384 protein-coding genes, 1 tRNA gene and 4 pseudogenes (1 of these 389 only partly in view) are annotated in these 403132 nt (G+C 63.1%); 158 read left to right on the plus strand and 231 right to left on the minus strand.

The features are described 5' to 3' along the window. Positions 1 to 897 carry the 5' portion of an MFS transporter gene (locus UP06_RS03415; protein ID WP_045000469.1) on the minus strand. The gene continues 324 nt to the left of window position 1, outside the view, so only the first 897 of its 1221 coding nucleotides appear in the window; it begins with the start codon at positions 895 to 897; its stop codon lies off the left edge, out of view. A 277-nt stretch (positions 898 to 1174) separates the two neighbouring features. Next, on the minus strand, positions 1175 to 4531 hold the full coding sequence (locus UP06_RS03420; protein WP_050031537.1) for a DEAD/DEAH box helicase: 3357 nt from the start codon (positions 4529 to 4531) through the stop codon (positions 1175 to 1177). 219 nt (positions 4532 to 4750) lie between these two features. Here UP06_RS03420 and UP06_RS03425 point away from each other — a divergent pair, with 219 nt between their 5' ends. Continuing rightward, positions 4751 to 5212 carry a cupin domain-containing protein gene (locus tag UP06_RS03425; protein ID WP_045000471.1) on the plus strand — a complete coding sequence of 154 codons (462 nt, stop codon included), beginning with the start codon at positions 4751 to 4753 and terminating at the stop codon, positions 5210 to 5212. A 17-nt stretch (positions 5213 to 5229) separates the two neighbouring features. Here UP06_RS03425 and UP06_RS03430 read toward each other — a convergent pair whose 3' ends face one another. Further along, positions 5230 to 5808: a membrane protein gene (locus tag UP06_RS03430; protein WP_045000473.1), complete on the minus strand. Its 579-nt coding sequence runs from the start codon at positions 5806 to 5808 to the stop codon at positions 5230 to 5232. 100 nt (positions 5809 to 5908) lie between these two features. After that, entirely contained in the window at positions 5909 to 6493 is a 585-nt protein-coding gene (locus UP06_RS03435) for a TetR/AcrR family transcriptional regulator (RefSeq protein WP_045000476.1), read from the minus strand. A 76-nt stretch (positions 6494 to 6569) separates the two neighbouring features. Here UP06_RS03435 and UP06_RS03440 point away from each other — a divergent pair, with 76 nt between their 5' ends. Continuing rightward, positions 6570 to 7067, plus strand: coding sequence for a peptide deformylase (locus tag UP06_RS03440; protein WP_045000477.1), 498 nt, complete (start codon positions 6570 to 6572; stop codon positions 7065 to 7067). A 2-nt stretch (positions 7068 to 7069) separates the two neighbouring features. Continuing rightward, positions 7070 to 7579, plus strand: a complete 510-nt coding sequence (locus UP06_RS03445; protein ID WP_045000479.1) for a GFA family protein — start codon at positions 7070 to 7072, stop codon at positions 7577 to 7579. A gap of 15 nt (positions 7580 to 7594) precedes the next feature. Here UP06_RS03445 and UP06_RS03450 read toward each other — a convergent pair whose 3' ends face one another. After that, a complete protein-coding gene (locus UP06_RS03450) occupies positions 7595 to 8725 on the minus strand; it encodes an alpha/beta fold hydrolase (protein ID WP_245305392.1) in 1131 nt (376 codons plus the stop codon). Next, the gene (locus UP06_RS03455; RefSeq protein ID WP_045001130.1) at positions 8725 to 9087 is read right to left on the minus strand and encodes a hypothetical protein; all 363 of its coding nucleotides are present in this window, start codon (positions 9085 to 9087) and stop codon (positions 8725 to 8727) included. Before UP06_RS03455 ends, UP06_RS03450 begins: the two co-directional genes overlap by 1 nt. A gap of 211 nt (positions 9088 to 9298) precedes the next feature. On the opposite strand from UP06_RS03455, the gene UP06_RS03460 reads away from it, so the two are divergent. Then, positions 9299 to 10213, plus strand: coding sequence for a LysR family transcriptional regulator (locus UP06_RS03460; RefSeq protein ID WP_045000481.1), 915 nt, complete (start codon positions 9299 to 9301; stop codon positions 10211 to 10213). Between the two features lie 24 nt (positions 10214 to 10237). On the opposite strand, the gene UP06_RS03465 is transcribed toward UP06_RS03460, so the two are convergent. The 6 genes from UP06_RS03465 to UP06_RS42645 form a co-directional block, all read right to left on the minus strand. Then, entirely contained in the window at positions 10238 to 11116 is an 879-nt protein-coding gene (locus UP06_RS03465) for an AraC family transcriptional regulator (protein WP_045000483.1), read from the minus strand. 203 nt (positions 11117 to 11319) lie between these two features. After that, a complete protein-coding gene (locus UP06_RS03470; protein ID WP_045000485.1) occupies positions 11320 to 12573 on the minus strand; it encodes a serine hydrolase domain-containing protein in 1254 nt (417 codons plus the stop codon). Positions 12574 to 12666: 93 nt separating this feature from the next. Further along, positions 12667 to 12948, minus strand: coding sequence for a PIN domain-containing protein (locus UP06_RS03475; protein WP_197087111.1), 282 nt, complete (start codon positions 12946 to 12948; stop codon positions 12667 to 12669). A gap of 116 nt (positions 12949 to 13064) precedes the next feature. Then, positions 13065 to 13475 (minus strand): SMI1/KNR4 family protein, encoded by a 411-nt coding sequence (locus tag UP06_RS03480; RefSeq protein ID WP_045000489.1) that lies wholly within the window; start codon positions 13473 to 13475, stop codon positions 13065 to 13067. A 77-nt stretch (positions 13476 to 13552) separates the two neighbouring features. Further along, positions 13553 to 13936 (minus strand): hypothetical protein, encoded by a 384-nt coding sequence (locus UP06_RS03485; protein ID WP_045000491.1) that lies wholly within the window; start codon positions 13934 to 13936, stop codon positions 13553 to 13555. Then, complete coding sequence (locus UP06_RS42645; RefSeq protein WP_156162735.1) at positions 13936 to 14088, minus strand: integrase; 153 nt, start codon at positions 14086 to 14088, stop codon at positions 13936 to 13938. Before UP06_RS42645 ends, UP06_RS03485 begins: the two co-directional genes overlap by 1 nt. Positions 14089 to 14329: 241 nt before the next feature. On the opposite strand from UP06_RS42645, the gene UP06_RS03495 reads away from it, so the two are divergent. The 4 genes from UP06_RS03495 to UP06_RS03510 are packed head-to-tail and all read left to right on the plus strand — an operon-like array spanning position 14330 to position 16338. Continuing rightward, a complete protein-coding gene (locus UP06_RS03495) occupies positions 14330 to 14614 on the plus strand; it encodes a hypothetical protein (RefSeq protein ID WP_045000492.1) in 285 nt (94 codons plus the stop codon). A gap of 5 nt (positions 14615 to 14619) precedes the next feature. Next, positions 14620 to 15045, plus strand: a complete 426-nt coding sequence (locus UP06_RS03500) for a hypothetical protein (protein ID WP_045000494.1) — start codon at positions 14620 to 14622, stop codon at positions 15043 to 15045. A 31-nt stretch (positions 15046 to 15076) separates the two neighbouring features. Beyond that, positions 15077 to 15598 carry a hypothetical protein gene (locus UP06_RS03505; RefSeq protein WP_045000496.1) on the plus strand — a complete coding sequence of 174 codons (522 nt, stop codon included), beginning with the start codon at positions 15077 to 15079 and terminating at the stop codon, positions 15596 to 15598. Next, a complete protein-coding gene (locus tag UP06_RS03510) occupies positions 15595 to 16338 on the plus strand; it encodes a hypothetical protein (RefSeq protein WP_045000498.1) in 744 nt (247 codons plus the stop codon). The genes UP06_RS03505 and UP06_RS03510 overlap by 4 nt, the downstream gene beginning before the upstream one ends. A 38-nt stretch (positions 16339 to 16376) precedes the next feature. Here the strand turns inward: UP06_RS03510 and guaA are convergent, their stop codons facing one another. Together guaA and UP06_RS03520 are read right to left on the minus strand one after the other, a co-directional pair. Next, entirely contained in the window at positions 16377 to 17972 is a 1596-nt protein-coding gene (guaA, locus tag UP06_RS03515; RefSeq protein WP_045000500.1) for a glutamine-hydrolyzing GMP synthase, read from the minus strand. 132 nt (positions 17973 to 18104) lie between these two features. Next, positions 18105 to 18557: a winged helix-turn-helix transcriptional regulator gene (locus UP06_RS03520; RefSeq protein WP_045000502.1), complete on the minus strand. Its 453-nt coding sequence runs from the start codon at positions 18555 to 18557 to the stop codon at positions 18105 to 18107. Positions 18558 to 18715: 158 nt separating this feature from the next. Here UP06_RS03520 and UP06_RS03525 point away from each other — a divergent pair, with 158 nt between their 5' ends. The 3 genes from UP06_RS03525 (at position 18716) to UP06_RS03535 (ending at position 20784) form a co-directional block, all read left to right on the plus strand. Beyond that, positions 18716 to 19930, plus strand: coding sequence for an MFS transporter (locus tag UP06_RS03525; protein ID WP_045001134.1), 1215 nt, complete (start codon positions 18716 to 18718; stop codon positions 19928 to 19930). Positions 19931 to 20000: 70 nt separating this feature from the next. Continuing rightward, positions 20001 to 20333: a DHCW motif cupin fold protein gene (locus tag UP06_RS03530; RefSeq protein WP_045000504.1), complete on the plus strand. Its 333-nt coding sequence runs from the start codon at positions 20001 to 20003 to the stop codon at positions 20331 to 20333. A gap of 241 nt (positions 20334 to 20574) precedes the next feature. After that, positions 20575 to 20784 carry a cold-shock protein gene (locus UP06_RS03535; protein ID WP_045000506.1) on the plus strand — a complete coding sequence of 70 codons (210 nt, stop codon included), beginning with the start codon at positions 20575 to 20577 and terminating at the stop codon, positions 20782 to 20784. A 266-nt stretch (positions 20785 to 21050) separates the two neighbouring features. Here UP06_RS03535 and UP06_RS03540 read toward each other — a convergent pair whose 3' ends face one another. After that, the gene (locus UP06_RS03540; RefSeq protein ID WP_045000508.1) at positions 21051 to 22352 is read right to left on the minus strand and encodes an RsmB/NOP family class I SAM-dependent RNA methyltransferase; all 1302 of its coding nucleotides are present in this window, start codon (positions 22350 to 22352) and stop codon (positions 21051 to 21053) included. Between the two features lie 35 nt (positions 22353 to 22387). Continuing rightward, positions 22388 to 22810 carry an MAPEG family protein gene (locus UP06_RS03545; protein WP_045000510.1) on the minus strand — a complete coding sequence of 141 codons (423 nt, stop codon included), beginning with the start codon at positions 22808 to 22810 and terminating at the stop codon, positions 22388 to 22390. 152 nt (positions 22811 to 22962) lie between these two features. Here UP06_RS03545 and UP06_RS03550 point away from each other — a divergent pair, with 152 nt between their 5' ends. Together UP06_RS03550 and UP06_RS03555 are read left to right on the plus strand one after the other, a co-directional pair. Beyond that, a complete protein-coding gene (locus tag UP06_RS03550; RefSeq protein WP_045000512.1) occupies positions 22963 to 23598 on the plus strand; it encodes an acriflavin resistance protein in 636 nt (211 codons plus the stop codon). A gap of 68 nt (positions 23599 to 23666) precedes the next feature. After that, on the plus strand, positions 23667 to 24509 hold the full coding sequence (locus UP06_RS03555; protein ID WP_045000514.1) for a metallophosphoesterase family protein: 843 nt from the start codon (positions 23667 to 23669) through the stop codon (positions 24507 to 24509). 13 nt (positions 24510 to 24522) lie between these two features. Here the strand turns inward: UP06_RS03555 and UP06_RS03560 are convergent, their stop codons facing one another. Together UP06_RS03560 and curA are read right to left on the minus strand one after the other, a co-directional pair. Then, complete coding sequence (locus tag UP06_RS03560) at positions 24523 to 24843, minus strand: hypothetical protein (protein WP_063778854.1); 321 nt, start codon at positions 24841 to 24843, stop codon at positions 24523 to 24525. A gap of 149 nt (positions 24844 to 24992) precedes the next feature. Continuing rightward, positions 24993 to 26015: an NADPH-dependent curcumin/dihydrocurcumin reductase gene (curA, locus tag UP06_RS03565; RefSeq protein WP_045001136.1), complete on the minus strand. Its 1023-nt coding sequence runs from the start codon at positions 26013 to 26015 to the stop codon at positions 24993 to 24995. Positions 26016 to 26152: 137 nt separating this feature from the next. On the opposite strand from curA, the gene UP06_RS03570 reads away from it, so the two are divergent. Beyond that, a complete protein-coding gene (locus UP06_RS03570) occupies positions 26153 to 28282 on the plus strand; it encodes a methyl-accepting chemotaxis protein (RefSeq protein ID WP_082081216.1) in 2130 nt (709 codons plus the stop codon). 12 nt (positions 28283 to 28294) lie between these two features. Here UP06_RS03570 and guaB read toward each other — a convergent pair whose 3' ends face one another. After that, entirely contained in the window at positions 28295 to 29785 is a 1491-nt protein-coding gene (gene guaB / locus UP06_RS03575) for an IMP dehydrogenase (protein ID WP_045000518.1), read from the minus strand. A 404-nt stretch (positions 29786 to 30189) separates the two neighbouring features. Here guaB and UP06_RS03580 point away from each other — a divergent pair, with 404 nt between their 5' ends. Continuing rightward, complete coding sequence (locus UP06_RS03580; RefSeq protein ID WP_045000520.1) at positions 30190 to 31680, plus strand: MFS transporter; 1491 nt, start codon at positions 30190 to 30192, stop codon at positions 31678 to 31680. 157 nt (positions 31681 to 31837) lie between these two features. Here UP06_RS03580 and UP06_RS03585 read toward each other — a convergent pair whose 3' ends face one another. Beyond that, positions 31838 to 32524, minus strand: coding sequence for an RlmE family RNA methyltransferase (locus UP06_RS03585; protein ID WP_045000522.1), 687 nt, complete (start codon positions 32522 to 32524; stop codon positions 31838 to 31840). Between the two features lies 1 nt (position 32525). After that, positions 32526 to 33599, minus strand: coding sequence for a Ppx/GppA phosphatase family protein (locus UP06_RS03590; protein WP_045000524.1), 1074 nt, complete (start codon positions 33597 to 33599; stop codon positions 32526 to 32528). Between the two features lie 212 nt (positions 33600 to 33811). Between UP06_RS03590 and UP06_RS03595 the strand changes: the two genes are divergently transcribed. Continuing rightward, on the plus strand, positions 33812 to 36184 hold the full coding sequence (locus tag UP06_RS03595; RefSeq protein ID WP_045000526.1) for a xanthine dehydrogenase family protein molybdopterin-binding subunit: 2373 nt from the start codon (positions 33812 to 33814) through the stop codon (positions 36182 to 36184). Between the two features lie 156 nt (positions 36185 to 36340). Here the strand turns inward: UP06_RS03595 and UP06_RS03600 are convergent, their stop codons facing one another. Continuing rightward, positions 36341 to 37141 (minus strand): hotdog family protein, encoded by an 801-nt coding sequence (locus UP06_RS03600; protein WP_045000528.1) that lies wholly within the window; start codon positions 37139 to 37141, stop codon positions 36341 to 36343. 155 nt (positions 37142 to 37296) lie between these two features. On the opposite strand from UP06_RS03600, the gene UP06_RS03605 reads away from it, so the two are divergent. From UP06_RS03605 to UP06_RS03615, 3 genes are read left to right on the plus strand one after another with little or no spacing between them, the layout of a single operon-like run. Then, positions 37297 to 37794, plus strand: a complete 498-nt coding sequence (locus UP06_RS03605) for a YaiI/YqxD family protein (protein WP_045000530.1) — start codon at positions 37297 to 37299, stop codon at positions 37792 to 37794. An 8-nt stretch (positions 37795 to 37802) separates the two neighbouring features. Continuing rightward, positions 37803 to 39608, plus strand: a complete 1806-nt coding sequence (locus UP06_RS03610; RefSeq protein WP_045000533.1) for an ABC-F family ATP-binding cassette domain-containing protein — start codon at positions 37803 to 37805, stop codon at positions 39606 to 39608. A 3-nt stretch (positions 39609 to 39611) separates the two neighbouring features. Further along, entirely contained in the window at positions 39612 to 40691 is a 1080-nt protein-coding gene (locus UP06_RS03615) for a D-TA family PLP-dependent enzyme (protein ID WP_045000535.1), read from the plus strand. Between the two features lie 100 nt (positions 40692 to 40791). On the opposite strand, the gene UP06_RS03620 is transcribed toward UP06_RS03615, so the two are convergent. From UP06_RS03620 to UP06_RS03655, 8 genes are all read right to left on the minus strand, one after another. Then, positions 40792 to 42012: a BaiN/RdsA family NAD(P)/FAD-dependent oxidoreductase gene (locus UP06_RS03620; RefSeq protein ID WP_082081217.1), complete on the minus strand. Its 1221-nt coding sequence runs from the start codon at positions 42010 to 42012 to the stop codon at positions 40792 to 40794. Next, positions 42009 to 42926 carry an SDR family NAD(P)-dependent oxidoreductase gene (locus UP06_RS03625; RefSeq protein WP_045000539.1) on the minus strand — a complete coding sequence of 306 codons (918 nt, stop codon included), beginning with the start codon at positions 42924 to 42926 and terminating at the stop codon, positions 42009 to 42011. The genes UP06_RS03620 and UP06_RS03625 overlap by 4 nt, the downstream gene beginning before the upstream one ends. A 222-nt stretch (positions 42927 to 43148) precedes the next feature. Beyond that, positions 43149 to 43628 (minus strand): MaoC family dehydratase, encoded by a 480-nt coding sequence (locus UP06_RS03630; protein WP_045000541.1) that lies wholly within the window; start codon positions 43626 to 43628, stop codon positions 43149 to 43151. Beyond that, a complete protein-coding gene (locus tag UP06_RS03635) occupies positions 43629 to 45347 on the minus strand; it encodes an AMP-binding protein (RefSeq protein WP_045000543.1) in 1719 nt (572 codons plus the stop codon). It abuts the gene before it with no gap. A 110-nt stretch (positions 45348 to 45457) separates the two neighbouring features. Further along, positions 45458 to 46354, minus strand: coding sequence for a 3-hydroxyisobutyrate dehydrogenase (gene mmsB, locus UP06_RS03640; protein WP_045000545.1), 897 nt, complete (start codon positions 46352 to 46354; stop codon positions 45458 to 45460). A gap of 26 nt (positions 46355 to 46380) precedes the next feature. Further along, on the minus strand, positions 46381 to 47460 hold the full coding sequence (locus UP06_RS03645) for an enoyl-CoA hydratase/isomerase family protein (protein ID WP_245305393.1): 1080 nt from the start codon (positions 47458 to 47460) through the stop codon (positions 46381 to 46383). Further along, positions 47457 to 48602 (minus strand): isobutyryl-CoA dehydrogenase, encoded by a 1146-nt coding sequence (locus UP06_RS03650; RefSeq protein WP_045000550.1) that lies wholly within the window; start codon positions 48600 to 48602, stop codon positions 47457 to 47459. The genes UP06_RS03645 and UP06_RS03650 overlap by 4 nt, the downstream gene beginning before the upstream one ends. A gap of 22 nt (positions 48603 to 48624) precedes the next feature. Then, positions 48625 to 50121, minus strand: coding sequence for a CoA-acylating methylmalonate-semialdehyde dehydrogenase (locus UP06_RS03655; RefSeq protein ID WP_045000553.1), 1497 nt, complete (start codon positions 50119 to 50121; stop codon positions 48625 to 48627). Positions 50122 to 50222: 101 nt separating this feature from the next. Here UP06_RS03655 and UP06_RS03660 point away from each other — a divergent pair, with 101 nt between their 5' ends. Beyond that, complete coding sequence (locus UP06_RS03660) at positions 50223 to 51131, plus strand: LysR family transcriptional regulator (protein WP_045000555.1); 909 nt, start codon at positions 50223 to 50225, stop codon at positions 51129 to 51131. A 108-nt stretch (positions 51132 to 51239) separates the two neighbouring features. Here UP06_RS03660 and UP06_RS03665 read toward each other — a convergent pair whose 3' ends face one another. Next, complete coding sequence (locus tag UP06_RS03665) at positions 51240 to 51860, minus strand: TetR/AcrR family transcriptional regulator (protein WP_045000557.1); 621 nt, start codon at positions 51858 to 51860, stop codon at positions 51240 to 51242. Positions 51861 to 51930: 70 nt separating this feature from the next. After that, the gene (locus tag UP06_RS03670; protein WP_045000559.1) at positions 51931 to 52458 is read right to left on the minus strand and encodes a PaaI family thioesterase; all 528 of its coding nucleotides are present in this window, start codon (positions 52456 to 52458) and stop codon (positions 51931 to 51933) included. 154 nt (positions 52459 to 52612) lie between these two features. Here UP06_RS03670 and UP06_RS03675 point away from each other — a divergent pair, with 154 nt between their 5' ends. The 3 genes from UP06_RS03675 to UP06_RS03685 all read left to right on the plus strand — a co-directional run bounded on the left by UP06_RS03675 (position 52613) and on the right by UP06_RS03685 (position 56272). Continuing rightward, positions 52613 to 53383, plus strand: a complete 771-nt coding sequence (locus UP06_RS03675) for an enoyl-CoA hydratase (protein WP_045000561.1) — start codon at positions 52613 to 52615, stop codon at positions 53381 to 53383. Between the two features lie 284 nt (positions 53384 to 53667). Continuing rightward, complete coding sequence (locus tag UP06_RS03680) at positions 53668 to 54864, plus strand: acetyl-CoA C-acyltransferase (protein WP_045001140.1); 1197 nt, start codon at positions 53668 to 53670, stop codon at positions 54862 to 54864. A gap of 112 nt (positions 54865 to 54976) precedes the next feature. Continuing rightward, a complete protein-coding gene (locus tag UP06_RS03685; RefSeq protein ID WP_045000564.1) occupies positions 54977 to 56272 on the plus strand; it encodes an MFS transporter in 1296 nt (431 codons plus the stop codon). On the opposite strand, the gene UP06_RS03690 is transcribed toward UP06_RS03685, so the two are convergent. From UP06_RS03690 to UP06_RS03700, 3 genes are all read right to left on the minus strand, one after another. After that, the gene (locus tag UP06_RS03690; protein ID WP_045000566.1) at positions 56269 to 57669 is read right to left on the minus strand and encodes a carbohydrate porin; all 1401 of its coding nucleotides are present in this window, start codon (positions 57667 to 57669) and stop codon (positions 56269 to 56271) included. The two genes, UP06_RS03685 and UP06_RS03690, sit on opposite strands and share 4 nt — an antisense overlap. Before the next feature lie 22 nt (positions 57670 to 57691). Beyond that, the gene (locus tag UP06_RS03695) at positions 57692 to 58711 is read right to left on the minus strand and encodes a transporter (RefSeq protein ID WP_045001142.1); all 1020 of its coding nucleotides are present in this window, start codon (positions 58709 to 58711) and stop codon (positions 57692 to 57694) included. A 110-nt stretch (positions 58712 to 58821) separates the two neighbouring features. After that, on the minus strand, positions 58822 to 59604 hold the full coding sequence (locus tag UP06_RS03700; protein ID WP_045000568.1) for an acetoacetate decarboxylase: 783 nt from the start codon (positions 59602 to 59604) through the stop codon (positions 58822 to 58824). 225 nt (positions 59605 to 59829) lie between these two features. Between UP06_RS03700 and UP06_RS03705 the strand changes: the two genes are divergently transcribed. Continuing rightward, complete coding sequence (locus tag UP06_RS03705; protein WP_045000570.1) at positions 59830 to 61005, plus strand: patatin-like phospholipase family protein; 1176 nt, start codon at positions 59830 to 59832, stop codon at positions 61003 to 61005. Positions 61006 to 61325: 320 nt separating this feature from the next. Then, positions 61326 to 62699 carry an aldehyde dehydrogenase family protein gene (locus UP06_RS03710; RefSeq protein WP_045000573.1) on the plus strand — a complete coding sequence of 458 codons (1374 nt, stop codon included), beginning with the start codon at positions 61326 to 61328 and terminating at the stop codon, positions 62697 to 62699. Between the two features lie 161 nt (positions 62700 to 62860). Here UP06_RS03710 and UP06_RS03715 read toward each other — a convergent pair whose 3' ends face one another. The 3 genes from UP06_RS03715 to UP06_RS03725 all read right to left on the minus strand — a co-directional run bounded on the left by UP06_RS03715 (position 62861) and on the right by UP06_RS03725 (position 66074). Further along, complete coding sequence (locus tag UP06_RS03715; protein ID WP_245305394.1) at positions 62861 to 63337, minus strand: hypothetical protein; 477 nt, start codon at positions 63335 to 63337, stop codon at positions 62861 to 62863. A gap of 273 nt (positions 63338 to 63610) precedes the next feature. Further along, positions 63611 to 65170: an acyl-CoA carboxylase subunit beta gene (locus UP06_RS03720; RefSeq protein WP_045000578.1), complete on the minus strand. Its 1560-nt coding sequence runs from the start codon at positions 65168 to 65170 to the stop codon at positions 63611 to 63613. Then, positions 65100 to 66074 (minus strand): IclR family transcriptional regulator, encoded by a 975-nt coding sequence (locus UP06_RS03725; RefSeq protein ID WP_045000580.1) that lies wholly within the window; start codon positions 66072 to 66074, stop codon positions 65100 to 65102. The genes UP06_RS03720 and UP06_RS03725 overlap by 71 nt, the downstream gene beginning before the upstream one ends. 94 nt (positions 66075 to 66168) lie before the next feature. Here UP06_RS03725 and UP06_RS03730 point away from each other — a divergent pair, with 94 nt between their 5' ends. Further along, positions 66169 to 66390, plus strand: coding sequence for an acyl-CoA carboxylase biotin carboxyl carrier protein subunit (locus UP06_RS03730; RefSeq protein WP_045000582.1), 222 nt, complete (start codon positions 66169 to 66171; stop codon positions 66388 to 66390). 148 nt (positions 66391 to 66538) lie between these two features. Then, entirely contained in the window at positions 66539 to 68386 is a 1848-nt protein-coding gene (glsA, locus tag UP06_RS03735; RefSeq protein WP_045000584.1) for a glutaminase A, read from the plus strand. A 19-nt stretch (positions 68387 to 68405) separates the two neighbouring features. On the opposite strand, the gene UP06_RS03740 is transcribed toward glsA, so the two are convergent. The 14 genes from UP06_RS03740 to UP06_RS03805 all read right to left on the minus strand — a co-directional run bounded on the left by UP06_RS03740 (position 68406) and on the right by UP06_RS03805 (position 81170). Further along, positions 68406 to 68708 (minus strand): nucleoside triphosphate pyrophosphohydrolase family protein, encoded by a 303-nt coding sequence (locus tag UP06_RS03740; protein ID WP_045001143.1) that lies wholly within the window; start codon positions 68706 to 68708, stop codon positions 68406 to 68408. Positions 68709 to 68734: 26 nt separating this feature from the next. After that, positions 68735 to 69262 carry a carboxymuconolactone decarboxylase family protein gene (locus UP06_RS03745; protein ID WP_045000586.1) on the minus strand — a complete coding sequence of 176 codons (528 nt, stop codon included), beginning with the start codon at positions 69260 to 69262 and terminating at the stop codon, positions 68735 to 68737. Positions 69263 to 69743: 481 nt separating this feature from the next. After that, complete coding sequence (locus UP06_RS03750) at positions 69744 to 70109, minus strand: Zn-ribbon domain-containing OB-fold protein (RefSeq protein WP_045000588.1); 366 nt, start codon at positions 70107 to 70109, stop codon at positions 69744 to 69746. After that, a complete protein-coding gene (locus UP06_RS03755; protein ID WP_045000590.1) occupies positions 70106 to 71242 on the minus strand; it encodes a thiolase family protein in 1137 nt (378 codons plus the stop codon). The genes UP06_RS03750 and UP06_RS03755 overlap by 4 nt, the downstream gene beginning before the upstream one ends. Further along, positions 71239 to 72462 (minus strand): CaiB/BaiF CoA transferase family protein, encoded by a 1224-nt coding sequence (locus UP06_RS03760; protein WP_045000592.1) that lies wholly within the window; start codon positions 72460 to 72462, stop codon positions 71239 to 71241. Before UP06_RS03760 ends, UP06_RS03755 begins: the two co-directional genes overlap by 4 nt. A gap of 107 nt (positions 72463 to 72569) precedes the next feature. Next, positions 72570 to 72770 (minus strand): hypothetical protein, encoded by a 201-nt coding sequence (locus UP06_RS03765; protein ID WP_045000594.1) that lies wholly within the window; start codon positions 72768 to 72770, stop codon positions 72570 to 72572. A 121-nt stretch (positions 72771 to 72891) separates the two neighbouring features. After that, positions 72892 to 74061 (minus strand): acetyl-CoA acetyltransferase, encoded by a 1170-nt coding sequence (locus UP06_RS03770; RefSeq protein ID WP_045000596.1) that lies wholly within the window; start codon positions 74059 to 74061, stop codon positions 72892 to 72894. A gap of 58 nt (positions 74062 to 74119) precedes the next feature. Then, on the minus strand, positions 74120 to 74770 hold the full coding sequence (gene eda, locus UP06_RS03775; protein WP_045000598.1) for a bifunctional 4-hydroxy-2-oxoglutarate aldolase/2-dehydro-3-deoxy-phosphogluconate aldolase: 651 nt from the start codon (positions 74768 to 74770) through the stop codon (positions 74120 to 74122). A 13-nt stretch (positions 74771 to 74783) separates the two neighbouring features. Continuing rightward, positions 74784 to 75764, minus strand: coding sequence for a sugar kinase (locus UP06_RS03780; RefSeq protein WP_045000600.1), 981 nt, complete (start codon positions 75762 to 75764; stop codon positions 74784 to 74786). Positions 75765 to 75787: 23 nt separating this feature from the next. Next, a complete protein-coding gene (gene denD / locus UP06_RS03785) occupies positions 75788 to 76774 on the minus strand; it encodes a D-erythronate dehydrogenase (RefSeq protein WP_045000602.1) in 987 nt (328 codons plus the stop codon). Positions 76775 to 76853: 79 nt separating this feature from the next. After that, positions 76854 to 77729 (minus strand): carbohydrate ABC transporter permease, encoded by an 876-nt coding sequence (locus UP06_RS03790; RefSeq protein ID WP_045000604.1) that lies wholly within the window; start codon positions 77727 to 77729, stop codon positions 76854 to 76856. A 2-nt stretch (positions 77730 to 77731) separates the two neighbouring features. Then, positions 77732 to 78679 carry a carbohydrate ABC transporter permease gene (locus UP06_RS03795; protein ID WP_082078458.1) on the minus strand — a complete coding sequence of 316 codons (948 nt, stop codon included), beginning with the start codon at positions 78677 to 78679 and terminating at the stop codon, positions 77732 to 77734. A gap of 67 nt (positions 78680 to 78746) precedes the next feature. After that, positions 78747 to 80060 carry an ABC transporter substrate-binding protein gene (locus tag UP06_RS03800; RefSeq protein WP_045000608.1) on the minus strand — a complete coding sequence of 438 codons (1314 nt, stop codon included), beginning with the start codon at positions 80058 to 80060 and terminating at the stop codon, positions 78747 to 78749. Positions 80061 to 80108: 48 nt separating this feature from the next. After that, positions 80109 to 81170 (minus strand): ABC transporter ATP-binding protein, encoded by a 1062-nt coding sequence (locus tag UP06_RS03805; protein ID WP_045000610.1) that lies wholly within the window; start codon positions 81168 to 81170, stop codon positions 80109 to 80111. A 205-nt stretch (positions 81171 to 81375) separates the two neighbouring features. Between UP06_RS03805 and gntR the strand changes: the two genes are divergently transcribed. The 7 genes from gntR to UP06_RS03840 all read left to right on the plus strand — a co-directional run bounded on the left by gntR (position 81376) and on the right by UP06_RS03840 (position 87708). Next, on the plus strand, positions 81376 to 82476 hold the full coding sequence (gntR, locus tag UP06_RS03810) for an HTH-type transcriptional regulator GntR (protein WP_045000612.1): 1101 nt from the start codon (positions 81376 to 81378) through the stop codon (positions 82474 to 82476). A gap of 122 nt (positions 82477 to 82598) precedes the next feature. Next, entirely contained in the window at positions 82599 to 84428 is a 1830-nt protein-coding gene (locus UP06_RS03815; protein ID WP_045000614.1) for an IlvD/Edd family dehydratase, read from the plus strand. A gap of 115 nt (positions 84429 to 84543) precedes the next feature. Further along, the gene (locus tag UP06_RS03820; RefSeq protein WP_045000616.1) at positions 84544 to 85275 is read left to right on the plus strand and encodes an SDR family oxidoreductase; all 732 of its coding nucleotides are present in this window, start codon (positions 84544 to 84546) and stop codon (positions 85273 to 85275) included. A 17-nt stretch (positions 85276 to 85292) separates the two neighbouring features. After that, positions 85293 to 86039 carry an SDR family NAD(P)-dependent oxidoreductase gene (locus tag UP06_RS03825; protein ID WP_045000618.1) on the plus strand — a complete coding sequence of 249 codons (747 nt, stop codon included), beginning with the start codon at positions 85293 to 85295 and terminating at the stop codon, positions 86037 to 86039. Positions 86040 to 86046: 7 nt separating this feature from the next. Beyond that, positions 86047 to 86439 carry a GFA family protein gene (locus tag UP06_RS03830; protein ID WP_045000620.1) on the plus strand — a complete coding sequence of 131 codons (393 nt, stop codon included), beginning with the start codon at positions 86047 to 86049 and terminating at the stop codon, positions 86437 to 86439. Between the two features lie 92 nt (positions 86440 to 86531). Then, a complete protein-coding gene (locus tag UP06_RS03835; RefSeq protein WP_045000622.1) occupies positions 86532 to 87212 on the plus strand; it encodes a site-2 protease family protein in 681 nt (226 codons plus the stop codon). 73 nt (positions 87213 to 87285) lie between these two features. After that, positions 87286 to 87708, plus strand: a complete 423-nt coding sequence (locus UP06_RS03840) for a hypothetical protein (protein ID WP_045001145.1) — start codon at positions 87286 to 87288, stop codon at positions 87706 to 87708. A gap of 22 nt (positions 87709 to 87730) precedes the next feature. Here UP06_RS03840 and UP06_RS03845 read toward each other — a convergent pair whose 3' ends face one another. The 7 genes from UP06_RS03845 to UP06_RS03875 all read right to left on the minus strand — a co-directional run bounded on the left by UP06_RS03845 (position 87731) and on the right by UP06_RS03875 (position 96364). Further along, a complete protein-coding gene (locus tag UP06_RS03845) occupies positions 87731 to 88492 on the minus strand; it encodes a TonB family protein (RefSeq protein WP_045000624.1) in 762 nt (253 codons plus the stop codon). A 15-nt stretch (positions 88493 to 88507) separates the two neighbouring features. Then, entirely contained in the window at positions 88508 to 88984 is a 477-nt protein-coding gene (gene exbD / locus UP06_RS03850; protein WP_045000626.1) for a TonB system transport protein ExbD, read from the minus strand. A 3-nt stretch (positions 88985 to 88987) separates the two neighbouring features. After that, positions 88988 to 89962, minus strand: coding sequence for a tonB-system energizer ExbB (gene exbB / locus UP06_RS03855; protein WP_045000628.1), 975 nt, complete (start codon positions 89960 to 89962; stop codon positions 88988 to 88990). After that, on the minus strand, positions 89959 to 90648 hold the full coding sequence (locus tag UP06_RS03860) for a Fe2+-dependent dioxygenase (protein WP_045000630.1): 690 nt from the start codon (positions 90646 to 90648) through the stop codon (positions 89959 to 89961). Before UP06_RS03860 ends, exbB begins: the two co-directional genes overlap by 4 nt. A 20-nt stretch (positions 90649 to 90668) precedes the next feature. Further along, positions 90669 to 93185, minus strand: a complete 2517-nt coding sequence (locus UP06_RS03865; protein WP_045000632.1) for a TonB-dependent receptor — start codon at positions 93183 to 93185, stop codon at positions 90669 to 90671. 290 nt (positions 93186 to 93475) lie between these two features. Beyond that, a complete protein-coding gene (locus UP06_RS03870; protein ID WP_045000634.1) occupies positions 93476 to 95890 on the minus strand; it encodes a TonB-dependent receptor in 2415 nt (804 codons plus the stop codon). A gap of 234 nt (positions 95891 to 96124) precedes the next feature. After that, positions 96125 to 96364, minus strand: coding sequence for a hypothetical protein (locus UP06_RS03875; protein ID WP_045000636.1), 240 nt, complete (start codon positions 96362 to 96364; stop codon positions 96125 to 96127). A gap of 392 nt (positions 96365 to 96756) precedes the next feature. Between UP06_RS03875 and UP06_RS03880 the strand changes: the two genes are divergently transcribed. The 3 genes from UP06_RS03880 to UP06_RS03890 all read left to right on the plus strand — a co-directional run bounded on the left by UP06_RS03880 (position 96757) and on the right by UP06_RS03890 (position 101703). Continuing rightward, complete coding sequence (locus UP06_RS03880) at positions 96757 to 97932, plus strand: efflux RND transporter periplasmic adaptor subunit (RefSeq protein ID WP_045000638.1); 1176 nt, start codon at positions 96757 to 96759, stop codon at positions 97930 to 97932. After that, positions 97929 to 101066 carry an efflux RND transporter permease subunit gene (locus UP06_RS03885; protein WP_045000640.1) on the plus strand — a complete coding sequence of 1046 codons (3138 nt, stop codon included), beginning with the start codon at positions 97929 to 97931 and terminating at the stop codon, positions 101064 to 101066. The genes UP06_RS03880 and UP06_RS03885 overlap by 4 nt, the downstream gene beginning before the upstream one ends. A 64-nt stretch (positions 101067 to 101130) precedes the next feature. Further along, positions 101131 to 101703, plus strand: coding sequence for an invasion associated locus B family protein (locus UP06_RS03890; protein WP_045000642.1), 573 nt, complete (start codon positions 101131 to 101133; stop codon positions 101701 to 101703). A gap of 46 nt (positions 101704 to 101749) precedes the next feature. Here the strand turns inward: UP06_RS03890 and UP06_RS03895 are convergent, their stop codons facing one another. From UP06_RS03895 to UP06_RS03920, 6 genes are all read right to left on the minus strand, one after another. After that, a complete protein-coding gene (locus tag UP06_RS03895; protein ID WP_045000644.1) occupies positions 101750 to 102469 on the minus strand; it encodes an ABC transporter ATP-binding protein in 720 nt (239 codons plus the stop codon). Continuing rightward, the gene (locus UP06_RS03900) at positions 102466 to 103233 is read right to left on the minus strand and encodes an ABC transporter ATP-binding protein (RefSeq protein WP_045000646.1); all 768 of its coding nucleotides are present in this window, start codon (positions 103231 to 103233) and stop codon (positions 102466 to 102468) included. The genes UP06_RS03895 and UP06_RS03900 overlap by 4 nt, the downstream gene beginning before the upstream one ends. After that, positions 103223 to 104194 (minus strand): branched-chain amino acid ABC transporter permease, encoded by a 972-nt coding sequence (locus tag UP06_RS03905; RefSeq protein WP_045000648.1) that lies wholly within the window; start codon positions 104192 to 104194, stop codon positions 103223 to 103225. Before UP06_RS03905 ends, UP06_RS03900 begins: the two co-directional genes overlap by 11 nt. Further along, a complete protein-coding gene (locus UP06_RS03910; protein ID WP_045000650.1) occupies positions 104194 to 105057 on the minus strand; it encodes a branched-chain amino acid ABC transporter permease in 864 nt (287 codons plus the stop codon). Before UP06_RS03910 ends, UP06_RS03905 begins: the two co-directional genes overlap by 1 nt. Before the next feature lie 66 nt (positions 105058 to 105123). After that, positions 105124 to 106377: an ABC transporter substrate-binding protein gene (locus UP06_RS03915; protein WP_045000652.1), complete on the minus strand. Its 1254-nt coding sequence runs from the start codon at positions 106375 to 106377 to the stop codon at positions 105124 to 105126. A gap of 334 nt (positions 106378 to 106711) precedes the next feature. Then, the gene (locus UP06_RS03920; protein ID WP_045000654.1) at positions 106712 to 107074 is read right to left on the minus strand and encodes a DUF1428 domain-containing protein; all 363 of its coding nucleotides are present in this window, start codon (positions 107072 to 107074) and stop codon (positions 106712 to 106714) included. A 312-nt stretch (positions 107075 to 107386) separates the two neighbouring features. Here UP06_RS03920 and UP06_RS03925 point away from each other — a divergent pair, with 312 nt between their 5' ends. Continuing rightward, positions 107387 to 107905 carry an N-terminal phage integrase SAM-like domain-containing protein gene (locus UP06_RS03925; RefSeq protein ID WP_197087112.1) on the plus strand — a complete coding sequence of 173 codons (519 nt, stop codon included), beginning with the start codon at positions 107387 to 107389 and terminating at the stop codon, positions 107903 to 107905. 303 nt (positions 107906 to 108208) lie between these two features. On the opposite strand, the gene UP06_RS03930 is transcribed toward UP06_RS03925, so the two are convergent. From UP06_RS03930 to UP06_RS03950, 5 genes are all read right to left on the minus strand, one after another. After that, positions 108209 to 108601, minus strand: coding sequence for a DUF2513 domain-containing protein (locus UP06_RS03930; RefSeq protein WP_050031538.1), 393 nt, complete (start codon positions 108599 to 108601; stop codon positions 108209 to 108211). A 210-nt stretch (positions 108602 to 108811) separates the two neighbouring features. Beyond that, on the minus strand, positions 108812 to 109705 hold the full coding sequence (locus UP06_RS03935) for a S1 family peptidase (RefSeq protein WP_045000660.1): 894 nt from the start codon (positions 109703 to 109705) through the stop codon (positions 108812 to 108814). Between the two features lie 131 nt (positions 109706 to 109836). Beyond that, entirely contained in the window at positions 109837 to 110919 is a 1083-nt protein-coding gene (locus UP06_RS03940) for a ComEC/Rec2 family competence protein (RefSeq protein ID WP_045000661.1), read from the minus strand. 36 nt (positions 110920 to 110955) lie between these two features. After that, on the minus strand, positions 110956 to 111558 hold the full coding sequence (locus UP06_RS03945; protein ID WP_156162746.1) for a hypothetical protein: 603 nt from the start codon (positions 111556 to 111558) through the stop codon (positions 110956 to 110958). A 267-nt stretch (positions 111559 to 111825) separates the two neighbouring features. Next, positions 111826 to 112236 carry a hypothetical protein gene (locus UP06_RS03950; RefSeq protein ID WP_045000665.1) on the minus strand — a complete coding sequence of 137 codons (411 nt, stop codon included), beginning with the start codon at positions 112234 to 112236 and terminating at the stop codon, positions 111826 to 111828. Positions 112237 to 112745: 509 nt separating this feature from the next. On the opposite strand from UP06_RS03950, the gene UP06_RS03955 reads away from it, so the two are divergent. Further along, on the plus strand, positions 112746 to 113096 hold the full coding sequence (locus UP06_RS03955) for a hypothetical protein (protein WP_045000667.1): 351 nt from the start codon (positions 112746 to 112748) through the stop codon (positions 113094 to 113096). A 29-nt stretch (positions 113097 to 113125) separates the two neighbouring features. Here the strand turns inward: UP06_RS03955 and UP06_RS03960 are convergent, their stop codons facing one another. From UP06_RS03960 to UP06_RS03990, 5 genes are all read right to left on the minus strand, one after another. After that, a complete protein-coding gene (locus UP06_RS03960; RefSeq protein ID WP_045000670.1) occupies positions 113126 to 113974 on the minus strand; it encodes a hypothetical protein in 849 nt (282 codons plus the stop codon). 44 nt (positions 113975 to 114018) lie between these two features. Next, on the minus strand, positions 114019 to 114933 hold the full coding sequence (locus UP06_RS03965) for an AbiTii domain-containing protein (protein WP_156162747.1): 915 nt from the start codon (positions 114931 to 114933) through the stop codon (positions 114019 to 114021). Positions 114934 to 115184: 251 nt separating this feature from the next. Beyond that, positions 115185 to 115258, minus strand: a tRNA-Gln gene (locus tag UP06_RS03970). 309 nt (positions 115259 to 115567) lie between these two features. Then, positions 115568 to 115741 (minus strand): hypothetical protein, encoded by a 174-nt coding sequence (locus UP06_RS03975; RefSeq protein ID WP_156162748.1) that lies wholly within the window; start codon positions 115739 to 115741, stop codon positions 115568 to 115570. 1130 nt (positions 115742 to 116871) lie between these two features. Continuing rightward, on the minus strand, positions 116872 to 117066 hold the full coding sequence (locus UP06_RS03990) for a hypothetical protein (protein ID WP_045000682.1): 195 nt from the start codon (positions 117064 to 117066) through the stop codon (positions 116872 to 116874). A 2170-nt stretch (positions 117067 to 119236) separates the two neighbouring features. Between UP06_RS03990 and UP06_RS03995 the strand changes: the two genes are divergently transcribed. Continuing rightward, complete coding sequence (locus tag UP06_RS03995; protein WP_045000684.1) at positions 119237 to 120217, plus strand: ABC transporter substrate-binding protein; 981 nt, start codon at positions 119237 to 119239, stop codon at positions 120215 to 120217. A gap of 245 nt (positions 120218 to 120462) precedes the next feature. On the opposite strand, the gene UP06_RS04000 is transcribed toward UP06_RS03995, so the two are convergent. After that, positions 120463 to 122607, minus strand: a complete 2145-nt coding sequence (locus tag UP06_RS04000) for a hypothetical protein (protein WP_156162749.1) — start codon at positions 122605 to 122607, stop codon at positions 120463 to 120465. Positions 122608 to 122811: 204 nt separating this feature from the next. Here UP06_RS04000 and UP06_RS39190 point away from each other — a divergent pair, with 204 nt between their 5' ends. The 3 genes from UP06_RS39190 (at position 122812) to UP06_RS04015 (ending at position 125460) form a co-directional block, all read left to right on the plus strand. After that, on the plus strand, positions 122812 to 123846 hold the full coding sequence (locus UP06_RS39190) for a site-specific integrase (protein WP_156162750.1): 1035 nt from the start codon (positions 122812 to 122814) through the stop codon (positions 123844 to 123846). Between the two features lie 146 nt (positions 123847 to 123992). Continuing rightward, positions 123993 to 124283 (plus strand): helix-turn-helix transcriptional regulator, encoded by a 291-nt coding sequence (locus UP06_RS04010; protein WP_045000687.1) that lies wholly within the window; start codon positions 123993 to 123995, stop codon positions 124281 to 124283. Beyond that, positions 124270 to 125460 (plus strand): site-specific integrase, encoded by a 1191-nt coding sequence (locus tag UP06_RS04015; protein ID WP_156162751.1) that lies wholly within the window; start codon positions 124270 to 124272, stop codon positions 125458 to 125460. The genes UP06_RS04010 and UP06_RS04015 overlap by 14 nt, the downstream gene beginning before the upstream one ends. Positions 125461 to 125639: 179 nt before the next feature. On the opposite strand, the gene UP06_RS04020 is transcribed toward UP06_RS04015, so the two are convergent. The 9 genes from UP06_RS04020 to UP06_RS04060 all read right to left on the minus strand — a co-directional run bounded on the left by UP06_RS04020 (position 125640) and on the right by UP06_RS04060 (position 134651). Continuing rightward, a complete protein-coding gene (locus UP06_RS04020; protein WP_045001149.1) occupies positions 125640 to 126119 on the minus strand; it encodes a hypothetical protein in 480 nt (159 codons plus the stop codon). An 11-nt stretch (positions 126120 to 126130) separates the two neighbouring features. Beyond that, on the minus strand, positions 126131 to 127279 hold the full coding sequence (locus UP06_RS04025) for a helix-turn-helix domain-containing protein (protein WP_045000691.1): 1149 nt from the start codon (positions 127277 to 127279) through the stop codon (positions 126131 to 126133). 348 nt (positions 127280 to 127627) lie between these two features. After that, the gene (locus tag UP06_RS04030; protein ID WP_045000693.1) at positions 127628 to 127831 is read right to left on the minus strand and encodes a hypothetical protein; all 204 of its coding nucleotides are present in this window, start codon (positions 127829 to 127831) and stop codon (positions 127628 to 127630) included. A 115-nt stretch (positions 127832 to 127946) separates the two neighbouring features. Next, positions 127947 to 128918: a Bug family tripartite tricarboxylate transporter substrate binding protein gene (locus UP06_RS04035; protein ID WP_045000695.1), complete on the minus strand. Its 972-nt coding sequence runs from the start codon at positions 128916 to 128918 to the stop codon at positions 127947 to 127949. A 58-nt stretch (positions 128919 to 128976) separates the two neighbouring features. After that, entirely contained in the window at positions 128977 to 130107 is a 1131-nt protein-coding gene (locus UP06_RS04040) for an iron-containing alcohol dehydrogenase (protein ID WP_197087115.1), read from the minus strand. 13 nt (positions 130108 to 130120) lie between these two features. After that, the gene (pdxA, locus tag UP06_RS04045) at positions 130121 to 131158 is read right to left on the minus strand and encodes a 4-hydroxythreonine-4-phosphate dehydrogenase PdxA (RefSeq protein WP_045000701.1); all 1038 of its coding nucleotides are present in this window, start codon (positions 131156 to 131158) and stop codon (positions 130121 to 130123) included. Continuing rightward, positions 131155 to 132261, minus strand: a complete 1107-nt coding sequence (locus UP06_RS04050; protein WP_045001151.1) for a four-carbon acid sugar kinase family protein — start codon at positions 132259 to 132261, stop codon at positions 131155 to 131157. Before UP06_RS04050 ends, pdxA begins: the two co-directional genes overlap by 4 nt. A 2-nt stretch (positions 132262 to 132263) precedes the next feature. Further along, positions 132264 to 133703, minus strand: a complete 1440-nt coding sequence (locus UP06_RS04055; RefSeq protein ID WP_045000703.1) for an FAD-binding oxidoreductase — start codon at positions 133701 to 133703, stop codon at positions 132264 to 132266. A 27-nt stretch (positions 133704 to 133730) separates the two neighbouring features. Next, complete coding sequence (locus UP06_RS04060) at positions 133731 to 134651, minus strand: dihydrodipicolinate synthase family protein (RefSeq protein ID WP_045000705.1); 921 nt, start codon at positions 134649 to 134651, stop codon at positions 133731 to 133733. A gap of 123 nt (positions 134652 to 134774) precedes the next feature. Between UP06_RS04060 and UP06_RS04065 the strand changes: the two genes are divergently transcribed. Together UP06_RS04065 and UP06_RS04070 are read left to right on the plus strand one after the other, a co-directional pair. Continuing rightward, positions 134775 to 135635 (plus strand): IclR family transcriptional regulator, encoded by an 861-nt coding sequence (locus tag UP06_RS04065; protein ID WP_045000706.1) that lies wholly within the window; start codon positions 134775 to 134777, stop codon positions 135633 to 135635. Positions 135636 to 135784: 149 nt separating this feature from the next. Then, entirely contained in the window at positions 135785 to 136516 is a 732-nt protein-coding gene (locus tag UP06_RS04070; protein WP_045000708.1) for a DUF3750 domain-containing protein, read from the plus strand. Between the two features lie 3 nt (positions 136517 to 136519). Here UP06_RS04070 and UP06_RS04075 read toward each other — a convergent pair. The 3 genes and pseudogenes from UP06_RS04075 to UP06_RS04085 form a co-directional block, all read right to left on the minus strand. Next, positions 136520 to 136900, minus strand: a pseudogene (locus UP06_RS04075) (zinc-binding dehydrogenase); the annotation flags it as partial. Between the two features lie 8 nt (positions 136901 to 136908). Beyond that, complete coding sequence (gene rnz / locus UP06_RS04080) at positions 136909 to 137814, minus strand: ribonuclease Z (RefSeq protein ID WP_045000710.1); 906 nt, start codon at positions 137812 to 137814, stop codon at positions 136909 to 136911. A 55-nt stretch (positions 137815 to 137869) separates the two neighbouring features. Then, complete coding sequence (locus UP06_RS04085) at positions 137870 to 138643, minus strand: alpha/beta fold hydrolase (RefSeq protein WP_045000711.1); 774 nt, start codon at positions 138641 to 138643, stop codon at positions 137870 to 137872. Positions 138644 to 138797: 154 nt separating this feature from the next. On the opposite strand from UP06_RS04085, the gene UP06_RS04090 reads away from it, so the two are divergent. The 3 genes and pseudogenes from UP06_RS04090 to UP06_RS04100 all read left to right on the plus strand — a co-directional run bounded on the left by UP06_RS04090 (position 138798) and on the right by UP06_RS04100 (position 142419). Next, positions 138798 to 139448, plus strand: a complete 651-nt coding sequence (locus UP06_RS04090; RefSeq protein WP_045000713.1) for a GntR family transcriptional regulator — start codon at positions 138798 to 138800, stop codon at positions 139446 to 139448. After that, a pseudogene (locus UP06_RS04095) lies at positions 139445 to 140972 on the plus strand (aldehyde dehydrogenase). Before UP06_RS04090 ends, UP06_RS04095 begins: the two are co-directional and overlap by 4 nt. A 79-nt stretch (positions 140973 to 141051) precedes the next feature. Further along, a complete protein-coding gene (locus UP06_RS04100; RefSeq protein WP_045000715.1) occupies positions 141052 to 142419 on the plus strand; it encodes an MFS transporter in 1368 nt (455 codons plus the stop codon). A 96-nt stretch (positions 142420 to 142515) separates the two neighbouring features. On the opposite strand, the gene UP06_RS04105 is transcribed toward UP06_RS04100, so the two are convergent. Continuing rightward, positions 142516 to 143118 carry a TetR/AcrR family transcriptional regulator gene (locus UP06_RS04105; protein WP_045000717.1) on the minus strand — a complete coding sequence of 201 codons (603 nt, stop codon included), beginning with the start codon at positions 143116 to 143118 and terminating at the stop codon, positions 142516 to 142518. A 201-nt stretch (positions 143119 to 143319) separates the two neighbouring features. On the opposite strand from UP06_RS04105, the gene UP06_RS04110 reads away from it, so the two are divergent. Both UP06_RS04110 and UP06_RS04115 read left to right on the plus strand, forming a co-directional pair. After that, the gene (locus UP06_RS04110) at positions 143320 to 144564 is read left to right on the plus strand and encodes an efflux RND transporter periplasmic adaptor subunit (protein ID WP_045000719.1); all 1245 of its coding nucleotides are present in this window, start codon (positions 143320 to 143322) and stop codon (positions 144562 to 144564) included. A 142-nt stretch (positions 144565 to 144706) separates the two neighbouring features. After that, a complete protein-coding gene (locus tag UP06_RS04115; protein ID WP_045000720.1) occupies positions 144707 to 147895 on the plus strand; it encodes an efflux RND transporter permease subunit in 3189 nt (1062 codons plus the stop codon). A gap of 14 nt (positions 147896 to 147909) precedes the next feature. Here UP06_RS04115 and UP06_RS04120 read toward each other — a convergent pair whose 3' ends face one another. Continuing rightward, positions 147910 to 148647, minus strand: a complete 738-nt coding sequence (locus UP06_RS04120) for a sulfite exporter TauE/SafE family protein (RefSeq protein ID WP_045000722.1) — start codon at positions 148645 to 148647, stop codon at positions 147910 to 147912. Positions 148648 to 148661: 14 nt separating this feature from the next. After that, positions 148662 to 148937 (minus strand): hypothetical protein, encoded by a 276-nt coding sequence (locus UP06_RS04125; protein WP_245305395.1) that lies wholly within the window; start codon positions 148935 to 148937, stop codon positions 148662 to 148664. A gap of 16 nt (positions 148938 to 148953) precedes the next feature. Here UP06_RS04125 and UP06_RS42385 point away from each other — a divergent pair, with 16 nt between their 5' ends. Further along, on the plus strand, positions 148954 to 149079 hold the full coding sequence (locus tag UP06_RS42385; RefSeq protein WP_283806010.1) for a hypothetical protein: 126 nt from the start codon (positions 148954 to 148956) through the stop codon (positions 149077 to 149079). A 228-nt stretch (positions 149080 to 149307) separates the two neighbouring features. On the opposite strand, the gene UP06_RS04130 is transcribed toward UP06_RS42385, so the two are convergent. From UP06_RS04130 to UP06_RS04180, 11 genes are all read right to left on the minus strand, one after another. Continuing rightward, complete coding sequence (locus tag UP06_RS04130) at positions 149308 to 150426, minus strand: helix-turn-helix transcriptional regulator (RefSeq protein ID WP_045000724.1); 1119 nt, start codon at positions 150424 to 150426, stop codon at positions 149308 to 149310. 117 nt (positions 150427 to 150543) lie between these two features. Then, entirely contained in the window at positions 150544 to 150729 is a 186-nt protein-coding gene (locus UP06_RS04135; protein WP_245305396.1) for a hypothetical protein, read from the minus strand. A gap of 139 nt (positions 150730 to 150868) precedes the next feature. Further along, the gene (locus UP06_RS04140) at positions 150869 to 151912 is read right to left on the minus strand and encodes an AraC family transcriptional regulator (protein ID WP_197087116.1); all 1044 of its coding nucleotides are present in this window, start codon (positions 151910 to 151912) and stop codon (positions 150869 to 150871) included. Between the two features lie 160 nt (positions 151913 to 152072). After that, entirely contained in the window at positions 152073 to 153227 is a 1155-nt protein-coding gene (locus UP06_RS04145) for a helix-turn-helix transcriptional regulator (RefSeq protein ID WP_045000726.1), read from the minus strand. 294 nt (positions 153228 to 153521) lie between these two features. Then, the gene (locus tag UP06_RS04150) at positions 153522 to 154019 is read right to left on the minus strand and encodes a hypothetical protein (protein WP_045000728.1); all 498 of its coding nucleotides are present in this window, start codon (positions 154017 to 154019) and stop codon (positions 153522 to 153524) included. A 98-nt stretch (positions 154020 to 154117) separates the two neighbouring features. Beyond that, the gene (locus tag UP06_RS04155; RefSeq protein WP_045000730.1) at positions 154118 to 154564 is read right to left on the minus strand and encodes a MaoC family dehydratase; all 447 of its coding nucleotides are present in this window, start codon (positions 154562 to 154564) and stop codon (positions 154118 to 154120) included. Positions 154565 to 154959: 395 nt separating this feature from the next. Further along, positions 154960 to 155382: a hypothetical protein gene (locus UP06_RS04160; protein WP_045000732.1), complete on the minus strand. Its 423-nt coding sequence runs from the start codon at positions 155380 to 155382 to the stop codon at positions 154960 to 154962. A gap of 12 nt (positions 155383 to 155394) precedes the next feature. After that, a complete protein-coding gene (locus UP06_RS04165; protein ID WP_045000734.1) occupies positions 155395 to 155616 on the minus strand; it encodes a hypothetical protein in 222 nt (73 codons plus the stop codon). A gap of 112 nt (positions 155617 to 155728) precedes the next feature. Beyond that, positions 155729 to 156547, minus strand: a complete 819-nt coding sequence (locus UP06_RS04170; RefSeq protein ID WP_045000736.1) for a lytic murein transglycosylase — start codon at positions 156545 to 156547, stop codon at positions 155729 to 155731. A 128-nt stretch (positions 156548 to 156675) separates the two neighbouring features. Next, complete coding sequence (locus tag UP06_RS04175; protein ID WP_045000737.1) at positions 156676 to 157482, minus strand: shikimate dehydrogenase family protein; 807 nt, start codon at positions 157480 to 157482, stop codon at positions 156676 to 156678. A 5-nt stretch (positions 157483 to 157487) separates the two neighbouring features. Beyond that, a complete protein-coding gene (locus UP06_RS04180) occupies positions 157488 to 159347 on the minus strand; it encodes a flavin-containing monooxygenase (protein WP_045000739.1) in 1860 nt (619 codons plus the stop codon). 201 nt (positions 159348 to 159548) lie between these two features. On the opposite strand from UP06_RS04180, the gene UP06_RS04185 reads away from it, so the two are divergent. The 3 genes from UP06_RS04185 to UP06_RS04195 all read left to right on the plus strand — a co-directional run bounded on the left by UP06_RS04185 (position 159549) and on the right by UP06_RS04195 (position 163657). Then, positions 159549 to 161174, plus strand: a complete 1626-nt coding sequence (locus UP06_RS04185) for a long-chain fatty acid--CoA ligase (RefSeq protein ID WP_045000741.1) — start codon at positions 159549 to 159551, stop codon at positions 161172 to 161174. 106 nt (positions 161175 to 161280) lie between these two features. After that, on the plus strand, positions 161281 to 162399 hold the full coding sequence (locus UP06_RS04190) for a glycoside hydrolase family 172 protein (RefSeq protein ID WP_045000745.1): 1119 nt from the start codon (positions 161281 to 161283) through the stop codon (positions 162397 to 162399). Between the two features lie 46 nt (positions 162400 to 162445). Then, positions 162446 to 163657: an acyl-CoA dehydrogenase family protein gene (locus UP06_RS04195; RefSeq protein WP_045000747.1), complete on the plus strand. Its 1212-nt coding sequence runs from the start codon at positions 162446 to 162448 to the stop codon at positions 163655 to 163657. A gap of 188 nt (positions 163658 to 163845) precedes the next feature. On the opposite strand, the gene UP06_RS04200 is transcribed toward UP06_RS04195, so the two are convergent. From UP06_RS04200 to UP06_RS04215, 4 genes are read right to left on the minus strand one after another with little or no spacing between them, the layout of a single operon-like run. Continuing rightward, positions 163846 to 164712 carry an efflux RND transporter periplasmic adaptor subunit gene (locus tag UP06_RS04200; RefSeq protein WP_045000750.1) on the minus strand — a complete coding sequence of 289 codons (867 nt, stop codon included), beginning with the start codon at positions 164710 to 164712 and terminating at the stop codon, positions 163846 to 163848. Then, positions 164709 to 164915 (minus strand): DUF1656 domain-containing protein, encoded by a 207-nt coding sequence (locus UP06_RS04205; protein ID WP_045000751.1) that lies wholly within the window; start codon positions 164913 to 164915, stop codon positions 164709 to 164711. The genes UP06_RS04200 and UP06_RS04205 overlap by 4 nt, the downstream gene beginning before the upstream one ends. After that, positions 164912 to 166963 (minus strand): FUSC family protein, encoded by a 2052-nt coding sequence (locus UP06_RS04210; RefSeq protein ID WP_045000753.1) that lies wholly within the window; start codon positions 166961 to 166963, stop codon positions 164912 to 164914. The genes UP06_RS04205 and UP06_RS04210 overlap by 4 nt, the downstream gene beginning before the upstream one ends. A 2-nt stretch (positions 166964 to 166965) precedes the next feature. Beyond that, entirely contained in the window at positions 166966 to 167451 is a 486-nt protein-coding gene (locus tag UP06_RS04215; protein WP_045000755.1) for a MarR family winged helix-turn-helix transcriptional regulator, read from the minus strand. A gap of 91 nt (positions 167452 to 167542) precedes the next feature. Here UP06_RS04215 and UP06_RS04220 point away from each other — a divergent pair, with 91 nt between their 5' ends. Next, positions 167543 to 168769, plus strand: a complete 1227-nt coding sequence (locus UP06_RS04220) for an MFS transporter (protein WP_045000757.1) — start codon at positions 167543 to 167545, stop codon at positions 168767 to 168769. A gap of 8 nt (positions 168770 to 168777) precedes the next feature. On the opposite strand, the gene UP06_RS04225 is transcribed toward UP06_RS04220, so the two are convergent. Continuing rightward, on the minus strand, positions 168778 to 169686 hold the full coding sequence (locus UP06_RS04225) for an amino acid ABC transporter substrate-binding protein (protein ID WP_045000758.1): 909 nt from the start codon (positions 169684 to 169686) through the stop codon (positions 168778 to 168780). 342 nt (positions 169687 to 170028) lie between these two features. Between UP06_RS04225 and UP06_RS04230 the strand changes: the two genes are divergently transcribed. Genes UP06_RS04230 through UP06_RS04250 form a run of 5 tightly spaced genes read left to right on the plus strand, consistent with a single transcriptional unit; the run spans position 170029 to position 174566 of the window. Further along, complete coding sequence (locus UP06_RS04230) at positions 170029 to 170835, plus strand: ABC transporter ATP-binding protein (protein ID WP_045000760.1); 807 nt, start codon at positions 170029 to 170031, stop codon at positions 170833 to 170835. Continuing rightward, positions 170832 to 171575 (plus strand): ABC transporter ATP-binding protein, encoded by a 744-nt coding sequence (locus UP06_RS04235; protein WP_045000762.1) that lies wholly within the window; start codon positions 170832 to 170834, stop codon positions 171573 to 171575. Before UP06_RS04230 ends, UP06_RS04235 begins: the two co-directional genes overlap by 4 nt. Further along, a complete protein-coding gene (locus UP06_RS04240) occupies positions 171572 to 172426 on the plus strand; it encodes a branched-chain amino acid ABC transporter permease (RefSeq protein WP_045000764.1) in 855 nt (284 codons plus the stop codon). The genes UP06_RS04235 and UP06_RS04240 overlap by 4 nt, the downstream gene beginning before the upstream one ends. Continuing rightward, a complete protein-coding gene (locus UP06_RS04245) occupies positions 172423 to 173403 on the plus strand; it encodes a branched-chain amino acid ABC transporter permease (protein WP_045000766.1) in 981 nt (326 codons plus the stop codon). Before UP06_RS04240 ends, UP06_RS04245 begins: the two co-directional genes overlap by 4 nt. A 23-nt stretch (positions 173404 to 173426) precedes the next feature. After that, complete coding sequence (locus UP06_RS04250; RefSeq protein WP_045000768.1) at positions 173427 to 174566, plus strand: ABC transporter substrate-binding protein; 1140 nt, start codon at positions 173427 to 173429, stop codon at positions 174564 to 174566. A gap of 130 nt (positions 174567 to 174696) precedes the next feature. On the opposite strand, the gene UP06_RS04255 is transcribed toward UP06_RS04250, so the two are convergent. Further along, entirely contained in the window at positions 174697 to 175116 is a 420-nt protein-coding gene (locus tag UP06_RS04255; RefSeq protein WP_045000770.1) for a nuclear transport factor 2-like protein, read from the minus strand. Between the two features lie 143 nt (positions 175117 to 175259). On the opposite strand from UP06_RS04255, the gene UP06_RS04260 reads away from it, so the two are divergent. The 3 genes from UP06_RS04260 (at position 175260) to UP06_RS04270 (ending at position 178199) form a co-directional block, all read left to right on the plus strand. Next, positions 175260 to 176501: an amidohydrolase family protein gene (locus UP06_RS04260; protein WP_045000772.1), complete on the plus strand. Its 1242-nt coding sequence runs from the start codon at positions 175260 to 175262 to the stop codon at positions 176499 to 176501. A gap of 17 nt (positions 176502 to 176518) precedes the next feature. Continuing rightward, positions 176519 to 177724, plus strand: a complete 1206-nt coding sequence (locus UP06_RS04265) for an amidohydrolase family protein (protein WP_045000774.1) — start codon at positions 176519 to 176521, stop codon at positions 177722 to 177724. Positions 177725 to 177881: 157 nt separating this feature from the next. After that, positions 177882 to 178199, plus strand: coding sequence for a hypothetical protein (locus UP06_RS04270; protein WP_045000776.1), 318 nt, complete (start codon positions 177882 to 177884; stop codon positions 178197 to 178199). A gap of 73 nt (positions 178200 to 178272) precedes the next feature. Here the strand turns inward: UP06_RS04270 and UP06_RS04275 are convergent, their stop codons facing one another. The 8 genes from UP06_RS04275 to UP06_RS04310 form a co-directional block, all read right to left on the minus strand. Beyond that, positions 178273 to 179187, minus strand: a complete 915-nt coding sequence (locus tag UP06_RS04275; protein WP_045000778.1) for a DUF1932 domain-containing protein — start codon at positions 179185 to 179187, stop codon at positions 178273 to 178275. Then, entirely contained in the window at positions 179187 to 180056 is an 870-nt protein-coding gene (locus UP06_RS04280; protein ID WP_045000780.1) for a substrate-binding domain-containing protein, read from the minus strand. Before UP06_RS04280 ends, UP06_RS04275 begins: the two co-directional genes overlap by 1 nt. A gap of 27 nt (positions 180057 to 180083) precedes the next feature. Beyond that, positions 180084 to 180767, minus strand: a complete 684-nt coding sequence (locus UP06_RS04285; protein ID WP_045000782.1) for a 4-carboxy-4-hydroxy-2-oxoadipate aldolase/oxaloacetate decarboxylase — start codon at positions 180765 to 180767, stop codon at positions 180084 to 180086. Further along, positions 180764 to 181477 (minus strand): PIG-L deacetylase family protein, encoded by a 714-nt coding sequence (locus UP06_RS04290; protein WP_045000784.1) that lies wholly within the window; start codon positions 181475 to 181477, stop codon positions 180764 to 180766. Before UP06_RS04290 ends, UP06_RS04285 begins: the two co-directional genes overlap by 4 nt. Positions 181478 to 181544: 67 nt before the next feature. Then, positions 181545 to 182846 (minus strand): C4-dicarboxylate transporter DctA, encoded by a 1302-nt coding sequence (dctA, locus tag UP06_RS04295; RefSeq protein ID WP_045000786.1) that lies wholly within the window; start codon positions 182844 to 182846, stop codon positions 181545 to 181547. Next, entirely contained in the window at positions 182843 to 183727 is an 885-nt protein-coding gene (locus UP06_RS04300) for an amidohydrolase family protein (protein ID WP_045000788.1), read from the minus strand. The genes dctA and UP06_RS04300 overlap by 4 nt, the downstream gene beginning before the upstream one ends. Beyond that, entirely contained in the window at positions 183727 to 184686 is a 960-nt protein-coding gene (locus UP06_RS04305) for an amidohydrolase family protein (RefSeq protein ID WP_045000790.1), read from the minus strand. The genes UP06_RS04300 and UP06_RS04305 overlap by 1 nt, the downstream gene beginning before the upstream one ends. A gap of 72 nt (positions 184687 to 184758) precedes the next feature. Beyond that, positions 184759 to 185466: a TetR/AcrR family transcriptional regulator gene (locus UP06_RS04310; protein ID WP_045000792.1), complete on the minus strand. Its 708-nt coding sequence runs from the start codon at positions 185464 to 185466 to the stop codon at positions 184759 to 184761. A gap of 115 nt (positions 185467 to 185581) precedes the next feature. Between UP06_RS04310 and UP06_RS04315 the strand changes: the two genes are divergently transcribed. Together UP06_RS04315 and UP06_RS04320 are read left to right on the plus strand one after the other, a co-directional pair. Continuing rightward, positions 185582 to 186559 carry a tripartite tricarboxylate transporter substrate binding protein gene (locus tag UP06_RS04315; RefSeq protein ID WP_045000794.1) on the plus strand — a complete coding sequence of 326 codons (978 nt, stop codon included), beginning with the start codon at positions 185582 to 185584 and terminating at the stop codon, positions 186557 to 186559. A gap of 11 nt (positions 186560 to 186570) precedes the next feature. Continuing rightward, the gene (locus tag UP06_RS04320; protein ID WP_045000796.1) at positions 186571 to 187377 is read left to right on the plus strand and encodes an ABC transporter substrate-binding protein; all 807 of its coding nucleotides are present in this window, start codon (positions 186571 to 186573) and stop codon (positions 187375 to 187377) included. A gap of 10 nt (positions 187378 to 187387) precedes the next feature. Here UP06_RS04320 and UP06_RS04325 read toward each other — a convergent pair whose 3' ends face one another. Next, entirely contained in the window at positions 187388 to 188530 is a 1143-nt protein-coding gene (locus tag UP06_RS04325) for a mechanosensitive ion channel family protein (RefSeq protein WP_045000798.1), read from the minus strand. Positions 188531 to 188651: 121 nt separating this feature from the next. On the opposite strand from UP06_RS04325, the gene UP06_RS04330 reads away from it, so the two are divergent. After that, positions 188652 to 189896 (plus strand): DUF763 domain-containing protein, encoded by a 1245-nt coding sequence (locus UP06_RS04330; protein ID WP_082081220.1) that lies wholly within the window; start codon positions 188652 to 188654, stop codon positions 189894 to 189896. Here the strand turns inward: UP06_RS04330 and UP06_RS04335 are convergent. The 3 genes from UP06_RS04335 to UP06_RS04345 all read right to left on the minus strand — a co-directional run bounded on the left by UP06_RS04335 (position 189797) and on the right by UP06_RS04345 (position 192410). Then, the gene (locus tag UP06_RS04335; RefSeq protein WP_045000800.1) at positions 189797 to 191104 is read right to left on the minus strand and encodes a cytochrome P450 family protein; all 1308 of its coding nucleotides are present in this window, start codon (positions 191102 to 191104) and stop codon (positions 189797 to 189799) included. The genes UP06_RS04330 and UP06_RS04335 overlap by 100 nt on opposite strands. A 105-nt stretch (positions 191105 to 191209) precedes the next feature. Beyond that, positions 191210 to 191530, minus strand: a complete 321-nt coding sequence (locus tag UP06_RS04340) for a hypothetical protein (protein WP_045000801.1) — start codon at positions 191528 to 191530, stop codon at positions 191210 to 191212. Between the two features lie 106 nt (positions 191531 to 191636). Beyond that, positions 191637 to 192410: a ferredoxin--NADP reductase gene (locus tag UP06_RS04345; RefSeq protein ID WP_045000802.1), complete on the minus strand. Its 774-nt coding sequence runs from the start codon at positions 192408 to 192410 to the stop codon at positions 191637 to 191639. 157 nt (positions 192411 to 192567) lie between these two features. On the opposite strand from UP06_RS04345, the gene UP06_RS04350 reads away from it, so the two are divergent. Continuing rightward, positions 192568 to 193767, plus strand: coding sequence for an amidohydrolase family protein (locus UP06_RS04350; RefSeq protein WP_045000803.1), 1200 nt, complete (start codon positions 192568 to 192570; stop codon positions 193765 to 193767). A gap of 117 nt (positions 193768 to 193884) precedes the next feature. On the opposite strand, the gene UP06_RS04355 is transcribed toward UP06_RS04350, so the two are convergent. From UP06_RS04355 to UP06_RS04390, 8 genes are all read right to left on the minus strand, one after another. Beyond that, positions 193885 to 194340 (minus strand): MarR family winged helix-turn-helix transcriptional regulator, encoded by a 456-nt coding sequence (locus UP06_RS04355; RefSeq protein WP_045000804.1) that lies wholly within the window; start codon positions 194338 to 194340, stop codon positions 193885 to 193887. A gap of 14 nt (positions 194341 to 194354) precedes the next feature. Continuing rightward, positions 194355 to 195059 (minus strand): ABC transporter ATP-binding protein, encoded by a 705-nt coding sequence (locus UP06_RS04360; protein WP_045000805.1) that lies wholly within the window; start codon positions 195057 to 195059, stop codon positions 194355 to 194357. After that, positions 195056 to 195847 carry an ABC transporter ATP-binding protein gene (locus UP06_RS04365; protein ID WP_045000806.1) on the minus strand — a complete coding sequence of 264 codons (792 nt, stop codon included), beginning with the start codon at positions 195845 to 195847 and terminating at the stop codon, positions 195056 to 195058. The genes UP06_RS04360 and UP06_RS04365 overlap by 4 nt, the downstream gene beginning before the upstream one ends. Next, entirely contained in the window at positions 195844 to 197733 is a 1890-nt protein-coding gene (locus UP06_RS04370) for an ABC transporter permease (protein ID WP_045000807.1), read from the minus strand. The genes UP06_RS04365 and UP06_RS04370 overlap by 4 nt, the downstream gene beginning before the upstream one ends. Before the next feature lie 166 nt (positions 197734 to 197899). Continuing rightward, positions 197900 to 199102 carry an ABC transporter substrate-binding protein gene (locus tag UP06_RS04375; RefSeq protein WP_045000808.1) on the minus strand — a complete coding sequence of 401 codons (1203 nt, stop codon included), beginning with the start codon at positions 199100 to 199102 and terminating at the stop codon, positions 197900 to 197902. A gap of 33 nt (positions 199103 to 199135) precedes the next feature. Then, positions 199136 to 199720 carry an amino acid synthesis family protein gene (locus UP06_RS04380; protein ID WP_045000809.1) on the minus strand — a complete coding sequence of 195 codons (585 nt, stop codon included), beginning with the start codon at positions 199718 to 199720 and terminating at the stop codon, positions 199136 to 199138. 15 nt (positions 199721 to 199735) lie between these two features. Further along, entirely contained in the window at positions 199736 to 200635 is a 900-nt protein-coding gene (locus UP06_RS04385; RefSeq protein ID WP_045000810.1) for a UPF0280 family protein, read from the minus strand. Next, on the minus strand, positions 200632 to 202089 hold the full coding sequence (locus tag UP06_RS04390; protein ID WP_045000811.1) for a hypothetical protein: 1458 nt from the start codon (positions 202087 to 202089) through the stop codon (positions 200632 to 200634). Before UP06_RS04390 ends, UP06_RS04385 begins: the two co-directional genes overlap by 4 nt. Before the next feature lie 271 nt (positions 202090 to 202360). On the opposite strand from UP06_RS04390, the gene UP06_RS04395 reads away from it, so the two are divergent. Together UP06_RS04395 and UP06_RS04400 are read left to right on the plus strand one after the other, a co-directional pair. After that, the gene (locus tag UP06_RS04395; RefSeq protein WP_082081221.1) at positions 202361 to 202843 is read left to right on the plus strand and encodes a (2Fe-2S)-binding protein; all 483 of its coding nucleotides are present in this window, start codon (positions 202361 to 202363) and stop codon (positions 202841 to 202843) included. Beyond that, positions 202843 to 206370 (plus strand): molybdopterin cofactor-binding domain-containing protein, encoded by a 3528-nt coding sequence (locus UP06_RS04400; protein WP_045000813.1) that lies wholly within the window; start codon positions 202843 to 202845, stop codon positions 206368 to 206370. Before UP06_RS04395 ends, UP06_RS04400 begins: the two co-directional genes overlap by 1 nt. Here the strand turns inward: UP06_RS04400 and UP06_RS04405 are convergent. Next, positions 206367 to 207335 carry a catechol 2,3-dioxygenase gene (locus tag UP06_RS04405; protein ID WP_045001159.1) on the minus strand — a complete coding sequence of 323 codons (969 nt, stop codon included), beginning with the start codon at positions 207333 to 207335 and terminating at the stop codon, positions 206367 to 206369. The two genes, UP06_RS04400 and UP06_RS04405, sit on opposite strands and share 4 nt — an antisense overlap. A gap of 453 nt (positions 207336 to 207788) precedes the next feature. On the opposite strand from UP06_RS04405, the gene UP06_RS04410 reads away from it, so the two are divergent. Together UP06_RS04410 and UP06_RS04415 are read left to right on the plus strand one after the other, a co-directional pair. After that, complete coding sequence (locus tag UP06_RS04410) at positions 207789 to 209525, plus strand: ATP-binding protein (protein ID WP_197087117.1); 1737 nt, start codon at positions 207789 to 207791, stop codon at positions 209523 to 209525. A gap of 200 nt (positions 209526 to 209725) precedes the next feature. After that, positions 209726 to 210307 (plus strand): peroxidase-related enzyme, encoded by a 582-nt coding sequence (locus UP06_RS04415; RefSeq protein WP_045001161.1) that lies wholly within the window; start codon positions 209726 to 209728, stop codon positions 210305 to 210307. A gap of 28 nt (positions 210308 to 210335) precedes the next feature. Here UP06_RS04415 and UP06_RS41390 read toward each other — a convergent pair whose 3' ends face one another. After that, positions 210336 to 210497 (minus strand): hypothetical protein, encoded by a 162-nt coding sequence (locus tag UP06_RS41390; RefSeq protein WP_197087118.1) that lies wholly within the window; start codon positions 210495 to 210497, stop codon positions 210336 to 210338. A gap of 353 nt (positions 210498 to 210850) precedes the next feature. Here UP06_RS41390 and UP06_RS41395 point away from each other — a divergent pair, with 353 nt between their 5' ends. Continuing rightward, positions 210851 to 211006, plus strand: coding sequence for a hypothetical protein (locus UP06_RS41395; protein ID WP_197087119.1), 156 nt, complete (start codon positions 210851 to 210853; stop codon positions 211004 to 211006). Here the strand turns inward: UP06_RS41395 and UP06_RS04420 are convergent, their stop codons facing one another. Further along, a complete protein-coding gene (locus UP06_RS04420) occupies positions 211007 to 211738 on the minus strand; it encodes a Crp/Fnr family transcriptional regulator (protein ID WP_156162754.1) in 732 nt (243 codons plus the stop codon). 146 nt (positions 211739 to 211884) lie between these two features. Here UP06_RS04420 and UP06_RS04425 point away from each other — a divergent pair, with 146 nt between their 5' ends. Next, positions 211885 to 212088: a hypothetical protein gene (locus UP06_RS04425; protein ID WP_045000815.1), complete on the plus strand. Its 204-nt coding sequence runs from the start codon at positions 211885 to 211887 to the stop codon at positions 212086 to 212088. 258 nt (positions 212089 to 212346) lie between these two features. On the opposite strand, the gene UP06_RS04430 is transcribed toward UP06_RS04425, so the two are convergent. Beyond that, positions 212347 to 212973 carry a ParB-like protein gene (locus tag UP06_RS04430; protein ID WP_045000816.1) on the minus strand — a complete coding sequence of 209 codons (627 nt, stop codon included), beginning with the start codon at positions 212971 to 212973 and terminating at the stop codon, positions 212347 to 212349. Positions 212974 to 213246: 273 nt separating this feature from the next. On the opposite strand from UP06_RS04430, the gene UP06_RS04435 reads away from it, so the two are divergent. The 6 genes from UP06_RS04435 to UP06_RS04460 all read left to right on the plus strand — a co-directional run bounded on the left by UP06_RS04435 (position 213247) and on the right by UP06_RS04460 (position 218077). Beyond that, the gene (locus tag UP06_RS04435; protein WP_045000817.1) at positions 213247 to 213588 is read left to right on the plus strand and encodes a hypothetical protein; all 342 of its coding nucleotides are present in this window, start codon (positions 213247 to 213249) and stop codon (positions 213586 to 213588) included. A gap of 200 nt (positions 213589 to 213788) precedes the next feature. Continuing rightward, positions 213789 to 214076 (plus strand): acyl carrier protein, encoded by a 288-nt coding sequence (locus UP06_RS04440; protein WP_007592476.1) that lies wholly within the window; start codon positions 213789 to 213791, stop codon positions 214074 to 214076. Between the two features lie 10 nt (positions 214077 to 214086). Next, positions 214087 to 214557, plus strand: a complete 471-nt coding sequence (locus UP06_RS04445) for a 3-hydroxyacyl-ACP dehydratase FabZ family protein (protein WP_045000818.1) — start codon at positions 214087 to 214089, stop codon at positions 214555 to 214557. Then, positions 214554 to 215756 carry a beta-ketoacyl-ACP synthase gene (locus UP06_RS04450; protein ID WP_045000819.1) on the plus strand — a complete coding sequence of 401 codons (1203 nt, stop codon included), beginning with the start codon at positions 214554 to 214556 and terminating at the stop codon, positions 215754 to 215756. The genes UP06_RS04445 and UP06_RS04450 overlap by 4 nt, the downstream gene beginning before the upstream one ends. Before the next feature lie 102 nt (positions 215757 to 215858). Further along, positions 215859 to 217136 (plus strand): beta-ketoacyl-ACP synthase, encoded by a 1278-nt coding sequence (locus tag UP06_RS04455; RefSeq protein ID WP_045000820.1) that lies wholly within the window; start codon positions 215859 to 215861, stop codon positions 217134 to 217136. Between the two features lie 8 nt (positions 217137 to 217144). Beyond that, the gene (locus UP06_RS04460) at positions 217145 to 218077 is read left to right on the plus strand and encodes a lipid A biosynthesis lauroyl acyltransferase (protein ID WP_045000821.1); all 933 of its coding nucleotides are present in this window, start codon (positions 217145 to 217147) and stop codon (positions 218075 to 218077) included. A gap of 23 nt (positions 218078 to 218100) precedes the next feature. Here UP06_RS04460 and UP06_RS04465 read toward each other — a convergent pair whose 3' ends face one another. The 8 genes from UP06_RS04465 to UP06_RS04500 all read right to left on the minus strand — a co-directional run bounded on the left by UP06_RS04465 (position 218101) and on the right by UP06_RS04500 (position 227870). Further along, a complete protein-coding gene (locus tag UP06_RS04465; RefSeq protein WP_045000822.1) occupies positions 218101 to 219204 on the minus strand; it encodes a Fic family protein in 1104 nt (367 codons plus the stop codon). 98 nt (positions 219205 to 219302) lie between these two features. Then, entirely contained in the window at positions 219303 to 220415 is a 1113-nt protein-coding gene (locus UP06_RS04470; RefSeq protein WP_045000823.1) for a polyamine ABC transporter substrate-binding protein, read from the minus strand. 7 nt (positions 220416 to 220422) lie between these two features. Further along, a complete protein-coding gene (locus tag UP06_RS04475; protein ID WP_045000824.1) occupies positions 220423 to 221601 on the minus strand; it encodes an aminotransferase in 1179 nt (392 codons plus the stop codon). 21 nt (positions 221602 to 221622) lie between these two features. Then, a complete protein-coding gene (locus UP06_RS04480; RefSeq protein ID WP_045000825.1) occupies positions 221623 to 221949 on the minus strand; it encodes a rhodanese-like domain-containing protein in 327 nt (108 codons plus the stop codon). A gap of 154 nt (positions 221950 to 222103) precedes the next feature. Further along, complete coding sequence (locus tag UP06_RS04485; RefSeq protein ID WP_045000826.1) at positions 222104 to 224032, minus strand: potassium transporter Kup; 1929 nt, start codon at positions 224030 to 224032, stop codon at positions 222104 to 222106. 141 nt (positions 224033 to 224173) lie between these two features. Further along, positions 224174 to 226072, minus strand: a complete 1899-nt coding sequence (locus UP06_RS04490) for a potassium transporter Kup (RefSeq protein ID WP_045000827.1) — start codon at positions 226070 to 226072, stop codon at positions 224174 to 224176. A 173-nt stretch (positions 226073 to 226245) separates the two neighbouring features. Beyond that, positions 226246 to 227073 carry an OmpA/MotB family protein gene (locus tag UP06_RS04495; protein WP_045000828.1) on the minus strand — a complete coding sequence of 276 codons (828 nt, stop codon included), beginning with the start codon at positions 227071 to 227073 and terminating at the stop codon, positions 226246 to 226248. Between the two features lie 23 nt (positions 227074 to 227096). After that, positions 227097 to 227870, minus strand: coding sequence for a motility protein A (locus tag UP06_RS04500; RefSeq protein ID WP_045000829.1), 774 nt, complete (start codon positions 227868 to 227870; stop codon positions 227097 to 227099). Positions 227871 to 228356: 486 nt separating this feature from the next. Between UP06_RS04500 and UP06_RS04505 the strand changes: the two genes are divergently transcribed. Together UP06_RS04505 and UP06_RS04510 are read left to right on the plus strand one after the other, a co-directional pair. Further along, positions 228357 to 229772 carry an MFS transporter gene (locus tag UP06_RS04505; RefSeq protein ID WP_045000830.1) on the plus strand — a complete coding sequence of 472 codons (1416 nt, stop codon included), beginning with the start codon at positions 228357 to 228359 and terminating at the stop codon, positions 229770 to 229772. 6 nt (positions 229773 to 229778) lie between these two features. Continuing rightward, on the plus strand, positions 229779 to 230438 hold the full coding sequence (locus UP06_RS04510; RefSeq protein WP_045000831.1) for an aspartate/glutamate racemase family protein: 660 nt from the start codon (positions 229779 to 229781) through the stop codon (positions 230436 to 230438). On the opposite strand, the gene UP06_RS04515 is transcribed toward UP06_RS04510, so the two are convergent. The 5 genes and pseudogenes from UP06_RS04515 to UP06_RS04535 form a co-directional block, all read right to left on the minus strand. Beyond that, positions 230435 to 231253: an SDR family NAD(P)-dependent oxidoreductase gene (locus tag UP06_RS04515; protein ID WP_045000832.1), complete on the minus strand. Its 819-nt coding sequence runs from the start codon at positions 231251 to 231253 to the stop codon at positions 230435 to 230437. The genes UP06_RS04510 and UP06_RS04515 overlap by 4 nt on opposite strands. A gap of 15 nt (positions 231254 to 231268) precedes the next feature. Beyond that, complete coding sequence (locus UP06_RS04520) at positions 231269 to 231988, minus strand: RraA family protein (protein ID WP_045000833.1); 720 nt, start codon at positions 231986 to 231988, stop codon at positions 231269 to 231271. A gap of 121 nt (positions 231989 to 232109) precedes the next feature. Beyond that, complete coding sequence (locus UP06_RS04525; protein ID WP_045000834.1) at positions 232110 to 232982, minus strand: CDP-alcohol phosphatidyltransferase family protein; 873 nt, start codon at positions 232980 to 232982, stop codon at positions 232110 to 232112. Positions 232983 to 233068: 86 nt separating this feature from the next. Beyond that, a pseudogene (locus UP06_RS04530) lies at positions 233069 to 233794 on the minus strand (phosphatidylserine decarboxylase); the annotation flags it as partial. 56 nt (positions 233795 to 233850) lie between these two features. After that, positions 233851 to 235806 (minus strand): ABCB family ABC transporter ATP-binding protein/permease, encoded by a 1956-nt coding sequence (locus UP06_RS04535; protein WP_045000836.1) that lies wholly within the window; start codon positions 235804 to 235806, stop codon positions 233851 to 233853. A 198-nt stretch (positions 235807 to 236004) separates the two neighbouring features. On the opposite strand from UP06_RS04535, the gene UP06_RS04540 reads away from it, so the two are divergent. Beyond that, on the plus strand, positions 236005 to 236610 hold the full coding sequence (locus tag UP06_RS04540) for an LOG family protein (protein ID WP_045000837.1): 606 nt from the start codon (positions 236005 to 236007) through the stop codon (positions 236608 to 236610). Here UP06_RS04540 and UP06_RS04545 read toward each other — a convergent pair whose 3' ends face one another. The 4 genes from UP06_RS04545 to cysS form a co-directional block, all read right to left on the minus strand. After that, the gene (locus UP06_RS04545; RefSeq protein ID WP_045000838.1) at positions 236611 to 236988 is read right to left on the minus strand and encodes a VOC family protein; all 378 of its coding nucleotides are present in this window, start codon (positions 236986 to 236988) and stop codon (positions 236611 to 236613) included. A gap of 138 nt (positions 236989 to 237126) precedes the next feature. Then, positions 237127 to 238725, minus strand: a complete 1599-nt coding sequence (gene cimA, locus UP06_RS04550; protein WP_045000839.1) for a citramalate synthase — start codon at positions 238723 to 238725, stop codon at positions 237127 to 237129. After that, on the minus strand, positions 238722 to 239231 hold the full coding sequence (locus UP06_RS04555; RefSeq protein WP_045000840.1) for a GNAT family N-acetyltransferase: 510 nt from the start codon (positions 239229 to 239231) through the stop codon (positions 238722 to 238724). The genes cimA and UP06_RS04555 overlap by 4 nt, the downstream gene beginning before the upstream one ends. Beyond that, positions 239231 to 240625, minus strand: a complete 1395-nt coding sequence (cysS, locus tag UP06_RS04560; RefSeq protein WP_045000841.1) for a cysteine--tRNA ligase — start codon at positions 240623 to 240625, stop codon at positions 239231 to 239233. The genes UP06_RS04555 and cysS overlap by 1 nt, the downstream gene beginning before the upstream one ends. Positions 240626 to 240915: 290 nt before the next feature. On the opposite strand from cysS, the gene UP06_RS04565 reads away from it, so the two are divergent. Beyond that, on the plus strand, positions 240916 to 241221 hold the full coding sequence (locus UP06_RS04565) for a hypothetical protein (protein WP_045000842.1): 306 nt from the start codon (positions 240916 to 240918) through the stop codon (positions 241219 to 241221). 130 nt (positions 241222 to 241351) lie between these two features. Beyond that, a complete protein-coding gene (locus UP06_RS04570) occupies positions 241352 to 242548 on the plus strand; it encodes a DUF2865 domain-containing protein (RefSeq protein ID WP_045000844.1) in 1197 nt (398 codons plus the stop codon). Between the two features lie 156 nt (positions 242549 to 242704). Here the strand turns inward: UP06_RS04570 and UP06_RS04575 are convergent, their stop codons facing one another. From UP06_RS04575 to UP06_RS04585, 3 genes are read right to left on the minus strand one after another with little or no spacing between them, the layout of a single operon-like run. Next, positions 242705 to 244462 carry an NAD+ synthase gene (locus UP06_RS04575; RefSeq protein WP_045000846.1) on the minus strand — a complete coding sequence of 586 codons (1758 nt, stop codon included), beginning with the start codon at positions 244460 to 244462 and terminating at the stop codon, positions 242705 to 242707. A gap of 24 nt (positions 244463 to 244486) precedes the next feature. Beyond that, on the minus strand, positions 244487 to 244840 hold the full coding sequence (locus UP06_RS04580) for a diacylglycerol kinase (protein ID WP_045000848.1): 354 nt from the start codon (positions 244838 to 244840) through the stop codon (positions 244487 to 244489). Positions 244841 to 244844: 4 nt separating this feature from the next. After that, positions 244845 to 246233 carry a class II 3-deoxy-7-phosphoheptulonate synthase gene (locus tag UP06_RS04585; protein WP_045000849.1) on the minus strand — a complete coding sequence of 463 codons (1389 nt, stop codon included), beginning with the start codon at positions 246231 to 246233 and terminating at the stop codon, positions 244845 to 244847. A gap of 183 nt (positions 246234 to 246416) precedes the next feature. Here UP06_RS04585 and UP06_RS04590 point away from each other — a divergent pair, with 183 nt between their 5' ends. Beyond that, positions 246417 to 247313 carry an alpha/beta hydrolase family protein gene (locus UP06_RS04590; RefSeq protein ID WP_045000851.1) on the plus strand — a complete coding sequence of 299 codons (897 nt, stop codon included), beginning with the start codon at positions 246417 to 246419 and terminating at the stop codon, positions 247311 to 247313. Between the two features lie 13 nt (positions 247314 to 247326). Here UP06_RS04590 and UP06_RS04595 read toward each other — a convergent pair whose 3' ends face one another. The 5 genes from UP06_RS04595 to UP06_RS04615 are packed head-to-tail and all read right to left on the minus strand — an operon-like array spanning position 247327 to position 251687. Next, the gene (locus tag UP06_RS04595; RefSeq protein WP_045000853.1) at positions 247327 to 249081 is read right to left on the minus strand and encodes a cytochrome c biogenesis protein DipZ; all 1755 of its coding nucleotides are present in this window, start codon (positions 249079 to 249081) and stop codon (positions 247327 to 247329) included. Positions 249082 to 249094: 13 nt separating this feature from the next. Further along, positions 249095 to 250120: an aldo/keto reductase gene (locus UP06_RS04600; protein WP_283806013.1), complete on the minus strand. Its 1026-nt coding sequence runs from the start codon at positions 250118 to 250120 to the stop codon at positions 249095 to 249097. 6 nt (positions 250121 to 250126) lie between these two features. After that, the gene (locus UP06_RS04605) at positions 250127 to 250933 is read right to left on the minus strand and encodes a substrate-binding domain-containing protein (protein ID WP_050031541.1); all 807 of its coding nucleotides are present in this window, start codon (positions 250931 to 250933) and stop codon (positions 250127 to 250129) included. Between the two features lie 28 nt (positions 250934 to 250961). Beyond that, complete coding sequence (locus tag UP06_RS04610) at positions 250962 to 251471, minus strand: DUF1543 domain-containing protein (RefSeq protein ID WP_045000857.1); 510 nt, start codon at positions 251469 to 251471, stop codon at positions 250962 to 250964. 6 nt (positions 251472 to 251477) lie between these two features. Beyond that, positions 251478 to 251687 (minus strand): hypothetical protein, encoded by a 210-nt coding sequence (locus tag UP06_RS04615; RefSeq protein ID WP_156162757.1) that lies wholly within the window; start codon positions 251685 to 251687, stop codon positions 251478 to 251480. A gap of 180 nt (positions 251688 to 251867) precedes the next feature. On the opposite strand from UP06_RS04615, the gene UP06_RS04620 reads away from it, so the two are divergent. The 3 genes from UP06_RS04620 to UP06_RS04630 all read left to right on the plus strand — a co-directional run bounded on the left by UP06_RS04620 (position 251868) and on the right by UP06_RS04630 (position 255135). Then, positions 251868 to 252875: an NHL repeat-containing protein gene (locus UP06_RS04620; protein WP_045000860.1), complete on the plus strand. Its 1008-nt coding sequence runs from the start codon at positions 251868 to 251870 to the stop codon at positions 252873 to 252875. Between the two features lie 289 nt (positions 252876 to 253164). After that, positions 253165 to 254685: an aldehyde dehydrogenase gene (gene adh / locus UP06_RS04625; RefSeq protein ID WP_045000861.1), complete on the plus strand. Its 1521-nt coding sequence runs from the start codon at positions 253165 to 253167 to the stop codon at positions 254683 to 254685. A gap of 69 nt (positions 254686 to 254754) precedes the next feature. Continuing rightward, complete coding sequence (locus UP06_RS04630; RefSeq protein WP_197087120.1) at positions 254755 to 255135, plus strand: DUF779 domain-containing protein; 381 nt, start codon at positions 254755 to 254757, stop codon at positions 255133 to 255135. Positions 255136 to 255140: 5 nt separating this feature from the next. Here the strand turns inward: UP06_RS04630 and UP06_RS04635 are convergent, their stop codons facing one another. Both UP06_RS04635 and UP06_RS04640 read right to left on the minus strand, forming a co-directional pair. Continuing rightward, positions 255141 to 255404: a hypothetical protein gene (locus UP06_RS04635; protein WP_045000864.1), complete on the minus strand. Its 264-nt coding sequence runs from the start codon at positions 255402 to 255404 to the stop codon at positions 255141 to 255143. A gap of 188 nt (positions 255405 to 255592) precedes the next feature. Beyond that, entirely contained in the window at positions 255593 to 257077 is a 1485-nt protein-coding gene (locus tag UP06_RS04640) for an aldehyde dehydrogenase family protein (protein WP_045001167.1), read from the minus strand. A gap of 114 nt (positions 257078 to 257191) precedes the next feature. Here UP06_RS04640 and UP06_RS04645 point away from each other — a divergent pair, with 114 nt between their 5' ends. The 3 genes from UP06_RS04645 to UP06_RS04655 all read left to right on the plus strand — a co-directional run bounded on the left by UP06_RS04645 (position 257192) and on the right by UP06_RS04655 (position 259214). After that, positions 257192 to 258274 (plus strand): substrate-binding domain-containing protein, encoded by a 1083-nt coding sequence (locus tag UP06_RS04645; protein WP_045000866.1) that lies wholly within the window; start codon positions 257192 to 257194, stop codon positions 258272 to 258274. 77 nt (positions 258275 to 258351) lie between these two features. Continuing rightward, positions 258352 to 258726: a winged helix-turn-helix domain-containing protein gene (locus UP06_RS04650; RefSeq protein WP_045001169.1), complete on the plus strand. Its 375-nt coding sequence runs from the start codon at positions 258352 to 258354 to the stop codon at positions 258724 to 258726. Positions 258727 to 258740: 14 nt separating this feature from the next. Then, positions 258741 to 259214, plus strand: a complete 474-nt coding sequence (locus UP06_RS04655) for a GNAT family N-acetyltransferase (protein ID WP_045000868.1) — start codon at positions 258741 to 258743, stop codon at positions 259212 to 259214. Between the two features lie 7 nt (positions 259215 to 259221). On the opposite strand, the gene UP06_RS04660 is transcribed toward UP06_RS04655, so the two are convergent. Then, the gene (locus tag UP06_RS04660) at positions 259222 to 259599 is read right to left on the minus strand and encodes a hypothetical protein (protein WP_045000869.1); all 378 of its coding nucleotides are present in this window, start codon (positions 259597 to 259599) and stop codon (positions 259222 to 259224) included. A gap of 181 nt (positions 259600 to 259780) precedes the next feature. Between UP06_RS04660 and UP06_RS04665 the strand changes: the two genes are divergently transcribed. Together UP06_RS04665 and UP06_RS04670 are read left to right on the plus strand one after the other, a co-directional pair. Next, entirely contained in the window at positions 259781 to 261190 is a 1410-nt protein-coding gene (locus UP06_RS04665; RefSeq protein WP_045000871.1) for an aldehyde dehydrogenase family protein, read from the plus strand. An 82-nt stretch (positions 261191 to 261272) separates the two neighbouring features. Continuing rightward, entirely contained in the window at positions 261273 to 261638 is a 366-nt protein-coding gene (locus UP06_RS04670; RefSeq protein WP_082081222.1) for a DUF2478 domain-containing protein, read from the plus strand. Between the two features lie 13 nt (positions 261639 to 261651). Here UP06_RS04670 and UP06_RS04675 read toward each other — a convergent pair whose 3' ends face one another. Next, the gene (locus UP06_RS04675; protein WP_045000873.1) at positions 261652 to 262230 is read right to left on the minus strand and encodes a hypothetical protein; all 579 of its coding nucleotides are present in this window, start codon (positions 262228 to 262230) and stop codon (positions 261652 to 261654) included. Between the two features lie 162 nt (positions 262231 to 262392). Between UP06_RS04675 and UP06_RS04680 the strand changes: the two genes are divergently transcribed. The 3 genes from UP06_RS04680 (at position 262393) to UP06_RS04690 (ending at position 266473) form a co-directional block, all read left to right on the plus strand. Next, complete coding sequence (locus UP06_RS04680; RefSeq protein WP_045000874.1) at positions 262393 to 263331, plus strand: LysR family transcriptional regulator; 939 nt, start codon at positions 262393 to 262395, stop codon at positions 263329 to 263331. A 94-nt stretch (positions 263332 to 263425) separates the two neighbouring features. After that, the gene (locus UP06_RS04685; RefSeq protein WP_045000876.1) at positions 263426 to 264394 is read left to right on the plus strand and encodes a helix-turn-helix domain-containing protein; all 969 of its coding nucleotides are present in this window, start codon (positions 263426 to 263428) and stop codon (positions 264392 to 264394) included. 159 nt (positions 264395 to 264553) lie between these two features. Beyond that, positions 264554 to 266473 carry a diguanylate cyclase gene (locus tag UP06_RS04690; RefSeq protein WP_045000878.1) on the plus strand — a complete coding sequence of 640 codons (1920 nt, stop codon included), beginning with the start codon at positions 264554 to 264556 and terminating at the stop codon, positions 266471 to 266473. Between the two features lie 9 nt (positions 266474 to 266482). Here UP06_RS04690 and UP06_RS04695 read toward each other — a convergent pair whose 3' ends face one another. The 4 genes from UP06_RS04695 to UP06_RS04710 are packed head-to-tail and all read right to left on the minus strand — an operon-like array spanning position 266483 to position 268560. Beyond that, positions 266483 to 267067: a TIGR00645 family protein gene (locus UP06_RS04695; protein ID WP_045000879.1), complete on the minus strand. Its 585-nt coding sequence runs from the start codon at positions 267065 to 267067 to the stop codon at positions 266483 to 266485. A gap of 34 nt (positions 267068 to 267101) precedes the next feature. Then, complete coding sequence (locus UP06_RS04700; RefSeq protein WP_045000880.1) at positions 267102 to 267737, minus strand: TerC family protein; 636 nt, start codon at positions 267735 to 267737, stop codon at positions 267102 to 267104. Then, on the minus strand, positions 267734 to 268096 hold the full coding sequence (locus tag UP06_RS04705) for a hypothetical protein (protein WP_045000881.1): 363 nt from the start codon (positions 268094 to 268096) through the stop codon (positions 267734 to 267736). Before UP06_RS04705 ends, UP06_RS04700 begins: the two co-directional genes overlap by 4 nt. Positions 268097 to 268098: 2 nt before the next feature. Continuing rightward, positions 268099 to 268560, minus strand: a complete 462-nt coding sequence (locus UP06_RS04710) for a tellurite resistance TerB family protein (RefSeq protein WP_045000883.1) — start codon at positions 268558 to 268560, stop codon at positions 268099 to 268101. Positions 268561 to 269050: 490 nt separating this feature from the next. On the opposite strand from UP06_RS04710, the gene UP06_RS04715 reads away from it, so the two are divergent. Beyond that, positions 269051 to 269236, plus strand: a complete 186-nt coding sequence (locus tag UP06_RS04715; RefSeq protein ID WP_045000885.1) for a hypothetical protein — start codon at positions 269051 to 269053, stop codon at positions 269234 to 269236. A 14-nt stretch (positions 269237 to 269250) separates the two neighbouring features. On the opposite strand, the gene UP06_RS04720 is transcribed toward UP06_RS04715, so the two are convergent. Next, the gene (locus UP06_RS04720; protein ID WP_045001173.1) at positions 269251 to 269559 is read right to left on the minus strand and encodes a hypothetical protein; all 309 of its coding nucleotides are present in this window, start codon (positions 269557 to 269559) and stop codon (positions 269251 to 269253) included. A 343-nt stretch (positions 269560 to 269902) separates the two neighbouring features. Between UP06_RS04720 and UP06_RS04725 the strand changes: the two genes are divergently transcribed. Continuing rightward, positions 269903 to 271042 (plus strand): hypothetical protein, encoded by a 1140-nt coding sequence (locus tag UP06_RS04725; RefSeq protein ID WP_045000887.1) that lies wholly within the window; start codon positions 269903 to 269905, stop codon positions 271040 to 271042. A gap of 59 nt (positions 271043 to 271101) precedes the next feature. Here the strand turns inward: UP06_RS04725 and UP06_RS04730 are convergent, their stop codons facing one another. The 4 genes from UP06_RS04730 to UP06_RS04740 form a co-directional block, all read right to left on the minus strand. After that, positions 271102 to 271710 (minus strand): hypothetical protein, encoded by a 609-nt coding sequence (locus UP06_RS04730; protein ID WP_045000889.1) that lies wholly within the window; start codon positions 271708 to 271710, stop codon positions 271102 to 271104. A 12-nt stretch (positions 271711 to 271722) separates the two neighbouring features. Then, the gene (locus tag UP06_RS04735) at positions 271723 to 272058 is read right to left on the minus strand and encodes a hypothetical protein (protein ID WP_045000891.1); all 336 of its coding nucleotides are present in this window, start codon (positions 272056 to 272058) and stop codon (positions 271723 to 271725) included. Positions 272059 to 272143: 85 nt separating this feature from the next. Then, on the minus strand, positions 272144 to 272296 hold the full coding sequence (locus UP06_RS40585) for a hypothetical protein (RefSeq protein ID WP_156162760.1): 153 nt from the start codon (positions 272294 to 272296) through the stop codon (positions 272144 to 272146). Positions 272297 to 272343: 47 nt separating this feature from the next. Continuing rightward, positions 272344 to 272577 (minus strand): DUF3551 domain-containing protein, encoded by a 234-nt coding sequence (locus tag UP06_RS04740; protein ID WP_045000893.1) that lies wholly within the window; start codon positions 272575 to 272577, stop codon positions 272344 to 272346. A gap of 325 nt (positions 272578 to 272902) precedes the next feature. Here UP06_RS04740 and UP06_RS04745 point away from each other — a divergent pair, with 325 nt between their 5' ends. From UP06_RS04745 to UP06_RS04755, 3 genes are all read left to right on the plus strand, one after another. Further along, positions 272903 to 274078, plus strand: a complete 1176-nt coding sequence (locus UP06_RS04745; RefSeq protein ID WP_045000895.1) for a zinc-dependent alcohol dehydrogenase — start codon at positions 272903 to 272905, stop codon at positions 274076 to 274078. A 57-nt stretch (positions 274079 to 274135) separates the two neighbouring features. Further along, positions 274136 to 275143, plus strand: a complete 1008-nt coding sequence (locus tag UP06_RS04750; RefSeq protein WP_045000897.1) for an alpha/beta fold hydrolase — start codon at positions 274136 to 274138, stop codon at positions 275141 to 275143. 107 nt (positions 275144 to 275250) lie between these two features. Beyond that, the gene (locus UP06_RS04755) at positions 275251 to 276546 is read left to right on the plus strand and encodes a DUF892 family protein (RefSeq protein ID WP_045000898.1); all 1296 of its coding nucleotides are present in this window, start codon (positions 275251 to 275253) and stop codon (positions 276544 to 276546) included. A gap of 254 nt (positions 276547 to 276800) precedes the next feature. On the opposite strand, the gene UP06_RS04760 is transcribed toward UP06_RS04755, so the two are convergent. After that, positions 276801 to 277049, minus strand: a complete 249-nt coding sequence (locus UP06_RS04760; protein ID WP_045000899.1) for a DUF6894 family protein — start codon at positions 277047 to 277049, stop codon at positions 276801 to 276803. A gap of 177 nt (positions 277050 to 277226) precedes the next feature. Between UP06_RS04760 and UP06_RS04765 the strand changes: the two genes are divergently transcribed. Next, positions 277227 to 277481: a hypothetical protein gene (locus UP06_RS04765; RefSeq protein WP_245305398.1), complete on the plus strand. Its 255-nt coding sequence runs from the start codon at positions 277227 to 277229 to the stop codon at positions 277479 to 277481. An 8-nt stretch (positions 277482 to 277489) separates the two neighbouring features. Here the strand turns inward: UP06_RS04765 and gor are convergent, their stop codons facing one another. From gor to rpiA, 3 genes are read right to left on the minus strand one after another with little or no spacing between them, the layout of a single operon-like run. Next, positions 277490 to 278878, minus strand: a complete 1389-nt coding sequence (gene gor / locus UP06_RS04770) for a glutathione-disulfide reductase (protein WP_045000903.1) — start codon at positions 278876 to 278878, stop codon at positions 277490 to 277492. A gap of 46 nt (positions 278879 to 278924) precedes the next feature. Beyond that, positions 278925 to 279440, minus strand: a complete 516-nt coding sequence (locus UP06_RS04775) for a DUF2059 domain-containing protein (RefSeq protein WP_045000905.1) — start codon at positions 279438 to 279440, stop codon at positions 278925 to 278927. A 2-nt stretch (positions 279441 to 279442) separates the two neighbouring features. After that, complete coding sequence (rpiA, locus tag UP06_RS04780) at positions 279443 to 280156, minus strand: ribose-5-phosphate isomerase RpiA (protein ID WP_156162761.1); 714 nt, start codon at positions 280154 to 280156, stop codon at positions 279443 to 279445. Between the two features lie 166 nt (positions 280157 to 280322). Between rpiA and UP06_RS04785 the strand changes: the two genes are divergently transcribed. From UP06_RS04785 to moaA, 3 genes are all read left to right on the plus strand, one after another. Beyond that, positions 280323 to 281012 carry an HAD-IA family hydrolase gene (locus tag UP06_RS04785; protein ID WP_045001175.1) on the plus strand — a complete coding sequence of 230 codons (690 nt, stop codon included), beginning with the start codon at positions 280323 to 280325 and terminating at the stop codon, positions 281010 to 281012. A 155-nt stretch (positions 281013 to 281167) separates the two neighbouring features. Further along, entirely contained in the window at positions 281168 to 281650 is a 483-nt protein-coding gene (locus tag UP06_RS04790; protein WP_045001177.1) for a hypothetical protein, read from the plus strand. 108 nt (positions 281651 to 281758) lie between these two features. Next, positions 281759 to 282811: a GTP 3',8-cyclase MoaA gene (gene moaA / locus UP06_RS04795; protein WP_045000907.1), complete on the plus strand. Its 1053-nt coding sequence runs from the start codon at positions 281759 to 281761 to the stop codon at positions 282809 to 282811. 61 nt (positions 282812 to 282872) lie between these two features. Here moaA and UP06_RS04800 read toward each other — a convergent pair whose 3' ends face one another. The 3 genes and pseudogenes from UP06_RS04800 to UP06_RS04810 form a co-directional block, all read right to left on the minus strand. Continuing rightward, the gene (locus UP06_RS04800) at positions 282873 to 284300 is read right to left on the minus strand and encodes a DUF3100 domain-containing protein (protein ID WP_245305399.1); all 1428 of its coding nucleotides are present in this window, start codon (positions 284298 to 284300) and stop codon (positions 282873 to 282875) included. Continuing rightward, a complete protein-coding gene (locus tag UP06_RS04805) occupies positions 284278 to 285807 on the minus strand; it encodes an aldehyde dehydrogenase family protein (RefSeq protein ID WP_045001179.1) in 1530 nt (509 codons plus the stop codon). The genes UP06_RS04800 and UP06_RS04805 overlap by 23 nt, the downstream gene beginning before the upstream one ends. Positions 285808 to 285815: 8 nt before the next feature. After that, a pseudogene (locus UP06_RS04810) lies at positions 285816 to 286721 on the minus strand (NAD(P)-dependent oxidoreductase); the annotation flags it as partial. 74 nt (positions 286722 to 286795) lie between these two features. On the opposite strand from UP06_RS04810, the gene UP06_RS04815 reads away from it, so the two are divergent. The 4 genes from UP06_RS04815 to UP06_RS04830 all read left to right on the plus strand — a co-directional run bounded on the left by UP06_RS04815 (position 286796) and on the right by UP06_RS04830 (position 291539). Next, the gene (locus UP06_RS04815; protein ID WP_045000910.1) at positions 286796 to 287719 is read left to right on the plus strand and encodes a LysR family transcriptional regulator; all 924 of its coding nucleotides are present in this window, start codon (positions 286796 to 286798) and stop codon (positions 287717 to 287719) included. Positions 287720 to 287991: 272 nt separating this feature from the next. Beyond that, entirely contained in the window at positions 287992 to 288531 is a 540-nt protein-coding gene (locus tag UP06_RS04820; RefSeq protein ID WP_045000911.1) for a TRAP transporter small permease subunit, read from the plus strand. Then, positions 288528 to 290129: a TRAP transporter large permease gene (locus UP06_RS04825; protein ID WP_045000912.1), complete on the plus strand. Its 1602-nt coding sequence runs from the start codon at positions 288528 to 288530 to the stop codon at positions 290127 to 290129. The genes UP06_RS04820 and UP06_RS04825 overlap by 4 nt, the downstream gene beginning before the upstream one ends. 120 nt (positions 290130 to 290249) lie before the next feature. Then, positions 290250 to 291539: a M20/M25/M40 family metallo-hydrolase gene (locus tag UP06_RS04830; protein ID WP_045000913.1), complete on the plus strand. Its 1290-nt coding sequence runs from the start codon at positions 290250 to 290252 to the stop codon at positions 291537 to 291539. Between the two features lie 15 nt (positions 291540 to 291554). Here UP06_RS04830 and UP06_RS04835 read toward each other — a convergent pair whose 3' ends face one another. From UP06_RS04835 to UP06_RS04885, 12 genes are all read right to left on the minus strand, one after another. Next, positions 291555 to 292910: a sensor histidine kinase gene (locus UP06_RS04835; RefSeq protein WP_045000914.1), complete on the minus strand. Its 1356-nt coding sequence runs from the start codon at positions 292908 to 292910 to the stop codon at positions 291555 to 291557. Position 292911: 1 nt separating this feature from the next. Next, positions 292912 to 293586 carry a response regulator transcription factor gene (locus UP06_RS04840; RefSeq protein ID WP_045000915.1) on the minus strand — a complete coding sequence of 225 codons (675 nt, stop codon included), beginning with the start codon at positions 293584 to 293586 and terminating at the stop codon, positions 292912 to 292914. A gap of 194 nt (positions 293587 to 293780) precedes the next feature. Then, entirely contained in the window at positions 293781 to 294230 is a 450-nt protein-coding gene (locus tag UP06_RS04845; protein WP_050031543.1) for an EF-hand domain-containing protein, read from the minus strand. Between the two features lie 168 nt (positions 294231 to 294398). Further along, positions 294399 to 295160, minus strand: coding sequence for an enoyl-CoA hydratase-related protein (locus UP06_RS04850; RefSeq protein WP_045000916.1), 762 nt, complete (start codon positions 295158 to 295160; stop codon positions 294399 to 294401). Between the two features lie 46 nt (positions 295161 to 295206). Beyond that, a complete protein-coding gene (locus tag UP06_RS04855) occupies positions 295207 to 295467 on the minus strand; it encodes a hypothetical protein (protein ID WP_502691516.1) in 261 nt (86 codons plus the stop codon). Positions 295468 to 295492: 25 nt separating this feature from the next. Then, the gene (locus UP06_RS04860) at positions 295493 to 296872 is read right to left on the minus strand and encodes a TolC family outer membrane protein (RefSeq protein WP_045001185.1); all 1380 of its coding nucleotides are present in this window, start codon (positions 296870 to 296872) and stop codon (positions 295493 to 295495) included. Positions 296873 to 296907: 35 nt separating this feature from the next. Next, positions 296908 to 300069, minus strand: a complete 3162-nt coding sequence (locus UP06_RS04865) for an efflux RND transporter permease subunit (RefSeq protein ID WP_045000917.1) — start codon at positions 300067 to 300069, stop codon at positions 296908 to 296910. A 19-nt stretch (positions 300070 to 300088) separates the two neighbouring features. Further along, the gene (locus UP06_RS04870) at positions 300089 to 301318 is read right to left on the minus strand and encodes an efflux RND transporter periplasmic adaptor subunit (RefSeq protein ID WP_050031544.1); all 1230 of its coding nucleotides are present in this window, start codon (positions 301316 to 301318) and stop codon (positions 300089 to 300091) included. A 70-nt stretch (positions 301319 to 301388) separates the two neighbouring features. Further along, positions 301389 to 301598 (minus strand): hypothetical protein, encoded by a 210-nt coding sequence (locus tag UP06_RS04875; RefSeq protein WP_045000919.1) that lies wholly within the window; start codon positions 301596 to 301598, stop codon positions 301389 to 301391. A gap of 38 nt (positions 301599 to 301636) precedes the next feature. Next, entirely contained in the window at positions 301637 to 301777 is a 141-nt protein-coding gene (locus tag UP06_RS40590; RefSeq protein WP_156162763.1) for a hypothetical protein, read from the minus strand. A gap of 56 nt (positions 301778 to 301833) precedes the next feature. After that, positions 301834 to 302559: an outer membrane protein gene (locus UP06_RS04880; RefSeq protein WP_050031545.1), complete on the minus strand. Its 726-nt coding sequence runs from the start codon at positions 302557 to 302559 to the stop codon at positions 301834 to 301836. A gap of 65 nt (positions 302560 to 302624) precedes the next feature. Beyond that, complete coding sequence (locus UP06_RS04885) at positions 302625 to 304124, minus strand: outer membrane beta-barrel protein (protein WP_245305400.1); 1500 nt, start codon at positions 304122 to 304124, stop codon at positions 302625 to 302627. A gap of 567 nt (positions 304125 to 304691) precedes the next feature. Here UP06_RS04885 and UP06_RS04890 point away from each other — a divergent pair. The 10 genes from UP06_RS04890 (at position 304692) to UP06_RS04920 (ending at position 312418) form a co-directional block, all read left to right on the plus strand. Further along, the gene (locus UP06_RS04890; RefSeq protein ID WP_045000921.1) at positions 304692 to 305264 is read left to right on the plus strand and encodes a hypothetical protein; all 573 of its coding nucleotides are present in this window, start codon (positions 304692 to 304694) and stop codon (positions 305262 to 305264) included. A 485-nt stretch (positions 305265 to 305749) separates the two neighbouring features. Then, positions 305750 to 307282 (plus strand): DUF4118 domain-containing protein, encoded by a 1533-nt coding sequence (locus UP06_RS04895; RefSeq protein WP_197087121.1) that lies wholly within the window; start codon positions 305750 to 305752, stop codon positions 307280 to 307282. Continuing rightward, entirely contained in the window at positions 307275 to 308000 is a 726-nt protein-coding gene (locus UP06_RS04900; RefSeq protein WP_045000923.1) for a response regulator, read from the plus strand. Before UP06_RS04895 ends, UP06_RS04900 begins: the two co-directional genes overlap by 8 nt. Beyond that, the gene (locus tag UP06_RS40595; RefSeq protein WP_156162765.1) at positions 308000 to 308227 is read left to right on the plus strand and encodes a hypothetical protein; all 228 of its coding nucleotides are present in this window, start codon (positions 308000 to 308002) and stop codon (positions 308225 to 308227) included. Before UP06_RS04900 ends, UP06_RS40595 begins: the two co-directional genes overlap by 1 nt. 136 nt (positions 308228 to 308363) lie before the next feature. Then, positions 308364 to 308486 (plus strand): hypothetical protein, encoded by a 123-nt coding sequence (locus UP06_RS42390; protein ID WP_283806011.1) that lies wholly within the window; start codon positions 308364 to 308366, stop codon positions 308484 to 308486. 292 nt (positions 308487 to 308778) lie between these two features. Then, positions 308779 to 309168 carry a hypothetical protein gene (locus UP06_RS04905; protein ID WP_045000924.1) on the plus strand — a complete coding sequence of 130 codons (390 nt, stop codon included), beginning with the start codon at positions 308779 to 308781 and terminating at the stop codon, positions 309166 to 309168. Positions 309169 to 309174: 6 nt separating this feature from the next. Next, the gene (locus UP06_RS04910; protein WP_082081226.1) at positions 309175 to 309543 is read left to right on the plus strand and encodes an outer membrane protein; all 369 of its coding nucleotides are present in this window, start codon (positions 309175 to 309177) and stop codon (positions 309541 to 309543) included. A 550-nt stretch (positions 309544 to 310093) separates the two neighbouring features. Continuing rightward, positions 310094 to 310540 carry a hypothetical protein gene (locus UP06_RS04915; RefSeq protein ID WP_050031546.1) on the plus strand — a complete coding sequence of 149 codons (447 nt, stop codon included), beginning with the start codon at positions 310094 to 310096 and terminating at the stop codon, positions 310538 to 310540. Positions 310541 to 310672: 132 nt separating this feature from the next. After that, positions 310673 to 311041: a hypothetical protein gene (locus tag UP06_RS40600; protein WP_156162766.1), complete on the plus strand. Its 369-nt coding sequence runs from the start codon at positions 310673 to 310675 to the stop codon at positions 311039 to 311041. A 57-nt stretch (positions 311042 to 311098) separates the two neighbouring features. Continuing rightward, positions 311099 to 312418, plus strand: coding sequence for a cyclic nucleotide-binding domain-containing protein (locus UP06_RS04920; RefSeq protein WP_082081228.1), 1320 nt, complete (start codon positions 311099 to 311101; stop codon positions 312416 to 312418). A 20-nt stretch (positions 312419 to 312438) separates the two neighbouring features. On the opposite strand, the gene UP06_RS04925 is transcribed toward UP06_RS04920, so the two are convergent. The 4 genes from UP06_RS04925 to UP06_RS41935 form a co-directional block, all read right to left on the minus strand. After that, positions 312439 to 312894: a GNAT family N-acetyltransferase gene (locus UP06_RS04925; protein ID WP_045000929.1), complete on the minus strand. Its 456-nt coding sequence runs from the start codon at positions 312892 to 312894 to the stop codon at positions 312439 to 312441. Between the two features lie 228 nt (positions 312895 to 313122). After that, positions 313123 to 314211: a TRAP transporter substrate-binding protein gene (locus UP06_RS04930; protein ID WP_045000931.1), complete on the minus strand. Its 1089-nt coding sequence runs from the start codon at positions 314209 to 314211 to the stop codon at positions 313123 to 313125. A 342-nt stretch (positions 314212 to 314553) separates the two neighbouring features. Beyond that, complete coding sequence (locus UP06_RS39620; protein ID WP_156162767.1) at positions 314554 to 314772, minus strand: helix-turn-helix domain-containing protein; 219 nt, start codon at positions 314770 to 314772, stop codon at positions 314554 to 314556. Positions 314773 to 314878: 106 nt separating this feature from the next. Further along, positions 314879 to 315118, minus strand: a complete 240-nt coding sequence (locus tag UP06_RS41935; protein WP_245305409.1) for a hypothetical protein — start codon at positions 315116 to 315118, stop codon at positions 314879 to 314881. On the opposite strand from UP06_RS41935, the gene UP06_RS40605 reads away from it, so the two are divergent. The 3 genes from UP06_RS40605 to UP06_RS04940 all read left to right on the plus strand — a co-directional run bounded on the left by UP06_RS40605 (position 315057) and on the right by UP06_RS04940 (position 316609). Next, the gene (locus UP06_RS40605; protein WP_156162768.1) at positions 315057 to 315206 is read left to right on the plus strand and encodes a hypothetical protein; all 150 of its coding nucleotides are present in this window, start codon (positions 315057 to 315059) and stop codon (positions 315204 to 315206) included. The genes UP06_RS41935 and UP06_RS40605 overlap by 62 nt on opposite strands. A 221-nt stretch (positions 315207 to 315427) precedes the next feature. Beyond that, positions 315428 to 315694, plus strand: a complete 267-nt coding sequence (locus UP06_RS04935) for a hypothetical protein (protein ID WP_045000932.1) — start codon at positions 315428 to 315430, stop codon at positions 315692 to 315694. Positions 315695 to 315853: 159 nt separating this feature from the next. Continuing rightward, positions 315854 to 316609, plus strand: coding sequence for an outer membrane protein (locus UP06_RS04940; protein WP_045001191.1), 756 nt, complete (start codon positions 315854 to 315856; stop codon positions 316607 to 316609). A 90-nt stretch (positions 316610 to 316699) separates the two neighbouring features. Here UP06_RS04940 and UP06_RS04945 read toward each other — a convergent pair whose 3' ends face one another. The 5 genes from UP06_RS04945 to UP06_RS04970 all read right to left on the minus strand — a co-directional run bounded on the left by UP06_RS04945 (position 316700) and on the right by UP06_RS04970 (position 321599). Next, entirely contained in the window at positions 316700 to 317044 is a 345-nt protein-coding gene (locus UP06_RS04945; RefSeq protein WP_245305401.1) for a potassium channel family protein, read from the minus strand. Between the two features lie 924 nt (positions 317045 to 317968). Beyond that, positions 317969 to 318319 (minus strand): YunG family protein, encoded by a 351-nt coding sequence (locus tag UP06_RS04955; RefSeq protein WP_045000935.1) that lies wholly within the window; start codon positions 318317 to 318319, stop codon positions 317969 to 317971. A gap of 359 nt (positions 318320 to 318678) precedes the next feature. Further along, positions 318679 to 319770, minus strand: coding sequence for a TRAP transporter substrate-binding protein (locus tag UP06_RS04960; protein WP_045000937.1), 1092 nt, complete (start codon positions 319768 to 319770; stop codon positions 318679 to 318681). A gap of 196 nt (positions 319771 to 319966) precedes the next feature. Then, on the minus strand, positions 319967 to 321109 hold the full coding sequence (locus tag UP06_RS04965; RefSeq protein ID WP_045000939.1) for an Mrp/NBP35 family ATP-binding protein: 1143 nt from the start codon (positions 321107 to 321109) through the stop codon (positions 319967 to 319969). A 52-nt stretch (positions 321110 to 321161) separates the two neighbouring features. Further along, positions 321162 to 321599: a VOC family protein gene (locus UP06_RS04970; RefSeq protein ID WP_045000941.1), complete on the minus strand. Its 438-nt coding sequence runs from the start codon at positions 321597 to 321599 to the stop codon at positions 321162 to 321164. A gap of 187 nt (positions 321600 to 321786) precedes the next feature. On the opposite strand from UP06_RS04970, the gene UP06_RS04975 reads away from it, so the two are divergent. From UP06_RS04975 to UP06_RS04995, 5 genes are all read left to right on the plus strand, one after another. After that, a complete protein-coding gene (locus UP06_RS04975) occupies positions 321787 to 322659 on the plus strand; it encodes an NAD(P)-dependent oxidoreductase (RefSeq protein WP_045000943.1) in 873 nt (290 codons plus the stop codon). A gap of 22 nt (positions 322660 to 322681) precedes the next feature. After that, positions 322682 to 323959, plus strand: a complete 1278-nt coding sequence (gene nhaD / locus UP06_RS04980; RefSeq protein WP_045000945.1) for a sodium:proton antiporter NhaD — start codon at positions 322682 to 322684, stop codon at positions 323957 to 323959. Between the two features lie 138 nt (positions 323960 to 324097). Further along, positions 324098 to 325693 (plus strand): sensor histidine kinase, encoded by a 1596-nt coding sequence (locus UP06_RS04985; RefSeq protein ID WP_045000946.1) that lies wholly within the window; start codon positions 324098 to 324100, stop codon positions 325691 to 325693. Positions 325694 to 325737: 44 nt separating this feature from the next. Further along, positions 325738 to 325941 carry a DUF1289 domain-containing protein gene (locus tag UP06_RS04990; protein ID WP_045000947.1) on the plus strand — a complete coding sequence of 68 codons (204 nt, stop codon included), beginning with the start codon at positions 325738 to 325740 and terminating at the stop codon, positions 325939 to 325941. 28 nt (positions 325942 to 325969) lie between these two features. Then, a complete protein-coding gene (locus UP06_RS04995; protein ID WP_045001197.1) occupies positions 325970 to 326524 on the plus strand; it encodes a TIGR02281 family clan AA aspartic protease in 555 nt (184 codons plus the stop codon). A gap of 79 nt (positions 326525 to 326603) precedes the next feature. On the opposite strand, the gene speB is transcribed toward UP06_RS04995, so the two are convergent. Next, positions 326604 to 327566, minus strand: coding sequence for an agmatinase (gene speB, locus UP06_RS05000; protein WP_197087122.1), 963 nt, complete (start codon positions 327564 to 327566; stop codon positions 326604 to 326606). A 251-nt stretch (positions 327567 to 327817) separates the two neighbouring features. Between speB and UP06_RS05005 the strand changes: the two genes are divergently transcribed. Together UP06_RS05005 and UP06_RS05010 are read left to right on the plus strand one after the other, a co-directional pair. Continuing rightward, positions 327818 to 328732: a polysaccharide deacetylase family protein gene (locus UP06_RS05005; RefSeq protein WP_045000949.1), complete on the plus strand. Its 915-nt coding sequence runs from the start codon at positions 327818 to 327820 to the stop codon at positions 328730 to 328732. 255 nt (positions 328733 to 328987) lie between these two features. Next, on the plus strand, positions 328988 to 329650 hold the full coding sequence (locus tag UP06_RS05010; protein WP_045000950.1) for an outer membrane protein: 663 nt from the start codon (positions 328988 to 328990) through the stop codon (positions 329648 to 329650). A 54-nt stretch (positions 329651 to 329704) separates the two neighbouring features. Here the strand turns inward: UP06_RS05010 and dusA are convergent, their stop codons facing one another. The 11 genes from dusA to UP06_RS05065 form a co-directional block, all read right to left on the minus strand. After that, a complete protein-coding gene (gene dusA, locus UP06_RS05015; protein WP_082081232.1) occupies positions 329705 to 330694 on the minus strand; it encodes a tRNA dihydrouridine(20/20a) synthase DusA in 990 nt (329 codons plus the stop codon). 230 nt (positions 330695 to 330924) lie between these two features. Next, positions 330925 to 331644, minus strand: coding sequence for an SDR family oxidoreductase (locus UP06_RS05020; RefSeq protein ID WP_045000953.1), 720 nt, complete (start codon positions 331642 to 331644; stop codon positions 330925 to 330927). Positions 331645 to 331712: 68 nt separating this feature from the next. Then, complete coding sequence (locus UP06_RS05025) at positions 331713 to 335231, minus strand: indolepyruvate ferredoxin oxidoreductase family protein (protein ID WP_050031549.1); 3519 nt, start codon at positions 335229 to 335231, stop codon at positions 331713 to 331715. Positions 335232 to 335240: 9 nt separating this feature from the next. Then, positions 335241 to 336065, minus strand: coding sequence for an alpha/beta fold hydrolase (locus UP06_RS05030; protein WP_050031550.1), 825 nt, complete (start codon positions 336063 to 336065; stop codon positions 335241 to 335243). Beyond that, positions 336055 to 337452, minus strand: coding sequence for an amidase (locus UP06_RS05035; protein WP_045001204.1), 1398 nt, complete (start codon positions 337450 to 337452; stop codon positions 336055 to 336057). The genes UP06_RS05030 and UP06_RS05035 overlap by 11 nt, the downstream gene beginning before the upstream one ends. Before the next feature lie 50 nt (positions 337453 to 337502). Continuing rightward, the gene (locus UP06_RS05040) at positions 337503 to 337853 is read right to left on the minus strand and encodes a cupin domain-containing protein (protein WP_045000955.1); all 351 of its coding nucleotides are present in this window, start codon (positions 337851 to 337853) and stop codon (positions 337503 to 337505) included. A gap of 1 nt (position 337854) precedes the next feature. Continuing rightward, positions 337855 to 339453 carry a phytoene desaturase family protein gene (locus tag UP06_RS05045; RefSeq protein ID WP_082081237.1) on the minus strand — a complete coding sequence of 533 codons (1599 nt, stop codon included), beginning with the start codon at positions 339451 to 339453 and terminating at the stop codon, positions 337855 to 337857. 121 nt (positions 339454 to 339574) lie between these two features. Beyond that, positions 339575 to 340318: an ABC transporter ATP-binding protein gene (locus UP06_RS05050; protein ID WP_045000959.1), complete on the minus strand. Its 744-nt coding sequence runs from the start codon at positions 340316 to 340318 to the stop codon at positions 339575 to 339577. Between the two features lie 2 nt (positions 340319 to 340320). Next, positions 340321 to 342114 (minus strand): branched-chain amino acid ABC transporter ATP-binding protein/permease, encoded by a 1794-nt coding sequence (locus UP06_RS05055; protein ID WP_045000960.1) that lies wholly within the window; start codon positions 342112 to 342114, stop codon positions 340321 to 340323. Positions 342115 to 342116: 2 nt separating this feature from the next. Continuing rightward, complete coding sequence (locus UP06_RS05060) at positions 342117 to 343145, minus strand: branched-chain amino acid ABC transporter permease (protein ID WP_045000962.1); 1029 nt, start codon at positions 343143 to 343145, stop codon at positions 342117 to 342119. A gap of 3 nt (positions 343146 to 343148) precedes the next feature. Then, positions 343149 to 344339 carry an ABC transporter substrate-binding protein gene (locus UP06_RS05065; RefSeq protein ID WP_045000964.1) on the minus strand — a complete coding sequence of 397 codons (1191 nt, stop codon included), beginning with the start codon at positions 344337 to 344339 and terminating at the stop codon, positions 343149 to 343151. 178 nt (positions 344340 to 344517) lie between these two features. On the opposite strand from UP06_RS05065, the gene UP06_RS05070 reads away from it, so the two are divergent. Then, positions 344518 to 345042, plus strand: a complete 525-nt coding sequence (locus tag UP06_RS05070) for a flavin reductase family protein (protein WP_045000966.1) — start codon at positions 344518 to 344520, stop codon at positions 345040 to 345042. A 7-nt stretch (positions 345043 to 345049) separates the two neighbouring features. On the opposite strand, the gene UP06_RS05075 is transcribed toward UP06_RS05070, so the two are convergent. Next, positions 345050 to 345709 carry a Crp/Fnr family transcriptional regulator gene (locus UP06_RS05075; protein ID WP_045000968.1) on the minus strand — a complete coding sequence of 220 codons (660 nt, stop codon included), beginning with the start codon at positions 345707 to 345709 and terminating at the stop codon, positions 345050 to 345052. 116 nt (positions 345710 to 345825) lie between these two features. Between UP06_RS05075 and UP06_RS05080 the strand changes: the two genes are divergently transcribed. Continuing rightward, positions 345826 to 347046 (plus strand): acyl-CoA dehydrogenase family protein, encoded by a 1221-nt coding sequence (locus tag UP06_RS05080; protein WP_197087123.1) that lies wholly within the window; start codon positions 345826 to 345828, stop codon positions 347044 to 347046. A gap of 23 nt (positions 347047 to 347069) precedes the next feature. Then, positions 347070 to 347489 (plus strand): RidA family protein, encoded by a 420-nt coding sequence (locus UP06_RS05085; protein ID WP_045000971.1) that lies wholly within the window; start codon positions 347070 to 347072, stop codon positions 347487 to 347489. Positions 347490 to 347979: 490 nt separating this feature from the next. Here the strand turns inward: UP06_RS05085 and UP06_RS05090 are convergent, their stop codons facing one another. The 9 genes from UP06_RS05090 to UP06_RS05130 all read right to left on the minus strand — a co-directional run bounded on the left by UP06_RS05090 (position 347980) and on the right by UP06_RS05130 (position 357992). Beyond that, positions 347980 to 348930, minus strand: a complete 951-nt coding sequence (locus UP06_RS05090; protein ID WP_156162782.1) for an ABC transporter permease — start codon at positions 348928 to 348930, stop codon at positions 347980 to 347982. A 55-nt stretch (positions 348931 to 348985) separates the two neighbouring features. Then, positions 348986 to 350500, minus strand: a complete 1515-nt coding sequence (locus UP06_RS05095) for a sugar ABC transporter ATP-binding protein (RefSeq protein WP_502691518.1) — start codon at positions 350498 to 350500, stop codon at positions 348986 to 348988. 164 nt (positions 350501 to 350664) lie between these two features. Beyond that, positions 350665 to 351552 carry a sugar ABC transporter substrate-binding protein gene (locus tag UP06_RS05100; RefSeq protein ID WP_245305411.1) on the minus strand — a complete coding sequence of 296 codons (888 nt, stop codon included), beginning with the start codon at positions 351550 to 351552 and terminating at the stop codon, positions 350665 to 350667. Positions 351553 to 351779: 227 nt separating this feature from the next. After that, positions 351780 to 352778: an ABC transporter permease gene (locus tag UP06_RS05105; RefSeq protein ID WP_045001208.1), complete on the minus strand. Its 999-nt coding sequence runs from the start codon at positions 352776 to 352778 to the stop codon at positions 351780 to 351782. Between the two features lie 10 nt (positions 352779 to 352788). Then, positions 352789 to 353766, minus strand: a complete 978-nt coding sequence (locus tag UP06_RS05110) for an ABC transporter permease (protein WP_045001210.1) — start codon at positions 353764 to 353766, stop codon at positions 352789 to 352791. 8 nt (positions 353767 to 353774) lie between these two features. Further along, positions 353775 to 355277, minus strand: a complete 1503-nt coding sequence (locus tag UP06_RS05115; protein WP_045000974.1) for a sugar ABC transporter ATP-binding protein — start codon at positions 355275 to 355277, stop codon at positions 353775 to 353777. A 94-nt stretch (positions 355278 to 355371) separates the two neighbouring features. Next, complete coding sequence (locus tag UP06_RS05120; protein ID WP_045000975.1) at positions 355372 to 356415, minus strand: autoinducer 2 ABC transporter substrate-binding protein; 1044 nt, start codon at positions 356413 to 356415, stop codon at positions 355372 to 355374. Between the two features lie 77 nt (positions 356416 to 356492). Further along, positions 356493 to 357503, minus strand: a complete 1011-nt coding sequence (locus tag UP06_RS05125) for a ribokinase (protein WP_045000976.1) — start codon at positions 357501 to 357503, stop codon at positions 356493 to 356495. A 36-nt stretch (positions 357504 to 357539) separates the two neighbouring features. Further along, complete coding sequence (locus UP06_RS05130) at positions 357540 to 357992, minus strand: RbsD/FucU family protein (RefSeq protein ID WP_045001212.1); 453 nt, start codon at positions 357990 to 357992, stop codon at positions 357540 to 357542. Between the two features lie 315 nt (positions 357993 to 358307). Here UP06_RS05130 and UP06_RS05135 point away from each other — a divergent pair, with 315 nt between their 5' ends. Then, a complete protein-coding gene (locus UP06_RS05135) occupies positions 358308 to 359342 on the plus strand; it encodes a LacI family DNA-binding transcriptional regulator (protein WP_045000977.1) in 1035 nt (344 codons plus the stop codon). Positions 359343 to 359883: 541 nt separating this feature from the next. Here the strand turns inward: UP06_RS05135 and UP06_RS05140 are convergent. From UP06_RS05140 to UP06_RS05175, 8 genes are all read right to left on the minus strand, one after another. Beyond that, positions 359884 to 360453 (minus strand): MarR family winged helix-turn-helix transcriptional regulator, encoded by a 570-nt coding sequence (locus UP06_RS05140; RefSeq protein ID WP_082078474.1) that lies wholly within the window; start codon positions 360451 to 360453, stop codon positions 359884 to 359886. Between the two features lie 126 nt (positions 360454 to 360579). Further along, positions 360580 to 360972: a RidA family protein gene (locus UP06_RS05145; RefSeq protein ID WP_045000981.1), complete on the minus strand. Its 393-nt coding sequence runs from the start codon at positions 360970 to 360972 to the stop codon at positions 360580 to 360582. Next, entirely contained in the window at positions 360969 to 361694 is a 726-nt protein-coding gene (locus tag UP06_RS05150; RefSeq protein ID WP_050031553.1) for an ABC transporter ATP-binding protein, read from the minus strand. Before UP06_RS05150 ends, UP06_RS05145 begins: the two co-directional genes overlap by 4 nt. Beyond that, on the minus strand, positions 361675 to 362412 hold the full coding sequence (locus UP06_RS05155; protein WP_045000983.1) for an ABC transporter ATP-binding protein: 738 nt from the start codon (positions 362410 to 362412) through the stop codon (positions 361675 to 361677). Before UP06_RS05155 ends, UP06_RS05150 begins: the two co-directional genes overlap by 20 nt. Next, positions 362409 to 363659: an ABC transporter substrate-binding protein gene (locus UP06_RS05160; RefSeq protein ID WP_082081245.1), complete on the minus strand. Its 1251-nt coding sequence runs from the start codon at positions 363657 to 363659 to the stop codon at positions 362409 to 362411. The genes UP06_RS05155 and UP06_RS05160 overlap by 4 nt, the downstream gene beginning before the upstream one ends. Before the next feature lie 10 nt (positions 363660 to 363669). Further along, positions 363670 to 364665, minus strand: a complete 996-nt coding sequence (locus UP06_RS05165) for a branched-chain amino acid ABC transporter permease (protein ID WP_082081246.1) — start codon at positions 364663 to 364665, stop codon at positions 363670 to 363672. Between the two features lie 13 nt (positions 364666 to 364678). Next, positions 364679 to 365551, minus strand: a complete 873-nt coding sequence (locus UP06_RS05170; protein WP_045000988.1) for a branched-chain amino acid ABC transporter permease — start codon at positions 365549 to 365551, stop codon at positions 364679 to 364681. Next, positions 365551 to 367743, minus strand: coding sequence for a molybdopterin-containing oxidoreductase family protein (locus UP06_RS05175; protein WP_082081247.1), 2193 nt, complete (start codon positions 367741 to 367743; stop codon positions 365551 to 365553). Before UP06_RS05175 ends, UP06_RS05170 begins: the two co-directional genes overlap by 1 nt. A gap of 807 nt (positions 367744 to 368550) precedes the next feature. Here UP06_RS05175 and UP06_RS05180 point away from each other — a divergent pair. The 20 genes from UP06_RS05180 to UP06_RS05275 all read left to right on the plus strand — a co-directional run bounded on the left by UP06_RS05180 (position 368551) and on the right by UP06_RS05275 (position 390609). Continuing rightward, on the plus strand, positions 368551 to 369801 hold the full coding sequence (locus tag UP06_RS05180; RefSeq protein ID WP_045000992.1) for an ABC transporter substrate-binding protein: 1251 nt from the start codon (positions 368551 to 368553) through the stop codon (positions 369799 to 369801). A 122-nt stretch (positions 369802 to 369923) separates the two neighbouring features. After that, positions 369924 to 370751 carry an AraC family transcriptional regulator gene (locus UP06_RS05185; protein ID WP_045000994.1) on the plus strand — a complete coding sequence of 276 codons (828 nt, stop codon included), beginning with the start codon at positions 369924 to 369926 and terminating at the stop codon, positions 370749 to 370751. A 201-nt stretch (positions 370752 to 370952) separates the two neighbouring features. Beyond that, positions 370953 to 371963 (plus strand): branched-chain amino acid ABC transporter permease, encoded by a 1011-nt coding sequence (locus tag UP06_RS05190; RefSeq protein WP_045000996.1) that lies wholly within the window; start codon positions 370953 to 370955, stop codon positions 371961 to 371963. 1 nt (position 371964) lies between these two features. Further along, positions 371965 to 373047 carry a branched-chain amino acid ABC transporter permease gene (locus UP06_RS05195; RefSeq protein ID WP_045000997.1) on the plus strand — a complete coding sequence of 361 codons (1083 nt, stop codon included), beginning with the start codon at positions 371965 to 371967 and terminating at the stop codon, positions 373045 to 373047. After that, on the plus strand, positions 373040 to 373822 hold the full coding sequence (locus tag UP06_RS05200) for an ABC transporter ATP-binding protein (protein WP_045000999.1): 783 nt from the start codon (positions 373040 to 373042) through the stop codon (positions 373820 to 373822). The genes UP06_RS05195 and UP06_RS05200 overlap by 8 nt, the downstream gene beginning before the upstream one ends. Further along, positions 373815 to 376031, plus strand: a complete 2217-nt coding sequence (locus tag UP06_RS05205; protein ID WP_045001001.1) for an ABC transporter permease — start codon at positions 373815 to 373817, stop codon at positions 376029 to 376031. Before UP06_RS05200 ends, UP06_RS05205 begins: the two co-directional genes overlap by 8 nt. Before the next feature lie 3 nt (positions 376032 to 376034). Then, positions 376035 to 376868 carry a phosphoenolpyruvate hydrolase family protein gene (locus tag UP06_RS05210; protein WP_045001003.1) on the plus strand — a complete coding sequence of 278 codons (834 nt, stop codon included), beginning with the start codon at positions 376035 to 376037 and terminating at the stop codon, positions 376866 to 376868. A gap of 27 nt (positions 376869 to 376895) precedes the next feature. Continuing rightward, the gene (locus UP06_RS05215; protein WP_045001004.1) at positions 376896 to 379796 is read left to right on the plus strand and encodes a flotillin family protein; all 2901 of its coding nucleotides are present in this window, start codon (positions 376896 to 376898) and stop codon (positions 379794 to 379796) included. 8 nt (positions 379797 to 379804) lie between these two features. Then, the gene (locus UP06_RS05220) at positions 379805 to 380242 is read left to right on the plus strand and encodes an SRPBCC family protein (RefSeq protein WP_045001005.1); all 438 of its coding nucleotides are present in this window, start codon (positions 379805 to 379807) and stop codon (positions 380240 to 380242) included. 5 nt (positions 380243 to 380247) lie between these two features. After that, complete coding sequence (locus UP06_RS05225; protein ID WP_045001215.1) at positions 380248 to 380691, plus strand: SRPBCC family protein; 444 nt, start codon at positions 380248 to 380250, stop codon at positions 380689 to 380691. Beyond that, positions 380692 to 381510 (plus strand): FAD binding domain-containing protein, encoded by an 819-nt coding sequence (locus UP06_RS05230; protein WP_045001007.1) that lies wholly within the window; start codon positions 380692 to 380694, stop codon positions 381508 to 381510. Between the two features lie 6 nt (positions 381511 to 381516). After that, a complete protein-coding gene (locus tag UP06_RS05235) occupies positions 381517 to 381993 on the plus strand; it encodes a (2Fe-2S)-binding protein (protein WP_045001009.1) in 477 nt (158 codons plus the stop codon). Between the two features lie 11 nt (positions 381994 to 382004). Then, the gene (locus UP06_RS05240) at positions 382005 to 383585 is read left to right on the plus strand and encodes a xanthine dehydrogenase family protein molybdopterin-binding subunit (RefSeq protein ID WP_045001011.1); all 1581 of its coding nucleotides are present in this window, start codon (positions 382005 to 382007) and stop codon (positions 383583 to 383585) included. Next, on the plus strand, positions 383586 to 384608 hold the full coding sequence (locus UP06_RS05245; RefSeq protein ID WP_045001013.1) for a xanthine dehydrogenase family protein molybdopterin-binding subunit: 1023 nt from the start codon (positions 383586 to 383588) through the stop codon (positions 384606 to 384608). Positions 384609 to 384619: 11 nt separating this feature from the next. After that, positions 384620 to 385501: an AAA family ATPase gene (locus UP06_RS05250; protein WP_045001015.1), complete on the plus strand. Its 882-nt coding sequence runs from the start codon at positions 384620 to 384622 to the stop codon at positions 385499 to 385501. Then, positions 385498 to 386619 (plus strand): vWA domain-containing protein, encoded by a 1122-nt coding sequence (locus tag UP06_RS05255; protein ID WP_045001017.1) that lies wholly within the window; start codon positions 385498 to 385500, stop codon positions 386617 to 386619. Before UP06_RS05250 ends, UP06_RS05255 begins: the two co-directional genes overlap by 4 nt. Then, positions 386616 to 387500 (plus strand): amidohydrolase family protein, encoded by an 885-nt coding sequence (locus UP06_RS05260; protein ID WP_045001018.1) that lies wholly within the window; start codon positions 386616 to 386618, stop codon positions 387498 to 387500. Before UP06_RS05255 ends, UP06_RS05260 begins: the two co-directional genes overlap by 4 nt. A gap of 31 nt (positions 387501 to 387531) precedes the next feature. Continuing rightward, on the plus strand, positions 387532 to 388380 hold the full coding sequence (locus UP06_RS05265; protein WP_045001020.1) for an MBL fold metallo-hydrolase: 849 nt from the start codon (positions 387532 to 387534) through the stop codon (positions 388378 to 388380). Positions 388381 to 388401: 21 nt separating this feature from the next. Next, entirely contained in the window at positions 388402 to 389979 is a 1578-nt protein-coding gene (locus UP06_RS05270; RefSeq protein ID WP_045001022.1) for an isochorismatase family protein, read from the plus strand. Positions 389980 to 389982: 3 nt separating this feature from the next. Then, positions 389983 to 390609: an FMN-dependent NADH-azoreductase gene (locus UP06_RS05275; protein WP_045001024.1), complete on the plus strand. Its 627-nt coding sequence runs from the start codon at positions 389983 to 389985 to the stop codon at positions 390607 to 390609. Between the two features lie 234 nt (positions 390610 to 390843). Here the strand turns inward: UP06_RS05275 and UP06_RS40610 are convergent, their stop codons facing one another. Further along, on the minus strand, positions 390844 to 391002 hold the full coding sequence (locus UP06_RS40610) for a hypothetical protein (RefSeq protein WP_156162771.1): 159 nt from the start codon (positions 391000 to 391002) through the stop codon (positions 390844 to 390846). Positions 391003 to 391214: 212 nt separating this feature from the next. Between UP06_RS40610 and UP06_RS05280 the strand changes: the two genes are divergently transcribed. Next, positions 391215 to 391958: a thioesterase II family protein gene (locus UP06_RS05280; protein WP_045001026.1), complete on the plus strand. Its 744-nt coding sequence runs from the start codon at positions 391215 to 391217 to the stop codon at positions 391956 to 391958. 103 nt (positions 391959 to 392061) lie between these two features. Here UP06_RS05280 and UP06_RS05285 read toward each other — a convergent pair whose 3' ends face one another. Continuing rightward, the gene (locus tag UP06_RS05285) at positions 392062 to 393702 is read right to left on the minus strand and encodes a benzoate-CoA ligase family protein (protein ID WP_245305403.1); all 1641 of its coding nucleotides are present in this window, start codon (positions 393700 to 393702) and stop codon (positions 392062 to 392064) included. Between the two features lie 46 nt (positions 393703 to 393748). After that, complete coding sequence (locus tag UP06_RS05290; RefSeq protein WP_082081248.1) at positions 393749 to 395392, minus strand: ABC1 kinase family protein; 1644 nt, start codon at positions 395390 to 395392, stop codon at positions 393749 to 393751. 293 nt (positions 395393 to 395685) lie between these two features. Between UP06_RS05290 and UP06_RS05295 the strand changes: the two genes are divergently transcribed. From UP06_RS05295 to UP06_RS05310, 4 genes are all read left to right on the plus strand, one after another. Further along, positions 395686 to 397380, plus strand: coding sequence for an ABC1 kinase family protein (locus tag UP06_RS05295; RefSeq protein ID WP_156162772.1), 1695 nt, complete (start codon positions 395686 to 395688; stop codon positions 397378 to 397380). Positions 397381 to 397645: 265 nt separating this feature from the next. Then, positions 397646 to 398065: a hypothetical protein gene (locus tag UP06_RS05300; RefSeq protein WP_045001031.1), complete on the plus strand. Its 420-nt coding sequence runs from the start codon at positions 397646 to 397648 to the stop codon at positions 398063 to 398065. Positions 398066 to 398478: 413 nt separating this feature from the next. Then, positions 398479 to 400578: an AsmA family protein gene (locus UP06_RS05305; RefSeq protein ID WP_045001033.1), complete on the plus strand. Its 2100-nt coding sequence runs from the start codon at positions 398479 to 398481 to the stop codon at positions 400576 to 400578. A gap of 230 nt (positions 400579 to 400808) precedes the next feature. Beyond that, positions 400809 to 403132: adenylate/guanylate cyclase domain-containing protein (locus UP06_RS05310; protein WP_045001035.1), on the plus strand; the 2324-nt coding region annotated here is incomplete at its 3' end.

Consider the following 403132-nt stretch of genomic DNA (forward strand, 5'->3'; position numbering starts at 1 on the left):
GACGTAAGCGAGCGCGCCGAAGGCCTGCAACAGCAGCCCCGAGACCAGCACGCGCTTGGCGCCAAACCGGTCGCCCATCAGGCCGAAGGCGATGCGTCCGCCGAGGCCCGCAAGGCCCTCGACGCTATAGATCGTCACCGCCGCGATCAGCGGAATGCCGCAGCTCACGGCATAGCTGACGGTGTGGATGATCGGGCCGGAATGGGTGGCGCAGCAGAAGAAATTGGTGGCGAGCAGGATGATGAATTGCGGCGAGCGCAACGCCTCGCCCATCGACATCTCGGCCTGCGCAGCCCTCTCACCTGACGGCGCGACCGGCGGATGCGCCAGTGCCGGCGGACGGCGCACCAGGAGCGCCACCGGGATCATGATGGCGCCGACCACCAGCGCCACGATCTGCATCGCGGTGCGCCAATCATGGTTGGAGACGAGCCAGGCCGCAAGCGGCGCCATCGTCATCGGCGCCACGCCCATGCCGGCCGACACCAGCGACACAGCCAGGCTGCGATGGGTGTCGAACCAGCCGGTCACGGTCGCCATCATCGGCGCGAAGATCGCGGCGCAGGAGGCACCCACCAGCAGACCGAAGATGAACTGGAACGCAATCAGCGAGGTCGCATGGCTCGCCGCAAACAGGCTCAGCGCCAACACCGTCGAGCCCGTCAGCACCACCGGCAGCGGCCCGAACCGGTCCGTGGCCGTGCCCCAGGCCATGCTGGTAAAGGCCATCGCCAGAAAGCCGATCGTCATCGCGCTGGAGATGCCGGTCACCGACCAGCCGGTATCCTTTGCGATAGGCTGCAAGAATACCGGCAGCGAAAACATGCCGCCAATCGCGACGCAGCCGAGCAAGCCGCCGGCGGCGACGATCACCCAGCGATAAGAGGAAGCGGTCATTTTGGTCTCCCGTCAGGTCTGTCTGGGTGGAAGACGAATGGGAACGGCCGGGGCCGACAGGATAGCGTGATTATTTGTGCCCCGCGAATATGGTGCCTCCACATCAAAAAACGTCGAAAACAACCCCATGCACAGTAGCCGGCCGCTGCCGGATCAATGACTTACGAGCGGCTCACAATGCCAGAAAGCGATTTGACTCGTCGGGCAAAACACGGGCAATATGTCATCATCCCGCAGACCTCGATCGCATCATCCCGAAGCGCGTGCCTGCGCCCGGCTACGCGTCGAACAACGCGTTCACATCGCCCTCCGTGAGGGCCGCCGCGATCCCGCCGTCACGGTCGAACAGGCCGTCGGCGAGCGCGCGCTTTCTGGCTTTGAGCTCGTCCATCTTTTCCTCGATCGTCCCGGTGGCCACCAGCCTGTAAACGAAAACGGCCTTGTCCTGTCCGATCCGATAGGCCCGATCGATCGCCTGTTCCTCGACTGCGGGATTCCACCAGGGATCGAAGATGATGACGGTATCCGCTGCAGTCAGGTTGAGGCCGACACCGCCAGCCTTCAGACTGACCAGGAAGATTTCGGCCGCGCCGTCCTGAAAGGCTTCAATCGCCGTCTTTCGGTCCTTGGTTTGACCGGTGAGAATGCTGTAGCGCAGGCCTCCCGTGTCGAGGCGCTTCCGGATCAGATCGAGCATGGAGGTGAATTGCGAGAAGATGATGATCTTGCGCCCCTCGCTCAGCAGTTCCCCCACCATGTCGATCAGGCGATCGAGCTTGGCCGACGGCCGTTCGACGCCGTCGTTCAGCTTCAGCAACGCCGGATCGCAACAGGCCTGCCGCATCCGAAGCAGGGCTTCGAGCACCACGATGTGGCTCTTGGCAAGGCCGCGCTTTGCGATGGCCTCGCGAACCTTGCGCGACATCGTGAGCCGTATCGAATCGTAGAGATCGCGTTGCGGCCCTTCCAGCGCGATGGCCTCCACGATTTCGCTCTTGGCGGGCAAGTCCGTAGCTACCTCCGTCTTGGTACGGCGCAACAGAAACGGCTTGACGCGCTGCGCCAAGGCGGCGGTCCGCGCGCTGTCGGCGCGCTTTTCGATCGGCGTGCGCCACTGGCGCGAAAAGGCGGCCTTGTCGCCGAGATAGCCCGGGTTGGCGAAGCTCATGATCGACCAGAGTTCGCCGAGATGATTTTCCATCGGCGTGCCCGTGAGACAGAAGCGATGCTGCGCCTTCGTCTCGCGCAGCCATCGCGTGGTGGCGGCATCCGGATTCTTGACCGTCTGCGCCTCATCCAGCACGGCCATATGCCACTCCCGCGCCAGCAGAATCTCGCGGTCCCGCGCGATCAGCGGATAGGTGGTCAGGACCAGATCGTGCTCTGCGATGGCAGGAAACTTGTGCTTGCGATCTGCGCCGTGCAGGACCAGCACCTTCAGCTCCGGCGCGAACTTCTGCGCCTCGGCGGACCAATTCGTCATCAGGCTGGTCGGCGCGACGACCAGCACGGGATTGGCGAGGTGACCTCGCGCTTTCTCCAGCGCGATCAAGGCCAGGATCTGGACCGTCTTGCCCAGCCCCATGTCGTCGGCGAGGATCCCGCCCAACCCGCTCTCGCGGAGCAGATCGAGCCATGCCACACCCTGCGCCTGATAAGGCCGAAGCGTGGCGCGAAAGGTCGGCGGCAGTTCCGGCGCGGTCAACCCTCGCGCCTGAAGCAGGCCTGCGAGGCGGCGAAGACTGTCGGCTCCCTGAAAGGCGAAGCTCTCGTTCTCTACGCCGAGCAGCGGAACGAGGTCCGCGCGCGACAGTCTGATCTTCCTGGAGGCGTCCTCGAAAGCGCCGCTCATGTGCAGGCCATGCAGCGCCAGCACGAGCGGCAGGAAGCGATCGGCAGCCAGCGCAACGTGCCGGCCGTCGGCTAGCGGCAGAAGGAAACGCTCGCCCTTGTCCGCGAGCTGCGTCAGCAATTCGGGGCTGAAGCCGGGTGTCGAAACCAGCGCGGCCAAGAGCGGCGCGAGATCGCGTCGCTCGCCTTCGATCTCGATGCCGAGCGACAATTCGAACCAGTCGATGCCGCTGGACTCCAGCACCGCATCGAAATCACCTGATGACTCCGCCAGATTGAACGGAAAATCGTGGTCGATCAGGATCTCGAACCCCTCCGACCGCAATTGCCCGGCGTGCAGCGCGAGAAAATCGAACCAGCCCTGCTGGTTGCTCAGCGTCAGATCCATGGCATGGCGAAAGTCGAGCATCCGATACACCGACCGTGCATCGGCGAAACCCGCGTCGGCAAGGCGCTTGCGTGCCTGCCTCTCCTTAGCCAGGCGGCGTGCGATCGCATAGACCTGCCCGCCTTGAAACAGCTCCAGCCGGCTCGCTCTCTGGGTTGGATCGATGTCGAACCCACCGTAGCGAAAACCGAGGCTGGCCACGCCGGCGGGACCGGGCCGTTCGCTCTTGTTGTTATAGTAATAATAGCTTGCGCCGACATGTCCGAGCTTCAGCCGCAGAACGGGACGCGGATCCTCGTCGATGAGCACCGCAGCCGTTGGCGGCACCGGCAGCAGACCGTGGTGAAGCTCGGGCAGCTTCTGGCTCAGGCGGCGCGACACCTCTTCGAGCTGCGCGCGGGGAATGGAGGGTGCAGCCAGGAACTGGGAGGCGAGCCGAGGCGGCAAGCCAAGTTGCACCGGCCCGATCACACCGGTGGCTTCGTCGACATACACCGGCGGTTCAGCATTCAACGCGACCGCCCCCGAGACGACGAGGTTCGGTGCAACGCCCTTGCCGCGCCCCGGGCGCCATTCGATCCTGCCTTCGCGCGCTTCGCCCCAGCTCAGCGGCGCCCGCTTGTGGTCGCGCCAGAATGCGCGGCCGGTCGCAACGATGCGGCGCAACACCTCTTCCGTGTGCGGCCCCTGGTCGGAATAGCCGCGGATGCGAGCCTTCACCGCCGTCATGATGTCGACATCGACATCGAGAAAATATTTCGGTGCTCGCTCCGGCTTGAACTCGTAGGGGCTCGGACTGCTGTAGTTGTCGGCATACGCCCCGCCCTTGCGCGGCTGGACCGATCGCAGGGACACCGTGAGATAAGGCATCGGGTCGCTCGACGGCACCAGGCAGTACAGCAACCGCGGGCTCTCTTCCGCGGCATAATCGCTGCTCCGTGCCGCACGGCCGACCGTGTCGATCCAGGTGTTGACCTCAAGGCCCAGGACCGGGGGAGCCGACGGCGCTTGCACCTTGGCAGGCTTGTCTGCCTGTGGGGGTGGCGCGGGCGGCAGCTTCGACGGCTCTTTGTCGCTCAGCGCTTCAAGCAGGGTCGCGGCGACATGCTTGCAGTTGAGGGCCATCGGACAACTGCAATCGCCTTCAATGTCGGTGAGCCTGCCGCCGTCGAACTCCAACTGGATGTCGACGCGATAATTCCTGGACTCGCTGCCTCGCACCCGGGAGGTGACGCGGGTCAGGTCGTCGCTGACATCCACCGCCGAGACGCGGTCCTGCGCCTGATAGACGTGCGCCTTCTCCATCGCCGATCGGCTGAAGTAACTATAGATGTCTTTTCGTTTGAGAACGTCCGACAGCACTTGCAGCGATTCCGCGACCCAGATTATCGGCATGCAGCATAGCCGTTTCGACCAGAGCGTTGTAGTCTTCGAACGCGCCGCCGATGCTGGCGCGCTGCCAATGGCCAGATTTCGGCAAAGCCCCGTATGAGATCGGACGCCGCCAAGTTCCCACGCCGGTTCCAGGAAAATAGCGGTTCGTGGTCCAGACGTCGATGCTCCAAGCCAACAAGATGCGCCTTCGCCTCGACTGCGAACGAACGGAATAGTCCCATGCCAAAAATCGAGATCGTTGCCGTGCCGGCCCGGATGGGCTCCGGCTATCCCGCCCCCTTTAATACTCCTTGCGCCGATCGCATCCGCAAGCGGCTCGGCAATGCCGGAGGCCTTTCCGATTTTGGCGTCAATCTCATGCGTCTGCCGCCGGGCAACTGGTCGAGCCAGCGCCACTGGCATTCGCACGAGGACGAGTTCGTCTACCTACTCGAAGGCGAGGTGGTGCTGATCGAGGAAGACGCCGAAACCGTACTGCGCGCAGGCGATTGCGCCGCCTTCCCGAAAGGCAGCGGCAACGGCCATCACATGATCAACCGGTCGGACGCGGTAGCCGTCTATCTCGAGATCGGCTCGCGCTCGCCCGACGACCTCACGACCTGCTCGGACATCGACATGATGAGCGCAAATTCGGACGGAAGGTTCGTGCACAAAGACGGCACGCCCTATCCAGACGCGTGACCGGAAGCGACGCAGCGCTACGTCCTGGCGCGCTGGCGCCACTCGCTGACGGCAAGCCAGACCGCCGAGACCAGGAAGTAGAGCGCGCCAACGCCAGCATAGCCCGCGACATTGGCGATCGACGGAACCGCAGGCGTCGCAGCCTGGACGATGAAGAACCCGCCTGCGAGTGCCGACTGACCACCGCTGAGCACCATGGCCCATTGCGCGCCAAAACTTTTCCAGCGCCGGATTGCCGTTCCGAGCTGGAGCAATCCGGACAGGATCGCCCACGCACCGAAGACACCGAGCACCCAATTCATGCTCGTCTGCAAGGCGACAATGACCGTGACGGCCGTCGCCAGGCTGACCAGGACGTTCAGAGCCTGCGTGCGGTTTTGATTGAGCCCACCGCTGCGCAATGCGTCCACGAGATTGGCCGCGGCGTCCCATGCCGGATAGAGCACGAGCAAGGCGCCGGCGATCACCGCAGAAGATGGCGCGAGCACAAACGCAGCGACGACCCAGGCAACGGAGAACGCCGCCCGGATGAAGTAATAGGATTTCAGCCAACGCTCGCGATCGGCACGAACGAGATTCAATTGATCATGCGCCATGATAGTCTCCTTGACCTACTAGTTGGTAGTTTTGCGCGCAGCGAGACCACCTCCACCCCGGCTTTCCTCCGGGGCGTCGATGCCGTCTCGCCGACGTCTCTCAGTGCTTGGTGGACAGCCGATCCAGCAGCGGTGCGGTGATCACACGGAACATTTTTGGATCGCCATACGCGCGCGCCGACAGCATCGCGCCGTGAACGGTCGCCATGAATCCTTCAGCCTCGACCCGGGCTGTGCCGGAGAGCTTGAGCCGACCCTTCCGCTTGCCGCGCTCCATCACCGAAGTCAGCCACGACGCAAGCGAGCGGAAGTGCGCGCGGACCTCAAGCGCCACCTCCTCCGGCAGGATCGGAAGCTCGCTGGCCAGCAGCGCACAGACACAGAAAGGAGCCGTCGCGTCGGAGATGCACGCCTCCCAATACCCGACATAGCTTTTGAGCTGGTCGCGCGCATCAGGGATATTGCGCTCGAGTGCTGCCAGTCCCGCCTCCGCGTCCTCGCGATATCGCGACACGAGGGTGCGGACCAGATCGACCTTGCTGGCGAAATGGTGGTGGATGCTCGGCTTGCGTATGCCGACGACTTCGGCCACGTCAGCATAGCTGAAGCCGTTATAGCCGCCCGCAATGATCAGGGTGCGAGCGCAGGCGAGAATATCGTCGGCGGTCGAGGAAACGTTGGTCATGCACGTTAACTACCTTCCAGTTGGTAGGGCGTCAAGAACGGGATGCTTCAACCATCCGTGAGTGGTAGGAGGTTGCATGACCATTCGTCCCCTCCTCCGGTATCCTGACCGCCGCCTCTCGGTCCCCGCTCGCCCCGCCACCGCATTCGACGACGCCTTGCGTGAGCTCGCAGCGGACCTGCTCGAGACGATGCGCGCCGCGCCCGGCATCGGCATCACCGCGCCGCATATCGGCGTGCCCTTGCGTGTCGTGGTGCTCGAACTCGACGCCAAGGATGGCGCGCGGACCTACGTCAATCCGGAAATCGAATGGGCCTCGCCCGAATTGATCATGCACCGCGAAGGCAGCGTCTCGATGCCTGGGGTCACCGACGAGGTGCAGCGCCACGCCCGCGTGCGGATCAGCTATCAGGATCTCGACGGCAACGCGCACACTGAGGAATCAGACGGCTTGCGCGCCGTCTGTCATCAGCACGAGATCGATCAGCTCGATGGTATGTTCTGGATCCAGCGGCTGTCGCGGCTGAAGCGGGAGCGGCTGGTGAAGAAGTTCGAGAAAATGGCGCGGGATTGAAAATGACGCACGCTCCCATCATGACCGCGACATGCGCCTGCGGCCGCGTCCAACTCAAGGCGTTCGGCGCACCGATCGTCAGTGCGGTCTGTTATTGCGGCGACTGCCGTAAGGGGGCGGCGCAGATCGAAGCTTTGCCCAACGCCAGCGCTGTGCGCGATCCCGATAGCGGGACCGCCTACAGCCTCTATCGGAAAGACCGGTTCGAATGCTCGGAGGGGGCCGAGCTGCTGAAGCCCTACAAGCTCAAGGACACTTCGCCGACAAACCGGGTTGTCGCGACCTGCTGCAACTCGGCGATGTTTGTGAATTTCGACCGAGGCCCGCACTGGGTCTCGGCCTACCGTGCGCGCTTGCACGGAGAGCTGCCGCCGCTCCAGTACCGGATTTGCACAAAATCCAAGCCGGACGGCGTCGTCCTCCCCGACGACGTTCCGAGTTCGCGGAGCTTTCCTTCGGGCCTCATCGTCAAGCTACTCGCGGCGCGGATCGCGATGGCGCTTGGACGATAGGACGGCCCGCGCCCGCTACACGCTCCGCAGGAAATCGATCATGGCGGTGTTGACCTCGGGCGCGCGTTCCTGCTGGGTCCAGTGTCCGCAGTCGCGCAACACGACCGGGGGCCGAAGTTTTGGAACGAATGCAGTCTGCTTCGCGATGTCCTCGCGAAACGCGGCGGCGACGAAATCGCGGTCGCCGACGAGATAGAGCGCGGGCACGGTGACCTTCGCCCCGTTGAAGGCGGCCATCAGCTCCCAACCGCGGTCGACATTGCGCCACCAGGCGAGCGGTCCGTGGAATCCGCTCCGCGCATAGGCCTCGACATAGACATCGACGTCGGCCTCCGTGATCCAGGGCGGCAGCGACGGCGGATCGGCCAGCACGTTCCCCTTTCGCGGCACCATGCCCGCCGCAAATCCGCCGGCGGCCGACGCCGGCCGGTCGCCGGATTGCAGGTAGAGCTGGGAGCGGAAGGTGCGGCGAAGATCGCGGCCGAGCCCGGCTTCGGCTTCAGGCGTCTGAAGGAAGAGCTGGTAGAACACCGCATCCTCGTTGCGCGGCATCAACGTGGTCGGCGGCGCAGCGCTGTCGCCGAACGCGCGCGGCCGGAACGGCGGGCTCATGGCAATCACGGCGCTGAAGCGGTCGGGCCGCAGCAACGCGGCCTGCCACGCGATGGCCGCCCCGATGTCGTGGCCGGCGACCACCGCCTGTTTCGCGCCCAGGACATCGACAAGACCGACGATGTCGCCGATGTCGTGGAGGATCGTGTACTTCTCCACCTCCTCCGGACGGTCGCTGCGGCCATAGCCGCGCAGGTCCGGCGCAACGGCATGGAATCCGGCTTTCGCGAGTGCCCCGAGTTGATGCCGCCAGGAATACCAGCACTCGGGAAAGCCGTGGCAGAGAATGACGAGCGGACCTTCGCCCTGCTCGGCCACGTGCAGCCGGATGCCGTTGGTCTCGATCATGCGATGCCTCACCTCAGGCATCGCTGGATCGACCCAGGAGGACGGATCGGCGTTTGCGCCGGCCGGCTCGGCCGCGGCTACGCGTGACGGTTGCGCGAATGCAACACTTGCGGTGAACGCACTCGCCGCCCAGAGCATGTCGCGTCGGGACAGGGTCGCCTCTCTCGACATCACTTCTCTCGACATCACTTGGCCTCCTTCATTGCAGTCGGATTGGCCATGAGCAGACCGAGCGGCTGAAGCGGACCGACAGGGATGTAGTCGTGATCCATCAGGTGCTCCTTGCCGAGTGGCAGTCCATCCATGATGGCTTCCGCTTCCGCGACGTCCTTCGTATTCAGCAAGAGGACGACTCCACGACCGTCGCCGCGCGAATACCATTCGCGGATTTTGCCACCGAGATAGAGCTGCACGGTCGCGCGAATTTCAGCCGGCATCACCGCCATGACCTGTTCGCGGGTGACGCCCGCCTTCACCGTGAGCATGACGAGCACACCAGTCACGGCTGGCGACGGCACTTGAGTCTGGGCGGCGGTCGGATTGGTCATGAGCGAAACTCCTGTGAGAGCGAGCGTGAGTGCGACGACGACGCTGCGCAGAGCGCCCGTCGGTCTGGTGTTGGCGATCATGGCGGTCGTCCTTGTTCGAAACGTCGATTGCGGCCACTTGGGCGGCGCCCGGTTCACATAGAAGCTGGGAGCGCTGCTTGTATGGTCGATTTGTTCACATATGTTGTTCGGAAATGAACAGGGGTTGCGCATGGACTGGCAGTGGGACGACATCCGCTTTTTCCTCGCCGTGTCGCGCGCCGGCAGCCTGTCGGCGGCGGCGCGCACGCTTGGTGTTGGTCATGTCACGGTCGGGCGGCGGATTGCGCTGCTCGAGAAACAGCTCGGCGTGACCCTTCTGAACCGGAGCCCGGACGGCTTCGTGACGACGTCGGCCGGCGAAGCCATTTTGCGCCAATGCACGGCGATGGAGAGCGCTGCCACCGATCTTGAGCGCATCGTCGCCGGGCACGACGCGCTGTTGAAGGGCACGGTCCGCGTCACCACCACCGAAGCACTCGCCTATCAGCTGGTCGCCCCCGCAATTGCAGCGCTGCGCAAGACTCATCCGGAGCTGCGGGTCGATCTCATCATCGGCGTCCGCACGCTCGACATTGCGCGGCGCGAGGCCGACCTTGCCGTCAGGTTTGCGCGGCCGCAGGCGTCGGACCTGATCTGCCGCAAGCTCGGCGACATCGCCTTCTCGCTCTACGCCTCGAAACGCTATCTGGCGAGCAAGGGCGTTCCGAAACAGGGCCAGGGCTTGGCGGATTACGACCTGATCACCTTCACCGGCGCGCCGGCCGCGATGGGCCCGTTTTTCATGGGCGAGCAGCTTGAAGGCGCGCGGATCGCGCTTCGCTGCGACAGCCCGTTCGTCCAGTTGCGTACCGCTGCGAGCCACGGCGGCATCGCTGAAGCCGTCTGCTTTCTCGGCGATGTCGCGCCCGACCTCGTCCGCGTCTGGCCCGACCGGGCGCCGGCACGACGCCCGGTGTGGCTGATCACGCATCAGGACATGCGGCGCGCGGCGCGCATCAGGGCCGTGTCGAACGCAATCGCCGAGGCGTTCCGCCGCGAGCGGCGTACCCTGGAGCAAGGGGAAGCGTCGCGTAAGGCCAGCTGAGTGGCAGGCCGTCGTCAGACGGCACTATTTCAGCGGCAGAAACACGTCCGCAACCGTCTCATGCTCCGGCACCTCCGGAAAGAAGCTCAGCCGCTGGCAATAGATCGGGAAGTCGCGGGCTTCCTCGCCGCTGGCCGGAAGCCAGTCGCGATAAAGGTAGAGCGCAGCGGGCTCCAGATTGTCGGTGTAACCGACGACGCGCAGCACCGCGCAGCGCCCGCCGGGGATCTCGCCGGCCTTGATCTCTTCGCCGTTCGCCTCGATCGGCTGGTCGGTCCCGACACAGAGGTCAGTGCTGTAAGCGGCAGGCGAGGAAGGACGCCGCTCGGACCGCCAGACATTGAAGGTCGGACTTGTCCGGGGGTGCAGGCCGGCGGCCCTGCGCCACGCGATGAACCGCTGGATGGTGGCACCAAGCGTCGCCGGATCGCCCCGGTGCTCCATGATCGCCACCCGCGTCGGGGGGACATCGCGTATCGTCACGTCATCAGTGGTAAAAGTCTTCATGAGCTTGCTCCTCGCGTTGTCGAGAGGCCCGAAGGCCGCAAGCCACGGCTCCCAGTCGGGAGAGTTGCGGAACGACGACGGCGATTGCCCGAACCGTTGCCGAAAGGCGCGGGCGAAGGCGTCCGGGGCATCGTAACCGGCATCAATCGCGATCTCCGTGACGCTTTGGGCGTCACTGTAGGCAAGCCAGTAGGAAGCGCGCTTCATACGAGCCAGCTGGACATAGCGATGCACGGAGAGCCCGAAGGTCGCCGCGAACTGCCGGTGGAAATGAAATTTTGAGAAGGCCGCAACACCGCTCAGCGTGTCCAGGTCCAGATCCGTTTCGAGATGCCGGTCGATATGGTCCAGCACCCGTCGCATCCGGTCCTGATAGTTTTGCAGCGCCGCCTTCATCGTCCCTCCTCCGTGGCGGCTCCAGTTAGGCGCGAACGGCTGTGACGTGCTCGACCGATCTTGCGGTTCCGAATGCATCCGTAGCCCGGATGGAGCGCAGCATAATCCGGGATTCTCACCACACGGGCAGTAAGGCGATGGGGTTGGCTCGCCCCGGATTACGCTGCGCTCCATCCGGGCTACGAGGATGCCAAGTCGCGCGGTTACCCGCCCACCATCAGCTGCTTCGCCAGCGCCATGTAGGCCGGCAGCGTCACGGGATCGTTGGCGGCATTCCCCGCCACCGGATGCGAGGCGTAGCGGGCGATCACCATCTCGGCCTTGGGATCGACATAGATGCCCTGGCCATAGACGCCGCGCGCCATATAGGCGCCGTGGGCGTTGTGCGTGACCCACCATTGGTTCCGGTACGAGCCACCGGGCAAGGTGGCGTAGCCGGCCGGCTTGAATTTCTCAGGGTCGCCACCGCGCGCGATGTCTTCGACGACCGAGGACGGCACAATCTGGCGGCCATTGAAGCGGCCGTGATTACGCATGGTCTCACCAAAGCGGGCGAGATCGCGCAACGTCGTCGACAGACCACCACCGCCGCTTTCGGTGCCGATGCGGTCAACGTGATAATGCGCATCCTCCTCCGCGCCCATGGGCATCCAGATGCGCTCGGAGAGAAGATCAGACAGCGTCATGCCGCTCGCGCGCCGGCAGATCCAGGCAAGCACGTCGGTGTTGACGGTCTTGTAGGCGAAGGCCTTGCCGTGCTCGCCCTGTTTCTTCTGCGCAACGAGGAAATCGAAAATATTGGTCGGGCCGTCATAGCCGGGCGGAATCGGCGCCATGCCGTTGGCGCGACGCAAGCCCCACACGTGCGAATTCTTGTCGGTGTAGACTTCGGTGTATTCGAGCCCCGTGGTCATATCCATGACCTCGTGCACGCGCGCATCGCCGAACGCGCTGGCCTTCAGCTCCGGCACGTAATCGGTGACCGGCGCCTGCGGATCGATCTTGCCCTCGTTGACCAGAATGCCGGCCAGCACGCCGGTGAACGATTTCGTCACCGACATCGCGATATGCGGCTTGTGCGGCTTCAACGCACCGAAATAACGCTCGTAAATCAGTTTTCCCCGATGCAGCACGGCGATGCCGTCGGTGTAGGTTTCCTCCAGCATGCGCGCGAAGGTCATGGGACGGCCATCCATGGTGATCGAGGCCGACGCGCCGATGTCATGGTCCTCACGCGGCAGTGGCGACGCGGGCCCTGCCCCGCGCCAGACGTTCACGGTCGGCACCAGCTGGCGGACATTGCTCCAGGCCCAGCGCAATTCCGGGAAGCTGCGGAAGGAGCCGTTCTGGAAGGTGATGGTGCGGTCCGGGGCGGGCGGGAAGCCCTTCATCCAGCCGAGGGTTTCGGGGTCGGTTTCGGCGGGGGTTGCAGGCGGCTGGTTGGGGGCGACGGACATGAACGCTGGCTCCGGAGGTGCGATGCCGGTGTCGTATCATGGGAGCGTGCGGTGGAGATCCAGCGTTTGTGCCGGGGGGCCACGCGATGATCCCTATCCCGCGCCGACGTCAGCAAGCCCTCGCATGAGGTTCGGCGTCGACCAGCTCGCGACTCCGGTTCCCGCAAAGTCGCGATCCGTCGTCCAAACGTCGGCTTCGACACTCCAGGCCAGCGCCAGCACATGGGCGTCGCGCACCGAACCGTTGCGACTCGGCACGGCGTCGCGAAGGGCCTCTTCGCATCGGACAAGCACCGGCGCCAACGCGGCGATGGGAATGACCGTGAGCAACTCTGCCAGATCGTTGAGGACATCGAGCAACTCCGGGCGCTTCAATCCGAGCTCGAGCGGCAAGAGCGAGCGGCCCGCAGGATCGGTGGAACGAAGCGATACCCATCAACGCCGTTTGCGATCGCGATGGGTTTCGCGAAGAGCTCAACCCATCCTACGCGCTACGAATCGGGGACCAGAACAGCGAGAAACTCCGGGAAGCTCGTCGCGACCAACTCCACGCGATCCTCGCCAAGCTCCTGTTCATGATCCCACCAATAGACGGCTCCGGTGCTCGGACCCGTGCGGCAATCCAAAAGGTAGAGGTTACCACCCTGGTCTTCGCCAACTGGCAACATCCCTTCGGGAAGGACGTCGCCAACCAGTTCATAACAATGATCGAGCTGGAGGTAACTTTCAGCGGCGCCGATTTCGAAGATGCAGCTCACATCCCAGTAGTCTGGATTGGTCGAGACGACCTGAACCGGACCAGACGGCTTTTCCCTGTGTGACCTCAGGAAGGTGCGATACGCCACGGGCAGGCTAGCCCCAAGCGCTGCTTCCAAGTTCTCAATTCGTTGTTCGGCGTTCATGACGCGATGCTAGCGCTCGATCCGATTTGCATCAATCGTCATTCCGCCCTAGTTCTCGAGCTTTCGGTGCAGCCGAATCACTTTTTAGTCGTGCCCTCAGATGGCTGCTCTGCCGACCCGCCGATTTTCTTCGAGACCACGTAGACGTCGACGGCGCTCATCGAGCATTCCTCGCTTGATGCTCGGCTGTTCGTGATGACCTCGATCGTCTTGCCATCCTTGGTGTGAAACGTGATGTCGTAAACCTGCTGGTGGAGGTCTTTGCCGATCTTTTCGGATGCGAGACGAACGGCCTTGGTCTGCGCCTCGATCACTGATGGGATATCAATCAGGCCGGCGTTCTTGAGGTGCACGAGGGCCATGTTCGTGGGCCAACTCGCGCAGTCCGGAGACTTCGCCAGAGCCACCGCAGCCGGCATGGCAAATATTGCGGCCATCACCACTTTCAACGCGGCGCGCATCAATGCACCACCTTGAGGGTGTGGTCACCCCTTTCCCGAATCTGCTTGCGCCTATTGAAGGGCAGGACGGCAACATCCATGCCGTCGCGGTCGCCGCGCTTGTAAAGCTTCTCGCCGGGCTTGAGCTTCTGAAGTCCCGTATCGGTCAACAAGGTATGCTCCGTTCGGTTCGCCGCCAGATACCATCATGGACCATGATGGTACAGAACCGACCGAAACGGAGCCCCTAAAAACGTGCCCTCGACGAAGCGTGCAGTGAAATCACGCCTTCAGATGATCTGCCGTACACGTCCCAAACTGAACACCGGGTAACACGTCAATTCCTTTGACATCGAAGCCGCCGCTGTCGGTGTACTGAAATCCCTCCTCACGATTCAGCGGGACACGCACGCCGTGTTCTTTAAGAAGGGCAATTCCCTAAAAGAGGAAGACAAGGTTCTCGCCTACATGGTGGTGAAGAAGCTTCTGAAAAACGAGGGAGCAACCGGAACCAGCGAAGTGTCCGGCAAAGAGATCAAGAAGCAGACCTCGGTCAAGCCCGGCACTGTGGATTTCGCTATCAAGAAGCTACGCGAGGAAGGCCTCATTGCCGGCAGTGGGGCCAACTACGAGATTCCAGCGCACGAGATTGACGCGGTCATAGACCGCCTTGAATCGAGAGTGCCGAAGGGAGCCTGATCTTCATGGACCGCGAAACTAGGGACGCATTGGACGAAATTCTTACTTCTATCAAAAGCCTCGATGCCCGCGTCTTGAAGCTCGAATCCGGCGGCGGAGTTCGCTCGCCGGGGACCGAGCCGAAGAAGCTGTCTCTAAAGGAGTTCTTGATTGAACGAGGCCCGTCAAACGGTGTGCAAAAAACGCTATCGATCGGTTATTTCCTCGAGAATTATGATGGCGCGTCGCCGTTCAATGCCGCTGACCTTGAGCGCGGTTTCCGCGCTGCGCGAGAGCCGGTACCCCCGAACATCAATGACAAGGCGAATCTCTGTGTGAGGAATGGACACTTCATGGAGCACAGCGAGAAGAAGAATAGCACAAAGGCTTGGCTCGTGACCCGCACTGGAGAAGAGGTCGTCCTCGCTGGGTTTGGCAAAGCACGATCGTGATCGTTTCTGTTCATTTTTAAGGGAGGAACAATTGAATAAAGAGGAATTTGAAGAACGCGCCTCGCGTTTACAGGAGATCGGGCAGATCATCGAGAAACTGCCAATCGAAATCCGGGGCGATGCATTTGGCCTCTTGAAGGCCTACGCCACCAAGAACGCATCATCCGGCAACGATCCGAGCCAGGCCGAACAGTATATCGCGAGCGACGACAACGGCGACGCGGACAGCAACAGCAGCGAGGGCGGCCTGTTCAGCAAACACACCCACGATAAGCCCGCCGACAATGTGCGGCTGGCGGCGGCCCATTTGTTCGAGCAATATGGCTCAGAACCCTTCACCGCTGCGGAGATCGAGAGCGTAGCGACTGACGCCGGCATCACTGTGCCGTCGAGAATCGACATGACCCTTCGTGTAGCCAAGGACGACGGCAAGCAGCTCTTCATGTCCGCAGGGAGAGGAAAATTCAAGCCTACGGTTCACGGCGAAATTTATCTTAAGAACACCTACAAGGTGAAGAAGGGAACCAACACACGGTCGAAGGCTAACGCATGACGCTGATTGAGTTCCTCGCGCCGCTCACAAAGGGCACCCACGAGAGTCGCGTGCTGGCCGTGCTTTATTACTGCGAGCAGTACGAAGATCAGGCGTCGCTCACCTCTGACATCATCAAGAAGCGTCTCGTCGGAGTCCGCGCGCCCGGAGCGTCCAAGGTCAATGTCCCAGACGTTTTAGGCAAGAGTGGCGCCCTCGCGGACACTAACGGCCTTCAGGGCAAGAGTCGTCTTTGGAAACTAACGGAATCCGGCCGTAAGCATGTGCGGGAGTTGTTGGGCCTGCCCGCAAACAACCCCGAACTGGAGCATGACGTCGGCACGCTCAGCGCGGCGATCTCCAAGGTCACGGACGTAGACGTTCGCGAGTATCTGGGAGAGGCGTTGAAGTCCCTGAGCGTGGGGGCCCTGAGGCCATGTGTGGTATCGGTGTGGGTGGCAGCCGCTCGCACACTACAGCACGAGATGATGAAGAAGGGCACAACGGCTGTCGCGGCAGCAGTCCAAAAGCACGATCAGAAGGCCAAAGCGATCAAATCCGTGGACGACTTCGCGTACACCAAGGAAAGCATCCAGCTATTGGCCGCGCGTGAGCTTGGCATCATCGACAAGAGCGAAAAGGACACGCTGGAGGAGGCCTTGGACCTGCGAAACAGATGCGGGCACCCATCAAAATACAGGCCCGGCGTGAAGAAGGTTTCGGCCTTCATGGAAGACGTCATCTCCATCGTCTTCACCTGATTTTTCCGCCAGTGACGGCGAAAACTCTTCTCTCGGCCCTACTCCCACTCAATCGTCCCAGGCGGCTTGCTCGTCACGTCATACACCACCCGGTTCACGCCCTTCACCTCGTTGATGATGCGCGTGGCGGTCTCGCCGAGAAACTTCATGTCGAACTGGTAGAAGTCTGCGGTCATGCCGTCGGTGGAGGTGACGGCGCGCAGGCCCACGACGAAGTCGTAGGTGCGGCCGTCGCCCATGACGCCGACGGTTTTCACCGGGAGCAGCACGGCAAAGGCCTGCCAGATGTCGTCATAGAGGCCGTGCTTGCGGATCTGGTCGATGTAGACGGCGTCGGCCTGGCGCAGGATGTCGAGTTTTTCGCGGGTGATGTCGCCGGGGCAGCGGATGGCGAGGCCCGGGCCCGGGAACGGGTGGCGGCCGACGAAGATTTCGGGGAGGCCCAGCTCTCGGCCGAGCTTGCGCACCTCGTCCTTGAACAGCTCGCGCAGGGGCTCGACGAGCTTCATGTTCATGCGCTCAGGCAGACCGCCGACATTGTGGTGCGACTTGATCGTCACCGAAGGGCCGCCGGTGAAGGAGACGCTCTCGATCACATCGGGATAGAGCGTGCCTTGCGCAAGGAAATCGGCGCCGCCGATCTTCTTCGCCTCCGCTTCGAATACCTCGATGAAGAGGCGGCCGATGGTCTTGCGCTTCTTTTCGGGGTCTGTGACGCCTTCGAGCTCGCCGAGGAATTGCTTCGAGGCATCTACGTGCACGAGCGGGATGTTGTAGTGGTGGCGGAACAAATCGACCACGGTCTTGGCTTCATCAAGGCGGAGCATGCCGTGGTCGACGAACACGCAGGTGAGCTGGTCGCCGATGGCTTCGTGGATCAGCACCGCGGCCACGGCTGAATCGACGCCGCCGGACAGGCCGCAGAGCACCTTGCCTTTGCCGACCTGGCTGCGGATCTTCGCGATCTCCTCCTCGCGGAAGGCGCGCATGGTCCAGTCGCCGGACAGGCCGGCGATCTTGCGGACGAAATTGCGGATCAGTTTTGCGCCGTCGGGGGTGTGCACCACTTCAGGGTGGAACATCAGGCCGTAATATTTGCGCGTCTCGTCCTGGATGATCGCGAACGGTGCGTTCGGCGAGGTGCCGGCCACCGAGAAGCCCGGCGGCATTTTTGTGATGCGGTCGCCATGGCTCATCCAGACCTGGTTCTTGCCGCCGGGCGACCAGACGTCCTCGAACAGCTTGCTCGGCGCCTTGACCTCGACATCGGCGCGGCCGAATTCGCGGTGATGACCGCCCTCGACGGTGCCGCCAAGCTGCTCCGCCATCGCCATCTGGCCGTAGCAGATGCCCATCACGGGCACGCCGGAGGCGAAGATCAATTGCGGGGCGCGGGGCGAGCCGGCCTCGTGCACCGATTCCGGGCCGCCGGAGAGGATCACCGCCTTCGGCTTCATCTCCCTGAAGGCCTCTTCGGCCTTGTTGAACGGGACGATCTCGCAATAGACGCCGTCCTCGCGGACACGACGCGCGATCAGCTGCGTCACCTGGCTGCCGAAATCGACGATGAGAATCTTGTCATGCGCCGAGGCCAATGAGGGCGTCGACGACTCGCGGTTCTGTGCTGCTGTCATGGCAAGCAGATACGCGACGGGGGCTTTTCCCGCAACCGCGCGGGGCACGCACCCACATTCTTCTTTGGGCATGGGCAAATGGATATAGGTAAGTCTTATTGACCTAATTTGGATAGCAGCGCGGCGGCGACTTCAGCGCTTGCGCGCGCCTGATTTCCTCACCCTGGTCTCGGACCATGCCAGCGGCCGGCCGGCCCGCGACGGAAGCACGAGCTTCCCGACCGGCAGGCCTGCCTCGTCGACCAGGTCGGAATGCGCTTCGCCCCGGGCGTAGAGATTCGCCTCGCCCCATTGGCGCAAGGAGACGACGACCGGAAACAGGTCGCGTCCCTTCTTCGTCAGCGCATATTCCTGATAGGCGCTGCCATCGGAGGCCGGGACCGGTTCGAGCACGCCGAGTTCCACCAGCCTGCGCAAACGCGCACTGAGCATGCCCTTGGCAATGCCGAGGTTCTTCTGGAAATCGCCGAACCGGCGCAAGCCATCGAAGGCATCGCGCACGATCAGCAGCGACCACACGTCCCCGATAGCATCGAGTGCGCGCGCCACCGGGCACTCAGCCTCGGCAAAACCGCTCCGCTTCATTCGCTGTTCCCCTCCAAACTGGTTCAAAAATAGGACTAGACAGCGCCTTGCGCAACTGGTCTTATTTTAGAACCAGCTTGGATGCGCCGGAGACCACAATGACGAATGACGCCACCGCGACAGCTCGACCGCCCAAGATCACCAACAAAGCCGCCGACATGACCAGCGACTCGGCCGGGCGCGGGCTCTCCCCCGCGATGGCACTGCTGTTCGCGCTGACCTGCGGGCTGAGCGTGGCCAATATCTACTTCGCGCAGCCGCTGCTCGATGCGATGGCGCAGGATCTCGGCATCGCGCCCGCCGCGATCGGCATGGTGGTGACGTTCACCCAGATCGGCTACGCGTTCGGCCTGATCCTGATCGTGCCGCTCGGCGACCTCTGGGATCGCCGCCGCCTGATCGTCGGCCAGACCGTGCTGTCGGCGATCGGTCTCGTCATCGTCGGCACGGCGACGCACGCAGCCGTGCTGCTCGCGGGAATGGCGCTGGTGGGCGTGCTGGCCGTCGTCGTCCAGGTCCTCGTCGCCTTTGCCGCGACGCTGGCGACGCCGGCCGAGCGCGGGCGCGCCATCGGCACCGTCACCAGCGGCGTCGTCGCGGGAATCCTGCTGGCGCGGTTCGCCTCAGGCGCGCTGGCCGATATCGGCGGCTGGCGCTTGGTCTACCTCATCTCGGCCGGCCTCATGCTCGCCATGGCCGCCCTGCTCCTGCGCGTGCTGCCGCGCGGCCGGCCATCGGCGTCGGCGGGATCCTCCTATCTGTCGCTGCTGCGCTCGACGGCGACGCTGTTCGTCGACGAGCCGATCCTGCGCGAGCGTGCGCTGTTTGCGTTTCTGATCTTCGCCGATCTCAACGTGTTCTGGACGTCGATCGTGCTGCCGCTCGCGGCGCCTCCCCTGGCGCTGTCGCACACCACGATCGGATTGCTCGGCATCGCCGGATTCGCCGGAGCGCTCGCGGCGCGCCATGCCGGGCGCCTTGCCGATCTCGGATGGGGCCAGCGCACCACGGGACTGTCGTTGATGCTGATGCTCGCCGCCTGGGCTCCGATCGCCTGCCTGCAGTCCTCGCTCTGGTTCGTCGTTGCCGGCGTGATCATGCTGGATTTCGGACTCCAGGCCGTGCACGTGACGAGCCAGAGCTTGATCGTCGCTGCGCGACCCGATGCGGCGAGCCGGCTGGTCGGGGGCTACATGGTGTTCTACTCGATCGGAAGCGCGGTCGGCGCGATCGCGTCGACGATGGTGTATGCGATGGCCGGCTGGAGTGGCGTCTGCATGCTCGGCGCCGGCATCAGCGCCGCCGCCCTGCTGGTCTGGGTCATCATCGCAAGCAGGACGCAGGTGCCGGCCGATTGTGCACTGACGCACTAGCAAAAATGAGGACCGCGGCGGAAGCATACGCTAACAACGGCACCGCCGGCTCTGACACAGGATCACCACCATGAAGCTCCCCGCCTCCCCCTTCACCGTCACCGACTGGAGCAAGGTCGAGGCGACCACGCATCCGGGCGAGACTGGGCAGGCGCTGTGGCGGACGCTCAACATCGGCGATCTCCGGGTGCGGATGGTCGAGTATTCGCCGGGCTATCTCGCCGATCATTGGTGCGACCGCGGCCACGTGATCTACGTGGTGCAAGGCGAACTCGACAGCGAGCTGCGTGACGGGCGCAAATTCAAGCTGACGCCGGGGATGAGCTACCAGGTCTCGGATTTCGGCGATGCCGCGCATCGCTCCTCGACGACTGTCGGCGCGACGCTGTTTATCGTGGATTGATTTGGCCTTCGACACCATTTTTTGCAGCGCAAAATAGCAAATCCAGCGGGGCTCGCCACGAGCGCGTGGCGCCTTGAACTTGCCCCAATAATTCGCTACATTGTGATCATCGATCCTTGGCCGAACGACTGGGCCGCTCCGACTCATTTCCAATGGGTGAGCACGTTTCAGGTATTTCTCCAAAATCGACCAATCGGGACACATGTCCCCCTGAATGCATCCTCTGAAAGGAAATGAGACTATGGCAATGGGCACCGTGAAGTGGTTCAACAACCAAAAGGGCTTCGGCTTCATCCAGCCGGACAACGGCGACAAGGACGTTTTCGTTCACATCAGCGCCGTTGAGCGCGCTGGTCTGAGCACCCTCAACGAGGGCCAGAAGGTTTCGTTCGACATCGTCGCGGACCGCCGCAGCGGCAAGTCCTCGGCTGACAACCTCCGCGCCGGCTAGTTGACCGCGCAATTCGCGATCTGACCACGGACGTACCGGCAGATCGTAGGATTACAGAAGCCCCGCCACCGAGATCTCGGTGGCGGGGTTTTTGTTTGGGAACGGCGCCGCCTCACCCGCGATGCCGTAGGGTGGGCAAAGGCGCGCTCTTGCGCGCCGTGCCCACCATCGAGCCATTCATGCGTGGCGAAAGAGTTGGTGGGCACGCTTCGCTTTGCCCACCCTACGCGAGCTACGTCTTCTTCGGCACCGCGCCTTTGCCCACCCTACGAAGCCTTCTTCAGCACCGACACGAAGAACCCATCCGTCCCCGTGCGGCGCGGGGTCATCAGCCAGCCTTCGTCCGACTGACGTGCGGCCTGCGCAAACGCTTCGGCCTTGTCCCAGAGCACGCTCGCGATCTGCTCCGGCGGCACCACTGCGAATTCGGGATTGCGACCGACGAACGCCCTCACCTGCTCGCCGTTCTCCTCCGGCAGCACCGAGCAGGTGATGTAGGCGATGCGGCCGCCCGCCTGCACCAGCGGCGCGGCGCGGTCCAGCACCTCGGCCTGGTCCTTGAGGCGGATCTCCAGCGCGCCCGGGCGCATGCGCCATTTGGCGTCGGGATTGCGGCGCCAGGTGCCGGTTCCCGTGCAGGGCGCGTCGATGACGACCAGATCAGCAGAGGCGCGGATGTCGGCCAGCGGATCGGTATCGCCCTTCGGCGTGCGGACGTCGGCATTGTGGACGCCGGCGCGCGACAGGCGTTCGTGAATAGGCGCAAGCTGGCGCTTGTCGCTGTCGGTCGCGATCAGCCGGCCCTTGCCCTGCATCATCGCGGCCAGCGGCAGCGTCTTGCCGCCGGCTCCTGCACAGAGGTCGATCACCTGCTCACCAGGTTTTGCCGCGGTGAAGAGAGCCGCAAGCTGCGATCCCTCATCCTGCACTTCAATGCCGCCCTTGATGAAATCCTCTTCCGCCTGGATGCCCGGATTGCGCGCATCGGCCGAAAGCGCGATGCGCAGGCCGTTTGCCGACCAAGGTGTCGGTTTCGCATGAAGATGAGCCAACGCCTTCAGCACCTTGTCGCGATTGGATTTTAGCGTGTTGACGCGCAGGTCCAGCGGCGCCCGGCTCGCCATCGCGACCGCCTCCGCGACGCGGTCCTCGCCGAACGCTTTGGCCAGATGGGAATCGAGCCATTCCGGATAGTCGCCGGCGATCGCCGCAGGCGCGCCCTTCAGGGACCGCGAGGCAAGCGCCGCCTGCTCGGCGTCCGTCAGCGGCTCGGGTGCAAACCGGCTGCCGTCGAACATCGCGGCCATGGTGGCGGTGTCCATCTCGCGCTCGAGGCGGAGCATGCCGATCAGCCGCGCGCGTGCAGTGTCGGCATCCATGAGGAACGCACTCGAGGAATAGCGGCGCAGCACGTCCCAGACCAGGCCGGCGATCGCCGCACGGTCGCCGGAGCCGGCAAAGCGGTGCGCGGTGCCCCACTCCTTCAGCGCCTTGGCCGCAGGCACGCGGTCTTTCTCGATGGTGTCGATCAGTTCGATGGCCGCGGACAGTCGGGCAGCAGGAGTCATTTGAATCTTTCAGATCAGGATCAGCGCATAAGCGCTCAGATCAGCAACAGAATTTTCAGTGCGAAGTAGATCCACATCGCCAGCAGCACCAGCACGCCGGCGAGCCAGACCGAGGAGCGCCGGCCGAGATTGTTCTCGGTGACGAAGATGCCGGCATGGGCAAAGCGCGTCACCACGAACACCCAGGACATCAGCACGATGAAGAGGTCGGCATGGCGGAGCGGCAGCGCCAGTGCGATCAGGGCGTAGAACAGCACCGGCAGCTCGAACTGGTTGCGGTAGCAATTGGCGATTTGTGTGGCGCCCTTCGGCCAGTTCGGCTCGCCGAGCGCAATGTCGCGGCTCTTGGTCTCGCCCGAGACCAGCGCTTGGCGGCGCCCGAACACCATGCCGATCAGGAGCGCGAAGGTGAGCCCTATCTGCACGAAGACTGGCAGCAAAACCATTTGAACGGACATTGGATTTTTCCCGCGGACAAAGCGTCGCCGGCCGTCATTAGCCGCGACTCCTGGCCCTGACAATCAGCGACTTGAACCGGCGTTCCCGCTCTCGCGACCAAATATCGATAGTTAAAGCGATTTCGGCCTTTCGGGCCTGACGAGACGCCGCCATGAACACCCTCTTCAGCCAGGTCGCCAGCATGATCGGCCTTTTGACCGAATCCGCTGACGGTCAGCTCGGCATCCTGATGTCGGCACTGGCCGGCGTTGCGGCAGCGCTCGCGGTCGCCCTGACGCTGACGGTCTATTTCCGCATGGCCTACCGGACGTGGCGGGACATGCTCAGGCACGGCCTGGCGGCGCTCGCCGCGGCCGCGCTGTTCGCCTTTGCCGCCTACGACATGCGTCACGCCGCGCTCGCCTATCTCGGCCTCAACCCGACCAAGCCCGCGGTCGAGTTCGAGATCCGGATGCCGCGCGAGACCTTGACGACGGCGTCTGACACCCAGATCGAGCTGCACACCGACCGCAACCAGACCCTGGCTCTGGTCGACGGTGTCAGGGACCTCGCCGACGGCCGCGCGCTGCTGCGCGGCGCGGTCGCACTCAACTACCGCACCGCCGACCGGATGCTGGTCGTAAACCTGCCGAGAAAAGGCACGTTCGAATTCCGCCTGCGCCTGCCCGCCGAGCCGCATCGCTCCGAGCAATTCGGCCCCTGGCATCTCGCCGATCGCATCGCCTCGCCGCTCGCCGGCGACGTCGCGCCGCAAGATGCCTACACGATCCGCTATCGCGTGCTTTAAACTTTGTTCGATCGCGGACGTGCGCGCGTCGTCATCGTACCGACGCCTGGCCGGGCTACCCTTTGCCCATGTCCGAATTTCGCCTGACGCAGATTTCCGACACCCATCTCGGCCGGCGCTTTCCCGGCCTGGTCGCGAACTTCCACCGCGTCAGCGCGCATATCGACGCCAACAGACCCGATCTCGTCATCAACACAGGTGACGTCTCCTTCGACGGGCCGACCAGCCGCGACGATGTCGAATTCGCCAAGAGCCTGCATGACGCCCTGCCCGTTGCCTGCCGCTACTTGCCGGGCAATCACGACATCGGCGACAATCCGACTGCACTCGGGCCTGCGCCCAAGCCGCCGGTCCGCGAGACGCACCGCCAGCAATTTTGCGAGATCATCGGCGAAGATCATTGGTCGTTCGAGGCCGCCGGCTGGCGCTTCATCGGCCTCAACTCGCTGGTGATGAATTCAGGGCTCGCCTTCGAGGCCGAGCAATTCGACTGGCTGGCCGCGGAGATATCGCGCACGAACGGCAAGCCGGTCGCGCTGTTCCTGCACAAGCCGATGTTTCTCAACCTGCCCGACGATGTTGAAACGCCGGAGACCTCGATCCGCTACGTGCCGCAGCCGACGCGCGCGCGGCTGATCGCGATGTTTGCAAATGTCGATCTGCGCCTCATCGCCAGCGGTCACGTGCACCAGCGCCGCGACTTCACCGTCCGCCACACCCGCCACGTCTGGGCGCCGTCGGCCGGCTTCAAGATCAACGACGCCCGCCAGGACCGGATCGCGATCAAGGAAACGGGCCTCGTCGAGTACCGCTTCCAGCCCGACAGTCTTGAGGTTCGACACATCCGTGCAGCGGGCCAGGCCGACATCGATATCGAAGAGCTGTTCGCCCAGATGGGCGGCGAACACTAGCGCGCGACGATCGTCAGGCGACGCTCTTGAGATCCTGCTGGATCGCAGCGAGCAAGGATTGCAGAGCCTCGCTGTTCACCGGCTTGGCCGCAGCCTTTGCAGGCTGAAGATTGGCAAGCTGAACATTGGCGAGCTCGACATTGGCAGGCTGCGCAGCCTTGACCGGACGCTTCGGAAATGGCGGCGTCGGCATCGCGGGCTGCGTGAACGCACCCTCGTGGTCGGCGTGAACGAACTTGCCATGGATGACGTCGTCGCGACGGCCCATGAGAAACATGGTCGCCCAATAACCGGCAGCCAGCAGGATTACGCAGAAAACAACAATCTCTAACATCATCGCACCTAAAATATGTGCAATGATTCAATGCCTTCGCCGATCGGTCAATGAACCGACGGTCACACCTGCGGCTTTTACGGGCGGGTGTGGCCGATCGGTCACTCTTTGTTAACCATTCCGACCCCGAGAGGGGCGGGAGCGGCGGATCAAGCCTTGTCCGGTCCGACCCGGACCAGCTGCTTGCCGAAATTGGCACCCTTCAGGAGCCCCATGAAGGCGCCGGGCGCGCTCTCCAGGCCCTCGGTGACGAACTCCTTGTATTTGACCTTGCCGTCGCGGACCCAGCCGGACATGTCGCGCAGGAAGTCGCCATGGCGGGCGGCGAAATCCGAGACGATGAAGCCGCGGAAGGTCAGCCGCTTGGTCAGGGTCGCGCGCATCATCGACGCCGCCCATTTCGGCGGCTTGGCCTCGGTGTCGTTGTAATGGGCGATCAGGCCGCAGACCGGCACGCGCGCGAATGCATTGAGCAGCGGGAACACCGCCTCGAACACCGCGCCGCCGACATTCTCGAAATAGACGTCGATGCCCTTCGGGCAGGCGTCCTTCAGCTTGGCCGCCAGATCGGGATCGCGGTGGTCGATGCAGGCATCGAAGCCGAGCTCCTTCACGACGTAGTCGCACTTGTCCTTGCCGCCGGCAATGCCGACCGCGCGTGCGCCCTTGACCTTCGCGATCTGGCCCACGGCCGAGCCGACTGCGCCGGACGCGCCGGCGACGACAACCGTCTCGCCCGCTTGCGGCTTGCCGATGTCGAGCAGGCCCGTATAGGCGGTCATGCCGGGCATGCCGAGCACGCCGACGGCGGTTGAGATCGGCGCCAGTTTCGGATCGACCTTCGCGAGCCCCTTGCCGTCCGAGATCGCATGCGTCTGCCATCCCGCGCGCGAGAGCACGATATCGCCCTTGGCGAAGTTCGGATTGTTGGAGGCCACGACCTCGCACACCGTGCCGGCTTCCATCACGCCACCAACCGGCACCGGCGTCGCATAGGACGGACCGTCGCTCATGCGACCGCGCATATAGGGATCGAGCGACAGCCAGATGGTGCGCAGCAGGACCTCGCCTGCGCCGGGCGAGGGAATCGCGAATTCCTCCAGGCGAAAATCAGATGACTTTGGCTCGCCGACGGGACGTGCGGCGAGAACGATGCGTTTGCCTTGGGACATGATGGCTTCCTCCAGATTGGTTGTCGCCATGATTTAGGAGGAGCCTCGCGCCGAAGCAAACTCTTGGTCAATTAAGGCTTTGGTCGCGATTGCGAACTAAAATTACGCAGCGATTTCACGACCAAAGAGCCTATCCGGTGCCAGAGCTTTCCCTGCCGTCTGACCATTCCTCCAAGATCGGCGCGAAGGGCGGCATCAGCCTGCGCTGGCGCGTCCTGGCAGGCAATCTGATCACGAGCCTCCTGGCCGTAGCCTTCGCCGGGGCGGTCGCCTGGGGCGGATGGGGCGATCTGCGTAGCCGAGAGGCGGCCGCGCGCTCGCTGACCGCCTTCGAGCTGATCATGAAGGCCAACAGCCTCATTCCGGTCGAACGCACCGCTTGGTTCGCGGTTGCGACCCCGGCCGACCCAGCCACACCCGAGAAGCTGTCCGCCCTCGACAAGACCATCGCCAACACGGATGCCGCCATCAGCGTAGCCAAGGCGGCGGTTCGCGCGGCTGAGCTGCCAGCCAGGTCGATCGAAGCAGCCGAACAGGCGTTGCTGCAGACTCGCAGCGCCGGACGCCAGGCGGTGGTCCTGCCCAAGCAGCAACGCCCCGCCGACAGCCAGACGGCGATCGTGGATGGACTTGCGCGCGCCGTCGACGCTCTCACTGCGGCGACAAGCGAAGCATTGATCAGCCTGTCGCACACCGGCAGCGACATCGAGAATCTCCTGCCGTCGGCGGAACTGGCGCAAAGTGCGCAGAGCATGCGCGCCATCAATGGCGCACGTGCCGCCGTGCTCGGCCTGTTCGCCCGCAATCAGCCCTTGTCGCCGGCCCAGCGCGTCGACGTGACCGAGTTGACCGGCCAGATCGCGCTGATCTGGAAGCAGATCGAGCAGGGAGTTCACAATGCCGGAGATGCGCCGGCGCTGGTGACCGTCTTCAGCCAGGTGCGCACGACAATGATCACTGAAGCGGAGCCACGGTTCCGGGAGGTGGTCGCAGCAGCCCGCGAGGGCCGCCCCTGCCCGGTCAGCGAGGCCGAGTGGCCCGGCTGGATCAGTCGTGTCCTGAACAGCGTGCTGGGTCTGCGGGACGCCGCCTTGGCCTTTGCTCACGAGGCCAACGACGCTGCGATTGCACAGGCGCAGATGCGGCTGACCTGGGCGCTCGCGGCCCTGCTGGTCGTGCTGATCGCCTCGGTCGCCGTCGTCATCGCCGTGATGCGCCAGGTGATCGGTCCGCTGGTGCGGCTGACCGGAGCGACGCTGCGGCTTGCCGACGGCGAACTCGACGTTGCAATCCCCGACGGCCATCGCAAGGACGAGATCGGCACCATGGCCAATACGTTGCAGATCTTCAAGGACGCGCTGGTCGCGAAAAAGCTCGCCGACGAGGATGCTGCCCGTAACGCCGAAGCGCAGATCGAGCGCGGCCGCCGCGTCAACGTCATCACGCGCGATTTCGAGACCGTGATCGGCGAGATCGTGAGCACAGTGTCGTCGGCAGCCACCAAGCTCGAGGGTTCGGCAGGCACCTTGAACACGACAGCCGATCGCTCGCAGACGCTGACGACGGCCGTCGCGGCTGCGTCCGAGGAGGCATCCGCCAACGTGCAATCGGTCGCTTCCGCGACTGAAGAGCTCACATCGTCGGTCAACGAGATCAGCCGGCAGGTCCAGGAATCAGCGCGCGTGGCCGGCGATGCCGTCGAGCAAGCTCGCCGCACCAATGAACGCGTCGGCGAACTGTCGCAGGCGGCCAGCCGGATCGGCGACGTCATCGAGCTCATCAACTCGATTGCAGGCCAGACAAATCTGCTCGCGCTGAACGCGACCATCGAGGCCGCGCGCGCCGGCGATGCCGGCCGCGGCTTCGCGGTGGTCGCTTCGGAGGTAAAGGCGCTGGCACAGCAGACCGCGAAGGCGACCGAGGAAATCCATCAACAGATCGGAAGTGTCCAAACGGCGACGCAGGAGTCCGTCGGCGCCATCAGGGCGATCAGCGAGACGATCGGGAGACTGTCGGAAATCTCCTCGACGATTGCCGCAGCCGTCGAGCAACAGGGCGCAGCCACGCAGGAAATTGCACGAAACGTTCAGCAGGCAGCGCACGGCACCCAGCAGGTCTCCGCCAACATCAACGACGTCCAGCAGGGCGCCAGCCAGACCGGCTCGGCCTCGTCCCAAGTACTGACCGCCGCCCAATTGCTCGCCTCGGACTCGAGCCGCCTCAAGCTAGAGGTCGGGAAATTTCTCGAGGCCGTGCGCGCGGCCTGAGGCTGCGCGGGACTAACCCCCGCCCGGATAGTTCGGGGCCTCACGCGTGATGGTCACGTCGTGGACGTGGCTTTCGCGCAGGCCCGCGCCGGTGATGCGGACGAACTGCGCCTTGTTGTGCAGCTCGGTAAGGTCGCGGGCACCGACATAACCCATCGCGGCGCGCAGGCCGCCTGCGAGCTGGTGCATGACGTTGCCGACCGGGCCCTTGTAAGGCACCTGGCCCTCGATGCCCTCGGGCACGAGCTTGAGCGTGTCCTTGATGTCCTGCTGGAAGTAGCGGTCGGCCGAACCGCGCGCCATCGCGCCGACCGAGCCCATGCCGCGATAGGCCTTGTAGGAGCGGCCCTGCCACAGGAACACTTCGCCGGGCGTTTCGTCGGTGCCGGCGAGCAGCGAGCCGACCATGGCGATGTCGGCGCCGGCGGCGAGCGCCTTGGCGAGATCGCCGGAGAACTTGATGCCGCCGTCGGCGATGACGGGAATGTCGGCCTTCTTCGCCGCCTCGACCGCATCCATGATCGCGGTGAGCTGCGGCACGCCGACGCCGGCGACGATGCGCGTGGTGCAGATCGAGCCCGGGCCGATGCCGACCTTGATGCAATCGGCGCCCGCGTCGATCAGCGCCTGCGTACCTTCCGCAGTCGCGACGTTGCCGGCGACGACCTGTACCGAATTGGAGAGACGCTTGATGCGGTTCACGGCGTGAAGCACGTGGCGGGAATGGCCGTGCGCGGTGTCGACGACGACGAGGTCGACGCCGGCATCGATCAGCCGCTCGGTACGCTCGAAGCCGGTATCGCCGACGGTGGTCGCAGCGGCAACGCGCAAGCGGCCTTGCGCGTCCTTGCAGGCGAGCGGATGGGCGACCGCCTTCTCCATGTCCTTCACGGTGATCAGGCCGACGCAGCGATACTGCTCGTCGACGACCAGCAGCTTTTCGATGCGGTGCTGATGCAGCAACCGCCGGGCTTCGTCCTGGCTGACATTTTCGCGCACCGTGACGAGATTTTCGTGCGTCATCAGCTCGGAGATTTTTTGCTGACGATTGGTCGCAAACCGCACGTCGCGGTTGGTGAGGATACCGACCAGCTTGCCCGGTATAGACTTAGCGGCGCCGGTGACGACGGGAATGCCGGAGATGCCGTGATCGCTCATCAGCTTGAGCGCGTCGTCGAGCGTCGCTTCAGGGCTGATGGTGAGCGGATTCACCACCATGCCCGACTCGAATCTTTTGACCTGCCGCACCTGGGCGGCCTGCCCTTCGGGATCGAAATTGCGATGGATGACGCCGATGCCGCCGGCCTGCGCCATGGCGATCGCCATGCGGGCCTCAGTGACGGTGTCCATGGCTGAGGCCATGATCGGGATGTTGAGCGGGATGGCGCGGGTGACGCGGGAGCGGATGTCGACCTCGCCCGGCATGACGTCCGACAGGCCCGGCTTCAACAGCACGTCGTCGAATGTAAAGGCTTCGCGGATGCCTTGTTGCACCGTGGCCATATGCCAACTCCTTCCTGCGGCGATGCCGCAAATAGCTATGGATGAGCGCCGCCTGCGGCGTGCCTTGCGGCATCGCCGGAGAATCGGAGCCCATCGGTGGGGTTGACGCGGGTCGATAGCACGGCCGGATGACGAATCAAAGCAATTCGGACCGCTGGCCAGCCATGCACAGGCTTTTTAAGTAAATTCAGCGTGGAAAGCCCGGCGGCGGACCACCCATTGTCATTCCGTAGCGGCCTCCGGGCTCAATGGATTCCGGGCTCGCGCCAAGAGGCGCGCCCTGGAATGACGGGGGAGCGAGCGCAGGATTTAGGTGCTATGCGTCGATCCGCAATGGTCCCCGCCGGGCGGCGGTGATAAGCCGCAATTCCACCCCTCCTTCCGATTTTCATTACCAATCCGTCATGGTCGACAAGCAACGCGTCATTCCGCTGATCGTAGCCACTGCTCTGTTCATGGAGAACATGGACTCGACGGTGATCGCCACCTCGCTGCCGGCGATCGCGGCCGATATCGGCACCAGCCCGCTGACGCTCAAGCTCGCGATCACCTCCTACCTGCTGTCGCTTGCGGTGTTCATCCCGGCGAGCGGCTGGACCGCCGACCGCTTCGGCGCGCGCATGGTGTTCGCGATCGCCGTCGGCGTCTTCATGGTCGGCTCGGTCGGCTGCGCCCTCTCGACCTCCGTCACCGACTTCGTGTTCGCGCGCATCCTGCAGGGCATGGGCGGGGCGATGATGACGCCGGTCGGGCGCCTGGTGTTGCTGCGCTCGGTCGACAAGAGCGCGCTGGTCAATGCGATGGCCTGGGTGACGGTCCCGGCCATGATAGGTCCCGTGATCGGTCCGCCGCTCGGCGGCTTCATCACGACTTACGCGTCGTGGCACTGGATCTTCCTGATCAACATTCCGATCGGGCTGCTCGGCATCTTCATGGCGCTCCGCTTCATCGATCCCATCAAGAGCGAGGAGCCGGAGCCGTTCGATCTCTACGGCATGGTGCTCGCAGGCCTCGGGCTTGCCGGCATCGCGTTCGGACTGTCGGTCGCCGGCCTCAATCTGCTGCCCTGGAGCACGATCGCCGCACTGGTCGTGGGCGGATCGATCGCGATGACGCTCTATGTGCTTCACGCGCGGCGAACGGGATCGCCGGTGCTCGACTTCTCGCTGCTGAATCTCGCCACGCTGCGCGCAGCCGTTCTCGGGGGATTCCTGTTCCGTCTCGGCATCGGTGCGTTGCCGTTCCTGCTGCCGCTGCTGATGCAAATCGGCTTCGGTCTGTCGCCGTTCCATTCCGGCCTCGTCACCTTCGGCTCCTCGCTCGGTGCGATGGGCATGAAGACGCTGGCGGCGCGGATCATCCGCACCTTCGGCTTCCGCAATCTGATGACGGTGAACGCGATCATCAGCGCGTTCTTCCTCGGCGTCTGCGCGCTGTTCACGGTGACGACGCCGCTGCTGATCATCTTGGTCATCCTGGTGGTCGGTGGCTTCTTCCGTTCGCTGGAGTTCACCGCGATCAACACGGTGGCCTATGCCGAGGTCGAGCCCCCGCAGATGAGCCGCGCCACCACGCTCGTCAGCGTCAACCAGCAGCTCGCGGTCTCGGCCGGTGTCGCCGTCGGCGCGGCGTCGGTGGAGACGACGATGTGGCTCAGCCATGTCAGCGAGCTCAATGCGACCGTGTTCGCGCCCGCTTTCGTGGTAGTCGCGCTGACCTCGGCGGCGTCGAGCTGGTTCTTCTGGCAGATGCCCGACGACGCCGGCCACGAGATTTCCGGCCGCAAGGCGGTGGAGATTTCCAGCCGCAAGGGCGCGGCCAAGAGCGCGGCGAGTGCGGCCGTCAAGGCGGCGGCGGAAGATACGCAGGACGCGCGGGATCAGCGGCTGGGGTAGGTTTACGCAAACGGCGCAACACACTGGCTGTCGTCCCGGCGAAGGCCGGGACCCATAGCCAACGACGGATGTGGTTACAGGGACTCGGAGTTACCGTTCTCGTGCAACAACTGCTCTCTGGGGTTATGGGTCCCGGCCTTCGCCGGGACGATGGCGGTTACGTCTTCACCTCGCCCCGAAATCCCGTCGCCAGCACGTAGCGCTCGGACGAATCCGCCCGGCTGGCGGCCGGCTTCACATGGCGCACGCTCGCGAAATCGCGCTTGAGCTGGGCGAGCAGCTCGGCGTCGGCACCGCTCTGGAATGCCTTGGCCAGGAACGTCCCGCCCGGCTTCAGCACGTCGCAGGCGAACGCCGCTGCGGTCTCGATCAGGCCGACGATGCGGAGCTGATCGGTCTTGCGGTGGCCGGTGGTGTTCGCGGCCATGTCGGACATCACGACGTCGGCGCCGCCGCCGAGCATGGCGTTGAGTTTGTCCGGGGCGTCGTTGTCCATGAAGTCGAGCTGCGCGAAGTCGACGCCGGCAATCTCGGGCATGTCCAACAAATCGATCGCGACGACCTTGCCCTTGCCGTCGATCGAGCCGACGCGCTTGGCGGCGATCTGGCTCCAGCCGCCCGGCGCAGCACCAAGATCGACCACAGCCATGCCGTGCTTCAGCAGGCGGTATTTGTCGTCGATCTCAAGCAGCTTGAACGCGGCGCGCGAGCGATAGCCGAGCGCCTTGGCCTTGACGACATAGGGATCGTTGAGCTGCCGCTCCAGCCAGAGCTTTGACGACAACTTGCGCTTGCCGCCGGTCTTGACCTGGACGTGCAAGCGGCCGGTGGTGTCCTTGGCCATCTCACCAGCTCCTGAGCGCGCCGTCCTCGCGCATCATCTCGACCAGCATGCCTTCGCGCAGGCCCCGGTCGGCGACGCGCAGGCGTGGCAGCGGAAAGGCGCGGCGGATCGCATCGAGGATGGCGCAGCCGGCCAGCACGAGGTCGGCGCGCTCGATGCTGATGCAGCTGTTGTTGGCGCGCTCCTCATAGCTCATGCCGAGCAGTTTGCTGATGGTCGCGGTGATGTCGGTATCGTTCATCCAGATGCTATCGATGCGGCGGCGGTCGTAGCGCGCGAGGTTGAGATGGATGCCGGCGAGCGTCGTCACGGTGCCGGAGGTGCCGAGCAGATGCATGTCGGTGAGATCGCCGCCATGCGCTTGCGCGAACGGCGCGACATGGTTGGCGACCTCCTGCTCCATCGCGGCATAGATCTCGGGCGTCACGTCGCGGCCGCCGAACTGTTCGGCCAGCGTCACCACGCCGAGCGGGATCGACATCCAGGCTTTGATCCGCGGTTCCGGATTCGTGGGATCGCGTTCGATCCGCACCAGCTCGGTCGAGCCGCCGCCGATATCGAACAGGATCGCGCCCCGTCCCCTCGGATCGACCAGCGGCGAGCAGCCGAGCACCGCCAGCGCCGCCTCGGTCTCACGGTTGATGACCTCGAGCTCGATCCCGGTCTCGGCAGCGACGCGGCTGCGGAAGCCTTCCGCGTTCGAGGCCGCGCGGCAGGCTTCGGTGGCGATCAGCCGGAGCCTTCGTGCTTTGCGCAGATTGATCTTGTCGCGGCAGATGCTGAGCGCGACGATGGCGCGCTCGATCGCGGCCTCGCTGATGCACCCCGTTGCCGAAACGCCCTCGCCGAGCCGGATGATGCGCGAGAAGGAATCGACCACGCGAAAGCCGTCGCTGGTCGGACAGGCGATCAGGAGCCTGCAATTGTTGGTGCCGAGGTCCAGCGCCGCGTAGACGCCGGTTCCCGGCGCTTGCGCGGCGACAGCCGGTTCGGGGGCCAACGCCACCGCCGCCATCGACCCCTCGAGCTCACCGTGCGGCGCAAGGCCGTCGCGGAGCCGCGTGTGGTCATTCATACAAAACTGTCTTTCCGCGGCCTAAGGGGCCGATCTGGAATTGCTTTTTCGCCTCAAACATTAGCAGCGCGGCAGGCCTGCGCAACAACGCATCACATGGGACCATGCCCATTCGTGCGTTGTCGTGAACGGGTCGGTGGGTTATCTGAAGGGACCCGGTTCCCCCAGGGCGCCCATAAAACGCGCAATTGCCGGCCTTTCAGGTCATTCCCATGCAAGAACACACCAAATCCTCGACGCTCGAAAACGCTATTGCACTGCAAAAATACGGCGTCGGGCAGCCGGTCCGCCGCAAGGAGGACGACACGCTGGTACGCGGCAAGGGCCGCTATACCGACGATTTCAACCTGCCCGGCCAGGCCTATGCCGTGGTCGTCCGCTCGACCCATGCCCATGGAATCATCCGTAGCCTCAACACCGACGCCGCCAGGGCGATGCCGGGCGTGCTCGGCGCGTGGACGGGCAAAGACCTCGATGCGGCCGGCTACGGCCCCTTCACCTGCGGCCTGCCGCTGAAGAGCCGTGATGGCTCGCCCCTGCTCCAGACCAACCGCCAGCCGCTCGCGACCGACAAGGTCCGCTTCGTCGGCGATCCCATAGCCTTCGTGGTGGCGGCAACGCTGGCGCAGGCGCGCGACGCCGCCGAGGCGGTCGAAGTCGACATCGAGCCGCTGCCGGCCGTGACCGACCCCGAGGAAGCCGCCCAGCCCGGCGCGCCGCTCCTCTACGACCACATCCCGAACAACGTCGCGCTCGACTACCACTATGGCGATATGGAGAAGGTGAACGCGGCGTTTGCCAGCGCCGCCCATGTCACCAAGGTCGACATCGAGAACACCCGCGTCGCCGTGGTCTCGATGGAGCCGCGCGTGGGACTGGCCTCCTACGACAAGACCACCGAGCGCTACACCATCCAGATGCCGACGCAGGGCGTCGCGGGCAACCGCGCCAACCTTGCCAAGAACCTGAGGGTCCCGAACGAGAAGGTGCGGATTCTCACCGCCAATGTCGGCGGCTCCTTCGGCATGAAGAACGTCAACTATCCCGAATACATGTGTATCCTTTACGCGGCCAAGGAATTGGGACGGCCCGTAAAGTGGCTCGACGAGCGCTCGACCAGCTTCCTCTCCGACAGCCACGGCCGTGCGCAAAAAATTCATGCCGAGCTTGCGCTCGATGCCGAGGGGCATTTCCTCGCGGCAAAGCTCTCGGGCTATGGCAATCTCGGCGCCTACATCACCGGTGTTTCGCCGGGGCCGCTCTCGCTCAACACAGGCAAGAACTTTTCCAGCGTCTACCGCACGCCGCTGATGGGCGTCGACATCAAGACGGTTTTGACCAACACCACACTGATGGGCGCCTATCGCGGCGCCGGCCGGCCCGAAGCCAACTACTACATGGAGCGGCTGATCGACCGCGCCGCCGACGAGATGGGCATCAACCGGCTGACGCTGCGCAAGCGCAACTTCATCAAGCCGAACCAGATGCCCTTCCCCGCCTCCTCCGGAGTCACCTATGACAGCGGCGACTTCCAGGCGGTGTTCAACAAGGCGCTGGACATCTCCGACCATGAGAACTTCGCCAAGCGCCGGAAAGAGAGCAAGAAGGCCGGCAAGCTGCGCGGCATCGCGGTCGGCTCCTATCTCGAGGTCACCGCGCCGCCGAGCCCCGAGCTCGGCAAGATCGTGTTCGATCCCGACGGCAGCGTGCAGCTCATCACCGGTACGCTCGACTACGGCCAGGGCCATGCCACGCCGTTCGCGCAGGTGCTTTGCGCACAGCTCGGCGTGCCCTTCGAGAGCGTCAAGCTCGTGCAGGGCGACAGCGACATCGTCCACACCGGCAACGGCACCGGCGGCTCGCGCTCGATCACGGCCACCGGACAGGCCATCGTGGAATCCTCGAAGCTCGTGATCGAAAAAGGCAAGCGCGCCGCCGCGCACATGCTGGAAGCGTCCGAGGCCGACATCGAATTCGCCGAAGGCAGTTTTACCATCGCCGGCACCGACCGCAGCATCGACATCATGGAGCTCGCCAAGCGCCTGCATGACGGCAAGACGCCGGACGGCGTGCCTGACAGCCTCGACGTCGACCACACCAGCGAGCCAGTGCCGTCGGCGTTCCCGAACGGCTGTCACGTCGCCGAGGTCGAGGTCGACCCTGACACCGGGCTGGTGCAGATCGTGCGCTACAGCGCGGTGAACGATTTCGGCACGGTGATCAATCCGCTGCTGGTCGAGGGTCAGCTCCATGGCGGCGTCGTCCAGGGCATTGGACAAGCGCTGATGGAGCACGTCCGCTACGACGAAAGCGGCCAGCCGATCACGGGCTCGCTGATGGACTACGCCCTGCCCCGCGCCGAGGACGTGCCGTTCATGGCGGTCGGCGACCACCCGGTGCCGGCCAAGAGTAATCCGCTCGGCACCAAGGGCTGCGGCGAAGCCGGCTGCGCCGGCAGCCTGTCGACCGTGGTGAACGCGGTGATCGATGCACTCTCCGAGTGCGGCATCAAGCACATCGACATGCCGCTGACGCCGGAGCGCGTCTGGCGCGCGATCCAGGACGCGAAAGGCAAGGCGGCGTAAGGGGCGCTCTTCCGCTTCGACAACACTAGCTGTCATCGCCCGCGAAGGCGGGCGATCCAGTACTCCGAGACATTTGTGATAGACCGCGAGGCCGCGGCGTACTGGATTCCCCGCCTTCGCGGGGAATGACAGCGAATGACGCGCTGTGCCCCTTCCCTACGCCGCCGCCTGCTCGCGCGGCTGGTAGATCGCGATGTGCTGGCAGTGCGCGAGCGGCGTCGTGCCGTTGGCGACGACCAGCGCGTCGAGCTCGACGAAGCGGTGGCCCTTCTTCTCGTAGTTCGCGGTGACTTTTGCCCGCGCGGTGATCTCGTCGCCCGCCTGCGCCGGCGACAGCAATTGCATGCGGCTGCCGACGTGAATCCACGGGCCCAGAATGGTGTTGTCGACCAGCACGCGGTTCATGACGCGCTGGATCAGGCCGGGATGGCCGAGCCCCTCGCGCGCAAAGATCGGATCGGCTTCCCGGATGTCGGCGAGATAGCCAGACGCGTCCTGCCCGGCCCAGCGGCGCGGCATCGTGCCGAGCCATTTGCCGACCTCGAAGATGGCCGGGCTGACCGGCTTGCGGTCGACCACGGCAGGGACCTCGACGTAGTCACCCAGCATAGCCGCAGGCGAGGCTGCCGACAGCGAGGCCGTCCCTGTGGCGCAGAGCTCGCTACGGCTGAAGACCTCGATCGTGAGCAGGCCATTGTGCTCGGTCGCATCGACATCGGCGGTCTCTCCGTCATAGACCGGCTTGGTGAATCGCGCCTCGATCAGACCGCGCGCGAGAAAATCGCGGCCCCAACGGGCGACCGGCACGTGCATCATGTAGGCGAAGACATCGACGCCCGGGACCAGCCCGCCGGAAAAGCCGAAGCGGCGCGCCACCGTGTCGTCATGCATCTTGTTTTCGGACTGCTTGGCGGTGTTGTAGGCCTCGACGCGGTAGGTTTCGAGCCGGTTCGGCATGGCTGCGCTTTCCCTAAGTTCTTGCCCTGTATTCTTGTTGTTTCGAGGCCGATCGTAGGCCCTGAGGAACCGGGGTCAATCCCCTCGCATTTGGCGCCCGAATGGGGTACCACGCGCGTGCTGCGGAACCGCTTCGCATGCCCCATTTACGGACAATGACGAACCCTCTCAGCACCACTCGCATCTATGTCGACGCCGACGCCTGTCCGGTCAAGGACGAGATTTATCGCGTCGCCGGCCGGCACGGCTTGCCCGTGAGCGTGGTCGCGGGCAATTTCATCCGCGTACCCCAGGATCCCCTGATCGAGCGCATCGCGGCCGGCGCCGGCATGGATGCGGCCGACGACTGGATCGCCGAACGCGCCGGGCCCGGCGATATCGTCATCACCGCGGATATCCCGCTCGCAAGCCGTTGCGTGAAGACCGGCGCCGACGTGATCGCGCCGAATGGAAAACCTTTCACGGAGGAGTCGATCGGGATGACGCTCGCGGTGCGCAATTTGATGACGGATTTGCGCTCTGCCGGCGAAGTGACCGGCGGTCCGCGATCGTTTGCACCGCGCGACCGCTCGACGTTCCTGTCGATGCTCGACCAAACCATCCGCCGCATCCAGCGCCGCAGCGCCGACCAGGCCGCAACAAGACAGGACTGAGACACCGCATGGCGCCACCGCTGATTCAACTACGCGATATCAAGCTGACCTTTGGCGGCACGCCGCTCCTGGCGGGCGTCGAGCTGTCGGTTTCGAACGGCGAGCGCGTCTGCCTGATCGGCCGCAACGGTTCCGGCAAATCGACGCTGCTCAAGATCGCCGCCGGCCTGGTCGAACCGGATGGCGGCAGCCGTTTCGTGCAGCCCGGCGCCACCATCCGCTACCTGCCGCAGGAGCCGGATTTTTCCGGCTTCTCCACCACGCTGGCCTATGTCGAGGCTGGCCTCAATGCCGGCGACGATCACTATCAGGCGCGCTATTTGATCGAACAGCTCGGTCTCAGCGGCGAAGAAGATCCGGCGCATGTCTCCGGCGGCGAAGCGCGCCGCGCCGCGCTGGCGCGCGTGCTCGCGCCCTCACCCGATATCCTGCTACTGGACGAGCCGACCAACCATCTGGATCTTCCGACCATCGAATGGCTGGAGGGCGAACTGGAGAGCCGCCGCTGCGCGCTGGTGATCATCAGCCACGATCGGCGCTTCCTGTCCAACCTGTCTCGCAGCACCGCCTGGCTCGACCGCGGCCAGATCCGGCAGATCGACCGCGGCTTCAGTGCCTTTGAGGCCTGGCGCGACGAGGTGCTCGCCGAAGAAGAGCGCGACCAGCACAAGCTCGACCGCAAGATCGTCAACGAGGAGCACTGGTTGCGCTACGGCGTCTCGGGCCGCCGCAAACGCAACGTCAAGCGGCTCGGCAATCTTCACGCGCTGCGCGACCAGCGCCGCGACTATCGCGGCGCAACGGGCAATGCCAACCTCGCGGCCGCCGAAGCCGACAAGTCCGGCAAGCTCGTCATCGAGGCCAAGAATATCAGCCGGTCCTACGGCGAGCGAAAGATCGTCGACGGCTTCTCGATCCGCGTCCAGCGCGGCGACCGCATCGGCATCGTCGGCCCGAACGGCGCCGGCAAGACCACGCTGATCGAGATGCTGACCGGCGGCAGCGCACCGGACAGCGGCAGCATCCGCCTCGGTGCCAACATCGAGATGGCGACGCTCGACCAGCATCGCGAAAGTCTCGATCCCAAGTCGACGCTGGCCGAGGCATTGACCGGCGGCCGCGGCGACCATGTCATGGTCGGCGGCAAGCCGAAGCATGTCGTCAGCTACATGAAGGACTTTTTGTTTGCCCAGGAACAGATGCGCACGCCGCTGGAGGTGCTTTCCGGGGGCGAGCGTGGCCGGCTCATGCTGGCACGCGCGCTGGCAAAGCCCTCCAACCTGCTGGTGCTGGACGAGCCGACCAACGACCTCGACCTCGAGACCCTCGACGTCCTCGAGGAAATGCTCGGCGACTACGAGGGCACCGTGATTCTGATCAGCCATGATCGCGATTTTCTCGACCGCGTGGTGACGTCGGTGATCGTGCCCGAGGGTAACGGACGCTGGCTCGAATATGCCGGCGGGTACACCGACATGCTGGCCCAGCGCGGCGCCGACGTGAAGCGCGCGACGGCGAAGGCCGCCGAAGAGAAGAGAGAGTCACGGTCAGTGACGCCTTCCAGAGTGACCAAACGACGACTGACCTTCAACGAGCAGCATGCGCTGGAGACGCTGCCCAAGACCATCGCCAAGCTGCAATCCGAAATCGCCAAGCAGCAGCGCTTCCTTGACGACCCCGATCTCTTCCGCAAGGATCGCAAGCGCTTCGACCAGGCCTCTGACGCTCTGACGAAGGCGCAAAAGGAATTGGCCGAGGCCGAGGACAAATGGCTGGAGCTCGAAGTGCTCCGCGAAGAGATAGAACAGGCTTAACCCATGACAACAAACCTCGCTGCCAAGATCGCCCGCGAATACGGCACGCCCTGCGCCGTCATCGACATGGACAAGGTCGAGCGCAACATCGCGCGCATCCAGAAGGCCTGCGACGACGCTGGTGTCGCCAACCGGCCGCACATCAAGACGCACAAGAACCCGACGATCGCGAAGATGCAGGTCGCGGGCGGCGCCAAGGGCATCACCTGCCAGAAACTCGGCGAAGCCGAGATCATGGCCAATGCCGGCATCGACGACATCCTGATCAGCTATAATCTGCTGGGCGAAGAGAAGATGGCGCGGCTTGGCGCCCTTCAGGCCAAGGCCAACATGACGGTGGCCGCCGACAATTCGACCGTCGTCGCCGGCCTGCCCAAAGCCGCCGCGGCCTCAGGCCGACCGCTGTCGGTCGTGGTCGAATGCGACACGGGGCGCAAGCGCGCGGGCGTCGAGACACCGGCCGAGGCGATTGCATTGGCGCGCGAGATCGCCGGATCCAAGGGACTCGAGTTCGCCGGCTTCATGCTCTATCCGACCGAGACCGGCTGGGCCGAAGCGCAGAGGTTTTACGACGAGGCGCTCGCCGGCGTGCGCGCGCACGGGCTCGATGCAAAAATCGTCTCCACCGGCGGCACACCGAACCTCGTCAACATCGGCAAGCTCAAGGGCGGCACCGAGCATCGCTTCGGCACCTATATCTACAACGACCGCATGCAGGTCGCCGCCGGCTCCGCCACCTGGGACGACTGCGCGCTGCATATCTACTCGACGGTGGTGAGCCGCGCCGCGCCCGAGCGCGGCATTCTGGACGCCGGCTCGAAGACGCTGACAACGGACACCGGCGGCCTCGACGGCCACGGCCTGATCCTCGAGCACCCCGAAGCCAAGATCGCGCGCTTTGCCGAGGAGCACGGCTTCCTCGACTTGTCCCGCAGCAACACGCGGCCGAATGTCGGCGACGTCGTGCGCATCGTGCCCAATCATGTCTGCGTCGTCGTCAACATGATGGACGAAGTCGTGATGGTGCGCGGCGAGGAGATCATCGGCACGCTGCCGGTGGCGGCGCGGGGCAAGCTGCGGTAAGGGTGCGCTCTCGTAGGGTGGGCAAAGCGAAGCGTGCCCACCATCGCGATCAACACAAGCGGTGACATGGTGGGCACGGCGCTTCGCGCCTTTGCCCACCCTACGATTTGGCTAGCCACGCCAAAACACCCCTGCCCGCAGCGGCCCCCGTCGCGAACGACGCTTGCAAGAGATAACCGCCAGTCGGCGCTTCCCAGTCCAGCATCTCGCCGGCTGCAAACGTGCCGGGCAATCGGCGCAGCATGAAGTGTTCGTCGAGTTCGCCGAACGTCACTCCGCCTGCGGTCGAGATAGCGCGGGCGATCGGCGCGACGCCGGTGAGCTGAACCGGAATCCCATTGATCAGCTCTGCGAGATCGGCCGGTGAGAACGAGGCCAGCGGCCGGCCGGATGCGATGGCGGCCTCTTGCATCAGGCCGATGCCGACCGGCGACACTTGCGCAGCCTTGCGCAGGAAATTTGCGAGTGATTGCTTGCCGCGCGTGCCCGACAGACGCGTCGTCAGCATGGCGACGTCGAGGTCGGGCCGCAATGCGATCGTAAGCCGCGCCTGCCCGACACTCAGCACCGCCTCGCGCAGCTCCGACGACAGCGCATAGATCGCGCCGCCCTCGATGCCGCTGCGGGTGATCATGGCTTCGCCGCGCACCGTGTGCGCACCGATCGTCAACGTCACGCCCTTGAGCGGCTGGCCCTCAAAACGATCTCGGAACACATCGGACCATGCGACCGTGAAACCGGAATTCGCCGGCCGCAGTTTTGAGATGGCAATACTCTTTGCCGCGAGGATATCGACCCAGCCACCGTCCGAGCCAAGCCGCGGCCAGCTTGCGCCACCAAGCGCGAGCACCGTGGCTTTGGCTTCAATCGCCCGTTGCCCTTCCGGGTTGCGAAACAGCAACCGTCCCTCTTCGTCCCATCCAGTCCAGCGATGGCGAAACGCAAACGCCACGCCGACAGCATCGAGCCGGCGCAGCCAGGCGCGCAGCAAAGGCGAAGCCTTGAACGCTTTTGGAAAGATACGGCCGCTTGTGCCGACGAAGGTTGGCTCGCCGAGCGCTTCGCTCCAGGCTCGCAAAGCGTCCGGTGAAAACGCCTCGATCGCGTCTTTCAGCTTTGGTGCCGCCTCGCGATAGCGCGCGAGGAATTGCGGCAACGGTTCACTGTGGGTGAGATTGAGCCCACCACGGCCAGCCATCAGGAATTTGCGACCCGCGGACGGCATGGCGTCGTAGAGGGTGACGCGGGCGCCGCCCTGCGCCAGCACCTCGGCCGCCATCAACCCGGCGGGACCGGCGCCGATGACGGCGACGTCCGTCAGAGCTTAACTCCCGCGCGCGCCGCGGCCTGTGCGACGTATTTCTGTGTCTGCTCGAACGCGCCCGTCAGCGCCTTGGCCTTCGACATGTCGCTGATCTCGGCAAAATGCGCGGCGACCGCATCCGGCGTCCATTCGGCCTCCGGCAGGTTGATGCCCTCGCTCTCCAAAATCTTGATCACGGCGAAGGACCCTGCGCCGGCGCCCATGATGGTGCGGGTGGGCGCGTCCTCGCTGAGCATATATTCGACCGCGGGCGTGATCGCGTTCGGCTTCATCAGTTGCAGCGCCTGCGGCGGCAGCAGCTCTTCAGTCATGCGGGTCGCCGCCGTCGGCGAGATGATGTTGACGCGGATGTTGGTCTTGCGGCCTTCTTCCGCGAGCACGTTCATCAGGCCGACCATGCCGGATTTCGCCGCGCCATAATTGGCCTGGCCGAAATTGCCGTAGAGGCCGGAGGATGACGTCGTCAGCACGATGCGACCGTAGTTGCGGTCGCGCATGCCGGCCCAGGCCGCCTTGCAGCAATAGAAGGTGCCGACGAGGTGCACGTCGAGCACCTTCTGGAAATCGGCGGCTTCCATCTTGCCGAACGACTTGTCGCGCAAAATGCCGGCATTGGCGCACATCAGGTCGACGCTGCCCCACTCCTTGGTGGCGCGCTCGACCATGGCCGTGACCTGCTCGAAATTCGAGACGTCGGCGCCATCGGCCATCGCGGTGCCGCCCGCTTTGCGGATCTCCTCGACCACGGCTTCCGCCGGCGAGAGCGAGCCGCCGCTGCCGTCGCGCGCACCGCCGAAATCGTTGACCACGACCTTGGCGCCGCGGCTCGCCAATCCCAGCGCATGCGCCCGTCCGAGGCCATTGCCCGCGCCGGTGACGATGGCGACGCGTCCGTCAAACCTGATTGCCATTGTGCTTCCTTTCTTCCTTCTCCCCTTGTGGGAGAAGGTGGCGCGAAGCGCCGGATGAGGGGTCTGTCTCAGCAGATGAGCGTGTGGAGAGAGACCCCTCACCCGGCTTCATCTCGCTTCGCTCGATTTCGCCACCCTCTCCCGCAAGGGGAGAGGGTGCACCGAGCGCGATTTGACAGACTTTTGAGCAGCGATGAAGCATCGGGTCAAGCCCGGCCAGACTTACGCGAAATAGGTCAAGCCCAGCCACTCCGCGACCAGCGCGGGCTTGTCCTCGCCCTCGATCTCCACCGTGACATTGGTGCGGGTCTGGAATTCGTTCGGCTTGCGCAGTTTGGCTTCAGCCAGCACGAAACGGCCGCGGACGCGCTTGCCTGAGCGGACCGGCGAGATGAAGCGCAGCTTGTCAAAGCCGTAATTCACACCCATCGTGGTGCCCGCGACCACCGGCATCACTTCATAGGACATGATCGACAACAGCGACATCGTGAGGAAGCCGTGCGCGATCGTGGTGCCGAACGCGGTCTCCTTCTTCGCGCGCTCGGGATCGACGTGGATGAACTGGTGATCCTCGATCACGTCGGCATAGGTGTCGATGCGAGGCTGATCGACCATGTGCCATGACGACACGCCGATCTCCTTGCCGATCATGGCCTGATAGGCATCGAGCGCAATCGGCGGTTTCTTCCAGACTTCGTTCACTTAGGTCTCACTCCGTGTTTTTGGCAGCTCCGGAAAATCCTCTTCCCGGAATTCGCGACCGCGCAAGGGATCGTTGCGGTCGTCGTCGCGCTCAAGCCGCCGCAGCTGCACGCGGCGGATTTTTCCCGAGATCGTCTTCGGCAGCTCGGTGACGATCTCGAGGCGGCGGATGCGCTTGAACGGCGCAAGGCGCGTGTGCAGGTGCTTGAAGATGGACAGCGCAGTCTCTGGTGTGCGCTCGGCGCCCGAGGTCAGCAGCACGAACGCCTTGGGGATGGCGAGCCGGATCGGATCGGGGCTCGGCACCACGGCCGCTTCGGCGACAAGCTCATGCTCGAGCAACACGCTCTCCAGCTCGAACGGACTGATACGGTAATCGGAGGATTTGAACACGTCGTCGGAACGGCCGACGAAGGTGAGATAACCGTCTTCGTCCGAGAACACGACGTCACCGCTGCGATAGAGCTCGCCTTCCGCGCCGGAGAGCTTGCCGTCGTCGCCCTGATAGCCCTGCATCAGGCCGGCGGGACGGTTCGCGCCCAGCAGCAGCGCCGCCTCGCCTTCCTTCGCGGGGTTGCCATCGGCATCGCTGACCTGCACGCGGTAGCCCGGCAGCGGGCGGCCCATCGAGCCGACCTTGATCTTCTGCCCCGGCGAGTTGCCGGCGAGCGCCGTGGTCTCGGTCTGGCCGTAGCCGTCGCGGATGGTGAGGCCCCAGGCGGCCTGCACCTGGTCGATCACCTCCGGATTGAGCGGCTCACCGGCACCGCAGACCTCGCGCAAGGTGACCTTGAAGGCCGCCAGGTTCTCCTGGATGAAGAGACGCCACACTGTCGGCGGTGCGCACAGCGTGGTGACGCCGCAGCGGCCGATGGTAGCGAGCAGGCCCTTCGCGTCGAAGCGCGGCTGATTGACCACGAACACCGTGGCGCCCGCATTCCAGGGCGCGAAGAAGCAGCTCCAGGCGTGCTTGGCCCAGCCGGGCGAGGAGATGTTGAGATGGACGTCACCGGGCTTCAGCCCGATCCAGTACATGGTCGAGAGATGGCCGACGGGATAGCTGCGTTGGCTGTGCAGCACCAGTTTTGGCTTTGCCGTGGTGCCCGAGGTGAAATAGAGCAGCATCGGGTCGTCGGCGTTGGTCGGTCCGTCCGGCGCAAAGCTCTCCGACGCCTTCACCGCATCATCATACGACAGCCAGCCATCGGAGGCGGCGCCGACCACGATGCGCACGACATTCTCTGCGCCGAGGCTTGCGAACTTCGCAACCTGATCTTGCGCTGCGACCACCGCCTTCGCCTTGCCGCGATCGAGCCGGTCGCGCAGTTCGTCGGCGGTGAGCAGCGTGGTGGCGGGGATGACAACGACGCCGAGCTTCATCGCAGCTAACATGGTCTCCCACAGCGGGACCACATTGCCGAGCAGAAGCAGCAGATGATCGCCGCGCTTCAGGCCCTGTGCGCGGAGGAAGTTTGCGACCTGATTGGAGCGGCGCGAGAGCGCCGCAAAGGACAGTTTTGTCTGCTTGTCCTGCGCGGCGTCGACGATCCAGAGCGCGGGCCGGTCCTTGCTCTCCGCATTCGCCGCCAGCTCGGCGTCGAACCAGTCGAGCGCCCAGTTGAAGGGAACCGGATCGGGCCAGCGGAAGTCTTTGACCGCTGTCTCGTATTCCGTGCGGTTGTGCAACAGAAACGCGCGCGCTTCCTGAAATGTCGTCATCCGGCTTCACCACGTTCACTGCCGTCATCCTGAGGAGCCGCGCAGCGGCGTCTCGAAGGATGGCCACAGATACCGTCTTTTCATCCTTCGAGGCTCGCTCCGCTCGCACCTCAGGATGACGGAGATCGAGCTAACTCCCTAACGTGCTTGATAATTCCGGAAAAATCCACCCCGCCCTGACCAGCCTTATCGAAGGCCTGATAAATCTCCTGCGCATGCTGGCCGAGCGGCGTCGCCGCGCCTGCAGCCTTCGCCGCGTCCTGCGCCAGCGTCAGATCCTTCACCATCAGGGCCGAGGCAAAGCCCGGCTTGTAGTCGTTGTTGGCGGGCGACGTCGGCACCGGTCCCGGCACCGGGCAATAGGTCGTCAGCGACCAGCACTGGCCTGACGAGGTCGATGCAACATCGAACAGTGCCTGATGCGAGAGGCCGAGCTTCTCAGCCAGCGCAAACGCCTCACTCACCGCGATCATGGAAATACCGAGGATCATGTTGTTGCAGATCTTTGCGGCCTGCCCCGCGCCATCGCCGCCGCAATGCACGATCTTCTTGCCCATGTTTTCGAGCACGGGCTTTGCCGCGGCAAATGCCTTGTCCTCGCCGCCGCACATGAAGGTGAGCGTCGCGCCCTTGGCGCCGCCGGTGCCGCCGGAGACCGGTGCGTCGACCGAGAGCACGCCGTTCTTGGAAGCGAGCGCATGCGCCTGCCGTGCGCTCTCGACGTCGATGGTGGAACTATCGATGATCAGCGCGCCCTTGGTCATGGCGGGAACCACCTCGTTCCAGACGCCGAGCACGTGCTTGCCGGCCGGCAGCATGGTGACGACGACATCGGCGCCTTTCACCGCGCCCGATGCGCTGTCGGCAATGCCAGCGCCGTCCGCCTTGGCTTGCGCGCGCGAGGCCTCGGCCAGATCGAAGGCCACCACCTTGTGGCCTGCCTTGACCAGATTGGCAGCCATCGGGCCGCCCATGTTGCCGAGACCGATGAATGCGATCGTGGCCATCTTGATGTCCTCCGCTTGTGACGTTGTTAGTTGAACTTCAATTCGTCGGCGCCAATCTCGGCGAGATATCGCGCAAGCATGTCCGGCGTCACGTCCTCGATGCGCGGCGGCGACCAGGTCGGATTTCGATCCTTGTCGATCACGGCGGCGCGCACGCCCTCGCGGAAATCGTCGCTGCGGAAGACCTCTAGCGCCGCACGATATTCGCGCACCAGGCATTCTTCCAGGCTCGACGTTTTGCGCGCGAGCCGCAACAGCTTCAGCGTCACCACCATACCGCGCGGCGATTTCTCGCCGAGAGTCTTCAGTGTGGCCATCGCGAATTCGGAGCCATCGCGCTTGAGCGCGGCAACGATGTCTTCCATGCGGTCGAAGCCGAACAGCGCATCGATCGTCATTTGCCTCAAAGCCACCGGACCCGCGGCATCGCCAGTGGCGAAGCTGTTGATGAGCTTGCTGACCTCCGTCGCGGTCACGCCAGCGCGAACTTTCGTCAGCGCCTCGCGCAGCTCCGGCCATTTGGCCGCCGGCACCACCGCGTCCGCAAATTTCGCGTGGATCGCATCCGGCCCGTTCATGGTCTGGCCGGTCAGGCCGAAATAAGTGCCGATCTCGCCGGGCGAGCGCGACAACAGCCAGGTGCCGCCGACGTCGGGGAAGAAGCCGAGCCCGACTTCCGGCATTGCCAGCTTGGTGCGATCGGTGACGACGCGATGGCTGGCGTGACCGGACAGGCCAACGCCGCCGCCCATCACCAGACCATCCATGAATGCGATGTACGGCTTCGGATACTTCGCGATCCGCGCATTCATGACGTATTCCTGGCGCCAGAACCGCGCGCCGAGATCACCGCCTTCGCGCGAGCTCTCCCAGAGACCGCGAATGTCGCCGCCGGCGCAGAGCCCGCGTTCGCCGGCACCTTCTAGCACCACCACGCTGACGGCAGGATCCGACTCAAACAAGCTGAGCGCGTCGTCGATGCCGATCGACATCTCCAGCGTCATGGCATTGATCGCCTTGGGCCGATTCAGCCGGATTATCCCAGCAGAGCCTTCACGGCCGACAATGAGGTCGCATTGAGCGGCCGCCACACTCGTTTCCATCATCGCGTGCCCTCGATCAGTTTGCGCGCCACGATGAGCCGCATGATTTCATTGGTGCCTTCGAGAATCTGGTGCACGCGCAGATCGCGCACGATCTTCTCGATACCGTATTCGCTTAAGTACCCGTAGCCGCCATGAAGCTGGAGCGCCTGGTTGGCAACCTCGAAGCCGGCATCGGTGCCGAAGCGCTTTGCCATCGCGCAGAGCATGGTGGCGTCCGGATCTTTGCGGTCGAGTGCGGCGGCAGCGCGCCACAGGAAGGTGCGCGCGGCCTCGAGCTCGATCGCCATGTCGGCGAGCTTGAATTGCAGGGCCTGGAATTCGTCGAGCCGCTTGCCGAAGGCCTTGCGCTCCTTCATGTAGGCGCGCGCCTTGTCCAGCGCGGTCTGCGCGCCGCCGAGCGAGCACGCCGTGATGTTGAGGCGGCCGCCGTCGAGGCCGGCCATCGCGATCTTGAAGCCGACGCCCTCCTCGCTCAGGCGATTGGCCACCGGCACGCGGGCATTCTCGAAGATCACGGCGCGGGTCGGCTGCGCGTTCCAGCCCATCTTGCGCTCGTTGGCGCCATAGGAGACGCCGGGCGTGTTGCCGTCGATGACGAGAGTCGAGATACCGCCGGGGCCGTCGCCGCCGGTGCGGACCATGGCGACCAACAGATCGGTGCCACCAGCGCCCGAGATGAACTGCTTCTGGCCGTTGAGGACGTAGTGGTCACCGTCGCGCACCGCACGGGTGCGCAGCGCTGCCGCGTCAGAGCCGGCGCCGGGCTCGGTGAGGCAATAGCTTGCGATCAGCTCCATGGTGCAGAGCTTTGGCAGCCATGTGTGGCGCTGGGTGTCGCTGCCATAGACATCGATCATCCAGGACGCCATGTTGTGGATGGAGATGAAGGCCGCGGTGGTCGGGCAGCCCGTCGCCAGCGCCTCAAAGATCAGCGCCGCGTCGAACCGCGTCATGGCAGAGCCGCCGACATCGTCGCGAATGTAGATGCCCCCCATACCGAGCGTAGCCGCTTCGCGCATCACGTCGACGGGAAAGTGCTTTTCCTCGTCCCAGCGCAGCGCATGCGGCGCGATCTTTTCCGCCGCAAACGCCAACGCCATGTCGCGAATTGCGACCTGATCTTCGTTCAGAGCGAACTGCATTATCGCCTCGCTCTTGAGAGGATCACTTCATCAGCGGGATCGAGAACTCCGCACCTTCCTTGACGCCGGACGGCCAGCGCGAGGTGACCGTCTTGGTCTTGGTGTAGAAGCGGACCGAATCCGGGCCGTGCTGGTTGAGATCGCCGAAGCCCGACTTCTTCCAACCGCCGAAGGTGTAATAGGCGATCGGCACCGGGATCGGCACGTTGATGCCGACCATGCCGACATTGACCTTGGCCGCGAAATCGCGCGCGGCGTCGCCGTCGCGGGTGAAGATGGCAACTCCGTTGCCGTAATCATGCTCGGACGGCAGCGCCAGCGCTTCCTTGTAGTCGTGCGCACGCACCACCGAGAGCACCGGGCCAAAGATCTCTTCCTTGTAGATCCGCATGTCCTTTGTGACATTGTCGAACAGCGAACCGCCGAGATAGAAACCGTTCTCGTAGCCCTGCATCTTGAAGCCGCGGCCGTCGACGGCCAGCGTCGCGCCTTCCTTGATGCCGATGTCGATGTAGCCCTTGACCTTCTCGACCGCCTCGCGCGTCACCAGCGGACCGTAATCGGCCGACGGATCGATCGAGGTGCCGATCTTGAGCGATTCGACGCGCGGGATCAGCTTTTCCATCAGCCGGTCGGCGGTGGACTTGCCGACGGGCACGGCGACGGAGACCGCCATGCAGCGCTCGCCGGCCGAGCCGTAGCCGGCGCCGATCAGCGCATCGACCGCCTGGTCCATGTCGGCGTCCGGCATGATGATGGCGTGGTTCTTGGCGCCGCCAAAACACTGGCAGCGCTTGCCGGTCTGGGCTGCGCGCTCATAGATGTACTGCGCGATCGGCGTGGAGCCGACGAAGCCGACGGCCTTGATATCGGGATCATCGAGGATGGCGTCGACGGCTTCCTTGTCGCCATTGACGACGTTGAGGATGCCGGCCGGCAGGCCCGCCTCCATCATCAGCTCGGCGAGCATCATCGGCACGCCGGGATCGCGCTCCGACGGCTTCAGGATGAAGGCGTTGCCGCAGGCAATCGCAGGCGCGAACTTCCACATCGGGATCATCGCTGGGAAGTTGAATGGCGTGATGCCGGCAACGACGCCGAGCGCCTGGCGCATTGAATAGATGTCGATGCCAGGGCCGGCGCCTTCGGTGTACTCGCCCTTCATCAAATGCGGGATACCGCAGGCGAATTCCGCGACTTCGAGGCCGCGCTGGATGTCGCCCTTGGCGTCGGGAACGGTCTTGCCGTGCTCGCGGGCGAGCAGCTCGGCGAGCTTGTCGTAATCGCGCTGCACCAGCTCGACAAACTTCATCATGACGCGGGCGCGGCGCTGCGGGTTGGTCGCGGCCCATTCCGGCTGCGCAGCGCGGGCGTTCTCGACCGCAGCGCGGACCTCGGCCTTGGACGCCAGCGCCACCTTGGCCTGGACGTCACCGGTCATCGGCTCGAAAACGTCGGCGGTGCGGCCCGAGGTGCCCTTGACTTCCTTGCCACCGATGAAATGTCCGATTGAACGCATGGAATGATCTCCTTCAGGCCAGCCAGTTAGCTTTGACAAATCCTATCGACCTGCATTTTATAGGATTCAAGTCTGAGATAATGCACCATAGATGTGCGAAAATGCCGGATCAAGATAACATCGACTGGGACGACTTCCGCTTCGTGCTGGCCATCGTGCGGGGCGGCTCAGTTTCGGCTGCGGCAAAGCAGCTCGGGGTCGACCATGCCACCGTGATCCGCCGCGTCGACCGGCTGGAAAAGCACCTCTCGGCCAAGCTGTTTGACCGGCGCAAGACCGGCTATCTCCTGACCGAGGCCGGCCAGCGCGTCGCCGACAGTGCGGAAGCGATGGAATCGACCATCGTCGCCAACCAGGAGCAGGTCGGCGGCTCGGTGGCGCGGCTGACCGGCACCGTGCGGATCGGCGCGCCGGACGGGTTTGGCACCGCCTTCCTGGCGCCGCGGCTGGCGCCGTTCGCGGACCGCTATCCAGACCTCGATCTGCAACTTGTAGCAACCGCCCGGCTGTTCAGTCTCTCCAAGCGCGAGGCCGATATCGCCATCAGCCTGACCATGCCCAAGGAAGGCCGCATCGTCGGGCGCAAGCTGCTCGATTATCGCCTCGGGCTCTATGCTGCCCCTGGCTATCTCGACCGTTTCCCGAAGATCGCCTCACGCGAGGTGCTGCCGCAGCATCGTTTCGTCGGTTATATCGAGGAACTCCTGTTCACGCCGGAGCTCGACTATCTGCCGCAGGTCTCGCCGCGGATTTCGGCGCGTCTGCGCAGTGCGAATCTGATCGCGCAGCTCAATGCCACGCTCGCAGGCTTCGGCATTGCCGTGCTGCCGCATTTCATGGCGAGCGACTATCCGCAGCTCGTGCCGGTGCTGCCGGAGGAGGTCTCGATCACCCGCACGTTCTGGATGCTGATGCACGCCGACAGCAAGGATCTCGCGCGGATCAGGGCGGTGGCGGATTACATCGGCGAGATCGTGGACCGCGACCGGGCGTTGTTTGCGGGGCGGTGATGCCGCCCTCGTAGGGTGGGCAAAGCGAAGCGTGCCCACCACCTCTATAGCAATAGCGGAGAGATGGTGGGCACGGCGCAAGAGCGCCTTTGCCCACCCTACTGCATCTCAGCTCTGCTTAGCCTTCTTCGCCGCCGTCACCTTCGGCTCACGCTTGGCACCATCAAGTGCGCTGTCCTTGCCCGCCTTCAGCACCTCGTCCGACAGCTCACTCGAGCCCGCGATACGCGCCAGCAGCATGGTGCCGGCCATCGTCGCCAGCGTCGCGATCGCCTGCTTGCGCGCGGCCTTGCGCGACATGTCGGGAATAAAACCCACCATCATCTCGATCATCTCGTCGAGCTTGCCGGCAAAGGCTTTTCGCGTCTTCGGACTCTCGCGAGAGATCTCGGAGCCGAGCGAGGGGATCGAGCAGCCATGGCCGGGATTGTCGCGGTGCAACGCCGAGAGATAGGTTTCGACGATCTGGGTGAGCTGCTTCTCGGGCGCGACCTGATCAGACTGCTTGCGCCAATGCTCCATCGAGCGGTCCATGGCGTAGGCAAAAGCCTCGATCACTAGCGCCTCGCGGGAATCGAAATGCGCGTAGAAGCCGCCATGGGTCAGGCCTGCCTCTTTCATGAGGTCGGCGACGCCTATCCCGTGGGCACCCTTTTCGCGCAGCCGCACGGACGCTTTTTTCACGATCCGATCGTGAGTTTCCTGCTTGTGTTCCCGGGAGTAGCGCATGCGGTTCTCATTGGATGTCGGAAATCATCTTATAACACGTATATCGGACGGACCGCGCATTAATTCCCGGTTATGTGCCGCCAATCATGGAAAAGGTTGCAGTTGCATGGACCGCGAGCGCGCCCTTGCCATCGCGGACAAAGCCCTCGGTGTAGCTGGTCTGCCGCCCCAGCTTGATCACCTTGCCTTCGGCGGAAATCAGCCCGGAACGGACCGAGAGCGGGCGCAGGAAGGTCATCTTCAGATCGAGGGTGACGGACCCCTGCCCGGCCTCCAGCCGCGTCGAAATCGCGCAGCCCATGGCGGTATCGATCAGCGCCGCAGCGGTCGCCCCGTGCAGCAGGCCGATGGTATTTTCCAGATCCTCGCGCGGCTCCAGTTCCATTACGATCCGGCCCGGCTCGACCACGGCCATGATGAAACCGATCAGCTTCGCGAAGGGCGGCGGCGGCAGCCGGCCGTCGCGAATGCCGAGCATGGCGTCCATGCCGGAAAGACCCATGGCAGCTTTCGCAATCGGCGCCGGAACCTGCCAGTCCACCACACGCTCTCGTCGCTGCGCCGGCGAAAACAGGTCGAGTTGATCGATGTCGGTCATGGCCGCCTCTTTAAATGATATATGTCATACTATGCTGCGGACTTCACGCTGGCAACTCCACCTCTCCTCCCAGCTTGACAAGCAATCCATTTCGGCCCGGAAGTGATCCCGACCGGTGCGCCCGCGTACGTCCACGAAAATTAGAGATCTCGCCATGGAAATGCTCAACAACCACTGCGGCGTGACGCGCGATGCGCGCGGCGTCGTCAACGTTGCGATCTGCAACGCCGGCTCGCTCAACATTTTGGGTTCGCCCGTCACCGACGCGGTGCGTGAAGGCCTGCAGCAGCTCTCGTCCGATCGCAGCATCCGCGTCATGGTGCTGCGCGGCCAGAGCGAGAAGAGCATGATCGGCGGTGCCGACATCAAGGAGATGGCCAAGCTCGACCAGAAGTCAGCCGAGACCTTCATCAGCCGCCTGCGCGATCTCTGCGAAGCGGTGCGCGCGTTCCCCGCTCCCGTGATCGCACGGATGCCCGGCTGGTGCCTCGGCGGCGGGCTCGAAGTGGCCGCCGCCTGCGATTTCCGCATTGCCGCCCATGATGCCCATTTCGGTATGCCGGAGGTACGCGTCGGCATCCCCTCGGTGATCCATGCAGCGCTGTTGCCGCGCCTGATCGGCTGGGCTCACGCGCGCTGGCTGGTGATGACGGCGGAGAACATCGACGCGCCGACGGCGCTGGCGTGGGGACTGATCGACAAGGTCGCGCCGGAGGGTGGACTGGATGCCGAGATCGAGCACCTTGTGAAAGCGCTGCTCGAATGCGGCCCCGAGGCGCTGCGCTCGCAGAAAGCGCTGTTGCGGCAATGGGAGGAACTGCCGCTGACGGAGTCGGTGAACCTCAGCGTCAAGGTGTTCGGCGAGTCGTTCCTGACGGACGAGCCGACGCGGCTGATGCAGGCATTCGTGAACCGGAAGCGTTAGGGCCGCTCCAACAACGGTGTCATGCCACGCGAAAGCGGGGCATCCAGTACGCCGCGGCCCATCGACTCAACCACTGCCGCCTCTAGAATACTGGATCACCCGCTTTCGCGGATGATGACAGCGTGGGTGACGCTGTCGCTGCACCCACAGCCACGCACCTCCTCCGTTCGAACGACCAATTCTCATCCGAACCACGACAATTTCTCATGCTGGTCGCGGTTGCATTTTTTGCGCCGCATCATATGATGATCATAATCTTACCCGTCATCGTAGGGAGTTCCGTCATGGCCGAAGCCGCCGATCCCGTCGTCATCGTTTCCGCCGCCCGCACCCCGCTCGGCCGCTTCATGGGCGAGCTGTCGCCGCTGGCTGCGCACAAGCTCGGATCGCATGTCATTGGGGCAGCGCTGGAGCGCGCGAAACTCGCGCCGGAGAAGGTCGACGAGGTCTTCATGGGCTGCGTGCTGCCGGCCGGCCAGGGCCAGGCGCCGGCGCGGCAAGCGGCGCGCGCGGCCGGACTTCCCGACGCAACCGGTGCCACCACCGTGAACAAGGTCTGCGGCTCCGGCATGAAGGCGACCATGCTGGCGCACGACATCATTCGCGCGGGCTCGGCTGACATCGTCGTCTCCGGCGGCATGGAGAGTATGAGCAACGCACCGTATCTCCTGGCGAAGGCACGTGGTGGCTATCGCGCCGGCCACGACCGCATCATCGACCACATGATGATGGACGGGTTGGAGGATGCCTACGAAACCGGCCGTTCCATGGGCGATTTCGGCGAGGCCACCGCGGAAGCCTATCAGTTCACCCGCAAGGACCAGGACGCCTATGCCATGGAAACGCTCAGTCGCGCGCGCAAGGCGGTCGAGGGAGGCGCGTTCAAGGCCGAGATCGCGCCCATCACGCTGACCGAGAAGGCCGGTCCACGCATCGTCGCCAATGACGAGCATCCGCTGAAGGTCGATCCGGCCAAGATCCCCGGACTGAAGCCGGCGTTTCGTGCCAACGGCACGATCACACCTGCGGCCTCCTCCGCCAATGCCGATGGCGCCGCCGCGCTCGTGTTGACGAAGCGGTCGCTCGCCGATCGCAACGGCTTGCCGGCGCTCGCCGTGATCAAGGGCCACGCCACACATAGCCAGGAGCCGCAATGGTTCACCACGGCGCCGATTCCGGCGATCCGCAAGCTGCTCGACAAAGTCGGCTGGAGCGCCGGCGATGTCGACTTGTTCGAGATCAACGAGGCCTTCGCCGTGGTCGCGATGGCAGCGCAGCGTGATCTCGGCGTTCCCCGTGACAAACTCAACATCAACGGCGGCGCCTGCGCGCTCGGCCATCCCATCGGCGCGACCGGCGCACGGCTGATCGTGACGCTGCTGCATGCACTCGAAGCGAACAATCTCAAGCGCGGCGTCGCGGCACTCTGCATCGGCGGCGGTGAGGCCACGGCGATCGCGGTGGAACGTCTCACGCACTGACGCGGAACGTCCGAAAATGAGGGAAGTCTGGCATTTAAGACTTACCGCTCTTATGCCAGACTGCAACAATGACGCGGGCCTTTCGACACCCGCCAACGACGATTGAGGGGCAGTGATTTCGAACTGGCTCGCGGCAGCGCTTGGCCGCCGCAATATCCACTATGCCTGGGTGATGGTCGGCGTGACCTTCTTCGCCGCGCTGATCAGCGCCGGCACGGTCGGCGCGCCCGGCGTGTTTATCGTTCCCTTGCAGAAAGAGTTCGGCTGGAGCACGGCGCAGATCTCGTCTGCGCTGTCGATCCGCTTCATCCTGTTCGGGCTGATGGCACCGTTCGCCGCCGCGCTTCTGAATCGCTACGGCCTGCGCAACGTCACGCTGACCGCGCAGCTCATCGTCGTCTCGGCGCTCGTGCTTTCGCTTGGCATGACCGAGATCTGGCAACTCGTGGCTCTCTGGGGCGTCGTGATCGGCATCGGCACCGGCATGACTGCGCTCGTGCTGGGCGCCACCATCTCCACGCGCTGGTTTGCCGCGCGGCGCGGCCTCGTCGTCGGCGTCTTGACCGCGAGTGTCGCCACCGGCCAGCTCGTGTTCCTGCCGCTGCTCGCAAGCCTCACCGAACGCTTCGGCTGGCGCCTTGCGCTCGGCTTCGTCTGTATCATGCTCGGCGTCTCCGCACTGGCAGTCCTGCTCGTGATGCGCGACCGCCCGAGCGATGTGGGCCTGCGCCCATTCGGCGATGAAGGCACCGAGCCCCTGCCCGCGCCGCCGGTGAACCACGGCTCGATCACGGCAGTCGCGCTCGGCACGCTGCGCGACGCCTCGAAATCGCGCGCGTTCTGGATTCTGTTTGGAACCTTCTTCGTCTGCGGCGCCTCGACCAACGGCCTCGTGCAGGTGCATCTGATCCCGATGTGTCTCGATTTCGGCATCCCGCAAGTGCAGGCGGCGAGCCTGCTGGCTGCGATGGGCATCTTCGACTTCTTCGGCACCATCATGTCGGGCTGGCTGTCAGACCGGTACGACAATCGCTATCTGCTGTTCTGGTATTACGGCCTGCGCGGGCTCTCGCTGATCTTCCTCCCGTTCAGCGACTTCTCGTTCTATGGGCTGTCGATCTTCGCGATGTTCTACGGGCTCGACTGGATCGCGACCGTGCCGCCGACGGTGCGGCTGACCGCGCAGAAATTCGGACCCGAGCGCGCCAATCTGGTGTTCGGCTGGATTTTTGCCGGCCATCAGCTCGGCGCCGGCACTGCGGCTTTCGGCGCGGGCTTGTCGCGAACGCTGCTGCAGAGCTATCTACCCGCCTTCTTCGTTGCGGGTGCTCTGTGCGTGTTTGCGTCGCTGATGGTGCTTGGACTCTCACAGCAGCCGAAGCCGCAAGCGAAGCCGGCGATGGCTTAGTACCTGATCGTGGTGGTGACGCCGAACACCGCGGCGTCACCAATCCGCGATATCCCGGCCGGATCGTTCGGGTTCGGGATGCCGCCGGATGGGCGGAACACGTACTGGAAGTACGGCGCTATGAGCCAGCCTGGCTTGATGTGCGCCTCGTAGATCATCTCGATCAGAGTCTCGTTGCTGCGTACCGGGCTTGAGACGCCGCTGAAGAACTGCGTATCGAGATCGAGATTGCGCGCCGTGTTCGATATCCGCATGTAGGCGATCGCCGCACCGAAGCGATCGAGCGGACGGCCGGGGACGAAGCCAACGAAGCCGATGCCGCCGTCGAGATAGAGATCGATCAGATTGCGGTCGGGCGGGCTGTAGGCGATGCGGCCGAACGCGGTGACGCCCGGGATCGAGGCCGAGGTGGTGTTGTCGGTCGACCCCGGCGGGCGGTAGAGCACCTGCTCGATGACTGCGAAGAGTCCGTAATTGCCGTGAAGCTTGGCCGGAATGCCGCTTCCTGAGGGATCAGCGAGCGACAGGCCTTCCGCCGTGAAACGCTGGCTGTCGAAATCACCATAGTGCTTCCAGCCGCCGGGTGTGAAATTGCCGGCGAGCGAGCGGCCACCAATGTCGATGTCATAGTCGAACCGCACCTGCCCGATGAGCCAGGGCGGATCGTTGACGCGAAAGGCGAGACCATGATTGTCGCGCGTCTGCGGGTCACCGTCACCGGGCGCGGCTGGATTACCGTTGAAGACCGCACCGAAAGCCGTGATCCTGTCCGTCAGCGCAGCCTTGACGCGAAGGCCGGGCACCGCGATCGGCGGTGCCGGGCCACCGGCCGGAAGATTGCTCGCCTTGATCGCGGGCCAGCCGAAGGTGCCGTTGATGAAGAGGTCGTCGGTCTGGCTGTCGAAGAATTCCACGTCGGCGGCCTGCTGGCCGGCCCTGATGTTGAGCCTGTCGTTGAAGAGGCTCTGCTCGAAATAGGCATTGTAGAGCCGCTGGTCCGGCAATGCCTCGATCTCGCTGATGGTGGCGAGGTTGTGGATGTAGTTGCGGCTCAGCCCGCGGCCGTAGATGATGTAGCCATTGGCGTAGAAGCGGCCACCGGTCCAGCCGACGAGCTTGTCGAGATCGGCATCGACCGAGAGATCAAGGCGGCCGAAATGGATGGCGCCGCGCGACACCCCGCCCGACACATTGCCGATGTTGTCGGCGATGTAGGTCGCGCCGAAGTTCAGGCCCTTGTTGGCGAGCCCGTCATGCCATTCGTTGAACCATTTTGGAGCCAGCCATTCGGCCGCGCTCTCGTCCTTGGCGCCGGCGAATGCGCTGGTGCTGGCGAGAGACAGCGCGATGATCGCGGCCGCGCTTCTCAACACGGAGGTCTGGGCAGTCCCGCTCACGTCTGACACCGGCTGGCATACACTATTTTTTGAAGATGCCCGTGCGCCGCATGAAAAGATAGGCCAGGACGATCGAGGCAACCATCATCGCGGCGGCCCACAGGAACCCATCCTCGACGTCGGTCAGCGGCAGGCCTTTGGTGTTCATGCCGAAGATGCCGGTGATCAGCGTCGGCGGCAGCAACAGCGTCGTCACGATCGAGAGCGTGTGGAGGTGCTTGTTGCTCTCTTCCTCGTTCTTGAAGCGCAGTTCCTCCTCGAGCAGGCGGCTGCGCTCGCGGAGCTCGACGATGTCGTGATCGAGCCCGTCCAGCCGCTGCGCCAGCTTGCCGGCCTGAATGCGCAACCCTGGCGTGAGATGATCGGTGTTCTTCTGATCGAGGCGGTGAAACAGCACGCGCAGGCCGGTGAGCTGGCGATGCAGCCTGACACAGGTCCGGCGCAGCCGGCCGAGATTGCGGCGCATCTCCGGCTTGGCGTCGTCGGCGAGAATGCGTTCCTCGATGCCGTCGATCTCCTGCCCGAGCTTGTCGGCCATGCGGTCCAGCGTGTCGGCGACCTCGTCGACGATCTTCTCAAGCAGATGAGCGACATTGTCGACGCGATAGCCGCCTTCGAGCACGCGGCGGGTCGCATCCGCCGAGCACAGCGCCTGATGACGGCCGGACACCAGCAGATGCTCGGTCATGGCGAAGCGCAGGAACGCGGTCTCTTCCGTCGCGCTGTCGATGTCGCGCACGAGATCGGAAAACACGCCGTAGACGCAGTGATCGATGACGTGAAGCTGCTGGAACGTGTCGTTCGACAGCAGCAGCTCGCGTGCGAGCGGCGGCAGGCTGGAATCGGCAATCCATGGCCGGGCGCGCGCATCGGTGAGGTTGAAATGCAGCCAGAGCCGGCCATCATGGCTGAACTCGATCGGCTGGGCGACCGGCAGCGCCTCGGCGCTGCCGTCGCTGTGCAGCCGGAACGCCCAGACGAGGCCTGGAATGGCCGGCGCAACATCCGATATCGCGCTGACAAGCTTTGCCGGCTCAGCCATGCTGACCCCCACATATGCGCCCATGTCCGGGGGGCCGTTAATGGCCTCCTCCGGATCTCTCGCGGGTACTCAATTACGCCGATGTTACAGCTTGATGATGGTGTGCCGCCCTACTCCGCGGCCAGCCCCGTCGCGGCCCCCGCCTGGGCCTCCTTGATGTAGTCGTGCACGACGCGGCCGAACGGCAGCGTCAAATCGGCGATGTAGTGATGCGCCCCGATGCAGCGGCGCACCGGGAAATCGGCAACCGGCGCATTCACATGCGGCACCAGATGCAGCCGACCGGGTCCGATCCAGGAGCCCTTCGGCACGATGTCGATGAGGTTGATGGCGACGAGCTGGCAGACCTCGAGATGGCCGTCGACACCCGGGATCATCTTCAGATTGATCTGCGTCTTCGACAGCGTGGCGCGGGTGAGATCGCCGTTGCCGGCCATGCTCTCATGCTTGTAGCCCATCGTGCCCATGGCGACGAGCTGGCCGGCATATTCCAGCGTGCCCGTCAGCGTGTCCTTGACGATATCGAGCTTGGGATGGGCGTATTTCTTGGGAAAGCCCCAAATCTCGCGGCCGGCCGCGATCGGCGGATCATCGTCGAGATACATCTGCGAGACGAAATTGACCTCCTCGCCATGCAGGCGCGCGGGGATGACGAGGCCGGACTCGGTGTAGCTGCCGAAGCCGGAGGAGTCAGGCATCCTGATCCATTCGTAATGCACGATCGGCTGGTCGATCGGCTCCAGCGGCTCAGGTAGCCCGGCGCGGATCAGGTCCGGGTCGGTCTCGTAGGTGATGACGAGGAATTCGCGGTTGACGAAGCGATAAGGGCCGGCCGGATAGCTTGGCCCGGCCGCCGGCATGGATGGAAGTCTCAGCAAATCTTCCCTGCGCATCGCTGCTCTCCTGTGTGACGTCTGTGATTTTGCCCGGCGGCTACCGACTTTATCCAAATTGCTAGCCGCCGTCATTGACCGCGATGTGAAGGATTTCCGTCAACCGCACGACCCCGTGCCATTCCCGTTGCGGTTGATCTGCATGCCGACGATGCATCGATGCCCGCTTTGTCATCACACCGTCATTGCCGGACGCAATCGTTTGGAAAAGCAGGAGGCACCACCATGGACGCCCGCACGTCGCAACCGACACATCAGACACAGCAGCCTCCCTCACGGGGCTGGCGCCCCGAGCGCTGCGATCGCGTCGCGCTGGTGCTGCAAGGCGGCGGCGCGCTCGGTGCCTACCAGGCCGGCGTCTACCAGGCGCTGCACGAGGCCGGCATCGAGCCTGACTGGGTCTGCGGCGTCTCGATCGGCGCGATCAACTCCGCCATCATCGCCGGCAACAAGCCGGAGAACCGGCTCGATCAGCTCCGAATCTTCTGGGAGCGCATCACCAACCGCAAGATCTGGCACTACACGCCCGACGGCGACATCTTCCGCCAGGCGCGCAACTTCGTCAGCGCCTACATGACCTCGGCGATGGGCCAGCCCGGCTTCTTCACGCCGCACCAGGTCAATCCGTGGCTCAGCCCGGTCGGGGCCCGAACTGCGACCAGCTATTACGACACGGCTCCGCTGAAGGAGACGCTGCTCGAGCTGGTCGACTTCGACCTCATCAACGAGAAGAAGGTCCGCTTCGCGGTCGGCGCGGTGAACATCCTGTCCGGCAATTTCATCTATTTCGACAACGCCCATGACGAGATCGAGCCGGAGCACATCATGGCCTCCGGCGCGCTGCCGCCGGCGCTGCCGATGGTGCGGATCGGCACCGATCATTTCTGGGACGGCGGCATCGTCTCCAATACCCCGCTCCAGCACCTGCTCGACCAGGAGGATGCACTGAATTCGCTGGTGTTCCAGGTCGACCTGTTCAGCGCCCGCGGCGTGCTGCCGCGCTCGATCCAGGACGTGATGGCCCGCCACAAGGACATCATGTATTCCTCGCGCACGCGCCACAACACCGATGTCTATCGCAAGACGCACAATCTCAAGGTCCAGCTCTACAAGGCGCTGGCGAAGATTCCGGACGAGCAATTGTCCGACGAGGATCGCAGCCTCAAGACAAGCCTGCGCAGCATGCCGGAGATCGCGATCCTGCATCTGATCTACCAGCAAAAGGCCTATGAGGGCGACGCCAAGGACCACGAGTTCTCGGGCACCTCGATGCGCGAGCACTGGACCAGCGGCTACGAGGACACCAAGCGCACGCTGAAGCGGCGCGACTGGATCAAGATGCCGGAGGAAGGCATGGGCCTCGTGGTGCACGACGTGCATCGGGAGACGGAGAGCGCGTGAGGGGCCCTCCCCAACAAAAAGGCCGAAAACAACCCCATGCACAGTAGCCGGCGGCTGTCGGATCAATGACTTAGCGCATCCGCAAGTCGGTTTGACTCGTCGGGCAAAACACCGGCACAATGCCATCATTGCGAAATCGCACGACCGCACCCGCTCCGCGCCGACGCGCGACGTGGCCAGCTCGCGCCCGATGCCATACACTTCGCGGTAAGGGCGTTGGGAGGCCAAGTTGATCCGCGCGGTGCAGACAGCCGGAGAGCAGCGCGCCTCGGCCTGCAGCTCCATGCCGCCTCTGACTCGCCGATGCGCGGGAGACAATGATGATCAAAGTCGTACAGGCCTTCGACCGAAAAGAGATCACCGAACTCGCCAGTGACGACGCCGCCGCGCTGGAGGCGAAGTTCGAGACCGCACGAAAGCTGCTCGCTGACCGAAAGGCCTGGCTGAAGCCGCATCAGCGGATCGCCATTCTCAACAAGCTTGCCGATCTGGTTGCCGAGAAGCGACAGGATTTCGGCATCCTGATCGCACGCGAGGGTGGAAAACCGCTTACGGACGCATTGATCGAGACCGATCGGGCGATCGACGGCATCCGCTCGGCGGCAGACTTTCTGCGCACCCGCGGTGGGGTCGAGATCCCCATGGGCCTCACGCCCGCAAGCGACGGCCGGCGGGCATTGACCATCAAGGAACCGATCGGCATCGTCGCGGCGATCTCGGCTTTCAATCATCCCCTCAACCTGATCGTTCACCAGCTCGCGCCGGCGATCGCGACCGGTTGCCCGGTGATCGTGAAGCCGGCAGGCACAACGCCTCTGTGCTGTGTGGAACTGGTGAAGCTTGTTCACAAGGCCGGCATGCCCGAAGGCTGGGTCCAGACGTTCCTCCCGGAGGATCCCAGCCTTCCGGAAAAATTTGCGACCGACCCGCGCGTCGCCTTCCTGAGTTTCATCGGCTCGGCGCGCGTCGGCTGGCACCTGCGATCCGTTATCACCCCCGGTGCGCGCTGCGCGCTCGAGCACGGTGGCGTCGCTCCCCTGATCGTCGACCGCAGCGCCGATCTCGAGAAAATCATCGAGCCAATCGTCAAGGGTGGATACTACCACGCGGGGCAAGTGTGCGTATCGGTCCAGCGCATCTACGTGCATTCCGCGCTTCAGAAGGAATTCATCGACCGGATGGCGGCAAGGGTCGAGGCCCTGAAAGTGGGAGATCCGACACTCCCCGAGACGGAGGTCGGACCGCTCATTACGCCGCAGGAGGTCGCGCGCGTCGAAGGCTGGATCGCCGAGGCGACCGCGGCCGGAACACGCCAGATTGGCGGCGGACGGCTAAGCGAGACCACGCTTCGGCCGTCGATACTCATCTCGCCGCCCCGCGATGCCAAGGTCTCGACCCTCGAGGTGTTCGGACCGGTGACCTGCGTCTACCCCTTCGAGCACATCGACGATGCGATCGCCGAAGCCAACTCACTTCCCGTCTCGTTCCAGTCCGCCATCTTTACGCGCGATCTCGCGGTTGCACTGGATGCGGCCGAGCGCCTCGACGCGGCAGCGGTGATGATCAACGACCACACCGCCTTCCGCACCGACTGGATGCCTTTCGCGGGTCGCCGCGTATCGGGACATGGCGTCGGCGGCATTCCCTTCACGATGCATGAGATGACGGCGGAGAAGATGATCGTGTTCAAGTAAACCCAGAGATCGGCTCGCCAAAAGGCGACATCGTTGACGCGCCACAATTGTCGCCAACGACTTCCTCGCGTGAGCTGCCTAGCCGTGAAGTTGCGAGTTGAGGCCGCCCCAATTCGGTGTACGTCTGGTTGCCTCAAGAGGACCGCCCGCGGACGATGAGCTCACTTCGCTTCCCTGTTCAATTCGATCGCGACCTCAGAGACCCAGGATCCCGGCGCATCCATCAGGAAAGACTGATGATTGCCCTTGGTCTGGATTGTCACCAACGCAGCCACGGTGTTTCCTTCAATCCGCGCCTCGATCAAGCCGTCCGTATTTGTTCCGTAGACCTTGCCGCCCTGCCGGTATTCGCTCTCGAACCAGTTGCCGGAAAGCTCGGTCCCGTTCTGATCGATGTTTGCCGACAAGACCATCTTGTACGCATCGCTCGCGCAGCGCAGGTCAAGACTAACCGACCGTCCAGGCTTGGTGATGTTGTACGCCACTTTGCAGCGAACCTTCTCACGCGGGCCGTCGGACGGCTTCATCGTGCCGATGCCCGACCAGGCGCCGGCCAAATTGTCCAGCGCCGGCTCCGCGTGCAAGCCGCTGATGCACACGAGCGCAAGGCAGGTCGCGCCTACGCCGATACGTGCCACCGAAGAGTTCAATCGCATTCTGCCAATCCTGATCTGCAATGTCTGAGCCGTCTTAGGCTCGGACAGCCGCAGGATGTTGGCGAAGATGTTGAGAGATGTTGCGGAAGTTGGCTGAACGTTGCTGGCGTCATTGCGAGGAGCGCTTGCGACGAAGCAATCCAGGCTATCTCTGCGGAGAGATTCTGGATTGCTTCGCTTCCGCCTTTGCTCTTCGAGCTACGGCGGACAAGGCGCTCGCAATGACGGCTGAGCCCGGAACGACGATCGCGCCCATTACGGTCTGATCGAAAAATTCTCCGACGGTCCCGCCTTGCGCAGCGGCTCGGCCAGACGCGCGAATTCGCACAGCAACCCCCGCGTCTTGCGCGGGTCGATGATCTCCTCGACCCAGAATTTTTCAGCCGAGCGGAACGGTGAGCGCAGCTTGTTCAGCCGCTCCTGGATCTCCTTCAGCTTCTCTGCCTTGTCCTCGGCTGCATCGATGTCGGCGCGGTAGGCAGCTTCGATGCCGCCTTCGAGCGGGAGCGAGCCCCAATAGGCCGACGGCCAGGCGTAGCGGATCGAGAAGCGGTCGGCCGGCTGATGCACGACGCCGGCGACGCCGAAGGCGTTGCGCAGGATCACGGTGCACCAGGGCACCGTGGTCTGGTTGACCGCGGCCATGGCGCGGACGCCGTGGCGGATCGTGGCCGCCTTCTCGGCGTCGAGGCCGATCATGAAGCCCGGGCAGTCCATGAGATAGACGATCGGCAGATGAAAGGTCTCGGCGAAGTCGACCCAGCGTACCACCTTCTGGCAGGCATCCGCCGTCCAGGAGCCGCCATAGTGAAAGCTGTCGCTGGCGAGCACCATCACCGCCCTGCCCTCGAGCCGGGCGAGACCGACGATGATCGGCTTGCCGAAATTCTTTGCGACCTCGAAGAACGAGTCCTTGTCGACGACGGACTCGACGATCGGCCGCATCTTGTAGACCTGCTTGCGATTGCGCGGCACCGCGTTCATCAGCGCTTCTTCGCTGCGCTCGGGATTGTCGGTGCAGGGCAAGGTCGGCGGCAATTCGTAAACCGACGACGGCAGATAAGACAGGAAACGCCGCGCGCAGGCGAGCGCCTCTTCCTCGGTGTCGACGGCATGATCGACCGCGCCGGCGCGGGTCTGGATATCCGCGCCGCCGAGTTCCTCCTTCGATAGGTCCTGTCCCAGCGCCTTCACCACCGGCGGGCCCGCGACGAACATCGCGGACTTCCTGGTCATGATCGAATAGTGGCTGGCAGCGAGACGCGCAGCGCCAAGGCCAGCGACCGAGCCGAGACCCAGCGCGACCACGGGAACGCGCGACAGGTTTTCCGTGGTGAAGCGATACCAGCGGGTGCCGCCGATGCCGCCGGGCAGATTGGCCGCGCCCTTGGTCTCGATGGTCTTGACCGAGCCGCCACCGCCGGAGCCTTCGATGATACGGACGATCGGCAGACGAAAATCGTGCGCCATCTCCTCCGCCATCAGCGGCTTTGCCGAGATCGACGCATCCGCCGAACCACCGCGCACGGTGAAATCGTCGCCGACCACGACGACGGTGCGGCCATCAACACGAGCACGGCCGAACACGCAGTTCGCCGGCGTCACGTTCTTGAGTTCACCGCTGGAATCGTACTCACCGACACCGGAGACGGCACCGATTTCGTGAAAGCTGCCTGTGTCGATCAGCTTCTCGATGCGCTCCCGAACAGTCAGCCGGCCCTGGTCATGCTGTCGCTTGACCTTGTCAACGCCGCCCATCTCCCGCGCGAAGGCTTCGCGCCGGGCGAGCTCGTCGAGTTCCGGCTTCCAGTTCATTCACTCCCTCCGAATTGATCGGCTTGTTATTGTTATGCACGGCCATTGCGACCGGTTTGCGCGAGATACGGGCGTTGAAGACGTCGCCCTCGGCGCCTTCGAGCAGGCTGCCCAGCGAGCGGCCGAGCTCGAGCATCAACGGCGCGACTTCAGCATGCAGACGCTGCTCATCGTACATCGCCGACAGGAGGCCGATCGTGATGACCACGAAGGTCTGATACTGCGGCGACCAGATCGGCACCGCGAGCCCGTTGATGTGCGGGCTCCACAGGCCGCAGGCCACGACATAGCCATGCTCGCGCAGCGACTGCCGGTTGGCTTCGATACGAGGCCGCAGGATTTTTGCAGCCTCGGGGGCTTCCCGCTCCATCTCCGCAATGAAGGCATCGCCGACTTCCGGCGCCAGCGCCGCAGTGTAGGCCGCGCCCGCAGCGGTGGAAGCCATCGAGATGCGGCTGCCGGTGCCCTCGTGCAGGCCGAGTGCGGTCGCCGAGCGCGCGAACTGGAGATAGACCAGATGAAAGCGATCGGGGACGACGAAGCCGACCGTGCCGGGCAATTGCTCGGCGACTTCCTGGAGCCGCTGCCGGATCATGCTGCGCAGTTGCGCGCCCTTCATCATCGAGGCGCTCATCGCCACGGCGCTCGGGCCGATGCGATATTTCTGGTCGCGCGGCAGGTAAACCAGTTGCCCCATGCGCGTCAGCGTGTGCGTAAGCCGCGACACCGTCGAGCGCGGCAGCCCACAGCGATTTGAAATTTCGAGATTGCCGAGCCTGCTATCGTGGCCCTCGAAGCATCGCAACACGTCGAACGCGCGCGAGACCACCTGGATGACATCACCTTCACCGGCATCGCCGGCGAGCGCACCTTGCCTACTCAACCGCTCCGAACGTCGTCCCATGATCCCTACCAGTTGTTCCGCTGTGCGGAATTAAATTCCGCTTGCAGACGACGCTACCTCAGGCATTTTGCGGCGACAACAAAAAGGCGGTGGCATGCCAGAAATTAAGATCGTCACGGAAGTCGCGGGACGCATCTGCGCAACTCCCGTGCAAGTTGGAGGAACCGTTGCGGATGGCGATGAAATTGTGGTGGTCGAAGCCATGAAGATGGAGATACCGGTGTCCTCGCCTGCAGCCGGCACGATCACATCGCTGCTCGTCAAGCTCGACGATGTCGTTGCCGAAGGACAAGCGATCGCGATCGTTGCGAGCTGAGCTCACGCCGTTGCGGTTGCAGCCCGCGACAATCTGAAACACATGACATTGCGATGGCGACGGCGTCTTGCGTTCGGGCGTCACGGCGGGATGGCCTTCGGTGACCAGCGGGTTGCGCGTGCCCTGATTGCGTTGCACAAGGGAGGCGATGATAGCGCAACCGCCGCCCGCCTCTGCCTGGACCCGCTCGAAGCCGCCGTTGCTGCGGTTTCTGGACACGTGCCTCAAGGAATTCTCGGCCGAGACCTCGGGCGCGGTGGCCGACTACATCCCGGAGCTCGGCAAGGCCGACCCTGCCTATTTCGGCATCAGCCTCGCGACGCTGGACGGCCATGTCTACGAGGTCGGCGACAGCCGGGTGCCCTTCACCATCCAGTCGATGTCAAAACCGTTCGTGTTCGCGCTGGCGCTGGATCTGCTCGGCGCCGGCCGCGTCGAGAGCGCAATCGGCGTCGAGCCGTCGGGCGACCCCTTCAACTCGATCCGGCTCAATTCCGACAACCATCCGTTCAACCCGATGGTCAATGCCGGCGCGATCGCCTGCACCGGGCTGATCCACGAGAGCAAGGGCGCTGAGGCCTTCGAGCAGATCCGGCTTGCGCTCAGCCGTTTCGCCGGGCGCGACCTCGCTATCGATGAGGCCGTCTACGCTTCCGAAAGCCTGACTGGCGATCGCAACCGCGCCATCGGCTATCTCCTGAAGACGAATGCGGTGATCTCAGACAATGTCGCCGGCGTCCTCGACGTCTATTTCCGGCAATGCGCGGTGCTGGTCACTGCGCGCGACATCGCGGTGATGGCGGCGACGCTCGCCAACCGCGGCGTCAATCCGGTCACCGGCGAGCAGGTGATGACGCCTTACGCGATCTCGCGCACGCTGTCGGTGATGACGTCGTCGGGCATGTACGACTATGCCGGCGAATGGATCTACCGGATCGGCATTCCTGCCAAGAGCGGCGTCGGCGGCGGCATTTTGGCGGCGCTCCCCGCCCGGCTCGGGCTCGGGAGCTATTCGCCAAAGCTCGACAAGCACGGCAACAGCGTGCGCGGCATCAAGGTCTGCGAAGCGCTGTCCTCGCATTACGATCTGCACATGCTCAACCGCAGCGACGACGCGCGCAACGCCGTGATCGCCGACTACGACATCGGCAAGAGCCCGTCGCGCCGCGTTCGCCGTCAGCGGGAGCGCGAGATTTTGGCCGCGCACGAGCAGGAGGTGCGGGTCATCGAGCTGGTCGGCACGCTGTCGCTCTCCGCGGTCGACTACGTCTCGCGGCGGCTTGCCGGGCGTCCGCGGCCGCAATTCGTGATCTTCGATCTTCACCGCGTGACCTCAACCACGCGCGCAGGCGCGCGGCTGGTGGCCGAAGCTTTCGAGGAACTCGCCGCGCTGAATGTCACGGTGGTGCTGTCAGGCGTCAGGCGCGCGTCCAAGGAGTGGAATACGCTGCGCGAATGGACGGCCGAACTCAAGAACGTCCGTGACTTCTATCTGCTCGACACCGCGATCGAATGGGCCGAAGACCAGATCGTCTATCGCCATGGCGGCTCGATCGACTTTCATGAAACCACCGAGCTTGCCGAACAGCCACTGCTCGACGGGCTGGGCGCGGAAGAGCTGAAAGACCTCGCCTCGACCTGCGCGATCAGGACATACCAGTCCGGCGCAAAAATCCTCACCACCGGCGATCCCGCAGACGCCCTGTTCTTCCTGCGCAGCGGCGCCGTGCATGTCACGCTGCCCGACGGCGTCAGGCTAGCCACGCTCACCGCCGGTATGGCCTTTGGCGAGATGGCCCTGATCGAGACCACCCGCTCTGCCGACGTCTACGCCGATATGGCAGCGACTGCGTTCGAAGTGCCCCTGAAGGATTTCGAACGCTTCCGCGAGCAGCACCCGCGCGCCTCCGAGCGCATCATGCGCAACCTGGCGCAGTTGCTCGCCGATCGCCTGATCGTGGCCAACGCCAAGGTCGATATTTTGACGTCGACGTGAGCAGCAGCGCCGGCAGGGTTCAGCGGCTCGCTGCCTCACTCAGCCGGCGGTTGATCTTGGCCGCGCTTGCCTTGAGCAATTCGGACGGTTGCTGGCCAGTCGCCGCGCAAAGGCAGGCCCAGTAATAGATGACGTCGCCGAGTTCATCGACGAGACCTGCCTGATCGAGCCAGTCATCGCGCAGCAGCTTCTTGATGTGATCCGCGACCTCGCCAGATTCGCCCGCGAGGCCGAGACCGAGATAGGACAGCCGCTCGTTGGACGGATGCTCATCGACTTTCGCAATAGTCGCAGCCCAAGCCGCGTATTCATCGATCGTCATCGGCATCCCTCGCCGTTGCTATCGGATCAGCCCACCACTTCGGCGACCGGCTGGAGATCGATCTCGAACGTCTCCAGGAATTTCGAGGTCATGATGTAGAAGCCGACCGAGAGCTGCAATTCGACCAGCGCGGCCGGCGTCAGCTTTGCGGCGATCGCCTTGAAGGTCGCATCCGTCGGCTTGTTCAGCTTCACGATCTCGTCGGTGAAGGCGAGCGCGGCGCGCTGCGTGTCATCGAAGCAGGTGGCCGCCTGCCAGTTCGCGAGCGCTTCGTTCTGCGCGTCGGTGACGCCGACATTCTTGCCGATGCGCTTGTGCGCGACGATCTCGTACGGCGCCTCGCACAAAATGCCGGTGCGCGTAATCGCGAGCTCGCGCACGATCGGATCGAGCTCGCCCTTGTGGCGGATGGCGCCGCCGAGACGGCAGTACTGTTCAAAATAACTCGGCGAATGCGACATCATGCGGAAGATGTTGGCATTGCGGTTCTTGTCGAGAATCTCGCGGGTGCGGTCGGATGCCTTGGACGGGTCGCTGTAGCCGATGCGGGCCATGATCTCTGATTTTCCTTGAGCTTTTGATGCTTATTGTCGTTGCCGGAGAAAGTTCCCAAAAACTCTATTCGTGCGCGACCGCAGGAGCAACATCATCGAGTCAAAATGCCGCCGCATTGCTGATCGACCTTGGCACAGTCGATATTCGCTGCGTGGGGACACATTGCAGCGGATACTCGAAGTGGGGTGTTCCGAGTAAAAAACAATTGGCCGTCGGGTGCGCAGTGCGCGCAACGATGAGTCACGCCCAAGTCTAGGGAGAAAATGGCATGAAGGAAGCCACCAAGGGGGCGGCCTCGGGAGCGCTCGCGCATATGCTGGCGGTGACGGCGATGCTCGTCATCGCCAGCATATTGTTCTACGGGCGTTAGCTAGAGTTGTAAGAGTTTTCGTCATTCCGGGGTGGCTCTCGCACAAGCCAGGCCCAGAATTCCCGTTCCAGGCTCGGTCCTTTGGACCGCCCCCGAATGACGAATCCCACCTATTTCCTTCTCGTGAAAAATGGCACGAGCTTTCCGGCGAACGCCGCGAAGCTCGCATCGACCTCGTCGCCAATGGCGAGACCGTTCTCGCCATGCGCCATCATGCGAAATCCCTCGGCGCAATCGACCAGCACGATGTTGTACGGCACATGCGCGCGCGTCTCGGGCGTCGCGGCACGGCAGACCAGCGAGGTCGCGTACACCCTGCCCTTGCCGCTGGCGCGCGCCTCGCGCGGATCCGACGCGCCGCAGGCCGCGCAGAAGGCGCGGTGGAAATACTGCACATGGCCGCATGCGCCACAGGTCTGGTAGGTGATGGCCTCTTCGCCCTTGGTCCAATCGGCGATTCGTTCGCTGCTGCTCATCGCACCCGCTCCAGGAACATGCTGACATGTGACGACAGCACGCCGCCGTCGCCATGAAGCAACGCGATCGAGGCGTCGCGCACCTGACGGTGAGCGGCCCGTCCCGTCATCTGCAAATGCGCCTCGACCAGATGCGCCATCGCGCCGCCGACGCCGCAATGGCCGTAGCTGAGCAGGCCGCCGTGCGTATTCAGCGGCATCGCGCCGTCGCGGCTGAAATGGCCGGCGCGCACACGGGCTGCCGCCTCGCCGCGACCGGCGAGGCCGAGGTCTTCCAGCAGCATCGCGAGCGTGATGGTAAAGCTGTCGTAGATCGCGGCGTAGCGTACGTCCGAGATCGCAAGGCCGGTGGCTTCCCTGGCGCGAGCGATCGAGATCTCGGCACCGAGCTCGCTTAAGCCGGGCGCAGCGGTGACATGCTGATGGGTATGGGCCTGGGCGCAGCCGCGGATGCGCACCCCTAGCTCCCCGCTGCGCTCGCGGCTGATGACGAAGGCCGCTCCGCCGTCGGATACCGGACAGCAATCGAGCAATTTGAGCGGCATCGCCACCGGCTTCGACGCCATGACGTCGGCGACGGTGATGGGATCGTGGAATTGCGCGCCGGGATGGGTGCAGGCGTGCGTGCGCATCAGCACGGCGAACTCGGCAAGGTCTTCTTCCGTCACGCCATATTCGTGCATGTAGCGGGTGGCTACGAGGCCGTAGTAGGCAGGGATGGTCGGCCCCAGCGGCACCTCGTAATCGGGATGGCCGACCTGCGCCAAGGCCTGGATCGAGGCATCGCGGCTCTGCCCAGTGAGACGGTTCTCGCCGGCGACGACGAGCACGTTGCGCGCGACGCCGGCGTCGACGAGGTGATGCGCGAGCATCGTCATCGCGAGCCCCGTGGCGCCGCCGACTTGCACCGCGTGGGCGTAAGACGGCCGGATGCCGAAATGTTCGGCGAACACGGTCGCCAGCATGATGTGCGGCGACACCGTAGAGTAGCCGCAGAGGATGCCGTCGATGTCCGAACGCTTCAGCCCGGCATCGTCGAGCGCGGCTTGCGCCGCCCTGCTCATGAGGTCGAGCGAGGATGAGCCTTCGTGCTTGCCGTAAGATGTGAGGCCGACGCCGGTGATGAAGCTCATGGGCGCACCTGTGCATCGTCATTCAGGGGCGGCGAACGGGTGACGCCATCACGGACCATTGCGGCGATCTCGTCCTGGGAGTAGCCGATCTCGTGTAAAATCTCCGCGCCGTGCTCGTTGAGCTGCGGCGCCAGCCGCACCGGTTCGGCCTCGGTCTCGGACCAGGTGGCCGTCACCTTCATGCTCCGGATCGGCCCTTCGGTCGGATGGTTCACGACGGGGAAGAAGTTCGTCGCTTCCAGATGCTCGTCGTGGAGCACACCCTGCAAATCATGCATCGGCATCACCGGCACGTCGGCCTTGGTGAGCAGATCGATCCATTCCGCGGTGGTGCGCGTCTCGAAGATGCGTGCGAGCTCGGCGTAGACGACGTCGATATTGGCGGCGCGGCCGGCGAAGGTCGCGAATTTTGGATCGGCGCGCAGATCGTCGCGGCCGGTCGCTTCAAAGAAACTATTCCACTGCTTGTCGTTGTACACGATGACGCTGAGATAGCCGTCCGACGTCTTGTAGGGCCTGCGGTCGCGCGAGAGGTGGCGGGCGTAGCCGCCCTTGTCGAGCGGCGGCTCGTAGGTCAGCCCGCCCATATGATCGCCCATGACGAACCCCGCCATGGTCTCGAACATCGGGATGTCGACGCGCTGGCCGCGCCCGGTGCGATCTCGATGCACCAGGCTGGCGCAGATCGCGCCGACGGCAGTGAGGCCGACGATGCGGTCGACCAGGGCGTTCGGCACGTAGCGCGGCACGCCGTCGCCGGTCTGCGCCATCAGCGCCGGCAGCGCGGTTGCGCCCTGGATCAAATCGTCATAGGCAGGTTTTGCGGCATAGGGACCGTCCTGGCCGAAGCCGAACACGCCGGCATAGACGAGGCGCGGATTGATTTTCGAGACGACGTCATAGCCGAGCTGAAGCCGCGCCATCGCTTGCGGGCGGACATTGTAGACCAGCACATCGGCGTCCTTCAAAAGCCGCAGCACGGCCTCGCGGCCGGCGGGCTTCTTCAGGTCGAGGCAGATCGAGCGCTTGCTGCGGTTGGTGTTGAGGAACACCGGCCCCATGCCGGCATGACGCATCGGGCCGATCAGGCGGGTGACGTCGCCGTCGAGCGATTCCACCTTGATGATGTCGGCGCCGTAGTCGCCGAGCATCTGGGTGGCATAGGGGCCCATCAGCACAGTCGTCATGTCGATGACCTTGATGCCCTTCAGCGGCCCCATCGTTCACTCCCGATTGCGCAAGCCGAGATCGGCCCGCGATTTCGGTCCAGCTAACGGCAGTGATGCCGTGCGCGCAAGAGCGGCCTGCGTATGGCCGCATGCGTCCGCTATTTCTTCTGGCGGGATTCGCGGACCTTCAAGAGCCGGTCGAGTTCGTCATTCTGCGCGTTGATGCGGTCGGCGATGCGCGCCTCGTTCTGCTCGCCGGAGGCGGCAGCAGCCTGCTCGATCAGCTGCCTGATATTGTCCTCGAGGATCGCGATGCGATCGTTGAGTTGGTCCAATGAGAGGTAGTCGTCGTTGCTCATGATGCACCTGCAAATCAATCAGGAGCCGTAGGGCGGGCAAAGCGAAGCGTGCCCACCATGATCTAGCGCAAGAAAGAAGGTGGGCACGGCGCTTTCGCGCCTTTGCCCACCCTACGCGAACCTACTTCAGCGGCTCCAGCACGGAGACGTAGTTGGCGACCGCGGCGCCACCCATATTAAAAATGCCGCCGAGTTTTGCATTTTTGATCTGCATGCCCTCGGGCGCCTGGCCGGCGAGCTGCATCGCGGTCATCACGTGCATGGAGACGCCGGTGGCGCCGATCGGATGGCCCTTGGCCTTCAACCCGCCGGACGGATTGACCGGCAGCTTGCCGTCCTTGAGCGTCCAGCCTTCCTTGATCGCGCGGGCGCCCTGCCCCTTCGGCGTCAGGCCCATCGCTTCGTATTCGATCAGCTCGGCGACGGTGAAGCAGTCATGGGTCTCGACGAAGGAGAGATCGGTGAGCGCAACGCCCGCCTGCTCCAGCGCGCGCTGCCAGGCAACCGTGCAGCCTTCGAACGCGAGGATGTCGCGCTTGGACATCGGCAAGAAGTCCTGCGCGTGCGCGGTGGCGCGGAAGCCGATCGACTTGCTCATGCCCTTGGCGGTTTCGGCATCAGCCAAAATCAGCGCCGCGGCACCGTCGGAGACCAGCGAGCAGTCGGTCCGCTTCAGGGGGCCGGCAACGTAAGGGTTCTTCTCGCTCTCGGCGCGGCAGAACTCGAAGCCGAAATCCTTGCGCATCTGGGCGAAGGGATTGGCGACGCCGTTCTTGTGGTTCTTGGCCGCGATCAGCGCCAGCGCATCGGACTGGTCGCCGTATTTCTGGAAATAGGAGCTGGCGATCTTGCCGAACACGCCGGCGAAGCCGCCGACAGTGTCGCCGTCTTCCGGCAGATACGAAGCCTTGAGCAGGTTCTTGCCGATCTCGGCGCTCGGCGTGCGCGTCATCTGCTCGACGCCGACGACCAGCACGATTTTGGCGGCGCCTGCGGCGATCGCACGCACGCCCTGGTGCACGGCGGCCGAGCCAGTCGCGCAGGCGTTCTCGACGCGGGTGGTCGGCTTGAAGCGCAGCTTCGGGTCGGCCTGGAGCACCAGCGAAGCGGTGAAATCCTGCGGCGAGAAGCCAGCGTTGAAATGGCCGAGCACGATTTCGTCGACGTCGGACGCGGAAATGCCGGCATCGGCCATCGCCTCATTGGCAACGCGGGTGACGAGGCTTTCGACGGTTTCGGTGTCGAACTTTCCGAACGGCGTATGCGCCCATCCGACGATGCTGGCGGTCATGGTTGTTCTCCCTAGGATCTCTTACTGACCTAAGTCTTAGCCCAAGGATGGCAAGACTTCACGTGGCTTTCAGGGCCTTCAGCGTGCGCTCGCAGATGGCAGTTATGCCGGCCCAGTTGCCGGCCCTGATCTCCGCCGTCGGGCACAGCCAGGAACCGCCGACCGCCACCACATTGGGCTCGGCAAGCCAGGTCGCCGCATTGGCCTCGCCGACGCCGCCGGTCGGGCAGAACCGCACGTTCGGGAACGGACCGCCGAGCGCGCGCAGGCCCTTGATGCCGCCGGCCTGCTCGGCCGGGAAGAATTTTGCCACGTCGAAACCGTGGGACAGCGCCATCATCAGTTCGGACGCGGTGGCGATGCCCGGCGCGAACGGCAGGGAGCTATGGGCCGCGGCCTTCAGGAGATCGGGGGTCAGGCCCGGGCTGATGCCGAACGCGACGCCGAGCTTCTCGACACGGACGAAGTCGGCCGGATTGAGAATCGTGCCGATGCCGACGACCGCGTCGGGGACTTCGGCCATCATCGCCCTTGCGGCCTCGATCGCAACAGGGGTGCGCATGGTCACCTCCAGCGTGCGGACGCCGCCTGCAACCAGCGCACGCGCCAGCGGCACAGCATCCTGGATACGCTCGATGGTGAGGACGGGAATAACAGTCGCAGCCTTGAACAGCGCGACGAGGTGGTTCTGTTGGGCAGTCGTGGTCATCGTTGTCGCTTCTTTACTTGGTTGCCTGGCGAGAACTCGCTGGCCGGTGCCGCTTCTTCGGCGGCATGGCATAGCCCGGAATGATGGCGCCGGGATAGCAGATCACGAGGCTGGCGAGGCGATGCCCGGCCTGGGCGGCCTCGACCGGGTCGGAACCGCCGAGCCGGGCCGCGATATAGGCCGCAGCAAAACTGTCGCCGGCCGCCGTGGTGTCGACCACCGGCTTGGTCATGGGCTCGGCGCGGACCTCGCGGGTCGCCCCGGAAAAGCGCAGCAGGCTCACCGGCTCGGCGAGCCGGAATACGAGCTCGGGCGTGGGGATGCGCGCCATCAGTTGCTCATGGCTTTCACCGGGATAGAGCGCGAGCAGATCCTCAGTCGAAGTCAGGGCGATGTCAGCGGCCGCAAACGCTGAGGCAAAGACCTCGCGGGCGACGTCGCGGTCGGGCCAGCCGCGCGCGCGGAAATTGGTGTCGAACACGAAGCGTGTACCAAGCAGGCGCGCGCGCTTGATCGCCGCGAACAGGCGCTCGCGCCCGGCCGCCTCGTAGATCGAGAGCGTGATGGCGGAGAGATAGACGATGTCGTAGCTCATCAGCGAATTGAGGATCTCGTCCGTCTCCGGCAGATCCATCAGCCGGCGTGCCGCCGCGCTGTCGCGCCAGTGGAAGAACTGGCGCTCGCCCTTCGCATCCGTCTGGATCATGTAGAGGCCAGGCAGCTTGCCCGGCAGACGCAGCACGCGCCGGGTGCCGACGCCCTCGGCGGTCCAGGCCGCGATCATCTCATCGCTCAAGCCGTCGTCGCCGAGCGCGGTGAGATAATCGACCTTGACCTCGAGCCGCGCCAGATAGACCGCGGTGTTCAGGGTATCACCGCCGAAGCCGCGCGAGTACAGCCCGCCGCCCTGCCCGGCAGACTGTCCCGAAGACTGCCCACCTTGGGCCTGCCGGAGCTCGACCATGCATTCGCCGATGCAAGCAACGCTCGCCATCACTTTACCCGCTCAGTCACAGATCAGGCGACGAAGTTGCCGCCGAGCTCGTCTTCGATGTGAATGCGGATGATATCGTCAAAGGTCTTCTCGGCGGTGGTGAAGCCGAGCTCGAGCGACCGCTTTGCATTGAAATTGCGCGGCCAGCCACCGACGATGCCGATGATGAAGGGATCGGGCTCTCGCTTGATGCGCGCGGCGACCTTGTCGCCCGCAACACGCTTCAAGGCCGCGATCTGCTCGCCGACCGTGGCTGACAGGCCCGGCATGGTGAGGTTGCGGCGCGGGCCGACGGTCGCGAGATCCATGGTGCCGGCATGGAGCAGGAAGCCGACGGCGGAGCGCGGCGTGGCGTGCCAGTGGCGCACGTCCTCGGAGACCGGCAGCACGACCTCCTTGCCGGCCAGCGGCTCGCGCAGGATGTTGGAGAAGAAGCCCGATGCCGCTTTGTTGGGCAGACCGGGCCGGATGCAGATGGTCGGCAGGCGGATGCCGATGCCGTCGAGGAAGCCGCGGCGGGAATAGTCTGCGAGCAGCAGCTCGCCGATCGCCTTCTGGGTGCCGTAGCTCAAAAGCGGCGTGTGGAAGAACTCGTCGCCGATGGCTTCCGGGAACGGCGCGCCGAACACCGCGATCGAGGAGGTGAAGACCACGCGCGGCTTGTAGCCGCCGCCGGCAAGCCTGACAGCGTCGAGCAGCATCCGTGTGCCGTCGAGATTGATGCGGTAGCCCTTGTCGAAATCCAGCTCGGCCTCGCCCGAGACGATCGCGGCGAGATGGAAGATGACGTCGGGGCGGCCGGCGACCAGCTTTTCGGCAGCACCGGGCACGGCGAAATCGCCCGACACGGTCTCGACGGCAAAGCCCGCCTTCTCCGGCTTCTTCGGCTCGACCACGTCATGCATGGTGAGCTTGGTGATCTCGCTCTTGCCGAGCCGGCCGTCGCGCAACAGCCGTTCACACAATTTGCGGCCAACCATGCCGGCGGCGCCCAGAACCAGAATGTGCAAGAGCCTACTCCTTTTTATTGGCCGGAACGCACCGCTGCTGGTGCGTTCTTTTGGCGCGCTCTCAAGGCAGGCCCCGCGATCATTCCTTCACGGCGCCGGTCATCGCCGACACATAATACTCCACGAAGAAGGAATAAAGGATAACTACTGGGACCGAGCCAGTCAGGGCCGCCGCCATCAGCGCGCCCCAATGGTAGACGTCGCCATTGACGAGCTCGGTGATCGCGCCGACGGGGATCGTCTTGTTCTCGGACGAGGAAATGAAGGTCAGCGCGTAAATGAACTCATTCCACGACAACGTAAAGGCGAAGATGCCGGCCGAGATCACCCCCGGAAGCGACAGCGGCAGCGTGATCTTGGTGAGGATCTGGAGCCGCGTGGCCCCGTCGATCAGCGCGCACTCCTCCAGCTCATAGGGAATGGTGCGGAAATAGCCCATCAGGAGCCAGGTGCAGAACGGGATCAAGAAGGTCGGATAGGTCAGGATCAGCGCCAGATTGCCGTCGAACAGGCCGAGCTGGAACACAATCGCGGCCAGCGGAATGAACAGGATCGACGGCGGCACCAGGTAGCCGAGGAAAATCGCCAGGCCGACGTAGCGTGACCCCTTGTAGCGGAGACGCTCGATCGCATAGGCCGCGCAGACGCTGGCAAACAGCGAGATGAAGGTCGAGCACACCGAGACGATCACGGTGTTCCACATCCACAGCGGATAGTCGGTCTCGAAGAACAGCTTCGTGATGTGCTCGAACGTCGGATGTACGATCCAGAACGGATTGTACTTCTCGTAATCGTACATCTCCGCGTCCGGCTTGAAGGTCGCGACCGTCATCCAATAGAACGGAAACAGCAGGAAGACCATGATCAGGCCGAGCGGAAGGTAGACGCGAAGAAACTTCCGCGGAAAACTTTCCAGGTAGGACATTCCGACGGTTTGGTCGTCCGCGGTGCTCATGGTCAGTCCCTTCCGCCCTGCTGCCAGCGGGAGCGCTGAAGTCCGAAGAAGCTCAACAGGATCGCCGCGACCAGAAACGGGATCATTGCGTTCGAGATCGCCGCGCCCTCGCCGAGATTGCCGCCGGTGATGGCGCGCTGGAACGACAGCGTCGCCATCAGATGCGTGGAGTTGATCGGCCCGCCGCGCGTGATGGTGTAGATGAGCTGGAAGTCGGTGAAGGTCATCAGCACCGAGAATGTCATCACCACCGCGATGATCGGCGACAGCATCGGCAGCGTGATGTGGCGGAAGCGCTGTAGATTGGTGGCGCCGTCGAGATTGGCGGCCTCATAGAGCGAGGGCGAGATGGTCTGGAGTCCGGCCAGCAGCGTGATCGCGACGAAGGGCACGCCGCGCCAGATATTGGCGACCACCACCGACCAACGCGCGTTCCAGGGATCGCCGAGAAAGTCGATGTAATGCGTGATCAGGCCGGCCTTGATCAGCACCCAGGAGATGATCGAGAACTGGCTGTCGTAGATCCACCAGAACGCGATGGCCGAGAGCACCGTCGGCACCACGAATGGCAGCAGCACGATCGCCCTGACGATCGACTTGAACGGCAGCCGCTCATTGAGCAGCAGCGCCAGGTAAAGTCCGATGGCGAATTTTATGATGCTGGCGGCCACCGTGTAGAAGATGGTGTTGAACACCGATAGCCAGAACACGGAGTCCTTCGCGAGCGAGACGAAGTTTCCGAAGCCGATGTAACGGCCGACGCCGCCGATCTTGGTATCGGTCATGCCGAGCCACAAGCCCAGCAACAGAGGATAAGCCAGAAACAGAATGAGGATGGCAATTGCCGGCACCATGAACATCGCGCCGAGAAAGTTTCGGCTTTCGAACGCTCTGGACCACAGGCTGCTGCGCTTGATCTGCGCGGCGATGGGCTCGGCCATAACTGCCATGTCGGACTTCCCTCACAGAACGACGACGGCGGCGCCCAGCGAACTGGACGCCGCCGTCTGTGGCTGATCAGACCTGATAGTAGCGCTTGGCGCGCTCGGCGGCGCGGGCGGCTGCTTCCTTCGGCGTGACCTGTCCGGCGGCCGCTTCCGCGAACATATCGACCACGACGAAGTCGCCCATGACGGCGGCCGAGGCATAGCCGAGATCGCCGGCGTAGCCGTTGTCGCGGCAGCGCTTCAGGCAGTCGCGATACGGTGTGATCTTTGGATCGGAGGTCCAGACCGGGTTGTCGTTATAGGCCGGGAGCGGCGGCGAGACGTAGCCGTTGGAGGCAACCTCCCACGCGTCGTAGTTCTCCTTGTCCATCATGAACTTGATGAATTCCTTGACCGCCTTCGGATACTTCGAGTGCTTGTAGCCGTAATAGACCAGCACGTTCTGCTGCTCGGTCGACACGCCCACGGGCCCGATCGGCATCGGCGCGTGGTTCATGTCCTTGGCGATCTCCTGCTGCTTGGGATCAGGGGAGTTCTTGCCGACGGTCCAGATCGAAATGCCGTTCAGGGTGAGACTGAGCTCGCCGTTGAGGAACGCCTTGTTGTTGTTCGAGTCGTTCCACGACAGCACGCCCGGAATGAACGTCGCATAGAGCTGCTTGACGTATTCGATCGCGGCGATCGTCTCCGGCGAGTCGATGACGACCTCGTTCTTGTCGTTGACGACCTTGCCGCCGAACGCCCACAGCGCCCACTGGCACCAGCCGTTGGCGTCGCCCGTGGCATGGCCGAGCGCGAAGCCGGCCGGCGTGTTGTTCTTCTTCAACGCCTGGCAGAGCTTGAGGAAGCCGTCGGTGTCCTTCGGGAATTCGTCGAAGCCTGCGGCCTTCACGTGGCTGATGCGGTAGTTCAGGCAGCCGCCGGTCGCGCCCTGCGGAATCGCGATCCAGCTGTTGCCCTTCTTGCCGTAACGCTCGGCAACCGGATACCAGCCGCCATACTGCGCGCCGAGATAGTCGGCGACGTCAGTCATGTCGATCAGCTTCTCGGGGAATTTGAAGGGATCGTCGAGCGTGCCGACGATGAGATCGGGACCGGCGCCGACATTGGCGGCGACCGCGGCCTTCGGCCGGATGTCTTCCCAGCTCTCGGCCTCCAACTTCACCTTGATGCCGGTCTTCTCGGAGAACTTCTTGGTCTGCTCGGCGAACTTGTCGAACTCGGCCTGAATGAACTGCTTCCAGCGCAGCACGCGGATGGAGGCATTCGGCTCCGGCGTGTTGGTCCACTCCGCCGCGCGGACTGGAACGATGCCGGGGCCGGCGAGCAAGGCTGCGCCGCCCAGGCTGGCTTTAAGCACACTACGCCTGTTGAAATCGCTCATCGTTCTCTCCCTGATTTTTTATATTTGTATTGGTTTGGTCTTACGTCGCTACATGCGTTTACCTGTCGCCTCGTCAAACAGATGCACCAGCGACGGGTCGGGCTTCAGCCTGATCTTGTCGCCAGGATTGAACTGGTGGCGTTCGCGGAAGATGGCAACAACCTGCTCGCCGCCGACCTTGGCGAACACCTGGGTCTCCGAGCCGGTCGGCTCGACCACGACGATCTCGGCCTCGGCGCCGTCGTCAGCGATGGTGAAATGCTCGGGACGGACGCCATAGACCGCGGGCCGACCGTCGGACGCGGTCGGCGCAGTCGCGAGCGGCAGCTTGACGCCGTTCGGCCCTTCGAAGGTGGCAACGCCGTTGACCCGGACGTGGCCTTTCAGGAAATTCATGGCGGGAGAGCCGATGAAGCCGGCGACGAACTGGTTTTCCGGCTTGTCGTAGAGCTCGAGCGGCGTGCCCATCTGCTCGACGATGCCGTCATGCATGACGACGATCTTGTCGGCCATGGTCATGGCCTCGATCTGGTCGTGGGTGACGTAGACGGTCGTGGTCTTCAGCCGCTGGTGCAGCTCCTTGATCTCGGTGCGCATGGCGACGCGCAGCTTGGCATCGAGGTTCGACAGGGGTTCGTCGAACAGAAACACCTGGGGATCGCGCACGATGGCGCGGCCCATGGCGACGCGCTGGCGCTGGCCGCCGGAGAGCTGGCGCGGATAGCGATCGAGCAGCGGCGACAGCGCGAGAATTTCGGCGGCGCGCTTGACGCGCTTGTTGATCTCGTCCGAGCCCGCATTCCGCAGCTTCAGCGAGAAACCCATGTTCTCGCCGACGGTCATGTGCGGATAGAGCGCGTAGTTCTGAAACACCATCGCAATGTCCCGCTCCTTGGGCTGGACATTGTTGACGACGCGGTCGCCGATCGAGATCGTGCCGGAGGTGATGTTCTCGAGGCCTGCGAGCATGCGCAGAAGCGTCGACTTGCCGCAGCCGGAGGGGCCAACCAGGACGACAAACTGGCCATCCTCGATCGGAATCGAGACGCCGTGCAGGACTTCAAAATTGCCGAACGATTTCCGCACGTCGCGGATTTGCACAGACGACATCTAGCTCCCTCCTCCGACGCAGGCGACGCACCTGTGGCGCCGCCACCGTCTTGTTTTTCTGAACTTCGCCGATACGAAGCCCGCTCTTAGCAGGCGACATTGTCGGCAGTTTGTGCGGTTTTGGCAATTTGTCTTTGGTTAGTCGTTGCTGGTAGCGCTGTCAACGTTCCTTTGTTTGCGGGAGTGAGTGTGTTAAGAGCAGCAAATGGGTCGAAAGCGCACCAAGTCTGGCAAAATCCGGCTGGCAGAAGTCGCCGAACTCGCTGGGGTCAGCCCGATTACGGCCTCCCGCTTCTTCCGCAATCCGGAGGCGCTGTCGGTCGCCAAGCGGACGCGGGTCGACAGCGCGGCCAGGGAGCTCGGCTATGTGCCGAACCTGGCGGCACGCGCACTGGCCTCGCAGCGCACGGAAGTGATCGGTGTCTTGATTCCGTCACTGACCAACAATGTGTTCTCGGACGTGCTGCGCGGCATCTACCATGCGTCCGAAGACAGTCGTTACTCGATCCAATTGTCCAACACACGCTACAGCATTCTCCAGGAGGAGAAGCTGCTGCGCATCTTTCTTGCGCAGAAGCCGGCCGGGCTGATCGTGACCGGGATCGACCAGACCACGGAATCGCGTGCGATGCTGGAAGCGGCCGACTGCCCGATCGTGCAGATCATGGAGATCGGGCCCAACCCGGTCGACATGATGATCGGCTTTTCGCACTATGATGCAGCGCGTGCCGCGCTTGACCATCTGTTCGGGCAAGGCCACCGCAAGATCGGATTCGTCGGCGCGCGGATGGACCCAAGGGTGCAGCGGCGGCTCGACGGCTACCAGGCCGCCATGAAAGATGCGGGCCTGTTCGACCCGCGCCTGATCGTCGCAACGGCGACACCGACCTCGGTCACGCTCGGCGGCGCGCTGTTCACCGATCTCCTGGCCAAGGCGCCGGATCTCGATGCGGTGTTCTGCGCTAATGACGACCTTGCGCTCGGCGTGCTCTTCGAATGCCGCCGCCGCGAGATCGCGATCCCCGAGCAGATCGCGATCATCGGATTCAACGACCTCGAATTCATGGCCTCGGCCGTCCCCACCCTCACCAGCGTGCGCACCAACCGCTACGAGATGGGCCGGACCGCCGCCACCATGCTGATCGATGCGATCGAGGGCCGGCGCCCGGAGCGGCCGGTGCTCGACCTCGGCTTCAAAGTGATGGAGCGCCAGAGTTCGTCGCTGCGGCGTTCGGACAGCAGGCCAGCCCTTTCCGGCACAGGCCCGGCGAACAAAATGGTAGCGTTACCAAGCAGCCATGATTAGTATCGAACTTGTGAGGAAACGACCCGCCAGCGGGCAGGCAGACTATTGCGCGCGTCATTGGGCATCACACAAGCCGCGCGCCCAAGACTGACGCCAGTGCGTTTGCATTGCAGGAGAAACCAATGACAAAAAAGCCAACCAATGGGCATGCGCCCGCCGGTAACGGCACCCGCCGCCATCTTCGCTCGCAGGAATGGTTCAACAACCCGCACAATCCGGGCATGACGGCGCTCTATCTGGAGCGCTATTTGAACTACGGCCTCACCCGCTCCGAGCTTCAGTCCGGCAAGCCGATCATCGGTATCGCGCAAACCGGCAATGACCTCTCCCCCTGCAACCGCCATCACATCGAGCTTGCGCACCGGGTGCGTGAAGGCATCCGCGAGGCCGGTGGCATTGCCATGGAATTCCCGACCCATCCGATCCAGGAGACCGGCAAGCGCCCGACCGCGGCACTCGACCGCAACCTCGCCTATCTCGGCCTGGTCGAGATCCTCTACGGCTATCCGCTCGACGGCGTGGTGCTGACCACCGGCTGCGACAAGACCACGCCTGCCTGCATGATGGCGGCGGCGACCGTGAACCTGCCGGCAATCGTGCTGTCGGGCGGACCGATGCTCAACGGTTGGCACAATGGCGAGCGCACCGGTTCGGGCACCATCGTCTGGAAGTCGCGCGAGCGGCTCGCCGCCGGCGAGATCGACTACGAAGAGTTCATGGAGATCGTCGCGTCCTCGGCGCCGTCGGTCGGCCATTGCAACACCATGGGTACCGCCTCGACCATGAACGGGCTCGCCGAAGCGCTCGGCTTCTCGCTGCCCGGCTGTGCCGCGATCCCCGCCCCCTATCGCGAGCGCGGCCAGATCGCCTACGAGACGGGAAAACGCGCCGTCGAGATGGTCTGGGAAGACCTCAAGCCGTCGGACATCCTGACCCGCAAGGCGTTCGAGAATTGCATCGTGATCAATTCGGCGATCGGCGGCTCGACCAACGCGCCGATCCACATCAACGCGCTGGCGCGCCATATCGGCGTGGAGCTCTCGATCGACGACTGGCAGAAATTCGGCCACGACGTGCCGCTGCTGGTGAACATGCAGCCGGCCGGCTTCTATCTCGGCGAGGAATTCCACCGCGCCGGCGGCGTGCCGGCCGTGGTGCGCGAATTGATGAAGCACAAGCGCATCCATGAGGATGCGGTCACGGTCAACGGCCGCGGCATCGGCGAGAATTGCGCCAACGCGCCCAAGCCCGACAACGACGTGATCTGGGCTTACGACAAGCCGATGGTGAAGGACGCCGGCTTCCTGGTGCTGAAGGGCAATCTGTTCGATTCCGCCATCATGAAGACCAGCGTGATCTCCAAGGAATTTCGCGACCGCTATCTCAACAACCCGAAGGACCTCAACGCGTTCGAGGGCCGCGCCATCGTGTTCGAGGGACCGGAAGATTATCACGAGCGGATCGATGATCCGTCGCTGGACATCGACGAGCGTTGCGTGCTGTTCGTCCGCGGCACCGGCCCGATCGGCTATCCCGGCGGCGCCGAGGTCGTGAACATGCAGCCACCTGCGGCGTTGATCAAACGCGGCATCCACTCCCTGCCCTGCATCGGCGACGGCCGCCAGTCCGGCACCTCGGGCTCGCCCTCGATCCTCAATGCCTCGCCTGAAGCCGCCGCCAATGGCGGGCTCGCGATCCTCAGGAACGGCGACCAGGTCCGCATCGACCTCAACAAGGGCAGCGCCAACATCCTGATCTCGGACGACGAGGTGAAGAAGCGCCACGCCGAGCTGAAGGCCAGTGGCGGCTTCAAGCATCCGCCGAACCAGACGCCGTGGCAGGAGCTCTACCGCAACACCGTCGGCCAGCAATCGACCGGCGCCTGCATGGAGCTCGCGACGCGGTATCAGAACGTCGCCGGCACGTTTGGTGTGGCGCGGGATAATCACTGAGTTAGGCACACGTAGCCCGGGTGAGCGAAGCGACACCCGGGATATCCGCTCCCGGATATCGCGCACGCGCTCATCCGGGCTACGGCATTGAACAAGATCGAGGAGAACAAAAAAAATGGCAGACCGCCTCAAGAGAAAACGCGCAATCGTCACCGCCGCAGCGGCCGGCATCGGACGCGCATGCGCCATCGCATTTGCGCGTGAAGGCGCGACCGTCATCGCCACCGACATCAACGAGGCCGGCATCGCGGGCCTGACCAAGGAAGGCATCGCCGAGGTCGCAAAACTCGACGTCCGCAACACCGCCGACGTCAACGCCTTTGCCAAGCGGATCGGCAAGGTCGACATCCTGCTCAATGCAGCCGGCTTCGTGCACCACGGCACCATCCTGGATTGCTCGGAAGAGGATTTTGACTTTTCGTTCGACCTCAACGTCAAGTCGATGCACCGGACCATCAGGGCGTTCCTGCCCGACATGCTCGCGGGCGGCGGCGGCAGCATCGTCAACATCTCATCCTGCGCGGCGCTGCGTCCGCCGGCGAACCGCTACGTCTACAGCTCGTCCAAGGCTGCCGTGTCGCTGCTGACCCGCGCGGTTGCGCTCGACTTCATCACCAAGGGCATCCGTTGCAACAGCATCTGCCCGGGCACCGTCGAGACACCCTCGATGCTCGACCGCGCCGCCGCGCAAGGGCCGCAGGGCAAGGAGATGTTCGTCTCTCGCCAAAAGATGGGCCGGCTCGGCACCGCCGACGAAATCGCCTCCATGGCGGTCTATCTCGGCAGTGACGAAAGCGCGTTCACCACCGGCGTCGACCTCGTCGTCGACGGCGGCTACATGCTCTGACGCTAAAGGCTTCCAGCATGAACAAGATCGATCTCAATGGCCGCGTCGCCATCGTCACCGGCGGCGCACAGGGCTTTGGCCGCGCCATCACGCAGCGCTTTGTCGCCTCCGGCGCCAAGGTCGCGATCTGGGACTTTGACGCCGCGCTGGCGGAAAAGACGGCGAAGGAAATCGGCGGCGAGACCAAGGTCTTCAAGGTCGACATCACCGACACCGCAGGCGTCGAGCAGGCGCGCGACGCGACGCTGGCCGCCTTCGGCAAGATCGACATCCTCGTCAACAATGCCGGCATCGCCGGCGTCAACAAGCCGGTCTGGGAGACCGATCTCGAGGAGTGGCGCAAGGTGCTGCGCATCAACCTCGACGGCCCCTTCATCGTCTGCAAGGCGATCGTGCCGACGATGCTCAAGCAGAAATACGGGCGGATCGTGAACATCGCCTCGATCGCCGGCAAGGAAGGCAATCCGAACGCGTCGCACTATTCGGCGTCGAAGGCCGGCCTGATCGCGCTGACGAAGTCGCTCGGCAAGGAGCTCGCCGCGCATGACATCCTGGTGAATGCGGTGACGCCGGCGGCCGCGAAAACCGCGATCTTCGACCAGATGACGCAGCAGCATATCGACTTCATGCTGTCGAAGATCCCGAAAGCGCGCTTCGTGCTGGTGGAAGAGCTTGCCGCGATGGTGAGCTGGCTCGCATCCGAAGATTGTGCGTTCTCGACGGGGGCGGTGTTCGATATCTCCGGCGGGCGCGCCACCTATTGAGGATGCCATGATGCGCGAGGGTGGATGCCTGTGCGGCGCGGTGCGGTTCAAGGCCGAGGGCGAGCCGCTCAACGTGCGCATCTGCCATTGCCGCAATTGCCAGAAGGCGATGGGCTCGCCGTTCTTCGCCCGCGCGCTGTTTCCGCAGACCGCACTGGCCGTTGAGGGAGAGACTGGACGCCACCCATCATCGGAGAACGTCGATCGCGTATTCTGCAAGCGCTGCGGCACGCGGCTGTTCTCGTGGCGACGCAACGGCACGGCTGCCGGTGTCGCGCTCGCAACCTTCGATGACCGCAACGCGTTTTCACCCACGGAGCACATCTGGGTGCAGGAAAAGCCGCACTGGCTGAAGCTCGACGACGGCCTGCCGCAACACCAGACGACGATCCCGTCCTGACGGCGAACATCTGCCGAGCAGCACTAACCGTTCGCCGCAGCGCTGAATCGTGATACTGCGAACCCGTCAGGCGCAAACCGGATCATCCCCATTTGAACATTTCCCTTTACGACCTCTCCGTCTGGGTCCTGCCGGTCCTGCTCGCCATCACCTTCCACGAGGCCGCGCACGGCTTCGTCGCGCATCGTCTCGGCGACAACACCGCCTTCCAGCTCGGCCGCGTCAGCTTCAACCCGCTCCGCCACATCGATCCGTTCGGCACCGTGATCCTACCGGCGATGCTGCTGTTTGCGCATTCGCCGTTCCTGTTCGGCTATGCCAAGCCGGTCCCGGTGAATTATCGCAACCTCAAGAATCCCAGACTCGACATGGTCTGGGTCGCCTTGGCCGGTCCCATCACCAACATCCTGCTGGCGCTCGTGGCAGGCCTCGGCCTCCACGCCCTGCCCTGGGCGCCGGCCGGCTCGGCACAATGGATCTTCGACAACCTCAAGAACGCGCTGTTGATCAACGCCGTGCTGGCGGTCTTCAACATGATGCCGATCCCGCCGCTCGACGGTGGGCGGGTCGCGGTCGGGCTGTTGCCCCGGCCGCTTGCCCTGCCCCTGGCGCGGCTCGAGCCGTACGGCATGCTGATCCTGATCGCGCTCTTGATCCTGCTGCCTTTGGCGGGTTCCCAGTTCGGTCTAAATCTTGATGTTATTTCAGCAATACTGCGAACGTTGACCGGTTATGTGATTCAAGCTGTTCTCTTGCTGACCGGCAATGCGTAGTTGATGCCGTGCACGCCGTACTTTTGAAGACAAAGCCGAAGGGCTAGAGGCCAACTTGGTCAAAGCTGCCGATATGCTGATCGCGCGCCGCGCGGACACCCGTGCCCGCGCCGATTTCGCCACCTGGAAGATGATGGCCAAGTTGAACGGGTTATCGTCGCTGCCTGAGGACGCGCAGGGCTTCCTCGCCGGTTACAAGAAGCTCCTGGAGCAGACGAACGAGACCGAGGCCACCGAGGCCACCATCGCCGAACTCTATAAGTCCTACTATCTGGAGATGGGCGGCGGCGGGAACCCGCCTGACGTCCGCACGCGGGCGGCCGAGCCGGCGGCGGACAATGTTACCGCCTTCCGGCGCCCCGCGCCCAAGCCGAAGAAGGCCGGCTTCTTCGGGGCGACGGCGGTTGGCGGAACCCAGAAGCGCCCCCTCCCGGTCGCGCTGATCTTCGCCTGCCTGGTCGTGGTCTACGTCTCGATCCAGTACTACTGGCGCTGAGGCTCTCGCCTCGACTGCGGCCTCAGCCCTTCCCGGCCTTGCCGTTCTTCCGGAAAATGACCGGCAATACGAAGGTCAGCCCCTCGTCGGCGACCAGCGGCGGTGGCGTTGGCACGGGATCGGAGCGCTGGACCATACCGATCGCTTCGCTGTCGAAGGCCGGATCGCCCGAGCCTTTTTCGATGGCAACCGAGACCACATGTCCGAGCCGGTCGAGCGTCAGCCGAACCGAGAGTTCGGCCGCCTTGAGCAGGCCCTTGGGATAGCGCTTGTGCCTGTCGAGATGGGCGACCAGATCCTTTTCCCACCCCTGGCGAATGCGAACCGAGCGATCGCTCTTCTTCTCGGCGTCCGACGTCGGCATGGCCGTCGCTTCGGCGGCGGGCGACGCCACCGAGGCGGCCGTCGGAACAACCGATTCCTTGGTCTCCTCCTCGACCGGCTTCTTGGTCTCGTTCATCGTGACGGCCCGGTCGGCGTCTTCGGCCTCCATCGGGATGTCCTTGGGAAGGCTGCTCTCCTTGAGCTCGGCCTTCTGCTCGGTCAATTCGGGCGATGCGACAGACTCGTTCGAGTCCGGCCCCGGCGGCAGCTCGCTGGGCTCGCCATTGGGCGACATCGCCTCAAGGCCGACCTCGATGCCTTGCGGATCGGCGATGACGTCGGGTTCGTCGCCGCGCAAATTGGCCAGCGCCAACGCCGCGCCGCCGAGATGGAGCCCAACGGCGACCACCCCTGCAACGATCCATAGCGTTTTCGGCGTCTTCGATTCGAGATCGGACATCGGCTCAGGCCTTCGTCACGGCTTCGGCGGTGTCGCCGGCGCGCCCTGCGGCGGCGGTGCGGCCCCCGGGACACCCTCCAGCGTCACCAGCTTGACCTTGGAATAGCCGCCCTTGTTGAGGAACTCCAGCACCTCCATCAGCTCGCCATAGGGCACCGCGCGATCGGCGCGCAGGAAGATGTATTTGTCCTTGGCCATATCCGGCGTGGCGTCGAGCGCACTGACCAGGTCGACACGCTTGACGAAGGTCTCCCCGATCGCCACCGAAAGATCCGGCTTGATGGTGACGTAGGTCGGCTTGTCCGGCTTCTTCTGCGGCGTCGACGTCGACGTCGGCAGGTCGATCGGCAGATCGACCGTCGAGAGCGGTGCTGCGACCATGAAGATGATCAGCAGCACCAGGATGACGTCGATGAACGGCGTGACGTTGATGTCATGGGTCTCGGCGAAATCGTCGTCGTCGAGATCGTTGTCTGCGAGCGAGACACCCATCGTTCACTCCGCCGCGCGCGAATGCGCGCTGCCGTGGCTGCGATCGAGATCGCGCGACAGCAGTCGTGCCGCCGTGCCGGACGCGCGGCTGACGAGTTCGAGATAGCTCTTCGTCTTGCGCGCGAAGTGATTGTAGATGATCACGGCGGGGATCGCGGCAACGAGGCCGATTGCGGTCGCGAGCAGCGCCTCGGCGATGCCGGGCGCAACCACCGCGAGGTTCGTGGTCTGCGACTTCGAGATGCCGATGAAGCTGTTCATGATGCCCCAGACCGTGCCGAACAGACCGACGAAGGGCGACGTGGCGCCGATGGTCGCGAGCACGCCCATGCCGATGCGGATGCGCCGCTGCTCCGCGCGCACGATCTCGGCGAAGCTCGAGGCGGCACGCTCCTTGATGCCGGTGTCGCTGGAGATGCCGGCCGACATCCGCGCCTCGCTCAGCGCTGCTGCGAGAAAGGACGGCAAAACGCCTTCCTTGGCACCGAGCGCCATCTGTGCTTCCGCAAGCGAGCGCGCCTGGGCAGCCTTCTTCAGCGCCGAACGCAGCTTGGCCGAGGCGACCGACAGCTCGATCGATTTCGCGATGAAGACGGTCCAGGTCATGAGCGAGGCGAAGGCGAGCCCGATCATCACCGCCTTCACGATGATGTCCGCCGACATGAACATCACCCAGGGCGACAATTCCTTCATCATCGGCGCGGCCGATTTCAGCGCACGGCCGCCTGCGTCGTCGGACGTCGGAGCCGCCGCAGGCGCATCGGTCGAGGCCGCGGCGGGCGCGGGCGTCGAGGCCACGGGTGCAGCCGCCGACGGTGCTGCCGGTGTCATCGCGCTCGGCTGCGGAGCCGCAACCGGCCGAGCCGCAGCGGGTGCCGCCGGCTGAGGTTGTGTCTGGGCAGAAACAGGGACTGCGAGCCAGGTGACCGTCAGCAGCACGGCTGCGGCGAGGCTTGCTTGAAAAGATGTGATCTTCATACTTCGGCCCAGTAGCGAATGAGGTTGTGATAGATACCCGTCAATTTGACCGTTTCGGGATCGTCACGCCCGAGCCGTGCCACCAGCGCCTGAATGGCGGTGTCGAGATCAAAGATCATGCTACGGGCTTGATCGTCCCGTATCATGCTCTGGAGCCAGAAGAAAGACGCAACCCGCGCCCCCCGGGTCACCGGGGTGACCAGATGCAGGCTGGTCGAGGGATAGAGCACACAGTCCCCCGCTGGCAACTTGACTTCGTGCGAACCGTAGGTGTCCTCGATCACAAGTTCGCCACCGTCGTACTCATCGGGCTCGCTGAGGAACAGCGTGACCGACAGGTCGGTGCGGATGCGAAGGCCGGTCAGCCGGTCGCCGCGGATGGCATTGTCGACGTGCAGGCCGAAATGGTGGCCGCTGTTCGCCGCATAGCGGTTGAACAGCGGCGGAAAGATATGAAGCGGGATCGCCGCCGCCAGAAACCGCGGGTTCGACGTCAACGCCGAGATGATGCGGTTGCCGAGCTTTCGCGCGACTTCGCTATCGGGCGGCAATTGCTCGTTGCGCTTGACCATGGCTGACTGCGCGCCCGCGGTGGAACGGCCGTCTTCCCATTCACTGGCGTCCATGATGCGGCGGAACTCCGCCACATCATCCTTGCTCAGGACGCCGTCTATGCATGTCAGCATGGCACCTCGTTATGTCTCCATCAGTAGCGCGCCGAAATCACTAGATAGGCGGCGCGACCCGGTGCTTCGAGCACGAAGGGCGCGGCGCTCTGGTACAGCGCGTCGTAGTAGCGTTTGTCGAAGATGTTGTTCACGAACAGCTTCAACTGCCAGTTCTTGTTGATCCTGGCTTCCGCGAACGCGTCGAACCGCCAGTAGCTCGGGATCGACGTGCCCTGGTTGGCAGCGAGGAACGTGCCGCCATAGATCTTCGAGCGATAGACGGCCTGGCCGCCCAGTTCCCAGGTGTCGTTGATCTGGTACTTGGTGAGCATGCTGAAGGACTGGTGAGCGACGTTCGAAAGCGGGAGGCCAACGTTCGACGTGTAGAGAATTGCGTTCGCAGGCGGGATCAGCGACTTCGTCACCTCCGATTGCATCAACACCAGGCCGCCGAAGACGCTCCATTTGTCGGTGATCTTGCCACCGACCCCGAGGTCGATACCGCGGATGCGGTAGGCCGCACCTGCAGTGATGAGCGATACGACGCCTCCTCCGCCCGCCGGCACGTTGCGGGACTCGCGCGCGTTGTCCTTCTCGGTCTGGAACAACGCAGCCGTCAGCAACAGATGCCTGTTGAACAGCTCCCATTTTGTTCCCAGCTCGATCGCCTTGTTCTTTTCGGGGCCGAATATCTGGTTTGGATTGCCGTTAAGCGACGGAGCGAGGCCACCATACTGAACGCTGGTTCCATCGAACTCAGCGCCGACCGGGTTCGATGATGTGGCGTAGGCGACGTAAACACTGCCGTTCGGCGCCGGCTTCAGCGTCAGGCCGAGGTTGAAGTTCGGCAGTCCGTACTCTTGCTGCTGCTGGCCAAACACGTTGGCGACACCGCCGACGGTGCCGTATCCACTCGCCTTGATGTTGTAGTCGTCATAGCGGAAGCCGCCATTGAGGATGAGCAGATCGTTGTAGTTCGCGCTGTCCATCACATAGACACTCTTGGTGTCGATCGTGACCTTGGTCGGCAGCCCCGTCAGACTGCCGGGGATTCCGAACGGAAGATTGGTGAACTGCGGATTGAAGACGCTCACCCCGGACAACGATCCCGACCCGCTAAAACCTCCGGGCAGAGCTTCGGAGCTGAGGCCGAGATACTTGTCGATGGACAATCTCTCGTTGTCGTATTCGAAACCGGCGAGAGCCGTGTGCCTGAAGCCGGCGTCGTCGTTGAACTTGTAGGTCGCCTCGGTCTGGTTGGCGATCACGTTGACGGTCTGGAAGCGGCTCTGCGGATTGGCGCTGAGCGTCGAGGCCGAAAGCGGGTTGGCAAGGACCGGACCTTCCGGAAGCGTACCGATGTAGTTCTGGGTGGAATAGGAATCCCGGAACTTGTTGGTGATCAGCAAATCAGGTGTGATCTGCACTTCGGCATTGAGTGAACCGATGTCCTGACCGGTCCGAAAGAAGTCGCGATTGACGAAGCCGTACCAGGCGTTGCGGTTCGATCCGAAATCCGGGAACGGCCCACCAGCCGTGCTCGCCGTGCTCGGCCGGTAGTAGGGCACGCCGAAATCCGGCAGGCCGGTCAGCTCGGTGTGGATGTAGTTGGCCTGGATCTTGACCGCATCAATCGGCTTCCAGGTCGTGGCGACAAACGCGCCGTCGCGATTGTCCTTGACGTAATCGCGCCCGGCAACGCCCGCGTCCTGAAACATGCCGCCCGCACGAACCGACCAGGTCGGATTGATCACCTGGTTGACGTCGAGCACCACACGCTTGGTCCTGTCGGTGCCAAACGTAGTGTCCATGTTGTAGAAACTCTTCTCAGTCGTCGCCTGCTTGGTGACGATGTTGATCGCGCCGCCGGCCGTACCGCGGCCCGCAAAAGTCGAACCCGGCCCGCGCAGGATCTCGACCTGCTCGGTAAAGAAGTTTTCGCGGACGCTGACGCCGGAATCGCGCACGCCGTCGATGAACACGTCGTTTCGGGCGTCGAAGCCGCGGATGAAGAAGCGGTCGCCGAAGGCGTTGCCGCCCTCGCCAGTTCCGAGCGTGACGCCCGCGGTACTGAGGATCGCCTGTTTCAGCGTCGTTGCGTTCTTGTCTTCGAGCACTTCCTTGCTGAGGACAGTGATCGACTTCGGCGTATCGACCAGCTTCTCCGGAAACTTGCCGCCAGCCTGCACGTGATCGACCTTGTAGGGCGCAGCGGGATCCGCATACGGATTGCGATCCGCCGCCGGTGCGTTCGACGGAACGACCGGCGCCGTTGCGGCCTGCTGCCGCTGCGCTGCACGTCGCAGCGCGTTGCGGGCGCGGACCTGTTCCGCCGTCGGTTTCGAAGCTGCGGGACGCGGACGCTCGACTGGTGCATCGACCGTCACCGGAGGCAGGTTCGACTGCTGCGCCTGAGCTCCGCTCGATACTGATGCGACGGCAACCAAGCTCGCGACGGCAGAGACGGTCTTGCCGGCTGCGGAGTCGAAATTGTTGCCCAATGATCTTCCGACCGCGGTCGAACGCAACGACCGCGGAGCCCTCGCCATTCCCATCCTACGCCCCACTTCATTTCTGCAATGTGTCGCATTGCGACAATGCGACACATTGGTCGTATCGAGCGGGGTAAACTGGGTCAACGCAATCACGGCAGTGGCATTCTTGAATCGATCCAGATCAAAACGATTCTAAACTGAAGTTTGAAACGGTTCTAAACTCGAGTTTGTAAGCGTTCTAAAGTGATGCCGATGCTGGTCCTCGAGATCCCGATCTCGCGCATCGCGATCGGTTGCTGAAGCGGTGGGACGCCTGCCATGGCAGACATCCCAGATGTGAAGCGGTGCAATCAGAATTTGGCCGTCGTGATGAGATAGAACGCTCGTCCCGGTGCGACCGCCACGAACGGCACGGCGCTGCGATAGAGCGTGTCGTAGTAGAGCTTGTTGGTGAGGTTCTGCGCGTAGAACTTCATGGTCCAGTTCTTGTCGATCTTCTTTTCGACGAACGCGTCGAAGCGCCAATAGCTCGGCAGCTCGTTGCCGGTATTGGCCGCGAACGTACCGCCATAGACCTTCGAGCGGTACACCGCCTGCCCGCCGACCTCCCAATCGCCGTCGAACTTGTACTTGGTCAGCATGCTGAACGACTGGTGGGCAACGTTGGCAAGCTGGAGGCCGAGGTTGGAGGCGATGTTGCTCTGCGTGACCTTGGACTGCATCAGCACCAGGCCGCCGAAGATGCTCCAGCGATCGGTGATCTTGCCCTCGGCCTCGATGTCGACGCCCTGGATCCGGTAGGCCGCACCCGAGGTGAGGATGCCCGCGGCGTTGGTCTCGCGCGCGTTGTCCTTCGTCGTCTGGAACAACGCGGCGCTGACCAGCAGATGACGATCGGCGAGTTCCCATTTGGTGCCGAGCTCGGCGGCCTTGTTGCGCTCGGGTCCAAGCAGAACTGTCGTGTTGGCGGGAACGCCACCATAATCGGTGCCGGTCGCGTCAAGCTCCGACCCGAAGGGATTGGCCGAGGTCGCGTAGGCCGCATAGAGGCTGCCGATCGACATCGGCTTGTAGACCAGGCCGACATTGTAGTTCACCAAATCGGAGTTCATTTTCAGATAGGCCGAGTTGGTCGACGAGCTCATGTTGTAGCCGTCATAGCGAATACCGCCGTTCAGGATGATCGTGTCCTGCCAGTTGGCGGTGTCCATGATGTAGACGCTGTTGGTATTGACGCCGTAGCGCGTCGGATTGCCCGTCAGCGACGGTGTGCCGAAGCCACCAACATAAGTGGACTGAGGCGAGTAGAGATTGACCCCCGACATGGCCCCGTTGCTCGTGAAGCCGGAGCCGGCCAGCTCCGACGCGAGGCCGGCATAACGGTCGATCGAGATGTTCTCGTTGGTGTATTCGACGCCGAACACCGCAGTGTGCTTGACCCCGCCGGTGTCGAGCTTGAACGTTGCCTCGTTCTGGTTGGCCCACACGTCCACGGTCTGGTAGCGGCTCTGCGCGCTCGCCGTCGTGGTCCAGAGCAGCGGATTGACATTGGTCGTATTCGGGTTCTGCGGCAGCGTGCCGATATAGTTCAGCAGCGAATGCTCGCCGCGCACCTTGCTGCTCAGCGTGATGGCCTCGTTGACCTTGTACTCGGCAGTGGCGGTGCCGAAATCCTGCCGCGCGGTCTGGAAGTCGCGGTTGAGGAAGCCGTACCAGGTCCCGCGCGGAATGCCGGCCGACGTCACCGGCACATTGCCCTGCTTGTAATAGGGCACGCCGAAATCCGGCAGACCGCTGAGATCGGTATGGACGTAATTCGTCGTGATCTTGATGTCGTTGGTCGGGGTGTACTTGGTCGAGAGGAAGGTGCCCCAGCGATCGTCGGTCACGTAGTTGCGGCCGGCGACATTGGCGTCCTGGAACATGCCACCGGTGCGCACCGAGAAGGTCGGATCGATGACCTGGTTGACGTCGAGCGTGACGCGCTTGGTCATGTCGGTACCGAACTCGGTATCCATCCGCTTGAAGTTGACGTCACCGGCTTGCTTGGTGACGATGTTGATGGCGCCGCCAGCGGTGCCGCGGCCGGCATAGGAGGATGCCGGCCCGCGCAGAATCTCGATCTGTTCGGTGAAGAAGTTCTCGCGAATCGAGACGGCGGGATCGCGGATGCCGTCGATGAAGACGTCGTTGCGCGCGTCGAAGCCGCGAATGAAAAAGCGGTCGCCGAAGGCGTTGCCACCCTCGCCCGATCCCAGCGTGACGCCGGCGGTCGAGCGCCCGATCTCCTTCAGCGTCGTCGCATTCTTGTCCTCGAGCACTTCCTTGCTGAGCACCGTGATGGTCTTGGGCGTGTTCAGCATCGGCTCGGGAAACTTGCCGGAGGCCTGGACGTGGTCGACCTTGTAGGGCGCGGCCGGATCGGCATACGGATTGCGATCGACTGCACCGGCCGCAGCCGGCGTGACGGCGGCGGCCTGCTGTTGAGCCGGCTGACGCTGTGCGGCACGTCGAAGCGCGTTGCGCGCGCGAACCTGTTCGGGCGTCGGTTTCGAGGCCGCGGGACGCGGACGTTCGACCGGCGCATCCACCGTCACCGGCGGCAGATTCGACTGCTGCGCCTGCGCACCGCTCGACACTGACGCCACCGCAATCAGGCCGGCAACAGCCGAAACCGCCTTGCCGGAATGTCCATCGAGCTTCCCTTCAACTGAATTTCTTCCCGCGATCGAACGCAACGATCGCGGAGCCACCGCCAGCCCCATTCCAACGCACCCCATCTCGAATTCGTCGATACGCAACATGCGCGACGAACAATGAGGCGGTGCTATCGACCGCGAAAAATCAGGTCAATGCGAGGAGGCCCGCAAGGCCACTTGAATCCATCCAGTTCAAAGCGATTCTAAAATTTCAAATTTGAAATCACTGAAATGTCGCGCGGCAAATTGATGCAGACAGACACAGAGGCGCTTGCCTTCGTGCATCATCTTGCGCAGCCGTCAGTCGCTGCTCGGCGGCTTCATCAGCGAGAACAATTCATCGACGGTGTGCTGCGCCACCGCGCGCACGCGATCTGAGTTCTCCATGCCGGCGATGTTGACGCCGCTGACGACGGCTTTGATCTCGTCGCGAAAGTCGGTGAGAAAGCGCAAGGGGTCGCGCTGCTCATTGGCGACGCGCGCGATCAGCCCCGTGATCAGAATCTGACACGCGATCAGCTTGCCGTTCAACTCGTCCATCCCGCACTCCTTTTGTGGCGGCGCTGATATGAACGCGGCTGATTTTCCTGACAACCGAAACGCAGCCCGCCGGTTTAGAACCGTTCTCGCCAAGTCAAATCCGGCCACCGCCGGCAAGTGCGTCCGCCCGCTCCCTGCGCTGCTCCGCCCACGCGGCCTGCGAGCGCTGCCTAACTTTTGCACGCTCCTCGTTCACAGCGGGAAAATGCAGCACTGCACACAGTCGCGCCAGACAACTGCCTAGCGGGTGCAAAGCTTTCCAATTGTTTAGGATTCTCAACCCATAGTGTTGTTTACACTGGAACTTGGCGTGTATTATACAAGCGCTGCTGGAACCCTTTTGATTGCCCCGCAATTCGTTGTTTTGGGCATACAAGCCGATACGATAAAAAATGAAAAAGTCACGGCCGATCCTGTGGATTCTGATCATCGCAGCCGTGGCCGGCGGCGGCTATTACGGCTGGCAACGATTCTCGGGGCCTGAGGCCGGGAAAGCCCAGACCGCGCAGAAAGGTCCGCCGCGGGCTCCCGCAGTGCCTGTGAGCATCGCGCCGGTCCAGAAGGCCGACTTCCCGGTCTATCTTACCGGTCTCGGCACTGTGGCGGGCTTCAACACCGTACAAGTCCGGACCCGGGTGGACGGCCAGATCGACAAGGTCGCCTTCACTGAGGGCCAGATGGTCAACCAGGGCGATCTCCTGGTTGAGATCGACCCGCGCCCGTTCCAGGCAGCGCTCGATCAGGCCAAGGCCAAGAAGGCGCAGGACGAGGCCAATATCGCCAACGCCAATCTCGACCTTCAGCGCTACACCAAGCTCGGCGAATTCGCGACGCGGCAGCAGACCGACACCCAGCGCTCCACCGTCGCCCAGCTCACCGCCCAGATCGCCGCCGACGATGCCGCAATCTCGAACGCGCAGACCCAGCTCGACTACACCCAGGTCAAGTCGCCGATCACCGGCGTCGCCGGCCTGCGCCAGGTCGACATCGGCAACATCGTCAACGCCTCGACCCAGACCGGCGTCGTCACCATCGCGCAGGTCGAGCCGATCACCGTGATCTTCACGGCGCCGGAGGACCAGCTGCCTTATATCAGCGAGGGCCAGAAGACCGGCGCGCTCAAGGTGATCGCGCTCACGACCGACGGCAAGAAGACGCTCGCCGAGGGCAAGCTTGCGGTTATCAACAACCAGGTCGACACGACCAGCGGGACTATTCGGCTCAAGGCGGTGTTCGACAACAAAGAACACACGCTGTGGCCGGGACAATCGGTTTCGACACGCCTTCTGGTGCGGACCCTGAAGGATGCGACCGTCATTCCCGATGACGGGGTGCTTCATTCGACCAGCGGCCTGTACGCTTATACCGTCAGCCAGGATAACAAAGCCGAGGTTCGCAAGATCAAGGTCAACTACTCCATCGACGGACGTTCGGTCGTCGATGAAGGGCTTACCCCAGGTCAGCAAGTGATCACCGGCGGTCAATACAAGGTGCAGCCCGGAAGTCTCGTCTCGACGGCCGTGGCGAGTTCGGATCCAGTTCAGAAAAGCAAGGTTCAGCAGGAATGACCGAAGGCGGGATTTCGGCACCTTTCATCCGTTATCCCATCGGCACATCGCTGCTGATGGCCGGCATTCTTTTTGTCGGTCTCGTCGCCTATCCCATGCTGCCGGTCGCGCCGCTGCCGCAGGTGGATTTTCCGACCATCCAGATCACCGCGACCCTGCCGGGCGGCAGCCCGGAGACGATGGCCTCCTCCGTCGCGCAGCCGCTGGAGCGCCAGTTCGCCCAGATTCCCGGCATCGCGCAGATGACCTCGACGAGCTATCTGGGCACCGCGTCGATCACCATCCAGTTCGACCTCAACCGCAGCATCGACGGCGCCGCGAACGACGTGCAGGGCGCCATCAACGCCGCAAGCGGCCAGTTGCCGAAGAACCTGCCCTCGCCGCCGACCTATCGCAAGGTGAACCCGGCGGACTCGCCGATCCTGCTGCTGTCGGCGACGTCGGACACGCTGCCGCTGACCACCGTCAGCGATTCGATTGACGCCCAGCTCGCCCAGCAGATCAGCCAGATCTCCGGCGTGGCGCAGGTGTTCATCGGCGGCCAGCAGAAGCCCTCGGTTCGCGTGCAGGTCGATCCGGGCAAGCTCGTCGCCAAGGGCCTGTCGCTGGAGGACGTGCGCAGCGCGATCGCGATCACGACGGTCGACAGCCCCAAGGGCAATATCGACGGCGACAAGCGCGCCTATACGATCTACGCCAACGACCAGTTGTTGCAGTCCAAGGACTGGAATGACGTCATCATCGCCTATCGCAACGGCGGCCCGTTGCGGATTCGCGACATCGGCCAGGCCGTCACTGGCGCCGAGGATGCCAAGCAGGCGGCGTGGGCCAACGGCAAGCGCGGCGTGTTCCTGGTGGTGTTCAAGCAGCCCGGCGCCAACGTCATCGAGACCGTGGACCGGATCAAGGCGACCCTGCCCCGCCTCGTCGCGGCGATCCCGCCCGCGATCAAGATCGAGGTCATCAGCGACCGCACCACGACCATCCGCGCCGCGGTCGAGGACGTCCAGTTCACGCTGATCCTGACCATCGCCCTCGTGGTCATGGTCATCTTCGTCTTCCTGCGCAGCTTCTGGGCCACCGTCATTCCCACCATCACGGTTCCGCTGGCGCTTCTGGGCGCCTGCGCGCTGATGTGGGTGTTCGGCTATTCGCTCGACAATCTGTCGCTGATGGCGCTCACCATCGCGGTCGGATTCGTCGTCGACGACGCCATCGTGATGCTCGAGAACATCACGCGCTACATCGAGGAAGGCGAAAAGCCGCTTGCCGCAGCCTTCAAGGGCTCCAAGGAAATCGGCTTCACTATCGTGTCGATCAGCATCTCGCTGGTCGCGGTGCTGATCCCGCTGCTGCTGATGGGCGGCATCATCGGACGCCTGTTCCGCGAATTTGCCGTCGTGCTGGCGATGACGATCTTCGTCTCGATGTGCGTGTCGCTGACGCTGACGCCGATGATGGCCTCGCGCTTCCTGCGCTCACATGGCGAGGTGAACCACGGCCGGTTCTACCAGTGGAGCGAACGCGGTTTCGACGCGATGCTGCGCGGCTACGAATGGGGGCTCGACCATGCGATGGCCTGGCGCCGCACCACGCTCGTGGTCTTCTTCGCCACCCTCGCTTTGTCGGTCTACCTCTTCATCCTGATCCCGAAGGGCTTCTTCCCGCAGCAGGACGTCGGCCTGATCACCGCGACCTCGGAAGCCTCTCAGGACATCTCGTTTGCCGAGATGCAGCGCCGTCAGGTCGAGCTCGGCAAGATCGTGATGGAAGATCCCGATATCGCCTCGTCGGCGATGAACATCGGCGGCAGCGGCCGCGCCGGCAATAACGGCAACATGTTCATCACCCTGAAGCCGCGCAACGAGCGCGACGCGTCCGCGCAGCAGATCATCGCGCGGCTGCGTCCCAAGCTAGAGAAGGTCGCCGGCGCCCGTCTCTATATGCAGGCAGCCCAGGACGTCCGCCTCGGTGGCCGTCCGACCCGCACGCAGTTCGAGTTCACCTTGCAGGACGCCGATCTCGGCGAGCTCAATTCGTGGGCGCCCAAGATTCTCGCCAAGATGGCGACGCTGCCGGAGCTGCGCGACGTCGCGACCGACCAGCAGACGCAGGGCACCACGGTCCAGCTCAACATCAACCGCGACACCGCCTCGCGCTATGGCATCCAGCCGCAGCTGATCGACGACACGCTCTACGACGCCTTCGGTCAGCGCCAGGTCGCGCAGTATTTCACGCAGCTCAACAGCTATCACGTGATCCTGGAGATCCTGCCGGAGATGCAGGGCAACCTCGATTCACTGAACAAGCTCTACCTGAAATCGCCGCTGACCGGCGACCAGGTGCCGCTGTCGACCTTCGCGACCTGGTCCACTGATCCGGTCCGGTCGCTCTCGATCAGCCATCAGGGCCAGTTCCCGGCGATCACGATCAGCTTCAACCTCGCCCAGGGCGTCGCGCTCGGACAGGCCACGGAGTCCGTGCAGAAGGCAATGGCCGATCTCGGCGCGCCGCCGACGCTCAATTCGAGCTTCCAGGGCACCGCGCAGGCCTTCCAGCAATCTCTCGGCACCGTGCCGCTGCTGATCCTCGCCGCGCTTGTCGTGGTCTATCTGATCCTCGGCATTCTCTACGAGAGCTACATCCATCCGATCACGATTCTGTCGACCCTGCCCTCGGCCGGCGTCGGCGCGCTCGCGATCCTGATGGCGGCCGGCTTCGAGTTCAGCCTCATCGCTTTGATCGGCGTCATCCTGCTGATCGGCATCGTGAAGAAGAACGGCATCATGATGGTCGACTTCGCCATCGCCGCCGAACGCGACGGGAAGACGCCGGAGGAATCGATCCGCCAGGCCGCGCTGCTCCGCTTCCGCCCGATCATGATGACCACGATGGCAGCGCTGCTCGGCGGCGTGCCGCTGATGCTCGGCCACGGCACCGGCGCCGAGATCCGCCAGCCGCTCGGCTACGCCATGGTCGGCGGCCTGATCGTCAGCCAGGCGCTGACGCTGTTCACAACGCCGGTCGTCTATCTCTATCTCGACAAGTTCTCGAACCTCTTCAAGAGCCATTCGGCCGAGGACGAAGTACACGAGGCGTCCGAGCACGGCACCGTCAAGGAAGCCGCCGAGTAAGCTTGCACCACGCGCTTCGCAACGCTACAGCGAGGCCCTCGGTTCACGCCAATGCGGTTACGCCATGCCCATGCAATCCAGACTTGCCGCCCTCGCCGCCGCTGTCCTGTTGTCGACCGGTGCCGCGTATGCCCAGCAGGGCGCCAAGAAGAACGCGGCTCCGCCGGCCCCAGCAGCACAGCCCGCGCCTGCCCCGACCCAGCCGCAAGCTGATGGCGCTCCGGCGCAGCAGCCCGGCTGGATCGCACGCTGCACCAGCGTCAGCCGCGACGCCCCGCTCGAATGCGCGATCGAGCAAAACGCGGTGCTCACCAAGACCGGCCAGACCATCGTGCTGATCAACATCCGCATTGCGCCCGACACCCGCACGCCGGTGGCGCTGCTTCAGTTGCCGCTCGGCCTCAACCTTCCCGTCGGCGCCAAGCTCCAGGTCGACGAGGGCAAGGCGGTCGACCTCCAGATCCAGACCTGCGAGAATCGCGGCTGCTACGCCTCGACGCCGATCGCGCCGGACCTGCTTGCGAGCCTGAAGTCAGGCAAGCAGTTGAAGGTCTCCTTCCAGAACATGGCCAAGGAGACGATCGCGATCCCGATGCCGCTCAACGATTTCGCGGCGGCCTACGACAAGATCAAGTAGCGGGGCGTCTCGCTCTCGAGCCCTGACCAGCTCAAACGGAGATCGGTCACCCCACTCCCAAATAAGCCTTCTGCACCTGGGGATCTTCCGCGAGCGCTGCCGCCGTGCCCGACAGCACGCTCTTGCCGACCTGGAGCACGGTGGCGAAATCCGAGACTTCCAGTGCGAGCTCGATCGACTGCTCGGCAAGCAGGATGGTCAGGCCTTCGCGATGCAGGCGGCCGAAGGTCTCGTACATGGACTCGACCACGGCCGGCGCGAGGCCGAGCGACGGCTCGTCCAGCATCAGGAGTTTCGGGTCGCTCATCAGTGCGCGGCCAACCGCAAGCATCTGCCGCTCGCCGCCGGACATGGTGCCGGCACGCTGGTTGCGGCGCTCCTTGAGCCGCGGAAAGATCTCGTAGACGCGTTCGAGCAGCGCGGCCTTGCGCGACTTGTCGTGCAGCGGCGTGGCGCCGAGCATGAGGTTGTTCTCGACGCTCTGCTGCACGAACAGCCGCCAGCCTTCCGGCGACAGCGCCAGCCCCTTGCGCACGATTGCAAACGCCCTCTCGCCGGCGATGTCCTCGCCGCGAAAGCTGATCGATCCGGAATGCACGGGAATGAGGCCGGCGATGGCGTTCAGCGTCGTGGTCTTGCCGCCGCCATTGGAGCCGAGCAGTGCGACGACGCTGCCCTCCGGCACCTCCAGCGAGACGTCAGACACGCCGATGAGATCGCCATAGCGCACCTCGAGGTGTTCGATCCGCAGCAACGCCCCGCTCATAGGTCCGGCCCGCCCATCAACTCGACCGGCGTATGGCCTGCGGCGGCCTTGGCGGCACGCTTGCCGAGATAGGCCTCGATCACGGCCGGATTGGACGTGACTTCGCGCGGAGAGCCGCGCGCGATCTCCTTGCCCTGGTGGAACACCATCACGCGGCTTGCCAGCGACATGATGACTTCCATGATGTGCTCGACGATGACGAGCGTGATGCCGGAGCGATGGATGTCGCGCACCAGATCGATCGCGAGCCTCACCTCATGGGCATTGAGGCCCGCCATGGCCTCGTCGAGCAGCAGCACCTTTGGCTCGGTCGCCAGCGCCCGCGCAATCTCCAGCCGCTTGCGGCCGGGCGTGCCGAGCGAACGCGCCGGCGTATCAGCAAGCCTGCTCATGCCGACGCGCTCGAGCACGGCGCGTGCCCTGGTCTCGGCCTCCCTGCGATGCGAGGTGCGCAGGAAGGCGCCGATCATGACGTTTTCGAGCACCGTCATGCCTTCAAAGGTCTGCGGCACCTGGAAGGTGCGCGCGAGCCCGAGCCCGGCGCGCAGCTCCGGCGTGAAGTCGGTGATGTCGCGCCCCTCGAACAGCACGCAGCCGGAGGAGGCCTTGAGATCGCCGGTGAGGCAATTGAAGAAGGTGGATTTGCCCGCACCGTTCGGCCCGATCAGGCCGAGGATGTCGCCCTGCTCCAAGGTCACGGAGGCGTCGTCCACCGCCTTGAAGCTGCCGAACGCCTTGGTGATCCCGCGTGCCTCAAGGAGCATGACTTGCTCCCGTGTCGGTCTTGGGCTTGGCTCGCCGCATGAACAGGCTGAGCAGGCCGCCCGGTTGGAAGCGCGCGATCACGACAATGATCGCGCCATAGAGCACGAAGGTGAGCCCGGCGCCCCTGCCGCCGAGCCAGCTGTTGGAAATCTCCTCCAGCGGCACCAGGATCGCGGCGCCCACCAGCGGGCCGAACAGCAGCCCTGCTCCACCGAGTGCGGCCATGATCAGGATTTTCACCGAGATCAGGATGCCGAGCCCGGACTCGGGATCGACGAAGCCGAACATCATCGCATAGAGCGCGCCGGCGACGCTCGTCAGCGCCGCGCTCAGCATGTAGGCATAGAGCTTGGTGCGGCTGGCGGGCGCGCCGAGCGAGCGCGCGGCCCGCTCGGAGTCTTTGATCGCGCGCAGATAGAATCCCATCCGGCTGTTGGTCATCCACCAGGTGATGAGAAGCGTGATCACGAGGATCGCCAGGAAGAGATAATAGTACGGCAGCGACGACAGGAACGAGAGATCGAAGATGTTGCGCGGCACGGTCGGGCCGGAGAGGCCTACGGCAGCACCGAGCCAATCGGTGTTGGTGACGATCAGCCGCATCGTCTCGGCGACTGCGATCGTCGCCATGCTGAAATAGTGGCCGGACAAGCGCAGCGTCGGCACGCCGATGATCGCGGCAAGCGCGACCGCGACAACGATGCCGCCGGGGATGCCGAACAGCGGCGACAGACCAAACTTTGCGTAGGACCCCATCGCGGCGTAGGCGCCGCAACCGAAAAACACGACATGGCCGACCGAGACCTGGCCGGCATAGCCGCCGACAATGTTCCAGGCCGAGGCCGCAATCGCATAGAGCAGCACCAGCGCGCCGAGGCGCTGCTGGAACGGCGAGGACAGCAGCAGTGGATAGGCGATCGCAATCGCTGCGACGACCGAGAGCCAGATCAGGCGCGGCATCACATCTTCCCCATCAAGCCTTGCGGCCGGAACCAGAGGAAGAGCAGGAACAACACATAAACGACGATGTCCTTGTAGACCGCGCCAATCAGATAGCCGGACAGCGACTCGATGACGCCAATCAGAAGCCCTGCGACCAGCGCACCCGGCACGCTACCAAAACCGCCGAGCGACACCGTGACGAAGGCGACGATGCCGAGCGTCTCGCCGACCGTCGGCACGATGTAGAAGAAGTTCGCGATCAGCGCGCCGGCAAGGCCGGTGGCGCCGGCCGCGATTCCCCAGGCGATCGCCTGCATGGTGTCGGGCCGAATGCCCATCAGTTGCGCTGCGGTCGCATCCTCCGCCACAGCCAGCATCTTGGAGCCGAGCGATGTGCGCGTCAGCAACAGATGCAGGCCGAGTGTCACCAGGATCGCGACGACACCCGCGAGCAGTCGCGAGGCCTCGATGCGCAAGCCCGCGACTGCAAAGGTGCCGCCGACGATGTTCTGCGGCATCGACAGGAAGTTGGCGCCGAACCACCAGAACACGGAATAGCGCAGCAAAAGTGCGAGCCCGAAGGTGCCGAGGATCTGCGCCAGCATCGGCCCCTTCATGATGTCGCGGATCAGGGCGAAATAGACGACGACGCCGACGGTCGCGAGCACCAGCGTCGCCAGCGGCGCGCCGAGAAGCGGCCCTCCCCCCATCAGCGTGTAGACGACATAGGCGACATACATGCCGAGCATGACGAAATCGCCATGCGCGAAATTGACGATGTTCATCATGCCCCACACCAGCGTGAGGCCTGATGAAAACAGGGCGTAGACGGCGCCAAGCAGAAGCCCGCCGACGATCACCTGCACGAGTACAAAGGACATGAGCTGCGTTGCTCTGATCAAATCATTTTGAGAAAGGCGGGGCGCGCGGCCCCGCCTTCAAAAATCTCACCAGCCCTTGTAGGGCAGCACCGGTGCCTTTTCGGCGTTGGCCTTCGGCCACACCGCTGTGTAGTTCTCACCGTCCTGAAGCTGGATGATCAGGCCGGAGGCAAGGATGTTCTGGCCCTTGTCGTCGAACTTTACGCCCTTGTAGCCCATCATCAATTGCTCAGGCTTGAGGTCCGTCGCCTTCAGCGCCGCCTGGATCTTTGCAGGATCGGTCGAGCCGGCGCGGTCGATCGCGTCGGCGAGCACGAAGAAGCCCTGCATCTGGCGGCCGACGGTGTCGTCCATCTCCTCGCCGCTCTTCTTCTTGTACATGTCCGCAATGATCGCCGACGGCGAGCCAGCCGGGCCCACCGACCATGACGAGCGGTTGAACGCGCCTTGCGAGATCTTGCCGACAGCCTTGATGAAGGACGGATCGGAATAGCCGGCATCGTCCGCAAGCAGGATCGCCGGCTTGTAGTCGAGCGACTGCATGGTCTTGGCGAATAGGATCGCGTCCGACGTATAGCTGATCATGATGATCACGTCGGGCTTCTTGTCCTTGAGCTGGAGCACCTGGCCCTGCACGTCGGTCGCGTTGACGGGATAGGCGACGTCGAGCGCGACCGGCTGCCCCTTCTCCTTGAAGGCGGCGCTGATGGTGTTGGCGACCGAGGTGCCGTATTCGGTATTGTCGTGGACCAGCGCGATCGCATCGGTCTTGGCGCCGGATGCCTTCATGTCGGCGAGGAAGTCGACATAGGCCTTGGCAAAATCTGTCGCAATCGGCGTGGTGCGGAAGAACCATTTGAAGCCGCGCTCGGTGAGATTGGCGGCGACCGACTCCGAATTGAGATAAGGAATGCCGTATTTCTCCGCGATCGCGCTCGAGGTCAGCGTGATGCCGGACTGATAGGCGCCGAACACCGCCGCGACCTTGTCTTCCGTGATCAGGCGCAGCGCCTGGTTCTGGCCCGTCGCGGGATTGCCCTGGTTGTCGGCGAACACGGCCTCGATCTTGGCGCCGCCGAGGCCGGCAAGGCCCGCGTTCTTCGCCAACGGCAGATTGCCGAGCTCGGGATGGGCGTTGTTGATGATGTCCATGGCGACTTCGAGTGCCGCCTTGGCATGCGCGCCGATCGAGGCGGTGCCGCCGGACATCGGCAGGATCACACCGATCTTGACCACCTTGTCCTCCGCTCGCGCGCCGGCGGCGAGCGCAATGGACATCGCGGCCGCGCAAAGCAGCCCGGTGACGTGCTTCAATGTCATGAAATCAGACCTCCCAAAGGGTTTCCCCAACCAAGATTTTTTGGAAGCCATGGGCTTAAGCGCCCGCTTCCGTTTGATTATACCTGGCGATGAGAGGATGGCATGCCAGCCCAGAACCGGCAAGGTGAAACGGATTGCGACGATGCTGCATAAGGGAGCAGCGATTGCGCTGGCCGCAAGCGGCGCTCAATCTGGCGTCGTTTGGTGTGAGCGAGACAACTGCTGCCGTCGCAAGAAATTGTAGCCCGCATGGAGCAAAGCGGAATGCGGGAAGAGCCGCCCCGGATTTCGCTTCCGCTTCATCCGGGCTACGGCTATCCGCGGTCCGGCTCACTCAATCGACGGCGTCACGCGCCTGCAACAGCGTCGTGAAGCCGCCATAGATCATGCGCTTGCCGTCGAACGGCATGTCGGCGGCCTTGAGCCGCGGGTCGGCCATCACCTTCTTGTTGACGGCATCGCGGGTTTCCCGATCGCGGTAAATGATCCAGGAAAACACCACGACCTCGTCCTCCGTCGCCATCACCGCGCGCGGAAACGAGGTGAGTTCGCCATAGGGCACGTCGTCGCCAATACATTCGACGTAGTCGAGCGCGCCGTGCTCCATCCACACCGCGCAGGCGGTGCGCGCCAGCGCCTTGTAGGCCTCGATCTTGTCCTTGCGTACCGCCAGCACGAAACCATCGACATAGGTCATCACGGATCTCCTTGGGTTGCGTATTCCAAGGACGATCCGATGCCCGGCAATCCGACTCGCGAAGGCGATCTTCAGATGAGGCAAACCGTCGCGAACCGGACCATGGCGAGCCGAGCTTTCCAGCCAGGATGCGGTGGACATTGTGAGCTCGGGAAAGCGCCAGGAATTGGCTGGGGAACCTGGATTCGAACCAAGACAAACAGAGTCAGAGTCTCGAATGGAGTATTGAATTTGCTATGAAAATACCCCGCGTATTGCGCCTTTGTTGCGCCTGCAGTATAAGGGAGTTCCGGGCAATAGCGGGGAATGCAGATGTCGGTTCGGACGCACACTTGGACGACAAAGAGCGGCGAGCCACGCCAAGCCTATTTGGTCCAATACAGCACCCCCGAACTCGACAAGCGCGGCAAGCGCAAACGGCACGTCAAATTCTTCGATCGCAAAAAGGACGCCGACGCTTTCCATGCGCAAGTTCGTGTCGACGTTTCCAAGGGCGTTCACGTACCGGCATCGAAATCGATCGCCATTGAGGCTGCCGGCCGCAATTGGATTGATAGCTGCGGCGATCTGGAACGCACCACGGTCGACGGCTATCAGCAGCACCTCAATTTGCACATCAACCCGTACCTTGGCGGCGTGAAGCTATCGGGTCTCACCGTCGCAATCGTGCGAGAGTGGCAAGACAAACTGCGCAAGGGCGTCCCCGCCCCCGGACAGACGCAGGCCGATCCGAAAGCGCCGGGCGAGCCGGATGAGCGGGTCATTGATGTCGAGCCGGCAGCAGCGGTACCGGCCTGCCCCGTGCGCTTGCCGGCCGCGCCGGGGTCGTGACATCTTCAGGCGCGTGGTGAACCGCAATAGCTTGCGAACGCGATCGCGCTATCCGACGCCATCTGGGTAACCACGCGACCTCCTTCATCAAAGTCGGCGCGCGCCGATACTGGCACACTGGCACGGCCCGAGAAGCCAAGCTTCAGCGCGATAATGGCTGGCCCCCATTGCGTAGGATGCGTACGCGTCCGGTGACGGCCCCCGGTTAGGTCATCTTGAGTGTATGGCTGACCGCGCTTATGCGGCCTGAGCGACGTTCTGAGGTCGCCAATTCCAGGGCATGAGTTATCGGACTTCTGGATGTCAGAGATCGAGCCCGAGCCGCTCTTTGGCGACGTGCTTGGCATAGGCTTTAGCAAGGTCGACCATGAAGCCGATTGCGAAGTTGCCCGCTTTTGTGGCGCCGGCCTTGGTGCGCGACCACACTTCGGGATCTCGTACGGTTTCGAGAAACTCGTGCCCTTGCCAAGTCAGCTTCACGTCGTGCCAGCAAAGCCCGTCGCCTTCGCTGGCGCCGACGATGTAATGCCCTTCGTTGCCCGTTACGAGGCCGGCCTGGTCGATTAGCATCTCCAAGTGATAGCCCAGCTTGCGCCTATCGTTTTCGCTCGCGTCTGCGGCCACCATGCTCTCCGAACCTTCGATCGGTTCGTCTGCGGCCTCGATCTTCAGAAGTAGCTCTCGAACGTAGTCCATGTCTCGCTTCACGGTGGCCTCTTCGATTTACTATCAACGGCGCCGATCTAGTTGACGACCGCAGGCCATATCTCAGGTGTTGGCAGACTGGCAGCGAAAACCGTTTGATTGCAGGCTGAACAACGCAAGGGAACTGAGGGACAGCTTCATACGAGCTCCGAGAATGCTGTATTCGCGGCCGGAAGGTGCCGACACCTATCGGGCTCCAACTCAGTTGTCAGGAAAAAAAGGAAAATCAGCCGCGAACTGAGAATTTCGACCCACTCCAGCATGGTTGATCCTTAGACCAACAGCCTGCTTTTTTTCTCCGACCATCTTGAGGATTGCGTTGATAATCGAGCCCATGGCGTGGCCCGATTTGTCTCTCTCAAGCAGCGGCTGTGGCTCGGGCGCGTGGCTTATGAAGGCAAAAGGCTCAATATTTCCGTCCCGCCGCCAGCGCGCCACGGCGCCTCCGCTCATGCCGCTGTAGATCGAGACACTGGTTTCGATACATGGCCCCTTTAACATGTAATAGCCGTCCGGAAAGACAGCTTCGACTAGGCCGACCCGCATTACCAACCGCCGCGCTATTTGTCCCGAGTGGAGTGTTTCCTGGTCTGACGTTACTTGCATTTCCCCAAAGCCTATAAACACTATTGGATCACCGACGGCAGGTATGTCGTCGCTTAGCCAAAAAAAGGTGTCGAATAAATCAGGAGTTTCTGGCGGTGCGTGGATGCGGAAAACAGCCAGATCCGTTCCGACATCCCAGATAGCGACGCCCAAATCGCAAAAATAGGCAGCGCTATCTTTCATGTAGATCGCCTTGACATGTTTCAACTCAACGTCGCTCGGCGCTGGCAGAAATTCGCGCGGTGTTGAAGGATGATGGTGTTTATTTGGGTGGAGACGATCTCGGATGTCTTCGAAACAATGCGCCGCGGACACCGCGAAGCAGCTCGTTTTTTCGCTTGAAACGATGAACGCTGTTCCGATCAATGTAATGGATAGGTCGTCGCCAATCAGAGCCAAGCTTGCGAGACCGTCATTTAGAGGATGGCCAGCCTCCAATTCAGCCTCATTCCACAAGAAACCGTTCGGCAAAATGTCTGATGTCTGCATGGATTATTGAGATATCCTTTGTTTCACGCACTTTCGTCTGTCGGGCGAAGTCGGCTCTTCAAGCGTGGCTCGATCCGCTGGAGTCCGTTAAGGGCCCTTATCGGACTCCAGGACACGGTAGTGGCCCACTTTTAATCCCACTCCTCTTGTTCTTCGGGATAGGGGACGGCGTCGGCGGCATTCCAGCCTCGAACCGGCGGGGTGCCGCCCCAAGTAACTTTGTGCCCATGCTCTGTTGTGAGCACTTTGGCTCCCCTGTGCCACAGCGCTCGTACGACGGATTTACGCGGATGATCAGGGTCCTCGTCTGATGAACTGATCACGGCTATAAATTGGAATTGATCTGGCTTGATCTCGAGCTTTGGCCCGAGAATCTCATCAAGCAATTCCGACGTTACGTTGTGACGACCGCCGTGATGCGGAGCTTGAAATCTATCCACGCCTGGAAGTTGCAGACCAAGGAACGGCGCGTAGTCGATGATTTCTTGCAGGCCGTCTCGACCCGTATCTGCTGTGAGCAGAATCTTCTTCTCATTTAAGTACGCGAATTGGGTAACGCTCATCTCGTTTTCGTTACTTGTTCCCATGGGCGGAAAAAATTCGACGCCCCAACCTCTCTTCCTTAGAGCTTTCTCGATGGCCTCCGTCAGATAACCTGCAGCATCCGCGAGGACGCCGGCCACTTCTTTGACCGCTTGTGGCGTCTTCTGCGAACTGACCACTAGGTCAAGATAGCGCTCCTTGGTCGGTCCCATGACGATAAAAGCGCCAATTGATTTCCCCTGGAAAGGCGCTTCGATATCGACTCCTTTGCTTTGAGCCATCTCTTCGAGGTTAGCCAGATTAGGGTAAGACTCTCGTAGGGCGGCGCTTAGACCGTCAACGGTCGTGTATCGAGCAAACTTCGGTAGGAGCTCTTCCGCATAGATCCATGGCCGCAGCATCCAGAACTTACCGACGACAAAATCTTCAAGCACCTTGATCAAGCCACCAGCGTGATCGCCATCCTGGTGGGTCGCGATCACGTGGTCGATGAAAGTGGGATTGTTGTAATACTTCCGGATGTGCTGAACAACGGCATCGCCGGTTTGTTGGTAGCCGCCATCGATTACGTGAATAAAGGTATTGCCGGCTTTTTTATATCGGACGCAGATTGCGTCACCACTTTTCTTGGCTTCCACGTCCAAAAAGTCGATCTCGAAATAGTCGTCCATTGGCTTCCCTTCCTGATGCAATTTTTTGGTGGGTCGCTATTTGACAGCTCTGCTCCGACGATTGCCCGACCCGCTGACTGGGATGGCATCGACAGCGCTAAGCAGACGGTGCGAATAACTGTCAGCGCAGCTCTTGAGCCGACGCTCAGTGATTGCGAAGGCCAGATAGCCAGCGATTGCCAGCGCCAATAATAGTTCGATGACTGGAAATCTGTTGAAGGCAAATGCTGCCGCGATAGACACGATAGAGCAAAGCGCGATTGCGATGCCTGTCGTCTTAATTCCTAGAACATTGCGATGATAGCCATAGCTTACGTTCTCTTGATGCACGACGTCGAATGGAGACACTCCTTTAAGCTGCAATGCCTTGCGGCGGAGCCAGTCTGAACAGAATCTGTACGTGGCTTCTGCACCTTCCGGATCAGCGGTTTCCTCCGCCGCAGAGGGCATGCATTCGCACACGGCTAATTTTACCAGCTGTTTATGGATGGATGATTTTACGCTCGGGTCGAAGGTGTCATCTGAATGACGTAGCATCCGCGCCGTCGGGGGCCCTCCCCAATGGACCCATAATGGGGCCTCGATGGCTTTGCCTGCATCCCTCGCCAGCTGAGCCAAAGCAAATGCGGCAATCACCATGACCAAACCGCCTCCCGCCAAGCGAAGAGGCCATTGTGCAAAAGGGATCCACGCACTAACCGCTAGAAGCAGGGGAAAGGAAACGACTGCGACCGGAAACACCCGCGCGAACATTGTGTATCGATCGAGGCCTGAAAATTGGCCATTGCCCACACCTTTGAACATTTTCCCCGCCATCAATTTTGTTAAGAATCGACTTCAACAAGTCCGCTCAGCCCAGCGAGTCGATCGACGCACGTCGGCTTTCCGTGGCGTCAAGGTTGATCATTACTTCGAAACTGCCGCAGCGATGCGGTTCGTCGAATACATAACGACCGAGATCAGGGCACTGGTGAAGTAAACAATAGCCGCCAGCACTACGTCGATCACGGTTCGGCTTGCGGCAATTAATGCGAAGCAGACAACCAGTGCGACAATGCTCACGATGACCGTAAAAAAGTCGCCGGACCTCGCCGCGTAAATAAATGGCGCGATAGCGGTAAGAAAAAAGCAAGCTGCGATGGCAAATGCAACGATCGCGGATCCGCCCGTCGCAATCGAAGGCGTAAGCAGTTTTACGACCGCGTCGAAATCCGGTTTCGGAATGTCACCGTTGTAGACAAGAAAAGCATAGGTAACGGCCGTCACGAACAAAAGTGCGAGCGACGTGAACTTCACCGCGAAGCGTACATATTCCATCTCGAGATTCTACCGCAGCCTGCCATTCCGTTTCGATTTCGCCGTTGGGCCCACTGCTATTGATGAGTGCCGTACTGGTTGCCAGTTCTCGAATTGATGTACGTCCCGCCGCGGTGGGATGAGCCGGCCCCACCAAAATAGCTGCCACCATGACTGCTTGTGTGATGCCCGCCGCCGTAGCTGACACGACCACCGTGACCTCCGCCGCGAGCATCCGCGTGGCAGATGAGACCGATCGTCAATACCAAGCTTGCAACGAGCGCTGCTGCCCTCATGTCCCCTACCCCTCAGTTCGTTCTTGTTGTTGGCCTCATCCAAGCGCAACCGCAGCGGGAGCGCAAGCCGTAGTTCACCGGAGGTGGATACATCGCGGCGCGATTTCACGTGCAGACCCTAGTTTGAAGTGGAAAGGGTCGCGACCAGCAAATCGAGCACGTCGCCAAAAACGCTGGGACGCGAACCGCTGGTCGGCGCAACGTTCGCTGATTTCACGGGCTGCGGTCGGCCTGATGCCGATCAATTCGAGCCAGCGGGGCTTGCGTCCGCAAAAGGTTCTGATCACCGCCGGCAACGAAGTGACGATGAATGGTGGCGACACGCACCACGTGCCGAAGGGATTTCTCGTCTCTGGGCTCGAGTCGCGAATGCACAGTGGCGAACTCAAGATCGCAGCGGACCTGATGGAATCGGCGGCACTTAAGGACGAATTGCGGGACTTCGGCCGCAAGGTCTCGGAGAGCGGTCGCGTCACCTACAACGCGCGATCGGGCGCGCATGACGACTTGATCTTGGCGATCTGCATCGCGCTGTTCATCGCAACCAACAGGCCGACGGTCAATCGCTCCGTCTTGTCTATCTAACCAAATGATATGTCAGATAACAGCCGACATTAGACACCTAAGTGCCTGTCGAACCTTGCTAGCCATCGCACGAACCCGGCTCCCGCACTGACCAACTCTATCGCTAAATCGAGCGGTGGTTGCGAAGGATCTTCTACGCCCTGTTCGTGCCGGTAGTTGTGGCAGGCATCAACCCAATCCGCGAACGAAGCGACCATCTTGCTTGCTGCTCTCTGAGCCGCAGGATCCGACGCGTAGAGAGATTGGGAAGCAGCGCCTAAGTTCTTCGCCACATCGGCAGATATCAATTTAGCAGTACGCGGAAACATCAGCTTGAATATGCACTCAGCTGCTCCAAACACACCGCGAATTGCTTCTTTTCCATCGGGTGTCGCGCCGGATAGCGCTGATAAGCCTTTCTCGAATTCGGCCCGCGCATTGCCGAAACGAGCCCCATTTATCGCGCTGACAGCCGCATTGGTATTGGCTGCGAACTCGCCATCAACTTTGAAATGCACACCGCCGGCGTCGTCGATCGTGTACGATAATGATTCTTCGGTGAAAATTCGCCGACATACCTCCAGAAATTTTTCATTTGAACTTGGATCCCGCATTCCACCGCGCTTTTTCTGCGTGAAGTGGCGATAGGCGAGCGTGATGCTATCCAAAAAATCTGGCGTACCAAGTTTGGCTAAGCTAGCAACCCAATCCCACCCATACTGATACACGAGATCGATGCCTAATTCGGCGACGAGAAATTCGCCTAGATCACTGGCATCTTCCGATGCCCCAAGCCAGGCAGCAAGCCGACGTCGCGCGCGTTGGCTGTCCTGTAGCAGTTCATCCCGGCGCAAATAGACCTGCGAAAAGCGTTGGCCGATTGGTTTCGTATCTGACATGCAGCAACAATCCTATCGAAAAGGACGCTTCGAGTGACTCGCCGTCACTTTAGTCCGTAGTATTTCAACGCCGCCTCTTTGAGCAAATCGGTTGCTACGGCGGAGCCAATTTTCCATGCCCCTGACGCCGCCTTCGGCGCGTTTTTCTTGATCCATCCCAAAGCTTTCGGTCCGAGGGTCCTATCCGCGGTCGGAGGTCCCTCAGCAGCGACGATGCTGGTGATCTCCTTTGCCGCCTCGTCCGGCAGTCCGGCCTTTGCAAGCTCACTCACCATCGAAACCGTGTTCCCGGCCGTGATGGCAAGGGTCACTTGAGCGCCATCGGTTGCGGTGACATGCGTGACGTTTCCGTAGACCGTTTGATTGAAAATTTGTGTAACGGTCGCTGCGGTCTCTGGCATCTTGCTGCTGATGACTTGCTGCAAGGTAATTTCGACAGTTTCAGGCACACGCTTTTCAAGCTCGATGGTCAGTTCAAGAATTCGAGCGCGAACTGTCTGCACGATCTCGCGAATCGCTATTGATGACATCTCGGCAACGATGGAATTGCAGGCGTAGTCCTCGTAAACTTTGCCCTGTAGCAAGAGGATCAAGTTTGAAGCGTCGATCCCCATTGATTGTTCTCTGGCTGCCATTTCCTGAACGGTAGCGATGCTTTCCCTAATCTTATATCGGGTCCATTCTTTGCTCGCGTGTTTCTCGACGAGTGCTGTGGGAATCGGCGCGTTATTGATCCCCGAACCGAAGGGACCGGACCAACTGCCGCGGAACGAAAGTCTTGCCACTCGATACCCCGGAATGTCCGCGTCCTTGGGATATCCCTCCGCCTCGTACTTAACCCAATCCTCAAGCGGTTCACTCCCCAGCCGGGAGGCCAGGAAACGCAGTTTCAGCAAGATGGTGCCGAGATTCGGATTATCCTGAAGGATCGCCGCCTGGATTTCACGCAATATGCTCAACGCCGCCACCTCTAACCGAGCCAACGAATCAACGCCTGATGGTTACACGGCCTGACCGCACGCGAAGTGGGTGGCTTGGGCTATTCTCCTAATTCACAAGCGTGTCGCGCCCCGTGTCGCGCCGAGCCGCCGGGAGCACCGGGGAATCGTTGGAAGGATTGAGGAATTTTGCGCAACAGGCGCAACACGAACGCGCCCGAAATCGACGCGATCTAGGGCCAAATAATCCTGTATTGTCAGTGACTTATAATTGGCTGGGGAACCTGGATTCGAACCAAGACAAACAGAGTCAGAGTCTGTTGTGCTACCGTTACACCATTCCCCACCGAAGCACTTGATATTACAAGACTTTCTTCGGAAGTTTTGCAAGCCGCGACAAAAGTTTTGCAAATCGGCGTCTTGCTGGCGCTGATATAGCCGCGCAGGCGTTCGCGGTCTAGCCCCATCTATGATCTCGGCGGCCGGTTCTTCACCAGTCCGTTTACATTGCGTGGCAGCCGTCGCCCGCCCCGCTAGGCTTTACTCGAGAAATCCTTTGATCGTCCGTCCTCTAGCCTGGATCGCCGCCCGTCATCGCCCTTTACTCCACGCGAACAAAACCAGCCCGTGAGTTTCGGAAATGCGCCTCCGCGGCTTACTCCAACGGCGCCGTCAGAGCGATGATCGCGGCCTCACGCTCTTCGGCACCGATCGAATAGCCAATACGGAATGAAAGGTAGAGCGTCCCTGCACACGCAGCAGCCAGCACAATGCGGCCAAGCTCGCCAGCAAGCACCAGACCACAAACAGCGAACGTGAGAAGGACCATCCTTATCATCGACAGAATCGAATCACGAGCGATTCATTGAGGCAAGCAGCCTCGCGTCTTTTTCGTGTGCAAAAGACGTGAAGCACGAAAAGCACGCGCATCAAGGGGGCGTCCAAGCTTTCGATAATTGGGGATTATCGAAGGCAGATGCGCTCCATGCGCCGAACTCACAGCGGCTGATCGCCGCGATCGACGACTATGTCGAGCAGCTAACCGGGGATCGGACCAGGCTGCACACACAGCACCACAGCATCGGAAGATGAATGAAAGAGGCCGCCAACTGAGGCAGTCTTATTCGCTGCCGCGATCACCTGCGGCGTTCTGTGCGAGCTTGATCCACTCGCCCGCCAGCCGCAGCCAAGCCTCTTTATCGAGGGCACTCACTGCCCGTTCTGCCTGTTGGCGGCACTCATCGGCTTGAGCGCGGAATCTGGCAACGTCCTGCTCTGACATCCCATCGGGATAGTATAGAGCGCCGGTCGCTTCAACATTCACGTTGGGGGCTGTAGTCCTGGCGACCTCAGCCATTCGCTTATGTTCGAGCCGGTTTCGGCTTGCCTTACCCTGCGGAGAGCGGCCTCGCGCACCGGTCCGTGAGGGAGTAATTCGGCTTCTTCGCGGAGACGCCTCACCTGTTCGGCAAGGCGGTCTTCAAGAGAAGTGGCTTGGTTGAAACCGCGTCGAGGCATGGCGCTGCTCCTCTAGAGGAGGCGGGAGCGTGGTGCTCTCAGTCACCGATGGATGCCAAAGGTCGAGCGGTGATTTCGTAAGGATGGAACCGCGGAGGCCCCGCCCGCTGTATCGTTTTGCTCACTCGTCAAAAATTCATAAACAAGGCCACTGCTAAATTGAGGCCCGCCGGGATGAACCGGCCGCCACTGAGGCGGCCTACTCGCTCCTGACTGGAACTATAATTTCGGCTTTTCGTTTCGTGCTAATGCAGCAAAACCGCGTTGTCCGTCTCCATGTAGAATTGTCGAAGCAAGACAAGCAGGCCATTGATGACTTCTGGTTCGCGGAGCGGTTTCCGAGCCGCGCAGCGGCGGTTAGGGAGCTGCTGCGACGCGGGCTGTCGAGTGACAAGCACTGTGTGCAGAAGTCGACCGGAAATGTGACGAACTAAGGCGGCCTTACTTATCGATTTTATAGACTACCTCGCCCTGTCCGTTCAACACGCGCGCGCCCGTTGCCTTCTTCCTGCCGGCAAGCAGGAGCGACGCTTGCTTGCGCGCTGCGAGCGGGTTGATGGCGCTGATCGTCGTTCGATGAAGTAGGGTTTCCGACTCGTCCGAAGCGGTCGCGTAAATCTCGATGATGAACTTCACTCGGCCGGAAGCCGGACAGGACCAGCAATCAAGCGGTAGCTTGGGACCCAAGCACTGTTCCAGCTCTCGAGGGTGTTTCCACAAACCGCGCATTCGAAGCTGGCAATTTGTCGGCCCGGAGCCATGGATTCGGTGCGGCTGTAAACTGCGCCGCACTGACAGGATCGGTGATGAGATTCTGGCATCCCCGTTTATGCGCCCGAAAAGCAAAACAGGCCACTCCGGTTTTCAAAGCCGGCCACCGCGCTCGGAAGCAGACCAGCGCTGGAGAAAGCAGCCTACCGCTTGGCGCAATGGGAAAAGCCGCAGGGCGGTTCCATCTCGGAGACGGAGCCATATCCGGCTTCTCCCTTAGGAACGTCCGCACGCGACTTCGCTTGATAATCACAAGGTCAAACGGAGTTGGAACATGCGAAAGACAATTTTTTCGATAGCCATCTGTGCGCTGCTCGCCGGTGCGTCGATCGGTTTCGCGCACGCGCAGGCAGGTGGCGCAGGTGGAGCGGGCGGAGCCGGCGCTGGCACAGGCGCGGCGTCATCAGCGGGTACGGCAGGTTCGGGAACATCTTCGTCCGGCGCCGGGGCGGCCGGTGCCCCGACCACGGGGGCAGGCACAAATACTAACCCGACAACAGGCAATACCGACGCAAGAACCGGCATCTCCAATGGCGTTGCCGCGCCTCAGCCCGCGCCCAATCGGTGATCGACTAGGCCCAGCGACCAGCAGCCAACACAGAGCCGACCGCACCCTCGGGCGGTATCGTTGGCCGACAGATCAACGGAAGACCGATGTGAAAGATTGAGAGGCCGCCAACTGAGGCGGCCTGCTGATCGAGTGGGGTTCAGGTTGGGGTGCGGAGGCCGGGGGAGCTTAGCCATTGCTGAATGTGCAAGGCGTTCTCACTCAGTCGCGCGGCTTTTAACAACGCTTCCCGTTTGGGCCCGGGAGGCGTTGCCTCTGCGCGGCTCCGAGCGACCGTGGCCATTTGGGTAAGGCGTTCTGTCAACGATGTGGTGAGCTTGAGCATCAAACGGCTCCGCGTTCTGGCGGGAGCAAAGATCTCTCAGTCACCGATAGCTGCCGAGGGCGGGGCGGTGATAGCCGATACAAATTGCATACGCGTATCGTGGTGTCTGAGCAAAATTGCTCACTCCCGCTTCAACTGAGGCAGCCTTACTCTTTGTCGACCTCTATTCGCCAGCAATGCTCGCAACGGTAGACCGAAGCCTTACGGTACGATCCCATAGCTCCCATCGTGCTGAAGTAGGTCATAGGGCGGGTGCAAACCTCGCAGGGCCGGTCGGGTCGTCTCTCTTCCGATCTCATGTGAGAGCGTATTGCGCAGTCACGGGCTGATGTCTGAGCAAAACTGCTCACCTCAAATCAGGCCACTGCGAAATTCAGCTTAGGCCCCTAGGGATTAAAACAGGCCAGCGCCAAAATTCACACGTTCGATACAGAGCGGCCCCAGTCCGGGGCTCGCGGGACTGGGGCCATCTTGGAGGCAGAGCGCAGCGCGGGGTCGGCCTTGCTTTGCGTGGCTGAAAGTGCAGCACACCCGGATTGCCGCCGCTGCTCAATATTGCTCGGGGCGGCCGCCAACGTTAACCGGACCAGGTTCCATTGCGTTCCAAGTTGGCCGCGTACGTTAGGCACGAGAAACGGTTTCGCCGCGCCGCGAAAAGAATCGATTTGCGTTTAGATAAGGTCGAGGGGTAGACCGACCGTACCGGGGCTGGCTGCATATTTCACGTTGATCTTTTTACCCGGTTCGTTTTGACATCAAGCGCGGGCCGCAGTGGGATTCCACTGCGGCCTTTTGCGTGTCTAACGCTTCAACCGCCGGCGGTGCGACATCAGCCGCTGCCGGTCGCGCTTCCGCTCCTCGGCCGCCGCTTCATCCGCCGAACCCTGGGGTCCGCCTGGACACAAGCACACCCCGGCTGAGTTTCGATAATTAGGCATTACCGGTGGCGACGTCCGCTTCGGTTCGAGACCGACCAAGCTGACGAGGTCGCCTCGTGACCCAACTCGGACATGCGTCTCGCACTACCAGTTGCTCAAACGTTTTCCCCTCTTCCAAAGCTCAAGCCGGAAAGGTAAAATGGTTTGATCCGGAAGGTGCATTTGGACGGTCGAATATCTGGCGCCGTCCCGACAAGGCGACAAATGAGACGTCGTGCTCTCATTTTTGGTGGGGCTGCAACACTTGGATGTTTTGCGGCCATATGGCCGGCGCAGGCGCGAACACAGCAACAACAAACCTGGCGCGTCGGGGTTCTGGTCCCGGGCTTTTTGACCGGCCCCACCGGCGATTTGATCGAAGTCTTCAGACAGGAGTTGCATGGCCTCGGCTACATCGAAGGCAAGAACCTTCATATCGACCGGCGGGCAGCTGAAGGAAACAACGAGCGCTTACCAGACTTGGCAAACGAACTTGTGGCGTTAGGTCCTGATGTAATCGTTGCTGTAGCGACGCCAGCAATTGCTGCAGCGCAACGTGCGACATCATCCATTGCAATTGTCATGACCCCGGCAATCGATCCTATTGGGTCCGGCTTCGTGAAAAGCTTTTCGCATCCCGGAGGAAATATCACCGGTCTGGCAAATATGTACGGAGACAGCATCACCAAAATTTTCGACGTGCTTCAGTCCATTCTCCCAAACGCTAAAAAGATCGCCGTCTTGATGTCATCCAACGCGACACACCCAGGACAGGTTGTGATCTCAAGAGACGCGGCCAAAGTTCTGGATCTTTCAATTGTTCCAATAATGGCTGCAACGCCCGCCGATCTGGATCGAGCGTTCCGAGATATTACGAATGAACGATGTGACGCCGTATTCGTCCTAGCGGACTCCATTCGCCCGTCGATCGTCGCCTTTGCTACAGCCGCTCGCATTCCTGACATCTATCAAATCAGCGAATTCGTCGAAGCTGGCGGGCTGGCAAGCTACGGTCCACGTTTGTCGGCAATGTGGAAGCGCTCGGCGCAGTACGTAGTTAGAATATTCAAAGGTGTTGCTCCCGCCGAATTGCCAGTCGAACAGCCAACCAAATTCGATCTGGTAATTAATCTCAAGACTGCCAAGTCGCTTGGTCTCGCGTTGCCGGCAACGCTGCTCGCCCGTGCCGACGAAGTGATTGAATGACGATGAATTTGCTAAATCGCTGAGTCTGCTGTTGGCCCATCGGAGACGTCGTCCTCCTTTCGAAGGTCAGCTCTGACCCAAGAGCCGACAAGCCCTCGATAATCGGACGTTATCGCTAGCGACACGTCGCTTAGCTAGAACGAATTCCAGCCGTGCAGATTTCCGGGTGAACGAGCCATTGTTGTTGACGGTGTGCGTTGAACCGGTCCCGGCTGTCTAAGGGGCGAGGTCAAAGCATTGGGCACTCAGAAGGTGGATAGGCCTGGGATGTTGCCAGTGCTGACGCAGCTGGCGGTGGCGACTTTGTAGACATTGCAGGCAACGCCGTTGGCGCTGAAGCCCTGAAGGCCCACGCCGGTGACGGAGCTAGTGCGGATCGAGACGTACTTATCGACAGCGACGTTTCCGACATTACTGACGATGGAAACCATCATGGGAGCTCCGACACTGCCATCGTAGTCGACACAGATGGCGAGGTTCTCGCAGTGCGCGCCTGTGTTCATCTGGAACGTGCCGCCGGCCCCGAGGCTGATCGCGGTGCCGGACCACTTCGGACCGCCGACGCTGGTCTGCCAGTTGTTGTCGAAGGTGAACGAGAAGTTCCCCGAGAGGACGATCGCTGGCGACGGCGACAATGTGCCGTTCGGCACACAAAGGCCGCCATGAACCCCGAAGCCGGACGGGCCGCCATAGCCGATCTCGTACTTGATGCAGCCGCGGGCCACGGAATAGATCGCGACGTTGTCGAGGGTGTAGGCCGACTGTGTGCTGTTGGAGTAGACCATATAGGCCGTACCCATCACACTGCCGCCGCCGAACAGGACGAGGTCCTTGAGAATGGCATCGAAGGCGTTGTGGTGATTCTGCGGATCGCCCAGCGTGATGAAGTTCGTGGCGTTGACGTTGTCGCTATCGCACTGCTTCAGAACGCTGCCACCCCGAGTGTTGCCGCGAAGAGTGACATAGGCCGGGACCTCGAGGCCGTTGCAGACGAGCGAGGCTCCGGAGGGCACGACGCAGACGCCGCCGCCATAGCCGCCGGCGTCCTGGAACCAGCTCCCGATCGACGCAGAGCGCAGGCAGGCGCGAATGGCAGGGCCGTCGTCGGTCGCTCCGGCATCGCCACTGGCTTTCACGTAGTTCTGGACCGCGCCGAACTGGCGGATGTTGATATCGGCAGCGCCGCCGGCCGAGATGATCTGCCAGCCCGTCCCGCCCGCGTCGGTAAAGCTGGCCAGGGGAGCGTTCAACGAGGCGATGGTGAGCGACGGCTGCGTAGCGCAGCCAGGGATCGCTGGAGAGAACGCCGTGAAGGTCAGGACGTCGCCAAGGCGGTAGCCGCCACCGCCGGTCCCGGTGATGGTGAAGGAGGACATGGTGCCGCCGCCACCGATGGTCACGATGCCCTCGAGGCCGGAGCCGACGCCGCCGACCGGGCTGTAGCCGAAGTAGGTCCCCGGGGTGCAGCCGGAGCCAGCACCGCTCACCGTGGTGCCGTTGACCTGGGCATCGAGAAACGGCGCGTTGCCGAGGGTGTTGACGGTGAAGGTTGGCTGGACCGAGCAGCCGGGGACGTTGACGGCCGTCAGAACATTCCCGGCCGTGTAGCCAAGGCCCCGCCCGCCGGTTCCGGAGAAGACGATGGCGGTCGCGACGGTGCCTGCAACAGTCACGGTCGCCTGGGCGCGCCGGCCGGCGCCGCCCGTGAAATAGATGCCGGCGGTCGTGCCATTGGTGCAGCCGGTGCCGCCCGTGGTCACGGAGATGGACGTGATGGCCCCGGCGTTGTTCTGAAACAGCGCCCCGCCGCCATCGCCGGGGAGAGCGTAGCCGAGCGTCTGGATCGCGTTGAGGCCAGAGAGGTTCAGCGCGGCAGCTGCGGCGCGTGAGGCGAGCATCAGCTGCGTGGTGCCCGGGGCACTCACCGTGCAATTCAGCAACGCCCCACTGCAGGTGCCACTGAGCGAGACGCCGGTCCCGGCGAGAATCGTCTGGGTCGGCACTGCGTGCCAGGCATGGTCGTCGCCGAGATAGCGGCCGCTCACCGCGGTCGGCCCCGGCACGCAGCCCGACAGCGTGGTCGTGAACACGACGCAGAAATTCGCGGTTACCTGCGCCGGCGTCAGCGCTGCGGCGTTACCGCCGACGATCGAGCCGAGGAGCGTCAGCGCCGGCAGCCCGGTAATGTCGGCATAGGGAATGCCGGCCGCGATCGCATTCTGAACGAAGGCGGTCGAGGCCGCCTGGTTGTTGGTAGTGCCGAGCGGCGCCGTCGGCACGATGCAGTTCGGATTGTCTGATCCACATCCCGCTGCGGAAGGGTAAGCGGAGATGGCAACGGTACCAATTGCAACAAGGACTGCCGCGAACAGCGCTCGCAATTTCAACATGAGCGTACGACTCCAAGGGGAGTCGCGCACGAACCGGCGTAGCCGCGCCGGGGAGATTCAGAGCGAGATTCAGAAGAACTCGAGCACCTCTAAAGGAACGGGTTCGCCTTCGCCTCCCGCCACCGCTTTCCACGCGCTAGAGGGCCTGGAGCCATCCTGAATGTACGGAGCTACCCAGAAGCCCTCGGGCGGGATGGGGATACCGTGGCCCACCGTTGGCTCTTGGTTGGCCGGTACCAGATAGACCTTGCGGCTCAGACTGGGATTAACAAACGTAATCGACCGGCGCTTCGCATTCTGGCCCGCTACGTCGACTGGCTTACTTCCAACGAAGACTGTGTTGCCGCGAGGCGAGGCGGTCAGTCGGCTGCCATCTGCGAAGGCAGGTCCGAACGTGACAGTCAAAATGATGAGCGCGGTTACCTGACCGCCTTCGCCGGCACCCTTAAGGTCTCGACCTTACTTCGACGCTTGACTGCCATCCGGGTGATCCATCGAGCCCGCGGAGCGAAACTCGACACATCCGACGAGCGGTTTCGCATCTTCTGGCAGGGGCTGCGAAACAAGCATCATGTCCGCAAGACCAAGAAGGCGCCGCTGATGTCGCCCGACTTGCGAAGGGCAATGCAGGCCACGGCCAACACCTTGCAGGGGCACCGCGATCGCGCCCTGCTTTTAATAGGTTTCGCTGCCGGTCTCCGCCGGTCTGAGCTCGCTGGCCTTTGGACAGCGCAGGGTCCACACGCGCCCGGATGGATCGAGGAAACCGCCGACGGCCTCATTGTGCAACTGGCCAGCTCAAAAACGAACCAGGCGGGCGAGGAAGAGGCGATCGGCATCCCGTTCGGAAGGGATGAGGCCGTTTGCCCTGTGCGTGCCTACAGAGCTTGGCTCGCGGTCTCAGGCATCACGGCCGGACCAATATTCCGCCCCATCAGTCGACACGGCAAAATGGGAGCGTGCGCGATCACCGGCGCGGGTATCGCCTTGGTTGTGAAGCGGGTCATAGGGAAGACGGCCCTGGCCGAAGGCCTCACGGCCGAAAAAGCCAGCGCGCTGGCGGACGGCTTTTCCGGCCACTCGCTCAGATCCGGACTGGCAACCTCGGCTGCCAAGAACGGCGCCCCTGGCCACGCGATTCAGCGTCAATTGCGGCACAAATCCTTCACGACCACCCTCGAATACATCCGCATCGGCTCACTTTTTGAGGGCAATGCAGCAAGTTTCGCGCTCGTTTAGTCCTGGTCAGCAATCAACTCGGAAAGGATCGGCGGCAGTAAATCGGTCAATGCGTACTTCGGTCATGACCGATCTTGCCGCTTATCTTGACCGGGTCGTTTGGAGCATTGGTCATCGGCGACCATACGGTCCAACGGGGATGCGGAATGACCGTGCGTAAGGGTGACAATCTGTTACGCGGCGATCGCACCCCGGCCTACGTCAGCCGGGAAACCGGCGCAGCTGAGCTTCAAATTTCGCCGGATACGTGGGACCAGTGGGTCAAGGACGGACATCTTCCAGCCCCTTGTGACGCGTTTCCAACCGGCTCGCCCCGCTGGCGCTGGGAAGATGTTGACCGTAAGCTGTCAGGCAGGACGGTCGTCGGGCTCGACGCCGCCCTCAAGGGAGCGGCGAACTTTGGCAAGAAACCGGGTGGCCGGCGTGACGCTGCCTGAAGGCGTCGAAAAGACCGTCGTCCGCAAGACCAACGGCAAGGTCTACACCTACTATTACTGGAATCCCGGCCGCGGCACGGAGCGCGAAGGCGAGCGCATCAAGCTGCCGAGCGCCGACACGCAGCCAGACGCATTCTGGCGCGAGGTGAAGCGCCGGCGCGATGCCATGCCATCGGAGCTGCCGCCCGGATCTGTCGGCGCCCTGATCGCCCGCTACCGCGACAGCGACGAATTCAAGCGGCTCGCCGACGGCACGCGCGACAATTACGACGTCCACATGCGCCGCTTTGAGTCCTTGGAGACATGGGGCCTGGTCGCCGTGCCAGAGCTCGTGCCACTGGTGGTGCAGACCGCACGCGATGCGATGAAAGACAGGCCTGTCATGGCCAACCAGATGCTCTCTGTCGGCCGCACCATCTGGGACTGGGCCATCCCTCTGGCGCTCGCCGAGGCCAACCCGTTCGACAAGGTCCGCGACTTCGACATTCCCGACCGCGGCCATGTGCCCTGGCCGGCATTCGCGATCGCGCACGTCCAGGCGCACGCGCCGCCAGACCTGGTGCGCATGCTGCGGCTGGGGATGATGACCTGCCAGCGCGGCAGCGACATGATCCGGATGGGCCCGGAGCATCGCGAGCGCAACGGCATCTGGTGCCGGCCGAAGAAGACGCGCAAGCGCCGGCGTGCGTTTCACATTCCGCTGGCGATCGCCGACGCGATCGAGCTCGACCGCTGGGCCGAGACGCCGGTACGCTTCACCAACGCGCGATGGCTGAAGCCGATCGACCGCTTCCGCCAGGATCTCTATCTCTACTCGCCGAAGGGGGTCGCCTACACCGGCGACGGATTACGCGCGCGCTGGAACAGGTGGCTGGAAGACACCGAGCACGGCCGTGCGCTGTGCAAGCGCTGGAAGCAATGGGTGGCCGGCCAGGTGAAGAAGTACGAGTGGGATATCGATCCGGAGGATGCCGACCATCCGACTATTCACGGCCTGCGCGGCACCGGCATCCTCGCCCGCGCCGAGGCCGGCTACGACGTCGACCAGATCGCGAACGACATTGGCATGTCCAGGCAGAACGTCGAGCACTACATGCGGTTTAGGGATCAGATGAAGGTCGGAGCGGACGGGCAAGCGAAGTTGCGCGTCGTGAACAGTGGTAGTGTCTCAGTTTGACTTGGGCGTTCTAGACACTACGGTCACGACCATGCGCTTTGGGCCATGTGGGGTGCTAGCACCCTCCCCCCGGAGACAGTCGAAGTGGAAAAGGCGGCTCCTTGTGAGCCGCTTTTTTCTTTCCGTACCTCGCAGCGCCGCTCGTGGCCTTACGTCTGCCGAGTCACGACGAGTGGCCGCTAGGCGGCGCTTTCGCCTTCGTCTGGCGCATGCTTGCGCAGTTCGATGTCGAAGCTCAGATCCATAGGAAGCTGAATCGGTTCTTCGTCCGGATGCACATCGTTCCAGTGATCTTGGTCATAAGAAAGCATCAACCCGTCGCTGACCATTTGCTCTCGACGAAGACCTAGCGAGACATGCATCTGTGTGCGCGTTGCCTCTTCGATATCAACGAAGAAATGCAACTGAGTTCCTCCGTGAGAGGTTTTGAGCGCGTGATAGATGCGGTAAGGTTTTCCCGTCTTTTTGTCGTACTCGACAACTTCGCGAGCCGCCTCGGTAAACTGCTTTGCCAGCAGATCAAGCGGATCAGGCGGTGATGGCAGAGGCCATCCCCGTCCAGCCGCCCATTTCGCGACTCTCTTCATGTCGATTTCAGTTACTTTCGTCTCTTCCTTATATGCGCGGATGAGACGCTGCATTTCCTTGCGTCGAGACATTCTGTCCGTCCTCATAAGATGCCGAGTGGTTGAACATCCCCCCAGCCGTCTCTGATCGCATTCGGCGCGACGATCGAACGGATTTTTGTAATATGATTGCCGAACCGATCATAGCGACCGATCCGGTGACGCAACTGACCTGCTATTAAACCTGGATGAACGTTGGCCATCTTTGCAAAAGCCAAGATGTCACGCTCCGCGAACAAAGGTGCCTTTCGGGCAATGAAAGCATCCAGCATCTTCTGAGGAACGCAAAAGTCTGCCGCAGCAGAATTTGCTTGCCGCTCCTCAGCTTCGATATGATCACCCGTGCCAGCCTTGTCGCCCTCCAATTCAGCATCCAACATGTAGGTTTTACCAAGTCCGTGCCACTGACGAACATGTTCGAGCTCATGCCGCAGGACGAACCAAAAATTATCGATCCTGTCGAAGCGCAGCGACATTGCGACTACGGGCGCATTGTCGCCCAGCCAGAAGCAGACTCCATCAATCTTCGCAGACGGAAGCGTTTCCACAATCAGAAAACGGATACCGTGATCTGCCAATACACGGGGGACTTTCCGCGCTTCCTCAGCCGCTCCCAGCAACCCCTTAAGTTTACCAAGCACGCTCGGCAGGGCGGCCGCGTCGTACTTCGCGACAAGCATCTGACTCGCGATCTGCTTTACGCGATATAGCCAAGCCAACTGGATGGCGGTTGCAGGGGTGTTAACTTCTGTCTTCTTGGCGGAATGAGGAAGGACCTCGATATCCTCAATTCGGTTCACCCCGAAAAACCGCATAAGTTCTGTGGTTACTGACGGGTCACGAATGTCCGGTGCGTTGATCCAGCCCCGCTTAATCATTTCTGAGATTGGCAGCTTGCCATAAAGGTTCGCGCGCAAGGAACGGCCGGGATCAGGGCGCCGCGTCACGCGGGCCAGCGCCAGATCGTACCGGTGCTGAATGGACAAAAACTGCTCCGCTGGCACCTCAAACAATTCTTCAAGCGTAAGCGCCAGATCGGCATCAACCGGACGCTTGTCCGCAACTAGGCGGGCGATGCTGGATTTGTCCAACCCAAGAACGACAGCGAGAGTGACCTGCGACCATCCGCGCTGATCCATCAGCGCTGAAATGAACTGGCCAGGGGTGCGAAACTCTGAAGAATCGAGACTCATAACGCCATAATAGCCGAGTTGCGCAATTGCGCAACTTTGCACCCCGAGGGCGTTTTGCAAACTAGTCGGAAGTACCCGGAATTGCTCAGGTCAAAACCGCAGCCGACGGCAAAACGTGATATGTAATTTCAATGGTTTAGCCGAAAAACGGAAAGGCTACCGTTACACCATTCCCCAACGGAATAGCCGAACAAATTCAATATCTTATTGATCTGTCCGGCTGCGGCCGGAAGCGCGTTTGGCGCAAATCACGGCTCAGGCGTGGCAGCTTTCTACCCGCTCGCCCCCGGGCTGGCAAGCACTGCGGTCACCGGCGCTGTTGATCGCCCCGCGGGGCTCAGAACACGTCTACTCCGGCGCAAGCGTCGCGAGTCCGGCTTCAATGATCGCTATTTCCTCGCTGAGCTGCGTAATGGCCTGGTTCGGGTCGATGCCGGTGACGGACGTCAGCTGCCGCAGCAGATCCTGCCGGTGCACCAACATGTCGTGAAGAGCATCGCGATCGTCGAGCCTCACATATCCTTCAACGATCAATTCGGCGGAACGGGACATTGCACTCTCAAAATGAAGTTAACCTCTGAACGCTGAGGATAACCCGAAAGCGCGCTTCTCCGAGAAAGATATGCCGTAAACCTTGACGGGTAAGACTAACGCGCGGCCGCAACCCCTACTCCAGCTTGATATTCGCGGCCTCGATCACCTTCTTCCACCGCTCCGTCTCGGAGGCGATGTAGGCCGCGAACGGCTCGGAATCGAGCGCGACGGCGACGGCGCCGAGCTCGGCCATCTTCTGCACCGTGTCCGGCTGCTGCATGAAGGCGCGGATCTCGGCCGAGAGCTTTTCAACGATCGGCTTCGGCGTGGCGGCGGGGACGAAGAAGCCGTGCCAGGCCACGGCCTCGAAGCCCGGCAGGAATTCGGCAACGGCGGGGACTTCCGGATCGAACGCGGCGCGTTTCGGCGTCGCGGTCGCGAGGATCGCGAGCTGCCCTGTCTTCACCTGCGGCAGCAGCAGCGGCACGTTGTCGAAGGCGAGATCGATCTGGCCGCTCAACAGATCCGTCAGCATCTGGCTCGAGCCCTTGTAGGGCACGTGCACCATCTTGGTGCCGGTCATCTGCTGGAACAGCTCGCCGGCGAGATGCTGCGAGGTGCCGACACCGGCCGAGCCGAACGAGACCTTGTCCGGGTTCGCCTTCAGATAGGCGATCAGCTCGGGCACGGTCCGCGCCTTGATCTTGTCGGGGTTGACGACGAGGACGTTGGGCACGACGCTGATCTGGGCGACCGGCGCGAGATCCCTGTCCGGCTGGTAGCTGAGCTTCGGGCCGTACAGCGTCGGATTGATCGCAAGCGCCGACGTGCTGGCAAGGCCCAGCGTGATGCCGTCGGGTGCCGACTTCGCCAGCCGCGTCACGCCGAGGATCGAGCCGGCGCCGCCGACGTTCTCGACCACGAACGGTTTGCCGAACTTCATCTGCAAATGGTTGGAGACCATGCGGGCGAAGATATCCGCGGTGCCGCCGGCGGCGAAGGGAACGATCACCGTCACCTGCTTGGACGGATAGCCATCCTGCGCCTGCACCGGCGACGTCGCCAGCAGCAGTGCTGACGCAAGACCAAGCCACATCGATCTCATCGAAGCTTCCTCTATTTTCACTGTGTTTTTGATTGGCTGCCGCAAGCAGCGGGACTGGCTAGAACGCGACCTCGTACATGTTGAGGATCTCATCCCGGCCAAGGTCGCGCGGGTTGTTGTCGAGCAGACGGCGAATGGCGTGCGCCTCGTCGGCCATCACGCCGAGATCACGTTTGGGCACGCCGAGCGCGGACAGCCGCATCTCGATGCCGAGGTTCTTGCAGAACTCATACGTCGCGTCGAAAGCAAGTTTCGGATCGTTGCGCTCAGACAGACCAAGCGCGCCCAGCACCGCGACCGTCTTCGCTTCGACCGCCGGCATGTTGAAGGCCAGTGTGTGCGGGAAGATCACGGCGCAGGCGAGCCCATGCGCCACGTGGTGGCGTGTGCCGAGCGGATAGGCCACGGCATGGCCGGCGGTCGTGTTCACGGGACCGAGGCAATACCCGCCGTAAAGCGAGGCCAGGGAAAGACCGGCGCGCGCCTCACGATCGCTGCCGTCGGCGACCGCGCGCTTGAGGTAGCGCCCGACCAGCCGCGCGCCTTCGAGCGCATAGAGATCGATCGTCGGATGCGCCTTGCGGCTGGTATAGGCCTCGACGCAATGCGCCAATGCATCGACGCCGGTGGCCGCAGTCACCTCCTTCGGCACGGTCATGGTGAGATCGGGATCGACGATCGCGATATCGGCGAGCATGAAGCGGCTCTGCACTGCCTGCTTGTTCTGGCTGACGGGATCGGTGACCAGCGCGCGGGTGCCGGCTTCGCTGCCTGTGCCCGACGTGGTCGGAATCTGCATCAACGCCACGCTGCGGCCGACGACCTTCTCAGGCCCGACGATGTCCGCAAAGGCCACATCGCTGGTGCAGAGCACCGCGACCAGCTTGGCGAGATCCATCGCGCTGCCGCCGCCAAAGCCGACGACGAGATCAGGCTTGACCTCTTTCGCCATCGCCACCGCCTTCTCGAGATTGGGCAGGTCGGGCTCGGGCTTGACGTCGCCGAACACCTTCACCGCGCCCGGCAGCCCCAGCGTGTCGACGCGGCGCGCATTGAAGGAGTCGGAAATCACCAGCGGCCGCTTGGCACCGATCCGCTCGGCGAAGCGCGCCGCAGCAGAGATCGTGCCGCAGCCGAACTCCAGCGTGGTGGGACGTTGGATTTCGATGGGCGTGAAGGCGTTGGTCATGGGTCGTTCGATCTCATGATTTGGAAGCGGCGGCGCCAGCGGCCAGCCGTTCGGCATAGTCGATGGCCTCGATCAGGCTGTGCTCATTGGCAATGCCCTTGCCGGCGATGTCGAAGGCGGTGCCGTGATCGACCGAAGTGCGAATGATCGGCAAGCCCAGCGTGATGTTGACGCCGGACAGCTCCTGCCACCGGCCGGTCGCGGGATCGACCTGGAAGCCGAGCAGTTTGACGGGAATGTGCCCCTGGTCGTGATACATCGCGACCACGGCATCGAACTGGCCGGCGCGCAGCTTGACGAAGACGGTGTCGCCGGGCACCGGACCGACGATATCAAGACCATCGGCGACCGCTTTGGCGATCGTCGGCGCCGAGACGTCGATATCCTGCCGGCCAAACAGGCCGCCCTCGCCGGCATGCGGATTGAGCGCGGCAATCGCGATCTTGGGCTTGGCAATGCCGAGCCGCAGCAGCGCATCGTTGGTGAGGTCGATCACCAGCCGCAATCGTTCCGGCGTCAGACGCTTCGGCACGTCTTCCAGGGCGACATGGGTCGAGACATGGCTGACGCGCATGTTGCCATGGGCCAGCAGCATCACCGAGCCGCGCACGCCGGTGAGATGTGCGAGCATCTCGGTGTGGCCGGGGAAGTGATAGCCGGCCTTGTTGAGGGCTTCCTTGTTGAGCGGCGCCGTGACGATGGCCGAGGTCCGGCCTGCCTGCGTCAGACGCACGCCCTGCTCGATCGCCTTGTAGGCAAAGCGCCCCCCGTCAGCGCTCAGCACGCCGGGCTTGATCGGGTCACCCTCTGTGTCGGCTTGCAGGTAACAGAGGTTGGGCCATTCGCGATCATCGGCCTTCACTTCCGGAATCACAACGGCAGAACCGAGCGCGGCCTTCGCGCCGTCCAACGCCGCACCGCTGCCAATGACCAGCAGGCGCAGATCACCGCTCGCGATCCGCTCCTTCAATCCGACACAGGCCTTGACGATGATCTCCGGTCCGATCCCGGCGGGATCGCCCATGGTGATAGCAAGGTGACGAGAGGTCATATTGGACGCTCCATTCTGAGCAGATGATTGTCCCGGAGCAAGTCCCGCCACAGCTCGCTGGGACCGAACGCACCGGATTTCGAGATGACGTCAACGCCGGCCCAGCGGCCGCCTTGCAGCACCGAGCGTGGCAATCCCGGCACGATACGTCCTGTCACCTGGAGCGCACGCGCACCAAGCGCAAGGCATACGGCCTTCAGGGTCTCGCCGCCAGCGACGATCAAGGTGCCGGGCGGTTCGAGCGCCGCGATCAGCGCCGTCATTTCGCTTGCAATCCGCCGCGCAGCTTCGGCTCGCGACAGGCCGTCCGGAAGTGCGAATTGCACCATTGCCACGCCATTGTCAGCCAATTTGCGCTGAACCCTGGCGCCCCCCTCGCCTTCAGCCAGCGCGATGGTGGCTTCGCCACATGCCGCGAGTTGGGAGGCCGTGGCGGGCTGGTCGGAGCCGAAAAGGCCCAGCACGGGCCGCTTCAATTGCAGTGGTGCATCAGCACGATGATTGCGGGCGAGTGCACCGGCCAGGCCGCCACTCCCGCACCACAATACGGGCCCAGGCATTCGCCGCCCCATTTCGACGACGCGATCAAGGCAGAGGTCGCTCTCGGCGTCGAACACTTGAACACCGCCTTGCGACAGCGTGTCAGCCCCAGCCAGTCGCGCCTCGATGCCGTCCTGCTTCAATTGATCCAGCAGATTGTCGCCGACGCGATGCCACTCGCCTTGCTGAGTCCGCGCGAATTGCTGGCCACCCGCGGTGCGGCGTCCCTGATAGTCGAAGGCAGGCGCGACAACGCAGGACGCCCAGTCCCCGCCCCGGAGGCAGGCGCCGAGCTCGGCCGCCCACGCACCACGCAGGAGACTGTCGACCTTCTTGTAGGCGATTGTCGCCCCCTGAAGCAGCGGCGCCAGCCGCCCGACGATCTCGACGCTCTCCGCTTTTGAGCGCTCACGGGTGCCGCTGTCGATCGCCAGGCTCAGCGCGCCCGGCGTTGAAGATGCATCCTGCCAGGTGACGTCGAACGGCCCGCACAGGCCGACGAACTCCGCCGCGGTGTCGAGCGCGCCGGTGAGATCGTCGGCAAGCAGGCGGACGCTCGTCATCGTCATGTCGCTCCTTTGCCAAAAATCTTGCCGGGATTCATCAGGCCGTTCGGATCGAGCAATCGCTTGATGCCGCGCATCAGCTCGATATCGAGGGGATCGGCAACGCGGGCGAGTCGGCCGCGATTGGTGATCCCGATGCCATGCTCGGCGCTGATCGCCCCGCCCTGCGCTGCGGTCTCGTCATCGACGATCTCGTTGATCTCGGCCACCAGCCTGGCGGTCGCATCCGGGTCCTGGCAACGCGCCCGGTCGATCAGGGCTACGACGTGGATGTTGCCGTCGCCGATATGGCCGTGCATCGCGACGTTGGCATGCGGCACGGCCGCCTTGATCCGGGCCTCGACATTGGTGACGAAGGCCGCCTGGCGCTCCAGCGGAACAACGCTGTCATGCGACACCACATAACCGCTGCGCTTGTTGCCTTCGGACACGCTGTGACGGACCGCCCAGATCGCTTTCGCTTGCGAAAGGTTAGAGGCAAGTATCGCATCTTCGGCGAGCCCCGCCTCCATCGCGTCCGCAAGCACCGTGGCCAGTGGCTCGTTGAGGTCGACGCCGGCGAGCGTGTCGGTCAACTCGACGATCAGATACCACGGCGTCGTCAGCGCGAAGGGAACGGTCACGTGCGGCACGGTCGCGGCGATCGCCTCGATCTGCGAGCGCGACATGATCTCGAGGCTGCCGAGCCGGTCGCCGACTGCGCCGCGCAGACGCTGCATGATCTCGAGCGCTTGCTCGACGCCCTGCAATTTCAGCAGCGCCAGCGCCGAGCTGCGCGGCGGCGCAAATAGTTTCAGCACCGCCGCGGTGACGATGCCGAGCGTTCCTTCCGCGCCGATGAAAAGCTGCTTGAGCGCGTAGCCGGTGCTGTCCTTGCGCAGCGCGCGCAGGCCGTTGAAGACGCGGCCGTCCGGCAGCACGACCTCGAGCCCGAGCACAAGATCGCGCGTCGGCCCATAGCGCAGCACGGCGGTGCCGCCGGCATTGGTCGAGATGTTGCCGCCGATCTGGCAGGAGCCTTCGGCACCCAAGCTCAGGGGGAAATAGCGATCGACGGCCTTCGCCGCGTCCTGCACCTCAGCGAGGATGCACCCGGCTTCCACCGTGATCGTGTTGGCGAGCGGGCTGACGTCACGCACGGCCCGCATGCGGTCGAGCCGGATCACGACATTGCCCGCGCGATCGTCCGGCGTCGCGGCGCCGCACATGCCGGTGTTGCCGCCCTGCGGCACGATCGCAAGGCGCTTCTCCCCGCAATATTTGACGATCGCCGCAACCTCGGCAGTCGAGCGGGGCTTCACCACCGCAACCGCACGACCGTGATAGCGACCGCGCCAGTCCACCACATAGGGTTCCTGATCGGGCGCGGATGCAATGACGTGCTTGTCGCCGACAATAGCGGCGAGCCCGGTCAACGCATCCTCGAAAGAATCGGACATCTGATCGCCTCGTCGTCCGCACCCAGCCTAGACAGCAGCCGCGAATGCGGCAGCACTCGCGAGCAGTTCTTTCACCTGAGCTGACGGCAGGAACTCCAGCGGCGGCCGCAGGCGTTGCCATCCGGCATGGCCGGTGCGTTCGGCAACCAGCGCCTTCAGGGAGGCCATCTGCGCGAAGCGCGAGACCAGCTCGCGCGCGCTCACGATGCGCGCCTGTGCCGCCTTGAGCGCCGCGTCGTCATCGCTGTCGCGAAAGTGCTTGTAGACATAGGCGAGGTCGCGCGCGATGAGATTGGAGGTCGCGGTGATGCAGCCCGCCCCGCCCTTGCGCAGCAGCGGCAACAGCAGCGGATCTGCGCCGACCAGCACGGCAAAGCCCGGGAAGCGTTCGACCATCGCGGTCATGTTGGCGAAGTCGCCGGATGAGTCCTTGATGCCGACGAAGGTGGCCGGATACGCCGCGCGCAACCGCTCGATCAGCGCGTGCGAGATCGGCTGCGCCGACATTTGCGGAATGTGATAGAGCACGATCTTGAGCCGCGCGTCGCCGATACGCTGCACGACTTCGCTGTAGGACGCATAGACGCCATCATCGGTGACGCCCTTGTAGTAGAACGGCGGCAGCATCACCACGGTGTCGACGCCGACCGAGAGCGCGTGGCGCGTAAGCGCAATGGTCTCGGTGAGCGCAGCGACACCGGTGCCGGGGAGAAGCCGCTGCGGCGCGATGCCGGCAGCCACCACCGCCTCGAGAAGTGCGGTGCGCTCAGTGGCCGAGAAGGAGTTCGCCTCGCCGGTGGTGCCGAGCAGCGCGATGCCTTCACAGCCTTCGTCCAACAGGTAGCGGCAGTGCGCGACGAAACGCGCATGATCGGGGGCGAGCTCGGCGTCGAGCGGCGTCAACGCGGCGGAAAACACACCATGAGGGTGCAGCGATGATGTCGACAAACTTCCTCCGATCGTCAAATCGATATTGTTCGGAATGCGAACATTTGTTATGATCTGACACGTTGGTAAGATCAGCCTGCCGCCGCGTCAAGGGTGACAGCTGTCATGGCAGGACATTCAGGCATGGCCAAGGTCGAAAAGAAGGCCGCAAAGCGCGCAGCGGAAACGCCCCCGACGAATCCCAAGACTAATCCAAAGAACACCAATCCAAAGAACTATGTCGCTTCTGTCGGCAAAGCCTTCGCCGTGCTCAAGAGTTTCACCAGCGAGCACTTCGAGCTCACCTTGAGTGAAGTTGCCGCACAGGCCGATCTCGATCGTGGCACGGCTTTCCGGCTGATCCAGACCCTGATCGAACTCGGCTATCTCCAGGCCGTTCCGCAAAGCCGCCGGTTCCGCCTCGGCGTCGCCTGTCTCGATCTCGGCTACACCGTGCTGTCGCACGGATCGTTGCGCACGATCGTCGAGCCGCTGCTGCGCGGCCTCGTGCCTGATGTGGGCGATGCGGCGTCGCTCGGCATCCTCGACGGCGGCGACGTGATCTATCTCGCGCGCGTCGGCGCGGGCCTCGATCGCCACAAGATGGATCGCCGGCCGGGCTCGCGGATTCCCGCCTACAGTGCCGCCCTCGGCCATGCCATGCTGGCGCATCTCGCCCGCGACGAGCAAATCCGGCGGCTGGACGCGCGGCCCCGTGTCAAATTGTCAGAGCGAACGCTGACCGATCTCGACGCGCTGCTCGACCGGCTCGATCTCGTGAAGCGGAAAGGCCATGCCGTCTCCGATGGCGAGAACGCTTATGGCCTGCGCACGCTGGCAACGCCGATCCTCGATGCCCAGGGTTTTGTGATCGCGGGATTGAGTGTCACCGTGGACGCCATGCGCATGGACATGCCCACCTTTCGCGATGAGGCGCTGCCGCGGCTGATGCAGGTGACGAGCCAGGTGCAGGAGCTTGCGATCAAGTCGGGATTGTCGAACTGAGTACGTCTTCGCCAAAATGTGATCACGACGGCGGCGGGCCTGATCGAAGCTGGATGATCTGCGCTCCCAGACGTCATTGCACGAGAGCTCTCGAGAACTATATCGTCAAGGTTCGCCTCCCGAAGCTTGACCTTCCCTTGAGAAAAGCAGTGCTCACGTTTTTCCTGCTCGTATTCGTGCCGATCGGCGTGTCGGCAGCGCGGTATTACTGGGTCGGAGACGGTCGCAGTAACTGGCAGACGGCGGACCGGTCGAGCGCGGGCCTGTTGCCACCGGCCGCTTCCAATCCCGATGCCCTGATCCGAATTTACGCTGCGCGTACGGTGCGATGGCGCAGTATATTCGCTGTCCACACATGGATCGTCGTCAAGGAAAAGGATGCCACCAGCTACAGCCGTTACGACTACACCGCATGGGGCGAACCGATCCGGAGCAACGGCTTTGCGCCCGACGGCCGGTGGTTCGGAGCCACACCGGAAACCGTCGTGGCCGTTGATGGCCCAAGTGCCGAAGCCCTTATTCCGAAGATGCGGCACGTCATCGAGAATTACAAATTTCGAACCTACGGTGACTACAGCGCGTGGCCCGGGCCGAATTCGAACACCTTCGTTCAAGCCGCATTGGATGCCGTGCCCGAACTTCGCGCGGTGCTGCCACCGACCGCGATCGGCAAGGACTATCCCTATTCCGGGCGATGGTTCGGGCTGACCGCCTCGGGAACCGGTTTCTATGCCTCGCTCTCGGGTTATCTCGGGCTGACGTTCGGCTGGGTGGAAGGTCTTGAGATTAACTTCTTCGGCGCCGTGCTTGGCCTCGACCTCCGGCGCCCTGCAATAAAACTCCCAGGCCTCGGCCGCCTTGGTGTGGCGGCCGGCCTGTAAGGCCTAAAGCTTCACAACGATCTTGCCGAAGTGCAAGCCGGTGCGGAGATAGGCATACGCTTCGGGGGCCTCGTCGAAGCCGTACACCCGATCGACGATCGGGTGGATCGCGTTGTCGATCAGGAAACGATTCATGGCGGTGAAATGTTCGCGCGATCCGACGGTGACGCCGATGATGTCGGCGTTCTCCCACTGCAGGCGCGCGAGATCCGGCTTCGGGCCGAACCCGGTTAAAACACCGATCTGGACGATCTTGCCACCCGAAGCGACCGATCGTAGCGATCGGTCATAGGTGCCGGGACCGCCGAGCTCGAGGATGTGACTCGCGCCTTCGCCATCCGTCGCCTTCATCAGGGCGACATCCCAATCAGGAGTGTCGCGATAGATCGCAGCTAGACGACAAGGTGATCAAAGTCGGCGGCGATCCGCGTGTTCGGAAAGATATTTGCCGCCTCGGCCAGAATTTCTTCATCCTGATAGCGCCCTGAGAGATGGGTCAGCACGAGCTGCTTGACGTTGTTGGCGGCCGCAAAGGACGCCGCCTCTGCCGCGGTGAGATGGCCGTAGTCCCGCGCGGTCGATGCGTCACGATCGAGGAAGGTCGCTTCGATCACCAACATGTCGGCGTCGGCGACGTATTTTGACAACCCCTCGGTGGTTTCGGTGTCGCCGATCACCACGAGCTTCCTGCCGCCACTTGGCGGCCCCAGAACATCCTCCGGATCGATCGTTCGGCCGCCTTCAATCACCACCGGCCGCCCTTCAGCCAATTCTCCGCGCATGGGACCGTCCGGCACACCAAGCGCCGCGAGGAGATCGGACCGAAGATGACGGCGGGCGGGGCTTTGAAAAGAGAAACCAAAACTGTCGGTGTCGCGATGGCGGATCGGAAAGCAGTCGATGGTGAAATCACCGGCGTCGACGACCTGCCCTTCCGTCAAGGCTGCGAACTCCACCGGGATCGGCGCCCTGCCCGCGCCCCACAGGCCTGCGAGCATCCGGACGACGATGTCGAGCGTGCCCTGTCCGCCATGGATCGTCATCACTTCGGAGTTTTGTCGCAACCCCAGCGTCGAGAACAGTCCGGGGATGCCGAGCACGTGATCGAAATGGCCGTGCGTCAGCAGAATCCGGTCAAGACGCCGAAAGCCGGCACCGCTGCGTAACAACTGGCGCTGCGTGCCCTCGCCGCAATCAATCAGGATGCGCTTGCCCGCCGCGTCCACGAGAAGGGCCGGATGGTTGCGCTCCGCGGACGGAACGCTGGCCGAGGTCCCGAGAAATGTCAGGGCGAACATTGTCTTCTCTTTTGCGAGGCCGGGGAGCTTATCCGCCCTTATACGGCCTGCGAGCTCAGAGCAGAAAGTCCTTCACCGCATCGAGAAATTGTCTTGGCGATTGAAGCTGGGGCACGTGCGCGCAACCCGGAATGATCTTGAGTTCGGCGTGCGGTAATCCAGCCGCCAGCTCATGCGACATCGGCGGAGGCGTCGCTTCGTCGTGCTCGCCGACCAGGACGAGGACCGGGATTTTCACCCCGGCAAGCTCGGTGCGGAGATCGAGTCCAGCCAACGCGTCGCAGGCGGCGCAAAACACGGTCGGATCGGTCCGCAGAAAGGCTTCACGCCGCCCCTGCATCAGTTCGGGATGCTGCTCTTGAAAGTCGGGAGCGAATAGACGTCGCATCGCGACATCCGTGATGGCCGCCAGTCCTTTCTCCCGAGACACTCTCGACATGTTGCGAAAGGCCTCGCGACCGGGCTCGGTGAACGCCGCGCCGCAATCGGCGAGAACGAGCTTGCTGGCGATCTCGGGGTGACGGATCGCCATCTGCAAGGCGACGAAGCCGCCATAGCCATTGCCGAGCACGATCGCCGACGCGCCGCCCGCAGCGTCCTTCACGGCCTCTGCCATCCGGTCCGCGACCGCGACAAGTCCGCCTTCCACCGCATGCGAGCGGCCAAAACCCGGCAGCTCCGGCACGATGGTCCGAAACGATTTCTCAAGCTCAGGCACGACCGCGTCGAAACTCGCACGATCCGACAACAACGAGTGGAACAGGAAAAGCAGCGGCCCATCGCCCGATTGCGTTGCGTTGACGGTGCCGTTGGCAAAAAGCCTGTCCATGTCCGGTCTTTCTCGTACTGCGTCGGTCGGATCACACACAGCTGCGCACCCTGACAGTCAGATTGATAAATCAAATCGCCGGGAATTCAAGCATTTGGCACTTGACGTGATATATCACGACTGGAATATTAATGGCATGGAGTGACCCAAAAACATGCTTTTGCGCGAAAATATCTATGATCTTCTCAGAGCTGATATTTTAGCTTGCCGCTTCGCGCCGGGCGATGAAATGCGCGAGCAGGACCTGGCCGAGCGTTATGAGGTGAGCCGGCAACCGGTTCGGGATGCGCTTTTGCGGCTCCAGCGCGAGCACCTCGTCACGGTGCAGCCACGCCAGGGCTATCGGGTCACGCCGATCTCGCTCTCCGACGCCCGCGACCTCCTGCGCTTCCGTCTTGCGCTGGAGCCTGCCTGTGTTGCTGAAGCGATCGAGAGCGCCCCCGACAGCGTTTTGAGATCGCTCGACCAATTTCGCCGCTTCTCCGGTAGCCATGAGGACTTCATCACCTACAACCGCGGCTTCCACACCGCGCTGGCAAACGCGTCCGGCAATCGCCGCATGGCGACGGCGTTGTGCGATCTGATCGGCCAGGCCGACCGGCTGGTCCGCGTCAGCGTCTCCAATCTCAGGGGCCACGACCCGGCCAAGCTCGTCGCCGAGCACGTTGCGCTGATCGAGGCCATGCAGCAGCGCGAGGCGCGAACCGCGGCGCGCATCATCAAGGCCCACATCGGGGCCACCGAGAAACGCGTGCTGCCGGCGCTCAAGCGCAGCGCCGTCATCGTCGAAGAGAGGTCATCATGAACATTCCGTCGAAGCCTGCGTCCATCGACGCAGAAATCCATGGCAACTTCATCGATGGACGTGAAGTCGAAGCCGGCAACGGCACGATGCTGGACGTCCGCAATCCCGCGACCGGCGACGTGATCGCCCGCATCCCCAATTCGACCATCGAGGACATCGATCGCGCCATGAAGAGTGCGCGTGCGGCGTTCGAAGGCAAAGCCTGGGGCGGCATGGACACGCGCGCACGTGCCAGACTGGTCAACAAGCTTGCCGATGCCTTCGAGGCTAATCTCGACAGCCTCTACCGGCTGGAGACCCTCAACAATGGCCGGCCGATCAACGAGACCCGCGCGCAGCTCTCCCGCCTACCCGATTTCTTCCGTTACTTTGCCGGCGTTGCGCTGGCGCGCCGCGACTCCGTAATCCCGGTCGAAGGCGCCTATCTGAACTACACGCTCCGCACCCCCATCGGCATCGTCGCCAACTGCACGCCGTTCAATCATCCCCTGATGATCCTGTGCAAGTCGCTCGCCGTGGTGCTGGCGACCGGATGCGTGACCGTGGTCAAGCCGTCCGAATACACGCCGCTGACAACACTGAAGCTCGCGCAGATCTTCACTGAAGCTGGCCTTCCGCCCGGCGTCTTCAATATCGTGCTGGGATTAGGCCAGAGCGCAGGCAAGATGCTGGCCGAGCATGGCGATATCAACAAGCTGGTCCTGACCGGCGGCACAGAGGCAGGCCGCATCGCCGGCAGCGCGGCCGCAAAAGTCTTTGCGCACCAGACCATGGAGCTCGGCGGCAAGACGCCGGTGATGGTGTTCGACGATTTCGACGTCGACCGCGCCGTCAATTACGCCGCGTTCGGTGCTTTCATCGGCGCTGGACAGACCTGCGTCTGTGCCTCGCGCCATATCGTTCAGGCCACGATCTACGACGAATTCGTCGAGAAGCTGAAGGCCAAGACCCGCACAATCCGCATCGGCGATCCCTTCGATCCGAACACGCAACTGGCCGGTGATCTCGGCCCGGCAGCGCGACCGCGTTCTGACCTATACGGGCTACGGTCACGAAGACGGCGCGCGTCTTATCACCGGAGGCATTGCTGCGAAGGTGCCCGGCCACGACAACGGCTATTTCGTCGAACCGACGGTCTTTTCTGACGTCACATCCGACATGCGCATCTTCCAGGAGGAAGTGTTCGGTCCCTTCACCTCGGTGACGCCGTTCGGGGACGAGGCCGATGCGCTGCGGCTTGCCAACAATTCACCCTTCGGCCTCGCGGCGGCCATCCGCACCCGCGACGTCGCGCGCGCCCATCGTGTCGCCGCGGCGGTGAAGGCCGGCATCGTCTGGGTCAACGACCACCACCGGCTCGACCCGGCATCGCCCTGGGGCGGCGTCGATGATTCCGGCATCGGCCGCGAATGCGGCACCGAAAGCTTCGACGACCATTTCAACACCAAGAGCGTGATGGTCGCGACCCACGAACAGCCGTTCGACTGGTATCGCGACACGGCCAGCCAGAAGCGGCTGAACTAACAAAAAAATTTCAAGCGGCAGATCGCCCCTAGAGAAGGCGGGCCGCATCGACGGGGATAACAGTCAAGGGAGAGCGTCAATGTCGACATCGGTGAACGCAGGCGGCCGTCTTGATCGGCTTCCGGTCGGACCATTCCATCGCCGCATCATGCTGCTGATCGGCATCGGCATGTTCTTCGACGGTTTCGACATCTACATCGCCGGGACCGTGCTCAGCGTGACGCTGAAGACCGGATTTTCGACACTCGCCCAGAACGCGGCCTTCATCTCCGCGACCTTCGTCGGCATGATGCTGGGATCGTTCGGCACCGGCTTCCTCGGCGACCGCTACGGACGCCGCTTTACCTATCAATTCAATTTGCTCCTTTTCGGCATCGCTTCGCTCGCTGCGGCGTTCGCGCCGGACATGGCCTTCCTCATCGCCTGCCGGTTCGTGATGGGCGTTGGATTAGGTGCCGAGAACGTCGTCGGCTATTCGACCATGACTGAATTCGTGCCCGCGCGCACGCGCGGCAAATGGCTCGGCCTCATGGCTGTTTGCGTCGTGACGGGCTTGCCCGTGGCGCTGCTGGTCGCATCCGTGCTCGTACCGCAGTTTGGCTGGCGCTCCATGTTCATTCTCGGCGGCATCGGCGCGCTGATCGTGTGGTACATGCGCAAATCGTTGCCGGAATCGCCGCGCTGGCTGGAAGCCGTGGGACGCACCGCTGAGGCGGAAACTCTCATGCAGGCCATCGAGAAGGAGGCGGCCCAGGGTCAGCCCTTGCCTGCGCCTGCCGCGATGGCGCCGGTGCCGGTATCCCCCGATCTCGGCACGTTGTTCACCGCGCCGCTGCTGTCGCGGATGATCGTCGGCGCCGTCTGCCTGATCACGATCAACACCCTGCTCTATGGCTTTGTGACCTGGCTGCCCGTGTTCTTCGTCAAGCAAGGCCTCTCGATCGCAACGTCCTTCGGCTATTCGCTGCTGATGGCGCTCGGCGCGCCGATCGGCTCGGGCATCGGCGCATTGACTGCCGACCGCTGGGGCCGGAAACCGACCATCATCGGCGCGTCCCTGATCACGGTGGCGTTGGGTATCCTCTACCCCATGATCTCCGATCCGATCCTGCTGCCGGCCGTGGGCTTCGCCTTGACCGTGCCGATCTACGTCCTGGTCGCACTCCTGTTCGGCATCTACATTCCCGAGCTGTTTCCGACCGAGGTGCGCCTGCGCGCCTCCGGCATCGTCAATACGCTGGGGCGCGGCGCCACGATCGTCACACCGTTCCTCGTCGTGTCGCTCTTTGAATCGCGCGGCGTGGCAGGCGTCATGGCGCTGATGATTGGACTGCTGGTGGTGCAGATCATCACGGTGTGGGCGCTCGGCATCGAGCCCCGGCATCGCAGCCTCGAAGAGCTCAAGGCCGAGGAAACCGCTTCGCCGGTCTTGAGTGAAGCTTCGTGAGGATATCTCTGGTCTTTGCTCAACGCTGATCGCACTGCCCGGCGCTCCGATGCCTGCATCGGGGCGTCGTTTTTTGCCAGGCAGATTGATCGCGCCCTACTCCTGCTTCGACTGCGCCTCGATCGCCTGAACGGCCACGCTCGCGACCTGCCGCAACGCCTCGCGGTCGGCACCTGAAGATGCCATTACGCCCATGCCGACGGAGACGGCCGAGACATAGCGCGCGAGCGCAGCGGGATCCGACGTCGGCTTGAGATCGCCCTCCGTCTTAGCGCGCACGAAGCGGTCGCGGAGCTGGTCTTCGTTCTGGGCGCGGCGGGCGGCGAGCTCGAAGGGGACGTTTTCGGAGCCGGTGCCGCAGGCGATGCCGCCCTGCACGAGCAGGCAGCCGGGGGGATTGGCGGGATCGGTCTGCTTGTCGGCGATGCCCATCAGCATCCGCTCGGCGACCTCGCGGGCGGTGGGTGACGCGACCACCTCGTCCATCCAGCCGCCGCGCAGCTTGGTGTAACGGTCGAGCGCGGCCTTCAGCAGACCTTCCTTGTTGCCGAAGCAGGCATAGAGGCTCGGCGGGTTGATGCCCATGGCCTCGGTGAGTTGAGCAATCGTGGCGCCCTCATAACCGTGGCGCCAAAACACTTCCATCGCCTGGTCCAACGCCGTCTCGGCGTCGAATTCGCGGGGGCGTCCCATGCCCATGTGCCTGTTCTCCTCGGTATCGGCGTTATCCCCTAACCTAACGCTTGATCCTATCTATTTGTTCTAGCTTTATTTTCTCTTCCGCCTTCCAATTCTTGCGGTAGGCAGTGACAATTTTCTTAGTGAGCGGTACATAAGTATCTTGCGCTGCGATATCCAGCTCCACATCTGTAGTGAACACTACAATTCTGGAGCGCGCAAATGCCCCCGTCCCAAAATACCTCTCGCCCTCGCCGCTTCCGTCGTCTTCTTGGCGGCGTTGCCATCGTGGGCGCCCTCGCCGTGGCCGGTTCGATTGCAACCGGCCATTACTTTCGTGCAGCACAAGCGACTGCAACGGCGGCTGCGGCCGAACAAGCCGTCTCCGTCACCGTCGCGATGATCGAGCCGCGGCAGACCGTGCTGTGGGATGACTTCTCCGGACGGCTCGAGGCCATCCAACGCGTTGAGCTCCGCCCGCGCGTTGCGGGTGCGATCCTCAGCGCCAACTTCACCGAAGGCACGCTGGTGAAGGCCGGTGACCTCTTGTTCAAGATCGATCCGGCGCCTTACGCGGCCGAGGTCGACAAGGCCAACGCCCAGTTAGAGGCCGCCAAGGCGCGCGTGGTCTTCACCCAGAGCGAGCTCGAGCGTGGCGCGCAGCTGGTCGGCAACGCCGTCGTCACGCGGCGCGACTACGACCAGCGTGACAATGCCTATCGCGAGGCGATCGCCAACGTGAAGGCGGCCGAGGCAACGCTTCAAACCGCAAAACTCAACCTCGACTACACGGAAGTGCGTGCGCCAGTGGACGGCCGCGTCGGCAAGATCGAGGTCACCGTCGGCAATCTCGTCGCCGCCGGCACCGCCTCCCCGGTGCTGACCTCGCTGGTCTCGGTCAATCCGATCTACGCGTCGTTCGATGCGGATGAGGAAGTCGTGTTGCGGGCGTTGAACTCGATTTCCGAGGTCTCCGGCAAGCGCGGCAGTCTCGACCAGATCCCGGTCGCGATGGCGACGTCCGGTGGCTCGTCGGCGAAAGGCCACATCCAGCTCATCGATAATCAGGTCAATGGCCAGAGCGGCACCATCCGCGTCCGCGCGGTGTTCGACAACGGGGACGGGCGTCTCATTCCCGGCCAGTTTGCCCGCGTGCGCATGGGCCAACCAAAACAGCAGGCGCTGGTGATGATCGACGAGCGCGCGATCGGCACCGACCAGGACAAGAAGTTCGTGATGGCGGTCTCTGACGACAGCCGCGCGGTCTATCGGCCGATCACGCTCGGCGGCTCCGTCGATGGCCTTCGCATCGTGACGGCGGGCTTGAAGCCCGGCGAGCGCATCGTCGTCAACGGCCTCCAGCGCGTGCGTCCCGGCGCCCTCCTCAAGACCGAGGTCGCGGCGATGGGCGCGCGTGGACCTCAGCAGGCGGCGAACCACAGCAATCAGGACGTGGTGCAACGCTAGTTACGTCATTTCGGGGCGTGCATAACGCGCCCCGAAATATCGAATTTAGACTCCGAGGACATCACTCCCGGATTCCGGGTTCGCGGGCTTGGCCCGCGTCCCGGATCAACGGGGAAGTTGTCTCTCGCGCAGGGGCAAAGCCATGAATCTTTCGAAATTTTTCATCGACCGTCCAATCTTCGCCGGCGTGCTGTCGGTCCTGATCTTTCTCGCCGGTCTGATCTCGCTGTTCGCGATGCCGATCTCGGAATATCCGGACGTGGTGCCACCGTCGGTGCTGGTGCGCGCGAGCTATCCTGGGGCCAATCCCAAGGTGATCGCGGAGACGGTAGCGACGCCAATCGAGGAGCAGATCAACGGCGTCGAGGGCATGCTCTATATGTCGAGCCAGGCCACCACCGACGGCGCGATGACGCTGACAGTGACGTTCCGGCTCGGCACCGATCCTGACAAGGCGACGCAGCTGGTGCAGAACCGCGTCCAGCAGGCCGAGCCGCGCCTGCCGGCGGTGGTGCGCCAGCTCGGCATCATCACCAAGAAGTCCTCGCCCGACCTCACCATGGTCGTGCATCTGCTGTCGCCGAACAACCGCTACGACATGACGTATTTGCGCAACTACGCGGTGCTCAACGTCAAGGATCGGCTGGCCCGGATCGACGGCGTCGGCGACGTCCAGCTCTATGGCGCCGGCGACTATTCGATGCGGGTCTGGGTCGATCCGCAGAAGGCGGCCGAGCACGGCCTGACCGCGAGCGACATCGTCAAGGCGATCCAGGCGCAGAACGTCGAGGCCGCGGCCGGCGTCGTCGGCTCCTCCCCGAACGTCAGGGGCATCGACCTGCAAATGTCCGTCAATGCGGAAGGCCGGCTCGCCAACGAAGAGCAGTTCGGCGACATCGTGGTCAAGACCGGCACGCGTGGCGAGGTGGTTCGCTTACGCGACGTCGCGCGCATCGAGCTCGGGGCGTCCGAATACGGCCTTCGCTCGCTGCTCGACAACAAGCAGGCGGTCGCGATCCCGATCTTCCAGGCGCCGGGCTCCAACGCGCTGGAGATTTCCGACCACGTCCGCGCCACCATGGCCGAGATCAAAAAGAACATGCCGGAGGGCGTGTCCTACCAGATCGTCTACGATCCCACCCAGTTCGTGCGCTCCTCGATCGAGGCTGTCATCCATACGCTGCTGGAGGCGATCGCGCTGGTCGTGCTGGTCGTGATCCTGTTCCTGCAGACCTGGCGCGCCTCGATCATTCCGCTGCTGGCGGTGCCGGTCTCGATCGTCGGCACCTTCGCCGTGATGCACCTGTTCGGCTTCTCCATCAACGCGCTCAGCCTGTTCGGGCTGGTGCTCGCGATCGGCATCGTCGTCGACGACGCGATCGTCGTGGTCGAGAACGTCGAGCGCAATATCGAGGGCGGACTGTCGCCGCGCGACGCCACCTATCAGGCAATGCGCGAGGTGTCCGGTCCGATCATCGCGATTGCGATGGTGCTGATCGCGGTGTTCGTGCCGCTCGCCTTCATCTCCGGCCTCACCGGGCAATTCTACAAGCAGTTCGCGCTGACGATCGCGATCTCGACCGTGATTTCCGCCGTCAACTCGCTGACGCTGTCGCCGGCGTTATCGGCGCTGCTGCTCAAGGGACATAATGAACCAAAAGACCGGCTGACGATCGTCCTTGAAAAGAGCCTCGGCTGGTTCTTCCGTGGCTTCAACAAGGCGTTCACACGCTCATCGGAGAATTACAGCGGCACTGTCACCAAGGTGATCTCGGGCAAGGCCGCGGTGATGGGCCTCTATGTGGTCCTGGTCGGCCTCACCGCCTTCCTGTTCCAGCAGGTGCCGAGCGGGTTCGTGCCGGGCCAGGACAAGCAATATCTGGTCGGCTTCTCGCGGCTGCCCGACGGCGCAGCGCTCGATCGCACCGAAGAGGTGATCCGCAAGATGAGCGACATCGCGCTGACCCAGCCCGGTGTCGAGAGCTCGGTGGCGTTTCCGGGCCTGTCGATCGCCGGCTTCACCAACTCCTCCAACGCCGGCATCGTGTTCTCGACGCTCAAACCGTTCGACGAACGCAAGGGACCGGCCCTGAGCGGCAATGCCATTGCAGCCGATCTCAACAAGAAGTACGCCGGCATTCAGGAAGCCTTCATCGCCATGTTCCCGCCGCCGCCGGTCAACGGCCTCGGCACCATCGGCGGCTTCAAGCTTCAGATCGAAGACCGGGCCGGTCTCGGCTATGAGGCCCTGAACGAGGCGACCAAGGCATTTACGGCTGCGATGCAGAAGGCGCCGGAGATCGCCGGCGTGTTCTCGAGCTTCCAGGTCAACGTGCCACAGCTGTTTGCCGATATCGACCGCACCAAGGCGCTCCAGCTTGGCGTCCCCGTGACGGAAGTGTTCAACACGCTCCAGATCTATCTCGGCTCCTACTACGTCAACGACTTCAACAAGTTTGGCCGCACCTACTCCGTCTATGTGCAAGCCGACGCGCCGTTCCGCGCGCGCGCCGACGACATCAGGCAGTTGAAGGTGCGATCGTCATCCGGTGACATGGTGCCGCTGTCGGCGCTGCTCACGATCCGCCAGAGCGCGGGGCCTGAGCGAGCGATCCGCTACAACGGCTTCCTGTCCTCCGACATCAACGCAGCCGCCGCGCCCGGCTTCTCCTCAGGTCAGGCGCAGGAAGTCGCGACGCGGATTGCGGCGGAGACGTTGCCGCCCGGCTTCGCCTTCGAATGGACCGACCTGACCTATCAGGAGTTCATCGCCGGCAATTCCGGCCTCTGGGTGTTCCCGCTGGCGATCCTCTTGGTGTTCCTGGTGCTGGCGGCGCTCTATGAGAGCCTGACCCTGCCGCTCTCGATCATCATGATCGTGCCGATGGGATTGCTGGCGGCGATGTTCGGCGTCTGGCTCTCCAAGGGCGACAACAACGTCTTCACCCAGATCGGCTTGATCGTGCTCGTCGGCCTTTCTGCCAAAAACGCGATCCTGATCGTCGAATTCGCGCGTGAGCTCGAATTCGCCGGGCGCACGCCGATACGGGCGGCGATCGAGGCCAGCCGGCTGCGGCTGCGTCCGATCCTGATGACGTCGATGGCCTTCATCATGGGCGTTCTACCGCTGGTGCTCTCGACCGGCGCCGGCTCAGAGATGCGGCGGGCCATGGGCGTCGCGGTGTTCTCCGGGATGATCGGCGTCACCGTGTTCGGCCTGTTCCTGACGCCGGTGTTCTATGTGCTGCTGCGCACCGTCACCGGCATGAAGCCGCTGACGCATCACACCAGCGACACCAGTGCGGCGCCGGTCCAGGGTCTTGGTCACTAGAGCGTCGGAACGGTCTAGTGGGTCAAGATCAGCGATGCGCCGGACACCAGCAGCAGAACGAGCACGGTCTTGCGAAAGACCGTCTCGTTGACCCGGTGAAACGCGATCACGCCGAGTGCGGAGCCGGCAAACAGCGCCGGCAGGCTGATCGCGAGGTCGACCAAGACTTTTGACGACAGATCCTGATGTCCGACCAGCAGGACGATTGCAAAGAGCTGCATCGCAGCGATGAACGGCTGCACCAGGCCGCGCTGCTCGCTCTTGGGCATCCCGCGCATGTCGCACCAGATGGTCGGGATCGCACCCGGCATGGCGGTCAGTCCGCCGACCAGCCCTCCGCCGAATCCGATCAGCGCAACCCAGGGCCGGCCGACGGCCTCACCGGCCGTCACCAGCGTCGGCCGCAGCAGCATGTAGGCGGCGTACAGCGCGACGACGATTCCAAAGCCGCGCCTGAGCAGATGCGTATCGGTCGACTGCAACAGCGACACCGCAATGGGAACGCCGATCAGGCCGCCGACGATCAGAAGCAGGCTTCCTTCCCAGCGGATGCTGCGCCGGAGCGCCCACAGATTGGTCGCCTGTACGCCGATGCTGCACGCCATCATTAGCGGCACGGCTTCCAGCGGCTGAAACACGCGCAACAGGATCGCGCCAGCCACGGCGGAGAATGCAAACCCCGAAAGCCCCGAGACGAAGGCTCCCGCAAACACAGCAACGCTGAGCAGCAGGTCGGTCGTGAGATCCGGCACGATGCGCCCTCCGGTCAGTCGTAAGGAATCTGCGATACCGGCGCTGCGGCGCTTTCCGCGCACAATGCAGGCTCGCGCGGAAACGACATTTGCATCGCATGCGCGTGCGACCGCTCCAGCATTGCCAGGCCAACCAGCTGAAGGGTGACGAGCGCGGCTGTGAGCGCCACCGCGACGATATTGACGTTACGCGCCTTCGAGCGTCGGGGAACTGGCTGCGTGCTTGCGCTCATCAGATCGGTGGGCATGTCCTGAAATATCCTCTTCATGGCAGACAGAAATGATTTCATTCAAAGGCAATGTCTCATGCGGTGGCTCCAGCAGATGGCGGTATCGGTGCAAGACGCGCCGCGCATCGATTGCACGCTGCTGGTGCAGCGCTGCGATCATGCGACCGACGACGTCGTGGAACTTGTCAGCCAGGGTCCGTGACGTGGCTCGCATGACGATTTCCTTTCAACCTATACGCGAGACTGACGAGATTCACGTCCACTCGCTATGAGTTGCTTCACACAAGGATCGAACGCGACAAGAAATCGTGTGCCGTTTCGTAGGGGAGAACGCAGCAAATCGCGTCACCCAAACGAATGACGCGCGATAACTTTCTGATGATGAAATTGCGGGCGCAGCGTTGCCGCTCTTCGCGCCACGACTGATGCGTCAGTGGACAAGCGGGTTGGAAAATCCTGCCGCGAGCTTGACGAGATCGGCCTGCCGGCTCGCGCCGGTCTTGGCGAACACACGATGAAGATGCGTCTTCACCGTCGTCTCGGCGATACCAAGCGTGGCCGCCGTCTCCGGCACGCCGCCGACCTCGACGATCGACTGCAAGACGCGCAGCTCAGCCGGCGTCAGATCGAACGCCCGCGCGATCAATTCGCCGTAGGATTGATTGCCGAGCCCGACTTTGCGCACGAGCAACGCGCCGACGGCATCGAGCCCTCGTTCGCCGCCGTTACGCATCACGGACGCCAAAGGCAGGATATGCGCGACGTAGCGCTCTCCCTTCGGCGAGAGGAGTGGAATCGCCTGCCCTCTCGCCGTTGAAAGAGCGATTTCACCGCGCGCCGCGAAGGCATCGCGCAGCACCTGATTGGCCTCGGTGCTGCATGTGGCGAATTGGCCGGCAACAGTGCGAACGACCTCGTCGGCCGCAATCATCGCATGGCCAGCCGCATTGGCGTGCACCACGTGGCAGGAGGCATCCAGCAGGAAGATGCCGTCGGCGAGGTTGTTCAGAACATCCGCCAGTGCGCTTGCCAACGACAGTTGCGATGTGATGGCGCGGTTGATCAGGAGCGCGCGGCTGGCGTGCGGCACGATCAGCGACAGCCGGTTCCTCATCCCGGCATCGACCATGCGCCGCCCGGTCAACACCGTCATCATCACGGGGCAGCTCGAGCTCGACTTCTCGAGCACGACATTGGCCGCATCGCTGCAACCCTGCGGCTGCATCCATTCTTGATAGAAGCGCCCGCGCCGATATTCGTCGAAATTGACGAGATCCGGAATGCTTACAATCTGGCCGTGTGGCGGCAGCACCGTCAGCGGATCGAACTTGGAATGGGTCTCGGAGTAGAGCTGGATGTAGTGCGGATCGGCCCCGCAATAATAATGCGTGACCCCGAATTTGCTGATCGAGTCCTTGGAAAACAGCCCGCAGGCCTGGCCTCCGACGAAGTCCCGAATGCCGGCGACGACGTCGTTCCACCGCGAGGGATCGAGCCCGGCATCGTAGATGGACTCGACCAGTTCAGGCAGTTTCCGGGGTCCGTGCATGGCTACAAATAGCTTCTGTGATCAATGCCGGGAAGCATAGCACAACCAAAGCCTGCGGCATCCTCCGATCGGATGAGGCGCCGGCCGGGCGGATGGCCCGGCCGGCACGCGTCGCATTCAAGTATCCCAGCCTGCCCTCTCCGCGCTCTCCGACCACACCGCGGCGCGATAGATCTCGCGCCCGCCGGCATCCCTCACGCGGATCCAGGCGTCGCGGTCGCGCAAATCGTCACGCCAGACGAAGAGATGCCTCGCCATCTCGTCGGCCACCACAAATGTCGCCTTGGTATGTTCGAACACCATGCCGCCGGGATCTTCACGACATTGCCGACCAAAAGGTCGAAGAAGAAACGGCGCATTCAACACTCCGACGGACGGCGCCGCACGCAATACTGAGTCATGACTTCACGATCAAGGATCATGTCAAAACGCCGGAGCGCGATCACTCCACCGTGCCGCTCCTGACGTCGCTTGGCGTGGCGCCATAGGCCCGCCGGAAACAGCGGTTGAAATAAGAGAGATCGCCAAAGCCGACGTCGTAGGCGATCGAGGAGACCGGACGTTCGACAAACTCCGGTTCCCGCAGCATGCGATGGGCACGCTTGAGTCGCTGCTCGATCAGAAAGGACGAGAACGTCTTGCCATCGGCCTCGAACAAGCGCTGGAGATGGCGCGGTGTGACGCCGAGTTCCTGGGCAACAGTCGCAACCGACAGGTCCTGCCGCCAGCAATTGTTAGCGATGAGGAATTTTGCTTTTCGTAGCCGGGCTGCCTTGACACCTCGCCGTCCTGCGATCTCGAAAGCTTCATCGGTCGGGTCGAGAACGAGCGCCAGCAGGTCATGCAGATGTCCTACGGCAAGCCGACGGAGCGCGGGCATCGCCAGAGCCTCTTCTCTGACCAGGGCAGCCGCGTAGTCGACGAGCAACCCGACGCCAGCGGCGCCCTCCGGCGTGAGCTGCATCACCGCATCTTCGACATCCACGATCATCGGCGCCAGGACCCGCCTCGGTACGCGCAAGGAGAGACAATCTCCAGGCGACAATCGCTCAAGGGTCATGACATCTTCAGCACTCGTCAAAGCCGCGTCTCCCGGCTGAAGCAGCAAATCACGTCCTCGCGCAGATATCCCGATCGCTCCCGATCGATTCACGATCAGGGCAAGGCTGTCGTCGCCGTCAGCAATCAGCTGCTTCGTGCGAATGAGTCTGGCTCCAAACAACGTTCCAATCATCAGCTGCACTTCCGGCAGGGCATGAGATGTGAAGCGCGCCTCGAACGGCTTCCCTTCCTTTGCGTTGATCTCCGCCTTCACCACTCCGCGGCGGTAGAATTCCCGCAGCATCGTGACACGTTCGCCCTCGGGAACGTCGTTTGTCGAAACATTGAGAATAGAAAAATCATCATTGCCGTTCACTGCAATCTCTCCCACGACGAGCAGGTTCGGCCACGCGCTGTTGTTCCTCGCACTCGTATCCGGTGCCATCGCGCATTGTCTTGGTGGCGCGTATCGCTCTTCTCATTTCAAGAAACGCTACATACGAAAGTATCAAATGATACGCGTCATACGTTCGGAGGACGCGCCCGCCTCGTTCATCACAATGGATTGAGATTGCGCTAATTCGCGGCGCGCGATGTGAATTGGATCACACGATATCGTCAGTGCCGGTCCGCTGTGCGAACGGCACGGCAAAGCCGGCGGCGATCTTCACGAGATCCGCCTGCCTGCCGGCACCGGTCTTTTCGAACAGGCGACCGAGATGCGTCTTCACCGTCGTCTCGGCGATGCCGAGTTTTGCCGCGATGTCCGGAACGCCACCGTGCTCGACGATCGCCATCAAGACGCGGAGTTCCGACGGTGTCAGCCTGAACGCTGCCGCGATCGCTTCCGGTGCGAGCAGAGGCAGCATCGAAGCCTTTTGCAGAAACAGCACCGTGGCTGCGCTATCTCGTTGCAGGCTGCGCTGGTGCGCAAGGGGAAAGGCGTGGACCAGATAGTGCTGACCGTCGACTGATGTCATCAGATCGATCCGACGGCGACCGTTCGAACGGGCTCCGCCATCAGCGATGACATCGAACAGGCCGCGGAATATTTTGTCTGCCTGGGTGTTACGGGCCACAATGCGATCGCCGACGATCGCAAGCAGATCGCCGTCGACAAACAGCTGCCGGCAGGATGCGTTGGCATGGACGACCCGCCCCTCCGCGTCGAGCAGGCAGATCGCCGTGCTCAAGCCGTCGAGGACATCAGCAAGGTCCTCGACGGTATGGGAGCGCGCCCTGATCTGCCGGCCCATGACTCGCGAGCGCTGGATGTGCGGCGCAAGCAGCCGCATGCGCTCGCGCATCGCGTCATCGACGGTTCCTCGCGACCGACCGCGCATCACCTGGAGAACCGTCGTACGCGCATTCGATCGCTCGAGCGTGACGGTCGCGAGGTCGACTGCGCCCTGTGGTTCCACCCACTCGCGATAGAAGCTCGTCGCCAAGAAATCCGAATAGGGCATGATATCGGTCACACCGATGGCCTGCTCACCGGCAAGATCGAGGTGCCGATCGAGCAGCGGATCGAGCTCCACATATCGATCGCGGTAGAGCTGGCGAAAGCGGGACTCCGTTCCAAAATGCTGGTGGATCTCGATCGAGAGCCTGGCTGCGTCCCGCGAGAGAATGGTCACGGCCGACCCGCCGACGAAACCCGCGACCTGTTCCAGTGCGGCATTTCGCTGCGCCGGATCAACCGCCGCATCGTAGATGTCGCCAACGAGCGACGAGAACCTGTGCGCCTCGAGGATCGTCATCGGCCGGACGACGCGATCTGGGTGGTGCCCCGGCGATACCTGCGCGGTCTCGCGCTGCGGGGGCTAACGAAGGAGACAGACGGACCGACTGTCGTCCACGACGAAGAAAATACGTCAGAGAAAAATGCTGGAATCTCGAACATCGTCCTTGGGTAACGTCAACCGGAGGGTGCGGCTTGGACGTATGCGCCAAAGACTAGGATAAATGCGAACAGCGCGCGGGCTGTGTGCTGTGGGTCACGCGCCCGGCGCGCTGCCGGCTTGCTCAATCGCGCTCGCTGCGCGGGCAGCACTTTATTTCCGGTTTTCCTCGCAGAACTTCAGCGCGGCGAGTGCTTCGCCGGCGCGCGGAATCTGCATCTCGATGCTGTCGTCGTCATCGTCCTCGAAATCGAGCGTGAGACGCTTGGCCTTCGACAGCCGGTCCATGATGGATTGATCGTATTCGAAGATGCCGCGCACGGTGGTCTTGTCCATGACCTCCCACTTCGCCTTCGACATGATGTCGGAATCATCGGTGCCGACGTCAGCCTTGAGTATCTCGCCGACCTTGTCCCACTCCCAGCCGTCATAGATCATCACGATCACGATCGCCTTGTCGGAATAGGTGATGACGATGACGTAGTCGCGGTTCTCGTCGTCCTTGTCCTTGTAGCCGCGGCTCGCATTGCAGTGGGTGTCCTGGCCGCGCTTCTCGATGCTCCAGTCGCCGACCTTGGATTGTTGCGCGAGCGCAGGCCCGGCGCTCAAGGCGCCTGTAAGCAGCGCAGCAGCAAAAAGGAATCGTCTCATGTCAGCCTCCAGCGTTTTCCCCGGGCCAAGCTGACCACCTCTCCCGGCGGGCCGCAAGGCCATCAGCCGGCTGATGGCGGTGACCGGCGCGAACCGCCCTAGCCGCGCCGCGGCACGATAGCGATCGGGGTGAAGGTGTAAACCTCCTCGCCGTTCTGGTTGAACATCGTCCATTTCACCAGTGCGATGCCTTGCGGCTTCGATTTCGACGGCGTCAGGCCCATGACCTCGCCGACCAGATGCAGCCGGTCGTTCGGCCGCACCGGAAGCATCCAGCGCAGTCCGTCAACGCCCGCCCCGATCAGCGGGTGCGGGCCGAAGGGCCGGGTCTGGACCGCGAGATTCATGGCGATGGAAGCGGTGTGCCATCCCGACGCAGCCAGCCCCTTGAACAGGGTCTGTTGGGCGGCCTCGTGGTCGAGGTGCATCGGCTGCGGATCGAACTCGGCTGCGAAGCGCTTGATGTCGGCCTCGGTGACCGCAACCTCGGGGGATTCGAAGCGCATTCCGACGGTGAGATCGTCGAACCACTCGACCTGTGCCATTATTTTGCCTCGAAATATGATGCGCCGCCCGCGCGATGCGCACGGCCAAAGGGACAAACTGACAGCGGGATGTAGCGGGTCGACCGCTCAGAAACCAGCCCCAGTTCCCCGCGAAACCCCTTTCCCAAATCGACGAAACACGCCTGAAACAAAGCGGCCGCTATGCTGTTGTCAAAATTAAACAGGGACGGCCACCATGCAATTCCTCCTCGATCTCATCCGGGATTACTCCTGCTGCCAGCATCTCGTCGCCCAGTCGCTTGGGGAGGACGCGCTATGATCGAACTGATCTCAGCCGTTCTCGCGCTTTGCAGCATCGGTGTCTTCGCAGCGCACGCGCTGGACGCGTATCGGACCACGCACCTCTGATCGGGCCGGCTCGCCGGCCCCCAGCGCTAAAACGGCCGCCGGTAAAAATGCTCCGAATGCGTTGCCGGCGGAAACCGGTTCGCGAGCGCCAACGCCCCCTTCTCGTCCGTCTCGAGCGCGATCTTCTGCGCCAGCATGACGTCGCCCGGCACGAGGAAGCCTGAGGGGACGAAGCACCATCCCATCGTCGCCATCCCGGCATCGTCGATCTCGTGGACGTTGGCGGCTGTGCCGTAGTGAATGCGGTATCGCTTGCCGGTGTCGCAGCCGATGACGTCAAAATGCCGGTGCTGCTCGAATTGTGCGCGCTGCTCCGGCGACAGCCATTCGGACAAAAGCCGGCGGCCGCGAGCGTCGGGCGTGTTCTCGCCAAAGAAGCGCCGGTAGAGTTCGCGGAGCGCGTGCAGGCGCGCTCGCGCCGGCGCGCGAAGCCTGAATGCCGCGATCATGAGCAGTTCAGATCAACCGCCGACCAGGCGGGGATAGAACAGCGTCTCATGCGCGGTCGGGTCGAACGATCTGATCCGGGTGACTTCGCCGGGCCCGGTTCGGAGCGCGGCAGTGAAGCCTATTCCGGTCAGCTCCCGAAAGCGTTGTTCGGCCCGCGCCAACGCTTCGGCATTCTCAGGATCAAACTCGTGCCGCGTATCGCCGGTCTGGTCCATCACGATCTGGGTAGCCATGTTGAGTCTCCTCATGCCCAGCCCTTAACTTGATCAAAGCAAACCTCGTGCCGTCAGTTCCTGATAGCAACAACTTTCTCACCTGCAGTCCAGTCACGCCTTGCGGAGCCAGTCAGCGCGCTGCGGCCGCCCCGCCGCCTTGGTCGATCTGCCGACCCATCAGCGCGATCGCCTTCTGGTAGACGCCCGCCGCGTTCCAGGCCTCGATGGCAGCGAAGTTCGGCTCGCCCGGCTGGTAACCGGCTCCCGCACGCCAGCCATGGGCTTTCAGGAAATTCGCGGTCGAGCTCAACGCGTTGGCGGAAACCTCGAGATTGCCGGTGCCGTAGGCCAGGATGTTCTTGGGCATGAACTGGGTCTGGCCGACCTCTCCATGCATGGAGCCGCGGGTTGCTCCCGACAGCGTGCCGCGGTCGATCAGCTTCAGCGCCGCGTAGAGTTGGTCGGTGAAGAATTCGGGACGGCGGCAGTCATAGGCGAGCGTCGCGATCGACGAGAGCATGTTCTGGTTGCCGCGCTGGCTGCCGAAACCGGTCTCCATGCCCCAGATCGCGATCAGCGGCCCCGGCGGCACGCCGTAGCGCTGCTCGATCGAGGCGAACAGCGCGGCCTGCGACTGCTTCAGTGACCGGCCGCGCGCGACGATGGTGGTAGCGCCGCGCTTGGCGAGGAACTGGTCAAGCGAGAGCGAAAAACTGTGCTGGCTGCGGTCGGCTCCAATGGTGGCACTGGCGTAATTGGTCTGCATCAGCGCCGAGATCGCGGTCTGGCCGATGCCCTTGCCCTGCGCCTCCGCGCTGAACTCGCGCTTCCAGGCCTCGAAGCCGCCGGGCCCGTTACCGCATTGCGCGGCCTCCGCCATGGGTGCCAGGGACAACAGCAGCGCGGCCGCGCCGATCACCGCCGTCGCAACGGTCCTGCCCTTGGTCATTTACGCGTTCCCTTCCCTCGATTTGCGCGACCGGCTCGCGCGCGGGCATGATCCTACGTCAGCCGCGCGCGCTCAAGCCCCGACCGATGCAATCAATGCAAGCAATGCGCTTGACATGAATCAAACGTCTATCGCCCGCCATCGGTCCCGAGCAGGAAATCCACCATGATGCTCTGGTGCTGCTGGTACATGTCGATGCCGGTCGCAGTGACGCAGCCGCGTTTGCGAGCTTCCGCGATGAACGGCGAAATTTCGGGCTTGGTGATCACGCAGCCGCAATAGGCTGACGGGGCGAGCCGCGTGACATCGACCGGAAGCGGGTCGCCGTCCTTCATTCCGGCGGGAGTCGCATTGGCGACGAAATCGAAACCCAAGGGATCGGCGGAGCCGGCCAGCGCACGGCCCTTGCCGAGCCTGTTCAACTGCGCGATCAGCACGTCGCGGCGCTCCGTCGCTGCGTCGTGGATGGCGATCTCGCTGACGCCGGCCTCGACCAGTTCGAGTGCAATGGCCGAGCCCGCGCCGCCCGCCCCGACCAGCAGCGCGCGCATACCCCTGGGATCGATGCCCTTGGCACGCGCTGCACCAACGAAGCCTAGTCCGTCGACCATGTCGCCATGCCATCCGCCGTCGGAGCGGCGGCGCATCAGGTTCACGGTGCGCAGGAAGTGCGCGCGATGGTTGGCGCTGGCGCAGGCCTGGTAGCAGGCAAATTTGTGCGGGATGGTCACGACGATGCCGTCGAGGTTCTTCAACCGGGTTGCGACCGAGAGGAAATCGAGCAGATCGGCGGTCGAGACCTGCACGGGAACGAGGATGCCATCATGGCCGCGCGCAGCGAAGGCCGCCGTCACACCCGCGGGCGCGCGCACCTGCGCGATGGGATCGCCGACGATGACAAAGAGCCGCGTTGCGCCAGTGGGAGCCGGGATCATGGAGGTCACGCCGGGACCGGTGAGCCGTCGGTCTCTGCGGCGGTGTCATACGTCAAGTCCAATCCGGCCAGCCCGCCCTCCTTCCGCCACTTGGCGAGCAGCCGCAGGAACGCCACCGGCCCGCGCCAATATTGACTGTTCCGTGCGGCGATCGGATCGAACACGCCTTCATTGTTATAGTAGCCGGGGGTGCATTCGGCGAGATAGGTCTGGCGGCCGAGCGCGGCCTTGACGACCTCGTCGACCCAGGCGTTCTCGGCGGCAAGCGTCGGCTCCAATGTTCGCGCACCGCGCTTGCGCACCCGATCGATGACATAGGCGATGTGCTGCGACTGCTCGTCGATGATGTGCGGGAAATTGGCGCTCTGGCCGGCTTGCACCGTCACGATCAGGAAGCAGTTCGGGAAGCCGCGGCTGTAAAAGCCGTGCAGCGTCTTCACGCCGTCGCGCCAGCGCTCGGAGAGGCTCTCGCCGCCGCGGCCATAGACCTCGAAGCCCATGCGGCGCGCGTAGTCGGTGCCGACCTCAAAGCCGCTGGCATAGATCAGGCAGTCGAGCTCGTAGGATTTGCCGTCGACGATGACCGCATTTTCGGTGACATGCTCGACGCCTCTGCCCCTGGTGTCGACGAGATGCACGTTTGGACGATTGAAGGTGTCGAGATATTCGTCGTGAAAGCACGGCCGCTTGCAGAACGCCTTGTACCAGGGTTTTAACGCAGCAGCCGCGGCCTCGTCCTTCACCACCGCGTCGACGCGGGCCCTTATCTCTTCCATCTTGCGATAGTCGGCCTGCTCGATCACCTTCAGCGCCTCTTCCATCGAGGCGACCTTATGCGGCTGACGGCGTGGCGCCAGCAGGATTTCGCCGAGCAAGCCGGTCCAGCCGTCCTGCACCAGATCCTGTTCGAACGGCTCGCCCGAAATCACGGCGGTGAAATTATCCATCCGCTCGCGCTGCCAACCGGGCTTGAGGCTCTCCGCCCAAGCGTGATCCGTCGGCCGGTCGTCGCGCACGCCGATCGCCGACGGCGTGCGCTGGAAGACGTAAAGCTCTTTTGCCGAGCGGCCGAGATGCGGCACGCATTGCACGGCGGTGGCACCGGTGCCGATGATGCCGACGCGCTTGTCGGCAAGGCCGGTGAGACCGCCCTCGGCGGTGCCACCGGTGTAAGCGTAGTCCCAGCGGCTGGTGTGGAAGCTGTGTCCCCTGAAGGTCTCGATGCCCGGGATGCCCGGCAGCTTCGGCCGGCTCAGCGGACCGCCAGCCAGGATCACGAAGCGCGCGCGGATGCGATCGCCGCGATCGGTCTCGACCAGCCAGCGTCCATCGCGCTCCTGCCACGCCATTTGCGAGATGATGGTCTGAAACAGCGCACGCTCGTAGAGACCGAAGTGACGGCCGATGCGGCGGGAGTGTTCGTAGATCTCGGGAGCCCGCGCATATTTGCGCACGGGCATGTAGCCGGTCTCTTCCAGCAGCGGCAGATAGATGTAGCTCTCGGTATCGCAGGCGGCGCCCGGATAACGGTTCCAGTACCAGGTGCCGCCGAAATCGGCGGCCTTTTCCACGATACGGAAATCATCGATACCAGCTTCGCGCAGACGCGCGCCGCACAACAGCCCGCCGAAGCCGCCGCCGACGATGAGCACTTCGGTCTCTTCGGTGATGGCAGCGCGCGCAAATCCGGGATCGGCCCAGGGATCGTCGAGATAGCGGGCAAAGCCGCCGGCCACCTCGACATACTGCGCCTTGCCCTCGGTGCGCAGGCGAAGGTCGCGCTCGTCGCGATAGCGCGCACGCAAGGCTTCGATGTCGATGATAGGCGCGCCGGCTGCACCGGTCTTGTGTCTTTCCGCTGACATCGATCTCCTCCACGGCGGGCGCTGCTTCGCCGACAGCTCACGGCAGTTAGCCCTGAAAAAGTGATGCACGCAATCGCGTCCACCGTTTTTTGCGTGAACGCGGCAGAACGTTCCGCTACCTTGCACGCAACCAAATGCGTCATGCAACGACATGACATTTAACGACATGACTTGCAAAGACATGGCTTTCCGGAGGGGACAATGCAGGGATTGATGATGGACATGCCGCTGCTGATTAGCGGCCTGATCCAATACGCCGCCGACTATCACGGCGAAGCGGAGATCGTCGCGCGCGAGATCGAAGGCGACATCCATCGCACCACCTATGCGGAGGCGCATCCGCGCATCAAGCGCATGGCGCTGGCCTTGCAGCGGCTCGGCATGAAGCGAGGTGACCGCGTCGGCACACTGGCCTGGAACACACATCGTCATTTCGAGATGTTCTATGCGGCGCCCGGCATGGGCTATGTGCTGCACACCGTCAATCCACGGCTGTTTCCCGAGCAGCTCGTCTACATCATCAACCACGCCGAAGATCGTATCCTCTTCATCGATCGCGCCACGCTGCCGATCGTCGAGGCGATCGCGCCGCAACTGAAGGCGATCGAAGCTTACGTGATCATGTCGTCGCGCGAGCGGATGCCGGAGACGAAGCTTCCGAACGTGCACTGCTACGACGAGCTTCTGGAAAAGGAGAGCGAGACAGGTTTTGCCTGGCCGCTGTTCGACGAAAAATCCGCCTCCACCATCTGCTACACATCGGGCACGACGGGCAATCCGAAGGGCGTGATCTATTCACACCGTGCCGCAATCCTCCAGACCATGACGTGCAGCAGCTTCGACTTCATTCCCGGACATCGCGAAGGCGTGCGCGAGGTGATGATGCCGATGGCGCCGCTGTTCCACGGCAATGGCTGGAACATGCCGTTCACCGCGCCCTATACGGGCTCCAAGCTGGTGCTGCCGGGCCGCAATTACGAGCCCGACAAGCTCTACGAGCTGCTCGAAGGCGAGAAGGTGACGCTCTCGGCGGGCGTGCCGAGCTTCTGGCTGATCCTGCTCGACTGGCTCGGCCGTACCGGCAACAAATTTTCGACGCTGCGCGCAACGCTGTCGTCGGGCTCGGCGCCCCCGCGCGCGATGGTCGAAAAACTCAAGCGCGACTACAACGTCGACTATATCCAGGCCTGGGGCATGACGGAGGCGCTGGGCTGCTCGATGCCGAGCCTGCGGCCGGGCTCGGAGCATCTCAGCGATACCGAGAAATTCGACCGCCGCCAGGTCTCGGGCCGCGCCTGCTTCGGCACCGACTTGCGCATCGTCGACGACGGCGGCAACGAGCTGCCGCGCGACGGCAAGAGCGTCGGCCATCTGCGTGCCCGTGGTCCGTGGGTCGCATCCGGCTACATGAAGTTAGAGGAAGGCCTCGACCGCGACGGCTGGCTGATCACCGGCGACATGGCGGTGATCGACGCCCAGGGTCACGTCACGCTCACCGACCGCTCGAAGGACGTGATCAAGTCCGGCGGCGAATGGATCTCCTCGATCCAGCTCGAGGATATCGCACTGTCCCATCCCGACGTGCTGCAGGCTGCCGTCGTCGCTATCGCGCACGAGAAATGGCAGGAGCGCCCGCTCCTCCTCGTCGTCCGCAAGAAGGGCGCGACGGTCGACGCCAAGACGCTGCTCGAGCACATGCGCCCGAAGATCGCGAGCTGGTGGATGCCGGACGCTGTCGAATTCCTGGACGAATTCCCCATGACCGGGACCGGCAAGGTGCTCAAATCGGCACTGCGCGAGAAATTCAGGGGTTATCGCGCTGGGTAGGCCGCCGCACGATCGCACGCGGTCCTTCTGTGCGCGATCATCTTCATCATTTGGTAGATTCGGGAGCGATATATCGGGTCATCGCTAACCTCTTATCGAGGACACCATGGCGTTTTCCGGATTGGGCCTGCATCTCGGCAATCTGTCGCGCCTATCGAACGCGCTGACGCGCTCGATCAGCCCCGAAAACTTCAGCGGCGAAAAGGGCAAGGGCGGCATGTCCGTCGACGGGCCCGCGGCAACCCAGGCCCGCGACCTCGGGCAAGGCTGGAAGATTTCGCCCTATGTCGTCATCGAGCCCGGCGCGACGCTCACGCTCGCCGACATCGCGGGCCAGGGTGCGATCCAGCAGATCTGGATGACGCTGGCGCGCGGACGTCTGCGCCATTCGATCCTGCGCATCTACTGGGATGGCCAGGAGTATCCGAGCGTGGAGTGTCCGGCCGGCGATTTCTTCGCCTGCGGATGGGAGGAGTTCGCGCAAGTGTCCTCGCTGGCCGTCTGCGTTAATCCCGGGCGCGCGTTCAATTGCTACTGGGAGATGCCGTTCCGCAAGCGCGCACGCTTCACGCTGGAGAACCGCAGCGAGGAGGCGCTGACCGTCTATTACCAGATCAACTACACCCTGACCGATGTGCCCGAGGACTGCGCCTATTTCCACGCGCAGTTCCGGCGCACCAACCCGCTGCCCTACAAGGACGTCTACACCATCCTCGATGGCGTCACCGGGCGCGGCCAGTATGTCGGCACCTACATGGCCTGGGGCGTCAACAACAATGGCTGGTGGGGCGAAGGCGAGATCAAATTCTTCATCGACGGCGACGGCGAATTCCCGACCATCTGCGGCACCGGCACCGAGGATTACTTCTGCGGTGCCTACAATTTCGATCCCTATGTCGCGCATTCCGGCCGCGGCGCCGTGCAGCAATCCCACTATCAGGAATTCACCACGCCCTATGCCGGCCTGCCGCAGGTGATCCGCCCCGATGGCGTCTACAAATCGCAGCAACGGTTCGGCATGTATCGCTGGCACATCCCGGATCCCATCCGCTTCCAGAGCGATTTGCGCGTGACGATCCAGGCGCTCGGCTGGCGAACGGGCCTCAAGGAAGCGAAGTATCTGCCGCTTCAGGACGACATCGCCTCGGTCGGGTTCTGGTACCAGACGCTCCCGGCGGCGCCCTTCCCCAAGTTGCCCGATGCGGAATATCTCGAAATCGACTGACCTGAAAACGTTAGCCGCCGCCGTCCATCGATCAAGGAGACGAGAGATGCTCTACCCGATGTCGCCAAAGGTCGTCGAGCTCAAGCGCAAGCTCGAGAGTTTCATGGACCAGCACATCTATCCGAACGAGGAACGCTTCTATCGCGAGGCGGAAGAGCTCGGGCCGTGGAAGGTCTTTCCCGTCGTCGAGGAGCTGAAGCCGCTCGCCCGCGCGGAAGGCCTCTGGAACCTGTTCCTGCCGGAATCCGGCCATGGCGCAGGCCTCACCAATCTCGAATATGCTCCGCTCTGCGAGGTGATGGGCCGCTCGCATCTCGCGCCGGAAGTGTTCAACTGCTCGGCGCCCGATACCGGCAACATGGAGGTGCTGGAGCGCTACGGCACGAAAGAGGACAAGGAGCGCTGGCTGAAGCCGCTGCTCGCCGGCGAGATCCGTTCCTGCTTCGCCATGACCGAGCCCGCGGTCGCATCATCCGATGCGACCAACATCGAGAGCTCGATCGTGCACGACGGCGACCATTACGTCATCAACGGGCGCAAATGGTATACGACCAACGCGACCGATCCGCGCTGCAAGATCTGCATCTTCATGGGCAAGACCGATCCGGACAATCCGGACCGCCACAAGCAGCAATCCATGATCCTTGTGCCGATGGATACGGCCGGCATCGAGGTGAAACGTCCCCTCCCCGTGTTTGGCTTCTACGGCGTGCCCGATCGTGCCTCGGAAGTCATCTTCACCAATGTGCGGGTGCCGAAGGAGAACATGCTGCTCGGCGAAGGCCGCGGCTTCGAGATCGCACAGGGCCGCCTCGGCCCCGGCCGCATCCATCACTGCATGCGTCTGATCGGCCTGTCCGAACGCACGCTGGAAAAGATGTGCCGGCGCGTGCGCAGCCGTGTTGCCTTCGGCAAGCCGGTCTCGGAGCAGACGGTAACGCGGGAGCGTATTGCGGAATCCCGCATCATGATCGAGCAGGCCCGGCTGCTGACGCTCAACGCGGCTTACGCCATGGACACGGTCGGCAACAAGGTGGCGAGAGCCGAGATCGCGATGATCAAGGTCGCCGTGCCCAACATGGCCTGCCAGATCATCGACTGGGCGATCCAGGCCCATGGCGGCGGCGGCACGTCGAACGATTTTGGCTTGACCCAGGCCTATGCGACCGCACGTTTGCTGCGTCTTGCGGACGGGCCGGATGAGGTCCATCGCAACCAGATCGCGCGGCTGGAGCTGAAGAAATATTCGAACGCGTAGAGGTGCGCGGCGACGGCGTCGCACTCTTCCCTTCTCCCCTTGCGGGAGAAGGTGGCGCGAAGCGCCGGATGAGGGGTCTGCATCCGCGGAGACAGACCCCTCACCCAAGTGAGTATGTGTCAACCGGCGGAGATGCCCTCTCCCGCAAGGGGCGAGGGCGCAATCATGCGCAGCGCTATTCGCGTCAGCTAGTTCAACACCTCCACCGTCGCCGAACGGCCGGCGACCAGCGCTGTGCTGTCAGGCACCGGATCCAGCGCGATGCGCACCGGCACGCGCTGGGCGAGGCGTACCCAGCTGAAGGTGGGATTGACATTCGCAAGCAGGCTCGCCCCCTCGGCACGATCGCGGTCTTCGATGCCGGCGGCGATGCTCTCGACATGGCCCGTGAGCGTGCCCTTCTCGCCCATCAGGCGGATCTGCACCTTGTCGCCGATGCGGATGCGCGCGAGTTTCGTCTCTTCGAAATAGCCCTCGACATGCAGCGTGTCGCTATCTACCAGCGCCATGACGCCCTTGCCGGCCGTGACGTAAGCGCCGGGACGCAGATCCATGTTGGTGATCACACCGTTCACGGAAGCGCGGACCTCGCTGCGGTCGAGATTGAGCTGGGCGACCGCGCGGTCGGCAACCGCCGCATCGAAGGCCGCCTTGGCCTGGAGCTGGGTCGCCAGCACCTGCTCCTGCTTCTGCTGCGACACCGCATCGGTCGTCAGCGCGCTGTAGCGCTTCAAATCGGCATTGGCCTGATCGAGGGTTGCCTGATGGCCGGCGACCGAAGCGTCGGCCTGCCGCAGCGCCAGCGCAAAGCGTTCGCGATCGATCCGGAACAGCACGTCGCCACGATGGACCTTCTGGTTGTCCTTGACCAATACGTCCGTGACAAATCCGGACACGTCAGGCGCGACCTGGACCACGTCGGCACGCACGCGGCCGTCACGCGTCCAGGGCTGCTCCATGTAATAGACCCACAGCTCACGGCCGACGGCAAGCGCCGCAACGACGGCGATGATTGTCAGCGCGAGGCGACCAAGCCCGGCGACACTTCCTTTCATGAGATATACTCCGAGAGATAGACGACGCCGCCCAGGAGGCAGATGAAAATCGCGAAATCGAACAGCGCGCGATGCCAGACCAGCCGGTAGAGATCGAAGCGCTGCATGAGCCGGCGCAACAGCGCGCTGAGCGCATAGGCGACGATGATCCACAAGAGCAGCGAAGGCACGAGCACGCCGTAGATGTCGATGACGTACCTCATGCCGCAACACTCTCGCCTGCGCGCGGCCGGTAGGCCGGCGCGTCCGGAAACAGGCCGCGCCTTATGCCGACGAGGCCGATCAAGGCATCTTCGCGCGCACTGTCATTGGGATCCTTCACCGCCTGGGCCAGAGCCAGATCGACATTCCGCAGCAACTCAGCCGGCATTCCGCCGCCGGCATAGCTGCGGCAGGCCGCAGCTAGCTGGTCGAGCATGTCGTCGATGACGGAAATGGTCGATGCTGCGAGCCCATAACGCGCGCGGCGCAGGTCGATGATATTGATCCCGATACGGAGCTGGACGAGGCTGTCGGCATCGCGGCGATCGCTCTCCGAGAGGAATGCGATGCGCTGCACGAGCAGCCCAAGCCTGTGCAACATGAGGCCGGCGAACTCCGCGCGGTCGCGCTTGCCGCGCCGTTCGGCGGCGACCGCGATCGTGATCCAGCTCGACAGCACCAGGCGATTGGCGATCCACTCCGCGCCGACCCCGCGTGCGATCCGCGTCACGATCTCCGCGATCACGACGCCGACGAAGAACGCGACGGCGGAATTGGCGTAGGACGCAAAGTCCGCGATGTAAGTCGATTGCAACGCAAGCAGTGTCGCCGTATTGGCCGCCAGCGCCATGCCCGTCCCCGCCGTTGCCGGCCGGGCGATCAAAAAGCCGTAGAGCAGGAAAGTCGGCGCCAGCGCGACGATCAAGACCTCGATATGGGAGATCCCAGGCACCAGCGCGAACAGATAGACCGCAACGACCACGATGGCGACCAGCGACCACAGGCCAAAGCTGCGGATGAAGCGCGCGGGCTCGTCCTGCGCGGCAAAGAATGAGCAGGCGACCGCCGCCATCATCGGCGCCGACGCGCCGTCGGGCCATCCCGTCCCGATCCAGAATGCGCAGCAAATCAAGATGGCCACGGCCGCACCGGCCGCCGACCATAATGCAAGGCCGCGGTCGCGGTGACGCACGGGCGCGGCGCCGGCCTCGGAATGAAAGGCGAGATCGAGGGTCGAGACGTCGCGGTTCTCGGCGATCGCCTCGGTCAGCGCACGACAATCGCGCGAAAGGTCGACGAGCTCGCGCAACCGCGACAACAGGCTGGTGGTGATGATCCGCTCCCAGGAGGCGCTGTCATGGAGGACCGCCTGCCGCTCCACGATCGCGGCGCGGAGCCGCTCGGCCGGCTGTCGCGCGCTGACGTCGCTCACGATCCATTGCGCGAGATCCTCCAGAAGCCGCTTCAGCTCGGGCTGCCGCCGCAACGCCTCCTCGCCGAGCGCCGCCAGCCGGTCTTCGAGCGAGGCGATCACCGGCAGCAACATCAGCATGCGCAGCCGGATTTCACCGAGGCCAGTCACCGCATTGCGGTCGGTCAGCCGGTCATAGGCGAGATGGGTCGAGAGCGTGTCGATCTCGACGATGTCGGTCGCAAGCTTGAGGCGCTTGCCGCGGCGGGTCTCGTTGGTGCCCTCGCGCATGAGCACGATTTGGCTGAGACGGCGTGCATCCAACAGCCAGGTATCGACGCGGTGGGCCACGGCGGGCGCGACGCTGCGGGGAAAGATGATGGTCGAGACCAGGCTGGCGCAGATGATGCCGAGCGAGATCTCCTCGACACGCGCGACCGCGGTGTCGAAGATCGCGCCCGGTTCGGACACCGAGGGAAATCCGATCAGCGCGACCGTGTATCCCGCCAGCATGAAGACGTAGCTGCGCGGCGTGCCGTCGAGCAGCGAGAGATACAGGCAGAGCCCGACCCAGAGCGCGATGGCAAGGCACAGCAGCTCCGGTGCATCGATCAGGTTCGGCACCAGCGCCACCGTCATGGTGGCACCGACCAGCGTGCCCATCACCCGGAAAAACGCCTTCGAGCTGGTGGCGCCAGCGAGCGGCTGCGATGTGATGTAGACGGTTGCCATCGCCCAATAGGGCCGCGGCAGGTCCATGGCGAGCGCAATGACGAGTGCCAACATCGACGCGGCAAACGTCTTCAAAGCGAAAATGAGGTCCGCATGGCGGACCAGGAAGGGCTCTTCCGCGCGCATGACTATTGCGCCTCTGGAACTGTCTTGGCCGATGTCTTGGCTTCATGCAGGCGACTTGCCCGCCGCTCGATGCGCTGGAGCGTCTCGAAGGTTATCGCAAGTTCTTCAGACCCGATATCCTTGAGCAGGTTCGCCCGTACGCGCCGCAATACGCGGTTGATCTCCTCGACCTTGGCTTCGCCTGCTTTCGTGAGGTGTAGCGTTTTGGCACGGCGGTCGGTCGGGTCCTCACGACGCTCCGCAAGGCCCTCGACCTGGAGCAGGTCGATCAGCCGCACCAGCGACGGCCCTTCGATGCCAAGCTCGTCGGCAAGCACGCCCTGGCGGACGTTCTCGCCCTGGCCCGACAGCAACAGGAGAGGAATTGCGGTCGCATAGGACAGGCCGTGATCGGACAGCGCCTGATCCGCCTCGCGACGCCAGATGCGGGCGAGTCGCGCGATGAGCCGGCCGATTTCGCCGTGGATATGAGCCTGCGAGGGAGCCATGCAAATTAGATAGGATGCAAACTATTAGCCTGCAACTATATATCTTGCATAGCTCGATTGATCACGAAAAAGCGAACGAGGACAACGCAGGATGGGCCAGGGTTCCACAACCGAAGCACGGGAGGAGATGGCGGGCGACAGCGCGCTGACGCTCGTCCCGACCTTCGTCGTCGTGGCCGTGGATGCCACCGGGATGGGAATCATCCTGCCGCTGCTGCCGTTCTATTCGCAGCGACTCGGTGCCACGCCGTTCCTGATCGGCGCGCTGATCTCGGTCTATGCCGTCTGCCAGCTTATCGCCGGTCCCGTGGTCGGCATCCTCTCGGACCGCTACGGCCGGCGAAAGGTTCTGGTCGTCAGCCAGATCGGAACCCTGATCGGATTTGTCCTGCTCGCGATGGCAGGTAATCTGACATTGGTGTTCCTGGCGCGCATCATCGATGGCCTGACCTCAGGCAACATCTCGGTCGCTCATGCCTACGCCGCCGAGCACAGCGCGCCTGCGACACGCAAGCAGGCACTCGGCATGACCAGCGGCGCGATCGGAACCGGACTCCTGCTCGGCCCCGCGCTCTCAAGCTTCCTGGTGCATTACGGCCAGACCGCGCCGGTGTGGGCGGCAGCCGCCCTCTCCTTGATCAGCATTTTGGCGACGATCGCCCTGCTCCCGCCGGATCATCCGGCGTCCGAGCCGCTCTACCAGCATCGCGTGCCCGAGCCGACGCTGACCCGCAGCCTGCTCGGCCTGCGCTACGCCTGGCGGCTGCTGGGACTACTCATCGTGTTCTTCTTCGTCAATTCGATGTTCCTGTCGCAGATCGGCCTGTTCCTGTCGGCACGCTTCTCCTGGGACGGACATCCCTTCGGCGCGCGCGAGCTCGGCTGGATGTTTGCTTATGCCGGCTTCATCAACATGGTGGTCCAGGGTCTCCTGATCACGCGCGCGAACCTCGTCGCCTCCGACCGCAGTATCGTGATGGTGGCATTCGCCTGCATGGGGTTGGGATTTGCGGGACTATCGGCCGGCAACAACATCAGCCTGCTCGCGGTCTACCTGACGCTGATCATCGTCGGCACCATGTTTGCCCGCAGCACGCTGACGGCGGAATTGTCGCGCTCAACTGCGGTCAACCGCCAGGGCATGATCATGGGCCTCAACCAATCGCTGATGTCGGGCGCGAACATCAGCGCTCCCCTCATCAGCGGCGCGCTGATCGGCCATCGGCTGTTCGTGGCCTGGGCGCTAGCGATGGCGGCGATCGCAGTGGTCGGCGCAGCGCTCGCCGGCCAGTTGCTCGATACGCCGCGAGCGCGCTAGCCCTCGCCTCAGTTCACGACATAGACATCAGGGTCGAAGCTCGAGCTCGGCTTCTTGAAGGCGTTGCGCAAGGCCGGCGACATCGGGACATTATAGTTGAGCCCGTTCGGCGGCGTCGGTGATTCCAGCCATTTCCTGTAGAGCACCTCGATCTCCGGGCTTGCGTAAAGCTCGGCCGTGGCGCGATCGGCCAGCGCCTGGAACGGCGCGTCCTCCCGCCGCAACATGATTCCGAAAGGCTCGGCCTTCGAAAACGTCTCTTCGCTGATCATGAACAGGGCCGGCTCCTTCGAGCGCGCAATGACGACCGCAAGCTGAACGTCGTCGAGTGCGTAGGCCTGCGCGCGGTCGGTCTCAAGCAGCAGGAACGCTTCAGCCTGATCCACGGCCGGCATTATTTTGATGCCGAGATTGCGCTCGGTATTGACCTTGGCGAGCTGGTTCAGGTTGACCGAGCCTGCCACCGCGGTCACGGCCTTGCCCTTGAGATCGTCGATGGTGTTGATCTTCGCGGCCTTCTTGGCCGCAAATCGCGTCGCGCTGAGGAAATGCGTGTTGGTGAAGGCGACCTGTTTCTGGCGGTCGGCATTGTTGGTGGTCGCCGAGCAATGCAGGTCGAGCGTGCCGTTGACCATCAGGGGAATGCGGTTCGACGAAGTCACAGCGAGATAGTCGACGGCGATGTCGGGCATGCCGAGCTGCTTCTTCACGGCGTCGACGATTTTGAGGCAGATATCCATGGCAAAGCCGACCGGCTTCTGGTTTCCGTCCAGATAGCTGAAGGGCACGGACGCCTCCTGATAGCCGAGCGTGATCTTCTTCGTTTCCTTCACCTTCTGGAGCGTGCCCGACAGATCTTCGGCTGAAGCCGCGCCCGCAAGACATGTGACGGCCAGGAGAACGATCGGAAAACGCATTGGAGGGCTCCTCAAGGGGTCATCTGCTGCGCCAGTGCACAACACGGAAGGTCATAGCCCACGGCCGACCCGATCGCCAGACGAGGTTCCGTCTAACAGCTATCGCGCTTTTGTATGTACCGCGGCGAGAGGAAAGATCATGCAGCGCAGCCAAGGTCGAGTGCGTCGCGGCATGAACACGCCCGGCCGACAACCAGTCAGCACAAGTTTTCACATCCCGCGCGCAATACCTTCACCCGCGAGGCCGCCTGTCTCTTGCGATTTGATCCAAAATCATTTGCCGTGTGAGCTGCCGCGCCAAAAAAGTACCGATCGTTGGAAGTGCGACCGGGAAAACAAAGGATGAACGGCCGCGTGGCAAGTTCCGGGGAAACGCGTCGCGACGCGAGCGAAGTCCTGCGCGTCGAAGGACTGACCGTGCAGTATGGCGCTCTCGTCGCATTGCGCGACGTGAGCTGGTCAGTTCATAGCGACGAGATCCTCGGCATTATTGGCCCGAATGGCGCCGGCAAGAGCAGCTGCTTCGCCGCGGTCACCAACGCCGTTACCCATCGCGGCCGCACCTTCCTCGACAATCACGATGTCTCGGCCCTCAGGACATTCGATCTGGCCAGCCGCGGCCTGCGTCGCACCTTTCAGCAGAACTCGTTCTTCGGCGAGCTGACGGTCCTGCAGAACGCAGTCTCGGCTATCTTCCGCGACTTCTCTGCCAATCTGGCAACGTCCCTGTTCGCCCCCTGGCGCGAGGCCGCCTCTCGCCGTGCGGCCGAGACAGCGGCCGCACAGCTGCTTGATTTTTTCGGGATCGCCCGGCAGTACCATGACCAGCTCCCGGGAGACATTCCCTACGGTGTGCAACGACTTTTGTCGGTCGCGCTGGCCTATGGGACCGGTGCAAAGGTGCTCCTGCTGGATGAACCGGCCGCGGGATTGAGCGGCGGCGACATGAAGAAGCTCGCCGACGTGCTGATTGGCCTGCGCAAGCGTGCCCTCGCCTTGGTCGTCATCGAACATCACATGGACCTCATCATGTCGATTGCCGATCGCATCGTCATGATCGACCAGGGAGCGATGCTTGCAACGGGAACGCCGGCAGACATCCAACGCGACGTCCGGGTGCGCGAAGCCTATCTGGGGCGCGACGAATGAGCGCCGTGCTGCAAAGCAATAATCTCTCGGTTCGCTACGCCGGCAATGTTGCGGTGTCGGGCGTCAATATCGGCGTCGCCGCTGGCCGAATGGTCGGCCTCGTCGGCGCCAATGGTGCCGGCAAGACCACCCTCGTCAATGCGCTCGCAGGCTGGTCGCGCGGCCGCGCCATCGTCACCGGCACCGTTCTGCTCGAGGGACGCAACATCGAAAAGCTCGCCGCCCACGAACGGGTCGCTCGTGGCCTCACGCTGGTGCCCGAAGGCAAGAACATCTTCGCGGAATTGACCGTCGATGAGAACCTGGCGCTGGTGCGTCCACCGGCAGACACGACGGGCCGGCATACCTTCAAAGTCCCGGAGGTCTTCGACTTCTTTCCCAGGCTCGCCGAACGTCGCTCTCACAAGGGCGCAGCCCTCTCCGGCGGCGAACGCCAGATGCTCGCGGTCGGACGCGCCCTGCTCTCCGGCCCTCGCGTGCTGATGCTTGACGAGCCTTCCGCCGGCCTCGCGCCCCGGCTGATCACCGATCTCCTGTCTCGAATTCGCCTGCTCGTCGATCACGGCCTGCCGGTGCTGCTCGTCGAGCAAAATGTGAAGGCGGCGCTCAAGGTGGTCGATCATCTCTACCTGCTCGAACGCGGTCGGATTATCGGCGAAGGCCCGACCGATGTCATGGCAGCAGACCATCGCATCATCGAGGCCTATCTCGGTACCATCGCGGATGGAGCACTGAGGTGAACATCGCGCAGCAGATCATCAACGGGATCGTGCTCGGCTCGGGCTATGCCTGCATCGCGCTCGGCTGGACCATCCTGCTCGGGGTTGCCCGTCTGGTGAATTTTGCACATGGTCAGCTCTACATGCTCGGCGCATTCGTCACCTGGTACGCCATCACCAGGGTCGGCCTGCCCTATCCGCTGGCGATCATCGCAGCCATCGTCGTGCTGGGCGCCGTCGGCCTGCTGATGCAAATCGCAATGATGCGCCTGGTCATGACGCAGAACCTGACCAGCCTGATGATCGTGACCCTGGGCCTCGGCTACGTCCTCCAGGGCGGCAGCGCCCTGGTCTTCGGCGGCAATCCACAGACATTGCCTGGCACTCTGGCGAGGGCCAAAGTCGATATCGGTCCGCTCTGGTTTACCTGGCAGGACGTGCTGGTGCTGGTCGTCACGCTCGCCCTCTACGGCGCCGTGTGGCTGTTCACGCAACGCACGCGCTTCGGCTCAGTCATTCGTGCCGTCGCGGAGGACCCGAAGCTCGCAGAACTGTTCGGGATCAACGCCAAAACCGTCTATCTGCTGGTCTTCGTGTTCGAATGCTCGGTGGTCGCGCTCGGCGCGGCGCTGGTTGCGCCTCGCTCGCCAATCCTGACCAGCATGGGCTTCAATGAGGTCATCATGACCTTCGTCGTGGTCGTGCTCGGTGGCATCGGCTCGATCGGAGGTGCGCTCGTCGCTGGCCTCGGGCTCGGCCTGTTCACAGCCTTCTTCGGCGCGTTCGTCGCGCAAGCCTACACCACGGCGGCGGCCTTTGCGCTTCTGCTGGCGTTGCTGGTGATCCGTCCTGCGGGGCTCGCGACCAAATGACTGTGATCGAATCCCGGCAATCGAGCTCGATCCCACTTCTCCGCATCGCGGCGGTCGCCGCCTTCGTCGTTATCGGCTTCATGCTTCCGCGTCTCCTTGGCGGCACATCTGTCGCCTATTCGACGCTGACCACGATCGCGATCTTTGCCGTGATGTGCTACGGCGCTGATATCGTGCTGTCCTATCTCGGCGAGGTCAGCCTTGGCCACACCGTGTTCTGGGCGATCGGGGGCTATACCGCTGCGAACCTCTCGGTCAAATATGGCCTCAACGGCTGGGCGACAGCGGCCGCGACGCTTGTGCTCTGCCTTGCCGCCGCGGCGTTCCTCGGCGCCGTCACTTTGCGAACCCGCGAGTTTGTGTTCTCGCTCGTGACTTATGCGGCCGCCGTGGTCGCCTACGAGATCGCCTTCAATTGGGACACCGTCGGCGGCTCCGACGGAATCGTCGGAATTCCTCCGCTGAAACTGCCCTTGCTCGTCACCACGTTCTCCGGAGCGCTGCAGGAAGATTTGTGGCCGATTGCATTCGCACTACTCTTGCTGACTCTTGCCTTCATTGCGCGCTTCCGCCGCTCCCGGCTCGGCACAACCGCATTGATGGTGCAGATGAACCCAGCACTCGCCGCGAGCCTTGGTGTCGACCCGCGCCGGATCCGGCTCGCTGTCTTCGTGATTTCAGCCCCGATCACCGGCCTTGCGGGCTGGCTATACGCCTATCAGCGCGCCTATGTCGGACCCGATATGTTCGAGTCCTATTTCCTGGTGATGATGCTCACCGCCATCGTGCTGGTGGGCCGCCGCATCCTGCTCGGACCGTTGATCGGCACCGCTCTTCTGATCGTCCAGCAAAACCTGTTTTCGCTTGGCGGTGACTGGAACAAAATCGTGCTGGGCTCGGTGCTGGCCCTGGTCCTGATCTTCTGGCCCGCAGGGCTGGTGGGTTTGTATCGCCGTATCACCAAGAAAACGACTTAAAGACAACATTGGGAGTAAAGCACATGAACAAGACAAAACTGGCACTCGCCCTGCTATTGGGTCTCGCATCAGTTCCGGCGATGGCACAGGACATCAAAGTCGGAACGATCTTTCCGCTCAGCGGTGGCGCCGGTCCGGATGGCCAGACCGTCACCAATGCCGTCAAGCTCATGGTCCAGCAGATCAACGACAAGGGCGGATTGCTCGGCCGCAAGCTGACGCTGATCTCCAAGGACGACGAGAGCACACCCGCGGTCGGCGTCAGCCGAGCCAACGAGATGATCGCCGAGAAGGCGGATGTCGTCATCGAAGGCTGGAACTCGCCGGTCACGCTCGCCATGCAGCCGATCCTCGCCCGCGGCGGCGTCCTGGACATCACGGCGGTCTCGAAATCGGACCTGATCCTCAGCGGCGAAACCAACCCTTACGCGCTGCGTATCAACAGCTCGAATGGCTTTGATGCCGGCATCATCGCCAAATACGTCGTCGAGACGATGAAAGCGAAGAAGGTTGCCTTCCTGACCCAGAACGACGTCTACGGCAACGGCTTCCAGACCGCGGTCGAAGCCGAGTTCAAGAAGCTGAACTTTTCCGGCGAAGTCGTCATGACCGAGAAGTTCGCATTCAAGGACACCGATTTTCGCGTGCAGCTCACGAACCTGAAAGGCGCCAATGCCGACGCCATCATCGTCACCAACTCGTCGAACTCGTCGGGCCTGCCGGCGATGGTCGAGCAATACCGCCAGGCCGACATCAAATCGACCTTCGTCGGAGCTGTCGGCATTATGCTGACCACGGTATTTAGGGTGGCCGGCGACGCCAATAACGGAGTGATCTCGGCCGACATCTTCTTCCCTGACCTGCCCCCGTTCACCATCATGCCGGAGAGCACCTCGTTCGTGGCCGCCTACAACAAGGCCTATGGCATCAATCCCGACAAGAGCGCAGCACTGGGCGCCGCGGCCGTGCAGGTGTGGGCACAGGCCGTTGAATCGACCAAGTCGCTCGACCGTAAGACCGTGGCGGAAGCGATCCGCGGCAAGGCCGTCAAGGGCACCGTGTTCGGCGACGTTCAGTTCTTGCCAAACGGGCAGATGCAGCCGCGTTACGTCGTGTTCAAGGTGGTCGACGGCAAGAACACCAAACTTGAGGCGCTCCAGTAATCGCCGTTCAGCGCTCACACTTGCAACGCTCAAACTCGAACTTTTACCAGCGCCCGCCTTGTCCGAAGGCGGGCGTCATCTTTAGCGCTGCTCTATTGGCCGGAGACGTGCTGCTCGAACCAGTCTGCCCTTACGCGTCGATGCCCCGCTGCACCAGGATGCGCTCGGCGCTGTCGTTCCAGACATCCATCTTGACGATCTGCCCGCCTCTGACGACGAAGCGATCGACGTAGCGGTTGCCTTTGAACGGCGTGCCGTCCATCCACTCGCCATAGAGCGTGCCGACGCTGTAGACCACGGTCTCGTCCGCGCCGGGGCAGACGTCGAAGCGGTCCATCTTCTTCTTGACCCAGCGATAACGTTTGGCGTTGAAGCCGGTTGGCCCGCGAGGGTGGTCGAACTCGCGGCCGCCGGTAAAGGTGATCACCGTGCCCGGCTTCATGTAGGCTGCCGCGGCATCGGGATCGGGAATCATTGAGGCCGTGAGATAGGCCTCCACGATCTCGGCGTCCGACGACGGCGCTTTTTCGCTTTTCACGGCTACGGACATGGCGGTATCTCCCGGACAAATTCGCGAAATACTACCGTCCAGGTCGGGGAAAGCACGCATATATTTTGACCAGATCCCCCGCTACATTGCTGCCGACCTGAAGCCTCGCCCACTGCTATAACTCGCCTCCGAAGATTCATTGCATGACCACCCAGACCGCCTTCGACCTGATCTTCCGCAACGCCCTGTTGCGATCATCCGCCACGCCCGTCGATATCGGCGTGAAGGGCGGCCGGATCGCTGCGATTGAGCCAAAACTTGCCTGCGAGGCGATCGAGATCGATGTCGGGGGACGGCTGGCCCTGCCCGGCTTCGTCGATACCCACATCCATCTCGACAAGGCCTGCCTGCTCGAGCGTTGTGGACACATCCACGGCTCGCTCGGCGATGCCATCCGCGCCGTCTCGGCGATGAAGCGCGACTTCAGCGCCGAGGACGTCTATGCGCGTGGCGCCAGGGTGATCGAGCGCGCCATCGTGCACGGCACGACCCGCATGCGCACCCATGTCGAGATCGATCCGCGCATCGGCTTGCGCAGCTTCGAAGCGGTGAAGGCGCTGAAGCGCGACTATGCCTGGGCCCTCGACCTCTCGCTTTGCGTCTTCCCGCAGGAAGGCCTGACCAACGATCCCGGAGCTGAGGAACTGCTGGTGCAGGCGCTGCGGGACGGCGGCGAGGCGATCGGTGGCTGCCCCTATACCGACACCGACCCGAACGCGCATCTCGCGCGCATCTTCGATCTCGCGCAAGAATTCGACGTCGACGTCGATCTTCATCTCGACTTCGATCTCGATCCGTCCTGGTGGCATCTGGACGAAGTCTGCCGGCAGACCGAACAGCGCAACTATCAGGGTCGCGTCGCGATCGGCCACGCCACAAAGCTCTCCGCCTTGCCGCCGGAGCGGCTGAAGGCAGCCACCGCTCAACTGGCGAAAGCCGGCGTCGCCGTCACTGTGCTGCCCGCGACGGATCTCTATCTGATGGGGCGCGAGGCCACCCACAACGCGCCGCGCGGGCTGACGCTCGCGCACAAGCTCGCGGGCGACGGCATCGTGTGCTCGGTCGCCACCAACAACGTGCTCAATCCCTTCACGCCATTTGGCGATGCCTCGCTGATGCGGATGGCGAACTTCTACGCCAATGTCGCGCACGCCTCCGTCGGCGACTTCGACACCTGCCTCGATCTCGTCACCGAGCTACCGGCGCGGCTGATGAACCTGAGGGACTACGGCATCGCGGTCGGAAAGCCCGCCGATCTCGTCGTGCTCGACACAAAGGACAGCCGCTTTGCCATCGCCGAGCTGCCGGATATCGTGATGGGCTTCAAGAGCGGCCGGCAGACCTTTGAGCGGCCGCAGCCGACGCTGTTCAAGCCGCAGACCTGAACCAACGGAACAACCGGATGGCTTACGACAAGATATTCCTCAACGCCCGCTTCGACGGCGGATCGCGACATCACATCGCGGTCAAGGACGGCCGTATCGCCGCGATCATGCCTGCTGACCAGCCACCCACGGGCGACGAGACGGTTGACCTCGACAATGCCCTGGTCGTTCCCGGCTTCGTCGAGGGCCACATCCATCTCGACACAAGCTTCTATGGCGATGCCTGGCGCCCGCACAAGCCCTGCACTGACGGCTTCGACGTGCATGAGCGCGTGGCCTTCCAGGCCCAGAACATCGCCGAGGCCGCACCGATGGATGTGCGCGCCCGCAACCAGCTCGATCTCTGCATCGGGCATGGCACCACGCAGATGCGCAGCCATGTCATGGTCGACGGCTCGGTCGGCCTGAAATCGCTCGAGACGATCCTGCGCGTGCGTGAGGAGTACAGGGGCCTGATCGACATCCAGCTCGTCGCCTTTCCCCAGAGCGGCATCCTGATGAGCCCGGGCACGCCACAATTGCTGGATGAAGCCATCGGGCTCGGTGCCGATCTGGTCGGAGGGCTCGATCCCGCGAGTTTTGATCGCGATGTCGAGAAACATCTCGACGTCGTGTTCGGCGTGGCCGGCAAGCATGGTGTCGACGTCGACATTCACCTGCACGACATGGGCACGCTTGGCGCGTTCGAGATCGAGCAGATTGCGGCCCGCACGCGCGCGCTCGGCATGGAAGGCCATGTCGCCATCAGCCACGCCTACGGACTTGGCGACATCTCCGCAGATCATCTCAAGAAGATCGCCGAAATCCTTGCCCGTTCCGGCGTCGCGATCATGACCAATGCGCCGGGCGCGCGGCCCTTCCCGCCGATCCTGGCGCTGCGCAACGCCGGCGTGACCGTGTTCAGCGGCAATGACAACATTCGTGATTCCTGGTGGCCTTATGGCGACGGCGACATGCTGCGCCGGGCGACGACGCTCGGCTATCGCTCGGGCTTCAACATCGATGAAGAACTGCGCGTGGCGTTCGATGTCGTCACCGAAGCCGGCGCCAAGGCGCTGCGACTCGAGGGCTACGGCCAGCGCGACGGCGCCAAGGCCGATTTTGTGACGTTGAACGCCGCCCATGTTCCCGAGGCTGTCGTCGCGGTTCCGCAGGCGCGCTCCGTGTACAAGGAGGGCAAGCTTGTCGCGTCGAACGGTAAGATGGTCGGGAAACGCAGCTAACCCGTAGGGCTAAAGTCCGTCCGATATTACCGCTGATCCGGGCGCCGGCTGAGTCCGGTAGAATCCCGGACCGTAGCCCAACGCGTTGCGGGAAGGGTCAGGTAATCTTACTAAGACCTTGCACTGACCCTCCGCGTTCAATTGGGGAAGTTTGGATATGTTCAGCGCATTTAGCAGCATCGATTACCAGTCCATTCGAGCCAAGACACCCGCCGAAACAGCCGTCAAGCGACTGAACGGCATCGGTGAAGTCCTCTCTGGCCTTGATATCTCGTCCATTCACACGCAGGACGAGATGGCCCGCGCACTGTGGACACTCGATACCGCCGACAAGTGCATTCGCATGATCCTCACCGAGTTTCGCACCGAGCGGGACAGAGACGTCGTTCGCGAGGCCAAGAGCCTGATCGACTTGATCGAGCTCGCGCGCGACGAGATCTCGGACTATCGCGACGGCGGCAGGATCCTGAGCTGAGCGCGCGCGCTTCAGGTTATTGTCTGAGCATGATCTTTTCGGAAAACCGCTGCACACTTTTCCGGATCATGCTCTAACGCTTGACCTTCGCCAGAATGCGATCCGCCTCGGTGCGCCAATCGGCGCTGCGGGCAAACTCCTTGGTGCCCCTCTCCCCGAACAGGCCTTCGTCGGCGAGATCGGCCACCCAGGCCTGCCGTTCGGCGGTGCCCTGCGCCGACCACGGCGTCAGCCCTGCCTCGCGCACGGTCTCGGCGACCTCGCGCACCTCCTCGGCACGGCGGCGGCCGTGCTCGATCACGCGCTGGAAGAAATAAGCGCCCTGCTTCTCCCAATTGATGGCGGGGAATGTCTCCGTGAGTGATGCCAGCACGGCATCCTCGACGCCATAAGCGCGCGCGGTGGTAAAACTCTCGATCACCATGGCCTCGAGGCCCTTGATCATGATGCTGCGGCACATCTTGACGGCCGAGGACACGCCGAGCTTGTCGCTGGCAACCTTGGCCGCAAAGCCGATCGTGTTCAGGAGCGGCTCCAGCTCTTTCGCGCCGGGCCCGCCGAGCAGCAGCGGCACCTTGATGCGATAGGGCGGCACCGAGGTCATCACCGCGCCCTCGACGTAGCGCCCGCCGGCGCCGTCGATCAGCGCCGCGGCGCGCTGCTTGGCACCCGGTGAGGCCGAGTTGAAATCAAGGAACCAGGTGCCCTGGTTGAGTGCACCCGCACAGGCTTTTGCGACCGACACAGCCTGGCTGGCTGTGACCGCGGAGACGATGAAGTCTGACTTCGCGGTGAGCTCAGCGTGCGAAGCAGCCAGCGCCACGCCAAATTTCTTAGCGTGCTCTTTCAGTGCGGCACCCTGCTCGCCTCCAAGCTTGATGTCGAAGGCTACGACCTTGATGTCCTGCTGGCGCAAATCCTCGGCCAAAATCCTGCCGACCTCGCCGTAGCCGACCAGCCCGATGTGCCATCGTTTCGGATCTGCCATCAGTTCAATCCTCGCGTTGTCTCGTCGAAGAGCTCTTCAACCGCATAGCGGCGCGGAATCAGCGCCTGCTGGAATGCGTAGTCGACGATCAGCTCCAACGGCTTTCTGTTCGCCTCAACTCCGAACGGAACCATATCGGGCGAACTGGCCGGCTCCACCTGGGTCTTGTTCCGCTTGAGGAGATCATAGACGCCCGCGACCACATCGGGGTGCGCCCGCGCAAGCTGTTCAGTCACGACCACGTAATGATTGACCGGCACAACGCCGCGGCGCACGTACCATTTGGCGGCTTCAGCAGCCGGATCGGGGAACAGCGGCCTCAGCTTGGGATCGTTCGGGGCCTCGCCGAGAACGGCGTCGAGCTCGCCGTCGATCAGCATCTGCAAGATCTTCTTGTCCTTCGGCGCGCGCTCGGTGGTGTCGACATATTCGGCGACGTGCGGATCCTCGAAGGTCACCCAACGGATCTTATCGAGATTCACGCCATAGTCGTTGGCGAGGATGCCCCTGATCCAGGCGCCCGTGGTCGTCGTGAAGGAGCGGATGCCGACGCGCTTGCCTTCGAGATCACTCGGCCCGAGCGTTCCATGCGCGGGATTGTACAGCGCATGAGCATGTTGGAAGCGGCCGAGCATGGCTGCCGGCAGCAGCACCAGCGGCTTGCCATGCGCCTTCGCCATCAGATAGGTGACGATCGCCATCTCGCAGACGTCAAACGCCTGCTCGCGCACCATCGGCTTGAACGCCGTGTTGGTCGGCGTGTATTCGATGAAGTCGAGGTCGAAGCGGTCGGAGCGGAGCTCGCCGCTCTTCACCGCCTGGACATGGGGGTGACTGCCGAGCACGGCTTTCAGTTTGAGACGATCCATCCGCCCGCTCCGCTTCTCTTGTCCCGCCTAGACGTCCTCGGGATTGTCGACATAGACGAGCCCTGCTTTGGCCAGGGCCTCACGCATGCTGTACATATCGAGGCCCAATTCGCCCGAACCGAGACGTTTGCGCTTGCCGCCCTCGTCCGCATTGCGCTTCTTCGCCTTTTCGGCGACTTCGGCGGCGTAACGCTTCGGCACCACCACCACGCCGTCGTCATCGGCCACGACGATGTCGCCCGGATCGACGTTGACGCCGGCGCAGACGACGGGAATGTTGACCGAGCCGAGCGTGGCCTTGACCGTGCCCTTGGCCGAGACCGCGCGCGACCACACCGGAAATTTCATCTCGTGCAGCGCTTTGACATCGCGGCAGCCGGCATCGATGATCAGCCCCTGCACGCCACGCGCCTGGAGCGAGGTCGCGAGCAATTCGCCGAACATGCCATCAGTATTGTCGGTGGTGCAGCCGACGACGAGGATGTCGCCCTTCTTGCACTGCTCGACCGCGACATGGATCATCCAGTTGTCGCCGGGCTGCGCCAGCACGGTGACCGCGGGGCCCGCAATCGACGCACCTGCCCAGACCGGACGCAAATACGGCTTCATCAGGCCAAGGCGGCCATAAGCCTCGTGCACGGTGGAGACGCCGTATTCCGCCATGCCGGCGGGATCGGCACGCTTGATGTTGCGAACGACGACCGGCTTCATGCCAGCACCTCCGCGACCGTCGGGAACAGCCGCTGATAGGCCTCGCCATAGGTCATGGGAATGCCGGTGTTGCGGCTGCCCTGGATGCCGCGGTTGAGCGCGACGCGCTCGTAATAGCCCCAGAGATGTTTTTGCGCGGCGAGAATCTGGAACGCCTCGTACTTCTCCTTCCAGACCTCGTCGATCTTGAGCAGCACGTCCGGCTTGTAATTGCACTGCTCGGGCTGGTGCGGCTCGAACAGGAACACAGGCGGCGCCGAATATTGGTACTGTGCGCCGGGCTTGTGGCCCATCGCCTGCGCCACCACGCGGGTCTCCTGCGCGAAATGCGCGGCGTTCGGATGGTCGAAATTATAGGGATCTTCCAGCGCGTGCGTCAGCACGAAGCTCGGATTGAGCTCGCGGTAGATATCGACCATGCGGTCGAAATGAGCCTCGGTGAGCTTTAGCGGATAGTCTCCGCAGTCAAAGAACTCGATCTCGGCACCGAGCAGCTTTGCGGCCCGCTCCGCCTCGTCCTTGCGGCCGGCTTTGACCGACTCCATCGTCGCGCCCTTTTCCTTCCAGGCGAACTGGCTCTCGCCGCGCTCGCCGAAGGACATGCAGACGATCTTCATGCGATAGCCCTTCTTCGCATGCAGCGCGATGGCGCCGCCAGCACGCCAGACGAAATCGCCCGGATGTGCCGTAACCACGAGACCTGTTTTCATGGGACGAACTCCCCTCTCTCATTCGTAAGCATCTTAAGCTGCCTGCGTCGCGCAGGAAGCCAATTCATCACGCCGCAGCAGTCGCGGGTTCCTCGCCGTCAAGCACGCGCTTCAAGCGCTCGGCGTCGAGCGCGCCTTCCCATTTGGAAATCGCGATGGTCGCCACCGCGTTTCCGATCAGATTGGTCGGCGTCAGCCCCTGCGACATCAGGCGATGGATACCGAGCACCAGTGCGACGCTCGTCACGGGAATGCTGCCGGTGGCCGACAGCGTCGCCGCCAGCACGACGAAGGCGGCGCCCGCAATCCCCGCCGCACCCTTGGAGGTCACGAGCAGGATCAGCAGCAGTTCGATCTGCTCGGCAGGCCCGAACGGCGTGTTGGTCGCCTGTGCCAGGAACACCGAGGCAGCCGCCAGATAGAGACAGGTGCCGTCGAGATTGAAGGAATAGCCGGTCGGGATCACGAGCCCGACGACGCTCTTCTCGCAGCCGGCTTTCTCGAGCTTGGTCAGCATCCGCGGCAGCACCGTCTCCGACGAGGTCGTGGCGATGCAGATCAGCAGCTCTTCCCAGATGTAGCGGATCAGCTTGAGCAGCGAGAAGCCGCAGAGCCGCGCGACAGGGCCGAGCGCCACAACGATGAAGATCACGCAGGTGAGATAGAATCCGCCCAGGAGCTTGCCGAGCGAAGCCAGCGAGCCGATGCCGAACTTGCCGACCGTGAACGCAATGGCACCGAATGCACCGATCGGCGCCGCCCACATCACGAAGCCGACGACGGCAAAGACCATCTTGGCGGCGATGTCGATCAAATTGACCAGCGGCGCGGCGCGTTCGCCAAGTTGCACCAGCGCAAAGCCGCACAGCACGGCGATGAAGAGCACCTGAAGAATGTTGCCCTCGGCAAAGGCGCCAATGAAGGTTGCAGGCACGATGTTCATCAGGAACGGCACGAAGCCGATCACGGCGGTCTGCTTGACATAAGGCTCGACAGCGCTGGCGTTGATGGTCGCGGGATCGATGTTCATGCCGGCGCCGGGCTTGAGCAGATTGACCGCGACAAGACCGATGATCAGCGCGATCGTGGTCATGATCTCGAAATAGATGATGGCTTTGACGGCGACGCGCCCTACGCGTGCCATGTCGGCCATGTGAGCGATGCCGTGCACGACCGTACAGAAGATGATCGGTGCGATCAGCATCCGGATCGCCTTGATGAAGGCGTCGCCGAGCGGCTGCATCTTCGCACCTGCCTCGGGATTGACGATCCCAAGCGCGATGCCGGCCACCATGGCGATGAGCACCTGGATCCAAAGCTCCTTCCACCAGGCGCGGCCGCGCGGCTTGTCGATCGCAAGCGCCGTCATGTGTCGAACTCGAACAGGCGCGCCGGATTATCGACCAGGATCTTTTGCTGGAACTCCGGCTCCGGTGCGAACAGTGGAATCAGGTCGACGAGGTCACCGTCATTCGGCATCGCCTTGACGTTGGGATGCGGCCAGTCAGTGCCCCAGATGACGCGGTCGGGCGCAGTCTCGACGATTTTTCGCGCGAACGGCACGGCGTCGGTAAATGGCGGGCCGGCCGAGGACACGCGTTCGGAGCCGCAGATCTTGACCCAGCACTTCTCGTCGCGCCGCATCAGATCGATCAGAATCTTGAACGGCAGTTGGTCGAGCCCTTCGGACGCCTTCACCCGCCCCATATGGTCGATGGTGTAGCTCAACGGCAGCTTAGTCAGCATGTCGGCGTATTCAGGCAGGTCGATCGCATCGAAATGCAGATCGATGTGCCAGCCGAGCGGCGTGACCATCGCGATGATGCGGTCAAATACGCGCTTGTCGGGAACGCCGCCAAGGTGTCGCACGAAATTGAAGCGGCAGCCGCGGAAGCCGCCCTCATGCAGCACGCGAAGCCCGCGTTCGGAGATGGTGTCGTCAATATTGGCCACTGCGCGATAGGCGCCGTTGCTTTGCGCAATCGCGTCGAGGGCCACCGTGTTGTCGGTGCCGTGCACGCTGGCATTGACGATGACGGCGCGCTCCACGCCGAGCTTGGCGTGCAACACCTTGAAATCCGCGAGCGGCGCATCGGGCGGCGTGTACGAGCGATCCGGCGCGTAGGGATATTTCGCCCCGGGGCCGAAGATGTGGCAGTGCGCATCGCAAGAGAGTTTCGGCAGCTTGAATTTCGGCGTGCGCGTGTTCGGAGCGGGTGGCGGAATGGTCGGTGTGTACATCATGGCCATCAGGTGAACTTGAACAGGCGTGCCGGATTGTCGACCAGCAGCTTGTGCTGGACCTTCGCATCTGGCGCATAGAGGGGGATCAGGTCGACGAGCTCGCCGTCGTTCGGCATGAACTTGACGTTGGGGTGCGGCCAGTCGGTGCCCCAGATGACGCGATCCGGCGCATTGTCGATCAGCGCCTTCGCGAACGGCACCGCGTCATGGAATGGCTTGCCGGCCGCAGAGGCGCGCTCAAGGCCCGTGATCTTGACCCAGCATTTTTCGTCTTTTTTCTGGAGATCGAGCAGCGCGGTAAAGCCGGGATCGTCGAGCCCTTTCGCGGCCTGCACCGTACCCATGTGATCGATCACATAGGGCGTCGGCAGCGCGGTGAGGATGGGCGCGAATTCGGCGATCGTGCCCGGCTCGAGATAAAGGTCGATGTGCCAGCCGAGCTTGGCGATGCGGTGCACGATGCGCTGGAACTTGCCCATGTCGCCGACGCCGCCGAGCCGCTTCAGAAAGGCGAAGCGGCAGCCGCAGATGCCGCCCTTGTCGAGCGCCGCAAGCTCCTTGTCCGACATCTCGTCGTTGACGTTGGCGATGCCCTTGTAGGCACCCTCGCTCTGCGCAATCGCGTCGGTGACGACGCGATTGTCGGTGCCGTGCACGGTGGCATTGACGATCACGCAGCGCTCGACGCCGATCTTCTCGTGGACGCTGCGGAATGCTTCCAGCGGCGCATCGGCTGTGTTGTAGGGCCGGTTTGGTGAAAAGGGATAGCGCGCGGCCGGCCCGAAGATATGGGTGTGGGTGTCGCAGGATTTTGGCGGCAGCTTGAAAGACGGCACCTTGGGATTTGGATCCGGTGGCTCGATCGTCGGGATCGCCTTCGGCTCAGCGGCTTGCGCACGCGCTTCGCCCGCAAGCGCCGCGCCGGCCAGTCCGGTCAAGAGATGCAAGTACTCTCGCCTGTTCATTTCCTCAACACTCACTCACATGGTCCGCTTGCGAGCGGAAACGCTGGATGCGCCTCCCCTCGGCGGTTTCTTTCAAGTCTTGCTTGCAACAGGCCGCCGTCGTGCCGGCGCGGCCTGATCCAGCGCAGGCGCCTGGAAGGCGGCAACGGTGGCTTGCACCAATTGCTCGATGGCCATGGCTGCATCGCTGCCATCGGCCTCGCCGCGCGACAGGCGCGAGACGCGGTCCGGCGTCACCAGCGAATAATAGAGTGCGCCGAGCAGGAAGTGGCTGCGCCAGACGATCTCGTTGCGCGGAATATGCGGCAGGCTGTCGTGGATCGAGTCGATGAAGGCGTGGCTGGTATCGTCAAAAGTCTGCGCGATAATTTTTCGCGCAACCTCGTTGCCTTCCGCCGACATCACCGCCCTCAGCCGCGTGAAGCGTGCGCCGCCGCCGGCGAGATCGCTGCCCGAGGTGAAGGCCGGCACCACATAGGCCCGCACGATGGCCTCCAGCCGGTCCTGGAGATCGCGCACGCGCCTGGCGGCGGCGAGCAATTCCGAACGGCGAAGATTCATGGGCCCGCAATGGCGCCGGTAGATCTCCAGCAGCAGGCCGTCCTTGGTCTTGAAATGATAGGTGACGCTACCGGGATTGGCGCCGGCGGCCTGCGCGATATCGCGCACCGAGACGGCGTTGAAGCCGTTGGTGGCGAACAGCTCCTCGGCCGCGGCGAGGATCGCCTCGCGCATGTTCGGCTTGCGGGCCGTTTCCTTGCTGGTGGGCTTGCTTACCATGTGATTTGTACTATCGTACAAAAGATCAGGTCTCGTCAACAAAAACCATGGGCAACGTCCGGCGCGGCTCAGAGACCGCCGCAGGGACGCGAATGCCTCAAGGAGTGCTAAGAAAATGCTGGGTTTGAACAACACAATCGGCCGGCTCGCGGTCGGTGCGGGTCTGCTGCTGGCAGCGAGCGCCGCGCAGGCCGACAATTATCCGAGCAAGCCGGTACACATCCTCGTGCCCTATGCGGCCGGCGGCGCGGTTGACGTGCTCGCGCGTACGCTCAGCCAGGCGCTGGCCAAGACCTGGGGCCAGCAGCCCGTGGTCGACAACCGTCCCGGCGCCGGCGGCATCGTCGCTTCGCAGGCGCTGGCGCAGGCCAGCCCCGACGGCTACACGCTGATCCTGGTCGCGAGCGGCCATCCGCTCAACCAGTTCATCTATGCGAGCGTGCCCTATGACACGTTCAAGGATTTCACTGCGATCAGCGAAGTCGCCTCCTCACCGCTTGCGATCGTCGTGGCGAAGGACAGCCCGTACAAGACGCTCAGTGATCTCCTCGCCGCCGCAAAGAAGGAGCCGGACAAGCTGTCCTACGGCATGTCCGGCAACGGCACTTCGGCGCATCTCGCCGGCGAGCTGTTGAAATACATGTCCGGCACCAAGATCGTCGCGATTCCCTACAAGGGCGGCGCGCCGGCGCTGACCGCCGTGATCGCAGGCGATATCCCGCTCAGCATCAATCCGCTTGCGGAGGCGATCAGTCAGCTCGAAGGCGGTCCGGTGCGCGCGCTCGCGGTGACCTCGGCCGAGCGCTCAAAGGCGCTGCCGGATGTCCCGACGGTCGCCGAGGCCGGCGTGCCCGGCTATGACGTCTCGGTGTGGTGGGGCGTGCTGGGCCCGGCAAAGATGCCGCCTGAGATCGTGGCAAAGCTCGAAACCGATTTGAAGGCGGCGTTGCAGGACCCGAACGTGCTGTCGACGCTCGGCAAGATCGGCGCAGCGCCCGTCGGCTCGTCCGCCAAGGACTTTGACGCCTACATGCATGCCGAGGCAACCAAATGGGAGCCGGTGCTGAAGGCCGCAGACATCCACGCGCAGTGAAGGACTCTCACATGATGACCTTCTCTCATCCCGTGCGCCTTGCGCGCACTGCCCTGCTCGCGATCGCAATCATCGGCTCGCTCGGTGTATCCGCGCGCGCCGATGGCGAAGCGAAACTCCTGGCGCCGAGCGGCATCTTGCGCGTCGGTATCTATCCGGGCAGCCCGACCTCGATGGTGACAGATGCGGCCGGCAAGCCGCACGGCCTCAGCTACGATCTCGGCAGCGAGTTGGCAAAGCGGCTCGGCGTTCCCATCGACTATGTCAGGTTTCAGCGCGTCGCCGACATCGTTACCGCGATCCACGACGGCCAGATCGATTTCACCGTGACCAACGCCACGCCGGCCCGTGCCAACGACGTCAGCTTCAGCCAGCCTGTGCTGGCGATCGAGCTCGGCTATCTCGTGCCAGTGAACTCCCCGATCGCCAAGATCGAGGATATCGACAAGCCAGGGGTGAAGATCGGCGTCACCAAGGGCTCGACCTCCGAGCGCACCCTGCCCGCGAAGTTCAAGAATGCGACCATAGTCCCCGCCGAAAGCGTCAAGGTCGCGATCACAATGTTCGGCCGGGGCGAGATCGACCTCTATGCCACCAACAAGCCGACGCTGTTCGAGATATCCGACCAGATGCCGGGCGCGCGGATCCTCGACGGCAATTGGGGCGCGGAGCATATGGCGATCGCGATCCCGAAGGGACGCGAGAGCGCGCTCCCCCTGCTCAACCGTTTCGTCGCGGAGGAGCAATCGTCCGGCGCGCTGGACACGATCCAGCAGCAGGCCGGCTTGCGCGGCGCGACCAAGGCGACGCGCGAATAGGCGAAGGCGTTCAATTGCGCGCGTTCGCCCGCATCTTCTCCGGCGCGGCGGGCCGGCGCACGAAGTCGGTGTCGTCGCCTCCCGACGGAATCAGGATGGCGCGTTCGCGTGGCAGTGCTTCCGGCATCTCGTCGCGGATGAAGGCGATCAGCTTCTCCCTCATCTCGCAGCGCAGATCCCAGGATTGCGGCGCATTCCGCGCACTGACCAGGGCGCGAAGCTCGATGGTCCGCGAATCCGCGTTGATCACCTGGAGGTTGACCACGGCGCCGTCCCAGAGCGCGGAGTCCTTGATGGCCTCCTCCAGCCAGCGCCGGATGCGCGGCACGTCGGCGCGGTAGTCGACGTGGAGCGGGATCACACCAATGAGGGATGCCGTATCGCGCGTCCAATTCTGGAACGGCTTTTCGATGAAGTAGGACAGCGGCACCACCATGCGGCGCCAGTCCCACAGCCGGATCACGACATAGGTCGAGGCGATGTCCTCGACCCAGCCCCACTCGTTCTCGATGATCACGGCATCCTCGATGCGGATCGGCTGCGTGATCGCGATCTGCACGCCGGCGATCAGATTGCTGAGCAGCGGCCGCGCGGCAAGACCGACGATGATACCGGCGGCGCCTGCCGAGGCGAACAGGCTGACGCCGTACTGCCTCACCGAATCGAACGTCATCAGCGCGGTCGACACCGTGATGACGACGATGATGGTGTCGGTCACGCGCTTGAACACGCGCACCTGGGTGACATGCTTGCGCGCGACAAAATTCTCGCTAACGTCGCGAAAATTCTGCAAGTACCTCGCCGCGCTCATATCGACGATCCGAATCGAGATCCAGCCGATCAGCGCGATGAAGGCGACGACGAACAAGCTCGTCAGCGGCGTCCGGAACGCGTCGTCGAGCGGCGCAAGCGGCAGGACCAGGGCGACAGCAGCAAGGCATAACGCCAGCTGCGCGGGACCGGATGTCCGCTCGATGAATACACCGAGGAGGGACAAACGGGTTCCGAAGGCGCGATTGAGAAGCCACACGGCGACACGGTAGAGGGTCAAAGCAAGCAGCATCGCGCCGGCGACCAGGCAGAGGCCGACGAACCATGAGGGTATCCAGCCGAACATCCTGTCGATGTCGGTCATGACGGCGTGGCGATTCATTCATGTCCCCGCAATTGCATACGCGTCTCAACGCGTTCCCGGTGGCTTCGCTCCCCCGCTCCGTGCAATGCAGCATCCCTCTGGTGCAACCGTCGCCGAACTGCGCTATTCCTAGGCAATCATGACTCGCCGAACCGGCAGCGCCGATCTTCCCCTGCATACCGGACGGGTTCCGCCGTGGCTTGCGAGCCGCATGGCCTGCCTCGGCGCGATCGTCACGCAGGCGATCGTGCATCATTACGGGCGCGATGCATTCCTCCAGCGGCTATCGCACCCGTTCTGGTTCCAGTCGTTCGGCGCGGTGATGGGGATGGACTGGCACTCCTCGGGAATCACGACCTCCGTGATTGGCGCGCTGAAGCGCGGGCTCGGCCCGTTGCAAGATGAGCTCGGCATCTATGTCTGCGGCGGCCGCGGCCAGCATTCGCGCAAAACACCGGATGAGCTGATGCACCTCAGTGACCGCGTCGGATTCGATGGCGCAAAGCTCACGCGCGCCAGCCGCCTGGTGGCGAAGGTCGATAGCGCGGCGGTACAGGATGGGTTCGATCTCTATCTGCACGGCTTCTTCGTCACCGCCGATGCCAAGTGGACGGTGGTGCAGCAGGGCATGAACGGCGACATGCGGCAGGCCCGCCGCTATCACTGGCATTCCGAGGCGCTGAAGAGTTTTGTCGATACGCCGCACAGCGCGATTGACGGCCCCCAGCAAGGCGAGATCGTCAACCTCACCGACCATCGCGCCGACATCTCACGCACCGCGCAGCTCGAGCTGTTGAGTGATCTCGGCCCCGATCGCATCGTCACCGAGTTCGAACGGCTGACCGGCGTCGAGCCCGCGCAAGCCATGCTGCCGCATTTGATCATGCCCGCGCATCACGACGTGCGCCCGAAAGACGTGTTCGCGCGGCGCCTGCACGGAACACTCGCGGCCGCGGCCGAGCGCGGCCCGGTCGACTTTCCGGAACTGCTGCTGACGCCCGGCGTCGGCGCGCGCACCGTGCGCTCGCTGGCGATGGTCGCCGAAATCGTGCATGGCGCGCCCTATCGCTTTAGGGATCCCGCGCGTTTCTCGCTCGCCCATGGCGGCAAGGACCGGCATCCCTACCCCGTCCCAATCAAGGTCTATGACGAGACCATTAGCGTGCTGAAGGGCGCGATCCAAAGCGCCAAGCTCGGGCGCGAAGAAGAGATGCAAGCGATCAAGCGCCTCGACGACCAGGCGCGCCGTCTGGAGCGAATTGCGCGCGGACCGTCCATTGAAGCCTATATCGCCGGCGAACGAGCGGCCTCGCCCGAACTCGACGGCCGCTCGGTGTTCGGCTGGGAACGCGATGTTGTGGGATCGGACAAATCGACCGGCTGACGGTCCGCCGGGACGACCGGCAGCTTCGCTATGGCGCGGATACCTGGCCGTTTGCGCCAGTGAATCTGGGACGCATCGACGGCAAGTCCGAGCTTGGGCCAGCGCACAAACAGCGCTTCCAGCGCGCAAGCGGCCTCGATCCGAGCAAGCTGGTGGCCGAGGCAGAAATGGATGCCCGTGCCGAAGGAGATATGGCGGTTCGGCTTGCGCGTGAGGTCGAGGCGCTCAGGCTGCTCGTGCACCGCCGGATCGACGTTCGCCGCGGCGAGCATGACCATGACGCGATCGCCCCTCTTGAGCGGCACTCCCGCAAGCTCGATGTCTCGCCGCACATAGCGGGGCTTCGAGAACTGTACAGGCGAGACGAAGCGCAGGAATTCCTCGACGGCGAGAGCGATGCGGCTTCGGTTCTGTTCCAGCCAATCGCGCAGAGCCGGATTCCTGAGGAGCTCATAGACCGAGCCGCTGATGAGATGGGTGGTGGTCTCGGAGCCCGCGGCCAGCAACAGGAAGACCATCGAGACCATTTCGTCCGGCGTGATCTGGCCGCCTTCCCGCTCGACCTGGACCAGCTCCGCGATCAAGCCCTCGCCGCCCTGTGCGCGCGCCAGTCGCAATTGCTGTTCGAGATAGCTGCGCATCTTGCGGAAAGCGAACATCAACCGGAAGAAGCTGACCACATTCGTCAGCGACGACATCGCATTCGCCCAGGCAATGAACCTGGGACGGTCCACTGGCGGCAGGCCGAGCAGTTCACAGATCACGGATAGCGGCAGGATGCGGGCGTAGCGCTGGACGAGATCGGCGGGACTGCCATCGGCGAACAGTTCGTCGGCAAGTCCGTCGGCGATGGTGCGGATGCGCGGCTCCATCGCAACAATCGCGCGGCGGCGAAAGGCCTCGTCCACGATACTGCGCAGCCGGGTGTGATCCGGCTCGTCCATGGTCAGCATGTTCTTGGCAATGGTGGTCACGAGCTTCGGCATCCACCAGCGCAGGCCGGCGACTTCGCCATCTTCCTTGCGCAGCGTGAAGGTCGTGCCGTCCTTCAGCACCTCCGCCGTCGCATCATGCGTGGTGGTGATCCAGACGTCGCCGATCAGGGGAAAACGCGTCGCGACCACGGGACCGGAGGCCCGCAATGCTGCAATCCCCTTCGGCGGATCGCGAAAGAAAGTGTCGCTCGTGAAGTCGATACGCGGTGCCATGGAATCACCGGCGTCGTTGATGGCGCCTCAACCAGATGGTGCGACCGGGCGCTCGCGCAAGGGCCGGAACCCGACCCGCACGACAACGGGATGTACGAAACGAGCCTATCCGCGTCCGGGCGAGCGCGGCCCGGCCTTGCGCTGACTGGTATAGGCGTCCCAATGGCTCCAGCTGCCATTGCTGAGGCTTTGCAGGTCGGTAGTCAGCGGACGGCGCGTGCGCTTGTCGTAATCGGCGATCGAGCGCTCGGACTGCACGATCTTGCGCTTGAGTTCCGCGATCGCCTTCTGGGTCTGGCCGTTCCGCTTTGAGGACGCAATCTCGCCCATCGTGAAGCGCGCGGTCTCCAGCGCCTTCAACTCGGCGCGGTTCTTCTTCAACTGGACCCGGTGCCAGGCGATGTTGCTGTCGCTGTCCGCAACCATGTGGGAACTCCGCTGATTCGCCCCCACAGTGTATCGTGCGCCGAATCGGCACCGCAACGCCCGTGCGGCGGCGAAAATGCGGTGTTATTGCGCGCGAATTCCCGACTTACCGCTCGGCGAAGGCCTTTTCGACCACGAACTGGGCCGGCTCGCCGTGATTGCCCTCGATGAAGCCGCGCTCACCCAGCAGCACGCGGGTGTCCGTGACCAGCGCCGGGCTGCCGCAGATCATGACGCGGTCATGCGCGGCCTCAAGCCCCGGCAGGCCGATATCGGCGAACAGCTTGCCCGAGGTGATGAGGTCTGTAATGCGGCCGCGGTTGCGGAAGGGGTCGCGGGTGACGGTCGGATAGTAGATCAGCTGAGCACGGATGTAGTCGCCGAGGAGTTCGTCCTTCGGCAGATGCTCGGTGATCATCTCGCCATAGGCGAGCTCCTTGACGTGACGGCAGCCGTGCAGCAGCACGACCTTCTCGAAACGCTCGTAGGTCTCGGGGTCCTTGATCACGCTCAGGAACGGGGCGAGGCCGGTGCCGGTGCCGATCAGGTAGAGGTTGCGGCCCTCTTCCAGATTGTCGATCACCAGCGTGCCGGTGGCCTTGCGGCTGACGATGATCTCGTCGCCTTCCTTCAGGTGCTGGAGCCGCGAGGTCAGCGGGCCGTCCGGCACCTTGATCGAGAAGAACTCCAGCGTCTCCTCGTAATTGGCGCTGGCGACGCTGTAGGCCCGCAGCAGCGGCTTCTCGCCGACCTTGAGCCCGATCATGGTGAATTCGCCGTTACGGAAGCGGAAGGTCGGGCTGCGCGTGGTCTTGAAAGAGAACAGCGTGTCGGTCCAGTGGTGGACACTCAAAACGCTTTCCTGATTGAAATTGCTCATCTCACCCTTCCGTGTCGCTTCTGTGCGGTTTTCGAGGCGGTCAGCTATGCATCGTTCGTATACGATCATTAGTATACAAATGAATAATCCGGCTTGATCCCGCGGTCAAGGCTGCCCAAGATCGAAAGCGTTGCAATTAAGGACAAGGACCCATTCCATGGCGCATGACGCACCCCAGGCCACCGGACCTTCGAAGCTCGTGATCCGCAATATCGGCCTGATCCTGTCGGGCGCGCTGGAAAAGCCGATCCTGGACGGCGACACCATCGTCGCCGAGAACGGCAAGATCACCGCAATCGGCCGCTTTAAGGATCTCGATACCGAAGGCGCGACCACCGTGGTCGAAGCCAACGGCACCACCGTCGCGCCCGGCCTGATCGACAGCCACGTCCACCCCGTCGCGGGCGACTGGACACCTCGGCAGAACCAGATCGGCTGGATCGACAGCAATTTGCATGGCGGCGTCACCACCATGATCTCGGCCGGCGAGGTGCACATGCCCGGCCGGCCGCGCGACGTCGTTGGCCTCAAGGCGATGGCGATCTTCGCGCAGCGCGCATTCTGGAATTTGCGGCCCGGCGGCGTGAAAGTTCATGCCGGCGCGCCCGTGATCGAATGCGAGATGGTCGAGGAGGATTTCAAGGAATTGGCCGCGGCCGGCGTCAAGCTGCTCGGCGAGGTCGGCCTCGGCGGCGTCAAGGACGGCCCGACCGCGCGAAAAATGGTCGGCTGGGCACGCAAATACGGCATCCAGAGCACGATCCACACCGGCGGCCCCTCGATCCCCGGCTCCGGCCTGATCGACAAGGACGTGGTGCTGGAAGCCGACACCGACGTGGTCGGCCACATCAATGGCGGCCACACGGCGCTACCCGACGACCAGATCCGTTGTATATGCGAGGGCTGCAAGCGCGGCCTCGAGCTCGTTCACAACGGCAATGAGCGTTCAGCCTTGTTCACGCTGCGCATCGCGCGCGAGATGGGCGATCTGCATCGCGTCATCCTCGGCACCGATGCGCCGGCCGGCTCCGGCGTGCAACCGCTCGGAATCCTGCGCATGGTTTCGATGCTGTCCTCGCTCGGCGACCTGCCCGCCGAGCTCGCGTTTTGTCTCGCCACCGGCAACACCGCGCGGATGCGCGAGCTCGATTGCGGCCTGATCGAAATCGGCCGTTCCGCCGACTTCGTCATCATGGACAAGGCGCAGCATTCGGCCGGCAAGAACATCCTGGAGAGCGTCCAGCTCGGCGACCTCCCCGGCATCGGCATGACCATCATCGACGGCATCGTGCGGACCCAGCGCAGCCGCAACACGCCGCCGGCGGGGAGAGTGCCGGAGATCGTCGGCGGTCATTGATCGGGCGGAAGTGCCGTAGGGTGGGCAAAGCGGAGCGTGCCCACCAACGCCTCTACAAGGCGCTGAAAGATGGTGGGCACGGCGCTTCGCGCCTTTGCCCACCCTACAAGACCGAGTTCACCGCAGCTTGTTCAACAGCGCCATCAGTGTCTCGCGCTCCCTCGCATCAAGCGGCGCCAGCGTTTCGCGGGTGATTGCGAGTGCGTTCGGCGCCAGCTTCTCCGCTAGCTGCTGACCGGCGCGCGTCAGGCTGACCAGCAGGCGCCGTCCGTCCTCGGGATCCTGGCTCGTCTCGGTCAGGCCGCGCACCGAGAGCCGATCGATCACGCCCTTGATGGTCGCCACGTCCATCGACGTCAGCCGCCCGAGCTGGTTCTGCGAGCACGGTCCGGTCTCGGCGAGTTTTGACAGCGCCGCCCATTGCGTCGGCGTGAGATTGGTGCCGATGTCACGCGAGAAGATCGAGCTGTGGCGCTGCCAGACCTGGCGCAGGATGAAGCCGACCTGCTCGTCGAGCACATAAGACGGCTTTCCCTGCTTCACGCTCTTCTTCGCCGCGACGCTTCTCGCCATCCGCTCCCCGCCCCTCACAACGACAGATGCGCGTCGCGGATATCCGGACGCGCATCGAGCTCGGCCATGGTGCCGCCGAAGCAGATGCGGCCGCGCTCGATGATATAGGCGCGATCGGAAATCAATCGCGCAAAATGCAAATTCTGCTCGGAGACGACGATGCTGACGCCCTCCTTCTTCATGGTCAGGATGGCGTCGACCATCTGCTCCACGATTTTCGGCGACAGGCCTTCCGACGGTTCGTCCAGCAACACCAGCGACGGATTGCCCATCAGCGTGCGCGCGATCGTCAGCATCTGCTGCTCGCCGCCGCTCATGCGCCCGCCCGGACGGTTTTTCATCTCACCCAGATTTGGAAACAACGCGAACAGCTTGTCGCGCGTCCAATAGGGTGCGTTCGTCCGCTTCGGCTGGCGGCCGACTTCGAGATTTTCTTCCACCGTCAGATCGGTGAAGATGCGCCGTTCCTCCGGCACATAGCCGAGCCCATCGCGCACGATCTCATGGGTCGGACGTGCCGAGACATCCTTGCCTTCGAACATGATCCGGCCCGAACGCTGCGCGACGAGGCCTACGATCGAGCGGAACGTCGTCGACTTGCCGGCGCCGTTGCGGCCCAGAAGCGCCACCACCTCGCCGTCGCCGACCTCGAAGCCGATGTCGAACAGGATATGGGCCGGGCCATAATGACTGTTGAGGTCTTGCACCGTGAGCTTCATGCCGATGCTCCCTCGCGATGCTCGGCATCGTAAAGCAGGCCCTCGCCGAGATAGACCGCCTGGACCTGCGGATTACCGCGCACCTCGGCCGGCGAGCCCTCGGCGATCAGCATGCCGCGGTTGAGCACGATGATGCGGTCGGCATGCTCGAACACCACGTCCATGTCGTGCTCGGTGAAGAGCACGCCGATCGACTTCTCCCGTGCGATCTGCGCGGTGAGCCGCATCAGCTCGACGCGCTCGCGCGGCGCCATGCCGGCGGTCGGCTCATCCATCAAAAGCAGCTTCGGCTGGTTCGCCAGCGCGACCGCAAGTTCGAGCCGCTTGAGGTCGCCATAGGCGAGTTCACCGCAGGGACGATCCGCATAGCCGCCCATGCCGACGAGTTCGAGCAGGCGCCCGGCCTCGCCGCGATCGACATTCGGCGCCGAGCCCCAGAGATTGAACAATTGCTTGCCGTGCGAGATCAGCGCGACCTGCACGTTCTCGCGCACAGTCATGGTCGCGAACGTCGCCGTGATCTGGAAGGTACGTCCCACGCCCATGCGCCAGACTTCGCGCGGTTTCTTGCCGGTGGTCTCTTCGCCGAGCAAGCGGACGTGGCCGGAATCCGGTCGGTTCTGGCCGTTGAGCATGTCGAAGCAGGTGCTCTTGCCCGCGCCGTTCGGACCTATCAGCGCCAGAATCTCGCCGGCGCGCAACGAGAACGACACGCCGCGCACGGCATGGATGCCGCCGTAGGATTTGGTCAGGCCTTCGACCGCGAGAAGTGGGGGTGCGACGCTCATTCGGCGGACTCGATCGGCTTGGCGAGCAAGGGTGACCCCGGCGGCGAAGTTTTCCTGCGCCGCTGCGCCAGCATTTCCAGCATGCCGACGATGCCCTTGGGGAAGACGACGACGATCAGCATGATGAAGCCGCCGAGCACGAGTTTCGACAGATCGGTCTGGCTGACCAGCCAGATGTTGAGCGCCTTGTAGACGATGGCGCCGATCACCCCGCCCGACACCGTCTCGACGCCGCCGAGCAGCACCATGACCAGTGCATCGACAGAGAGCGAGATGCCGAGATTGTCTGGGAAGACGCTGCCCTTGAGGTAAGCGAACAGCGCGCCACCGATGCCGGCCGCTGTGCCCGCGATCACGAAGGCGGTCCACTGCATCCGCTTGGCATTGATGCCGATCGCCTCGCTGCGCAGCACCGAGTCGCGCGTGGCCCGGAGCGCGTAGCCGAACGGCGAGAACACCATGACCCGCAGCGCGATCGTCACGAGCGCCGCGACGCCGAGCGCCAGCCAGTAGAAATGCGACGGGCTCGCCGCCCATTTTTCAGGCCAGATACTCAGAATGCCGTTGTCGCCGCCGGTCACACTCACCCACTGGAACGCGATCGACCACACAATCTGCGCGAAGGCGAGCGTCAGCATCGCGAAATAAACGCCGGAGAGCTGCACGGCAAAGAAGCCGAACACGGCGGCCCCCATGCAGCCGAGCAGCGGCCCCAGCAACAGGCAGGCGATCATCGGCAGCCCCGCCATCTTGGCAAGGAAGGCGACGCCGTAAGCACCGAGCCCGAAATAGGCCGCGTGACCAAAGGATGCGAGCCCGCCGACCGACATCAGGAAATGCAGGCTGACCGCGAAAATCACGAAGATCGCGATCTCGGAGCCGACGGTCAGCGCGTAATTGCCGGCGAACAGCGGCAGTGACGCCGCGACGACGAGCGCCGCAAGCGCAGCCAGCCGCTCGTTCGATGTCAGCGGGCGCCAGGGATTGACGGTGAGACCAGGCGTCCTGCGCGCGGGCGCCTCGGGCCTGCCGAACAGGCCCCAGGGCCGCACGATCAGCACCACCGCCATCACCAGGAAGACGAGAATGATGGAAATCTTCGGGAAAATCAGGATGCCGAAGGCGTTGAGCTCGGACACCAGCACCGCGGCGACGAAGGCGCCGACAATGCTGCCGAGGCCACCGATCACGACCACGACAAAGACGTCGACGATGATGCGCAGGTCCATGGCGTGATGAACGGCGTCGCGCGGGATCTGGAGCGCGCCGCCGAGCGCCGCGAGGAAGACACCGACTGCAAACACTGACGTGAACAGCCATTTCTGATTGACGCCGAGCGCTGCGACCATGTCGCGGTCCTGCGTCGCGGCGCGCACCAGCACGCCCCAGCGCGTGCGCTGGAACAGCAGCCAGAGAATGCCTAGCACGACCGGGCTGAGCACGATCAGGAACAAATCATAGCTCGGGATGTTCTGACCGAAGAAATCAATCGCGCCCTTGAAGCCTGGCGCGCGGCGTCCGACGAGGTCGTCAGGCCCCCAAATCAGCACCACGAGGTCCTCGACCATCAGCGTCAGGCCGAAGGTCGCGAGCAGTTGGAACAGTTCGGGGGCGTGATAGATGCGCCGAAGCAGGACCATCTCGACCAGCACACCGATCAGCGCCACCGCGAACGCTGCGACAACGATCGCGCCCCAGAAACCGAAGGCGCCGGAAAGCCGTTCCGTCAGCGTGAAGGCGATGTAGGCGCCGATCATGTAGAAGGCGCCATGCGCGAAATTCACGATCCGCGTCACGCCGAAGATGATCGACAGGCCCGACGCCACCAGGAACAGCGACGCTGCGCTGGCGAGACCGGTCAGAAACTGGACGACATAAAAGGCCATCGGCGGTCCGGGTTGGTGTTTGGAAGTCACCTCTCTCCGCTTGCGGAGAGAGGTCTTTCTAGGGTGGGTTAGCCGAAGGCGTAACCCACCAACTTCTTGCCGCTGGACGGGCGTGGTGGGTTACGCTTCGCTAACCCACCCTACGGCAGCGGAGAGTGAAGCCAGATCAATCCTTCGGTCGCAGCTTCTCGACTTCGGCGTCGCTCGGCAGATAGTCCGAGCCCTTCTTGTAGGTGGCATCCACCATCACGCCCTTGCCGTCCTTCAGCGCGGTCTTGCCGACGTATGCGCCGAGCGTCGACTGGTGGTCGATCTTGCGGAAGGTGATCTCACCGAGCGGCGACGGCATCGACAGCCCTTCCGCCGCGGCAATCAGCTTCTCCGGATCGGTCGAGCCGGCCTTCGCGAGGATCGCGGCGGCCGACTTGATGGTCTGGTAGCCGACGATCGAGCCGAGGCGCGGATAGTCGTTGTATTTGGCCTGGTAGGCCTTGAGGAACGCATCGTGCTCGGGGGTCTTGATCGAGTACCAGGGATAGCCGGTGACGATCCAGCCCTCGGGCGTCTCTTCCTTGAGCGGATCGAGATATTCAGGCTCGCCGGTCAGGAAGGAGACGACTTCGCGCCCTTTGAACAGGCCGCGGGTATTGCCTTCGCGCACGAGCTTCACGAGGTCGGCGCCGAAGGTGACGTTGAGGATCGCTTCCGGATTGGCGGCGGCAACCGCCTGCACCACCGGGCCAGCGTCGATCTTGCCCTGCGGCGGCCACTGCTCGTCGACCCACTGAATGTCCGGACGCTTCTCCGACATCAGCTTCTTGAACACCGCGACCGCCGACTGGCCGTATTCATAGTTCGGCGCAATCGTCGCCCAGCGTTTTGCGGGCAATTTGGCGGCAGCTTCCACCAGCATCGCCGCCTGCATGTAGTTGGAGGGGCGCAGACGGAAGGTGTATTTGTTGCCCTTCGACCAGGTGACGGCGTCCGTCAGCGGCTCGGCTGCGAGAAAAAACACCTTCTTCTGGTTGGCGAAGTCGCTGACGGCGAGACCGATGTTCGACAGGAACGTGCCCGTGAGCATCGCCACGCCCTCGCTCGAAACGAGCTCGTTGGCTGCGGTCTGCGCGTCTGCCGGCTTGCCGCCGTCGTCCTTGGAGATGACGACAAGCTTCTTGCCGTTAATGCCGCCGGCCGCGTTGACCTCTTCGACCGCGAGCTGCCATCCCTTGCGATAGGGTTCGGTGAAGGCCGGCAGCAGCGAGTAGCTGTTGATCTCGCCGATCTTGATCTCCTGCGCCATGGCCGAATGAGCCATGCCGCCCGCCAGAAGCGCGAAGGCCGCACCAACGAAATAGTTTCTTACTCGCATCCCAACCTCCAGTTTTGAACTCTCTTGCGTCTTCTATCTCAAACCGTCTTCGCCCTTGACCTCGGCAACCGTCAACCCGCCGACGCGCGGCAGCGGACGGCCGCTGTCGGTGACGGCGACGGCGACCATGATCTCGTTGGCGCGCGGCGCGTCGTTGATCTGCACTTCCATGCCGTCGAAATGGCTGCGCACGAAGGCTGCATCCTTGTGTCCGAGCGGAATGTCGAGCGTCGTGCCGGGGCCGCTGCGCTTCTTCGACGACGGGATCAGAGCGGCGCCCTTGCTCAGCACTTTGCGTACCGGCGCCCCCATCTTCGGGTGAAGAATCGCAGCCGCATGTTCCAGCTCGCCGTTCTCGCCGACGGCCGCCGCCTTGCCATAGCTCTGCGCCTTGGAACCATCGATGCCGAGTGCAGCCACCGCGCGCTTGGACAGGAGATCGCCGAGCTCCTCGCCGATCGCAATCAACGGCGAGAGATCCTCGACATATTTTCCGGCGAAGGGATTTTCGATCACGGCAATCGCAGCCGCACGCCGGGTCGGCGGCGACACCTGGCGGCCCATCTCCATCTGCGTCTCTTCGACGACGGTGACGATCTTGCGGATGATCGCGCTCATGCTTCGTTTCCCCGTTCAGGCATGAACCGCGTTCTCCAGCACTGCCGGGCGCGATCGTTGCCGCTCAATATCTTTTGTTCCAATGACAAGCATATCACCACAAAGCTGCAACACGGCACCTTCGATCAATCCGCGATCGAACATTTGTCGTGCACATTCCGCGCCAGATTCCAGCGCGGTCGCGATTTCGGCCCGCGACAATTCACCAACAGCGCAGGTCACAAGACGCCCGCCGAGATCGCTGTCAGGCTGAAGCTCGTTCGCAGGCCTTCGGACGATGGCGGGATGCCCGGGCAGATCGACAGCGTTGGCGATGACCGTGGCGGCCGCATCGGCCTGCGACGCGGTCGCGGCAAGCACCGTCACGGCATCGGCGATGCCGAGCGAAAAGCTGCGGCCGTGGCGGCCACTGGTCGCGATGCCCCGCACGGGATCGTTTGCATCGACCATCATTGTCCGCATCACGCCGTCGCGATCGGGCCGATCCATCAGGCCGACCGAGAAATGCTCGCCTTCACCGAGATGCAGCGCAATGTCGCCGCCATTGTTGACGTAAGCCTGATCAAGCGATGCAACGGCCAGCATCGCGCCAAGCATCTCCTGCGCCACGCTGCCGGCAACCGCAGCCATCGGCGTGATGAAGCAATCGGCAGCAAAAGGCGCGACGGCAGCATGCATGCGACGCCCGACAATTCCGTTCAGCAAACACGTCCCGGGTTCCGCCGCTTTGCGCAGCTCCGTCAGCTCAGCGCAGAGCTCGTCGAGCAGACCGGTGAACCGGCGCGCTGCCGCCTCATAGGCTGCGCGCACCTCGCCTGCGTCTCCCCTCGCCTCAACGATAAGATCGATCGGTCCATCCTGCAAATGCAGCCGCCGGCCATCAGACAGCAACGCGATTTGCGGGAGCCTTGTCATGCCCGGCGTCCCGGGATTGGGTTCTGCCAGGGCAGCTGGCGGACATCGTCACCGCCCCTCACCTCGGACAGCGGCTTCACATAATCCATGTGCCCGCCGAGCGCGGCATAATCGGACAGCTTCATCGTGAATTCGATCGGCGCGACCAGCGCCGGCGTCGGCACATAGCCGAACGCGCCTGAGGGCATCTGCGTCACGTCGACCATGTAGGTGATGCCACCGCCCGGCCAGACATAGACCGCCGCGCCGCCGCTGGTGACGCGTGTCAATGCATCTTTCACCGAGCGCGTCAGCCGCACCGGATTGTCGGTGACGCCCGCGCGCAGCGAGCCGCCGGCACCGGCCATGAACAACACCGTGCACAGCGCCGGCTCGCAATTCTCCTGGATGCGCTCAACCGAGAACTTCAGATCAGCGGGCATCTCGGTCTCGACCGGCTTCAAGGCCTCGTCGAGCACGTAATAGGACGAGTGCTCGCCAGTCGTGGAGACCATCAGCATGGTCAGCCCGGCCTTGGCTTCCTTGGCATCGAACGGTCCGAGGATCGCGAGCGGATCGGAGATATTGGTGCCGCCCCAGCCCGTGCCGGGATCGGCGACCTGGAAATAGCGGCCGGGCGTCGAGCGTCGGCCTTTCATCTTGATGCCGGTGTCGGCAATTTCGAGCAGCTTGCCGGCCTGGTGCTCGCTCAGCACGCCCGTGATGTGGTCGTCGACCACGACGACCTCGTCGACCTTGCCGTGCCACTGCTTTGCGAACATGCCGATGGTCGCCGAGCCGCAGCCGACGCGCATGCGCTCTTCCTTGGCGCCGTTGACGATCGGCGGCTGACCGGCCTGCACCACCACGCTCGCGCCGCCGTCGACAGTCAGCTCTACCGCCTTACAATTGGCGAGGTCCATCAGCGTGTCGCAGGTGAGGCGCCCCTCCTTCTTGGAGCCGCCGGTCAGATGATGCACGCCGCCGAGCGACAACATCTGCGAGCCGTATTCGCTGGTGGTGACGTGGCCGACCGCTTCGCCCTGGGCGCGCACGGTCGCAGTCTCGGGGCCGAGATAGCGGTCGGTGTCGATCTTCACCTTGATACCACAATAGGAGAAGATGCCCTCGGTCACGACGGTGACCATGTCGACGCCGTCGACCTCGGACGAGACGATGAACGGCGCCGGCTTGTAGTCGGGATAGGTCGTGCCCGCGCCGATCGCGGTCACGAAGGTCGAGGGCCCGTGGACGATCGTGCCGTCCCAATCCTCGGTGCGACTGAACGGCACCAGCTTGCCGCCGTGCGACACCGTGCGTTCAAGGATGATGTGCGGATCGACGCGAACGAGCTTGCCATCATCATTGGCATAGCGGTCGCAGGCGCCGGCCGCGCCCGGCTTGATGTAGCACATCACCGGACAGGCATCGCAGCGGATCTTGTCGGTGGCAGCGCTCGTCGTTTCAGTCACCATGTCAAAGCCAGCGGATCACGACGGGGTTTATCATTCGTACACGAACGATGTTGCGCGCGGTCCCGATAGCTGTCAAGCGGTGCCGCGCGCGAAAAGATGCCGCTGCCGAATAAAAGCTCATTTGCCTCCCGGTTCTGTCCACAAAGCGGGCAACTGCGCTGCACTGCGGCATGGCGGCTTGCACGTTTGTGTACAAACGGTATCGTCGCGACGTAGAATTTTTACGACCGCGCGGTCGCCAGAGCTTGCGAACCAGAGCTTGGAAATGAGGATGACGCAGACACCGATCCGCCTCACCGTAAACGGCAGGATCCACGACGTCACGGCCGCGCCGGAGACGCCGCTGCTCTATGTGCTGCGCAACGACCTTCAGCTCAACGGCCCGAAATACGGCTGCGGTCTCGGCGAATGCGGCACCTGTACTGTCCTGATCGACGGCACTGCTGCGCGCTCCTGCGTCATTCCAGTCAGCGGCTGCGCAGGACGCGACATCGCGACCCTCGAAGGGCTCGGCACGCGCGACAAGCCGGACGTCGTGCAGCAGGCGTTCATCGACGAGCAGGCCGCGCAATGCGGCTACTGCCTCAACGGCATGATCATGACCACCAAGGCGCTGCTCGCGATCAACCCGCAGCCGACCGAGCAGGAGGCACTCGAGGCACTGCGCTACAATCTCTGCCGCTGCGGCACGCATGTCGAAATTCTGCGTGCGGTGATGCGCGCGTCGGGCCAACTCGTTGAGGCCGGGAATTGATGGCCTCCCCTCTTTCGAATGGAGCTGAGCGGCCATCCGGCTCGCTTGTCGTCGTCCGCACCGTGGACGAGGTTACGTCCGAGACCTTCGTGCGGATCACCGCCGATGGCTCGGTCAATGCTTATAATGGTCATGTCGATCTCGGCACCGGCATCCGCACTGCGCTCGGCCAGATCGTCGCCGAAGAGCTCGACGTGTCGTTCGCACGCGTCATCGTCGTGCTCGGTGACACCGCCATCGTGCCGAACCAGGGCGCGACGATTGCCAGTGAAACCATCCAGATCACGGCAGTTCCCTTGCGCAAGGCCGCGGCGCAGGCGCGGCACTTCCTGACCGCCCGCGCAGCCCAACGACTCGAGTTGCCGGCTGCGGGGCTGACGATCGAAGACGGCCTCATCCGCGGACACAATCGCAGCGTCAGCTATGGCGAGTTGATCGGCGGCGAGACCATTCGCCTGGAGCTTGCCGACGACGTGCAGGTAAAGGCGGTCGGCGATTACACCATCGTTGGTCAGTCGATGCCGCGCGTCGATCTGCCGGCCAAGGCCACGGGCGAACTGACCTTCGTTCACGACATCCGCGTGACCGGCATGCTGCACGGACGCGTGGTGCGGCCACCCTATGCCGGCGTCGATGCCGGACCATTCGTCGGCACCAGCCTGATCGCGGTCGACGAATCCTCGGTGAGCAACATCCCCGGGGTCATTGCCGTCGTGCGTATCGGCGATTTCGTCGGCGTGGTCGCTGAGCGCGAGGAGAATGCGATTCGCGCGGCGGAGCAGCTCAAGGTGAGCTGGAAGCCGACGCCCACGCTGCCCGATCTTGCTGATGTCGAGACCGCGCTGCGCGCCAATCCATCGACACCGCGCACGCTGATCGACAAGGGCGACGTGGATGCGGCGATTGCGGGCGCGAGCAAGCATATGCAACGCATCTACGTCTGGCCGTACCAGATGCACGCGTCGATCGGCCCATCCTGCGCGGTCGCCGATTGCAGCGAAGGCAACATCCGCGTCTGGTCGGGCACGCAGAACCCGCACGTGCTGCGCGGCGACCTCGCACTGCTGATCGAGCGTCCCGAGAGCGAGATCGATGTGATCCGGTTGGAGGCCGCCGGCTGCTACGGCCGCAACTGCGCCGACGACGTCGCCGCCGACGCCCTGCTGCTGTCGCGCGCGGTCGGCCGACCCGTGCGCGTTCAGTTGACGCGTGAACAGGAGCACGCCTGGGAGCCCAAGGGCACCGCGCAGCTCATCGACGTCAATGGCGGCCTGAATGCCGACGGCGGGATCGCTGCTTACGATCTCGCCACGCGCTACCCCTCGAACGCGGCACCGACGCTGGCGCTGTTGCTGACGGGACGAATCTCGTCCGAGGGCGCCGTGCTCCAGATGGGCGACCGCACCGCGATCCCGCCTTACGACTACGACCATATGCGCGTCGTCGCCCATGACATGGCGCCGATCGTGCGCGCCTCCTGGTTCCGCGGCGTCTCGGCGCTCCCGAACACCTTTGCGCATGAATCCTACATCGACGAGCTCGCGACCGAGGCCGGAATCGACCCGATCGAATATCGCCTGCGCTACCTGAAGGACCAGCGCGCGGTCGATCTCGTCAATGCGGTCGCCGAGCGTGCGGGCTGGACGCCGCGGCCGATCCGCGAAGAGAAAGACGGCGATGTCGTGCACGGGCGCGGCTTTGCCTATGCGCTCTATGTCCACAGCAAGTTTCCGGGCTATGGCGCGGCGTGGTCCGCCTGGGTTGCCGACGTCGCCGTGAACAAGACCACCGGCGATGTCAGCGTGACGCGCGTGGTCGCGGGGCAAGACTCCGGATTGATGATCAATCCGGACGGCGTGCGCCACCAGATCCATGGCAACGTCATCCAGTCGACCAGCCGCGCGCTGATGGAAGAGGTCTCGTTCGAGCGCGGCGCGGTGGCGGCACGGGAATGGGGGGCCTATCCGATCATCCCCTTCCCCGACGTGCCGAAGATCGACGTGTTGATGCTGCCGCGGCCGGACCAGCCGCCGCTCGGCGTCGGCGAGTCCGCCTCGGTGCCAAGCGCGGCGGCAATTGCCAATGCGATCTTCGATGCGACGGGTGTGCGCTTTCGCGAGCCGCCGTTCACGCCGGAGCGCATCCTCAGGGGACTGCACGGCGACGCGGCCGCCACGCCGCAGGCGCTGCCGGCGCCCGCTGCGCCGCCGCCATCTCGCATCTGGCAAAACCCATTCGCCAAGCGCGCCGGCATTTTTGCAACGATCGCGGCGGTCTGCACAGCCGCCATCGGCGTTGGCGCGGCCCTGTTGCCCGGACGGGCGATCGCGCCGATCGCGCGGCCCGACACATCGGTCTATTCCGCCGCGACGATCGCGCGCGGCGAGCTGCTCGCCGCACTCGGCAATTGCGCGGAGTGCCACACCACGATCGGCGGCGCGATCAATGCCGGCGGGCGCGCACTGGAGACGCCGTTCGGCACGATTTTCGCGACCAACATCACGCCCGATGTCGAAACCGGCATCGGTGCCTGGTCCTATTCTGCCTTCGAGCGCGCGATGCGCGACGGGCTGCATCGCGACGGACGGCAGCTCTATCCCGCTTTCCCCTACACGCATTTTTCGAGGACGAGCGAGGCCGACCTCCAGGCGCTCTATGCCTACCTGATGGCCCAGCCCGCGGTGCGCGCCACGGCGCCGGCGAACACGCTGGCCTTCCCGTTCAACCTTCGTCCGCTGCTCGCGGGATGGAATGCGCTGTTCCATCAGACGCGCGAGTTCAAGCCTGATCCCGCAAAATCCGAGCCGTGGAATCGCGGCGCTTATCTGGTCGAGAGTCTCGGCCATTGCAGCGCCTGCCATTCGCCGCGCAATGCGCTCGGCGCCGAGCAGCGCGACGCCTATCTGGCCGGGGGATTTGCCGAGGGCTGGGAGGCGCCGGCCCTGACCTCGCTCTCGCACGCGCCGATTCCCTGGAGCGAGGACGAGCTCTTCGCGTATTTGCGCACCGGCCAGTCGCGCTATCACGGCGTGGCCGCCGGCCCGATGGCCCCGATCGTCAGGGATCTGACGGCCCTGCCCGACCACGACATCCGCGCGATGGCGATCTATCTCAACTCGTTCAACGACGCTGCCGCCGATGCGCCGACGCAGGATGCGCTCGCCGCGAAGCTCGAAGCTGCAACGCAGGTCACTATCGCCGCTTCCACTGGCGCGCGGCTCTATCAGGGCGCCTGCGCGGTCTGCCACGAGGTCGGCGGCCTGCCGCTGTTCGGCAGCCGGCCTTCGCTTGCGCTCAACAGCAATCTGCACAGCGCGACATCTGACAATCTCGTGCAGGTCATCCTGCACGGCATTGCCGAGCCTGTCTCCAGCGACCTCGGTTACATGCCGGCGTTCAAGAACAGCATGAGCGACGCGCAAGTCGAGCAGCTCGTCACCTTCCTGCGCGGACAGTTCGCGCCGGACAAGCCGGCGTGGACGAGCGTGCGCGAGACAATCGCGCGCGTGCGCACCTCAACTCATTAAGCGTGCGTCTTCGCCTCGACCGGCGGCGTGCCGTGGGTGTGGAACGACTCGATCGTCTTCAATCCCCACGCCTGGCCCTTCTTGCGCTCCTCTTCCGTCCACACGATCGGCTTCCAGTCCGGCGCGAGGATGAGGCGCGCGCCGGCGTTGGCGACCTCGACGCGGTTGCCGCCGGGCTCGTAGACATAGAGGAAGAAGGTCTGCTGGATCGCGTGCTTGTGCGGGCCGGTCTCGATGTGCACACCGTTCTCGAGGAAGATGTCAGCGGCGCGAAGAATCTCCTCGCGGCTGTCGAGCGCGTAGGTGACGTGGTGGAAACGGCCGGGCGTACCTGAGTGGTCGAGCGAATAGGCAAAATCGTAGCTCTTGTTCGACATCGTCAGCCACATCGCCGCTTCACGACCGTCATTGAGCACGATCTGCTCGGTCAGGCGGCAGCCGAGATAGCTCTCGAAGAACTCCCGGTTGGCCTTGATATCGACGGCGAGGCAATTGAGATGGTCGAGACGGCGGACATTGACGCCGCGCGCGGGAAAGCGCTGCGCCTGGTTCTTCAGCGCGGGCTTCAGCTCCGGCGGCGCCTGATACCATTCGGTCTCGTAATAGAGCTCGACGATGTGACCGTCGGGATCCCTGCAGCGGAAAGTCGGGCCCTGCCCCATGTCGCCATCGATCCAGCCGATGTCGAAGCCGGAGCCTTTCAGCGCGGCAACGCGGCGCTCCAGCGCCTGCTGGCTGCGCGCGCGCAGCGCCATGTGCTCCATGCCGGAGGTTTTCGACGCCGTGAGCTTCAGCGAATAGCGCTCATAGTCGTCCCAGCCGCGCAGATACACCGACTCGCCCTTCTGTCCGCTGACGGTCATGCCCATGACGTCGACGAAGAATTTCAGGCTCTCGTCCGGCTTCGGCGTCAGCAGTTCCATGTGGCCGAGATGGGCGAGATCGAGGATCGGTTCGGTCTGCATGATGTCCTCCAAAACTTGGCTAGCAAGACATGGGCTTTCGATCCGCTTCTCCGGATTGCGCAATCGGGCGCGCGACGCAATGATCATGGGCGCGCCCGGGCGGCGCTGAGGCCGCGGGTTCATTTGTACTAATGTACAAATGATTAGGTCCCGTCAACAAACCAAACCAGTGCTGCCCTGCCTCGGCACCACCGCGGCAGCGACGGCTTCCGGCTCGCGGGCCCATCGGCCGACTGGGCGGATGGTAAAATCTTCCTTAATCGTTTTCAGGCTCATTGGCCCAGAAAAGCAGCATTTTCCGGCCGCTTCTGCCCATAAGTATGCATTAGGTACAAACCACCCTGCCGAATTTCGGTACATTTAACAAAGCTCCTCCCCCGCCGCTTAACAGTTTGTGCAGCCGCGGCTCGCATAGTCAGGGTTAAACTCCTCGGACTTGCCAGGTTCATTCTAGTGACATCCTTTGGACGCGTGATTTCGGTACGCGGGTCGCTCGCCCGGGTTGGGCTTCTGGCGGAAAGCCAGCTGCCGGTTTCAGAGATTCGGGCCACTGTCGGCCGGTTCGTCAGCATCCGCTGCGCCAGCTCGGTCATCGTCGCCATGATCACCGAGGTCTCCTGCGAGAACCTCTCGAGCGCCGACTACATTGCCGTCGCGTCCGTCGACCTGCTCGGCGAAATCCACAATGCCGCCGACAAGGCCAAGTTTCAGCGCGGTGTCACCAACTATCCCACCATCGGCGATTCCGTCGACCTGATCACGAGCCAGGAGCTGCGCACCATCTACGCGCCGACCGGATCGGACCAGATCAATGTCGGCTTCCTCCAGCAGGACCGCTCCGTCATCGCTTACGTCGATATCGAGGAAATGCTCTCCAAGCATTTCGCCGTGCTGGGATCGACTGGCGTCGGCAAATCCACCGGCGTGTCGCTGCTGCTCAATGAGATCCTGAAAGCGCGCCCGAACCTGCGCATCTTCCTGCTCGATGTCCACAACGAATACGGCCGCTGCTTCGGCGATCGCGCGCTGGTGCTCAACCCGCGGAACCTGAAGCTGCCGTTCTGGCTGTTCAATTTCGAGGAAATCGTCGACGTGCTGTTCGGCGGCCGCGCCGGCGTGCCCGAGGAGCTCGATGTCCTCGCCGAGGTGATCCCGATCGCCAAGGGCATCTACACGCAGTATCAGAACACCGATCGCCTCGGCCTGAAGCGCATCGATCCCAAGCAGATCGGCTTCACCGTCGATACGCCGGTGCCGTACCGCCTGGTCGATTTGATCTCGCTGATCGACGAGCGCATGGGCAAGCTGGAAAACCGCTCCTCGCGCATCATCTATCACAAGCTGATCTCGCGCATCGAGGCGGTCCGCAACGACCCGCGCTACGCCTTCATGTTCGACAACGCCAATGTCGGCGGCGACACCATGGCCGAGGTGATCAGCCATCTGTTCCGCCTGCCCGCCAACGGCAAGCCGATGACCGTGATGCAGCTCGCCGGCTTTCCGGCCGAGGTCATCGACTCCGTCGTCTCGGTGCTGTGCCGCATGGCCTTCGACTTCGGCCTATGGAGCGACGGCGTGTCGCCGATGCTGTTCGTCTGCGAAGAAGCCCACCGTTACGCCTCGGCCGACCGCAATGTCGGCTTCGGGCCGACCCGCAAGGCGGTGTCGCGCATCGCCAAGGAAGGCCGCAAATACGGCGTCTATCTCGGCCTCATCACCCAGCGCCCCGCAGAGCTCGACGCCACCATCATCTCCCAGTGCAACACGCTGTTCACGATGCGTCTCGCCAACGAGCGCGACCAGGCGCTGCTGCGCGCCGCGGTGTCGGATGCGGCCGCGAACCTGCTGTCCTTCGTGCCCTCGCTCGGCACCCGCGAGGTGCTGGCGTTCGGCGAAGGCGTAGCACTGCCGACGCGGCTGCGCTTCAAGGAAGTACCGCCGCACCAACTGCCCCGCGGCGAAGCCACCATCAGCAGCGTTCCTTCCGTGACATCGGGTCATGACATGCATTTCGTCGGCGCCGTACTCGAGCGCTGGCGCGGCGCCACCTCACAGCGCGACGTGCCGAACGACCCGGTGTTCTCGCAACCGCCCGCCAAGACGCTCGCCCCCGCCGAAGCCCCGATGCTGCAACCGTCGATGGGGCTCGATCCCGATCGCTTCTCGCTGCTGAAGAAGCCGCTGCGGTAAGGGCTACTTGCTCGCCCAACACTCCGCCGTCATGCCCGCGAAAGCGGGCATCCGGTACGCCGCGGCTTCTCCGTATCCCATCGCTGTCGCTGGAATACTGGATCGCCCGATTAAATCGGGCGATGACACTGAGCGTGTGGCACGTTGAGGCGGTGGCCCGCATCGACTATGGTTGCCGCCCCAAGCCGGAATCCATGCCCATGACAAAGCCCGCCACGCAACGTTTCCCCGTCCCCGCCCTCGACACATTACCGGACGACATCCGCACGCGGCTGCTGGCCGTGCAGGAAAAGAGCGGCTTCGTGCCGAACGTCTTCCTGACGCTGGCCTACCGCCCCGACGAGTTTCGCGCGTTCTTTGCCTATCACGACGCGCTGATGGAAAAGGACGGCGGGCTCACCAAGGCCGAGCGCGAGATGATCGTGGTGGCGACCTCGGCGGCCAATCAGTGCCAGTATTGCGTGATCGCGCATGGCGCGATCCTGCGCATCCGCGCCAAGAACCCACTGATCGCCGACCAGATCGCGGTGAACTACCGCAAGGCCGACATCACTCCGCGGCAAAAAGCGATGCTCGATTTCGCGATGAAGGTCTCCGCGGACGCGCAGCGGATCTCAGAGGAGGATTTTGCGACGCTCGCGCCGCATCGCCTCAGCGACGACGACATCTGGGACATCGCCGCGATCTCGGCCTTCTTCGCGCTGTCGAACCGGCTCGCAAATTTCACCGGCATGCGTCCCAACGACGAGTTCTATCTGATGGGACGCCTGCCGAAGAAGTAAGCGTTGGGCGCGGCAGCGCGCTACGCCGTCACTGCTTCTGCTTCGCCATCAACTCGAGCGCCGGGGCAAAGCGTTCGGCAAACGTGATTGTCCTGGCGTCGCGAACTGCGGCCAGCGAAGCCGAAATGAACGAATGAAACCCAACTGAGACGACCGCAAGCACGGCGGCGGCGAAAGCAAGACGACGCATTGTTCCCTCCTTTGGAGGCTCGGTAGTCGCTTAGAATGGGACGGCTTTGTTTCAGGACGCCTTCATGCCACCCGGAAAATGATTTCGCTCAAGAGACTGTGATTTGCTCCGGTTCGCGAAACCGCGTGCCGCAGTACGGTTTTGGCGGCTCTTGTGCTCCCGGACTAGTCCAAAGCGACGCGTGCTGAGCGCGAACGTCACGCGCGAACAGCGCGACTAACATTAGTCACCATCGTTTTACGCCGAGCGCGCGCCGTGTTGGGAATTTCTCGCGCGCGATCACGATCGAGAATCGCATGACAGCCACGACAGGCAGCTCTTGCGGGAATGCAGTCTCTACGAAGAGCACGCAAATGACCGTCGCCATTCAGAAGCTCAACGGCCTGTGGCACCTCATCGTCGGCTCATGCGAGATCCGGACTCCTTTCCTCGCGACCCAGGATCGCGAGTTGGTCGTGACTTACGCCCGACGCGCCTACCCCGGCGCCAAGATCTTTCAGCGCGACTGATCAAAGCGTTGGCGACTGATGCAGGTAACGATGGTCAAAATCGGCTAGCTCCAGAAATCGGAATTCGTCGAGCACCGTGACCCGGCCGCGCTGCAGCTCAACGATTCCTTCCTCGCGAAGCTGCCTGATCACGCGATTGGCATGGACCGCGGTGATCCCCAGCGCTTCGCCGATCTGCTCCTGGGTCAGCGGCATGTCGAAGCCGGTATCGTCAACGCGCCCGATCAGCCTGAGACGTTCGCGCAACTCGACCATGACGTGCGCGAGCCGTGCCGGCGCGGGACGCTGGCCGACATTGACGATCCATTCGCGGAACATTGCGGAGTCGATCAGCGTGTCCCGCCAGAACATCTCAGCCACAACGGGCCTGCGGTGGTGCAATTTTCGCAGCGTCTCATGGCTGATGAAGCCCAGCGTGCACGGCGTCAGCGTGGAGAGATCATGGTCCATCACGTGCAAGAACAGGCTCATCAGGTCCGGGATTTCGCCAGCAATGTGCAAGGAGAGGATCTGCCGCTTGCCACTCGCGATCGTCTTGGAGCGTGCGCAAAATCCCTCGACGATCAGGCAGCATTCGGTTGCCCGCTCGCCATCGCGCACGACCGGCGTTTCCGCCGGGTACTGTCGCACCGCGATCGGGAGGGCTTCGATTTCTCTGACATCCTCGTCCGAGATACCGGCAGAGATGCGCAAGCGCTTGACCAGCGCAGCGCGGATCGTATCGCTGGGCACGCGAGATCGCTCCGATTGCATGAATTGAGGCCATGGCGGCGTGGCGCCGCTGCAATCAAAACCCGCGATCCGCACCTCCGGTTCCAACAAAAGTTAAGGACGCCGCTCGCATCCGCATGGTTGGTTTGGGCCGGAAAGGCCAAGCCATGATCAAGAAGCGCAACCGCACGCGACCTGTCCTTCCTCTCCAGGAACGGTTGAACAAGTTCACGCAGGAGGCCCGCGCCGCCGCGAAGAAGCTGCCGGCCGGCACGGAGCGCCACACGCTGTTGCAAAAGGCCCGCGACGGCGAAGCCGCCTCCGAGATGGAACGCTGGCTGTCCTCGCATGATCTGCAAAGTCCGAAATGATCGCACCGTAACGGCCGGACGAGGCTTCCTTTACCCGGTGCAAAGCATGTCGCGAGGGATCGGGCGCCCAACGTTCAAAAGTGTACATTAAGCGCGCGAGCGCTCGGCCTAGGCTCACCCACGCTCTTCATCGGGAACGAGACGCCCGCTGAAGGCCGATGCTCCGGTTTGGATTCGCCTCCGTTTCCGGACGCAAAGCGCGGCGGCCCCAGCCCATCACCCTTCCAAGGCTGGGGCCGTCCTCACACCCAGTTCGGCTTAATCGTCCGACGCCGGCCCGCACCAGCCCGGCAGGTAGATCGCGTCCTTGCTCTTGGCTGCCGCCAGCGCCTTCTCCAGCGCCTTGTCGAAATTGGCGTCGATCGCCTTGCGCGACAATTTTCGGCGCAGAAAGTCGGCCCACAGGAATTCGGAGAACGGCGTGGTGTCCTTGGCAAAGCCGCCCATCCGGCGGAGCTCGCCGGCGAGGCTGCGGAACGGATCGTCCTTGAGATCGACGACCGATTTCGGCAGATCGCGGAACGGCCGCCGCTCGCCCTTGGCGTCGTAAGGGTAGACCCAGCGCTTGTTGTCCATCACGCCCCAGAACGCTTCGCGCTCGACCATCCTGAGGTCGCCGACGACGGTCACCAGAACCTCCTTGATGCCTTCGTCGTGCAGCGCGCGGCCGAGATGATGATGGTCGATCACGTAGTAGCGCTCGTCCGGTCCGTGCACGACGGGGATCATGTGGGTGCCGAGCAGGTCGGACTGCTTCTTCTTGCCATGCTCGCGCCAGCGCTTGCGCTTCTCCTTGACCTCGCGCATGCCGACCGTCATCTGCGTCGGCCGGAGCGACAGGATCGGCACCGGATGCACTCTCGGCTCGCGCGCGTTGGTGGTCATGATCGAAGGGCCCTCATCTGGTTGTCCAAGGTTCCCCTATTATGCCATGGGCGTTGCGGCGGCAAAATGCGTTCGCGCGATCACCTCGATCGTTGTTGCAGCGCAACCCGCGCGTCCCTGACACCGGGATGACAACCAGTTCCGCTGGTCGTTCGCTGCGCTGATGAAAGATCATGCGAACGCGCAATGCACGTGCGCGTTGAGAAGATTTCCTGCAACCCCTCTGTCACGTATGCTATTTAAAAATCGCTGCTTCGGAGTGATCCCCGCGCCATGAAATCCCAGCGGCCCATAACCTCGGACGAGGAGCACCGGGTGCTCCAGTTCAGGCCGCGCACCACGCCGTCCCCGGTGGTCCACCGGGGCAGCGGCATCGTGCAACCGCTGCACGCAGCCCCCGAGCCGCTCGACCTGTCGCGCTATGAGCAGCCCCGCGAGGACCCCGACGATTTCCGCCACCGCATGCTCGCCAATATCGCGGCGCTGGCCTTCACCATCGCGCTGACTGCGATCGGGATCTGGCTCGCGGTCAGTATTGCCGACCTGCGCCGGACCCAGGATTGCGTGATGATGGGCCGCCGGGACTGCGTCAAGATCACGACGCCGCATATCTAGGCCGCCCGGCCCCGCGACCGGCATCCCCAGCCCTGTCCCTAGGCCTGTCCGGCTCCATTGAACTCAGGGCGGCGCTCCGATATACGGGCTTCCGACCCGGCCAGAGGGGGGTTTGAGGGCGTCATTCGGGGCGCGATGCCCACCCACCCTGCCACTCTGGAAAATCTGACAAATATCCGCAATATATCAAAGGCTTAGTGATGTCCTCCACATTCGATCAGGTCGCTACGATCATCGCTGAAACCTGCGACATCCCGCGCGACACGATCACGCCGGATAGCCATGCCATCGATGATCTCGGCATCGACAGCCTCGATTTCCTGGACATCGCGTTCGCGATCGACAAGCAGTTCGGCATCAAGCTGCCGCTGGAAAAGTGGACCCAGGAGGTCAACGACGGCAAGGCGACCACCGAGCAGTATTTCGTGCTGAAGAATCTGTGTGCCCGCATCGACGAACTGGTTGCGGCGAAGGGCGCGAGCGCCTAAGCGCGCGGCCATGCAACTCGAATACTTCCACATGATCGATCGCATCGTCGACCTCAACGTCGACGAGAAGAAGATCGTCGTCGAGGCGCAGGTCCCGATGGAGAGCACCGTCTTCGAGGGGCACTTCCCGGGCTATCCGCTGATGCCCGGCGTGCTCCTGATCGAATCGATGGCGCAGGCCTCGGGCTTCCTCCTGCTCGGCGTCCTGAAGTTCGAGCGCATGCCGATTCTCGCCGCGGTGAAGGAAGCCAAAGTGCGCGGCTCGGTGTTCCCCGGCGATCTCATGAGCCTCGAGGCGAGCGTCGTCCACGAGGGCTCGGGCTACGCCATGACCGAGGCCAAGATCAGGGTCGGCGGCAAGCTGCGCGCGAACTCGGCGCTCACCTTCACGCTGATCCCCTTCCCCAATTCGGATATTCGCGGATACATGGACGCGGTCGCCAAGCGCGTCGGCTTTCCGCAACAGGCCGTATCGCCATGACTGACACTGCTTCGAAGCCCGGCCAGACGGAAGTCTGGATCACCGGCATTGGCCTTGCCACCTCGCTCGGCGAGGGGCTGGACGCCAACTGGGCCGCGCTCCAGGAGAAGCGCATCAATGTGGACGAGAAGGGCTTTGCGCCCTACATCGTGCATCCCCTGATGCCGGTCTCCTTCGACAGCCAGATCCCGAAGAAGGGCGACCAGCGCCAGATGGAAGCCTGGCAGCGTATCGGCACCTATGCCGCGGGCCTTGCGCTCGACTCCGCCGGGATCAAGGGCAACAAGGACATTCTGTCGAAGATCGACATGGTGGTCGCCGCCGGCGGCGGCGAGCGCGATCTCAACGTCGACACCGGCGTGCTCACGGCCGAGGCCAAGGGGGCGAACGCGCCCGGCTTCCTCAATGAGCGGCTGATGAGCGATCTGCGGCCGACGCTGTTTTTGGCCCAGCTCTCCAATCTCCTCGCCGGCAACATCGCCATCGTGCACGGCCTTGGCGGCACCTCGCGCACCTTCATGGGCGAGGAAGTCGCGGGCGCCGACGCAGCTCGCATCGCGCTGTCGCGCATCGCCTCGGGCGAGAGCGACATTGCGCTGATCGGCGGCTCGCATAATGGCGAGCGCAAGGACCTTATGGTCCTCTACGAATTCGGCGACTTCAATCTGAAGGACAAGTTCGCCCCCGTCTGGGCGCGCAAGGACCACGCCGGCTTCGCGCTCGGCTCGGCCGGCGCGTTCCTGGTGCTGGAATCGCGGGCGCACGCCGAAGCGCGCGGCGCAAAGCCGTTCGCAAAGCTTTCGAGCGTCGTCGCCGATCTCGCCAGGCGCAAGCAGCCGGGCGACATGGCCGCAACGCTGGAGAAGCTGTGGGCGAAGCTGCCCAAGCGCGAGGGTAAGGGCGCGATCATCACGGGCGCGACCGGCGCCGAGCCCGCGACCTCCGAGGAGCGCGGCTTCCTGAAGAGCCATGCCGACTTCCCGGTGCGATCGACCGGTACCATGTTCGGCCACGCCATGGAGACGCAATTCCCGCTCGGGATGGCGCTCGCGGCGCTCTCGATCTCGCGCGGCGCGCTGTTCCCGCCGAACGATTCGACCGGCACCGAGATTGAAATGCAGGGAGCGCCTACCCAGATCGTAGTGGTGGGAGCCGGACACTGGCGCGGCGAAGGCATGGCGCTGGTCGAGGCGGTTTAGCTAAAGCGCGTTGCGCTTTAGCAGGTTGTCGTTTGAGCATGATCTTGTCGGAAAATCGCGTCATACTTTTCCGGATCATGCTCTAATTCGTTTGGGGGATCCATGACTGCACCACGCGACAAACTCGGACGTCCCGTCGTCGTCGTCACCGGCATGGGCATCATGACCTCGCTCGGCGCCGGCAAGGCCGACAATTGGGCGAAGCTGGTCGCCGGCGAATCCGGCATCCGCACCATCACGCGCTTTCCGGTCGACGGCCTGAGGACAACGATGGCTGGCACGGTCGATTTCGTCAGCGTTGATCCGTTCTCCTCCACCGGACTGTCCGAGCGGATGGCAGAGCTGGTAACAGAGGAAGCGCTGGACCAGGCCGGCATCGGCGCCAAGGGCGACTTCCCCGGTCCCCTCTTCCTTGCGGTTGCACCGGTCGAGGTCGAATGGCCGCAGCGCCGCGAGCTCGGCCGCGCCGTCGGCTCGCCCGACTTCACCTACGACGATTTGCTGCGCATCTCCGGCGGCGGCAAGTACAGCGCCTATCATCACCGCTTCATGTTCGGCTCGGTCGCGGCCTACCTCGCCGAGACCTTCGGCACCAAGGGCTCGCCGATCTCGCTGTCGACGGCCTGCGCCTCGGGCGCAACCTCGATCCAGCTCGGCGTCGAGGCGATCCGCCGCGGCGAGACCGATGCCGCGCTGTGCGTGGCGACCGACGGCACGGTGAATCCGGAAGCGCTGGTGCGCTTCTCGCTGCTGTCGGCGCTGTCGACCCAGAACGATCCGCCGCAGGCCGCCTCCCGCCCCTTCTCCAAGAACCGCGATGGGTTTGTCATGGCCGAAGGCGCCGGCGCCCTCGTGCTGGAGAGCTATGAAGCCGCGACCGCACGCGGCGCAAAGATTCTCGGCGTCATCGCCGGCTGCGGCGAGCTCACCGATTCCTTCCACCGCACCCGCTCTTCGCCCGATGGCAAGCCGATCATCGGTTGCATGAACAAGACTCTGGCCGATGCCGGCATGACGCCGGACCAGATCGACCACATCAACGCGCACGGCACCGCGACGCCCGAAAACGACAAGATGGAGTACAACACGACATCGGCCGTGTTCGGCGATCTCGCGCAGAAGATTCCGGTCACCTCCAACAAGTCGATGGTCGGCCACACCATCTCGGCCGCCGGCGCGGTGGAGGCGATCTTCTCCCTGCTCACACTCGAGCATCAGCGCATTCCGCCGACGATCAACTACGACAATCCGGATCCCACGATCCTGTTCGACGTCGTCGGCAACAAGGCGCGTGACGCCCGCGTCACCGCTGTGATGTCGAATTCGTTCGGCTTCGGCGGCCAGAACGCCTCGCTGATCCTGACCCGCGAACCGGCCTGACCGGACCCATGGCGCTGCTTCCTGCGAGCATCAAGGCCCGCGCGCGGGAGGCCGCCAAATCGCTCAGTGGTGGCCTGATCGGGGCCACGACCGTCGGCATGCTGCGCACCACGCGCTACTTCGATCCGGTCAAGACCGCGGATTTCTTCGCCCGCGTCACCAAGCTGATCGGCCCGCGCCTGCGCGAGCACCGCATCGGCCGCGCCAATCTCACGGCTGCATTTCCGGAAAAGTCGCCGGAGGAGATCGAGCAGATCCTGATGGGCGTGTGGGACAATCTCGGCCGCGTCGGCGGCGAATTCGCCCATATGGACCATGTCTGGGATTATGACCGCGACCATCCGGAGAATAGCCGGATCACATTGTCAGCGCGCAGCATCGAGCTGTTCGACCACATCCGGGACGACGGCAAGCCGGCGCTGATCTTCGCTGCGCACCTTTCCAATTGGGAACTGCCGGCGCTCGCCGCCGTCGCACATGGGCTCGACACCGCGATCCTCTATCGCCGGCCGAACATCGCCTCAGCCGACCGCATCATCCAGGAGATGCGCCAGGTCAACATGGGCACGCTGATTCCGGCGGGCCGCGACGCGCCGCTGCGGCTCGCGCAGGCGCTGAAGGACGGCAAGCACGTCGCCATGCTGATCGACCAGTATCTGACGGGCGGCGTCGAGGTCACCTTCTTCGGCCGCAAGACCCGCGCCAATCCGATGCTTGCGCGCCTGCTCCGCCAGGTCGAATGCCCGATCCACGGCGTGCGCATCATCCGCCAGCCCGGCGGCCGCTTCGAAGCAGAGCTGACGGAAGAGGTCCCGCCGGTGCGTGACGCCGACGGCAAGATCGACATCCAGGGCACGACGCAGGCGATCACCAACGTCGTGGAAGGCTGGGTGCGCGAGCATCCGGAGCAGTGGTTGTGGCTGCATCGAAGGTGGCGGTAAGCGCTTCGGTGCGCGGGCCGTCGCTAATCCAGTTTCAAGTGGTAACGCGTATGCCGAAGCTCACCCGTTCTGGTCAGCGCGCCTTTCGCGACCAAATCTTGAAGGTCACGTGTCACCGTCGCGCGGGAAGCCTTCGTGATGCTGATGTAGTTTTCAGCGCTTAGGCCGCCCTTGAAGCCATCGATGCCCTCCTTGAATATGCGGGCGATGGCCTTCTCCTGGCGGGCGTTGAATTGCCCGCGCAGACGCTCATAGAACTTCGTCTTCGCGATATAGAAGTCGACTCGCTTGTTGGTGTTTTCCTGCGCTTCGAGAACGGTGTTGCCGAAGTACAGCAGCCAATTCGTTACCTCCATACTCTTGTTGTTGTACTCAAGAGCATCGTAGTAAGCCTTCCTCCTACGTTCGATCGTGTAGGCCAAAGCAATTAGCGTTGGCTGGCCCAGATTTTGCGCAAGTGATTTTTCTGCCAGCGCGCGAGCAATCCTGCCATTTCCATCCTCAAAAGGATGAATACTGGCGAAGTAGACATGCGCGATGGCGGAGCGCGTGAGCGCCGGCAACGGGTAAGGCCCCTCGGGTCCAGTGTCGTTGAACCACTGGACGAACGCGGCCATCTCGTTCGCCATGCTCTCGGAAGGCGGTGCCTCAAAGTGAACCTTGCGTTGACCGATGGCCCCGGAGACAACTTGCATGGGTTCGGGATGAGTGCGGTAGGTGCCGATCGTCTTGATGGTTCGGTCCCCACTCATCAACATGCTGTGCCAACCGAACATCGTCTCGTCGTTCAGGGGCTTCGAGAAGTTGAGATACAGGTCGACCATCATTTGCGCGATGCCGCGTTCGGCAGGAGACCCGCCGGCTTGCTGAGCACCGAGGCCGAACTGGTACCGCAACGACGATTGGACGCTGTCACGATCGAGTATCTCGCCCTCAATCTCCGACGTCTTCAGAGCCTCATCGCCAATCAATTCAATACGCAGGTTCTCCCGGTCGCCCTGGCTGACATGTTTGAAGGCGCCGATAAATTCGCCGGAGCGAAGGAGGAATTCGGCCTCGAGCGACTCCAGGGCGGTCGCATCATAGGTAAAATGCGGCCAAGTTGGCTCCTCCCAATTCCAAGCCATGAGTTATAGGGCTCCTTCCTATAGCTCAATATATGCCAAAAATTGAGCTATAGAAAGCTCATCTATAACTCATTTGGCGCGCCTATCCGCCCCTTTATCTATCGCCCCGTCTTCACCTTCGTCCAGAGCCGATTGATGATCCGCTGCGTCGCCGGCTCGCGCGCCGTGATGACGAACAGTTTTGCGAGCGTCGCCTCGTCCGGATAGATGTTCTTGTCGTTGAGTATCTTCGGGTCGACCAGCTTCTGGCTGGCGAGGTTGCCGTTGGCATAGGACAGGAAGTCCGAGTTCTTCGCGGCGACATCCGGACGATAGAGATAGTTGATCAGCTCGTAGGCTTCCTTGACGTTCTTGGCATCCGCGGGGATCGCGAGGTTGTCGAAGAACATCTGCGCGCCCTCCTTCGGGATCGTGTAGCCGATCTCGATGCCACCCTTCGCCTCGGCCGCGCGGGCGCGGGCCTGCATGATGTCGCCGGACCAGCCGACCACGAAGCAGATCTCGCCGGTGGCGAGCGCGCTCAGATATTCGGATGAGTGAAATTTTCGCACGGACGGGCGGACTTTTGCGACGATGTCGGCGGCCTTTTCGAGGTCGGCCTGCTTGGTCGAGTTCGGATCGAGCCCGAGATAGCTCAGTGCCGCCGGAAAGATGTCGTCGGCGGAGTCGAGCATGTGGACGCCGCAGTCTTTGAATTTCGCCAAATTCTCCGGCTTGAAGACGATGTCCCAGCTGTCGATCTTGGCGTCGGGCCCGAGGATCTGCTTCACCTTGGCGACGTTGTAGCCGATGCCCGTCGTGCCCCACATGTAGTTGGCGGCGTAGACATTGCCGGGATCGTAGATGCCGAGGCGATCGGTCACCACGGACCAGGCATTGGAGAGATTTGGCAGCTTCGACTTGTCGAGCTTCTGGAAGATGTTGGCCTTGATCTGGCGCTGGAGGAAATAGGCCGTCGGCACCACGACGTCGTAGCCGGATTTGCCGGCCATCAGGCGCGTCTCCAGCGTCTCGTTGGCGTCGAAGGTGTCGTAGACCACCTTGATGCCGGTCTCCTTCGTGAAGGCCTCAAGGACATCCGGCGCCATATAGTTGGACCAGTTGTAGAAGTTGACGACGCGCTCCTCGGCGGCCGCTCCTTCCGTGATGAACATCAGCGCTGCGGCGATCGCGAGACCAAAGCCAAAACCAGCGCGGCTGACGTTCGTCATCTTCGTCCTACCTCTTGCGTCCGCGCACCGCGTCCGACAGCCGCTCCAGTGCGGTATCGAGCGTCTCGTCCTTCTTGGCAAAGCAGAAGCGGACCACCGATGTCACCGGGTCCTGCTCGTAGAACGCCGAGACCGGGATTGCCGCCACCTTGTAGTCCTTGACGATCCGCCAGCAGAACTCGGCATCGCTCTCGTTGAGCCCGAGCGGCGACAGGTCCACGGTGAGGAAGTAGGTGCCCTGCGACTTCAGCACGGGGAAGCCGAGGCTCTCCAGCCCCTTGGTCAGACGGTCCCTGCTCCGCGTCAGATCCTTGCGCATCGACAGGAAATACTCGTCCGGCTTGCCAAGGCCGTAGGCGACGGCGGCCTGGAGGTTCGGCGCCGTCGTAAAGGTCAGGAACTGGTGCACCTTGGCGGCGACGCGCAGCAGCGGCGGTGCGGCGCAGACGAAGCCGATCTTCCAGCCCGTCAGCGAGAAGATCTTGCCGGCCGAACCGACCTTGATGGTCCGCTCCCGCATACCGGGGATGGTGATCAGCGGGATGTGCTTGTGCTCGTCGAAGGTGACGTGCTCCCAGACCTCGTCGGTGATCGCGATGACATCGAACTTCTGGCAGTAGCGGGCGAGCAGCTCGAGGTCCTCGCGCGGATAGACCACCGCGGAGGGATTCAGGGGATTGTTGAAGAGCACCGCCTTGGTCTTTGAATTGAAGACGCTTTTCAGCATGTCCTCATTCAGTCGCCAGCCCGGCGGCTCGAGCCGCACCAGGCGCGGAATGCCGCCAGCCTGGCGGATGATCGGCAGGTAGGAATCATAGACCGGCTGGAAGCAGACCACTTCGTCGCCGGGCTGAACCACCGACAGGATGGCCGAGGTCAAGGCTTCGGTCCCGCCGGAGGTGACCATCACCTCGCTCATCGGATCGAGCTTGAGCCCGTGCCAGTGGCCGTAATGGGTCGCGATCGCCTGGCGCAGCTCCGGGATCCCCATCATCGACGGATACTGGTTGTAGCCGTTGAGCGAGGCATCAGCCGCGGCGCGGCGGATGTCCTCCGGACCGGGATCGTCGGGGAAGCCCTGGCCGAGATTGATGGCGTTGTTGTCGCGCGCAGCCTGCGACATCGCCTCGAAGATGGTGACGGGAAGGTCAGCGAAGACCTTGTTCAGGAAAGAGCTTTTGGACATCCTGTTAGACATTGGGCCCGATCAGCCGCCGACCTTGCTGGGAAGGCCCGCCGCCTTCCAGCCCAGCATGCCGCCGGCGAGATGCTTGTCGTAAGGCAGGCCCGCCGCCTGCGCGGCGAGCGAGGCCGTCACCGAACGCTTGCCCGAGCGGCAGGCGAACACGACATCTTTGCCTTGCGGATCGGGGATCGCCTTGGGATCGAAGGTCGAGAGCGGCACGACGACGCCGTAGGGATAGGCCTCGGCCTCGACCTCGTTCGGCTCACGGACGTCGACGAGCAGATAGCGCCCTTCGGTGACACCCTTGGCGACCTCGTCCGGGGTCAGATCCTGTACCTGGTTTGTCAAATCATCCTCCAACGTCCGGGCGCCAGCCGGGGCGCCCCGGCCGGCGGCAACCTCGCCTCTCGGCAGGCGAAAATCAAGCGCTACAAAGACTTGAGCGCTACGGCGCAAGTTAAAGCTAAATCGCAGCGACTTGAAGTGCAGCTTTGGGAGCAGCCTAGATCGTGACCTGCGTCCCGACCTCGACGACGCGGCCGCTCGGGATCTGGAAATAGTCGGTGGCGTCGTTGGCGGAGCGGCTGAGCGAGATGAACAGCCGGTCCTGCCAGCGTGGCATGCCGGAATGGGCGGCCGGCTTGAGCGCCCTCCGCGACAGGAAGAACGAGGTCGACATGATGTCGAACTGCCAGCCGAGCTTGCGGGCGATCGCCAGGGCCTTCGGCACGTTAGGCGATTCCATGAAGCCGAACTTCAGCGTCACCTTGGAGAAGGTCGGGCTGATCTGCTCCAGCTTCACCCGCTCGGCCGGATCGATACGCGGAGTCTGCGCGGTCTCGATGGTGAGAATGACATTCTTCTCGTGAAGCACTTTGTAGTGTTTCAGACTATGCATCAGCGCAGTCGGCGCGCTCAGGGGATCGCTGGTCAGGAACACGGCTGTGCCGGGCACGCGCTGCGGCGGACGCTTCTCCAGCATCGCCACGAGGTCGGCGAGCGGGAATTCGAGCTTGCGCGACTTTTCGAACAGCAGCCGGCTGCCGCGCCGCCACGTGTACATCAGAAGGATCATGAAAGAGCCGAGCGCGAGTGGCACCCAGCCACCCTCGAACACCTTGAGCAGGTTGGCGGCCAGGAAGGTCAGGTCGAGGAACAGGAACGGCGCAATCAGAGCTGCAGCCCACAGCGGCGACCACTTCCAGGCCTTCCAGATCACGATGAAGCCCATCATGCCGGTGACGACCATCGTACCAGTGACGGAGATGCCATAGGCCGAGGCCAGCGCACTGGAGGAACGGAACAGCAGCACCATCATGATCACGGCAACCAGCAGCAGCTGGTTGATGCGCGGGATGAAGATCTGGCCGGAATGGGCTTCTGATGTATGGCGAATTTCAAAGCGCGGCAGAAGACCGAGCTGGATCGCCTGACGCGTCAGCGAATAGGCGCCGGTGATGACGGCCTGGCTCGCGATGACGGTGGCGGCGGTCGCCAGCACGACCATGCCGCCGCGGGCCCAGCCTTGCGGGAACAATTGGAAGAACGGACTCTCGATCGCCTGCGGATCGCCGAGGACAAGCGCCCCCTGCCCCAGATAGTTCAGCGCCAGCGACGGCAGCACGATGAACAGCCAGGCGGTCTGGATCGGCCGCTTGCCGAAATGGCCGAGATCGGCATAGAGCGCCTCGGCGCCGGTGACCGCCAGGAACACGGCGCCCAGCGTCACGAAGCCGATGATGCCGTGATGGAGCATGAAGGACACGGCATAGAACGGGTTCAGCGCGAACAGCACCTGCGGTTGCGCGATGATCGGATGGATCGCCGCCACCGCGATCACCGCGAACCAGACGCACATCACGGGTCCGAAGAACGCCGCGACTCGGGCGGTGCCGCGCGATTGCACGGCGAACAGGAACAGCAGGATCAGCACGGTCAGCGGAACGATGTAGGGCTCGAACCGCAGCGTGACGTCCTTCATGCCTTCGAGGGCCGACAGCACCGAGACTGCCGGCGTGATCACAGCATCGCCGTAGAACAGCGCGCCGGAGATGATGCCGAGCAGGACGATGGTCGACCCGCCGGTGCCGACCGCGCGCTGGGCCAGCGCCATCAAGGCGAGTGTACCGCCCTCGCCATTGTTGTCGGCGCGCAGGAGAATCACGACGTATTTGAGCGTCACCACGACGATCAGCGCCCACAGGATCAGGGACACCACACCGAGAACAGCCGCCGGCGTAGGCGTGCCCTCGACGCCGGAGGCCGCCATCACCGCCTCGCGGAACGCGTAGAGCGGGCTGGTGCCGATATCGCCATAGACAACACCGATGCTGCCGAGCGTCAGCGCACCGAAACCGGCGGTGGTGTGGGCGTCGCCATGCCCATTGGCCGCCGCCGTTTCCGGGGCGGGAATTGCTACGTCACTTGTCATGGGAGAGCCTGGTGGCCTCTGAAAAATGCTTCACTGCACAACGGCGGAGGAGCGCGCGGCTTATAGTCCTGCGCTGGTGGCATAGCCTAGCCCGATTCTGGGCCCTCGGCATGCAAATTTGCATGGGTCCGCCGATTGCGTTCAAATAGTGACTTGGGTCCCGACTTCAACCACCCGCCCAGTCGGAATCTGGAAATAGTCGGTGGCATCGTTGGCCGACCGGCTGAGCGCGATGAACAGATGATCCTGCCAGAGCGGCATGCCCGACTGCGCCGACGCCTTCAGCGAGCGCCGCGACACGAAGAACGACGTCGACATGATGTCGAACTGCCAGCCCTGCTTGCGCGCGATCGCCAGCGCCTTGGGGACATTCGGCTGCTCCATGAAGCCGAAGCGCAGGCGGACCTTTAAGAACTTGTCGCTGACCTTCTCCATGCGGAAGCGCTCCGACAGGTCGACCCGCGGCGTGTGCGCGGTCTCGATGGTCAGGACCACATTGTGCTCGTGCAGCACCTTGTTGTGCTTGAGATTGTGCAGCAGCGCGGTCGGCACGAAGGCGGGATCGCTGGTCAGGAACACCGCCGTGCCCTTGACGATGTGCGGCGGCCGTTTCTCCAGGCTGCGGATCAGATCGTCCAGCGGCACCTCGATCCGACGCGTCTTCTGGATCAGGATTCCCGAGCCGCGCCGCCAGGTCCAGATCGTCCCCGCCATCGCAGCTCCAAACAGCAGCGGCACCCAGGCGCCCTCGAGCAGCTTGAGCAGATTGGCGCTGAAGAAGGTCATGTCGACCACGACGAAGGGCAGGATCACGGCCGCCGCCGTCGCGGCGCGCCAGTTCCACAATTTCCAGATCACGATGAAGCCCATGATGCCGTCGGCGACCATGGTGGTGGAGACCGCGATGCCGTAAGCCGACGCCAGATTGCCGGGGGTGTGGAACAACAGCACCAGCAGCATCACGCCGATCAGGAGCAGCCGGTTCACACGCGGCAGATAGATCTGGCCGGCATGGCTTTCGGAGGTGTAGCGCACCTCGAAGCGCGGCAGCAGGCCGAGCTGCACCGCCTGATAGACTAGCGAATACGCGCCGGTGATCACCGCCTGGCTCGCGATCACGGTCGCCGCGGTCGCAAGTCCGACCAGCGGCAACACCCAATGCTCGGGCACCATGCGATAGAAGGAGTGTTCGATCGCGCTGGGATCGGACAGCACCAGCGCACCCTGTCCGAAATAGTTGATCAGCAGCGAGGGAAGCACGAAGAACATCCAGGCCGACTGGATCGGCTTGCGGCCGAAATGGCCGAGATCGGCATAGAGCGCCTCGCCGCCGGTCACCGCCAGGAACACGGCGCCCAGCGTCACGAGGCCGATCGTGCCGTGCGACAGCAGGAATTGCAGCGCGTAATAGGGATTGATCGCAGCCAGCACCGACGGATCGTCGGCGATGTGGACGACGCCCAGCACCGCCAGGACCGTGAACCAGACCACCATCACCGGCCCGAAGGCGGACGCCACCAGCGCCGTCCCCTTGCTCTGCACCGCGAACAGCAGCGCCAGGATGATGACGGTGAGCGGCACGACATAGTGTTCAAAGGCCGGCGTCGCGAGCTTCAGGCCTTCGACTGCCGACAGCACCGAGATCGCCGGCGTGATCATGGAATCGCCGATGAACATGGAGGCGCCAACCACGCCGAGCGCGAGCAGGAACCAGCTTCGCCGCCCGAGCGCACGCTGGCCGAGCGCCATCAGGGAAAGCGTGCCGCCCTCCCCGTTATTGTCGGCGCGCAAGAGCAGCAGGACGTATTTGGCGGTGACGACGATCAGCAGCGCCCACAGGATCAGCGAGAGCACGCCGAGCACCATGATCCGCGTGACCGGCTCGCCATGGGCGGCGCCCCTGACGGCCTCGTGAAACGCGTAGAGCGGCGAGGTACCGATATCGCCGAAAACGACGCCGATGCTCCCGAGCGTAAGAGCCCAAAAACCGGAGGTGACCGGCCCTTCCTGGGTCTCGGTCGATGTGATGCTCGCCGTCATGAAAGGGGAAAACGCTTCGTCCCTGGAATTGATCCGGCGCCTTTTGACGCTTCCGGTGCGCCTGTCAATCGGCACACCACCATAGCAGGCGCCGCGGCAGATGCTGTGACGGCGCGGCCACGTTCGTCGCCATAGCGACGATAGGCCTCAGGTAAAATGGTAGCGCAAGGGATTTATGGCTTCAAGTTCGGCGGCAGCGGCGGATCTTCACGCATCAAGGTGATGGTCACCCGGCGGTTGGCGGCGAGCGAAGGATCGTCCGGAAACAGCGGCTGGGTGTCCGCCTTGCCGGCGACGGCAAAGATATGCGCCGACGGCAGTCCCTCGCGTTCGAGGATCTGGCGCACGGCGTTGGCGCGGTCGGCCGACAGATCGAAGGCGCCGTAGTCGCTGCGGGTCGGCACGAAGCCGGCCGCAGTGTGGCCCGCGATGGAGACGCGCAAGGGGGTCGCCTTCAGCGGGATGGCGAGCTTCTCGATCAGCCGTCGGGTGCGGTCGTAGGGCACCTTGGAGCCGTCGGCAAACATCGAGCGGCCGTCCTGGTCGACGATCTCGAGGTTGAGGCCCTGCTTGGTCTCCTCGAACATGATGTGCTTGGACATCTCGGTCAGTTCCGGCATGTCCTGCAACGCCTGCCGCAGCGAGGCGGCCGCCAGCGCAAAATTGCGGTCGACCTTGATCTTGGCGCCGGACGTCTTGTCGCGATCCTCCTGATCCGGCGTCGGCGTGTTGGAGGACTCCTCAGGCTGGATGTGGTCGACGTTCTTCAGCCGCGCGCGGGTCGGCAGGCCGTCGGATTCGATGATGCCGGCGTAGCGCGCTTCGCTCTGGACACCGAAGGCCTCGCGCATGGAGCCTGCGACGATCTTCAGCTTGTTGGCGTCCTGGGTGGAGAATGCGACCAGCATCACGAAAAACGCCAGCAGCAAGGCCATCAGATCGGCAAACGTCACGAACCAGCCATGGCCGCCGTGTGCTTCTTCGCGTTTTTTCTTTGCCATGGGTCAGATCCCGGCGTCCGGCGTTACGCCGGAACCGGCTCGCCTTCGGCGTGGCGGTGCTTCTCAGGCAAATAGGCCAGCAGCATTTCGCGCACCAAAGTCGGGCTCTTGGAGTCGCGGATCATCAGGATGCCGTCGATGATCAGCGTGCGATTGGTTTCCTCGTCGATCAGCTTGCCATGCAGCTTGTCGGCGATCGGCAGGCAGAGCAGGTTCGCGACCAGCGCACCGTAGAGAGTTGCCAGCAGGGCGGTCGCCATGAACGGGCCGAGCTTCGAGGGATCCGACATGTTCGAAAACATCTGCACCATGCCGATCAGGGTTCCGATCATGCCGAACGCAGGCGCGCAGTCGCCGACGGCGCGGTAAATCTTGCTGCCTTCGTTGAGATGCAACAGGAAATTGTCGCGATCGCGTTCCAGATTGTCCCTGATAAAATCGAGGTCGTAGCCGTCGGCGACGTAGCGGATGCCCTTGGCGAGGAACGGCTCGTCGGTCTCGACCTTTTCTAACCCCACCGGGCCCTGCTTGCGGGCGATCTCGGCGATGCGGGCGAGTTCGTCGACCAGATCGTGCGCCGACAGCCGGCTCATCGTGAAGGCGAATTTGAGGCCGAGCGGCAGGCCGTGCATCAGCGCTGCGAGCGGGAAGCGGATCATGGTCGCTGCGCCCGATCCGCCGAAGATGATGATCATCGCATGCTCGCTGATGAACATGTGCAGATCGCCGCCCAGGAACACCATCGTCGCGACGACGATCATGCCCGCCACGAGGCCGGCGCCCGTCATGATATCCATGGGAGACTCCAACGCGAACGCAACAACGGCCGTCCTGGCCGATGGCGCGGCCCAACCCCGAACCGCATCGGAAACCCTAGTGAGCCGCGATTAAAGACGCGTAAAGGTTAAGTCGAGGCTGTGCGGCACGCCGCCGCTGATCGCGCAGCGATTGCCGTCCAGCGACAGCAATCTCAACACTTCGCTAACTATGATTGCGCCGCCCACATCCGGCCAACGGCATCGGTCCGGGCACGACGCATCAGTAACTGCCGGACAATTTTCGCTGCCCGGACTACGGCACTGACAAGGGCAAGCCCAGGCCTTATGCGGCATGACCGGTGTGCTATTTCCGAGCGACAACACCAATTCCTGATTAGAATCGCGGCAGACGGTGGCGCCTCTGAGCGATCCGGGCGGTGCGCGGATACGGCACAAAACCTGCAACGCAGATTCCATTTACGATTGAACCGCACGAGATACGAGACTCGTAACGGGGGGCTTTCAATGGCGATGGGGCCGGTTGCGACGTCTTCGAGTGATACGCCGAAGATTCGAGAGCTTGAGGGCGCGCTCAACAAGATTGGCACGACGGCCGCTCACAAGAAGATCGTGTTTCTCATCCTGATCGGCTGTCTGTTCGACAGCTTTGAGCAGAACACGGTAGGTATCACCGGACCGATGCTGCGCGAGCAATGGGGACTGACCGGCGGCGACATTGGCTTGCTCAATACGATCACCTTCGGCACGGCAGCGGCCGGCCGATTGCTGTCGGGCGTCATTTCCGACAAATACGGCCGACGGATCATGCTCGGGATCAATCTGCTGCTGTTCACGATCGGCTCGTTGATCTGTGCGTCCGCCCCCTCGTTTGGCTTGCTCTGCGTCGGGCGCGCCGTCGTCGGCTTCGGGCTCGGAGGCGAGATATCGACAGCCGTCACCATGCTTGCCGAAGTGTCATCGACGAAATTTCGAGGCACCGCAGTTGGTCTGGTGAACGTCGGCGCGGGCGGTCTCGGTAATTTTCTGGCGCCCGCTTTTGGTCTTCTGATCTTCACGCTGTTTCCCGGGCCGAGCGGCTGGCGCTGGCTGTTCCTCAGCCTGGCCTTGCCGTCGCTCTTGATCGTGTTTTATCGGCGCTACATTCCGGAGACGCCACGCTATCTGCTGTCGAAAAACAAGATCGCCGAAGCCAACAAGGTGCTTTCGATCCTCGCCTCCGGCAAGCTCAATCCCAAGGGCCTGACTGTCACGTCCTACCTCAGCGATGGTGGCGAACCCTTCAAGACCGGCAACGCAGCCTGGAGCGAGATCTTCAAGCCACCCTATGCGTCGCGAACGATCCCGGTCACGATTGCCATCCTGATGAGCTACGGTGCGCAATTGTCCGTTCTGACCTTGCTACCCATGATGCTGGTCGCGCAGGGCTACACGCTGTCAACCAGCCTGCTGTTCACAATGATCATTCAGACAGGCAGTTTTCTGGGAACGGTCTCGGCCTCGGCCTTCGGATACATGTTCCCGCGCAAGCTCGTGCTTACGGTGGGTTCGATTTGTGCCTGCGTTGCTTCGCTGTGTTTCGGCTTTCTCGGCGTGAATATCTATCTGTTGTTGTTCTTTGGCGCGGTGTTCCAGTTCTTCGTTCTCGTGCTCAACACCACCATCTGGATTTACGCACCCGAGCTTTATCCCACGAGGTCACGGGCGTTCGGCGTCGCGTTCATTCTGGCCAGCGGAACGGCGGCCGGCGCCGTGATGCCCCTTATCTCTGGCCGGGTGCTGGACAGCTATGGACTGGTCGGCGTATTTGCGATGATTGCCGTCATGTACGGCATCTTCGCCGCCTGCATCCAGTTCGGCCCCGAGACGTTTGGAAAGTCCATGGAAGACCTGAATATCGCGGCGCTGCCTGAAGGTGCATGAAGGGTCATGCGGCAAATCCTGCTCATCAATCCCAACAGCTCCGTCGCCACGACGGAGATGATGGTCAGTATTGCCGCGTCATGCGCCGCTGGCGGCGTGCGTGTCGTTGGCGCGACGGCGCAGCGGAGTCCTCAGATGATCACGACGGTCGCAGCGCTTGCGGCCTCCGCCGCCGAAGTGGTCGAAATCGGCGTCGCCGATCACAAGAATTACGCAGGGATCATCGTCAGCGCTTACGGCGATCCTGGTTTGGGGGCCTTGCGGGACAAAGTGATGCTACCGGTTGTCGGGATTTGCGAGGCGTCCATGATCGTGGCGGCCGCGGGTGGACGCCGGTTTGGTGTCGCGACCGTCACGCCCGAATTGGCGGGCTCAATTGAGGATCGTGCGCGCGAGCTGGATCTGCATCACCTCTATTCCGGGATCCGACTGACGCCGGGTGATCCACTTGAATTGGTGCGCGACCCCGCGCGGCTGGAACAGGAACTGATCGTCTCTGTGCGGGCGTGCCTTGAACAGGATGGCGCCGAAGCCGTCATCATCGGCGGAGGACCGCTTGGCCAGGTGGCGACAGCCATTCAGCCCCTGTTCGATCAGCCGATCATTGCTCCGATCCCGGCCGCAACGCGACAATTGCTTGGTCTGCTGAAAACCAGCGGTGACTAGAGCCCGGTCAACTCCAGGCTGAGCGCGCGCAGGCGCTTGCGTGCGTCGGCGTCGTAGGCCTGCGGATTGGCGCGCGCCTCGTTCATGCCGTTGAAGAACAGGCCGCTTCGACCTGCGACGTCTTCGCCTGCAACCAGATGCAGGATCGCAGCACCACCTTGTTCCACGGTCGACATCGGCGTGATGCCGCCGGCCCGCACCATCGTCGTGTTCATATAAGTCGCCGGATGCAGCGAGTTCACCGTGATGCCGGCGTCCTTGAGCTCTGCTGCAAGATCGACAGTGAGCATGATCTGCGCGAGCTTGCTCTGCGCATAGGCGCGCGAGCCGCTGTAGCCCTTCGTGATCATGACGTCGTCAAAATCGATCGGATGCTGGCCGAGTGAAGCGACATTGACGATGCGCGACGGCGCCGCGGCCTTCAGCAACGGCAGCAGCAGATGGGCGAGCAGGAAGCCCGAGAGATAGTTGACGGCAAAGCGCAGCTCGTGACCGTCGCGGCTCTCCTGCCGCTGCGGCCCATCGTTCTGCGAGCCGATGCCGGCATTGCTGACGAAGACGTCGAGATGCTGGTGATCCCGCTTCACGGCCGCAGCGAGCTCGCGCGTACCTGCCATCGACGACAGATCAGCTTGATAAAACGTCGGCGCGGCGTGGCCCGACTTCACGATCCCGTCGATCAGCGTTTTCGCCCGCGCAGCGTCACGGCCATGGATCAGGACACGCGCGCCCTCGGCGGCAAGGCGGCTTGCGACATAGCGCCCGACGCCATCGGTCGAGCCCGTGATCAGCACCGTCTTGCCGCGCATGTCCATGGTGTCACTCCGCTGTTAGTGAATCTCCGCCGAGCGCTTCAGCGCGGCCTTCAGCTTCTCGAGCGAGAAGTCGGGGCTGCGGGCGATCTCGAGGATCGGAGTTTCGCGGCGGCCGCAGAGTTCGGCGGCCTCGGGCAGTTTTGCCGCGACGTCGAGCGGGATGATGATGGCGCCGTGCTGGTCGGCATGGATCAGATCGTCCGACTTCACGGTCATTCCGGCAACGCGCACCTCGCCGCCAAAGCTCTCCGCATGCACCCAGGCATGTGACGGGCCGATCGAGCCGGCGAGCGCCTGGAAGCCCGGGGCCCATTGCGGGATGTCGCGGATCGAGCCGTCGGTGATGACGCCGAGGCAGCCGAGCGCCTTGTGCACGCTGCTCTGCACCTCGCCCCAGAATGCGCCGTAGCCGACGTCGGGACCGTCGATGTCCTGGATCACCGAGATGCGCGGGCCGTGACCGGTGCCGACATATTCGTAATAGTCGATGCGGCGCCTGGATTGCTCTTCAGGGGGCAGCGAGGATTTCAGCACCGATCGGATTGCAACCGTGCGGGCGTAGCCGACGATCGGCGGCAGATCGGGGAACGGGCAAACCAGCTGCTTGGTGGTGTAGCCGATCAGCCGGCGCTCGGGCGCCACGATCTCCATGGCATTGCAGATCGTCGGAGTATCATAGCGGCCCAGCGCTTCAAGGACGGAAGCGGGCAGCGGCCCGGTCGCGGTATCAGTCACGGCATTCTCTCCCAGATTGGCGGCTGATTGACGCGATGCCGCCGGCTCAGCGCGATATAGCCGAGATCGGGCCTCAACCCAACTCAGGAAGCTCTCATGGCAGATATCCGCCAGATGCCGCTCAGTGCAGCCGGCGATCGTCGTGCGGCGGCTCCGACAGGTTCGCCAGTGTCGGCGCCGAAGGCGGCGACGCGACCTCACCTCCTGATGGTGCGGTGGCTTCCATCGCGCGCGCCTGGTCGCGATAGGATTTGTAGCCGAGCGGCAGGCAGAGCAGATAGAGCACCGTCCCGATCGAGAGCACGTACCAGGGATAGGCGATCACAAGCGCGATGAAGAAGATCACCGCGACGAACGCCGGCAACACCAGCTCCGGGGGCACCCGCATGCGCATGCTCTTGCCGGAGAACACCGGCAGGCGCGACACCATCAGGAAGGCAATCAGCAGCGTGTAGCCGGCCGTCAGGGCCGCGGGCCAGCGCCCCAGCTCCAGGAACGCTGCATAGATCGGCAACATCACGGTGATCGCGCCTGCCGGCGCCGGCATGCCCGTGAAGAAATTGGCGGCGAAGGCCGGCTTGTTCGGATCGTCCAGCGTGGCATTGAAGCGCGCGAGCCGCAGGCACATGGAGATCGCAAATACCATGGCCGCGATCCAGCCGGCATTGCCGAGCTCGTGCAACTGCCAGAAATACAGCATCAGGCCGGGCGCGACGCCGAAATTGACGAAGTCGGCGAGGCTGTCGAGCTCGGCGCCGAATTTGGACTGGCCCTTGATCATGCGGGCGACGCGGCCGTCGATGCCATCGAGCGCGGCTGCGAACACGATGGCGTAGACGGCGAGCGTCATCCGCCCCTCGATCGAGAGCCGGATCGCCGTCAGGCCGGCGCAGATCGCCAAGAGCGTGATGACGTTGGGCACCAGCATCCGCACCGGGATCGGCCGGAACCGCCGGCGGCGTATGTCTGGATCTTTGAAGTCGTAGGGCGTCATTGGCTCGTCCTCACCTTAAGGCGAGATATAGCAAGCCACGTGCCCCTCCGCCATTGCGGCGGAAGGCCCTGAAATCGGCCCAATGGTTAATTGGCGCGGTAGGTGCGTGCCGGGTCGTCCCCGGTCAGGTCGGCCAGGATGGTCTCGCCGGCAATCGCGGTCTGGCCTTCCGAGACCAGCGCCTTGGTGCCGACCGGCAGATAGACGTCGAGCCGCGAGCCGAAGCGGATCAGGCCGAACCGCTCACCGGCGCCGACCGCCTGCCCTTCCTTCACGAAGCAGACGATGCGCTTGGCGATGAGGCCTGCGATCTGGATCACGCCGATGCGGCCCTGCGGTGTCGAGATGACCAGCGAATTGCGCTCGTTGTCCTCGCTCGCCTTGTCGAGCTCGGCATTGATGAACAGGCCCGGCCGGTAGGCAATGCGCTCCACCCTGCCCGCCACCGGGCTGCGGTTCACATGGCAGTTGAACACGCTCATGAACACCGAGATGCGCGGCAGCGGACGGTCGCCGAGCCCGAGTTCGGCCGGCGGCAGCGCCATGGTGATCATCGAGACGCGGCCATCGGCCGGCGACACCACGAGGCCATCGCGCACCGGCGTGACCCGCACGGGGTCACGGAAGAACAGCGCGCACCACACCGTGAGAATGGTGCCGATCCAACCCAGCGGCGACCACAGCCAGAACAGGACGAGGCTTGCCAGCGCAAAGCCGCCGATGAAGGGATAGCCCTCCTTGTGGATCGGCGGGATCTGACGCTGGATCGAATCGAGAATGGACATCGGTATCTGCCGCAAAAGGGGTGATGGCGCGGGTCGTCTCGCGCACGGTGTTGTTTAGGCCAGAGTTGGGACCGGAGACAAGGTCACTCCGCGGCCACAGGCGTCGTGAGGACGTCCTCGACCGGCGGCGGCTCCCGGTTGGGCGCCTCGCTGCTATCGGCCATCTTGGCCAGTTTCTCGCGTGCGGCCTCGGCCTCGCGCTGCCTATTCCACATGCTGGCATAGAGACCGCCGTGCGCGAGCAGCTTGGCGTGGGTGCCGCGCTCGGCGATGCGGCCCTGGTCCAGCACGATGATCTCATCGGCCCCGACGATGGTCGAGAGCCGGTGCGCGATCACCAGCGAGGTGCGATTCTTGGCGACGCGTTCGAGCGCGCCCTGGATCTCGTGCTCGGTATGGGTATCGAGCGCAGAGGTCGCCTCGTCCAGCACCAGGATCGGCGGCGCCTTCAACACCGTGCGGGCGATCGCAACGCGTTGCTTCTCGCCGCCCGACAGTTTCAGGCCGCGCTCGCCGACCTGGGTCTCGTAGCCCATCGGCGACATGCGGATGAAATGGTCGATCTGCGCCAGCCGCGCCGCCTCCTCGACCTCGGCATCATCAGCGTCCCAGCGGCCGTAGCGGATGTTGTAGCGGATGGTGTCGTTGAACAGCACGGTGTCCTGCGGCACCATGCCGATCGACGCGCGAAGCGAGGCCTGCGTGACTTCGCGGATGTCCTGGCCGTCGATCAGGATTTTTCCGCCGGAGATGTCGTAGAGCCGGAACAGAAGGCGTGAGATGGTGGATTTGCCCGCACCCGACGGGCCGACGATCGCGACCGTTTTGCCGGCCGGCACCTCGAAGCTGATGCCCTTGAGGATCGGGCGCGCCGGCTCATAGGCAAAGCGCACATCCTCGAAGCGCACGGCGCCTGCGGAAACGACCAGCGGCTTTGCATCCGGTGCGTCCTTGATCTCCGCCTCGCGTCCCAGCACGTTGAACATCTTCTCGATGTCGATGATCGCCTGCTTGATCTCGCGGTAGACCATGCCCATGAAATTCAGTGGCTGGTAGAGCTGGATCATCATGGCGTTGACCAGCACGAAATCACCGACCGTATTGGTGCCGTTGCGCACGCCGATCGCACACATCAGCATAGTCGCGGTCAGCCCCAGCGTGAAGATCACGGCTTGTCCGGTGTTGAGCACGGCGAGCGACGTATAGGCGTGGACGCTTGACTCCTCGTAGCGCGCGACCGAACGGTCGTAGCGCTGCGCCTCGCGCGCCTCGGCGCTGAAATATTTGACAGTCTCGTAGTTGAGCAGCGAGTCGATCGCCTTGGTGTTCGCCTCGGTGTCGGAATCGTTCATCTTGCGGCGGATGCCGATCCGCCACTCGGTCGCGATGTAGGTGTAATACATGTAGACCGCGACGGTGATGAGCGTCGCAAGCACGTAGCGCCAGTCGAATTGCCACAACAGCACGGCCATCAGCAGCGAGACCTCGACGATGGTCGGGATCAGCTGGAGGATCACCATGCGCACGATGACCTCGATGCCCTCGCGGCCACGCTCGAGCACGCGCGTCAGGCCGCCGGTCTTGCGCTCGAGGTGAAAGCGCAGCGAGAGTTCGTGCATATGGATGAAGGTGATGGTGGCGAGCTTGCGCACCGCGTGCATGGCGACGCGCGCAAAGATGCCGTCGCGCCATTGCGTCAGCACCGCCATCACGATGCGCATCACGCCGTAGCTCGCCGTCAACAGCAGCGGCGATGCGATCACCCAGAGATGCCAGTTGTCAGGCTGCACCGGCGCGGTGTTGGCCCCGGTCAGCGCATCCGTCGCCCATTTGAAGCTGAACGGAACCGTCAGCGTGATCAGCTTGGCGGCGAGCAGCAGCACCATCGACCAGACCACGCGCATCTTCAGGTCGAAACGGTCGCCCGGCCAGATATAAGGCCACAGATGCGCGAGTGTGCCCATCAGGGTGGCCCGCTCCAGCGGACCGCCGGCGGGCTCGGGCACGTCGGCGCCGTGAGGCGAATGAGGTTGGTCCATCAAGAAGCCTGAGGGCCCGCCGGATGCGGGCCGCGTTGCGATTAACTGTTTTCGCTCATATAGAAGCTTCCGGGGGCGAGCGCACCCCGCCAGATGGCGAATATTCGATTGTTTGCCGCCATTTACCGGTAGATTTCCGGGTAGTCCGAATCACCGATTGGGCTTGACGCCCCTTCGCTGCAATGCATCATGGCACCAATGAGCACGATCAAAACCGTCTGTGTCTATTGCGGCTCCGGTCCCGGAACCAATCCCCACTTCACCGAAGGCGCCAAGGCGTTCGGCAAGGCGCTCGCCGAGAACAACATTCGCCTGGTCTATGGCGGCGGCTCGCTCGGCCTGATGGGCTCGGTCGCGACCTCCGTGCTCGATCACGGCGGCACCGTCACCGGCATCATTCCCGAGTTCCTGCGGAAGCGCGAGAATGCGCTGACCCGCGTGCAGGAAATGATCGTCACCCCCGACATGCACGAGCGCAAGCGGCTGATGTTCGAACGCTCGGACGCCTTCGTGGCGCTGCCCGGCGGCGTGGGCACGCTGGAGGAACTGGTCGAACAATTGACCTGGAAACAGCTCGGCCGTCACGCCAAGCCGGTGCTGCTCGCCAATATCGACAATTTCTGGGAGCCGCTGTTCTCGCTGCTGTCGCATATGCGCCAGACCGAGTTCATCCGCGCAGGCCTTTCGGTCGACATCCTCAAGGCCGATCGCATCGAGGACATCCTGCCGAAGCTGAAGGCCGCCTCGGCACAGATCGCCGACGCGGAAAAGAACCTCGCGCCCGAAGTCGCGCGCAAGCTCTGACTACTCGCTCGGAAACGTCACCGCTTCGATCCGGTTGCCGTCGGGATCGACGATGAAGGCCGCGTAGTAGCGCACGCGGTCGTGCGGGCGGATGCCAGGCGCACCGTCGGAGGCACCGCCACTCACAAGCGCTGCCGCATGAAACGCATCAACCTCAGCCGTCGTCTTCGCCCGTAGGCAGATGTGCACGCCGCTCTCCGGGGCTACGGGCGGCATGGCCTCGCGCAGATTGATCCAGAATTCCGGATAGGACTTGCCGAAACCGATCGTGCGCGGCCGGGTTATGAGGCGTGTGAGGCCGAGGGTGGCAAGGGTTGCTTCGTAGAATGCGGCGGAGCGATCGAGGTTGCTGACGCCGACGGAGATGTGGTCGATCATGCCCTGCCTTCCCTCACCCCAACTGTCATCGCCCGGCTTGACCGGGCGATCCAGTATTCCGAGAGGTCCGAGACCTACTGAGAGGCCGCGGCGTACTGGATACCCCGCCTTCGCGGGGTATGACAGTCGTCGTGGATCTTACACCGGCGCCCCTGACTTCACGAGCTTGTAGATTACCGAATCCATCAGCGCCTGGAACGAGGCGTCGATGATGTTCGGGGAGACGCCAACCGTGGTCCAGACAGCGCCGTTCTCGTCCTCGCTCTCGATCAGCACACGCGTGACCGCGCCGGTGCCGCCGTTGAGGATACGGACGCGGTAGTCGATCAGCTTCAGGCCCTCGATGTATTTCTGATACTTGCCGAGGTCCTTGCGAAGCGCGACGTCGAGCGCGTTGACGGGGCCGTTGCCTTCGGCGGCCGAGATCAGGTGCTCGCCGGCGACGTCGACCTTCACCACAGCCAGGGCCACCGTGACGCGCTCACCGAGCGCGTTGTAGCGCTGCTCGACATTGACGTCGAACTGTTCGACCTCGAAATAATGCGGCACCTTGCCGAGCGTGCGGCGCGCCAGCAGATCAAATGACGCGTTCGCCGATTCATACGCATAGCCCGCCGCCTCGCGCTCCTTTAGCTCCTCGACCAGCCGCGTCAGCTTCGGATCGCTCTTTTCATAAGCGATGCCGGCGCGATCGAGCTCGGCGATGACATTGGAGCGGCCGGCCTGGTCGGACACCAGCACTTTGCGGTGATTGCCGACCAACTCCGGCAACACATGCTCATAGGTGTGCGGATCCTTCATCACGGCGGAGGCGTGAATGCCGGTCTTGGTGACGAAGGCGCTCTCGCCGACATAGGCGGCATGGCGGTTCGGCACGCGGTTGAGCATGTCGTCGAGCGTGCGCGAGACTTTTACCAAGGTCGCGAGCTTCTCCGGCGTCACGCTGATTTCGAAGGCGTCGGCAAACTCCTGCTTCAGTTTCAGGGTCGGGATCAGCGAGCAGAGATTGGCGTTGCCGCAACGCTCGCCAAGGCCATTCAGCGTGCCCTGGATCTGCCGCGCACCGGCACGCACCGCGGCCAGCGAGTTCGCCACCGCCTGCTCGGTGTCGTTATGGGCGTGGATGCCGATGTGATCGCCGGGGATGTGCTTTGTGACCTCGGTGACGATGGCCTCGATCTCGTTCGCCATGGTGCCGCCGTTGGTGTCGCACAGCACCACCCAGCGCGCGCCGGCCTCATAGGCGGCCTTGGCGCAGGCAAGCGCGAAGCTAGCGTCCTCCTTGTAGCCGTCGAAGAAGTGCTCGCAGTCGAGCATGACTTCGCGGCCAGCGGCTTTCGCAGCCGCAACGCTGTCACGGATCGAGGCGAGATTTTCCTCCTTCGTCGTCTCCAGCGCCACGCGGACCTGGTAGGCCGAGGACTTTGCCACGAAGCAGATCGCGTCGGCCTTGGCTTCCAGAAGCCCGGCGACGCCGGGATCGTTGGAGACCGAGCGCCCGGCCCGCCGCGTCATGCCGAAGGCCGTGAAGCGCGCATGGGTGAACTTCGGCTTGGTGCCGAAGAACTCGGTGTCGGTCGGATTGGCGCCGGGATAGCCGCCCTCGACATAGTCGATGCCGAGCTCATCGAGCATCGCGGCAATGATTTGCTTGTCGGTCAGCGTGAAATCGACGCCATTGGTCTGCGCGCCGTCGCGCAGCGTGGTGTCGAAGAGATAAAGACGCTCCTTGCTCATTGCAGCGCTCCCGACGCGGGATTGGTTCCGAGCGTCTTCTGCATGGTGGTGTTGGCGAGCCACTCGTCGTTGATGGTGATGCTGTTGCGCTGCATGGCGACATAGCCGCGCTTGGCGAAAAAGCCCTGCGCATTATCGCTGGCGTCAACCGTCAGCTTTTCGGCACCACGGCCGCCGGCGAGCCTTTCCAGCGCGTCGACCAGCATGGTCGCAATGCCCTGCCCGGCCACGGCCGGATGCACGTAGAGCATGCGGATGTGGTCAGTACCGCGCAGCGACGCAAAGCCCACGGGCGAACCTTCCAGCGTCGCGATCAGCGTCAGGTCGGCCGCGAGCCGCTTGCCGAACTCCTCGTCCTCCGCCACCGCCATCCAGGCCTGCTGCTGCGACGGGCCGTAATCCTCGCCCGTCAGCTCCTCGATCGCAGCGGTAAAAATCGCGGCAAGCAAGGGCACGTCGATCGGCAAAAACGGCCGCAGCGCGGGTTTTGGGAGCGCCTGCGCCATCACGCGAGCTCCCAGGTCGTCACCGGCTTGCCATCGGCATCCTTGCCGTCCTTCAGCACGACGCCCTTGGCGACGAGATCGTCACGGATGCGATCGGACTCCTTGAAGTCTTTTCGCGCCCGCGCAGCCGCGCGTTCCGCGATCAGGCGGTCAATCTCGCCTGCGTCCACGCCGCTCGCCTGCTGCTTGCGAGCTTCCCACTGCGAAGCGCTTTCGGAGAGGAAGCCGAGCAGCCGCAGCGAACCCGCCAAGGCGTTGACATCGCTGTTGCGCAGGCCGTGCAGCGCCGCGATCGCCAGCGACGTGTTGAGGTCGTCGAGCAGCGGCTCGACCACGGACGCGGCCGGTTTGGTGGGCGCGACGTCGGCTGCGACACGATACCAATCGTCGAGCGTCTTCGAACTCTCCTCCAGCGACTTCATGGTCCAGTCGATCGGCGAGCGGTAGTGCGTCTTCAGCATGTTCAGGCGCAGCACCTCGCCCGGCCAGTCCGCGAGCAATTCGTGGATCGTTACGAAGTTGCCGAGCGACTTCGACATCTTTTCGCTCTCGACCTGGAGGAAGCCATTGTGCATCCAGTAGTTCGCCATGCGCTCTTGGTGGAAGGCGCAGCAGGTCTGCGCGACTTCGTTCTCGTGATGCGGAAACACGAGATCGATGCCGCCACCATGGATGTCGAAATGCTCGCCGAGATGCTTCCAGGCCATCGCCGAGCACTCGATGTGCCAGCCCGGGCGTCCTGGCGCGGCGATGCCGGCCGGCGACGGCCATGAAGGTTCGCCAGGCTTGGACGGTTTCCACAGCACGAAATCGGTGGCATCGCGCTTGTAGGGCGCGACATCGACGCGGGCGCCGGCGATCATCTCATCCAGCGAGCGATTGGACAGCGCGCCATATTGCGGCAGCGAGGAGTTGGCCGCGTTCATCGCCTGTGGCGAGAACAGCACGTGGTCTTCGGCGACATAGGCAAAGTGGCCTTTGACGAGCCTTTCGATGATCTCGCGCATCTCGGCGATGTGCTCGGTGGCGCGCGGCTCGACGCTCGGCCGCAGTGCGCCAAGCGCATCGACGTCGGCGTGAAATTGCTTGCCGGTCTGCTCGGTGACCTTGCGGATCGCCTCGTTCAGCGGCAGGCCGGGAAAATCCCGCGCGGCGCGATCGTTGATCTTGTCGTCGACGTCGGTGATGTTGCGGACATATGTGACGTGCGCTTCGCCATAGAGATGGCGCAGCAGCCGAAACAGCACGTCGAACACGATCACCGGGCGCGCATTGCCGATATGGGCGAAGTCATAGACGGTCGGTCCGCAGACATACATGCGGACATTGTTCGCATCGAGCGGCACGAAGGTGCGCTTGTCCCGGCTCAGCGTATCGTAAAGACGCAATTCCATATGGATACCCGTCGGCTGTTGGCCGGGCGTCCAGTGCTCTCAATGGTTTTGAGAAAAGACGGCTCCAGCCAGCGAATCGCTAGCTCGTAATCTCGCGGCAAATGCCACAAATGGCGAGGAGACCGTTCATGCGCGACATATGGGCCACGAAGGGCCTTGGCGTCAAGAGAGCCGCGAAAATGCCGCTTTATCTCCACAAAGGGCCCAGCTCGTTATCATTGGTTCGTGATCCTTAACCATTTGGGCTCATTCTGGAACTGGCGGTTCCTCATTTGCCACCCGGTGTTTTTATGCGATTCTTTCTCGCCCTTATTTCCTGCGCCTCCATCATTGCGGCATCCAGCGCGTCCGCCGAGACCCGCGTCTTCATCATCGCCAACCAGGCCGACGGCTACGGCGTCGACCAGTGCCTGGCCAAGGGCGAGACATGCGGCGCACAGATCGCGCGCACCTACTGCCAGTCGCGGGATTTTGCGCAGGCCTCGGCCTTCCGCCGGGTCGATCCCGACGAAATTACCGGCTCTGTCCCCAAATCCGGCGCAAACTGCTCCCATGGCCATTGCGACGAATATGTCGCAATCACCTGCCAGCGCTGAATTCGCTCGGAACTGGCGGACCTTAGGACCAATCTTCGGCCCCTGAAACGACGTGACGCTGCCGCAGGAAGCGGCTATTGGAGGGCGCGCTTCGGCCCCTCAAGTCACATTGGGCCGTGACCTCGCTAGAATGGCGGATATGCCTGAATTTTTGTCTCTGTCCCGTCACCGCTCCCTCCTTGCCGCCAGCACATTCTTGGCCGTGCTCCTGAGCACCGTCGTGCTCGCGAGCGATGCTCTCGCGCAGGCCGGCCCGCCGCCGGCTCCGCCCGCACAAGGCGGGCTCGGACCGAACCCAATGTGCTCGCGCCTGGAAGGACAGCTCGCCGCGCTCAACGGTGGGGCGAGCGGCGACCCCGCCCGCGACGACCAGATCCGCCGCTACCAGGAGTCCCAGACGCGCCAGCAGGCCGAGCTCGACCGCGTCACCATGCAGGCCAAGCGCATGGGCTGCGATTCCTCCGGCTTCTTCTCGCTGTTCAACGGCCAGTCGGCGCAATGCGGCCCGGTCAACACCCAGATCCAGCAGATGCGCGCCAATCTGGACCAGATCACCGGCAATCTCGAGCGCTTGCGCGGCGGCGGTCCCGGCGGCTCCAGCCCCGAGCGCGACAGCCAGCGCCGCTCCGTGCTGATTGCGCTCGCGCAAAACAATTGCGGCCCGCAATACGCCAATGCCGCGCAGTCGCAGGGCGGCAACTTCCTGAGCAATCTGTTCGGCGGCAACAACGCCAACAACCCGCCGGGCGCGCCGCCGTCCGATCTCGGCCCGCAATCCGGCACCTTCCGCACGGTGTGTGTGCGCACCTGCGATGGTGCCTATTTCCCGATCTCGTTCGCAACCGTGCCGGCACGCTTCCCCGACGACGAGAAGACCTGCAAGGCGCTGTGCCCGGCGGCCGAGGCCGTGCTCTACGCCCATCGCAATCCCGGCGAAGACATGAGCTCCGCGGTCTCGATCAGCGGCCAGCCCTACACGGCGCTGCCGACCGCATTCAAATTCCGCAGCGAGTTCAACCCGTCCTGCTCCTGCAAGGCCGCTGGCCAGAGCTGGGCCGATGCGCTGAAATCCGCCGACGACAAGGCCGCCGTCGAGCAGCAGGGTGACATCATCGTCACCGAGGAGAGCGCCAAGAAGATGCAGCAGCGGCAGCTCACCAAGGGCACGCCCGCGACCACTGCCAAGAAGGGCGCGACGCCTGCGCCGGCGACGGCCACTGCACCGGCCGCGACGCCGCCCGCGGACGCCAGCGCCGCAACGACGTCTTCCGAGAACAAGCCGATCCGTTCGGTCGGGCCGAGCTTCCTGCCGCAGCAGCAGAAGTAAAGCGCCGCTCTCCGTCATGCCCCGCGAAGGCGGGGCATCCAGTACGCCGCGGCAGCAGTTGGTTTTCACGATTTCCGCCGCGGAGTACTGGATCATCCGCCTTCGCGGATGATGACAGCGGAGTGTGGGGCGCAATCACCCTTCACACTCGCAGCTTCACCCCTCGAACGCGTCGATTGAAGCGCGATTGCCGCGCGAGACCAGTGTCTCGTCAGGCGCAGGCAACGGCTCGCCATTGTCGCGAAAGCGGTTGGTGATGGGATAGCGGCGGTCGCGGCCAAAATTCCTGCGCGTGACCTTTACTCCGGGCGCGGCCTGGCGCCGCTTATACTCGGCGACGTTGAGCAGATGCTCGATGCGGGTGACCGTCTCGCGATCGAAGCCGGCGGCGATGATCTGATCGAGCGGCTCTTCGCGTTCGACCAGCCGCTCGAGGATGGCATCGAGCACGTCATAGGGCGGCAGCGAATCCTGATCGGTCTGGTTCTCACGCAATTCCGCCGTCGGCGGACGCGTGATGATATCGGGCGGAATCACCTCACCCACAGGCCCCAGCGCGCCATCGGGCTTCCAGACATTGCGCAGCGCTGCCAGCCGAAACGCCTGCGTCTTGTAGATGTCCTTGATCGGATTGAAGCCGCCGTTCATGTCGCCATAGAGCGTGGCGTAGCCGACCGACATTTCCGACTTGTTGCCGGTGGTCACCACCATCAGGCCAGTCTTGTTGGAGATCGCCATCAACAGCGTGCCGCGGGTACGCGCCTGGAGGTTTTCCTCGGTGATGTCAGGCGGCAGATTCTTGAAGATGCCTCCGAGGATGGTCTCGAACCCGTTCACGGCTTCCGCGATCGGCAGCACCTCGTAGCGGATCCCCAAATGCCCGGCGAGCTCGCCGGCGTCCGCAATCGAGCTCGCCGCAGTGTAACGATAAGGCAGCATCACACCGTGGACCTGATCGGCGCCGAGCGCATCGACGGCGATCGCCGCACACAGCGCGGAATCGATGCCACCGGAGATGCCGAGCAGCACGCCAGGAAAGCCGTTCTTGGTGACGTAGTCGCGCAGGCCGAGCACGCAGGCGGCGTAATCGGCGTGGTCGCCTTCGGGCTGCTTGGCGATCGGTCCCGTACAACGCCAGTCGTCCCCTATCCTGGTGAAACGAAGCGTCGTGATGCTCTCCTCGAACGCCGGCAGCTGGGCGGCCAGCGAGAGATCGCCGTTGAGCGCGAACGAGGCGCCGTCGAACACGAGCTCATCCTGGCCGCAGACCTGGTTGAGGTAGACGAGCGGCAGGCCGCTCTCAGTGACGCGCGCCACCGCCACTGACAGACGCACGTCGCTCTTGTCGCGGGCATAGGGCGAACCGTTCGGCACCAGAATGATCTCGGCGCCGGTCTCGGCCAGCGTCTCGACCACGTTCTCATAGTCCTCGGACTCCTCCAGCCAAATGTCCTCGCAGATGGGAACACCGATCCGCACGCCGCGCACGGTGACAGGGCCTGAAGCGGGTCCGCGCGAAAACAGCCGCTTCTCATCGAACACGCCGTAGTTCGGCAGGTTGCATTTGAAGCGCAAGCCAGCGATGCGGCCGCCATCGAGCAGCGCGCAGGCATTATAGAGCTTGCCGTCCTCCACCCAGGGCGTGCCGACCAGCATGGCCGGGCCGCCATCGGCGGTCTCGCGGGCGAGGCCTTCGATCGCCGCGCGACAAGCCGCCTGGAAGGCCGGCTTCTGCACGAGGTCTTCCGGCGGATAGCCGGCGATGAACAATTCCGGAAACAGCACGAGATCGGCGTCATCGGCTTTGGCCTGCGCGCGCGCAGCTCGCGCCTTCGCGGCATTGCCCTCGATGTCGCCCATGGTCGGATTGAGCTGGGCGAGCGTGACCGCGAATGCGTTGAGACGTTCGGTCATGGCCAGCCTGGTCCGATTCTATGGCTAAACGAAACCCAACCGCTCGACAATGGCAAGAATCCAGAATGCCCCGGCCATCAAGAGCGCGACACCAACCGCGGCCGACCCCATATCCTTGACCCGCCCGATCTGCTTGTCGTGATCCATGGTCAGGCGGTCGGCGAGCTTCTCGATCGCCGTGTTGAGCAGTTCGACCACCAGCACGAACGCGACCGCGCAAACCAGCTCAACCGAGCGCGTTGCAGTCGAGCCGACGAACCAGGCGAGCGGCAGCGACAAGATGAGCGCAAAAATCTCTTCGCGGACGGCCTGCTCTGAACGGTACGCAAAAGCCAGGCCGTTGCGGGAGTTGATCGTGGCCTTCCAGATCCGCAGCAAGGTCCTAGAGCCCCGCTGCGGCCGGCATCGGCCTGACCTTACCGGCGCGTTCCTGCTTGAGCAGCTCCGCGACCAGAAAAGCCATGTCGATGGATTGCTCGGCATTGAGGCGAGGATCGCAGACCGTGTGGTAGCGGTCGTTGAGATCCTCGTCGCTGATCGCGCGAGCGCCGCCGATACATTCAGTGACGTCCTGACCAGTCATCTCCAGATGCACGCCGCCGGCGTGGGTGCCTTCCGCGGCGTGGATGGTGAAAAACGACTTCACCTCCGACAGGACGCGGTCGAACGGGCGCGTCTTGTAGCCTGACGTGGAGGTGATGGTGTTGCCGTGCATGGGATCGCACGACCAGACCACCACTTTGCCTTCGCGCTTCACGGCGCGGATCAGTCCCGGCAGGTGGTCGGCGACCTTGTCGGACCCGAAGCGGTTGATCAGGGTCAGCCGACCCGGCTCGTTGTCGGGATTGAGCACGTCGATCAGCTTCAACAGCTCGTCGGGCTTGAGCGACGGGCCACACTTCAGGCCGATCGGGTTCTTGATGCCGCGGAAATATTCGACATGGCCGTGATCGAGCTGACGGGTGCGGTCGCCGATCCAGATCATGTGGCCCGAGGTCGCGTACCAATCGCCGGTGGTGGAATCGACTCGGGTCATGGCCTGCTCGTAGCCGAGCAGCAGCGCCTCATGGCTGGTGTAGAAATCGGTGGCGCGCAACTCGGGATGGGCTTCGAGATCAAGGCCGCAGGCGCGCATGAAATTCAGCGCGTCCGAGATGCGATCGGCCAATTCCTTGTAGCGGCGGGACTGCGGCGAGTCTTTCAGGAAGCCAAGCATCCATTGATGCACGCTGCCGAGATTGGCGTAACCGCCGGTGGCAAACGCACGGAGCAGGTTTAGTGTCGCGGCGGACTGGCGATAGGCCATCAGCTGGCGCTGCGGATCCGGCACGCGCGCTTCCCTGGTGAAGGCGATGTCGTTGACGATATCGCCGCGATAGCTCGGCAGCTCGACGCCGTTGATCTTCTCGGTCGGCGATGACCGCGGTTTTGCGAACTGGCCGGCGACGCGACCGACCTTCACGACGGGGACCGCGCCGGCATAGGTCAGCACCACCGCCATCTGGAGCAGGACGCGGAAGAAGTCACGGATGTTGTTGGCACCGTGCTCGGCAAAGCTCTCGGCGCAGTCGCCGCCCTGGAGCAGGAAGGCCTCGCCAGCCGCGACCCGCGCCAGTGCCTTCTTCAGGTTGCGCGCCTCGCCCGCAAACACCAGCGGCGGAAAGGTCGCAAGCTGCGCCTCGACGTCGGCCAGGGCCTTGGCATCGGGATAGTCGGGCACCTGGAGCACCGGCTTGCTGCGCCAGGACTCGGGCGTCCACCGCTCGGACATCGCAATCTCTCCGTGAAGCGAAAAGTGCAACCTGATCTGTGGGTTGCGAGGGCCGCCTTATACACAGGCTCGTCCCCGGCCGCCAGTTGTAAATCCATTTCGCACTGCAAACCCTTGCGAGGAAAGCCGAATTCGCATTTGCTGGGGAGTTGAGGAAACTCAGGCCAAGGACATCGGCTGCCCATGGACGCGGCGCGCGACGACGTTTTCATCGACGAGATCGGCTTCCCGGCGACCGACGGGTATGCGCTGACCGGCACCCTGTTCCTGCCGCGCGGCACCAAACGCCATGCCGTCCTGATCAACTCAGCGACCGCCGTCCCGCGAAAAATCTATCGCGGCTTTGCCTCCTACCTCGCCCACCGCGGCTGCGCGGTCATGACCTACGACTATCGCGGCATCGGCGATTCCCGGCAGCCCGCGATGGTCGGCTACAACCAGCCGAAATCGCTGGTCGGGTTCAAGGCCTCGATGTCGGATTGGGCCGCGCTCGACGTCACCGCCGCGGTGCGCTGGATGCGCGAGCGCTACACCACCCTGCCCTTCGCCTATGTTGGCCATTCCTTCGGCGGCCAGGCGCTCGGGCTGATCGAAAACAACACGGAAATTTCGCGCGCCATATTGCTGGCCTCGCAGGCCGCGACCTGGCGGCTGATGACCTCGCCGGAAAAATACCGCGTCTACGCTTTCATGAATTTTGTCGGCGTGCCGCTGGTCCACGCGCTCGGCTACGCGCCGGGCTGGGCCGGCATCGGCGAGGATTTGCCCAAGGGCGTGTTCCTGCAATGGGCCGAATGGGTCTCGAGCCCGCGCTATCTCTTCGATTCAAAACTGCCGGCGCTGGAGAATTTCGCCAAGTTCAAGGGCGAGCTGCGCGCGCTGTGCTTCTCCGACGATCCCTGGGCGACGCGACCCGCGGTCGAGCTGCTCACTGGCGGATTCACCGCGATCAAACCGGAGGTGCTGACGGTGAAACCATCCGACGTTGAGGCCAAGGCGATCGGCCATTTCGGTTTCTTCCGCCCCGAACACCGCGACACGCTCTGGCGTGGCGTGGCGGAATGGATCCAGGGGGAGTGAGAGGGCAGCGCGCTTAGCCGAACGTGAAGGCGAAAGCTTGGACGCCGGGATCGAGGAAGCGGATCTCGAAGGTGTGGTCAGCGACAGCGTCTGACGTGCGGATGAGCTGATAGAGGCGCTGCGTCGTCACCACGCCGTTGCCGTCGGCGTCCGTATCCATGCCGTGCGCGGCGCCGGGTGCCTTGCCGTCGATGGTGATACGGAAGCGGATGTTGGCGCCTTCGGTTGCGGGGCCGAGCACGAGGTGCAGGTCGCGGGCGTGGAAGCGGTAGACGATGCTGCCGTCGGGCGCGTTCAGCTGCGCACGCTCGGACCCGACCGTCCAGTTGCCGGTGAGCGACCAATCGTTGAGCTGCGGTTCGCCGGCGGCATAGACGTGGCTCTCGTCCTTTACCACGCCACCGGGTGAGACGAAATTCTCGCTGCGATCGTAACCGACGTAGGTCTCAGGCGATTTGACGTCGGCGCTGTCGGAGGCCGCGGCCTCCGCGCCCGACGCCTTGACGGCGACAATGTCGGACGGGACGTTCTTGCTGCCGGCTTCTGCGAGCAGCGTCTGGATGACGCGCTCGGACTCCGCGTACTCGCCTTCGCCAAAATGATGGTGACGGACCTTGCCGTTGGCATCGATGAAGTAATGCGCAGGCCAGTACTGGTTCTCAAAGGACCGCCAGATCTTGTAGTCGTTGTCGACCGCCACGGGATAACCGATCTTGAGCGTCGCCATGGCGTTTTTGATGTTGTCAACATTGCGCTCGAAGGCGAATTCAGGGGCGTGAACACCGATCACCACCAGGCCGCGGTCGCGATATTTCTCCGCCCAGGCGCGCACATAGGGAATCGAACGCAGGCAGTTGATGCAGGAATAGGTCCAGAAGTCGACCAGGACGACCTTGCCTTTCAACTGCTCCAGCGTCAGCGGCGGCGAGTTCAGCCAAGTTTGCGCGCCGTCGAGCGAAGGATCGAGATCCTCGACCAGCAAGTCGGATGCATTATCGCCGCTCGGCTTGGCCTGCATCGACGGACCGGTCATCGCGGTCTTCGCATTCGGGTGCAGCTTGTCGAGCAGTGCCTGCTCCAGCGACGTCGTGCTGCCGACCGAGAGATTGGTGAGGAAGCCGGTGTCCAGGCCGAGCGAAATGGCGACGACGGCCGCGAGCACGGCGACGCCGACCCCGCGCCTGATCCACTCGCCGGCGCCGATCGAGCGCTTCATCGCGGCGAAGACGCGGCCGCCAACCAGCAGAGCCAACGCCAGCGACGTTGCGGCACCGGCGGCGTAAACCAGAAGCAGCAGCGCTGTCCCGGCATTGGCGCCCTGAAGCGCGGCGCCCGTCAGGATCAGGCCAAGCACCGGCCCCGCGCAAGGCGCCCAGAGAAAGCCGGTGGCAATTCCGAGCACGAGCGGCGCGACAAGACTGTCCTCGCCCGGCTGGTCCGCCGACTGCGAGATGCGCGCGCCGACCGCCACCAGCGGCCGCATCAGGCGATCGGCCAACTCCGGAAACACCAGTGTCAGGCCGAACAATGCGAGCAGGATCAGCGCGGCACCGCGTCCATATTGGTTGGCGGAAACAACCCAGCCACCCGCGACGGACGCAAGCGTCGCGACGACGGCAAAAGCCAGCGACATGCCGATCAGCATCGGCAGCCCGTTTCGCAAGAACGGACGATCGGCGCGCGCCAGCACGAACGGAATAACCGGCAGGATGCACGGGCTCACGATGGTCAGGACGCCACCGAGATAGGCCAGCAGATAGAGAATCATGAGCCCGCTCTTGTCAGGAGAAGCCGGCGACGCGATGCGGCACGTAAGGCGCTTCCAGCGCCTTGATCTCCTCAGCGCTGAGCTTGAGCGACAGCGCGGCGACCGCATCCGTCAGATGCTCCGGCTTGGACGCGCCGATGATCGGCGAGGTCACGCCTTTCTTCTGGAGTAGCCAAGCCATCGCGACCTGCGCCCGCGGAACGCCACGCGCCGCCGCAATCTTGCCGACGGCCTCAGTCACCTGGCGATCAGAGTCCGGAAAATCGTTGTAGAGCGTCTTGCCGAACTCGTCGGTCTCGAGCCGCGCGCTGCTCTCGGCCCACTCCCGCGTCAACCGTCCGCGCGCCAGCGGGCTCCACGGCATCACGGCGATGCCCTGGTCGAGGCAGAACGGCAGCATCTCCCGCTCCTCCTCCCGGTTGATGAGATTGATGTGGTCCTGCATGCTGACGAACTCGGTCCAGCCGTTCATGCGCGAGGTGTAGATCGCTTTCGCGAACTGCCATGCATACATGTTGGATGCGCCGATATAGCGCGCTTTGCCGGCCTTCACGACATCATGCAGCGCTTCCATCGTCTCCTCGATCGGCACCGTCGGGTCGCCGCGATGGATCTGATAGAGATCGACGAAGTCGGTGCCGAGACGTTTCAGGCTGTTGTCGATCTCGGCAAAGATCGCCTTGCGCGACAGCCCTGCCCCGTTCGCGCCCGGCCGCATCCGGCCGTTGACCTTGGTGGCGAGCACGATGTCGTCGCGCTTGACGAACTCCTTCAGCGCTCGGCCGACGATCTCCTCCGAGGTGCCGTCGGAATAGACATTGGCCGTGTCGAAGAAGTTGATACCGAGATCGAGCGCCTTGCGGATCAGCGGGCGGCTCTTCTCCTCCTCGAGCGTCCACGGATGCGAGCCGCGGTCGGGGATGCCATAGGTCATGCAGCCAATGCACAGGCGGGAGACACCAAGACCGGTCTTGCCGAATTTGACGTATCCATCTTCTTGCTCTTTCTTTGGGAGATGTTGACGCGGGTGTTCGGCCAGCTCTTATCACCGCTCGACTGGGCTGATCTTCACAAGACCGTTTTCGGCGAGGATGTCCTGCCCCTTGTCCGACAGCAGGAACAGCGCAAGCCGCGCGGCGACCGGATTGTCCGTGAGCAACGCCAGCCCGTAGGTCGCGACCACGTCGATCTCCAGCGGCAGGCGCGAGACCTTCAAGCCGGGGACCTCGCGCAAGGTCTGCTGCTGGCCGCTGCAATAGACCAGCAGCACATCCGCCTTGTCGGCGAGGAAGATGCTGGCGGCCGGCGAGTGGCCTTCAAGCGGTGTGATGGCGGCCGGCCCACCGATCAGCTTCAGAGCTTTCTGGCTGAGCACGGCATCGGCCCCGGCGCGGACTTTTTCCGCGCGCTTGAACACGGCAAAGGCGTAGTCGCCGCCGGGATCAACGATCGGCGTTGACGTCGCTAGCCGGATCTTGGGATCGAGTATCGTCTGGAGCGCATTGGACTCGGTGAGCCCAACCGTGTCGCGGCTGAACAGGCAGAGATTGTTGCGTGCGAACGGGATCACCAGCGTCTGCGGCCGCTGCGCCGCCAGCGTACGCGGATGCTCGGTGTTGGCCGACAGATAGAGGTCGGCAACCTCGCCCTTCTCGATGCGCTCGCGCAAGCCGCCCGCCGGGCCGAAGACGGGATCGGCGACCTGCGATGCATCGAGCCCTGCGGCCTTGATCGCTTGCTTCAACGGCACGGTCAGGCTGCCCGCGGCAAAGACGCGGGCCGGCTCGGCGCGCGCGGCCGTGGCGCTGATCGCAAGACAAAATGCGGAGATGATGGAGAGTGAAGCTCTCATAAGCTGACCCTATTCCTTGATTGTCCGGCTATTCGCCGATCGGAAGGTAGTCGCACTGGAACTGAAACGGCTTCTCCTGCACAGCCTGCCGCAGGACGAGATGATAGCCGTGGTCCCGCATCAGCGCACTGATGTCGACGGTCTTCTCGACCTCGAACAGCTTGTCCTTGTGCGGCTTCTGCCAATGGTTGATCTGCGCTTTGGCCCGGTCCTTGGCGGCGCCGGCATCAGCGGCGACGATCAGGATGTTCTTGTGCAGCTCGCTGAACAGCGCGGGATCGTAGCCGCCCAGGTTGACGAAGAACAGCTTGCCCTGCTCGCCAACCGGCGGCGTGGATGACAGCTCGAGGTCGTACCCATCGGCCTGCTCCACCGCGCCCCAGCAATCCAGATGCAGGCTCTTCGGCTCACCCCACCATTGCCGGCGCAGATCCTCAAAACAATCCTCCGGCGTCGTTCCGATCGAGAACCTGATGTCGTGCAGCTCCACATTGGAATTGCCGCAATCGCCGCCGACGTAGAACATGAACAGCTTCATTCGACCTCAAACCACGACCTGCTGCCGGATCAATTTTGCGGTGCACGCGTTGCAGATCAGCGCGCATTCGTCTGAGACCAGGCCGAGCTTGATGTTGAGGCCGATGCCGAGATCCTGGTCGGCAAGGCCGGCGATGATCCCGTTACAACTCAAGCACCTGCGCGGCGCTTCCACGCTGCCGCTCTCTTCGCGCACAGGTGCAACGTGACGGGACATCGTGGGATCCTCTTTGATTCCGGCCATCGGCCTTCGTATCGCTATATTTACTGGTATATATCGTAGGCGGCAAGGCGGACCGGGGAGGAGCAAAAGGATCCGCCAGCTGCAAGCGACAAAACGGCCGACAAAGCTCGCCTCTGAAGAATAGTCCCTTCTTATTCGTCAGGAATCGCAATCATGAAAAAATACGACAATGCCTCGCGTTCGCGCAGGCAGGGAGAAACGCTCACGACCAGTCGCGCCCTCGGTGCGGCTGCTGCTATCCTCGCCTCCTGTGCACTGACGGCAGACCTTGCCCAAGCCCAAACCCCTACTCCGGTCAGCGTGCCCGACAAGAGCTTTCCCGAGAGCGTGACGGCAACCAGTGATGGCGCGCTCTATGTCGGCAGCTTCAATCACGGCGGCGTGACGCGGATTACGCCGACCGGCAAGGTCGATGCCTTCATCTCACCCGGCGCTAACGGCAGCCGCTCCACGCTTGGGGTGCTGGCGGATGAGAAGAGCGGAACGCTTTACGCCTGCTCGAACGATCTGTCAGGCATGGGCGTTCCAAGTCCCGGCAGCGGCAAAGGCGCGTTTCTGAAGACGTTCGACCTTCGAACGGGTGCACCCAAGGCCAGCTTCGCGCTCAAGGACGAGAAGTCGTTTTGCAACGACATCGCGGTGAGTGGCGACGGAACCGCTTACGTGAGCGACTCCTTCGCCCCCTATGTCTACAGCCTCAAGCCTGGTGCGACCGCGCTCGAGGTCTGGGCGACGGACCCGGCGCTGGCACCAGCCAAGGATGGCGTCGGTCTCGACGGCATCGCCGTCGGTTCCGACGGCAACCTCTATGTGACGACTTTCATCCCGGCAAAACTGTTCCGGATCGCCGTCAAGGACGGCAAGTCGGGCACGATCACCGAGCTGAAGCCGTCAAGTGCTTTGGACCACGCCGATGCACTTCGCGCGTTCGGCAACGGCTTTCTGCTGATCGAGGGCGCCGGCCGTCTCGACAGGATCACCGTGAGCGGCGACGAGGCGCGGGTCGAGGTGATCAAGGATGGCCTTACCGAGCCGGTTTCGGTCGCCCAAATCGGTGACACCGGCTGGGTTGCGGAAGGCAAGCTGTCCTACGTCATCGGCGAGAACAAGAGCAAGGACCCGGGCCCGTTTACGCTCAAGCCGATTGCACTGCCAAAGTAACGCGCGACTGAACGCGCAGCGCAGCAATCGCGCTGCGCGTTCATGCCCCGCGGCAGCGCGCCATATTTGATCGGATACAGCGTTGACGAACCATTCAGCCCGGCGCAGAGTTCGCGCGGTTTCGCCGGGATGATCCAAAATCTCCCCTCGTTGCCGGAGCGGCAAACGCTTCGGCCCGGTTCACTTTGCGCCGTGGTGCTCCGCCGCAATCGGAGCGCCCGTTTAACGATGCGCGAGACCGCATGATTCAAGGCGCAGAGAACGCCGATCAATCCACGGAGGAAATATCATGTTCCAACAGGCGCTCGACCAGGTCTCGAAAACGCTTCTTATCCGCGAACGCTATGACAATTTCATCGGCGGCAAATGGGTCGCTCCCGTCGAAGGCAAGTATTTTGACAATCCGAGCCCTATCACCGGCAAGAAGCTCTGCTCGGTTCCCCGCTCCACCGCGGCCGATATCGAACTGGCGCTCGATGCCGCGCACAAGGCCAAGGATGCCTGGGGCAAGACGTCGGTGCAGGAGCGCTCGCGCATCCTGAACAAGATCGCCGACAAGATCGAATCCAATCTCGATTTGCTCGCGCTGATCGAGACCTTCGACAACGGCAAGCCGATCCGCGAGACCACGCACGCCGACATGCCGCTGGTGGTCGACCACTGGCGTTATTTCGCGAGCGTGGTGCGCGCGCAGGAAGGCGGTATTTCCGAGATCGACCACGACACCGTCGCCTATCACTATCACGAGCCGCTCGGCGTCGTCGGCCAGATCATTCCCTGGAATTTTCCGATCCTGATGGCGGCGTGGAAGCTGGCACCCGCACTCGCCGCCGGCAATTGCGTGGTGCTGAAGCCGGCCGAGCAGACGCCGCTCGGCATCCTCGCGGTGATGGAGCTGATCGCCGACATCCTGCCGCCTGGCGTCATCAACGTCGTCAACGGCTTTGGCATCGAGGCCGGCAAGCCGCTGGCGCAGAACAAGCGGATCGCAAAAATCGCCTTCACCGGCGAGACCACGACCGGCCGCATGATCATGCAATACGCTTCCGACAATCTGATCCCGGTGACGCTGGAACTCGGCGGCAAATCGCCGAACATCTTCTTCGCCGACGTGGCGGATGCCGACGATGACTTCCTCGACAAGGCGCTCGAAGGCTTTTCGATGTTCGCGCTCAACCAGGGCGAGGTCTGCACCTGCCCGAGCCGCGTGCTGGTGCAGGAATCCATCTACGACAAGTTCATGGAGAAGGCGGTCGCACGCACCAAGAAGATCAAGCAGGGCCACCCGCTCGATGCCTCGACCATGATCGGCGCGCAGGCTTCCAACGACCAGCTCGAGAAGATCCTGTCTTATCTGGACATCGGCAAGCAGGAAGGCGCCAAGGTTCTGACCGGCGGCAAACGCGCGAAGATGGAGGGCGAGCTCGCCGAGGGCTACTATGTCGAGCCGACCATCTTTGAAGGCCACAACAAGATGCGCATCTTCCAGGAGGAGATCTTTGGACCGGTCGTATCGGTCACGAAGTTCAAGAACGAAGAAGACGCGTTGTCGATCGCCAACGACACGCTCTACGGCCTCGGCGCCGGCGTCTGGACCCGCAACGGCAACCGCGCCTATCGGTTCGGCCGCGCCATCCAGGCCGGGCGGGTCTGGACCAATTGCTACCACGCCTATCCCGCTCATGCGGCGTTCGGCGGCTACAAGGCGTCCGGTATCGGGCGTGAGAACCACAAGATGATGCTGGACCACTACCAGCAGACCAAGAACGTCCTGGTCAGCTACTCGACCAAGGCGCTCGGCTTCTTCTGATCGTTCGCCGCCTTGGCGCAGGTGCGGTTCGTCGCACCTGCGCCACCTTTTGTTTGCAGGATGCCTATCATGGTCAATCGGGTCGAGATCACGCCAAAGGCGGCAGAGATCGTCGCGCGCCTCAAGACCCAGTACGGCGCGCTGATGTTCCACCAGTCCGGCGGCTGCTGCGACGGCTCGGCGACGATGTGCTATCCAGTCGGCGATTTCCGCGTCGGCCCGCAGGACGTGTTTCTCGGGAAGATCGCCGATTGCGACTTCTACATCGGCGCCGCCCAGTTCGAGTATTGGCAGCACACCCAGCTCATCATCGACGTCGTGCCCGGTCGTGGCTCGGGCTTCTCGGCCGAGGCGCCCGAAGGCGTGCGGTTTCTCACCCGCAGCCGCGTTATCACTGACGAGGAAGTTGCCGCGCTCGAAGCCGCAGGACCGCCGGCACGGGCGGCGTGATCCGCTTAGCGAATGATCGTCGTCAGAGACGAGTAACGCTTGTTGGGCTTGGCTTCAGCCCGCGAGAACTGTGCAAAAGCGTCGCTGACGCGCACGGCCGGCGGCGTGTCGCCGGCGAAGCGAAATTCCTTCGGCCGCGGCTTGTAGAAGTCGCTGCTATAATAGGCGTCGTCGAAACGCGCCTCGCCGACGCCGAACACTGCGTCGCAGGCGCACAGAAGCGCGTAGACTCCCGCGCCCGCAGCAACGATCTCCTTGAGAATAGACATGCTGATGCCCCACCCTTTGCAGGCAGGATGCATGTCGGTTCCAAAGCGGAGGTTTAAACAGCTCCGGTTCTTATCCGCAGGGTTTGCCGCCGCTGAGCGGATTGCAGACAATTTTACCGATCTCGAAAAAGAGAGCCCACCTGACCCGGCGGATCAGGCGGGCTCCAGGATTGGCCGCTCGGGAGGTATCAGACGGCCAAATTCATCCACACCGCCTTGGGCTCGGTGAAATTGTCGATTGCGGCGGTGCCGTGCTCGCGGCCGAGGCCGGAGTCGCGCTCGCCGCCCCAGGGCAGGCGCACGTCGGTGTAGCCATAGGTGTTCATCCACACCGTGCCGGCGCGGGCCCGCTTGGCAAAACGCTGGAGCTTGCCGATGTCCCGGCTCCAGACGCCGGCGGCAAGGCTGTAGGCCGTACCGTTAGCGATCCGTAAAGCATCGGCCTCGTCCCTGAACTTGATGACGCTGACGACGGGGCCGAAGATCTCCTCCTGCGAGATCCGCATCTCGTGTTCGACATTCGCAAACACCGCAGGGCTGATGAAATAGCCGCGCTCACCGACCTTCTCACCGCCTGTGACAAGGGTCGCGCCTTCCTTCTGGCCGATATCGACATAGTCGAGGATCGACTTCATCTGCTTCTCGGAGATGACAGGCCCGAGCACCGTCTTGCGATCGAGGGGATCACCGATTCTGAGCGATTTTGCACGCGCAGCCAGCCGCTCGACGACTTCGTCATACGCCTTCTCCTGCACCAGCACGCGGGAGCCGGCCGAGCAGACCTGGCCGGCATTGAAGAAGATGCCGGAGGCAGCAGCCTTGGACGCGGCTTCGAGATCGGCATCGTCGAAAATGACGTTGGCCGATTTGCCGCCGAGCTCGAGCGAGACGCGTTTGAAATTGCTGGCAGCGCCCTTCATGATTCCGCGGCCCACGCCGGGCGAGCCGGTGAAGGTGACCTTGTCGACATCGGGATGATTGACCAGCGCGTCGCCGACCACGCGGCCGGGACCGGTGACGACGTTGAAGACGCCCGCCGGCAGGCCTGCTTCGAGCGCAAGCTCTGCGATGCGCAGCGCCGACAGCGAGGTCAGCTCCGCCGGCTTCATCACGATGGTACAGCCGCAAGCCAGTGCCGGCGCGAGTTTCCACATGCCGATCATCAGCGGGAAATTCCAGGGCACGATCGCCGCGACCACGCCGACCGGCTCGCGCACGGTGTAGGTCAAGGCATCGTCGCGCACGGGCACGACGTCGCCGCTGATCTTGTCGGCCCAGCCGGCGTAGTAGATCAGGGTGTCGACGGCAGCCGGAAAATCCTGGCGCAGCGTTGCCGAGATCGGCTTGCCCGCGTCGATCGACTCGATCTCGATGATCTCGTCGGCGTGAGCTTTCAGCAGCTCCGCCCATCGCATCAGGATCAGGCCGCGCTCGGAGGCGCGCATCGTGCGCCAGGGGCCTTCGAAGGCGCGGCGGGCGGCGGCAACGGCGTGATCGACATCGACCTCGTTGCCTTCCGCGACGGTGGCGATGACCTGGCCGGTGGCGGGGTTGAGAGATTTGAAGGTGCGGCCGGAGCTCGCCGGTACGCGGCGGCCATCGATCAGCAGGTTCTGGGGCCGGGCCATGAACTCGGCGGCGGGAGACCGCGCAAAGTCATATGCAACTGACATCATATTTCCTCCGTTTCTGGTATACCAGATTAGGCCGGCTTTTTCCGCAGTAAATATGATATGGTGTGCCTATGACCCACTCACCATATGAACTCAACTTCATAAGGTCGTTTCATGCTCCAGATCGAGATCGAGGCAGTTTGGCGGTTTCGCCGGGAGGGCAGCCCGCGCACGGCGGTGGTCATGCTCGGCATTCTCAACGAAATCCGGAAGACCGGAAAAATCTCCAGCGCAGCCACCGACGCCCACCTCTCCTACCGGCATGTCTGGAATCTGATCGAGCAATGGTCGGAGTTTTTCGGCACGCCGCTGGTCGAGACCCGTCGCGGCAAGGGCACCAAGCTCACAGCATTCGGCGAACGGCTGGTGTGGGCGGGAGAGCGCATGCAGGCGAGGCTCGGGCCGCAACTCGAGAACCTCGCTCAGGAGCTTGCGAGCGAGATCAAGCCGTTCCTCGAGCAGCGTCCGTCAGTGATCCGCGTCCATGCGAGCCACGGCTTTGCAGTCGCCAAACTGCGCGAATTCCTCGACCGCGAGCCCGGCATCGGCGTCGATTTGCGCTATGTCAGCAACCAGAATTCGCTGGTCTCGCTGGCGCAAGGCGCCTGCGATCTCTCCGGCCTGCATCTGCCGCACGGCGCGTTGCGCGCGCAAGGCATCAACACCGCGCGCGAATGGCTCGATCCGCGCGAGGACCGCGTCATCAGTTTCGTGACGCGCGAGATGGGGCTGATGGTCGCGCGCGGCAATCCGCTCGGCATCCGATCAATCGAGGATCTCACCACGCCAAAAGTGCGCTTCGTCAATCGCGACCACGATTCCGGCACGCGATTGCTGTTCGACCAGTTGCTTGCGGCGCACGACATCGACGAGAGCCGCATCAATGGCGCGCAGCAGATCGAGTTCACCCACGCGGCGGTCGCCGCCTATGTCGCGAGCGGCATGGCGGATGCGAGTTTTGGCGTCGAGGCCGCCGCCCGGCAATTCGGCCTCGACTTCATCCGTATCCTCACCGAGGATTATTTCTTCGTCTGCAAGCGCGCGTTCCTCGATACCGAGCCGATGCAGCGCATTCTCGAAATCATGCGTAGCGCCGATTTTCGCGCCGCCGTCGCGAGCCTGCCCGGCTACGTCCCCTCGAACACGGGCGATGTCACGGGCGTGAAGGCGTTCCTGGAGATGCACGCGGTGAGGTGATGCGTTGCGCCGCGTTCACCTTGTCCGCGGCGGGCAAGAGTGGCAATCTCTCTCGCCATTCGTCGAAGAGACCCATCATGTCGCGCGCCAGCGCCAAATCGCTTCCCCAACTCAGCGTTCGGATCGACCTCGACAGCGAGGATCGGATCGGACCCGGCAAGATCGAGCTTTTGGAGCAGATCCGGGAGCACGGCTCGATCTCGGCGGCCGGACGGGCCATGGACATGTCCTACAAGCGCGCCTGGGATCTCGTCGACGAGATCAACCGCATCTGTGGGCAGGTGGCGGTCGAGCCGCAAGCCGGCGGCAAGAACGGCGGCGGCGCGATGCTCACGCCGTTCGGCGAGGGACTGGTAACGCGCTATCGCAAGATCGAGCGCGACGCGGCACGCGCCGTCCGCAAGGAGCTCGAGGCGCTCCAGACCGACATCCGCCGCTCGCGCAAATCGTGAATGGACGGGCGCGCATGGACGAGCGCCTGATCATTCGGCCTGCTCTGCCTGCCGACCTTCCACAAGTTCTCGCACTCTACCGGCATCTCGATCCGTCGGACGAAAGTCCGCCGCTCGACCTCGCCGCGCAGCGCCTCGACGAATTGCAGACTTATCGCGGAAGCGTGGCCTTGATCGGGACCACCGGCAGTTCCGTCGTCGCGTCCTCTACACTGGTCGTGATCCCCAACCTGACGCGCGGTGGCCGGGCTTACGGATTGATCGAGAATGTCGTCACGCATGCTGCGTTTAGGGGGCGCGGCTACGGCAAGCAGGTGCTGCAGGCAGCCGTCGCCGCCGCGTGGCAGGCCAAATGTTATAAAGTCATGCTGATGACGGGTTCGAAAAAGCCATCGACCCTGGCCTTCTACACGTCAGCCGGCTTCGAGCAGAGCAAGACCGGCTTCCAGGTCCGGCGGCTGCCGCCCAGGGCGGAGACCGCCGACTGACCTCGTGTCAGTTCGGCCGCACCGACACTTCGGGCATCGGCTGGGTCAGGGCCTCGCCCAGCAGGCTCTGCTCGGCCTTCGGGATCGAGAAACGGACCTTGAAGCCATCCTCGGTCTCTAACGTGATGATGCGCTGAGTCGTGTCGGTCGATTGTTCCAGCACCCAGGACGCCAGCGGATAGGCGTAGCGCAGGCTCTGGTCGCCGTAGCGGGCCTTCAGCGCGGCCTCGAGCAGCCCCGGAAGCGTCATGATCAGGGCGCCGACCTGATTGAGCGAGACGCTGACGGCGGCGGAATTGCCCGCCGAATCCTCGAAGCCCAGCGAGATCGCGCCGCCATCGGGTGCCACCTCGCAGTTCGTGAGCGACCTCACCTTGATTTCCATCGCAAATCCCAGAACACACTTCGCTATATCCTTCAGGATATATCGACATGTCCATCGCCGTCCAGCCTGCTTTTCTGGAATTGATCGAGCCGACCGCCATGGCCGGTTCGACCTGATCGTGATATATGGTGCGATATAACGAGGCCCGAACGGCCCGTTTCTTCAAGGGAGCGCAAAGCCAATGAGCGACTACAATCTTCTCATCGACGGCAAGATGGTGCCCGGCGACCAGACCATGCCGGTTCTCAATCCCGCGACCGAAGAGGTGCTGGCGCAGTGTCCGCGCGCCTCCAAGGCGCAGCTCGATGCAGCTGTCGCCGCGGCGAAGGCCGCCTTCCCGGCCTGGGCCGCGACCCCGATCGAGGAACGCCGCAAGCTCGTGAACAAGATGGCCGACGTGATCGAGGCCAATTCGGGCGAGCTCGCCCACATCCTCACCAGCGAGCAAGGCAAGCCGCTTGGCGATGCCACCGGCGAAGTGCTGGGCATGGCCGCGTTCTTCCGCTACCTCAGCTCGCTCGACCTGCCGATGAAGGTGATCGAGGACTCCGGCGACCGCAAGGTGGAATCCTATCGCCGCCCGCTCGGCGTCGTCGGCGCCATCATTCCCTGGAACTATCCGCTGCTGATCCTCAGCTTCAAGCTGCCATCGGCGCTGCTTGCCGGCAACACGCTGGTGGTGAAGCCGGCACCGACCACGCCGCTCGCGACCTTGCGCTTCGCCGAGCTCATCAAGGATATCCTGCCGAAGGGCGTGCTCAATTTCATCACCGACGCCCACGATCTCGGCGGCGAGATGACCAAGCATCCTGATATCCGCAAGATCTCCTTCACCGGCTCTTCTGCGACCGGCCAGAAGGTGATGGCGAGCGCGGCGCAGACGCTCAAGCGCATCACGCTGGAGCTCGGCGGCAACGACGCCGGCATCGTGCTCGACGACGTCGATCCGAAGAAGGTCGCGCCCGGCATCTTCGAGGGCGCCTTCCAAAACTCCGGCCAGGTCTGCCTCGCCATCAAGCGGCTCTATGTGCACGAATCCGTCTATGACGAGCTCTGCAACGAGCTGGTCGCAATCGCCAAGAGCACGGTGGTCGACGACGGCGCCAAGCAGGGCACCAAGCTCGGGCCGCTTCAGAACAAGATGCAGTACGAGAAGGTGAAGACGTTCCTCGAAGACGCGCGCAAGAACGGCAAGGTGGTCGCCGGCGGTTCGGCGATGGACCGGCCCGGATACTTCATCGAGCCGACCATCGTGCGCGACATCAAGGAAGGCTCGAAGCTGGTCGACGAAGAGCAGTTCGGCCCCGTGTTGCCGCTGATCAAGTATTCCGACAAAGATGACGCGATCCGCCGCGCCAATGCCACCACCTACGGTCTCGGCGCGTCGGTGTGGTCGTCCGACATCAAGCGGGCCCACGAGGTGGCGACCCAGCTCGAGTCCGGCACGGTCTGGATCAACAAGCATCTCGACATGGCCCCGCACATCCCGTTCGGTGGCGCCAAGCAGTCGGGCATCGGCACCGAATTCGCCGAGGAAGGCCTCGCCGAATTCACCCAGCTCCAGATCATCAACGGGCCGCCGGCGGCCTGATCCGACATCCGGGGTCGCGGCAGACATGCCGCGGCCCCGATCTCTTTTTAAGGAAACGGAGGCGGATCATGTTCGATGCGCAATGCGACCTCGCCGCCCTGGTCTACGAAGCGTACCAGGATCCCGACGCCGTCCTGCGCCGGGTGCGCGGATCGCGGATGCGCTTGTCCACGGCGCCGACCTCGTCATCATCAACCGCTTCGGCAAGCGCGAGCGCGACGGCAAGGGCCTGTCCTATCTGATCGAGCGCGCGCTCGACGCCGACATTCCCGTGGTGATCGCCGTCGGCAAGGAGCACTTCGCCGACTGGATCAAGTTCGCCGGCGGCATGAGCGTCAAGCTTCGTTGTGACCGCGACGCGCTGGACATCTGGTGGCAACGCAGCTCCGCCGGCGGGCCGCAGCCCGCCACCGGAGCGCATCAGACGGTTTGCGAGATTCTCAAATAATCCGCGCGCCCGGTCAAAAGAGCGGCTCGTCCTTCAGTGCGGAGATCACCTGTTCGCCCTGCGCGGTCAGACGATAGGTCACCAGCGGTCGGCTCGACGGCGGCTTGCGATCGAGTTCGACGATGTAGCCGCGCACCATCAGGGCTTCGAAACTTCCATAGTAGCCGAACATGCTGATCTGGTTCTGCTTGAGCACCTTGAACTCGCGCAGCAGACGGATTTCGTTGCCCGAGAGCAGCGAGCGGCGGACGCGCTGAACGAAGCTCGCGCGTTGCTCAAACCAGGCCAGGTCAGGCAATTCGCGCGACGACGGCACGGCGTCCCGCTCGCAGGGACGCGTCTCGGCAACGGCATCGACGATGGCCGCCGGCAGGGACGGCATGCTGCTGCCGACCGCTTCCTTGGCGACGTCGAGCAATGCGATCGGCCAGCGCCGCTTGTTGTCGACCATGACCGGCGGCGGCACGACGTTGTCGCGCACCAATTGCTCGAAGCGGCCGGCGGTCACGCCGACATAGGCGGCCGCGCGGCGGCGGTCGACCAGACGGGCGTCTCGCCCGTGCTCCAGCTCGCAAGCGATATTCTCGTCCACCCCAAAAGTCCCCTGCCGCATCGTTGCGGGCGCGCCATCGCGCGGGCCCGACAGGCCCGTCCGCACATGACACTAGGGTGAAATCAGCGCTCTCAAAAGGCAGAGAATTTCGTACATGTTGCTGCCGTTTCGGCAACAGCTATAGTCTGGCCTGGGGGTCCCATGCGATTTCACTCACCGGCCATCCAGTACTTCCACGCCGTCCGCCGCACCGGCTCGATCCGGGCTGCGGCGCGCGTCCTGAATGTCGCCTCGTCCGCTGTCAGCCGACAGATTCTCAAGCTGGAACAAGAGGTTGGATCGCCCTTGTTCGAGCGGAATGCACGCGGCCTGACGCTGACAACGGTCGGCGAGATGCTGGCCCGCCACGTCATGAACGTGCTCCAGGACCTCGACCGCTTCCGCTCCGACGTAGCGTCCCTGTCCGGTACCTGGCACGGCACGGTCAGCATCGCCTGCATCGAGTCGCTCACCGAGTCGGTGTTGCCCGACCTGATCGCCTCGCACCGCGGCCGCGCCCGGCGCGTCAGCTTCACCACCGAGGTGATGGGATCGTCGGGCGTGCTCGAAGCCCTGAGCCGCGGCGAGGCCGATATCGGAATTGCCATCGCGCTCAGGCATCCGCCAGACCTGCGGCAGGTCGCGCTGAAACGGTTTCGCCTTGGCGCACTCGTCGCCCGCGAGCATCCGTTGGCGCGCCGCAAGACAGTCACGCTGGCGCAATGCCTCGCCTTCCCCGTCATCAACGCGTTGCCGGAGCTGTCGATCTATCATCTGCTCCAACCGCTGATCGCACAGCTCCCCGAGACGCCGGAACCCGCGATCCAGGCCAACTCGATCGACCTGATGCGCGAGCTCGCCGCGCGCGGCGTCGGCGTCGCCTTCCAGACCCAGCTCGGCGTCGGCCGCTTGTCGCGCGATAGCCAGCTCGTGTTCCTGCCGCTCGACAATGCGGGGAGCCCCGTGTGGTCCGACCTCGGCATCTATGTCCGCGCCGAGCGCACCCTGCCCGCCTTCACGGAGTCGTTTCTTCAAGAGCTGGTGCGTGAACTCGGCGAGCGCGAGCGGCGGGAGAATGCGGCGTACCCGCAAGTCGCGTGATGAAGCACCGCAGTAGTTTACCGGAATAGGGCCAAGGGTCGGCCATCTGATACCTTCTGCGGATTCAGCCCGCTCACCCTCTGAGGATCCCGAAATGCCGCTAGGTCGGCTAAAACCTTCGCGAGTCCTTGGTATCGAGCGCTTCTCGGACTTCGACGAATTTCGCGCCAACGAAGTGCTCGGTCTCGGCACCAGCACGCCGCTTCGCCCGCGAGATTTCTCACTGTCTCGCGCCATCCTGCCGCTCCAGGACGGGCTCTTCGTGCTCCAGCGCGCCTTTGCCCGCTGCCTCGAGGTCGATATCGGCACCGACCGCGGCGTCGGCCTCACGATCCCGTTCTCGTTTCACTCCATCACCAACGGCCGCGAGATCGACAGTTCGACGGTAAACGTCGTCCGCGGCAGGGTTCCGATCAAATCGGTCGAGCAGCGCGCCAACACCTATTTGATGATGCGGTTCAACTCGGACATGCGCCATCGCGGCTGGGCGGATTACGACAGCGGACTCGGATTCTTCCGCTCGCATGACGTAGCCATGGCGCGCCTGCGTGCGACGATCCAGAACATGTTTTGCCTGGCTTCGGAATCGAACGACCCCAGACAGTTCGAAGCGCTCAACCGGCCGATCCAGGAGACGCTGCTCGCCTGCCTCGACGACACCCTGGTGCCGGCCGACGGGCTGGCCGCGCGACGCGGATCGTTCGACAAGCACCGCAAGCTGATCGCGCGCCTCGATGACGTTGTGGCCACGTTCGGCAGCCGGCCGCTCTACAGCGAAGACCTTGCCGCCACGCTCGGCGTCTCCGTGCGCACGCTCCAGACCGCAACGCATGCCGTGCACGGCGTGAGCCTGCACCACTATCTGCGTCTCAAGCGGCTGTGGGCCACCCGCGTCCAGCTCATGACCGGACGCACCGGCTTGAGCGTCAAGGCCGCAGCACTCGGCAACGGCTTCTGGCACCTCGGCGACTTCTCGCGCGGCTACAGATTGGCGTTCGGCGAAACACCTTCCGAGACGCTGACGCGGGGCCGTTATTTTACGGATGATGCCCCTCGTTCCTGAGCGAGCCCCCGGTCAAATACGGACACTTGCCCCTTTCCGACAATCGCCTCCACGCCTCGTTAATAACGCGGCGAATTCTCCGCATGCGCGGGGACGGAAATTAGCCAGTCGGAAATGACGGATGGCGATCATCGCCGGGTTCAACATTGGTCAGGCCCGATGCCGTCAGCACGTCTTCACGCCAAGATGCAACACCACTCGACCATGGCCGTTTGGGCCTTCGTCGTGCTGATGAGCGCATGCGTGCTCGGACTGGTGGCGTGGAAGGCCGCGCTCGGTCGCGAGACGGCGCTGACGCGCAACGAGGAAGACATTCGGAACCTCGTCCACTCGCTCACCCAGCACGCCGTGCATTCGTTCCAGGCGCCAGACGTCGCGATGAGCGGCATCGTCGACCTGCTCAAATACCGCCAGCCGGACAGCGCCGAGCGCTTCAACGCCCATCTGGCGAGCACGGTGCGCTCGCTGCCCCAGCTCCGCGAGATCAAGGTGCTCGACCGCAACGGTGACACCCTCTATTCGAGCTCCGATCTGCTGCCGTCCCACAACAACGCCGACCGAGATTATTTCAACTTCCATCGGGACAATCCCGACAGCGGCCTGCGTATCAGCGGCCCGCACGACTCGCGCACCACCGGCCGGCCGACCATCGCGCTGTCGAAGCGCATCAGCGATGCCGCAACCGGCGCGTTCGCCGGTGTCGTCATGTCCTCGATTCCTTGCGACTATTTCAGCGACTTCTATCGCTCGTTGTGGATCGGCGAGCATGGCGCCATCAGCCTGATCACCGGCGAGGGCACGATGCTGGCCCGCTGGCCATCCGGCTCCAGCGGCCGCGACCTCTCCGGCACGCCGCTGTTTCAGAGCCGCCTGAAGCAGAGCCCGGACGGCTATTACAGAACCACGTCGCCCTTCGACGGGATCGCCAAATATTTCGGCTACGAGCAGAGCCCGCACTACCCTCTTCTCGTCACCGTCGCGCGGTCCGAGGCGCAGATTCTCGCCGGCTGGCAGCAGGCGCTGCACCGGGACGCTTTCGTTGCGTTCTTCCTCCTGCTCGCCATCGCCGGCATTGCCACGCTGCTGGCGCGGCAATTCCACTATCGCACGCGCCTGGAACAGTCGTTGTACGAGCGCGAGGAGCGCTATCGCCTGCTCGCCGACAACATCGCCGACATCGTCCTCGTGCTCGACGCGAAGGGTGTGTGCCGCTACGTTTCGCAGTCGGTCCGCACAGCGCTCGGCATGACCGAAGACATGGTCGTCGGTCGCTCCTGCCTCGACCTTGTCCACCCCGACGACCGCGAGATGGTGGCTCGCAGCGGCGAGCTCTTGGATGACGGCGGCCGTCCGCGCTCGATCACCTTCCGCGTCAACAGGCCCGACGGCGCGGTAGTGTGGCTGGAATCCAACTTCCGGCCTGCCGAGGGGTTCGGCACGGGCGGGCTCTCGACCGTCTCAGTGCTGCGCGACGTGACGCAGCGCAAGCTGCTCGAAGAGGAGCTCTCGACGGCGAACCGTCGCCTCGCACAGCTTGCCACCACCGACGGCCTGACGCGGCTCGCCAACCGCCGGAGCTTCGACGGTTTCCTGCGCGACGCGTATGCGCACAATCAGCTCCTCTCTGTGCTGATGATCGACATCGACCACTTCAAGGGCTTCAACGACACGCTCGGCCACCAGGCCGGCGATGCCTGCCTGCGCCAGATCGCCGGCGTGATCGAGAGCGTCACTGCCAATACTGGCGGCCAGGCTGCAAGATATGGCGGCGAGGAATTCGCCATCGTGCTTCCCGGCATGACCGAGGCACGTGCGATGGAGGTCGCCGAGCAGTTGCGCCAGTCGATCCGAAAGCTTGACATCCGCCATCCCGCGGCGCCGCGCGGCTATGTGACCATCAGCATCGGCGTGGCCGACAAGCACGAGGCCTGCACCAACGACATTGCACTGTTACGAGAGGCCGACATCGCGCTCTACCAGGCCAAGGACACCGGCCGGAACCGTGCGGTGGCGGCCACATCGCTGCGCTCGGCGGAGACGGCCTCGCCTCCTCTCGCCGACATGAATCTCGCAGGCTAGATCGCGCGCTCAGCCGTGACCGGTCACCTTGCGGTGCCCGCTCTCGCTGAGGCGGTCGACCCAGGCGATGCCGATCGCCGAGATGATGAAGGTCAGGTGGATCAGCACCTGCCACATCACGCCGGTCTCGGTGAAATTGCTGCGCGTGGTGCCGAGATTGCCGGCCTCGATGAAGGTCCTGAGCAGCGAGATCGAGGAGATGCCGATGATCGCCATCGCCAGCTTGATCTTGAGCACGCTGGCATTGACGTGACTGAGCCACTCAGGCTCGTCCGGATGGCCGCTCAGGTTCAGGCGCGAGACGAAGGTCTCGTAGCCGCCGACGATCACCATGATCAGAAGGTTTGAGATCATCACGACATCGATCAGCCCGAGCACGACCAGCATGATCTGCTGCTCGCTGGCGTCGAACGAGTGGACGACCAGATGCCAGAGCTCTTTCAGGAACAGCAGCACGTAGACGGCTTGCGCGATGATGAGTCCGACATAGAGCGGCACCTGCAGCCAGCGCGAGCCAAAGATGACCTGGGCAAACAGGCCGATCGGCGGAGGCGGCACAGGCGCCACCGAAGGTGCTTTGGGTTCAGACGTCATGGATCACTCCGGAGTGCGGGCAAGGGGCGTCGCCTTAGAGGCTTGCGATGACAGGCGCGAGCTCGAGCGAACCGCGATAGATCATCTCGAAGGCGACGTAAACGATGATGGCGAGACCGACATAGGCGATCCAGCGCTGCTTCTGCAGCACACGGCCGAGCAGGTCGGCGGCGACGCCCATCATCGCGACTGACAGCAGCAGCCCGAACGCGAGAATGTAGGGATGCTCGCGCGCGGCACCTGCGACCGCGAGCACGTTGTCCAGCGACATGGAGACGTCGGCGGCGACGATCTGCGCCGCAGCCTGCCCAAACGTCTTGCGCGGCGGCGATGTGGCCGTGCCGCCGCCATGGCTGAACGCAAGCTCGCTCGACTGCGCGGCTTGCTCGCGCAGCTCGCGCCACATCTTCCAGCACACCCATAACAGCAGCACGCCACCGGCGAGCAAGAGGCCGATCACCTGGAGGAGCTGGGTCGCAACGCCGGCAAAGACGATGCGAAGCGCGGTGGCGGCGACGATGCCGACGACGATGGCGCGCCGGCGCTGCTCGGCCGGAAGGCCCGCCGCAGCAAGGCCGATGACGACGGCGTTGTCGCCGGCGAGCACGAGGTCGATCAGGACGACCTGAAGCAGCGCGGTCAGCGCGTCGGCAGTGATGAATTCAATCATGATTGATCATTTTTGGGTGCGGATGGATCCAGCCAGTGCGGCTTGCGGCGCTCGATCCAGTCGAACACCTTTGACCGGGAAGAGCGCAGCGCGGGGACGTCCTCGGCGAGCAACGCTAGCCCAAGCGGCAGCATCCAGATGCCGAGCACCGGCAGGATGGACAGCACGCCGCCGACGACGAGCAGCGCGCCCGCGGGAATCCGGACCCAGCGGCTGGACGGCTTGAGCAGATAGGAAACGGTGTCGCCCATGCGCTGCGGCAAGCGACGGACGAGCTTGTCGAGGCGCAGGTCGCCGCCGGCCATCTGACCGGTGGTGTCCTTCGCTCCCCTCGCCCGCTCGTCCGAAGCTGCGCTCATGCTCACTCCTTTGGGGTGGTGCTGACCGCGCTCGGCCCGACCGGCTTTGCGCGCGGCAGCACCAGCGTCAGCAGGCGCAACAGCTTGATTGCCTGCACCTCGTGGGGGTGCACGTCCTCGTCCGCGGCCGCGACGCGCTCCGACAGCTCGATGAGATGGGACGAGAGCGGCAGGTCCGCGACCGGCCGCAGCGTATCGATCACCACATTGGCGAAGTCCGGCTCTTCGAGCCGTACGGCGAGCTCGTCGAACATCGCGAACAGGCGTTCGTCGGTGATGTGCGGCGCCAGTCCGCGCTCTCTGATGAAGCGGATCACCTCGTCGCGCTCGACCGGCGAAACCCGTCGATCGGCCACCGCGACGAGCGCACCGACAATCACCAGCGCCACCGCAGCTTGCTCGTTGAAGCTGCGCGGCTCGGTGATCTCGAGTTCGATCGGGTTTGAGTATTTGGCGTCAGACATCGTTGCTCCTCAACTTAGCGAAATGGCCGCGCGGAACTGCGATGGGGACGATTGAGTCGGAGGGAACAGAGAAGGCCCGACGATCGGCCGATCCATCGCATTCGCGCGGGACAGGTCATCCGACATCGCGAGGTCTAACCGACATCGTCGGCGTCCTCGCCAGAGGGGCCCGGATTCTTGTTCTCCTCACAGATAAAGCCGGCTCTGCCGGAATCAAGCCGACAGCAGTGCGACCAGCCGCCGCATCGGTTCCCTGTTGCGGTGTGCAGCAACATGGTCATTCCGAGCCTAGCGAAGCAATCCAGAATCCCTCCGCGAAAAGACTCTGGATTGCTTCGCTAGGCTCGCAACGACATCGCAGCCAATGGATCGCAACGCCGACGATCTCCGAACCGCCAACATCAGACGCCGCGTTCAAGCGCCGTCATAGCGCCCGCGCAAGCTTCGAGAACGAAAATATCGTTCCTGAATTTGTGTCGTGGAGGAACGCATGAATCACATCACACATTGCGCTGGCTGCGGCCACAGCCTGGTCCCCATCCTGTCCGCGAAGGGCCGCGCAGAGCCCAGTTGCCTCTGGTGCGAGGGCATCGACGCGCGGGCGGTGGACATGGCGAAATGGGCCGACAGCCCGACGGGCAAGCCCGAGCGCATCGCGCTTCAATCCCTCGAGTGAGCGCTCTCTCGGTGTTAACCCGTCCCCGCCAGGTTTTGGCGGGGCGCAGAACCGAAGCTGAGGGAGAGAGTAGCCGCCGGTTTTCGTGTCGGCCGGCGTCGCGGAATGAAGAAGTGGTTCACAAGGATCGGCTCGTCATCGCCAAGCGCGGTTCGCTCCTTCACCAGCCCGCTCATGACCGCGCGCATCTTGAGGATTTCCTGCGCCACGAAGCTACAGTCCTCATCCCGGTTGATCTGCTCATGCATGATCGCCTCAGCCTCGAGCATGCTGACGCGGAGCGCCCGAATGGTTCTGCGGATTTCGTTGATACGGTTGTCCATGGCTGCCTCCATCGCGGTGAGAGCATAAGAACAAATCATGAACATATTGTCAATCGGCCTGACGGCGTCACGCTGATCTGCCACCCGCGCAATTGCACGCTCGCTGGCGAGGCTTGCCGACAAATTAGACAAATTACGTCGCGGCCCCGCAATCGCGAGGGTCTGGAGGAGCGTCGGACTGTCAAAGCGAGCGGGCGATCTAACCTCCGGTGCAACCACCGGATTTCTTCCTGACCAGGCTCGCCGCATCGAGGCGCCGGGCCCCTTTGCTGCCCCGCAACCGAACTGGCCCAAAATTCGCAATGAGTTCTCAAGCGAGCCATGGCTCAGACCGGAGAATGTCATGAACGTGCATGCTGCGGGCGATCTCAAAATCACTGGCCTCACCCACCCGAATGGCGCGCCGCTCCGCCTCAACACTCAGGATTTCGTGGCGATCGATCGCGACCGGAATGCGAAGTACGAGGCGACGTACCGTCCGCAGGCGCTCTACAACCGCGCCAACGAAGGCTTCCACGCCAACAACGAAACGTTCCTGCTGCACGAAGTCGCGACCAATCTGCCGATCTACCTTCCCGACACCGGCCCGACCGATTTCCATCTTCATCTTCCGCCGGGCGGCTTTCAGCTCGTGCTGGTCACCTCGGGCGCGTTCACCTTCGACTATGATGGGCGCTTCTATAATGTCGGCCCCGGCGCGGTAATGCTGCAAAGCGCGATCGTGCACCGCCAGCTCTTCTACACCTGGTCGGGTCTATCGACCGAAGAGAATTTGAAGACGCCGCAGACAGTGGCGCCGGATCCGATTTCCATGGGCTACTCCGGCAAATTCCTCGAGGCCTTCATCACCGATCCGACGACCTTTCCGAACCCGACCATCGTCGGCCCGGATCAGATCAACGAAGACGAGACGCCACGGGTGGCCTGGAGCCACCCTCTGCATGATCGCCCTGCCAATGCAGGCTTCTGGCTTCAGGATCCCTTAGCGCTGGATGCGCTGTTCAAGCCGCTCATCGACAGTCCCGTGAAATCAGCCATGCCGGTGTATGTGCGCGATATCGGGATCGAGATTCCGAGCGGCCATCTCGTCGCCGGCCACATCATCGCCACCGACCCGCGCGGCCACTCGCTCCTGCCGAAGAGCACGTCCATCGCCGCGGACGCCACCTGTTTCGCCAAGGGCGAGGTCGTGATCTATCGCGTCATTCGCGGCACGGCTGAATTCAAGAACAAGACTGGCGAGACTTTTGAGCTCGCGGCCGGCGATGTGGTGACGGCGGGCAAGAACGCGACAAGCCTCATTGGCGTCGGTGAGAACACCCAGGTGCTCCGGCTGGGCCTGCTCAAAGGCATGAATAACCTTCGCACCTGGACGCCGACGCAGCGCGACGAGATCGACGGCCTGGCCGGTCAGATCATTACTGGGAAGGACATCCGTCCCCTGCGGACCGAGGGCGAGCCAGTCGGGTATTTGTACGCGTAGCGACACAAAAAGAGACGGCCCGCCGAAGCGGGCCGCCAAGATCTCATTTGCCGCAATGATCAGCCGTAGAGCTGCCGCTCCTTGCGAACTTCGTCTGCGCCGTAAGGCTTGCTGGCGGGATCGAACGATTTCCATCCGGTCTTCTGCCAGGCAGCACTGCGGTCACGCAGATTGACAGAGGACTCGTTCAAGAGCGTGTCGAAGCGGGATCGGTCCGTATCCGCCACTCGGGCCGACACCAGCGTGCCGCCGCGACGGACGCCCTCGGCATAAGAATCCGCATCCTCCCGCGAGATGCCAGCCTCCGTGAGCGCACCGACGACGCCGCCGGTCGCGGCGCCTGCAGCCGCACCCACCGCAGTCGCGGCGAGCCAACCAGCTGCGACGACGGGTCCGAGGCCGGGGATAGCCAGCAAGCCGAGGCCTGCCAGAAGACCGGCGGTGCCGCCGACGCCTGCACCGATGCCGGCGCCTTTGCCTGCACCCTCTGCGCGATCGTCAACACCATCGCGGTCACGATCGACCTTCTTGTCGGTGCTGAACCAGCTGTCCGAATTGTTGGCGACGATGCTGATATCCGAATGCGGCACCCCGGCCGCTTCAAGCCGCTGAGCCGCCTGCTGCGCGCTGGTGTAGTTGTCGTAAAGACGAGAAATTGTAACGGTCATTTTGAATCTTTCTTACTTGGTCGAATTGACGTTGCCTTGGAAGTCGACGCTGACCGCCGAAGCCGATCCACCCTTGCTGGCCTGGCCGCGCCAAACGCCCTTGTCGTCCTTCTTCAGCTCGGTGACGTTGGCGTAGCCAGCATCTTCGATCTTCGATTTGGCCTGGCCTTCGGTGAAACTGTTGCGACCGGCGACAGGTGCGTCGGAGTTGTTTTGACCAGCGCTATTAACCGCGTTGTTGTTCGGTCCCGATTGCGCCGGCGGATTTTGCGCTGACGCCGGTGTTGCCGCCAATGCGACGGCAGCCGTAAACAGAGAAATGCAAACGAAGAGTGACGGTCGGTTCATGCTTGTCTCCAGAGTGTGAGGAGTGAGCCAAGCCCTCATCGAAGCGTTCGTTCCTATCTCTCTGCCAATGACATCGCCATCGCGATCAGGGCCTGAAAAATATCATCCAGGTGACCGCCATGATGAGAACAGAGAGTCCCAGGCTCACACCCAGTAGCATCAACACGCTGGGACCGAGTTCGGCTTGGCGCGCTTCGACTGCGGTCTCAACGACGCGCCCGCTCTTGTCTTTGTCCATAACATTGGTCCCGCATTCGGTGGGATCAGCTTGGCCGTCTGCTTGCGCTAGCGAAGCCGGCGTTGCTGCGCGAACGCCGCGCGCGGATTGATGCCGCATCCGGCATTACGACCTGATGCCGATGCCATGCATTGGGCCCGCGTTTGATAGTTGCAGTCGCCGGGATAGCCCGTCTGCCGTCCCTGAAGACACCAGCGATATTCCTGGGCATCCGCAGGTGCCGCGCCGGCGAACATGCTCGGTCCGGCAGTCAAAGCCATCAAGATGAGAAGCTTGCGCATGGTCGTCTCCGTTGTTCATGCCACATCGTCCATGAATCTCAATCGGACCCTGCACGGTTCGTTCCTATACGCCTGCCAACGACGTAAAGATCGGGACTGCACCTGCGCGTCCGCCATGTCGGAAACCGACCGCCCAGCAGAGCTCAAACGCGAGTGAGATTGGCTGCCATTTGGTTGTAGCGGCCTTTTCACGGCTGCCGTTTGGACCGCACCTCGGCACTGAGGCGCATCCGCGCGATTAGGAACATATCTCTGCCCCTCCTGTTGCGTCTGCACGACATGACCCGCGAATGCGCATGCCGTCCCCAAAAATGGAGATCTGACCATGCGTGCGCTCTGTTGGCACGGCAAAGGCGACGTTCGAGTCGACACGGTTCCGGATCCCAAGATCCAGCATCCGCGGGACGCCATCATTAAAATCACCGCCTGTGCCATCTGCGGTTCGGATCTGCATCTCTTCGACGGCTATCAACCAACCATGGAGAGCGGCGACATCCTTGGCCATGAGAATATGGGCGAGGTGATCGAACTGGGATCGGAGGTCAAAAATCTCGCGATCGGTGATCGCGTCGTGGTTCCCTTCACGATCAGCTGCGGGGATTGCTGGTTCTGCAAGCAAGGCTTGTTTTCCTGCTGCGACCGTACCAATCCGAACGCGGAGATCGCGGCCAAGGCCATGGGCCAGTCGCCCGCCGGGCTCTTTGGCTTCAGCCACATGCTGGGTGGCTATTCAGGTGGTCAGGCCGAGTACCTGCGCGTGCCGATGGCCGATATCGGGCCAATCAAGATTCCCGACAGCATCACGGATGAGCAGGCGCTATTCCTGTCCGACATCTTTCCGACCGGCTACATGGCTGCCGTCAATGCGCAGATCGAACCAGGCGACACGGTCGCGATCTGGGGATGCGGTCCAGTCGGTCAGTTCGCCATTCGCTCCGCGCTCATGCTCGGAGCTGGGCGCGTCATCGCAATCGACGAAGTGCCCGAGCGTCTCGACATGGCGGAAGCCGGTGGTGCGGAAATCATCGATTTCTCGAAGGCCGACGTTCATGATGAGTTGATGCGGCGAACCAACAAGCGCGGCCCAGACAGTTGCATCGACGCGGTGGGCTGTGAAGCATCCGGCCACGGCTCGGCCGACGCGGTGCTCGACAAGGTCAAGGCCGCGACCTTCCTGGCGACTGATCGCGTTCACGTTCTGCGTCAGGCCATCATGGCTTGCCGCAAGGCGGGCACAATATCGATTCCGGGTGTCTATGTCGGAATGGGTGACAAGATCCCGCTCGGCGCCGCCATGAACAAGGGACTGACCATCAAAACCGGTCAGACCCACGTGCAGGCCTACACAAAGCCACTGCTCGCGAAGATCATCGAGGGCGAAATTGATCCCAGCTTTGTGGTGACACATCCGGCCAGTCTCGAAGACGCGCCCGAGATGTACCGGAAGTTCCGCGACAAAGAAGCCGGCGTCATCAAGGTCGTGATGAGACCAGGACGTTAATCCGGAATCGTCCGCCGCTCCTCTCCAACAGCTGGCTCCGGTCAGCGAAAGTGTCACATGCGCATTCTGAAAAAACGTTCGCCATCTTTGGCGGCCATGACCCTTCACGCTCTCGCGGAATATCCTGCTGTCTCTGCCGTTGTGGCCGCAGCCGGCCTGATGGCAACGGCTGCAATCGTCAATCGGCGACTTGCCGACAAGGCACAGCGCGATAACCCGCCACAAGGCCGGTTCATCGACATCAACGGCGTGCGCCTGCACTATGTGGAGCGGGGAGCCGGTCGTCCCCTGGTGTTGCTCCATGGCAATGGCAGCATGATCCAGGATTTCGAGTCGAGCGGCCTGATCGATCTCGCCGCCAAGGACTATCGCGTGATCGTGTTCGACCGTCCCGGATTTGGCCACAGCCTGAGGCCCCGCAATGTGGTGTGGACGCCTGCAGCCCAAGCGGACCTGTTCAAGGATGCGCTTGCGCACCTCGGCGTCGAAAAAGCGATCGTGCTCGGCCATTCCTGGGGAGCGTCGGTTGCGGTCGCCCTGGCAAGCAGGCACCCCGCAATGGTCGAAGCCCTGGTGCTGGCTTCGGGCTATTATTTCCCGACCGCACGCACCGACGCGATGATGGCGATGGCCGGACCGGCGATCCCTGGATTTGGCGATATCCTCAGTTACACGATCTCCCCAATCCTCAGCCGCCTGATGTGGCCGGCGATGCTGCGACAGCTGTTCGGGCCGAAATCCGTTCCGCAAAAATTCGACGGTTTTCCAAAGTCGTTGGCCGTGCGTCCGTCGCAGCTTCGTGCCGGCGCCGCCGAGGCAGCGTTAATGGTTCCTGCTGCGATGATGTCTGCGAAAACCTACGGCGAACTGGCCATGCCGGTCACCATCCTGGCCGGCGAGGACGATCGCCTCATCGACATCGACCAGCAGTCCGGCCGGCTTCATGACGAGATCAAGCACAGCAAGATGCGCCGCGTCCCCAATGCGGGTCATATGATCCAGCAGTCGGATACGGCCGACCTGATGACCGCAGTCAACGAGGTCGCGGCGGAAACGCTGCATTGAGAGCCCCAATCACATCGAGGGGAATCTGATCGCGGCGCGATCCAATTAGGAACGTCCAACACAGCGGCCGGTTGGCCCTGGTATCTCCTGCCATCAAAGGTCTTTCCATGTATCATCACGTCAAGAAGCTCATGTTCACCGTCCGGGTCGACGAGCCCGATCCGCGGTTCGGCAATATGCTGCTGGAGCAGTTCGGCGGCGCCAACGGCGAGCTTGCGGCCGCCATGCAATATTCCATTCAGGGTCTCAATTGCGAAGATCCGGACCGCAAGGATCTTTTGATGGATATCGGAACCGAGGAATTGAGCCATCTCGAAGTCGTCGGCTCGCTCGCGCGGCTACATTTGAAGCCCATGAAGTTCGATCGCGACGCGGCGGAAGCCGATCCTTTGATCGCGATCGCCGGCGGCGGGGGCGTCAGCCTGTTCAACTCGCAGGGCAATGCCTGGACGGCCGACTATCTCAAGATCACCGGCGAACTGGACGTCGATCTGCGCAGCAACATCGCTGCGGAAGCGCGCGCCAAGATCGTCTACGAACGGCTGATCAATTTCTGTGACGACGCCGGCACCAAGGACGCTTTGCAGTTCCTGATGACACGCGAAATCACCCATATGAAGGCGTTCTCGCGCGCGCTGGAAAGCATGAAGAAGCCTGCGTTCAGCATCGGCCGCATCGCTCCAACGCCCGGCCTCGTCGACCAGTTCTTCAACGATTCGACTGGGTCCGGCGACAACGGTGAAATCGACACAAGAGGCCCCTGGAACGAGGGCGACGACTGGGTATTCATGGAATCGCCGGCACTCCAGGGCGGTGATCCCGGCGCGGCACCTTCGATCGTTGCCGAGAGTTCGCCGGCGGAACCCTTCGTTGGCCTCGACGCCCTGCTGATCGATCAGCTGCGGGATCTCCTGCATGCGGAGAAGCAGTTGACAAAGGCGCTGCCTCAGATGATCGAGGCCGCACGCTACGACCAGCTCCGCGAACTCTTCACCGTCCATCTCGCCGAAACCGAAGCGCAGATCGAGCGTCTCGACGAATGCTTCGAGCTGCTCGGCAAGAAACCTCGCGCCAAGGCCTGCAAGGGTATGCAGGGCCTTGTCGAAGAAGGCGACGAAGTGATCAAGGAGGGCGCCAAGAAGGACGACGCCGCCGCGGATCTCGCGTTGATCGGTGCGGCACAGCGGGTCGAGCACTACGAGATTGCCGGCTACACGACGGCCCGCAACCTGGCGCAGCAGTTGCGTCACAGCGCCGTCGTCGCGCTGCTGTCCAAGAATCTGGCGGAGGAGGAGAACGCGGACCAGCTACTCAATCAGGTCGCGCGTTCATTGATGTCGGTTGCGAAAATGCCCGCCGCGATCGAGCAGACCCTTGTCGAAGATGAGCCCGCCGGAGGGTAGATCAGCGTCGAAATATGGACCATAAGTCGAAGGCGGCCCCCGCGGGGCCGCCGCGCCGTCACGGCGGAAAGGATCTAGCATGCCCCCGAAGATCAAAGAACATATGTGCCCGCTGTGCAAAGGAACCGGCTTTCCCAAGTCCGTGGAGCCGACCCGCCCAGGCCGCAAAATCTATCCAGTCAAATGCGTGTCCTGCCAGGGCAAGGGCAAGATTTCAGAGAGCGCGTAAATCTTAGAGATCGCGTGACGGGATCTCAGTGCTTTGATCTCTCGATCTCGAAGGTGAACTTCACCTGCATGACAGGGCCGGCGGCGTCCCGGACCTCAATCGCCATGTCGCGTTTGCCGGCGACCGCTGAGGAACCATGGACTATATCCCGCGCCATATCGGCTAAAGATTTGGCGGCTTCCGCTTGCGCAGCTTGCAAACTCGGAAGCTCCAGGCCCTCCTCGTCTACTGCAAGAATGTGATCGTCCAGCAGATCGAAATAATATCGCGACATCGCTTCGCACTCCCGTCAATGCCAAGCGACGGTCAAGGCACACGTTCCAAAAATAGGAAGGACTAGCAGCGGCCTGCCTGCATGCAACCTTCAAACAGTGCGCGCCGGACAACAGGAACAGAGCTCCTTACGCCACGTTGGTCCTGCACTTCAGACCCCGGAGCATACTTGTCTATTTTGCAGCTGAACCCGGCCATTCCAGTCGTCACGCCGAAGGGCGACGGCTATGCCCACATCCTTATCGACTACGGGGCGGAGTTTAATCTGCTTTGGGTCGTTTTTCTCGACGATTCCGGGGAATGCTGGACCTACGACAACTCGCAGATCCGCGCCCAGAAGAACGTCACGATGGGACGAACGTTCGTGTCGATGCACAAGGCGCCTTTGGCGCAGATCGATGAACCGGCCGGCGACAAGAAAACAATCCGCTGAGCGCCACCCTACTCCGCCGCCTGCCGCACGTGGCGCGCGGTCGGCGTGCGCATGGTGACGAGCTCTTCCGCCGCGGTCGGATGCAGCGCGATGGTGGCGTCGAAGTCGGCCTTGGTCGCCTTCATCTTCACTGCGATCGCGACGGCTTGCGTGATCTCGGCGGCGGCCTCACCGACGATGTGGCAGCCGAGCACACGATCGGAGGCGCCATCGACGACGAGCTTCATCAGCACGCGGGTGTCGCGGCCGGACATCGTCGCCTTGATCGGGCGGAACGTCGTCTTGTAGATGTCGACATAATCGTATTGCGCGCGCGCCTCGGTCTCGGTGAGACCGACGGTGCCGACCTCCGGCTGCGAGAACACGGCGGTCGGGATGGTGGCATGATCCACCTTCACCTCGCGCTTGCCGAACACGGTGTCGGCGAAGGCATGGCCCTCGCGGATCGCGACCGGCGTCAGGTTGTGGCGATGGGTGACGTCGCCGATCGCGTAGATGCTGTCGACCGAGCTCTTCGAGAAACCGTCGACCGCGATGCCGCCATTTTTCGGATTGATGGCGACGCCGGCCTTCTCCAGGCCGAGATTGGCCACCGCAGGATGGCGGCCGATCGCGAACATCACCTGGTCGGAGGCGACGCTCGATCCGTTCGACAGATGAGTGGTGAACTCGTCGCCGTGGCGATCGACCTTCGTCACGGTGCAGCCCGTAAGGATGGTGATGCCCTGCTTCTCCATCTCGGCCCGCACATGGGCGCGGACGTCCTCGTCGAAACCGCGAAGAATGTTGTCGCCGCGATAGATCACGGTGACGCCGGAGCCGTAGCCGGCAAAGATGCCGGCGAATTCCAGCGCGATGTAGCCGCCGCCCTGGATCACGATGCGCTTGGGCTGCGTCTTCAGGTGAAATGCCTCGTTGGAGGAGATCACGTGCTCGACGCCGGGAATGGAGGCGCCGTGGTTGGGCGCGCCACCGGTGGCGATCAGGATGTATTTTGCCGTGATCTTCCTGTCGTTCTCGAGCAGGCGGACGGTGTGCTTGTCCTCGATCACCGCGCGGCTCTTGATGATTTGCGCACCGGACTTCTCGACGTTCGTCGTATAGGCCGCCTCCAGCCGCGCGATCTCCTTGTCCTTGTTGGCGATCAGCGTCGGCCAGTCGAAGGTCGCGGTCGGAATGGTCCAGCCGAAGCCGGCGGCATCTTCGATCTCGTGACGGACATGCGAGCCGATCACAAACAGCTTCTTGGGCACGCAGCCGCGGATCACGCAGGTGCCACCCATGCGGTACTCTTCCGCGATCATGACGCGGGCGCCGTGGCCAGCCGCGATGCGGGCGGCACGCACGCCGCCCGAACCGCCACCGATGACAAAGAGGTCGACGTCGAATTCAGCCATTGTCCACTCCGACCTCTTTCAGGATTTTCAGATCAGATAGGTACTGTCAGATTTCCTTGCCACGCTTGCGCATCTCGGCGCGGAAGTTGCCCATCACGGTCTCGGAGAAGTTCTGGGCCCAGGAGTTCATGAAGGCCATGCTGAGACCAATGGCACGGGGTTCAGCGCTGATCAGCTTCTGTCCGAGCGGCGACTTGTAGAAGGTCACGAGGTCCTTCAGCTCCTGCTCGGTGAACTCGCTGGCATAGATCTGCGCCATGCCATCGCCGATCTCGTTCTGACGGCCAGCGAGCTGCTGGGCGACGATCGGCGCGACCTCGTTGAGGTCCTTCTGATAGTTCAGGTTCTGCTGGGTCAGCGCGATCTTGGTCTTCTCGACCAGGCCGGGCACGGCGCCGGCGTACATCGCAGCGGCGTTCTTGATCGTCAGGATCTCCTTGGCCGCTGCAATCGCCGCAGGCGAAGCCTTCGGCGGGGTCGACTGCGCCATGGCCGGAACGGCCGAGAGGGCCAGTCCCACAGCGAGGGTCGCGGCCGGCAAGAATTTCAACAGGCTCTTCATTCCTAGTCTCCTTTCGGCTTTCGCCGTTCAACCACGCGGATTCCCTCGCCACCCGCCAAAACAGCCGAGCTGGCCAAGCCGATAAACAGTCCATGTTCGACCACGCCGGGGATTGCGCTCAACGCCGTGGCGAGATGAGCGGGATCCTCAATTCGTCCGAGCTGGGCATCGACGATCCAGTGGCCGCCATCGGTGACGAAAACGTGGCCATCCTTGCCCTTGCGGACCGCCATTTGCCCAGAAACGCCGCATTCCGCAAATGCCTTCTCGATCGCGCGGCGTGTCGCCCCTAATCCGAACGGGATCACCTCGACCGGCAGCGGAAAGCGGCCGAGCGCAGGCACCCATTTGGTGTCGTCGGCGATCACGATCATGCGATCCGAGGCGGCCGCCACGATCTTCTCGCGCAGCAGCGCGCCGCCCCCGCCCTTGATCAGATTGAGCGCGGGATCGATCTCGTCCGCGCCGTCGATGGTGATGTCGAGATGATCGATCTCATCGAGCGTGGTCAGCGGCACACCGCAGCGCATCGCGTCGGCGCGCGTCGTCTCCGAGGTCGGCACGCCGATCACCTTGAGCCCGGCGCGCACGCGCTCGCCGAGCAGCTCGACGAAGTGTTTTGCGGTCGACCCGGTGCCAAGCCCGAGCTGCATGCCGTCACGCACCTCCTCGAGGGCGCGCGCCGCGGCCTGCCGCTTCAACTGGTCCATGTCCAAATTGCGCCTGCCTCTGGGTTAAGGGTATGCCGCCATATCGGCCACTTGCGGCGGCCTATGTAGCCTCGTTTTTCCTCGGAGAACAGGGTCTGGGGAACAGGCCTATAAGCTGATCTTATGGCTGCTCCCCTTGCGCCGGGCCGGCCGGACCGATAGCGCTCTCGGCATGACCTCCCCAGACAAGACCTGTCCCTACACCCTCGTCTTCGATCTCGACGGCACGCTTGTGGATACGGCGCCCGACCTGATCACCGCGCTGAATTACGTGCTCGATCGCGAAGGGCTGCCGCCGGTGCCGATGGCCTCGGCCCGCAACATGATCGGTGCCGGCGCCCGCAAGCTGATCGAACGGGGGCTGGAGGCCGAGGGGCGCACCGTCAGCGTGGCAGACATGGATCGCCTGACGTCGGATTTCATCGTCTATTACGCCGACCATATCGCCGTCGAATCGCGGCCCTTCGAGGGGCTCGAGGACGCGCTCGACCTTTTTGCGGCACAGGGCCATCGGCTGGCAGTCTGCACCAACAAGCTGGAATGGCTGTCGAAGCGGCTGCTGGACCAACTCGGCCTCAGCGGCCGGTTCGCGGCGATCTGCGGCGCCGACACGTTTGGGGTCCAGAAGCCCGACCCGACCATTTTCCGGGAGACCGTGGCGCGGGCCGGCGGGGACGTGAAGGCCAGCATCATGGTCGGGGACGCCGGAACCGACGTCGGGGTCGCCCGGCGCGCCGGGGTGCCCGTGATTGGGGTCAGTTTTGGCTATACCGACGTGCCGATCGCCGAGCTGAAGCCGGACCGGCTGATCCATCACATGCGCGACCTGCCGGCCGCGGCCCACAGCCTGATGACGGCTTAGCCTCCTACAAGGCACTGAAATTACTCTATAATTCGTAGGAACCCTGCGTTAACCATCTATTAACTATGCGCAGCCCGCCGGTTGCCTGCGGAAAACGACCCTCCTAAGGTCGCCGCGGGGAATGTGGCGGTTCGTCGCAGTAGAAGTGGATGGTCATGCGTCGTGTCATCGCGATTGCGTTAGCGGGAGCGAGCCTTGGTGGCTGCTCCTCAGTGTCTTGGGACATGTTCAAATCGGCTCCGCCGACCGTCCAGGTCCGGCTCGAATCCAATCCCCCGGGCGCCGACGCAAATACCTCGCTCGGGCCGGGCTGCAAGACCCCCTGCTCAGTGTCGGTTCCCGCCCCCAACGCCCCCTTCACGGTCAACTACGCTCTGAACAAGTACCAGCCGGTCAGCGTGCCCGTGAACGTGATCAAGAATCCCGGCGATTTCACAACGCCCGCTTCGGTGACCACCGATCCGAACCCGGTCTTTGCCGAGCTCCAGGCGGCAGTTCCGCCCAAGCCGGTAAGGAAGCCGCACCGGCCGAAGCCAAAGAAGCCGAAACCGGCTGCAGCCGCTCCCGCCGCAGCGCCGGCCGATGCTGCACCCGCCGCGGGCACGCCGTTCCCCGATCCGAATGCGGGCAAGCGCTGACTTCCGCACAGCGCACGATTGTCCTTGCCGCTTCTGATGCTTAGATTGCTTCCAGAGCACCACTGAAGCAAAGGTGCGCCCGTCGCCGTAAGTGACAAGGCCTCTCGAATGAACGGATCCACCGCGAGCCCTCTCGCCACAGCGAGCCCCCTCGCCGCGCTGTCGGGCGCCATGACCGATCCGTTCGGGCGGACCATCTCGTATCTGCGCGTCTCCGTCACCGACCGCTGCGACCTGCGCTGCTTCTATTGCATGTCGGAAGACATGACGTTCCTGCCCAAGGCCGACCTCTTGACGCTCGAGGAGCTTGACCGGCTCTGCTCAGCCTTCATCGCCAAGGGCGTGAAGAAGCTGCGGCTCACCGGCGGCGAGCCGCTGGTCCGCCGCAACGTGATGTCGCTGGTGCGCTCGCTGTCGCGCCATCTGACCAGCGGCGCCCTGGGCGAGCTGACGCTGACCACCAACGGCACGCAACTCGCAAAGCATGCGCAGGAGCTTGCCGATTGCGGCGTCCGCCGCATCAACGTCTCGCTCGACACGCTCGACCCCAAGAAGTTTCGCGAAATCACCCGCTGGGGCGAGATCGACAAGGTGCTGGAAGGCATCGAGGCGGCGCGTGCCGCGGGCCTCGCCGTGAAGATCAACGCAGTGGCGCTGAAGAATCTCAACGAGGATGAGCTCCCCGATCTGATGCGCTGGGCCCATGGCAAGGGCATGGGGCTGACCCTGATCGAGGTGATGCCCATGGGCGAGATCGGCTCGGGCCGCATCGACCAATATCTGCCGCTGTCGCTGCTGCGCGCGCGGCTTGCCCAGCAGTTCACGCTGACGGATCTGGCCGAAAGCACCGGCGGGCCGGCGCGCTATGTCAGCGTCGCCGAGACCGGTGGCAAGCTCGGCTTCATCACGCCGATGACCCATAATTTCTGTGAATCCTGCAACAGGGTGCGCATCACCTGCACGGGCACGCTGCACACCTGCCTCGGCCACGAGGATGCCTCCGACCTGCGCAAGCCTCTGCGTGCATCTGATGACAATACGCTGCTGGCGGCTGCGATCGACCGCGCCATCGGGCTCAAGCCCAAGGGCCACGACTTCATCATCGACCGCCGCCACGACCGTCCCAGCGTCTCCCGCCACATGAGCGTCACCGGCGGCTGAGCAGGATCCGGAAAAGCGTGCAGCGGTTTTCCGAAAAGATCATGCTCAAACAACAAGACGATCAGACCGGCTTGTGCATGAAGAACTGCGCGATGGCCGTCGCGCCCAGGAACGTACCGGCGTTCGCCATCAGCGAGACGACGACGATCCGCCAGCCGAGCGATCGGAATGCCGGCATGTCCTTGGCGATGGATAGACCCGCAAACGCCAGGAGCGGCGTCGCGAGCGCGAGAAAGTTGATCTTCCCGGTCATGGCCGCGATCTCGGCCGCAAAGGGCGTCGCCGGGTTGGTCAAAGCCATCGCGACAAGGGACACCCAAACCACGGCAGGTACCCAGCCCTTCGTAAGCAGGTAGACCAGGTGGCCGATCATGACGGCTGCCACAATGATCGCGGCGCCGGCGAGAACCGAGGCGTCCGGCACAGTCTTGTAGGCGATGTAATTGCCGATCAGGGCAATGAGTGCGCTCACAATCCAGATCGACAAGCGCTCGATCGCCGAGACATCCGCCGTCTGTTGATGCGCGAGCGTTGCGCCGGCAGCGGCCGGCGACATCAGTTCCTCCGAAGTCGTCTCCCGGCCGCGACCAAGGATCGGCTCGAGCACGCCGTACGCCCGGACCGTGAAGGGCAGCGACAGGAACAGCGTGAAATACGTGCCGATGGTCGTCGTGATCAGATTGCTTGCCGCTGCGAAGGCAGCGATATCCTTGGCGACATCAGGGGTCTGTTGAGCCGCAATCGCGCCGGAGGCGGCAGCCATCATGCTGCCTGAGCCGACGCCGGCGCCCATGGCGAGGGCAAGCGGATCGAAGATGCCGAGACCGGTGATGACGCCCGCGAAGATTGCGATGAAAACAGCGCCGAAGATCGTGCCGGTCATGTACTCGGCGAGGACACCACGCCCCTCAGCGCTGTTCATCCCGTACTTTTCGCCGATGATGGCGAGGCTCGGTTCGCGCCCAACCGAAAAGGTTGCGCCGATCGCTTCGCGCTTGATGCCGAGCAGCAGGGCAACCGGCAGGCCGAATACCATCGTGCCGAAAAAATGCCCGAACTCCTGGAACACCAGCGCCCAGCCGGCGGTCAGGATTTTCGGCAGCGACCCGCCGACCAGCAGTCCGAGCTTGGCGACAAACAGAAGCAAGGCCGGCTGGAGCGCGGCAGCCGCGATCGCCTGGGTGCGCAGGTCAAAGCGCATCGCTGCCGGAAGACGCGGACTCGCAAGCCCCCAGGCCGCGCCAAGCAACAGCGCCCAGAGCAAGGGCAACAGCACGACCTTGTAGGTCCCGCCGAGCGGAACTGCGACCGCGCCGATCAATTCAGCGAGCAGGACGGTGACGAAGACGCCGACGAAGACCTTGGGCAGGCCTGCCCGACCTGCATCGATTGCTGTTGGCGATGCCGACGTGACGTTGCTCATGCGAAGCCCCCGTTCCACGGATGAGATTATAGCCCTGTAGGCGTCACTCCCGGACGCCCGGTGCATAACCGAAGCCCACAGCCGGTTCGGCTGCCGTCTCGACCCAGACGCTCTTGACCTGTGTGTATTCAGAGAGTGTCTCGACCCCGCTCGAACGGCCGTAGCCGCTCATGCCGAAGCCACCGAAGGGCGATGCGACGCTGATCGTCTTGTAGGAATTGATCCAGAACGTCCCTGCCCTGACTTGCGCAGCGACCCGATGCGCGCGCCCGACGTCGCGGGTCCAGACCGCACCCGCAAGACCGAAATCGCTGTCATTGGCGATCGCGACCGCTTCTTCCTCGGAATCGAACGGGATCGCGGCGACGACGGGTCCGAATATCTCGTCGCGGGCAACCGCCATGCTGTTGCTGACGTCGCGCAGGACGGTCGGCGCGATGAAGAATCCGCCTTGCTCGGTGCTGCCGTCGGTGCCGGTCGCAAGCGTCGCGCCCTCCGCGAGGCCCTGCTTCACCATTGCGAGCACGCGATCGTACTGCCGCGCGTTGTTGATCGGCCCAATTTCGGTATCCGCCGCACTGGGTGCACCGACCTTCAGCCTCGCTGCGCCATCCGCGACCATCCTGACGAAACGATCGTAGACGGAGCGCTCGACCAGCAACCGCGAGCCAGCGACGCAGCTCTGTCCGGCGCCTGCGAAGATCGCCGACTGCGCACCGATCGCTGCGCGCGCAAGATCGGCGTCGGCGAACACGATGTTGGCAGACTTTCCACCGAGTTCGAGAACGCAGGGCAACAGCCGCTTGGCCGCGGCCTCCGCGATCAGCCTGCCTGTCGGCACCGACCCGACGAAAACCACTTTCTTCACTGCGCGCTGGCCAAGCGCTGCCTGCCCCGTCGTGTGGCCGTAGCCTGCGAGCACGTTGACAAGACCGACCGGCAATCCGGCTTGCTCGGCGAGATGTGCCAGTACCATGGAGGTGAGCGGCGTCAGCTCCGAAGGTTTTAGCAGCACGCCGTTGCCCATGGCGATGGCGGGCGCGACCTGCCAACCGCAGGTGAAGATCGGCGCATTCCAGGGCGTGATCTGGAGCACGACACCGACAGGCTCGCGCCGCGTATAGTTGAGATGGCTCGACGGCACCGGGATCACATCGCCGTGGAACTTGTCGGTCCAGCCGGCATAGTACTCGAACATCTCGGCAACCTTGGCGACCTCGACGCGCGTGTCGCGGATCGGCTTGCCGGCCGACAACGACTCAAGGCGCGCCAGTTCTTCCGCCTTGCCTTGAATTGCGCGCGCGATCGCCTGCATGACGCGGCCGCGGGCCGCGCCAGTCAGCCGTGTCCAGCTGGCTTGCGCCGCGACAGCTGCCGCTGCCGCCTCGGCGACCACGGCCTCACCGGCATCATGGTAGGCGTAGAGCGGCGCGCCGGTTGCAGGATCATCGATCGTGATGAGTTCGCCCGTGCCGGGAGCGATGCGGCTCGCGACGTGAGAACCGATCGCCGTGCAGTCGGGCCAGAACGGTGCGAGCGAATCGCGCAGCCGCGTGTCGATGAAGGGGGCCATGGTGTCGCTCACATCCTGCCGAGCTGGAGCTCGACGATCCTGTTGAAGTCTTCGGCGTCGCCGATCGAGGCGGCGCTCTCGGACCAGATCCGCGCGGTCTCCCGGGCGATCGGCAGGTCGAGTGCCAGCCGGGCGATGAGCTGAGCGGCAAGGCGGACATCCTTGCGCATCAGCGCCATCGTGAATCCGGAATCAAAGGCGCCGTTCAGGACCCATGTCGGTAGATTGACCTGCGTGACGCCGGACCGGCCGGAGCCGGCATTGAGACCTTCGAGCAGCCGGGCCGGATCGACCTCGGCGTCGCGCGCGATGCGCATCGCCTCTGCGGCGGTCAGCAGATGTGCGGCGCAGAGCAGATTGTTGATGATCTTGCAGACATGCCCGGCGCCGACCGATCCGACATGGACCCGCTTGGCGCTCATGTCGGCCAGGATCGGTTCGACCGCGGCCACATCGTCATCCGCGCCGCCGATCACCATGGTCATGGTGGCCGTGATGGCGCCCTTCGGACCGCCGCTGACGGGCGCATCGATCATCGCCATACCCTGCGCGGCAAGAGCCGCCGCGAGCCGGCGGGTCGTCTCGGGATTGGATGTCGAGGTGTCGACCACGCGCAAGCCCGGCCGCGCATGGGCAATGATGCCGTCCTTGCCGGTCACGACGGCGTCGACGATCTCGGCGGTCGGCAGCGACAGGACGAGCAGATCCGCGCGGGCGCAGAGCGGCGCAACGCCTTCGAAAACCGCTATGCCTTCCGATGCGAGCGCGCTGCGGGCCTTTTCCGAGGCGTCGGTCCCAAGCACTTCATGGCCGGCCCGCGTCAGCGAGAGCGCCATGCCGCGCCCCATATTCCCCAGCCCAACGACGCCGACGACCGCCATGTCTCTGTCCCTCACCTGCGAATGCCGGGAAGACCATAGGGATCCAGGGCCGGCCTGGGCATCAGCGGCGCGGTTGCCTAATGTTGCCTCATGAGCAACACTTGGGCATGATCAATGCAATCGATGAGAACCGGCTTCGCTATCTGTTCGAGGCCGCGCGCTACGGCGCCGTGCGCGCGGCCGCCGACGCGCTCGGCGTGAACCCGTCTGTGGTGAGCCGCCAGATCGCCCTGCTCGAGCAAGCGCTCGACGCAGCCCTGCTCGACCGGCACAGCCGTGGGGTGCGACCCACCGAAGCCGGCGAGCTCCTGATCGAGCACTATCGCCGCCATGCGGTGGACCGGGACGACACCCTGGCAAGGTTGCGGGAACTCCAGGGATTGCATCGCGGTCACATTGACCTCGTGCTGGGCGAAGGCTTTGTCGCCGATCTCATGGGCGGCGCGCTCGGCGAGTTCTGGCGCCGGCATCCGCAGCTGACCATTTCGCTGGAACTCGCGGGCACGAGCGAGGTCATACGCGCAATAGCGGACGATCGCTGCCACATCGGGCTCGTCTATCATCCACCCCAGGATCCACGGATCCGCTCCTGCGCCGCAATCCGCCAGCCGATTTGCCTGATCGCACGCCCTGACCATCCGCTTGTGAAGCTCCGCCGCCCGGTCAAGCTACGCGAGATCGCCAAACACGCGCTCGGGACCATGCATGCGGGCTATGGCACACGCCAATTGCTCGCGATGGCTGAAACATCCGAGAAGGTCGGCCTCTCGCCCAAGCTGACCACAACCTCGATAAGTATCTTGCGACATTTCGTTCGTTCCGATCTTGGCGTGACCTTGCTTCCGGCCTTTTCGGTCGCGGCCGATCTCGAGGACGGATCGCTCGTTGCCATTCCGGTCGACAACGTTCTGCTCTCCTCTGCAGAAGCCCACATCATCACCCGATTGGGCCGTGAACTGCCGAACGCAGCCAGCCAACTGCTCAGGTTCTTGATCGGCCGGATGAAGGCCTTCCAGGCCGGCCGCCGCTAACCTAAGCTTTTGAGCGGCCGTCAATTTGTCCATTTTCCGATTGACGGCGCGCGAACCCGCTGGTTTGGTGCCCCCGCCTTTGCTTGCCCGGCAGCAATAAGCCGGCCCGCCCCTTCGGCGGTCGCGGTCAAGACGGCAAGGCGCGAGGGGAGGACTGACGCCGCAATCGCTCCGGACAACGAGCCGTGTGGCCGCATGCATATTGCACGCGGGCCGAGTGATGCGCGCTGATGCCTCCCGTGAAGTCTAGACCGCGACGGAGAGAAAGTAAGATGCGTCCATTGCTGGCGGTGAGCAACGCCATCGACCTCCTCAACGAGAAGATCGGGTACGTCTGCAACCTGCTCGTGCTGCTTGCATGTCTGGTGAGCGCGGCCAATGCCATGATCCGCTATGCCTTCAGCAACTCCTCCAACGGCTGGCTGGAGCTGCAATGGTACATGTTCGCGATCCTGGTGATGTTCGGCGCGTCCTACACTTTCAAGCGCAACGAGCACGTCCGCGTCGAGATCATGTATTTGATGCTGTCCGAGCGTGGCCAGCTCTGGCTCGACATGATCGGCACGCTGTTCTTCCTGATTCCCTCCTGCCTCCTGCTCGCCTATCTGTCCTGGCCGTTCTTCATGCAGGCCTATAGCGTCGGTGAGATGTCAGGCAATGCCGGCGGCTTGATCCGCTGGCCCATCAAGTTCGTGATCCCCGCCGGCTTCGTGTTGCTGGCATTGCAGGGAGTTTCCGAAGTCATCAAGCGTATCGCGGCTCTCCAGGGCTATGTGACGATCGACGCCAAGTACGAGAGGCCGACTCAATGATCACGCTGGAGATGATGCCGCCGTTGATGTTCGGCGGCCTGGTCCTGGTGATGCTGCTCGGCTTCCCCGTCGCGTTTACGCTGGCGGCAGTCGGCCTCTCCTTCGGCTTCCTCGCCATCCATCTCGGTTTCTTCGACCTCAACTTCCTCCAGGCGATCCCCGGCCGCGTGTTCGGCAGCGTGCTCTCCAACGAGCTACTGCTTGCGATCCCGTTCTTCACCTTCATGGGCGCGATATTGGAGAGATGCGGGCTCGCCGAGGACATGCTGGATTCGATGGGCCAGCTGTTCGGCCCGATCCGCGGCGGCCTCGGCTATTCCGTGATCATCGTCGGCTTCATCCTCGGCGCCATCACCGGCACGGTGGCGGCACAGGTCATCGCCATGGCGCTGATCTCGATGCCGGTGATGATCCGCTACGGCTACAACATGCGCTACATCACCGGCGTGTTAGCTGCCTCCGGCACCATCACGCAGCTGGTGCCGCCCTCGCTGGTGCTGATCGTGCTCGCCGACCAGCTCGGCAAATCGGTCGGCGACATGTATCTCGGCGCCTGGGGCCCGTCGGTGTTCCAGATCATGCTGTTCGCCGGCTACACCTTCATCCTCGGCCTGATCAAGCCGGACCACGTGCCGCCTGTGCCGCTGGAGGCGCGCACGCTGACCGGCTGGCCACTGTGGAAGAAGTGCCTGATGGGCATCATCCCGTCCGCCGTGCTGATCTTCGTCGTGCTCGGCACCATGATGATGGGTCTTGCGACCCCGACCGAAGCCGGCGCGATGGGCGCGGTCGGCGCCATCGTGCTCGCCGCGATCCATCACAAGGATTTCACCTCGACCGACCGCAAGGTGCTGATCATCGGCGTGATCGCGGCCGGTATCGGCACCATCGTCGCGATGCTGTTCACCCAGAACCTGGTCTTCAAGCTCGCGTTCGCGGTAACCTATCTCGCCGTGGCCTGGATCTGCATCCAGGCCGCGCGCATCCCCGACCTGCGCGACCTCATCAAGCAGGGTTACGAATCCACCATGCGCCTCACCTGCATGGTCACCTTCATCCTGATCGGCTCGACCTGCTTCTCGGTGGTGTTCCTCGGCGTCTCCGGCGGCGTCTGGCTCGAGCATCTCCTGACCTCGCTGCCCGGCGGCGTCTGGGGCTTCCTGATCTTCATTAACCTCTTCATCTTCTTTCTGGCGTTCTTCCTCGACTTCTTCGAGATCGCCTTCATCATCCTGCCGATGATCGCGCCGATCGCGCAGAAAATTCTGGGACCCGTCGTCGGTGACGGACCGGCGCTGATCTGGTTCGGCGTCATGCTCTGCGTCAACATGCAGACCTCGTTCCTGCATCCGCCGTTCGGCTTCGCGCTGTTCTATCTGCGCGGCGTCGCACCGAAGGAAGTGAAGAGCTCCGACATCTATTGGGGCGCGATGCCCTGGATCGGCCTTCAGCTGATCATGGTGCTGATCGTGATCGCCTTCCCGATCACGGTGACGGGCCTGCTCGACAAGCCGGTCAATGTCGACCTCGACAAGGTCAGGATCGAGGTTCCGCAGATCGACCTGCCGCCGCTGGATCTTGGACCACCGACGAAGTAGCGGCCATGCCCCTCGCCGTCATGTTCCGCCTCGGCGGCGCATGACGGGCGCGCCGGCCGCGTGACAAGCGCGGAAAACACGGGCATATCGGGCTATCCTCCAATCTATGGACCGCCGCTTATGTCCCGATCGCATCTTGCTCCATCGCTCGCTCGTCCGTTGATCGCGGCGCTCTGGCTGGCATGTGCCACAGCTGTCGCGCATGCCGAGCCAATGGCCGATGTCCATGCGCTGGCGCAAAAGGAGCAGCAGCCGCTGCTCGATACGCTGCGCGATCTCGTCAGCATCGAATCCGGCAGCAAGGACATCGAAGGCCTGAACCAGATCGCCGAGCGCGTCGCCGGCCAGCTCAAGCAGCTCGGCGGCACGGTGGAGACCCTGCAAACCACCGACATCTATCGCCTCGACGACACGCCCGAGAAGATCGGCCCGGCCGTGCACGCCGTGTTCAAGGGCACCGGCAGCAAGAAGATCATGCTGATCGCCCACATGGACACGGTGTACCTGAAGGGCATGCTGAAGGACCAGCCGTTCCGCATCGACGGCGACAAGGCCTACGGCCTCGGCATTGCCGACGACAAGCAGGGCGTTGCGCTGATTCTCCACACCGTGGCGTTGCTTCAGAAGATGAACTTCCACGATTACGGCACGCTCACAGTACTCACCAATGGCGACGAGGAAATCTCCTCGCCCGGCTGGCGCAGTACCATCACCAAGTTCGCCGGGGATCAGGACGTGGTGTTCTCGTTCGAGGGCGGCGGCACCGACGGCACGCTGCGCCTCGCCACCAGCGGCATCGGCTCGGCCTATCTCACGGTGCAGGGCAAGTCCTCGCACGCAGGCGCACGGCCGGAGGGCGGCATCAACGCGCTGTACGAACTCTCGCACCAGGTGCTTCAGATGAAGGACCTGTCCAAACCCGAGCAGGGCCTGAAGCTGAACTGGACGGTCTCCAAGGCCGGCACCAACCGCAACGTGATCCCCGCCGAGGCCACGGCCCAGGCCGATGCGCGTGCGCTCAAGGTGGCAGATTTCGACGAGCTGGAGAAGGCGCTCCAGGACAAGATCAAAAATCGTTTGCTGCCCGATTCCAAGGTCGAGTTGAAATTCGAGGTGCGTCGCCCGCCGTTGGAGGCCAACGACGCCTCGCGCGGCGTGGCGGCCTACGGCAAGACGATCTATCAGGAGATCGGACTGCCCCTCAGGGTCGACGAGAAGGCCACCGGCGGCGGCACCGACGCCGCGTTTGCCGCGCTCAAGACCAAAGGAGCCGTGGTGGAAGGCATGGGCCTGTCGGGCTTCGGCGCACACTCCAACGATGCAGAGTACGTGAAGCTCGACACCATCGTGCCGCGGCTTTACCTGACCACGCGCATGATCATGGATTTGTCCACCGGCAAGCTGAAATAGCGGCCCCTCGCCGCTTCAAACAGCGGCTTCCGCCAGCCTGAACCGCAACGTAAACTCCGCGCCGCCGCCGGGGAGATTTTCGACCGCCACCGTCGCAGCATGATCGTCCGCAACGCCGCGCACGATCGAAAGCCCGAGGCCCGCGCCGTCACTGCGCTGGCGGTCGCGGCGCCAGAAGCGCTGGAAGATCAGCTCGCGCTCGGCTTCGGCAATGCCGGGACCGCAATCGCGCACCCGCACCACACCGTCGTCACCGACTTCGACATCAACCGAACTATCCTTCGCGGTGAACTTGATGGCGTTTTCGGCGAGGTTGAAGATCGCGCGCTGGAGCATCTCGGAATTGCCGTGGATCAGCACGGGCGCGCCGCTGCCCTTGAGTGCGATGTCCTTGTGCTGGGCGATCGCGAATGGCGCGATTGCACCGACCACCTCGGCGCAGACGGCGCGTAAGTCAGCGGTCTCGCCGGGATCGAGCACGAGGGTGTCGAGCTCGGCGATCTCCAGCAACTGCGCGACGATGCGGCTCATGCCCTCGATGTCGGCATGCAACGCCTGCTTTGCTGTGCCGTCGCCAAGCGTCTCGATCCGTGTGCGCAGGATCGCGAGCGGCGTGCGTAATTGATGGGCCGCATCGGCGGTAAACTGCCGCTGCACGCGAAAACCATCCTCGAGGCGATCGAGCGCCTGGTTGACGGCGGTGACGAGCGGCATGATCTCGCGCGGGATCTGCTCCGTCGGCAGGCGGATATCGGTGCGCGACGGGCCGATATTGCTCGCCTCTTCCGACGCCTTCCACAACGGCGCGACGGCGCGGCGGAAGATGAAGATGTCGGTGGCGAGCAGGATCAAGAGGATCGGGATGGTGATCCACCCCACCCGCAGGAAGAAGTTCGAGATGATGTCATCGATGATGACGTCACGATGCGCCAGATCCTCGGCGACCTGGATGCGCACGGGCTGGCCCTCGATAATCCGGGTGACACCGGCGCCGGAGATGGTCTCGGACAGACGCGGCGCAGCCACGGCCGCGCCGGTCTTCCGGTGCGAGGAAAACAGCAACCGGCCCTCGCCATCGCGAATGTCGTACTGGTAACGGCCGTAAGCGTCCGAATAGAGCCCGCGCAGGCTGTCGGGCAGATTGAACGCCAGCGTGCCGTCCGCCTGCGGGACGATGCGCTCCGCGAGCACTTCGGCCTGAGCCCGCATGGCGTCGCGATGCAGCTGGTCGACTTCCGAGTTCAGCAGCCAGAACAGCACCAGCGGCAGGAAGATCGCGGCCACCGCGACCGCGACGATGTGCATGAACACGATGCGCGAGATCAGCGATTTGAACGACGGCGACCTGCCAAAGGAGCCGGCGGCGGACACGTTATTTCTCCTCGGACATCAGATAGCCGACGCCGCGGATGGTGTGGATCACGACCTTGGCGCCGTGCTCCGCAAGCTGCTTGCGCAGCCGCGAGACGTAGACCTCGACCGCATTGGAGGCGACCTCGCCCTCGAGCCCGAAGATGTGGTCCTCGACGTTCTTCTTCGGCACGACCCGCCCCTGCCGGCGCAGCAATATCTCCAGCACCGAGGTCTCGCGCGACGAGATGATCCGCGGCTGGTCGTCGACGAAGATCTGGCGGCTCTCGGTGTCGTAGACGAGATTGGCGAGGCGCAGCGAGCGGCCGAGCAACTGGCCCGGACGGCGCAGGATCGCCTCCAGCCGCGCCACCAGTTCCTCCATCGCGAACGGCTTTGCGAGATAGTCGTCGGCTCCGCTACGCAAGCCCGTCACGCGGTCCTGCAAGCCGCCGCGCGCGGTCAGCACCATCACCGGCAGCGGTTCCATCTGGCGGCGCAGCTCGCGCAGCACCGACAGACCGTCGCCATCGGGCAGGCCAAGGTCGAGGATCATCGCGGCATAGCTGACATTGCGCACCGCCTCGCGTGCCTCGTCGGCGCTGCCGACGATATCGCTCTCATAGCCGGCCGCCGCCAGCCCGCTGGCTACGAGTCGCGACAGCTCGGCATTGTCCTCGACGATCAAAAGACGCATCGCATTCCCGCCGGATACCCCGGTGCAACCACACGGCTCGCGCCGTATCTTTGCTCTCTTCCACCATTCGGCAGGGTTCGGCCAGCAAAAAGGCGAGTGCCGCCCGGCTTTTTGCCCCTCGTCAGCTTCGTGTCAGCTTTGCGCGTTGACTAAACTGCCCCCCGGGCCGGGGCCACCGATTCAGACCCGCGTTTTCAATGAAATCTGTCGCGCGGCCGCTCCGCCGGCCCCTGCGGACCTTTGGGGGCAGTCGTCGCCCTTATCTCGTCGCCCGTGACGCGACAATCGCCGTTCCGGTCGAACCGCATGATGAATGCGCTCGGCTTGTCGACGAACTCCCTGCGCGTGATCTTGCCATCCTGGTTCTCGTCGAAATATCCGAAATCGGCATCGGCCAACGCCGCATCGGCTTTTTGCACCGTCACAAACTCAGTCGTGTCGAGCTTCCCGTCTCGATTGCGATCCGCCAAGGTGAATATCCGGTCGGCAAAGCCCTTCCATTCGTCGCAGGTGAAAATGCCGTCGCGATTGGCGTCCCATGTCGGCGGCCCGCTTCTGAGCAGGCCATCCTGCGCCGGCGGTGGGGTGGTTTCGGCGAGCGCGGGCCCGGCTGTCGCAAACCAGCCGACAGTCAAGCAGATCATGAGGACAGGTTTTCCGCGCGACAAATTTCCGTTCCTGTTGCTTCGTTTGGCTGGCATCGCGGATCAATTGCCCGGTCGGGCATAGGAAATCCATATCGGTTATCAGTCATATCCGTAGCAATAACGTAGCCGTCACGATTCGACGCAGATGCTCGCGGCCCGATCGCCTCACTTCAATTTTCGGGTAAAGAACTTCCGGAATGCGGCGAGCGCTTCGGGCGAGCGCATGCGCTCTGCGAAGCAGTGGTTCTCAAGGCCGATCCGGCGCTCGATCTCCTCGGTCGGGAGCTTCAGGAGCTTGCGCGAAACCGCGACCGCATCGGCAGGCAGGGCGCAAATTTCCCGCGCCACCTTCTGGGCCTCAACCACAGCATGCCCGGGCGGCACGATCTGATTGACGAGGCCGGCTTCCCTGGCCTGCTCCACGCTCATCTCTCGGCCCATGACCAGCATGGAAAACGCGCGCTGGTGGCCGACCATGTGCGGAACGAGCAGGCTGGTGGCGCCGTCAGGCACGAGGCCATACTGGATATAGGGGGAGGAGAACGTCGTCGTCGTGCTTGCGATCACGTAGTCGCAATGCACCACCATCGTCATTCCGATGCCGATCGCGATGCCGTCGACGGCGGCGATGATCGGCTTGGTGTTGTTGACCAGCGACTGGAGGAAGACCACCGAATTGCGGGGACGCGCGCCGTCATCGGCCTCGGTCGCCGCTTTCAGGAAATCGCTGATGTCGTTACCGGCAGTGAAGACGCCCGAGCGGCCCGTCAGGATCAGGCAGCGGATCGCAGGGTTGGACTGTGCGGACTCGATGGCGTCGCTCATCGCCAGGTACATCCCCTGCGTGAGCGTGTTCTTCTTTTCCGGCCGGCGCATGGTGATGATGCGGGTGGCGCCTTCGTCGGTGACGGTGATTTGCTCGGCCATGACGCTCCTCGCAATTGCTGGCGAATGCCACTCGGCTCGCCGCGCCCTAGTTCTTCTTTTTTGCCGGCTTTGCCGGATCGCTGGCGCGGGCGCCGCCCCAGGGATCGTATTTCTCGTCAGGCACCGGAATCCTGTCGAGAGCTGCCTTATACGCCTTCTCATCGATCTTTGGGCGGTTTTCAACGGGAGGCGGACCCGAGTTGCCCTTGCCGCGGCCCAAGCCCTGGGCATTGGCTGCGAAAGCAGACGCCGACATCGCGGCAGCGGCAGAGACCAGAATGCGCAGCGCGCGTCGTCTGCGGATCATGCACCCGTCCTCCTCTCGCGCATGCTTATTGTCCGGACGGCGTCCGAACGCCGTGCCAAGCGTCACGCACCTGGTGATAGTGGGCTTCCGGCAGATAGTCCGGCGTATTGAGATTGAGCGTGCGGACGTCCAGCCGACCGACGGCGCTGAGCAGCGTGTAGGATGCAATCACCCGGTCATGCTGCGCCTGGATCTGGCGCGTCCGCGCGCTGGTCAGATCCTGCTGCGCATTGAGCACGTCGATGGTGGTGCGCTGGCCGCCGGCCGCCTCGCGGCGAACGCCCTGGAGTGCGACATCTGCCGCCTTCACCTCCGACTCGGCCGCTGTCAGTGCGACCTTGGAGCCTTCATTGGACACCCACGCGCCGACGACGGCCGTCCGCGACTGGTTCCTGACCTGCTCGAGCACCAAGCGGCTTTGCGAGGCGAGCTCCTTGGCTTGGCGCGTCTGGGAAGCCGCGGTGCCGCCGTCATAGATCGGCACATTGATCTGGCCGAGGATCGACGCCTGATCGGTTGCAAACGTGCTCAGCGTCGAATCCGAATCCTTCGAACGGCTGGCACTGGCCTGCACGGCAACCGTCGGGAGCAGGCTGCCTTCCGCCACCTTGATCGTGGTTTGCGCCACATCCACGTCGTAGCCCGCACCAAGCACCGCCGGATGCTCATGACCTGCGGTCTCGATCGATGCCGGCATCGTCAGCGGCGAAAAGCGGTCAACCGGCGTTGCCGCCGCCAATTGGCCGGGCGGCTCGCCGATCACCTGGGCATAGGTCGCCCTGCTGATGGCGAACGCCACCTCGGCGGCGTTGAGATCGGCAAGGCCGCGACTGAGCCGCGCCTCGGCCTGCGCCGTATCCGTCGGCGTCACGTCGCCGGCATCGAGGCGCTTCCGTGTCGTCGCCTGGATCTCGCGCAGCACGGCGACGTTGGTGCGTTGGGCCTCGACCAATGCCTGGTTGGCCAAGACGTTCATGTAGGCTGTGACCGCATCGAGCAACACGCCCTGCCCGGTATTGCGCAGCGCTTCACGCCCCGACAGAACCTGATACTCGGCGACGCGCACGCTGTTGGCGGTCCTGAAGCCGTTGAATAGAACCTGGCTGACGGTCACGCCGATCGTCCACGGACGCAGCGTCGCCCCCTGAATCGTATTGTCGGGTAGCGTGTTCCTGACCGCCTGCAAGCCGGCGCTGAGGCTGGCGACCACCTGCGGCCGGTAACCGGCGAGCGCCTGCGGTACGTTCTCGTCCGTGCCGCGCTGGCGGGCCCGATCGGCGTTGAGCTGCGGGCTCGACTGGTAGGCCTTGACCATCGCCTCGGACAAAGTTTCCGCACGCAACGGTCCGCAAGCCAGGAGCATCGCGCCCACCACGGCGAGCGTCAGTGTCAGCCCGGACTCCATCACGCGCCTTGTAACGCTCCCACGCACACCGCACCTCATTCCGCCGGCGCCAACTGAGGCTGCGCCGCCGCAAGTCCCGGCCGCGTCCGTCGCGAAAACATCGAGATCAGCGCCGGCAGCGTGACCAGAATGACGATCGGCGCCAGCATCATGCCCGCCACAACGACGACCGCGAGCGGCTTCTGCACCTGCGAGCCGATACCGCTCGACAACGCCGCGGGCAAAAGCCCAATGCCTGCGACGACGCAGGTCATCAGCACCGGACGAAGCTGGAGCTCGCCGGTGCGGAGGATTGCGGCGCCACGCTCCATGCCCTCGTCGATCAGCGCATTGTACTGGGACAGGATGATGATGCCGTCCATCACCGAGATGCCGAACAGCGCGATGAAGCCGATCGCCGCCGAGACGCTGAAGGGAATGCCTGTCAAGAGCAGGCCGAGAATTCCACCGAGCACGGCCATCGGGATCACGCTCATGGTGAGGATGGTGTCGACCACCGAACCGAAATTGAACCAGATCAGCATCGCGATCAGCGCGAGACTGATCGGCACCACGATCGACAGCCGCTTGATCGCATCCTGGAGATTGCCGAACTCGCCGACCCATTCGAGATGCGAGCCCGGCGGCAATTGCACGTTGGCCGCGACCTTCTCCTGTGCCTCCCGGATCGCGCTGCCGAGATCACGCTCGCGCACCGAGAATTTGATCGGCAGATAGCGTTCCTGCTGCTCGCGATAGATGTAGGCGGCGCCGGAGAGGACCTTGACCGTCGCGACCTCGCTCAGCGGCACCTGGGTGACGCCGTTCGGCCCCTGCGCGCCGATCCGTAAATTCTGGATCGCTTCAGCGCTGCGCCGGTACTGCGGCGCGAGCCGCACGATGATCGGGAAATGGCGGTCGCTTCCCGGCTCGTAGAGATCACCGGCGCTGTCGCCACCGATCGCGGTCTTGATCGTCGTGTTGATGTCGCCGGGCGACAGCCCGTAACGCGCGGCGCGGGCACGGTCGACGTCGATCTGGATGGTCGGTTGGCCAAGCGACGTAAACACCGCGAGGTCGGTGATCCCCTGCACGGTGGCAAGCTGCGCCTTGATCTTGTTCGCGGTGTCGGTCAACGCCTGGAGGTCACTGCCATACAGCTTGATCGAATTCTCGCCCTTCACGCCCGACACGGCCTCCGAGACGTTGTCCTGGAGATATTGCGAGAAGTTGAACTCGACGCCCGGAAATTTTTCCTGGAGCTGCGCCAGCAGCGTGGCAGTCAGCGCGTCCTTGTCCTCGCCCTCAGGCCACTCCTTGGCGGGCTTGAGCGGTGCGAAGAATTCCGCATTGAAGAAGCCGGCCGCGTCGGTACCGTCGTCTGGCCGGCCATGCTGCGAGACCACCGACTCGACCTCGGGTCGGGCGGCGATCACCTTGCGCATCTGGTTGACGTAGGAGTTGCCCTCCTGGAGCGAGATGGTCGGCGGCAGGGTTGCGCGGATCCAGAGATTGCCCTCCTCCAGCTTTGGCAGAAATTCCAGGCCGAGCAGCCGCACCGCGACGACCGTGATCAGGATCAGCACGGCGCCGCCGGCCAGCACGACGCGCCCATGCGCGAGCGAGCGGCCCAGCACCGGCATGTAGAGCCGGTGCAACCACCGCATCAGGAACGTCTCGGTTTCCGCGACATGCGCCGGCAGGATGATGGCGCTGAGCGCCGGCGTCACTGTGAAGGTCGCAAGCAGGCCTCCCGCGAGCGCGTAAGCATAGGTGCGCGCCATCGGGCCGAAGATGTTGCCCTCGACGCCGGACAGCGTGAACAGCGGCAGGAAGGCAGCGATGATGATGGCGGCGGCAAAGAAGATCGACCGCGAGACGTCGGAGGCAGCCGTCAGGATGGCATGATGCTTGATGCCCTGGATGGTGTGGGCCGAGATCGACGCCTGTTCACCGGCCGTCAGCCGTTCGGTATGTGACAGGCGGCGGAAGATCGCCTCCACCATGATCACGGTGGCATCGACAATCAGGCCGAAATCGATCGCACCGACCGACAGCAGATTGGCGGATTCACCGCGCAGAACCAGGATGATCACGGCAAAGAACAGCGCGAAGGGAATGGTGGCGCCCACGATCATGGCGCTGCGCAGATCGCCGAGGAAAATCCACTGCAACAGCACGATCAGGCCGATGCCGACCACCATGTTCTCCAGCACGGTATGGGTCGTGGTCTGGATCAGGTCCTTGCGATCGTAGATGCGCTCGATTCGCACGCCCGGCGGCAGGATCGTCGAGTTGTTGATGGAAGAGACTAGCTCCTCGACGCGGGAAATCGTCGGCGAGCTCTGCTCGCCGCGGCGCATGAGAACGATACCCTGGACGATGTCGTCGTCCTGATCCTGGCCGGCGATGCCGAGCCGCGGCTGTTCGCCGACGGCGACGGTGGCGACATCGCGCACCAGCACCGGCGTCCCGCCGTTCGAGACGACCATGGTGTTCTCGAGCGCATGAATCGAGCGGATTAATCCGACGCCGCGCACCACGGCGGATTGCGGCCCGATATCGACCGTGTTGCCGCCGACATTGACGTTGGCATTGCTGATGGTCTGGAGCAGTTGCGGCAACGTCAGGCCGTTCGCGACCAGCTTGTTGAAATCGACCTGCACCTCGTAGGTCTTGGTCCGCCCTCCCCAACCGGTGACGTCGATGACACCGGGCACGGTGCGAAAACGCCGTTGCAGGACCCAGTCCTGCAACGTCTTGAGGTCGAGCACCGAATAGTTGGGCGGGCCAACCAGCCTGTAGCGGTAGATTTCGCCGATCGGGCTCAGCGGCGAGATCTGCGGCTGTGCGTTGTTGGGCAACGGCGGCAATTGCGACAGCCGGTTCAAAACCTGCTGGAGCGCCTGCTCGTAGGTGTAGTCGAACGAGAACTGGAGCTTGACGTCCGACAGACCGTACAGCGAGATGGTCCGGATCACCTTCATGTTCTTGATGCCGGCGACCTGGGTCTCGAGCGGGATCGTGATGTAGCGCTCGATCTCCTCGGCCGACAGACCCGGACTTTGCGTCACGATGTCGACCATCGGCGGCGTCGGATCGGGATAGGCTTCGATGTTGAGCTGCTGAAACGCGATCAGGCCGCCGACCAGCATGGCGGCGAACAGCCCGACCATGAGGAAGCGGCGGTTGACTGCGAAAGCGACAAGACGTTCCATCTGATCCGGCCGTCCTGCGTTAGCTGCCGGAAGCGGCGCGGTCGATGAACAGGCTTCCGCGGGTGACGATCTTCTCGCCGGCCTTCAGATTGCCACGCGCTTCGACGAGGTCGCCATTGATCAGGCCGACCTGGATCTCGCGCAGCTCAACGGAACCGTCGTCGCGGGAAACCCAGACCCGCACGTGCTCACCCTCGTAGATCAGCGCCTGCTTCGGCACGCCGACCGAGGGTCGGTTCGCGCCGGCATAGACGGTGACGTTGGCGAACATTTCCGGCTTGAGCGCTCCGTCCTTGTTGTCGATGGTGGCGCGGACCATCAGGCGCCGCGTCGACGGGTCGATGGCGGCGGCGACATAGTCGACGCGTGCCTTGAAGTCCCGACCGGGAAGCGCCAACACCGTAAAGGCGATGTCCTGCCCGATGGCGATATCCGCCGCCTCGCTCTCGCGCACGAAGGCCGTGAGCCAGACCGTCGACAGGTCCCCGATCACGAAGACGGGATCGCTGGCGCCGCTGCTGATGAACTGGCCGGGGCCGATCTTGCGCTGCACGACCGTGCCGGCGATCGGCGAAGAGATCGGCGTCTCGGCGCTGATCTGCCGCGTTTCCTGGAATTTCGTGATCTGCTCCTCGGAACGACCGAGGATACGCAGTCGATTATGCGCCGCCTCGAGCGCGGTCTCCGCCGAGCGCATGTCGTTCTGCGCGGTGATGAGATCGGATTGCGCCTGCTGCCAGTCCTTGAGCGGCACCGCCTTGCCGGCATAGAGATCGTTGGCACGCTTCTCGACGATCTGCGCGAGATTGAGCTTGGAGCGAGCGGTATTGAGCGCGCCGAGCGCCGTCACGAAATCGTTCAGGCCCTGCACCGTGTCGGTGGCCTCGACCACGAACAGCGGCTGCCCGCGCTCGACCGTGTCGCTCGGCTTGACCAGCAGTTTGACCACGCGGCCCGCATAGGGCGAGAAGATCGGGGTCGAGGAATCCTCGTTGACTGCGATCTTGCCTTCCGTCACGTGCTCGGCGCGAAACACCCGCTCCGTGACCGGCTCGATCGACAGGCTCGCCAGCTCCGTCGCGCTGGGAACATAACGCGGCGGCTTTGCCCTGGCCTGGCTCGATGTCTCTGTCGACTTGCCGTGCGACGCCAGCATCCGCGGGCCACCAATGGCGCCCACGACGACGACGATCGACACAACCGCCAGCATGGCGAGCCGTCGACGGCTAAAGATCGAACCGAATGTCATGACACAAACACGCGCATTGGCTCATGCACTCCCGTGCCTCCCGAGAGGACTTGGCCTTGCCCGCCTGGGCTCAGTTCTCAGCCGGACCGCGCCACATCGGCGATTTCGGTCCGCCGTAGTAGCGCATCGGCCCGAGATTGGATGACGAGGCATCGACGAACTGCGTCGGTGCCGCCTTGGTGTGATGGACATGCCGGTGGTTAGCATGTCTTGCTTGCACAGGACTGACAGCGCCCGCTATCAGCGTCAGGCCGACGATCAGACCGACTGCGACTCGCATGACAGCTCCTGTCGCGCAGCCCGTTCTGGCAATCGTGCTCATTGGCTCGGCCACATCGGATTTTTCGATCCGCCGTAATAGCGCATCTGATGCGGCGTCGACGTGTCGCCGGTCGCGGCGTCGAGATCGCTCACGCATCCGGCAAGGCAAGCGCCGAGCCCTGCGAGAGCGATCATCATTGCAACTTTCCGACTTAGCTGCCTGCCGGTCATGCTGTCCCCCTCCTCCAAGGGCGTCAGTATTTCGCGACGACTGCGTTGCCGCCGAACTTGAAGTCGAGTCCGATCGTCACGACCGAGTACGTGTTCGCCACGTTGTAGGCGAGTACACCGTTGGTGGGCGCATCGCGGTGGAACGTGCCGAAATCCAGGTAGCGATATTCGATCTTGCCAATCAGGTTGTCGGTGATCGCATAGGCGATGCCGCCGCCAGCGGCCAGGCCGCTGCGGGTCGCCTTGAACGTGTCGACGCCGACGCCCGGATTGGTGTTGGTGTGAGTGAGCTCGCCATAGGCCCAGCCGCCGGTGAAGAACAGCATCAGGCGATCGACGGCGATGCCGCCACGCGCCCGCAGCGTGCCACCCCAGCCGAGTTTGGTGGCGTCGTCCCAACCGAGGGCGAAATTGTCGTTGCCTTTGATGTCCGCCCCGAAGCCGTCGGCCTCGACGCCGACGACGATGTTGCCGCTCTGCCAGTTGTAACCAATCTCGCCACCGCCGAGACCACCCTTGGAGGAGTAGTTGGCGGTGAAATTGGCGAAGCCTGCCGGGCCCGTTGCGTTGTTCAGGTTGTGGTTGCCGTAGCCGCCGCCGCCGAACGCACCGATGTAAAAGCCCGACCAGTCATAGAGCGGCGTCGCAATAGCCGGTGCCTTGCCGTAGATCGGAAGATCGGCCGCGAGCACCGGTGATATGAGACCGAGCGCGCAAAGCGAGGCCGTGGCGAGAAGAATCCGTTTCATTGTAACCCCCTGTCGAATTTGTTCCAAAGACCCCGGCGGCTCGGAAGCCACCAGGTGGCCCAGCATCAGAAGTGAATGATGATGTCGGCCGAGCCGATCAGGGCGAAGTTCTTGTTCGGAGCGATGCCGAGATTCCCATTGCCGTTGAACGCGTTGGCATCCAGCGACCTGTAGTAGGAGACCTCGGGCCGGATCTCGATCTGCGGCGAGAACCAGTGCTGCCAGCCGATGCCGGTTTCGACATAGCGCGTCTTGGTGCCGGTGCGCTGACCCTGCTTGTCGTCGTAGAACTCGATCCGGTAGGAAATGTTGTCGAGCGGCGACGCCTTGTAGTTCAGATAGGCGAGATAGGTTTGCACCGAAGCCGTACAGGCGAACACGGCCGCACTGTTGCACTGGGCGAGCCCGGGTGCGTTGAACGGCACGTATTGCGGAGAGAACGGCGTGCCGCCCGCAAGAAACGCGGCCATCGCAGCCGGATTATTCGCGTTCAGCACATTGTTCTGGTGCAGGTTGTAAGTCTCGAACGAGATGTGCCACTGGTCGTTGAACTTGTGATAGGCGGTCAGGCCGTACCATTGCAGGTTGTTGTAGCCCCACGTTCCACCGTTGATGGCATCGGCCACGACGTAAACGCTGTCATTGCCGGAGTCACTGGTCCACCGCACGCCTGCCGTAACACTCGGGATCGCGCCAGGATCCTTCAGCATGGTGCTGTTGGGGAAGAGTGGGTTCGGAGACGGATTGGCGATTTTCGCGCCCGAATTCCAAGGCATGGTGTCGCTGCCGACCGAAAGACCCACCTGCACCATCCAGTTCTTGTTGACCGCCAGCGTGGTCTGGATACCGGTGTTGGTGTAGTTGTCGAATGTATACGTCATCGAATGCGTATACATGTAGTTGTTCGGCGCAAGCTGCGCTTCGATGTCGGGGATCGAAATGAAGCGGCCGAAGCGGACGAGAAGACCATCGGCGAGCCAGGGAATGAACACCTCGCCATAGGCCATCGGCACATCGTAGCCGTAGTTCCTGTTCTGGTTCAGGAGCTGGTTGCTCCAGAGGCCGTATGCAGTGGTGTAACGGTAGTTCTCGCCGTAGATCGGCGCGATCCGGAAGCCCCAATCAATGTGGTCCTTCTGCACCGTGTCGGGCAGGCGTTCGATATAGAGAACAGCCTGATCGAGCTGCACAGTATTCGGGTTGTAATCATAGGCCGCCGGCGCATTGCCGCCGCGCACCGTGCTGCTGCTGAGGTTGCCGCCGGCATTGACCCAGCCATAGACCTGGATGTGCGAGTCGCTCATCGCCTCGCCGAGCTTGGTGTTGCCGAGTGCGTTCATCAACGGGCTGTCGATCGAGCCTGGCCGCGTCACGCCGATGCTGGTCGAACCACCATACGGCCATTCGGTGAACGGCATCGGCGGTGTGCTCTGAGGCGTCGTCGGCCAGCCGTCGCGGCGTGACGGCGGCGCTTTGGGATCGGAGGGCGCCGATTCATGACCCCACTCGAGCCGATAGTAGTTGATGAAGCGGGTCAAGAAATCCTGACCCAGATAGGAGTCCATGCACGCGTAATTCTTGTAGGGATCACAGAACGTCTTCCCCACCGGCGGAAGCGTGTCAGCTGCGACGGCAGCGCTGCCCGCTCCCATCGCAACCAACGATACGCCCGCCAAAAGATACTTTCTCATCATAGTGCCCCAAGCTGTTGGACCGACGCCTTCAGGCGTTCTTTCGGTTTGGTTAAGCTTCAGGTGCAATCAATCGCGATGAGGCCAATAAAAAGCGATACGGTTTCCCTCGCGCATTCGTTAAAATAAAATAGCGTAACGACGCGTTCGATCGCCGTTTGCATTCACAAGCATCAACTGCCCAGCCCGTTTGCTCAAATCGTCAGCGAAAAAATGCGCTTTTGACGGTCAAACGATGTCGCACCGCAAACCTTTCCTGCGAGCTGTGTCATTTCTGTCATAGTCCGCAACGCGCCCTGCCCGACTTGCGCGCAACAACTCGTCGGCCGAACCAAACAGCTATTATTTTGCTATGCATGCGCACCCGATTGTCGATCGAAGATATATGTCGGGACTCGCTAAGCTCCTCGCATAGGCACATCTGCTTCGCGAGGTTCGACCATGGAAGCCGTGACTCATGCAGCGCGCGGCCGCCGCAAGGCGACCAGCGACGGCGTTCAATGCGATCTCGCCTTCCTGCCGGAGATTCTGAGTCGGCAATGCCGCAGCCTGATCGAATCGTATCACGAGGTTCATGGCTTCGCCTCGCTGCCGAACATGCTTTGGCAGTTTCGCATGGGCCCGCTGATCGAGCGTCATGCCGAGCTTCGTCAGCTGCTGCGCCGCGCCTCGACGACGCGCAGCGCCAAGAAGGCCAATGAGGGCTTCGTGCGGATCGCGACCACGATTCTCTCGCTCGAGATTCTCGCAAGCAGCTTTGCCGGATGGAGCGCGATCTATCCGGTCGCCGGCGAGACCGCCCGCGACCTGCTGCAACGGAGCGCGCACGGGCCGCATATGCCGTTGATGGACTTCTATCTCTATCCGCCGAAGCAGATCAGCGCCGCCGCGGTCGCAGCCCTTGCACCGCCCCACAGCCGCTCGACCGACGAGGCCGGGCTCCATCGCGCCTCAAAGCCGGAGCTCCAGGGCGAGAAGCGCGCGTTGCAATATGCAAGCCTGCTACGCGGCTGAGGACCCTTCGCGGACTCGAATCTCAACCCGGACGCAAATCAAGACAGCTTATGAGAGAGTGAGATCAGGGATACACCCGACTTGAAGTGTATTGCGTCTTGTTTCCGTAGAAGTACTGACCCTTTCGACTATTTCTTTTTTATTTCTGCGTGCCGCCAACAGCATAGATTTTCTACGCTGATCTGGACCATCGTTGGTCTGCCGGGTGGTTCACGACATTGAAGACTTTGCATCACGACATTGAACGGGCTCTGGCGCGCGCCGTAGATCGGCGCAAGCCGATTGCGATCAAATTTCCGAACATTGTCCGATCGAGTCTCGTCTGACGAGAAAACCCGTCGCGGGCCATTCGGTGTCGTCGTCGACAAGGGCAAGTACACAAGTTGATTCTTCATCTGCCTCTGGGCCGCATGTTTTCAATGACGAGCGCGCGGCCGACCAAGCTCGCATCGCGATCGTCTGGGGCCGCCGCCCTGGATGAGATCTTGCCGTGGCGCGTTCTGTGGCAGAAAGCAGTCCCTCTGCTGCTGTCGATCTCCAGCATCGGGCTCGTCACCGCCGCATTGCTGGCGCTCAACCAGACGCTCGCAACCAGCCTGGTGCCGATCGCCTATCTGGTTCCCGTGATGTTTGCCGCCACCCGATGGGGAGTCTGGCCGGCGATGGCCGCCTCGATCACAGGCATGGTGGCCGCTGACTTCTTCTTCTTCGCTCCCCTCTACAGCTTTCGTGTCGACGATCCGCAGGAGGCGGTCGATCTCCTGCTGTTCCTGATCGTATCGCTGGTCAGCAGCAATCTCGCCTCACGGCTGCGGAAGGAGACCGAGACCCTGCGTCAGCGCGAAAGCGAGATGCACGCGCTCTATGATTTCTCGCGCAGCCTCGCTTCCTGCTTCACGGTCGTCGACCTGATCGCCGCGATCCGGCAACACTTCGAGCGTGCATTCGGGCACGCCGCGACCTTCTTCGTGACCACCACCGACGGACATTTCGAGCCACCCGAGCCGCAATTCGCACCGCCTTCCGTCAAGGCAAGTGCGGCTGCGATGAGTTCCGGCGAGGGTCCGCCGTCGCGGACGATCATCGACGAACGCCGCCGCGAACTCTGGCTGCTCAGGGCGATCTCGTCGGAAACGTCGATTCACGGCGTGATCGCGGTCAATATCGGTCTCGGCTCGGAGCAGACGATCGAGCGGCGATCACGCCGAATCGAGGCCATCCTCGATGAGACCGCGCTGACCCTGCAACGCCTCGACATCGGCAAGGCCATGGAGAGCGCACGGTTGCGTCTGCAGGCACAGATGCTGCGGGATGCCTTCCACGGCACGCTATCCCACGAACTTTGCACGCCGCTCGCAGCGATCCAGGGTTCGGCGAGCGTGCTCGAGACCATTCCGGCGATCCGTGCAGATGCGAGGATACACGCGCTGGTCGAGGCGATCTCCGAGGAGACGGCACATCTCGACGGCTACATCAGCAATTTGCTTAGCGCGACCCGCGTCACTGCCGGCGGACTGAACCCGCGCCTCGAATGGGCGGATCCGAGGGACATCGTGAACGGTGCAATCAAGCGGCGTGCGCGACGACTTTCGGCACATCGGATAGAGACCCATTTCGCCGACGATCTTCCCCTGCTCCACGTCGATTCGGGACTGGTGGAGGAGGCCTGCGGGCAGATCCTGGAGAACGCCGCAAAATACTCGCCGTCCGGTTCGACGATCACGGCGGATGTGCGTTACGAGCCCGACCGCGTGATCGTCGTCGTGTCCGATCAGGGCGTCGGCATCACGGCGGACGAACGGCAACAGCTCGGGCACCGATCCTTTCGGAGCGCGCGGCATCAGAGCTCGATCCCCGGCACCGGCCTCGGCTTCTGGATCGCATCGACCTTCATCCAGGCCAACGGCGGCACCATCGCTGTCCACAGCCGTGGTCCGGGACAGGGAACGACAGTGTCGATCTCCCTGCCGGCGTCCGAGACATCCACCTCTGAATTGACGGCGTTTGCAAATGAGTAAGCCTGCAAATGTCGTCCTGCTGATCGACGACGAGCCGAAGATCAGGCGCTTTCTCCGCGCGGGCTTCGAGCTTAACGGCTTCGCCGTGCTCGAGGCCGAGAACGCCACCGAGGCATTGAAGATCGCAACCTTCAGTTCGCCGGACCTCATCATTCTCGATCTGTCGCTGCCCGACCTTCACGGCGCTGATGTGCTGGAGCGGATTCGCGCCTGGTCGAACGTGCCGATCATCATCCTCTCCGTCGTGGCTGGCGAGGACGAAAAGGTGCGCCTGCTGCAAGCCGGCGCCGACGACTACGTCGTCAAGCCGTTCGGCATGGCCGAGTTGCTGGCGCGAAGCGAGGCGGCGCTGCGGCGCTATTTCAAGTCGGCGACGGAGAATCCGGTCGTGGCCGCAGGCCCGCTGTCGGTCGATCTCGTGACCCGATCGGTGTCGCTGCACAGCAGCCCGGTGCGCCTGACGCGCAAGGAATACCGGCTGCTGCACGTTCTCGCCATGCATGTCGGCCTCGTCGTTACGCACGATCAGCTCCTGAAGGAGATCTGGAGCGGCAACCAGCGCGACAACATCCAGTATCTTCGGATCCTCGTGCGCAAGCTTCGCCAGAAGATCGAGGCCGACCCCAACCAGCCGCGACTCCTGGTCACCGAGTCCGGCGTCGGCTATCGCCTTCAGAATCGGCTGGACGCGGAGCCCCTCACGGCCCGGGTGAGCTGATGCTGCGCCCTTCGCCCCGACGATCCTTTTACGTGGTCGTGTCCTGGTCGGGCGATGCCGGCCAGGAATGGTCGTGGGAAATCCGGCGCAAACGTAGACCGATGGGCATCAGGCTCCGTGAAGTCGGGTTTCGCTCGCACCGGGCCGCACACGAAGCCGGACGCCTCGCGCTCGAGGATTTCCTCAACGGGCTCGTCATCGAGCGCGCTTCGCGATCAGCGCTCTGATCAAGGTCTCCGCACGCCTCCATGACGACAACGGAATGCCAGCCCGCCCGCGCGTGACGCGCAGAACGTCCATCGTATAAAAATAATATATTTTTCATCGCGAACCGCGTAATTTGCCCAACAAAGGGGCGCACGCGTGGACTTCCTCATTCAAAAATTTAGCATTTTTGGTTTCGATGCCCAGTACTGGATGCTTGCGGGTGCAGCCTTTGTCGCAATCTTTATCATCTTCGTCTGGCGGACCCGCGACCGGAATTAGGCACATCGCACGCGGGAAACATCGATAAAAAACGCTGCGATGCAATCTCATCCGGATGCAATAGGTCGCGCAGCCCTCGCCGTATCTCCATTTCCAAAATCCGCATCGTGAGACCGAAAGCTATTTTTTCTCAATGATTTTCGACGCCTTGCGATGTCGCGAGCGTGCAACGCGCGGGCAAAAAACAGGTTCTGCACCCTCTCGCGGTCCTTTCGGCATCGCGGAATCCGCACGCTGTCCTTAAGATCAGCTCCGAAATTGAATTGGCCGCGTGGCCATGCAGGGGGCTTGAATGTACGGACGATTGAAATCTCTTGTCGTCGCGAGCGTGCTGATCGGGCTCGGCGCGACGAGCGTCGCGACCGCGGCCGATCTGCCGGTGAAGGCGAGGCCGATGCCTGCTGCTCCACTCTACAACTGGACCGGCTGCTATCTCGGCGGCAATGTCGGCGGCGGGTGGACGCGACTGGATACCGCGCGCGTCTCTGACTTCTTCGGCGCCGCGTCGCCGGCAATTTACGGTCGCGAGAAGGACAGCGGCTTCATCGGCGGCGGCCAGGTCGGCTGCGACTTCCAGACCGGCAATCTGGTGTTCGGTGTCGGCGGCAGCTTCGATTTCGGCAGCGTCAAGGGCAGCCATGCCCTGACCGACTTTCCCACCTTCTCCGAAGCGAATAATTAGAAGGAGATCTACACCGCGACCGGCCGCATCGGCTATCTCTGGACGCCGCAATTCCTCGGCTATCTCAAGGGCGGCGCCGCGTGGATCAAGAATCGCAACCAGGTGTTCGCGCCAGGCGGTGCGGTGTTCGAATCCGCAAGCTTCTATCAGCCCGGCATGACCATCGGCATCGGCGCCGAATGGATGTTCACACCGAACTGGTCGGTCTTCGCCGAGTATAACTACATGTGGTTCCTGGACGACAACGCGCGTGCGTTCACGCTGCCCGGGGGCGGCTCCGGCGAAGTCATCGGCGTCCAGCAGCGGGCCTCCACCGCGCTGGTCGGCGTGAACTACAAATTCCATTGGGACGGCCCCGTCGTCGCCAAATACTGAAGTCTCTACGCACTGAAGTCTCCAAGTCCTGAAGTCTCGAAGTACTGAGTCGCCATCTACTGACGTCTCTCTCCAAACCTCCAACAAACTTGAGCCCCGGTTCGTCCGGGGCCCTTTTTTGAACACGTTTCGGTCCGAACAAGCCTTCCCAATTGTCCGATCTGTGTACGCCATCCAAGGATGGAGAAGTCTCATGGGTCTACGCCTTTGGCTCCTCGTCGTAGCGACGGCTGCCGTTGCGCATGCGATTCTTCTCGCGGTGGATCGCCAGATCGGAGCTGGTGTAGATCGTCTATCGGATTACCGCGGCGCGACCAGCGCCGTACCCGACCTCAAATCAGTGACGGCGCGAAGCGCGTACATGCGCAATGAACGTTGATTGACGCCTCGTTTGAAGGCAGCTCCAGGCCTATGCCATCCCTATGAGATAGGTTCGAGCTGCCCCTCGAAATCATATGCGCTGCAAGAGATATTTGAGCCATCAGTCGGGACGAACAGTCACGCCAGCGTACCCAAGAGTTCACAACAAGGGTTCACAAGGAGTATCTTCGTGCTCCATACGCCTCCCTCCACCACCGACCGCGATCAGGTGGTCGAGACCATGATCTCGCTCACCCATTTGTCGAAACTCGACCGTGCGATCGTCGCCGGCGGCGACTGCACCGAACTGTATTCGGCGCTGCGCCGCCGCGGCTTCACCCGCATCGGGCTGCCCTCGCGCTTCCGTCTGCGCACCCCGACTTTTTCCGTCGGCCTCATCACCGTGCAGGACGTGTTCAGCGCGTTCGAGACGGCGCTGTCCCAGGTCGCTCCGTCTCTGGGCGCGACCGCGGCGATTGCGGTCCTGATCAAGTCGAGCGAGGCCGGCTTCGCGCTCAAGATCCGCAGAAGGCTCGAACAACTCGGCTTCCGGATCGAGGCTGGCGTCAGGTGCCATCAGGGCTTCGTGCTGTCTGCCTATCGACAGAGTTTGGCCCAGATGAAATGGGCAGCCTGAGCGGCCAGGATGACGCAAGACAAGATGACGCAAGACGGGCGTCGCTGAACGACGGGCCGGCCGCTCTCTATATGAATTTCCTATGTAGTCGCGCCGAGGATCCTCTCGTTTTTCTATGCACCGCAAACGATCATGATGGCCGCCAGCTCTGGCCACTGTTCAGCTATTGATCGGTCGCCCGGCGGCAAAAATGGATTTTGCCGAGACCTCTTTTCCATCCATCGGATTGAGCAAACTATGCGATTACCCTTGATGCTGGCCGCGCTTACGGCGTCGGGCACCGCCTTGGCCGAACCGTCCGCAACACCATCGCGTCTCGCCCTGCTTTGCAAGCACTCCGGCACGCAAAGTTCCGGCCTCAACAAAACCTGCTACTACGCTTGTGCCGGCGTCGAGGGTGGCGGCATCACCAGAAATCTCTACGAGGCATGTCCGCGCTGGATGGCGCGCTGGCGACTGAACAAGAACAGTCAATTCGGGCCGAGTGCAGCTTCCCGATAGAGCACGGCCGCCGGGTTTCCACAGTCTTCCGACCGTGCCTGCCGGCCAAGGAACTTCATGACATTCTCCTCCTCCCTCGTCATGGCGTCCCTGCTGGGCCTGGTGACCACATCCTCCTCCCTGATCGGCGCGGCGATCGGGCTTCACGCTCCCTTTTCCAAACGTCCGCTGGCCTGCCTGCTCGCCTTTGCCGCCGGCTCGCTGATCTCGGCTCTCGCCATCGAGTTGGCCTATGACGGCGCGCAATCGCTCCATCATCAAGGCTTCAGTGCCCGAACCGCCTGGGCCTTCATCAGTACGGGGTTCGCTGCCGGCGCCGTCATGTACTACTTCGCTTCAATCTTCCTCGAGAAGAAAGGCGCGGCGGTGCGCTACGTCACCCAGTTCCGTGAATTCGCATTGGCGCGCAAACATGCCGACACCAGCGAACGCATCCAGCTCCTCTCAAGCTGTGACCTGATGCGTCATCTGCCGCCCGACGAGATCGAGCCGATCCTGGAGTGCATCGGCGAGAAGACGCTGGCTCCCGGCGAGGTCCTGTTCCGCGCCGGAGACGAAGCCGATGCACTCTACATCGTAGCGCGAGGCAAGGTGGAGGTTCTCAGGGCAGCGGCTACGGATGCCGACGCGCAGATCGCGGTGCTCGGCGCTGGACATGCATTCGGAGAAATGGCACTGCTGAACGGCGGCCCACGCACTGCGACCATACGTGCCGCAGAGGACACCGAGCTGCTTGCGATCGCCAAGGCCGATTTCGAGCGGCTTGTCGCCGGCGACCCTCGCCTCGCCGAAGCCGTCAAGCGCATCAGTCATCAGCGCGCCATCAGCAATCTCAGCAAGGGCGGCACCGACGCAGCGATCTGGGCAAAAGTGGCGAGCGGCAGCCTCGATCTTAATCGCCACGAAGCCGGCGAGCTGCTGACCACGACGGCCAAAGGCGCCGGCATGGCTATCGTGCTCGGCAATATTCTTGACACCATTCCGGGCTGCCTGGTCATCGGAGCCAAGTTCACGAGCTTCGGCAATTTGTCACTGACCTTGATGCTCGGCATGTTCCTCGGCGGGATTCCGGAGGCGGCCGTCAGCGCCTCGATGCTGACCAAGGCCGGATACCGTAGGGTCGCAATCTACGGCCTCTGGTCGACCGTCCTGCTTGCCGGAATTCTCGCCGCCGCGGCCGGAAAAGCGTTCATTGGAAGCACCGAAGCGTTGGCAGCGATCTTCGCCCAGGCTTTGGCCGGCGGCGCTGTGCTCGCCTTGGTCGCCCACGCGATGATCCCCGTGGCTCTTGCGGAAGGCGGCTCGCTGGTCGTCCTGCCCACGGTCGGCGGCTTTCTGTTCGCGCTCTATCTGGCGTTGGCGGAGTCGTTTGTTTAACCCGCGTAGACGGTTCGACGCTAAAGCATCAGCTTGTAGCCCAAGTGACTGCCAACGAATCCCAGCCTCTCGTAGAAGCGGTGAGCATCGGAGCGCGTCTTGTCGGTCGTGAGCTGGACGAGATCGCAACCTCTGGCTCGGCATTGGCTTATTGCCCATTCGAACATCTGCTGCCCAACACCGGATCCCCGGTGGGACGCGGCGATTCTCACCGCCTCGATCTGTCCGCGCCAGGCGCCCTTCCGTGCCAGTCCGGGAATGAAGGAAAGTTGAAGGGTGCCAATCACCTCGTCGTTCACGGTCGCGACCAGTTGCAGCTGGTTGGCATCGGCAAGAATGGCCTGAAACGCATCGACATATTTCGGGTTTATCGGCGAGCTCGCATCCTCCCGTTGCTGTCCCAGGGCATCGTCTGCCAGGAGAACAACGATGGCCGGAAGATCGGCCAATTGAGCTCGGCGGAACATGATCTGCATGATTGGGCAAGTCTCCACGGAGGCCGGAGCGAAGGCGTCATGCGTCCCAGGCGTCCTGCCTCGTCCCGGATTGCGCGATTATCGCCTCTTGCCTCCGTTTTGCCTGACGTGTCAAGCGACTTTGTAAAATCCGAAGACATCAAGGCAGGCACGCAAAAAGCCCGGCCTCGCGCTTTGCGAGACCGGGCTTTCGCTTATTGGAAGATCGCGCCGCGACGTCCGCCGGGCTTAGCCCTGCGAGCGACGCGACATGAAGATGTCGTAACCGACTTCTCCGACCTGGAACCAAGCGTAGCTGTCGTTGGAGAATTTGGTCAAGGACTCATAGACCTTCTTGAAGTTGGGATTGGTCGCCGAGACCTCGTCATGTAGCTCCTTGGCCGCCTTGTAGCAGGCGTCCATGATCGGCGGCGAGAAGGCGTGCAGCTTGGTGCCGTTGGCGAGCAGCTTCCTCAGCGCCAGCGGATTGGCCTGGTCGTAACGCGCCATCATGTAGTTGTTGGCGTAATGGCCGGCCTGTGTGAGCACGCTCTGGTAATATTTCGGCAGTGCATTCCATTTGTCGAGGTTGACGAAGGCGAGCAGCATCGGCCCACCCTCCCACCAGCCGGGATAGTAGTAATGCGGCGCGATCTTGTAGAAGCCGAGCTTCTCGTCGTCATAGGGACCGACCCATTCGGCGGCATCGATCGTGCCCTTCTCCAGCGCCGGATAGATGTCGCCGCCGGCAAGCTGCTGCGGCACCGTGCCGAGCTTCTGAAGCACGCGGCCGGCAAAGCCGCCGATGCGGAATTTCATGCCGTTGAGATCATCGGGCGTGTTGACCTCTTTCCTGAACCAGCCGCCCATCTGGCAGCCGGTGTTGCCGGCCAGCAGCGAGATGACGTTGTAGCTCTTGTAGAAGTCGTTGAGGACTTCCTTGCCCCCACCCAGCATGTACCAGGCCTGGTTGATGCGCATGTTGGGGCCGAACGGCACTGACGAGCCGAAGGTGAAGGTCGGGTCCTTGCCGAAATAATAGTAGGACGCGGTGTGGCCGATCTCGCAGGTGGCGTTCTGCACGGCATCGAGCACCTGGAGGCCCGGCACGATCTCGCCGGCCGCAAAGATCTGGATCTGGAATTTGTTGTCGGTCGCCTCTGCAACCATCTTGCACATCATCTCGGCGCCGCCAAACAGCGTGTCGAGCGATTTCGGCCAGCTCGTCGGCATGCGCCATTTGATTTCCGGCATCGACTGCGCAATCGCGGGAGCGGCGAGCGTTGCGGCACCGGCCGCACCAAGTCCGGTGACCTTGATGAAGTCTCGTCTCTTCATGATTTCCTGCCCTGATGGATTTAAGATTGTGGGCCTTCTTGCCGAGGCTTGGGGGACAGCATGGCGCAAGGCCCGACTGAATTCCATCGTGATCGCACTGCGGCAAAGAAAAAGCCCGGCCTCCAGAGCGGGCTGGCTTTGCGATCTTGCGACTTAAGACGTACAGCCTAATTCTTCATCACCGGCGGCAGCGTAAGCGGATAATGAATCTGTCGAGGTCGGGAGCACTCGTTCGCGCGATCTGTTCGGCGGACGATGGACGGCGTATGTCGGCTTTGGTGTGTACAGCGGACCTAGGTCGAACAGGCCGCTATGTCCGACAAGGGCCATCAGCGGCCACGCTCACTGTGCTGTTGGCGCCATGTGCCTTTGCGAGCAGTGTCCTCGTTCTGCAGATCGAAGCTCCGGAGCTTGCCTATCGAGAATAACAATTTCGCGCTGTGTATTTCCTCCAAAGGTGACAACACCCTCGCGCTGAAGTCGCGATACTGCTCGCGAAAGGGTTTCGAGGGTTCTGCCGAGATATTCGGCGATGTCACGCCGAGATATCGGCAACGACATGGTCTTCGCTCCGGTTCGTCGATGATTTCATCTTACCCCTTCGACAGAAATATGCGGTCGCGAACCTGGCTCGCTGTCCCGGCTCGCGATCCGCGAGCGACTCCCCTTACCGTCGCACGCCAACGCGATTGACGCCGCCATTCGCATTGCCACCAACGTTGTGGCGGACCGCTGCACGCGCAACGGGGCGCGGCCTCAGAACGACGCCGGCCCGGGCAACGCACCCCCCCGGATACCCGACGTACTCGCAATATACGATTGCGTGGGCCGGTGATGGATTAAGCGTGACGCCTGCAAGCACCAAAAGGGCGCTGGCAGCTATCCCTGCAATCGTCGCGCATCTCATCGAGAATTGGGTCTTCGCCTTCATGATGGTCCTCCTCTTTGCACTTGCGAAATCAGGGGTGGCAGAAGTCGCCTTCCTGCGGCTGTAGATAGCGTGTGCGGGGAAAGATTGAGCGACATTGACGTAGATCAAGTGTGATTGGGCCGAGCGGTAGCTCCGCAGAACCGTATATGGGTTTAGGTGCCCGTCGCTTCGCTGTTGTCTGGCAGCATCAGGCGCGGTCTCTTGATTCAGATCAACCGGCTATGTGACAGGCGCACCACAACAGGTGGGATGAGTGGGCTGGGCCAATTCGCGGGTAGGTGCGCGATGACGCCGACTTGGTACGTCACCTTCGAAGTGCGTAAACGCGGCACGCTGCCGAAGCAGCGGAGTCCTCGGGAGACAAGGACCTTCGCTACGGAAGCAGAGGCCAAGGCGTTCGCTCGTGCAAAGCTCGACGAAGGCCTCGCTGTATTTGCGGGCACGATCAATCCGAGCGTCCCCAGGCAGCTTATTCCGTCAACCCGCATCCAGGCCTGGCTTGCCGACGAACTATCGGACACTGAACGACGTACCGGTCCCGACACGGAATAAGCACGTCTTCGTGCACATACACGGCTCTTGAGTGTTGCCATTTTGTTACGGGCGTAGGGTCTCATCGAACGTAACGTATGGATGTTCGCCGTGCTTATGCACGCAAGCCTGCATTCGCGTTTCTAAACAAGAAAGAGATCGGAGCGAGGGGACATGATGATGAAAAGGCTTTCGATGGCTGCGATCAGCTTCGTAGCGCTGAACATGACGGCTCCGGCCATGGCCGCCGATATGGCTGTCAAGGCAGCGCCGCCTCCACCGGTGGTGGCGATCTACAACTGGAGCGGATTCTACATTGGCGCCAATGGAGGTTGGGGGCAGAGCCATGGTTGCGTGGATTTCCTGACGCCCGCAGGGACACTCGCAGGCGGTTGCGCTGATCGCTCCGGCGGCCTTGTTGGCGGACAGATCGGCTACCGCTGGCAAACCAACCAGTTTGTCCTTGGATTGGAGGCGCAGGGCGACTGGGCCGAAATCAAGAACACCCGCGTCAGCCTGATCGATCCATTGATCTCCACCACAGGCAAGATAGATGGCATCGGGCTATTCACGGCTCAACTCGGCTGGGCATGGAACGCGTCGCTGTTCTACGTGAAGGGTGGCGCTGCGGTAACGCGCAATCGCTTTGACATATTCAACAATGCCACCGGTGTCGGACTCGCCTCGGCAGGTCACACGCGCTGGGGCGGTGCTCTGGGAGTCGGCTGGGAATATGGCTTCACCCCCAACTGGTCGTTCGGTATCGAGTACGACCATCTCTGGATGGGGCGTGACAACACGTCCTTCGCAGGCGTGGTCACCCCAGGGGGAGTTACCCTTCTCGGCAACGGGGTCAGCCAGGATGTGGACATGATCACACTTCGGGTGAACTATCGTTTCGGCGGCTATGGTGCGCCGGTCACCGCTCGCTACTGAACCGTGCTTCCGCTCATAATGGAGGCCCCGAGACCGGGGCCTCCGCATTAGCGCAAAAATCTGCCATCAGTCTGCAGCCCAAAACCGCCGCTACGGTGATTGCTGTTGGGCGTGTTCAATTTGCCCCCCGAGCTCGAGCGTGACCAGTCGCGCCAATGGCGTCGCCGGATACAATTGCCCGATAACCGCTTCGATGTTGCAGAGGCTCCTCGCCCATGGATGGACGGGCACGATGTCGCCGTATCCGGTCGTCGTCAGCGTGGCGAAGCTCAAATAGAAAACCTTGCTTGCAAGCGATCGGTCATCCACGAACTCGATGCCTTTGAACGCATCCGCGGCCGACAAGCCAAGGAACGTGATACGGTGCCCCTGTTGGCTTCCAGCTCCCGGTCTTCGGCATGCGAGATCATTCCTGCGCAGCCGATAGCGATGCATCCAGCATCCCGCCGGCGCCAAATGCTGCTTGATCCACATCAAGGATGTTTGGGGTCGCGTGAGTCGCTGCCGCAGCAACTCACGACACAGAATACACATCAGAATGACAGCACATCTGCCGCACCTTCGAAAAAATCGATTCTAAGACGTCGGCGTTCGGATCGTGTCTGGACGCCGATCACCAGGATCTGAAGCCGAGCCAGGTGAATTGCCCTTGTCGCGCCGCTAGAAGCATCTGCGGCTTGACGTGTCGTCTCGGCCGGGCGGCGACGCTTGATATCTTCGGTTGTCGCTTGCGATCGATGGATTCAGGCGGACGTGCGTCCGGACGCGGCAGCATTGCGAGCGCATTTGCGACTGTCGGGTTATCCATCCGGTTAACAGGCAGTTCGGTGACGTCTGACGACATCGCGACATCGGGGATCTTGACCGCGGGTGCGACGGCAACGATTGCCGACGACCGGGTATCGAAGACAATTCGCTCCGGCCATTTGCGATCGGAGTGAATGCGTATCGTTGGGCGATCGGACGGCGCCTGTTCAGAGATTGGCGCCCTCGGAAGGCAATAGTCCGCGACAAAGAGCAATAAGAGCAACGCCGCTCCGACCTTCCAGAGATATGCCAACAGCGGCATGCCGGTCGCTCCCGTACCCCCGAAACGCTCCCCTGGGCCAGTTCTACGACGTTATCTACCGCATGCTGCACAATGGCGACGGACTGCTTGATCTGGATCAAGCGTTGAGGTGATCGGAAACGTGACTTTCGGCTTTTCATGCCGATCCCGGAGGCGCAGTTTTTCGACTCATGGCGCTGACCCTGTCGTTCACTGCAACGCTTTACCCATCATGGCGCGCTGCGCGACTTGATCCTGTGGAGGCTCTCCGGCAGGGCGACTAGCCATGGCGACTGGAAAATGTCGGCTGACTAACCTGACCTGGTACGGTGCTCCTGAAAAGCGGCTCTGAGTTCGGCCAATTCGTCGTGTGTTGCTCCCGGCTCCGCTTCGGTCCGAGTGGCAGGAAGGTCCATATAAGCGATCGGCTGATCGAACTGGCTCGCCGTGAAGTCATACCTCCGGCCTCCGATCCGATTGTAGAAATGATCGCCGGCCGGCAGAGGCGTCTTCAGCAACTCGCCGCCGAACAGTTCATGAATCAGCAGCGAGGTGACGTTGCATTGCCCAGCCGCCGGATTGGCCGGGGTCCATTGGCTGGCCGTCGACAACGACCATGCCTGGCGCAGCGCGCTTTGAACGTCATCGGGATCGAAGCTCATCGTCCCTCCAGGGATCAACACCGAGGTTAATTTCGGATTATACGATTGTCGCTTTGTGGCACTGTTTTGCCCGACGAGTCAAAATGCCCTTGCTCGTCGATGCGAGTCCAACTCTATCCGCTCGTCATCAAGCGAAGCGTCCCGCCAGCGCCAACCGCGCAGCGATTGCCTCTTTCCGTCGATTTGCCCCGCCACCTCAAACTGTTGGCAGCATCCACCAGGCAACATGCCCTCACCTCATTTCTACTGTGCATGGGGTTGTTTTCCATATTTTTGTTGGACCCCGATGCGCCGCCAAAGAAAAAGCCCGGCCTCGCGAAGGAGGCCGGGCTCTGTCGTCTTGCGACGTGCTCGAACGATCAGCCGCGGGTGCGCGAGCGGATCATGAAGCTGTCGTAGGTGTATTCGGCGACCTGCCACCACAGATATTCGTCGGAGCGGTAGGCCTGCATGGCGTCGATCGACTTCTTGAAGTCGGCGTTCTTGGCCGATATCTCGCCCCACAGCTCGTTGGTGGCCTTGAGGCAGGCCTCCAACACTTCGTTGGTGAAGGGACGAAGCTGGGTGCCGCCGGCGACCAGACGCTTCAGCGCGCCCGGGTTCTGCATGTCGTAGCGCGCGGCCATCCAGGTGTTGGCGTTGGCCATCGCATTGGTGAGGATCGCCTGGTAGTTCTTCGGCAGCGAATTCCACTTGTCCAGATTGGTGAAGGCATGGACCATTGGACCGCCTTCCCAGAAGCCCGGATAGTAGTAGTACTTGGCGACCTTGGCGAAGCCGAGCTTCTCGTCATCGTAGGGGCCGACCCATTCGGCCGCGTCGATGGTGCCCTTTTCCAGTGCCGGATAGATGTCGCCGCCGGCGAGCTGCTGCGGCACCACGCCGACCTTCTGGAGCACCTGGCCGGCGATGCCGCCGATGCGCATCTTGAGGCCGGAGAGATCCGCAACGGTCTTGATCTCCTTGCGGAACCAGCCGCCCATCTGGGTGCCGGTGTTGCCGCAGGGGAAACCGATCACGTTCGACTTCTTGAAGAACTCGTTGCCGAGCTGCTCGCCGCCGCCCTGATACCACCAGGAGTTCTGCTGGCGCGCATTGAGGCCGAACGGCACCGAGGCGTAGATCGCCCAGGTCGGGTCCTTGCCGACATAGTAGTACGACACGGTGTGGCACATCTCGACGGTGCCGTTCGAGGTCGCATCGAGCGCCTGGAGGCCGGGGACGATTTCGCCGGCTGCGAACACCTGGATCTGGAACTTGTTGTCGGTCATCTCGGCGACGTACTTCGCCACCTGCTCACCGCCGCCATAAATGGTATCGAGCGACTTCGGGAAGCTCGAAGTCATGCGCCACTTGATCTCGGGCGAGGACTGCGCGATTGCCGGCGAGGCCACCGCGGCGGTCGCCGCCGCGCCTGCTGCCGACACTTTCAAGAAATCACGACGCTTCATCTTCTACTCTCTCCTTGTTGGGGTGTTTCCCCTCAACTTCCTCATTTGCTGCCGCTCATTTCGGCGACGCGTTTTAAGTCGCGTCGAACCGGTGGGGCTTGACTGCCGTGGGCCTTTAACACGGAAGCCCCTGTTGCGGAACGCGACAATGGCATGACAGGACTCTACGAAAGTCGCATGTCCCCAGAAGACCGGCTCAGGCCGCAGCGATGACGCCCTTGAGCTGGTCGCGGACCTGTCCCGCAATGGCGCGGTAGATCGCCGCATGGGGGCCCTCCGGCTCACTGTCGACCACCGGGCGACCGGCATCCGATGAGGCGCGAATCGCCATGTGCAGCGGGATCTCGCCCAGGAACGGCACGCCGAGCTTCTCGGCCTCATGGCGTGCACCGCCATGGCCAAAAATGTCGGATTTCGTGCCGCAATGCGGGCACTGGAAATAGCTCATGTTCTCGACGATGCCGAGCACGGGCACGTTGACCTTTTTGAACATCGCAAGCCCCCGCCGTGCATCGATCAGGGACAGGTCCTGCGGGGTCGAGATGATGACGGCGCCCTTCAGCGGCACGTTCTGCGCGAGCGTCAGCTGGGCATCGCCGGTGCCCGGCGGCATGTCGACGACGAGCACGTCGAGCGCACCCCATGCGACGTCGCGCAGCATCTGCGTCACCGCCGACATCACCATCGGACCGCGCCAGATCATCGCGGTCTCTTCCTCTACCAGGAAGCCGATCGACATGATGGCAAGGCCGAAGCGCTTGAGCGGAATCATCTTGCGCTCGCCGTCGAGCTCCGGCTTCTCGTGCAGGCCGGTCAGCCGCGGCACCGAGGGGCCGTAAATGTCGGCATCGAGCAGCCCGACCTTGAGGCCGAGGTCGCGCAGGCCCAGCGCCAGATTGAGCGCGGTGGTCGATTTGCCGACACCGCCCTTGCCGGAGGCCACCGCGATCACGGCAGCGACGCCCGGAATCTCGGACTGCCGCGCCATCGGCGATTGTGCGCCGCCTTGCGGCGGCGGCTTGTGGGCGTGGGCCGGCTGCACACCCGGCGTGCCGCGGCTCGGCGTTGGCGGCGGCGGTGGTGCAGCGCCGCCCTTACGCTCGGCGGTGAGCGCAACCATGACGGTGGTGACGCCTGGAATGGCGCGCACCGCTGCCTCGGCTTCGGCGCGGACGGATTCCCAGGCCCGTGCCTCGGCGGCATCGACATTGATCGAGAAGAACACCTTGCCGTCGGAGGCGCTGATCGCGCTCAGCACATTGGCATTGGTGAGCGCGACCCCGCGCGGCGACTTGATCCGGCCGAGGCTGTCGAGAACCTGTTGCTGCGTCACGCTCAAAGCGCATCTCCTAGAGTTCAGGGTGCCCATTAGAGCGGAAACGCGGAAAAGGCTACTGCCTGCCGATATCGCCAGCCATCTCGGCGGGCGCCGCCCCCTGCTCCTTCGCCGCCTCGTAATTGAGCTCGATCATGACGCCATTGGGGTCATGGACGAAGATCTGCCAGAGGTCACCGCCGGGCACCTGGCGGGAGTCGAATGTCATGCCCTTGGAGGCCAGCCGCCGCTTCATGCCGTCAAAGCCGCTGCTGATGAAGGCGACGTGGTGGACCACGCCGGAATCCGGCTTTTGCGGCTCCGAGGTCGGGGAAATATCGACGAGGTGCACCACCGGCTTGCCCTCGCTGTACATCCAGGCCCCCGGGAAGGCGAAATTGGGCCGGGCGCCTTTTTCAAGGCCCAGCACGTCCTCATAGAAGCGGACCGTCTCGGCCAGATTCCGGGTCCGGATGTTGAAATGATCGAGGACGCCAACGCTTACGCCGCCCATGCTTTTCGCTCCCTTTTTTTGAAGTCCTTGAGGTCCACCATCCTAGCACAGGAGGCCGCTAAACGAAGCCGTTGCCCTCCCGCCTCAAGGGTTTATGGTGCGGCCCGATCCGCGCCGTTCAGCGGAACCTGGCGCCCCTCGCCCGGGAAAAAACCGTAAAACCCAAACTACGGACAAGGTACCACACATGGCTAAAGTCGCTTTCCTCGGTCTCGGCGTGATGGGCTTCCCCATGGCCGGACACCTCGTGAAAAAAGGGGGCCATGAGGTCACCGTCTACAACCGCACCGCGGCCAAGGCGAAGGAGTGGGCGGACAAGTTCGGCGGCAAGACCGCAGCGACCCCGAAGGCCGCAGCCGAGGGCCAGGATTTCGTGATGTGCTGCGTCGGCAACGACAACGATCTGCGTGCAGTCACGATCGGCGCCGACGGCGCATTTGCCGGCATGAAGAAGGGCGCGACCTTCGTCGACCACACCACCGCCTCCGCCGAAGTCGCCCGCGAGCTCGATGCCGCCGCGACCAAAGCCGGCTTCAAATTCATCGACGCCCCGGTCTCCGGCGGCCAGGCTGGCGCCGAGAACGGCGTGCTGACGGTGATGTGCGGTGGCGCCGAGGGCGCCTATGCCGGCGCCGAGCCGATCATCACAGGCGCCTATGCACGGATGTGCAAACTGCTCGGGCCCGCCGGCTCCGGCCAGCTGACCAAGATGGTCAACCAGATCTGCATCGCCGGCCTCGTGCAGGGCCTCTCCGAGGGTATCCACTTCGCCAAGAAGAGCGGCCTCGACGTCGCGGCCGTGATCGAGACGATCTCCAAGGGCGCGGCGCAGTCGTGGCAGATGGAGAACCGCTACAAGACCATGAACGATGACAAGTACGATTTCGGCTTCGCTGTCGAATGGATGCGCAAGGACCTCTCGATCTCACTCGCTGAAGCCCGCCGCAACGGCGCCAATCTCCCTGTCACCGCGCTGGTCGACCAGTTCTACGCCGAGGTCGAGAAGATGGGCGGCAAGCGCTGGGATACGTCGAGCCTGCTCGCGCGCCTCAATCGCTGACACCTGACGAACTGCCCCCGCTTTGCTGATCGCGCTCGCCGCCATCTTCGTTGTCGCTTATGCGGCGATCGCGCTCGAGCATCCGATCGGGGTCAACAAGAGCGCGTCCGCGCTGCTCGGTGCGGGCCTGCTCTGGACGATCTACGCGACTATGACGGGCGACCACACGCTGGTCGGCCGTCAACTCGACGAGTCCATCGTCTCGACCGCCCAGATCGTGTTTTTCCTGATCGGCGCGATGACCATCGTCGAGGTGATCGACGCCCACGACGGTTTTGAGGTCATCACCTCCCGCATCGGCACGACCAGCCAGGTCAAGCTGATGTGGCTGGTTGGCTTCGTGGCGTTCTTCCTCAGCGCGATCCTGGACAATCTGACGACCACCATCGTCATGGTCTCGCTGATCCAGCGGCTGATCGCCCGGCGCGACGACCGGCTGCTGTTCGCCTCGCTCATCGTCATCGCCGCGAATGCCGGCGGCGCGTGGACCGTGATCGGCGACGTCACCACGACGATGCTGTGGATCGGCGGCCAGATCTCGCCATTGAACATCATGCGCGCGGTGTTCCTGCCCGCACTCGTCAATTTGCTGGTGCCGCTCACCTTCATCAGCCTTTCGCTGAAGGGCAAGACCATCGCGGCACCGCAGAAAGACACCGGATTGCTCGCCGTCGATCGGTTCGAGCGAAACCTGATGTTCTATCTCGGGCTCGGCGTGCTGATCGCGGTGCCGGCGTTCAAGACGGTCACCCATTTACCGCCCTTCATGGGCGTGCTGCTCGGGCTCGGCATCGTTTGGCTGGTCGGCGAGATCGTCCACCGTGACAAGGACGAGCATGTGCGCCGTCCGCTCTCGCTGGCACATGCGCTGACGCGCATCGACATGGGCTCGATCGTGTTCTTCGTCGGCATTTTGCTGGCGGTCGCCAGCCTCGAACATGCCGGCCTCCTAACGATGTTGGCGAGATGGCTGGAGGCGACCATCGGCCGCCAGGACGTCATCGTCGTCGTGCTCGGCCTGCTCAGCGCGATCATCGACAACGTGCCGCTGGTCGCAGCGACCATGGGCATGTACGACCTCGCGCATTACCCGCCGGACAGCTTCCTCTGGGAGTTCATCGCCTATTGTGCCGGTACCGGCGGATCGATCCTGATCATCGGCTCGGCCGCCGGCGTCGCCGCCATGGGGCTCGAGCGGATCGAGTTCCTCTGGTACGCCCGCCGCATCGCGGTTCCGGCGCTGGCGGGGTATCTGGCTGGCGCGGTGGTCTACGTCGCTCAACATGCGGCGCTGCATTGAGCGGCTCGCACGCGCACAAAATTAACGCCGGGTTAACGTAATTCTTTAGCTCCTTAAGTCACCTCTTAAGGATTTCTTGCCAGAGATAGACAATGCAGAAGGCCCGCGTCCAACGTGGGCAGGAATTGTTGTTGCTTGATGAGTAACCCCGCTGAAAAGCCTGAAGTTGTGCAGCTTCCGGCCGAGCCCGTCAGCGCTCCATCGGCGAGCAGCCGAAGGGCTGCGGCGCAGCGGGTGCGCGAGGCGCGCGATAAGTTAACGTCGACCAGCGGAACCCGGCCCGCCTTCGACGCAGAGCTGCTGCGCCAATATGCCCAGACAAGACTGTCAGCCTCCTATGTCGTGATGCTGCTGGTGGTCGTGACCGGCGTGCTGTTCGGGCTGTGGATGCAGCCGATCCCGGCCGCAGCCTGGACCGCCGGCATGCTCTGCATCCACGGCGCGATGATCCGCAGCTGCCAGCGATTCCTGACCGAGCCCGCCTCGCCCACAGCGACGCGCGCCTGGCGGACGCGCTTCGTTGTGCTCGACCTGCTCTATGGCCTGTGCTGGATGGCAATCCTGATCCATCCCGTGCTCGACACGGTCACGGAAACGCTGATGATGTTCCTGATGCTGCTGGTGATCGCAGTATCGAGCATGCTCGCCGCCAATCTGCCGATCGCAGCCCTTGCCGCCACCGCGCCAGTTGCAGTCGCGATGGCGTTGAGCTTTGCGATGACCGGCTCGCTCGACAATTACATCCTGGCCGCGCTCGCGCTCGCGGCCGAAGGCTATTTCATCCTGCTGGCACATCAGCTGCACTCCTCGACCTTCGCAACGCTCGAAGCGCGCGCGGAGAAGGACGCGCTGATCGGCGAGCTCGAACAGGCCAAGGCGATCTCGGACGAGGCGCGCCACCGCGCCGAATCCGCCAACGTCGCCAAATCGCGCTTCCTGGCGCAGATGAGCCACGAGCTGCGCACGCCGCTGAACGCCATCCTCGGCTTCTCCGAGGTGATGAAGAGCGAGATTTTTGGCGCGCATGCGGTGCCGGTCTATAAGGAATATTCCGGCGACATCCATAATTCCGGCGTGCACCTGCTCAACCTCATCAACGAGATTCTCGACCTGTCGCGGATCGAGGCCGGCCGCTACGAGCTGAACGAGGAAGCAGTGTCGCTGGTCGGCATCGTCGCCGACTGTCATCATCTGATGAAGCTGCGTGCCTCAAGTCGCGGCATCACAATCCACGAGGTGTTCGAGCAGGCGATGCCGCGGCTCTGGGCCGATGAGCGCGCGATCCGCCAAGTCGTGCTCAATCTGCTCTCCAACTCGATCAAGTTCACCCCGCAGGGCGGCGAGATCTGGCTCAAGGCCGGCTGGACTGCCTCAGGCGGGCAGTATCTCTCGGTGAAGGATACTGGCTCTGGAATCCCCGAGGACGAGATCCCGGTCGTGCTGGCCTCGTTCGGCCAGGGCTCCAACTCGATCAAGTCGGCCGAACAGGGCGCAGGGCTGGGCCTGCCCATCGCGAAAAACCTGATCGACCTGCATGGCGGCACATTCACGCTGAAATCGAAGTTGCGCATCGGCACCGAAGTGATCGTCACCTTCCCGCCCGAACGCGTGATGAGCGCGCTGGCGCCGCTGTCGGAGGATGCGCCGCCGCTCCAGCCAGACAGTTCCGCCGTGCCCGACGAAAAGCGCTGGCCGCGCCACAGGCCGATCATGAGCGCAGGTACGGGCTCCTAAACACATGCTTGCAGACATGACCGCCAATCCCTCAATATGCCAAGATGAGCAAAGAAACGCCGTGCGTCGCCGTCTGTATGATCGATCCCAAGACCAAACTCTGCTTCGGCTGTGGCCGCACGCTGCCCGAGATCGCGCGCTGGCACGCGATGGAGAGCGCGGAACGGCTCACGCTGATGGCGCTGCTGCCGGCACGCATGACGGAGGCCGGATTGCAGCCGATCGCCGGATCGCCCAAGCGCACCTGACCAGCGTGCGCGCTTGTGGAGGCGCGCGATGATCAGGCTCCTGCTCGTTCTCATCACCCTCGCCGGCACCGCGGGAGCCGTCGTCGCCTATGGCGATCCCGACCAGATCGCGCGCGCCAGCCACACGGTCTCGCACATGTTCCGCGGGCAGACCGCGTCTCCCGTCCCCGCCGTGCAGATTCAACGCGGTCAGGGCGGCGAATTCGCGCTGCGCGCCAAGATCAACGGCGTCGCCGCGCCGATGGTGATCGACACCGGCGCCACTTCCGTGGTGCTGACCTGGGAAACCGCGAAAGCGATCGGGCTGCCGCTCGAGATGCTCGAATATGACGTCGACCTCGAAACGGCCGGCGGCCACACCAAGGCGGCGCGACTGACGATCGACCGTCTCGCCGTCGGCCATCTCGTCGAGAAGTCGGTGCCGGCCCTCGTCGTGCAGCGCGGACAGATGAAGACCAATCTGCTCGGCATGAGCTTCCTCGATCGCCTGGAAAGCTGGGGCGTGCGCTCCGACAAGCTGATGCTCACGGGCTACCCGGAGCTGCAAGGCAGCCACCGTCGCTCGCGTATGGCGGTTGATTAGGGCGCGTCGCGGCGGGACGGCCGTTCTCCTCGCCATGCTCCCCGCCGCGGTCTGACGCGGCGCGGCCGCTTCTTGTGCACTATCGCTGCGAACGCTCTTCGAAAATATAGCCGAGGAAGTTCATCAACACCTGTGCCGCGAGAATGCTCGTCACGCCCGATGGATCGTAGGCGGGGGCGACCTCGACGAGATCGATTCCGACGACATCGCCTCGCTTCGCGAGGCCCTGGAGGATTTCCATCACCTCGTAGTATTGAAAGCCGCCATGGCTCGGCGTTCCGGTGCCCGGCGCGATCGAGGGATCGAAGCCGTCGATGTCGATCGTCACATAGTAGCGGACGCCGCGCGGAATTTTATCCAGGACGCCCTCGGCGCCGAGCTTGCGCGCCTGGCGGACCGAGAGAATGGTGGAGCCGCGCGCGCGAGCATCCTCATAGCCTTCGCGGGCGGTCGAAGACACGTTGCGGATGCCGATCTGGGTCAAGCCCGTGACATGAGCCTGCTCGGCCGCGCGGCGCATTGGATTGCCATGTCCCTCGCGCACGCCATGCCTCACGTCCACGAAATCGAGATGGGCATCGATCTGGACGATATGGATCGGGCCATGCTCGCTGAAGGCCCTGACGCAGGGAATGTTGACGGCATGGTCTCCACCGAGGACTACCGGCAGCGCGCCCCGTTCGAGGATCTTTCGGACGGCTGCTTCTGCATTGGTATGGCTCCTGGACGTATCGGTGTGGATGATGTCGACGTCCCCGACATCGACGATGCGCACCTTGTCGAGCGGCAGATAGGTGACGTCGTCCTCATGATCATAGGCGCCGCCATGGCCGAACGAGAAAAGGGTCGAGGCTTCGCGGATGGCGCGCGGCCCGAACCTCGCGCCCGGGCGGTATTGCGTGCCCATGTCGAAGGGCACGCCCAGCACGGCGACATCGGCGTCGAGCTTGTCCCATTCGAGGCAGACGGGCCGCTTGCCGAAAGTGCAATGCCCCACAAATGGCAGATCCAGTCTGCCGCTCTCGTACTCGTGTGCCATCATTAGTCCCGTCAGCAAGTTGTTGGCGCGGGATGGAAGGCCATTCCTGGAAGAGCCATCCATCAACAGTGTCGATACAAGCGGATGCAGATTCCATTCCAATTGATATGGCAATTCTGCCCGCGTCGATCGGCCTCAACTATCCGCGCGATCGAAAGTAGTGGCACGCCCAATGCATGAGCCCGAAAACCGGTGTCGGCTTCGGAGGAGGCTCGGCTTGAACGGACGGAACATAGAGTTCGGAGACGACAACAATGATCGCCAACCCCGTCCGCTGGCCCAACGGCGCGAAGTGCGCCTGCTGCCTGACATTCGATATGGACGCCGACAGCCTGATCCATGTCGAGCACCCCGGTGACGGCAACAGCCGCGTCTCGGGCATCTCCATGCTGCGCTATGGGCCTACCGTCGCGGTCCCGCGCATCGTCGAGACCTATCGGCGGCTCGGAATCAGGCAGACCTTCTTCGTTCCGGCCTGGTGTATCGAGCAATATCCCTCCGCCATCGAGGGGATGCTCGCTGGCGGCCATGAGATCGGGCATCACAGCTATATCCACGAGAACCCGCTCGACCAGACACAGGAAGAAGAGGCCTATTGGCTCGATCTCGGCATCGACATCATCCGCAAGGCGACGGGAAAGGCGCCACGTGGATGGCGGGCGCCCCTCTACAATTTCTCGCATCGCTCGCTCGACCTGCTGCTGGCGAGAGGCTTCGCCTATGATGCGTCGCTGATGGGTGATGATGTGCCCTATGTCATCAAGAGCAGGGCGAACAGCGGCGAGCTGATTGAGCTGCCGACTCATTGGGGGCTCGACGACTGGCCACAATATGTCCAGTCTTTCGACCTCAACTACTTCATGCCCATACGCAGCCCCAGCAACGGCTTTGCGGCTTTCCTGGAGGAATTCCAGGCGGCCTACACCTATGGCGGGTTGTGGATCCCTACACTGCACCCCTTCGCGACGGGGCGGCTCGCACGCTGGCATGTGTTCGCCGGATTCCTTGAGCGGATAGTCGCGCAGGGCGATGTCTGGTTTGCGCCTATGGAGGAGATAGCGGCGCATGTACGGCAGGAGATCGACGAGGGGCGCTATCTGCCGCGCATTGAACTCCTTCCGCAATATCCTGAGCCAGTCGGCCGGATATTTCCCCGACGTCAGCCGTAGATCGGGTGAGATATGCTGGGCTCAGCCATCTGCTCCATCATGGCGGGCATCGCCTGGCCTTGCCACAGACAGCCCCCTGACGAACGCAGTCGCTAACACCTCACAATTGGAAGCGGCCCGCTCCGAACGGATGCCGGTGTGGCATTTCCGCTATTTACAAACCGTCTAGTCGGTTTATACATCAGGCATTCCCGGATCGGGGTTGGACAAAGCGCTGCCCCCAGACGGAGGCGGCCAAGTGGGAGATCGAGAGTCATGACTGCGAGAGCCGCCTTACACCGCGCCATGTGCGCCCTGCCGTTTGCGACAGCGCTCGCCGCGGGCAGCGCGAGCGCTGCGGACCTGTCGCCGCGTTATGCTGCGCCGGCCTATACGGCACCACAGCCGGTCTACTCCTGGACGGGTCTCTATGCCGGCCTTAACGCGGGTTATGCCACGAGCTCCGATGACGCCTTCAACAACCTCGTCGGCACCAGCGGCGGCAAGATCAAGGGCGCGGTTGGCGGCATGCAGATCGGCTACAACTACCAGCTCTCGCCGATGTTCGTGGTCGGCATCGAGAACGATTTCGAGGGCGGCGACCTGAAGAACCACGACGCCGCGAACAGCGCCGCGGTCAGCCTTCCCTGGTACATGACCGGTCGCGCCCGCGCCGGCATCGCGACGATGGATTCACGCCTGTTGTTCTTCGGGACCGCGGGTCTTGCCACCGGCGAATTGAAGGACGGCGGCCTCAACAAGATGAAGATGGGCTGGACCGCGGGCGGCGGCGTCGAATGGGCGTTCCTGCCGAAATGGTCGGCCAAGGCCGAATATCTCTACACTGAGTTCAAGCACGACAATCTGCCGGACTGGAACGCCGCAAAATTCCACAGCGTCCGCGTCGGCGTGAACTATCATTTCGACCTGTTCCGCTGAGCCTGATCGAAGAAGAGCCGGATTGCACGATCCGGCTGTTCTTGACGGCTGCTTCTAGGCAGCGACCTCTGCCGGCGCGCGCGCACTGACACGGGCGATCGCGTCGCGCAGCACCTCAAGACCAGCCCCCTGCTTCGTACCCTGCTCGGCAAGATGGCGACGAAAGGCGCGCGCGCCGGGCACGGCGTGGAATGCACCGACGAAGTGGCGCGTGATGGCGTGCAGCCGCGTTCCGCGCGCGAGCTGCTGCTCGATATAGGGCATCATCGCCTCAAGCGCGTCCTGCATGGTCGCATGCGGCGCTGCCTCGCCGAAGATGTCCGCATCGACCGACAGCAGCCGCCACGGCTCCTGATAGGCCGCGCGGCCGAGCATCACGCCGTCGACATGCGCGAGATGCGCTTTCGCCTCGTCAATGCCTGGGATGCCGCCATTGATGATGACAGGCACGTCCGGCAGCACGCGCTTGAGCCGATAGACGCGATCATAGTCGAGCGGCGGGATGTCGCGGTTCTCTTTCGGCGACAATCCGTTGAGCCAGGCCTTTCGGGCATGCACGATCAGCGCATCGCTGCCCGCGGAGACCACGGCACGCGCCAATTTATCGAGCGCCACTTCCGGATCCTGGTCGTCAATGCCGATACGGCACTTCACCGTGACGGGCACGGTGACCGCGGCCTTCATCGCATCGACGCATCTCGCCACGAGCTCCGGCTCCGCCATCAGGCAGGCGCCGAAGCGGCCGTCCTTCACGCGATCGGACGGGCAGCCGACATTGAGATTGATCTCGTCATAGCCAAAGTCCTCGCCGATCCGCGCCGCCAGCGCGAGATCGCGCGGATCAGACCCACCCAGCTGAAGCGCCACCGGATGCTCGATCGCATCGAACCCGAGCAGCCGCTCCCGATCACCATGAATGATGGCGCCGGTGGTCAGCATCTCAGTATAGAGCAGCGCCCGCCGGGTCAGGTGACGGTGGAACACCCGGCAATGCCGGTCCGTCCAATCCATCATGGGTGCCACGGAAAATCGACGCGCTAACATATTGATGTTATTTCGCTTTATCATCTCGTCCGGGATAGCTGGTTTTTGGACCGACACAAATTCAAAGCCGACTATTCGGGCATTTTCCTTTCGTTTCAAGTGCTTAAGTCGCGACCTTCATGATGCCGTGCCTTGCTTGGTACAGCCACCGCCGTCTTGAAAGTACTCCGCCGGCGTGATGGGCTTTCCCCGATTTCCGCTTCAGAGAAACCGGGTCCTCGAAGACCGCCTTATGCCGCGATAATGCCGCCGCCATCCACCACTACCGTCGAGCCTGTCGAGAACGGGGAGGATGCCAAGAACAACACTGCATTAGCAACATCGGAGGATTGTCCGATGCGCCGGAGCGGCAATCGTTCAGCGGCGCTGGTAAACATTGCCTCACGTTCGGTTTCTGCCATGCCGGCCCACAATGGAGTCGCGATCAATCCAGGCGAGACCACGTTCACTCTGATCGGAGCGAGTTCAAGAGCCAGGCCCCGCGCCAGCGCCTCGAGTGCGGCGTTGACGGCGCCTTGCAGGACGGTATTCGCCGAGGGACGAACACCGCGGAAGCCGGAGATCAGGCAAAGTGACCCGTGTTCCCGAAATTTAGCTGACCGGGCCACATGGTAGGCGCCCCAGAACTTGCTATCCATCGTGTCGCGCGCCTCCGATAGGCCCAGCTTCCGCACTGGACCGCTCGTTGTCTGCGCAGCGGATACGACGACGTGATCCCATGCCGCTTCGTCGGCGAAGAAGGATTCGACCGCCGGGTGATCGATTATATCGAGCTGCCGTCCTCTCGCGGTCAGCCGCGAGTCTGCAAGGGCCGAGTCGAGCTTGGCCCGCGAGCGAGAAGCGATGGTGACAGCGGCGCCGGCGTTGGTGGCGGCCATTGCCACAGCGAGGCCAATGCCGGAGCTACCTCCGATCACAAGAAACCGCGAATTCTTCAGATCACCATGCATGCCAGCATTCCTATTGCTATGATTTCGATCGTTGCACCCGTTGCCTGGTCGATGACGCGCCGTTACCTCTAGGCAGCGTTGGTCAGGCCATCGGACGAGCCCTTAATGAACTGCGCGCGCAACGTCTCGACGCTGGCCTCCGTTCGTTTCACCGATTCATCTTTCACGGGGCCGTAGCCTCGAATCTCGTCCGGATAAGAAGCCAGAGCCACGGCCGCTTCGAGGTTCGCGCCGTCGAGACGGTCCACGATTTCGTCTACCAAGGCGAAGTACCGATCGCGCAACACCCGCTCCACGCGGCGTTCGCGCATCCAGCCGAATGGATCCAGCACAGAGCCGCGCAGGATTCTTCCTCGCGCCAGCAAACGCAACATCGGCAACAGATACCTCGCCGAAAACGCCCTCTTGCGCGGCCGTCCGTTGGCCGGATCACGGCCAAAGAGGATCGGCGGGGCCAGGTGCAGCTTGAGCGCGCCGCCGTCGAACCGGCGCCGCACGCCGTCCCAGAATGATGAATCAGTCAGTAGCCGCGCGACTTCGTACTCGTCCTTGTAAGCCATCAGCCTGAAGGCGTTCCTGGCCACCGCCTCGGTTAGCCCGGTCGAGCCCGCGGCCACCTTGTCTTCCGCATTCCGCACGCGTTCGACCAGGCGCCGAAAACGTTCGGCATAAGCGGCGTCCTGGTAAGCTCGTAATGCGTCGACGCGTACGACGATGCGCTGCTGCAGCGTGTCGACCGGCTTGGGCGCCATTGTCGTCACCGGCTCGTCGGGAGCCAGCAGGCTCTCCGCCGCGTCGGGATCCGCGAAGTAAAATCTTCCAAGGCGGAAGGCCCGCAGCGTGCCGGCGACATCCGCGCCGTTCAACCGGATCGCCTGCTCCATCGCCTCCGGCGACAGCGGCAGCGCACCCATCTGCAACGCGTATCCCAGCATGATCATGTTGGCAGAGACGGGATCACCGAACGCGCGCCGGGCCAGTTCGTTCGCCGGTACCCGAGCCGGCTGCCGCCCGGCTCGCCGCTGGAGGCGACGGACGAGACGTTCGGCGTCGAGATCGATATTGCCGTTCTCATGGAACGTCTGCGTCGCCGTCACCTGATCGTCGACGAGGACCGCGGTCGAAGGTCCGACCGTCTTCAACGCTTCGAGTTGGGTAGCCGCGACGACGTCGGATGCGATCAGGAGGCCGGCATCCTCCAGCCCGAGGCGAAGCGGCGCCACGCTCTGCGGCGTGGGCAGAATCCGGAGATGGCTGTAGACCGCCCCGCCCTTCTGAGCGAGGCCGGTCATATCGTAGATGCCGACGCCCCGGCCCTCCAGATGCGCCGCCATGCCGACGATCGCGGAGGCCGTCACCACGCCAGTCCCGCCGATGCCGGCCAGCAGCATGCCGAATGCACCATCGCCGAGGTCGACAGCTTCCGGCCTCGGCAGACCTGCGACTATCGCGTCGAGATCGAGGGGCTCAGGCTTCGTGAGGCTGCCGCCTTCGATGGTCACGAACGACGGACAGAATCCTTCGATGCAGGACATGTCGCTGTTGCAGCTCGCCTGGTCGATGCGACGCTTGCGGCCGAATTCCGTTTCCAGCGGCTGTACCGACATGCAGTTCGAGGCCCGGGAGCAATCACCGCATCCCTCACAGACCGCAGGATTGATGACGACGCGCTTCGAAGCGGCGGGGACCGCGCCTCGCTTACGCCTCTTGCGCTTCTCGGTCGCGCAGATCTGCACATAGACGATCACGGTCGTTCCGGGAATTTCGCGCAGTTCGCGCTGCACGTTCTCCATGAGCGCGCGGTGAAGGACCGCAACCCCGGCCGGCATCGATCGCCCGGATCGCACTGCATCCGGGTCTTCGGCCACGACCACGACGCGCTTTACTCCCTCCAGGAGGACCTGTCGCACGATGGCTTCGACCGACAGACCGCTCTCGACGGCCTGACCGCCTGTCATCGCAACCACGTCGTTGACAAGTATCTTGAAGGTCGCGTTGGCGTTGGAAGCGGCTGCCGCGCGGATCGCCAGCGACCCTGAATGCGAGAACGTGCCGTCACCGAGATTCACGAATACGTGCTTCGTATCTGTGAAATGCGACAGCCCGATCCAGTTCACCCCTTCCGCCCCCATGTGGGTGCAAGGCAACGGATTGCGGTCCATGAACTGCACCAGGCCGTGGCAGCCGATCCCGGCGACGCCAAACGAACCGTCCGGCAACTTTGTCGACCGATTGTGCGGGCAGCCCGAACAGAAGACAGGACGGCGCGCAAGCGGCCCGACGTCGATCTGTTTAAATGAGGCAACGCGTCCGGAAAGCCTCTCGATCGCCGCGCGCAGCACAGCAGCTTCCACGAGATCGGCGCGAACGACGGCAAGGACACGACGGCCGATGGCCAACGCGACGGTGGCCGCATCCAATGGTTCGTCCGCCGGGAGCAGCGCCTCGCCATCCGGGGTCCGCTTCCCCGAAATATTCGGCCGCCGGGTCCAATGGTACATGAGCGCGGCCGCCTGGAGCTCCATGTGCGGGCGCTTCTCCTCGACAAAGAGAAGTTCCGCAGCGTCCCGCGCGAACGCATTTAAAGGCTCCGGATCAAGCGGATAGATCAGCCCCACTTTCAGAACCCCGATCCCCAGCCGTCGCGCGACGACGTCATCGATACCGGCAAGCCGCAGTCCATCGATGACGTCCTGAAACGCCTTGCCGGCCGTCACAATGCCCAGATAAGAAGGCCGCTCCGCTCCGAAAGCGACACGATCGATCCCGTTCCGTCGCGTGAACGTGTGCACGCGCGGGAGCTTGTTCCGGACCATCCTCTGGTCCTGCGCGGTCACCGCCAACATCTCCACACGAATGCTGACGTCGTTGCGGGCCACCGGCTTCTCTTCGAGAGCGGGCGCCAGTTCGTCGAGTGAAAACTCCACGGCCTGGGTGCAGTCGGCCGTCTCGTTGACGAGCTTCAGCCCTGCGAGAAGTCCGCATTCCCGCGACATCGCAAAGCCCGCAAGGCCGAACCTGAAGATGTCGTGCACATCTGACGGGTAGAGGATCGGAACTTCGTGAGCGGCAAGCGCGAGATCGCTCTGGTGCGCCAGAGAGGACGACTTGCCGGCATGGTCGTCGCCGAACACCAGCAGTACGCCCCCGTTGGGGTGGGTACCCGACATATTGGCGTGCTTGATCGCATCACCGGATCGATCGACACCGGGGCCCTTGCCGTACCACATGCCGAACACGCCATCGACACGACGCCCGGGCACGAAGTCGAGCTGCTGGCTGCCCCACACGGCGGTCATCGCCAGATCTTCGTTCAGCCCCGGCTCGAAGACGATGTCGGCAGCCTTCAACCGGTCGGCGATCTTGAGGAGCTCGTTGTCGATGGTACCGAGTGGAGAGCCTCTATAGCCCGAGATGTAGCCTGCTGTGCGCAAGCCACGCCTGTCGTCCAGCTCCCGTTGCAGCAGTGGCACCCTCGACAAGGCCTGCTTTCCGGTGATGAAGATCGTACCGCTTGCGAGGTCGAACTTGTCGGCGAGCGATACTTTGCGCAGGGCGTCGTAAGTCTGCGATTCCGTGGCCGTCATTTCAACTCTCTATGTGATGATCGCCGCAGCGTCGCGTGCGAGATGCGCCACCGCTCGCTCGCGAAAGTTTTGGTCGGCAAGCGCAGAGGCGTGATTGACGCCCGGCACGGTCTGCCCGACTCCCCCGGGAAAAAGCGCCGCCACGGGATACGGGGCACCGGCCAATCTGTCCTGCTCGCCCACGATGACCAATGTGGGCGCAGTCACAGCCGACAGACGTCCAAGATCAAAAACGCCGGACTGCCCGCGCAAGCACGCGGCGAGAACTGCGAGGTCGTTGAACGGCCGTGACGCCGCATGCTGCCTGAAGCGAACGGCGTAGGACGGAGGTTCCCGTCGATCCTCCGACCGACCATCCTGCTCGTCGAGAGCGTCGGCGAATTCCGGTGCGAGCCCGACGGTCGCTGCGATCCGATCGCCCATGCCACCCAGCACCAGGCTCGCGACGCGATCGGCAGACGCAAGTGTCACAGACATCGCGATGTGCGCCCCCATCGAATAGCCGATCAGGCTGAACCGACGATCTCCCCAGCAGTGGTCGCGCAGCGCGGCAACATCGCCGGCGAACGCCTTCAGCCGGTAGTCGGCGGGATCGCGCGATTTCACGCTCTCGCCGTGTCCTCGCAGATCAGGAGTGACCACGTCGAATCCCGCGGCAACGAGGGCATCGAACCATCCGGTCTCGACCCAATCGTCGTTCGCGTCAGAAGCGAAGCCGTGCAGCAGGAGAACTGGCTCTCCTCGTCCTGCCCTCAGAAACGAAATATCGGCCGATCTGCCCGCGACCAGACAACCGACGTCCAGCACATGTCGCGTCGCTCGATCAACCGGCATGAACGAAAGCCCTTGATCGCGCCGGATGCCTGCGATCGTTGAGCGTCTCGATCATCGCTGCCACCGCGATGGCCACGCCATCCCGTCCGGGGGCGGCCCCGACCTGCAGCCCGATGGAGAGCGCGCCCATTTCGCCGTGCCAAGGCACCGAAACGGCGGGACCATGCGAAAGATTGAACAGCGGCGTGAACGGGCACCACTCAAGCCAGTCGACCGCTGCGGCCGACGGCGCGTCCGTGTGTGGCGGCAGGCACGGCGTGGTCGGCGTCAGCAAGACGTCGATGTCGCTGGTCAGCAGCATGGCCGTTCGGCTCGCGATCTCCTCGCGACACCGTTGCAGTCTGAGCAATTCGGCCGCCGCCAGGCCCTGCACCGGTTCAATGAACTCAAGCAGAGCATCGTGGAGGCCGGCACGTTTCTCTGCGGGAACTTGTGATACCGCATGGCTGCAGCCGAGACGATAAAGCGCGCCGACAATGTCTCTGGACTCCTCGATCGGAACTTCCACGGTCGTGATCGATGACACCTCGGCGATGACAGAAAGCGCATCCTCCCAGGCCGTTTTCACGACGGGATCGAGGTGGCCCGCCAGTCCAGCCGGCACCCCGATCCGGACCTTCGACGGCCGCTGTTGCTCTGACAGACGTTCGTTGAGCGAAGCCCGAGTGAGCGACGTCCAATCTGCGCCGGCCGCGCCGCTCATCACGGAGGCGGCGAGCGCGGCGTCTGCCACGCTCCGCGTGATCGGCCCTATATGCGGAAGCTGCCAGAACGCAGCTGGATAGGGATCCAATGGTATCGTGCCGAAAGTCGGCTTGTATCCGACCACGCCGCAGAACGCCGCGGGAATACGAACCGATCCCGCAGCGTCGGTGCCGATTCCCACGACGCCGAGCCCCAGGGCCGTCGCTGCCGCGGCACCGCCGCTGCTGCCGCCCGCGTGACGAGTTTGATCCAGCGGATTCAAGGTCACGCCGTTGAGCGGACTTTCGGTCAGCCCCTTCCAGGCAAATTCGGGCGTCGTGGTCTTGCCCATGAAGACGGCGCCACCAGCGCGGAGGCGCGCGATGGCAACGGCGTCCCTCGGCGCGGCCGCATTCGACGTCGTACGCGATCCCCTCCGCGTCGGCCAGCCGGCGACGTTGAGCGTATCCTTGATGGTGATCGGGATGCCATCCAGCGGACCGAGCGCCTCGCCTTTGCGATATCGCGCTTCCGACGCTCGCGCCATTTCCAAAGCGACGGAGTCGTCCACCAGAACGAAGGCGTTGACGCCTGGATTCAAACGGCCAATCGCATCGAGCTGCGCCCGCACGACGTCCACCGGCGAAACGTCACCCCGCTTGTAGCGCTCGTGAAGCCGCAAGGCTTCTCCGTCAATCGACATAGACTTGATCCCATGCAGCGTCATCGCCGCATTACCTGTGCTGCGAGCAGCTAGATTCTTCTTATTACGAAGGCCTTCCTTAGAGGCGAGGTCACTTCCCATGTTCCACAAAGTCCAGGCTCGCATACGAACGTGTCGCCTGGGCCGAACTCTTGGGGGGCGTCGCCATCCGGCGTGATCACGCAAGTCCCTTCCAGTATCTGGCAGAACTCCCAAACCTTGTAGTCCATTCGCCACTTGGCTGGGGTAGCCGACCAGAAACCCGAAGAAACCTGACCATCATCAGCAGTCGCGATCCTCCACGCTCTTGTCGTCGGGTTGCCCGACAACAACTCGGCAAAGAAAGGCGTGTTGATAGCGGGCTCGACCTGGCGGTCGCGGAATGCAACAAGACGATTCATCTCACCTCACAACGATCATAGCGTGGTTCGTTTCACTGCTTTGCCGCGCGAACTGGTCGCCCATGATGACCTTCGCAGCGTTGTATCCCGGCAAGCCGGTAATGTTGCCGCCTGGGTGCGAGGAAGAGCCGCACAGATAGAGACCACTCAGGAAAGTGCGATAATCTTCTGCACCGGCGAAAGGTCGACCGGCTCCGACTTGTCCATTTCTGAATGCGCCGATCAGCAAGTCCGCCTCGCGCATGTTGGGGTGATCAATTGCGGTCTCGTGAGGACTCTGAGCGAAGCTATCGATCGTCGCCGAGCGTAGATTGGGAGCGTACTCGCACCAGAGGTCGAGCATGCGCTGGGCATGCTTCGGCCTCTCGTCGATCCAGTTCCGGGAGTTTCCTCGCAGCGCGTAAGGAGTCTTTTCCCACATGAACGCGGTGTGATAGCCGGCAGGCGCCTGAGACGGATCGATCGCGGTGGGCGTTCCGCCCCATAGCACCGGCGGTCCGATTGTCTTTTCGTCGTGACTGCGAACGAGTTCGAGGAAGGTGTCGATTTTATCGATGCCCATGATCACCATCAGCGACTTCTGGACTTCGGGATAGCGATCCGCAGCCTTGTAGATCGGCGCTTCCTTGAGATTGAGGTGGAGCGTAAACAGCGGCCCCAGCGTATTGTATTCGAAGCCCTCGGCTTTCCGTGCCCATCCCGCAGGTAGTTCCGACCGCTCCATCAGATCGAGAAAGGTGATGTGCGGATTGACACTCGACACGACGAACTGGCTTGCTTTCAGCACTTCGCCGTTCTGAAGCTCGACGCCGGTTGCGCGTCCTTCTGCGGAAAGGATGCGCCTGACCGGCGCGTTGGTGCGCACGGTTCCACCCGCAGCCTCGATCGAACGGACCAGGGCGCGCGCCAGCGACGCAGCGCCACCTCGACAAGTCTGGACCTGTGCCGATGACGCAAACAACGACGGCAGGTGGTGCCCGAAGCCCTTGGCACGCAGGTCAACCTCACGCATCCCGTTAATGAAAAGCAGCGCTCCCTTGATTGCCGGGTGATTGAATTCCTGCGAGACGAATTCGTACGGACTGAGCTCGCTGACTTGCAACAACAGACGCCCATCTTCGGACTTCTGCAACCGATCGCGACGCACCGCCGCCGGTTCTGGCGGTGCCGCCGCCTCGGGACGAATGATATCGCGGGTAATCGGGATGAACCGATCGCGCCAGTAGCGCAGGCGGTCGGCATCGTCCCGATCGATCGCGGCAAACGATCGATAAGTCTGCTCGAAGTCGTTCCACCACTGCAGCACATTCCCGTCCCGCTGCAGGACCGATACGTACAGATCGTTTTCGAGATACTCTACGCCGTAGCGCACAAGCTCGAGGTCGGAGAACCATGGCATGCTGGTAATGCCACGGTGAAAGTAGGAATGCAGGTTATGAAAGAAGCCGGGATGCTTTTCGTCTTCGACGGTCGACAGGCCGCCCCCCGCAACCGGACCGGCATCGAGCGAGATCACCTTGAGACCAGCCCTCGCCAGGTAGGCTTGCGTGATCAAGCCGTTGTGACCGGCCCCAATGATTATTCCATCGTACGTCGTCATAGCTCGACCCCATGCCGCACAGCCAAAAACGTTGGGCAAACAATAGAGGTCTGGGTTATGAAAATAAGTATCCCGCGATACCAGTCGTAGTTCATTGAACGCGGTCTGGGTGACTGCTCTCTCAATCGACGTAGACTTGATCTCGAGCGGCAGCGTAATCCCCCGCGCCTCCGAGATAAGCCTGACTCAGGCGTGGGTCCGCCGAAAGCTCGGCACTCGAGCCTTCGAGCACGATGCGGCCAACCTCGAGAACGTAGCCGCGGTCCGCCACCGAGAGCGCGAGGCGCGCGTTCTGTTCGACCAGGATGATCGTCAGCCCTTCGGACTTGAGTTGCCCGATGACGCGCAATATTTCCTGAACGACCAACGGGGCCAGACCGATCGACGGCTCGTCGAGCATCAGCAGGCGTGGCTCAGCCATCAAGGCCCTGCCGATCGCGAGCATTTGCTGCTCGCCTCCCGACAGCGTCGCGGCTTTCTGGCGACGGCGCTCGGCCAGGATCGGAAACAGCCCGTAAATCCTGTCCAGCGACTGCGCCGGCGCACCGGTCCGATAGCCGCCGAGCCGAAGATTGACCTCCACGGGGAGATTGCCGAAAAGCTCGCGCCGCTCCGGAACGAGGACCACACCGCGGGCAACCAGTTGCTCCGGACGAAGGCCGGCAAGGTCCACGCCGTCGAGCTTAACCGATCCCGCCCGCGGCGGGCAGAGGCCCATAATGCCGTTTAGAAGGGTCGACTTGCCGGCACCATTGGCGCCGAGGACCGTCACCAGCTCGCCGGGCTTGACGTCGAGATCGAGAGATTCGATCACGGTCGCTCGACCATATCCCACGTTCAATCCGCTGATGCGCAGGTCCGGCATGATCACGCCCCCAGATAGGCAGCGATGACGCGCTGGTCCCGGCGGACTTCTTCCGGATGACCGGTCATCAGACCCTGCCCACGGTCAAGAACGACGACCTTATCGACGCAATTCATGACCAGGTCCATGTCGTGTTCGACGAGCAGGACCGACATGCCTGCCCGCTTGAGACGATGGAGCAAGGTAACGAGCTTGAGCTTTTCGCCCGTACGCAGGCCGGCGGCGGGCTCGTCCAGCAGAAGCAGTCGCGGCCGGCTGATCAGCGCGCGTGCGACTTCCACCAGCCTGGCCTGCCCCATCGCCAGCCGCGCAGCGGGTTCATGGGCAAGTCCGTCCAGTTCGACGATCTCGAGCGCGCGCCAAGCCTTCGCGAAGGTCGCAGCCTCCTCGGCCTGGTCCAGGCCGAACATGCCGGCGATCATGCCGGACCGCCCCTGCGCATAGGCGCCGAACGCGACGTTCTCGAGAACCGTCCGTTCCGGAACGATACGCACGTGCTGGAAGGTGCGGGACACGCCGCGTTGGACGAGATCGGAAACCCGTGACGGCGGCGGCGCTCCCATGACAAGCACGGTTCCCTCGGACGGTGCGGTCAGACCCGTCGCGATGTTGAACGTCGTGGATTTGCCCGCACCGTTGGGGCCGATGAGACCGACGATCTGATCAGCGCCGACAGAGAACGACACGTCGCGCAACGCCGTCAGGCCACCGAACTTCTTCCCTATTCCGTTGATTGACAGGAGATCGTTGCCGTCCGCCCCTCGCTTGGACGGCGTGAGTTCAATGTTGCGAGCGGGCCTGGACGTCGAAAATACCGGCCAGACACGATGCAGCGCGGACCAGATGCCGCCCGGCCATCTCAGCAGGACTCCGATCAGCACGACGCCGAACACGATCATCTCGACGTTCCCGGAAAGTCCAAGCATGCGTGCGACAGTGTTCTGCAGGAACATTTCGAGTCCGGCGACGGCGGACGCGCCGAGCACGGCGCCGAATGGGTGCGACATGCCGCCGAAGATGCATGCGATCAGAAGATTGATGCTCGAGGTCAGGCCGAAGGGCGCCGGGCTGATGAACTTGAAGTAGAAGGCGTAAAGCCCTCCGGACAAACCCGCCAAGGTGGCCGCCACGACGAACACCAGAAGCCGTAGGCGCGTGGCGTTCACGCCGAACACTTCCGCCATCTCGATGTCAGTCTTCAACGCCGCGATGGCACGGCCGGTCCGGGTGTTGAGTAGCCGCGAGAATCCCCCGGCGGCAACCGCCACGATCGACCAGACCACGATCGCAAACGCGCGATCGTCCACCAGTTCGAAACGACCAATCGACAACGGGGGGATCTGGCCGAGTCCCGAGGCACCGCCCGTCACGGGACCGGCGGCCACGATCGCGGCGCTGCAGGCCATGCCCATCGCGAGCGTCGCGAGCGGCAGGAAGTGTCCCTTCAGTCTCAGGGTGATCCCACCCACGATCGCTCCGCAGACTGCGGACGCGGCAACGCCGGCGAGCAGCGCCAAGGTCGCGGGGAAGCCGTGATCGCGGGCGAGTATCGCGGAAACGTAGGCGCCGACGGCCATGAACGCCGCCTGCCCCAGCGAGACCTGCCCCGAGATCAGCAGGAGAGTCAGGCCCATCGCGGCTACGGCCGAGAGTCCCACCGTCACCAGAAGAGTGACGTTGTACTGAGGACTGGACACAGCGATCAACGAAGCAACGACGAACAGCCCGAGAGCGACCGCAACCGACGCGATATTGGGCGTACGCCATGAACATCGCGCCTTGGACGGGAACGACATGCTCAATGCCCATGCGTTTCGGGAGGGCGCACCGCGTTCCGCCAGAGCAGGATCGGTATCACCATCAGGTAGACGACGACGTCGCGGTACGCACTGACCTGGTACGCGGAAAAGGACTCGGTGAGTCCCACCAGCAGGACGCCGACCAGCGCGGTCGGATATTCAACGATTCCGCCAAGAGCTGCGGCAACGAAGCCCTTCAGGCCGATCGGAAGACCCATGTCGTAGTTCGCCGTGATGAGTGGCGCCAACAGGAGGCCCGACAGCGCGCTGAAACCGGCGCCGATGGCGAAACTCAACTGGCCAGCGATGCTGACCGGGATGCCGCAAAGCTGCGCACCGGTCCGGTTGACGGCCGTGGCCTGCAGAGCCTGGCCGGTCAACGTCCTCTCGGAGAAGAGATAGAGCGCGATCATCGCGACCAACGACGACGCGCAGATCCATAGGCTCTGATAGGTGACGAAGACGGGCCCGAGTTCAACGCCCCCGTCGACCACCGGGGGAACGGACCTCGGTTCCGCGCCCCAGATCACCACCGCCGTCCCGTGAAGCACCATGTAAACGCCGACGCTGACGATCAGCAGCACGATCGGCGAGGCGTCGGAAACCGGCTCCACCGTCAGACGATAAATCAGCGTGCCAAGCGAAGCGGTCGCCACAAGCGATGCGAGAACTGCGAGCCAATAGGATCCCGGCAGGAGATTGGCGAGCCACGCTGTCGCGAGCACGATGAGGATCCACAGCGCCCGCGAAAGGACGATGCGCATCCTCATTGTGCCTGTCAGACGCCGTTCAGCGACGTCCCTCAGCGCGAACGCGGCCAGGCCGGCGGCCACGAGTGCGCTCAGCACGCTGAACGTACCCGACAGCGCACTCGCGAAAGAGAGCGCTCCCAGCGTCACGTACTCGCCTTGCGCAATGTTGACCACGCGCGTCACCGTGTAGATCACGATGAGGCTGAGTGCGAGGAGCCCGTAGACGGCGCCGTTCGTGATGCCGTCCGCGACCAGAAAGAGCAGCGTGTCAAGCAACGGTCATTCCTCGATCAGGACGAACTTGCCGCCCTTGATTTGCGAAAGGAAGGTCGAGCGCTTGTCGAGACCCAGATGGTCGGTCGGCGTGATGTTGAAGATACCGTTCACGCCAGGCCATTCCTTGGTGTGCTCCATGGCGTCCTTGATCGCGACGCGCGTCGCAGCGAGATCGTCGACCTTCGCTCCGGAAGCGGTCGCGCGCTGATAGGCGTCGACGGCCAGCATCATCGCGTCCCAGGACTGGCCGGCGAAGAGGTCCACCTTCCCCTTCCCGTAAGCGCCGTCGTACAGCTCGGCGAACTTCGCGAGCACCGGGCGAAGTGGATTGTCTTTCTTGATCTGATCGTAGACGTTCAGCGCGCCGACGCCGACGATCGCACCTTCGACGTTGGCCTTGCCGATGTCGACGAACGCATTGATCGACGAACCGCCCCCATGATAGATCGGCCCTGTGTAACCGACCCGCTTCAACGCCTCATGGGCGAGGTCGGCCGACGGCGGAATGGCGTGGATATATGCCGCGTCCAGCCCAGCCTGTTTCAGGCGCAGCGCCTGGGGCGTGAAGTTGGTGTCTTGACGTGCAAAGCGCTCGGTCGCGACCAGCTCGACGCCGGTATCCTTGGCAACGTTCTGAAGCTCCTTCAGTCCGCCCTCGCCGTAGGCATCCTCCAGACCGAAGAATCCGATCTTCTTGATGCCTTGACGCTTCATGTAGTCCAGCGTGCGCTGGAGCATCAGCTTGTCCGACGTCGGCGTCTTGAAGGTGAACGGCCGCGCGCTCGCCGGCTCGACGATAGACAGCGACGAAGCCATGGAGATCATCGTGACCTTGGCGGCGCTTACGGTGTCGATGATGGCCATGGAGCCCGGCGTGGTCGTGCAGCAGACGACGACGTGCGCCTTGTCCTCTTCGATCGCCTTGCGCGTGAGGCTGACCGACTTGGTGGGATCGGAACCGTCGTCGTATGAAATGACCCTGATCTTGAAAGGCAGATCGGTCCGGCTCGACCAAGTCTTGTCGAACAGCTCGACCGCGTTGCGCTCCGGTGCACCGAGCACCGACGCAGGCCCCGTCACGGCGATGATCGCGGCGATGCGCAGTTCGGGCTTGTCCTGCGCCATCGCCGCGCTCGATATGGATACAGCGGCCAGTAACGCCGACACGCCGGGTGCGATGAACCCGCGCTTCATGGTCGTTCTCATGTATCCCTCACTGTTGCCATTGCCGACGAGATCGTGGCACCGCCGCGCCGCGGGTGCTGTATCTGCGGATACATCCGCGATTTTGTGCTGCTGGATACAGCCGGCGCCGGCTTCGGAGCGTTAGATCCCGATCTACTGAACAGACCAATAGAGGGAGAGCCGCGGCATGAACGGATGCACTGCTCAGGATTTTCGGACATTATTCCGCAGACTGACCACCGGTGTGACTTTGATCGCGGTCGCGGGCGAAGCGGGACCCATTGGCATGACAGTGAACTCGCTCACTCCGGTGAGCCTCGATCCGCCACTGCTGCTGTTTTGTGCATCGCTGACCAGCGCGACGGCAAAGAGGATCGCCGCAGTCGGGGCGTTCTCCGTCAATGTACTATCGGCGGACCAACAGGACGTCTCCATGCATCACGCCGGTCGACCTCTGCCGGAGCCGACATGGCGTTGGCGGGAAAGCGAATGCATACCGTGGATCGAAGGAGCGAACGCAACGTTCCGCTGCCGGCTCCTCGCGGAACATCCTGGAGGCGATCACCGCATCCTCGTAGGCGGCATCGACGAGATGTTTGGCCCCGCTACCGCGGCGACGCCGCTGCTCTACCACGGCGGCAAGTACGCACGCCTGCCCTACAACGAAATCGATCCATACGAGCGCATCGACGAATTCTGGTGGACCGGCTGATATCGTTTCAGGCGTCGAGATCCTTGGCCAGGATCGTGTAACCATCCTCGACGGACAGCATCCCCTTGTCGCGCAGCCGGCCGAGCGTCCGTGTGACAGTCACGCGTGAGGTCCCGGTCATCGACGCGATCTGTTCGTGAGTGAGATGCGTCAAGATCTTCCGGCCCCGTTCGTGATCGACAGCGAACATCCTGCTCAACCGGCTGAGCAGTTCGAGTATACGCTCTTCGGGATCGTTGGAGACGAGGTGCTCCAGCCGCAGCGCAAGAATCCGTTGCTTGAGACTGGTCAACCTCAGCAAGGCCAGCGCGAATTCAGGATCTTCCCGCATCAGCCCCTCGAGGCGCGCGGTATCGAATTCGAGAGCTTCGGTCGCCTCGACGGCGACTGCCGACGAGAACCTGGGCAATCCGTCGAAGGCAGCGCCCTCCCCGCACAGGGCGTTCGGCCCCATGTTCTCCAGCACTAATTCAGTGCCATCCCGTCTGAAGATCGATACTTGAACCAGGCCCGATTTCACGAAGTAGAAGCACCTGTTGACCTCATCCTGCCGATACAGTTGCTCACCTTCGGCAAATCGACGCAGCCGCACTTTCCCTTCGAACGATTGCAGTTTGGCCGCGAGCGCATCCGTCATGCGCCAAGTCGCGGCGGGCTTCTTCGCCATTCGTGCCCCTCCGCTGATTCCTCGAAAGGAACGACCAACACGTATCCGGCGATACAGCAAAGCTGCCGCCCCCGCGATACTCCGTTCGAATGATAGCGCGAGAGGAGGCAATCGCAATGGGCTTGGCTCAGCGGACCACAGTCCCCACTTCGATGGAAGCCGGGGCCGAAAAAGTGCTCGAACGAACGGCCGAGCTTGTACCGTGGCTGAGCGAGCAGGCCGCTCGGGTCGAAGAGGCGCGGCGGATACCGGACGATGTGGCGGAACGCCTTTTCGAAACCGGGCTTTTCAACCTGATGCGCCCTACGCGCTTCGGCGGCTTTGGTGTCTCTCCCCGCTTTGCCTGGGAAGCGACTTTCAACGTTGCATTCGGTTGCTCGTCGTCCGCCTGGCTCGCGGGACTGACAAGCGCCAACATCATCATGCTCGGCAAGTTCTCTGCCGATGCCCAACGGGAGATCTTCGCTCCTGGCGTATCGCCGATCGTCCCAATGCTGACGGGCGGCGTCGGCCAGGACATCAAGATCGAACCGGTCGAGGGCGGCATCGTCCTGGGCGGCCGATGGCGTTATGCGTCTGGTGTGGACATTTCGGATTGGCTTGGCCTCCTGGTCAACATTCCGGGTTCCGGCGAGGTACCGGCCCCTCATGTAGTCCTCGTTCCCCAATCCGAATTCGCGATCGACCACACCAGCTGGCGCGTGATGGGCATGCGGGGCACCGGCAGCAAGAACATCGCCCTCAGCAAGGCGTTTATCCCGTCACATCGCTTCCTGAGTTGGGCAGAACTGCAGGCAGGCAACAAGCATCCGACCTGCCCAAACACCGAGCCGGTTTACGAGTTTCCCTTGAACACAGCCAACGCGATGTCGGTTCTTGCTCCGACGCTTGGCGTTGCCAACGCATGCAGCGATGAATGCATCAAGATCATTCGAGGCCGCGTCAGTTCCGGCAATCAGCAAGCCCAGATCAACGACAAGATCGCGCAGGTGGACGCCGGCAGCAGCGCAGCGACCATGAGCCTTCTCCGCGATTTCCTGATTTCTGAAACGGCCGCGATCGAAAACCGGATACTTCAAGGCGGCCCCCTCACTCACGAGGAGCGTGGACTGAGCCGCGCAAAGGTCGCGATCGCTTCCCGCCAGGCGCTGAGCTCGGCGCAACGGTTGTTCACCGCGCTGGGTGGCTCACTGCTGCCGGAGGGTACTCGGATCGAGCGTCTTTTCAGGGATATCCACGCCATGAGCTCACATTTTCTGCTGCAGCCCGAGCCCATCGCCGAAGCCTATGGCCGTCTACTGCTCGGCCTCGAACTAACTCCCGGAACCCGGCTCTAACATTCGTAACCAAAGGATCTTGCATGACAAAAACGACCTATGCCTCCAAGAGCCCGATCTTCACCGCTGCAGACGGTGGGACCATTTTCGACAAATTTCAGTATTCCTCCGCGGTGAAAGCCGCAGGCCTCATCTTTGTCGCTGGTCAAATCGGACTCAATGCCGACGGCTCGATGCCCGAAAAGCCCGAGCAGCAGTTCGTCAACGCGTTCGAACGTCTCAAACTGGTTCTCGAAGAAGCCGGTGGCCAGATGAGCGACCTGGTCGAGCTCGTTTCCTATCATGTCGGCTTGAATACCAATAACCATCTGGCCGATTTCATGAAGGTCAAGGAGAAGTATGTGCCGGCGCCGTTCCCGACATGGACAATTCTGGGCATCGCGGGCCTGGCCCGTCCGGGTCTAATCATCGAGATCAAAGCGGTCGCAGCGGCGAAGAACTGAACGTTATCCGCTTCTCCCAGACTAGGTCGGGGCCATAGCGGCCCCCACCGCTCTTTCAAAGCAGCCGATGATTTTCCTTCGATCGACGTCGCCCGCGAAGCGCGCAATCTCACGATCAGCCAAACGCCGTCGCAAGCCGAGATTTGTACCCCAGCGAGAACTCGTCAGCGAGCGGTACGGCATTTGGTACTGCACAGCCAATCGAGATCGCGCCTAAGACCTGATTGTGCTTCGCTTTTCGAGATGTCCCGCTCCAATTCATCATGGGCCAATCTGAACTAACTGAAGGAAGGATCATCGAGAGAAGTCTAGCTGCGACGCACGTTGGAGCACCGTGAGAAGGCAGCGCTCCGGTTCAGATTGAGGACACGCAACCACCAATACGGACATTCTCTTCAAATGTTATGTGGGATGCTTTTTGCCTCCATGGAATTTGTCTTTGACTTAGCTGAGAATTCAGTAGCCTGGCTTAGTGACTTGCTAGGTGGGATCAGCGGCTCTCCATCCCGCGCAAGAGTCTGTTGCGATAGGTATCCAGGATGACGGCCAGCACGATGACAGCGCCGATAACGATCGGCTTCACATTGTCTTCTGCACCCAAAAGCTGGAGGCCCGTCGAGAGTACCTGGAGAATGCAGGCGCCGACCAGGGTTCCGATAATCGACCCCTTGCCGCCGGATAGGCTGGTGCCCCCGATGATCACTGCAGCGATCGCGTTGAGCTCATAGCCGATGCCTGCGATCGGGCTGCCGACATTGAGCCTGAGCAGATAGACCATGGCAGCGATGCCGGCCGTCAGGCCCGAGATCGTAAAGGTGGCGATCTTGATGGTCCGAGGATTGTGACCGGAGAGGCGCACAGCCTCTTCATTGGTACCGATTGCAAAGATGAAGCGCCCGAACACCGTGAAGCGCAAGATGAACCAGCCGATGAGGATCACGCCAACCGCGATCACGAAGATCGATGGGAACACACCCCAGAAGATCATATTGCCGAATTCGACGAAGGGCTCCGGCAGGCCGGTGATGGTCGAATTGTTGGACACGACGCGGGCAAGGCCGCTGGCGATGTTCAGCATGCCAAGCGTCACGATGAAGGACGGCAGCTTCCACTTCTCGCATACCCATCCATTGATGGCGCCGCAAATGGCGCCGGTTCCGAGGCAGGCGAAGAAGGCCAGCGTGATCGAGATTTCAGCGGACAGCCGCTCGTCGGTCATGATCGTGGCACCGACTACTGTGCACAGCGCAAGCACCGAGCCGACCGACAAGTCGATACCCCCGGCTAGGATCACGAAGGTCATGCCTGCCGCGAGCACGGTGTTGATCGCGATCTGAACAAAGATCTTCAGGAAGTTCCCCGACGTCGCGAAATAGGGTGCGGTGGCGGAGAAGAACAGCACAATCAACACCAGCGCGACCGCGACGCCCGCCTCGCGCATCGAGATACGCAGGAGATTTTGCCATATCGCGCTCGACTTGTGCGACCCGACGCGGTCAATTCCCTTGGTCACGACCATACTCCTGATAGGCAAGGGAAAGGATGCGGTGCTCATCAAATTCGGCGCGCGGCACCTCGCCGGCAATCCGCCCGTTCGAGAACACCAGAATCCGGTGGCAGATCGCCATCAATTCGGGGAGATCGGATGAGACCACCAGGATGCCCTTGCCATCGGCCGCGAGATTGCCGAGCAGTTCATAGATCTCGGCCTTGGCACCGACATCGATGCCGCGGGTCGGCTCGTCGAAGATCAATGCCTTGGGCCCCCGGAACAGCCATTTCGCGATGACGACTTTCTGCTGGTTGCCGCCAGAGAGGGTCCGGACGGCCTGATGGATCGAGGACGTCTTGACGCGCAACTCCTTTACGAGGCGCGTCGAGGCCTCAAATTCACTGTTGCGCCGGAGCAGGCCTCCCCGCGAGACCTGGGCGAGATCGGTGATGGTCATGTTCTCGGCGCAGCTCATATCGAGCAACAAGCCTTGCCCTTTTCGATCCTCGGTGGCGAGGCAAAGCCCATGCGATACTGCATCCTTCGGCGAAGCAATCTCTACCTCCTTCCCCTCGATGCGGATCGTGCCGGCGGCCTTCGGGTCGGCGCCAAAGAGTGCGCGAACCACCTCCGTGCGGCCCGATCCGACCAGCCCGGCGATGCCGACGATTTCGCCCTTGCCGACCAAGAAGGAAATCTCGGGGCTATGGCTCGTCAGCTTCAAGCCCGTCACGCCCAGCGCCTCGCCGGCAATGGACACGTCGGCGCGGAACACGCCCTGATCGGTAATGGTTCTCCCAACCATGAGTTCTACGACCTTTGGAATACCGAGGCCGGCAAGCGGGCGGGTCGTCACGTGCTGGCCATCGCGCAGCACTGTCACCTGCTCGCCGACCTCAAAGATTTCCTCGAGCCGGTGAGATATGTAGAGCGTGGTCACACCCTTGGCCTTCAGGCGGCGCAGGATCTCAAAGAGGCGATCAACCTCGCGCGAGGTCAGTGTTGCCGTCGGCTCGTCGAGAACGAGCAGCTTGCTCTCATGGCAGAGTGCCTTGGCGATCTCGACCAATTGCATCTGCGCGACGCCGAGCCGGCTCACCTCGGTTGTCGGCGCAATGTCGAGGCCGACCTCGCTCAGCAGCTCCGCGGCTCGCCGGTTCATTTCCCGAAAGTTGACCAGTCCCCATCGGCTCGGCAGTTGCTCGAACAGCAAATTCTCCGCAACCGACAGGTTCGAAAGCTGATGCAGTTCCTGGTGCACGACCCGAATGCCGGCCTTGAAGGCTTCCAGCGGCGAGGTTGGGCGGTAGGGCGCGCCGTCGAACCAGATCGAACCGTCGTCCGGTTGCAAAACGCCGCCGAGCATGTTGATCAATGTCGACTTGCCGGCCCCGTTCTCGCCAAGCAGCACGTGCCCGCAACCACGTGCAATGTCGAAGGACACGTCTCGAAGGGCGACCACGCCGGGAAACCGCTTGCCGACCGACTGCAGCCTGAGAATCGGAGCTTCGCTCGGCAATGTCGCGCCCCCAGAACGGCTCAACTCATTGACATGCATGAGAGGCCGCTCCCCGGCGACGGCAGAACAAAGTAAGTGGAATCTGACGAGAATGATCTTTGCCAAAATCGGGACGCTGACAAGATGTCAGGCGCCCCGATCAAGCTATACCCGGAAAGACCGGATCACGCGTCCTTGGCCGTAACCAGCTTGATGTCGGTCTTGACCCAGCCGGTGAACTTCTCGCCGGCCATCTGACGCATGCCGTAGTCGATGCCCATCACGGCCATCTTCGCACCATACTGCTCAACCGTCGCCAGCATCTTGCCGCTCTTGATCAACGGCTGCACCGGCGGAATGTTATCGAAGCCGACGACCTTGATCTTGCCGCTTTTGCCCGTGGCATCCAGCGCCTTGACGACGCCAAGCGCCATGGAATCGTTGGCTGCCATCACGCCCTGAATGTCCTGATACTTGGTCAGGAAGTTGGTCATCAGCGTGTTGGCCTCCTCGGTCTCCCAGTGCGCCGTCTTGCTGTCGAGCAATTTCAGCTTGCCTTCAGCGATCGCATCCATAAAGCCCTGCTTGCGTTCCTTGCCGTTGTCGGCCTCCGGATTGCCTTCAAGCATGACGACCTTGCCGCCCGCACCAAGTTCCTTAGCGAGGGCATCACCAGCCAACTTGACGCCGCCGCGATTGTCTGGACCGAAGAAGGCCAGATCGATGCCCGCGGCTTTCTTGGCGCCAGCATCGAGCGGCACGTCGATATTGACGACAGTGATGCCGGCCTTGACGGCCTTGGCGAGCGGAGTGGCCATGGCCTTGGAGTCGGCCGGAGCGACAACGATGATGTCGTACTTTTGGGTAACGAAGTTCTCAACCGCGTCGACCTGCGCGGCGAAGTCGCGTTCATCCTTCATGCCGACGGCCTTGAAGTCGAACTTGTCCTTGTTCTCGGTGGCATACTTGTCCGCACCGGCCTGCATCTGCTTGAAGAACTCGTTTGAAAGCGATTTCATCACGAGGCCGACCTTCGGCTTCCCGGCGGCCAGCGTCGGACGGATGCCCGACATGATCGTGATCGTTCCTAGCCCGCCGGCCAGGATGATCTGACGGCGACTGATTCCCGATGTCGGCGTATGCTGTGTGAAATTCGGCATTTTCCACCTCCCTGTCGAACGTTTTCTTGTGCCGGACCTTTGCGCCGGCCCTGATGAAACGTTTCCAAATGATGAGTATCAGAGTTGAGCGGACGTTTCAAGTCAACCACGGCGGAGACGGTCGTCCGGTTCGGCCCGGTCTACCGCACGCGACCTTTCCACGCGTTCGCGGTCACAACCAAAACAAGAAACGCACCCCAGACGAAGTCGATCAGGTGGTTCGAGAATCGCAAAATCTGCAATCCGCTGGAGAGCAACATGAGCGCGATCACGGCGAGCGCTACTCCCGTCACTGTGCCGCGACCGCCTGACGGATTGGTCCCGCCGAGCACCGCAATCAAGATCGATTGTAGGAGATAGGATGTGCCGTAGTCTGATTTGGCAGCGTTGGTTCGTGCCGACAGAAGGACGCCCGCGAGCGCCGCCAGTCCGCCGCTGAGAACAAAGCTCCAGAAGATCAGCCTAGTACGGTTGATACCCGCGAACAGCGCCGCTTTCGGATTGGTCCCGATCAACTGGAGCGAGACGCCAAAGCTCGTTCGATCGATGAGGAAAGCAATTGCGGTTGCGATGACGAGAAAGACGATCAGCGGCGCCGCAAGCCCCAGCAGTTTGCCGTTGCCGATCATATTCCAGGCCGCCGGAAAGCCAACGATGGCCGGCCCGCCGGTGAGGACCAGCGCAAGGCCGGTGAATATCTGCCCGGTGCCCAGCGTGGCCAGTATGGGCGTGATGCGTAGCCGGGTCACCAGAAGACCATTGACCGCACCCGCTATCATGCCGGTCGCCAGCGCAAGCGCGATTCCGACCGGAGTCATGAGGCAGCCCTCCCCTGCCCGGATCCCGTCCACGCCGATCGCCGCATGAAAGAAGAGGCCCGCCATGATCGCCGAGAGGTTGGCGATGCCGATCACCGACAGGTCGATACCCCCGGTCAGCATGGCGACCAGCATCGCGATCGCAAGAATGCCGAGTTCCGGAAACAGAAAGCTCAGGCTTTCGAAATTGTAGAGATTCAGGAATTTGTTGGGGCTGAGCCATGTCATCACGACGATGATCAGCACGATCATGAGGACGAGCCGGCCGATATTATCGTCGCGATTGATGAGGGTGCGAGGGTCGAGAGCGAAGCGCTTCACGGCGATATCCTCAGACAAGACGTTTGCGGTCGCGCCAGGCCGTGGCGGCGGTTGCGATGACGATGATCGAACCGATCACCACCAGCTGCCAGGTCGTATCCACCTTCATGACGATCAGGCTGTTCTTGACCATGACCAGCATGAAAACGCCCAGCATGGTTCCGAGTACGCTGCCCCGGCCGCCGAAGATCGAAGCGCCGCCGAGCACCACGGCGGCAATAACCTCCAGATCAGTACCAACAAAATCTCTCGGATTGGCCAGCCAGATCATCGAGCTGTGGAGCATGCCGGCAAAGCCGGCGAGCGCGCCCGCGACGCAATAAACGAAGAAGATCGTCTTGCTGAGACTGATCCCGACGCGGTTAGCCGCCTCGGAACTGCCACCGAGCGCGTAGACGGAGCGTCCGATCATCGTGTGGCGCAATACGAAGTGCACCGTGACCGCGAGCGCCAGATAGATGAAGATCATGGCCGAAAGGCCGGACTGGCTGCCGTCGGCGTGATTGGAGACCAGTACTTCTCCGCGCGCGAATTCGATGAGCGCCGGCGGAAACCGATCGATGTTGACGATCGAGGTACCCATGACACCGAGCAGCAGACCGCGCACCATGGCGCCGGTGCCAAGTGTCACGATGAGCGGGATCATGCGAAACTTCCATACCAAGAAGCCGTTGATTGCGCCGCAGAGGATGCCGATCGCGACAGCGCCGAGGAACGGCAGCGCCACGCCGGGATAACCCACCGCCACCATGGTCTTGACCGACAGGTACATGGCGGCGGCCGCGATCGCGGGAAATGAGACGTCGAACCCGCCGGACAACATCACCAGCAGCACACCCAGCGCCATGATGCCGACGATCACGTTCGATTTCAGGATCGAGAACAGGTTGTCGGCCGACCAGAAGGCGGGATTGATCAACCCTATGACGAGCATCACTGTCACCAGCACAGCGGCGATCAACGTCTCCGACCGCTGCAATACGCGCACCAGCGGACTCATCGGAAGGAGCTCAGCATGTCGCTGACCTCATGTTCGGAGGTCTCACTCGTGGCCATGTCCGCGACGAAACGCCCGCGGTGCATGACGATGATCCGGCTGCAATTCTGAACGAGCTCGGGCAAGTCATCGGAAATCATCAGAACGGCAAGCCCCTTTTCGGCGGCAAGCGTGCGCACGATGCGATGAATCTCGGCCTTCGATCCAACGTCGACTCCGACTGTCGGTCCGTTGAGAAGCAACACTCTCGCATCGGTCAGGAGCCACCGTCCTATGACCACCCGCTGCTGATTGCCTCCCGACAATTGCCCGACCGGTTTTGCGCCGGTGGGTGTCGCGATGCGCATGGCGGCGATCATGTCGGACGAACGTCGGCCGGCTTCCACCCGATCAAGGACCAAGTGCGGCGCGATGCGATTGTAGATGGACGCAAGGATGTTGCGGTCGATAGATTGGCCGAGAAAGAGCCCTTCGGTCAGACGATCCTCGGGTACGTAGGCAATGCCGGCTGAAATCGCGTCGCCGGGCCGCTTGATGTCAACGGCCACGCCATCGACGCGGATATCTCCCACCGTGGCGACTTCCAATCCAAACAGGGCCCGTGCAAATTGGGTGCGGCCGGAGCCGAGCAAACCGGCAAGGCCGACGATTTCACCAGGGCGAATGTCGAGCGCCAGATCCTCGAATTGTCCCGGCAAGGTCAGGTTCTTCACGGATAGTCGCGGCAGCTGACCTGCGGCAAAGCCGCCCTCTGGCGCGCGATAGGGCGTGTCGGAGATATCCTGTCCGGTCATGGCGCGGGTGATTGCCGCTTCGTCGAACGAAGCCGTCGGCCCCTCCGCGACCTTGCGGCCATTGCGCATCACGGTGATGCGGTCGGAGATTTCAAGCATTTCCCGCATCTTGTGACTGACGAACAGGGCTGCGACGCCGCCGCGTCGGATTTCGTTGACGACCGAGAACAGGGAATCGATCTCCCGGCGGGTGAGAGCCGTCGTCGGTTCGTCCAGGATGAGCAGGCGTGGCCCGGCAATCATGGCACGGGCGATCGCCACCAACTGGCGTCCAGCGGTCGATAGGGCGTCGACGTCGGCGTCCGGATCGAGATCTACGCCGAGGCGTTCAAGCGCGGCCTCGGCAATGCGTCGCACGCGCCTCCAGTTCACCAGATGTCGGCCCTCGCCGAGTTCGGCGCCGAACGCGATGTTTTCAGCCACCGTCAGATTCCCGAAAAGCGAGAAATCCTGATAGATCACCTGGATGCCCGCATGGATCGCAGAGATCGGATCGAAGGGCGGAATGATCCGACCATCGAGCGCGATGGTGCCGCGGTCCGGTTTGTAGACACCGGACATGACCTTGATCACGGTCGACTTGCCCGACCCGTTCTCCCCGGCGAGGCAGTGAATCTCCCCCGCATCAATGGACAGCGACAGGCCATCGAGGGCCTGCACGCCGGCAAAGTGCTTGGAGATGTTGTCCAGCGTCAGAAGATCCGGCATCGCGTGAGTTCCTCAGACACATACCGGGGGCGCGAGCGTCCCCGGCAAGTTGTCGCGTATTCCGCCGGCCCAGCGAAAACCGGCGCAGGGTTTGTCAGAAATTGTACTCGCCCATGTTCGCCTTGGTGACGCCAACCCATCCAGCGCCATAGAAGACATTCGGACGCGCCGCGTCAGGTGCGAGCAAACTCGTAAAGCCCGGCAGACCCAGATTGGCACCGGCTTTGAGCTCGGCCTTCTTGCCCTGCAACGCCAGAACGGCGATCTCGTTCATGGCATATCCTGCGGCGGCCGGATCCCAGAACTGGATGTACTGGATATTGTCGTTCTTCAAGTACTCGCCGGCCACGGAGACGAGACCTGTACCGGCGAAGAACATCTTGCCGTTGAGCTTGCGCTCGGCGATCAGGCGCCCGGCACCGGCCGAGGTCGGCATGGGCGCGCCAAGAATGCCCTTCAGATCCGGATAGGTCGTCACCACTTCTTTCAGCTTGGTGTAGTCCGTATTGGCATCGTCATTGGTCTCGATGCGCTTGGTCGCTTCCTGCATCTTGGGGAAGTGCTCTTTCTGATAAGCGATCGCGCCATCCACCCATTCATTGTGTGTCTTCGAGGTTAGGCTGCCGACGGTGGCGACGTATTTGCCTTCGCCACCCATGGACTTGCCGAGCACTTCCATCAGCTTGGCGCCATATGCCTTGTTGTCGAACGCCTCGAGGATGTAGTCGGTGTTCTGCACGCTGGAGCCTTCGTGGATCACGACCACGATGCCGCGATCGCGCGCCTTCTTCAGCACCGGCTCGACCGCTTCCACCGAGAACGGAACGACGCAGATGGCGTCGACACCCTGCGCAATCAATTGCTCGATGATCTGAACCTGGGCGGCGGCGTCGGCCTGGCTCGGTCCTACCATCCATACGTCTTGCCCGGTGTCGGCCTTGAACTGTTTGATGCCGTCACGCATGCGGTCGAACCACGCGATACCATCCACCTTGACCACCGTGGCAATCGTATAGGTCTTGCCGGCGGCCTTCAGGTCCTTGCGGACGGCGGACGTATCGAGAGGTCCTTCACCGGCTATCGCGGCGCCACAAATCAAGGTCGCTGCGGCCGCCATTGCACAAAACAATTTCCTCATGTCGTTGCTCCCTGTTGTCGCCGGTTGTACCTCACTCACCTCGCTCCCGGCCATTCGAGCAAGGCGGTTTGCGGAATTTAGCCCGTGCTGAAGATCAGATCTTCCTCAGGTCGCGTCATCCAGATCGGAGATGGGACCCGCTCGAGCGCGGCCTCGATTTCAGTTCTTGCCGGCATTGAAGCAGAGGCGCCGGGGCGCCCGACTGAAAGACCGGCGACGGCGGTTGCAAACCGAATGGCGTCCTCGGCCGACCGCCCCTCCGCGAGCGCCACGGCGAGCCCGGCATTGAAGGCATCGCCCGCGCCGGTCGTGTCGACGACGGTCGCACCGGCCAGCGGCGGAAACAGTGCGGTACCTGCTTCGCCGCACAGCAGGGCCCCCTTCTCGCCGAGCGTGATCAGCACGTTGCGCACGCCGCGGCGCCCTAACGCGTCGGCGGCATGAAACGCACCGTCGACGCTGTCGACTGCGACACCGCTGAGCGCGGCGGCCTCGGTCTCATTTGGGGTCGTCCAGTCACAATAGCGCCAGATCATGTCCGGTACCGCGACGGCCGGTGCGGGATTGAAGATCGTGACGACACCCGCCTGCCGCGCCGCCTCAAGTCCCGCCAAAGCCGCGTCGACCGGCTGCTCGAGTTGGGTCACGAAAACTTTCGCATCGGCAATCATCGATCCTGCTGCCGCGACATCGGCCGTACTGATCCGGCCCGCGGCGCCGGGCGTTACGAGAATCGCATTGTCACCGGTCGCTGCCGACACGAAGATGAAGGCGGCTCCGGTCGCCTGCGCCGGATCGATCGAGATCGCATCCGCGATGATGCCCTCGGCTTGCCAGACGGATCTTGCAAGATCGCCGAACGTGTCCGCCCCAATCCGGGTGATCAGCCCGACTCTGCCACCGGCGCGCGCCGCCGCAATCGCCTGGTTGGATCCCTTGCCGCCCGAGCCAATCGAGAAGGCGCGCCCGAACAACGTTTCACCGATTGTCGGCAAGCGATCGGCCTGGAAGACCAGGTCAGCCGCGAAAATGCCGAGCACGACGATATCAGCGGATCCAGTTGCGGTATCTCTAGTAATTGTCGTCATCGCCCCAGACTCCACGCAACACTCGATCGGCCTCTATCAAGCGGCCGCACGGACAATCCCTTTTTTTAGAATGAAGCACCCGTAGGAGCGTATCTCGCCGCTGACCAGAACAGCGAAGGCTGACGCGGCTCGGGCATAGAAGGCATGGCGCTCGATACCCTGCATTGGAAGGTGGCGCCCGAGTGCACGATCAACAACGACTTGCACTTCCTCTTGCACCGGAGGAACCATCAAGGGATCGCCGACGACTTCCATACAGAACACGGGGTTGTCGACGAAGTCGTCGAGCGGCATGACTGAGAGCACCGCTTCAATGGCGCGCGCCACTGACACTCCACTCATCATGATCGGCCGGCCCGTCACTGACTTGCGTGCCGTCGATACGGCGGGAAAATTGGTGTCCACCACGACGAGCTCGTCGCCGTGTCCCATCTGCCGAAGCGCATAAAGGAGTTCGGCATCGAGTAGCGGATCAAGGCCGATGAGCATGGCGACCGCTTCCGCCTCCATCCCATGGCCATTCGGCCTTGCATACGCAGGAATACTTTGGCACGCCGCTCCCCGTTATTTTATATTATTTGTCATCGACAGAATAAATACTGATATAATCAGTATTTACGTCTCAGACATCAACAATGAACCGTTTCCAAATGAAAAGGTAGTATGAAATATTCAACCTGTCCAGCCGGATTCGCGAAACGAGATGGAACGTCCCCGCTCCGCGCCAGCGATCCTGATTTGGCTCAAGCCGACCGGCGCTCCCGGTTGCCGATCGTCTCGCCGGCGCGCTATTGAATGTAACTGATGGCAAAGCGTGGAATTAAAGATGTTGCCGAGCGGGCCGGCGTCGCCGTGGGCACCGTGTCGCGCGTATTGAATGACCATCCATCGGTCACGGCGGAGGTGCGCGCGCGCGTCAAAGCTGTCATTGAAGAACTCGGCTATCGGCCGGATCCATTTGCCCGCAGCATGCGCAGCAAGGTCAGCCGACTGATTGGGATTGTCATTCCCAACCTGACCAATCCGTTCTTCGCCGAACTGGTCCAGTGCGCAGAGCGTGCGGCCACAGACCACGGCCACAACGTCATCTTCATGACTTCGTTCGACGATGCCGCCAAGGAAGCGGATCGGCTGGCTCAATTGGCCGGGCGCAAGGTCGATGGCATCATCATAGTTCCGAGCAACGGCCCCCACTCTATCAAAGCGCCCAAAGGGCTCCCATTGATCACGGTCGATCGCCTTCTTCCGGATCATCCGGGAGTAGCTGCGGACCACCGCGGCGGCGCGCGCATTGCAGTGGATTACCTCGCCGAGCTTGGTCACCGTCGCATCGCCTGCATCGCCGGCCCGTCAGGCTCGCGCCCGACCGAAGATCGCCTTCAGGGATATCTGGACGTCATGAAGACCCTTCGCGATCATCGAGGCGCGAAGATCAAACCTCTCTTCATCAACGCGGCCTTCGATTATGAGAGCGGTCACGCCGCAGGTACCTTCCTGCTTGCCAGACCGAGGGACGAACGTCCGACCGCGATTTTTTCCAGCTCCGACCAGCAAGCTATTGGCTGTCTGCGGGTAGCCAACGATCTAGGCATCCCGATTCCGGCAGGATTGTCGATCGTCGGCTTTGACGGAATACCGCTCTCAAACCTCATCACGCCGCGACTGACGACGGTCGTCCAGCCGATGTCGCAGATCGCTGACGCTGCGATCTCCTCGCTCCTGGGCCAGCGGGATATGCCGCCGGTCGGCAAGCCCAAACTTTTTCAATGCGAGCTCGTCATACGAGAGTCCTCGGCAGCGCCCCTACTGGAGCCAGCCATGATCAATGCGTCTGGGTAATTGAATAGCTTGAGGAATGCGCGACCCCGACAGGACCATCAGAGCGATCGCTTGAGCGGCAAACCGAGGAGCCGGCACCGCCGGTGTCTCAGCTGCGAGCTCTGAACCCCGCCTACATTGATCGTCTCTAGATTGTTCTTGATCCCGGTGCACACATCGCGCGCACGACGCCCTTTAACTGATTGAAAAGCTGACACTCTCGCTCCAATCCATCATGGGCAAGTTTGATCTAGCTTCAGTGAGCTCCATGGAGATCGGTATGATTTTGGAGCGGGTGAAGGGAATTGAACCCTCATATTCAACTTGGAAGTCGGGACATCTGCGATGTTTTCAACGGCCGTTCTGACATTTTCAGTGTTCTTGACTCCATTGAGATCGTTACAGAATTTCTCTTTGTCAGAATTGCGGCTCCAAGCCCATGCCCGTCCTTTGCAAGCCAGTTGCCGGCGGTTGCGAGCCCCACCTAGATGGGGGCACTGATTAATCGCGCCGGCCGTCATTTTTCCGCGCAGAGAACCAATTTAGCTGGATCGGAGCCGCGCTATTTCCACACATCGACCTTTGCGATCAACCGCAGGATTTGATCTTCAGACTCGACGATCCGTGCGCAGGCACTCGATATCGTGGACATGTCGGCTGCGGTCATGCCTTGATACTGAATATCGTTGATTTCCCTCGAAATCGGCAGCAGCGCCCGAAGAAGCCGAAACGCCTTCGGCGTCAACGTGATGGAAAGTGCGCGGCTGTCTTTGGGATCGGTCGCCTTCGCGAGCAGTTGTTCTGCCGCCAGGATGTTCACTTCTTTTGTAACGTTTGCAGCCACCATCTTGAGGTGATCGGCCAACTGGCGGACGCTGGCGCCAGTGCCGAAGTGGCGCACCGCAAGGAGGATCGCGAATTGATTGGCCGTCATGCCGAATTTCTGGCTGAGCCTGCCGCGGGCGCGCCAGACGATATCGGCCGCCGCGAACAGGTTCGACACGAAGTGGCGAAACGCCACGTCGTTGCCCTTTACCATGAGTTCCGGCCGGCTGACCGTATACAATCCGTCGAGAGGATCAGCCGAAGCTTTCGGAGCGGTCGATCGCTTGCGCGCGTGTGCAGACGGCATTCTTAGGCCCAATATCGGTCATGGCGGGCGGCTTCCGCCGCTTGGACGAGCTTTGCGCGAGTCAGATCGTGCGGCTCGCGGACACGATCCGTATTGCGGACCGCGGCCTCGCGTCAATCACCATGTTCAGCAGGCGGCGATACATTCGATCTCGACATCGAACGGCGCCGGCCAGGAAGCAACCGTGCAGAACGTCCGTGCCGGCGGGTCCGTCGGAAAATAGGTCCGGTAGACCTCATTGATAGCGGCAAAATGGGCCGCGTTCACCGCGAATATCGTGCACTTCAGCACTTTTGATAGGTCGGAGCCGGCGGCCTCCAGGCAGAGTGCGATATTGTCCAGCACCTGGGTAACCTGCCCGGCAATGGAATCGGTCCGCAGCTCATTGCTGTTCGGGATAATCGGAGGAATGCCTGAGACGTAGACAGTATTGCCATGCTTGACGACGAGCGACAGCGGCACTTTGGCCTGGTTCAACCATCCTGCGAATTCGGGCGGTGTGATCACGGTTCTGGTCATCTGATCTCCTTCTCTTTTGCGTTGTGGCCGAGGCCCAGAAGCCTCTCGAATTCTCCGCTCTCGCGAAGCGATTTGAAGTCGCCTTCCGCCTCGACTGCGCCTTTCTCCATGATGTAGCCGCGGTCGCACACAGCTTCGGCAAGCGCGAGGTTCTGCTCGACGAGAATGATCGACATGCCACGCCCACGCAGCGAATTTGCGACGTCAGCGATGCGCTCGACCATCTTCGGCATCAATCCCTCGGTCGGCTCGTCCATCAGCAGCACGGAGCAATTCGACGCGAGGCACCGCATCAATGAAACGAGTTGTTGCTGGCCGCCACTCAGCCGTCCCGCCGGCCGTTTCAGCAGATCCCTGAGCTCAGGCACCAGCGAGAGGATTTCTTCCAGTGCCATTGGCATGCGCACGGCATAGGCGCTTACACGATAGTTTTCCTCGACCGACAGGTCGCCGAACACTCGCATGCCCTGCGGCATGTAGCCGAGGCCGCCGCGCACGCGCCGGTCTGTGGCCTCAGTGGAAATATCCCGGCCTTTCAGCGTCACCTTACCGAGCACGGTAGGCACGAGCTTCATCACCGAGCGGAGCAGCGTGGTCTTGCCGACGCCGTTGCGGCCCACGATTCCCACGATCTCGCCACTGCCGAGCGAGAAGCTCACGTTCCGCACGATGTGAGCCTTGCCGTAATAGGCATTGACTGCCTCAAGCGTAAGCGCTGCCAAGATAAGCCTCCTGCACGCCTGGATTCGTCCTGATCTCGTCCGGTTTTCCCTCGGCGAGTATACGGCCCAGCGTAAGAACCGAGATCACGTCTGCCGTGTTCATCACGACGTTCATGTCGTGCTCGACGATGACGATGGTGTAACGGCTGCGCAGACGCTCATTGAGAAGATCGATGAATCTGTTGGTCTCGGACGGGCTCATGCCGGCTGTCGGCTCGTCGAGAAGCAGCACATCCGGACCGCATGCGGTTGCGATCGCGACCTCCAGAAGCTTCTGGTCGCCGTGGGATATCTCGGATACGAGCCGGTCTGCCAGCGCAGAAAGTCCGACCAGCGAGAGGCTCTCATCGACCGTCTCACGGCTTTGCCGGAAGCAACGGCCGGCGTGAACCGCCACCATAGCGTTCTCCAGAACCGTCAAGTCGGCGAAGAGGTTGGATATCTGGAATGTTCTGGACAGACCCTTTCGCGCAATCCGATAGGCCGGCAAACCGGTGACGTCGGCGTCGCCGAGAAAGACCCGTCCCGAGGAGGCGGGATGGATGCCGGTCAGCACGTTGATAAAAGTCGTCTTGCCCGCGCCGTTCGGCCCGATGACGGCCCTCACCTCTCCCGCCCGAATTGCGGTTGAAACGCCCTTGAGAACCTCGAGCCCGGAAAAGTGCTTGCAGAGGTCCCTGGTCTCGAGCGCGATCGATTGGGGGGAAGCGACACTCATCGCTGCACGAGATCCTTGCTCGGATAAACCGTGGTGGCGCCGGCGACCTTGGAGACGCGCTTCATACGCCCGCCCTGGATTTGCAGGATATACTGGTCGATGAAGGCCTGCTGGTCGGCGGCCCTGATGGAAAAACCTCCCTGAGGAAAACCTTCGCTCAGCGCGAAGTCAGGATTGGACACGAGCCAATTGGACAGAGAAAGATTGTCGGCCTTCGTCTTCCACCGTGCACCTTCGACCGCCATGCGCAGCAACTCCGTACATTCCCAGGCCATGATGGCGTTCGGGAGCATGACGTAGTCGTCGCCATCTTTGGCGCGGCCATTACTGCCGATACCGATGCGATCGAAAGCCGTTTTCGAAAATGCGGGGTTGGGATAATCGTCGAGCTCCCAAGGGACCTCGTCCAGCGCGTAGACGCCTTCGACGGCAGTACCGAGCCTGACGATATCAAAGAGGTTCTGCGTGCAGGATACTGTGATCTTCGGGGTCTTGCCGAAGCCGAGGGAGCGCAGCGCGGGATAGACGCGGACGCTGTCAGGACCAAGGATCGCCATGACGATACCCGAGAGCGATCGGTCCAGCTTCAGAAGGTACGGAAGAGGATCGTTGGTGTTGACGGGCAGCGCGATGGCCTGCGCCAGCTCACCGCCCGCCTTCGCGAGCGAGGCCGTGAAGGCCTCACGCTGCGAGTAACCGAAGGCATAGTCGGCCAGCACCATCCCCCAGCGCTTGCCCAGGCTGTCCACCATCCATTTCGAGGCGGCGGACGCACCCATGGTGCTGTTGGCGACGATGCGGACGGAGTAGGGATTGCCGAGTTCGGTTGTAATGCCGTCGGTGCGGGCGAGCGGCAGGTAGGTCACCTTGGCATCCCGACATAACGGCACGCTCGCCATGCCGATGCCGCCATGGCCGGAACCGATAATGAAATCGCAATTCTCTTGTTGCAGCAATTGCTGCAGGCGACGGATGCCGACATCGACCTTGGTTTCCGTGTCGACCACGACGAGCTTCAACGGGCGACCGGCGAATCCGCCGCGCTCATTCTGCCAGGCGACCGCCGCCTCCGCGGCCTTTTTGCCCCAACCACTGTCGTGAGCCAGCGCGCCGGTGAGCTCGGTCTGAAGCCCGATCACGATCGGTTCGCTACTCGCAGCCGCAGCCCCACGCACCGAACCGGCCGTCGCAACAGCGGCGAGCCCCTGCAAGGCTTTCCGTCGGTTGATCATCAAACGTCGTGACATCGCAATCTCCTCATGCTGTCTGGCTGCGGCCTTCCGGGCCCTCCGCCAGCATTTCCTTCGAACTTCGACGGTTGAAGTGTCCGAGCCGTCGCTCTCCGACGAGACCCGCGATGCCCTGTGGGAACAGCAGCGCCGCTGCAATCAGGAGCGCGCCAACTACGATATCGACATATTTGAAGGCACGCGCTGCAAGCTCGGTCAGGGGAAATACCAGCAGCCCGCCAAAGAGTGCCCCGAACGGGTGAGCCAAGCCGCCAACCGCGGTCCATAGGACGGCAGTCAGCGACAGGTTTGGATCGAACAGCGCGGAGGAAACATGTTCGAGAATGACGGCGTTCATCGCGCCGCCATAGCCGGCCATACCGCCTGCCGCGGCAAAAACCGCGAGATGTCGCAGCCAAACCTGGTAACCGAGTTGAGCGGCCCGTACCTCGTTGCTGCCGACGGCTTTCATGACGACGCCGAAGGTGGTTCGTTCAGCCAGCATGACGAAGATGAAGTAAGCCGCAAGCGGCAGGAAGGCGAAACAGTAGGTGATACGGTTGGCGCCGAACGCCACGGCCAAACCGAACATGTACGATCCGCCGCGAAGCGACAGGCCATCCTCCCCGCCGGTAATCCCAACGAAGGAATTGGCGCACATCAGCACGATGGTCGCGACGAGTAGCGTGCAGATCACCGCAGTGTGTGCCGCTTTCATGCGGGTGACGACAAGACCGACCACGACGCCAAGCACACCGCTTGCGGCGACCGCGGCCAGAAGCATGACCGGCAGGGTAAAGCCCGAGCCGTGGGTCACGCAGGCGACATAGGATCCCAATCCGAAGAACGTTCCCTGCATGAAGCTCAGGATGCGCGCATAGGCAAAGCTCATCTGCAACGAGGCGGCGATGTAGATGAGCGTGATCATTTGGGCGCAGACGAACACGGCGTAGGGTCCAGTGACGAACGGCATCACGGCGAGAACCAGAAGCGCCACTACACCCAACGCAGTGCGAACAGACATATCCAACCTTTCTTCAGGACCGGGCCTTGGCCAGGACCCCGTCTGGCCGAAGCAGGAGAACCGGCAGCAGGAGAACCAGGGACAGGATTTCGGCCTCGCTTGGCGTCATGAATGCCGCCGCGACGCCACGCACCACGCCAAGCAGGATGGCGATCAACACCGCGCCCCATAGGTTGCCGGCGCCACCGACCACAATCACCGTGAAAGCGACAGCGAGCACGCTGGACCCCATCTGGAAATGTGCCCCCGCAATCGGCGCGACCAGTGCGCCCGCAACACCGGCAAGCAGGCTGCCGATGATGACGGTCGCGGTGTTGATGCGGCCAGAGGAGACGCCGGAAATCAGCGCCAATTCGCGCTGCTGGGGCGCGGCTCGCATCCACAAACCGAAGCGTGTGAACCGCAGCAGCAGGAAGGTGACGATCAGGATCGCGACGGCAACGCCGGCGACAACGAGACGGTAGCCAGGATAGTCCACGCCGAAGATCGAAAACGTCGCGTCGACCGGAGGGTCAACCGAAACCGGAACCGCACCGAAGGTAGCGAGTGTGCTACTCTCGATGACAAGGAGGAGGCCGGCCGTAGCCAGGAGGCCGATGACCGGCGGGGAATCGACGACTCTCGCCAGCACCAATCGATTGACGACCATGCCGAGGCCGCCGACGGATATTGTCGCCAGCGCCGCGCCGCTCCAGAACCCGAGGCCGAGCCGCGTGACGAATTGGGCGGTCAACACCGCCCCCAGCATGTAGAAGGAGGCGTGGGCGACGTTCATCAGGTTCATCAGCCCGAACGTCAAGCTCAGCCCCAGCGCGATCAGCGCAAAGATCAGTCCCCACACGACGCCGTTGAAGGTCTGGAAGATCAGCGCATAGGAGAAATCCATCACGCGACCTCGGATTCAGGAGAGACGGAGAGAATGCGGCACGCGATGCCGCCGGTGTCGGCCGAGCCGGTCGATGAGTCCCAGGGGCCGGAATAGGACATCGCCGCATTGATATTGACGGTACGCACGCCGAACTCCGGCGCGGGCGCTTCCGGAAGCCACCAGCCCATCCCGGTGGTAAGCACACCGGGCAAAGTATCATCCGTGATCCTCGCCTTTAGGCTGCAGGTGCCGGAGGCTCGCGGTGTCGTCAGTTTGATCCAGTCGCCTTCGTGAACCCCGTGCTGTTCGGCGGTCTGGGGATGGACATAGACGAGCGGATGCGGCGAAACCTTGCGGGCCCAGGCCTGCTCGCGGAAGCGAGAATGATGATAACTCTTCTCGCGAAAGCCGGTTTGCAGGACGAGCGGGAAGTCTTCGGACACGGCTTTCTGTTCGCGCTGGTTCGACGGCAACAGAAAGGTCGGCAGCGCCTCGACGCCGGCCTGCTCCATCACCTGCGAATACAGCTCGAACTTCCCCGATGGCGTCGCAATGACCTGCCTGGACAGGTCTCCCTGTTCGAACGGAAACGTCGCATAGCCGACACGCCGCAGTTCGGCGAGGTCGATCGCCGATTTCGCAACACAATATTCGGCAAACTCGCTCTGGGTTTTCCAGGGCAGATAGTCGCGGTATATCGCTTGGCGCTTGGCGAGCTCCTCGATCAGGAGGACCGCAATCTCCTGATCGCATTTCTGCTCGCCCTGTCGAACCGAGGCCGCAGCGGTGTAGGTCACGCAAGGGCCTCCTTGATGGAGGCTGACTTCTTCCTCTTCAAGCGTGGTGGTCTTCGGCAGGATGATGTCGGCCCACGCCGCGGTCGGAGTCATGTATTGCGAGCTGACGGCCACGAAGTCGAGCGACTTCAGCGCCGCGACGGTGCGCTCCAAGTCCGGATAGGTGAGAAGGATGTTGGCGCCGCTCGCATAGAGTGCGCGCACGGGATAAGGCTCACCGGTCAGCATCGCCGTGAGTACTGACGGGTTGTGGCACGCCATCTGGTAGCCCTGCGGACCCGACCAGAGCGGAAAGTCCTTGGCACCGATCCGCAGCGCCTCGATCTCCGGCGGCAGCCGGTAGTTCGGGTCAAACAGGACGTCGAATGTCGTTTGGAAGCCTTCCGGCTTCTTGCCGCGCCGGTTGCCTCCGACGCGATCGACATTGCCGGTGATGGCCACCAGCGTGAAGAAGGCGCGGAAGGTCTGAACCCCTGCGCTGGATCCGTCGATCCCGTGCCCGGAAATGAAGCAAGCCGGACCTCGCGCATAATGTCGGGCAGCGGCTGCGATGTCGTGCGCCGGCACGCCGCTCTGGGCCTCGGCCCAGGACGGTGTGAGTTCGCGCACGTGTTGCGTGAAACGGTCGAATCCGTAACACCAGCTCTCGACGAACGGCTTGTCGTAAAGCTTCTCGGCGATCATGACATGCGCCATCGCGAGCGCGATGGCAGCGTCGGTTCCCGGCCGCGGACGAAGCCACAGATCTGCGATTTCGGCCGCCGGCGTCCGGAACGGATCAATCACGACGATTGAAGCACCCTTGGCCTTTGCTCTTTTCAACGCCATCCACTGGATGGGGTCGGCCACCGACGGATTGCGGCCGACGATCAGCGCACAGGACGTTTCGTCGATGTCCTCGCCGCCGCCGACGTTCAGACCAGTCATCTTGTCCGCGACGGCGCGGCAGCCGCCGCACAGATCCTGATTGATCATCCAGTTGGGCGAACCGATCGATCGCATCAGTAGCGCCATCATCAGCCCGCGGCCGAAGAACGCGCCATTTGTGGCGCCGGCGATCGCCATCGGGCCGTATCGGTGCCGGACTTCCGCGAACCGATCCGCGATCTCTCCGATAGCCTCGTCCCAGCCGATCGGCTCGAAACGCCCCTCGCCGCGCGCACCAATGCGACGAAGTGGCGTGCGGAGCCGTCCATCCTGATATGTCCATTCCTTCGCGCCGCGGATGCCTTTGACGCAAAAGGCTCCCTTCGATGCTGGATGGCTCGGATTCGGGCTGATCTTCGTGACGACGCCGTTTTCGGTCGTCAAAAGCGAGCCGCAAATCGTCCCGCACTCCCAACAAGTGCTGGGCTGAACTGTCCTCGCCGCATCCGGCGTTTCGGACTGGATAAATGGGCTCTGCACGACCACCTCGAAGCAAGCTCGCGCTACGCTATGACATATTGCAATAAAGTACAGCTATAAACTATAGCCATTGAGTGCTATTTTAGTTGCATCGTCGGCCAACGGGCGCGGATTGCCGCAAAAAACCAGCAGATCGGTAGCGGACTCAAAGGTTATGGCCGAAACTACTGTCTGTTTTTAATGCAAGAGTGGCTCTCGCAATCGGAACGCCAAGGGCGCGAGACCAATATCTACACGCCGATAACCTCCCAGTGCACACGTGGTGCACACCCTGCCTTCTAATCCTTTGAAGTAATTTGAACTCTCGCTCCAATCCATCATGGGGAAGCTCAAGCTAGTTGGATCAAGCAACGTCCAACACGCGAGACTCATCCCTGATGGGAATGTCGTAGTTCGAAACCCTTGCAGGAGCCGAGTAGCGAATCTCAACTCCACGGGTTGCAGGTTTGAACGCCCGTCCGAAGGGCTCGGGTCGCGCCGACGTTTGCCAGCGAGACTAAACTCCTGCTGTCCGCGAGGGTGCGTATCGGCGAAAGCGTCTCGGCCCCTCCCGCAATTGCGCACTAGACTGGGCCAGCGCCGACATGCTCGCCGCAAGCTCCTCGCAATGATGGTACAGCCACTACTTTCGCGACATTGCGCCACCAGACTCATTGCGACGCAACAATCAAAATGAGACTGCGCGTCAAACTACACGAGGGTTGCAACATCCGCGCCGCGCCCGGTATCGGCTAGCCTTCCGTGCAACAACCGGACGTTCGCGCTCGCTACATCAAACAATACGACGTCGGCAAAACACTAGGGAGGAGACCAATGCTGAGAGGTAGTGTGGGATTGATTGCGTTAAGCAGCCTTTTGTTCTCTGGCACCGCCTTCGCGCAGGAGAAGATCAAGGTCGGCGTCACCGCAACGCTCGAAGGCACTTACACCGTTCTCGGTGAGGACGGCATCCGCGGCTTCCAGACGGCGCTCAACGTGCTGGGTAAGAAGGTCGGCGATAAAGAGCTCGAATTCGTTATCGCCTCGACTGACGCAACTCCGGACTCCGCCGTGCGCGCCGTGCGCAAGCTGATCGAGCAGGACAAGGTGCAGATCCTGCTGTCGCCGCTGTCCGGTGACGAAGGCATTGCCGTCAAGAATTTTGCAAAGACCCATCCGGAGTTGACTTTCATCAACGCCGCCTCCGGAGCCCAGGAAACGACCTATGTCGATCCCGCCCCGAACTTCTTCCGCTACAATATGGATGGTGCGCAGTGGCAGGTGGGCCTCGGTAAATATGCCTACGACGAGAAGAAGTATCGCAAGATCGCGACCGTCGGCGAGGACTATTCCTTCATCTACACGCAGGTATTTGGCCTCGTGCTCGAATTCTGCGGCGCAGGGGGACAGGTCACCAACCGGCAATGGGTTCCGCTCGGTACCAAGGATTTTGCTTCAGTCATCGCTGCGCTGCCGGATGACGTCGATGCGATCTATCTCGGCCTCGGCGGCGCCGACGCCGTCAACTTCCTCAACCAGTACCAGCAGGCCGGGGGCAAGGCACATCTGATGGGCGGCTCGATCATGATCGATCAGACCATCCTGTCGTCCAAGGGTAATGCCAAGAACGCGCTGGTCGGCACGCTGGCCGCGAGCGGCCAAGCCGACACCTGGGAGGATCCGGGCTGGCAGAAATTCGTGAAGGACTATCAGGATGCCTTCCCGCCCAACAAGCGCTTCCCCAGCCCGTCGCTGCTCGCCACCAACTATTACGGCTCGACCATGGCGCTGATCCTGGCGCTACGTCAGGTCAATGGCGATCTCAGCGACAACCAGTCCAAATACAAGGCCGCGCTGGCCAAGATCGAGCTCGATGCGCCCAACGGCAAGATCAAGCTTGACGCCAACCGCCAGGCGATCGGCACAAACTTCGTCACCGAGGTCGTCGACGACGGCAAGGGGGCGCTGTTCAGCAAGGTCGTGAAGGTGATCCCGAACGTGAACCAGACGCTGGGCTATGACCCCGCGGTGTTCGCCAAGATCGGTTTGCCAAGCCGCACAGTTCCCGAATGTAAGAAATACTGACGTAGTCTCGTTCGCAAAGTGACGATCGGGGAGAGATTTGCAAAGCGTGGACATCGTGCGCCCTTGCATTCTCTCCCCGGTTGTTGAACGCTAAAAAAACAAGAGCTTCTGGGAGGGAAGGCATGAGCCGGGCGCTCGCCGTCTTTCACGGTCGTTTCGGCCGGGCGACGGTCTATCAGTTGAACCGCCCCTTCAACATCCACGCGCATCGCGAAGGTCATTTGATCTTCCATGTCGGCGGGCGTCCTGCATGCATCGATGTCAACGATGGACGTTACGAGCTCACCGAAGGTTCCGTGGTCGCAGTCAATCCATGGGAGCCGCATAATTTCCTTCCGTCCGATCTCGACGGAGGCGCCGTCTTCTTCGTGCTCTACGTCAATGCGGAGTGGTTCGCGCCCGATGCGCCCGGCGCCGACCGCCTGCGCTTCGGCCGCACCCAGTTCGCGCGGTCGACCGCACTGGATAAGCATATTCGGCACGCGGCTGCCCTTGTATGCGGTGCACCCTCGCTGAATAGCCTCGATGGCGAACTGAGAAGTCTGATCGACATCTGCTACGATGAAAGCTGGCAGCAGGCGGAGACCTCACCCGATCCGCGCGCGAGTGGCTCAGTCACCGATTTTCGTGTTCGCAAGTGCATCAAGATGATGTCGGAGAGCCCTGGCGCCGAGATCGAGCTCGACACTATCGCGCGCGAATCGGGCCTGTCGCGGCCGCATTTTTACCGACTGTTCCGCACTCAGACCGGCGTCACCCCGCATCTCTATCTCAACACGCTGATGATGGAACAGGCGCTGGAGGCGCTCGTGGCGAGCGAGGCACCGATCGCGGATATCGGCTTCGACCTTGGCTTCTCATCGCAGAGCGGTTTCACCCGTTTCTTCGCCGCCAATGTCGGCATGGCGCCGACCGATTATCGCCGCGCGGCCAAGGTTTTGCGCGCCTGACAGGCGCGCGAAAAGATACTGTCGATCAAACGCCTCCCCTGCAGTCGCATTAGGATGTACGGAACGCGGTCCCGAGAAGAGGATCGCGGTCGATAGGGAGCGCACGTTCATGGCAGGGCTTGCGGCCGGCAACGGTCTGCGTGCCCCCTCGCCCCGTTTAGGGGAAGTGGGTTGGGGTGACGTGACGACGGAGAGGCGGTCATGACGCGCTTTGTCGGGCGCCATCCTGTCTGGGCACTGATCACGATTATCGCAATTGCGGTGGCGCTGTGGCTCATCTTCGCGGTGTGGCCGCCGGGCCTTGAAGATTCGATCGGCCGCAAGCGGGTCTTCCTCAACGCGCTCTTCAACGGCATTACGCTTGGCGGTCTCTATTTTCTCGTCGCCAGCGGATTTACGTTGATCTTCGGCTTGATGCGCAACGTCAACCTCGCGCACGGCTCGCTGTATCTGTTCGGCGGCTATGTCGGCTACGCCATCAGCGCTTCGACCGGCTCCTGGATCCTCTCGTTCATCATCGCCTTCATCCTGACGGCGCTGGTCGGCGTCCTGCTTCAGGTTCTGGTCTTCCGCCGCATGGAAGGCCAGGATCTACGTCAGACCATGGTCACGATCGGGCTCTCCATCGTGTTTGCTGATCTGATGTTGTGGGCCTGCGGCGGTGACTTCTACCAGATCCAGACCCCGAACTGGCTGATCGGTCCGATCGAGCTACCGCTGATCACCGCGGTGAAATCCTCGGGCGAGCCGGTCTACCTCCGATATCCGGCGGTGCGGCTCGTGATCTTCGCAGCGTCTGTCGTGATCGGCGTCGCGATGTGGCTCGCGCTCAACCGCACCCGGATCGGCATGATCATCCGCGCCGGCGTCGACGACCGCGATATCCTGGCCGCGACCGGCGTGCGCATCCAGCTCGTTTTCGTGCTGGTGTTCGCGTTCGGTGCGGGGCTCGCCGGCATCGCGGGGGTGGTCGGCGGCACCTTTCAGTCGCTCTCTCCCGGCGAGGACATCCGCTTCCTGCTCGCCTCGCTCGTGGTCGTGATCGTCGGCGGCATGGGCTCGATCCCCGGCGCCGCGCTCGGCGCACTGATCATCGGCCTCGCCGAGCAGCTCGGCTCGGTCTACATCCCGACCTACGCCATCGTCGTGACCTTCCTGATCATGGTGCTGGTGCTGGCGATCCGGCCGCAAGGCCTGTTGGCGAGGCGCTGAGATGTCGCTCGCCCATGATGCGCGCGTTGCCGTTCGTCCCACTGCCGAGGCACAGCGCCCCGCGCAAACATGGCCCGACATCAACAACCCCGCAGCCTGGATCGTGGCGGTCATCCTCCTGATCATGCCGCTGATCGCCAACGGCTTCTTCCTGATCGAGATTTTCGCGACGACCCTGATCCTCGGTACTATCGCGCTCAGCCTGATGCTGCTTGCCGGTTATGGCGGCATGGTCAGCCTGATGCAGCTCACCATCGCCGGCTTCTCGGCCTATATGGTCGCGGTGTTCGGCATAAGCGGCAATGCCAATATCAGCCTGGGTTGGCCGTGGTGGCTCGCCGTCCCAATGGCGCTCGCGCTTGCTACGATCTTCGGCACGCTCGGTGGCGCACTCGCAGTCCGCACCGAGGGCATCTACACCATCATGATCACGCTGGCGATCGGCGCCGCCTTCTATTACTTCACCAACCAGAACTGGGCGATCTTCAACGGCCACACCGGCATCAACACCGTCGGCACGCCGCATTTTTGGGGCGTCGACTGGCGCGCCGATATTCCCTTCTATTACATCGCGCTTGCCGTCGGCGCGCTCTGCTATTTCGCGGTCGACTACATTTCGCGTGCGCCGTTCGGGCTGGCGCTCCAGGGTGTGCGCGACAATCCGCGTCGAATGGCCGCGCTCGGCTTCAACGTCAATGCCCACCGCGTCGCAGCCTACGCGGTCGCCTCCTTCATTGCAGCGCTCGCCGGCGTGCTTCAGGTCTGGAATTACCGCCAGATTTCCCCGGGCTCGGTCAGCGTCAACGCCTGTATTGACATCCTGATCATCGCCGTCGTCGGCGGCATCACACGGCCCATCGGGCCGTATATCGGCGCGCTGATCTTCGTCCTGTTGCGTACTTTTGCGCTCGATTTCCTGGTCAAGATCGGGCTCGATGGCAATCGCTTCCGCCTGCTGATCGGGCTTGGCTTCCTCGCCATCGTGTTCTGGTCGTCTGACGGGGTGATCGGCCTGTGGCAGCGCTGGCGCCAGAGCCAGCACCGGCCAGCCGACCGCTCCGGCGGAGGGCGCAGCCATGGATAGCGTTGCGCAGCGCCTCTCCGCCGTCGGCGCCGGTGCAGCACTCGAGCTGCGCGGCGTAACCCGGCTGTTCGGCGCGCTCGCGGCCTTGATCGACGTCACCATCACCGTGCGCGCCGGAGAACGGCGCGCCGTGCTCGGCTCCAATGGCGCCGGCAAGACCACGCTATTCAATTGCATCACGGGAGACTTCCCGCCCTCCTCCGGCACCATCCGCTTCTTCGGCGAGGATGTGACCCATTTCCCGCCCTATGAACGTATTCGCCGTGGGCTGCGGCGGACCTATCAAATCTCCGCGCTGTTTCCCGGGCTTACGGTACAGGACAACGTCTACCTCGCCTGCCGCGGCGTCTCGCGCGGCCGGTTTTCGTTTTTGCGTCCCGGGCAGAATGATGCGCTGACGCACGCCGCCGACAATCTCGTGCAGGCTGTGCATTTGACGGGGGTCAAAAACCAGCGCGTCGCCGAGCTCGCGCACGGCCAGCAGCGCCAGCTCGAGATCGCACTGGCGCTCGCCGGCGCGCCGCGCTTCGTGCTGTTCGACGAGCCGGCCGCCGGCCTCTCGCCAACCGAGCGGGCCGAGCTGGTCGAGATCCTGACCTCGTTGCCCGCGCATATCGGCTACATCATCATCGAGCACGATATGGACGTGGCGCTGCGCGTCGTCGAGAGCGTCACGATGATGCACAACGGCCGCATCTTCAAGGAAGGTCTGCCGCAGGAAATCCAGTCCGATCCCGAGGTCCAGGAGCTTTATCTCGGAGGCGGCCATGAATGAAGACCGCCGCTCGGCCGCAGCGCTCGAGGTCCGGGGCCTCGACGTCTATTACGGTCATTCGCACACACTGCAGGGCGTCGACCTCTCGCTGGATGCCGGCATCTTCTCCGTCGTCGGCCGTAACGGCATGGGCAAGACCACGCTGTGCAAGGCCATCATGGGCCTGGTGCCGGTGAGCGGCGGCTCGATCCGGGTTCGCGGCGAGGACATCACGCGACGGCCTCCGGCCCATATCGCGCGCCGCGGTGTCGGTTATGTGCCGCAAGGGCGACGGCTCTGGCGTTCGCTCAGCGTCGACGAGCATTTGCGGCTTGCTGGCGGCATGCGGTCCGGTGCCTGGACTGTCGAGCGCATCTACGACACCTTTCCCCGCCTCGCCGAACGCAAGGACCATGGCGGCGGCCAACTCTCCGGCGGCGAACAGCAAATGCTCGCGATCTCGCGAGCGCTGGTCACCAATCCGCAGCTCCTGATCATGGACGAGCCCACCGAAGGACTCGCACCCGTCATCGTCGCCCAGGTCGAAGAGATGCTGCTGAGGCTCGGCGAAGACGGCGACATGGCCGTGCTCTTGATCGAGCAGAACATCGGCGTCGCCACCGCGATCTCGCGCAATGTCGCAATCATGGTCAACGGCCGTATCAACCGCATCATCGATTCGGCGCGGCTTGCAGCCGACCGCGACATGCAACAGCGCCTGCTCGGCGTTGGGTTGCACGCCGAGCTCACGCCTGACATTGACGCGCCTGTTGCCGGCAGTGAAGCGAAGTTGAAGCCGCAGCCCATACGCGCCAATGGTCCGATCCGTATCTACGTCTCCAACCCGACCCCACCCACCCGCTGGTCCCAGCCGGTCCCGATCGCGCGCATCGAGGCGGCCGCGCGCACGCTCTCGACGCACGTCGCACGCCTTGAAGATACCGTGAGACGCAAGCGCGAGCCGGTCACGGCGCAGGCGTCGGGGCTGCCGGTGGTACTGGTCGCCGGCACGCTCGACACCAAAGGGACAGAGCTCCGCTTTATCCGCGACATCATCGCGGCAAACGGCCTTCGCGTACGACTGGTCGATGTCTCCACCAGCGGGAGGCAGGCAGCGTGCGACGTCTCCGCGCAGGAGATCGCTCTGAACCATGGCCGTGGTGGCTCGGCCGTGTTCGGCCCGGACCGCGGCGTCGCGGTGACGGCGATGGCGGAGGCCTTTGCCAATTGGATCAAGCGCCAGGGCAATATCGCCGGTGTGATCTCGGCGGGCGGCTCGGGAGCGGCATCGCTGGTCGCGCCTGCCATGCGCACCCTTCCCGTCGGTGTGCCGAAACTGATCATCTCCTCGGTCGCCTCAGGTGACGTCGGCCCCTATGTCGGTCCGGCCGACATCACCATGATGCATTCGGTCACCGATGTGCAGGGCCTCAACTCGATCTCGCGCGCGGTGCTGTCGAACGGCGCCAACGCCATCGCCGGCATGGTCAGGGCGCGGCTGGACCAGCGCGAGACCCGGGAACGAACTGCCAGCGCCGCGCTGCCGTCGGTCGGCATCACGATGTTCGGCGTCACGACGCCGGCGGTACAGAAGATCGCAGCCGATCTTCGCGACGATTTCGAGTGCCTCGTCTTCCACGCCACCGGCGTCGGCGGCCGCTCGATGGAAAAGCTCGTCGACTCCGGCCAGCTCGCCGGCGTCATCGATCTCACAACCACCGAAATCTGCGATTTTCTGATGGGCGGCGTGTTTCCAGCGACCGAGGATCGGTTCGGCGCAACGATCCGCACCCGCGTGCCCTATATCGGCTCGGTCGGCGCACTCGACATGGTCAATTTCGGCGCGCCCGACACCATCCCCGAACGCTACCGCACGCGGAAATTCCACGTCCACAATCCGCAGGTGACGCTGATGCGTACCACGGCGGAGGAAAACGAGCGCATGGGCCGCTGGATCGGCGAGCGGCTCAACCGGATGGACGGACCGGTGCGCTTCTTCCTGCCCGAGGGCGGCGTCTCCGCGCTCGATGTGCGCGGCCAGCCGTTCTGGGATCCCGAGGCCGACGCCGCCCTGTTCCGCGCGCTGGAGCGCACGGTGCGCACGACCGGCAACCGGCAACTGATCCGCGTCAAGCAGAACATCAACGATCCCGAGTTCGCCACGACCATTACAGCCGCGTTCCGAACGCTGTTCGGACGCGTCGGGGCGCGCCGGAGAATGGTGAGGTGACCGATGGTCCGGTTTGAGCGTGCAACACTTTTAAGGCGGTTCCGCGAGATGGCGAAACGCGGCGAGCCCATCGTCGGCGGCGGTGCCGGCACAGGCCTATCTGCCAAATGCGAGGAAGCCGGCGGCGTCGATCTCATCGTGATCTACAATTCCGGCCGCTACCGCATGGCAGGCCGCGGCTCGCTCGCGGGGCTGATGGCTTACGGCGACGCCAACGCCATCGTGCTCGAAATGGCCAGCGAGGTCCTGCCCGTCGTCCACCAGACCCCGGTGCTCGCCGGCGTCAACGGCACCGACCCGTTCCGGGACATGGACGTGTTCCTCGACCAGCTCAAAGCGCTCGGTTTTTCCGGCGTCCAGAACTTTCCGACCGTCGGCCTGATCGACGGCGTCTTCCGCGCCAATCTCGAAGAGACCGGCATGTCCTATGCGCTGGAGATCGACATGATCGCGAAAGCACGCGAGAAGGATCTCCTGACGACGCCCTACGTCTTCAGCGAAAAGGAAGCCGCCGCGATGGCGATAGCGGGGGCCGACATCATCGTCTGCCATCTCGGGCTTACCACCGGCGGCACGATCGGCGCCCAGACAGCGCCCAAGCTGAAGGACTGCCCGGCACGCATCGACACCTGGGCCTCCGCTGCGCTCAGCGTCAATCCGGACATCCTCGTGCTCGCCCATGGCGGTCCGATCGCGGATCCCGCAGATGCCGATTTCATCATGAAGAACACCCGTCACTGCCACGGCTTCTATGGCGCCTCCTCGATGGAGCGGCTGCCGGTGGAGCGGGCCTTGACGGACCAAGTCCGCAAATTCAAGGCGATCGGCGCGCGATAATCGCCGAAACGATTGAGGGAGGAAAGCATGTCAGGGATACTGGTCGGCGAGTTAATCCTCTGGCTGATCGTCGCGATCATCGTGATCGTGGTTGGCGTCTACATCGTCAACTGGCTCTACCACCGCTCCTCCAAGGAGGTGTCGTTCGTCCGGACCGGTTTTCTCGGCGAGCGCGTGGTGATCAACGGCGGGGCCTTTGTTCTCCCGTTCATTCACGACTACACGCCGGTCAACATGAACGTGCTGCCGATGGGCATCGTGCGTTCCAAACAGGATGCGGTCATCACCCGCGACCGCATGCGTGTCGATATCGAGGCCGACTTCTATGTCCGCGTCCAGGCGACCCGCGAAGCGGTGTCGATTGCGGCTGCGACGCTCGGCCGCCGCACCATGGAGCCGGAGCAGCTCCACGCGCTGCTGGCCGGCAAGTTTATTTCTGCGATCCGCTCCGTCGCTTCCGAAATGACCCTCGAGGAGATGCACGAACGGCGCGGCGACTATGTCGTGCGCGTCAAGACCAATGCGGCCGAAGCTCTCGCGCAGAACGGCCTTGAGCTCGAATCCGTCGCCATCACGGATCTCGACCAGACTGACCTCGAATTCTTCAACCCCTCGAACCGCTTTGACGCCGAAGGCTTGACCAAGTTGATGGAGGACATCGAGGCCAAGCGTAAGCTGCGCAACGACATCGAGCAGGACTCGATGATCAGGATCCGCACCCGCAATCTCGAGGCCGAGCGGCAGGCCCTCGACATCGAACGCGAGAGCGAGACCGCGAGATTGGAGCAGGAACGCGACATCGAGATGCGCCGTGCGCTCCAGCGCACCGAAGTCGCCCGCGAACGCGCACTGCGCGAGACCGAGGCCGAGCAGGCACAGATTTCCGCGCGCGAGGCGATCGAGCGGTCGCGAATCGCCAATGAACAAGCCATTGCGGAGGCACGCATCGCCTCCGAACGCGAGACCCGCCAGAGGGAAATCGAGCGTACCCGCACCATCGAAGAGAAGGAGCTGCTGGCGCGTGAGGAGGTCGAGAAGACGCGGATCGCCAACCAACGCTCGATCGACACGACGCGGATTGCCTCTGAACGCGAGGTGCGCCAGCTTGAGATCGAGCGGATGCGGACCGTCGAGGAGGCGGAGATCGCCGCCCGCGAGGCGGTCGAAAAAGCCCGGATCCAGCAGGACCGCGTCGTCACCGACGCCCGCATTGCCAACGAAGAGGAAACGCGCCGCCGCGAGATCGAGCGCACCCGCGCAGTCGACGAGGCCGAGATCGCCGCCCGCGAAGCCACCGAGAAGGCCCGCATCGCCCAGACGTTGATCGTCAATGTCGAGCGCATCTCGTCGGACGAGCGCACCCGCGCGCTGGAGATCCAGCAGGTCCGCACCATCCAGGAGGCGGAGATCGAGGCGCAGCGCGCTGTCGAAGCCGCCCGCATCGCCCGCGAACGGACACTTGCGGCCGATCGAATCGCCGCCGAGCAGAACACGCGGCAGCTCGAAATCGAGCGTAACCAGATGCTCGAGGTTGCCGGCATCGCTGCGCGCGAGACCACCGAAGCCTCGCGCATCGCCCAGGAAGAGCGCGTGCGTTCGCTGGAGATCGCCCGCAACCGGGCCGTCGAGGAGGCCGACATCGCCTCCCGCGAGGCGATCGAGGCGGCTCGCATCGCCCAGGAAAAGGCGGTCGCGGCCGAGCGCATCCAGGCCGAGCGCGACACGCGCTCGCTCGAAATCGAGCGCACCGGTGCGCTGGAGGCTGCCGAGCTGAAGCGGCGCGACGCTATCGAGCGCCAACGCATCGGTGTCGATCTCGCGCTCGAAGCCGAACGGATCACCTCGTCCAAGAAACGCGAAGTCCTCAATATCGAGCAGAAGAAGGCCATCGAGATCGCCGATGAGGATCGCGTCATTGCTCTTTCCGCCAAGAAATCCGAGCGGATCGACGCTGACCGTCAAGTGCGGCAGGCCGAAATCGTCGCCCGCAGGGAGGTCGAGACCACGGATGTTTCGCGCGAGCAAGCCCTCGAAGCTGCCCGGCTAGAACGCCGCCGCGCGATCGAGCAGCTCGAAGTGGCCCGCGTCCAGTCGCTCCAGGAAGCCGAGATCGCCTCTCGCGAGGAAGTCGAGCGCGCGCGCATCGCCTCCGACCGCGGCCTCGACGAGGCCCGCATCGGCCGCGAACGCGAACTGCGCAAGCTTGAGGTCAACCGCGAGAAGGACGTCGAAACGGTCTTGATGGAGAAGGCGATCGCCATTCATCAGAAGTCGCTGGAAGAGTCGGCCGCCAAGGCGATGGCGGAGGAAGCGCGGATGCGGGCTACTGAGGCGACCGAGCGTGTCATCACTGCGCGCGAGAGCGAGATTGCAAAGCGCCGCAGGACGGTTGAGGTGATGATCGCCGAAAAGCAGGCTGAGGAGACGCGTATCGCTGCGGAGGCCGAGCGTGTACGTGCGGCCGTCGAGGCTGAGGCCCAGCGGATGCTCAACGAAGCCGAAAACGTGCTCACGGACCAGGCGCGCTACTCGCTGTTCCGCCGAAAGCTGCTCGACAAGATCGAAGGCATCGTGCGCGAGAGCGTCAAGCCGATGGAGAAGATCGAGGGCATCCGCATCCTCCAGGTCGACGGTCTGAGCGGCAATGGTCACGGCGGCAATGGCGGTCGCAGCGCCACCGACGAGGTGATCGATTCCGCGCTGCGCTATCGCGTGCAGGCGCCGCTGATCGATTCGCTGCTGGCGGATATCGGCGTCGAGGGGGGCAGCCTCGCCAAGATGCCCGGTCTGATCCGCGAGGCCCGCGACATGCAGGGTATCAAGGATTCCGCGCGCAAGGGCGGCGGCGACAAGCCGGCGGCGTCCTCGCCTGCGGCTGAGAGCGGCGGCGAACCGCCCGCCGAGCGCGGTCCGCGGAAGAAGAGCTGAGGTCAATCATGCCCCGCGTCTACGTCTCCACTGTCGTCAATGCGCGCAACGACCGCGTTTGGGCGCGGGTGCGCGACTTCAACGGGCTGCCGAACTGGCATCCCGCGATTGCGGAAAGCCGCATCGAGGGCGGCGAGCCTTCAGACAAGATCGGTTGTGTCAGGGATTTTCGCCTGCGCAACGGCGACCGCATCCGCGAGAAGCTGCTCGGCCTTTCGGACTACGACATGTTCTGCACCTACTCGATCCTCGAATCTCCGATGGGCGTCGAAAACTATGTCGCGACGCTGCGCCTGACGCCCGTCACCGACGGCGACCAGACCTTTATGGAATGGACCGCCGAGTTCGACTGCACGCCGGAGCGAGAGACCGAGCTCGTCGGCAACATCGGCGGCGGCGTATTCCAGGGCGGCTTCGATGCCCTCAAGCGCGTGTTCGGAGGGTGATGGCGGTGCCGCATATCGTCAAAAGCACGATCCTGGACGCGCCGACCGATGCGGCGTGGTCGGTGCTCCGCGATTTCAACGGGCACGACCGCTGGCATCCGGCGGTCGCGACGTCCTCGATCGAGCGTGCGCACGCCTCGGACAAGATCGGCTGCGTCAGGCGGTTCAAGCTCAAGGACGGCGCGGAACTGCGCGAGCAATTGCTGGCGCTGTCCGATCTCGAACAGAGCTTCAGCTATTGCCTGCTCGATACCCCGATCCCGATGTTCAACTACGTCGCCCATGTCCGCCTGCTGCCGGTCACCGACGGCGACCGCACGTTCTGGCACTGGGAATCTCGTTTCACGACCAAACCGGAAGACCGCGACCGCATCACCCACATGGTCGCCGAAGACATTTATCAGGCCGGGTTTGAGGCAATCCGCCGCCATCTGAAGGAGGCCGCATAGATGGGCGTGACAGTGAAGGCTTTCACCAGCGCCAGTGAGGCGGCCGGGGCACTCTCCACCGACCGTAGCGCGCGCTATCTCGGCGGCGGCACGCTGGTGATGCGGGCGTTGAATGAAGGCGACGTCTCGATCTCGACCGTCGTCCGCGCGCAGGATCAGGCACTGACCCGGATCGATGCCTCAGGCCCGCGCATCACGCTGGGCGCCGGCGTCACCTTCGCGCGCGTCCTCGCCGAGCGCGATCTCGCCTTCCTGCATGCCCCGGCGCGCTCGATCGGCGGCCCCGCCGTACGCAATATGGGGACAGTCGGCGGCAATCTCTTTGCGCCGACCCCGTACGGCGACTTTACCGTCGCGCTGCTGGCGCTGGATGCTACCGTGGCCGTGCAGGGTGGCTTTGGCTCCCGGGATATCCCGATTGAAGAATTCCTGCAGGCGCGCGACCGGCAGGCCGGGACGCTGGTGCTGTCGGTGTCCTGCACCCGACCCGCCAGCACCGAGGCGTTCCGCTATCGCAAGATCGCCCGCATTAAGCCCAAGGGCGGCTCGGTCATCACGCTGGCCGCGCATCTGCCGATCAGCGGCGGCCGGATCGCGGGCGCCCGGATCGCGCTGGGCTCGATGGCACCGACGCAGATCCGGGCCCGCGCCGCCGAACGTGCACTGGAGGGCCGCTCGCTGGATGCCGCAACCATCGCTGCCGCTGCATCCGCCGCGACTGAAGGAACATCGCCATCCGACAACGCGCTCGGCAGCGCCTGGTATCGCCGTGAGATCGTCGGCGTCCACCTGCGTCGCCTGCTGTCGGGACAGGAATAGAGCCCCATGTCCAAGATACCTCTGCAATTCCGGCACAATGGCCGCGACGTCGCCATCTTCGTCGACGGCGGCACCAATCTCCTGGTCGCGCTGCGCGAGCTGATCGGCGACATGACGCCCAAATTCGGCTGTGGCCAGGGTGGTTGCGGCACCTGCAGCGTGCTGATCGACGGTGAGCTTCATCTCTCGTGTTTGACACTGGCGGAAACGGTGGGAGGTCGCTCGGTCGAGACACTCGACGGCATGAAGCAGGGTCCGAACCTGCATCCGCTGCAGCGCGCCTTCGCCGACCATTTTGCCGCTCAGTGCGGCTATTGCACGCCGGGCATGCTGATGGCCGCAAAGGCTCTGCTCGACCGCAACCCCTCGCCCAACCGCGACGAGGTCATTGAAGCGATTTCCGGCAATATCTGCCGCTGCACCGGCTACGAACCGATCATCAACGCCATTCTGGCCGTCGCCGGCGGCCGGGCCAGCGCCTGAAGGACGTCACCATGCTGGAACTGCGCAAGGACATCTTCGCCGACGAGCGCGACGATAATTTAAAGGAAATCGGCAAGGGCACCCAGCGTCAGGACATGCTCGGGCATGTCACGGGCACGTCGAGCTATTTCAACGACCACAAGCTGCAGGGCATGCTGCATCTGAAGGTCGTCCGCTCGACGCAAGCGCATGCCAGGATTCGCCGCATCGACATCACCGAAGCCGAACGCTCGGCCGGGGTGCGCCGGATCATTCGCGGCACCGACGTGCCGGTCAATCTCAACACGCTTCTCAGCCTGATCAATTTCGGCAAGGACGACGAGCCGTCGCTGGCAGTCGACAAGGTCCGCTACAAGGGCGAGCCGATCGTCGCCATCGTCGCCGACAGCGAGCGCGAGGCGTTCGAGGCGATCGCAAAGGTCAAGGTCGACTATGAACCGCTGCCGGCGGTGTTCGACGTCGAGGAAGCGCTCAAGCCCGGCGCGCCCGTCGTCAACGAGACCTATCCGAAGAACACTTTTACCTATCACGAGGTCTACGATCACCAGAAGCTGCGCTTTGGCGATGCCGACGCTGCCCTCGCAACCGCCGATCACGTGCTGGAGCAGCGCTACCAGATGTCGCCGATCGAGCACGCGCCGACCGAGACCAACGGCGCGATCGCGGCGCCCGACACCAACGGCCGCTACGTCGTCTACACCTCGACGCAGGCGCTGTTCTTCTCGGTCGACACCTGCGCAAAGATCCTGGACGTGCCCTCCAACACCTTCCACTTCATCGGCGGCACCGTCGGCGGCGGTTTTGGCGGCAAGGTCGATACGCTGACCGAGCCCCTCGCAATTCTCGGCGCGATGCTGACCGGGCGACCCGTACGCTACGTATTCGGGCGCGAGGAGGAGATGCAATACGGGCCGCCACGCGGCGCCGAACGCATCTACATCAAGGACGGCGTGATGCGCGACGGCCGCGTCGTCGCGCGAAAGATCCGATGCTATTTCGACAGCGGCGCCTATACGCGCCTGTCCAGCTACGCCGCCGTGAAATGCGCCGCGCATCTGCCTGGCCCCTACACTATCCCGAACGTCTATGGCGACGTCTATTGCGTCTTCACCAACCGGACACCAGCCACCGCCATGCGCGGCTTTGGCGTCACCGCGATGGACTTTGCGATCGAATGCCAGATGGACAAGCTGGCGCACCTCGTCAACATGGATCCAATGGAGTTCCGGATTCTGAACGCCTATCGCGACGGCGACATGAAGGCGCACCGGCGCGAGGCCAAGAACACCGCCCTGATCGAATGCGTGCAGGTCGCGGCCGAAAAAGCAAAGTGGCCGATCCGCGAGGAATTCAAGCGGGCCTCCTCGCGCAAGGACGGCGGCGGCAGCCGCGCCGTGATCCCGCCGACACCGGCGGATTCGCGCAGCCGGCCCATGGCTCCAGTGCAGCAGCGCACCAGCTATGACCGGCTCCCGCCCACCGTCACCCGCGAACCGCCGCGCGAGCCGCCACCGCCTGCTCCGCCGCCGCCGGCCGCGCCCTCGCATGGCGCAACCCGTTTCTCCTCCGTCCTCGGCACCAGGAGGCGCTAGATGACCCGGCATCGCGGACGCGGCATCGCGTCGATCAACTATCCCATCGGCATGAATCTCGGCGGAGACCCCAGCCAGGCACTGGTGCATTCCAACCCGAGCGGCAAGTTCACGGTGGCGCTGTCGTCCATCGATCTCGGCCAGGGCATGAAGTCGGTGACGCGGCAGATCTGCGCCGAGACATTGGGCGTGCCGGTCGAGGACGTCTACGTCGACACGGCCGATTCCGACACCGGCCCGCATTGCATGGGCTCGTTCGCCTCGCGCGGCACCCACCGCGTCGGCAATGCCGTGATGGCGGCGGCCCGGGAGGCACGCGGCGTGATGATGGAGGCTGCTGCCGAGGAGCTGGAGGTCAACGCCGCCGATCTGGAAACCGACGGGCGCGGCAATATCCACGTCAAGGGCGCGCCGCACCGCTCGATCTCGACCAAGGACGTCGCGATCGCCGCACAGTTCAAGCAGGGCAAGACGATCTCGGGCCGCGGCATCTTCCTGGTGCCGCTCTCCGCCGTCGATCCTGAAACCGGCGAGATGTCGCCCGCAACCTGCTACGCCCACGCCTGCCTCGTCGCCGAGGTCGATGTCGATGACGAGACCGGCGAGGTCGCGATGGTGCGGATGGATTCCGCGTATGAACTCGGCCGCGCGCTCAATCCGCGCCTCGTCGAGCAGCAACTCGTAGGCGGCGCCTGGATGGGCGTCAGCCACGCACTCTACGAGACGACCGAGCCTCACTATCCCGAGACCGTGCACGGCCCGCGCGACTTCGTCGAATATCTGATGCCCGGCCCCGGTGACATCTGCCCGCATGATATTGCCGTGTTGGAGCGTCCTGCCCCCGACGGTCCTTTCGGCGCCAAAGGCCCCGGCGAGATGTGCGCCAACCCGGTACTGCCGGCCGTTGCCAATGCGATCTTCAACGCGGTCGGCGTACGCATCGACGATCTGCCGATTACGCCTGAAAAAGTGCTGCGCGCGATCAAGGCCCAGGGCGGCGCACGGCCGCAGGCGCGGCGCTAGAGGTTTCGTCCATGGCGGTCCGCAGCAACATCGTCGGTATCGACAGCCCGGAGGCGCTGGAGAAGGCGCTACGCGCGGCCTATTACCTCGCCGACGAGGGCCTTGCGACTGCCGCCTATCTCGGCCTCGCGCTCGGCAAGCCGTTGCTGCTGGAGGGCGCGCCGGGTGTCGGCAAGACGGAGGCCGCAAAAGCCATCGCCGCCGTGCTCGGCCGCCGCCTGATCCGCCTGCAATGCTACGAGGGTATCGACGCTTCTGCGGCGCTCTACGAATGGAACTATCCTCGTCAGATGCTCGCGATCCGCCAGGCCGGCGACGAAAGCATCGACATCTACGGCGAGACCTTTTTAATCGAGCGGCCGATGCTCGCCGCCCTCCGCGCCCCGGACTCGACCGTGCTCCTGATCGACGAAATCGACCGCGCCGACCAGGAATTCGAGGCCTTCCTGCTCGAATTCCTCTCCGACTTCCAGATCTCGATCCCCGAGCGGGGAACCGTACGCGCCGCCGAGCGCCCCGTCGTCGTACTCACTTCAAACCGCACGCGCGACTTGCACGAGGCCCTGCGCCGCCGCTGCGTCTATCACTGGATCGATTATCCCACGGAAGAGCGCGAGGCTCGGATCGTTATGCTGCGCGCCTCCAGCGTCGCCGAAGCCACCGCCCGCGCCGTCGTCGCCGCCGTCGGCAAGCTCCGGCGTGAACCGCTCAGCAAGGCGCCTGGCGTCGCCGAGGCTGTCGACTGGGCCGAGGCCGCAACGCTGCTGAATAAGGGCGGCGCGCGTTGGCCCGACGCTTTCAAGCGCTCGATTGGCTTGGCGCTGAAAGACGAGGAAGATTTACACTTCATCTCGCCCCGGCTCGACGCCCTGCTCGCGGAGGCGACCGCATGAGCGCCGACCTCCAACTGCCACAGGCCGCCCGCATCTTCGTCTCCTTCGTCGCATTGCTGCGCGCCAACAGCTTTGCCGTCGCTCCGGAGCAGACGACCTCATTCCTCACTGCGATCGAGCTGCTCGGCCCGCGTGACCTCCGGGATATCAGGCAGGCGGCGCTGGCCACCCTCGCCCCACCGCCTGAGCGCCGCGTGACCTTCGACCGACTGTTCGATCTTCATTTCCGCGGCAGCGAGGCCATCGAGCACGCCGACGACGGCGAAGACGACGAGACCGTCCGGCTTCAGGAGGAAGGCCGCGGCGACGACGAGCCGTTGCTTTCCGACGAGGCGAATGAATCGGGGCTTACGGCGACCCGCACCGAGGCGCTGGTCGAGCGCCGCTTTGCGCAGCTCTCCACGACCGAAGCGCTCCGTCGGCTGGCGCGGGAGGCCCCGCGGCGCCTGCCGCGACGGCGCGGCCATCGCCGGATGCGCGCCCGCCGCGGTCCCTTCGCCGACCTCCGCCGCACCTTGCGCGACAGCGTCCGCAGCGACGGCGAGATTCTTCGCCTCGGTCACATGAAGCGGCGCCAGCGCCCGCGAAAATTCCTGCTGTTGATCGACGTCTCCGGTTCGATGAAGAGCCGCACCGAGGAGAACATGAAGCTCGCACACGCGCTGGTGCAGGCCGCGCCCAATGTCGAGGTCTTCACCTTCGGTACGCGGCTGACCCGCGTCACCCGGGCGCTGCGGCTGAAGCGGCGCGAGCAGGCGCTTAATGCGGCTGCCCATCTCGTGAGCGATTGGGACGGCGGCACCCGCATCGGAGATGCGCTGCAGGCCTTCCTCGCGGTCCCCCGCTTCGGTGGTTATGCGCGCGGGGCGGTCGTGATCGTCGTCTCGGACGGGCTGGAGCGCGGTGAGCCCGACGCGCTGCGCGACGCGGTCGCTAAATTGTCGCGGCGCGCCTGGCGCGTGAGCTGGCTGACGCCGCTCGCGACGGGCCCGGGCTTTCGCCCTCAGACTGAAGCGCTCATCGCTATCGAGCGCTTCGTCGACGATCTCGTCGACGGCGGATCGAGCGCGTCGATCGTCGCGCATGTACTGGCACTGGGACGGAGGAGAGTTGCGTGACCGAGATTGTGGACGGGCATCATCATATCTGGCGGCAGGTCGACTTGCCCTGGCTGACCGGCCCGATGCAGCCGCGCATCTTTGGGCCGTACGAACCGATCCGGCGCGACTATCCGATCCAGGAATATCTCGACGACCTCAAAGACAGCGGCGTCACCCGCTCCGTCTATGTCCAGACCAACTGGGCCAACGACCGTTTTGAGGACGAAGCAGCTTGGGTGCAGCAGACCGCCGACGAACACGGCTGGCCGCACGCGATCGTCGGTTATGCCAATTTCGCCGTGGACGACGTACGCCCGCAACTCGACCGGCTGAAGCGCTATTCCCTGGTGCGCGGGGTACGAATGCAACTGCACTGGCACGAGAACCCGCTCTATCGCTTCGCGGCAACGCCCGATCTCTGCATCGATCCCATGGTCCGTCGCAACGTCGCCCGTCTCGCCGACTACGGCTGGAGCTTCGATCTCCAGGTCTTCACGCCACAGATGCCGGATGCAGCGCAGCTCGTCGAATCCTGCCCCAAGGTGACCTTCATCCTCCAGCATGCCGGCATGCTCGAGGATCCCCGGCCAGCGGGACGCGCGGCCTGGCGCGCCGGGATGGCCCGGCTCGCGGCCTGCCCGAACGTGGTCTCAAAGCTCTCGGGCCTCGGCACCTTCGTCCATCGCAACGATCCCGCGCATATCGCGGCAGTGGTTGCAGACACGGTTGCGATCTTCGGCGCCGAGCGCTGCTTGTTCGGCTCCAATTTCCCAATCGAGAAATTGTGGACCAGCTATCGAGAGCTCGTCGACGCGTTTCGCGCGGCGACAGCGACGCTGAGCGCGGCGCAACGAGATGCGATCTTCAAGGACACAGCAACGCGCATCTACCGGCTTTAACCGACAAGAAACAGAATAGGGAGGGGAGCGAATGGCGCTGGAGATCAAGATCCTGGACTACGGCGATATTGAGCTGGAATCGAGCTTTCTGGTCCTCGGTCGCGATTGCGGCCGCACCCGCCGCGTCCTCACGCTCGGCTTTCTGATCCTCGGCGGCAAATATCCGGTCGTCGTCGACACCGGCTATCGCTCCAACCAGATCATGGAGACGCTGGGCATGCGCGGGTTGCAGTACCACGAACACATGATCGAAAACCAGCTGGCGCGCCACGGCGTGCGCATGGGCGACGTCCGCTTCGTCTGTCACACCCATCTGCACATCGACCACGCCGGCAAGGACGATTTGTTCCCGATGAATACGACCGTTGTCCTCAACCGGAAAGAACTCGAATATTCCGTCTCCGGCCTGATGCATCCGCAATATCCGGCACCCGACATCAAGCATCTGATCGACCGGCTGCACACCAAGAGTGCACTGAGATTCCTCGATCTCGAAATCACAGGCCCGATCGAGCTGATGCCCGGCGTCTATTGCGATGCCGCCAATGCCCACACAGAGGGCTCGATGAACATCATCGTCGAGACCGCCGACGGCATCGCCACCATCTGCGGCGACGTGATCTACGATTTCAACGACCAGATTGTGACACCCTTCAACGAGATCCACGACTGGGAGCCACGTACCACCGGCAACCACGGCACCTCCAAGCGCGCGGAGAAGGCCTCAATCAAGAAGCTGCTCAGCAATTCGCATTATCTGCTGCCGGTGCACGACAGGCCGGCCAAAATCGAGGGCGGCATGGTCGTCGGACGCCTGCACGATCAGGTCCCCGGACCGATCGTGCAGTCTCTGCCCGAACGCAACTGGTTCCCGGCCTGACGTTTCCTCAAGGATCAACCGATGACGCATGTCACCCTGCGCTCCGAATTCGAGACCCTGATCGACCCCTATGCGCCGGTCGCGCAGGTCGGCACGGGTTTTGATTTCACGGAGGGACCGATCTGGCATCCGGTCGATCACTACCTGCTGTTCTCGGACATGCCGGGCGATGTACGCCGGCGCTGGGACGCGAGGCGCGGCGTCGCCGAGGTCAAGCGCCCGTCGAACAAATGCAACGGCATGACCTACGACGCCGAGCTCAATCTGATCGTCTGCGAGCACGCGACCTCGTCGCTGATCCGCGAGCGGCCCGACGGGCGACGCGAGGTGCTGGCCTCGCACTTCGGCGGCCAGGAGCTCAACAGCCCGAACGACGTCTGCGTGCACTCGTCAGGTGCGATCTATTTCTCGGATCCCTGGTATGGCCGCATGCCGGTCTATGGCGTCGAGCGGCCGCGCCAGCTCGGCTTCCAGGGCATCTACCGCGTCGTGCCCGGCAGCGAGCCGAAGCTCATGGTGGAGCGCAATTTGTTCGACCAGCCGAATGGGCTGTGCTTCTCGCCGGACGAGAAGCTGCTCTATGTCAACGACACCGTGCAAGCGCTGATCCGCGTGTTCGACGTCAATGCCGACGGCTCGCTGTCGAACGCGCGCGTATTTGCAAGCGGCATCCGCTCCGAGCTTGAGCCGGGCGTACCGGACGGCATGAAGTGCGACCAGCATGGCAATGTCTGGGTCACCGCGCCTGGCGGAGTCTGGGTCTATTCCGCCCGCGCCGAGTTGCTCGGAAAAGTTCGCGTGCCCGAACTCGTCGCCAACCTCGCCTGGGGCGGGCCGGATTTCCGCACGCTGTACCTGACCTCGACGCATTCGGTCTACGCCATCCCGACCAGGGTCGGGCCACGCCATGAGCCCTATATGAGTGGCAGGCGCAGCGGCGGCGGCGCCACGAGCGCCGGCCCCGCGGCCGCAGCCCCCATCCTCGCCGACGGCGAGATGCGGCTCGATCCGGGCCGCTGCGCCATGATCATCCAGGATCTTCAGAACGATGTTATCATGGATGGCGGAGCGTTCGCCGAGTCAGGAGCGCCGGAGCACGCGAAGCAGCAGCATGTCGTCGAGAACGTCCGTCGCCTGGCGGAAGCTGCGCGTGCGCGCGGCGTGGCCATCATCCATGTCTGGTTCGTGGTCGAGCCCGGCGCGCCCGGCGTGACGCTGAATGCGCCGCTGTTCGAGGGTCTTGTCGACAGCAAGGCGATGGTGCGCGGCAGCTGGGGCGCGGCACCGGTTTCGGGCCTCGAGCCGCGGCCCGGCGATTTCGTCGTCGAGAAGATGCGGATGAGCGCCTGGGAAGGCACTCGGCTCGAGACGATCCTCAAAGCCACCGGGCGCAACATGATCATCAACACCGGCGCCTGGACAAACATGTCGGTCGAGCACACTGCGCGGACTGGCGCTGATAAGGGCTATTTCATGATCGTCCCTGAGGATTGCTGCTCGACCATGAATGCCGACTGGCACACGGCCTCAATCAATTTTGCCATGCAGAACGTCGCCGTCGTCACGCGGTCGAATACCGTCATCAAGGCGTTGGGATGAATAGTGGCGAAGCTCCTGCATCTGTCTTGCTCACCCCGCCCCGACTCCGAGTCAAGCGCCGGCGCGCGCGTCTTCCTTGACGGCTTTCGTCAGGCGCGACCGGATTGGGACATCGACGTTGTCGATCTCTGGCGCGAGCGCATGCCGGATTTCGCAGGTCCAATCGTCGAGGCCAAATATGCGCGGATGAAGGCGCAGGCTTTCAACGACGCGCAGCGCGACAGCTTCGCCGAGGCCGAACGGATGGCGTTGCGCTTCTCGCTGGCCGATCGCGTGCTGATCTCGACGCCGATGTGGAATTTCGGCATCCCCTACAAGCTGAAGCAATGGTTCGACATCGTCATCCAGCCCGGGCTGACGTTCCGCTTCGATCCGGTGCAGGGATATCTTCCGCTGCTGAAGAACCGCCCGACCATCGTGATCCTCGCCTCCGGCAGCGACTTCGCCACCGGCATGAACCGTGGCCGCATCGACATGGCAACGCCCTATTTGCGCGAGGCGCTCCGCTTCATCGGCGTCAGCGACGTGCGCTTCGTGCCGATCGGGCCGACCACCGGCCCGATGGACACGATCCTTGCCGCTCGCGAGACGGCGTATCGACGACTGGGGGAGATCGCTACACGGTTTTAATTGATTGAACCCGCGCCTTGGCCGTCACGATCTGCTCAAGTTGGCCCGCGTGAGATTTTTCTTGATCTCCCGATGCACACGTTGTGCACACGACGCCATCTAACTAACTGAAAAAATTGAACTCTCGCTCCAGTCTGACGCCGCGGCGCGGTCAGTCAGTCTGCTTACGCCGGTTGCTACCAAAAGCTTATCGAAGACGTACTGGCTTTCCTTTGAGCGGCAATTGGTGCGGAGCTAGCCAGAGCAGGTTGACGCATTCTGTTCATTCGCTTTAGAGACGAAGCGGCTCTTAAGCTGCTCAATTTCATTCATTGCTTCAGCAAGTTGAGCCTCACGCATTGCGAGCAGCCGCCGAAGTGTGCGAACTTCTTCGTCCGTTGAATGAGAATCCATGTGCGTCTCTCCGAGGCGATAAATTTGTCCTACGACTATTCGGCGGTGGCCTTAGAGCCATGCCGGGAACTAATCCTGCCATTCGCCGACGTAACCATCAGCTCAAGAATCGGCTGTCACTATAAGCGGCCCTCGTCCCGCAGGTTGCGGTTGACCAATGTGCGTCTGAGGGGTCTAAATTGTAGGCTCATATCTCCTCTCTCAATATTGCAATGCTTAGTCCCTGGATAGAATTTCGTTCGAAACGCCACGACGCGCAGGCGCGTGTTTTATGTGTCCCCTATGCCGGAGGGAGTGCACAAGTTTACCACATGCTGGCACGCAGTATGCCCGAAAACATCGAGGTTGGCGCGGTCCAGTTACCGGGACGCTGGGATCGTAGACGGGAACCCCTGTTGACCAAGGTTAGTGAAGCATCCCGGAATTTGGCCGACGAAATAACACGCCTGTCGCCGATGCCTTACGTCCTGTTCGGCTATAGCCTTGGAGGGCTTATTGCTTTCGAAACGGCGCGTATCCTGGCGCAAGATCCAAGGCTGCAGCAACCGCGAGCCTTGATAGTAGCAGCAACTGAAGCACCGGCGGAGAAGCCGGGCCGCCCGCACTTGCACACCCTTCCTGATGCCGAATTTATCAAGAAGCAAATCGGTCGGTATCCTGGCGGTATCTCTCCGGCTGTTCTTGCTGAAACAGACCTGATGGAGATGCTGTTGCCCATACTCAAGGCCGACATGAAAATGTACGAAACGTACCAGTACTTGCCTGCACCGGCACTTGCTTGTCCCATTTACGCAATGGCCGGAGACCACGACCCTGTATGCACGCCATCTGCAATGGCTGGCTGGGAAAAAGAAACGAGTGGGTCGTTTGCTACCGAAACTGTCGCAGGAAATCACTTCTTCATCAATAACGCAGTCGACCGCGTGCGTGCGACGATCTTGAAAGCTCTGCAATAACGGACCTGTGCCAGACGACGCTTCAGGCATATCCTGTTCGCATCGCCAGCCTCGCTTAAGAAGCGCCGCCTTTGTTGCTTAGAGACGATCGAGAGCGTTGCTTCTATTCCGCCGCGCCCGAGCCCGTGCGGTCGTATTGAGCCGCCTCCGCACGCAATTTGAAACGCCGAGTCTTGCCCGTCGCAGTCTTCGGCAATTCTGTGCGGAACTCGATCCAGCGGGGGTATTTGAAAGTCGCGAGCTGCTTGCGGCAATGCTCACGGAGCGCAAGCGCCATTGCTTCGTTCGGCTTGCCGGACGGCTTCAGAATTACGAATGCCTTGGGCCTGATCAGGCCATCCTCATCGGGCCAGCCTGCGACGGCCGCTTCGAGCACGTCAGGATGACTTAGCAGCGCACCTTCGACCTCGATTGGCGACACATAAATTCCGCCGACCTTCATCATGTCGTCACGACGCCCGCAATGCGAATAGTAGCCGTCCTTGTCCTGGATGTATTTGTCGCCCGAACGAAGCCATTCGCCTAAAAACGTCGAGCGGGATCGCTCACGATCGTTCCAATACATGATCGCGGTGGTCGGCCCCCGAACCTGCAGCTCGCCCATCTCGCCTTGCGCGACAACGGCGCCAGCCTCGTCAACGAGACGGATCTCAAAACCCGGCACGGGCTTGCCGCTGGTGCCGTAACGCACCTCTCCCATGCGGTTGCACAGGAATGTGCTGATCATTTCGGTAGACCCAAGGCCGTCAAGTATATCGACGTCAAAGCGTTCGCTCCAGGTCTGCCCGATACTGACCGGAAGCGCCTCGCCGGCGGAAAGACAACATCGAAGTCTCAGTGCTTCGCGCTCCACCGGATCCGCCGCGAGAAACGCCGTATAGAAAGTCGGCACCGCAAAGAACACGGTAATGCCCCGCATTCGCATCAGGTCCGCGACCGAGTTGGGAGTCGGGCGCTCCGATGCCAGCACCGTCGTCGCACCGACCGAAAGCGGATGAACCATCGAATTGCCAAGACCATAGGCGAAGGACAGTTTCGACACCGAATAAACGACGTCGTCCGCAGTGAGGCGGAGTACGTGGGCGCCGTAGCAAGAGGCGGTATATCCCAGGGTGGCATGCACATGCACCGCAGCCTTCGGCGTTCCGGTCGAGCCCGACGTGTAAAGCCAGAAGCACACCTCGTCGTTGACGGTCGGCGCGGCATAATCGGTTGCAACGGCCGCCTGCAGGGCATCCTCGAAGAGTGCGTGCCCAAAACCCTGGCTGCCCGACACGAGAATGTGCTCGAGGTCCGGAGCCGCGTCGATCAGATTCGCAAACAGCGGGTATAGCTCCTCTGACACGATCAGCAGGCGGGCGCGACTATCCGCCAGTATCGTACGGTATTCAGCCTCACCCAGCAGCGTGTTGACTGGAATCACAACGACACCCGCCTTGACGGCGCCAAGAAAAGACGTCGGCCAGTCGATCGTGTCGGGGAGGCAAATCAAAATGCGCTGCTCGCGCTGAATGCCAAGACCGCGCAGCAGATTGCCAAATCGGGCGACCCGCTCAGCAAGCTGGCCATAGCTCCAGGTCCCACGCTGGTCGATATAGGCGGTCTTGCCGCCCCGCCCCGCGTTCAGGTTTCGCGCAAGGACATCTTCAGCGAAGTTGTAAAGACGCGGGATAGCCACATCCGCGCTGCCGTCGATGTCCAGATCGGGAGTGTTCAGAACTCGAGTATTCATGCTCTTCACCATGGACCTCACTCGAACACAGCGCGGACTAAAAGTTCCGTGCGTCAGATCACGTTTTGACTTTCCGAATGTCCCGGATTTGCCGCTGCATCAAAAGCATAGAAACGATTGCAGCCGCCATGAAGCCGAAAACGATCCAGCGACTGCTCACGCCCACGATGTCGTTCAAGAGCGACATGTCACCCTTCGCAGCCAGATAAGCCGCCACACAAAAGGCAATGGCCCAGATTCCGTAAAGCACAGCCCTCGTTTGCATGCTCTTCAAAGCGGGATTGAAGAACCGAAACGATGCCGTGAGGCTGGCGGCATCCGTCAACATACGGCCCGTACGATACTTGGACGCCAGCACGATTTCTGGCCAGCGATAGATCCCTTCCCTTACATCGGAAACAAGACCTTGCGTAAAGAATTCCGGCAAATCGGAAAGCCAATCGTAATCGGGCGCCAGATCAGAGACGACCGCGTCGACGGTCATGATGGTCTTGTAGTAGATGCTCAGCTCCTGCGGCATGAGGATCCTGTGACGCCGCGCAATCGTCATGGTGCCCGTCAACAATTCGGTGGTCAGCTGCCGCACATCCGCCCCCGCAATATCCAGGGCAAGTCGATACATTTGGTACGCGATGAAAAACTCTTCCCGCGCTTGACGCAGATCGGTATCCTCCGATGGAACGAGCAGTTTGAAATTTTCTACTACGGCCTGCTCGATATTCCTTCGATACAGATTAATAAAGACCTTGGAGAGTGCGGATCGGAACTCCTTGGACAGTCGACCGGTCGCACCGAAATCTACAAATCCGATCCTATTTCCCCGGAGCACGAAAACATTGGCCGGATGGGGATCTGCGTGAAAGATGCCATCACGGAAGATTTGGTTGTAGATCGACCAGAAGTAATTTCGCGCGATCCTCTTGAGGTCGTCGGGCTCCAAATTCAGATCACGCAAAGCTTCAGGATTCTTCGATCGCGCCGCGTTGCTAACCTCCAACAACGAGATGCCCTTCAGCAGCTTGGTAGCCAGAACGCGCCGTGAGCAAAACTCAAAACGAACCTCAGCACAGACCTGGATTGGATCGTGCTCAGATCGGGCCTGTATTCGAAAGGAATTTCTCGCCTCAGTCGTAAAATCCAATTCCTCTCGGCTCCACTTCTCGAATTCTTCCGAGAAGGAACGAAGCGCGGTTCCTCCTAATGAATCCATGAGGCCGACCAGGTAAGATATCATCCGGAGGATGCGAAAGTCGGCTTCAAATTGTTGCTCGACGCGAGGCCTTTGCACCTTGATTGCGAGCTTTTCGCCATCGTGCGCGATCGCGATGTGGACCTGGGCGATCGAAGCGGTCGCGTGCGGAATGGGATCGAACGACGCAAATATCTGCTCAGGAAACGAACCAAGCTCGCGCAAGATCACCTGGCGGATCGCTTCGTATGGAACGGTCGGGGTCCGGTTGAGAAGCTTCAACAGTTCGGTGCAATATTCATTCGGCAGCAAATCGAACCGCAACGCGAGTGCCTGCCCGATCTTTATCCAGGCGCCACCTAAGTCCTCCAAGAGAAGGCGCAGGCGCACTTCGGGCGGAACTACTACTTTTCCTGGCCAAAATTTGGGGCGGATATAGAAACGGAAGGCAGCCGAGACGATTTGGCAAAGACGGCGCGCGCCCAAAAACACGTGGCCAATTCTATCGATCAATTGCTAATCACTCATCACGAGTCAGATCACGACAAACAATATATGCCAATGCCAATCTTTAGCACGATGCGACCGGATTTGTACAGTCTTGGGCTTTGCCTCGACAGGCAATCTGGGCAGCGAGTTGAGTGACGATCGGGACAGCGAGCATCACAGTTCAGCCGAGGACGTCTCACGCGAGCCGCCCACAATCACCTTGCACGCACATGCAACGGAACCTAGGATTGCGGCGGCGATGATCCGCCTCCAAGTGGCGCAACGGTCGCTTGCGCGGATAACACGCGGTGGAGCAGATGCCCGATTTCTTCAGAACGATAGCGCGCCTGTTCCAACTGATGCTTTTGCTGGCGCGGTATCAATTGCCTGCGACATTGACCTTTCGGTCGAGCCCACGGAAATCGGCGCGCGCCCTGCGCGCAGTGTTTGAAAAACTGGATTTCACCTTCGTGAAGCTCGGTCAGGCTCTGGCTCTTCGTTTTGACCTGTTGCCGGCGGACTATTGCCTGGAACTCTTACAAGTCACCAACGAAGTGGCGGCGGAAGATTATTCGGCAATTCATCAAATCATCATTGAAGATCTCGGTCGTTCTCCCGACGAGATTTTTAGCGCGTTTGAGCGCATCCCCTTTGCCGTCACGTCGAGCGGACAGATTCACCAGGCGACTTCTCGCAGTGGCGTGCGGCTCGCGGTGAAAATACAGAATCCGGTCACACGAAGAAAATACATCACGGATATTCGCTTGATGCAGTGGCTTGCCGCGCCGCTGGATTGGGCAGGAGCTTTTGGGGCCAATTCAGTTGCTGCCTATGTCGATGAATTTGCGCGCGCTCTATTTTCGGAACTCGATCTCGCGGAGGCTGCGCGCAACGCGACCGTCATGTCGGAGTTATCCAAGGACGATGAAGCCGAGCTCAGCTTCACGGTTAGAAAAGAATACACCGCCAAACGTATCTTGACCTGGGAGTTCGTCGACGGGATACCCGTGCGACAAATCTTGAACGCAATTCAACAGAACGACCGGCAATACCTCGATAAGCTCAAGGATCAGCACTATGATCTGCGTCTTATCGCCCGACGTATTTACTGGAGTACGCTCAACCAGATCTATCGGGACGGGCTTTTCCATTCCGACCTGAGTCCTGCCGGCATCCTGATCCTGCCCGACAATCGAATAGCCTATGTCGACTTTGCCGTCGTTGGACGATTCACAGAGGAGCATCAGGATTCATTTCGTTTCTTCATGCAGTACGTGCTTCGTGAACAATTTGACGACGCAATGGATGAGCTGTTGCGGTGGATCGAAGGCACACAGAACAGGGACCTCGCCGGATTTCGCCGGGATATGTCCGTCGTATTTGAAGACTATCTGGACGGTTTTCGTAGTCCCGTCGGAAGTGTAACTTGGCTGGCCGCCAGAAATATCGTGGTTCGGATGATGTCTGTCATACGACAGCACGGCTTATCTATTCCCGCTACGGTTTCACTGTACTTGCGGACTTTGCTGACGCGGGACGCAATCGTATTTGAGCTCTCGCCCAACTGCGATCCATTGGCGGACGAAGCGCAATTTATGGTACGCGCCGCTCGCATCGACGTTGGCGAGGTATTCAGGCAACGAGAACTGATTGGAAGCGTTACCGAGACTTGGGGAGAAGCGAAGGAGATCGTAGCTAATCTAAGTAAGCTGCTGACATCCGGCCGCTCGATCGAAGTATCGCTCCGAATGTTGCAGACTCGCCTCTTGCAGTATGGCATTTGGACAGCCTTGATCGGCACAATCGCATCTCTCGGATTCCGAGAGGATGCTTTCGCGAGCCTGAATGCTGCACTCGGGGTCGGGCAATATTTCATTCCGGGAACGCTACTTTTCTGCGCTTTTATTTTTATGCTGTTGGCTCTCCGTCAGGGACGCAAGCTTGCTGCTATCGAGCAATCTAGCGTGATCGGGCAAGAGGTGAGCCGGCGCAGCCTTGGGCGAGTGCGGTAGCTTTCTTCAGTCAGCACACTCAAGCCTCCGGTCGATGCTTGAATTGCGCGCTCCTGAAGTCGCCACAACCATGAGGCGGTCGTTGTCACAAGAAACGGAGCGTTCCATGCCGGATCAGGGCACTCCGGGGAATGTGACCAAAGCCACACAAACGCCCCAAGCAACGTGCGAACACGAATTTCGATCCGTGCCTGCTCGACTGGGGGCGGATGGACAAGTCTTTAAGACATGCTATCCTTTGTTGATCCATATTGGAGATTGTTTCATGAGCAAGGCTTCGACGGAGTCCCGGCGTTCCGACAGCGCTTCCGATACCTTTAGCGAACACGAACCGTGGTCGGTTCCTGAGACTGATATTGCAGCTTGGGCCGAGCGCGAGAAGAAGCGCCGGCAAGCATGGCTTGAAGGCCCGAACGAAGAAGAAAAGCAGGCATGGGCTGATGCCGAGCGGCAACGCCGCAAGCGCCAGTACCGTGATGATTTGTTGGACATTGATCTTTTTGACATCGATCTTGACGAAGGTCGGCGCTTCGCCGACCGCATGATGGCCGGCTTTACGAACCGGATGGTCGATACACCCCTTCGCAAGCTGGGCGACTTGCTTCGCGAGGGGCGAAATGTCGAGTCTCGTCGAACCGAACCGCTGCGCAGGCGTCGCCGGGTGCATCCTGACGATATTGATTGAGATAATTGCCGACCGTTGTGTGCGAGCACCGCACACAACGGTCGTCGTTTGACCTGTGAAGGATTCGATGAGCAGCTCGTTCAGGTGTCTGGGCGGGCTCTTTTTTTGAGTGACCGAACCAATCGTGCCTCGATCCTTGTTTTTATCGTTTTGAGTGATCGGCTCTGAGTTCGACCAGGTTCATGCTGTCCTGATATCCTCGCTGAGCGAACCGCCGCTTGGTGCGGCCTATTGATGTCGCTCTCGCCTTCCTGACTGCATGCGGAAGTGTGTCATAAGTCACATAACTTTACAGCTCCCCCTGACTATTTTTGTCTGCTTGGAGCGGCTTCCCATCCCGGGATAAGCTCGCGCGCGAGGGACGGGTGACCGGGCGGGTTTCGACGCCGCTTGTCCGTCGTTGGGACGTCGACATGAGAGCAGTTAAATTCACTGGGGCGGCGGTGGTCGCCGTCATCATCGTGATCGCGCTCCTGCTGGTGGTCGGGATCCCCTCGGGCTTCCTGACCTCGACGATTGCCTCGCGCGTCGAGCAGGCGAGCGGCTATCGCCTGTCGATCGACGGCACCACGAAGATCAGCCTGTGGCCGACGCTGAACGTCGCCTTGAGCGACCTCACGCTCCAGAACCCCAAGGACCGCAGCGGCATCACGCGCCTGACCATCGAGCGCGTGCAGGTCGACATGTCGTTGTCCAGCGCATGGTCGGGCCGTCCGAAGATCAGCGAGATCGTCGTCACCCATCCGGTGCTCTATTTGCCGATGCTGCGCGATCGCCTGCCGAATGCCGATGCATCGCCAGCGGCGCTTGCGCCCGACATGGATGGTGCGACCATCGACCGTTTCAAGATCAGCAACGGCGAAGTCGCATTCTCGCGCGTGCGCGATCGCGTCGACAGCCGCATCACGGCCATCAACGCCGACGCCATCATGGGCCGCGACCGCACGATCAAGGTCACCGGCACGGCGCGCATCAGCGAGCACCCGACCAGGTTCGACATCAAGGCGACCACGCCGGCGCCGCCGGTCGAGCGGCAGACCACGCCGGTGGATTTCGTCATCGACATGCCGGACGTGCTGTCCTCGCAGCTCGCAGGCCATGCCGAGCTGCGCCTCAACGGGCCGATGGTGATGATCAACGGCGTCAACGGCACGCTCGGCGATGGCGCCTTCAACGGCTGGGCCTCGGTCGACATTGCCAGCAAGCCTTTGGTGAAGGTCGATCTCGACTTCCAGCGGCTGACGATTCCGCTGGCAAAATCGCCCGAGGGCGCGACCGCGCAGCCCTGGAGCGATGCCCCGATCGATGTCTCCGGGCTCAACTATGTCGATGCGCAAATCAGGATCTCGGCCAACGAAGCCATCATCGGCCAGGCGCGCCTTGCGCCGCTGGCGCTCGATGCAAAACTCGCCGGCGGCATCTTGAAGACAGGCACCGCCAATCTCGGCGCCTATGGCGGCCAGGTCTCGGGCGAGATGATCCTCGATGCAACCTCCGGCGCACCGAGCTTTGCCATGCATTCCGACATCGTCGGCGTGCGGGCGCTGCCGCTGCTGCAGGGCCTTGCCGAGTTCGACCGGGTCGACGGCAAGATGCAAGCCAAGCTCGCTTTGCGCAGCGCCGGCCCCAGCCAGCGCGCGCTGATGGCGAACATGCAGGGCACGGCCTTCGTCACTTTCCAGGACGGCGCCATCCGCGGCATCAATGTCGCACAGATGATCCGCTCGCTGACGACCAGCAAGCTGTCCGGCTGGCAGGACAGTGAGGCAGGGAGCACCGAGCAGAGCACCGATTTGTCGCAACTCTCCGCCTCCTTCCGCATCGACAAGGGCCAGGCGGTGACGACCGATTTCAACCTGGTCGGACCGCTGGTGCGCATCACCGGCGCCGGCACCATCGCACTCGACACCAAGATGCTGGGCTTTCGCGTCGAGCCGAAGCTGGTCATGACCACCGAAGGCCAGGGCCGCACCTCCGAACCGGTCGGCTTCGGCATTCCCGTGATGATCTCGGGCTCCTGGTCGCAGCCGCAGATCTATCCCGACATGAGCGGCATGATGGACAATCCGGATGCCGCCTATGCCAAGCTGCGCGAGATGGGCAAGGGTCTGTTCGGGCCTGACGGCGCCGGGCTCGGTAACATGTTGAGCAATCTTGGTGGTAATTTTGGGCTCGGCGGCGCCGCGCCGGGCGGCGGCAACGCAGCAGGCAGCGCCAACCCGCAGATGAAGCTGCCGGGGCCGGACAGCCCACTCGGCCAGGCCATCGGCAATATGATCCAGCAGGGACTGTCCAACAGCCCTCTGTCCACCCCCCCTGGAACCGGCATCCGCAGCCGCGGCCTGCCGGGAACACCGACCACGCCGGCACCGCAGGCCTCGCCCGCGCCGCCGACCCAAGCCCCGTCGACCCAAGCCCAGCCGACTCAAGACCAGCCGACTCAAGACCCGCCGGTCGCGCAGCAGGACAGCCAGCCGATGAACGACGTGATGCGGCAGCTCTTCAATCGGTGATGTTCGGACCAACGCTTCCAGACTCCAATGCGGTCCTTACACCCGCACCCCCTCCACTTCTTCATCCGAACGGATGAGAAGGACGGCTGCGGCATTTGGGCCGCCGCCGGCCATCCCCGCCCGTCCCTTGTCGGCTCCTTGCCGGTTCCCTGGCCCAAATTGTGATAGAAGGTCGTAAGGGCCCGTGCGGCCCATAGCGCCGGCGTCCGTCGCGGCGCGAGAGGATCCGGATGGCAGGAGCGAAAGGCAAGATTCGGTTTCTGCGCGAGGGCCTGTTCGCCAAATACGTCGTCTCCCTCGTCGGCCTCGTCGTGTTCGTGCTCGCCGTCAACGGCGCGATGGAGACCTGGATCTCCTACCGCGCCACCACGACGTCGCTGACCGACGCCCTCGGGGACAAGGCGCAGGCCGCCGCAAGGCGCATGGAGCAGTCGGTCTCCGAGCTCGAACGCCAGATCAGCTGGGTGACGCGGGCAAGCCAGGACACGCTCGAGAAGCGCCGCGCCGACTACGCCCAGCTGCTGCATCAGGTCTCGGTCGTCTCCCAGCTGTTCCAGCTCAACGGCGACGGCCGCGAGGTGCTGCGCGTCTCGCGCCAATCGACCACGACCGGCAGCAATGCCGATCTCTCCCGCGACATGCGCTTCACCGACACGGTCGCGCGCGGGGTGAGCTATTCGCCGGCCTCTTTCGTCGATCAGAAGCCGGTGATATCGATCTCGGTGGCGCATTCCGGCTTTAATGCCGGCGTCACCGTGGCCGAGATCGATCTCTCTTTCCTCTCCGACTACCTCGCCGATGCCCAGCTCGGCAAGGCCGCCTTCGCCTATGTGGTCGACGCTCGCGGCCGCGTGCTCGCGACCTCGTCGAAGGGCCCCGATGTCGGCAAGGATCTGTCGAAGCTGCCGCAGGTCGCAGCCGCCATCGCCCCCGGCCGCGACGGCGATACGTTCGGCACCGACTTCAATGGCCATTCGGTGCTGACCGCCGCGAGCACCGTGCCGAAGCTCGGCTGGAACGTGCTGTTCGAGCAGCCGACCGCGCAGGCGCTGACGCCGATCCGCGACCAGCTCGTGCGCATTGCGCTGCTGATCGGCATGGGGCTGTTGGTCGCGATCCTCGCCGGCACGCTGCTGGCGCGCCGCATGATCATCCCGATCACGGCCTTGCGCAACGGTGCACACAAGCTTGGCGAGGGTGACTTCAGCCACCGCATCGACGTGCACACCTCCGACGAGCTGGAAGAGCTCGCCGGCCAGTTCAACCGCATGGCCGGCCAGCTCCAGGAGACCTATACGGACCTCGAGACCAAGGTCGAAGAGCGCACCCGCGATCTCGCGCAGTCGATCAACGAGCTGAAGGTGCTGGAAGAGGTCGGCCGCGCGGTCGCCGCCTCGCTCGACCTCAACGCCGTGCTGCCGACGATCGCCGCCCGCGCGCTGGAGATCAGCCATGCCGATGCGGTGCTGATCTACGGCTATGATGCGGACGCGCGCCGCTTCGACCTGGTCGAGGCCAACGGCATCGACAAATCGGCCGACGGCGCCCACATCACGATCGAGGAAGGCGAGAACATTTTGAGCGATGCCGCCAGGAGCGGCGAGCCGATCGCGCTTGCCGATCTCGACCACGCGCCCGAGCAGCCGCTGCGCGACGCCGCGGTCGATGCCGGCTTCCATTCGGTGCTGGTGGTGCCGCTGGTGGACCAGCAGGGCACGCTCGGCTCGCTGGTGGTGCTGCGCCGCGTCCGCGGCGCGTTCGAAGGCAGCCTCATCGGCCTGATGCGGACCTTCGCCAACCAGGCGGTGCTGGCGATGCGCAATGCGCGGCTGTTCACTGAAGTTGACCACAAGAGCCATGCGCTGGAGACCGCGCACGAGACCGTGCGCGACCAGGCCGACAAGCTGCGCGAGCAGACCGAGCAGCTCAAGGACTGGAACAAGTCGCTCGAAGAGCGCGTCGAGACCCAGCTCAGCGAGATCGAGCGGATCCGCAAGCTCGAGCGTTTCCTGGCGCCGCAGGTGGCGCAGCTGATCGCCTCCTCCGACAGTCCCGAGGGGCTGCTCACCAGCCAGCGCCGCGAGGTGACCGTGGTGTTCTGCGATTTGCGCGGCTTCACCGCGTTCACGGAAGCGACCGAGCCGGAAGAGGCGATGAACGTGCTGCGGGAATATCACGCCGCGCTCGGCACGCTGATCTTCAAATATGAGGGCACGCTCGACAAATATGCCGGCGACGGCGTCATGATCCTGTTCAACGCGCCGATCCAGTTCGAGGACCACACCAGGCGCGCCGTGAAGATGGCGGTGGAGATGCGCGACACCATCGGGCCGCTGACCGAGCGCTGGCGCAACCGCGGGCATAGCCTCGGCTTCGGCATCGGCATTGCGCTCGGCTATGCCACGCTCGGCCAGGTCGGCTTCGAGCAGCGGCTGGAATATGCCGCGATCGGCAGCGTCACCAACCTCGCCTCCCGCCTCTGCGGCGAGGCCAAGGCCGACCAGATCGTGGTCAGCCGCCGCGTCTACGGCATCGTCGAGCAATGGGTCGAAGC

It is taken from the genome of Bradyrhizobium sp. LTSP857 (genome assembly GCF_000938285.1).
Taxonomy (GTDB): Bacteria; Pseudomonadota; Alphaproteobacteria; order Rhizobiales; family Xanthobacteraceae; genus Bradyrhizobium.

Excerpts from the sequence above, each read along its gene's own strand:
- UP06_RS03420 (WP_050031537.1), bottom strand. The coding sequence starts at position 4,531 with ATGCCGATAATCTGGGTCGCGGAATCGCTGCAAGTGCTGTCGGACGTT.
- UP06_RS03425 (WP_045000471.1), top strand. The coding sequence starts at position 4,751 with ATGCCAAAAATCGAGATCGTTGCCGTGCCGGCCCGGATGGGCTCCGGC.
- UP06_RS03430 (WP_045000473.1), bottom strand. The coding sequence starts at position 5,808 with ATGGCGCATGATCAATTGAATCTCGTTCGTGCCGATCGCGAGCGTTGG.
- UP06_RS03435 (WP_045000476.1), bottom strand. The coding sequence starts at position 6,493 with ATGACCAACGTTTCCTCGACCGCCGACGATATTCTCGCCTGCGCTCGC.
- UP06_RS03440 (WP_045000477.1), top strand. The coding sequence starts at position 6,570 with ATGACCATTCGTCCCCTCCTCCGGTATCCTGACCGCCGCCTCTCGGTC.
- UP06_RS03445 (WP_045000479.1), top strand. The coding sequence starts at position 7,070 with ATGACGCACGCTCCCATCATGACCGCGACATGCGCCTGCGGCCGCGTC.
- UP06_RS03450 (WP_245305392.1), bottom strand. The coding sequence starts at position 8,725 with ATGTCGAGAGAAGTGATGTCGAGAGAGGCGACCCTGTCCCGACGCGAC.
- UP06_RS03455 (WP_045001130.1), bottom strand. The coding sequence starts at position 9,087 with ATGACCAATCCGACCGCCGCCCAGACTCAAGTGCCGTCGCCAGCCGTG.
- UP06_RS03460 (WP_045000481.1), top strand. The coding sequence starts at position 9,299 with ATGGACTGGCAGTGGGACGACATCCGCTTTTTCCTCGCCGTGTCGCGC.
- UP06_RS03465 (WP_045000483.1), bottom strand. The coding sequence starts at position 11,116 with ATGAAGGCGGCGCTGCAAAACTATCAGGACCGGATGCGACGGGTGCTG.
- UP06_RS03470 (WP_045000485.1), bottom strand. The coding sequence starts at position 12,573 with ATGTCCGTCGCCCCCAACCAGCCGCCTGCAACCCCCGCCGAAACCGAC.
- UP06_RS03480 (WP_045000489.1), bottom strand. The coding sequence starts at position 13,475 with ATGAACGCCGAACAACGAATTGAGAACTTGGAAGCAGCGCTTGGGGCT.
- UP06_RS03485 (WP_045000491.1), bottom strand. The coding sequence starts at position 13,936 with ATGCGCGCCGCGTTGAAAGTGGTGATGGCCGCAATATTTGCCATGCCG.
- UP06_RS03500 (WP_045000494.1), top strand. The coding sequence starts at position 14,620 with ATGGACCGCGAAACTAGGGACGCATTGGACGAAATTCTTACTTCTATC.
- UP06_RS03510 (WP_045000498.1), top strand. The coding sequence starts at position 15,595 with ATGACGCTGATTGAGTTCCTCGCGCCGCTCACAAAGGGCACCCACGAG.
- guaA (WP_045000500.1), bottom strand. The coding sequence starts at position 17,972 with ATGACAGCAGCACAGAACCGCGAGTCGTCGACGCCCTCATTGGCCTCG.
- UP06_RS03520 (WP_045000502.1), bottom strand. The coding sequence starts at position 18,557 with ATGAAGCGGAGCGGTTTTGCCGAGGCTGAGTGCCCGGTGGCGCGCGCA.
- UP06_RS03525 (WP_045001134.1), top strand. The coding sequence starts at position 18,716 with ATGACCAGCGACTCGGCCGGGCGCGGGCTCTCCCCCGCGATGGCACTG.
- UP06_RS03530 (WP_045000504.1), top strand. The coding sequence starts at position 20,001 with ATGAAGCTCCCCGCCTCCCCCTTCACCGTCACCGACTGGAGCAAGGTC.
- UP06_RS03535 (WP_045000506.1), top strand. The coding sequence starts at position 20,575 with ATGGCAATGGGCACCGTGAAGTGGTTCAACAACCAAAAGGGCTTCGGC.
- UP06_RS03540 (WP_045000508.1), bottom strand. The coding sequence starts at position 22,352 with ATGACTCCTGCTGCCCGACTGTCCGCGGCCATCGAACTGATCGACACC.
- UP06_RS03545 (WP_045000510.1), bottom strand. The coding sequence starts at position 22,810 with ATGTCCGTTCAAATGGTTTTGCTGCCAGTCTTCGTGCAGATAGGGCTC.
- UP06_RS03550 (WP_045000512.1), top strand. The coding sequence starts at position 22,963 with ATGAACACCCTCTTCAGCCAGGTCGCCAGCATGATCGGCCTTTTGACC.
- UP06_RS03555 (WP_045000514.1), top strand. The coding sequence starts at position 23,667 with ATGTCCGAATTTCGCCTGACGCAGATTTCCGACACCCATCTCGGCCGG.
- UP06_RS03560 (WP_063778854.1), bottom strand. The coding sequence starts at position 24,843 with ATGTTAGAGATTGTTGTTTTCTGCGTAATCCTGCTGGCTGCCGGTTAT.
- curA (WP_045001136.1), bottom strand. The coding sequence starts at position 26,015 with ATGTCCCAAGGCAAACGCATCGTTCTCGCCGCACGTCCCGTCGGCGAG.
- guaB (WP_045000518.1), bottom strand. The coding sequence starts at position 29,785 with ATGGCCACGGTGCAACAAGGCATCCGCGAAGCCTTTACATTCGACGAC.
- UP06_RS03580 (WP_045000520.1), top strand. The coding sequence starts at position 30,190 with ATGGTCGACAAGCAACGCGTCATTCCGCTGATCGTAGCCACTGCTCTG.
- UP06_RS03585 (WP_045000522.1), bottom strand. The coding sequence starts at position 32,524 with ATGGCCAAGGACACCACCGGCCGCTTGCACGTCCAGGTCAAGACCGGC.
- UP06_RS03590 (WP_045000524.1), bottom strand. The coding sequence starts at position 33,599 with ATGAATGACCACACGCGGCTCCGCGACGGCCTTGCGCCGCACGGTGAG.
- UP06_RS03595 (WP_045000526.1), top strand. The coding sequence starts at position 33,812 with ATGCAAGAACACACCAAATCCTCGACGCTCGAAAACGCTATTGCACTG.
- UP06_RS03600 (WP_045000528.1), bottom strand. The coding sequence starts at position 37,141 with ATGCCGAACCGGCTCGAAACCTACCGCGTCGAGGCCTACAACACCGCC.
- UP06_RS03605 (WP_045000530.1), top strand. The coding sequence starts at position 37,297 with ATGACGAACCCTCTCAGCACCACTCGCATCTATGTCGACGCCGACGCC.
- UP06_RS03610 (WP_045000533.1), top strand. The coding sequence starts at position 37,803 with ATGGCGCCACCGCTGATTCAACTACGCGATATCAAGCTGACCTTTGGC.
- UP06_RS03615 (WP_045000535.1), top strand. The coding sequence starts at position 39,612 with ATGACAACAAACCTCGCTGCCAAGATCGCCCGCGAATACGGCACGCCC.
- UP06_RS03625 (WP_045000539.1), bottom strand. The coding sequence starts at position 42,926 with ATGGCAATCAGGTTTGACGGACGCGTCGCCATCGTCACCGGCGCGGGC.
- UP06_RS03635 (WP_045000543.1), bottom strand. The coding sequence starts at position 45,347 with ATGACGACATTTCAGGAAGCGCGCGCGTTTCTGTTGCACAACCGCACG.
- mmsB (WP_045000545.1), bottom strand. The coding sequence starts at position 46,354 with ATGGCCACGATCGCATTCATCGGTCTCGGCAACATGGGCGGCCCGATG.
- UP06_RS03645 (WP_245305393.1), bottom strand. The coding sequence starts at position 47,460 with ATGATGGAAACGAGTGTGGCGGCCGCTCAATGCGACCTCATTGTCGGC.
- UP06_RS03650 (WP_045000550.1), bottom strand. The coding sequence starts at position 48,602 with ATGCAGTTCGCTCTGAACGAAGATCAGGTCGCAATTCGCGACATGGCG.
- UP06_RS03655 (WP_045000553.1), bottom strand. The coding sequence starts at position 50,121 with ATGCGTTCAATCGGACATTTCATCGGTGGCAAGGAAGTCAAGGGCACC.
- UP06_RS03660 (WP_045000555.1), top strand. The coding sequence starts at position 50,223 with ATGCCGGATCAAGATAACATCGACTGGGACGACTTCCGCTTCGTGCTG.
- UP06_RS03665 (WP_045000557.1), bottom strand. The coding sequence starts at position 51,860 with ATGCGCTACTCCCGGGAACACAAGCAGGAAACTCACGATCGGATCGTG.
- UP06_RS03670 (WP_045000559.1), bottom strand. The coding sequence starts at position 52,458 with ATGACCGACATCGATCAACTCGACCTGTTTTCGCCGGCGCAGCGACGA.
- UP06_RS03675 (WP_045000561.1), top strand. The coding sequence starts at position 52,613 with ATGGAAATGCTCAACAACCACTGCGGCGTGACGCGCGATGCGCGCGGC.
- UP06_RS03680 (WP_045001140.1), top strand. The coding sequence starts at position 53,668 with ATGGCCGAAGCCGCCGATCCCGTCGTCATCGTTTCCGCCGCCCGCACC.
- UP06_RS03695 (WP_045001142.1), bottom strand. The coding sequence starts at position 58,711 with ATGGCTGAGCCGGCAAAGCTTGTCAGCGCGATATCGGATGTTGCGCCG.
- UP06_RS03700 (WP_045000568.1), bottom strand. The coding sequence starts at position 59,604 with ATGCGCAGGGAAGATTTGCTGAGACTTCCATCCATGCCGGCGGCCGGG.
- UP06_RS03705 (WP_045000570.1), top strand. The coding sequence starts at position 59,830 with ATGGACGCCCGCACGTCGCAACCGACACATCAGACACAGCAGCCTCCC.
- UP06_RS03710 (WP_045000573.1), top strand. The coding sequence starts at position 61,326 with ATGATCAAAGTCGTACAGGCCTTCGACCGAAAAGAGATCACCGAACTC.
- UP06_RS03720 (WP_045000578.1), bottom strand. The coding sequence starts at position 65,170 with ATGAACTGGAAGCCGGAACTCGACGAGCTCGCCCGGCGCGAAGCCTTC.
- UP06_RS03725 (WP_045000580.1), bottom strand. The coding sequence starts at position 66,074 with ATGGGACGACGTTCGGAGCGGTTGAGTAGGCAAGGTGCGCTCGCCGGC.
- UP06_RS03730 (WP_045000582.1), top strand. The coding sequence starts at position 66,169 with ATGCCAGAAATTAAGATCGTCACGGAAGTCGCGGGACGCATCTGCGCA.
- glsA (WP_045000584.1), top strand. The coding sequence starts at position 66,539 with ATGATAGCGCAACCGCCGCCCGCCTCTGCCTGGACCCGCTCGAAGCCG.
- UP06_RS03740 (WP_045001143.1), bottom strand. The coding sequence starts at position 68,708 with ATGACGATCGATGAATACGCGGCTTGGGCTGCGACTATTGCGAAAGTC.
- UP06_RS03745 (WP_045000586.1), bottom strand. The coding sequence starts at position 69,262 with ATGGCCCGCATCGGCTACAGCGACCCGTCCAAGGCATCCGACCGCACC.
- UP06_RS03750 (WP_045000588.1), bottom strand. The coding sequence starts at position 70,109 with ATGAGCAGCAGCGAACGAATCGCCGATTGGACCAAGGGCGAAGAGGCC.
- UP06_RS03755 (WP_045000590.1), bottom strand. The coding sequence starts at position 71,242 with ATGAGCTTCATCACCGGCGTCGGCCTCACATCTTACGGCAAGCACGAA.
- UP06_RS03760 (WP_045000592.1), bottom strand. The coding sequence starts at position 72,462 with ATGGGGCCGCTGAAGGGCATCAAGGTCATCGACATGACGACTGTGCTG.
- UP06_RS03765 (WP_045000594.1), bottom strand. The coding sequence starts at position 72,770 with ATGAGCAACGACGACTACCTCTCATTGGACCAACTCAACGATCGCATC.
- UP06_RS03770 (WP_045000596.1), bottom strand. The coding sequence starts at position 74,061 with ATGACCGCCAGCATCGTCGGATGGGCGCATACGCCGTTCGGAAAGTTC.
- eda (WP_045000598.1), bottom strand. The coding sequence starts at position 74,770 with ATGACCACGACTGCCCAACAGAACCACCTCGTCGCGCTGTTCAAGGCT.
- UP06_RS03780 (WP_045000600.1), bottom strand. The coding sequence starts at position 75,764 with ATGGCGAGCGTTGCTTGCATCGGCGAATGCATGGTCGAGCTCCGGCAG.
- UP06_RS03790 (WP_045000604.1), bottom strand. The coding sequence starts at position 77,729 with ATGAGCACCGCGGACGACCAAACCGTCGGAATGTCCTACCTGGAAAGT.
- UP06_RS03795 (WP_082078458.1), bottom strand. The coding sequence starts at position 78,679 with ATGGCAGTTATGGCCGAGCCCATCGCCGCGCAGATCAAGCGCAGCAGC.
- UP06_RS03800 (WP_045000608.1), bottom strand. The coding sequence starts at position 80,060 with ATGAGCGATTTCAACAGGCGTAGTGTGCTTAAAGCCAGCCTGGGCGGC.
- UP06_RS03805 (WP_045000610.1), bottom strand. The coding sequence starts at position 81,170 with ATGTCGTCTGTGCAAATCCGCGACGTGCGGAAATCGTTCGGCAATTTT.
- gntR (WP_045000612.1), top strand. The coding sequence starts at position 81,376 with ATGGGTCGAAAGCGCACCAAGTCTGGCAAAATCCGGCTGGCAGAAGTC.
- UP06_RS03815 (WP_045000614.1), top strand. The coding sequence starts at position 82,599 with ATGACAAAAAAGCCAACCAATGGGCATGCGCCCGCCGGTAACGGCACC.
- UP06_RS03820 (WP_045000616.1), top strand. The coding sequence starts at position 84,544 with ATGGCAGACCGCCTCAAGAGAAAACGCGCAATCGTCACCGCCGCAGCG.
- UP06_RS03825 (WP_045000618.1), top strand. The coding sequence starts at position 85,293 with ATGAACAAGATCGATCTCAATGGCCGCGTCGCCATCGTCACCGGCGGC.
- UP06_RS03830 (WP_045000620.1), top strand. The coding sequence starts at position 86,047 with ATGATGCGCGAGGGTGGATGCCTGTGCGGCGCGGTGCGGTTCAAGGCC.
- UP06_RS03840 (WP_045001145.1), top strand. The coding sequence starts at position 87,286 with ATGCTGATCGCGCGCCGCGCGGACACCCGTGCCCGCGCCGATTTCGCC.
- UP06_RS03845 (WP_045000624.1), bottom strand. The coding sequence starts at position 88,492 with ATGTCCGATCTCGAATCGAAGACGCCGAAAACGCTATGGATCGTTGCA.
- exbD (WP_045000626.1), bottom strand. The coding sequence starts at position 88,984 with ATGGGTGTCTCGCTCGCAGACAACGATCTCGACGACGACGATTTCGCC.
- exbB (WP_045000628.1), bottom strand. The coding sequence starts at position 89,962 with ATGAAGATCACATCTTTTCAAGCAAGCCTCGCCGCAGCCGTGCTGCTG.
- UP06_RS03860 (WP_045000630.1), bottom strand. The coding sequence starts at position 90,648 with ATGCTGACATGCATAGACGGCGTCCTGAGCAAGGATGATGTGGCGGAG.
- UP06_RS03865 (WP_045000632.1), bottom strand. The coding sequence starts at position 93,185 with ATGGGAATGGCGAGGGCTCCGCGGTCGTTGCGTTCGACCGCGGTCGGA.
- UP06_RS03870 (WP_045000634.1), bottom strand. The coding sequence starts at position 95,890 with ATGGGGCTGGCGGTGGCTCCGCGATCGTTGCGTTCGATCGCGGGAAGA.
- UP06_RS03875 (WP_045000636.1), bottom strand. The coding sequence starts at position 96,364 with ATGGACGAGTTGAACGGCAAGCTGATCGCGTGTCAGATTCTGATCACG.
- UP06_RS03880 (WP_045000638.1), top strand. The coding sequence starts at position 96,757 with ATGAAAAAGTCACGGCCGATCCTGTGGATTCTGATCATCGCAGCCGTG.
- UP06_RS03885 (WP_045000640.1), top strand. The coding sequence starts at position 97,929 with ATGACCGAAGGCGGGATTTCGGCACCTTTCATCCGTTATCCCATCGGC.
- UP06_RS03890 (WP_045000642.1), top strand. The coding sequence starts at position 101,131 with ATGCCCATGCAATCCAGACTTGCCGCCCTCGCCGCCGCTGTCCTGTTG.
- UP06_RS03895 (WP_045000644.1), bottom strand. The coding sequence starts at position 102,469 with ATGAGCGGGGCGTTGCTGCGGATCGAACACCTCGAGGTGCGCTATGGC.
- UP06_RS03900 (WP_045000646.1), bottom strand. The coding sequence starts at position 103,233 with ATGCTCCTTGAGGCACGCGGGATCACCAAGGCGTTCGGCAGCTTCAAG.
- UP06_RS03905 (WP_045000648.1), bottom strand. The coding sequence starts at position 104,194 with ATGCCGCGCCTGATCTGGCTCTCGGTCGTCGCAGCGATTGCGATCGCC.
- UP06_RS03910 (WP_045000650.1), bottom strand. The coding sequence starts at position 105,057 with ATGTCCTTTGTACTCGTGCAGGTGATCGTCGGCGGGCTTCTGCTTGGC.
- UP06_RS03915 (WP_045000652.1), bottom strand. The coding sequence starts at position 106,377 with ATGACATTGAAGCACGTCACCGGGCTGCTTTGCGCGGCCGCGATGTCC.
- UP06_RS03920 (WP_045000654.1), bottom strand. The coding sequence starts at position 107,074 with ATGACCTATGTCGATGGTTTCGTGCTGGCGGTACGCAAGGACAAGATC.
- UP06_RS03925 (WP_197087112.1), top strand. The coding sequence starts at position 107,387 with ATGTCGGTTCGGACGCACACTTGGACGACAAAGAGCGGCGAGCCACGC.
- UP06_RS03930 (WP_050031538.1), bottom strand. The coding sequence starts at position 108,601 with ATGGACTACGTTCGAGAGCTACTTCTGAAGATCGAGGCCGCAGACGAA.
- UP06_RS03935 (WP_045000660.1), bottom strand. The coding sequence starts at position 109,705 with ATGCAGACATCAGACATTTTGCCGAACGGTTTCTTGTGGAATGAGGCT.
- UP06_RS03940 (WP_045000661.1), bottom strand. The coding sequence starts at position 110,919 with ATGGACGACTATTTCGAGATCGACTTTTTGGACGTGGAAGCCAAGAAA.
- UP06_RS03945 (WP_156162746.1), bottom strand. The coding sequence starts at position 111,558 with ATGGTGATTGCCGCATTTGCTTTGGCTCAGCTGGCGAGGGATGCAGGC.
- UP06_RS03950 (WP_045000665.1), bottom strand. The coding sequence starts at position 112,236 with ATGGAATATGTACGCTTCGCGGTGAAGTTCACGTCGCTCGCACTTTTG.
- UP06_RS03955 (WP_045000667.1), top strand. The coding sequence starts at position 112,746 with ATGCCGATCAATTCGAGCCAGCGGGGCTTGCGTCCGCAAAAGGTTCTG.
- UP06_RS03960 (WP_045000670.1), bottom strand. The coding sequence starts at position 113,974 with ATGTCAGATACGAAACCAATCGGCCAACGCTTTTCGCAGGTCTATTTG.
- UP06_RS03975 (WP_156162748.1), bottom strand. The coding sequence starts at position 115,741 with ATGGTCCTTCTCACGTTCGCTGTTTGTGGTCTGGTGCTTGCTGGCGAG.
- UP06_RS03995 (WP_045000684.1), top strand. The coding sequence starts at position 119,237 with ATGAGACGTCGTGCTCTCATTTTTGGTGGGGCTGCAACACTTGGATGT.
- UP06_RS04000 (WP_156162749.1), bottom strand. The coding sequence starts at position 122,607 with ATGTTGAAATTGCGAGCGCTGTTCGCGGCAGTCCTTGTTGCAATTGGT.
- UP06_RS04010 (WP_045000687.1), top strand. The coding sequence starts at position 123,993 with ATGACCGTGCGTAAGGGTGACAATCTGTTACGCGGCGATCGCACCCCG.
- UP06_RS04020 (WP_045001149.1), bottom strand. The coding sequence starts at position 126,119 with ATGTCTCGACGCAAGGAAATGCAGCGTCTCATCCGCGCATATAAGGAA.
- UP06_RS04025 (WP_045000691.1), bottom strand. The coding sequence starts at position 127,279 with ATGAGTCTCGATTCTTCAGAGTTTCGCACCCCTGGCCAGTTCATTTCA.
- UP06_RS04030 (WP_045000693.1), bottom strand. The coding sequence starts at position 127,831 with ATGTCCCGTTCCGCCGAATTGATCGTTGAAGGATATGTGAGGCTCGAC.
- UP06_RS04035 (WP_045000695.1), bottom strand. The coding sequence starts at position 128,918 with ATGAGATCGATGTGGCTTGGTCTTGCGTCAGCACTGCTGCTGGCGACG.
- UP06_RS04040 (WP_197087115.1), bottom strand. The coding sequence starts at position 130,107 with ATGACCAACGCCTTCACGCCCATCGAAATCCAACGTCCCACCACGCTG.
- pdxA (WP_045000701.1), bottom strand. The coding sequence starts at position 131,158 with ATGACCTCTCGTCACCTTGCTATCACCATGGGCGATCCCGCCGGGATC.
- UP06_RS04050 (WP_045001151.1), bottom strand. The coding sequence starts at position 132,261 with ATGACGAGCGTCCGCCTGCTTGCCGACGATCTCACCGGCGCGCTCGAC.
- UP06_RS04055 (WP_045000703.1), bottom strand. The coding sequence starts at position 133,703 with ATGTCCGATTCTTTCGAGGATGCGTTGACCGGGCTCGCCGCTATTGTC.
- UP06_RS04065 (WP_045000706.1), top strand. The coding sequence starts at position 134,775 with ATGGCCAAGGTCGAAAAGAAGGCCGCAAAGCGCGCAGCGGAAACGCCC.
- rnz (WP_045000710.1), bottom strand. The coding sequence starts at position 137,814 with ATGTTCGCCCTGACATTTCTCGGGACCTCGGCCAGCGTTCCGTCCGCG.
- UP06_RS04085 (WP_045000711.1), bottom strand. The coding sequence starts at position 138,643 with ATGGACAGGCTTTTTGCCAACGGCACCGTCAACGCAACGCAATCGGGC.
- UP06_RS04090 (WP_045000713.1), top strand. The coding sequence starts at position 138,798 with ATGCTTTTGCGCGAAAATATCTATGATCTTCTCAGAGCTGATATTTTA.
- UP06_RS04100 (WP_045000715.1), top strand. The coding sequence starts at position 141,052 with ATGTCGACATCGGTGAACGCAGGCGGCCGTCTTGATCGGCTTCCGGTC.
- UP06_RS04105 (WP_045000717.1), bottom strand. The coding sequence starts at position 143,118 with ATGGGCATGGGACGCCCCCGCGAATTCGACGCCGAGACGGCGTTGGAC.
- UP06_RS04110 (WP_045000719.1), top strand. The coding sequence starts at position 143,320 with ATGCCCCCGTCCCAAAATACCTCTCGCCCTCGCCGCTTCCGTCGTCTT.
- UP06_RS04115 (WP_045000720.1), top strand. The coding sequence starts at position 144,707 with ATGAATCTTTCGAAATTTTTCATCGACCGTCCAATCTTCGCCGGCGTG.
- UP06_RS04125 (WP_245305395.1), bottom strand. The coding sequence starts at position 148,937 with ATGAAATCATTTCTGTCTGCCATGAAGAGGATATTTCAGGACATGCCC.
- UP06_RS42385 (WP_283806010.1), top strand. The coding sequence starts at position 148,954 with ATGCGGTGGCTCCAGCAGATGGCGGTATCGGTGCAAGACGCGCCGCGC.
- UP06_RS04130 (WP_045000724.1), bottom strand. The coding sequence starts at position 150,426 with ATGCACGGACCCCGGAAACTGCCTGAACTGGTCGAGTCCATCTACGAT.
- UP06_RS04135 (WP_245305396.1), bottom strand. The coding sequence starts at position 150,729 with ATGGTGTTCGAACATACCAAGGCGACATTTGTGGTGGCCGACGAGATG.
- UP06_RS04140 (WP_197087116.1), bottom strand. The coding sequence starts at position 151,912 with ATGGCACCGGATACGAGTGCGAGGAACAACAGCGCGTGGCCGAACCTG.
- UP06_RS04145 (WP_045000726.1), bottom strand. The coding sequence starts at position 153,227 with ATGACGATCCTCGAGGCGCACAGGTTCTCGTCGCTCGTTGGCGACATC.
- UP06_RS04150 (WP_045000728.1), bottom strand. The coding sequence starts at position 154,019 with ATGAGACGATTCCTTTTTGCTGCTGCGCTGCTTACAGGCGCCTTGAGC.
- UP06_RS04155 (WP_045000730.1), bottom strand. The coding sequence starts at position 154,564 with ATGGCACAGGTCGAGTGGTTCGACGATCTCACCGTCGGAATGCGCTTC.
- UP06_RS04160 (WP_045000732.1), bottom strand. The coding sequence starts at position 155,382 with ATGATCGCGGCATTCAGGCTTCGCGCGCCGGCGCGAGCGCGCCTGCAC.
- UP06_RS04165 (WP_045000734.1), bottom strand. The coding sequence starts at position 155,616 with ATGGCTACCCAGATCGTGATGGACCAGACCGGCGATACGCGGCACGAG.
- UP06_RS04170 (WP_045000736.1), bottom strand. The coding sequence starts at position 156,547 with ATGACCAAGGGCAGGACCGTTGCGACGGCGGTGATCGGCGCGGCCGCG.
- UP06_RS04175 (WP_045000737.1), bottom strand. The coding sequence starts at position 157,482 with ATGATCCCGGCTCCCACTGGCGCAACGCGGCTCTTTGTCATCGTCGGC.
- UP06_RS04180 (WP_045000739.1), bottom strand. The coding sequence starts at position 159,347 with ATGTCAGCGGAAAGACACAAGACCGGTGCAGCCGGCGCGCCTATCATC.
- UP06_RS04185 (WP_045000741.1), top strand. The coding sequence starts at position 159,549 with ATGCAGGGATTGATGATGGACATGCCGCTGCTGATTAGCGGCCTGATC.
- UP06_RS04190 (WP_045000745.1), top strand. The coding sequence starts at position 161,281 with ATGGCGTTTTCCGGATTGGGCCTGCATCTCGGCAATCTGTCGCGCCTA.
- UP06_RS04195 (WP_045000747.1), top strand. The coding sequence starts at position 162,446 with ATGCTCTACCCGATGTCGCCAAAGGTCGTCGAGCTCAAGCGCAAGCTC.
- UP06_RS04200 (WP_045000750.1), bottom strand. The coding sequence starts at position 164,712 with ATGAAAGGAAGTGTCGCCGGGCTTGGTCGCCTCGCGCTGACAATCATC.
- UP06_RS04205 (WP_045000751.1), bottom strand. The coding sequence starts at position 164,915 with ATGAGGTACGTCATCGACATCTACGGCGTGCTCGTGCCTTCGCTGCTC.
- UP06_RS04210 (WP_045000753.1), bottom strand. The coding sequence starts at position 166,963 with ATGCGCGCGGAAGAGCCCTTCCTGGTCCGCCATGCGGACCTCATTTTC.
- UP06_RS04215 (WP_045000755.1), bottom strand. The coding sequence starts at position 167,451 with ATGGCTCCCTCGCAGGCTCATATCCACGGCGAAATCGGCCGGCTCATC.
- UP06_RS04220 (WP_045000757.1), top strand. The coding sequence starts at position 167,543 with ATGGGCCAGGGTTCCACAACCGAAGCACGGGAGGAGATGGCGGGCGAC.
- UP06_RS04225 (WP_045000758.1), bottom strand. The coding sequence starts at position 169,686 with ATGCGTTTTCCGATCGTTCTCCTGGCCGTCACATGTCTTGCGGGCGCG.
- UP06_RS04230 (WP_045000760.1), top strand. The coding sequence starts at position 170,029 with ATGAACGGCCGCGTGGCAAGTTCCGGGGAAACGCGTCGCGACGCGAGC.
- UP06_RS04235 (WP_045000762.1), top strand. The coding sequence starts at position 170,832 with ATGAGCGCCGTGCTGCAAAGCAATAATCTCTCGGTTCGCTACGCCGGC.
- UP06_RS04245 (WP_045000766.1), top strand. The coding sequence starts at position 172,423 with ATGACTGTGATCGAATCCCGGCAATCGAGCTCGATCCCACTTCTCCGC.
- UP06_RS04250 (WP_045000768.1), top strand. The coding sequence starts at position 173,427 with ATGAACAAGACAAAACTGGCACTCGCCCTGCTATTGGGTCTCGCATCA.
- UP06_RS04255 (WP_045000770.1), bottom strand. The coding sequence starts at position 175,116 with ATGTCCGTAGCCGTGAAAAGCGAAAAAGCGCCGTCGTCGGACGCCGAG.
- UP06_RS04260 (WP_045000772.1), top strand. The coding sequence starts at position 175,260 with ATGACCACCCAGACCGCCTTCGACCTGATCTTCCGCAACGCCCTGTTG.
- UP06_RS04265 (WP_045000774.1), top strand. The coding sequence starts at position 176,519 with ATGGCTTACGACAAGATATTCCTCAACGCCCGCTTCGACGGCGGATCG.
- UP06_RS04270 (WP_045000776.1), top strand. The coding sequence starts at position 177,882 with ATGTTCAGCGCATTTAGCAGCATCGATTACCAGTCCATTCGAGCCAAG.
- UP06_RS04275 (WP_045000778.1), bottom strand. The coding sequence starts at position 179,187 with ATGGCAGATCCGAAACGATGGCACATCGGGCTGGTCGGCTACGGCGAG.
- UP06_RS04280 (WP_045000780.1), bottom strand. The coding sequence starts at position 180,056 with ATGGATCGTCTCAAACTGAAAGCCGTGCTCGGCAGTCACCCCCATGTC.
- UP06_RS04285 (WP_045000782.1), bottom strand. The coding sequence starts at position 180,767 with ATGAAGCCGGTCGTCGTTCGCAACATCAAGCGTGCCGATCCCGCCGGC.
- UP06_RS04290 (WP_045000784.1), bottom strand. The coding sequence starts at position 181,477 with ATGAAAACAGGTCTCGTGGTTACGGCACATCCGGGCGATTTCGTCTGG.
- dctA (WP_045000786.1), bottom strand. The coding sequence starts at position 182,846 with ATGACGGCGCTTGCGATCGACAAGCCGCGCGGCCGCGCCTGGTGGAAG.
- UP06_RS04300 (WP_045000788.1), bottom strand. The coding sequence starts at position 183,727 with ATGGCCATGATGTACACACCGACCATTCCGCCACCCGCTCCGAACACG.
- UP06_RS04305 (WP_045000790.1), bottom strand. The coding sequence starts at position 184,686 with ATGAACAGGCGAGAGTACTTGCATCTCTTGACCGGACTGGCCGGCGCG.
- UP06_RS04310 (WP_045000792.1), bottom strand. The coding sequence starts at position 185,466 with ATGGTAAGCAAGCCCACCAGCAAGGAAACGGCCCGCAAGCCGAACATG.
- UP06_RS04315 (WP_045000794.1), top strand. The coding sequence starts at position 185,582 with ATGCTGGGTTTGAACAACACAATCGGCCGGCTCGCGGTCGGTGCGGGT.
- UP06_RS04320 (WP_045000796.1), top strand. The coding sequence starts at position 186,571 with ATGATGACCTTCTCTCATCCCGTGCGCCTTGCGCGCACTGCCCTGCTC.
- UP06_RS04325 (WP_045000798.1), bottom strand. The coding sequence starts at position 188,530 with ATGAATCGCCACGCCGTCATGACCGACATCGACAGGATGTTCGGCTGG.
- UP06_RS04330 (WP_082081220.1), top strand. The coding sequence starts at position 188,652 with ATGACTCGCCGAACCGGCAGCGCCGATCTTCCCCTGCATACCGGACGG.
- UP06_RS04335 (WP_045000800.1), bottom strand. The coding sequence starts at position 191,104 with ATGGCACCGCGTATCGACTTCACGAGCGACACTTTCTTTCGCGATCCG.
- UP06_RS04340 (WP_045000801.1), bottom strand. The coding sequence starts at position 191,530 with ATGGTTGCGGACAGCGACAGCAACATCGCCTGGCACCGGGTCCAGTTG.
- UP06_RS04345 (WP_045000802.1), bottom strand. The coding sequence starts at position 192,410 with ATGAGCAATTTCAATCAGGAAAGCGTTTTGAGTGTCCACCACTGGACC.
- UP06_RS04350 (WP_045000803.1), top strand. The coding sequence starts at position 192,568 with ATGGCGCATGACGCACCCCAGGCCACCGGACCTTCGAAGCTCGTGATC.
- UP06_RS04355 (WP_045000804.1), bottom strand. The coding sequence starts at position 194,340 with ATGGCGAGAAGCGTCGCGGCGAAGAAGAGCGTGAAGCAGGGAAAGCCG.
- UP06_RS04360 (WP_045000805.1), bottom strand. The coding sequence starts at position 195,059 with ATGAAGCTCACGGTGCAAGACCTCAACAGTCATTATGGCCCGGCCCAT.
- UP06_RS04365 (WP_045000806.1), bottom strand. The coding sequence starts at position 195,847 with ATGAGCGTCGCACCCCCACTTCTCGCGGTCGAAGGCCTGACCAAATCC.
- UP06_RS04370 (WP_045000807.1), bottom strand. The coding sequence starts at position 197,733 with ATGGCCTTTTATGTCGTCCAGTTTCTGACCGGTCTCGCCAGCGCAGCG.
- UP06_RS04375 (WP_045000808.1), bottom strand. The coding sequence starts at position 199,102 with ATGCGAGTAAGAAACTATTTCGTTGGTGCGGCCTTCGCGCTTCTGGCG.
- UP06_RS04380 (WP_045000809.1), bottom strand. The coding sequence starts at position 199,720 with ATGAGCGCGATCATCCGCAAGATCGTCACCGTCGTCGAAGAGACGCAG.
- UP06_RS04385 (WP_045000810.1), bottom strand. The coding sequence starts at position 200,635 with ATGACAAGGCTCCCGCAAATCGCGTTGCTGTCTGATGGCCGGCGGCTG.
- UP06_RS04390 (WP_045000811.1), bottom strand. The coding sequence starts at position 202,089 with ATGGTGACTGAAACGACGAGCGCTGCCACCGACAAGATCCGCTGCGAT.
- UP06_RS04395 (WP_082081221.1), top strand. The coding sequence starts at position 202,361 with ATGACGCAGACACCGATCCGCCTCACCGTAAACGGCAGGATCCACGAC.
- UP06_RS04400 (WP_045000813.1), top strand. The coding sequence starts at position 202,843 with ATGGCCTCCCCTCTTTCGAATGGAGCTGAGCGGCCATCCGGCTCGCTT.
- UP06_RS04405 (WP_045001159.1), bottom strand. The coding sequence starts at position 207,335 with ATGCAGACCGAACCGATCCTCGATCTCGCCCATCTCGGCCACATGGAA.
- UP06_RS04415 (WP_045001161.1), top strand. The coding sequence starts at position 209,726 with ATGACAAAGCCCGCCACGCAACGTTTCCCCGTCCCCGCCCTCGACACA.
- UP06_RS41390 (WP_197087118.1), bottom strand. The coding sequence starts at position 210,497 with ATGCGTCGTCTTGCTTTCGCCGCCGCCGTGCTTGCGGTCGTCTCAGTT.
- UP06_RS41395 (WP_197087119.1), top strand. The coding sequence starts at position 210,851 with ATGACCGTCGCCATTCAGAAGCTCAACGGCCTGTGGCACCTCATCGTC.
- UP06_RS04425 (WP_045000815.1), top strand. The coding sequence starts at position 211,885 with ATGATCAAGAAGCGCAACCGCACGCGACCTGTCCTTCCTCTCCAGGAA.
- UP06_RS04430 (WP_045000816.1), bottom strand. The coding sequence starts at position 212,973 with ATGACCACCAACGCGCGCGAGCCGAGAGTGCATCCGGTGCCGATCCTG.
- UP06_RS04435 (WP_045000817.1), top strand. The coding sequence starts at position 213,247 with ATGAAATCCCAGCGGCCCATAACCTCGGACGAGGAGCACCGGGTGCTC.
- UP06_RS04440 (WP_007592476.1), top strand. The coding sequence starts at position 213,789 with ATGTCCTCCACATTCGATCAGGTCGCTACGATCATCGCTGAAACCTGC.
- UP06_RS04445 (WP_045000818.1), top strand. The coding sequence starts at position 214,087 with ATGCAACTCGAATACTTCCACATGATCGATCGCATCGTCGACCTCAAC.
- UP06_RS04450 (WP_045000819.1), top strand. The coding sequence starts at position 214,554 with ATGACTGACACTGCTTCGAAGCCCGGCCAGACGGAAGTCTGGATCACC.
- UP06_RS04455 (WP_045000820.1), top strand. The coding sequence starts at position 215,859 with ATGACTGCACCACGCGACAAACTCGGACGTCCCGTCGTCGTCGTCACC.
- UP06_RS04460 (WP_045000821.1), top strand. The coding sequence starts at position 217,145 with ATGGCGCTGCTTCCTGCGAGCATCAAGGCCCGCGCGCGGGAGGCCGCC.
- UP06_RS04465 (WP_045000822.1), bottom strand. The coding sequence starts at position 219,204 with ATGGCTTGGAATTGGGAGGAGCCAACTTGGCCGCATTTTACCTATGAT.
- UP06_RS04470 (WP_045000823.1), bottom strand. The coding sequence starts at position 220,415 with ATGACGAACGTCAGCCGCGCTGGTTTTGGCTTTGGTCTCGCGATCGCC.
- UP06_RS04475 (WP_045000824.1), bottom strand. The coding sequence starts at position 221,601 with ATGTCCAAAAGCTCTTTCCTGAACAAGGTCTTCGCTGACCTTCCCGTC.
- UP06_RS04485 (WP_045000826.1), bottom strand. The coding sequence starts at position 224,032 with ATGACAAGTGACGTAGCAATTCCCGCCCCGGAAACGGCGGCGGCCAAT.
- UP06_RS04490 (WP_045000827.1), bottom strand. The coding sequence starts at position 226,072 with ATGACGGCGAGCATCACATCGACCGAGACCCAGGAAGGGCCGGTCACC.
- UP06_RS04495 (WP_045000828.1), bottom strand. The coding sequence starts at position 227,073 with ATGGCAAAGAAAAAACGCGAAGAAGCACACGGCGGCCATGGCTGGTTC.
- UP06_RS04500 (WP_045000829.1), bottom strand. The coding sequence starts at position 227,870 with ATGGATATCATGACGGGCGCCGGCCTCGTGGCGGGCATGATCGTCGTC.
- UP06_RS04505 (WP_045000830.1), top strand. The coding sequence starts at position 228,357 with ATGGCGATGGGGCCGGTTGCGACGTCTTCGAGTGATACGCCGAAGATT.
- UP06_RS04510 (WP_045000831.1), top strand. The coding sequence starts at position 229,779 with ATGCGGCAAATCCTGCTCATCAATCCCAACAGCTCCGTCGCCACGACG.
- UP06_RS04515 (WP_045000832.1), bottom strand. The coding sequence starts at position 231,253 with ATGGACATGCGCGGCAAGACGGTGCTGATCACGGGCTCGACCGATGGC.
- UP06_RS04525 (WP_045000834.1), bottom strand. The coding sequence starts at position 232,982 with ATGACGCCCTACGACTTCAAAGATCCAGACATACGCCGCCGGCGGTTC.
- UP06_RS04535 (WP_045000836.1), bottom strand. The coding sequence starts at position 235,806 with ATGGACCAACCTCATTCGCCTCACGGCGCCGACGTGCCCGAGCCCGCC.
- UP06_RS04540 (WP_045000837.1), top strand. The coding sequence starts at position 236,005 with ATGAGCACGATCAAAACCGTCTGTGTCTATTGCGGCTCCGGTCCCGGA.
- UP06_RS04545 (WP_045000838.1), bottom strand. The coding sequence starts at position 236,988 with ATGATCGACCACATCTCCGTCGGCGTCAGCAACCTCGATCGCTCCGCC.
- cimA (WP_045000839.1), bottom strand. The coding sequence starts at position 238,725 with ATGAGCAAGGAGCGTCTTTATCTCTTCGACACCACGCTGCGCGACGGC.
- UP06_RS04555 (WP_045000840.1), bottom strand. The coding sequence starts at position 239,231 with ATGGCGCAGGCGCTCCCAAAACCCGCGCTGCGGCCGTTTTTGCCGATC.
- cysS (WP_045000841.1), bottom strand. The coding sequence starts at position 240,625 with ATGGAATTGCGTCTTTACGATACGCTGAGCCGGGACAAGCGCACCTTC.
- UP06_RS04565 (WP_045000842.1), top strand. The coding sequence starts at position 240,916 with ATGCGATTCTTTCTCGCCCTTATTTCCTGCGCCTCCATCATTGCGGCA.
- UP06_RS04570 (WP_045000844.1), top strand. The coding sequence starts at position 241,352 with ATGGCGGATATGCCTGAATTTTTGTCTCTGTCCCGTCACCGCTCCCTC.
- UP06_RS04575 (WP_045000846.1), bottom strand. The coding sequence starts at position 244,462 with ATGACCGAACGTCTCAACGCATTCGCGGTCACGCTCGCCCAGCTCAAT.
- UP06_RS04585 (WP_045000849.1), bottom strand. The coding sequence starts at position 246,233 with ATGTCCGAGCGGTGGACGCCCGAGTCCTGGCGCAGCAAGCCGGTGCTC.
- UP06_RS04590 (WP_045000851.1), top strand. The coding sequence starts at position 246,417 with ATGGACGCGGCGCGCGACGACGTTTTCATCGACGAGATCGGCTTCCCG.
- UP06_RS04595 (WP_045000853.1), bottom strand. The coding sequence starts at position 249,081 with ATGATTCTCTATCTGCTGGCCTATCTCGGTGGCGTCCTGACCATCGTG.
- UP06_RS04605 (WP_050031541.1), bottom strand. The coding sequence starts at position 250,933 with ATGAGAGCTTCACTCTCCATCATCTCCGCATTTTGTCTTGCGATCAGC.
- UP06_RS04610 (WP_045000857.1), bottom strand. The coding sequence starts at position 251,471 with ATGAAGCTGTTCATGTTCTACGTCGGCGGCGATTGCGGCAATTCCAAT.
- UP06_RS04615 (WP_156162757.1), bottom strand. The coding sequence starts at position 251,687 with ATGTCCCGTCACGTTGCACCTGTGCGCGAAGAGAGCGGCAGCGTGGAA.
- UP06_RS04620 (WP_045000860.1), top strand. The coding sequence starts at position 251,868 with ATGAAAAAATACGACAATGCCTCGCGTTCGCGCAGGCAGGGAGAAACG.
- adh (WP_045000861.1), top strand. The coding sequence starts at position 253,165 with ATGTTCCAACAGGCGCTCGACCAGGTCTCGAAAACGCTTCTTATCCGC.
- UP06_RS04630 (WP_197087120.1), top strand. The coding sequence starts at position 254,755 with ATGGTCAATCGGGTCGAGATCACGCCAAAGGCGGCAGAGATCGTCGCG.
- UP06_RS04635 (WP_045000864.1), bottom strand. The coding sequence starts at position 255,404 with ATGTCTATTCTCAAGGAGATCGTTGCTGCGGGCGCGGGAGTCTACGCG.
- UP06_RS04640 (WP_045001167.1), bottom strand. The coding sequence starts at position 257,077 with ATGTCAGTTGCATATGACTTTGCGCGGTCTCCCGCCGCCGAGTTCATG.
- UP06_RS04645 (WP_045000866.1), top strand. The coding sequence starts at position 257,192 with ATGCTCCAGATCGAGATCGAGGCAGTTTGGCGGTTTCGCCGGGAGGGC.
- UP06_RS04650 (WP_045001169.1), top strand. The coding sequence starts at position 258,352 with ATGTCGCGCGCCAGCGCCAAATCGCTTCCCCAACTCAGCGTTCGGATC.
- UP06_RS04655 (WP_045000868.1), top strand. The coding sequence starts at position 258,741 with ATGGACGAGCGCCTGATCATTCGGCCTGCTCTGCCTGCCGACCTTCCA.
- UP06_RS04660 (WP_045000869.1), bottom strand. The coding sequence starts at position 259,599 with ATGGAAATCAAGGTGAGGTCGCTCACGAACTGCGAGGTGGCACCCGAT.
- UP06_RS04665 (WP_045000871.1), top strand. The coding sequence starts at position 259,781 with ATGAGCGACTACAATCTTCTCATCGACGGCAAGATGGTGCCCGGCGAC.
- UP06_RS04670 (WP_082081222.1), top strand. The coding sequence starts at position 261,273 with ATGCGACCTCGCCGCCCTGGTCTACGAAGCGTACCAGGATCCCGACGC.
- UP06_RS04680 (WP_045000874.1), top strand. The coding sequence starts at position 262,393 with ATGCGATTTCACTCACCGGCCATCCAGTACTTCCACGCCGTCCGCCGC.
- UP06_RS04685 (WP_045000876.1), top strand. The coding sequence starts at position 263,426 with ATGCCGCTAGGTCGGCTAAAACCTTCGCGAGTCCTTGGTATCGAGCGC.
- UP06_RS04690 (WP_045000878.1), top strand. The coding sequence starts at position 264,554 with ATGCCGTCAGCACGTCTTCACGCCAAGATGCAACACCACTCGACCATG.
- UP06_RS04695 (WP_045000879.1), bottom strand. The coding sequence starts at position 267,067 with ATGACGTCTGAACCCAAAGCACCTTCGGTGGCGCCTGTGCCGCCTCCG.
- UP06_RS04700 (WP_045000880.1), bottom strand. The coding sequence starts at position 267,737 with ATGATTGAATTCATCACTGCCGACGCGCTGACCGCGCTGCTTCAGGTC.
- UP06_RS04705 (WP_045000881.1), bottom strand. The coding sequence starts at position 268,096 with ATGAGCGCAGCTTCGGACGAGCGGGCGAGGGGAGCGAAGGACACCACC.
- UP06_RS04710 (WP_045000883.1), bottom strand. The coding sequence starts at position 268,560 with ATGTCTGACGCCAAATACTCAAACCCGATCGAACTCGAGATCACCGAG.
- UP06_RS04715 (WP_045000885.1), top strand. The coding sequence starts at position 269,051 with ATGAATCACATCACACATTGCGCTGGCTGCGGCCACAGCCTGGTCCCC.
- UP06_RS04720 (WP_045001173.1), bottom strand. The coding sequence starts at position 269,559 with ATGGACAACCGTATCAACGAAATCCGCAGAACCATTCGGGCGCTCCGC.
- UP06_RS04725 (WP_045000887.1), top strand. The coding sequence starts at position 269,903 with ATGAACGTGCATGCTGCGGGCGATCTCAAAATCACTGGCCTCACCCAC.
- UP06_RS04730 (WP_045000889.1), bottom strand. The coding sequence starts at position 271,710 with ATGACCGTTACAATTTCTCGTCTTTACGACAACTACACCAGCGCGCAG.
- UP06_RS04735 (WP_045000891.1), bottom strand. The coding sequence starts at position 272,058 with ATGAACCGACCGTCACTCTTCGTTTGCATTTCTCTGTTTACGGCTGCC.
- UP06_RS40585 (WP_156162760.1), bottom strand. The coding sequence starts at position 272,296 with ATGGACAAAGACAAGAGCGGGCGCGTCGTTGAGACCGCAGTCGAAGCG.
- UP06_RS04740 (WP_045000893.1), bottom strand. The coding sequence starts at position 272,577 with ATGCGCAAGCTTCTCATCTTGATGGCTTTGACTGCCGGACCGAGCATG.
- UP06_RS04745 (WP_045000895.1), top strand. The coding sequence starts at position 272,903 with ATGCGTGCGCTCTGTTGGCACGGCAAAGGCGACGTTCGAGTCGACACG.
- UP06_RS04750 (WP_045000897.1), top strand. The coding sequence starts at position 274,136 with ATGCGCATTCTGAAAAAACGTTCGCCATCTTTGGCGGCCATGACCCTT.
- UP06_RS04755 (WP_045000898.1), top strand. The coding sequence starts at position 275,251 with ATGTATCATCACGTCAAGAAGCTCATGTTCACCGTCCGGGTCGACGAG.
- UP06_RS04760 (WP_045000899.1), bottom strand. The coding sequence starts at position 277,049 with ATGTCGCGATATTATTTCGATCTGCTGGACGATCACATTCTTGCAGTA.
- gor (WP_045000903.1), bottom strand. The coding sequence starts at position 278,878 with ATGGCTGAATTCGACGTCGACCTCTTTGTCATCGGTGGCGGTTCGGGC.
- UP06_RS04775 (WP_045000905.1), bottom strand. The coding sequence starts at position 279,440 with ATGAAGAGCCTGTTGAAATTCTTGCCGGCCGCGACCCTCGCTGTGGGA.
- UP06_RS04785 (WP_045001175.1), top strand. The coding sequence starts at position 280,323 with ATGACCTCCCCAGACAAGACCTGTCCCTACACCCTCGTCTTCGATCTC.
- UP06_RS04790 (WP_045001177.1), top strand. The coding sequence starts at position 281,168 with ATGCGTCGTGTCATCGCGATTGCGTTAGCGGGAGCGAGCCTTGGTGGC.
- moaA (WP_045000907.1), top strand. The coding sequence starts at position 281,759 with ATGAACGGATCCACCGCGAGCCCTCTCGCCACAGCGAGCCCCCTCGCC.
- UP06_RS04800 (WP_245305399.1), bottom strand. The coding sequence starts at position 284,300 with ATGCACCGGGCGTCCGGGAGTGACGCCTACAGGGCTATAATCTCATCC.
- UP06_RS04805 (WP_045001179.1), bottom strand. The coding sequence starts at position 285,807 with ATGGCCCCCTTCATCGACACGCGGCTGCGCGATTCGCTCGCACCGTTC.
- UP06_RS04815 (WP_045000910.1), top strand. The coding sequence starts at position 286,796 with ATGATCAATGCAATCGATGAGAACCGGCTTCGCTATCTGTTCGAGGCC.
- UP06_RS04820 (WP_045000911.1), top strand. The coding sequence starts at position 287,992 with ATGCGTCCATTGCTGGCGGTGAGCAACGCCATCGACCTCCTCAACGAG.
- UP06_RS04825 (WP_045000912.1), top strand. The coding sequence starts at position 288,528 with ATGATCACGCTGGAGATGATGCCGCCGTTGATGTTCGGCGGCCTGGTC.
- UP06_RS04830 (WP_045000913.1), top strand. The coding sequence starts at position 290,250 with ATGTCCCGATCGCATCTTGCTCCATCGCTCGCTCGTCCGTTGATCGCG.
- UP06_RS04840 (WP_045000915.1), bottom strand. The coding sequence starts at position 293,586 with ATGCGTCTTTTGATCGTCGAGGACAATGCCGAGCTGTCGCGACTCGTA.
- UP06_RS04845 (WP_050031543.1), bottom strand. The coding sequence starts at position 294,230 with ATGATCTGCTTGACTGTCGGCTGGTTTGCGACAGCCGGGCCCGCGCTC.
- UP06_RS04850 (WP_045000916.1), bottom strand. The coding sequence starts at position 295,160 with ATGGCCGAGCAAATCACCGTCACCGACGAAGGCGCCACCCGCATCATC.
- UP06_RS04855 (WP_502691516.1), bottom strand. The coding sequence starts at position 295,467 with ATGATCCGCAGACGACGCGCGCTGCGCATTCTGGTCTCTGCCGCTGCC.
- UP06_RS04860 (WP_045001185.1), bottom strand. The coding sequence starts at position 296,872 with ATGGAGTCCGGGCTGACACTGACGCTCGCCGTGGTGGGCGCGATGCTC.
- UP06_RS04865 (WP_045000917.1), bottom strand. The coding sequence starts at position 300,069 with ATGGAACGTCTTGTCGCTTTCGCAGTCAACCGCCGCTTCCTCATGGTC.
- UP06_RS04870 (WP_050031544.1), bottom strand. The coding sequence starts at position 301,318 with ATGACATTCGGTTCGATCTTTAGCCGTCGACGGCTCGCCATGCTGGCG.
- UP06_RS04875 (WP_045000919.1), bottom strand. The coding sequence starts at position 301,598 with ATGCGAGTCGCAGTCGGTCTGATCGTCGGCCTGACGCTGATAGCGGGC.
- UP06_RS40590 (WP_156162763.1), bottom strand. The coding sequence starts at position 301,777 with ATGATGATCGCTCTCGCAGGGCTCGGCGCTTGCCTTGCCGGATGCGTG.
- UP06_RS04880 (WP_050031545.1), bottom strand. The coding sequence starts at position 302,559 with ATGAAACGGATTCTTCTCGCCACGGCCTCGCTTTGCGCGCTCGGTCTC.
- UP06_RS04885 (WP_245305400.1), bottom strand. The coding sequence starts at position 304,124 with ATGGACTCCTATCTGGGTCAGGATTTCTTGACCCGCTTCATCAACTAC.
- UP06_RS04890 (WP_045000921.1), top strand. The coding sequence starts at position 304,692 with ATGGAAGCCGTGACTCATGCAGCGCGCGGCCGCCGCAAGGCGACCAGC.
- UP06_RS04900 (WP_045000923.1), top strand. The coding sequence starts at position 307,275 with ATGAGTAAGCCTGCAAATGTCGTCCTGCTGATCGACGACGAGCCGAAG.
- UP06_RS40595 (WP_156162765.1), top strand. The coding sequence starts at position 308,000 with ATGCTGCGCCCTTCGCCCCGACGATCCTTTTACGTGGTCGTGTCCTGG.
- UP06_RS04905 (WP_045000924.1), top strand. The coding sequence starts at position 308,779 with ATGTACGGACGATTGAAATCTCTTGTCGTCGCGAGCGTGCTGATCGGG.
- UP06_RS40600 (WP_156162766.1), top strand. The coding sequence starts at position 310,673 with ATGATGGCCGCCAGCTCTGGCCACTGTTCAGCTATTGATCGGTCGCCC.
- UP06_RS04920 (WP_082081228.1), top strand. The coding sequence starts at position 311,099 with ATGACATTCTCCTCCTCCCTCGTCATGGCGTCCCTGCTGGGCCTGGTG.
- UP06_RS04925 (WP_045000929.1), bottom strand. The coding sequence starts at position 312,894 with ATGCAGATCATGTTCCGCCGAGCTCAATTGGCCGATCTTCCGGCCATC.
- UP06_RS04930 (WP_045000931.1), bottom strand. The coding sequence starts at position 314,211 with ATGAAGAGACGAGACTTCATCAAGGTCACCGGACTTGGTGCGGCCGGT.
- UP06_RS39620 (WP_156162767.1), bottom strand. The coding sequence starts at position 314,772 with ATGTCGTTGCCGATATCTCGGCGTGACATCGCCGAATATCTCGGCAGA.
- UP06_RS41935 (WP_245305409.1), bottom strand. The coding sequence starts at position 315,118 with ATGAGATGCGCGACGATTGCAGGGATAGCTGCCAGCGCCCTTTTGGTG.
- UP06_RS04935 (WP_045000932.1), top strand. The coding sequence starts at position 315,428 with ATGACGCCGACTTGGTACGTCACCTTCGAAGTGCGTAAACGCGGCACG.
- UP06_RS04940 (WP_045001191.1), top strand. The coding sequence starts at position 315,854 with ATGAAAAGGCTTTCGATGGCTGCGATCAGCTTCGTAGCGCTGAACATG.
- UP06_RS04945 (WP_245305401.1), bottom strand. The coding sequence starts at position 317,044 with ATGCATCGCTATCGGCTGCGCAGGAATGATCTCGCATGCCGAAGACCG.
- UP06_RS04955 (WP_045000935.1), bottom strand. The coding sequence starts at position 318,319 with ATGAGCTTCGATCCCGATGACGTTCAAAGCGCGCTGCGCCAGGCATGG.
- UP06_RS04960 (WP_045000937.1), bottom strand. The coding sequence starts at position 319,770 with ATGAAGCGTCGTGATTTCTTGAAAGTGTCGGCAGCAGGCGCGGCGGCG.
- UP06_RS04970 (WP_045000941.1), bottom strand. The coding sequence starts at position 321,599 with ATGGGCGGCGTAAGCGTTGGCGTCCTCGATCATTTCAACATCCGGACC.
- UP06_RS04975 (WP_045000943.1), top strand. The coding sequence starts at position 321,787 with ATGGCTAAAGTCGCTTTCCTCGGTCTCGGCGTGATGGGCTTCCCCATG.
- UP06_RS04985 (WP_045000946.1), top strand. The coding sequence starts at position 324,098 with ATGAGTAACCCCGCTGAAAAGCCTGAAGTTGTGCAGCTTCCGGCCGAG.
- UP06_RS04990 (WP_045000947.1), top strand. The coding sequence starts at position 325,738 with ATGAGCAAAGAAACGCCGTGCGTCGCCGTCTGTATGATCGATCCCAAG.
- UP06_RS04995 (WP_045001197.1), top strand. The coding sequence starts at position 325,970 with ATGATCAGGCTCCTGCTCGTTCTCATCACCCTCGCCGGCACCGCGGGA.
- speB (WP_197087122.1), bottom strand. The coding sequence starts at position 327,566 with ATGATGGCACACGAGTACGAGAGCGGCAGACTGGATCTGCCATTTGTG.
- UP06_RS05005 (WP_045000949.1), top strand. The coding sequence starts at position 327,818 with ATGATCGCCAACCCCGTCCGCTGGCCCAACGGCGCGAAGTGCGCCTGC.
- UP06_RS05010 (WP_045000950.1), top strand. The coding sequence starts at position 328,988 with ATGACTGCGAGAGCCGCCTTACACCGCGCCATGTGCGCCCTGCCGTTT.
- dusA (WP_082081232.1), bottom strand. The coding sequence starts at position 330,694 with ATGTTAGCGCGTCGATTTTCCGTGGCACCCATGATGGATTGGACGGAC.
- UP06_RS05020 (WP_045000953.1), bottom strand. The coding sequence starts at position 331,644 with ATGCATGGTGATCTGAAGAATTCGCGGTTTCTTGTGATCGGAGGTAGC.
- UP06_RS05025 (WP_050031549.1), bottom strand. The coding sequence starts at position 335,231 with ATGACGGCCACGGAATCGCAGACTTACGACGCCCTGCGCAAAGTATCG.
- UP06_RS05030 (WP_050031550.1), bottom strand. The coding sequence starts at position 336,065 with ATGCCGGTTGATCGAGCGACGCGACATGTGCTGGACGTCGGTTGTCTG.
- UP06_RS05035 (WP_045001204.1), bottom strand. The coding sequence starts at position 337,452 with ATGTCGATTGACGGAGAAGCCTTGCGGCTTCACGAGCGCTACAAGCGG.
- UP06_RS05040 (WP_045000955.1), bottom strand. The coding sequence starts at position 337,853 with ATGAATCGTCTTGTTGCATTCCGCGACCGCCAGGTCGAGCCCGCTATC.
- UP06_RS05045 (WP_082081237.1), bottom strand. The coding sequence starts at position 339,453 with ATGACGACGTACGATGGAATAATCATTGGGGCCGGTCACAACGGCTTG.
- UP06_RS05050 (WP_045000959.1), bottom strand. The coding sequence starts at position 340,318 with ATGCCGGACCTGCGCATCAGCGGATTGAACGTGGGATATGGTCGAGCG.
- UP06_RS05055 (WP_045000960.1), bottom strand. The coding sequence starts at position 342,114 with ATGTCGTTCCCGTCCAAGGCGCGATGTTCATGGCGTACGCCCAATATC.
- UP06_RS05065 (WP_045000964.1), bottom strand. The coding sequence starts at position 344,339 with ATGAAGCGCGGGTTCATCGCACCCGGCGTGTCGGCGTTACTGGCCGCT.
- UP06_RS05070 (WP_045000966.1), top strand. The coding sequence starts at position 344,518 with ATGAACGGATGCACTGCTCAGGATTTTCGGACATTATTCCGCAGACTG.
- UP06_RS05075 (WP_045000968.1), bottom strand. The coding sequence starts at position 345,709 with ATGGCGAAGAAGCCCGCCGCGACTTGGCGCATGACGGATGCGCTCGCG.
- UP06_RS05080 (WP_197087123.1), top strand. The coding sequence starts at position 345,826 with ATGGGCTTGGCTCAGCGGACCACAGTCCCCACTTCGATGGAAGCCGGG.
- UP06_RS05085 (WP_045000971.1), top strand. The coding sequence starts at position 347,070 with ATGACAAAAACGACCTATGCCTCCAAGAGCCCGATCTTCACCGCTGCA.
- UP06_RS05090 (WP_156162782.1), bottom strand. The coding sequence starts at position 348,930 with ATGCGCGAGGCGGGCGTCGCGGTCGCGCTGGTGTTGATTGTGCTGTTC.
- UP06_RS05100 (WP_245305411.1), bottom strand. The coding sequence starts at position 351,552 with ATGTCGGGCATCCGTCCGACGCTGGCCGCCGGGAAGCCGAAGGTCGGC.
- UP06_RS05115 (WP_045000974.1), bottom strand. The coding sequence starts at position 355,277 with ATGCCGGATCTTCTGACGCTGGACAACATCTCCAAGCACTTTGCCGGC.
- UP06_RS05120 (WP_045000975.1), bottom strand. The coding sequence starts at position 356,415 with ATGAGGAAATTGTTTTGTGCAATGGCGGCCGCAGCGACCTTGATTTGT.
- UP06_RS05125 (WP_045000976.1), bottom strand. The coding sequence starts at position 357,503 with ATGACGACAATTACTAGAGATACCGCAACTGGATCCGCTGATATCGTC.
- UP06_RS05130 (WP_045001212.1), bottom strand. The coding sequence starts at position 357,992 with ATGCTCATCGGCCTTGATCCGCTACTCGATGCCGAACTCCTTTATGCG.
- UP06_RS05135 (WP_045000977.1), top strand. The coding sequence starts at position 358,308 with ATGGCAAAGCGTGGAATTAAAGATGTTGCCGAGCGGGCCGGCGTCGCC.
- UP06_RS05140 (WP_082078474.1), bottom strand. The coding sequence starts at position 360,453 with ATGCCGTCTGCACACGCGCGCAAGCGATCGACCGCTCCGAAAGCTTCG.
- UP06_RS05145 (WP_045000981.1), bottom strand. The coding sequence starts at position 360,972 with ATGACCAGAACCGTGATCACACCGCCCGAATTCGCAGGATGGTTGAAC.
- UP06_RS05155 (WP_045000983.1), bottom strand. The coding sequence starts at position 362,412 with ATGAGTGTCGCTTCCCCCCAATCGATCGCGCTCGAGACCAGGGACCTC.
- UP06_RS05160 (WP_082081245.1), bottom strand. The coding sequence starts at position 363,659 with ATGTCACGACGTTTGATGATCAACCGACGGAAAGCCTTGCAGGGGCTC.
- UP06_RS05165 (WP_082081246.1), bottom strand. The coding sequence starts at position 364,665 with ATGTCTGTTCGCACTGCGTTGGGTGTAGTGGCGCTTCTGGTTCTCGCC.
- UP06_RS05170 (WP_045000988.1), bottom strand. The coding sequence starts at position 365,551 with ATGGATTTCTCCTATGCGCTGATCTTCCAGACCTTCAACGGCGTCGTG.
- UP06_RS05180 (WP_045000992.1), top strand. The coding sequence starts at position 368,551 with ATGCTGAGAGGTAGTGTGGGATTGATTGCGTTAAGCAGCCTTTTGTTC.
- UP06_RS05185 (WP_045000994.1), top strand. The coding sequence starts at position 369,924 with ATGAGCCGGGCGCTCGCCGTCTTTCACGGTCGTTTCGGCCGGGCGACG.
- UP06_RS05190 (WP_045000996.1), top strand. The coding sequence starts at position 370,953 with ATGACGCGCTTTGTCGGGCGCCATCCTGTCTGGGCACTGATCACGATT.
- UP06_RS05195 (WP_045000997.1), top strand. The coding sequence starts at position 371,965 with ATGTCGCTCGCCCATGATGCGCGCGTTGCCGTTCGTCCCACTGCCGAG.
- UP06_RS05200 (WP_045000999.1), top strand. The coding sequence starts at position 373,040 with ATGGATAGCGTTGCGCAGCGCCTCTCCGCCGTCGGCGCCGGTGCAGCA.
- UP06_RS05205 (WP_045001001.1), top strand. The coding sequence starts at position 373,815 with ATGAATGAAGACCGCCGCTCGGCCGCAGCGCTCGAGGTCCGGGGCCTC.
- UP06_RS05210 (WP_045001003.1), top strand. The coding sequence starts at position 376,035 with ATGGTCCGGTTTGAGCGTGCAACACTTTTAAGGCGGTTCCGCGAGATG.
- UP06_RS05215 (WP_045001004.1), top strand. The coding sequence starts at position 376,896 with ATGTCAGGGATACTGGTCGGCGAGTTAATCCTCTGGCTGATCGTCGCG.
- UP06_RS05220 (WP_045001005.1), top strand. The coding sequence starts at position 379,805 with ATGCCCCGCGTCTACGTCTCCACTGTCGTCAATGCGCGCAACGACCGC.
- UP06_RS05230 (WP_045001007.1), top strand. The coding sequence starts at position 380,692 with ATGGGCGTGACAGTGAAGGCTTTCACCAGCGCCAGTGAGGCGGCCGGG.
- UP06_RS05235 (WP_045001009.1), top strand. The coding sequence starts at position 381,517 with ATGTCCAAGATACCTCTGCAATTCCGGCACAATGGCCGCGACGTCGCC.
- UP06_RS05240 (WP_045001011.1), top strand. The coding sequence starts at position 382,005 with ATGCTGGAACTGCGCAAGGACATCTTCGCCGACGAGCGCGACGATAAT.
- UP06_RS05245 (WP_045001013.1), top strand. The coding sequence starts at position 383,586 with ATGACCCGGCATCGCGGACGCGGCATCGCGTCGATCAACTATCCCATC.
- UP06_RS05250 (WP_045001015.1), top strand. The coding sequence starts at position 384,620 with ATGGCGGTCCGCAGCAACATCGTCGGTATCGACAGCCCGGAGGCGCTG.
- UP06_RS05255 (WP_045001017.1), top strand. The coding sequence starts at position 385,498 with ATGAGCGCCGACCTCCAACTGCCACAGGCCGCCCGCATCTTCGTCTCC.
- UP06_RS05265 (WP_045001020.1), top strand. The coding sequence starts at position 387,532 with ATGGCGCTGGAGATCAAGATCCTGGACTACGGCGATATTGAGCTGGAA.
- UP06_RS05270 (WP_045001022.1), top strand. The coding sequence starts at position 388,402 with ATGACGCATGTCACCCTGCGCTCCGAATTCGAGACCCTGATCGACCCC.
- UP06_RS40610 (WP_156162771.1), bottom strand. The coding sequence starts at position 391,002 with ATGGATTCTCATTCAACGGACGAAGAAGTTCGCACACTTCGGCGGCTG.
- UP06_RS05280 (WP_045001026.1), top strand. The coding sequence starts at position 391,215 with ATGCTTAGTCCCTGGATAGAATTTCGTTCGAAACGCCACGACGCGCAG.
- UP06_RS05285 (WP_245305403.1), bottom strand. The coding sequence starts at position 393,702 with ATGGTGAAGAGCATGAATACTCGAGTTCTGAACACTCCCGATCTGGAC.
- UP06_RS05295 (WP_156162772.1), top strand. The coding sequence starts at position 395,686 with ATGCCCGATTTCTTCAGAACGATAGCGCGCCTGTTCCAACTGATGCTT.
- UP06_RS05300 (WP_045001031.1), top strand. The coding sequence starts at position 397,646 with ATGAGCAAGGCTTCGACGGAGTCCCGGCGTTCCGACAGCGCTTCCGAT.
- UP06_RS05305 (WP_045001033.1), top strand. The coding sequence starts at position 398,479 with ATGAGAGCAGTTAAATTCACTGGGGCGGCGGTGGTCGCCGTCATCATC.